435 protein-coding genes, 7 tRNA genes and 2 pseudogenes (2 of these 444 running past the window's edge) are annotated in these 461,373 nt (G+C 46.8%); 268 read left to right on the forward strand and 176 right to left on the reverse strand.

What is annotated here, in order from left to right:
• Positions 1-324 carry the 3' portion of a response regulator gene (locus tag ACKU35_RS10505; RefSeq protein WP_319759175.1) on the forward strand. It extends 72 nt beyond the left edge of the window, so only the last 324 of its 396 coding nucleotides appear in the window; its start codon lies beyond the left edge, outside the window; its stop codon occupies positions 322-324.
• A gap of 57 nt (positions 325-381) precedes the next feature.
• Positions 382-768: a DUF3568 domain-containing protein gene (locus ACKU35_RS10510; RefSeq protein ID WP_319759176.1), complete on the forward strand. Its 387-nt coding sequence runs from the start codon at positions 382-384 to the stop codon at positions 766-768.
• Positions 769-902: 134 nt separating this feature from the next.
• Here ACKU35_RS10510 and ACKU35_RS10515 read toward each other — a convergent pair whose 3' ends face one another.
• Positions 903-1,082 (reverse strand): hypothetical protein, encoded by a 180-nt coding sequence (locus tag ACKU35_RS10515; RefSeq protein WP_319759177.1) that lies wholly within the window; start codon positions 1,080-1,082, stop codon positions 903-905.
• Positions 1,083-1,282: 200 nt separating this feature from the next.
• On the reverse strand, positions 1,283-2,317 hold the full coding sequence (locus tag ACKU35_RS10520) for an esterase-like activity of phytase family protein (RefSeq protein WP_319759178.1): 1,035 nt from the start codon (positions 2,315-2,317) through the stop codon (positions 1,283-1,285).
• A 176-nt stretch (positions 2,318-2,493) separates the two neighbouring features.
• On the opposite strand from ACKU35_RS10520, the gene ACKU35_RS10525 reads away from it, so the two are divergent.
• The 14 genes from ACKU35_RS10525 (at position 2,494) to ACKU35_RS10590 (ending at position 26,817) form a co-directional block, all read left to right on the forward strand.
• Positions 2,494-5,154 (forward strand): ATP-binding protein, encoded by a 2,661-nt coding sequence (locus tag ACKU35_RS10525; protein WP_319759179.1) that lies wholly within the window; start codon positions 2,494-2,496, stop codon positions 5,152-5,154.
• Entirely contained in the window at positions 5,147-6,637 is a 1,491-nt protein-coding gene (locus ACKU35_RS10530; RefSeq protein ID WP_319759180.1) for a sigma-54 dependent transcriptional regulator, read from the forward strand. Before ACKU35_RS10525 ends, ACKU35_RS10530 begins: the two co-directional genes overlap by 8 nt.
• Positions 6,638-7,069: 432 nt before the next feature.
• Positions 7,070-10,594: a pyruvate:ferredoxin (flavodoxin) oxidoreductase gene (gene nifJ, locus ACKU35_RS10535; protein ID WP_319759181.1), complete on the forward strand. Its 3,525-nt coding sequence runs from the start codon at positions 7,070-7,072 to the stop codon at positions 10,592-10,594.
• Between the two features lie 222 nt (positions 10,595-10,816).
• Positions 10,817-12,529: an L-lactate permease gene (locus ACKU35_RS10540; RefSeq protein ID WP_319759182.1), complete on the forward strand. Its 1,713-nt coding sequence runs from the start codon at positions 10,817-10,819 to the stop codon at positions 12,527-12,529.
• 103 nt (positions 12,530-12,632) lie between these two features.
• The gene (locus ACKU35_RS10545; RefSeq protein WP_319759183.1) at positions 12,633-14,018 is read left to right on the forward strand and encodes an FAD-linked oxidase C-terminal domain-containing protein; all 1,386 of its coding nucleotides are present in this window, start codon (positions 12,633-12,635) and stop codon (positions 14,016-14,018) included.
• Between the two features lies 1 nt (position 14,019).
• On the forward strand, positions 14,020-15,315 hold the full coding sequence (locus ACKU35_RS10550; RefSeq protein ID WP_319759184.1) for a (Fe-S)-binding protein: 1,296 nt from the start codon (positions 14,020-14,022) through the stop codon (positions 15,313-15,315).
• 207 nt (positions 15,316-15,522) lie between these two features.
• Complete coding sequence (pta, locus tag ACKU35_RS10555) at positions 15,523-17,640, forward strand: phosphate acetyltransferase (protein WP_319759185.1); 2,118 nt, start codon at positions 15,523-15,525, stop codon at positions 17,638-17,640.
• Positions 17,640-18,830 carry an acetate kinase gene (locus tag ACKU35_RS10560; protein WP_319759186.1) on the forward strand — a complete coding sequence of 397 codons (1,191 nt, stop codon included), beginning with the start codon at positions 17,640-17,642 and terminating at the stop codon, positions 18,828-18,830. The genes pta and ACKU35_RS10560 overlap by 1 nt, the downstream gene beginning before the upstream one ends.
• A gap of 216 nt (positions 18,831-19,046) precedes the next feature.
• Complete coding sequence (locus tag ACKU35_RS10565) at positions 19,047-19,670, forward strand: lactate utilization protein (protein ID WP_319759187.1); 624 nt, start codon at positions 19,047-19,049, stop codon at positions 19,668-19,670.
• Positions 19,671-19,672: 2 nt separating this feature from the next.
• Complete coding sequence (gene ldhH / locus ACKU35_RS10570) at positions 19,673-21,832, forward strand: L-lactate dehydrogenase (quinone) large subunit LdhH (RefSeq protein WP_319759188.1); 2,160 nt, start codon at positions 19,673-19,675, stop codon at positions 21,830-21,832.
• A gap of 313 nt (positions 21,833-22,145) precedes the next feature.
• On the forward strand, positions 22,146-23,951 hold the full coding sequence (locus tag ACKU35_RS10575; protein ID WP_319759189.1) for a methyl-accepting chemotaxis protein: 1,806 nt from the start codon (positions 22,146-22,148) through the stop codon (positions 23,949-23,951).
• A 103-nt stretch (positions 23,952-24,054) separates the two neighbouring features.
• Positions 24,055-24,357: a Dabb family protein gene (locus tag ACKU35_RS10580; protein WP_319759190.1), complete on the forward strand. Its 303-nt coding sequence runs from the start codon at positions 24,055-24,057 to the stop codon at positions 24,355-24,357.
• A 257-nt stretch (positions 24,358-24,614) separates the two neighbouring features.
• Positions 24,615-26,426 (forward strand): methyl-accepting chemotaxis protein, encoded by a 1,812-nt coding sequence (locus tag ACKU35_RS10585; RefSeq protein WP_319759191.1) that lies wholly within the window; start codon positions 24,615-24,617, stop codon positions 26,424-26,426.
• A 55-nt stretch (positions 26,427-26,481) separates the two neighbouring features.
• Positions 26,482-26,817, forward strand: a complete 336-nt coding sequence (locus tag ACKU35_RS10590) for a phosphotransferase (RefSeq protein ID WP_319759192.1) — start codon at positions 26,482-26,484, stop codon at positions 26,815-26,817.
• Between the two features lie 35 nt (positions 26,818-26,852).
• Here the strand turns inward: ACKU35_RS10590 and ACKU35_RS10595 are convergent, their stop codons facing one another.
• The 4 genes from ACKU35_RS10595 to ACKU35_RS10610 all read right to left on the reverse strand — a co-directional run bounded on the left by ACKU35_RS10595 (position 26,853) and on the right by ACKU35_RS10610 (position 30,038).
• Complete coding sequence (locus tag ACKU35_RS10595) at positions 26,853-27,815, reverse strand: alpha/beta fold hydrolase (protein ID WP_319759193.1); 963 nt, start codon at positions 27,813-27,815, stop codon at positions 26,853-26,855.
• A 153-nt stretch (positions 27,816-27,968) separates the two neighbouring features.
• Positions 27,969-28,526: a manganese efflux pump MntP family protein gene (locus ACKU35_RS10600; protein WP_319759194.1), complete on the reverse strand. Its 558-nt coding sequence runs from the start codon at positions 28,524-28,526 to the stop codon at positions 27,969-27,971.
• 90 nt (positions 28,527-28,616) lie between these two features.
• Complete coding sequence (locus ACKU35_RS10605; protein ID WP_319759195.1) at positions 28,617-29,306, reverse strand: VTT domain-containing protein; 690 nt, start codon at positions 29,304-29,306, stop codon at positions 28,617-28,619.
• Positions 29,307-30,038 carry a glycosyltransferase family 2 protein gene (locus ACKU35_RS10610; RefSeq protein ID WP_319759196.1) on the reverse strand — a complete coding sequence of 244 codons (732 nt, stop codon included), beginning with the start codon at positions 30,036-30,038 and terminating at the stop codon, positions 29,307-29,309.
• 88 nt (positions 30,039-30,126) lie between these two features.
• Here ACKU35_RS10610 and ACKU35_RS10615 point away from each other — a divergent pair.
• The 4 genes from ACKU35_RS10615 to ptsP all read left to right on the forward strand — a co-directional run bounded on the left by ACKU35_RS10615 (position 30,127) and on the right by ptsP (position 35,211).
• A tRNA-Met gene (locus ACKU35_RS10615) sits at positions 30,127-30,203 on the forward strand.
• Positions 30,204-30,612: 409 nt separating this feature from the next.
• Complete coding sequence (gene dhaK, locus ACKU35_RS10620; protein ID WP_319759197.1) at positions 30,613-31,671, forward strand: dihydroxyacetone kinase subunit DhaK; 1,059 nt, start codon at positions 30,613-30,615, stop codon at positions 31,669-31,671.
• A 174-nt stretch (positions 31,672-31,845) separates the two neighbouring features.
• On the forward strand, positions 31,846-32,475 hold the full coding sequence (gene dhaL / locus ACKU35_RS10625; protein ID WP_319759198.1) for a dihydroxyacetone kinase subunit DhaL: 630 nt from the start codon (positions 31,846-31,848) through the stop codon (positions 32,473-32,475).
• Between the two features lie 246 nt (positions 32,476-32,721).
• Positions 32,722-35,211, forward strand: coding sequence for a phosphoenolpyruvate--protein phosphotransferase (gene ptsP, locus ACKU35_RS10630; protein WP_319759199.1), 2,490 nt, complete (start codon positions 32,722-32,724; stop codon positions 35,209-35,211).
• A 94-nt stretch (positions 35,212-35,305) separates the two neighbouring features.
• Here the strand turns inward: ptsP and ACKU35_RS10635 are convergent, their stop codons facing one another.
• A complete protein-coding gene (locus tag ACKU35_RS10635) occupies positions 35,306-36,757 on the reverse strand; it encodes an amino acid permease (protein WP_319759200.1) in 1,452 nt (483 codons plus the stop codon).
• Between the two features lie 129 nt (positions 36,758-36,886).
• Complete coding sequence (locus ACKU35_RS10640) at positions 36,887-37,507, reverse strand: LysE/ArgO family amino acid transporter (RefSeq protein ID WP_319759201.1); 621 nt, start codon at positions 37,505-37,507, stop codon at positions 36,887-36,889.
• 98 nt (positions 37,508-37,605) lie between these two features.
• Here ACKU35_RS10640 and ACKU35_RS10645 point away from each other — a divergent pair, with 98 nt between their 5' ends.
• From ACKU35_RS10645 to ACKU35_RS10670, 6 genes are all read left to right on the forward strand, one after another.
• Positions 37,606-38,487, forward strand: a complete 882-nt coding sequence (locus ACKU35_RS10645; protein ID WP_319759202.1) for a LysR family transcriptional regulator ArgP — start codon at positions 37,606-37,608, stop codon at positions 38,485-38,487.
• A gap of 100 nt (positions 38,488-38,587) precedes the next feature.
• Positions 38,588-38,664: transfer RNA gene (locus tag ACKU35_RS10650), tRNA-Met, on the forward strand.
• Between the two features lie 192 nt (positions 38,665-38,856).
• Positions 38,857-38,933: transfer RNA gene (locus ACKU35_RS10655), tRNA-Met, on the forward strand.
• A 459-nt stretch (positions 38,934-39,392) separates the two neighbouring features.
• Entirely contained in the window at positions 39,393-40,928 is a 1,536-nt protein-coding gene (locus tag ACKU35_RS10660; RefSeq protein WP_319759203.1) for a DUF4301 family protein, read from the forward strand.
• Between the two features lie 221 nt (positions 40,929-41,149).
• On the forward strand, positions 41,150-42,310 hold the full coding sequence (ercA, locus tag ACKU35_RS10665) for an alcohol dehydrogenase-like regulatory protein ErcA (protein ID WP_319759204.1): 1,161 nt from the start codon (positions 41,150-41,152) through the stop codon (positions 42,308-42,310).
• Positions 42,294-43,946: a PAS domain S-box protein gene (locus ACKU35_RS10670; RefSeq protein WP_319759205.1), complete on the forward strand. Its 1,653-nt coding sequence runs from the start codon at positions 42,294-42,296 to the stop codon at positions 43,944-43,946. The genes ercA and ACKU35_RS10670 overlap by 17 nt, the downstream gene beginning before the upstream one ends.
• Positions 43,947-43,972: 26 nt before the next feature.
• Here ACKU35_RS10670 and ACKU35_RS10675 read toward each other — a convergent pair whose 3' ends face one another.
• From ACKU35_RS10675 to ACKU35_RS10685, 3 genes are all read right to left on the reverse strand, one after another.
• On the reverse strand, positions 43,973-45,118 hold the full coding sequence (locus ACKU35_RS10675; protein ID WP_319759206.1) for a hypothetical protein: 1,146 nt from the start codon (positions 45,116-45,118) through the stop codon (positions 43,973-43,975).
• A 16-nt stretch (positions 45,119-45,134) separates the two neighbouring features.
• A complete protein-coding gene (locus ACKU35_RS10680; RefSeq protein ID WP_319759207.1) occupies positions 45,135-46,793 on the reverse strand; it encodes a Na/Pi cotransporter family protein in 1,659 nt (552 codons plus the stop codon).
• A 291-nt stretch (positions 46,794-47,084) separates the two neighbouring features.
• A complete protein-coding gene (locus ACKU35_RS10685; RefSeq protein WP_319759208.1) occupies positions 47,085-47,561 on the reverse strand; it encodes an OmpH family outer membrane protein in 477 nt (158 codons plus the stop codon).
• 249 nt (positions 47,562-47,810) lie between these two features.
• Between ACKU35_RS10685 and pyk the strand changes: the two genes are divergently transcribed.
• A complete protein-coding gene (gene pyk / locus ACKU35_RS10690) occupies positions 47,811-49,238 on the forward strand; it encodes a pyruvate kinase (protein WP_319759209.1) in 1,428 nt (475 codons plus the stop codon).
• 57 nt (positions 49,239-49,295) lie between these two features.
• On the opposite strand, the gene ACKU35_RS10695 is transcribed toward pyk, so the two are convergent.
• The 4 genes from ACKU35_RS10695 to ACKU35_RS10710 all read right to left on the reverse strand — a co-directional run bounded on the left by ACKU35_RS10695 (position 49,296) and on the right by ACKU35_RS10710 (position 50,549).
• Positions 49,296-49,775: a cereblon family protein gene (locus ACKU35_RS10695; RefSeq protein ID WP_319759210.1), complete on the reverse strand. Its 480-nt coding sequence runs from the start codon at positions 49,773-49,775 to the stop codon at positions 49,296-49,298.
• 4 nt (positions 49,776-49,779) lie between these two features.
• Positions 49,780-49,855, reverse strand: a tRNA-Asn gene (locus ACKU35_RS10700).
• A gap of 215 nt (positions 49,856-50,070) precedes the next feature.
• Positions 50,071-50,146 (reverse strand) — tRNA-Asn (locus ACKU35_RS10705).
• Positions 50,147-50,473: 327 nt separating this feature from the next.
• Positions 50,474-50,549 (reverse strand) — tRNA-Asn (locus ACKU35_RS10710).
• Positions 50,550-50,828: 279 nt separating this feature from the next.
• Between ACKU35_RS10710 and lysS the strand changes: the two genes are divergently transcribed.
• The 9 genes from lysS (at position 50,829) to ACKU35_RS10755 (ending at position 60,727) form a co-directional block, all read left to right on the forward strand.
• Positions 50,829-52,355 carry a lysine--tRNA ligase gene (gene lysS / locus ACKU35_RS10715; RefSeq protein WP_319765386.1) on the forward strand — a complete coding sequence of 509 codons (1,527 nt, stop codon included), beginning with the start codon at positions 50,829-50,831 and terminating at the stop codon, positions 52,353-52,355.
• Entirely contained in the window at positions 52,352-53,581 is a 1,230-nt protein-coding gene (locus ACKU35_RS10720) for a lipoprotein-releasing ABC transporter permease subunit (RefSeq protein WP_319759211.1), read from the forward strand. The genes lysS and ACKU35_RS10720 overlap by 4 nt, the downstream gene beginning before the upstream one ends.
• Entirely contained in the window at positions 53,574-54,257 is a 684-nt protein-coding gene (locus ACKU35_RS10725) for an ABC transporter ATP-binding protein (RefSeq protein WP_319759212.1), read from the forward strand. The genes ACKU35_RS10720 and ACKU35_RS10725 overlap by 8 nt, the downstream gene beginning before the upstream one ends.
• Positions 54,244-56,958, forward strand: coding sequence for an outer membrane protein assembly factor BamA (gene bamA / locus ACKU35_RS10730; protein ID WP_319759213.1), 2,715 nt, complete (start codon positions 54,244-54,246; stop codon positions 56,956-56,958). Before ACKU35_RS10725 ends, bamA begins: the two co-directional genes overlap by 14 nt.
• 95 nt (positions 56,959-57,053) lie before the next feature.
• Positions 57,054-57,581, forward strand: coding sequence for an OmpH family outer membrane protein (locus ACKU35_RS10735; protein WP_319759214.1), 528 nt, complete (start codon positions 57,054-57,056; stop codon positions 57,579-57,581).
• A 6-nt stretch (positions 57,582-57,587) separates the two neighbouring features.
• Positions 57,588-58,616 (forward strand): UDP-3-O-(3-hydroxymyristoyl)glucosamine N-acyltransferase, encoded by a 1,029-nt coding sequence (lpxD, locus tag ACKU35_RS10740; protein ID WP_319759215.1) that lies wholly within the window; start codon positions 57,588-57,590, stop codon positions 58,614-58,616.
• Between the two features lies 1 nt (position 58,617).
• A complete protein-coding gene (gene fabZ / locus ACKU35_RS10745; protein WP_319759216.1) occupies positions 58,618-59,082 on the forward strand; it encodes a 3-hydroxyacyl-ACP dehydratase FabZ in 465 nt (154 codons plus the stop codon).
• Positions 59,082-59,885: an acyl-ACP--UDP-N-acetylglucosamine O-acyltransferase gene (gene lpxA / locus ACKU35_RS10750; protein WP_319759217.1), complete on the forward strand. Its 804-nt coding sequence runs from the start codon at positions 59,082-59,084 to the stop codon at positions 59,883-59,885. Before fabZ ends, lpxA begins: the two co-directional genes overlap by 1 nt.
• A 2-nt stretch (positions 59,886-59,887) precedes the next feature.
• Positions 59,888-60,727 (forward strand): UDP-2,3-diacylglucosamine diphosphatase LpxI domain-containing protein, encoded by an 840-nt coding sequence (locus ACKU35_RS10755; RefSeq protein ID WP_319759218.1) that lies wholly within the window; start codon positions 59,888-59,890, stop codon positions 60,725-60,727.
• Between the two features lie 82 nt (positions 60,728-60,809).
• Here ACKU35_RS10755 and ACKU35_RS10760 read toward each other — a convergent pair whose 3' ends face one another.
• The 6 genes and pseudogenes from ACKU35_RS10760 to ACKU35_RS10785 form a co-directional block, all read right to left on the reverse strand.
• Positions 60,810-60,938: a hypothetical protein gene (locus tag ACKU35_RS10760; RefSeq protein ID WP_319765440.1), complete on the reverse strand. Its 129-nt coding sequence runs from the start codon at positions 60,936-60,938 to the stop codon at positions 60,810-60,812.
• Positions 60,939-61,055, reverse strand: a pseudogene (locus tag ACKU35_RS10765) (FmdB family zinc ribbon protein); the annotation flags it as partial.
• Between the two features lie 9 nt (positions 61,056-61,064).
• Entirely contained in the window at positions 61,065-61,436 is a 372-nt protein-coding gene (locus tag ACKU35_RS10770; RefSeq protein ID WP_319759219.1) for a CGGC domain-containing protein, read from the reverse strand.
• Between the two features lie 12 nt (positions 61,437-61,448).
• Positions 61,449-62,306 carry an ATP-binding protein gene (locus tag ACKU35_RS10775; protein ID WP_319759220.1) on the reverse strand — a complete coding sequence of 286 codons (858 nt, stop codon included), beginning with the start codon at positions 62,304-62,306 and terminating at the stop codon, positions 61,449-61,451.
• Between the two features lie 4 nt (positions 62,307-62,310).
• A complete protein-coding gene (locus ACKU35_RS10780; protein ID WP_319759221.1) occupies positions 62,311-63,168 on the reverse strand; it encodes an ATP-binding protein in 858 nt (285 codons plus the stop codon).
• A 62-nt stretch (positions 63,169-63,230) separates the two neighbouring features.
• A complete protein-coding gene (locus ACKU35_RS10785; protein ID WP_319759222.1) occupies positions 63,231-63,464 on the reverse strand; it encodes a hypothetical protein in 234 nt (77 codons plus the stop codon).
• A gap of 268 nt (positions 63,465-63,732) precedes the next feature.
• On the opposite strand from ACKU35_RS10785, the gene ACKU35_RS10790 reads away from it, so the two are divergent.
• From ACKU35_RS10790 to ACKU35_RS10800, 3 genes are all read left to right on the forward strand, one after another.
• A complete protein-coding gene (locus ACKU35_RS10790; RefSeq protein WP_319759223.1) occupies positions 63,733-64,581 on the forward strand; it encodes an ARMT1-like domain-containing protein in 849 nt (282 codons plus the stop codon).
• A 112-nt stretch (positions 64,582-64,693) separates the two neighbouring features.
• On the forward strand, positions 64,694-67,912 hold the full coding sequence (locus ACKU35_RS10795) for an AsmA family protein (protein WP_319759224.1): 3,219 nt from the start codon (positions 64,694-64,696) through the stop codon (positions 67,910-67,912).
• A 70-nt stretch (positions 67,913-67,982) separates the two neighbouring features.
• Positions 67,983-69,359 (forward strand): YihY/virulence factor BrkB family protein, encoded by a 1,377-nt coding sequence (locus ACKU35_RS10800; RefSeq protein ID WP_319759225.1) that lies wholly within the window; start codon positions 67,983-67,985, stop codon positions 69,357-69,359.
• Between the two features lie 4 nt (positions 69,360-69,363).
• Here ACKU35_RS10800 and ACKU35_RS10805 read toward each other — a convergent pair whose 3' ends face one another.
• From ACKU35_RS10805 to nth, 3 genes are read right to left on the reverse strand one after another with little or no spacing between them, the layout of a single operon-like run.
• On the reverse strand, positions 69,364-70,008 hold the full coding sequence (locus tag ACKU35_RS10805; RefSeq protein WP_319759226.1) for a YdcF family protein: 645 nt from the start codon (positions 70,006-70,008) through the stop codon (positions 69,364-69,366).
• Positions 70,008-71,144, reverse strand: coding sequence for a tRNA guanosine(34) transglycosylase Tgt (gene tgt / locus ACKU35_RS10810; RefSeq protein ID WP_319759227.1), 1,137 nt, complete (start codon positions 71,142-71,144; stop codon positions 70,008-70,010). The genes ACKU35_RS10805 and tgt overlap by 1 nt, the downstream gene beginning before the upstream one ends.
• Positions 71,144-71,806, reverse strand: a complete 663-nt coding sequence (nth, locus tag ACKU35_RS10815) for an endonuclease III (protein ID WP_319759228.1) — start codon at positions 71,804-71,806, stop codon at positions 71,144-71,146. The genes tgt and nth overlap by 1 nt, the downstream gene beginning before the upstream one ends.
• Before the next feature lie 129 nt (positions 71,807-71,935).
• On the opposite strand from nth, the gene ACKU35_RS10820 reads away from it, so the two are divergent.
• The 7 genes from ACKU35_RS10820 (at position 71,936) to ACKU35_RS10850 (ending at position 77,775) form a co-directional block, all read left to right on the forward strand.
• Entirely contained in the window at positions 71,936-72,223 is a 288-nt protein-coding gene (locus ACKU35_RS10820; RefSeq protein ID WP_319759229.1) for a hypothetical protein, read from the forward strand.
• An 8-nt stretch (positions 72,224-72,231) separates the two neighbouring features.
• A complete protein-coding gene (gene cutA, locus ACKU35_RS10825; protein WP_319759230.1) occupies positions 72,232-72,546 on the forward strand; it encodes a divalent-cation tolerance protein CutA in 315 nt (104 codons plus the stop codon).
• Positions 72,547-72,653: 107 nt separating this feature from the next.
• Positions 72,654-73,586 carry a carbohydrate kinase family protein gene (locus ACKU35_RS10830; RefSeq protein ID WP_319759231.1) on the forward strand — a complete coding sequence of 311 codons (933 nt, stop codon included), beginning with the start codon at positions 72,654-72,656 and terminating at the stop codon, positions 73,584-73,586.
• Between the two features lie 153 nt (positions 73,587-73,739).
• Positions 73,740-74,822, forward strand: a complete 1,083-nt coding sequence (locus ACKU35_RS10835) for a phosphotransferase (protein ID WP_319759232.1) — start codon at positions 73,740-73,742, stop codon at positions 74,820-74,822.
• The gene (locus ACKU35_RS10840; RefSeq protein ID WP_319759233.1) at positions 74,794-75,402 is read left to right on the forward strand and encodes an adenylyl-sulfate kinase; all 609 of its coding nucleotides are present in this window, start codon (positions 74,794-74,796) and stop codon (positions 75,400-75,402) included. The genes ACKU35_RS10835 and ACKU35_RS10840 overlap by 29 nt, the downstream gene beginning before the upstream one ends.
• A 65-nt stretch (positions 75,403-75,467) precedes the next feature.
• Positions 75,468-75,929, forward strand: coding sequence for a nuclear transport factor 2 family protein (locus ACKU35_RS10845; protein ID WP_319759234.1), 462 nt, complete (start codon positions 75,468-75,470; stop codon positions 75,927-75,929).
• The gene (locus ACKU35_RS10850) at positions 75,895-77,775 is read left to right on the forward strand and encodes a KUP/HAK/KT family potassium transporter (protein WP_319759235.1); all 1,881 of its coding nucleotides are present in this window, start codon (positions 75,895-75,897) and stop codon (positions 77,773-77,775) included. Before ACKU35_RS10845 ends, ACKU35_RS10850 begins: the two co-directional genes overlap by 35 nt.
• Positions 77,776-77,866: 91 nt before the next feature.
• Here ACKU35_RS10850 and ACKU35_RS10855 read toward each other — a convergent pair whose 3' ends face one another.
• On the reverse strand, positions 77,867-78,241 hold the full coding sequence (locus ACKU35_RS10855; RefSeq protein ID WP_319759236.1) for an Hpt domain-containing protein: 375 nt from the start codon (positions 78,239-78,241) through the stop codon (positions 77,867-77,869).
• A 106-nt stretch (positions 78,242-78,347) separates the two neighbouring features.
• Between ACKU35_RS10855 and ACKU35_RS10860 the strand changes: the two genes are divergently transcribed.
• Positions 78,348-79,364 (forward strand): glycosyltransferase, encoded by a 1,017-nt coding sequence (locus ACKU35_RS10860; protein ID WP_319759237.1) that lies wholly within the window; start codon positions 78,348-78,350, stop codon positions 79,362-79,364.
• A 91-nt stretch (positions 79,365-79,455) separates the two neighbouring features.
• Here ACKU35_RS10860 and ACKU35_RS10865 read toward each other — a convergent pair whose 3' ends face one another.
• Together ACKU35_RS10865 and ACKU35_RS10870 are read right to left on the reverse strand one after the other, a co-directional pair.
• Positions 79,456-79,887, reverse strand: coding sequence for an ACT domain-containing protein (locus tag ACKU35_RS10865; RefSeq protein ID WP_319759238.1), 432 nt, complete (start codon positions 79,885-79,887; stop codon positions 79,456-79,458).
• A 24-nt stretch (positions 79,888-79,911) separates the two neighbouring features.
• Positions 79,912-81,219 (reverse strand): phenylacetate--CoA ligase, encoded by a 1,308-nt coding sequence (locus tag ACKU35_RS10870; RefSeq protein WP_319759239.1) that lies wholly within the window; start codon positions 81,217-81,219, stop codon positions 79,912-79,914.
• Between the two features lie 555 nt (positions 81,220-81,774).
• Between ACKU35_RS10870 and rsfS the strand changes: the two genes are divergently transcribed.
• From rsfS to pal, 16 genes are all read left to right on the forward strand, one after another.
• Complete coding sequence (gene rsfS / locus ACKU35_RS10875; RefSeq protein WP_319759240.1) at positions 81,775-82,161, forward strand: ribosome silencing factor; 387 nt, start codon at positions 81,775-81,777, stop codon at positions 82,159-82,161.
• A gap of 21 nt (positions 82,162-82,182) precedes the next feature.
• The gene (gene gpmI / locus ACKU35_RS10880; protein ID WP_319759241.1) at positions 82,183-83,715 is read left to right on the forward strand and encodes a 2,3-bisphosphoglycerate-independent phosphoglycerate mutase; all 1,533 of its coding nucleotides are present in this window, start codon (positions 82,183-82,185) and stop codon (positions 83,713-83,715) included.
• A gap of 3 nt (positions 83,716-83,718) precedes the next feature.
• Complete coding sequence (locus tag ACKU35_RS10885; RefSeq protein WP_319759242.1) at positions 83,719-83,961, forward strand: hypothetical protein; 243 nt, start codon at positions 83,719-83,721, stop codon at positions 83,959-83,961.
• A gap of 249 nt (positions 83,962-84,210) precedes the next feature.
• Entirely contained in the window at positions 84,211-84,468 is a 258-nt protein-coding gene (locus ACKU35_RS10890; protein WP_319759243.1) for a hypothetical protein, read from the forward strand.
• A gap of 410 nt (positions 84,469-84,878) precedes the next feature.
• On the forward strand, positions 84,879-85,136 hold the full coding sequence (locus tag ACKU35_RS10895; protein ID WP_319759244.1) for a hypothetical protein: 258 nt from the start codon (positions 84,879-84,881) through the stop codon (positions 85,134-85,136).
• A 55-nt stretch (positions 85,137-85,191) separates the two neighbouring features.
• Positions 85,192-85,875 carry a hypothetical protein gene (locus tag ACKU35_RS10900; protein WP_319759245.1) on the forward strand — a complete coding sequence of 228 codons (684 nt, stop codon included), beginning with the start codon at positions 85,192-85,194 and terminating at the stop codon, positions 85,873-85,875.
• A 303-nt stretch (positions 85,876-86,178) separates the two neighbouring features.
• Positions 86,179-86,667, forward strand: coding sequence for a hypothetical protein (locus ACKU35_RS10905; RefSeq protein ID WP_319759246.1), 489 nt, complete (start codon positions 86,179-86,181; stop codon positions 86,665-86,667).
• A 353-nt stretch (positions 86,668-87,020) separates the two neighbouring features.
• A complete protein-coding gene (gene miaB, locus ACKU35_RS10910) occupies positions 87,021-88,397 on the forward strand; it encodes a tRNA (N6-isopentenyl adenosine(37)-C2)-methylthiotransferase MiaB (RefSeq protein ID WP_319759247.1) in 1,377 nt (458 codons plus the stop codon).
• Positions 88,391-88,870, forward strand: coding sequence for a bifunctional nuclease family protein (locus tag ACKU35_RS10915; RefSeq protein WP_319759248.1), 480 nt, complete (start codon positions 88,391-88,393; stop codon positions 88,868-88,870). The genes miaB and ACKU35_RS10915 overlap by 7 nt, the downstream gene beginning before the upstream one ends.
• Before the next feature lie 9 nt (positions 88,871-88,879).
• Entirely contained in the window at positions 88,880-89,536 is a 657-nt protein-coding gene (locus tag ACKU35_RS10920) for a histidinol phosphate phosphatase domain-containing protein (RefSeq protein WP_319759249.1), read from the forward strand.
• Between the two features lie 10 nt (positions 89,537-89,546).
• Positions 89,547-90,293 (forward strand): NAD-dependent deacylase, encoded by a 747-nt coding sequence (locus ACKU35_RS10925; protein ID WP_319759250.1) that lies wholly within the window; start codon positions 89,547-89,549, stop codon positions 90,291-90,293.
• Positions 90,294-90,355: 62 nt separating this feature from the next.
• Positions 90,356-91,075 (forward strand): MotA/TolQ/ExbB proton channel family protein, encoded by a 720-nt coding sequence (locus ACKU35_RS10930; RefSeq protein ID WP_319759251.1) that lies wholly within the window; start codon positions 90,356-90,358, stop codon positions 91,073-91,075.
• Positions 91,076-91,077: 2 nt separating this feature from the next.
• A complete protein-coding gene (gene tolR, locus ACKU35_RS10935) occupies positions 91,078-91,494 on the forward strand; it encodes a protein TolR (RefSeq protein WP_319759252.1) in 417 nt (138 codons plus the stop codon).
• Between the two features lie 28 nt (positions 91,495-91,522).
• Positions 91,523-92,473: a TonB family protein gene (locus ACKU35_RS10940; RefSeq protein WP_319759253.1), complete on the forward strand. Its 951-nt coding sequence runs from the start codon at positions 91,523-91,525 to the stop codon at positions 92,471-92,473.
• Between the two features lie 15 nt (positions 92,474-92,488).
• On the forward strand, positions 92,489-93,862 hold the full coding sequence (locus tag ACKU35_RS10945) for a protein tolB (protein WP_319759254.1): 1,374 nt from the start codon (positions 92,489-92,491) through the stop codon (positions 93,860-93,862).
• Positions 93,863-94,013: 151 nt separating this feature from the next.
• On the forward strand, positions 94,014-94,604 hold the full coding sequence (gene pal, locus ACKU35_RS10950; RefSeq protein ID WP_319759255.1) for a peptidoglycan-associated lipoprotein Pal: 591 nt from the start codon (positions 94,014-94,016) through the stop codon (positions 94,602-94,604).
• Positions 94,605-94,778: 174 nt separating this feature from the next.
• On the opposite strand, the gene ACKU35_RS10955 is transcribed toward pal, so the two are convergent.
• From ACKU35_RS10955 to ACKU35_RS10965, 3 genes are all read right to left on the reverse strand, one after another.
• Positions 94,779-95,243 (reverse strand): phosphatidylglycerophosphatase A, encoded by a 465-nt coding sequence (locus tag ACKU35_RS10955; protein ID WP_319765388.1) that lies wholly within the window; start codon positions 95,241-95,243, stop codon positions 94,779-94,781.
• Between the two features lie 101 nt (positions 95,244-95,344).
• Positions 95,345-95,593 carry a phage regulatory CII family protein gene (locus tag ACKU35_RS10960; RefSeq protein ID WP_319759256.1) on the reverse strand — a complete coding sequence of 83 codons (249 nt, stop codon included), beginning with the start codon at positions 95,591-95,593 and terminating at the stop codon, positions 95,345-95,347.
• A 229-nt stretch (positions 95,594-95,822) separates the two neighbouring features.
• On the reverse strand, positions 95,823-96,467 hold the full coding sequence (locus tag ACKU35_RS10965; RefSeq protein ID WP_319759257.1) for a cyclase family protein: 645 nt from the start codon (positions 96,465-96,467) through the stop codon (positions 95,823-95,825).
• A gap of 295 nt (positions 96,468-96,762) precedes the next feature.
• Here ACKU35_RS10965 and ACKU35_RS10970 point away from each other — a divergent pair, with 295 nt between their 5' ends.
• From ACKU35_RS10970 to ACKU35_RS10980, 3 genes are all read left to right on the forward strand, one after another.
• Positions 96,763-97,509 carry a transporter substrate-binding domain-containing protein gene (locus ACKU35_RS10970; protein WP_319759258.1) on the forward strand — a complete coding sequence of 249 codons (747 nt, stop codon included), beginning with the start codon at positions 96,763-96,765 and terminating at the stop codon, positions 97,507-97,509.
• A 261-nt stretch (positions 97,510-97,770) separates the two neighbouring features.
• Positions 97,771-98,826 (forward strand): glycosyltransferase, encoded by a 1,056-nt coding sequence (locus ACKU35_RS10975; protein WP_319759259.1) that lies wholly within the window; start codon positions 97,771-97,773, stop codon positions 98,824-98,826.
• A 198-nt stretch (positions 98,827-99,024) separates the two neighbouring features.
• Complete coding sequence (locus ACKU35_RS10980) at positions 99,025-100,149, forward strand: glycosyltransferase (protein ID WP_319759260.1); 1,125 nt, start codon at positions 99,025-99,027, stop codon at positions 100,147-100,149.
• A gap of 175 nt (positions 100,150-100,324) precedes the next feature.
• Here the strand turns inward: ACKU35_RS10980 and ACKU35_RS10985 are convergent, their stop codons facing one another.
• The 4 genes from ACKU35_RS10985 to ACKU35_RS11000 form a co-directional block, all read right to left on the reverse strand.
• Positions 100,325-103,123: an FAD-binding and (Fe-S)-binding domain-containing protein gene (locus ACKU35_RS10985; protein ID WP_319759261.1), complete on the reverse strand. Its 2,799-nt coding sequence runs from the start codon at positions 103,121-103,123 to the stop codon at positions 100,325-100,327.
• Positions 103,107-104,285, reverse strand: coding sequence for a hypothetical protein (locus tag ACKU35_RS10990; protein ID WP_319759262.1), 1,179 nt, complete (start codon positions 104,283-104,285; stop codon positions 103,107-103,109). Before ACKU35_RS10990 ends, ACKU35_RS10985 begins: the two co-directional genes overlap by 17 nt.
• Positions 104,286-104,289: 4 nt before the next feature.
• Entirely contained in the window at positions 104,290-105,456 is a 1,167-nt protein-coding gene (locus tag ACKU35_RS10995) for a hypothetical protein (protein ID WP_319759263.1), read from the reverse strand.
• A 657-nt stretch (positions 105,457-106,113) separates the two neighbouring features.
• Positions 106,114-106,734, reverse strand: a complete 621-nt coding sequence (locus ACKU35_RS11000) for a flavodoxin family protein (protein ID WP_319759264.1) — start codon at positions 106,732-106,734, stop codon at positions 106,114-106,116.
• A gap of 302 nt (positions 106,735-107,036) precedes the next feature.
• Between ACKU35_RS11000 and ACKU35_RS11005 the strand changes: the two genes are divergently transcribed.
• Positions 107,037-108,113 carry a choloylglycine hydrolase family protein gene (locus ACKU35_RS11005; RefSeq protein WP_319759265.1) on the forward strand — a complete coding sequence of 359 codons (1,077 nt, stop codon included), beginning with the start codon at positions 107,037-107,039 and terminating at the stop codon, positions 108,111-108,113.
• 214 nt (positions 108,114-108,327) lie between these two features.
• Here ACKU35_RS11005 and ACKU35_RS11010 read toward each other — a convergent pair whose 3' ends face one another.
• Together ACKU35_RS11010 and ACKU35_RS11015 are read right to left on the reverse strand one after the other, a co-directional pair.
• Positions 108,328-108,768, reverse strand: a complete 441-nt coding sequence (locus ACKU35_RS11010) for an N-acetyltransferase (RefSeq protein WP_319765390.1) — start codon at positions 108,766-108,768, stop codon at positions 108,328-108,330.
• 2 nt (positions 108,769-108,770) lie between these two features.
• The gene (locus ACKU35_RS11015; protein ID WP_319759266.1) at positions 108,771-109,508 is read right to left on the reverse strand and encodes a transporter substrate-binding domain-containing protein; all 738 of its coding nucleotides are present in this window, start codon (positions 109,506-109,508) and stop codon (positions 108,771-108,773) included.
• A gap of 418 nt (positions 109,509-109,926) precedes the next feature.
• On the opposite strand from ACKU35_RS11015, the gene ACKU35_RS11020 reads away from it, so the two are divergent.
• Entirely contained in the window at positions 109,927-110,724 is a 798-nt protein-coding gene (locus ACKU35_RS11020) for a ZIP family metal transporter (RefSeq protein ID WP_407944208.1), read from the forward strand.
• Between the two features lie 9 nt (positions 110,725-110,733).
• Here the strand turns inward: ACKU35_RS11020 and ACKU35_RS11025 are convergent, their stop codons facing one another.
• Both ACKU35_RS11025 and ACKU35_RS11030 read right to left on the reverse strand, forming a co-directional pair.
• Positions 110,734-111,348 (reverse strand): LysE family translocator, encoded by a 615-nt coding sequence (locus ACKU35_RS11025; RefSeq protein WP_319759268.1) that lies wholly within the window; start codon positions 111,346-111,348, stop codon positions 110,734-110,736.
• A gap of 168 nt (positions 111,349-111,516) precedes the next feature.
• Complete coding sequence (locus tag ACKU35_RS11030; RefSeq protein WP_319759269.1) at positions 111,517-111,930, reverse strand: GFA family protein; 414 nt, start codon at positions 111,928-111,930, stop codon at positions 111,517-111,519.
• 329 nt (positions 111,931-112,259) lie between these two features.
• Between ACKU35_RS11030 and ACKU35_RS11035 the strand changes: the two genes are divergently transcribed.
• Both ACKU35_RS11035 and ACKU35_RS11040 read left to right on the forward strand, forming a co-directional pair.
• Positions 112,260-112,856, forward strand: coding sequence for a transglutaminase family protein (locus ACKU35_RS11035; protein WP_319759270.1), 597 nt, complete (start codon positions 112,260-112,262; stop codon positions 112,854-112,856).
• A gap of 232 nt (positions 112,857-113,088) precedes the next feature.
• The gene (locus ACKU35_RS11040; RefSeq protein WP_319759271.1) at positions 113,089-114,303 is read left to right on the forward strand and encodes a glycosyltransferase family 92 protein; all 1,215 of its coding nucleotides are present in this window, start codon (positions 113,089-113,091) and stop codon (positions 114,301-114,303) included.
• A gap of 52 nt (positions 114,304-114,355) precedes the next feature.
• Here ACKU35_RS11040 and ACKU35_RS11045 read toward each other — a convergent pair whose 3' ends face one another.
• The 4 genes from ACKU35_RS11045 to ACKU35_RS11060 all read right to left on the reverse strand — a co-directional run bounded on the left by ACKU35_RS11045 (position 114,356) and on the right by ACKU35_RS11060 (position 117,764).
• On the reverse strand, positions 114,356-114,778 hold the full coding sequence (locus tag ACKU35_RS11045) for a GNAT family N-acetyltransferase (RefSeq protein ID WP_319759272.1): 423 nt from the start codon (positions 114,776-114,778) through the stop codon (positions 114,356-114,358).
• A gap of 458 nt (positions 114,779-115,236) precedes the next feature.
• Positions 115,237-116,340 carry an ACR3 family arsenite efflux transporter gene (gene arsB / locus ACKU35_RS11050; protein WP_319759273.1) on the reverse strand — a complete coding sequence of 368 codons (1,104 nt, stop codon included), beginning with the start codon at positions 116,338-116,340 and terminating at the stop codon, positions 115,237-115,239.
• 15 nt (positions 116,341-116,355) lie between these two features.
• Positions 116,356-116,703 carry a metalloregulator ArsR/SmtB family transcription factor gene (locus ACKU35_RS11055; protein WP_319759274.1) on the reverse strand — a complete coding sequence of 116 codons (348 nt, stop codon included), beginning with the start codon at positions 116,701-116,703 and terminating at the stop codon, positions 116,356-116,358.
• A 185-nt stretch (positions 116,704-116,888) separates the two neighbouring features.
• Positions 116,889-117,764 (reverse strand): LysR substrate-binding domain-containing protein, encoded by an 876-nt coding sequence (locus ACKU35_RS11060; protein ID WP_319759275.1) that lies wholly within the window; start codon positions 117,762-117,764, stop codon positions 116,889-116,891.
• 101 nt (positions 117,765-117,865) lie between these two features.
• Here ACKU35_RS11060 and ACKU35_RS11065 point away from each other — a divergent pair, with 101 nt between their 5' ends.
• Together ACKU35_RS11065 and ACKU35_RS11070 are read left to right on the forward strand one after the other, a co-directional pair.
• Positions 117,866-118,492 (forward strand): LysE family translocator, encoded by a 627-nt coding sequence (locus ACKU35_RS11065; protein WP_319759276.1) that lies wholly within the window; start codon positions 117,866-117,868, stop codon positions 118,490-118,492.
• Between the two features lie 30 nt (positions 118,493-118,522).
• On the forward strand, positions 118,523-118,891 hold the full coding sequence (locus ACKU35_RS11070) for a cupin domain-containing protein (protein ID WP_319759277.1): 369 nt from the start codon (positions 118,523-118,525) through the stop codon (positions 118,889-118,891).
• 340 nt (positions 118,892-119,231) lie between these two features.
• Here the strand turns inward: ACKU35_RS11070 and ACKU35_RS11075 are convergent, their stop codons facing one another.
• From ACKU35_RS11075 to ACKU35_RS11085, 3 genes are all read right to left on the reverse strand, one after another.
• Positions 119,232-119,609, reverse strand: coding sequence for an SgcJ/EcaC family oxidoreductase (locus ACKU35_RS11075; RefSeq protein WP_319759278.1), 378 nt, complete (start codon positions 119,607-119,609; stop codon positions 119,232-119,234).
• A gap of 310 nt (positions 119,610-119,919) precedes the next feature.
• Positions 119,920-120,234, reverse strand: a complete 315-nt coding sequence (locus ACKU35_RS11080) for a type II toxin-antitoxin system RelE/ParE family toxin (RefSeq protein ID WP_319759279.1) — start codon at positions 120,232-120,234, stop codon at positions 119,920-119,922.
• A 14-nt stretch (positions 120,235-120,248) separates the two neighbouring features.
• A complete protein-coding gene (locus tag ACKU35_RS11085; RefSeq protein WP_319759280.1) occupies positions 120,249-120,512 on the reverse strand; it encodes a type II toxin-antitoxin system ParD family antitoxin in 264 nt (87 codons plus the stop codon).
• 396 nt (positions 120,513-120,908) lie between these two features.
• On the opposite strand from ACKU35_RS11085, the gene ACKU35_RS11090 reads away from it, so the two are divergent.
• Positions 120,909-122,141, forward strand: coding sequence for a HEPN domain-containing protein (locus ACKU35_RS11090; protein ID WP_319759281.1), 1,233 nt, complete (start codon positions 120,909-120,911; stop codon positions 122,139-122,141).
• Between the two features lie 73 nt (positions 122,142-122,214).
• Here ACKU35_RS11090 and ACKU35_RS11095 read toward each other — a convergent pair whose 3' ends face one another.
• Positions 122,215-122,817, reverse strand: a complete 603-nt coding sequence (locus ACKU35_RS11095; protein ID WP_319759282.1) for a Maf family protein — start codon at positions 122,815-122,817, stop codon at positions 122,215-122,217.
• Positions 122,818-123,004: 187 nt separating this feature from the next.
• Between ACKU35_RS11095 and ACKU35_RS11100 the strand changes: the two genes are divergently transcribed.
• The 5 genes from ACKU35_RS11100 to ACKU35_RS11120 all read left to right on the forward strand — a co-directional run bounded on the left by ACKU35_RS11100 (position 123,005) and on the right by ACKU35_RS11120 (position 128,418).
• Complete coding sequence (locus tag ACKU35_RS11100) at positions 123,005-123,961, forward strand: MBL fold metallo-hydrolase (RefSeq protein ID WP_319759283.1); 957 nt, start codon at positions 123,005-123,007, stop codon at positions 123,959-123,961.
• A gap of 235 nt (positions 123,962-124,196) precedes the next feature.
• Positions 124,197-124,919 carry an OmpA family protein gene (locus tag ACKU35_RS11105; RefSeq protein WP_319759284.1) on the forward strand — a complete coding sequence of 241 codons (723 nt, stop codon included), beginning with the start codon at positions 124,197-124,199 and terminating at the stop codon, positions 124,917-124,919.
• 11 nt (positions 124,920-124,930) lie between these two features.
• Positions 124,931-125,800: a MotA/TolQ/ExbB proton channel family protein gene (locus ACKU35_RS11110; RefSeq protein WP_319759285.1), complete on the forward strand. Its 870-nt coding sequence runs from the start codon at positions 124,931-124,933 to the stop codon at positions 125,798-125,800.
• 218 nt (positions 125,801-126,018) lie between these two features.
• Entirely contained in the window at positions 126,019-126,975 is a 957-nt protein-coding gene (locus tag ACKU35_RS11115) for a glucokinase (RefSeq protein ID WP_319759286.1), read from the forward strand.
• 9 nt (positions 126,976-126,984) lie between these two features.
• The gene (locus ACKU35_RS11120) at positions 126,985-128,418 is read left to right on the forward strand and encodes an FAD-dependent oxidoreductase (protein ID WP_319759287.1); all 1,434 of its coding nucleotides are present in this window, start codon (positions 126,985-126,987) and stop codon (positions 128,416-128,418) included.
• A gap of 41 nt (positions 128,419-128,459) precedes the next feature.
• Here the strand turns inward: ACKU35_RS11120 and ACKU35_RS11125 are convergent, their stop codons facing one another.
• Complete coding sequence (locus ACKU35_RS11125) at positions 128,460-130,349, reverse strand: BCCT family transporter (RefSeq protein ID WP_319759288.1); 1,890 nt, start codon at positions 130,347-130,349, stop codon at positions 128,460-128,462.
• A gap of 352 nt (positions 130,350-130,701) precedes the next feature.
• Here ACKU35_RS11125 and ACKU35_RS11130 point away from each other — a divergent pair, with 352 nt between their 5' ends.
• Both ACKU35_RS11130 and ACKU35_RS11135 read left to right on the forward strand, forming a co-directional pair.
• A complete protein-coding gene (locus ACKU35_RS11130; RefSeq protein ID WP_319759289.1) occupies positions 130,702-131,445 on the forward strand; it encodes a transporter substrate-binding domain-containing protein in 744 nt (247 codons plus the stop codon).
• Entirely contained in the window at positions 131,432-132,754 is a 1,323-nt protein-coding gene (locus ACKU35_RS11135) for a deoxyguanosinetriphosphate triphosphohydrolase (RefSeq protein WP_319759290.1), read from the forward strand. The genes ACKU35_RS11130 and ACKU35_RS11135 overlap by 14 nt, the downstream gene beginning before the upstream one ends.
• Positions 132,755-132,857: 103 nt before the next feature.
• Here ACKU35_RS11135 and ACKU35_RS11140 read toward each other — a convergent pair whose 3' ends face one another.
• The 3 genes from ACKU35_RS11140 to ACKU35_RS11150 form a co-directional block, all read right to left on the reverse strand.
• Positions 132,858-133,220: a hypothetical protein gene (locus tag ACKU35_RS11140; RefSeq protein ID WP_319759291.1), complete on the reverse strand. Its 363-nt coding sequence runs from the start codon at positions 133,218-133,220 to the stop codon at positions 132,858-132,860.
• A gap of 85 nt (positions 133,221-133,305) precedes the next feature.
• Positions 133,306-135,237: a S9 family peptidase gene (locus ACKU35_RS11145; RefSeq protein WP_319759292.1), complete on the reverse strand. Its 1,932-nt coding sequence runs from the start codon at positions 135,235-135,237 to the stop codon at positions 133,306-133,308.
• A 3-nt stretch (positions 135,238-135,240) separates the two neighbouring features.
• On the reverse strand, positions 135,241-136,323 hold the full coding sequence (locus ACKU35_RS11150) for a GGDEF domain-containing protein (RefSeq protein ID WP_319759293.1): 1,083 nt from the start codon (positions 136,321-136,323) through the stop codon (positions 135,241-135,243).
• A 305-nt stretch (positions 136,324-136,628) separates the two neighbouring features.
• On the opposite strand from ACKU35_RS11150, the gene gpt reads away from it, so the two are divergent.
• The 9 genes from gpt to ACKU35_RS11195 all read left to right on the forward strand — a co-directional run bounded on the left by gpt (position 136,629) and on the right by ACKU35_RS11195 (position 144,581).
• Complete coding sequence (gpt, locus tag ACKU35_RS11155) at positions 136,629-137,126, forward strand: xanthine phosphoribosyltransferase (RefSeq protein WP_319759294.1); 498 nt, start codon at positions 136,629-136,631, stop codon at positions 137,124-137,126.
• Between the two features lie 165 nt (positions 137,127-137,291).
• Positions 137,292-138,368, forward strand: a complete 1,077-nt coding sequence (locus ACKU35_RS11160) for a BMP family ABC transporter substrate-binding protein (protein ID WP_319759295.1) — start codon at positions 137,292-137,294, stop codon at positions 138,366-138,368.
• Between the two features lie 6 nt (positions 138,369-138,374).
• Positions 138,375-139,433: an ABC transporter permease gene (locus ACKU35_RS11165; RefSeq protein ID WP_319759296.1), complete on the forward strand. Its 1,059-nt coding sequence runs from the start codon at positions 138,375-138,377 to the stop codon at positions 139,431-139,433.
• A 63-nt stretch (positions 139,434-139,496) separates the two neighbouring features.
• Positions 139,497-140,417 carry an ABC transporter permease gene (locus ACKU35_RS11170; protein ID WP_319759297.1) on the forward strand — a complete coding sequence of 307 codons (921 nt, stop codon included), beginning with the start codon at positions 139,497-139,499 and terminating at the stop codon, positions 140,415-140,417.
• A gap of 8 nt (positions 140,418-140,425) precedes the next feature.
• Positions 140,426-141,967, forward strand: a complete 1,542-nt coding sequence (locus ACKU35_RS11175) for an ABC transporter ATP-binding protein (RefSeq protein ID WP_319759298.1) — start codon at positions 140,426-140,428, stop codon at positions 141,965-141,967.
• A gap of 504 nt (positions 141,968-142,471) precedes the next feature.
• Complete coding sequence (locus ACKU35_RS11180) at positions 142,472-142,969, forward strand: cytochrome c3 family protein (protein WP_319759299.1); 498 nt, start codon at positions 142,472-142,474, stop codon at positions 142,967-142,969.
• A 156-nt stretch (positions 142,970-143,125) separates the two neighbouring features.
• The gene (locus ACKU35_RS11185; protein ID WP_319759300.1) at positions 143,126-143,695 is read left to right on the forward strand and encodes a TetR/AcrR family transcriptional regulator; all 570 of its coding nucleotides are present in this window, start codon (positions 143,126-143,128) and stop codon (positions 143,693-143,695) included.
• A 14-nt stretch (positions 143,696-143,709) separates the two neighbouring features.
• Positions 143,710-144,081: a pyridoxamine 5'-phosphate oxidase family protein gene (locus ACKU35_RS11190; protein WP_319759301.1), complete on the forward strand. Its 372-nt coding sequence runs from the start codon at positions 143,710-143,712 to the stop codon at positions 144,079-144,081.
• Positions 144,078-144,581, forward strand: a complete 504-nt coding sequence (locus ACKU35_RS11195) for a DUF2867 domain-containing protein (protein WP_319759302.1) — start codon at positions 144,078-144,080, stop codon at positions 144,579-144,581. Before ACKU35_RS11190 ends, ACKU35_RS11195 begins: the two co-directional genes overlap by 4 nt.
• Positions 144,582-144,634: 53 nt before the next feature.
• Here the strand turns inward: ACKU35_RS11195 and ACKU35_RS11200 are convergent, their stop codons facing one another.
• The 5 genes from ACKU35_RS11200 to ACKU35_RS11220 all read right to left on the reverse strand — a co-directional run bounded on the left by ACKU35_RS11200 (position 144,635) and on the right by ACKU35_RS11220 (position 149,709).
• Positions 144,635-145,420, reverse strand: coding sequence for an amidohydrolase family protein (locus ACKU35_RS11200; protein ID WP_319759303.1), 786 nt, complete (start codon positions 145,418-145,420; stop codon positions 144,635-144,637).
• Positions 145,421-145,551: 131 nt separating this feature from the next.
• On the reverse strand, positions 145,552-145,962 hold the full coding sequence (locus ACKU35_RS11205; RefSeq protein ID WP_319759304.1) for a thioesterase family protein: 411 nt from the start codon (positions 145,960-145,962) through the stop codon (positions 145,552-145,554).
• Between the two features lie 5 nt (positions 145,963-145,967).
• On the reverse strand, positions 145,968-147,146 hold the full coding sequence (locus ACKU35_RS11210; RefSeq protein ID WP_319759305.1) for a cofactor-independent phosphoglycerate mutase: 1,179 nt from the start codon (positions 147,144-147,146) through the stop codon (positions 145,968-145,970).
• A 9-nt stretch (positions 147,147-147,155) separates the two neighbouring features.
• On the reverse strand, positions 147,156-148,445 hold the full coding sequence (locus tag ACKU35_RS11215; RefSeq protein ID WP_319759306.1) for a homoserine dehydrogenase: 1,290 nt from the start codon (positions 148,443-148,445) through the stop codon (positions 147,156-147,158).
• A gap of 88 nt (positions 148,446-148,533) precedes the next feature.
• Positions 148,534-149,709, reverse strand: a complete 1,176-nt coding sequence (locus tag ACKU35_RS11220) for an aminotransferase class I/II-fold pyridoxal phosphate-dependent enzyme (RefSeq protein ID WP_319759307.1) — start codon at positions 149,707-149,709, stop codon at positions 148,534-148,536.
• Positions 149,710-150,047: 338 nt separating this feature from the next.
• On the opposite strand from ACKU35_RS11220, the gene ACKU35_RS11225 reads away from it, so the two are divergent.
• The 6 genes from ACKU35_RS11225 (at position 150,048) to ACKU35_RS11250 (ending at position 157,161) form a co-directional block, all read left to right on the forward strand.
• On the forward strand, positions 150,048-150,356 hold the full coding sequence (locus tag ACKU35_RS11225) for an isoamylase early set domain-containing protein (RefSeq protein WP_319759308.1): 309 nt from the start codon (positions 150,048-150,050) through the stop codon (positions 150,354-150,356).
• A 242-nt stretch (positions 150,357-150,598) separates the two neighbouring features.
• Positions 150,599-151,522 (forward strand): branched-chain amino acid transaminase, encoded by a 924-nt coding sequence (locus tag ACKU35_RS11230; protein WP_319759309.1) that lies wholly within the window; start codon positions 150,599-150,601, stop codon positions 151,520-151,522.
• A gap of 161 nt (positions 151,523-151,683) precedes the next feature.
• A complete protein-coding gene (gene dnaX, locus ACKU35_RS11235) occupies positions 151,684-153,627 on the forward strand; it encodes a DNA polymerase III subunit gamma/tau (protein ID WP_319759310.1) in 1,944 nt (647 codons plus the stop codon).
• 68 nt (positions 153,628-153,695) lie between these two features.
• Positions 153,696-154,007: a YbaB/EbfC family nucleoid-associated protein gene (locus tag ACKU35_RS11240; protein WP_319759311.1), complete on the forward strand. Its 312-nt coding sequence runs from the start codon at positions 153,696-153,698 to the stop codon at positions 154,005-154,007.
• Positions 154,008-154,288: 281 nt separating this feature from the next.
• On the forward strand, positions 154,289-154,894 hold the full coding sequence (gene recR, locus ACKU35_RS11245; RefSeq protein ID WP_319759312.1) for a recombination mediator RecR: 606 nt from the start codon (positions 154,289-154,291) through the stop codon (positions 154,892-154,894).
• 74 nt (positions 154,895-154,968) lie between these two features.
• The gene (locus ACKU35_RS11250) at positions 154,969-157,161 is read left to right on the forward strand and encodes an ATP-dependent RecD-like DNA helicase (RefSeq protein ID WP_319759313.1); all 2,193 of its coding nucleotides are present in this window, start codon (positions 154,969-154,971) and stop codon (positions 157,159-157,161) included.
• A gap of 87 nt (positions 157,162-157,248) precedes the next feature.
• Here ACKU35_RS11250 and ACKU35_RS11255 read toward each other — a convergent pair whose 3' ends face one another.
• Positions 157,249-159,519, reverse strand: a complete 2,271-nt coding sequence (locus ACKU35_RS11255; protein WP_319759314.1) for a bifunctional diguanylate cyclase/phosphodiesterase — start codon at positions 159,517-159,519, stop codon at positions 157,249-157,251.
• 203 nt (positions 159,520-159,722) lie between these two features.
• On the opposite strand from ACKU35_RS11255, the gene ACKU35_RS11260 reads away from it, so the two are divergent.
• A complete protein-coding gene (locus tag ACKU35_RS11260; RefSeq protein WP_319759315.1) occupies positions 159,723-159,899 on the forward strand; it encodes a hypothetical protein in 177 nt (58 codons plus the stop codon).
• 103 nt (positions 159,900-160,002) lie between these two features.
• Here the strand turns inward: ACKU35_RS11260 and ACKU35_RS11265 are convergent, their stop codons facing one another.
• The 7 genes from ACKU35_RS11265 to ACKU35_RS11295 form a co-directional block, all read right to left on the reverse strand.
• Positions 160,003-161,040, reverse strand: coding sequence for an ABC transporter ATP-binding protein (locus ACKU35_RS11265; protein WP_319759316.1), 1,038 nt, complete (start codon positions 161,038-161,040; stop codon positions 160,003-160,005).
• Positions 161,037-161,825: an ABC transporter permease gene (locus ACKU35_RS11270; RefSeq protein WP_319759317.1), complete on the reverse strand. Its 789-nt coding sequence runs from the start codon at positions 161,823-161,825 to the stop codon at positions 161,037-161,039. The genes ACKU35_RS11265 and ACKU35_RS11270 overlap by 4 nt, the downstream gene beginning before the upstream one ends.
• 58 nt (positions 161,826-161,883) lie before the next feature.
• A complete protein-coding gene (gene wtpA / locus ACKU35_RS11275; RefSeq protein ID WP_319759318.1) occupies positions 161,884-162,861 on the reverse strand; it encodes a tungstate ABC transporter substrate-binding protein WtpA in 978 nt (325 codons plus the stop codon).
• Positions 162,862-163,185: 324 nt separating this feature from the next.
• Complete coding sequence (locus tag ACKU35_RS11280; protein WP_319759319.1) at positions 163,186-163,407, reverse strand: hypothetical protein; 222 nt, start codon at positions 163,405-163,407, stop codon at positions 163,186-163,188.
• A gap of 481 nt (positions 163,408-163,888) precedes the next feature.
• Positions 163,889-164,899: an alpha-hydroxy-acid oxidizing protein gene (locus tag ACKU35_RS11285; protein ID WP_319759320.1), complete on the reverse strand. Its 1,011-nt coding sequence runs from the start codon at positions 164,897-164,899 to the stop codon at positions 163,889-163,891.
• Positions 164,900-165,019: 120 nt separating this feature from the next.
• Positions 165,020-165,817: a sulfite exporter TauE/SafE family protein gene (locus ACKU35_RS11290; protein ID WP_319759321.1), complete on the reverse strand. Its 798-nt coding sequence runs from the start codon at positions 165,815-165,817 to the stop codon at positions 165,020-165,022.
• Positions 165,818-165,833: 16 nt separating this feature from the next.
• Complete coding sequence (locus tag ACKU35_RS11295) at positions 165,834-166,544, reverse strand: FadR/GntR family transcriptional regulator (protein WP_319759322.1); 711 nt, start codon at positions 166,542-166,544, stop codon at positions 165,834-165,836.
• Between the two features lie 351 nt (positions 166,545-166,895).
• On the opposite strand from ACKU35_RS11295, the gene ACKU35_RS11300 reads away from it, so the two are divergent.
• The 6 genes from ACKU35_RS11300 (at position 166,896) to ACKU35_RS11325 (ending at position 170,129) form a co-directional block, all read left to right on the forward strand.
• Complete coding sequence (locus tag ACKU35_RS11300) at positions 166,896-167,201, forward strand: metalloregulator ArsR/SmtB family transcription factor (RefSeq protein WP_319759323.1); 306 nt, start codon at positions 166,896-166,898, stop codon at positions 167,199-167,201.
• An 82-nt stretch (positions 167,202-167,283) separates the two neighbouring features.
• Entirely contained in the window at positions 167,284-168,339 is a 1,056-nt protein-coding gene (locus ACKU35_RS11305; RefSeq protein ID WP_319759324.1) for a permease, read from the forward strand.
• Between the two features lie 18 nt (positions 168,340-168,357).
• Positions 168,358-168,588, forward strand: coding sequence for a thioredoxin family protein (locus ACKU35_RS11310; RefSeq protein WP_319759325.1), 231 nt, complete (start codon positions 168,358-168,360; stop codon positions 168,586-168,588).
• Between the two features lie 24 nt (positions 168,589-168,612).
• Complete coding sequence (locus ACKU35_RS11315) at positions 168,613-168,987, forward strand: putative zinc-binding protein (RefSeq protein ID WP_319759326.1); 375 nt, start codon at positions 168,613-168,615, stop codon at positions 168,985-168,987.
• A gap of 5 nt (positions 168,988-168,992) precedes the next feature.
• A complete protein-coding gene (locus ACKU35_RS11320; RefSeq protein WP_319759327.1) occupies positions 168,993-169,415 on the forward strand; it encodes a thioredoxin family protein in 423 nt (140 codons plus the stop codon).
• Positions 169,416-169,421: 6 nt separating this feature from the next.
• Positions 169,422-170,129: a cytochrome c biogenesis protein CcdA gene (locus ACKU35_RS11325; RefSeq protein ID WP_319759328.1), complete on the forward strand. Its 708-nt coding sequence runs from the start codon at positions 169,422-169,424 to the stop codon at positions 170,127-170,129.
• Positions 170,130-170,363: 234 nt separating this feature from the next.
• Here ACKU35_RS11325 and ACKU35_RS11330 read toward each other — a convergent pair whose 3' ends face one another.
• Entirely contained in the window at positions 170,364-171,014 is a 651-nt protein-coding gene (locus ACKU35_RS11330; RefSeq protein WP_319759329.1) for a succinate dehydrogenase/fumarate reductase cytochrome b subunit, read from the reverse strand.
• 334 nt (positions 171,015-171,348) lie between these two features.
• Between ACKU35_RS11330 and ACKU35_RS11335 the strand changes: the two genes are divergently transcribed.
• A complete protein-coding gene (locus ACKU35_RS11335; RefSeq protein ID WP_319759330.1) occupies positions 171,349-174,174 on the forward strand; it encodes a pitrilysin family protein in 2,826 nt (941 codons plus the stop codon).
• A gap of 118 nt (positions 174,175-174,292) precedes the next feature.
• Here the strand turns inward: ACKU35_RS11335 and ACKU35_RS11340 are convergent, their stop codons facing one another.
• Complete coding sequence (locus tag ACKU35_RS11340) at positions 174,293-174,922, reverse strand: YigZ family protein (RefSeq protein WP_319759331.1); 630 nt, start codon at positions 174,920-174,922, stop codon at positions 174,293-174,295.
• Positions 174,923-175,101: 179 nt separating this feature from the next.
• On the opposite strand from ACKU35_RS11340, the gene ACKU35_RS11345 reads away from it, so the two are divergent.
• Together ACKU35_RS11345 and ACKU35_RS11350 are read left to right on the forward strand one after the other, a co-directional pair.
• A complete protein-coding gene (locus ACKU35_RS11345; protein ID WP_319759332.1) occupies positions 175,102-175,446 on the forward strand; it encodes a DVU0772 family protein in 345 nt (114 codons plus the stop codon).
• Between the two features lie 261 nt (positions 175,447-175,707).
• A complete protein-coding gene (locus ACKU35_RS11350; RefSeq protein ID WP_319759333.1) occupies positions 175,708-176,892 on the forward strand; it encodes a PLP-dependent aminotransferase family protein in 1,185 nt (394 codons plus the stop codon).
• Between the two features lie 91 nt (positions 176,893-176,983).
• On the opposite strand, the gene ACKU35_RS11355 is transcribed toward ACKU35_RS11350, so the two are convergent.
• The 12 genes from ACKU35_RS11355 to ACKU35_RS11410 all read right to left on the reverse strand — a co-directional run bounded on the left by ACKU35_RS11355 (position 176,984) and on the right by ACKU35_RS11410 (position 190,124).
• Entirely contained in the window at positions 176,984-178,693 is a 1,710-nt protein-coding gene (locus tag ACKU35_RS11355) for a bacteriohemerythrin (RefSeq protein ID WP_319759334.1), read from the reverse strand.
• Positions 178,694-178,957: 264 nt separating this feature from the next.
• The gene (locus tag ACKU35_RS11360; RefSeq protein WP_319759335.1) at positions 178,958-179,716 is read right to left on the reverse strand and encodes a transporter substrate-binding domain-containing protein; all 759 of its coding nucleotides are present in this window, start codon (positions 179,714-179,716) and stop codon (positions 178,958-178,960) included.
• A 31-nt stretch (positions 179,717-179,747) separates the two neighbouring features.
• Positions 179,748-180,659 carry a phosphate acyltransferase gene (locus ACKU35_RS11365; protein WP_319765391.1) on the reverse strand — a complete coding sequence of 304 codons (912 nt, stop codon included), beginning with the start codon at positions 180,657-180,659 and terminating at the stop codon, positions 179,748-179,750.
• A 61-nt stretch (positions 180,660-180,720) separates the two neighbouring features.
• The gene (gene ilvN, locus ACKU35_RS11370) at positions 180,721-181,200 is read right to left on the reverse strand and encodes an acetolactate synthase small subunit (protein WP_319759336.1); all 480 of its coding nucleotides are present in this window, start codon (positions 181,198-181,200) and stop codon (positions 180,721-180,723) included.
• A gap of 95 nt (positions 181,201-181,295) precedes the next feature.
• A complete protein-coding gene (locus ACKU35_RS11375; protein WP_319759337.1) occupies positions 181,296-184,418 on the reverse strand; it encodes an EAL domain-containing protein in 3,123 nt (1,040 codons plus the stop codon).
• Between the two features lie 85 nt (positions 184,419-184,503).
• Entirely contained in the window at positions 184,504-186,708 is a 2,205-nt protein-coding gene (locus ACKU35_RS11380; RefSeq protein ID WP_319759338.1) for a transglutaminase domain-containing protein, read from the reverse strand.
• Between the two features lie 96 nt (positions 186,709-186,804).
• The gene (locus tag ACKU35_RS11385) at positions 186,805-187,116 is read right to left on the reverse strand and encodes an iron-sulfur cluster biosynthesis family protein (protein ID WP_319759339.1); all 312 of its coding nucleotides are present in this window, start codon (positions 187,114-187,116) and stop codon (positions 186,805-186,807) included.
• A 162-nt stretch (positions 187,117-187,278) separates the two neighbouring features.
• Positions 187,279-188,115 carry an AraC family transcriptional regulator gene (locus ACKU35_RS11390; protein ID WP_319759340.1) on the reverse strand — a complete coding sequence of 279 codons (837 nt, stop codon included), beginning with the start codon at positions 188,113-188,115 and terminating at the stop codon, positions 187,279-187,281.
• Positions 188,116-188,125: 10 nt separating this feature from the next.
• Positions 188,126-188,518, reverse strand: coding sequence for a cupin domain-containing protein (locus ACKU35_RS11395; RefSeq protein WP_319759341.1), 393 nt, complete (start codon positions 188,516-188,518; stop codon positions 188,126-188,128).
• Positions 188,519-188,669: 151 nt separating this feature from the next.
• Entirely contained in the window at positions 188,670-189,065 is a 396-nt protein-coding gene (locus ACKU35_RS11400; protein WP_319759342.1) for an OsmC family protein, read from the reverse strand.
• A gap of 147 nt (positions 189,066-189,212) precedes the next feature.
• Positions 189,213-189,668, reverse strand: a complete 456-nt coding sequence (locus ACKU35_RS11405) for a YkgJ family cysteine cluster protein (RefSeq protein ID WP_319759343.1) — start codon at positions 189,666-189,668, stop codon at positions 189,213-189,215.
• Positions 189,669-189,710: 42 nt separating this feature from the next.
• Positions 189,711-190,124 (reverse strand): GtrA family protein, encoded by a 414-nt coding sequence (locus ACKU35_RS11410; RefSeq protein ID WP_319759344.1) that lies wholly within the window; start codon positions 190,122-190,124, stop codon positions 189,711-189,713.
• A gap of 638 nt (positions 190,125-190,762) precedes the next feature.
• On the opposite strand from ACKU35_RS11410, the gene ACKU35_RS11415 reads away from it, so the two are divergent.
• From ACKU35_RS11415 to ACKU35_RS11480, 14 genes are all read left to right on the forward strand, one after another.
• Positions 190,763-192,082, forward strand: coding sequence for a diguanylate cyclase domain-containing protein (locus tag ACKU35_RS11415; protein ID WP_319759345.1), 1,320 nt, complete (start codon positions 190,763-190,765; stop codon positions 192,080-192,082).
• Positions 192,083-192,637: 555 nt separating this feature from the next.
• On the forward strand, positions 192,638-193,015 hold the full coding sequence (locus ACKU35_RS11420) for an NADH-quinone oxidoreductase subunit A (RefSeq protein WP_319759346.1): 378 nt from the start codon (positions 192,638-192,640) through the stop codon (positions 193,013-193,015).
• Positions 193,016-193,029: 14 nt separating this feature from the next.
• On the forward strand, positions 193,030-193,533 hold the full coding sequence (locus ACKU35_RS11425) for an NADH-quinone oxidoreductase subunit NuoB (RefSeq protein WP_319765393.1): 504 nt from the start codon (positions 193,030-193,032) through the stop codon (positions 193,531-193,533).
• Entirely contained in the window at positions 193,530-194,078 is a 549-nt protein-coding gene (locus tag ACKU35_RS11430) for an NADH-quinone oxidoreductase subunit C (RefSeq protein WP_319759347.1), read from the forward strand. Before ACKU35_RS11425 ends, ACKU35_RS11430 begins: the two co-directional genes overlap by 4 nt.
• A complete protein-coding gene (locus ACKU35_RS11435; protein WP_319759348.1) occupies positions 194,075-195,226 on the forward strand; it encodes an NADH-quinone oxidoreductase subunit D in 1,152 nt (383 codons plus the stop codon). Before ACKU35_RS11430 ends, ACKU35_RS11435 begins: the two co-directional genes overlap by 4 nt.
• Before the next feature lie 13 nt (positions 195,227-195,239).
• Complete coding sequence (gene nuoH, locus ACKU35_RS11440) at positions 195,240-196,208, forward strand: NADH-quinone oxidoreductase subunit NuoH (protein WP_319759349.1); 969 nt, start codon at positions 195,240-195,242, stop codon at positions 196,206-196,208.
• Positions 196,209-196,218: 10 nt separating this feature from the next.
• Complete coding sequence (locus tag ACKU35_RS11445) at positions 196,219-196,809, forward strand: 4Fe-4S binding protein (RefSeq protein ID WP_319759350.1); 591 nt, start codon at positions 196,219-196,221, stop codon at positions 196,807-196,809.
• A complete protein-coding gene (locus tag ACKU35_RS11450; RefSeq protein ID WP_319759351.1) occupies positions 196,806-197,321 on the forward strand; it encodes an NADH-quinone oxidoreductase subunit J in 516 nt (171 codons plus the stop codon). Before ACKU35_RS11445 ends, ACKU35_RS11450 begins: the two co-directional genes overlap by 4 nt.
• Positions 197,321-197,629 (forward strand): NADH-quinone oxidoreductase subunit NuoK, encoded by a 309-nt coding sequence (gene nuoK / locus ACKU35_RS11455; protein WP_319759352.1) that lies wholly within the window; start codon positions 197,321-197,323, stop codon positions 197,627-197,629. The genes ACKU35_RS11450 and nuoK overlap by 1 nt, the downstream gene beginning before the upstream one ends.
• A 4-nt stretch (positions 197,630-197,633) precedes the next feature.
• The gene (locus ACKU35_RS11460) at positions 197,634-199,127 is read left to right on the forward strand and encodes a monovalent cation/H+ antiporter subunit D family protein (RefSeq protein WP_319759353.1); all 1,494 of its coding nucleotides are present in this window, start codon (positions 197,634-197,636) and stop codon (positions 199,125-199,127) included.
• Between the two features lie 11 nt (positions 199,128-199,138).
• On the forward strand, positions 199,139-199,399 hold the full coding sequence (locus ACKU35_RS11465) for a hypothetical protein (protein ID WP_319759354.1): 261 nt from the start codon (positions 199,139-199,141) through the stop codon (positions 199,397-199,399).
• Positions 199,389-201,161 carry a Na(+)/H(+) antiporter subunit D gene (locus ACKU35_RS11470; RefSeq protein ID WP_319765395.1) on the forward strand — a complete coding sequence of 591 codons (1,773 nt, stop codon included), beginning with the start codon at positions 199,389-199,391 and terminating at the stop codon, positions 201,159-201,161. Before ACKU35_RS11465 ends, ACKU35_RS11470 begins: the two co-directional genes overlap by 11 nt.
• A 13-nt stretch (positions 201,162-201,174) precedes the next feature.
• Complete coding sequence (locus ACKU35_RS11475; protein WP_319759355.1) at positions 201,175-202,710, forward strand: NADH-quinone oxidoreductase subunit M; 1,536 nt, start codon at positions 201,175-201,177, stop codon at positions 202,708-202,710.
• 18 nt (positions 202,711-202,728) lie between these two features.
• On the forward strand, positions 202,729-204,150 hold the full coding sequence (locus ACKU35_RS11480; RefSeq protein WP_319759356.1) for an NADH-quinone oxidoreductase subunit N: 1,422 nt from the start codon (positions 202,729-202,731) through the stop codon (positions 204,148-204,150).
• 215 nt (positions 204,151-204,365) lie between these two features.
• Here ACKU35_RS11480 and feoB read toward each other — a convergent pair whose 3' ends face one another.
• Both feoB and ACKU35_RS11490 read right to left on the reverse strand, forming a co-directional pair.
• The gene (feoB, locus tag ACKU35_RS11485) at positions 204,366-206,492 is read right to left on the reverse strand and encodes a ferrous iron transport protein B (RefSeq protein WP_319759357.1); all 2,127 of its coding nucleotides are present in this window, start codon (positions 206,490-206,492) and stop codon (positions 204,366-204,368) included.
• Between the two features lie 2 nt (positions 206,493-206,494).
• Positions 206,495-206,731: a FeoA family protein gene (locus ACKU35_RS11490; protein WP_319759358.1), complete on the reverse strand. Its 237-nt coding sequence runs from the start codon at positions 206,729-206,731 to the stop codon at positions 206,495-206,497.
• Positions 206,732-207,095: 364 nt separating this feature from the next.
• Here ACKU35_RS11490 and ACKU35_RS11495 point away from each other — a divergent pair, with 364 nt between their 5' ends.
• Positions 207,096-208,607 carry an MFS transporter gene (locus ACKU35_RS11495; RefSeq protein WP_319759359.1) on the forward strand — a complete coding sequence of 504 codons (1,512 nt, stop codon included), beginning with the start codon at positions 207,096-207,098 and terminating at the stop codon, positions 208,605-208,607.
• Between the two features lie 184 nt (positions 208,608-208,791).
• Positions 208,792-209,355, forward strand: coding sequence for a type I restriction enzyme HsdR N-terminal domain-containing protein (locus ACKU35_RS11500; RefSeq protein ID WP_319759360.1), 564 nt, complete (start codon positions 208,792-208,794; stop codon positions 209,353-209,355).
• 51 nt (positions 209,356-209,406) lie between these two features.
• Here ACKU35_RS11500 and ACKU35_RS11505 read toward each other — a convergent pair whose 3' ends face one another.
• The 3 genes from ACKU35_RS11505 to ACKU35_RS11515 all read right to left on the reverse strand — a co-directional run bounded on the left by ACKU35_RS11505 (position 209,407) and on the right by ACKU35_RS11515 (position 212,101).
• A complete protein-coding gene (locus ACKU35_RS11505) occupies positions 209,407-210,075 on the reverse strand; it encodes an acyltransferase (RefSeq protein ID WP_319759361.1) in 669 nt (222 codons plus the stop codon).
• Between the two features lie 266 nt (positions 210,076-210,341).
• Positions 210,342-211,940 carry a sodium:solute symporter family protein gene (locus ACKU35_RS11510; protein ID WP_319759362.1) on the reverse strand — a complete coding sequence of 533 codons (1,599 nt, stop codon included), beginning with the start codon at positions 211,938-211,940 and terminating at the stop codon, positions 210,342-210,344.
• Positions 211,940-212,101: a symporter small accessory protein gene (locus tag ACKU35_RS11515; protein ID WP_319759363.1), complete on the reverse strand. Its 162-nt coding sequence runs from the start codon at positions 212,099-212,101 to the stop codon at positions 211,940-211,942. Before ACKU35_RS11515 ends, ACKU35_RS11510 begins: the two co-directional genes overlap by 1 nt.
• Before the next feature lie 492 nt (positions 212,102-212,593).
• Here ACKU35_RS11515 and gdhA point away from each other — a divergent pair, with 492 nt between their 5' ends.
• The 4 genes from gdhA (at position 212,594) to ACKU35_RS11535 (ending at position 217,971) form a co-directional block, all read left to right on the forward strand.
• On the forward strand, positions 212,594-213,940 hold the full coding sequence (gdhA, locus tag ACKU35_RS11520; RefSeq protein ID WP_319759364.1) for an NADP-specific glutamate dehydrogenase: 1,347 nt from the start codon (positions 212,594-212,596) through the stop codon (positions 213,938-213,940).
• Between the two features lie 99 nt (positions 213,941-214,039).
• Positions 214,040-217,030, forward strand: a complete 2,991-nt coding sequence (locus ACKU35_RS11525) for a PEP/pyruvate-binding domain-containing protein (protein WP_319759365.1) — start codon at positions 214,040-214,042, stop codon at positions 217,028-217,030.
• Positions 217,031-217,051: 21 nt separating this feature from the next.
• On the forward strand, positions 217,052-217,420 hold the full coding sequence (locus ACKU35_RS11530; protein WP_319759366.1) for an STAS domain-containing protein: 369 nt from the start codon (positions 217,052-217,054) through the stop codon (positions 217,418-217,420).
• Between the two features lie 74 nt (positions 217,421-217,494).
• Entirely contained in the window at positions 217,495-217,971 is a 477-nt protein-coding gene (locus tag ACKU35_RS11535) for an STAS domain-containing protein (protein WP_319759367.1), read from the forward strand.
• A gap of 84 nt (positions 217,972-218,055) precedes the next feature.
• On the opposite strand, the gene ACKU35_RS11540 is transcribed toward ACKU35_RS11535, so the two are convergent.
• The gene (locus ACKU35_RS11540; protein ID WP_319759368.1) at positions 218,056-221,142 is read right to left on the reverse strand and encodes an efflux RND transporter permease subunit; all 3,087 of its coding nucleotides are present in this window, start codon (positions 221,140-221,142) and stop codon (positions 218,056-218,058) included.
• Between the two features lie 2 nt (positions 221,143-221,144).
• Positions 221,145-222,305 carry an efflux RND transporter periplasmic adaptor subunit gene (locus ACKU35_RS11545; protein WP_319759369.1) on the reverse strand — a complete coding sequence of 387 codons (1,161 nt, stop codon included), beginning with the start codon at positions 222,303-222,305 and terminating at the stop codon, positions 221,145-221,147.
• A gap of 232 nt (positions 222,306-222,537) precedes the next feature.
• On the opposite strand from ACKU35_RS11545, the gene ACKU35_RS11550 reads away from it, so the two are divergent.
• From ACKU35_RS11550 to ACKU35_RS11605, 12 genes are all read left to right on the forward strand, one after another.
• On the forward strand, positions 222,538-224,340 hold the full coding sequence (locus tag ACKU35_RS11550; RefSeq protein ID WP_319759370.1) for a DegV family protein: 1,803 nt from the start codon (positions 222,538-222,540) through the stop codon (positions 224,338-224,340).
• A gap of 703 nt (positions 224,341-225,043) precedes the next feature.
• The gene (locus ACKU35_RS11555; protein WP_319759371.1) at positions 225,044-225,772 is read left to right on the forward strand and encodes an amino acid ABC transporter ATP-binding protein; all 729 of its coding nucleotides are present in this window, start codon (positions 225,044-225,046) and stop codon (positions 225,770-225,772) included.
• 58 nt (positions 225,773-225,830) lie between these two features.
• Positions 225,831-226,646, forward strand: coding sequence for an ABC transporter substrate-binding protein (locus ACKU35_RS11560; RefSeq protein WP_319759372.1), 816 nt, complete (start codon positions 225,831-225,833; stop codon positions 226,644-226,646).
• Positions 226,647-226,728: 82 nt separating this feature from the next.
• Positions 226,729-227,430: an amino acid ABC transporter permease gene (locus ACKU35_RS11565; RefSeq protein ID WP_319759373.1), complete on the forward strand. Its 702-nt coding sequence runs from the start codon at positions 226,729-226,731 to the stop codon at positions 227,428-227,430.
• A gap of 12 nt (positions 227,431-227,442) precedes the next feature.
• Positions 227,443-228,138, forward strand: coding sequence for an amino acid ABC transporter permease (locus tag ACKU35_RS11570; RefSeq protein WP_319759374.1), 696 nt, complete (start codon positions 227,443-227,445; stop codon positions 228,136-228,138).
• A 196-nt stretch (positions 228,139-228,334) separates the two neighbouring features.
• On the forward strand, positions 228,335-228,988 hold the full coding sequence (gene deoC, locus ACKU35_RS11575) for a deoxyribose-phosphate aldolase (protein WP_319759375.1): 654 nt from the start codon (positions 228,335-228,337) through the stop codon (positions 228,986-228,988).
• A 3-nt stretch (positions 228,989-228,991) separates the two neighbouring features.
• Positions 228,992-229,666, forward strand: coding sequence for a precorrin-8X methylmutase (locus tag ACKU35_RS11580; RefSeq protein WP_319759376.1), 675 nt, complete (start codon positions 228,992-228,994; stop codon positions 229,664-229,666).
• A 144-nt stretch (positions 229,667-229,810) separates the two neighbouring features.
• A complete protein-coding gene (locus ACKU35_RS11585; RefSeq protein WP_319759377.1) occupies positions 229,811-232,618 on the forward strand; it encodes an EAL domain-containing protein in 2,808 nt (935 codons plus the stop codon).
• 423 nt (positions 232,619-233,041) lie between these two features.
• Positions 233,042-233,371 carry a 4Fe-4S dicluster domain-containing protein gene (locus ACKU35_RS11590; RefSeq protein WP_319759378.1) on the forward strand — a complete coding sequence of 110 codons (330 nt, stop codon included), beginning with the start codon at positions 233,042-233,044 and terminating at the stop codon, positions 233,369-233,371.
• A gap of 11 nt (positions 233,372-233,382) precedes the next feature.
• Complete coding sequence (locus tag ACKU35_RS11595; RefSeq protein ID WP_319759379.1) at positions 233,383-234,534, forward strand: 2-oxoacid:acceptor oxidoreductase subunit alpha; 1,152 nt, start codon at positions 233,383-233,385, stop codon at positions 234,532-234,534.
• Between the two features lie 2 nt (positions 234,535-234,536).
• Entirely contained in the window at positions 234,537-235,373 is an 837-nt protein-coding gene (locus ACKU35_RS11600; RefSeq protein WP_319759380.1) for a 2-oxoacid:ferredoxin oxidoreductase subunit beta, read from the forward strand.
• Positions 235,373-235,993 (forward strand): 2-oxoacid:acceptor oxidoreductase family protein, encoded by a 621-nt coding sequence (locus ACKU35_RS11605; RefSeq protein WP_319759381.1) that lies wholly within the window; start codon positions 235,373-235,375, stop codon positions 235,991-235,993. Before ACKU35_RS11600 ends, ACKU35_RS11605 begins: the two co-directional genes overlap by 1 nt.
• A 52-nt stretch (positions 235,994-236,045) precedes the next feature.
• On the opposite strand, the gene ACKU35_RS11610 is transcribed toward ACKU35_RS11605, so the two are convergent.
• The 5 genes from ACKU35_RS11610 to ACKU35_RS11630 form a co-directional block, all read right to left on the reverse strand.
• Positions 236,046-236,630: a hypothetical protein gene (locus tag ACKU35_RS11610; protein WP_319759382.1), complete on the reverse strand. Its 585-nt coding sequence runs from the start codon at positions 236,628-236,630 to the stop codon at positions 236,046-236,048.
• A gap of 2 nt (positions 236,631-236,632) precedes the next feature.
• Positions 236,633-238,201, reverse strand: coding sequence for a sigma 54-interacting transcriptional regulator (locus tag ACKU35_RS11615; RefSeq protein WP_319759383.1), 1,569 nt, complete (start codon positions 238,199-238,201; stop codon positions 236,633-236,635).
• A 165-nt stretch (positions 238,202-238,366) separates the two neighbouring features.
• Complete coding sequence (locus tag ACKU35_RS11620; protein ID WP_319759384.1) at positions 238,367-238,957, reverse strand: indolepyruvate oxidoreductase subunit beta; 591 nt, start codon at positions 238,955-238,957, stop codon at positions 238,367-238,369.
• Positions 238,957-240,801, reverse strand: a complete 1,845-nt coding sequence (gene iorA, locus ACKU35_RS11625; protein ID WP_319759385.1) for an indolepyruvate ferredoxin oxidoreductase subunit alpha — start codon at positions 240,799-240,801, stop codon at positions 238,957-238,959. The genes ACKU35_RS11620 and iorA overlap by 1 nt, the downstream gene beginning before the upstream one ends.
• Before the next feature lie 151 nt (positions 240,802-240,952).
• On the reverse strand, positions 240,953-241,603 hold the full coding sequence (locus tag ACKU35_RS11630) for a tetratricopeptide repeat protein (protein WP_319759386.1): 651 nt from the start codon (positions 241,601-241,603) through the stop codon (positions 240,953-240,955).
• 305 nt (positions 241,604-241,908) lie between these two features.
• Here ACKU35_RS11630 and ACKU35_RS11635 point away from each other — a divergent pair, with 305 nt between their 5' ends.
• Entirely contained in the window at positions 241,909-243,168 is a 1,260-nt protein-coding gene (locus ACKU35_RS11635; protein WP_319759387.1) for a glutamate-5-semialdehyde dehydrogenase, read from the forward strand.
• A 116-nt stretch (positions 243,169-243,284) separates the two neighbouring features.
• On the forward strand, positions 243,285-243,935 hold the full coding sequence (nadD, locus tag ACKU35_RS11640; RefSeq protein WP_319759388.1) for a nicotinate-nucleotide adenylyltransferase: 651 nt from the start codon (positions 243,285-243,287) through the stop codon (positions 243,933-243,935).
• 35 nt (positions 243,936-243,970) lie between these two features.
• Here the strand turns inward: nadD and ACKU35_RS11645 are convergent, their stop codons facing one another.
• A complete protein-coding gene (locus tag ACKU35_RS11645) occupies positions 243,971-244,933 on the reverse strand; it encodes a glycosyltransferase family 9 protein (protein ID WP_319759389.1) in 963 nt (320 codons plus the stop codon).
• 290 nt (positions 244,934-245,223) lie between these two features.
• On the opposite strand from ACKU35_RS11645, the gene ACKU35_RS11650 reads away from it, so the two are divergent.
• From ACKU35_RS11650 to ACKU35_RS11755, 22 genes are all read left to right on the forward strand, one after another.
• Entirely contained in the window at positions 245,224-246,285 is a 1,062-nt protein-coding gene (locus tag ACKU35_RS11650) for a hemolysin family protein (protein ID WP_319759390.1), read from the forward strand.
• 14 nt (positions 246,286-246,299) lie between these two features.
• Positions 246,300-246,716 (forward strand): cytochrome c maturation protein CcmE, encoded by a 417-nt coding sequence (locus ACKU35_RS11655; RefSeq protein ID WP_319759391.1) that lies wholly within the window; start codon positions 246,300-246,302, stop codon positions 246,714-246,716.
• Positions 246,717-246,802: 86 nt separating this feature from the next.
• A complete protein-coding gene (locus tag ACKU35_RS11660; protein ID WP_319759392.1) occupies positions 246,803-248,680 on the forward strand; it encodes a cytochrome c-type biogenesis CcmF C-terminal domain-containing protein in 1,878 nt (625 codons plus the stop codon).
• Between the two features lie 10 nt (positions 248,681-248,690).
• A complete protein-coding gene (locus ACKU35_RS11665; protein ID WP_319759393.1) occupies positions 248,691-249,371 on the forward strand; it encodes an ABC transporter ATP-binding protein in 681 nt (226 codons plus the stop codon).
• Complete coding sequence (locus tag ACKU35_RS11670) at positions 249,364-250,041, forward strand: heme exporter protein CcmB (RefSeq protein ID WP_319759394.1); 678 nt, start codon at positions 249,364-249,366, stop codon at positions 250,039-250,041. The genes ACKU35_RS11665 and ACKU35_RS11670 overlap by 8 nt, the downstream gene beginning before the upstream one ends.
• 34 nt (positions 250,042-250,075) lie before the next feature.
• Positions 250,076-250,741, forward strand: coding sequence for a cytochrome c biogenesis protein CcsA (gene ccsA, locus ACKU35_RS11675; protein ID WP_319759395.1), 666 nt, complete (start codon positions 250,076-250,078; stop codon positions 250,739-250,741).
• 253 nt (positions 250,742-250,994) lie between these two features.
• A complete protein-coding gene (locus ACKU35_RS11680; RefSeq protein WP_319759396.1) occupies positions 250,995-251,135 on the forward strand; it encodes a CcmD family protein in 141 nt (46 codons plus the stop codon).
• Complete coding sequence (locus tag ACKU35_RS11685) at positions 251,125-251,748, forward strand: tetratricopeptide repeat protein (RefSeq protein WP_319759397.1); 624 nt, start codon at positions 251,125-251,127, stop codon at positions 251,746-251,748. Before ACKU35_RS11680 ends, ACKU35_RS11685 begins: the two co-directional genes overlap by 11 nt.
• Before the next feature lie 451 nt (positions 251,749-252,199).
• Complete coding sequence (locus ACKU35_RS11690; RefSeq protein ID WP_319759398.1) at positions 252,200-253,315, forward strand: branched-chain amino acid ABC transporter substrate-binding protein; 1,116 nt, start codon at positions 252,200-252,202, stop codon at positions 253,313-253,315.
• Positions 253,316-253,391: 76 nt separating this feature from the next.
• Entirely contained in the window at positions 253,392-254,294 is a 903-nt protein-coding gene (locus ACKU35_RS11695; RefSeq protein ID WP_319759399.1) for an ABC transporter permease subunit, read from the forward strand.
• Positions 254,295-254,358: 64 nt separating this feature from the next.
• Complete coding sequence (locus ACKU35_RS11700; protein ID WP_319759400.1) at positions 254,359-255,582, forward strand: ABC transporter permease subunit; 1,224 nt, start codon at positions 254,359-254,361, stop codon at positions 255,580-255,582.
• A complete protein-coding gene (locus tag ACKU35_RS11705) occupies positions 255,575-256,378 on the forward strand; it encodes an ABC transporter ATP-binding protein (RefSeq protein WP_319759401.1) in 804 nt (267 codons plus the stop codon). The genes ACKU35_RS11700 and ACKU35_RS11705 overlap by 8 nt, the downstream gene beginning before the upstream one ends.
• A complete protein-coding gene (locus ACKU35_RS11710; RefSeq protein WP_319759402.1) occupies positions 256,371-257,078 on the forward strand; it encodes an ABC transporter ATP-binding protein in 708 nt (235 codons plus the stop codon). The genes ACKU35_RS11705 and ACKU35_RS11710 overlap by 8 nt, the downstream gene beginning before the upstream one ends.
• A 306-nt stretch (positions 257,079-257,384) precedes the next feature.
• A complete protein-coding gene (guaB, locus tag ACKU35_RS11715; RefSeq protein ID WP_319759403.1) occupies positions 257,385-258,842 on the forward strand; it encodes an IMP dehydrogenase in 1,458 nt (485 codons plus the stop codon).
• Positions 258,843-258,854: 12 nt separating this feature from the next.
• Positions 258,855-260,402 (forward strand): glutamine-hydrolyzing GMP synthase, encoded by a 1,548-nt coding sequence (gene guaA, locus ACKU35_RS11720; RefSeq protein WP_319759404.1) that lies wholly within the window; start codon positions 258,855-258,857, stop codon positions 260,400-260,402.
• 106 nt (positions 260,403-260,508) lie between these two features.
• Positions 260,509-261,743 (forward strand): IS3 family transposase gene (locus ACKU35_RS11725; protein WP_319759405.1). Its coding sequence is split into 2 segments (ribosomal slippage): positions 260,509-260,863 and positions 260,863-261,743, totalling 1,236 coding nucleotides; the frame shifts between segments, so codons are not numbered across the junction.
• Positions 261,744-262,080: 337 nt separating this feature from the next.
• Positions 262,081-262,440: a Sec-independent protein translocase protein TatB gene (tatB, locus tag ACKU35_RS11730; protein ID WP_319759406.1), complete on the forward strand. Its 360-nt coding sequence runs from the start codon at positions 262,081-262,083 to the stop codon at positions 262,438-262,440.
• Entirely contained in the window at positions 262,437-263,600 is a 1,164-nt protein-coding gene (tatC, locus tag ACKU35_RS11735) for a twin-arginine translocase subunit TatC (protein WP_319759407.1), read from the forward strand. The genes tatB and tatC overlap by 4 nt, the downstream gene beginning before the upstream one ends.
• A gap of 38 nt (positions 263,601-263,638) precedes the next feature.
• Entirely contained in the window at positions 263,639-264,226 is a 588-nt protein-coding gene (hisB, locus tag ACKU35_RS11740) for an imidazoleglycerol-phosphate dehydratase HisB (RefSeq protein WP_319759408.1), read from the forward strand.
• Complete coding sequence (locus ACKU35_RS11745) at positions 264,226-264,882, forward strand: hypothetical protein (RefSeq protein ID WP_319759409.1); 657 nt, start codon at positions 264,226-264,228, stop codon at positions 264,880-264,882. Before hisB ends, ACKU35_RS11745 begins: the two co-directional genes overlap by 1 nt.
• Positions 264,879-265,607: a 1-(5-phosphoribosyl)-5-[(5-phosphoribosylamino)methylideneamino]imidazole-4-carboxamide isomerase gene (gene hisA, locus ACKU35_RS11750; protein WP_319759410.1), complete on the forward strand. Its 729-nt coding sequence runs from the start codon at positions 264,879-264,881 to the stop codon at positions 265,605-265,607. Before ACKU35_RS11745 ends, hisA begins: the two co-directional genes overlap by 4 nt.
• Positions 265,608-265,705: 98 nt before the next feature.
• A complete protein-coding gene (locus ACKU35_RS11755) occupies positions 265,706-265,912 on the forward strand; it encodes a heavy metal-associated domain-containing protein (RefSeq protein WP_319759411.1) in 207 nt (68 codons plus the stop codon).
• A gap of 60 nt (positions 265,913-265,972) precedes the next feature.
• Here ACKU35_RS11755 and ACKU35_RS11760 read toward each other — a convergent pair whose 3' ends face one another.
• Both ACKU35_RS11760 and coaE read right to left on the reverse strand, forming a co-directional pair.
• The gene (locus tag ACKU35_RS11760) at positions 265,973-266,704 is read right to left on the reverse strand and encodes a rhomboid family intramembrane serine protease (protein ID WP_319759412.1); all 732 of its coding nucleotides are present in this window, start codon (positions 266,702-266,704) and stop codon (positions 265,973-265,975) included.
• Positions 266,705-267,055: 351 nt separating this feature from the next.
• A complete protein-coding gene (gene coaE / locus ACKU35_RS11765) occupies positions 267,056-268,705 on the reverse strand; it encodes a dephospho-CoA kinase (protein ID WP_319759413.1) in 1,650 nt (549 codons plus the stop codon).
• A 197-nt stretch (positions 268,706-268,902) separates the two neighbouring features.
• Here coaE and upp point away from each other — a divergent pair, with 197 nt between their 5' ends.
• The 11 genes from upp to ACKU35_RS11820 all read left to right on the forward strand — a co-directional run bounded on the left by upp (position 268,903) and on the right by ACKU35_RS11820 (position 280,078).
• A complete protein-coding gene (gene upp, locus ACKU35_RS11770) occupies positions 268,903-269,529 on the forward strand; it encodes a uracil phosphoribosyltransferase (RefSeq protein ID WP_319759414.1) in 627 nt (208 codons plus the stop codon).
• Positions 269,530-269,590: 61 nt separating this feature from the next.
• Positions 269,591-270,844 (forward strand): uracil-xanthine permease family protein, encoded by a 1,254-nt coding sequence (locus tag ACKU35_RS11775; RefSeq protein WP_319759415.1) that lies wholly within the window; start codon positions 269,591-269,593, stop codon positions 270,842-270,844.
• Positions 270,845-271,034: 190 nt separating this feature from the next.
• The gene (mnmA, locus tag ACKU35_RS11780) at positions 271,035-272,117 is read left to right on the forward strand and encodes a tRNA 2-thiouridine(34) synthase MnmA (RefSeq protein WP_319759416.1); all 1,083 of its coding nucleotides are present in this window, start codon (positions 271,035-271,037) and stop codon (positions 272,115-272,117) included.
• A gap of 343 nt (positions 272,118-272,460) precedes the next feature.
• Positions 272,461-273,228, forward strand: coding sequence for a CDP-diacylglycerol--serine O-phosphatidyltransferase (gene pssA, locus ACKU35_RS11785; RefSeq protein WP_319759417.1), 768 nt, complete (start codon positions 272,461-272,463; stop codon positions 273,226-273,228).
• A 170-nt stretch (positions 273,229-273,398) separates the two neighbouring features.
• Positions 273,399-274,946 carry a 2-isopropylmalate synthase gene (locus ACKU35_RS11790; protein WP_319759418.1) on the forward strand — a complete coding sequence of 516 codons (1,548 nt, stop codon included), beginning with the start codon at positions 273,399-273,401 and terminating at the stop codon, positions 274,944-274,946.
• A complete protein-coding gene (gene leuC, locus ACKU35_RS11795) occupies positions 274,939-276,198 on the forward strand; it encodes a 3-isopropylmalate dehydratase large subunit (RefSeq protein ID WP_319759419.1) in 1,260 nt (419 codons plus the stop codon). Before ACKU35_RS11790 ends, leuC begins: the two co-directional genes overlap by 8 nt.
• Before the next feature lie 179 nt (positions 276,199-276,377).
• Positions 276,378-276,872, forward strand: coding sequence for a 3-isopropylmalate dehydratase small subunit (gene leuD, locus ACKU35_RS11800; RefSeq protein WP_319759420.1), 495 nt, complete (start codon positions 276,378-276,380; stop codon positions 276,870-276,872).
• A 180-nt stretch (positions 276,873-277,052) separates the two neighbouring features.
• Positions 277,053-278,120 (forward strand): 3-isopropylmalate dehydrogenase, encoded by a 1,068-nt coding sequence (gene leuB / locus ACKU35_RS11805; protein ID WP_319759421.1) that lies wholly within the window; start codon positions 277,053-277,055, stop codon positions 278,118-278,120.
• A gap of 226 nt (positions 278,121-278,346) precedes the next feature.
• Positions 278,347-278,904 (forward strand): GNAT family N-acetyltransferase, encoded by a 558-nt coding sequence (locus ACKU35_RS11810; protein WP_319759422.1) that lies wholly within the window; start codon positions 278,347-278,349, stop codon positions 278,902-278,904.
• 160 nt (positions 278,905-279,064) lie between these two features.
• Positions 279,065-279,670 carry a NifB/NifX family molybdenum-iron cluster-binding protein gene (locus ACKU35_RS11815; RefSeq protein ID WP_319759423.1) on the forward strand — a complete coding sequence of 202 codons (606 nt, stop codon included), beginning with the start codon at positions 279,065-279,067 and terminating at the stop codon, positions 279,668-279,670.
• Positions 279,671-279,700: 30 nt separating this feature from the next.
• Entirely contained in the window at positions 279,701-280,078 is a 378-nt protein-coding gene (locus ACKU35_RS11820; protein ID WP_319759424.1) for a CGGC domain-containing protein, read from the forward strand.
• A gap of 76 nt (positions 280,079-280,154) precedes the next feature.
• Here ACKU35_RS11820 and dapA read toward each other — a convergent pair whose 3' ends face one another.
• The 17 genes from dapA to ACKU35_RS11905 form a co-directional block, all read right to left on the reverse strand.
• Positions 280,155-281,033: a 4-hydroxy-tetrahydrodipicolinate synthase gene (dapA, locus tag ACKU35_RS11825; RefSeq protein ID WP_319759425.1), complete on the reverse strand. Its 879-nt coding sequence runs from the start codon at positions 281,031-281,033 to the stop codon at positions 280,155-280,157.
• A gap of 22 nt (positions 281,034-281,055) precedes the next feature.
• Entirely contained in the window at positions 281,056-281,703 is a 648-nt protein-coding gene (locus tag ACKU35_RS11830) for a hypothetical protein (RefSeq protein WP_319759426.1), read from the reverse strand.
• Positions 281,704-281,942: 239 nt separating this feature from the next.
• Positions 281,943-282,254 carry an HU family DNA-binding protein gene (locus ACKU35_RS11835; protein WP_319765397.1) on the reverse strand — a complete coding sequence of 104 codons (312 nt, stop codon included), beginning with the start codon at positions 282,252-282,254 and terminating at the stop codon, positions 281,943-281,945.
• Between the two features lie 57 nt (positions 282,255-282,311).
• Positions 282,312-283,136, reverse strand: a complete 825-nt coding sequence (locus tag ACKU35_RS11840) for a MinD/ParA family protein (protein WP_319759427.1) — start codon at positions 283,134-283,136, stop codon at positions 282,312-282,314.
• 15 nt (positions 283,137-283,151) lie between these two features.
• Entirely contained in the window at positions 283,152-284,003 is an 852-nt protein-coding gene (locus ACKU35_RS11845; protein ID WP_319759428.1) for a GGDEF domain-containing protein, read from the reverse strand.
• A protein-coding gene (gene prfB / locus ACKU35_RS11850) for a peptide chain release factor 2 (RefSeq protein WP_319759429.1) occupies positions 283,993-285,112 on the reverse strand; the annotation gives its coding sequence in 2 pieces (ribosomal slippage) (positions 283,993-285,036 and positions 285,038-285,112; 1,119 coding nt in all). The genes ACKU35_RS11845 and prfB overlap by 11 nt, the downstream gene beginning before the upstream one ends.
• Positions 285,090-286,655 (reverse strand): apolipoprotein N-acyltransferase, encoded by a 1,566-nt coding sequence (gene lnt / locus ACKU35_RS11855; protein ID WP_319759430.1) that lies wholly within the window; start codon positions 286,653-286,655, stop codon positions 285,090-285,092. Before lnt ends, prfB begins: the two co-directional genes overlap by 23 nt.
• Before the next feature lies 1 nt (position 286,656).
• Positions 286,657-287,475 carry a hemolysin family protein gene (locus ACKU35_RS11860; protein ID WP_319759431.1) on the reverse strand — a complete coding sequence of 273 codons (819 nt, stop codon included), beginning with the start codon at positions 287,473-287,475 and terminating at the stop codon, positions 286,657-286,659.
• Between the two features lie 120 nt (positions 287,476-287,595).
• On the reverse strand, positions 287,596-288,630 hold the full coding sequence (locus ACKU35_RS11865; protein ID WP_319759432.1) for a hypothetical protein: 1,035 nt from the start codon (positions 288,628-288,630) through the stop codon (positions 287,596-287,598).
• A gap of 96 nt (positions 288,631-288,726) precedes the next feature.
• Complete coding sequence (gene mnmG, locus ACKU35_RS11870) at positions 288,727-290,610, reverse strand: tRNA uridine-5-carboxymethylaminomethyl(34) synthesis enzyme MnmG (RefSeq protein ID WP_319765399.1); 1,884 nt, start codon at positions 290,608-290,610, stop codon at positions 288,727-288,729.
• A 240-nt stretch (positions 290,611-290,850) separates the two neighbouring features.
• On the reverse strand, positions 290,851-292,071 hold the full coding sequence (locus ACKU35_RS11875; RefSeq protein WP_319759433.1) for a M20 family metallo-hydrolase: 1,221 nt from the start codon (positions 292,069-292,071) through the stop codon (positions 290,851-290,853).
• 262 nt (positions 292,072-292,333) lie between these two features.
• Positions 292,334-292,624 carry a PxxKW family cysteine-rich protein gene (locus ACKU35_RS11880; protein ID WP_319759434.1) on the reverse strand — a complete coding sequence of 97 codons (291 nt, stop codon included), beginning with the start codon at positions 292,622-292,624 and terminating at the stop codon, positions 292,334-292,336.
• Positions 292,625-292,771: 147 nt separating this feature from the next.
• Positions 292,772-294,100 carry an amidohydrolase gene (locus ACKU35_RS11885; protein WP_319759435.1) on the reverse strand — a complete coding sequence of 443 codons (1,329 nt, stop codon included), beginning with the start codon at positions 294,098-294,100 and terminating at the stop codon, positions 292,772-292,774.
• A 43-nt stretch (positions 294,101-294,143) separates the two neighbouring features.
• Positions 294,144-294,890 carry an S-methyl-5'-thioadenosine phosphorylase gene (gene mtnP / locus ACKU35_RS11890; protein ID WP_319759436.1) on the reverse strand — a complete coding sequence of 249 codons (747 nt, stop codon included), beginning with the start codon at positions 294,888-294,890 and terminating at the stop codon, positions 294,144-294,146.
• A gap of 82 nt (positions 294,891-294,972) precedes the next feature.
• On the reverse strand, positions 294,973-295,485 hold the full coding sequence (locus ACKU35_RS11895; protein WP_319759437.1) for an adenine phosphoribosyltransferase: 513 nt from the start codon (positions 295,483-295,485) through the stop codon (positions 294,973-294,975).
• A gap of 126 nt (positions 295,486-295,611) precedes the next feature.
• Positions 295,612-296,109: a hypothetical protein gene (locus tag ACKU35_RS11900; RefSeq protein WP_319759438.1), complete on the reverse strand. Its 498-nt coding sequence runs from the start codon at positions 296,107-296,109 to the stop codon at positions 295,612-295,614.
• A gap of 163 nt (positions 296,110-296,272) precedes the next feature.
• Positions 296,273-296,731 (reverse strand): FlxA-like family protein, encoded by a 459-nt coding sequence (locus ACKU35_RS11905; RefSeq protein WP_319759439.1) that lies wholly within the window; start codon positions 296,729-296,731, stop codon positions 296,273-296,275.
• A 235-nt stretch (positions 296,732-296,966) separates the two neighbouring features.
• On the opposite strand from ACKU35_RS11905, the gene rsmA reads away from it, so the two are divergent.
• The 9 genes and pseudogenes from rsmA (at position 296,967) to cbiB (ending at position 306,459) form a co-directional block, all read left to right on the forward strand.
• Positions 296,967-297,755, forward strand: coding sequence for a 16S rRNA (adenine(1518)-N(6)/adenine(1519)-N(6))-dimethyltransferase RsmA (gene rsmA / locus ACKU35_RS11910; RefSeq protein ID WP_319759440.1), 789 nt, complete (start codon positions 296,967-296,969; stop codon positions 297,753-297,755).
• 236 nt (positions 297,756-297,991) lie between these two features.
• Positions 297,992-298,273, forward strand: a pseudogene (locus ACKU35_RS11915) (HU family DNA-binding protein); the annotation flags it as partial.
• Positions 298,274-298,290: 17 nt separating this feature from the next.
• Positions 298,291-298,467 carry a hypothetical protein gene (locus tag ACKU35_RS11920; RefSeq protein WP_319759441.1) on the forward strand — a complete coding sequence of 59 codons (177 nt, stop codon included), beginning with the start codon at positions 298,291-298,293 and terminating at the stop codon, positions 298,465-298,467.
• Between the two features lie 155 nt (positions 298,468-298,622).
• A complete protein-coding gene (rpsU, locus tag ACKU35_RS11925) occupies positions 298,623-298,823 on the forward strand; it encodes a 30S ribosomal protein S21 (RefSeq protein WP_015336888.1) in 201 nt (66 codons plus the stop codon).
• Between the two features lie 3 nt (positions 298,824-298,826).
• The gene (locus ACKU35_RS11930; RefSeq protein WP_319759442.1) at positions 298,827-299,273 is read left to right on the forward strand and encodes a GatB/YqeY domain-containing protein; all 447 of its coding nucleotides are present in this window, start codon (positions 298,827-298,829) and stop codon (positions 299,271-299,273) included.
• A 126-nt stretch (positions 299,274-299,399) separates the two neighbouring features.
• Positions 299,400-301,709 carry an endonuclease MutS2 gene (locus tag ACKU35_RS11935; RefSeq protein ID WP_319759443.1) on the forward strand — a complete coding sequence of 770 codons (2,310 nt, stop codon included), beginning with the start codon at positions 299,400-299,402 and terminating at the stop codon, positions 301,707-301,709.
• Positions 301,710-301,807: 98 nt separating this feature from the next.
• Positions 301,808-303,544 (forward strand): DNA primase, encoded by a 1,737-nt coding sequence (gene dnaG / locus ACKU35_RS11940; protein ID WP_319759444.1) that lies wholly within the window; start codon positions 301,808-301,810, stop codon positions 303,542-303,544.
• Positions 303,531-305,288 (forward strand): RNA polymerase sigma factor RpoD, encoded by a 1,758-nt coding sequence (gene rpoD / locus ACKU35_RS11945; RefSeq protein ID WP_319759445.1) that lies wholly within the window; start codon positions 303,531-303,533, stop codon positions 305,286-305,288. The genes dnaG and rpoD overlap by 14 nt, the downstream gene beginning before the upstream one ends.
• 211 nt (positions 305,289-305,499) lie before the next feature.
• Positions 305,500-306,459, forward strand: a complete 960-nt coding sequence (gene cbiB / locus ACKU35_RS11950) for an adenosylcobinamide-phosphate synthase CbiB (protein WP_319759446.1) — start codon at positions 305,500-305,502, stop codon at positions 306,457-306,459.
• A gap of 219 nt (positions 306,460-306,678) precedes the next feature.
• Here the strand turns inward: cbiB and proC are convergent, their stop codons facing one another.
• From proC to dut, 13 genes are all read right to left on the reverse strand, one after another.
• A complete protein-coding gene (gene proC / locus ACKU35_RS11955; protein ID WP_319759447.1) occupies positions 306,679-307,482 on the reverse strand; it encodes a pyrroline-5-carboxylate reductase in 804 nt (267 codons plus the stop codon).
• Position 307,483: 1 nt separating this feature from the next.
• Positions 307,484-307,903 (reverse strand): nucleoside-diphosphate kinase, encoded by a 420-nt coding sequence (ndk, locus tag ACKU35_RS11960; protein ID WP_319759448.1) that lies wholly within the window; start codon positions 307,901-307,903, stop codon positions 307,484-307,486.
• Between the two features lie 85 nt (positions 307,904-307,988).
• On the reverse strand, positions 307,989-308,783 hold the full coding sequence (locus ACKU35_RS11965) for an ATP-binding cassette domain-containing protein (protein ID WP_319759449.1): 795 nt from the start codon (positions 308,781-308,783) through the stop codon (positions 307,989-307,991).
• Positions 308,783-309,685: an ABC transporter permease subunit gene (locus ACKU35_RS11970; RefSeq protein ID WP_319759450.1), complete on the reverse strand. Its 903-nt coding sequence runs from the start codon at positions 309,683-309,685 to the stop codon at positions 308,783-308,785. The genes ACKU35_RS11965 and ACKU35_RS11970 overlap by 1 nt, the downstream gene beginning before the upstream one ends.
• A gap of 291 nt (positions 309,686-309,976) precedes the next feature.
• Positions 309,977-310,927 (reverse strand): ABC transporter substrate-binding protein, encoded by a 951-nt coding sequence (locus tag ACKU35_RS11975; RefSeq protein WP_319759451.1) that lies wholly within the window; start codon positions 310,925-310,927, stop codon positions 309,977-309,979.
• Between the two features lie 164 nt (positions 310,928-311,091).
• Positions 311,092-312,348 carry a divergent polysaccharide deacetylase family protein gene (locus ACKU35_RS11980; protein WP_319759452.1) on the reverse strand — a complete coding sequence of 419 codons (1,257 nt, stop codon included), beginning with the start codon at positions 312,346-312,348 and terminating at the stop codon, positions 311,092-311,094.
• A gap of 12 nt (positions 312,349-312,360) precedes the next feature.
• A complete protein-coding gene (locus ACKU35_RS11985) occupies positions 312,361-313,638 on the reverse strand; it encodes a S41 family peptidase (protein ID WP_319759453.1) in 1,278 nt (425 codons plus the stop codon).
• 49 nt (positions 313,639-313,687) lie between these two features.
• A complete protein-coding gene (locus tag ACKU35_RS11990) occupies positions 313,688-314,803 on the reverse strand; it encodes a peptidoglycan DD-metalloendopeptidase family protein (protein ID WP_319759454.1) in 1,116 nt (371 codons plus the stop codon).
• A 12-nt stretch (positions 314,804-314,815) separates the two neighbouring features.
• Positions 314,816-315,475, reverse strand: a complete 660-nt coding sequence (locus ACKU35_RS11995) for an endonuclease III domain-containing protein (RefSeq protein ID WP_319759455.1) — start codon at positions 315,473-315,475, stop codon at positions 314,816-314,818.
• Positions 315,476-315,548: 73 nt separating this feature from the next.
• Positions 315,549-316,409: a 50S ribosomal protein L11 methyltransferase gene (locus ACKU35_RS12000; RefSeq protein ID WP_319759456.1), complete on the reverse strand. Its 861-nt coding sequence runs from the start codon at positions 316,407-316,409 to the stop codon at positions 315,549-315,551.
• Positions 316,410-316,540: 131 nt separating this feature from the next.
• Entirely contained in the window at positions 316,541-316,750 is a 210-nt protein-coding gene (locus ACKU35_RS12005; protein WP_319759457.1) for a hypothetical protein, read from the reverse strand.
• A 104-nt stretch (positions 316,751-316,854) separates the two neighbouring features.
• The gene (locus ACKU35_RS12010; protein ID WP_319759458.1) at positions 316,855-318,057 is read right to left on the reverse strand and encodes an aspartate aminotransferase family protein; all 1,203 of its coding nucleotides are present in this window, start codon (positions 318,055-318,057) and stop codon (positions 316,855-316,857) included.
• 24 nt (positions 318,058-318,081) lie between these two features.
• Positions 318,082-318,555, reverse strand: a complete 474-nt coding sequence (dut, locus tag ACKU35_RS12015; RefSeq protein WP_319759459.1) for a dUTP diphosphatase — start codon at positions 318,553-318,555, stop codon at positions 318,082-318,084.
• Between the two features lie 207 nt (positions 318,556-318,762).
• Between dut and glgP the strand changes: the two genes are divergently transcribed.
• From glgP to ACKU35_RS12070, 11 genes are all read left to right on the forward strand, one after another.
• On the forward strand, positions 318,763-321,330 hold the full coding sequence (glgP, locus tag ACKU35_RS12020) for an alpha-glucan family phosphorylase (RefSeq protein WP_319759460.1): 2,568 nt from the start codon (positions 318,763-318,765) through the stop codon (positions 321,328-321,330).
• 103 nt (positions 321,331-321,433) lie between these two features.
• Positions 321,434-322,027: a thermonuclease family protein gene (locus ACKU35_RS12025; RefSeq protein ID WP_319759461.1), complete on the forward strand. Its 594-nt coding sequence runs from the start codon at positions 321,434-321,436 to the stop codon at positions 322,025-322,027.
• 93 nt (positions 322,028-322,120) lie between these two features.
• Positions 322,121-323,647 (forward strand): glutamate synthase-related protein, encoded by a 1,527-nt coding sequence (locus ACKU35_RS12030; protein WP_407944184.1) that lies wholly within the window; start codon positions 322,121-322,123, stop codon positions 323,645-323,647.
• A complete protein-coding gene (locus ACKU35_RS12035) occupies positions 323,647-324,090 on the forward strand; it encodes a 4Fe-4S dicluster domain-containing protein (protein ID WP_319759462.1) in 444 nt (147 codons plus the stop codon). The genes ACKU35_RS12030 and ACKU35_RS12035 overlap by 1 nt, the downstream gene beginning before the upstream one ends.
• A 3-nt stretch (positions 324,091-324,093) precedes the next feature.
• Positions 324,094-325,371: an FAD-dependent oxidoreductase gene (locus tag ACKU35_RS12040; RefSeq protein WP_319759463.1), complete on the forward strand. Its 1,278-nt coding sequence runs from the start codon at positions 324,094-324,096 to the stop codon at positions 325,369-325,371.
• Positions 325,372-325,389: 18 nt separating this feature from the next.
• Positions 325,390-326,502, forward strand: coding sequence for a glutamine amidotransferase family protein (locus ACKU35_RS12045; protein WP_319759464.1), 1,113 nt, complete (start codon positions 325,390-325,392; stop codon positions 326,500-326,502).
• Positions 326,495-327,247: a hypothetical protein gene (locus ACKU35_RS12050; RefSeq protein WP_319759465.1), complete on the forward strand. Its 753-nt coding sequence runs from the start codon at positions 326,495-326,497 to the stop codon at positions 327,245-327,247. Before ACKU35_RS12045 ends, ACKU35_RS12050 begins: the two co-directional genes overlap by 8 nt.
• 45 nt (positions 327,248-327,292) lie before the next feature.
• A complete protein-coding gene (gene yajC / locus ACKU35_RS12055) occupies positions 327,293-327,643 on the forward strand; it encodes a preprotein translocase subunit YajC (protein ID WP_319759466.1) in 351 nt (116 codons plus the stop codon).
• Between the two features lie 116 nt (positions 327,644-327,759).
• Positions 327,760-329,361 carry a protein translocase subunit SecD gene (gene secD, locus ACKU35_RS12060; RefSeq protein WP_319759467.1) on the forward strand — a complete coding sequence of 534 codons (1,602 nt, stop codon included), beginning with the start codon at positions 327,760-327,762 and terminating at the stop codon, positions 329,359-329,361.
• Positions 329,362-329,374: 13 nt separating this feature from the next.
• Positions 329,375-330,448: a protein translocase subunit SecF gene (gene secF, locus ACKU35_RS12065; protein WP_319759468.1), complete on the forward strand. Its 1,074-nt coding sequence runs from the start codon at positions 329,375-329,377 to the stop codon at positions 330,446-330,448.
• A gap of 420 nt (positions 330,449-330,868) precedes the next feature.
• Positions 330,869-332,596, forward strand: a complete 1,728-nt coding sequence (locus ACKU35_RS12070) for an aldehyde ferredoxin oxidoreductase C-terminal domain-containing protein (protein WP_319759469.1) — start codon at positions 330,869-330,871, stop codon at positions 332,594-332,596.
• Positions 332,597-332,805: 209 nt separating this feature from the next.
• On the opposite strand, the gene ACKU35_RS12075 is transcribed toward ACKU35_RS12070, so the two are convergent.
• From ACKU35_RS12075 to ACKU35_RS12120, 10 genes are all read right to left on the reverse strand, one after another.
• A complete protein-coding gene (locus ACKU35_RS12075; RefSeq protein WP_319759470.1) occupies positions 332,806-333,069 on the reverse strand; it encodes an RNA-binding protein in 264 nt (87 codons plus the stop codon).
• Between the two features lie 437 nt (positions 333,070-333,506).
• Positions 333,507-333,719 (reverse strand): hypothetical protein, encoded by a 213-nt coding sequence (locus ACKU35_RS12080; protein WP_319759471.1) that lies wholly within the window; start codon positions 333,717-333,719, stop codon positions 333,507-333,509.
• A gap of 429 nt (positions 333,720-334,148) precedes the next feature.
• Positions 334,149-335,120: a 4Fe-4S binding protein gene (locus ACKU35_RS12085; RefSeq protein WP_319759472.1), complete on the reverse strand. Its 972-nt coding sequence runs from the start codon at positions 335,118-335,120 to the stop codon at positions 334,149-334,151.
• Between the two features lie 19 nt (positions 335,121-335,139).
• Positions 335,140-336,024: a dTDP-4-dehydrorhamnose reductase gene (gene rfbD / locus ACKU35_RS12090; RefSeq protein WP_319759473.1), complete on the reverse strand. Its 885-nt coding sequence runs from the start codon at positions 336,022-336,024 to the stop codon at positions 335,140-335,142.
• On the reverse strand, positions 336,021-337,043 hold the full coding sequence (rfbB, locus tag ACKU35_RS12095) for a dTDP-glucose 4,6-dehydratase (RefSeq protein ID WP_319759474.1): 1,023 nt from the start codon (positions 337,041-337,043) through the stop codon (positions 336,021-336,023). Before rfbB ends, rfbD begins: the two co-directional genes overlap by 4 nt.
• Before the next feature lie 110 nt (positions 337,044-337,153).
• Positions 337,154-337,639, reverse strand: coding sequence for a tRNA (cytidine(34)-2'-O)-methyltransferase (locus tag ACKU35_RS12100; protein ID WP_319759475.1), 486 nt, complete (start codon positions 337,637-337,639; stop codon positions 337,154-337,156).
• Positions 337,640-338,145: 506 nt separating this feature from the next.
• Entirely contained in the window at positions 338,146-338,526 is a 381-nt protein-coding gene (locus ACKU35_RS12105) for a Rid family detoxifying hydrolase (RefSeq protein WP_319759476.1), read from the reverse strand.
• Positions 338,527-338,542: 16 nt separating this feature from the next.
• Positions 338,543-339,526, reverse strand: coding sequence for a hypothetical protein (locus tag ACKU35_RS12110; protein ID WP_319759477.1), 984 nt, complete (start codon positions 339,524-339,526; stop codon positions 338,543-338,545).
• A gap of 79 nt (positions 339,527-339,605) precedes the next feature.
• Entirely contained in the window at positions 339,606-339,959 is a 354-nt protein-coding gene (locus ACKU35_RS12115; RefSeq protein ID WP_319759478.1) for an STAS domain-containing protein, read from the reverse strand.
• 84 nt (positions 339,960-340,043) lie between these two features.
• A complete protein-coding gene (locus ACKU35_RS12120; RefSeq protein ID WP_319759479.1) occupies positions 340,044-341,162 on the reverse strand; it encodes a histidine kinase dimerization/phosphoacceptor domain -containing protein in 1,119 nt (372 codons plus the stop codon).
• Between the two features lie 208 nt (positions 341,163-341,370).
• Between ACKU35_RS12120 and ACKU35_RS12125 the strand changes: the two genes are divergently transcribed.
• Together ACKU35_RS12125 and ACKU35_RS12130 are read left to right on the forward strand one after the other, a co-directional pair.
• Entirely contained in the window at positions 341,371-342,057 is a 687-nt protein-coding gene (locus ACKU35_RS12125) for a PilZ domain-containing protein (RefSeq protein WP_319759480.1), read from the forward strand.
• Between the two features lies 1 nt (position 342,058).
• Positions 342,059-342,262, forward strand: coding sequence for a hypothetical protein (locus ACKU35_RS12130; protein WP_319759481.1), 204 nt, complete (start codon positions 342,059-342,061; stop codon positions 342,260-342,262).
• An 86-nt stretch (positions 342,263-342,348) separates the two neighbouring features.
• Here the strand turns inward: ACKU35_RS12130 and ACKU35_RS12135 are convergent, their stop codons facing one another.
• The 4 genes from ACKU35_RS12135 to ACKU35_RS12150 form a co-directional block, all read right to left on the reverse strand.
• Positions 342,349-343,080, reverse strand: coding sequence for an amino acid ABC transporter ATP-binding protein (locus ACKU35_RS12135; protein ID WP_319759482.1), 732 nt, complete (start codon positions 343,078-343,080; stop codon positions 342,349-342,351).
• Entirely contained in the window at positions 343,080-344,093 is a 1,014-nt protein-coding gene (locus tag ACKU35_RS12140; protein WP_319759483.1) for an amino acid ABC transporter permease, read from the reverse strand. The genes ACKU35_RS12135 and ACKU35_RS12140 overlap by 1 nt, the downstream gene beginning before the upstream one ends.
• A 141-nt stretch (positions 344,094-344,234) precedes the next feature.
• Positions 344,235-345,053: a transporter substrate-binding domain-containing protein gene (locus ACKU35_RS12145; protein ID WP_319759484.1), complete on the reverse strand. Its 819-nt coding sequence runs from the start codon at positions 345,051-345,053 to the stop codon at positions 344,235-344,237.
• 63 nt (positions 345,054-345,116) lie between these two features.
• Positions 345,117-345,284 (reverse strand): hypothetical protein, encoded by a 168-nt coding sequence (locus tag ACKU35_RS12150; RefSeq protein ID WP_319759485.1) that lies wholly within the window; start codon positions 345,282-345,284, stop codon positions 345,117-345,119.
• Between the two features lie 198 nt (positions 345,285-345,482).
• Between ACKU35_RS12150 and ACKU35_RS12155 the strand changes: the two genes are divergently transcribed.
• The 5 genes from ACKU35_RS12155 (at position 345,483) to ACKU35_RS12175 (ending at position 351,160) form a co-directional block, all read left to right on the forward strand.
• Positions 345,483-346,265, forward strand: coding sequence for a basic amino acid ABC transporter substrate-binding protein (locus ACKU35_RS12155; RefSeq protein WP_319759486.1), 783 nt, complete (start codon positions 345,483-345,485; stop codon positions 346,263-346,265).
• A gap of 97 nt (positions 346,266-346,362) precedes the next feature.
• Positions 346,363-347,145: an amino acid ABC transporter permease gene (locus ACKU35_RS12160; protein WP_319759487.1), complete on the forward strand. Its 783-nt coding sequence runs from the start codon at positions 346,363-346,365 to the stop codon at positions 347,143-347,145.
• The gene (locus ACKU35_RS12165) at positions 347,135-347,872 is read left to right on the forward strand and encodes an amino acid ABC transporter ATP-binding protein (protein ID WP_319759488.1); all 738 of its coding nucleotides are present in this window, start codon (positions 347,135-347,137) and stop codon (positions 347,870-347,872) included. Before ACKU35_RS12160 ends, ACKU35_RS12165 begins: the two co-directional genes overlap by 11 nt.
• Before the next feature lie 163 nt (positions 347,873-348,035).
• On the forward strand, positions 348,036-349,988 hold the full coding sequence (locus ACKU35_RS12170) for a response regulator (RefSeq protein ID WP_319759489.1): 1,953 nt from the start codon (positions 348,036-348,038) through the stop codon (positions 349,986-349,988).
• Positions 349,989-350,065: 77 nt separating this feature from the next.
• Positions 350,066-351,160 carry an AI-2E family transporter gene (locus ACKU35_RS12175; protein WP_319759490.1) on the forward strand — a complete coding sequence of 365 codons (1,095 nt, stop codon included), beginning with the start codon at positions 350,066-350,068 and terminating at the stop codon, positions 351,158-351,160.
• Positions 351,161-351,193: 33 nt separating this feature from the next.
• Here ACKU35_RS12175 and ACKU35_RS12180 read toward each other — a convergent pair whose 3' ends face one another.
• Positions 351,194-352,828 (reverse strand): bifunctional UDP-sugar hydrolase/5'-nucleotidase, encoded by a 1,635-nt coding sequence (locus ACKU35_RS12180; RefSeq protein ID WP_319759491.1) that lies wholly within the window; start codon positions 352,826-352,828, stop codon positions 351,194-351,196.
• Between the two features lie 139 nt (positions 352,829-352,967).
• On the opposite strand from ACKU35_RS12180, the gene ACKU35_RS12185 reads away from it, so the two are divergent.
• Positions 352,968-354,224, forward strand: coding sequence for a murein transglycosylase A (locus ACKU35_RS12185; protein ID WP_407944185.1), 1,257 nt, complete (start codon positions 352,968-352,970; stop codon positions 354,222-354,224).
• 4 nt (positions 354,225-354,228) lie between these two features.
• Positions 354,229-354,960: a hypothetical protein gene (locus ACKU35_RS12190; protein ID WP_319759493.1), complete on the forward strand. Its 732-nt coding sequence runs from the start codon at positions 354,229-354,231 to the stop codon at positions 354,958-354,960.
• A gap of 68 nt (positions 354,961-355,028) precedes the next feature.
• Here the strand turns inward: ACKU35_RS12190 and ACKU35_RS12195 are convergent, their stop codons facing one another.
• Positions 355,029-355,235, reverse strand: a complete 207-nt coding sequence (locus ACKU35_RS12195; RefSeq protein WP_319759494.1) for a zinc ribbon domain-containing protein — start codon at positions 355,233-355,235, stop codon at positions 355,029-355,031.
• Positions 355,236-355,332: 97 nt separating this feature from the next.
• Entirely contained in the window at positions 355,333-356,325 is a 993-nt protein-coding gene (locus ACKU35_RS12200; protein WP_319759495.1) for a hypothetical protein, read from the reverse strand.
• A 324-nt stretch (positions 356,326-356,649) separates the two neighbouring features.
• Here ACKU35_RS12200 and ACKU35_RS12205 point away from each other — a divergent pair, with 324 nt between their 5' ends.
• Complete coding sequence (locus tag ACKU35_RS12205) at positions 356,650-357,105, forward strand: hypothetical protein (RefSeq protein ID WP_319759496.1); 456 nt, start codon at positions 356,650-356,652, stop codon at positions 357,103-357,105.
• Between the two features lie 54 nt (positions 357,106-357,159).
• Here the strand turns inward: ACKU35_RS12205 and ACKU35_RS12210 are convergent, their stop codons facing one another.
• The 7 genes from ACKU35_RS12210 to ACKU35_RS12240 are packed head-to-tail and all read right to left on the reverse strand — an operon-like array spanning position 357,160 to position 364,009.
• Positions 357,160-359,268, reverse strand: coding sequence for an RnfABCDGE type electron transport complex subunit B (locus ACKU35_RS12210; RefSeq protein WP_319759497.1), 2,109 nt, complete (start codon positions 359,266-359,268; stop codon positions 357,160-357,162).
• Positions 359,269-359,270: 2 nt separating this feature from the next.
• Entirely contained in the window at positions 359,271-359,846 is a 576-nt protein-coding gene (locus tag ACKU35_RS12215; RefSeq protein ID WP_319759498.1) for an RnfABCDGE type electron transport complex subunit A, read from the reverse strand.
• 11 nt (positions 359,847-359,857) lie between these two features.
• On the reverse strand, positions 359,858-360,523 hold the full coding sequence (locus ACKU35_RS12220) for an electron transport complex subunit E (protein ID WP_319759499.1): 666 nt from the start codon (positions 360,521-360,523) through the stop codon (positions 359,858-359,860).
• 1 nt (position 360,524) lies between these two features.
• Complete coding sequence (rnfG, locus tag ACKU35_RS12225; protein ID WP_319759500.1) at positions 360,525-361,112, reverse strand: RnfABCDGE type electron transport complex subunit G; 588 nt, start codon at positions 361,110-361,112, stop codon at positions 360,525-360,527.
• Positions 361,109-362,089: an RnfABCDGE type electron transport complex subunit D gene (locus ACKU35_RS12230; protein WP_319759501.1), complete on the reverse strand. Its 981-nt coding sequence runs from the start codon at positions 362,087-362,089 to the stop codon at positions 361,109-361,111. Before ACKU35_RS12230 ends, rnfG begins: the two co-directional genes overlap by 4 nt.
• Entirely contained in the window at positions 362,086-363,246 is a 1,161-nt protein-coding gene (locus tag ACKU35_RS12235; protein WP_319759502.1) for a 4Fe-4S dicluster domain-containing protein, read from the reverse strand. The genes ACKU35_RS12230 and ACKU35_RS12235 overlap by 4 nt, the downstream gene beginning before the upstream one ends.
• A gap of 16 nt (positions 363,247-363,262) precedes the next feature.
• Positions 363,263-364,009 carry a cytochrome c3 family protein gene (locus ACKU35_RS12240; RefSeq protein ID WP_319759503.1) on the reverse strand — a complete coding sequence of 249 codons (747 nt, stop codon included), beginning with the start codon at positions 364,007-364,009 and terminating at the stop codon, positions 363,263-363,265.
• 327 nt (positions 364,010-364,336) lie between these two features.
• Here ACKU35_RS12240 and ACKU35_RS12245 point away from each other — a divergent pair, with 327 nt between their 5' ends.
• The 3 genes from ACKU35_RS12245 (at position 364,337) to ACKU35_RS12255 (ending at position 367,844) form a co-directional block, all read left to right on the forward strand.
• A complete protein-coding gene (locus ACKU35_RS12245; RefSeq protein WP_319759504.1) occupies positions 364,337-365,851 on the forward strand; it encodes an alkaline phosphatase in 1,515 nt (504 codons plus the stop codon).
• A 98-nt stretch (positions 365,852-365,949) separates the two neighbouring features.
• A complete protein-coding gene (locus ACKU35_RS12250; RefSeq protein ID WP_319759505.1) occupies positions 365,950-367,077 on the forward strand; it encodes a YibE/F family protein in 1,128 nt (375 codons plus the stop codon).
• 80 nt (positions 367,078-367,157) lie between these two features.
• A complete protein-coding gene (locus tag ACKU35_RS12255) occupies positions 367,158-367,844 on the forward strand; it encodes an HAD family acid phosphatase (protein WP_319759506.1) in 687 nt (228 codons plus the stop codon).
• 66 nt (positions 367,845-367,910) lie between these two features.
• Here the strand turns inward: ACKU35_RS12255 and ACKU35_RS12260 are convergent, their stop codons facing one another.
• The 3 genes from ACKU35_RS12260 to ACKU35_RS12270 all read right to left on the reverse strand — a co-directional run bounded on the left by ACKU35_RS12260 (position 367,911) and on the right by ACKU35_RS12270 (position 370,022).
• Positions 367,911-368,822: an NAD(P)/FAD-dependent oxidoreductase gene (locus ACKU35_RS12260; protein WP_319759507.1), complete on the reverse strand. Its 912-nt coding sequence runs from the start codon at positions 368,820-368,822 to the stop codon at positions 367,911-367,913.
• A gap of 108 nt (positions 368,823-368,930) precedes the next feature.
• The gene (locus ACKU35_RS12265; protein WP_319759508.1) at positions 368,931-369,692 is read right to left on the reverse strand and encodes an HD domain-containing protein; all 762 of its coding nucleotides are present in this window, start codon (positions 369,690-369,692) and stop codon (positions 368,931-368,933) included.
• A gap of 3 nt (positions 369,693-369,695) precedes the next feature.
• Complete coding sequence (locus ACKU35_RS12270; RefSeq protein WP_319759509.1) at positions 369,696-370,022, reverse strand: SHOCT domain-containing protein; 327 nt, start codon at positions 370,020-370,022, stop codon at positions 369,696-369,698.
• A 270-nt stretch (positions 370,023-370,292) separates the two neighbouring features.
• Between ACKU35_RS12270 and ACKU35_RS12275 the strand changes: the two genes are divergently transcribed.
• On the forward strand, positions 370,293-371,231 hold the full coding sequence (locus tag ACKU35_RS12275) for a TIM44-like domain-containing protein (protein ID WP_319759510.1): 939 nt from the start codon (positions 370,293-370,295) through the stop codon (positions 371,229-371,231).
• 141 nt (positions 371,232-371,372) lie between these two features.
• Positions 371,373-371,675, forward strand: coding sequence for an Hpt domain-containing protein (locus ACKU35_RS12280; RefSeq protein WP_319759511.1), 303 nt, complete (start codon positions 371,373-371,375; stop codon positions 371,673-371,675).
• Positions 371,676-371,684: 9 nt separating this feature from the next.
• Here ACKU35_RS12280 and ACKU35_RS12285 read toward each other — a convergent pair whose 3' ends face one another.
• Positions 371,685-372,827, reverse strand: a complete 1,143-nt coding sequence (locus ACKU35_RS12285; RefSeq protein ID WP_319759512.1) for an HD-GYP domain-containing protein — start codon at positions 372,825-372,827, stop codon at positions 371,685-371,687.
• A gap of 414 nt (positions 372,828-373,241) precedes the next feature.
• On the opposite strand from ACKU35_RS12285, the gene ACKU35_RS12290 reads away from it, so the two are divergent.
• Together ACKU35_RS12290 and ACKU35_RS12295 are read left to right on the forward strand one after the other, a co-directional pair.
• Entirely contained in the window at positions 373,242-374,177 is a 936-nt protein-coding gene (locus ACKU35_RS12290) for a MerR family transcriptional regulator (protein ID WP_319759513.1), read from the forward strand.
• Between the two features lie 98 nt (positions 374,178-374,275).
• Positions 374,276-374,704, forward strand: coding sequence for a hypothetical protein (locus ACKU35_RS12295; protein ID WP_319759514.1), 429 nt, complete (start codon positions 374,276-374,278; stop codon positions 374,702-374,704).
• 12 nt (positions 374,705-374,716) lie between these two features.
• On the opposite strand, the gene ACKU35_RS12300 is transcribed toward ACKU35_RS12295, so the two are convergent.
• The 13 genes from ACKU35_RS12300 to ACKU35_RS12360 form a co-directional block, all read right to left on the reverse strand.
• Positions 374,717-375,133 carry a PqqD family protein gene (locus tag ACKU35_RS12300; protein WP_319759515.1) on the reverse strand — a complete coding sequence of 139 codons (417 nt, stop codon included), beginning with the start codon at positions 375,131-375,133 and terminating at the stop codon, positions 374,717-374,719.
• Positions 375,117-376,013 carry a hypothetical protein gene (locus ACKU35_RS12305; RefSeq protein ID WP_319759516.1) on the reverse strand — a complete coding sequence of 299 codons (897 nt, stop codon included), beginning with the start codon at positions 376,011-376,013 and terminating at the stop codon, positions 375,117-375,119. Before ACKU35_RS12305 ends, ACKU35_RS12300 begins: the two co-directional genes overlap by 17 nt.
• A gap of 173 nt (positions 376,014-376,186) precedes the next feature.
• Positions 376,187-378,148 carry a peptide transporter gene (locus ACKU35_RS12310; RefSeq protein WP_319759517.1) on the reverse strand — a complete coding sequence of 654 codons (1,962 nt, stop codon included), beginning with the start codon at positions 378,146-378,148 and terminating at the stop codon, positions 376,187-376,189.
• 34 nt (positions 378,149-378,182) lie between these two features.
• A complete protein-coding gene (locus tag ACKU35_RS12315) occupies positions 378,183-380,156 on the reverse strand; it encodes a DUF6785 family protein (protein WP_319759518.1) in 1,974 nt (657 codons plus the stop codon).
• 17 nt (positions 380,157-380,173) lie between these two features.
• Entirely contained in the window at positions 380,174-385,042 is a 4,869-nt protein-coding gene (locus tag ACKU35_RS12320) for an FtsX-like permease family protein (RefSeq protein WP_319759519.1), read from the reverse strand.
• Positions 385,043-385,060: 18 nt separating this feature from the next.
• Complete coding sequence (locus ACKU35_RS12325; RefSeq protein WP_319759520.1) at positions 385,061-385,795, reverse strand: ABC transporter ATP-binding protein; 735 nt, start codon at positions 385,793-385,795, stop codon at positions 385,061-385,063.
• A 43-nt stretch (positions 385,796-385,838) separates the two neighbouring features.
• Positions 385,839-386,516 carry an FtsX-like permease family protein gene (locus ACKU35_RS12330; RefSeq protein ID WP_319765403.1) on the reverse strand — a complete coding sequence of 226 codons (678 nt, stop codon included), beginning with the start codon at positions 386,514-386,516 and terminating at the stop codon, positions 385,839-385,841.
• A gap of 288 nt (positions 386,517-386,804) precedes the next feature.
• Positions 386,805-387,590: a polysaccharide deacetylase family protein gene (locus ACKU35_RS12335; RefSeq protein WP_319759521.1), complete on the reverse strand. Its 786-nt coding sequence runs from the start codon at positions 387,588-387,590 to the stop codon at positions 386,805-386,807.
• Complete coding sequence (locus ACKU35_RS12340) at positions 387,590-388,747, reverse strand: glycosyltransferase (RefSeq protein ID WP_319759522.1); 1,158 nt, start codon at positions 388,745-388,747, stop codon at positions 387,590-387,592. Before ACKU35_RS12340 ends, ACKU35_RS12335 begins: the two co-directional genes overlap by 1 nt.
• Positions 388,744-389,361, reverse strand: a complete 618-nt coding sequence (locus ACKU35_RS12345) for a histidine phosphatase family protein (RefSeq protein ID WP_319759523.1) — start codon at positions 389,359-389,361, stop codon at positions 388,744-388,746. Before ACKU35_RS12345 ends, ACKU35_RS12340 begins: the two co-directional genes overlap by 4 nt.
• Positions 389,358-390,479, reverse strand: a complete 1,122-nt coding sequence (locus tag ACKU35_RS12350; RefSeq protein WP_319759524.1) for a glycosyltransferase family 4 protein — start codon at positions 390,477-390,479, stop codon at positions 389,358-389,360. The genes ACKU35_RS12345 and ACKU35_RS12350 overlap by 4 nt, the downstream gene beginning before the upstream one ends.
• A gap of 38 nt (positions 390,480-390,517) precedes the next feature.
• Entirely contained in the window at positions 390,518-391,780 is a 1,263-nt protein-coding gene (locus ACKU35_RS12355; RefSeq protein ID WP_319759525.1) for a glycosyltransferase family 4 protein, read from the reverse strand.
• The gene (locus ACKU35_RS12360; protein WP_319759526.1) at positions 391,780-392,946 is read right to left on the reverse strand and encodes a glycosyltransferase; all 1,167 of its coding nucleotides are present in this window, start codon (positions 392,944-392,946) and stop codon (positions 391,780-391,782) included. The genes ACKU35_RS12355 and ACKU35_RS12360 overlap by 1 nt, the downstream gene beginning before the upstream one ends.
• Positions 392,947-393,192: 246 nt before the next feature.
• Between ACKU35_RS12360 and ACKU35_RS12365 the strand changes: the two genes are divergently transcribed.
• The 4 genes from ACKU35_RS12365 (at position 393,193) to ilvN (ACKU35_RS12380) (ending at position 397,312) form a co-directional block, all read left to right on the forward strand.
• On the forward strand, positions 393,193-394,368 hold the full coding sequence (locus ACKU35_RS12365) for a hypothetical protein (protein ID WP_319759527.1): 1,176 nt from the start codon (positions 393,193-393,195) through the stop codon (positions 394,366-394,368).
• Positions 394,349-395,062, forward strand: coding sequence for a class I SAM-dependent methyltransferase (locus ACKU35_RS12370; RefSeq protein ID WP_319759528.1), 714 nt, complete (start codon positions 394,349-394,351; stop codon positions 395,060-395,062). The genes ACKU35_RS12365 and ACKU35_RS12370 overlap by 20 nt, the downstream gene beginning before the upstream one ends.
• A 313-nt stretch (positions 395,063-395,375) precedes the next feature.
• The gene (gene ilvB, locus ACKU35_RS12375) at positions 395,376-397,037 is read left to right on the forward strand and encodes a biosynthetic-type acetolactate synthase large subunit (protein ID WP_319759529.1); all 1,662 of its coding nucleotides are present in this window, start codon (positions 395,376-395,378) and stop codon (positions 397,035-397,037) included.
• Positions 397,038-397,039: 2 nt separating this feature from the next.
• On the forward strand, positions 397,040-397,312 hold the full coding sequence (gene ilvN, locus ACKU35_RS12380; RefSeq protein WP_319759530.1) for an acetolactate synthase small subunit: 273 nt from the start codon (positions 397,040-397,042) through the stop codon (positions 397,310-397,312).
• A 59-nt stretch (positions 397,313-397,371) separates the two neighbouring features.
• Here the strand turns inward: ilvN (ACKU35_RS12380) and ACKU35_RS12385 are convergent, their stop codons facing one another.
• From ACKU35_RS12385 to ACKU35_RS12400, 4 genes are all read right to left on the reverse strand, one after another.
• The gene (locus ACKU35_RS12385) at positions 397,372-397,968 is read right to left on the reverse strand and encodes a hypothetical protein (protein ID WP_319759531.1); all 597 of its coding nucleotides are present in this window, start codon (positions 397,966-397,968) and stop codon (positions 397,372-397,374) included.
• A gap of 4 nt (positions 397,969-397,972) precedes the next feature.
• Complete coding sequence (locus tag ACKU35_RS12390) at positions 397,973-399,415, reverse strand: DNA integrity scanning protein DisA nucleotide-binding domain protein (RefSeq protein ID WP_319759532.1); 1,443 nt, start codon at positions 399,413-399,415, stop codon at positions 397,973-397,975.
• A 70-nt stretch (positions 399,416-399,485) separates the two neighbouring features.
• A complete protein-coding gene (locus ACKU35_RS12395; protein WP_319759533.1) occupies positions 399,486-401,429 on the reverse strand; it encodes a YgiQ family radical SAM protein in 1,944 nt (647 codons plus the stop codon).
• Positions 401,430-401,561: 132 nt separating this feature from the next.
• Positions 401,562-403,322, reverse strand: coding sequence for a PocR ligand-binding domain-containing protein (locus ACKU35_RS12400; protein WP_319759534.1), 1,761 nt, complete (start codon positions 403,320-403,322; stop codon positions 401,562-401,564).
• Positions 403,323-403,513: 191 nt separating this feature from the next.
• Here ACKU35_RS12400 and thiD point away from each other — a divergent pair, with 191 nt between their 5' ends.
• The 17 genes from thiD to ACKU35_RS12485 all read left to right on the forward strand — a co-directional run bounded on the left by thiD (position 403,514) and on the right by ACKU35_RS12485 (position 414,719).
• A complete protein-coding gene (thiD, locus tag ACKU35_RS12405; protein WP_319759535.1) occupies positions 403,514-404,875 on the forward strand; it encodes a bifunctional hydroxymethylpyrimidine kinase/phosphomethylpyrimidine kinase in 1,362 nt (453 codons plus the stop codon).
• 145 nt (positions 404,876-405,020) lie between these two features.
• A tRNA-Leu gene (locus tag ACKU35_RS12410) sits at positions 405,021-405,104 on the forward strand.
• Between the two features lie 106 nt (positions 405,105-405,210).
• A complete protein-coding gene (locus ACKU35_RS12415) occupies positions 405,211-406,557 on the forward strand; it encodes a replicative DNA helicase (RefSeq protein WP_319759536.1) in 1,347 nt (448 codons plus the stop codon).
• Between the two features lie 266 nt (positions 406,558-406,823).
• Positions 406,824-407,048 (forward strand): hypothetical protein, encoded by a 225-nt coding sequence (locus ACKU35_RS12420; protein WP_319759537.1) that lies wholly within the window; start codon positions 406,824-406,826, stop codon positions 407,046-407,048.
• Positions 407,049-407,056: 8 nt separating this feature from the next.
• The gene (locus ACKU35_RS12425; protein ID WP_319759538.1) at positions 407,057-407,611 is read left to right on the forward strand and encodes a hypothetical protein; all 555 of its coding nucleotides are present in this window, start codon (positions 407,057-407,059) and stop codon (positions 407,609-407,611) included.
• Positions 407,611-408,156 carry a hypothetical protein gene (locus ACKU35_RS12430; protein ID WP_319759539.1) on the forward strand — a complete coding sequence of 182 codons (546 nt, stop codon included), beginning with the start codon at positions 407,611-407,613 and terminating at the stop codon, positions 408,154-408,156. Before ACKU35_RS12425 ends, ACKU35_RS12430 begins: the two co-directional genes overlap by 1 nt.
• A gap of 16 nt (positions 408,157-408,172) precedes the next feature.
• A complete protein-coding gene (locus tag ACKU35_RS12435; protein ID WP_319759540.1) occupies positions 408,173-408,487 on the forward strand; it encodes a hypothetical protein in 315 nt (104 codons plus the stop codon).
• Positions 408,488-408,522: 35 nt separating this feature from the next.
• Entirely contained in the window at positions 408,523-408,684 is a 162-nt protein-coding gene (locus ACKU35_RS12440) for a hypothetical protein (protein WP_319759541.1), read from the forward strand.
• Positions 408,684-408,872: a hypothetical protein gene (locus tag ACKU35_RS12445; protein WP_319759542.1), complete on the forward strand. Its 189-nt coding sequence runs from the start codon at positions 408,684-408,686 to the stop codon at positions 408,870-408,872. Before ACKU35_RS12440 ends, ACKU35_RS12445 begins: the two co-directional genes overlap by 1 nt.
• 5 nt (positions 408,873-408,877) lie before the next feature.
• A complete protein-coding gene (locus ACKU35_RS12450) occupies positions 408,878-409,381 on the forward strand; it encodes a hypothetical protein (RefSeq protein WP_319759543.1) in 504 nt (167 codons plus the stop codon).
• Positions 409,378-409,758: a hypothetical protein gene (locus tag ACKU35_RS12455; protein WP_319759544.1), complete on the forward strand. Its 381-nt coding sequence runs from the start codon at positions 409,378-409,380 to the stop codon at positions 409,756-409,758. The genes ACKU35_RS12450 and ACKU35_RS12455 overlap by 4 nt, the downstream gene beginning before the upstream one ends.
• Positions 409,759-409,979: 221 nt before the next feature.
• Positions 409,980-410,909, forward strand: coding sequence for a hypothetical protein (locus ACKU35_RS12460; protein ID WP_319759545.1), 930 nt, complete (start codon positions 409,980-409,982; stop codon positions 410,907-410,909).
• 176 nt (positions 410,910-411,085) lie between these two features.
• Positions 411,086-411,610: a hypothetical protein gene (locus tag ACKU35_RS12465; protein ID WP_319759546.1), complete on the forward strand. Its 525-nt coding sequence runs from the start codon at positions 411,086-411,088 to the stop codon at positions 411,608-411,610.
• Between the two features lie 184 nt (positions 411,611-411,794).
• On the forward strand, positions 411,795-412,388 hold the full coding sequence (locus ACKU35_RS12470; RefSeq protein WP_319759547.1) for a tyrosine-type recombinase/integrase: 594 nt from the start codon (positions 411,795-411,797) through the stop codon (positions 412,386-412,388).
• Positions 412,385-413,857: a phage terminase large subunit gene (gene terL, locus ACKU35_RS12475; protein WP_319759548.1), complete on the forward strand. Its 1,473-nt coding sequence runs from the start codon at positions 412,385-412,387 to the stop codon at positions 413,855-413,857. Before ACKU35_RS12470 ends, terL begins: the two co-directional genes overlap by 4 nt.
• Positions 413,858-413,866: 9 nt before the next feature.
• Positions 413,867-414,520, forward strand: a complete 654-nt coding sequence (locus tag ACKU35_RS12480) for a hypothetical protein (protein ID WP_319759549.1) — start codon at positions 413,867-413,869, stop codon at positions 414,518-414,520.
• Position 414,521: 1 nt separating this feature from the next.
• The gene (locus ACKU35_RS12485) at positions 414,522-414,719 is read left to right on the forward strand and encodes a MerR family transcriptional regulator (RefSeq protein WP_319759550.1); all 198 of its coding nucleotides are present in this window, start codon (positions 414,522-414,524) and stop codon (positions 414,717-414,719) included.
• Here ACKU35_RS12485 and ACKU35_RS12490 read toward each other — a convergent pair.
• The 3 genes from ACKU35_RS12490 to ACKU35_RS12500 all read right to left on the reverse strand — a co-directional run bounded on the left by ACKU35_RS12490 (position 414,716) and on the right by ACKU35_RS12500 (position 418,033).
• Complete coding sequence (locus tag ACKU35_RS12490; protein ID WP_319759551.1) at positions 414,716-415,972, reverse strand: pentapeptide repeat-containing protein; 1,257 nt, start codon at positions 415,970-415,972, stop codon at positions 414,716-414,718. The two genes, ACKU35_RS12485 and ACKU35_RS12490, sit on opposite strands and share 4 nt — an antisense overlap.
• Before the next feature lie 60 nt (positions 415,973-416,032).
• A complete protein-coding gene (locus ACKU35_RS12495; protein ID WP_319759552.1) occupies positions 416,033-416,731 on the reverse strand; it encodes a hypothetical protein in 699 nt (232 codons plus the stop codon).
• A 117-nt stretch (positions 416,732-416,848) separates the two neighbouring features.
• Entirely contained in the window at positions 416,849-418,033 is a 1,185-nt protein-coding gene (locus tag ACKU35_RS12500) for an SEC-C domain-containing protein (RefSeq protein ID WP_319759553.1), read from the reverse strand.
• A gap of 248 nt (positions 418,034-418,281) precedes the next feature.
• Between ACKU35_RS12500 and ACKU35_RS12505 the strand changes: the two genes are divergently transcribed.
• From ACKU35_RS12505 to ACKU35_RS12610, 22 genes are read left to right on the forward strand one after another with little or no spacing between them, the layout of a single operon-like run.
• The gene (locus ACKU35_RS12505; RefSeq protein WP_319759554.1) at positions 418,282-418,620 is read left to right on the forward strand and encodes a hypothetical protein; all 339 of its coding nucleotides are present in this window, start codon (positions 418,282-418,284) and stop codon (positions 418,618-418,620) included.
• Entirely contained in the window at positions 418,620-419,069 is a 450-nt protein-coding gene (locus ACKU35_RS12510; protein ID WP_319759555.1) for a DUF5675 family protein, read from the forward strand. The genes ACKU35_RS12505 and ACKU35_RS12510 overlap by 1 nt, the downstream gene beginning before the upstream one ends.
• Entirely contained in the window at positions 419,062-419,649 is a 588-nt protein-coding gene (locus ACKU35_RS12515; RefSeq protein ID WP_319759556.1) for a hypothetical protein, read from the forward strand. Before ACKU35_RS12510 ends, ACKU35_RS12515 begins: the two co-directional genes overlap by 8 nt.
• Positions 419,646-421,562 carry a hypothetical protein gene (locus tag ACKU35_RS12520; RefSeq protein WP_319759557.1) on the forward strand — a complete coding sequence of 639 codons (1,917 nt, stop codon included), beginning with the start codon at positions 419,646-419,648 and terminating at the stop codon, positions 421,560-421,562. The genes ACKU35_RS12515 and ACKU35_RS12520 overlap by 4 nt, the downstream gene beginning before the upstream one ends.
• Positions 421,537-421,860 (forward strand): capsid staple protein, encoded by a 324-nt coding sequence (gene gp10, locus ACKU35_RS12525; RefSeq protein WP_319759558.1) that lies wholly within the window; start codon positions 421,537-421,539, stop codon positions 421,858-421,860. The genes ACKU35_RS12520 and gp10 overlap by 26 nt, the downstream gene beginning before the upstream one ends.
• Positions 421,850-422,077, forward strand: a complete 228-nt coding sequence (locus tag ACKU35_RS12530; RefSeq protein WP_319759559.1) for a hypothetical protein — start codon at positions 421,850-421,852, stop codon at positions 422,075-422,077. The genes gp10 and ACKU35_RS12530 overlap by 11 nt, the downstream gene beginning before the upstream one ends.
• Before the next feature lie 10 nt (positions 422,078-422,087).
• Positions 422,088-423,047 carry a hypothetical protein gene (locus tag ACKU35_RS12535; RefSeq protein WP_319759560.1) on the forward strand — a complete coding sequence of 320 codons (960 nt, stop codon included), beginning with the start codon at positions 422,088-422,090 and terminating at the stop codon, positions 423,045-423,047.
• Positions 423,048-423,055: 8 nt separating this feature from the next.
• Positions 423,056-424,069, forward strand: a complete 1,014-nt coding sequence (locus ACKU35_RS12540) for a N4-gp56 family major capsid protein (protein ID WP_319759561.1) — start codon at positions 423,056-423,058, stop codon at positions 424,067-424,069.
• 13 nt (positions 424,070-424,082) lie between these two features.
• Positions 424,083-424,601: a hypothetical protein gene (locus ACKU35_RS12545; RefSeq protein WP_319759562.1), complete on the forward strand. Its 519-nt coding sequence runs from the start codon at positions 424,083-424,085 to the stop codon at positions 424,599-424,601.
• Positions 424,601-425,251 carry a DUF6682 family protein gene (locus ACKU35_RS12550; protein WP_319759563.1) on the forward strand — a complete coding sequence of 217 codons (651 nt, stop codon included), beginning with the start codon at positions 424,601-424,603 and terminating at the stop codon, positions 425,249-425,251. The genes ACKU35_RS12545 and ACKU35_RS12550 overlap by 1 nt, the downstream gene beginning before the upstream one ends.
• On the forward strand, positions 425,244-425,873 hold the full coding sequence (locus tag ACKU35_RS12555; protein WP_319759564.1) for a hypothetical protein: 630 nt from the start codon (positions 425,244-425,246) through the stop codon (positions 425,871-425,873). The genes ACKU35_RS12550 and ACKU35_RS12555 overlap by 8 nt, the downstream gene beginning before the upstream one ends.
• An 11-nt stretch (positions 425,874-425,884) precedes the next feature.
• Positions 425,885-426,340, forward strand: coding sequence for a hypothetical protein (locus ACKU35_RS12560; RefSeq protein ID WP_319759565.1), 456 nt, complete (start codon positions 425,885-425,887; stop codon positions 426,338-426,340).
• Complete coding sequence (locus ACKU35_RS12565) at positions 426,341-426,643, forward strand: hypothetical protein (RefSeq protein ID WP_319759566.1); 303 nt, start codon at positions 426,341-426,343, stop codon at positions 426,641-426,643.
• Positions 426,640-428,988 (forward strand): hypothetical protein, encoded by a 2,349-nt coding sequence (locus tag ACKU35_RS12570; RefSeq protein WP_319759567.1) that lies wholly within the window; start codon positions 426,640-426,642, stop codon positions 428,986-428,988. The genes ACKU35_RS12565 and ACKU35_RS12570 overlap by 4 nt, the downstream gene beginning before the upstream one ends.
• The gene (locus ACKU35_RS12575; protein ID WP_319759568.1) at positions 428,989-429,204 is read left to right on the forward strand and encodes a hypothetical protein; all 216 of its coding nucleotides are present in this window, start codon (positions 428,989-428,991) and stop codon (positions 429,202-429,204) included.
• Positions 429,205-429,206: 2 nt separating this feature from the next.
• Positions 429,207-430,931 carry a hypothetical protein gene (locus ACKU35_RS12580; protein WP_319759569.1) on the forward strand — a complete coding sequence of 575 codons (1,725 nt, stop codon included), beginning with the start codon at positions 429,207-429,209 and terminating at the stop codon, positions 430,929-430,931.
• Positions 430,909-431,100: a hypothetical protein gene (locus tag ACKU35_RS12585; RefSeq protein ID WP_319759570.1), complete on the forward strand. Its 192-nt coding sequence runs from the start codon at positions 430,909-430,911 to the stop codon at positions 431,098-431,100. Before ACKU35_RS12580 ends, ACKU35_RS12585 begins: the two co-directional genes overlap by 23 nt.
• Positions 431,097-431,636 carry a hypothetical protein gene (locus ACKU35_RS12590; RefSeq protein WP_319759571.1) on the forward strand — a complete coding sequence of 180 codons (540 nt, stop codon included), beginning with the start codon at positions 431,097-431,099 and terminating at the stop codon, positions 431,634-431,636. Before ACKU35_RS12585 ends, ACKU35_RS12590 begins: the two co-directional genes overlap by 4 nt.
• Positions 431,620-432,261: a hypothetical protein gene (locus ACKU35_RS12595; RefSeq protein WP_319759572.1), complete on the forward strand. Its 642-nt coding sequence runs from the start codon at positions 431,620-431,622 to the stop codon at positions 432,259-432,261. The genes ACKU35_RS12590 and ACKU35_RS12595 overlap by 17 nt, the downstream gene beginning before the upstream one ends.
• A gap of 8 nt (positions 432,262-432,269) precedes the next feature.
• Positions 432,270-432,725, forward strand: coding sequence for a hypothetical protein (locus ACKU35_RS12600; protein WP_319759573.1), 456 nt, complete (start codon positions 432,270-432,272; stop codon positions 432,723-432,725).
• A 9-nt stretch (positions 432,726-432,734) separates the two neighbouring features.
• Positions 432,735-434,270, forward strand: a complete 1,536-nt coding sequence (locus tag ACKU35_RS12605; protein WP_319759574.1) for a hypothetical protein — start codon at positions 432,735-432,737, stop codon at positions 434,268-434,270.
• A gap of 2 nt (positions 434,271-434,272) precedes the next feature.
• Positions 434,273-445,780 (forward strand): LPD38 domain-containing protein, encoded by an 11,508-nt coding sequence (locus ACKU35_RS12610; protein WP_319759575.1) that lies wholly within the window; start codon positions 434,273-434,275, stop codon positions 445,778-445,780.
• A gap of 58 nt (positions 445,781-445,838) precedes the next feature.
• On the opposite strand, the gene ACKU35_RS12615 is transcribed toward ACKU35_RS12610, so the two are convergent.
• Positions 445,839-446,771 (reverse strand): hypothetical protein, encoded by a 933-nt coding sequence (locus ACKU35_RS12615; RefSeq protein WP_319759576.1) that lies wholly within the window; start codon positions 446,769-446,771, stop codon positions 445,839-445,841.
• A 12-nt stretch (positions 446,772-446,783) separates the two neighbouring features.
• Complete coding sequence (locus tag ACKU35_RS12620) at positions 446,784-447,281, reverse strand: thermonuclease family protein (protein ID WP_319759577.1); 498 nt, start codon at positions 447,279-447,281, stop codon at positions 446,784-446,786.
• A gap of 108 nt (positions 447,282-447,389) precedes the next feature.
• Here ACKU35_RS12620 and ACKU35_RS12625 point away from each other — a divergent pair, with 108 nt between their 5' ends.
• Positions 447,390-448,022 carry a GIY-YIG nuclease family protein gene (locus ACKU35_RS12625; protein ID WP_319759578.1) on the forward strand — a complete coding sequence of 211 codons (633 nt, stop codon included), beginning with the start codon at positions 447,390-447,392 and terminating at the stop codon, positions 448,020-448,022.
• On the opposite strand, the gene ACKU35_RS12630 is transcribed toward ACKU35_RS12625, so the two are convergent.
• Positions 448,017-448,979 (reverse strand): hypothetical protein, encoded by a 963-nt coding sequence (locus ACKU35_RS12630; protein ID WP_319759579.1) that lies wholly within the window; start codon positions 448,977-448,979, stop codon positions 448,017-448,019. The two genes, ACKU35_RS12625 and ACKU35_RS12630, sit on opposite strands and share 6 nt — an antisense overlap.
• Before the next feature lie 134 nt (positions 448,980-449,113).
• Complete coding sequence (locus ACKU35_RS12635) at positions 449,114-449,428, reverse strand: hypothetical protein (RefSeq protein WP_319759580.1); 315 nt, start codon at positions 449,426-449,428, stop codon at positions 449,114-449,116.
• Between the two features lie 223 nt (positions 449,429-449,651).
• On the opposite strand from ACKU35_RS12635, the gene ACKU35_RS12640 reads away from it, so the two are divergent.
• From ACKU35_RS12640 to ACKU35_RS12670, 7 genes are all read left to right on the forward strand, one after another.
• A complete protein-coding gene (locus ACKU35_RS12640; protein ID WP_319759581.1) occupies positions 449,652-449,924 on the forward strand; it encodes a helix-turn-helix transcriptional regulator in 273 nt (90 codons plus the stop codon).
• On the forward strand, positions 449,925-450,242 hold the full coding sequence (locus ACKU35_RS12645; RefSeq protein ID WP_319759582.1) for a hypothetical protein: 318 nt from the start codon (positions 449,925-449,927) through the stop codon (positions 450,240-450,242).
• Between the two features lie 142 nt (positions 450,243-450,384).
• A complete protein-coding gene (locus tag ACKU35_RS12650; RefSeq protein WP_407944186.1) occupies positions 450,385-450,852 on the forward strand; it encodes a helix-turn-helix domain-containing protein in 468 nt (155 codons plus the stop codon).
• Complete coding sequence (locus ACKU35_RS12655) at positions 450,845-451,591, forward strand: ParA family protein (protein ID WP_319759583.1); 747 nt, start codon at positions 450,845-450,847, stop codon at positions 451,589-451,591. Before ACKU35_RS12650 ends, ACKU35_RS12655 begins: the two co-directional genes overlap by 8 nt.
• Complete coding sequence (locus ACKU35_RS12660; protein WP_319759584.1) at positions 451,581-451,898, forward strand: hypothetical protein; 318 nt, start codon at positions 451,581-451,583, stop codon at positions 451,896-451,898. Before ACKU35_RS12655 ends, ACKU35_RS12660 begins: the two co-directional genes overlap by 11 nt.
• Complete coding sequence (locus tag ACKU35_RS12665; RefSeq protein ID WP_319759585.1) at positions 451,895-452,425, forward strand: hypothetical protein; 531 nt, start codon at positions 451,895-451,897, stop codon at positions 452,423-452,425. The genes ACKU35_RS12660 and ACKU35_RS12665 overlap by 4 nt, the downstream gene beginning before the upstream one ends.
• Positions 452,425-452,706, forward strand: coding sequence for a helix-turn-helix domain-containing protein (locus ACKU35_RS12670; protein WP_319759586.1), 282 nt, complete (start codon positions 452,425-452,427; stop codon positions 452,704-452,706). The genes ACKU35_RS12665 and ACKU35_RS12670 overlap by 1 nt, the downstream gene beginning before the upstream one ends.
• Here the strand turns inward: ACKU35_RS12670 and ACKU35_RS12675 are convergent.
• On the reverse strand, positions 452,693-453,838 hold the full coding sequence (locus tag ACKU35_RS12675) for a site-specific integrase (protein ID WP_319759587.1): 1,146 nt from the start codon (positions 453,836-453,838) through the stop codon (positions 452,693-452,695). The two genes, ACKU35_RS12670 and ACKU35_RS12675, sit on opposite strands and share 14 nt — an antisense overlap.
• 328 nt (positions 453,839-454,166) lie before the next feature.
• Here ACKU35_RS12675 and ACKU35_RS12680 point away from each other — a divergent pair, with 328 nt between their 5' ends.
• The gene (locus ACKU35_RS12680) at positions 454,167-454,436 is read left to right on the forward strand and encodes a hypothetical protein (RefSeq protein WP_319759588.1); all 270 of its coding nucleotides are present in this window, start codon (positions 454,167-454,169) and stop codon (positions 454,434-454,436) included.
• A 58-nt stretch (positions 454,437-454,494) separates the two neighbouring features.
• Here the strand turns inward: ACKU35_RS12680 and ACKU35_RS12685 are convergent, their stop codons facing one another.
• A complete protein-coding gene (locus tag ACKU35_RS12685) occupies positions 454,495-454,878 on the reverse strand; it encodes a hypothetical protein (RefSeq protein ID WP_319759589.1) in 384 nt (127 codons plus the stop codon).
• A gap of 367 nt (positions 454,879-455,245) precedes the next feature.
• On the opposite strand from ACKU35_RS12685, the gene putP reads away from it, so the two are divergent.
• From putP to ACKU35_RS12720, 7 genes are all read left to right on the forward strand, one after another.
• The gene (gene putP, locus ACKU35_RS12690; RefSeq protein WP_319759590.1) at positions 455,246-456,718 is read left to right on the forward strand and encodes a sodium/proline symporter PutP; all 1,473 of its coding nucleotides are present in this window, start codon (positions 455,246-455,248) and stop codon (positions 456,716-456,718) included.
• A gap of 151 nt (positions 456,719-456,869) precedes the next feature.
• Positions 456,870-458,036, forward strand: a complete 1,167-nt coding sequence (locus ACKU35_RS12695; protein WP_319759591.1) for a THUMP domain-containing protein — start codon at positions 456,870-456,872, stop codon at positions 458,034-458,036.
• A 130-nt stretch (positions 458,037-458,166) separates the two neighbouring features.
• Positions 458,167-458,535, forward strand: a complete 369-nt coding sequence (locus tag ACKU35_RS12700) for a response regulator (protein ID WP_319759592.1) — start codon at positions 458,167-458,169, stop codon at positions 458,533-458,535.
• 77 nt (positions 458,536-458,612) lie between these two features.
• A complete protein-coding gene (locus ACKU35_RS12705) occupies positions 458,613-459,593 on the forward strand; it encodes a PhoH family protein (protein WP_319759593.1) in 981 nt (326 codons plus the stop codon).
• Complete coding sequence (ybeY, locus tag ACKU35_RS12710; protein ID WP_319759594.1) at positions 459,593-460,048, forward strand: rRNA maturation RNase YbeY; 456 nt, start codon at positions 459,593-459,595, stop codon at positions 460,046-460,048. The genes ACKU35_RS12705 and ybeY overlap by 1 nt, the downstream gene beginning before the upstream one ends.
• Before the next feature lie 207 nt (positions 460,049-460,255).
• Positions 460,256-461,233, forward strand: coding sequence for an ornithine carbamoyltransferase (gene argF, locus ACKU35_RS12715; protein ID WP_319759595.1), 978 nt, complete (start codon positions 460,256-460,258; stop codon positions 461,231-461,233).
• Between the two features lie 45 nt (positions 461,234-461,278).
• On the forward strand, positions 461,279-461,373 hold the beginning of the coding sequence (locus tag ACKU35_RS12720) for an argininosuccinate synthase (RefSeq protein ID WP_319759596.1). The gene runs 1,141 nt beyond the window's last position; only the first 95 of its 1,236 coding nucleotides appear in the window; the start codon lies at positions 461,279-461,281; the stop codon falls past the right edge of the window.

Genomic DNA, 461,373 nt, shown 5'->3' on the forward strand with positions numbered 1-461,373 from the left:
CGCTGTGAAGCTGTGTTTAATGGAAGCGATGCCATAAAGTTGTACAAAAAAGCGTATGAGGACAATGACCCATTCGATACGGTTTTTATGGATATCCTTATGCCTGAAATGGACGGACATGAGGTTACTAAAAAGTTGCGCGATCTTGAACACGAGTTGGGGATAGACGGCCCGGATGAGTTCAAGCTGGTCATGATTACTTCTTTGAAGGATACTAAAAATGTGAGTCAGGCCTTTTTTAAGGGCTACGCCAGTTGCTACATTGTAAAGCCTTTTAATAAAGTACAGGTCATAAACGAGTTACGAGAGAACAATATTTTTTAAGTTTAAAATTTTTAGGGCCGGTAATTTAACCGGCTTTTTTTATAAAGGAGATATTGTATGTTTAAGAATAGAATTCTGGCTGTTTTTTTCGCACTTTTATTGTGCGTGTCGGTTTCCGGGTGTGCTGCGGTCGTTCTTGGCGGCGCGGCCGCAGGAGGCACATATGTTTATGTTACCGGTCAGGCCAAGCAGAAATACAATGCTGATCTGAACAGTACTTATCAGGCTGCCCTGAAGGCCTGCCAGAGCCTGAATTTAAAGGTTGAAACTAAAAAGAAGAGATTAAGCGACGCATCTATAAAAGCAGTTGATGTCGATAAGGATGTCTACATCGATCTCAGTTATGTTTCCACAAAGGTGACTGAAGTTACGGTAAGATATGGAATGTTTGGTGATGAAGATGCTTCGTTGAAGATTCTGAACACAATCAACAAAAAATTCTAATTGTTACGGCAATAGTAATTCTTTAAGCATCCTGCTGTATAAGGCAGGGTGCTTTTTTTTATCCCTTCATCCCCCCTTTTCAGGGATTTGATTTCAAAGGGGGGAGCAACTGGGCTGACTGCGCCTGAGATCATTTATTTGCTGTCTCTTGCAGAGTGCATCTGGTGAAAATCAGCATTGATGATGAAGCTGCGGTCATCCTGATTGTACCAGCTGTGGTCAGAAATCATGACCAGATTGTCATTCTCTTTAAGGGTTATGAGGAGACAGGCCTTCACTTTAGGCTTTTTGGGGGTGCGCTTGGTCTTTTTCATGATTTTCTCCGGTATAAGGTTAAATTATTCCTTAGTAGGAGAATAGCCTTTTAAACAGGATATAACAATCTTTGAAATCAAAAAAATGGATATAATCCGGATCTGACCGGATTATAAGAGAATTTTGTGTTTGGTATATAAGTTATCTAAATAACAGTATTTATTGCTGGTAGTCGGACTAAGTGCATGTAATCTAGCGGCTATTTTCCGTTGCGTTTCTCCAGTTTAAAAAGAGAGAGGAGAGTGTGCTGCATGGGTGAAAAATTATCGTCTGAAATTATATAAATCCAGATGTTACCTTCAGAGTCGACGGCAATATCAAGACCTTCGTAATTATCACGCGGGATAGGTGGAAGCAGTTCGCAGAACAGGTCCGGGTTAATTACAGCCCCTTCTTTGATTTTGTCTTGCGGGAAAGTGTTGAAACGTATGCCAAGAGTACCGAGGCCCTTATATCTGCGTTCAAGAATAAGGATCTTTCCGCCTGCGAGGTAAGCTGCGGATGTCGGCCGGTAGCCGGAATTACGCTTGTATTGAAAGTTGATCCATTTTCCGTCTTTCAGTAAAGCGGCTGAAGTGGGCTGGGTGCTGAAATTTTTACCTTCTGTAAGTGCCAGAATACTGTGGTCGGGAAGCAGTGCCATACTTTCTATGCCGCCGTTAACTGGTGCTTTTTTTATCTGCTTAGGCAGTGGCAATGGAGATGGCCTGCCTGATAGGTCTAAACTTTTACCGGAATCATAGCGGTTAATGCGGTGAACCCGCTCAAATGCGACGAGATATCCGGAGCCGGGAGCCCTGCATAATGCCTCAGCATCAGCATCATTCTTGACAGTGAAGGTCTTACCCTGTCCATTGAGAAGCTCCCCCAGTTCAGCCTTACGTTCGACTCCTTTCAGTCGTCCGGAGGGTGTGTATTGTAATTTGCCTTTGAGCCAAAATCCCATGTCTGATACGGCCAGAAATGATTTACGGTTCTCACTGATCAGAAGGTCGGAGAAGCCTCCAAAGGCAGGATGGGGACTGCTTAACAGCAGTGAACCATAATATTTTAATTGCGGGCGGGATAATGTTACAGTTTCATCTGTATGTGGTCCGATCTGTTCGCTTACCAGTGTAATAGCGACCGGATTGAGCAGCGGCTGGTCTGGAGTATTCAGTTTGCTTGAGGCTCCGAAGAGTAAGGAAAGAGGCGTGCAGCACAGAATCAACACAAAAAGTAAAATTTTTTTCATTTTTTCAGAAAACGGATGTTTTAAGTTTAAAATATCTCAATTATGATAATTTAGATGTTAGCGGTACATTTCTTGTATGTCGGTATAAGTGTTCAGAATAGCAGCCCCGGACTTCTCCAGACTGTTTCTGACGTTGAATAAGTGCTTTATTGTACATTAACCGGAGTAAATGAAAAGTGAAACAGTTACTAGCTGTAACTCTTCTTATTTTAAGCATATTATTTTCCACTGTCGCCATGGCGGACAGTGAAAAACGTAATGTTCTTTATTTGAATTCTTACCAGAACGGATACAAGTGGTCTGATGATATTTTGCAAGGACTGCGTGACAGCTTTCTTGAAAGCGGGCAGAACATTGATCTGCACATCGAGTACATGGATACCAAACGGTTCAAGGACCGTGATTTCATGGAAATACTGCACTCATATTATGTGTTCAAATATCAGAAATATAAATTCTCTGCCATTGTAGTTTCAGATAACAATGCGCTCAATTTCATGCTCCGGTATCAGGATTCGTTTTTTCCCGGCGTTCCTGTGATCTTCTGTGGTGTTAATGATTTTCATGAAGGACTCATCAAAGGTTTGGATAATTATTGCGGAGTTCTGGAAAACCCTGACATTAAAGATAATATTGATTTGGCTCTTAAGGTTAATCCGGGTCTGAGAAAGGTGGTCGTGGTCGGTGACCAGTCAGTTACATCTAGAGCCATTAAGGCGCAGATAAAAAAGGCGGAACCGCTGTTCAAGGGGGTTCTGAAGTTTGAATACTGGAACGATATGCCGCTGGTCGATCTGCTGGCCAATTCGCGTAAAATGACTAAAAACGAGATGCTGCTTTTTACGCCTTTTTATAAAGGGGCGCACGGAGAGCTTTTTTCGTCCGAAGAGGTTCTTAATATTATCTATAAGAACTCTCCGGTTATGATTTTCAGTGTGTGGGAGTTTTTGCTTGGGCATGGTATTGTAGGTGGTAAGCTGCTTTCCGGTCATGATCAGGGACGCAAGGCTGCGGAAATGGCGTTGTATGTACTAAAGAACGGAAAAATGCCTGAGCAAAGGGTCATCACTGCTACCAATGAATATTATATGTTCGATTATAATGTTTTGGAGAGATTTAATATTAACAGTGATTTGCTTCCGGGTGACAGCGTAATAATCAACGAGCCGGATTATTTCTATAAGCTGGATAAGCAGGTGTTTTGGACCATTATTGTCTCCATTCTCGGTTTGAGTATGATTCTGGTCATGCTGGTCATTTCGATTCTGCAGCGGCGAAAGGTGGAGAAACGTATAAAGGCCCAGCTCTCTTTTCAGGAAATCCTCATGGATACCATACCCCTGCTGATCTGTTGGAAGGATAAGAAGCAGCGCTACCTCGGGGCCAACCATTCCTTTACTGATTTTTTCGGACTGGGATCTCCGTGGTCGCTTGTGGGGCTTACCGATAGCAATATCGATCTTCATCGAAGATTTGCGGAGCAGGCTGCGGTCTGGGATAAGAAGGTGGTTCAGTCCGGCAAACCACGTATGGGGATCAGCTGGTCTTTGATTCGCGATGGAGAAGATCCTGTTTGGCTGGAGATCAACAAAGTTCCTCTTTACAACGAAAAGGGAGAGGTTGTAGGCACACTGTCTACTGCTGAGGATGTGACCCGTAAGGTCAACCTTGAAAAACAGCTGCTGCAATCACAGAAGATGGAGGCCATCGGGACTCTTGCCGGCGGAATTGCGCATGATTTCAATAATATCCTGACATCCATAATGAACTCTGTTGAATTGGCCTTAAGTGACATTGAAGAAGGAACCATAACCTGGAAAGATCTTGACCGAGCTATCAAGGCCGCACAGCGCGGAAGCCATGTTGTTAAGCAGATCCTGACTTTCAGCCGTCCTTCGCAGGAAGGTTTCAAGGCCACAGACATCGGCGAAGTGGTTAAAGAAACAGTTGATTTTATTAAAGCTTCCTTGCCGCGTAATATTAGGGTCTCTGCCAATGTTCCAGAGGGTGCTCCTCTGGTTATGGCCGATCCGACCCAGATTCATCAGGTTATTATGAACCTCTGTACCAACTCTTTCCAATCACTGAAAGGAAGGGGAGGAAGCATTGACGTTACCCTGACCACTGTGGAAGTAGAAGAGGAACAGGCGCAGTTCATGCGAGTTGCTCCCGGAGTTTATCTCCGGCTGGAAATATCGGATGACGGTCCGGGAATACCCGTTGAAATATTGGATAAAATATTTGACCCGTTTTTTACCACCAAGGGCAAGGCGGAAGGAACCGGACTGGGGCTGGCAGTTGTTCACGGACTGATTAAAGGTCATGGCGGCGGCATTTCGGTCAGCAGTACTCCGGAAGTGAAAACTAGTTTTGAGATATTTCTCCCGGTGCAGGGAAAGCTTCGTGATATTGTGCGTAAAAGTTACGGTGCCTTACCGCTCGGTCAGGAGAGCATTCTTTTTGTTGAGGATGATGAAGATCAGCTGGAAACAACGCCTCGTATTCTGGAAAGTCTCGGGTATGAGGTTACAGCTCTTGCTTCTCCGGAAAGAGCGTTTAACCTGATTGTCGACGAACCGGAACGCTTTGATTTGATGATAACCGATTATGATATGCCGCAGACCAATGGGCTGGAGTTGGCCCGCATGGTTCAGGATGTGGCTCCTGCCTTGCCGATTCTTGTTGTCTCGGGAAGGCGTAATGTGCTCAGTTATGTCGCGGATGTTGAATATGATGTTAAAAGTGTCAGAAAGGTTTTGATGAAGCCGTATAATAAAATTGGTATCGCTGACGCGATTCGAGAAGTTCTTTCCTCTACGGAGAACATAGATGGGTAAAATTCTTATTATTGATGATGATGTGCAGGTTTGCGAAACTATTGAAAGTCTTGTCGCCCGAACCGGACATAACTCGGTCAGTTCGTACAACCTCACCGATGGTCTGGCTAAAGTAAAAAAAGATGATTTCGATCTGGTCTTCCTTGATATTTCGCTCCCGGACGGCAACGGGCTTGATTATCTGCAGCAGGTTAAGGATTCAGCAGGTAATCCTGAAATTATTATCCTGACGGGTAAAGGTGATGCTGACGGAGCTGAGCTGGCCATTCAGGGCGGGGCATGGGATTTTCTGGTAAAGCCGTCTTCTGTGAAGCAGATAACTCTTTCCATGAGCCGTGCCCTTGAGTTTCACAAAGAAAGGCAGAATAAGGCGCAGTGCGTGGCCCTTAATCTCGACAATATTGTTGGTAAAAGTGCCGAGATCAAAAGTTGTTATGATCTAGTGGCCCATGCCTCCGGCTCTGATGCCAACGTGCTGCTGAACGGAGAGACCGGAACCGGTAAAGAACTTTTTGCCCAGACTATTCACGAAAATTCAAAACGTTCAGTTAAAAATTTTGTAGTCGTCGACTGTGCGTCGTTGACCGAAACCCTTGTGGAATCGACGCTTTTCGGGCACAAGCGCGGTTCTTTTACCGGTGCTCAGGCTGATCGCAAGGGGCTGATACCTTTGGCGGATAAAGGAACCCTGTTTCTTGATGAGGTAGGGGAGATGCCGCTCGCAGTGCAGAAATCTTTTCTGCGCGTTTTACAGGAGCGTACTTATCGTCCCGTGGGAGAGAACCGGGAATTTAAATCTGATTTCCGCTTAATTGCCGCTACAAACCGGGATCTTGAGGCCATGGTCAGCCGCGGAGATTTCAGGCAGGATCTGTTATACCGCATCCAGACTATTCATATTCACCTGCCTCCCTTGCGGGACAGGGAAGGGGATATCCGCGAACTCACTTCCTATCACCTTGCGCGTCTCAGCGCTCAATACGGGGTGCCGCCCAAGGTTGCGAATTCCGATTTTTATGAAGTGCTGGAGAATTATGATTGGCCGGGAAATGTCCGTCAACTGTTCAATATCGTTGAGCAGGCCTTTGTAGCTGCGGGAGTGGGCAATACCATTTATGCCATGCATCTTTCCGATAATCTGCGTATTAAGATGGCAAAGTCCAACTTACAGAAAAGTGGAAGTTACAACTTAAAAAATGTTCAGACTGAGCCTCGGTTTGTTTCAAGTCCGGACTCAGAATTAGTGTCTGAAAAAAAAGACTCATCTGGATTGAATAAAAATTCAATATTTGAGGATACGGTATCTGCTGTTCTCACTGAAGAACTGCCTCCTCTAAAAGTTTTTAAAAAGATGGCTGAGAAAAAATATTTGGAAGAGTTACTCTTGAGGCACCAAGGAGATATTGTGTCTATCCTAAAAATTTCAGGACTTTCCCGCTCTCATTTTTATGCTCTTTTGAAGAAATATGAGATCAATGATTAGCGTAAGTGAGCGTTTAGTATAATCTCTTTATCTGAAGATAATCATTGAATAACTGTTCAGTCTGGTTTTTAAGACGAAGCGTTGTCCTTTTTTAAAGACAACGCTTTTTTTGTATGCTCCGGCTTGAACACCTTTGGATGCGGGGTTTTCTCCAAAGGTTTCATTTCAGTTAAGTGATAATGACATTTTTAAGCTTGGAGAGTTGTCTTAAATTTCAGACAAATCAGGACTTGTGATTGCTTAGATAAGGTTGAATGTTTCTTAACTAACTGAATATTCAGCTTTTTATCTCTGTTTATGAGTTTGGCATGCAAATTGTAAAATAAGGGCACATGTGAGTGTTCAACCTTGCGCTTGGGTTCCGATTGTTTCAGCAAGGTTTTTATTACTCGGTGAGGTTACTACATTAAAATCTCTTAAGGAGCTTACTTAATGGCTAAGAACATGAAAACTATGGATGGTAACACAGCTACCGCTCACGTATCCTATGCGATGAGTGATACTGCCGCCATCTATCCCATCACTCCTTCATCCACAATGGGTGAAGTTGCAGAAGAGTGGGCAGCGCAGGGCCGCAAGAATATCTTCGGTCAGGTACTTAACGTAAAACAGCTTCAGTCCGAAGCTGGTGCAGCAGGCGCCGTTCACGGTGCTCTCGCAGCAGGCGCTCTCACTTCCACTTATACTGCTTCGCAGGGCCTCCTGCTCATGATCCCCAACATGTACAAAATCTCCGGTGAACTTCTTCCCGGTGTTTTTCATGTTTCCGCCCGTGCTCTCGCTGCACAGGCCCTTTCTATTTTCGGTGATCATCAGGACGTAATGGCCTGCCGTCAGACCGGTTTTGCAATGCTGGCATCCAGCTCCGTTCAGGAATGCATGGATATCGCACTTATTTCTCACCTCGCATCCATCGAATCCAGCGTGCCTTTCCTGCACATGTTCGACGGCTTCCGTACTTCTCACGAAATTCAGAAGATTGAAGTTATCGATTACGAAGACATGAAGTCTCTCGTAGATTGGGACGCAGTAGCGGCTTTCCGTTCCAGAGGAATGAATCCTGAAAATCCCGCTATCCGCGGCACCGCTCAGAACCCCGATATTTACTATCAGGCTCGTGAAGCTGCTAACGGTTTCTACGATCAGCTCCCCGCTATCGTAACCAGCTGCATGAAGAAAGTCGGCGATCTCACCGGTCGTTACTACAAACCTTTCGACTATGTTGGTCACGCTGAAGCAGAAAGAGTTATCGTAGCCATGGGTTCCGGTTGTGAAGCCATTGAAGAAGTTGTCAACAAACTCGTTGCCGACGGTGAAAAAGTGGGTCTGATCAAAGTACGTCTGTACCGCCCCTTCCTTACCGAATACTTCCTCAATGTTCTGCCCGCCACCTGCACCAACATCACTGTACTGGACCGCACCAAAGAGCCCGGCTCTCTCGGTGATCCCCTGTACCAGGATATCTGCACCGCATTCATGGAAACCGGCATGAACCCCGTGATCACCGCTGGTCGTTACGGTCTCGGTTCCAAAGAATTCCGTCCCAACATGGTTAAAGCCGTGTTCGACAACATGAAGGCAGCAGGTCCCAAAAACCACTTCAACGTGGGTATTGAAGACGACGTTACCAACACTTCCCTGCCTGTTGGTCCTGATATGGACACAACTCCCGCAGGAACTGTTCAGTGTAAGTTCTGGGGTCTTGGTGCTGACGGTACTGTCGGTGCTAACAAACAGGCTATTAAAATTATTGGTGATAAAACCGATATGTACGCACAGGGATACTTTGCTTACGACTCCAAGAAGTCCGGCGGTATCACCATGTCTCACCTGCGTTTCGGTGACAATCCCATCCAGTCCACATATCTGGTAAGCAGCGCAGATTTCATCGCATGCCATAACTCAAGCTACGTACATCAGTATGACCTGCTTGAAGGCATCAAGGACGGCGGAACTTTCCTGATCAACTCCCCTTGGTCCGCAGAGGACATGGAGAAGGAACTTCCTGCTGAACTGCGCCGCACCATCGCTGAAAAGAACCTTAAGTTCTACACCATCGACGCTGTTAAAATCGCAGCTGAAGTTGGTCTCGGCGGTCGTATCAACATGGTAATGCAGACTGCATTCTTCAAGCTTGCTGATGTTATTCCTTTTGAAGACGCTGTTGCGTATCTCAAAGAATCCATCAAAAAAGCTTACGGCAAGAAAGGTGACAAGATCGTCAACATGAACAACGCTGCTGTTGATCAGGCTGTTGCCAACCTTGTTGAAATCAAAGTTCCTGAATCTTGGAAAAACCTCACTGACGACGAGTCTGCCGTCTCTGATGATCCGGACTATATCAAAAATATCGTTCGTCCCATCTTGGCTCAGAAGGGTGACAACCTGCCTGTTTCCTCTTTTGAACCAGACGGACTCGTCCCTCTTTCCACCTCTCAGTACGAAAAACGCGGCGTTGCTATCAACGTTCCCGAATGGCTGCCTGAAAACTGCATTCAGTGTAACCAGTGTGCATTTGTATGTCCTCACGCTGCCATCCGTCCCGTACTCGTATCTGACGAAGAACTGAAAGACGCACCTGACACCTTTGTAACTATTGATGCAAAGGGTAAGGAAGTCAAAGGACTCAAGTACCGCATGCAGGTCTTCAGTCAGGACTGCCTCGGTTGCGGTAACTGCGCAGATATCTGCCCCGCAAAAGAGACCGCTCTTGTTATGAAGCCCATTGCTTCCCAGCTTGACGCTCAGGTTCCCAACCTTGATTTTGCTCTGACCATTCCTGAAAAGGACGGCGTAATGAGCAGAACCACCGTTAAGGGTTCCCAGTTCCAGCGTCCGCTGCTTGAGTTCTCCGGTGCTTGCGCCGGTTGTGGTGAAACTCCTTATGTTAAGGCTCTCACCCAGCTCTTCGGCGAACGTATGATCATCGCCAATGCCACTGGTTGCTCCTCCATCTGGGGTGCATCCGCTCCGACCACTCCCTACTGTACCAACAAAAATGGTCACGGTCCGGCATGGGGCAACTCTCTGTTCGAAGATGCAGCTGAGTTTGGATACGGTATTGAAATGGGTGTTTCCCACCGTCGTGAAAAACTGGCTGACCTCGTCACCGAAGCTGTTGAAGCAGGCGTTCCCGCTGAACTCGAAGCTGACATGAAGGCATGGCTGGAAAACAAAGACAACTCAGCCCTCTCTGAAGAGTACGGCCAGAAAGTTGTTGACGGCATCTACGGTGCTCCCCAGACTGAACTTCTCGCTGAAATCGCAGAAATGGAAGACCTCTTCACCAAAAAATCCCTCTGGGTATTCGGTGGTGACGGCTGGGCATACGACATCGGCTTCGGCGGTGTTGACCATGTTCTCGCTTCCGGTCGCGATATCAACATCCTCGTGATGGATACTGAAGTATACTCCAACACCGGTGGACAGTCTTCCAAGGCTACTCCTCTCGGCTCCATCGCCAAGTTCGCAGCCGGCGGTAAAAACACCGGTAAAAAAGACCTTGGCCGCATGATGATGAGCTACGGTTACGTTTACGTCGCTTCCGTATCTATGGGCGCCAACAAACAGCAGTTCATGAAGGCTATCCAGGAAGCTGAAGCTTACCCCGGTCCTTCTCTCGTTCTCTGTTACGCTCCCTGCATCAACCAGGGTATCAGAAAGGGTATGGGTAAAACCCAGCTCGAAATGAAGCTTGCAGTAGATTCCGGTTACTGGCCGCTCTATCGCTTCAACCCCATGCTTGCTGACGAAGGCAAAAACCCCTTCGTTCTTGAGTCCAAAGCTCCTGACGGCACCATGCAGGAATTCATGTCCGGTGAAAACCGCTACGGCCTGCTGGAACGCATCAACCCTGAAGCATCCAAAGAGTACCGCGCTCAAATCGAAAAAGATTACAATGATCGGTACGAAATTCTGAAATATATGGCTGAAGCTGATTACAGCGGAAGCAAATAGTAACACCCGCGTCTGCAGACGGGCCTACACAGGTGGCCCGTCTGCAGCACCCCCTCTATCTGCGATTAGAAGGTGTATCGCAGCGAGAGGAGGGCAGGGTGAAAGTCTTCTCAACGGACTTTAAAAACGTTGAGCCTACGTCGTCTTTATGTGGTATGATGAAGCGTTTTCATCAGAGGACGACGTGAACATAAGCGATTTGTTTTGCTTTAAGGAGGAAACATGTCTGTAGGAATTTTAGCCCTTGTTGCACTCATTCCGATTGCACTGGCCCTTATCCTGATGGTCGGCCTTCGCTGGCCTGCTACTAAAGCTATGCCCGTTTCATGGCTTTCTGCTGTTGTCGGCGCAATTGCCGTATGGAACCTGCCCGCAGGTTACGTTGCAGCTCTTACTGTCCACGGTTTTATTACCGCTATCGGCGTCCTGATCATTGTATTCGGGGCCATTATCATTCTTTACACACTGCAATATTCCGGCGGTATGGAAACCATCCAGTATGGCTTCCAGAATATCAGCCGTGACCGTCGCGTACAGGTTATGATCATCGGTTTCCTGTTTGCCGCATTTATTGAAGGTGCAGCAGGTTTCGGTACTCCCGCAGCTCTTGCAGCTCCGCTGCTCTTGAGCCTTGGGTTCCCCCCCTTATGCGCAGTCGTAATGTGTCTGGTTTTCAACTCCTTCCCTGTAACCTTCGGTGCTGTTGGTACTCCGGTTATCCTCGGTATGAAATACCTGACAACTTATGTTGATCAGGCTGTTGCTGCAGCTGTACCCGGCCTGAACTTCCACTCCATGGAAGCTTTCAACGCAGTAGTAGGTCAGTGGTCCACCGTAATGCACGTTCCCATGATTTACATCCTGCCCCTTTTCATGCTCGGCTTCATGACCCGTTTCTTCGGTCAGAACAAGAGCTGGTCTGAAGGTCTGGGCGCATGGAAATTCTCTCTTTTCTCTTCTACTGCATTCACCATTCCTTACCTCTTCACAGCATGGTTTGTTGGACCCGAGTTCCCCTCTCTGATCGGTGGTCTCGTTGGTCTCGGAGTGGCTGTACTCGGTGCTAAAAACGGTTTCTGCGTTCCCGAGAAAACTTGGGATTTCGGCGCACCTTCTACTTGGGATGCTGAGTGGACTGGTTCCGTTTCCGCTGAAAACACCGGTGAATTCAAAGCTCACATGAGTCAGCTTAAAGCATGGACTCCTTACATTCTTATCGGTCTCATTCTCGTTGTTACCCGTATTCCTGACCTCGGCCTCAAAGGTATGCTGGCCGGTGTTGCAATTCCTTTCAAGAACATCCTTGGTTATGGAAGCGTAAATAACGCTATCAAAATCCTGTACCTCCCCGGTACCATTCCTTTCGCACTGGTTGCAGTCCTGACCATTTTCATCCACGGAATGCCTGGTGATAAAGCTGCAGCAGCTTGGAAAGAAGCTATTGTTAAAATGAAGAACCCCACAATCGCGCTGTTCTTCTCCGTAGCACTGGTATCCATCTTCCGCGGTTCCGGTATCGCTGACGCTGCTCTTAACCCCAACGGTTACATGTCCATGCCTCTGGCACTGGCTGAAGCTGTTTCCGGTATCGCCGGTCAGACCTGGCCCATGTTCGCATCCTTTGTTGGTGGACTCGGTTCCTTCATCACCGGTTCCAACACTGTTTCCGACCTGCTCTTCGCTGAATTCCAGTGGGGCGTAGCTGCACAGCTCGAACTGCCCCGTCAGATCATCGTATCTGCACAGGCTGTTGGTGGTGCAATGGGTAACATGATTTGTATCCACAACATCGTTGCAGCATGCGCAGTTGTCGGCCTCTCCGGTATGGAAGGTCAGATCCTCAAGCGTACTGTATGGCCTTTCCTCCTTTACGGTGCTGTTGTAGGTGTTATCGCCTGCGTACTTTCCTTTGTAATGTACCCCGGCCTGTTCTAATTAAATACGTCCCCTCAGGGCCGGAGACGTCTCCGGCCCTGAGAGTTTAATTAGTTCGGATTTATATAAATGATTGTTTTTTAGATTCAGGAGCAAAAAAAACATGTCCAACGCTAAATTAGCAAAAGACTTTGAGAAAATTGTAGGTGCTGGAAATGTCATGCACGAAGAAGCTGACCTCCACTCTTACTCTTATGATTCCGCAGTACTCGATCCCCAGGTACCTGCACTCGTAATTAAACCTACCACTACTGAGCAGCTTGGCCCCGTAACTGCTCTCTGTAACGAACATGGCCTGCCTATGACCGTTCGCGGCGCAGGAACCAACCTTTCCGGCGGAACCATTCCCCATCCCGGCGGTGTTGTTGTCCTGACCAACGGCCTTAATAAAATCCTCGAAATCAACGAGCAGGACCTCTATGCAGTTGTTGAACCCGGCGTTGTTACCGCTCAGTTCGCAGCTCAGGTTGCTTCTAAAGGACTTTTCTATCCCCCGGATCCGGGTTCCCAGGCTGTTTCCACAATCGGTGGTAACGTTGCCGAGAACGCTGGCGGACTCCGTGGACTCAAATACGGTGTTACCAAAGATTACGTCATGGGTATGGATTTCTATGATGTAAACGGTGACCTGATTAAATCCGGCTCCCGCACTGTTAAATGTGTAACCGGTTACAACCTTGCCGGTCTTATGGTCGCATCCGAAGGAACTCTGGGAGTATTTTCCAACATCATTCTCAAGCTCGTTCCGCCGCCAAAGGCTTCCAAGGCAATGATGGCTGTGTTCCCCGATGTACATAAAGCATCTGAAACCGTTGCTTCCATCATCGCGAACCACATTGTTCCCTGTACTCTTGAATTTCTCGATAATTCCACCATTCGTTACGTGGAAGATTTCACCAAAGCCGGCCTGCCCACTGATGCCGGTGCTATCCTGCTCATCGAAGTTGACGGCCATCAGGCTGAAGTCATCGAAGATGCTGAAAAAGTTGTTAACATATGCAAAAAATGCGGTGCTAACGAAGTTAAAATGGCGGAAACAGCTGAAGAGCGTGAAGCTCTCTGGACTGCACGTCGTAACGCTCTGCCTGCTCTTGCTCGTGCGAAACCGACTACCGTTCTCGAAGACGCAACTGTTCCGCGTTCCCAGATACCTGCAATGATGGACGGTCTGGAAAGAATCGCTGAGAAATACAAAATCGACATCGGAACCTTCGGTCACGCCGGTGATGGTAACCTTCATCCCACCATCCTCTGCGATAACCGTAACAAGGAAGAGTTCCACCGTGTAGAAGAAGCAGTTAACGAAATCTTCGATGTCGCTCTTTCCCTTAAGGGAACACTTTCCGGTGAACACGGTATAGGCATGGCTAAATCCAAATGGATGGAAAAAGAAACTTCCAGAGCTACCCTTGATTACTCCTTGAAAATGAAAAGAGCTATTGATCCGAAAGGCATCCTGAACCCCACCAAGATAATCGGAGAAGTTTAGGATGGAAGATCTCAAGCAATTAGCTCAAAATCTTATGGAGCTGGACGACCAGATGGTCGCCTGTATGAAGTGCGGTATGTGTCAGGCTGTTTGTCCTGTTTTTGCCGAAACCATGCAGGAAGCTGACGTTACCCGTGGTAAGATTGCTCTTCTGGAGAAGCTTGCCCACGAATTGGTCAAAGATGCTGATCAGGTTAACGAAAAGCTTAACAGGTGTCTGCTTTGCGGTTCCTGTGCTGCCAATTGTCCTTCCGGCGTAAAAATTATGGACATCTTCATGAAGGCTCGTGTGATCGTTACCACTTATAAGGGACTTTCACCTGCTAAGAAGATGATTTTCAAGGGACTGCTCACCCGTCCTAAACTGTTTAACGCTCTCACCGAGATGAGTGCGAAGTTCCAGGGCCCGTTTGCAAAGATCGCCGACCAGGCCTCCGGCGCTGCAAGCTGTGCCATGCTGAACCCGCTGCTCGGAGAACGTCACTTTATGCCTCTGGCTAAAAAGCCTTTCCGCAAGGATTATCCCGAACTGGATACTCCCCGCGGTAAAAGCGGTCTTAAAGTGGCTTTCTACCCCGGCTGCGTTGTGGACAAAATGTTCCCGCATGTCGGTCACGCGGCAATTAAGATTCTCGAACACCACGGAGTGGGAATCTTCCTGCCCAAGGGACAGGCCTGCTGTGGTATCCCGACACTGGCTTCCGGTGATGCAGATACCATGGTTGCTCTCATGAAACAGAACATCAAAGCCTTTGAAGACGGCGATTACGATTATCTGGTGACTCCCTGCGCAACCTGCACAGCCACACTTCATGAAACATGGCCTAAAATGATTGATAATGAAGATCCTATTTTCATTGAAAAAGTTAAGGATCTTGCAGCTAAGACTATGGACATTAACGCATTCCTCGTTGATATCGTGGGCGTTAAGGCTCCTGCGGAACCCAAGAAAGGCGGAAAGGTCGTCACCTACCACGACCCCTGTCACCTCTCTAAGTCTCTTGGTGTTACCGCACAGCCCCGTACCTTGCTGAAAATGAATGAGAATGTTGAATTCAAGGAAATGAATGAAGCTAACCGTTGCTGCGGCTGCGGTGGTTCTTTCAACCTTTATCACTACGACCTCTCTAAGAGCATCGGTGAGCGTAAGGCGGGTAACGTCCGCGACGTCGGTGCCCAGATTGCTGCAACCGGTTGTCCTGCATGTATGATGCAGCTCGGTGACATGCTTTCCCAGTCAGGTGGTGGAGTAGAGGTAAAACATGTCCTTGAAATCTACGCCGAATCCCTGAAGTAGTATACGAAAGTAGTCCAGAATGATTTCATTCTGGACTACTTTACAGAAAAACGTTCAAATAGGGATTGGCTGGAAGCAAATTTCAGGGTTTGTAGGATCGTCTGTAGTCAGATCCGGCCCAAGATTAACTAAATGAAATAGTGTGGACTCTTCAAATGCGGCTCTGAAGGTTCCAGTCGTTCACGCTTTACACAGGAGATAATCCCAGTGTCAAAAAACCTTTACATCACTGCCACTGAAGAGAAGAGCGGTAAATCTGCAATAGCTCTGGGCGTGATGCAACTGTTGCTGAGAGACCTGCAGCATGTCGCCATCTTTCGCCCCATCATCAACGATAACCAGACAGGCTCACGTGATCACGATATCAATCTGATCATGGAATATTTCAATCTGGATATCAATTATGAAGACACCTATGCTTATACTCTGAAGGAAGCAAGGGAACTGATCAACAGCGGCAAACATTCACTGCTGCTTGAGAACATTCTCAATAAGTACAGCTTGCTTGAAGAAAAGTATGATTTCGTGCTTTGCGAAGGAACCGACTTTCAGGGTAAAGATCAGAACTTTGAGTTCGATATCAACGCTGAAATTGCCGCTAACCTCAGCTGTCCCGTTCTTCTTGTTGCCAACGGAAGAGGCAAAACAGCTGACGACATCATTGCATCCACACAGCTGGTAATTGATGCACTCGAAGACAAGGGTGTAGATACCGTTGCCGCGATCATCAACAGACTGACCGCTACTGACGAAGAGAAGAAAGAAATCCTCTCCAGTCTCACCTGCAACACAAGGTGTACCCAGGAACTTCTCGTTTACGGTATCGATGAAAATGAATCTCTGGGCAATCCCAGCATGAACGATGTCCGCAAATGGCTGAACGGTTCTGTCTTATATGGTCATGGAAGACTTGATACCCTCGTTGATGACTATGTCATCGCAGCGATGCGTATCGGCAACTTCCTTGAGTACATTGAAGACGGCAGCCTGATTATTACTCCCGGTGACCGCTCCGATATCATCCTGAGCTCACTTGCATCCCGTCTTTCAAGCTCTTTCCCGGATATTTCCGGTATCCTGCTTACCGGCGGACTTCAGCCCAGCGCAAGCGTACATCGTCTGATCGAAGGTTGGACCGGTGTTCCTACTCCTATTCTTTCCGTCTCCACCAACACTTACCGTACCACCCAGCTGCTGAGCGAACTGTACGGAAGAATTGATCCCGACGATCAGCGCAAGACAGCTTCCGCTCTGGGAACATTTGAAGCAAACGTTAAAGCTGACGAACTCAGACATCGTCTCGTTTCCAGAAAGTCCGACAAAGTTACTCCCAAAATGTTCGAGTACAAACTGGTCCAGAAGGCTAAAGCCAACAAGCAGACTATCGTTCTGCCTGAAGGTACCGGTGAAAGAGTACTGCGCGCAGCAGATATCTTAACTCGTCGCGGCGTTGCAGATATCGTTCTGCTCGGTAAGGCTGACGAAGTGGCTGGTAAGATTTCCCAGCTTGGTCTTGAAATGAGCAATGTGCGAATTCTCGATCCCGAGTCCGCACCTCAGTTCGACGATTATTGCGAAACATATTTCAAGCTTCGTGAGCACAAGGGAATCCGTATGTCAGACGCCCGTGACCGCATGCTTGATCCTACCTACTTCGCATCCATGATGGTCCATAAGGGTGATGCAGACGGAATGGTTTCCGGTTCTGTTACCACTACTGCCCAGACCATCCGTCCCGCTTTCGAGTTTATCAAAACAAAGCCCGACGCTTCCATCGTATCCAGTGTCTTCCTGATGTGTCTCAAAGACAAAGTACTGGTTTTCGGTGACTGCGCAGTTAACCCGAACCCCAATGCAGAACAGCTGGCCGAGATCGCACTGAACTCCGCTCAGACTGCAAAGATCTTCGGTGTTGAACCCCGTGTGGCTCTGATGTCTTACTCCACCGGTCAGTCCGGTAAGGGCGCCGATGTCGAGAAGGTTAAAGAAGCAGTTAAAATAGCCAAGGAACGTAATCCTGAGCTTAAGCTCGAAGGCCCCCTGCAGTACGATGCTGCAATTGATCCTTCTGTAGCAAAAACCAAGCTTCCTGACAGTGAAGTTGCCGGACAGGCTACTGTATTTATTTTCCCCGACCTGAACACAGGTAACAACACCTACAAGGCTGTACAGCGCTCCGCAGAGCAGTCCGTGGCAATCGGCCCCGTTCTTCAGGGTCTGAATAAACCCGTAAACGACCTTTCAAGAGGTTGTACTGTTCCGGATATCGTTAACACTGTTGCAATCACTGCAGTTCAGGCAGCAGCCGAAAAAGGACTTATTTAATGAAAGTATTAGTAATTAACGCTGGTAGCTCCTCTATCAAATACCAGCTTCTGGACATGGCTTCCGGTAACGATCTCGCTTCCGGTATTGTAGAACGTATCGGTGAAGCGATGGGCAGCATCTCTTACAAGACCACTGAGAAATATACCGCAGAACAGCCTTTCCCCACACATCGCGAAGGTATGGTTGAAGTCATCAACCTGCTTACCGATGACGAGAAGGGTGTTGTTAAAGACAAAGCCGAAATCGCAGCTATCGGTCATCGTATCGTTCATGGCGGCGAGCTCTTCTTCAAACCTGTTGAAGTCGATGAAAAAGTTCTGCAGGGCATCAGGGACTGCATCCCTCTCGCACCTCTGCACAACCCCGGTCACGTTATCGGCATTGAAACCGCTATGGAACTGTTCCCCGGCGTAAGACAGGTTGTCGTATTCGACACTTCTTTTCACCAGACCATGGAACCCAAAGCATACATGTACGGTGTTCCTTACGAATATTATGAAAAATGGGGCCTCAGAAGATACGGCGCTCACGGAACTTCTCATAAATACGTTGCCCGTGAAACAGCTAAACTTCTGGGCAAACCTCTTGAAGAGTCCAACATCATCACCGTTCACCTCGGCAATGGAGCTTCCATTTCCGCAGTCAAGAACGGTAAATGTTACGATACTTCCATGGGTTTGACCCCTCTCGGCGGCATCATCATGGGTACCCGTTGCGGTGATATCGACCCCGCTATTGTGGGCTTCATTGCTGAAAGAACCAAGCAGAGTGCAGCTGAAGTTGTAGCGACCCTTACTAACGAAAGCGGTCTGAAAGGTATCTGCGGTTCCAACGACCTGCGTGATATCCACGCCCGTATCGAAGAAGGCGACGAAAAAGCTAAGCTGGCTCTTGATATGGCCTGCCACCGTGTTCGCCAGTTTATAGGTGCTTACGCATTTGAACTGGGCCGGGTAGATGCTATCGTATTTACCGCTGGTATCGGTGAAAATGATGAAGTTTATCGTGCTAACTGCCTCTCCGGCCTCGAAAACTTCGGCATCACCATCAATAAAGAAAAGAACGAAAACTGGGATAGAACTCCCTCTTTCATCAGTGAAGATGACGGCGAAGTTAAAGTTGCCATCATCGCAACAAATGAAGAGCTTGAAATAGCAAATGATACCGTAGCAGTTCTCGGACTGTAAAAAGTATATATAGAAAAACCGGGATGAAGTTTTGGAAGGCTTCATCCCGGTTAAAAATGGACAGGCCTCTTTTAGAAGAATTGCCTGAAGGAAACGGTCCGTAACAGCCTTGAAGGAAGGGCTGGATCGCCAGTCTTGTGGAAGGGATACGGCGACATTACGGAAATATTAACGGAAGATGTAATTATAACATCGTCCATCGTATTTGGGGGAAAAATGACAGCTAAATCTGAAAGTGTAAAGCTTTTTACCGATAAAGCTGAGCTTGCATCCGCTGTAGTTACAGAGATTTCTTCTCTGGATGAAGCTTATAAGTACACAATGGATCTCTGCGGAAAAAAAGAAGCCTGTAAATTGCTCGTATCCGGTTGTGAGCAGAATCTTTCAAACGAAGCTGAAAAGCTTTGTGCAACGAAAACCGGTAAAACTCTTGCAGCTCCCGCGCTTACAAAGAAAGAATTTGCAACGCTGGATAAGCAGTGTGAAGAAAACGGATTTTCTCTGATCAAAGACAGCGTTCGTAATCATCTCGGCGGCATTGATATTGCTTTTTCTTATGCTGACCGCGGCATTGCCGAGACCGGAACTATTGTACTCAACTGTCCCAGTGAAGAATTGAGATTGGCCACCATGGTCAGTGAATTTCATGTGGCTGTTCTGCCCAAGTCCAAGATTGTGGCAAACTCTTATGATCTCGAATCATGGATGGAAGGCAATATGATGAAAGGCAACTACACAGCATTCATCACCGGACCCAGCCGTACAGCTGACATCGAGCGCGTTCTTGCAATCGGTGTACACGGTCCCCTTGAACTTCATATTCTTCTTTTGGAGGACTAATCATGCAGGACGCAAAAAATCTTAAAGAGTACAGAAAAGATATAAGAGAATCTCTCGATAATGATTTTCTGAGAACAGCAATGGACAAATTTGCTGTTGCTTACCGCGGCAGTCGCGCCAATGCTTTCAAAGACATGGACGAAAAAGCTCTGATCCAGGAAATTGCTGATGCCAAAGATGCTTCAGCTGCCAGATTTGACGAACTTTACGCCCAGTTTAAGGAAGAGGCTGAAAAACGTGGTGCTGTTGTTCATCTTGCTAAGGATGCGAAAGAAGCCAATGAAATTATTGGTCGTATCGCTGTAGAAGAGAACTGCAAGACCATCGTAAAATCCAAGTCTATGACCGCTGAAGAAACTCTGCTTAACCATCATCTTGAAGATGATCTGAACCTCAAAGTGGTTGAAACCGACCTCGGTGAGTGGATCATCCAGATGCGCCATGAAGGCCCCAGCCACATGGTTATGCCGGCGATCCATCTTTCCCGCCATCAGGTTAGCGACCTTTTTTCAGAAGTAACAGGCCAGAAACAGGATGATGACATCCAGAAGCTTGTTAAGGTCGCACGGCGTGAACTTCGTCAGCAATTTGTCCAAGCCGATATGGGTATTTCCGGCGGTAACTTTGCTATCGCTGAAACCGGTTCCATCGGTCTTGTTACCAACGAAGGTAACGCCCGACTGGTTACCACACTGCCCAGAGTTCATGTAGCTCTCATGGGTCTTGATAAACTGACCCCCAAACTGCATGACGCTCTGCGCGTTCTGAAAGCACTGCCCCGTAATGCTACCGGGCAGGCAATCACCTCTTATGTTACCTGGGTCACCGGGTCCAACGAGTGTGCTGCGGCTGAGGATGACAGGAAGAAAGTGCACTTCGTGTTTTTGGACAATGGAAGACGCGCTCTCGCTAAGGACCCGGTGTTCTCTCAGGTTCATCGCTGCGTACGTTGCGGTGCCTGTGCTAACGTTTGTCCTGTCTATCGTATGGTCGGCGGCCACAAAATGGGCCATATTTATATCGGGGCTATCGGCCTCATCCTTACCTACTTTTATCACGGTACTGAAAAGGCCAAAAACCTTGTTCAAAACTGCATTAACTGTGGAGCATGTAAGGAAGTTTGCGCAGGTGGAATCGACCTGCCCGGTCTGATTAAAGATATTCAGGCCCGCATTCTGGAGGAAGAAGGACATCCCATGTACTCTTCCTTCCTGGCAAAAATGATGAAGAACAGAAAACTCTTCCACAAGTTCCTGCGCATCGCTAAGACCGCCCAGAAACCTGTGAAGGCCAAAGACGGCTTCATGCGTCATCTGCCCATGATTTTTGTTCCCGATCATGATTTCCGCGCACTGCCTACTGTTGCTGAAGTTCCTTTCCGCGATATGTGGGCCAAGGTTCAGCCTGCTAAGGTTGCTAACCCTAAACACAAAGTTGCTATCTTCTCCGGCTGCGTACAGGATTTTGTTTATCCTGAACAATCCGTTGCCACTGTTGAAAGCATGCGCGGCAAGGATGTTAATCTCGAATTCCCCATGGATCAGTCCTGTTGTGGCCTGCCCCTGCAGATGATGGGTGAAGTCACTGCTGCGAGAGATGTTGCCATCCAGAATATGGAAGCTTTTGAAGGTTCTGATTGTGAATACATCGTGACCATGTGTGCTTCCTGTGCATCTCACCTGAAACATAACTATGTGAAGATGCTTGGCAAAGATCCTCAGTACGCTGTTCGTGTACAGGAATTTGCAGACAAGGTAATCGATTACAGCTCTTTTATGAACGATGTCCTCAAAGTGGAAGAAAGTGATTTTCTTGATTCCAAAGGTGATTCTGTCACCTATCATGCTCCTTGCCACCTCTGCCGTGGACTGGGTGTTAAATCCGCTCCCCGTGAACTGATGGCAAAAGCAGGACTTGATTACAAGGAAAGTGCTGAAGAAGAAGTATGTTGCGGTTTTGGCGGAACTTACTCTGTTAAGTTTCCCAAGATTTCCGAGCAGCTGCTTGAAAAGAAAATTAACAATGCGAAAGAAAGCGGCGCGAATGTACTGCTTACCGACTGCCCCGGATGTGTAATGCAGATTCGTGGTGGTGCCAAGAAGCAGGGTGCTGATCTTGAAGTAAAGCACATTGCTGAATACATGGCAGAACGCAGAAAATAATATAACACACGCTCACTGTCCGTGACTATGTTTGCCGGTCACGGACAGTGGTTTAAGCTGCGGCATGTAATATGCCTCCAAATCCGGAACCTTCACCTCGCAACTGAAAACACCGGTTACAGGCCGCACACTTAAGGCTTTTCCATTCGCTCGCCCGATGGAAAAGCCTTTTTTTTGAGCACGATATATTAACTTTTATTGTTTTATTGCCGATGGGTGTGTATTGTGTCTATGAATAAATTTTGGTTTCTTTTGGCTGCACCTTAGAATTTTAATTGTTTTTTATGTCAGGTTTTAGAATTGGGAGAGTGGTATGTTGAAAAATTTATCTATCGGTGGGCGTTTTGTTCTGCTGCTGGCGTCAATGCTTTTATTCTTGATAATCTGCGGGGGTATGTTTCTGTATGAGATCAGTGCTGTTGTGGATTCGGGTATCAGCGAAGTCGAGACAGGCATGGTTCAGGGGCATAAGGACAAGATTAAGGTCGCAACCCGTGCCGCAGCCGATATGCTGGGTGCACACATCAAAGATCTTGATGATGAAGCGGAAAAGGTAAATTTTGCACGCAAGGTTGTTGATAACTACCGCTTTGAAAAAGATAAATCCGGATACTTTTTTATTTACCGGGGCACCAGGGTTATTACCGTCCCGACAAAGAAGTCTTTGCAGGGTAAGGATTTAAGCGGGGCAAAGGATAAGAACGGTGTTTATTTTGTCAAAGAGCTCTCGAAGGTTGCTCATGATGGCGGCGGTTTCGTAGAGTATGTATTTGATAAGCCCGGTATGGGGCTGCAGCCTAAGCTGGCATACGCAACCATGATTCCGGGTAGTGATATGTGGATCGGAACCGGTGTTTATATTGATAACGTTGAAGCTGAGAAAACCCGCATCAATAAAGAGATGGGCGATGAAGTTAAAGCTGATACGATTAAAATTGTTATGGTTCTGATAGCGTTGCTGCTGTTTATTATTACTCCGTTATGTATTGTTATTGTCCGGTCGATTGTACGACCTGTTCAGGAAGCTACTGCCGCGGCTGCTCGAGTTGCGGAAGGCGATCTGACTATCACTCTTAAGCCCGCCGGCAAAAATGAGATTTCTGTTCTGCAGCGGGCTATTAATACCATGACAAAAACACTTGATGAAAATCTGACGGATATTAAAAGTAAAGAAGCCGAATCCGCGAAACAGGCTCGTGTGGCCGAGAATGCGGCCAAGGAAGCCAATGAAGCTCGTCACGAAGCTGAAGGGGCCAAACGGGAAGGTATGCTGGCAGCTGCCACAAAGCTTGAAAGTGTTCTCAATAACATCGTTAAAATTTCGCGGGAAGTTGAAAGTTCCACTAATGAAATCATGAACGGCAGTGAATTCCAGAAGCAGCGTATAGCCGAAACCGCCACAGCCATGGAAGAAATGAATGCAACTGTTCTGGAAGTCGCACGCAATGCAACAGAAACCAACGAAGACACCGAACTGACCAGAGATAAGGCCAGTGAGGGACAGAGCGTTGTTCAGGGAACCATCGAATCCATGGTCAGTATCCAAAACCAGACCAATGAGCTGGAAAAACTCATGGCTGACCTTAACGCCCAATCCATTGAGATAGGTAACGTAATGAGCGTTATCAATGATATTGCTGACCAGACAAATCTACTGGCTTTGAACGCAGCGATCGAGGCTGCTCGTGCCGGTGAGGCTGGCAGGGGATTCGCCGTCGTTGCAGATGAGGTCCGCAAGCTCGCTGAAAAAACCATCGGCGCTACCGATGAAGTCGATAAAAGCATCTCATCTATTCAGGTTCTGGCTTCAAAGAATATTGAAGGTATGCGTACTGCTGTGGAAGCCATTGGGGGAGCCACTGACCACTCCAGGGCTTCCGGTGATGTCTTAAGCGAGATTGTGTCTCTGGCCTCCAACGCAGCCGGGCAGGTGCAGTCCATTGCCACAGCAGCTGAGGAGCAGTCTGCCACTTCTGATGAAATCAACCGCAGTATCTCTGAAATAGATACCATGACTGAAGATAACGCCCGCAACAGCATGCGTGCGGCCGAGGCTGCATCCGACCTTTCCCGTGAAGTCGATGAGTTGGTGGCATTAGTGGAAGAACTCAGAAGTTAAGTGGATTTTGACTTGTAGAGCATGTAAAAATAGGCTCTAATACAATAACAAGATATTGAATCCATTGTCGTATTTTCATATGCACTTAAGGAACGGAGGGAAAATGATCAAACATATCGTAATCTGGAATTTGAAAGAGGAAGCTGCCGGTGGTACAGCAGCGGAAAACGGAGCTAAAATTAAAGAAATGATTGAAGCTTTGAATGGCAAGATCGCCGAACTTAAGCATGTTGAAGTTAGTGTGGATATCTTTGAAGCCACTCAGGAGTGGGGCGTGGTTCTCTATTCTGAGTTTGACAGCAAGGAAGATCTTCATACTTATGCTGTGCATCCCCTGCATCAGGAGTGCGTCGCTTTTATCAAGGAAGTGGTGACTTCCAGAGATGCGATCGATTATGTGATTTAATATCTTATCTGGATATAATTCTCATTGGGCCGGAAACTTTTGTTTCCGGCCTTTTTTTATACTGGTCCATTTGGGTAATGATGCTTATATTATATTTAAAGACTGTTTGTAATGGGTAAAAGCAATTGTGAGTGTCGGTCAGGTAAATTAATTAACCTGATTTTATCTAAATGTTTTGAGATTTTTAATTTAAAATTGTATAATTTTAGTAAGGCTGAGTTCTGTATCTTAAATCCGATAAATACAGGGGGAGGACTATGTTGAAGAATTTATCGATAGGCGCGAGATTCTTTTTGCTGCTTTCGTTAATGGTGCTTTTCCTGATTGTTACCGGTATTTTTTTCATGGGTGCAATCCGTGAAATTACTGCGCACGGAGTAAGTTCTACCGAAAAGATTATGCTTCAGGATCAGAAGGATAAGATTTTTGTGGCGACCAGAAGCATGGCATTATCACTTGGTAAGGAAATAGCACATATTACCGACCCTGCCGAACGTCTGGAATTTATTCGCGAGGCACTTGATCCGGTGCGGTTCGAAAAGGATAATTCCGGATATTTTTTCGTTTACAAGGGCACAGTGAATATGGTTATGCCGCCCAAGAAGTCCCTACAAGGTAAGGATCTCAGCGGTCTTAAGGATCAGAACGGGCTGCTGGTAATATCTGAGCTAAGTAAGGTTGCCCATTCCGGCGGCGGTTATGTGAAGTATTTTTTTGAAAAGCCCGGTGCCGGAGTGCAGCCTAAGATCAGCTATTCGATGATGATCCCCGGAACTGATATGTGGATCGGTACCGGCGTTTACATCGATAATATTGATAAGGAAGCAGGAATTATGGGTGGCGCAATGCGTGATAACGCAAACGCCTTTACCATGAAGATCGTCATCGGGGCCGGAGTGGTGCTGCTGTTTCTGGTTCTGCCTCTCTCAATTTATCTGATCCGCTCCATTGTACGGCCGCTTGTGGAATCAACCGAAGCCGCTACTGAAGTTGCTCAGGGGAATCTTGATGTTTCCCTGACCCCTGAAGGACGTAATGAAATAGCTACGTTACAGACCGCTTTGAATACCATGGTGGGGACTCTCTCGGCCAACCTTGAAAGTATTAAGGTGAAGGAAGCTGAAGCACAGGAGCAGGCTCGCATAGCTCATGAAGCAGCCTCTGAAGCCCGTGAAGCACAGACGAGGGCGGAAGGAGCAAAGAAGGAAGGTATGCTCACTGCTGCCAACCGCTTGCAAGAAGTCGTCGACCGTGTATCCAGTATAACGAATGAGGTCTCCAGCAACGCTGAGGAAATTCAGCGCGGAAGTGAATTCCAGAAGCAGCGTGTAGCCGAAACAGCTACCGCCATGGAAGAAATGAATGTGACCGTCCTTGAGGTAGCGAAGAATGCTACTGAGACTAACGAAAGTTCTGCCCAGTCTATGGAAAAGGCCAGTGAAGGCGCAAAGGTTGTGCAGGATGTTATTGCTGCTATGGGTAATATTCAGGAACGTACTGCGCAGCTGAAGGAATCCATGCAGCATCTGGATACGCAGGCCGTGGATATAGGTAATGTTCTGGGCGTAATTAACGATATTGCGGACCAGACTAATTTACTGGCCCTGAATGCGGCTATTGAAGCTGCGCGTGCCGGAGATGCCGGGCGCGGTTTTGCCGTCGTCGCTGACGAGGTTCGCAAGCTTGCGGAAAAGACTATCGGAGCCACTGAAGAAGTAGAGCAGAGTATCAGCTCTATCCAGAAGCTGGCCCGTGAAAATGTTAAGGGAATGGATTCCACGGTAGCTGCCGTTGAAAGTGCTACGGAGCTTTCGAGGTCCTCAGGTGAAATGCTGGACGAGATTGTCGAACTGGCCGGAAGTTCTGCCGATCAGGTGCGTTCGATCGCAACCGCAGCGGAAGAGCAGTCCGCCACCTCGGATGAGATTAACCGTAGTGTCGGTGAAATTGATTCCATGACAGAAGAGAATGCCCATAACAGCCAACTGGCTACCGAGGGAACTCGTTCACTTTCAGCTGAAGTTCATGAACTCCTTAACCTGATTGAAGAATTGCGTAGCGAAGAGTAATGTTTAGTGCAGGGTTAGAAGGTGCTGCTCTTGCATATTGTTATATGGAGGCGTCATGGAAACCGAATTAATTGTAACTGTTGAAGAGTTCCTGCGTGATAAAAAAGGTGTCTCCGCTGAGAAAATGAGGGATTCTCTTAAAGAGAGTTCAGCTAATCTTAAGGAGATAATGGATACTCTTGACGAATCAATTGAAGAAGGAGAATTCGAGGAGGTTGTTTCCGGGGCCAATTCGCTTAAGGAAAGTCTCATTAATCTGGGGCTGGAAGAGCTAAGCATGGTTGCCGGCAATATAGAAACAGCTGCATCAAGCACCTCTCCGCTGTACTTGAATTGTTATTACATGCGCCTGCGGCGAGAGTTGCTCCCGTTGCTTAACTACACTGACTAAAAAAAATCCCGGAACTCAGGTTCCGGGATTTTTTATTATGTGTTCAGGAATCTTACTGTTCTGCTTTCAGACCAGAGTTGTTTTTCCATCGGGATATCCGCAAACCCTACATGGCCTCCATGCTTGGGTATTTGCAAGGATAGAACCGGACTATTTTCCGCTTCATGGACCGGGTAGCATTCCGGGGGGAGGAATGGGTCGTCCTGCGCATTTAGGATAAGGGAAGGAATCCTGATATTCTTCAGGAACTGATTGCAGGATGATTTGCGGTAATAGTCGGATGCGTTTTCAAAGCCGTTGACGGGCGCGGTGTATGAATTGTCAAAGTCGATTATATTTTTAATGGCGGGCAGTCTGTCGAGCGGATATAAATCAGGATATTGTTTATTTTTCATTTTTATTTTCTGCTTCAATGATCGCAAAAAATAACGGCTGTAAATAAAGTTTGATTTTTCACACAGTTTTACAGCCGATGATTCAAGGTCGCAGGGGACGGAAATGCCGATGGCTCTTCTTACCTTGCTCGGAACCTTGTCCGGATTTTCTCCAAGATATTTGAGTACATGATTTCCGCCCATGCTGAAACCGATAAGGGCGGCGTTGTCGTAAATTCCATGATCAAGTCCGTATTCGAGAACGGTATGCAGATCCCGGGTATCTCCGCTGTGGTACATACCGGGTGTTTTATTCATGTCGTGGCTGCATCCGCGAAAATTGTAGGTAATGCAATCCCAGCCGGCCAGCACAAGAGCACGGGCCATGCCCAGGATGTAAGGTCTGCGGGAATTGCCTTCCAGACCGTGGGCAATGACTGCAAGGCGTGAACTGCTAGCCAGATGCCAGTCTATATCAAGAAAATCGCCGTCAGGAGTTTCTATTCTTCTTTTTACAACAGGAGGGAGGCTTACTTTCCGGAAAATACGGGGAAAAATAGTCTGAATATGACCTGATTTGAGAGGAAATTTAGGCTTAAAGGGAGGGGGTTGCAATAACGGCATTTGGTAAAAATATCCATCCTTTAGCTTGCTTAATTGAAGCCGGCTTATTGTTATGGTAAAACTGAAATTGGGCTCAGAATATACCGTTGGGGGGCCACTGTCAAAAAGGTTATCACACGAAAAAATAATATTTTTTCACAGATATGCAAGGTGTTAATACAAAAGTATTTTCAGGCCTATTAAAATAAGTACTGTTCCACCAATTTTTTCTGCAATGTGGCTGTAGCGGGAAGCCTTTGCAAAAGATCTTCCCAGCCATAGTCCGAAGGATGTCAGTAGCAGAGCCGTGATTCCTATCATGATGCAGGGAAAAAGAATCTGGAAATCCATTATGGAAAAAGACAGGCCGACCGCCAATGCATCAAGGCTGGTGGCTACAGAAAGGAAAACAAGTGAAAAACCCTTTGTGGGGTCCTTGTATGGGTCGCAGGAATCATCAGTCTCGAATGATTCCTTAATCATTTTGCCACCCACAAATACCAGCAGGATAAACGAAATCCACGGCGCATAGGTTTCGACCATGCTCTTAACGGTTAGTCCTGCCAGCCAGCCTGCGAAGGGCATTAAAGCCTGAAAGAGACCGAAGTGGAAGGATAACCGGAAGTTTTGTCGTTTACTCACTTCCGGCATGCAGAGCCCGCAAGCCACAGCTATGGTAAAGGCGTCCATGGCAAGTGCTACGGAGATGATTAATATTTCATAAAAAGGCATATAATTATCCGTTTTTTATGATTTATGTTCTGGTATTTCTTTGCTCCGCATCTGCCGTCAGCAGGCCGGGACATGAAACTATGATGCGCCTTACTCAACAACAGCTTCAGCCTGATTGCGGTATTTGCGGTAAATTTTGAAACCAAGCAAAGTTGAAATTACGAAAAGAACTACCGCCATAACCATGCGCAGGGAGGAGGATACTTCCACGCCGCTGCCGAACAGGGCGAAGACCATATTCTGGGGCAGGTAGCCGATTGTCGAGCCCATTATAAAGGGAAGAGCCGGAATGCTGGTCACGCCGGCCAGTATGTTTGTTATTACGTTGCTGCCCAGCGGGAAAAAGCGAATGGTCAGAGCCATATTAAAAGGGCTGCGGCTCAGAAAATCATCCACTTTCTGGATACGTGCGCCGAATCTTTTTTTAATGAAAGAGCGGCCCACCAGACGTGAATAAATAAACGCACCGGCGCAGCCAAGTCCAGTTCCGACAGTTCCGAGCAGTGTTCCGAGGCCGAAACCGTAAGCATAGCCGCCCATAAAACATATCACCTGCCGGGGAAATCCCACCGCCGAAAAGAATGCCGAAAGCCCCACATAGGTAAGTACTCCGGCCAGACCGCGAGATCGCACATGTTCATCCATCCAGTGGGTATCAAGCGCATCCGCCAATCCTGCATAGCGGATCAGGTAAACCGAAATTCCCATCACTGCCAGCATGGCCAGCCCTTTGATCAGGGCCTTTGCACTTACTTTTGATTCACTACTGACTGCGCTCATTTATTCGTCGCCGCTACGTTCTTTTATGTTGTATGAAAAGTGTCGTCCTAAAAGCCAGCGAACACCAAGCAGATCGTAGCCACCGGCAATCGCTCTATCGAGAGTTCCGTATTTTGATTCGCCTTCATGACGGGGACGGTGGTTCACTTTCATTTCTGCCACAGTGGCTCCCTGCATTTTCATAAGCGTAGGTAGAAAACGGTGCATTCCGTTAAAGCGGGGGATGGCCCGGACCATTTCAGTATCCATGATTTTCAGGGAACATCCGGTATCGCGCACAGTCTCGCTGGTCATTTTGTTACGAATGGCGTTGGCGATTTTGGATGCAATGCGTTTAATCCAGACGTCTTTGCGTTTCTGACGCCATCCGATGGCCATGGTATGCCCTTCATTATATAAATTGAGCATGGCCGGCAGATCGGCGGGGTCGTTTTGCAGGTCGGCGTCCATTGTGGCGACTCGCGGCGCACGGGCTTCATCAAATCCGGCGCAGAACGCAGCGGACTGTCCCCTGTTCTCCGCAAAGGAAATATACCGGGCTTTAGGGTAAGTTGAGGAAATATCTTTGAGCACGGCAAGGCTGTTGTCTTTGCTGCCGTCATCTACAAATATGATTTCATATGGAATATTGATGGGTTCGAGAGCCGCATCAATCTCCTGCATTAGTTTGTGTAAATTATCCTGTTCGTTGTATACAGGAATTACAAGGGAAAGTTCGTATTGGTTTGTCATATCGAGAAATGAGATAAGAAAATTTAAATAATTTGTAAATAGCTGTTGACACGAAGCGGCACCGTCTGTAGAACCTCTTTCACAGTGACGCGGGGTGGAGCAGTTTGGTAGCTCGTCGGGCTCATAACCCGAAGGTCGTAGGTTCAAATCCTGCCCCCGCAACCATCATGCTTCATATGAAGGCTCAACCTAAAGGTTGGGCCTTTTTTTATTGCCTTTTATCCACTTTTTATGCCTTTTTTGCATGTCTTTTCTCGAAATATCGTTTCATATTTGAAATGAGAGTTTTCCGAGTATGGAAAACTGAATTAATCTTTGTTCAATTCCTGAAAAACTGCAAATTTTTAGTGCATCCTGTCCGCAAAAGAAATGTCTCATAGATAAAAAAGGATCAAAATATATTTCTTACGGGAAATATTGGAGAAAAAGTTTTTTCGCAAATGAAAAAAATTAAGCCTTTATAAAAAAAATTAAATAGAAGTGAAAAAAAAGGCGTTCATTTATCGACAATGTTTATCGATTGATTTAAAGTCGCAGTCACATAAGGAAACCAGAACCAGAGGTGATTATTACTATGAAAAAATTGATTAATGATGTGGAAAACGTGGTTAAGGAACAACTCGAAGGCGTGGCTCTTGCCCACCCCGAGCTTAAAGTTAACTTTGATCCTTTCTATGTAGTGCGTAGCGATGCTCCCGTGAAAGGAAAAGTTGCCATTATTTCCGGTGGCGGTTCCGGTCATGAACCCATGCATGGCGGCTTTGTCGGTAAAGGTATGCTCGACGGAGCCTGCCCCGGTGAAGTCTTTACTTCTCCCACTCCTGACCAGATGTATGAATGCGCCAAGGCCGTAGACAGCGGAGAAGGCGTTCTTTTTATGGTGAAAAACTATACTGGTGACGTAATGAATTTTGAAGCCGCTGCCGAGCTGGTTGCGGGAGAAGGTGTCAAAGTTCAGAATATTTTGATTGATGATGACGTAGCTGTTAAGGACAGTCTTTACACTGCCGGACGCCGCGGAGTTGGAACCACAGTTCTCGCTGAAAAGATTGTCGGCGCTGCTGCCGAAGCCGGTTACGACCTTGAAAAATGCTCCGATCTCTGCCGTAAAGTTAATCAGTATGGCCGTTCTTTCGGTGTTGCTCTGACTTCCTGCACCGTTCCTGCTGCGGGCAAGCCTACTTTTGAGCTTGGTGAAGACGAAGTTGAAATGGGTATCGGTATCCACGGCGAACCCGGTATTGAGCGTATGCCTCTTAAATCTGTTGATGAAATGACCCAGTACGCCGCCGAGCAGATCATTGATGACCCCGCGTACACCCGTACCGTCCGCGAATGGAACGGCTCCGAATGGGAAGATAAAAAACTCACGGACGAGCCTTTTGCCAAAGGTGATAACGTTATCGCGTTTGTTAACAGCATGGGCGGAACCCCGGTCTCCGAGCTTTACGCTGTTTACAAAAAGCTTGATGAAGTCTGCAAAGACAAGGGCATTAAAATTGTCCGTAACCTGATAGGACCCTACATCACCTCTCTGGAAATGCAGGGTTTCTCCATCACCCTGCTTAAGGTTGATGATGAGATGCTTAAGTTCTGGGATGCTCCGGCGCAGACTCCCGGTTTTGTCCGCTAGACTTAACTTCTGTAAAAAATAAGTTTAAAATGCGCAGGCGCGGAAGCTTCCTTTCGCGTCTGCTTTCACTTTTTCTAGCGATAATCATAAGGGCTGGCGCTGTTGTACGTATATGCCCGCTGCAATTTTAAACCTGACCCAGTTTTAGATGGCGTCACCTTTCGGAGAAGAAATATGTCTATGAATAAAGCCCAGCTTATTGCCTGGTTTGGCAGATTGAACGAAGTTTATGCCGATAAGAAAGAATACCTTACTGAACTCGATGCCGCTATCGGCGATGCTGACCACGGAATCAACATGAACCGCGGTTTCGGCAAAGTTATGGAAAAGTTACCCACCGTGGAATCTAAAGACATAGGCACCATCCTCAAAACTGTGGGCATGACCCTCATGTCCAGTGTCGGCGGTGCCAGCGGCCCCCTTTACGGAACTTTCTGGATGAAGGGCGGTATGATTCTGGGCGGCAAGGAAGAATTGAGTTCTGATGATTTTGCGAAACTCATAGAAGCAGGAGTGGAAGGAATTCTTCAGCGTGGCAGGCCGGATCTCGGCGATAAGACCATGTATGATCTCTGGGCACCTGTCCTCGAAGTGGTTAAAGATAAGGCCGCAAGCGGTGATGATGTCCTTGCTATTGTGGAAGCCGCACTCCCCGTTGGTGAAAAAGCCCTTGCCGATACTATCCCCCTGCAGGCCAAGAAAGGCCGCGCCAGCTATCTGGGTGAGCGTTCCATCGGTCATCAGGACCCCGGCGCAACTTCCTCTTTTTACATGCTGGAAACACTGAAAGAAGTTTTATCTTAAAATATGAAGCCTCCGGCGGCTGGGGAGGGGAAACCTTTGCAGAAGTTTTTCCTTCCCCAGACCCCATCTTTTTCAAAACCTTTTATTAGGTTTTCGACGCTGGAGGCAGGAATCTGTGAAGATTTTTTTTACGGGTGATTTTGCGTAATTATGGGCGAAGCCCTCTTAAAAGTTTTTGAAGAGTCCAGAAAAACTTTTTCCAGAAAGTTTCTCTGGCCCTCGGAGAGCCGCCGGAGGCACTTAAATATGGTTGGATTAGTAATTGTTTCGCACAGCCAGACGCTGGCGCAGGGTGTTTTGGAACTGGCTGAGCAGATGACCCGTGGTTCCGTGGTTATGGAAGCGGCCGGCGGAATTGACGATCCCGACAATCCCATCGGTACCGATCCCATGAAAGTCATGATGGCCATTGAGTCCGTTGCAGCGCAGTCCGAAGACGGTGTGCTGATTATCATGGATCTTGGAAGCGCGTTGATGAGCGCTGAAACAGCACTCGACTTCCTGCCCGACGAGGTGAAGGAAAAAGTACTGCTTTGTTCCGCTCCCATAGTGGAAGGGACCATGGCGGCAGCTGTACAGGCTTCTGTGGGGGCTTCTTTGAAAGAGGTGAGTGCCGAGGCCGGCGCTGCTCTTAATGTAAAGATTGAGCAACTGGCACCGATTACCGGGGAGTCTGTTGCACCGGCAGTTGCTGTTGAATTGGAAGAATCTGAAGGCGAAGAAATCAGCGTAGAACTCTTGGTTCTTAACAAAATGGGTCTTCATGCCCGTCCAGCCGCGAACCTTGTTGCCGAGGCCGGTAAATTTCAATCAGCTATACGAATTCATAAAGACGGCAAAAGCGCTTCTGCTAAAAGCATCAACCAGGTGGCTCTTCTGTCAGTTAAGAATGGTGAAACCATCACCGTTATCTCTACCGGTCCTGATTCCTCGCAGGCGATTGAAGCAATTATAGCATTGCATGCTGATAATTTCGGTGAACGTGAAGAAGATGTGGTCGAAGCAATTAAGGTTGTCCCGTCTTGTCAGGTCGGCGGAGAAGGATTTGTCACCGGTGCTCCTGCATCCTCCGGTTACGCGGTCGGCCCGGTTTATGCCCATCTTGCAAGTCTGCCGGAGGTGGAGAAATCCTCGGTCTCTGATATAGAGAACGAAATTAAACGGCTCGATCAGGCAATTGATCGCGCTATTGCGGATCTTCATGATTTGCAGCGTGATACAGAGAAAACCGCGGGCAAAGCAAATGCCGCCATTTTCGAGGTGCACGGACTTATCCTCGCTGATAAGGATATGCGCGACAAAGCTGCATCAATTATTTCTGACGAAAAGGTTAATGCCGATTTTGCATGGTTGCAGGTTATTAATAACATGGCCGAGCAATACCGTGAATTGAGTGACGAGTATATGCAGGCTCGCGCTGCTGATATTATGGATTGCGGTGGGCGAGTGCTGAGAGTTCTGACCGGAGCGGAAGAACAGGGAATCACACTTGAACGTGATTCAATTATCGTAGCTCACGATCTTACTCCTTCCGATGTCGCCGGTATGGACCCGGAAAGGGTTCTCGGTATTGTTACTGAAATAGGCGGGGCTACTTCCCATGCCGCTATTCTCTCCCGCTCCATGGGGATTCCGGCTGTAATCGGCACTGGTGATTGTTTTCAGCAGATCGCTAATGGACAGATTATCGCTTTGGACGGTTTTGCCGGTACGGTCTGGACTGCTCCGGATCGGACAAAGCTGGATGAAATTTCCGTTAAGCGTGATAAATGGGTGACCGAACGCGAACAAGCCAAGGCTAAAGGCGCCGCACCAGCTAAGACCGTAGACGGAACAGAAATAATGGTAATGGGTAATATCGGTACCCCCGCTGATGCCCCCCGTGTACTGGAATACGGTGCTGAAGGAGTGGGGCTGTTCCGGACCGAATTCCTTTTTCAGGATCGTGATCAGGAACCGGATGAACAGGAGCAGTTTAAAGCTTACACTGAAGCTGCCAAGGCCATGAAAGGTAATCCGGTCATCATCCGTACGCTCGATATCGGCGGTGATAAGCCCGTAAAATATCTTGATACTCCGGTCGAGGAAAATCCTTTTCTCGGTGAACGCGGAGTCCGTTTCTGCATGGCCCGGCCGGAACTTTTTCGCACTCAGTTGCGTGCTTTGCTGCGTGCCGCCAGCGAGGAAAATATCTTGATCATGTTCCCAATGATTTCCGGGGTTGAAGAACTTGAAGGTGTGCTGGCGTTTCAGGAAGAGGTCCGCCAAGGGCTTTTATCTGAAGGCGTTAAAGTTGCTGATAAGATTAAGACCGGAATTATGATCGAAGTTCCTTCCGCTGTTGCCGAGGCTGAAAAGCTCGGAAAAATTTGCGATTTCTTCAGCATCGGTACCAACGACCTGACTCAGTATGTAATGGCTGCGGACCGTGGTAATAAATCAGTGGCCAAAATCTGCGACAGCCTTAATCCTGCTGTTTTGCGCATGGTCAAAATGACCTGTGAAGCTGCTGCTGCTAATAAAATCGAAGTCGGCATGTGCGGTGAACTGGCCGGTAATCCAAGTGCCTCCGCGCTGCTGCTGGGTCTCGGACTGGACGAACTTAGCATGAGCGGTCCTTCCATACCCGAGGTAAAGGAGGCCATTCGCGCAGTATCTATGGAAGATTGTCGCGCTTTGGCTGAAAAGGCATTGGCTGTTAAATCCGGAGACGAGGTTCGTGAATTGTTGAAATAGACTTCTTAAATTATAGATAAAAAATACCCCCGGACGATCATTGCGCTATGCAGATTGTCCGGGGGTATTTTATTTTATGTTAATGATGGAGTCTCTATTTATCCTGCTTCCAGTTCGGTTTTTTCATGGAGTTGATTAACAGCGGCAGGCCCACAAAAACCACCATGCCAGCTGCAACAAGGGCAACATACAGGGCCGGGTTGCCTACTTTTAAATTTGTGGGCGGGAAGAATCCGACAACTAAAGCAAAGCTTACGCCAATCAGACCGAGTCCCGCTACTGTGCACAGGCCGACAAGGCCGCCGGGTACTTTGTATGTTCTGGGCAGGTCGGGCCGGGTATAGCGCAGTTTTATGGCCGAAGCGTACATCAATATGTACATGACCAGATAGAGGGTTACGGTCATGGCTGAAATCATGAAGAAAGCCACGCTTACGTTATCCATAATGAAGTAAAGGCCCGCGAGCAGGCTTACAATTACGGCCTGAACCATGAGGATATTTATGGGCATACCGTTCTTGTTGGTTTTAGCAAGAATGGGCGGTAGTTCGCCCTGTGCTGCGGTATGGAGAAGTCCCCGGCTGGGACCACTGATCCATGACATAACTCCGCCGATGGCCCCGAAGGCAACGAGAAGTCCTATCACCGGAGTCATGAAACTGAGGTTGAATTTTGCGAGCAGCATTTCGAAAGCCTGCATTAGCCCTGCGGTCAAACTAATTTCGCTGGCTGGAATTACAGCTGCAACGGAAAGTGAACCAAGAGTGAAGAGCAGGAAAATTATTGCTGCTGCCAGAAACATTGATTCCGGAAATTGTTTACCAGGATCTTCCAGCTCATTTGCATGCACTGCATGGACCTCCACCCCGGCGAAAAGAAGTATGATACCGGCGAGAAAAGCGACACTACCCAGCCCGGTTATGCTGGGGAATAATCTGGCGTGAGGCAGCTCTCCGGCTGCTTTTTCCGCAATCTCGACCGCGGCTGGAACCTGCATGAATTCCAGCGGATTACCCATATTTACCCACAGCAACCCAAGTATGATGACCAGCAGCCCCGGAAGCATTGTTCCCAGCAGGACTCCGTATTTGGTTACCTTGCTGACCATATCTGTCCCGGCGAGGGTGATGAAAGTTGCGCCCCAGTAAGCGATTAGAATAACCGAACCGGTGTATATGCCGCTGTTAGCCAAAGCGGGGTCCATGAAGAGATAGGCCAGAGCCCCGGCCCCGAAGCCCAGCACTGTCGGGTACCAGACAACGTTTTGAATCCACTGTAGCCAGATTGCCGTAAAACCCCATCTGGACCCGAAAGCTGCTTTAACCCACGTGTAAACTCCGCCGGATTCCTTGGAAAAAGCCCCGCCTAGTTCTGCGGCTACCAGTGATGCAGGGATAAGGAAGATCAGAGTGGAAAAGAGGATATAAAAGATCATGGAAAGACCTTCCCGTGCCATCATGGGCAGGCCACGCAAGCTGCATACCGCAGCAACGGTCATCATTGATAGGGTGAAAACCGAAAGCTTTTTTTTCACGGAATTTGACATAGGCTTCTTTCCTTATCCTGTCTTGGTGGGGCAGGCATTATAAAAGTTAATAACACTTTAAAAAAGTAAAGGACCGGTAGGAAAATTTCAACCGAATAGAAGAGTATCCTATGCTAATTCCGTTAATTTTTAAATACTAATTGCTTTTTGGGCCAGATTCCATGCAACCGCCCACATAGTTAGACATACCGCACTGTCCAGTACCCGCCATGTGAAAGGTTTTTTAAATAATGGAGCGAGTGCCCGGCCTCCGAACCCAAGGGTATAAAACCAGACAAAGGATGCGGAGATGGCTCCCAGCCCGAAAACATAGCGTTCCATGCCTTCATACTGTCCGCTCAGCGAACCTAGCATGACAACCGTATCAAGATATACATGAGGATTGAGCAGTGTGATGGTCAGAGTCAGCAGAATAACCGGCTTTAATTCGGTTACGGTAGTTTTTTCTGTTTCAAGTTTTTCACTTTTAAATGCTGACCGGAACGATCCGAATCCATACCATGCAAGAAAAAGAGTTCCGCCCCATGCCGCAGGCTTCAGCAGCATAGGATTGGAGGCTATAAGCTGACCGGTTCCTAAGACGCCTAAGCTGATCAAGAATGCGTCACACAGCGCGCAGACCAGGCAAATACTGAGATGATGATTCTTTTTGATACTTTGTGTTAGCACAAAAGCGTTTTGTGCCCCGATAGCGATAATTAATCCTGCCCCGGTTCCAAATCCCTGAATATATGGAATAATAGATGACATGTTTTCCTCCTTGTTGTTTCTCAGGAACCTAGGGCGTTAGTTAAAATAAGTAAAATTAAATATTTTCATTTGTCATAAGTTTAACTTATACTAAGCTCATGTTCGATAATATCTTTTTGGAAGCATTGGCAGCGGTGGTGGAGGAAGGCAGTTTCGATAAGGCTGCATTAAAACTTAATATTTCACAGTCCGCAGTATCTCAGCGCATACGCAGTTTTGAAGAGCAACTCGGAAGAGTTCTTGTGGTACGCAAAACACCACCAGAACCAACTGAAGACGGACGCAAGTTAATAAAGCATTTGCACACCATAAAATTACTGGAGCATGAGCTTAAGGATTCCATGGGGCTTAATCCGAAGGGAGAATTTGTTACGCTTCCCGTGGGAGTTAATGCGGATAGCCTTGCTTATTGGTTCCTAGATGCACTTGAACCCTTTTTAAAAAAACATAAAGTGCTGCTCGATATTTATGTGGACGATGAAAATCAGACTCATGAAATGCTCCGCCGCGGTGAGGTGGTCGGCTGCATAAGTACCGGATCGAAGCCGGTTAAAGGGTGCCGCTGTGATTATCTGGCCACTTTTGATTATCTGTGCCTGAGTTCGCCGGAATATAATGATAGATGGTTCCGTGATGGTTTTAATGCCGATGCTGTCGCCTTGGCCCCTGCAGCTGTTTTTAACCGCAAAGACGAAACCCAGTCCCGAATGCTGGAGAAAGTTTTTCCCGGAGAGATCGTTAGGCATCCGATTTTTTATGTCCCTTCAACGGAATCTTTTGCAGATGTGCTTTGTCGGGGCTTGGCTTATGGCATGGTTCCAGAATTTCAGGCTCAACCGGAACTTGATTCCGGTCGTTTGATAGAGGTTGTAGAAGAGGGCAGAGTGCCTGTTTCGCTTTATTGGCATTCATGGAATGTCGAAACAAAATTACTCGATTTGATGCGCAGAGAGCTTGTTGATTTTTTTACAAAAAAATAGAAATAGATTTTATCATAGGAAAAAGTGGTCTGTTTTGATTTATTTTATTTTTTAAGTTGACATCCCTTGGGTGTAGCTGTAGTTCTTCTCTTCTCAGTGACGCGGGGTGGAGCAGTTTGGTAGCTCGTCGGGCTCATAACCCGAAGGTCGTAGGTTCAAATCCTGCCCCCGCAACCACCGAATTTTTCGGTCATGGCGGAAATTAAGGTGCGAAAGGCTAAAACTTTTAAGTGTGTGTCTTTTGTCTGAGTGTCGGAAGCTGGTGTTCAAAACCGATTTAACTTCCGATAATATTTGAAATAATTCGCATTAAGTCGTTCTTTTGATTGACAGCGGATACCGGAGCATGTAGACATGCTCTTACATTGACGCGGGGTGGAGCAGTTTGGTAGCTCGTCGGGCTCATAACCCGAAGGTCGTAGGTTCAAATCCTGCCCCCGCAACCATTATGATTCATCAAAAGCCCAACCTTAAAGGTTGGGCTTTTTTTTGTCCTTGTTCCGCCTATCTTATCTGGGTCACGCTGAAAAAGGGGCTCAAGCCCGGATAGACCATATTTCCAGCCGCGTTTTTATTCCTCGTCTACCCACACAAAACAGATTTTGTTACCTTCCCGTTTCCTTATCTCTTCATATTTACCATATTTTTTTCACTATTCAGGTTGCTTATGATATCTGCGTTAAAATTAATGTTAGTAATTCAGTGTGTTAGAGTAAGTTCTTGAGATTTTGGGATAAAACAAAAAAGTTTCAAATTAATTTATTTTGACACTAAACACAGCTGAAAAACTGTGTTAAGGGGTAGGTATCTGTCTATGACAAGTTGAGCACTGTGGTTATGGTGTTTTCAACAGTACGTATTGATTTTATTACTGTTTTTCAATTTGTAATGCGGGAAGGTAAGTTATGGTTACTGAAAGTGAACTTCGCGAAATTGAGAATGGTTTAGCTGATATTATTGATGAGGGAACTTCTGCTTCAGCTTTGGCAAAGCAGGTTGAACGCTTTAAAAACGGTTTTCCTCCCACTCGTCTTGAGCGGGCCTGTACTTTGAATGATGGCATTTACCGGATACAAGCTGATGATAAGGATGAATTGCTGGGTTGTTTTGAAGAGGCCGCTAACGAAGGTCGTTTCAGCCGTTTTGTGCCGGCTTCCGGTGCTGCAACACGAATGTTCAAGCATCTTCTGGCAAAACTGAATGGCGAAGAGCTTGCCGAAAATGAACAGGAGATGGTTCAGACTTTCATGGATTTGCTCCCGGTCTTTCCTTTTTACGAAGACCTGAAAAATGCCATGCAGAAAGGTGGGGCAAATCTGGAAGATGCTTTTGCAAACCAGGATTACAATCTCATTCTGGAATATCTGCTTACTGAAACGGGCCTTAACTACGCTTCGTTGCCTAAGGGGCTAATTCCGTTTCATAATTATGCTGATGGATACCGTACTCCCTTTGCAGAGCATATTGCCGAGTCTGAAGCGCATATCAAAGATCGTCGGGGCATGGTAAAGTTGCATTTTACTGTCTCTCCGGAACATGAACAGAATATTCGAGAACATGTTGAAGAAGTTCTCGCGCAGTTTCCTGACAGCCGTTTTGATATTGAATTTTCTCAGCAGAGCAAAAGTTCCGATACTGTCGCAGTGGATATGAATAACGAGGTCTTTCGTACCGGTTCAGGTAAAATTCTGTTCAGGCCTGCCGGTCACGGTGCTTTGTTGGACAATCTGCACAAGCTGCGCGGTGATCTGGTTTTCGTGAAAAACATTGATAATGTAGTTCCTGACACCGCAAAGGATACTACTCTCGAATACAAAAAACTGCTCGGGGGACTGCTGGTCAAGATTCAAGAGCAGGTCTTTGAATGTCTCAACATGCTCGAAAATCATAATTGCAGTGAGTTTGAAGTAGCCGCAGTCTCTATATTTGCAATCTCCCATTTGTCCATACATTTGCCGGATGATTTCGGACAGATGAGCCTTGAGGAGAAGATCAGCCTGTTGAGGGTCAGGTTATCCAAGCCGATTCGAGTTTGCGGAATGGTAAAGAACGAGGGCGAACCCGGAGGTGGACCTTTCTGGGTTAAAGGTCCGGGCGGTTCTGTTACTCCTCAGATAGTAGAAAAGAGTCAGGTTGATATGAATGACGTCGATCAGGTTGATATTGTGAAGTCAGCCACCCATTTCAACCCTGTCGATCTTGTTTGCGGAATGAGGAACCACCGGGGCGAGTGGTATGCGCTCAAAAATTTTACTGATCCTGATACCGGATTCATTTCCGTAAAATCCCGGAACGGTCGTAAGCTTAAAGCTATGGAGCTCCCGGGCTTGTGGAATGGATCTATGGCCGACTGGATTACTTTTTTTGTGGAAGTACCGCTAAGTACTTTTTCGCCAGTGAAAACAGTAAATGACCTTTTGAAGGAAGAGCATCGTTACTAATAAATAATTATAACTTAATTTTGGAAATAGGTTGTTCACGTCATCGGCATGGACAGCCTTTTTTTTGCTGTAGTCGAAATGTTCAGGTGAAAGCGGTACTATAAAGCCAGTTTTGCTTTTCTTGTGTTGCGGCATTGTAAGTTTTTGTGTTATCGTCTGATATGCTTGATAAAATCATTTAAGTCATAACTTAAAATTCCTTTCTGAGCGGGGATAGGAGAATGAAAGAAATACTGAACATGAGGAAATTTGTCGCACCGGAACTGGTGTTCGGGGTAGGTTCTTCAAAGCTTGCAGGCCAGTATGCAGAGAATTTTGGAGTAAGCAGGGCATTAATCGTTACTGATAAGGGCATAGTTAAGTGCAGCTGGGTTAAATCCGTGCAAAACAGTCTTGAAGATTGCGGCATTGATACTTTTGTATTTAGCGATGTTTCAGAAAATCCTCGGGATGTGGAAGTTATGCGAGGAGCAGAATTTTATCAGGAGAATAAATGTGACTGTATAATCGCGGTTGGCGGAGGTAGTCCCATGGACTGTGCCAAGGGGATTGGCATAGTTATCACCAACAATTCACATATCCTAAATTTCGAAGGTGTGGACATGGTTGGGGTTCCGGGACCTCCTCTTATCTGTGTTCCGTCTACAGCCGGTAGTTCCGCTGATGTTTCCCAGTTCGCAATTATTACTGATACTGATCGTAACGTTAAAATAAGCATAGTCAGCAAAGCCATGGTCCCTGATGCCGCTTTGATCGATCCGGAACTTACCTCCACCATGAGTGCTCAACTATCCGCAGCTACCGGTATGGACGCCCTGACCCATGCCATCGAAGCATATGTTTCAAATGCAAACTCAGCACTTACCGATCTCCTAGCTCTTGACGCTATAGAGCTTGTTTCCGGCAGTCTGGCCGGAGTCATCAAGGACCCCAAAAATATTGAATTGCGTGGACGGGTTATGCTTGGGTCTATGGAAGCCGGTCTTGCTTTTTCCAACGCCATTCTCGGCGCTGTTCATGCTATGGCTCACAGTCTTGGGGGATTCCTTGACCTGCCTCATGGCGAGTGTAATGCTATTCTATTGCCATATGTTATAAAAGCTAATTTTTCTTCCTCAGTTCAAAGGTATTGTAATGTTGCCCAGAAACTGGGAGTTGATATAGCCGGAAAAAGCGACGATCAGATATGTGAAGAACTAGTTGAAGCCGTGATCGCCCTTCGTAAGGCCACTGGTATTACTAAATCACTTGCGGATTTCGGTCTGAACCGTGAAGATATTCCTAAGCTTGCTGAGATGGCTCTGAAAGATGCCTGTATGGTAACCAATCCGGTTGAATTAACACAGGAAGAAATTGAGAAAATTTATGAAGCGGCGCTCTAAGACATCCACCAGCGAAAATGAAAATGTCCGTAATAAGCTTATTGGGCTTGGGGAAACCTCCATGCGCAAAAGCTATTATCCGGAACTCCGTGAAAGGATAAACGAACTGGAGCGCTTTAGGGCACTGGTGGAGAACGCAAACGACGCTCTCTTTGTGCTTGATGTTTATTCATGGAGTTTCGCGGATGTTAACAAGACTGCGCTTAAAAAAACGAATTACACCCGGGAAGGATTATTAGACAGTCCGCCTGAACTGGTTTTTCCTGAAGAGACCTGTTTTTTACTCCATGAAGTGTTGATTGATGATGATGTTTATTCGTCATGGGATAAGGAAGATGTCTCCATGACGGATCTGCTGGGCAAGGAAGGTGTGCGCATCCCTGTGGAGATGACGCTACGCGTGCATTACGTGGGCGGCAGACTCTACATCGTTATGGTCGCTCGTGATGTGCGTCGCAGATTGGCAGATCAGCGGGAACTTCGTCGTACTCGCAATTATTTGGCCAATGTTATTGATTCCATGCATTCCGTGCTGGTGGGAGTAGATGAAAGGGCACACGTTGTTCTCTGGAACGATTACGCACATAAGGAGAGCGGCGTACCGGCAGAAAAGGCCGAAGGATGTTTTGTTTATGATATTATGCCGGAACTGCGGCGGTTTGAGCATCTTATCTCCGCGACGATAAAGGGAGATAAGCCCGGGGGAACAGAAATTTTTCATGTGGACCGGGACGGAGTGACTGTTTTTTTTGAAATTGTTGTTTTTCCGTTCAATGGTGAAGAGGCCGGTGTTGTCATACGCATAGATGATATTACTGCCCGTACTCGTATGGAAGAGGTCATGGTCCAGACCGAAAAGATGATGACTGTTGGCGGACTTGCTGCGGGAATGGCGCACGAAATCAATAATCCTCTCGGCGGTATCCTTCAGGGGGTTCAAAATATTCAGCGCAGGATATCAGGCGATTTACCCAAAAACCATGAAGTCGCGCGCGAGCTGGGAGTTCCTTTCGAGGCAATTCAGGAATACTGTATGAAAAGAGGGGTTCTTCCCAAGCTTGAATCGGTGCGGGAGATGGGTGAAAGATCTGCGCGTATTGTTTCAAACATGCTTCAGTTCAGCCGTCAATCGGGCGGGGAAAGGGTTTGCTCAGACATAAAAGGCATAGTGGAAACCGCCATAGATCTTTCTTTTAGCGGTTATGATTTTTATAGCCAATCCGGAAGCGGCGGGTTTGAAATTGTACGCGAATTTGGGGATGTTACACCCTGCCTGCTATGTTCACCTTCAGAAATTGAACAGGTACTGATTAATCTTCTTAAAAATTCTGTTCAGGCGATTTTAGCCGATCAGAAAATGAACGAAGACCGTGTTGCCCGAATTATTGTCCGGTTACTCTCGGAAGGTGACTTTGTGCGCCTCGAGATTGAAGATAATGGGCCGGGTATGGATGCAAAAACCCGTAAAATGGCTCTGGAGCCTTTTTTCACTACAAAACCTGCCGGAGAGGGAACCGGGCTTGGACTTTTTGTCTCCTATTTCATCATAACTCAGAAACACGGCGGAACTTTTGATATTGAAACAAGTCCCGGCAACGGCATGAAGGTTGTAATCAGGATTCCGGCCAGATGTTGACCCTGATTGGATTGTGATCCAGAGGGCTACATGGATTTTTCAATTGCATCGGCCCTGTTTTCCATTTTTGAGGCTATCTCCTCTAATATTTCGCTTCCTGCTGCGATAGATTTAAGCTTGTTCTGATCATTTACAACCCTGCGGAAAACCCAGCGGGCGATGTAAAAAGAGTCGTCTGGTTCATCGCAATCTCCGGCGCAATATGTCTTAATCTTTTCGGTGATACCAGTTTTAATTTTTTCACGTATGGTAATGGCTTCCTTAAGTAATTTTCCGGAATGAGAGGCCTGTTTGTGTGCTTGTTCTGAATTTGAATTGCGAGATTTATCCAGATCCAGCTGGAATATGCCGTTGGCGGAATCTACCCTTTTTTGTGCTTTTGTGAAGCTGTCAAGCGCCTGAATCAGATCCTGATTATCAGAAATAGCTTTGAGTACTTTAGCTACATGGCGTATAGGCTGTGCGCTTACTCTGAACATTTCCGCTCTCTGGGAACGGGTAAGTTCCCGGACTGAAAAAGTATCGCCTTCCACAAATTTCCGCTCGGCGAGGATTCCCTTTTCCTCGATCAGGTCAAGGATTGGGCCGACTTCGGATTTGGATAATTCCTCAATTTTACCGGGTGCAAGCAGGTAGGACCAGATGGATTTCCGGGCAGCGACAAGAGTCCCGGCTTCCGGCATCAGTCCTCGCAGATTCAGGCCGAAATGCATATTCACGCCTTTGAATGACGCTGAGCTGAATGCCTGCTCTGCTTTATAGGGCAGGGAGTGGGCTGGATGATAGCAGTCGGCTACGTACTGGGCCAGGTTATCGAGAAAAACTTCAGTGATGATGCTTTCTTTTATTTTATCAACAGCCTTTTCCAGCGGAGCCGGAGCTGTCTGGTTCGCTTTTTCTGCCGGAGCTTGTTCCTTTTTATCTTTTATTACGGTTTCTTTTTTATCAGTTCCGTTTGATATCAGGGAAGGAATGGGCTTTAATTCTGATTCTGCAATTTTATCGGAAACAGGTCTTTTGCCGCTTGAGCCGCTTTTATTGACCCATGCCGGGGCTTCAACTTTTACTTCGTTATTATCGCCTAGATCATTTTTTACATAAAAAAACAGAGCGGTTGCTGAGATAACAAATACAGCGGCAAAAATTAGTGCGGGAACTTTAAATTTATTCATGTGTTGCTCCAGTTACTTACCAGTGGCGGTTCCATGCAAATTTTACAGTGTTGGTTGGGCAGCAGATGCCGGAATTAGGTTTCATGGCCACAAAGTAAACCGCACCCTTTGCTGCCTGCCGGGCTATACGCCTGATTTTTGAGAATAATTCAAGTTGCTCTACCATCTCCGGGACGGAGATAGTTCCTATCCCACCGGCTGAGAGCAGCTTTTCTTTCAGGTCGTGATAAGCTGATAACATGTCATGTATCATGTTGTCGATTTGACAGAATTCCTCAGAACATGGATTTTCTGTAACGTTCAGGACGCCAATGCATGAATTCTGAAAGACTGTGACCATATCGGCGTCAGAGCCAAGTTTTTCAAGAGCTGGCTTAATTCTTTTCTTTTCCAGTGATGCACAGAGCGCCCCGGCAGTGCGGAAATACTGCAGTACGCGAAGGGCCGTGGCCACTTGCTGGCCCTGCGATTCTGTAAGCGGGCGAGATTGAAGTTTGGCGCAAAAAGCGCGTGATGCTTCGATGAGATTGTCCTGAGCTTCTTTATCCGTAGGCAGTGCGCCGTAGCTGAAATTTGAATTCAGTCCTTTACGCACAATTCTGCTGGTTAAAGCTCTGATGCGTTCCAGTTCAAGAGTCAGGGCATCAAGTGCCAGAACCGGGGTGCCGACTACGTTGTTGTCCAAATATTTGGGGCGGCCTTTTTCGTCTGCCGAAGAGGCGAATCTTTTTTCAATGAAAGAAACCAGCTTGCCTGTGAACGGCCAGAGTATCAGAACTCCAAGACAGTTGAAAACAGTATGGAACAGGGCAAGGACGATGGCCGGATCATGTCCTAAATTCAGCAGTTCCATGCAGAAAACGATAAATTTAATCAATACCGGGAGTATAATTAGAGCCACTATGGCCGTGATCATATTAAATATGATGTGGCCGGCGGCGACTTTCTTGGCGTTTATAGTTGCCCCGATTACAGAAAGGGCGGCTGTGGAGGTTGTGCCTATGTTGGTTCCTATCACTGCGGCAGCTCCTTGGTTGAGGTCCAGCAGGCCGCTTACTGTGGCAGTCAGGACAAGAGCCATCGCGGCACTGGAGCTTTGCATGAGCAGAGTCAGGGTCAGTCCTATCCCGATGAAAATAGGAATGGAGAATGCGCCCATGGCGGCAAATGATGAGAGATCAATGGAGGATTCTATCCCCTTGAAGGACATTTGCAGGGTGGATATTCCCATAAGGAAAAGTCCGAATCCGGCAAATGCGTCTCCGAAGAATGCACGGCGGTTAGTCGGTCCGCTAAGGCGCATAATAGCACCCAGCGCGATAACAGGCAGTGCAAATGCTTTCAGGTTAACGCTGAATCCTACTGCGGCGACAATCCAGCCGGTAACCGTGGTGCCTATGTTACTCCCGTAAATTACCCCGATGGATTGGGGTAGAGTGATAAGACCGGCATTTACAAACCCGATAACCGCTACAGTTACCGCGCTCGAAGATTGCACCAGCGCGGTGATCAGGAAGCCGGAAAAAAGGCCGCGGCCCGGACTTTTTGTCCATTCTCCAAGAATTCTTTTCAGCGATTTACCGGTAGAGAGCTTCAACCCTGTGGTCATCATACGCATTCCGATCAAAAAAAGACCCAGTCCGCCGAAAAGATTTCCAAATAATGCTAAATTCATATAATATACTTAATTAGATTGTTGAAATTAAGAGAAAAAGTATGATGTGATCTTCTCTTTTGCTTAGGTAAAAATCAAGGTAAAGCTAAGGGGAAATATAATAACTTTTTTTGTGACAAAAAAGCTCGTTATCTTGGATAGTGGGAGATTTTTAGTTTACCGATAAATCAGCGTCCGGTACGCTACTATAAAAAAGACAGAAACTAACGTGGATTATCCACGCTTCGTTCCTGTCTTTATTATTGATCCGTGTTTCCGGTATATTCCCGGCACATTTTTGGGCCTGTGTGATTATTCAGGCTGGATTTTAATATCCATCTTATCCATGGCTTCGATGATTTTGTCGCTGATATCAGCTGATTCATCATAGCTGATGGCTGCTTCGGTGCCGAGGATTACAGAGTAACCGTTGGCTTTGCGGTACTCATCAACGGCTTTGGTGAAGGCGGACTGGAGAGCTTCGACGATGCGGTTCTGTTCAGCACCCATTTTGGTCTGGTATTCGCCGAGGGCTTCCTGAAATTTGCGAGTGTTTGCTTCGGTATTGTTGCCGGCGAGGCTTTTTTGCATTTCGGCAAATTTAGTCTTAAATTCCTCGCTTGATTTTTTGAGGTATTCCATGCCCTTATTTCCGGCTTTGCACTCTTTGAATACTTTATTACTATCAACAAAGCCGACTTTGGAATTAGAATCTGATTGCTGCTGGCATCCTGCAACAAAGGCAACTAGAGCAATGATCACTGCTAATTTAAGCATGTTCTTGAACATTTTAATCTCCATTTAGTTAAAATTATTTTCATTTAGAGTTAATCGGTATAAACTTGGAAGCGCGTCATGTAAAATAAAAAAAAGATTATAGTCAAATTATGCTAGAATGAAATTAAAATTTTGTACATTTGCGAAAATTATGTTAGAAATATTTTCGGAAATGAACATTGGATTGTGGTGGATCCGAACTTTTCCTATCAATTGGGGACAGTAAAAATTTTACCCAAATAAAATATTGAGGACATGATCATGAAAACCAAGGTTGTTGCCACGCTCGGCCCGGGGTCCAGTAATGTTGAGACCATTACTAAAATGGTTCAGAACGGAGTAAGAGTGCTCCGTCTGAATTTTTCACACTCAGATGCGGAAAGCTTTAAGCCCGTCATTGCTATGATTCGTCAGGTTGAGAAGGACCTTGCCATACCTCTTACTGTTATGGGGGACCTGTGCGGCCCGAAAATCAGAGTAGGTGTTATAGCCGGTGCTCCTCATGATATTGAGTCCCGCGCTTATGTATATCTTGGACTTCCTGATGTGGCGGACAAGGCAGAAGATCTTCCTTTTATTCCCCTTGACCAGCCTGAATTGCTGCAGGGACTTGAAGATGGAATGGAAGTTTCGCTCAGTGATGGAATGCTTCAGTTTTTCGTAACCGAAACTATTGAGAAAAATAAACTATATAAACTTCAGGCTCAGAATGCGGGTCTGCTGGCTTCCAAAAAGGGTATCACTTTTCCGGGCAAGCATATCGCGCTGCCGGCTTTTACCGAGAAAGATAAAGTTGATCTGGCCGGATGCATCGAAATCGGTGTTGATGCCATTGCGATGTCATTTGTCCAGACTGCACAGGATGTAGAAGATGTGCTTGCGGCAATGAATAAACACGGTGTCGTGTTGCCCATCATCGCTAAAATTGAACGGCAGAACGCGGTAGATAATATTGAATCCATTCTGGAAGTTGCCAGCGGTATTATGGTTGCCCGCGGCGACCTCGGGCTTGAGTGCAAGCTCTCTACCGTTCCGGTTATCCAGAAAAAACTTATCCGTGCTGCCCGGCATGCTCAGAAGCCGGTAATTGTCGCCACTCAGATGATGCTCTCCATGGTTAAGAACCCTATCCCAACCCGTGCGGAAGCAAATGACGTTGCGAATGCGATCATGGACGGCGCGGACTGCTGTATGCTTTCCGAGGAGACCGCCATCGGTGCCTATCCGGCTGAAGCTGTGGGCTTTATTAAAGAAATTGCGGAAGGAACAGAGCCATATTACATCGCCCGCATCAAAGGTCCCTACAAACCTGCGGATGAGCTTGTTCCGAATCCCGTAAAGTATTTGAGTTACTCCGCATGTCTGCTGGCTAAGAACATTGATAGCCCGGCTATCATCTGTCATTCTTCCAGCGGCTCATCTGCACGCCTTATGTGCAGTCGCAGACCACAGCAGCCTGTTTATTGCCTGACTCCGGATAAGAGCGTTCCCGCGTATCTTAATTTCTTCTGGGGTATTATTCCAATTGCGACGGAATCAAAGCTTACCAATCACAGGGACCGTCTTGTTGAATTCCTTGAAGCTGAAGAAAAGTTTGAAAAAGGTGAGGGTTTCGTTTTGGTTTCCGGTCAGCCCACTCCCGGACAGACTATGCCTAAAACTAATGAAGTTAAGCTGTACTACAAGTAGCCTTAACAATATAAAGAAAATGAAAACTCCCGGTTCCGTATGGTGCCGGGAGTTTTTTTAATCACTGATTTTGTCACGGATAAGTCCGTAAAAAGAAGTGAGTTCAGATTGAAATTTCCAGCCGAGGTGCGTCATGCAGGTGCTGCATCCGGCAATCTGCCATGTGTGCCCAGGGAACCATGTAAACTCGCTGGAGGACCGTCCGCTGCTGATGCAGCCCTGTGCGCTTGAAAAGCATCTTATCTGAAATACATATCCGTGCGGATTAAAAAAAGAATGCTCGTGCTTGTTGTTGATTTTTACCGCAGATGAGCTGTCCGTTATCTCTGCCCCGCAGGATCGGCAGGTTATTTTTTTCTTGAAATCATGAAGTGAATCCTGATCTTTGACCTCGTGATCGTATATCGGATTTGAAGGGGATGATTTTAGGAGTGAGTAGGGCGTAGTGCTGGAGCTTATTTGCATAGCCCAGCATAACTTGCTCTCAAATGGAGTGCAAAGAAAAAGGCTGCTTTCATGTGAAAGCAGCCTTTGCATATTCTGGCTCCCCGGGAGGGACTTGAACCCCCAACCTAGTGATTAACAGTCACCCGCTCTGCCGATTGAGCCACCGAGGAATATTTGAGTGTTGTGCGGTTTCCCGCTGCAACGAAGATTGGTTTACGGATTTGTGTCCAAGTTGTCAAACATTATATGAATTTTAATTAATTTTATTTTTATTTCCGGCAAAAATGGTTTGACCGGATTCTTAGGTAACTGCTTAAGGTAGCTTTAACCGTAAATTTATTAAAGAAAAAGGCTGCTTTCATGTGAAAGCAGCCTTTGCATATTCTGGCTCCCCGGGAGGGACTTGAACCCCCAACCTAGTGATTAACAGTCACCCGCTCTGCCGATTGAGCCACCGAGGAATATTTGGGTGTTGTGCGGTTTCCCGCTGCAACGAAGATGGTTTTTACGAATTTGTTGTCCCTATGTCAAATATTATCTTTAATTTAATTTAAAAATTATTTAGACTTTTTCTTGTTCAAAGAGAGCAGGACGCGGGAATGATGTTTTTGGGACGCTTTTTCGGTCTATTTCGAAAAACTTTTCTGAGCGGTAGCCGTTATTTTTTTCAGGGTATATATATTTAATGTTGTAAAAGAATTATCTTAATAATTTTCATTGCAGGGAATACGGTAGTCATAAGCAAAAGAAAAAGGCTGCCTTCATGTGAAAGCAGCCTTTGCATATTCTGGCTCCCCGGGAGGGACTTGAACCCCCAACCTAGTGATTAACAGTCACCCGCTCTGCCGATTGAGCCACCGAGGAATATTTGGGTGTTGTGCGGTTTCCCGCTGCAACGAAGATGGTTTCTACGGATTTGGAGCGCACTTGTCAAACACTTTTTTTAAAAAAATTTTATGAGCGAAAGTGAACTATTTAAAGATGTACTTTCTTGACGACAAAGGGTAATTAGCTTAGGCAATCAACGGATCTTGTGTTTATCTAGACTTTATTCGGTTACGGAGAATTAATAACTTGAGTGGCAAGAAGAAAAAGCAAATAAAGCTGGCAACCAAATCAGAGCATGTGCAGTCATTTATGCCCATGCTTGAGGCTCTGCAAGCTCAGAACGAACTCAATCAGGTTCTGAAGAATCGTGTGGAAAAAGCCTGCGGCCTTCTCGACGAGGGTGTACCGCTTTACCCTAACGACTTCAGTAAAGATACAGAAGTCTCGGAAATCTGGGACAATTACGACAACCTCGGAGGCGAAGAGCTGGAAGCTCTGGGCAAGAAGTTTAAGCTTGCCGGCAGGGTTATTACCCACAGGTCCTTCGGTAAGGTTGCATTCTTTCATCTTCAGGATCCGACCGGCAGGATTCAGGTGTATGTAGCAAGGGATGACCTTGGCGCAGACCTGTACAAAATTTTCAAGAAATTCGATATCGGCGATATTGTCGGGGTTGAAGGTGAGCTTTTCAGAACTAAAACTGATGAACTGACTCTCAAGGCCGACAAAGTAGACCTGATTACTAAATCCATGCGTCCTCTCCCCGAGAAGTATCATGGACTTAAGGATGTTGAGACCAGATATCGCCAGCGTTACGTTGACCTCATCGTCACACCGCGGGCACGTGAGATATTTCAAAAACGGACCTTGATCGTAAGAGCCCTCCGTAATTATCTGGACTCCAAGGGATTCATGGAAGTGGAAACACCCATGATGCATCCTATCGCAGGCGGCGCCGCGGCTCGTCCTTTCATCACCCACCACAACGCCCTTGATATGCAGCTCTACATGCGCATTGCGCCGGAGCTTTATCTCAAACGTCTGCTGGTCGGCGGTTTCGAGAAAGTTTATGAGATCAACCGCAACTTCCGTAACGAGGGTATTTCGGTCCGGCATAACCCGGAATTCACTATGCTTGAATTCTACTGGGCCTATGCCAATTTTGAAAACCTTATGGACCTGACCGAGGAGATGATTTCTTCCGTCTGTCAGGCTGTTAACGGAAAAACCGTCATTGAGTATCAGGACGAAACAATCGATCTTACACCCGGAGCGTGGCACCGTATGGCTTTCCACGAATCTCTGGAAAAGGTCGGCGGAGTTTCTCCTGAAATATACAATGATTATGATAAATGTAAGGAACTGGTTAAGAAGATCGGTGAAAAGGCTGTCGAGGGTGAAAAACTCGGTAAGCTGCAGGCCAAGCTTTTTGATCATTTGGTTGAACCTAATCTGATCCAGCCTCACTTCATTTATCACTACCCGACTGATATTTCTCCTCTTTCTAGAAGAAATGAAGATAATCCGGATATTACGGACCGCTTTGAGCTGTTTATTTACGGTCGTGAACTGGCAAACGCCTTTTCGGAATTGAATGACCCCGTGGACCAGCGTTGCAGGTTTATGGAGCAGGTCGCTGAAAAGGACGCCGGTGACGACGAGGCCCATAACATGGACGAGGACTATGTCCGCGCCCTTGAATACGGTATGCCTCCGGCAGCAGGTCAGGGGATTGGTATCGACCGGTTGGTTATGCTGTTGACCGACAGTGCCTCCATCCGGGAAGTTATTCTTTTCCCTCTCCTTAGAACCGAAGGCGCTTCCGGCACTGGTGGCTCATGAAGTTTGAACTCTTCGTCGCACTGAGGTATCTGTTTACCCTGAGAAAAAATAATTTTATCTCGGTAATCTCTCTCTTTGCCGTATGTGGAGTAGCTTTAGGCGTTGCAGCCCTGATTGTGGTGATCGGGGTTATGAACGGTTTTTCTACCGATCTTCGTGATAAGATTCTCGGAGTAAACGCCCATATCATAGTGACCGCTTATGACGGCACTCTTGAGAATTATCACCATATGACAGACAAAATTGAACAGATTCCGGGCGTTACAGGTGTAACGCCCTTTATCTATTCCGAGGTAATGCTTTCAAGTGAAGGCGGCGTTAAAGGAGTAGTGCTCAGAGGCGTGGATTCTGATACCGCCAAGGGTGTGCTCAGCTTGCCGGGAGACATGGTTTCCGGAAGTGTGGATAGTCTGTCAGCCAAAGGTAAAATTTCTGAAATCGTAATAGGCAACCAGCTTGCAAAACGTCTGGGACTGGTCATAGGTGATACTGTCAATCTGCTTTCACCTTCAGGAACCCGCACCGCGGCAGGTTTTACGCCGAAAGTTAGGGTCTTTAAGGTCGGTGGAATTTTCCGTACAGGTATGTATGAATATGATTCTTCTTTGGCCTATATAAGCAATACAGCCGCGCAGAGACTGCTCGGGTTTAAGCGGGATTTTGTCTCCGGTCTTGAAATTAGGCTTGCTGACGTATATGCAGTTGATAAGATAGACAAACTGCTGGATAAAGAGCTTGCCGGGTATCCGGTGCAAATCAGGAATTGGCAGGAAATGAATGCCAACCTTTTTGCGGCGCTTAAGCTTGAAAAAACCGCTATGTTTATCATCCTGGCTATGATTGTTATGGTCGGTTCGTTCAGTATTATTACTACATTGGTGATGCTGGTTATGCAAAAAACCAAAGATATCGCGGTGCTGATGTCGATGGGGGCAACGTCAGGTAGTATTAGAAGAATTTTTATGTTGCAGGGCACTTTGATCGGACTTATCGGGACCAGTCTCGGGTATCTGATCGGCGTTCCCGTGGCGTTGTTGCTGAAGAAATATCAGTTTATTAAATTGCCCAGCAACGTCTACCCGGTGGACTATTTGCCCATTCGGATGGATTGGATGGATTTGACAATAATCGGTGTGGCGGCTTTCCTGCTCTGTTTTCTTGCGACTTTGTATCCGGCAAGGCAGGCGGCCGCACTGGAACCGGCACAGGCTTTAAGGTATGAGTAATTTGCTTTACGAACTTAATGATATCGTAAAAGAATACGAAGGACCGACAGAGACTGTGCGGATTCTGGATCACGTCAACCTGAAAGTTGATACAGGAGAGTCCCTTGCCATTCTTGGGGCGTCCGGGTCCGGTAAAACAACATTACTGCATATTCTCGGTACTCTCGATGCCGTTTCAGGCGGAGATATCCGGTTTGCGGGAATGAATATTAATGATATGACACCTGAAAAGCGAGCCGAAGTCAGAAACAGGGAAATCGGTTTTGTTTTTCAGTTTCACCACCTTCTTCCGGAGTTTACTACTCTGGAGAATGTTGCGCTTCCTGCGATGATGGCAGGCAAAAGTCAGGGGAAAGCCTCTGATATGGCCCGTGAAGCCCTTGAGCTGGTTGGGTTGCAGAACAGGATAGATCACAGGGTGACAACCCTGTCCGGCGGAGAAAGGCAGAGGGCCGCTATTGCGCGAGCCATTCTGCTTAAGCCAAAAGTCCTTCTTGCAGACGAGCCTACCGGTAATTTGGATGAGAAGACAGGGAAAATGGTCGGAGAAATGCTGGCTTCCCTTAATGAAGAGCTTGGAATGACGCTCATAGTTGTTACACACAACATGGACCTTGCCGGTGTTATGCGACGCCGACTTGAGTTGCGTTCCGGAGAACTGTATGCCCAGAACTAGAATTCTGCTTTTACTGATTGCGGCAACTCTTGCTGTCCTGATTCATTTCGGAGCAGGCAAGGCACAGGCAGAGGATGCCTCCAGTGTTATTATTGCCGTACTTCCCTTTGAAGTTAATGCTGATGCTGATACCCAATATCTTAAGGACAGTTTACCCACTCTTCTTTCCGACAGATTGCGCGAGGCTGGATTCCGAGTAGTCGATCAGAAAAAAGTTTCACAACTGGTTGATGAGCAGGGATTTGAATACCTGAATATTCAGGCAGCAAAAGATATGGCTCTTCTTGCAGGAGCCGGATATTCCATATACGGAAGTTTCAGCCAGATCGGAGAAGATCTTAGTCTGGATGTTCGTCTTGTGGAAGCGTTCGGCATGAAACCTGCGGTTCCGCTTTTTGTTTCCAAGAAGGGTTTAATCAACCTGTTGCCTGCTGTGGATGAGCTGGTTTCGAAAGTGAAACTTGAGTTGCTCAGTCAGGACAAAATTGCGGAAGTTGAAGTCCGTGGATGCAGGGTGCTTGATAAGGATGTTATCCTTATGCGCACAAATATCAAAACTGGTGATATTTATACTCCCTCCAAAATTAATGCAGATCTGAAAAATATTTACGCTCTCGGTTACTTTGACGATGTAAAAGTTAAGGTTTCCGACATGCCCGGCGGCAAAAAAATTATCTTTGATGTAAAGGAAAGGCCGCGCATTCAGGCTATTTCTATTAAAGGTGAAGATGCCATTGACGCAGATGATATTCTGGCGGCGGTTAATACCAAAAAAGGCGCAGTCCTTAACCCGAAAGTTCTTTCCGACGATTTGAACACCCTGCGCGAAATGTATCGCAAGGAAGGGTATTACAACGCCAAAATTGATTACAATGTAGATGGTGACGGTGCTCAGGCCCGTTTGAATATCAATGTTGATGAAGGCAAGAAACTTTATATTGAAAGCATTAAAATTGAAGGGGCCAAGCAGCTTGATCCTGATGATGTCAAAAGTCAGCTGGCTTTGACGGAACGGGGCTGGCTATCATGGTTTACCAAGACCGGCGTACTCAAGGAAGAGCTGCTTGAACGAGATGCAGCCGCAATTCTTGCTTACTACGGTAACCGCGGCTTTATTGATGCAAAAGTAGGCGAGCCTGAAATTGACATCAAGGAAGACGGCATCTACGTCACTTTCAAGGTCTCTGAGGGTGACCGCTACAAGGTCGGTAAAGTTAGTTTTCAAGGTGATCTGATAGTCAAGAAATCGAGATTGCGTGAACTCATCACTGCCGACGACATGGCTGAGGGAGGCGAGTATCTTGATCGCTCTGTCCTGCGTGAAGACATGAAGGCCATTTCCGATTTTTATTCCAACTACGGCTATGCTTATGCCGAGGCAAACATTAAGTTTGACCAGAATAAGGAAGACAAAACCGTTGATATCACTTTTATTATTTCAAAACGTCAAAAAGTGCATATCCGCCGGGTTATCATAGAAGGTAACTCCAAGACTCGGAATAACGTCATTATGCGTGAAATGCGCCTGACTGACGGTGATCAGTTTAGTGGTTCCAAACTGCAGCGTTCCATTGTCCGCCTGAATAAGCTCGATTTCTTCAGTGAAGTTGATATTGAACCTGTTCCTACCGGCGATCCCGGTGAAATGGACTTGAAGGTTAAGGTTAAAGATAAAAACACCGGTATGGTCAGCGGTGGTATCGGTTACTCCACATCTGACAGTGTTTTTGTCTCAGCCAAGATTACTGAACGCAACCTCTTCGGACGTGGGTGGGAATTCGGTCTTAACGGCGGTTGGAGTTCCAAGACCATCAGTTACGGTCTGGAGTTCTACAATCCCCGTATCAATGACACCCGCTGGGGTGGTGGTTTCAACACCTACTGGCGTACGGACGATTTCACCGATTACGACAAGCAGACAATCGGTGGTGTAGTTTCCGCAGGATATCCGCTTGGCGAGTATACTCACTTCTACACAAACTACCGTCTGGATAACTATTACATATCGGAAGTCTCGGATACTGCCGCTAAATCCATCAAGGATATCAAAGGGTTTAACTGGTCCAGTGTTGTCACTGCCGGTGTGAAGCGTGATACTACCAACAAAGCCTTTAACCCTTCATCCGGTACTGTTAATAACTTTGTAGTGGAAATGGGTGGCGGTATCCTTATGGGTGACGACTCCTATGTAAAATATACTTACGACTCCAACTACTTTACCCCTGTGTTCTGGGATTTGGTTTTCCACTGGAAGGGTAGTGCCGGATTCATTCATGATAACTTCGGAGACGGCGACATGCCTGTCTTTGAAAGATTTTATCTTGGCGGCATCAACAATGTTCGCGGTTATGACAGTCGTGAAATTTCACCCCGCGATCCTGATTCAAATGACAGGATCGGTGGTAACAAGATGCTCTACATGAACTTTGAACTTCTGTTCCCCATCAGCGAAGAGCTTGGCCTTGTGGGTGTTGGGTTCTTTGATATCGGTAATGCTTGGGATGACGGACAGAACTTCTTCTACGACACTAAGCAGGAAGACGGTAAAGAGCTCTTCCTCGGCATGTATAAGAGTATCGGTGCAGGAATTCGCTGGTTCTCACCGATGGGTCCGATCCGGGTAGAATACGGTTACGGTCTTGATAAGCTGGAAGATAGCGCCAGACATAAAATTGAGTTCTCAATGGGACAGTTCTTCTAGCAGAATTTGACATATTAATGTAAATAAGGGCATGCCGAAGTTCGGCATGCCTTTTCGACTGATTATAAGATTGGAATAATAAGGAGTAATTTTAAATGCGTAGAATTCTTTTAGCAGTACTGGTACTTGTTTTTGCTTTTCAGGCTCCCGCTTTTGCCGCCTCTCAGAAAATTGCAGTTGCTTCTATGGGCAAGCTGATTAAGGACTCTGAGGTAGGCCAGGCTGCGCAGAAAGCTATGGAAAAGAAATTTGAAAGTGCCAAGAAAAAACTTGAAAGCAAGCAGAAGGAACTGGAAACACTGAAACAGTCCCTGCAGAAACAGAGCCTTGTGCTTTCCCTTGAAGCAAAACAGGATAAAGAACTCGAGTTCAAGCGCAAAGTCCGTGATTATCAGGATCTTGCTCAGGCCACCCAACGCAAGATGCAGCTTGAAGAGAAAAAAGCAGGAACCCCCGTACTTAAACTTATCCAGAAGGTCGTTGACGAGTATGGTAAGAAAAACGGATACACTGCTATCTATGATAAGAAAACTTCCGGCCTTCTTTATGTCGACGAATCTATCGACGTCACCAACCCGCTGCTGCTTGAAATGAACCGTGCGTACAGAGCCGGCAAGAAGTAGGTTTATATGCTTCTTTCTGAACTAGCAGGTCTTATCGGCCTGAAGATGGCGGGTAATGATAAGGAAATTTCAGGAGTGAACACTCTTGAACTGGCGGGTCCTTCTGAACTTTCCTTTCTCGCTAATGCCAAGTATGAATCAGCACTAAAAGTTACCAAGGCTGCTGCCGTGGTGCTTGAAGAAAAATATGCAGATCAGGTGGAGTCCGCTCTTATCAGTGAGAATCCGTATATGGATCTGGCCAAGGCCATGCATGTCTTTTCTCGTCCTCAAGGATGTCTGGAAGGAATTCACGAGCTGGCGTTCATACATCCTGAAGCGGAAGTTGACGATACTGCCACCGTCTACCCCTTTGTCTTCATTGGCAAGGGCGCCAAGATTGGACCGAACTGTAAAGTCTTTGCCGGATCGTACATCGGTGAAAATGTCGTACTCGGCCCCGGGTGCGTTATTTATCCGAACTGTTCAATTATGGCCGGAACCGTAGTCGGAGCAGGTGTTATTATCCAGCCTGGGGCTGTGATCGGCGCTGACGGGTTCGGTTATGCTCAGGTTTCAGGCAAGCATATGAAGATTCCCCAGATTGGTTCTGTCGAACTTCAGGATCAGGTTGAAATTGGCGCTAACGCCTGTGTTGACCGGGCTGCCCTTGATGTAACCAGAATCGGTTCCGGGTCTAAACTCGACAACCTTGTCCAGATTGCCCATAATGTCACCACCGGGGATGATTGCCTGATAATTTCGCAATCCGGTGTTGCCGGAAGTACCAAACTCGGTAAGGGAGTGGTTCTTGCCGCTCAGGCCGGTTTGGTCGATAATATAAAAGTCGGTGATGGTGCTATTATCGGCGCTCAGGCCGGGGTGACCAATGACGTTGCTGCCGGATTTATCGGGGCAGGTTCCCCTCTTTTGGAAAAGGGTAATTTTTTACGCTCTTCAATATACCATAGAAAGTTGCCGGATATGGCAAAGAAGATGTCTGCGCTTGAAAAGCGGATAAAGGCATTGGAAGCTGAATTAAGCAAGGAAGACTAAAGTGAGTAATTCAACTCCTGATATTATAGATATTAAACAGATTATGGGGATGCTTCCCCATCGTTATCCATTTCTTCTGGTTGACCGGGTTGAAGAAATCAAACCCGGCGAGTCCATTCGTGCATACAAGAATGTGACTATGAACGAGCCTTTTTTTCAGGGTCATTTTCCCGGACTTCCGGTTATGCCCGGAGTTCTCATCGTGGAAGCTCTTGCTCAGGCCGGAGGAATTATTGTCCTCAGCACTGATGAAATTGATACAAGCGATAAGGTTTTCCTTTTCACCGGTATTAATAAAGTCAAATTCCGCAGACCGGTTGTTCCCGGTGATAAACTGGTCCTTGAAATAGGCGAGGTTAAGCGCAAAATGAACATCTGGAAAATGAAATGTGTTGCAACTGTAGATGGTGAAGTCGCCGCACAGGGTGAAGTCTCCGCTGCAATTGTCGACCGGGAGTCTTTGTAATGTCTACCGACATTCATCCATCAGCCATTGTTGATTCCAGCGCACAGCTGGGAGAAAATGTTAAGATCGGACCCTTTAGCATTGTTGAAGCGAACACGATTATCGGTGATAACTGCACTCTTGATGCGCATGTACATATTAAGTCATTCGTCAGCATGGGTAGCGGAAATACCATCAGCAGCGGCGTTATCCTCGGAGATTTACCCCAGCACCTTGGATTCAAGGGTGAGGAAACATGGGTAAAACTGGGAGACAACAATATCCTGCGTGAATATGCGACTATCCACCGTGCTACCGGCGTTGATATCGGTCACGAAAGTACTGTTGTAGGCAGCGATTGCATGCTTATGGCTTATAGTCATGTGGCGCATGACTGCACCCTTGGCGATCACGTTATCATGGCCAGTTCTGCGAATATAGCCGGACATGTAGATGTCGGTAATTATGTTACCATCGGCGGTATGTCTGGTGTTCACCAGTTTGTCAGAATCGGTGATTATGCTTTTATCGGTGCTATGTCCGGTTTCGGGCAGGACGTACCTCCATACATGATTGCAACCGGTGTACGTGGTGCGCTCCAGGGACCAAACTCCATTGGACTGCGCAGGAATGGTTTCAATGCCAAGACCTGTAATTCCATTAAAAAAGCTTACAAGCTTATTTTCCGTTCAGCAGTTCCCCGCAAAGAAGCTTTGGAACAGGCGGAACAGGATTTTGCTGAAATTCCTGAAGTGTTGAATCTCATCGAATTTATCCGTTCCAGCAAACGGGGAGTTACCTCGGCTGGACATGGCTCTAAATAAATATGAAAAATAATTCTGAGACAATAGGTCTTATAGCCGGGGGGGGACAATTTCCCCTCCTGGTTGCAAAAGGAGCCGCAGCACAGGGAAACCGTGTTGTGGCTGTTTTTTTTAAGGGACATTCAAATTTCGAAGTGCAAGACTTCGTTGATTCATCTGTTGAGCTTAAGCTCGGACAGCTCAATAAGCTGATTTCTTTTTTCAAAAAAAACGGGGTCGGCAAAGTTGTAATGGCTGGGACAATCAATAAACCTAAAGCCCTTGATATCCGTCCTGATTTTAGGGCCGCAAAGCTGCTTTTTAAGCTGGCTACCAAGGGTGATGATGTTCTGCTTAGGACCATTGCTGCTGAATTTGAATCTGAGGGTATGCAGGTAGTCGGACCACATGAATATGCGCCTGACCTTCTTACTCCTGCCGGTTTCCTGACCAAACGGAAACCGAACGATACAGAGCGGTCCGATCTTGTTTTCGGTTGGAAGATCGCCCGTGAACTTGGCCGGATGGATATCGGGCAATGCGTTGTTGTTCGCGAAGGAATCGTCGCTGCCGTTGAAGCCATTGAAGGTACGGACGCTGCGGTTAAACGCGGTTGCGAGCTCGGCGGAAAGGGCTGCTGTATCGTCAAGGTTTTTAAGCCCGGTCAGGAAAAACGGGTGGATATGCCTTCGATAGGGCTGAAGACAGTTCAGGGCATGAAGGATCTTGGAGCTTGTTGCCTTGGAGTTGAAGCAGGGAAAAGCCTTTTCTTTGATTTAGATGAATCCGTGAAATTTGCTGAAAAGCACGGCATTACAATCGTCGGGCTGACTCAGGAACTTGTTGAAGAAATGTCCGATTAAAGTCTTTGCTGCAATCTGCTAAGTATCTAATTATGTAATAAAAAGGCACCGTCTTTGTTCTAAAGACGGTGCCTTATTAATTTTAAGCCTTACCGCAGCATGAGCCGGGGACGCATCCTTTAGACGAAGGATTGGCCCCGCAGCAACCGGTCCCGCGGGCATCAGGAATACTGGGAGTATCTTTCCCTGTCAGCGATGAAGTTGATGACATCAGTTTTTCCCCTGCATTTTTTCCGCAATTCGGGCATTTGCTTGTCTCTGCATTCACGCTGCTGATTTCTTCGTATACGTTTCCGCACTCGCGGCATTTAAATTCATATATTGGCATGTTCTGTACTTATTCACCGAAGATGTTTTCCGGGATATAAGGATGGGTACCTTCGATGACTTCGCACCCGGCCTTGGCTTTAACTTTTTTCAGGAGAACGTCCTTGTGTGGACAGTGCATGGTTATGCAAGGAGCAATGTAAACTTTGTTCGGAACTTCGTCCATAGGTCCGTTCCAGAGCTTCATATGGGCCATTCTAGTCACAATACCGCTGCCGGGACATCCACCGCAACCGACTATACCGACCAGTTCTGTATCATCAGCGCAGCTTTTGAATTCTCCGTCACGGCGGTTAAAGCCGACCATACAGCGGGAACACCCGATGCATATGTCGTCCATCGCCATGCTGCAACCGAGAATAACGATTTTTTCCTTGCCCATGATTTTCTCCTTTTAAAAATTAGCTTCCATCTTGTTCCAGATAGCCTCAATCTTTTTACCCATTCCTTCAGGGTCGAATTCAACTACGGATTGCCCAGCGAGTTGAGCCTTTGAGAAAATTGTGTCGTAAGGTAGTTCCCCTGCGAGGAGGATGTCCTTTTCAGCGCAGAAGGAGCGGATTTCGGCTTCCTGTCCGGAGTTGATCCCACATTTGTTTATGATTGCCATGGAGGGAATCTTAAAATGTTCACACAATTTGTGTACCCTTTTCAGGTCGTGCACAGCGGATATGGTCGGTTCCGCCACGAATACCGCAAGGTCTGCGTTGGTCAAAGAGGCGATGACCGGACATCCTACACCTGGTGAGCCATCAACCAGTACCAGCTCAGCGCCCAGTTCTTCTCCAATTTCGGCAGAAGCGTTGCGTACTGTGGTGACCAGTTTTCCAGAGTTTTCTTCGCCGATGCCCAGTTCGGCATGGATCATCTGCCCGAATCGGGTTTCAGACTGGAACCACTGACCGCAGAGTCTAGGGTTTACAGATACAGCTTCGACAGGGCAGACATATGAGCACACGCCGCACCCTTCGCATTTCTCGGGCATTACGTTGAAATCGGTAGAAATAGCGTCAAATTTGCAATGCTCGACGCAAAGGCCGCATTGTGTACAAAGCTCGGGATTAATTTCCGGCCGTTCTCCGCTGTAAAAGTCGTGTTTTTCTTTTATTTCAGGATGCAGGATAAGATGCAGATCTGCTGCATCAACATCGCAGTCCGCCAGAACTTTTTTCGGTCCGACCGAGGCCAGCCCGGCAACTACGCTGGTTTTACCTGTTCCGCCTTTTCCGCTGATTACTACTAACTGTTTCATTCTGTTATGCTCCGCTCACTTGTTCTTGGATAGAGGACCAGATTCTGGCAAATTCGTCCTTGAAGCCGGGAATGCTTTCATAAAGCAGATTCCCTTCGGAATATTGGGCCGCGGCTTCACGGCTGTGCGGGAGCGAGCCAAGTAGTGGAACATTTTTTTCCATAAGATATTTCTCCACCCGGTCATCACCCATGCCGGCGCGATTTATGACCACGCCACATGGTTTTTTCAGGGTCTGCATGAGCTGTACAGCCAGATTAAGATCGTGCAGTCCAAAAGGGGTGGGCTCGGTAACCAGTACAACAAAATCAGTACCGTCAATGGATTCCACCACCGGGCAGGAGGTTCCGGGGGGACAGTCCAGAATATTTACTTCTGCCCGGGGGGAAATTCTTTTTACCGCATTGATCAGCGGCGGGGCCATTGCTTCACCGATACGCATCAGCCCTTTAGAAAAATAAATGTTGCCCGCTTTTCCGGTGGAAGTTGTGCCGATTTCTCTTTTACCTTTACCGATGGCATCTGCCGGACAGGCCAATTCACACAGTCCGCAGCCATGGCAGAGTTCGGAAAAGCAGAGCACTGAATCAACCATCCAGATCAGGGATTTAAAGCGGCAGAGTTCGATGCATTTTTTGCAGGATTCCCCAAGGCATTTGTCTTCGTCAATATCCGGAACTTCAAGGAATTCCTTTTGTTCAGGACCCAAATCAGGATTGAGGAAAAAGTGGGCATTAGGCTCTTCCACATCGCAGTCGGTAAAGCTTACACTTTTGCCCAGAGATTCAAGGTAGGCGGCGAAGTTAACGGCGACAGTGGTTTTCCCGGTTCCGCCTTTGCCGCTGGCAATTGCTATTTTCATATATGTTATTCCTTCAACTTCAAAAAAGGTTCCGATACTAAATACCGGAACCTATCGATTTATTATTTGGCTGTTTCAGCTTTGAGCCTTCTGTTCTCAGCTTCCAGATCTGCGATACGTCTTTCCAGATCATTGCTGTACTCGTCCGTTCCGAAATCCTGCACGCCCATATTGCGACATGAACCGTCCCTGCGCCTAAGACCGAGACCCTGTCCACGGCCCATTCCCTGACTCATTCTCTGACCCATCTCGCGTCCGGCATTTTGTCTGAAACCGGCACCTTTTCCTCTGGCCATTCCGGCTCCGCAAGGACCAAGTCCTCGACCGGCCCTTTGGGAGCTATTGTTATTTCTGTTTGTAAATGTCATTGTTGCTCCTCTGTTTGAGTTATTGTTACCTAAAGATTAGCAACTGTCGTGCCTTGATGGTAACTTGCTGAAAATACATATATTGTTGCTTTAGAGATTTGTTTTTAAATTAGTTTAGGGCTTAAAATTAGCCCTAATTTTATGAGAATAGAATCAAAATTAGCCCCCTTCGTCGCGAACGGGGAAAGGTCTTGCCATGAGAACTCATCTGGATTGTTTACCGTGCTTTTTGAAAATGGCGATTTCAGGAATTAGGGCGGCTTGTCCCGATCAGGAAGAGATACACGAAACGGTAATTAAACATTGGGCTGCCGGTTTTGCAGCTGCTGATTTGAATGAGTCACCTCCATCACTTGCCGGAAGGCTTTTTCGTGAAACAAAGCAGTATGTGGGCGATGTAGATATTTTTAAAACCCAGAAAGAAGAAGCCAACGCTCGGGTTCTGGAATTGCTTACGGAAGTGAAGGCCAAAGTGTTGGGCAGTGATAATCCTTTGCTGGCCGCGATGAGCGTTTCAATTATCGGCAATTATATGGATTGCGCGGTGATGGGGGAATATGACTGGGAAACAGAACTTGAGAATCTGGAACACGGACTTGATATAAAGGTTTTTGAAAAGCTTATGGATAACATACGGTCACATAAATCCCTGTTGATTTTGGGAGATAATGCCGGTGAAATTGGGCTGGATACTATTTTAACCGGATTGTTGCGCGAAGAAGGCGTTAATGTGACTTATGCTGTACGCGGAAAGAATATCCTCAATGATGCCACCATGCTGGATGCTAAAATTGTGGGGATGACCGATCTGTGCGAGGTAATTACATCCGGTGTTGATACTCCGGGAACCGTCCTTGACCGCTGTAATTCAAAGTTTCGTACATTGCTTGATGATTCACCTGTTGTACTCAGCAAGGGACAGGGTAATTTTGAAGCTCTCTGGGGCGTGAGACCTGATGTTTTCTACGCTTTTAAGGTCAAATGTCCGGTTGTGGCAGATGTTACCGGCCATCCTGTCAAAACTTCCCTGTTGTGTCAGGAGTAATAATTCGGTTGTACTGGTGATGGTGTCCGTTTGGCTGAATTACCATTACTTTTTTTGTGTTATGCCGTATTAATCATAGATTGACGGTAAATGATCAACACAGGTGCTCTTAGTGCTTTTGCGGCTAAAAAAAATAATCTGGGTGTTCTTCATCGCTTTCGACTTCTGCGTTCTGGCAGTGGCCGCGGGGGGAGCTTTTTATCTGGAATCGGATGGGCCGCGAGTAGAGCTGGAAAAGATTCTCAGTTCGCAGATGGGCCGGGATGTCCGTTTTCAAGATAATTTCGACCTGAATTTTTATCCCTGGCTGGGCGTTGATACCGGCCCGGTTACTGTTTCTGCTCCTGAAAATTCATCGTATCCACACCAGCTTACAGTTAAGGATATTAATTTAAAGGTCAGACTTCTGCCTTTGCTGAGTGGGGAACTGGAGGTGGATACCATCATCGTCGATTCGCCGTCTTTGCATGTGGACAGGCTGAAGGACGGTTCACTTAATCTCCCTGTTTTTGATTCAAGTGAAACAGAAAGAGAACGCACTTCCGGAGAGCGATATTTTAACCGCATAAGTGTGCGCGGAGCCAGCATTCTGAACGCCACTTGTGCATATAATGATGTTGGTAGCGGTAATTCTTTCAGAGTCTCCGGGATCAATGTTCGTACCGGTCTGCTTCGCAAAGGCACACCGCTGGCCTTTGAAATCAGTGCCATACTCGATGCAGAGCTGTTCAGTCTAAAAGCCAAGGCTAACCTTAAAGGGCTGGTTGATTTTTCCGTGCGCCAAAAACGGGTAGCCCTATCCGACACATCGCTAGCGCTCAAGCTTGAGAGTAAAGAGTTGCTCGGTGCCAAGGAATCAGTGGATGGAATTGCATCTCTTGATTTCGACCTCATAGAGGGCAGGGTCGATGTAACAGGACTGGTTCTTCAGGGCGCCGGAATCCGTTTATCCGGAAGCGCCAACTGTACGGATATTTACCATGCTCCGGATTTCAAGGGGCGGCTGAAATCGACCAGATTCGATCCCAAGAAGGTTTTTTCCAAATTTACTCCTGTCCCTATTCCCTCAGCATATAAAGATATTTTGAATGTAGCTTCTTTTGAGATGAATTTCCATTCCACCCTTGAAAAGACGGAACTTTCCAATATGGTGCTTGCTGTGGATCATACTGTAATCAAAGGTGATTTTTCGCTTAAAGATTACAGCAATCCATGGCTGGAGTTCGACGTGCGAGCAGGTTCCGTGGTTTTTGATCCATATGAGAAACTTTTTGACCTTGAAAAAAAATCAATAGAGAAGGACTCGACTCCTGAGAACGGAGGCGGTCCAGGCATAAAATCCTTTCGCGATATGGTCATTGCCGACATGGTTCGTAAAATTCCCTGTAACGGTAAGCTGGAAGTGGATCACTTCGTATATGACGGGATCAGGTTGAATAATGCTGAACTTTCACTTTCACCGGGACCGGAGGTTGCAAGCCTTAGTATCGGTAAAGGATCTTATCTGGATGGTGATTTCGGATTGTCTGTGGGCCTTAAGTTCAGTGATAAGGAAAAGGGCGTTCTGTATCTGAACGGACAGGGATCGGTTTCGCCTTTCTCACTGTCCCGTCTGTCACAAAAGATTCAGGGTCTTAATTTTCGAGCCGGTAAGGCTTCATTCAAGCTTTCCGGTCTGACTTCGCGGGGGCGCACTCCGGGAGAACTGGTCCGTAATCTCAAGTTTGATTCCAGACTGGAAGGTCTGGGCGTTGTTGCTGATTTAAGCTTCAAGGGCGTGCCTGACGAGATGAAGAAAGTGCATGCTGAAAAAACCGCTGTGTCCTTACATCTTTCTCCGCTAGGTAGTGATATTTCACGAAATATGGTCGGGCGTAAGCTCGCTCTCAAACTTTCCGGGGTAATGCTGGAACCTGCCGGAGTTTTCAATGGATCTTTTCATGGAGGGCTGCTGTGCAGCAGGAACGATCTTTCGGATATCGAGATCAGGGATGGAAAACTGGATTTCAGCATCGGCGGTAAGGGTGTTCCGGTCATTAAGAAAAATGTTTCACTTAGTTTATCCGGTGGGGGTAAAATCAGGTCAGGTAATTTGAAGCTTGATAATTTTGCTTTTAAGAGCGGTAAGATAGACCTGAATGGGAATATCGACGCCCATCGATTAGGCTCAGAGACTGCCTCCGCCGTAGGAGTCATAAAGCTGCCTGAAACAGATTGTTCAGAATTTTTTGATTTATTCGGAATAAACAAACCAGAAACCAACGATCCCAATGCCTTTGATACTGTAGAGCTGGACAGCTCTTTTCAAATGAATGGTGAGAACCTCACTTTTCGGGTGAATAAATGTAGCCTCGATGATGCCGCAGCAAATGGCACCTTTCAGATTTCCGATTTTAAAAATCCATTTCTTCATTTCGTTATTAAAGCCGATAAGGTTGATGTCGATCACTTTTTGCCACCTCAAATGCAGAAACTCAGCAAGGATAGCGTAAATCCGGGAGCTGGAGATATCAGGCAACCGGAATGGCAGTTCCCTGATGAGTTTTTGGGCGCGGTTAATGCCACCGGAAAGGTGGAATGCAACTATTTTAGAATTTTTGATTTCGGAGCTGGAAAAATAAGCGCGGATGTGGATATGCAGAATGCAATCATCGACATTCATAATATGAAAGCTGATTTTCATAAGGGCAGTCTAGCGGGCAGGCTGGAATTGGGGCTTAAAAACGGTACTGTTTCCTTAGGCACTGATGTTGAAGCCCGGGGATTTCAGGCCGGTTTGTTTTTTGTGGATTACGTGGGTCGTGATTATGTGACGGGCAAGACCGATGCCTCTTTGGAAATTAATGGTCGTTCCACTGCAAATATTGATTTTGTTGATACACTTAGCGGTGGTATAGCTTTCAAGATCGTGGACGGTTCCTATCTTTTCGCCGCCCCTCCTAAAAAGAACGAAAAAGAAAAGAAAAAGCCAAGTCCCACCAGCTTTTCGGTGATGAAGGGGGTCATTAACGGTAAGGACGGAAAATTTAAGGTTGGTAATTATCTGCTAAAGACTATTTATCTCACGGCAACAGCCAAGGGTGGATTCAGCTTTCCCGATAATTCTATTAATATGCAGGTTAATGCAGATATAATCAAACTTCCTAATCTTTACCTCAGGCTTGTGAATACTTTTTTAGACGCAATGACTGGAGTTAATGTAGAAATTAGCGGAAAATTGAGTAATCCCAGAGTTGAAGTCAACGGGCTTGAGCGTTGGAGCGATCTTCTGGGGGATGTTCTCGGTATTCCTGAGCGGTCTTTTATGTTTTTCAGGAAGCTTATATTCTGATATGGTTCATTAAATTCGATATTATATAGCTGTTGATACATGTAATTGCCAATAGGTTGCGGAGGGTGCGATGACTGGTGGAAAAGTTGGGCAGCGTATTTCCGATTTTTTTATGAGCGAGATCTGGGATTGGGGTGCTTCCCATGACAAGGGGCCGTTAAAAATACTGCATACGTTAGCCCGGATAGGTTATCTGGTTACCATCGGGTTTCTTAAGGATCAATGCATCATCCGCGCTTCCGCGCTTACCTTTACGACCATGCTTTCGATTGTCCCCTTTATCGCGGTCGCGTTTTCTTTAATGAAGGGGATGGGATTTCAGGATTCCAGCTACATTCATGACATGCTGCTTAAAGTTGCCGCAGGAAGGGAAGAAGTGGTCATGAAAATTCTTGAGTACGTTGATAATACCAATGTACAGACTCTTGGCTGGATCGGGGTGGCAACCCTGCTTTTTACCGTTCTTTCCACTGTCGGGACTGTGGAGAAGGCTTTCAATATAATCTGGAAGGTCAGCAGAGGCCGTACTTTTTGGCGCAAGTTTACGGATTTTTTCTCGGTTATTTTTATATGTCCGGTTGCTCTGATCGTCGCTACAAGCGTAAGTGTCTCAATTAAAAAAGAGCTTCTACTGGGGCAGTTTGGGAATATTTACGGGGTCACGGAGATGGAGGCCTTCCTGATTAATCTGGCTCCGCTGGTGCTGATCTGGATTTCATTTACATTTATCTACTCATTCATGCCTAATACCCGTGTGCGGCTGAGCAGCGCGTTTTCCGGAGCTGTTGTGTCCGGTACAGTCTGGCATCTGGCCCAGTGGGCTTATATCAACTGGCAGATCGGGGTGTCCAAGTATAACGCAATCTATGGCAGCTTCGCGCAATTGCCTCTTTTTCTGGTCTGGCTCTATGCCAGCTGGGTTATAGTCCTGCTCGGTTCGGAAATAAGTTATGCGGTACAGAATGTGATGGTTTACCGACAGCAGCAGTTCATGCCTGATGCCGGAGTGGAGGATATGCAGAAATTCTCCCTGCTGGCCTTAAGTCTGATGGCCCTGCGTTTTGAGCGCTCTGAGGCGCCATACAATCTGGAAGAGTTGGCTGGTGAAATTGGAGTTCCCGTACGTTTTATCTCCCCTTTGCTGGATAAATTTGTTGAAGGAGCAATCTTGATCAAGGGGGCTGATGATGAAAACGAGGTCTATACTTTTGCGGTATCACCGAGGAATCTGACCATGCTGCAAGTCATGGGGATTCTTTCCGGTTCAGGCAAGGGGGCCAGCACTGTGGTGGAAAATGCGGGCATGCTTTTTATCTCTAAAATGATCGATGACATCCGAAAGGTCCTGCGCGAGAGCGGGTGCGATGTCACACTTGCCGATTGTGGTGAGAATATGGACAAGTTCCTGCAAAAACTTCCAGCCAGGCCGGAAGAAAATTCGGCGTAATGTTTTAATTTTTGTCCAGCTCGGAATCCTGCATGGCTCCACCTAGCTCGTAATAAACTGTTTTTGCTATTTCCAGCAGAACAAATGGGGCGGCACGGTAGTTTTTCCACCATTGATCAGGTGTTTTTTCGTAAGGTGTTCCAACCACAATAATTTTTACTGTATTGGGGAGGAGCTCCCTGAAGATGGTTCCCGCGCGTCTGGTATGCATCGGAGATGTCACCAATATAATAGATTTAATTTGCGGGCTGAGTTTTGTCTTTAGTCTTTTGGCTTCATCAAGAGTACTGATGTTTGCTTTTCCGAAGAATTCTATTTTATCCGCCGGAACTCCTTTTTTCAGCAGCACATCCCGGATTACCTCCCACTGGTATGGGTAAGAGATGCCCAGATCCCGTACAGCTTCAATCTCCGGGGTTATTATCGGCTTGCTGGCCAGAATTAGAGGCGCATAGCCCTGATTATAAAGGTCGGCAGCGTAGACAGGCCGGTAAAAATGACCGCCAAGAACAACAATGGCGTCAGCTTTCTGCAGTGGGTCTTCTTTCTGCAGCAGGGTCGGGGCGAAGAAAAAAAGCACTGCCGCCGCCAGCATTCCGGCAACGGTCAGTGCTCCAATAAACGTAAGTACAGGGCGTACTATCTTCATTATCTTACAACCGGTTCATAAACCGCTTCGTATTTTTTTCTGAGATCAGCGAACGTACCATTTTCAATGGCCTCCCGTGCTTCCTCGGTGAGTTTGAGGAAAAAGCGCAGGTTGTGGATTGAATTCAGCTGGTAGGAAAGTAATTCCTTGGCAGCGTAAAGATGGCGCAGGTATGCTTTGCTGAAAGTGCGGCAGGTGTAACAGTCGCAGTTGGGGTCCAGCGGGGAGTCATCTTCCCGGTACTGTGCCCGTTTGATATTGACCTTGCCCTGACTGGTAAAAAGGGTGCCGTTACGGGCGTTTCTTGTGGGCAGCACGCAGTCGAACATATCCACGCCGTTGGCAATGCCTTCGAGAATATCCAGAGGCGTTCCCACGCCCATGAGATAGCGCGGTTTGTTCTCGGGAAGTTTGGGACCTATGTGTTGAAGTATATCATACATGTCCGGGATGGGTTCTCCCACACTCAAGCCGCCGATGGCGTATCCTTCAAAAGGAATCTCACTGAGCTGTTCAAGTGATATTTCACGCAGGTCTTTGTGAAAACCACCCTGTACTATGCCGAACATGAGTTGATCTCCGGAGCCGACCGGATAGGAATCACGGCAGCGTCTGGCCCAGCGGGTGGTCATTTCCAGTGAACGGGCTGTATAGTCACGGTCATGCCCATAACCTACGCATTCATCAAGCACCATCATGATATCGGAGCCGATGTTGTTTTGGATGGAAATTACTTTTTCCGGGGAAAAGAAATGTTTTGATCCGTCAATGTAGGAGCGGAATTCCACTCCCTGTTCTGATATTTTGCGGATGGATTCAAGGCTGAAAACCTGAAATCCGCCACTGTCGGTGAGTATTGGTTTATCCCATGTGGAAAATTTGTGCAGGCCTCCACGGCGGGCAATAAGGTCGTCACCGGGGCGCAGATACAAGTGGTAGGTATTACCTAAGATTATCTGGGAGCCAATTTCACGCAGGTCACGCGGTGATACGGCTTTGACCGCACCTTGCGTTCCCACCGGCATGTAGACTGGAGTCTGGATATCGCCATGGGCGGTAACAAGTGTTCCGCGGCGGGCATTCCCGTCGGTTGCGTGTACTGTAAAGGTTCCTGGTTTTTGTTTTTCTTCGCTCATTATTTTTTCTCAATTCCGTTTTTCGGACAGATATCGTTAAGTTCGCAGATGTCGCATTTCGGGCTTCTGGCGGAACATATGTCCCGGCCAAACAGGACAAGGACGTGGTTGGCATCGCCCCAGTTCTCACGTTTGAAAAGCGGCATCAGGTCTTTTTCTATTACGTTGGGATTAGTGCTTTCGGTTAAGCCCATCCTGAATGAAAGACGTTTTACGTGGGTATCCACGGCAACCCCTTCATGAACACCCATAGCATTTGAAAGGACAATGTTGGCCGTCTTCCGTGCCACCCCGGGAAGTTTGATCATATCTTTCATGGTTTGGGGCATTTCACCGTGAAATTCATCCATGACCACTGCCGCAGCGCCTTTAAGGTTTTTGGCTTTGTTGCGGAAAAGACCGGTGGAGCGGATAACTTCTTCCACTTCCGCCACATCGGCTTTATTCATTTCCGCCGGGCCGGGCCATCTGCGGAAAAGCTCGGGAGTGATTTTATTTACCCTTACATCCGTACACTGGGCAGCCAGAGCCGTGGCAACCATCAGTTCCCACGCATTGTTCCAGTCCAACTCCGGCTGTGGGTTCGGGTACCGCTTGATTAAGCGGTCATATATTTCTGTCGCACGGTGCAGGATTTTAGGGTCGGCTTTTTTTATTTTCATAAGGTTCGGTGTGCTATCATTTCTTTGTATAACTTACAATAATCTCTTATATCGCTTGGATGTTGATAAATCTTGCCGTCCATGTCAATTAATGTATCATAAAAATACAAATCCAAGTGGAGGCTTGAAATGAAAATAGTAACGAGTTTTATGGTTGCGGTTCTTTTAACTGTATTCGGTCTGGGTCTTTCTGTTTCCGGTGCCGAAGATGGCTCCGCTATAGTTTTTGCCAAGTGTACTGGTTGTCACAGCCTGAAACGCGTCTGCCGGGCATTAGGTAAAAAAGATCTGGCCGCATGGGAAAAAACCAATCAGCGTATGGCTGAAATGGGTATGTCCGTCACAGCAGATGATCTTGATGCCATCAGTAATTATCTTGCGAACGCCAAACCCGGTGAAAGTCCTGTTTGCAAATAGGGGGCAGCATGTCCGTAATGCTGGTTTACATCACTACAGGTGATGTTGAAGAGGCGCGTGAAATCGGCGGAGAACTGATCATGCGCCGTTTGGCCGCTTGTGTGAATATCTTTGATAAAATGGAATCCATGTACTGGTGGGAAGGAAAGCTGGAGCATTCCGCTGAGTCGGTGCTGATAGCCAAAACTACATCGGAACTGGTTGAGAATTTGATAGAAACAGTCAAAAGTATCCATAGTTACGAGTGCCCGGCTATTTTGGCCGTTGAAGCCAAGCAGGGTAACGAACAATTTTTTGAATGGGTGAAAGGCTATACCAAGTAGTCTGCAATTGACTTTTTCATAGAAGACAGCATAGTCTCTGTCCGCTAAACTTAGGCGGGCAGAGACTTTTTTTGCCTGATCCAAATTTCATTCAGGAGTATAATTAAATGCAGATATTGGTTTCCGGCTCGTTGGCCTATGATAGAATTATGAGTTTTCCCGGTAGTTTTTCAGATCATATCCTGCCCGATAAGATCCATATGCTCAATGTGTGTTTTCTGGTGGACGGTCTTGATGAACGCTTCGGCGGTACTGCTGGAAACATTGCATACGCACTTTCCATGCTTGATGAAAAACCCGTGATTCTCGGTACTGCGGGAAAGGATTTCGACGGCTACGAAAAATGGCTGGACGATAACAAAATTACCCGTGAAGGTATTAAGCGGGTGGATGATGAATTTACCGCCGGTGCCTATATCACTACTGATAAAGCTGATAACCAGATTACCGGTTTTAATCCCGGTGCGATGAAATACGGTTGCGATTACGATTTCTCCGCTGTGAATCCCGCTGACGCGCTGGCAATCGTCTCCCCCGGTAACCTCGATGATATGCAGAATTTTCCGAAGGTTTACCGTGAAAAGGGACTGCCCTACATTTATGATCCGGGCCAGAATATTCCTGCGTTCAGCGGTGAGCAGCTGCTTGATATGATCGGCGGTTGCAAAATACTCGTCTCGAATGACTACGAACTGGAAATGATCATGAAATCCACCGGCAAAACCAGAGATGAACTGATGGAAATCTGTGATTCCATTATAGTTACTTTGGGCGAGCAGGGCTGTCTCGTTGTTGAAAAAGACGGTGAAACCAAAGTCCCCGCAGCCAAGGCTGAAGTTGTGGAAGACCCCACCGGAGCAGGTGATGCTTTTCGCGCCGGTTTGATAAAAGGGCTGGTCATGGGCAAAAGTCTTGTTGAAGCGGCTCACATCGGTGCGGTCAGCGCTGTCTATTGTGTCGAAAAGCTCGGCACTCAGGAACAGTCTTATACAGAAGAAGAGTTCTGGGCCCGTTACGAGAGCAATTTCGGTAAGCTTTAAGATATAAGGCTTACTAACTACGGTATTCTGCCGGGATCCTGAATTCAGGATTCCGGCATTTTTTTTTGGTAACTTGATTATTTTTTGTAAAAAAGGGGGTGTCCGTATCCATTTTGTTAATGTATCCTCGGTATAAAATCCGGAGGATGTGTCATGATTGAAATTACCGCTTCAATGCTTGAGCAATATTTAAAGGAGGCTTTTGGCTCCGGGGCTTCTCTCGTGGATTACGGAGCCATTGGTACACTGGAAAAGCAGGGAATGAAGAAATTCGGATATGGCAAGCCCTTACTTGTTGTTTTTAAGGTGGACGGCAAGGAGCAGGAGACCGTTATTTCAATCATGAAAGGGGATAATTACGGACATCAGTTCTATTGGGACCGGGCTGCTGTGTTGATGTTTCAGTACGAGACTTCAGCTGCTTTGCCGCGCCATGTAAAACCTATGGGTTTAGGCTATATCAATAGAGACGGTAGGATGTGCCCGCTTGATCGACCTCAGGAATTTTTTATTCTCAATGAAAAGTTGCAGGGGTACGACTATTTTCATGACCTTGACCGTATCCGTAAAGGCGATTTTCAGGAGCAGGATGTACAAAATGCCGCTGAACTTGCCGGGTGGTTGGGCGAGATCCATTCCATAAAAAAGGAAGCCCCGCACCTTTACAAGCGTCGTGTGCGCGATCTTATAGGTTCGAGTGAATGTATTATGGGACTGGTGGATGAGGCTTTTGACCATCCCTGTGATTTTTACGCGCAGGAGCGGTTTGTAAGGATGGAAAAGAAACTCATTGATTGGCGGTGGAAACTTAGTCATTACACCCACCGTCTTTGTGCCGTGCATGGCGATTATCATCCGTGGAATGTGCTTATGGGCGGTCCGGACGGTTTCAGTGTGCTTGATCGCAGCCGTGGCGAATGGGGGGAGCCTGCCGGTGATCTTTGTTGCATGGCGACTAATTATATACTCTTCGGTCTATACGCTGATGGTAGCTTTTCAAGTAAATTCCGAACAATGTATATGACTTATATGGATAAATATCTTGAAGACACCGGGGATGTTGAGATATTGCAGGTCATGGCTCCTTTTTTTGTCTTCCGGGGATTGGTGATAGCTTCTCCGACATGGTATCCGGATCATCCGCAGGAAGTACGTGATTCGCTAATGCGGTTTATAGAAAATGTCCTTGAGGACGAGGTCTTTGATTATGTCCAGTTTGAACGGTATATGCGTTAAGAAGAATTGGGCTGTCTGGATTACAGGTCTGCCCGGATGCGGCAAAAGTTCTGTTGCCGTAAAGCTTCATGAACATCTTAAAAATGAAGGTTTAAAAGTTTTTTTGCTGAGTATGGATGAGCGGCGAAAACTCTACACTCCCAACCCTGAATATACCTGCGATGAACGGCAGCGGGCTTATAGCCTTTTGGTTGAAGATGCTGTTTCCATAATGGAATCCGGGCGTTGTGTGATCATAGACGGAGTGGCCAATGAGAAATGCTGGCGTGATGATGCCCGCGAAAGGATACAGTTTTTTGCTGAAGTTTATCTGCGTTGCCCAGTAGATATGGCGATGAAGCGCGAAGCAGGAAGGCAGCAGGGATTGGTCATGGCCGGGTTGTATGAGAAAGCCCTGGAACGCCAGCGCACCGGTAAACAATTTGAGAATCTAGGTGATGTTGTAGGTGTGGATGTGAAGTTTCAAGAGGATCCAAACGCTGAATGCATTGTGGATACGGATGATAAAAATACCGATGAAGTTTGTGATGCTGTTATTAATTGTCTGCAAAAGTGGCGCAGGATGAATGGCATTTGCTGATTTTTATTTAAAAATGTTTTAAAGAGTACTCAGTTACAATAAATAACAATCAGAAGGTGTTTGCTGTGAGAAAAATTTTGCTCTCGATTTTGATGCTGCTGGTGGTCCTTTCCGCTGCCTTTCCGGCCTTTGCTTCCGGGGAAGAAGAGGTGCGGAGTCAGATTGAGGACGTTTTGTTTAATTACAAGGATGCGTACAATCTCCGTAATTTTGATGCCGTCAGGGCTCTTTATGCAAAGAATGCGGTGATAATGTCTTTTCCCTGTAAATCAGAGGAACAGCATCTGTTTTCGGATTTCAGTGAAAGTCTGCCCCGATGCTCTTCTTACTGGGTGGAAAGCTCCTTTAAGCTCCGTCTGTTTAAAATCACCTCTTTCGATCTTGATGGTGATAAATGCAGCGTACGGCTAAAATGGGATTATCGCAGTAACGACGGGCGTGGTAAATTTAATCCTACTTTTGAGTTCTTGCGTAAAGATGGCAAGTGGCTGATTGAAAAAGAAGACTATGGCCGCAAAGCTGAGTAGTAAAAACAAGCACGCAGCTCTCGCTCTGGGGGCTCTGGGTGTTGTTTTCGGTGATATAGGAACCAGTCCGCTCTATGCGATGAAAGCTTGTTTCAGCGGCCACCATGCCGTAGCGCTTACTCCCGTGAACGTTTTGGGGGTGCTCTCGCTCATAATATGGTCATTGCTGATCGTAATCTGCCTGAAGTACGTTACTTTTGTAATGGCTGCGGATAATGAAGGCGAGGGCGGAATTTTTGCCCTGTACGAACTGGTCAGTGGAGGTGGGCAACGGTCTGCATCGTTTATGCTTTTCGCGGCCATGGTCGGTGGGGCATTACTTTATGGTGACGGGGTAATTACCCCGGCGATATCCGTGCTTTCCGCTATTGAAGGGCTGGATGTTGTTACCACTGCCGCGCACCGGTTCACGCCTCATATCGCCTGCGTAATTCTGTTTTTTTTGTTTGCTTTTCAGAGTAGCGGAACCGAAAAAATAGGCCGGTTGTTCGGACCTGTTATGCTGGTATGGTTCGGCATGATTGGTGCCTTCGGGCTTTTCTCCGCTATGGGTAATCTGGAAGTGCTGCAGGCTTTCAGACCCTATTACGCCATCAGTTTTTTTTCGCATAACGGTTTGGCCGGATGCATGGTTCTTGGTGCGGTTGTCCTCTGTGTTACCGGTGGAGAGGCTCTTTTCGCTGATATGGGGCATTTCGGGCGCAGGCCGATCACCCTTGCATGGTATTGCGTGGCTTTGCCCAGCCTGCTGCTGAATTACCTCGGTCAGGGAGCCATGTTGATCAGGAATCCCCACTCGATCCTGAATCCTTTTTTCAGTCTTTTTCCGAAAATTATGACCATTCCGATGGTTGTATTGGCAACATTTGCGGCGATAATTGCCTCGCAGGCCATCATTTCAGGAGCATTTTCACTTACTGCGCAGGCTGTTCACCTCGGGTTTGTTCCCCGAATCCGCATTTTGCAGACCTCGGAAGATAATCCCGGCCAGGTTTATGTGCGTTCCGTGAACTGGATCATGGCCGCGATGTGCTTTCTGCTGGTGGTCGTATTTAAAGAATCGCAAAACATGGCAGGTGCTTACGGTATAGCGATTACCGGGACTATGGTCATCACTACATACCTGTTCTGGTTCTACCTGCGTAAGGTGCGAAACTGTCCGTGGATACTCGCTGTTGTAGTTACCTTTTTTTTCGCAGTTTTCGATCTTGGTTTTTTTATAGTAAACTTTACCAAGCTGAGCGGTGGCGGATGGTTTCCCCTTTTACTGGCGGGGCTGATTGCTTACGGGATGTTTGTCTGGCTATGGGGAAGGGCTAGGCTTCGCGAACTATTGCAGGTTCGCGGGCTTGAAGTCTCCGATCTGGAATCTGAAATTGAAAAATACATGCTGGCCAAAGTCCCGGGAGAGGCTGTTTTCCTTTCCGCTTCCGAGTTGGTGCCTCACGCTTTTCTGCAGCATTTACGAAACAATCGGGTAGTGCATGAAAAACTTGTCTTTTTGCGGGTGAAGACATCCAGCGAACCTTATCTCGATTCACACAGACGTATTTCCTTGAGAACTATTGATAAAAATATTTATTGGATGACAGTGAACTACGGATTCATGGAGAAGCCAAATCTTTCGCTGACCTTAGTGCAGACTTGGAATCAATTGGGTCTTAGCAGTACAGACAGTTATTTTTATCTTGGGCGAATGCAATTACGGTTCAACAGCGAAAATAGAGTGCATTTGCTTAGGAGAAAGCTTTTCATTCTATTGAGTTCTGTTTCGGAAGATCCTCTTGATTACCTGCGTCTTCCGGCTGATAAGGTTATCAGCATAGGTATAACTGTCACAGTATAAAAGGTTGTATTCAGCGCGGAATTTTGAACTGAATACAACGCCTTTTGCCGGATGACCAGATGTAGATAGTGAAAAACGGACAGCAGTCTTGCTAATGGATAAAATCGCTCATAAAATCGTAAACAAGCTTCATTTCTTCTTCAAGAACAAGCAGGTTCTTCTTCGAAAGTTCTTTGTCTCCGTCACGTGCGCTGTACTCAAGTCTGAGGCAGGCTTCACGAACCCTGTCCGCTCCCATTGTTGCCGCAGCTCCTTTCAGTGAATGGGCTAGATATTTAAGCTCATCCATATGTTCTGCTTCAAAAGCTTCCCTTATTTTGGTAACCCGCGCGGGTTCATCACGAAGAAAAACCCCGAAAAGTTTGGTCAGGAATTCTTTTTTCGTGGAGGCCATGGAAGACAGCCAGTCCTTATTTATTATTTCGATATTTTCCATCAGCACAACATAATCCAAATCTAAATCCATTACCACAATTTTCAGCTGCTGAAAGGACAATGAAATGTAATATTATTTATTGCTCATATATTGTACAATCTTGACTATTATAAAAGAAATTGCATAGAAAATTCTTATGCCAAATTTATCTGTCCTATTACCAGTATATAATGCTCAAAAGACGGTATCAAGGTCTCTGAGGTCTCTGCTGAATCAGAATTATCCTGATTTTGAAATCTGCATAATAGATGATGGTTCAACTGATGGTACCCTTGAAGCTATTTCCCGGTTTTCCGATCCCAGAATAAAAGTTCATACCTTCGATGAAAATAGGGGGCTTGTGAAGGCCTTGAATGCTGGGATAGATATGATTGATGCAAAATATATCATGAGGTTGGATGCTGATGATGTCTGCCACGAAAACAGAGTAGGGAGACAGATTGAGTTCATGGAAATGAATAAAAATATCAGCGTTTCCGGGGCTTGGTGTTATATTATTGACCGTAATCAGCAGAAAAATATTCAAAAATTACCTACGCAGGACGGAGATATAAAAGCACGGATGCTTTTCAATAATCCGCTTGTGCATCCTTCAATGATTTTTAGACGTGATGTTTTTGAAAACCATCGATACAATGATGGATACAGGCATTGCGAGGACTATGGGCTTTGGGTCGATATGTCCATTGACAAAGAAATTTCTTTTGCAAATATCCCGGAACCACTTGTCTACAAATTTGAAAATAAAGGCGATAATATTTCTCATCGCCATTTTAAAGATCAGTTGCGGTCATGCTCAATCCTCAGGCAAAAATTATTGCAGTATATCGGGGTCGATTTTTCTGATGAAGAAATAGTCCTTCACAATGCTATAGCGGGCAATTCTCTTTCCGAGATGGATATGCAGTTGATGCAGTGGAAAGCGGAAGAATGGCTCTTGCGTTTACAGAAGGCCAACCTTTTGCATGGGTATGTCCTGCCTTTCTGTTTTGATTTTGAACTGGCCCAACGCTGGCTTTCAATTTGTGAGCATAGCCTGAGCCAAGGTGTGTTAAGTCCTGAACAGGTTCTATCCTCACCTTTGATAACTAATTTGAATAATGAACAGCATCGTCTAGTCGAGGCCCGAATGGGTTGTTCAATGTCCCGCTGATAATTAATCTGGAAATATAGTAAAAATTAAAAAGGGAGATTTTAACTTATGAAAGTTAAAATCTCCCTTAAACGTTTTTTTGGTTTTAGCCTTACAGCTTACAAAGTTCGTCGCTGGGGATCATTTTAATCTGTTTTTCATTAAGCAGTTCAATAGCCTGATCGGTACGGTCGAAGCGGAAAATGATCACGGCATTTGAGCCGGACTGGTGGACGAAGGCATACATGTATTCCACGTTGATGCCTGAGCCGCGCAGCATTTCCAGCAGGTTGTGCAGTCCACCGGGCTGGTCGTCTACGACAACAGCAACCACAGAGGTTTTGCCTACGGTGAAGCCCGCTTCTTTGAGCACCTTCTGTGCGGTTTCAAAGTCAGATACGATAAGTCTCAGGATGCCGAAATCGGATGTGTCGGCCAGTGAGAGGGCACGGATATTGACTTTGTTTTCGGTAAGTAGACGGGTAACTTCCGCCAGTCTACCGGAACGGTTTTCAAGAAATATAGATAGCTGGTCACATTTCATGGTGTTTCCTCGCTTATGATAGGTTTACTGGTCCTGCTTACGCAGATCGATAATTCTCTGGGCCTTGCCAACGGAACGTTCAATGGATTTGGGCTCCACAAGCTTGACTCGTGCGGTTACGCCAAGGAATTCCTTAATAGTTTTTTGTATCTTTCTTTCGAGACGCTGTAAATTTTTAATTTCATCAGAGAAGGAGGCACCGGAAATTTCCACCTTAACTGTCAGGATGTCGAGGTTTCCGTCGCGCTCAACCACCAGCTGGTAATGGGGCGAGAGACCTTCGGTTTCGATGAGGATGGACTCAATCTGTGATGGGAAAACGTTTACGCCGCGGATGATGAGCATGTCGTCACTGCGTCCGGTTATACGCTGCATACGGGCAAATGTGCGTCCGCAACGGCAGGCGGTGTAATTCAGGCGGGTCAGGTCGCGGGTGCGGTAACGGATGAGCGGGATACCTTCTTTAGTCAGGGTGGTTATCACCAGTTCGCCGATTTCACCGGGAGCAACGTGTTCGCCTGTTTCCGGGTTGATGATTTCAGGCAGGAAGTGATCTTCCATGATGTGCAGGCCGTTCTGCTCTTCGGCGCATTCCATGGCAACGCCGGGACCCATGATTTCGGAAAGTCCGTAGATGTCCAGTGCCTTGATGTGCAGTTTGTTTTCGATATCCCTGCGCATGGATTCGGTCCATGGTTCGGCACCGAAAACACCGATTCTTAAGGGCAGCTTGCTGAAATCGATACCCATTTCCTTACCTGTTTCGTAGAGGAAAAGAGCGTAGGAAGGAGTACAGCAGATTACATCCGCACCGAAATCTTTAAGCAGCATTACCTGGCGTCTGGTGCCGCCGCCGGAAACCGGGATGATTGTTGCTCCCAGAGCTTCCGCGCCGTAATGGGCACCGAGCCCCCCGGTAAAGAGTCCGTATCCGTAAGCATTGTGGATGCTGTCTTCAGAGGTTGCTCCTGCGATTGCGAAAGAGCGGGCCATCATATTTGCCCAATTTTTGATATCTCGTTTGGTGTAGCCTACAACAGTAGCCTTACCGGTAGTGCCGGAGGAGGAATGGATGCGTACTATATTCTCGCGGGAAACAGCAAATAAACCGAAAGGATAGTGATTGCGCAGATCCTGTTTTTCAGTAAACGGCAGCCGGGTGAGATCGGCAAGGGAATTGATGTCTTTCGGCTCAATCCCCAGTTCCTTGAATTTTTTGGTGTAAAAAGGAACATTGGCATAAACGCGTTCACAAAGCTGTTTAAGTCGCCTGAGCTGTAGTTCTTCCAGCTCTTCCCTTGGCATGGTCTCTTTGTCTACGTCGAAGATCATCACTTGCCTCCTGATATGGCTGATCCCGGTATAGGGGTTTTAGTTGCACAAAAAAAAGGCCACGGGATTTCGCCCGTGGCCCGGTAAACTCTCGATCAGTGTGTTTTGCCCATAACCACGGGATGACTATATTTCAGTCCTAAAAAAGGAAAAAAAGAAAAAGGAAAAAAAGACGTGGTTATTCATGGGGCATATAATGCATAAGTACTCCTCGACCGTCAACCCGGATGCTCATAAAAAAATGTTTGTTTCATCAATGTTAGTGTATATTTGTTTGTGTATAGTTTTTAATTTCAGAAATTAGCTGTTCGGAAATGAAAACAATTTTCGAATTTGAATATTAAATAAAACTACGTTACAGTAATGATTGCGTAGCAGGCATAAATTCTCTATATAATCTTATTGTACTATGGACGAAATGTGGAGAACTGTTGTTGGCCGGGAGTATTGGACCTCCGGCACACAGGGGTGTTAAGCCCTTTATTTCCGCTATTTACGATCCTGACTCAAGTGCGTTTCCTCCTAAATGGGGCGCCGGTTATTCAAACCAAAAGAATGAAAACTAAAGAAAAGAAATTTAAACAGATCGATACTAAGGATAAAGTTCAGCTCGTTGCTGAGTGGTTGGACGAAAAACAGGCCAGTGAAGTTTCCGCAGTGGATGTGCAGGGCATTTGCCCCATCGCTGAGGTTGTGATGGTTGCCGGAGCAAAAGGCGTTCGCCATGCACAGGCTTTGGCCGACTTTGTACTGGAAGAGCTTTCCAAGGAAAATATCGAATATCTCGGAATGGAAGGCTATAAAACCGGGGACTGGATTCTTCTCGATCTGAACGACATAATTTTACATATTTTTCAGGAAGATAATCGAGGATTTTATAACGTTGAAGGTCTCTGGTCCGAAGGTAAAAGAATTGACCTAAAACTCAAGCCGCAGGATTAGCCCTGCGCAAGGAAATTTATCATGTCTGAGCAAATCGGTGCTCCTTCCGTCCTGCTGATTCTGGATGGTTGGGGAATTGCCCCTGAAGGTAAAGGCAACGCAGTTAAACTTGCCAACACTCCTGTTCTGGACGGACTTTTGGGAAAATGCCCGCAGGCCCAGCTTAAATGTTCAGGCCGAGCAGTAGGCCTTCCTGATGGATTCATGGGTAACTCCGAAGTTGGTCATACTAACATCGGTGCAGGCCGGGTTGTTTATCAGGACATGACCCGCATTGACATTGCCATTGAAAAACAGGAACTGGCAGCCAATAAAGTTATCAGTTCTCTCATGGATGATGTGAAAGCGGCGGATGGACGTCTGCATTACATGGGGCTTCTTTCCGATGGCGGTGTGCATTCACACATCAACCATCTTTTCTCCTTGATTGAAGTTGCCAAGGATGCCGGGATTAAGGAAATTCTTGTTCATGCCTTCATGGACGGTCGCGATACCTCGCCTACCAGCGGGCAGGTTTACATGCAGAAGCTAGTGGACAAGATGGCGGAAATCGGGGCCGGCAAAGTTGCCACAATTTCCGGTCGTTATTACTCCATGGATCGCGATAAGCATTACGAGCGTAATGAACTTTCCTACAAGGCGCTGGTCCTTGGTGAAGGACAAGCCGCGGCCGATCCGGTTCAGGCTGTCAAAGACGCATATGCCGCGGGTGAAACGGATGAGTTTATCAAGCCCCGCGTTCTTTCGGGTGTGGACGGCACTTTGAAAGACGGTGACGGTGTCTTTTTCTTTAATTTCCGCGCAGACCGGGCCCGTCAGCTTTGCCGGGTGCTCGCGCTGAAGGATTTCAGTGAATTCGCTCGTCCTGCGGTTCCTGAATTCAGCGGGTTTGTAACCATGACTCAGTATGAGTCTGATTTTCCTTTCCCGAATGCATTCCCTCCGCTAAATATCAGCAACCCCATCGGGGAAGTGATTGCGGATAAGGGCCTGAAGCAGTTGCGTATTGCGGAAACTGAAAAGTATGCCCACGTGACATATTTTATGAACGGCGGACGTGAAGAACCTTTTGAAGGTGAAGACCGCATCCTCGTTCCATCTCCGCGTGAAGTCGCTACTTATGATCTCAAGCCTCAGATGAGTGCCGAAGAAGTGACCGAGAAACTGATTGGCGCTTTGCCCGATTATTCTCTTTGTATATGCAACCTTGCCAATCTTGATATGGTCGGTCATTCGGGCATTATCCCGGCAGCTATTAAAGCTTGTGAGGCTGTAGATGCGTGTGTCGGAAGGATTGTTGAAGCGGTTAAAGCGCAGGGCGGTTCTATCTTTCTCACTGCCGACCACGGTAACGCTGAGGAAATGATCGATGCCGATGGCGGTCCGCAGACAGCGCACAGCTTGAACAAAGTTCCATTGGTCTTCATTGGTGACGCATTCAATGGCAAGGAACCTGAGTCAGGAGCACTTTGCGACATAGCACCCACAATTTTGAATCATATGGGCATTTCCGTTCCTGAAGAAATGACCGGAAAAGACCTTTTAAAAGGATAATTAATGTCTGAGAACCGCAAACCGTTATCTCCGGTCAAACCGAATGGGATGGAGATAATTTTTATGTTTCCCTGTCCGTTTTGCGGCCGGGAAGTGCCTTACATAGCACCCACGCAGCCAGCAATGGCTACCTGCGATGCGTGCCGGAAGAATTTTCCAATAGTTCCGGTTGATGAAAAGGTAGTCAGATTTTACAAAACCATGCTTGAAAACGGCAAGGCTGCTGTGGATCCTGATTTTTTCTAAGCTGTAGTAAATATAATTTTGAGAAGAGAGCTTTCTGCGTGTGCAGGAGGCTCTTTTTTTGTTTTTATGTCTATGTGGTTTAGAATATCTGTTTTTATCTTTAACGATAACTTGCTGACATAATTATATGGTTGCTAATGGTGAGGGGAATGAGGTAAAGCGAATTATATGTGATTCGTTTGGAAATAAATTAGTCAATACTCATGCGTGGGTGGATATCCCACTTGGGTTTGGCTGGCGGAGATGTTGATGTTTATGGGGATTTTTGCTGATGACCCGGTTGACGGAGTAGACTGTCACGGGTTGCGTGGCGATTTTGGCGGAGCAAGTCGCAGGGGATCAAATTTCGGTGGAGGGTTCTATGGTGCATCTGTCGGTGCAATTGAAGTAACTGGCTACAAGGCCTTTTCCGATATGCTTGGTATTGATAAAAAGGATTTGGACGATTTATCTGGGATTCTTGGTAGTGCTAAGCCCCACATAAATAATAAGGATTTCAAAAAATGAGATTCGCGATAATTGTCATAATCTTGGCTTTATACACGGCTTTACTAATCAAGATTGTCTTTCGTTCACAAAATGAAATAATTTGTCCAAATTGTGGCCATAAATATATTGTGACTCCTAACAGAATAGTTGGGTATACGAGCCTATTGCTAGCTGCCGGCCTAACTGTAGGTTTTTTTGTTCTAGACCATATTAGTGGGTTTTCATTTTCTATTGTTCTCGCTGTTAGAGGCCTTTACTACATATTAAAAGATGAAGGGTATAGGTGTTACAACTGTAAAACAATAAACCAATTGCCATAAATCAATTTTTAGCCCTCGTACCCACGGTTCGGGGGCTGTTTATCGCTTAGGTGAATCAGTTCCGCTTATGAGCCGGTCATTGATGCAGCCAAACAAGGTTGGCAGAATATGGTGGAGAAAGAGAAACGAAATCAGCAAAGGAAAAACGCTGCTGCAAAAAACCTTAAGCCAAGCAAGGTTACAGATATTTTTAGTAGTAATCATGATGTGAAAAAGAATCGAGCTGATACGATTAAGGCAGGTGTTCAGGATGGATTGAAGGATTACGCAGATGTTCAGCTTTCAACTCCTGACGCTGTTGTAACGCCTATTACAAGTATTTTGTCAGGTTTTGATAAAGTTTTGAAGGGTGATAAGCGAAGATAAAAAAGTTCCTTGTAATATCATTTTATGCTGTTGCAGGGATACTTGTGGTAAAATTATGATTTTAAAACAAATTTTCTACGATATTAAATCAGCAATTGTTAAGGGTTTTCTGTCATTGCTGTTAGTGTACATATATTTTGTGTCTATAATAACATTCAGTTTTTTTAATGGAATTACTGACTATGCGTCTGTTTATACCTCAAGTTTATTTGTTTCGTTTGCTTTAAGTTGTATTGCTTGCAGAGATATGAATCTGAAAATAATAAGATTTGATTTTCAATTTAGAATGACTTTTGTTTATTTGACTTTGTTGCTTATTTGTTGGCTGACTATAATGGTAGCTTCTTTAATAAACATTAATATCATTAATTTTAAAGAATATGTTTCCAGTTTTATTTTAGATATTTATCCTAATATGCAATATGAATTGTCATTTAAAGGGCCAATAGAAGTAGTAATGGAGTCTATGTTCTATGGTCTTTTTTCACCTTTTATATATTTGTTTGCTAGTTTGAGTTTCTCTTTTAAAAAAATTATGCATCTGTCTGTTTTTAATTGGTTTGTAGGCTCTGTATTGCTTACTGTTAATGGTGTTTTTTTTGGTGTGTTAACTTTATTTGTACAGGTCGAATCTGAATTATATTTATATAGTCCTTTTTTTGTACTTAACTATATTATGCTGATTATTTTGTCTTATGCTGCAGGCAAGAATTCATTTGCCGAAGTACCTAATCACTGACTAATAATCTACCACTCAGAACTGAATAAATCGTTGAAGAGTAAGCGAAAATAAAGAATGCCCCTGTAATGGCATCTCTCTGTCCTTACAGGGGTTAAGTCTGGAAATATTATGATTTTAAAACGAATTTTGTACGATATTAAATCGGCAATTATTAAGGGATATCCTTTCTTGATATGTGTTTATGTCTACTATGTGTGTTCTTCGCTATATCTTTTTTTTAATGAAGTTACAGACTATGTTTCTGTCTATACATCAAGTCTATTTGTTTCATTCGCATTGTGTTGTATTGCCTGCAGAGATATGAATTTAAAAATAGTTAGATTTGATTTTCAATTTAGGATGACTTTTGTTTACCTTGTTTTGTTGTTGATTAGCTGGTTTACTATATCAGTTGTGCCACTGCTGGGTGGTTATAATGGGTTTAAAGAAGTCGTGTCCGAATTATTTTATACTCTTTTCCCTAATATGAAATATGAGTTGGTGTTTAAATACTCGCTAGAATTAGTTATTGAATCTTTATTTTATGGTCTTTTGTGTCCGCTAATATATTTATTCGCGAGTCTGAGTTTTAATTTTAAAAAGTTAATGTCATTTTCTTTTTTAAATTGGATGTTAGGTGTCGTGTTAATTACTTTTAATGGTGTTGTGTTCGGTGTTATTGGGTTATTAGTACAGTTAAAAACAAATTTGTATTTATATACGCCTATTTTTTCAGTTGAATGTATTACGCTGATTGTTTTGTCTTATGCTGCAGGTAAGAATTCATTTATCGAAGTACCTAATCACTAACTAATAATCTACCAATCAGAACTGAATATATCACACAAACAATAAATCCTCCGGTCTTCCTGAGTGTCCAGAAAACGATACGATGCTCAAGTACTGCGTGCGACAAGTTCGTGAGATGGAAAAAGCTGCTAAGGAATTGGCTGGTAAGCAGGCTCAATTTAATGCTCAAGAGCAGGCTAGGAAGGATAAAACTGCTCGTGCCGGCTCAGAGCTTCGGGAGCAACAGCGGCGTGCGGCGCAGCAAAGAATAAAGAAGATTTTAGTCTTTGGGATCTTGGTCTTCCCGATTTTCCACTCGTACACCCCACCTCCCCAAGCTTTACCATCATATATATATAGAGTATGAGCCGGGTATGAAATTTACAGTACTAACATTCGGATGTCAGATGAACGTTCACGATTCAGACTGGCTGATCCGGGCCATGGAGAGCCGTGGCTGGACAGCTGTTAAAGAATCTGAAGCAGATATATTTATTATTAACACCTGTTCCGTGCGAGATAAGCCGGAGCAGAAGGTCTATAGCGTGCTGGGGCGTCTAGCTCCTTTATGCAAAAATCCAGGTAGCTTCGTTGCTGTGGGCGGATGTGTGGCCCAGCAGATCGGTGATGGCTTCCTTGAAAAATTTCCGCACGTACGCCTTGTTTTCGGTAGCGACGGTATTGCTCAGGCACCGGACGCACTGGAAGATCTCGCTGCTAATCATGAGAAAAGATTGGTCCTTAATGACTTTCTTAAGGATTATCCCGAACGTGAAGGCGGCGAGATGCAGCCCAATGTCGATCTGATCCCTCCGGGCATCGGCACCATTCCCGGTCAGGCTTTCGTCAACATCATGCAGGGCTGCGACAACTTCTGCGCCTACTGCATCGTGCCGTATACAAGGGGCCGGCAGAAATCACGTTCTTCTGAAGCTGTGATTAAGGAATGCCGCCATCTTGTCGAGTCCGGTATTCGCGAGATATGTCTGCTTGGTCAGAACGTAAACAGTTTCGGTATGGATAAGAAGGGCGATGATATAAGCTTCGCGCAGTTGCTCTATAAAATTTCCGAGATTGAAGGGCTTGAGCGCATCCGTTTTACCACCTCCCATCCCAAAGATATTGCCCCTGAGGTGATCAAGGCTTTCGGCGAGCTTCCGAATCTTTGTCCGAGTCTGCATTTACCTGTGCAGTCCGGTTCAGATAGGATCTTGAAAAAGATGGGCCGCAAGTATGATCGTGAACGTTATCTCGGTATAGTGGAAGGGCTGAAAAAGGCCTGCCCTGATATTTCGCTGACCACGGATTTGATTGTCGGCTTTCCCGGTGAAACGGACGAAGATTTTGAACAGACCATGGATATGCTCGAAAGAGTCCGCTACGAGAGCAGCTTTTCATTTAAATATTCAGACCGTCCGGGAGTCGCGGCAGTTAAAATGAAGCCGAAAGTTCCTGAAGATGTTGCGCAGGCAAGGCTCGCCTGCTTGCAGGAAAGGCAAAATAGTATTACTAGAGAAAGTCTAGAGACTTTGACGGGTCGTGAAACCGTTGTTTTGCTGGAGCGGCCAAGCAAGCGGCAGGAAGCAGGCGGAATGTCATGGCGTGGTAAAGATCCCGGCGGACGGGTGGTCAATGTTCACTTTGAAGGTTATGCTGAAGATCAGAAGCTCGGAGGCAAACTGGTTAAGGTGAAGATCATTGAAGCTAAGAATCATTCCCTTGTAGGCGAGAGAATGGGGGAGCCATGGTAGAAATGCAGGTTTACGGTCTGGCGGTGGAAAGCGATACTGAGACCCCGGTTCTGGTATTGAAAAGTGAAGAACTGGGCATGGTCCTGCCTATATGGATAGGGGCCATGGAGGCCATGGCTATTTCGTTGGTCCTAAATGAGGTCTCCTTTCCCCGGCCGATGACCCATGATCTGCTTTTAAGCACTATCGCAACTTTTGGCGGGGAAGTAGCTTCAGTTGATATAGTTGATATCAATAAAGGAACTTTTTATGCTGAAATAATAGTGCGTAAGGATGGAGAGCTTATAGCGATTGATTCCCGTCCTTCTGATGCCATTGCTCTAGCCGTGCGTGCGGAGTGTCCTGTTCGGGTGGCCCAAAAGGTTATCGATACTGCCGGGACCAAGGATATTGAAGAAAAGGTTGTAAAAAAGTCCGGATGGGATGATGAGCTGGAAGAGCTTTCTCCTGAGGATTTTAAATATAAAATGTAAGGCGATTAGATGATAGATTTTCATACCCATACCGTGTTCAGTGACGGGGAACTTATCCCTGCGGAGCTGGCAAGGCGGGCCAAGGTTGCGGGATACCGCGCAATGGCGATGACCGACCATGCCGATTTAAGCAACATTGATATTATTCTTGAAAATGTTCGCAGATTTGCAAAGAAGCACGGTCATTATTTTGATATAGATGTGTTCGCCGGAGTTGAGTTGACCCATGTCCCTCCGGGATTGATCGGGGAAATGACTGAGTATGCCCGTAAATCCGGAGCTCAGATTGTGGTCTGTCACGGTGAGACCATTGTGGAGCCTGTTGCGGAGGGGACTAACCTTGCGGCGATTGAGGCGAAAGTGGATGTGCTGGCCCATCCCGGCATGATTACCGATGTTGAAGTAAAACTGGCGGCTGAATACGGGGTATGTCTCGAGATTACAACCCGTAAGGGGCATAGCCTGACTAACGGACATGTGGCGGCGCTTGCTCGTAAGCACGGAGCCAAGCTGGTCATCAACAACGATGCCCATGCTCCCGGTGATCTGGTCGGGCTGGAAATGCGGCGCAAGATTGCTCTCGGCGCAGGATTAAGCATTGAGGAATACGCGCAGGCCGAGGAAAATTCCCGTGAACTTGTGCAGAAAATTATGAAACGAGCTTGATTGATAGGTCATGGATAAATTGAAATCCGGCATAGAACAGGCCGTGCAGCTGATCAGCAATTCCAGATGCGCGATAGCCTTGACCGGAGCGGGACTTTCCGTTGCCAGCGGCATACCTGATTTTCGCAGCCCTGGCGGTCTATGGTCCAAGCATGATCCTGAAAAGGTTGCCTCTATCAGAGCCTTAAAAGCCGACCCGGCCACTGTCTGGAATTTTTTGATAGACGCTGCCGCTATGATCCAAAGTGTTGAGCCGAACGCCGGCCATGAGGCATTGGCCCAGCTCGAGAAAAGCGGTGGCATTCATGGTGTGATCACCCAGAATATTGATGGGTTGCATCAGCGTGCCGGATCTATGAATGTTATTGAATTTCATGGCAATTGCAGCAAATTTTATTGCATGGAGTGTTTTTCGCCTTTTCCTGCTCAGAGGATAACTCCACAGGTCGATCTTCCGGTCCGCTGCCCGCAGTGTGACGGAGTTGTCAGGCCCGATCTTGTCTTCTATGGTGAACAGATTCCGCAGGAAGCCTACAAAGCAGCGTTTGAGCTGGCGGATCAATCCGATCTGGTTATTGTGGCCGGAACTTCCGGCGATGTTGTCCCCGCAAGTCTGATCCCTCCGAGGATTCAGGATGCAGGCGGCAAAATTATCGAGATAAACATGGCTCCGTCGGCCTACACCTCACTGAGTGATGTGTGCATCCGGGGCAGGGCGGAAGAGGTTTTGCCTGCCATTGTGCAGAACCTGAGCTGAAATAATTTCATTTAAAATACCGGGCGCTTTTAAGCGACGGTAAAACAAAGGTGCGGTGCAGTATGGATTTCTTACCTCAGGGCGGTATTTTCGCAATGCTCGATCAGGCCACCATTGTGGTCAAAGGTGTGCTCTGCCTGCTGGCAGCCATGTCCCTCTGGAGCTGGACAATCATATTTTGGAAACTTATTTCCTTCGGCAGGGCCCGGAATCTTATTCTCAAGGGCAACAGTATAATGGAGAATGCAGATTCTCTCTCCAGCGGCCTGACTGAAATAAGCAAGACTGAATCATCCCCCTTGAATCGTATAGGAACCGCAGCGGTGAAGGAATATCGCGTGCTGGAAAAATCGGCGGTCAGCTCAAGCCATAAGCGCCGCCTGATCAAAGATACACTGCGCCGGATCCTGCGGCGTAAGGTCAGCTCGGAAATGAAAAAACTGAGCGGGTCACTTTCTTTTCTGGCAACCTGTGCCAACGGTGCTCCGTTTATCGGATTGTTTGGTACTGTCTGGGGAATCATGAACTCCTTTCATTCCATAGGCGCTGCAAAATCCGCGGCTCTTGCGGCTGTTGCTCCGGGTATCTCCGAAGCTTTGATCGCAACTGCCATCGGCCTTGCTGTGGCGATCCCGGCGACCATTTTTTATAACTTTTTTCTGGGTGTGCTGAACGGAATCGAAACAGAACTGGTTAACTTTGCGGGAACTTTTCTCAATCGTGTTGAACGTGAAGTTTCCTGGGTTGAGCCTTCCGGTAAAAATCCTGCCGCAGAGGAGTAGGTATGGGTATTTCCACCAACAATCGGGGTATGCTTGCAGAGATTAACGTAACTCCTTTCGTTGATGTCATGCTGGTGCTGCTGATCATTTTTATGGTCACCGCTCCGCTCATGACGCAAGGAGTCGAGGTAGATCTGCCGCAGACCCGCACCGTACGTTCTTTGCCGCAGGATAATGAGCATCTTGTTCTTTCCATAAGCGATAAGGGCGAAATTTTTCTCGACGAGTATAAGGTCGGATTCGATGAATTGCAGGCCCATCTGGAAAAGTTGGTGAAAAAGCAGAATAAGATGCTTTTTCTGCGCGCTGATAAAAATGTTGCTTATGGTGAAGTTGTAAAAGTCATGGGCGAGATAAAGGCTGCCGGAATTGACAGACTGGGCGTTGTTGCTGAACCTACTGAAAAGAAAAAGAAATAGCTTAGGATTATTACAGGCGAATTTATTGATGAAAATCATCGGCCTCCTCATATCTTTACTGCTTCATGCCGGTCTTATAGTCCTGGCATTGACGTGGTCTGTTTCCCCTCCGGTAAAGATTTCCTTAGATATGCCTGTCTATAATGTTGATCTGGTCAGTCTTGCTCCTCTTCCTGCTGCACCTGCTGTGAAGAAAGCTCCAGCTCCCAAGAATGTATCGAAGCTTTCCAAGCCGGATGCTGTTGCTATCCCTGTGAACAAACCCAAAACTATTCCTCAATCCAAGCCTGAAACTGTAAAAGCCCCTGCTCCGAAACCTGTACCTAAGCCTAAACCTAAGCCTAAACCTAAACCGGAAACCAAGAAAATTTCACCTAAGAAGGTAAAGACTACAACCAAGAAAAAAACGGTGAAGAAACCGGAGGAAAAAGCTGAAAAGCCTGTAGAAAAGAAAACTCCGTCCAAAAAGTCCGAAACCAAGAAAGTGGAAAAGAAAACTCCACCCAAAAAAGTAGTCAAAAAACCTGAAGTTTCAGCGGAGGATGCTCTTGCCGCGGACCTCGCTTCTCTTGCCAAGATTGTGGAGAAGCAGGAAAAAGAAGAGCGACAGGCTGTCGCCAACGACCTTGCCTCGCTTACAAAAGACGCAAAGGCTACAGCCGTAACCGGCTCACCTGAGGGCACAGCAGGTGCTTCAGGGCTGGTTCAGGTTTATGCTTCCATAGTGAAAGAGGCGGTACGAAAAAACTGGAGATATCCTGTCTTCGGGCAAAAACAGAATCTTATGGCCCGGGTACAGATCCAGCTGAAACAAAGTGGTGAAATCAGCGGCATCAAGCTGCTTGATTCATCCGGCAACGTTGATTTTGACGATTCGGTGATAACCGCCCTGCGTGATACCGAAGTTCTTCCCAAGCCACCGGGAACATCCATCAGAACCATCGTTGTAAACTTTAACCTGCAGGATCTTGATCAGTAGGGCAGGTTTATATTTATGAATAAAATTAAGTTTAATATACTCACACCGGTCGCCGGAATGCTGACGGCTGTATTGTTGTTTACCATTGCTGCTGCCAATGTTTTTGCAGCAGATACCTTAACCGTCGATATTTACGGTCCCGGACAGCGGAAGGTTAATATTCTCCTGCTTCCGCCTAAAACCGTGCCCAGCGGTAAGTACGAGAATTCCAAGGAAAAGGATTTGCCGCTTCCTGCCGAGGCCGGAACATTCAGCAAAGATATTGCTGCGGATCTCGCTTTTCTGCCGTTTTTGAATATCGTACCTCTTACGGATATTTTAGGTGGTGATCCTTCTCGTGGTGTGCGGCCTGATGATATTGATATCAAACCGCTCAGGCTTTCCAAGGTTGACCTTGCCTTGACCACAGGATGGGAGATCCGTCCCAACGGAGAAAAAAATCTTTTGATCCGCTGTATAGGCACTTTTAACGGTCGCACCATTCTTGGTAAAAAATATTCCATGGTAACTGAGGACATCTTGCCTAGAATCGCGGATCGCTTTAGTTCTCACCTGATGCGAATCCTTACCGGCCGGGATGGTTTTTTTGAATCCTCCATAGCCTTTGTTCGTAAGCAGGGTAAAAATAAGGAAATTTATACAGTCAGCCCGCAAGGACGCAATCTCAGGCAGATAAGCTCCCTCGGTGGGATTAACCTGAGTCCGAATTGGTCCCCGGATGGCGATAAGCTGGTATTCACCCGGTTGGGCTCACGCCAGCATTTGCTTTGCGTCTGGGACCGGGCAACAGGTAAAATTGATCAGAAGAGTTTTCCGGGAAATACTGTGATCGGTCCTGATTTCTTGCCGGACGGCAATATGGCCGCCACACTGACTATGAACGGAAATTCCGATATCTTCTTGATAAACGGTAATTACAAGCCCAAAAAGGCTCTTGCCAAAAGCTGGGCTATTGAAGTTTCCCCTGACTTTGACCAGACCGGGCAAAAAATGGTGTTTACCTCCGCCCGTTTTGGAAATCCTCATATTTTCCTGCTGGACATGAAGAGCGGTGTTGTAACCCGTGTAACTACTGAAGGTAAATACAACACCAATCCGACCATAAGTCCGGATGGCCGTTATGTGGCTTTTTCCCGTCAGACCCCGTTGGGACATCGCATTTTCGTGCATGACTTGAAAAACGGAAAGGAAAGGCAGCTTACTTTCGGCCCCGGTAATGATGAAGAACCAGCTTTTGGTCCGGATGGGTATTTTATAGCTTTTTCTTCCAGCAGGAGCGGGAAGTATAAAATTTACCTGACAACCCGGCATGGTGCGCCGGCGATGCAGGTACCTACGGGTAATGGTGTTGCCAAGGCCCCGGCATGGGGCAAGGCCCATAATTCGTAAGTTTCAGGAGTGCTTTAACAGTTTTGTTACAAGCTCGACTTGATTTTTTTACAAAACACTTTAGTGTTATTGTATTGGAAGTCTAATTTAATGTGGTATTATGTTAGCGTGGACAACTCCTGTCCTTAAAAGTTCCTTTTCAGGAGGGCAAATGAGAGCTAGAGCGATAATTTTAAGTGTAGTATTCATTTTGGTTGCCGGGCTGGGTACCGGTTGTTCCAAAAAACATGTTGAGTCTTCCCCCGCCAGCCCTGCTGTAGAGGAGAGAATGACTGACCAGCAAAACAAGGAACAGGCAAAAGCTGAAGAACAAGCGCGTCTGGAACGCGAAAAAGCTCTTCAGGAACAAGCCCTTGAAGATGAGCGCAAAGAAGCCGCTGCTAAAAAAGAATTCAAGGAAGCCATTGTAGAGCTTGGTAATATGGTGCATTTTGATTTTGATTCTTTTGAAATCAAGCCCGAATACCGCCCTCTGTTGCAGCAGAAAGCAGAAATATTGAAGAAGCTGGATAATGTTACCATGGTCATTGAAGGGTACTGTGATGAGCGTGGTACTGAAGAATACAACCTGGCACTCGGTGAACGACGTGCCCGCGCAGCTTATGAATTTCTCATCCTTTTAGGTGTATCTCCTGAAAGACTGAGCATTGTAAGCTTTGGCGAAGAAGAACCTCTTGACCCGGGGCATAATGAAACAGCATGGGCCAAGAATAGAAGAGATCAGTTCCGTCTGAGCTACTAAACAGCTGAAAACCAGTCTTCTGCTTACTAAGCTTAGCCTTTTAGCGCATAGCCCTGTAAGTGAAGACCGGAAGTTACTGTGCTTTTTTAGTGATCTGGTAGAATAATTGAGCACGAAAAAACTCCCCGTTTTTATTACAAAAACGGGGAGTTTCTTTTTGGTCGGAATTAATGATTAGGTCAGATAACGGATAAGCCAGAGGAAAAACATAGCGTAAAGACCCGCGAAAGCATCATCAATCATAACGCCTCCACCGTCCTTGAGCCATTTTTCCGATTGTTTGATGGGGAATGGTTTGGTGATATCAAAAATTCTGAAAAGGACAAAACCCAGGAGAAGGTGCCATGTTACGACTGCCGGGAAGGGCAGAAAGACCAGCCACTGGCCCAGCAACTCATCAATAACGACACAGCCGGGATCTTTTTTACCCAGCTGCTTTTCCGCTGCTGTGCTTGCCTTGGCTCCGAAGTAAAAGATCAAGCCCAGAATCAGAATTCTGACCGGGAGGTGAAAAGGAAGAAACAAAAACGGTGCGGTAATTAGAGCAGCGGCGGAACCCCATGTTCCGGGGGCTTTGGGCAGGTGTCCCACTGGTCCCAGAGTCGCCACATGCGTATAGTTAATGTTGAATTTTTTCATGCTCATATTATCGGCTGAAAGAGCTTAAATGTCCAGAAATGACAAAGCTGAACTCGTTATGAATTCAGCTCTGACTTATAAATATGTTGTTTACGTATGACTTAATTCATACGCGGCTTTAGGGTGTAACCGATGCGTTCAGCCATGAATTCCAGCGGGCCGGTCTCTTTAGTTATCTTGAGTATCTCCATCAATGTCGTCGCTCCCAGCTTGGCGTTATTATCAAAGGGATTTATTTCCCTAAGCAGGGTAGAGTATGGCTTTCCTATTGACTGGGCCACTTCTTTAGCTGGCTTATTTCCTTCAAGAACAACATCCTGAATTACTTTGGTGATTGTATTGTAGCTCATCTTCTTCTCCTCCTTGTTGTGCGGGTCTTTTCAGGTAAGAGCCTCACTTCATACAAGTTTATTATGTGACCGGGAGGAGTTTATGTAAACGGGGTAAACTTTGTATATTGAGCTGGTAGGACTGTATATGGGGGTAGGGTTGTTGATGTAAGGGCGGGTTTTTTGGGTCGGGTTTGTTTATAAATTCGGCTTAATTTGGCATAATAAATAGGTAGTTAAGATCTATCTTCTACGTGCAAATGGCAATTGCACGGACAGGAGAACCGTCAGCATTATCAAATTTCAAGGGCAGGCAGGAAAAGAGGAATCCCTCGGTGGGAATCAGGTGGAGGTCGGTAAGATTTTCAATAGCAATGGTCCCCTGTTCGAGCAGTGTCTTGTGAACTTCGTAGCTGCCTGATTCAGCAGAATCTATCGAGATGACATCAACGCCTACTCCTTTGAGTTTGAACTCAACCAGCCATTGTGCGGCTGCTTCCGTTAAAGCCGGGTAGTGGGTAAAGTATTTTTGATTTCCCCAATTCCTGTACCAGCCGGTATTAAGGATGACAAAATCACTCTCACTGAGTTCAGATTCGTAAGGAATCAGGTCATCTATGGTTATATGAGGATCTGTTACATCTTTATGGGTGCAGTCGACGCATATAGCCGGACCGATAAAACTATCGATACTCATGTTGTCGAGGGTTCCGGCTCCTTTTATCATATGTGCAGGGGCATCAATATGGGTGCCGATATGCGAAAAAAGAGTCAGTCTATGTTCCCAGAACCCGTGAGTATCATGGGTAAACACATCTTCAATTTGTGGTGCTTCCGTTCCCGGAAATACAGGCATGCCGTCTTTTATTGTATGCGAGAGATCAATTGTCTTCATCCTGTCAGTCCTTTGAATCCTCGTTATTCAGATCGCTTATAAATATTGCATCATTAGGGCTGTTGCCCTTTTTATGCTTTTCATAGCCCACTTCTATCTGTCCTTGATTGCTAAGCTCAGATGCCTAGGTGAGCAGGGTTTGCAGCATTGGTTTTATCCAAGATGGTAGCAATAAATTTATATGACGTGTTAAGGTAACCCTTATTTTTGATCCAAGTATTGTTTCTTTAATTGATATAAGATATATGTTTGTCTTTAAAGACTGTTCATGGTTTCAAATCTGAGGTATCAAAAAATGAGAATTTCCGCTATTTATTTGAGTATAGCCGTATTTTTTGTTGCAGTTTTATCTATTAGCACTGGGTATGCAGAAAATTTACGCGTAATGCTTCACTGCGGATCATTTCCCCCGTACTACTTTGTAGATGACAAAGTGAACACGGGTATCGTTAAAGATATATTTAATGCTTTTGCAGCAGAAACAGGTGATACCATCGAATTTGTCCGTTGTCCTTTCAATCGCTCCCAATATGAATTCGAGCGTGGCAAAATTGATATCGAACCTATGTCAAACCCAAAATGGAGGCAGTTTTCCAAAGTGCCGGGGGTTTATAGTAAATCGTTTGCGGTTTCCGATTCCATTGTCCTTTTTGCTCGTGATGCCGTTGTTTCCACTGCTTCGCCCGAGAAGTTGCTGGGTAAGGTAATAGGTACAGTGCGTGGCTATTATTATCCGGTGTTCAGTCCCTATTTTGAAGATGGGCGTATGGTTTCACATATGTTGGAAAATGAGAATAAATTGATCGAGCTTTTACTTGCAGGACGCCTTGATCAAGCATTGATGAACAAAGATTTTGCCTTATACCAGATAAAGAATCGCAATCTCGGCGATCGTCTTATTGTAAGTAAGCCCTATGATTCCCTTGATATGATGATCCGTTTTCACCCCAGCAAAAAGGATGCAGTTCCGCGTTTTAACAAGGCTATTGATAAACTGCTTAGCGATGGCACGATCAAGAAAATTTATGACAGTTATCGTTAGAAAAAGTATTTTATTGAAAAATTAGTGCCCATATATTTATTTTTTGTCTTCTTAATCTATTCTCTTGTGCAGTGATCTGTTTATCGGATTATACTTCATTTTATTTTGATTTTTCCAAAATAAGTTCGTTCTGGAATATCTTGCAGCGGACATGGATATTAGTTAGTAATCTCCAGTCTCGTGAGTATAGCGCTGCTGATCAAATCTCTTCCTGTTGCTCATATTATGTTTAAGATTATATTTTCAATCTGGTGAAATGTTATGAATATCGCGTTTGTTAATTCAACCCATAAATGGGGTGGTGTAAAATCATGGGTTATAGGCTTTGCAGAACAGCTTAAGCTTCGTGGGAATAATGTCTATATCTGGGGCAGACAGCCTGCGTTTATAGAGAAAAGCAGAGATAAAGCCGGACATGGTGAGAAGGTCTGGTTCGGCCCGGATTTTAATCCTGTTGCGATTTTGAAGTTCATTTATGAATTTAAAGTCAAGAAAATTGAAGCCGTGATTATCAATGTCGGCAAAGATTTAACCACCGCCGGTATTGCCGCAAAAATTTTAGGTATCCCATTAATCCAAAGAATCGGGTTGCCGGAAGACATTCCTTATACCAAGAAAGTTGACTTTCTGCATAACTGGATCAAGCCGCATTTTTTGTGTCCTTGCGAGTACATTCGTAATGGTTTTGTGGACAGTCTGCCTTATGTAAAAAGAGAAGATACTGAAGTTGTTCTGAACGGCAAAAATTGTACTGAACATAAATTATCCTTGAATCAACCGCTTACATTCATATGCACTTCCCAGTTGAACAAGGGAAAAGGGCATGAGGACGTGCTTAATGCACTTTCTAAGCTCCGTTTTGACTTTAAGTGTATCATTGTCGGTACCGGAAATATTGAGAAGGAACTGCATGAGCAGTGTGAATCGTTAGGTTTGTCTGAAAAGGTAGAGTGGGTTGGTTTTACAAAGGATGTACCTGAATATCTTCGTAAAGCCGATGTATTCGTTCTGCCGTCTTACTTTGAAGGTTTACCGAATACCTTACTGGAAGCCATGTCGGAAGGATTGCTCCCTATTGCAAGAGATGTGGGGGGCATCTGTGAAGTTTGGCCTGAAGACTTTACGGATTTTCTCTTGCCGTTCAAATCCGGTCCTGCTGAGTTTGAAACCGCTTTTGAAAATGTTCTAAATATGTCAGCTGAAGAGATACTTAAAGCCAAAGAAATGTCCCGCCAGAATTGTAAAGAGCAGTTTTTACTTTCCGGCAAAGCCGAGGAGTTGGAAAATTGGCTTTTACGTGATGTGATTCGTAAGTAAGGAGCTCCATCAATTTAAAGGTATTAAGAATTACGTTTTCCTTTTGCGCTGTAACTTATGGGGGACAGTTAATATTGAACTCTGTTTGTTTATTACATACAAGGAAGTCGGCAAAAGCAAAGAATTGTAGTTTGCAGTCTATGTAACGTAATATTATTTGAATTTTATTCTGAAGGCATTTCTCATAGAGAGGTTTTTATGTGTTCCGGTCTAAGTATAATTATTCCTGCTTACAATATGGAAAAATGGTTGCCAGTGGCATTAGAGTCATGTCTGGATCAGAGTGATCCAGATATCGAAGTTATTGTTGTTAACGACGGCTCTCCTGACAGCTGTGGGGAAATAGCTGAATATTACGCTGCACAGGATTCCCGTGTACAGGCCATTCATCAGGAAAATAAAGGAGTTGGGCCTTCGCGTGAGGCAGGGCAGGGACTCGCAACTAAGAAATATATACATTTTCTTGATGCGGATGATCTTCTTACCCGTCACGCAGTGCGTGATATGGTTGGTCTTGCCGAAAAAGATGGAGTAGACCTTGTCTGTGGAAATGCTGTGCTTTTTTCTGATATTAATATGAATACAAGACGTTATTTTCCACATAAGGCTGCGTCGGGGTTGCGGTTTGCGAAGAGTCCCAGCCATTGGAAGAGCAAGGTCGCGTGGCGCTGGGTAATGAATACAGATTTCATCCGTAAGCATGATTTTAAACATCTCCCATACAAAGTAGGGCAGGATGTTTTATTCATGTATCAAGCCCTAACCAAGGTGGATAGGTTTTCACAATGCGGCAGTCAGTTTTATTACTTCAGGCAGGATCATAAGTCTGTAAATATGACTTTGGACACGATGTTTAATCATCAGTTTCCCCACTTCGTAAATGCGAAACAAATTTTGATGGATGCGGCAATGCCCGGTCCGCTAGTCAAATACCTGAATGAGAATTTTTTTCGTGATGTTAAAAATATTATGCCCAGCCTGCACGGGGATAATGCTCATTGGCGTCGTCAACTGATCAAAAGTGGCTTTGAGATTTTTGAAGGGCTTGACCCAGCTTTGTTTAAAGAGAAGATTCCAGAGGGAGCTTTTGTTCAGGAGGCTGCGGAGCCTTTGTTTCTTGCCTTTATTGCAGGGGATGAAGAAAAGGTGAATACCGAGTTGGACCGTTGGGTAGGAGGAAGCGGCAGGAAAAAGAATGTGGAGAAGAATAAAGGCTTACACGCAATCCGACGACGCATTAAATCTGCCTTTAGGCCTACTTCCATAAAAGTTCGCCATCGACTGCGCGAACTTGAGAAGAGAGCTGCGGATAGGCGTGGATAGAGAGCTCGTACATATTGCCGAGCCCTCTATTTCTCCTGTTGCACATCCTCGTGTGCTGATGAGGCCGTGTTTAGTTGTATCAGGTACCAGTTCAGTACTCAGTTCACTTAAAATTAAAATTTAATTTTTGTGATCAAAAAGTCTCTATTTATTTCTTTGGGCAGAGCGGATTCTTCTAGCGGGTGGCTTCCTCTACCAAATAAAGAATGTTCCGGTAATTTTTGCCTCCGTGCAGTGTTAAACCGATCTCGCAGGTGCGGGAAACACTGTAGCCTTCGTCACAGTCAGCAATCTGTCTTTTCAGATCTTCAAGCGCTGATGCATTAAGCTCCGGACGGTGAAATCCTTTGTCGCCGGAAAAACCGCAGCAGCCTATTCCGGTTGGAATAACTACCGATTCCGCACATCTTGACGCAAGTTCACGAAACGAATTTTCCAGTCCCATTGTCCGGGTGGAGCATGTTGGATGCAAAGCAACTTTTTTCGGCAGTTTCTTGAATTCCAGACGATCTACTATATTCTCGTTCGCGAACTCGATCGGGTCCATTAGTTTCAGGCGTTCATCGAGGGTCTTTTTCATTCTGGCAAGACAGGGGCTGGTGTCGCAGAGTACTGTGTATGTTCCATTGTTGCTGGCTTTAAGAAGCGCCTTGCCTAATTCATCGGAAAGGCGGTCAGCCTGCTCCATTAAGCCTTTGGTTTCAAAAGCCTTACCGCAACACAGGCTGTCTATGGAGTCAGGAAAAATGACCTCGAACCCCGCTCTTTTCAACAATTTTACGGTAACGTCCATCAAAGGTTCGGAGTCGTCGCCTTTGCTTGTGCCCATGGTTCTGATTGCGCATGATGGAAAATATACTACTTTGTCAGTCGCGCCAGAGTTTGCGGAATCAACGGGGATGCTGCTTCCTCCCTTGGGCATGGCCGGGGTCCATTGCGGCAGGCGGTTGGCGGATAATGATCTGGCCGCTCCGGCGATACGTCCCATGTTTGCATCACCGATAATACGCTGGGTCAGGGACATGCCATTAAGGGCGAGTGATGCCGTTTTCAGAACGCCGCCCATGTGTCCGCATACGTAATTGGCCAGTTTGAGCGCATTACCGGAGTGATTCCGACCGCGAATGTCTCTAATCATATTAGCGACATCTACGCCCAGAGGGCAGCGGGTCCGGCACAGTCCGTCTGTCGCGCAGAGTTCTTCGCCGTATTTCTGGAAGATTTTTTCCCATTCGTCAGCCGTGTCCTGATCGCCTTCCGCGCGCAGTTTGGTTATTGCTCTTGAAAGACTGATCCGTTGGCGCGGGGTGAGGCCTATATTCCTAGAAGGACAAATCTGCTCACAGAAACCGCATTCTACGCACAAATCGACATCAGGATGCGTTGCAACCGGGCTTTTAAGTCCGTCAATATGTGCTTTTGAGTCTTCGCTTATCAGTACACCGGGGTTGAGTATTTTCAGTGGATCGAAAAGATCTTTGACCCTGCACATAATTTCATAGAGGAAATCACCCCATTCCTTGCGAACGAAAGGCGCCATGGCGCGTCCGGTTCCATGCTCGGCCTTTAAAGAGCCGTCGAATTGCTCAGTAATGAGGTTTACGAGATCAACCATGAAGTTATGCAGTTTTTCAACTTCATCGGGATCGGCAATTTTGACCGGGATGGAAAAATGCAGATTGCCATGGAAGGCATGGCCCATGATTCCGGCCGCGTATCCATAGCGTTCGAAAAGCTCCTGAAAGGCTGCGCAACCCTCGGCTAACCGGTCTACAGGGATGTTGATGTCCTCAGTGAGCACGAATTCATCCGGCTCACGGAAATTAGCTATCGCCGGAAACAGGGCCCTGCGAATGTTCCACAGCTTTTCGCATTCGGATTCATCTGTGGTGAAACTAGGCTCGTTCAGGGCCGGAAAAGCGCTCATAACCTTTAGAATGGCATCAACATTTTCCTGCACACCTGCGGCATCCCACCCTTTGGTTTCAATGAGCATGGCGCATGAGCCTTCCTGCAGATTCTTCATTACATCGGGGATGCCTTTAAGATTCTGCATGGCGGTCAGAGAATTGAAATCCAGCACTTCGGCGGCAGCTATGCTGCAGGTGCTTTTCATGGCGATAACAATGTCTGTGGCAACTTTCAGGGACGGGAAGAACATCAGGCTCACTGCACGCATAGGAGGAGTGAGGATGGTATCCATGAGCACTTCATGGATAAAACCGAGTGTACCTTCCGAGCCGATCATCAGATGCATCAGGATATCGATGGGATCTTCATGATCTACAAAGGAATTTACAGTGTAGCCGATGGTATTTTTTATGGAGTATTTACGCTTGATGCGTTCAACAACACTTTTGTCGGCAATAACCTCGGTTCGCAGCGAGCTCAGTTCTTCAAGAAGCTCGGAGTGAGATTTGCGAAATTCAGCGACGTTTTTTGAATCGGTAGTGTCCAGATAGGTGCCGTCAGCCAGCACAAGGCGCATACCTTTTACGGCATGGTAGCAGTTCTCTTCCACCATGCAGCACATTCCTGCTGAATTGTCGGCTACAATGCCGCCCATTGATGCGGAGGTGATGGAAGCCGGGTCCGCCCCCATCTTACGCTGGTAAGGGGCAAGTGCCATATTGACTTCAATGCCGATTATGCTGCTTCCGGACCAGAACTGCTTCCCTTCATCAAGCACTTCCAGCCGTTTCCAGCCTTGTCCCATCAGGCGTACCAGCACTCCCTCACCGCAGGCTTGACCGCTGACAGCAGTTCCTGAGCCGCGGAAGGTTACGCCCATTTTGTTGTCCGCACATACTTTAAGCACATCCTGTATCTGCTCTATGTTAAACACATCGACCACAAGCTTGGCCTTGGGTTCAAAGTAGCTTGAATCTACAGCGTAGGTCGAAACCAGAGCCGGATGGTCATATATCTGGGCCTCGGGGAGAACTCCCCGCATTTCATTAACTAACTTTATCAACACAAATCTCCTTTCCTTCAGTATCCTCAGGGAAACGCCAAAGGCCCAGGCCGCGCAGGACCGTGGGAACAGTGATCAAAAACAAGGTGACCCAGCCCATTGAACCGTAACCTTTACCTATCAGGGGGATGAGGCCGAATTGCGCTACCATCCAGCAGATGGCAACCAGAACAATGGATGAGCACATGGCGTGGGTGCGTTGTTTGCGGGATTTCTCAACTTCGGTAAGGTTGCGTCCAAGAAAGGTAACCAAACGGTTGGTTGTTCCAAAAACGAGAGCTACGCCGGTAGAAACCGCGCCTACCACAATGCATATTGAAATAAGGGTGGTCATCCATGGTCCGCCTACCCCGTGCATTACTACAAATAAGGCGGGAACGGCTTCCTTGAGGATTCCCTGATCAACAAAGGCCAGTATCCCGAAGTATGCCAGATACATGATCAGGCTGTTAATAAAGATACCGATTCCGATGGCTTTGCGCAGGCATACCTTGTTCGGGCAGACTTGAGCATGCACAATGTAAGCACCGATAGCAGCGCAATGCAGGGTGCCGTATTTTACTCCCCACCAGAGAGCATCCCAGAAAGTATCCGGACCGCTGACCGCAATCTCACCTGTTTTGATAGCGTCCAGATTTTGTAAAATTTTAGGGAAATATTCGATTATATTCGGTAGATAAATAATAAACATGCTGGCGATGAGCATCACTGAAACTACCACGGCCGTTTTGCGCACCAGCTCGGAACCGTAAATAGTGAACACAAAAATTACCGCCGCGATGCAGAAGGTATTAATCATGTATGGAGTCCCGAAAACCTTACTCAGGATAGTTCCACCGGTAGCAAATGCCACAGAAGTAGCAAGTAAGAGAATTGCATTGACCAGAATTTCGTAAACCGGAACAGCGAAAAATCCTATTCCGCCGTACATTTTTTTAGACCAGTTACTGTAATCGTAGGTATTGAACCGGGCTGCGATAACCATTGAGAAATACATGCATCCACCCATTATCAGCATGGAAACTGCGGGCATGAATATGGATGTCCAATGGTGATTGACATAAAATGCTACAATCTGACGGCCGGAAGCAAATCCGCCGCCAAAATGTGAACTGAACCAGACCAGCGCTATGGCCAGATATCCGGGGATAATTTTATTCATATAGTTACTCCGCTGCTGCTTTTGTGGTTACATCATCCGAAAAACGCCAGAGGCCGAATCCCCGCAGCAGGACGGGCAGGGTAAGGATCAACAAAGAAACCCAACCGATATTTCCGTATCCTTTTCCGATGAGCGGTATAAGTCCAAGCTGAGCTACAATCCAGCAAGCTAAAATAAGAAATGCGGAAGCAATAATTGAGTGGATTTTACGTTTATTTTCTTTTTCCTCTGGAGTCATGTTGCGGCCGAAGAAATTAACCAGACGATTGGTGGTGCCATAAACCAGAGCTACGCCGGTGGAGACTGCCCCGATAACGATGCATAACGAAATCAGCAGTGTCATCCATGTGCCGCCTACACCGTGCATGATGACAAACAATGAAGGTACCGCTTCTTTGAGGATGCCTTGATCGACAAAAGCGAGAATACCAAGGTATGTCAGGTACATGATTCCGGTATTGATGAAATATCCTACGATGGTCGCCTTTTTGAGGCTGGCTTTATCCGGGCAGGCCTGAACGTGTACAATGTAGGCGCCGATAGCACAACACTGCAAGGCACCGTATTTAAATGCCCACCATATGGAATCGAGCAGAGTGTTTGGACTTCCTGTAGCAATGTCGCCATTTCTTATGGCGGCGAAGTTCTCAATTATTTTGGGGAAAAATTTAATTATATTAGGGATGTATATAATAAAAATGCAAGCGATGAGAATAATGGATACTACTGTGGCCGATTTACGGACCATATCAGCACCGTAGATGGTCAAGACAAAGATAACCCCGGCAATTACAACTGTATTCAGCATGTAGGAAGAGCCGAACGCTTTTGTGATTGTTGATCCACCAGTGGCAAAGGCTACTGCTGTAACAAGGACTAGTAGTACATTGAAAAGAATTTCGAACAAAGGAGCCATTACAGTGGATGTTGATCCATATAACTTTTTTGACCAGCTGCTGTAGTCGTAAACTTCGTATTTTGCGGCAATAAGCATGGAAAAATAGAGGCTTAAAGCCATGATTAGCATGGAAACAGCCGGCATGAATATAGAGGTCCAGTGGTGGTTGAGGTAGAATGCTACGATTTGGCGTCCGGAAGCGAATCCTCCTCCGAAGTGGGAGCTGAACCAGACGAATGCAATTGCGAGATAGGCGGGGATAAGTTTGTTCATAGTAATGGGGTTGTTATTTGTTTGAAGGGAACAGTCTTTTTTCGGTCAGGAAGGAATGTTGGTGAACGTTTAGCTGCAAAACATTTAGTAATGACAGTCTTTAAAAAATGACCGGCGGTCAGTATTTGTCCACAAAACGGTGTGTCCTTAATTCGATAAAAGGCTGCAAGGCTGGATGGTAAGTGTTGAACTCTCGTCCATTCGTAGCGAAATGGGATCGCTAAGTTGCCTGAAAGGCCGATCTGGATGAATCTATATTCGAAAGCTTTAATGGGAAGCGTATTGCGTAACTTCGTTACGGCGTTATACTCAATAACAGTAAAAAAGATTACTGTACTGGTGTTTGCGTACAACAAAAGTTTTTACTTTAGAAGACTTAGATTTCATTTTATAGTAAATGCCCACTTTGTCGCTGCAGCAGGCATAGTCACGGATTTATCGGTTAAATCTATGAATAAGTATCAAGTGTTACTTGAGCCATGCTTGAATGATAGAAGCTCTGCACGCGGCAGGACTTAACTAATATGCGTTAATTTTGCGGAACGTACAACTACAATACAAGGTGCAGCTAGGGCGATAAAAAACGGCTGCGGCGCCTTAAACATAAAAGAGCGCGCAGCCGGAATTATTGAACAAGGAATGTAAATTGATTATTCGTTAGCGGATAAAGCTCATTTTGATTTTTGCTTCCTGTTCGGGAAAGGGTACTGTTCCTTTTGCTGCATCTATACACTTGAGCAGCCATGCCATATTGCGTCCCAGAACTCGCATAATCTGTAACCCTTCAACATCCTGCTGCGCTTCTTCAGCTTTATTGCCGTGGATTGTATTCCAGTAATTTGAAGAAACTATGGGCATCTGGGCGATAGTAAAGTATTTATTGAGCCGATCAAAAGCAGCGCTGTTACCACATCTGCGGCTACTGCTTATGGCTGCTGCCGGCTTAAAGGCATATGGTCCTGCTTTGTGGAAGAACATCCGGTCGAGAAAGCCGCATACTGATGCATTCGGTCCGGCAAAGTAGACAGGAGTACCTACAATAAATCCGTCAGCATCTTTTAAAAGGTCAATACCTTCATTTACCTTGTCGTCTTTAATGACACAATATCCCGTCTTTGCGCATCCCATACACGCAGTGCATCCTTTAATTCCTTCTTTGCCGATATGCAGCATAGTGCTATCGATTCCCTGTTCTTTCAGTTCATCAGCAATTGCGTCCAGTGCAACTCGGGTACATCCGTTCTCGTGGGGGCTTCCGTTCAATAGTAGAACATTCATTGTATTTCCCTTTAGGTAATAGTTTTTACTACGCATTGTCAGCGCGGTTAATGTTTATAGGAGGGCATATGTTCCCGTCCGAAGAAACATGGCGGTTCATTAATAATATAGAATTGCCTTGAAAGCAGTTTGATTCTCTCAGGAAGAGCTTGATCGTTAAACACGGTGATGGTGGATATTTTTGGCGTTTATGTCAATATGATGAATTTAATGAATATTATCGACATTAAAAGTTACGTGATTTATTTTCGGTTTAGGTTATTTGTGTTTAATTTTATTATAGCCACGTATAAGGAGGCTTCATGTTTCGTATTCTATTTTTACTTGTTCTGATAGCTGTGTTCTTTTCGTCCCCGGCCAGTGCCTGCACTGATTTTATCGTTAAAGCCAAGGACGGTAGTGTGGTAAATGGTCGGTCCATGGATTTTGCAATTATTGATAAGGCTCAAGTAACTGTTTACCCCCGGGGAAAGCAGTGGATTTCCGAAGCACCGAATGACCGCGAAGGGCTTAAATGGAAACAGCGCTATGGTTTTGTTGCTTTTTCTGTGCTTGGACTGGAAAAATCATCAGACGGTATGAATGAAAAAGGTCTTTCAGCAAAATTCCTGTGGCTGCCTTCTGTGGGGTATCAGACTGTCCCCAAAGGCAAAGAGGATATAGCTCTTGATGCGACCCTCGTACCCGATTGGATTTTAGGTAATTTCAGCTCCGTGGCTGAGGTAAAAGAAGCTCTTCCAAAGGTTCTGGTCTGGGGTAATGAACTCGTGGGGCTGGGGTCAGTTCCGGTACTGCACGTCGCCGTTCATGATGCCGCCGGTAACAGCATTGTGGCTGAATGGATCGACGGCAAGTTGAATCTCTACGATAATCCTCTGGGTATCATGACAAATGAACCTCCTTTACCAGAACAGTGGGCGAATCTGCGTAACTATGTCAACCTTTCCCCCATGATGCAAAAACCGCTTAAGCTTGAGGGCATGAGTGTTAACCAAACAGGTAATGGTTCAGGGTTGCTAGGTCTTCCCGGTGATTGCACTCCGCCTTCTCGTTTTGTGCGTACAGCTATTCTCAGGCAGTTTGCTTATAAACCTGAAAACAGTGCGGAGGCCATCATATTTGCCCGCCATCTGCTGGAACAGGTTTATGTCATGAAGGGAATCAGCCGGGATAAAACACCTCAGGGCGAGGCAGCTGATTATACTCAGTGGACGGCCATTGAAGACCTGACTAACCGTGTAATTTATTTTGCTGATTACGATGACCAGACACTTCGTGCTGTTGACCTCAAAAAAATTGATTTCACGCGAGGCGATTATAAGCCGCTCCCTGTTGCTAAGCCTTCCGGCAATGCAATTAAGGATGTGACACCACATTAGCAAGTTTGCAAAGATTCTAATTAATGGCCGGTCCGGCTTTCTTCGGACAGCGATGTCTTATGAAAAGAGGGCAATAACAAGTGCGTATGCCGGGCCTGCCATTTTGCTTCCGCAATGAACGGTGGGAACCACGTTCATGATACCACGATTCTCCCCGGAGTTAATTTTGGGCGCGGATGTGTTGTCGGGTGTGATATAGAAACCCTTCGCAACGCTAGCCGCTAAATTGCATGACAATTTCAGGGTGTCCCGTATGGTCATCAGTCTTTTCTTGTACAATTTCAAATCCGCATTTTTTGTAAAACTCAATGCTGGCCGGATTCTCTTTATAGACAGTAAGAGTTAGATTGTTGTGGAGTTGTTTGGCTTTTGAGATCAACTTTCTGCCAATGCCTTTTCTCTGCATTTCGGGTGAAACAAATATTGCTGCTATGGTATTATTGTATAAAGAAATAAACCCGTGCGGCTTACCTTCTTTTTCAATAACGTACGTGTCGCTTGCAGGTATGTAAGTTTCCCGCATGTCATTGACTTTAGATTTCCAAAATTCGATTGGAATAAAATCATGCGCTTTTATTGATGCTTCCAGCCAGATTGTAATTATCCGGTCCATGTCTTTTTCGTTAAATTTGCGTATCATCGTACTTATTTTCATGTTCACTTAAAGTATTTTTCTATAAGCTGTTCTTTTGCGCCTGAAGCCAATACTTCATCTAATGATTCCTGTATGCTGGATATAATACTGGCTGAAGTGTCTTTGTTTGCAACCATGTAGTAACCACCTTCTTCAGAGACTAAATACGCAGCTTCAAGTTCTGAAAAATCGTGCCCCATATTTTTCAGTTGATAGGCTGTTTCCAACGGATCACCTGGAATAAGGTCGACTCTTTTTTTGAATAACATTTTTAATAAGCTCTCTGAATTGCTTACTAAAGAATAATGGTCTGTATGAATGTTATTTGCGATGAAAAATTGTTCAATTGATCCCCCCAACTGTACTCCAGTACGGTATTTTTTGAGATCTTGCTTATCTTTAATTTGTATATCTGTTCGCTCTTTTAATTTAAAAAGATACACTCTTCTAGCTTGCATAGGACCAATCCACGCATAATGCGCTTTGCGTTGCGGGATAAGCGCTACAGATAAGAGCATGGTGTTTGGATATTTTTGTACAGTTTTCATGGCCCGTTTAAAAGGGTACATTACAAGCTTATATTTAATGTGAGTTCTTTTTAACGCGGCTTCTATCAATTCTGTATTGATCCCAACAATCTCATTATCCTTTTTAAAATTATATGGCGGCCAGTTATCTACTAAAATAGTAATTTTTTGAGCATCAGCGGTTCTTGCCATGCCCAAAAATAGAATGGTTATTAAAAATATGAAATATTTCATAATACATTTGCAGCTCATTCTTTCCCCTTCAATCAAATTGCTTCACGTGCATGTTATAATTGAATAACATTTTTTAATATTATGTATAGATCTGATCAAAATAATTTTGAAGTGTGATTTTGTAGCAGAATAGTGGTGTACGGGTGGTTGAAAAGTATTTTCAACGGTTGTGTTTATATATTAACACGACAATTCTTTTGCATCAATAAACAGAATGAAAATGAAATATTTCAATTGTCGGTCATCAGTCCGTGGAGCTGGTGACGAGATGTCTATGGAAATGCGGCCAAACAGAGTTTAATTGTAACGACATTAAGGTTAAGCAGATTGTGCTTGAAGCGAAATTAAAGCATAGTACTATTAAGCTCGCTAAGCTGTTTATAGTATTCCCTTCAGGAGGTTGAACGTGGATTATTTTATGACCCTTTCGCCAGTTGTACAGGCTCTGATAGCTACCTTATTTACCTGGGGATTAACCGCTCTCGGAGCAGCGGTGGTGTTCATCGGCAAGGATATAAGTAAACGTACGTTGGATATCATGCTCGGTTTTGCCGCAGGGGTGATGATTGCCGCCAGTTACTGGTCTCTGCTTGCTCCGGCTATTGAAATGAGTGAACATCTGGGACCGTTCAAGTTTGTGCCGGCAGCGGTTGGTTTCATTATGGGGGCAGTGTTTTTGCGACTTGTGGATAAATTTTTACCGCACCTGCATATCAATGCTCCGCGTTCGGAGGCGGAAGGGGTTGATACCAACTGGAACAGCTCCATCCTGTTGGTGCTCGCCATCACTTTACATAACATCCCGGAAGGGCTGGCTGTTGGTGTAGCCTTCGGGGCTGTCGGTGCCGGATATGATACAGCATCCATCGGCGGAGCCATAGCACTTGCCATAGGTATAGGAATCCAGAATTTTCCGGAAGGAACTGCGGTTTCTGTCCCCCTGCGCCGGATCGGTTTTTCGCGGACTAAGAGTTTCATATACGGGCAGGCGTCAGGACTTGTGGAGCCAATAGCCGGGGTTATCGGTGCGGCGGCAGTCATTATTGCCAGACCCATTCTGCCTTACGCGCTGGCCTTTGCCGCCGGAGCCATGATTTTTGTTGTGGTGGAGGAGGTTGTGCCGGAATCGCAGGCTTCCGGTTACGGAGACCAGGCGACCATGGGCTGTATCCTCGGGTTTGCTGTGATGATGACCCTTGATGTAGCGCTGGGATAGGCTGTCAGTTTACTGTTCGGTCATCGCAAGCTTGAGCCCAATAGTAGCGAATACAACTGCGAAAGAGCGTTGCAGCCAGCGGATTGTATTAGGAGATCGAGTAACATATTGACGCACGCTGGTTGCAGAAAGTCCATAAAGGACGAACACGATGAGTGTCATCAGCATAAATATCAGGCTCAATATAATCAGGTTTAAAGTTGGGGATACAGCGTTTGCCGGTACAAAGAGTGGTAGAAAAGCAAGAAAGAAAATTGAAAGTTTAGGATTAAGGATATTGATCAGGAATCCGCGCTTGGCAATTTGGAGCAGGTGTTGATCTTTGCCGGACTCATCGAATTTCAGGATACCATTTTCCTTCCAGGTCGCCCATGCCAGATAAAGCAGGTAGGCTGCTCCGGTATACTTAATTAATTGAAAGCCTACTGCGCTTATGTGAAGGAGAAACGACAAGCCTAGAGTGGATGCTACCAAGTGGGGAATTATTCCAGCTGTGCAGCCTATTGCTGCGGACAGACTTGCTTTTTTACCAAGAAAAAGTCCGTTTGAAACGGTGTAAATTACACCGGTCCCCGGTACGAGAACAACAACCAATGCAGTCAAAAGGAATTCAAGGCTTATCAAACGAGTGCTCCTAAATTATATGTTTGAGGTTATTTCAATATAAGCACGTTTTAAATTGAGAAAAGGGGCAATTCCCCGGAACATTAAATTCCACTGAACCGGAGTTTCGATTACCCGTGCAAGGGGCAATTAAAATGTTTGTTGAACAAGAAAAATATTAATGTCTTGTTAATCTATATTTTCTACGGGAAGCCGGTCGAATTTAGGCAAATTCTCCAGTTCAGAGTCCCAATTGGCTTTATTTGCGATAAATATGTGAGCATCCGCTCTGATAGGTATCTCACTGTCGAGGCTGCCCGCAGGAACAACAAGAAGGGTGCCATCCATTTGAATATTAGGAAGAGCCGACCCGCAAGTGCTGCAAAAACTCTTTATATGACCTGTTGAATTGAAGTTGAATGTCTTTATTTCCTCTTCCCCGGCCAGCCATCTCAACTTGGCCGTGGAGGAAAACAAATTCGCGGCATGGGCAGATCCTGTGTCTTTACGGCATCGTTCGCAATGACAAAGGAAAAAATTATCAAAATCTCCTTCCACCTCAAAGGCGACCTTGCCGCACAGGCATGTTCCTGTATGTTTCATTATGCCTCCTGTCAGGGCACGTCTTTTCTCGGGATTGTTTCAGCTATAGATTAATCTCAATATGGACTATACCATTCAGCATATCAAGTGGGATTTTGCTAAGGACCACATCCTGATTTAGTTTTTTAGCCGTATGGCGAATTGTGCGGCGCCGCAAAGGCCTTACTGGTTTTTAAAATTAGGAATTTGGCTAAGAGTTTGGTTGTAAAACGGGCTAATTGAATGCTTTGCTTTTATGTTAATATTTCCTTATAGTTAATAAGATATTTTCTATGGTTATTCTGTGAAATATTTGAGAACCTGAGCTAACTTTTTTAGAGTATATCGATATGGATTACAAAATGATGGTGCAATATTTGGAATGTTCAAAATATATCGATTTTAATGAAAGTGGTGTGCAACGACTTTTAGAATCGCTGGAACTATCAGGTCTGGAAGACGAGCATATAGCAAAAAAATGTTTTGAATGGGTCCGTGATAATGTCAGGCATAGTTCCGATTATGAAATGAACCCGGTAACGTGTAAGGCTTCGGACGTCCTTAGATACAGAACTGGCTATTGCTTTGCCAAGAGTCATCTTCTGGTTGCTCTTCTCAGGGCTTCTAAAATTCCTGCTGGTCTTTGTTATCAGCGCTTGAGCCTAAAAGGTGATGGGGCCCCATTTTGTCTGCATGGTCTCGTTGCAGTATATTTAAAAAAATATGGTTGGTATCGAATAGATCCACGGGGTAATAAAATAGGTATTGACGCACAATTTAATGCTCCGATTGAACAACTCGCCTTTACACTTTCATTAAAAGAAGAAGCTGATTTACCTGAAATCTGGCCTGAGCCTCATCCCTTGGTTGTTCAAGTGCTGGAAACGTATAATACTTATGATGCCGTGTATGATAATTTACCGGATATTGAGCTTATTTCTCTTTGATATGTATTACAATTTCCAACCTCTTTCCCGAAACGAAAATTCTTCAAGACCTCAGTTTTTCTATTACTGTCGCTAGTGGCAGATCTACTACGTTGTTTTTTCAAAACTACGGCAGCATTTATGGTGGTATTATAATTATTGTCATTGTGTCCTATGTTTAGTATGTGATTTGAAAATCATGTAGTAGTTATCAGTGATTAACACTGATTAGTTGAATATGAGGTTGGCAGTGATGAACTATATCGGAGCCTGTGCTATTGCCCGGGATGAAAACTATTTCATAGAGGAATGGATTCAATATCATGCAATGATTGGTGTTGAAAAATTTATTGTTTATGACAATGAGAGCAGGGTTCCCCTACGCGAAACATTGGCTGGATATGTAAAGTGTGGATTGGTTCAACTGTATGAGATAAAAGGTATTTCTCCTCAGCAGCAAGCTTATCAGCATTGTCTTGATAATCATGGAGAGGAATTCAGGTGGCTGGCCTTTATTGATATTGATGAATTTATTGTTTTAAAAAAGAACGAGAATATTCATTCCTTTCTAACTTGCTATGAAGAGTATGCCGCCCTAGTAATGAATTGGGTCATGTTCGGTTCAAACGGATACGTCGATAATCCACCTCTCCCTATTTCTTTACATCTTAAAGAAATAGTGGATTACAAAATGCCTAGTTCAACGATTAAATCAATTGTGCAGCCCCAGTACGTGAAAGTGGCTAACTTGAGCCCTCATTTTTTCACCTACACCAGTGGAAAGTGCGCCGTTAATGAACTCTATATTCCTGTTCACGGAAATAACTCCCCTCCAAGCGTGCAGCGTATTCAACTCAATCATTATATCTTCAGGGGGCAGCGTGAATACCAGAACAAAGTCAATCGGTGGCACTACAATCATACTGAAAGAGCTCATGAAAATCTTTGGGATGATTTTTTCAAGCATGTTTCATGTAAAAGAATAATTGATGATTCCATCTTTCCGGTTTCGATGAAGTTAAACAGGCTTATGAAGCTTGGCAGGCCGGAGTTCTTCGTAGACTTGAATAATCACGGTTTGAAATCAAAGGAATTATTTGCGGTAGTTGATGCTGTTTCCGAAGCCATGAATAGAACTAATTACGACCTTGCCTTAAAACTGATCGTCCTTGCGGAAATGCAAAATTATGAAGACTGTCTTATTTTGACGAAATTAAAGGCCGAAATTATGTTGCTCAAGGGAGAGGTTGAGCGGGCCGTAAATTTAGTCCAGAAGGTTCTGGAAAACGGATTTTGGTGGGAAGGTTACGTTGTTTTATTCTATTGTTATAAGTTTATGGGCAATGAAGTCCTGTGCAACAATATAAAATTGTATCTTAGGGATATGGTCAAAATTGCAGCAGGTCAGTCAGCTGAAGTACCTGAAACTGTAGCCTCTTTATTAGGGACGGCTTCATGTGTTAACTAGATCGTCATAGGTTGGCTTTTATATTTGGGATGTTCACATTAGCGAGAATGACTTATTCAATAAAGCCTTTGTCCTGCATAACCTGCTCACTGATAAATTTTGCCATTCCTGTCTTCATTCGGCTGAATCCTTGTTTCTGATAGAAGCCTTCTTTTCCGGGAGCCGCATAAAGAATGACATTACAGCCTTCAAGGTGTTTCAGAATGTGCTCCATTATCAGGGAGCCAATCTTTTGTCCCTGATATTCAGGAAGAACAGCGCAATCGTATATGGCAGCCTGATATGCTCCATCCGAGAGCGCTCTGCCAAAACCAATCATTTTATCATCATCGAATATAAAAACTTTCGTATGGCTTGCTTGGAAAGCTTTTGCATGAATTTCGGGAGCATGGTGGGCCATCCCAACTTGTTTGAGGATGCTGGCTACGAGATTCCAATCTATTTCATTACAGTCATATTTTATTTCAATAGTCATGCGTCTTAGCTCCTTTTTAGTGGACTTAATTGGGATTTCATAGCCTTTCCGTGAGTCCGCATCAAGTTGGAGATTGGTGGGGAGAGCTAAAAAATATCTCCAGCATCCGTTTTCTACCCATTCCCCGGAACAACACCCCCCACTGAACCAGTTTCTCAATAACCTGTGCTAAAAGCAATCCGATGACGTTGGTGTATGATTCGCAGATTCCTTTATTTAGTGAGCTATATCTTGTTTTAGTGGCCTCCACAAAGGATTAGCCGGTGTTGGGCTGGATTTAAATGTATTCAAAAATGTTATCCCTACAGCGTCTTTGAAAAAAACAAAGTGAACGCTGTAGGGATAATTGTATGGAAATGGTTCTTTTTAGTGGTTTTTGACGCCATGTACGTATTTCGAGAATTTGGCTGATGTTCAATCCTTAGTAGATCAGCCTATTCTTATTCTGCCCTTCAGGATCAGATTGAAGACTCGGATCGTATATGGGTAATCCTTCCCCCGGTCCTTACTTGGTGCGGGAAGAATTTATTTTTGAAGTACAATGCAACATTGACAAGGGCAATGAGCACCGGAACTTCAACAAGAGGACCGATGACGGCGGCAAATGCCTCACCTGAGTTGATTCCGAACACGGCAATGGCAACCGCGATAGCAAGCTCGAAGTTGTTTGAGGCTGCTGTGAAGCTCAAGGTTGTTGCCTGTTCATATGTAGCGTCAGCTTTATATGAGAGGTAAAAGGAAACAAGGAACATGATAAGGAAATAGATTGTCAGTGGGATGGCGATGCGGATAACGTCAAAGGGAAGTTGAATAACCTTTTCTCCTTTGAGGGAGAACATGGTCAGAATTGTGAACAGAAGGAAAACAAGGGTTAAAGGACTGATGCGGGGGATAAATTTATTTTCATACCATTCACGCCCTTTGACTTTGAGTCCGATAATTCTAGTTAGCATGCCGCCGATGAAGGGTATGCCAAGGTAGATGAAGACGCTTTCGGCAATTTGACCGATGGAGATATCAACAACCGCCCCTTTAAGGCCGAACCAGCCAGGAAGTACGGTTATGAAAAGATATGCATACAAAGAGAAAAAAAGTACCTGAAAAATGGAGTTGAACGCAACCAGTCCCGCACAGTATTCAGTATCGCCATTGGCCAGATCATTCCATACGATAACCATAGCTATGCAACGGGCCAAACCAATCAAAATAAGTCCGACCATGTATTCGTGATGCCCGGATAAAAAAGTGATCGCGAGTCCGAACATGAGAATCGGTCCGATTATCCAGTTCTGGACCAGAGAAAGGGTAAGAACTTTGAAATTTCTGAATACCTGTCCCAGTTGTTCATATTTTACCTTGGCAAGAGGGGGGTACATCATCAGGATGAGCCCTATAGCAATGGGAATATTGGTTGTCCCTATTTGGAATGAATTAATTACATTCTTGATTTCAGGATACATATAGCCACTACCGACTCCAATAAACATAGCCATGAAAATCCAGAGGGTAAGGTAGCGATCCAGGAAAGATAATTTTTTTATCAGTGATTCGGGCTCGTTCATTTCTTCCTCCACCATTTAATCACATGGTACATTTTTTTTGGTTTTAAGGTATAGGGTTAGCCTTTTATGGTCCTCTTCACTTTGAGAGCACTCCGGCAGACCCTCGCATAACACAGCTAAAATATTGTCTGCGACCTTTGTTCCCGGTTTGACCAGGCTGTAATAGGTCCATTTCCCGCTGCGCCTTCCTTCCACCCACCCCGCATTTTTCAGCATAGACATATGCCGGGAGATTCTTGATTGCGGCAATGCCAATCCTTCCATCAGGTCGCAAATGCATAACTCGCCATTTGCAAGCAGGCTGATAATCCTAAGTCGTGTGGGGTCGGAAAGTGCTTTGATCCGTTCAGCTAATTGTTTCATTGGAGGATCATATCTGCTTATGCGGATATGTCAATATGTTTTGTTTGGAGGGTAGTACAGGAGTAGGTGTTTTCGCCGTTGATCATTTAGTTTGATCTGTAACTGTTAAGATCACGGGACTTATTGCGGACTCTTCGGTTGACTGAATCTGACGGCGGTAACGTATTTTTGATTTTGCCAACAACCTAACTGTTGGGAAGATTCAATTCATATTTAATCCAATCAATGAAAACCGCCATGTCTTTATTTCTTTCAGGTAACTCAATCGAAAGAATTACATAATCAGCAAGAGTTGTTTTAAATCCATATGGAGCTACGAGCAATCCTTGCTCAATGTCATCTCTGACCATAGGTTCGGGCCCGATTGCCATTCCGAAACCTGTTGTTGCAGCTTGAAGACTGAAATAAAAATGATCGAAATATTTTTCAGAACTAATATCCGGTGAATCAGTAGAAATTTGTTTCCAATCAGACCACGCTTGTGGACGAGTTCGTGTGTGCAGAATGTCTTGTGGTGTATTTTTGTGTTTTGCCCAGTATGCAGGACTGCACACCGGAGCAATCCGTTCTTTCCCTAGAACAGTAGAATGATAATGAGAAGGCCAAGCAAAATCTGACCTCCTTATCGCCAGATGTACCCCTTCCGAGGTGAGGTCAATCGGACCTCCTCCTGTAGATAGATGTATGTCAATTTCGGGGTCAATGGACCTGAATTTATCTAGTTTTGGCATTAGCCAACGCATGGCAAGTGATGGTTCACATGATACTGAAAGTCTGCGCATAGATTCTTTTTGACGAATCGCTTCACTTTTCTTTTCAAGCTGCTGAAAAATATCTTCTACAATCTGAGCTAGGTCCCTTCCTTTTCCAGTAAGGTACAGCCCTCTATTACGTCTTTCAAAAAGATCAAACCCATAATATTCTTCAAGTTGCTTTACAGCCCGACTTACAGCTCCATGGGTCAAGTTCAACTCATGAGCCGCCTTGGTAAAACTGGAATATCTAGCTGCTGAGCGGAAACTGATAAGTGGCTTTAATGGAGGAATATTTTTCATAACCATTTGTGATAAAAACTCACGGATAATATGATTTCTTTTCGATTTTAATCTTAATGTATCTGCTTTATATCAACAGCTAACCAAAGTCTACTGAGGAGGTAGCTGTGAGTATATTTGAATCAAATCTTTTGCTGATTGGAACTATCGCCGTTCTGGCAGTTGTGAGTCCGGGGCCTGACTTTGCCATTATTTTCAGAAATGGTTTGCGGTATGGTCGTAGGGTGGGGCTAGTAACTGCGCTTGGTATAGCATCCGGTGTCGTAGTCCACACAACCTATGCTTTGCTTGGGCTAAGTTATATAGTTGCAGAGTATGTCTGGGTGTTGGAATTCGTGCGGTATGCAGGAGCTGGATATTTGATATGGCTAGGAGTTTCTGCTTTCAAACCACCCAAAAAACAAGAAGGCAATAATGCTGAAGATGGTCCGGTTTTGTTGTCACTTGGAACATCATTCCGCCAAGGTTTTTTTTGTAATGTACTGAACCCAAAAACAATGCTTTTTTTCATAGCTCTGTTTACACAAGTTATAACACCGAGCACCTCACTAGGTTTAAAAATTGGAATAGGAGCTTTTATATCTTTAATTCATCTGATCTGGTTTATGTTCGTTGTATTCGTGGTTACAAATAATAATACCCAAAAATTAGTTAAGAATTGGCGTAATGTACTTGAGAAGGTTGTAGGAGTCTGCTTGCTTGGGCTGGGCGCAAAATTGGCTTTAGATGTCTAATAATTCCTGAATCAGGATAACGGAGAAAATATGACAAAACATGATGCAATTAATTTTGAACAGAAATTTTCAAAATTCAGCGACCATTGGTCCCCTAGAGTTATAGCAAAAATGAACAACTATCAGTTCAAAGTTGCTAAAATAAAAGGGGAATTTGTTTGGCACGACCATAAAGATACGGACGAAGTTTTCATTGTAATTTCAGGTCAGATGGAGATCGAGTTTCGTGATGGTAAGGTAGAAATCAAATCCGGTGAAATGTTTGTGGTCAATAAGGGAGTTGAACATAAACCATTTGCAGAAGAAGAATGTCAGATTCTTATTATCGAACCTAAAGGAGTCATCAATACAGGAGAGGCTGAAAGCAACCTGACCGCTGAGAATGACATATGGATTTAAATTGAAATCCTGAAAGATATCTTCAGCCAAGGATGGCTTTTTAGGAATAATTCAAACTATATCATACAAACAATCGCAACATCACTTACCCACCCCCGTTGGCATTACTTATTGGCAGCACCCAAAAAACCGCAAATAAACGCAGAAAAGGGTTAACTCTGAAAATGAGTTAACCCTTAACCTTATCAATTCAACCAGTGGGAATCCCGTGGGAACCACACCAGTAAGCCAACCCGAATGTACGATTTTTTACCCGTCCCCCGGAACGATAACTCCGTAAGATACTAAGGTTTCTAGCACTTTCGCGAGGAGCAGACCGGCTACGTTGATAATCTTATTTTTATATGATGTCATGCCCATAGGAATTGTCTATGGAGCACAGCCATGTGCCGTCTTGAGTTTTGTTGAAAACGTATACCGCCTTGCGTTCAGTCTCAGGCAAATTAGGAGCAGAAACAATTGTGTTGGCAAGTACCAGAGCCGTATCTCCGGATTCAAGAATATTCATTCCATTCTGCTTAACCTGAAGTCCGTTTGTAAAGTATTTGGCAATTGCTTCAAAAGCTTTGCGGATAGCCTCTCTGCCTTGGACTGTTCTGCCGGGTTCAATCACAAGTACTGCGTTTTCGGTGTAGATATTAACCAAGGTGTCAAAATCTTCTGCAACTATTGCCTTATCAGCTTTTTCTATCTGGATTTCAACTGGATGTTTTTCCAATTTTTTTCTCCTATAGTTATAGTGTATTTTGTTTTAATTGTAGCCAGAAATGGAGTGAGGTTCCCAAACAACAGCAGCTCACTGAACCAGTGTCTCAATCGGCAGCCCGACGATGTTGATCAGCGATTTTTTACCCATCTCCCGGAACGATAACTCCGTAAGATACTAAGTTTTCTAGCACTTTTGCTAGGGGGAGACCAATAACGTTGATCATTGATTTGACCTGTAATTGTTAAGATTATAGGACTTATTCATTTCATGTGGGGAGTTGTGTGGGAGTGTGCGATGCTGGACGGACTATTCAAATTGATCATAGTTGCGCATCATCATTGAGCTTTTCTTCAAAGTTTTGACCGCCATAGTAGATGCTGAGAATGACAACATTTTCGTCCATAATAGCGAACGCAATAATTGTACGTTTTTTGAAATGAGTAATTCTCAGGCCGGGGCGGATGTCTTCACGTAATGTTCCTCGTTGCGGAAAAGATTTTAACTCTTCGCAATGTTTGATAATGGCATCTGTAAATTCTTTTGCAGTTTCGGATGATGCGGCTTTGGCAACATATCGGTATAATCCGACAAGCTGCTCTTCTGCTTCCGGTGAGAAAATTACTGAGTAGGACATCTGAATTTTATGACCTACGCTTCATGTTCTTCAGATAATTTTGCCCGAACCTGATCAAGGCTTCTGCCACGGGATTTATCTTCCTTCATAACGTCGTAAACAGGTGCCACCTGTTGTCTAAGCCACTCCTCAACAGCACGGTCGCGTGCCAGCAAAGCCCTTAGTCCATCGCGAATAACTTCGCTTTCAGATGCATATTCGCCTTTGGCAACTTTTTCTTTTACCAACTGCGCCATTTCATGGGGCAGCGTAATGCTCATCTGTTTTGTTGATCTCATATTGTCCTCCAGTGATGTGTAGGATTTAATCCTACTCATATTTATAAGACCGTGCAACTGTGTTGGCAAGTTGGATTGTGGAGGTCTTGCCTATCAAATCCGGCTTTCTTAGCCTGTTCGGTCACATCAATAAAGTTACCGTCTTTCAGAGCCTGCTTTCTGGTATACGAATAGATCATTTGAAATAGTGGATCGCAATAAATGACCATCATGATTCTCCTTCAAATTTTGGTGGTAAAATTTGGAGGGTATCCTGTGAGGGTGGGGATGGTCACGGGGGAGATTTTAAATCATTTTGCTACTAAACAGCAATTGACATAGTTGGTGCTTTTATATCAGCTATATTGCATAGTTCTTTAAAAAATGTTTTTAAATTAATTTTATTGGGGTGTTGAAATGACAGAGACGGAATCTGAAAAGATTGTGGAATTGAGCCATGAAATTGCGAGTAAGATTAAAAAGGACAAGGTTGATCTTTATAGAGCTAAAGAACATGTCCCAAGTCTTATATCTCTGTATTCTATACCATTGGCAGATTCGTTATCGATGATAGATGGATTTGGGTTAAAGGTGTACAATGGTGCTATTTCTATTAATCATCAGCAAATGGCAGCATGCATCCTTCGTGAAGTACTTTACAGTAGTGGTTTTGATGTAAAGGCATTTGTTGAAGAAGTCTCGGTCCCAAGAAGTGGAGGTGTCACATATCGATTACTTCTAAACTCACTTATTTATTCTGAATTAGATCTAGATGAATCAGTATCAGTAATGCCATTGAAGAAAATGCGTGATGCTGGGGTTGTCAGTGATCACTTTATTGACGAGGTTCGGTCTGAATTACATGGTGTAATGGAAATAATTGATAATTACGCTGTTTTGGAAATTAGGCAGAGTGTTCCCAATTTGGTTGTCCAGACATTAGAGGGAGTGGAGATTGGTGTTGGCAAAACTATAGGACGTGTGATTGAAGATAAGTGTTTGTTTTTCAAGCAGATGTTTTCTTTGACCAATAGTAATGCGATTGTTCCATTAGTCGGTTGGTTTACTTATGATGAAAAACGATTGAATAGTATTTGCCCACATAAACCTAAATTATATCAAGATCAGCAGTCAATGTACCCCGTAGCTGAAAAAGTTGACTGGGAACAGATAGTTAGCCTTTTTCCAAATAAAGAAGCAATCTATCAAATAGATAAGTTGCGAAGCGTGATTGAGAGAATCTATTTGGCTCAAAGTAATGATCGCCTTGAAAGTAAATGGCTTGACCTGTCAATAGTACTTGAGATGCTTTGTGTCGAAGGATCGGGAGACAATACATACAAAGTTTCCAATCATATGGCTTGGTTTTTAGGGAAATCTCCTGAACAAAAAAATGAGATAAGAAAACAGGTAAAGGATTTCTACGGCATTAGAAGTAATATAATTCACACAGGTAGAAAATCAGCTAAGAAAAAAGAAAAGAGTATAGATTATTATAATCAAATATATAATGAAAACTTATCATTAATTCAAAAAGCAATAATACAAATTATTTCTCTTGGAGGGGTCCCAGATTGGACTCTGTTTAGCGATTGTAATTGTTGTTTGGAAGAGTACACCGAGTACAATAGAATAAATAAAAACAATTGATTGTTTCGGTCTGCACATCTTGTGGGAATCCCGTGGGAACCACAGCAGTAAACCACCCCGAATGTACGATTTTTTACCCATCCCCCGGAATGATAACTCCGTAAGATACTAAGGTTTCTATCACTTTCGCCAAGGGCAGACCAACCACGTTGGTGTATGATCCGCAGATACCTTTTACCAGAAAGGCTCCCTGACCCTGAATGGCGTATGCTCCGGCTTTGTCGTCCGGTTCCCCGGTGGCGGCGTAAGCGCGGACTGCCGCTTCGTTGAAATCAATGAATTCTACTTCCGTTGATACCGCGTAACTTGTCTTTTCTCCTTCGGGGGAGATCAGGGCACATCCGCTGATTACTTTGTGGTTTCGACCGCATAGGGATTTTACCATTCGGTATGCATCTTCGCGGTCAACTGGTTTTCCGAGAATATCGTTATCGCGAACAACGATTGTGTCCGAGCCCAGCACATAGTTTCCGGGATTATTGGCAGCGACGTTTTCGGCTTTAAGTTCCGCCATTTTAATTGCGTAGTCCTCGGGGTCCTGTCCGTGAAGGGGGGCGGGTTCGTCGCATGTTGCTGGTTTGATTTCAAATTTAAGTCCGGCGGAATGCAGCAGGTCTTTGCGGCGCGGAGAGCCTGAGCCAAGTATCAGCGGTTTAACGGTTCTGTATATGCTCATTTTATTCCTTGCAGATATTTTTAATTGTGAAGAGATCATCGGCAGGGCCGAATCATCCTTTTGATAGTTTGAAACAGCTCAAATGTGAATGATGATTTGAATTCATATGTTATTTTTTGTACGCTTTGGTTGCCCTTTTCTATTTCTGGATGTAATAATTCATAAAATTTAGAATTAGGAGAAATCAATGAAGGTATGCATCTGGGGCGCACGAGGGTCCCTGTCTGCCACGTTCAATGCTGAAAGGGCAAGAGCTAAAGTCAAAGCCGCGCTTGAGATAGCTGTTGAAAAGGGTATCGATTCAACAACGAATCTTGATGATTTTATTGACAATGAACTTCCTTTTCCTGTCCGAGCTTCCTACGGGACCAACACTCCTTGTATCCAAGTGGAAGGACAGGGGGATGATTACATTATCTGCGACTGTGGAACCGGACTGCGAGATCTCGGCAATAAGATCATGGCCGAAAGGCATGGAGCTCCGGGCGCACATTTTCATATTTTCATGTCTCATCTGCATTGGGACCACATTCAGGGTTTCCCGTTTTTTGTTCCGGCCTATATACCCGGCAACAGAATTTCCTTTTATGGGGGACATCCAAATATAAAAAATGTTCTTGAAACCCAGCAGAGTGAACCATGCTTCCCGGTTCATTTTGAAAATCTATCAGCGGAAATTGATTTCACTCGTTTGAAAAGCGGTCAGAAAATTGAAGTGGCCGGAGTCAGCATCGAAGTCAAGGCGCAGTATCATCCGGGCGGATCATTCGGTTATCGTTTTGAAAAAGACGGCAAGTCCGCTGTCTATTCAACTGATTGCGAGCATAAAAGCGCCACGGCCCTCACAGATAAAGGATTTGTAAAGTTCTTCAATGAGGCTGACCTTTTGATAATGGATGCCCAGTATTCCTTTGCCGAAGCGAATTCCATCAAGGAGGACTGGGGGCATTCCAATAATATTATCGCGGTTGAACTTTCCGGCATGGCCAAGGTTAAAACTCTCTGCCTGTTCCATCAGGAGCCTGTGCTGGATGATTTTCAATTGCAGAAATTTTTGGAAGATACGAACGAATTTTCTCAGCTTGCCGAATTCAGGCCTGAAAATATAATCATGGCGCAGGATGGCTTGTGTATTGATCTTTAATAGGCAGGATCTTAATGTGATTTTAGAACACCTCCCGTAAGCGGGGGGTGTTTTTTTTTGTACTTGGCGTTGCTGTCTTTTTTTTGACTATATTTTTCTTTGTTCTGTACATGGGTCAAATTATGACAGATTAACCCCTGAAATAAGCTCCTTATCGGCGATTGGCATTACCCTTGCTTTAAAGTCAGAGAAGAATCATGGCACAGCCCGAACTACTCTGAATACGGAGCACGGTATGAAATTCGATGATCTGAAAAATGAACTTGACCTGATGGAATTTAATTCAGGGGACGCGGATACTTCCGGCATGAACGGCTGGGCTGTTCCATGGTCCGACCTGATGATGGTTATGTTCGTGCTGTTTGTAGTTCTGTTTATTTACAGCCAGTCCAAAGAAAATATTAAAGTTATTTTCGAGGGTAACGCCCAGTCACAGGTGGCGGTCAACCCTACTGACGAACTTATAGAGATGATATCATTCCACCGTGAGGCCATGTCCAGTTCCGCAAGGGTGATTATGAGTCCTGAAGACGTGCTTTACCGTAGCGATGACGGCGCGGTCAGCATGAGAGAGGAAAACGGTGAGCTTAAAATAGTCATGCGCGGAAGTGCCTTCTTCGCTCCCGGCAGGAGCAGCCTTGAGCCAAAGACCCGTCAATATCTTGCTGAAGTTGCAGATGTTCTTAAAACCAGCAATCACGCCATTCATATAGTCGGTCATACAGATGATTCAGATGCTGCAAGAGCCGGCAAGGATTCCCTTTTTGAACTTTCCGCGACACGGGCAGCACGGGTTGCCGCCTATCTGATAAATCAAAAAGCAATCGATCCGGTCCGCATCATTGTCAGCGGGCGTGGCGGGTCTGCCCCGGAATTACCTGATGATATGGGTAAAGTAGAGGGCAACAACCGCAGGGTCGAAATTGTAGTTATCAATACTGATGTCAAATCCCAGTAAGGAGGTCTCTAATGAATAAGAAAAATTTAATCGGTGTCGTAGTGGCAGCTGCAATTTTCGCAGGCAGCTTTTGGCTCAGCGGAGGCATTGCTCTTTACTGGAATACGGCAGCTCTGGCCATTGTGCTTTCAGGTCTGGCTGTGGCTGTGCTTCTCAGCTATCCTGTTGAGCAGATACGCGAATCTTTCAGGATTGTTCAGGATGCGTATTCAACCCGGCTGGCAACGCACGAGGAAATAGTTGAAACTCTGCTGGATCTGAGTGTGCGGTCTAAAATGGACGGTATGCTTTCCCTTGAAAAAGCCGGGGAAAAAACAACCAGCTCCTTCCTGCGCAACGCGCTTATGCTTTTAGTGGATAATTTTGACGAATCCGAAATCAAGGATTGCCTTAAAACTGAAATGTCATTCTTCAATATGCGCCGCAGTGAATCCGAAAGGGTTTTTCAGTCCATGGCCCGCTTTGCGCCCGCTTTCGGTGTGGCCGGTTCTGTAATCGGACTTATCGGTCTGCTGATGGGCATTGATAATCCGGCGATGATTCTCAAGCACATCCCGGTTGCTTTTATCTCGACTCTATACGGAGTAATATTCAGTAACATGATTTTTGCGCCCATGGCTGAAACCGTTCGTTGCCGGACCCGCAACGAGCTGATCAACCAGAAAATGATCCTCGACGGTGTGATCGCCATCAAAAAGGAACAGAATCCTTATAAGCTGGAAAGAAAGCTTGGAGCTTTCCTTGATGCCGATGATCGTGAGGAAAAGGCTGAAGCCCTTAGAAATATCACCCGTAAGTACATTAAGATGCGCAGGGACGAGAAGCAGTCCAAGGATAAGATCCTGCACGAAGTCCCTTTGGTTAAGGCCAAGGCCTCCTAAACGCGGTGAAATAGATCTCCAAGACATAGCTGAATACCTGACCCGGTACGGCGCCTTTTGTTAGGGCAGTCCGTACCGGGCTTTTTCTTGTCCGTTTTTTGACAGGAATCGGCGCACAAAAGCTGATCATGGTCATTTATTTATTTTTATTAATAGATTAGAATTACGCTTAGTTTGGCGTGGAATAGTTTAAATTTACATAGCAGGGGATAGTTATAATGGGACTTGTTCTTGCCGTGGATATCGGCGGTACAAACAGCAGATTTGCCGCATTTGAATCCGGTCCGGGCCGCAAGCTTATCATGAAGGAAACAGTCTGGCTTTCCAGTGTGGAGGCGCAAAGTTTTGATCACCTGATGGAAATGCTTGCTGAAAGTGATTTTTCGTATGTTCCCGCTGATTTTGAGGTGACGGTTATCGCCGTTGCCGGGCCGGTTGTGGGCGGCGTTTACTGCAATGTCACCAACGTGGATTGGGATGTAGATTTTCGGGACGGTTATAAAAAATATGGTTTTCAGGCAGCAGTGCTGATTAATGATTTTGTTGCTCAGGCCTATGCCTGCCGTACTCCGGCGGTGGAATGCTGCCGGGTAATTCATGAGGCTCAAGTTTCACCTACCGGAACGGTGGGAGTGATCGGGGCCGGAACAGGCTTGGGACATTGCGCGCTGGTTCCGGTGCCGGTATCCGAGCTTGGTTATGTGCCGGTGCCTTCCGAGGCCGGGCATATCTCTTTTCCCTGCCAGACTGCTGATGAGCTTGATTTCTGCAAATTCGTCATGGACAAACGCAAAATAAGTTACTGTTGCGGTGACGAGGTTCTCACCGGGCGCGGACTGAACATCCTTCATCTCTATCTGACCGGAGAAGATCTGGAGCCGCGCATGGTCGCCGAAAAGATGAAGCAGGGCGGTACTACTCTTGATTGGTATGCCCGTTTTATGGCCCGTTGCTGCCGCAACTATGCCATTTCTATCTGTGCTACAGGCGGACTTTATATCGCCGGTGGTATTGTCGCCAAGAATCCTTTCGTGGTTGAACAGCCTGTGTTTTTAGAAGAATTTCTCGATTCCAGCTCTATGGGTGAGTACCTGAAACAAATTCCGGTGTTCCTGAACGACAATCAGGAAAGCGGGCTTTATGGAGCGGCTCTACGGGGAGTTTTGCATATTTAAGGAGGACTCGTGTCCGAATTTGATTATGACCTAGGCATTATAGGCGGAGGAGCGGCAGGGCTGACTATCGCTGCCGGAGCCGCTCAGCTGGGCGTGAAAGTGCTGCTGATTGATAAAGCGGACAAGCTGGGTGGAGATTGCCTGCATTACGGCTGCGTGCCCAGCAAAACCCTGATCCGCAGCGCACGGGTGCGACATTTAATGGGCCGGGCAGGTGATTTCGGGTTGCCGGAAGTTAATCTGCCTCCGGTTGATTATTCCCGTATCACGGAGCGCATAAGCGGGGTCATAGAGGAAATTCAAGTCCATGATTCCGTGGAGCGGTTTAATTCTCTCGGTGTTGAGGTCCGATTCGGGCAGGCCTGTTTTGTTGATCCTCATTGTGTCTCATTGGGCGGGGATAAGCTCTCAGCCCGTTCATGGGTAGTGGCTACCGGTTCTTCTCCTTTTGTCCCGCCGATAAAAGGATTAGCGGAAACTCCTTATTTAACCAATGTGGATGTCTTTTCCCTCACCGAACTCCCGGAGTCGTTGATCGTCCTCGGCGGAGGCCCTATTGCCGTTGAAATGGCCCAGTCGTTTCAGAGGCTGGGGACTGACGTGACTGTTATCCAGCGCAGCAATCAGATTTTGAGCCGGGAAGATGATGATATGGCCGGATACGTCATGCAGGGCATGGTTGATGACGGGGTGCGTTTTATTCTCGGGTCGACAATTGATAAGGTGCAAAAAATCACCGGCGGAATTGAGGTCTGTCTGGAGTCAGGAGGAAGGGATTTAAGCGTTAAAGGTTCGCAGCTTCTGGTCGCCATGGGCCGCAGGTCCAATGTGGCCGGGCTGGGGCTTGAGGATATAGGTGTTGAGTTTGAGCGCGGCTCTGTCGCGGTGGATGCGAGAATGCGCACTTCCGTTCCGAATGTCTTTGCCGCCGGAGATGTGACCGGTAAATATCTTTTTACTCACGCTGCCGGATACGAGGGCGGTATCGTGGTTTCCAATGCTGTTTTCCATCTTCCGCGCAAGGCTGATTACAAATGGTTGCCGTGGTGTACCTACACCGATCCTGAGCTGGCGAGTGTGGGAATTAATGAGAAAGCGGCGCAGCAGGCAGGGCTGGAATACCGGACGGTAATTGAGGATTTCTCTGCCAGTGACCGTGCTCTGGCCGAAGGGGAGGGGCGCGGTCGTATTAAGCTGCTGCTAAGTAAGAGAGGAAAGCCGCTGGGCTGTCAGATTGCGGCGGTTCATGCCGGGGAATTGCTTTCCGAATGGGTGGCCGCTGTAAACGGAAAAGTCGGGCTGGCAACCCTTGCCGGAGCTGTTCATCCTTATCCCACTTTATCGGAAATGAATAAGAAAGTTGCCGGAACATTGCTTGGCGAAAAGCTTTTTTCGGATCGCGTGCGCAAAATTTTAAGGCTGTTATTTTCCTATCGGGGGTAGCTTAAGGCTACCCCCTTTTATACGGAGTTTTGTCTGATATTTTACTGCTCTCTATCACGTATAAGTTGATCGAAAATAATTCTGGCATTCTGAGCTTCTTCAGAGGTTGCTATTTTCTTTTCCCGCGCTTCTGCAGCGGCATCTAAAAGAATCTTTAGTTCATTATTCAGGCTTTCTGTCTTTCTTCGGTCTACCGCAGAACTGTTCATTGATGCGTTCAGCGCCTGATAGCGAATAGCCTTTCTTAGTTTATAGACTTTTTCGTTAGCTTCACGTTCGGCCTCAGCTGCTTCCACTGCAATATCCTTGAGATTCTCGAAACGGGCTAAAGCTATGCCTTCATCTGACCATGGATCAATATCGGGCAAGTCTTCAATGTTAATGACCGGGTCCACGTAGTCCTTTTGATGTGCCAGATCCAATGAGGCTGCTCTGATTGCTGACATCATCAGCAGTATAGTGATTACAAGCAGCGGCAGACCGCCTACGATCGCCGCTGTTTGAAGTGTGGAGAGACCGCCCATGAACATCAGAATGGACGGCATCAGGGAAAGGGCAAAAGCCCAGAATAATCTGTTCCAGCGATATGGCTCCTCCCCCACATCCGATTGTACAACCGAGGCCAGAATGTATGAAATGGAGTCAAACGTCGTGGCAGTGAATATAAGACATAAAATCGTGAATGCGGCAATAACCAGGGAACTAAGTGGTAATTCTTCAAGAATGCTGAAAATCGCCTCATTAGGGCCTTGGGTATTTAATATACCGACTACATCCAGAGTCCCTGAAAGCTGAAGAGAAAGGCCGTAATTACCCAGAACCATGAAGAAGAGAAAGCATCCCATGGACCCGAAGAATATCGAGCCGGCGACCATTTGCTTGATTGTTCTTCCTCTTGAGATTCGGGCAACGAAAAGGCCCATGCTCGGTGCGAAAACAAGCCACCATGCCCAATAAAAGATAGTCCAATGCTGTGGAAAATGGGTATCACTAAAATTGCCCAATCCACCAAAAGGCTCAGTCCAGGTTCCCATAATAAAAAAATTATTTAGCATACGTCCCAAGGAATCCAATCCAGTTTCGAGCATAAAAACTGTCGGTCCGCAGACAAGAATGAAGGCCAATAATCCGAGGGCACCCCAGAAGTTTATATTACTTAGAACCTTAATTCCCTTTTCCATGCCTGAGTATGCCGAGTAAGCGAACAGGGCGGTGCATGCCAGCAGTATGCCCAGTTGGATAGGCATAGTTTTGGGCAGGCCGAATAAGTTGTGCAGTCCTTCTCCTATTAAAGGGGCCGCAAGACCTAGAGTAGTAGCTCCGCCGCCGAGAAGTCCGAAAACGAAAAGTATATCGATGGCCTTGCCTATCCATCCTTTACTTCTGGCTTCCCCTAGTACCGGCATCAATGCGCTGGAAACTTTGAGGGCGGGCTGCTTTCTCACATAGTAAAAGTAGGCGATGGGTATGGCAGGAACAAGATAAATACTCCATGCAATCGGGCCCCAGTGAAATATGCCGTAAGTCGCAGCCCATCTAACGGCCTCAGTACTTCCCGGTTCCAGTTGAAAGGGTGGGTTTTGTATATAATAGGCCCATTCAATAGTTGCCCAGTACAATATACTGGCGCCGATCCCGCCGCAAAACAGCATGGCCGCCCATGACCCTGTCTTAAACTCCGGCTCTTCATCCTGATCCCCCAGCTTGATCTGGCCTATATCGGAAAAGACGATGTAAACCATGAAAAAAAAGGAGGACATGCCTATAGCCAGGTATAGTATGCCGAGCTTGTCAGTCATAAAGCTTTTCGCAATTTCAACCCATTTTGCACCTTCCGCAGGATAAAATAAAAGAGGGAAAACAACACTTAAAAGTAGGGCTAGGGCTCCGAAGAATGTCGGCTTGTCTATGCGTTCAAAAGGCAGTTTCATTACAACTCCTGAAATTTGGATGGGCTTAGGGACTGCTTATTTTAAAAAGATCAAGATTTTAGCAGGATATCAGAAAAAATTAAACCCGTTAAATATGAAAAAAAGCAGGTGAAACAAAAGCGGAATTTTATCCAGCCCGAAAACTTAATAAAATATACCTTTTTGTCTGCGGATATTTTATTCAGTCTAAATGGACTGCGTCTGAGTACATTGCGTGAGGTATTCGTTTGATGTATTGTATAGCTTACCTTTTTAGATTGGAAAAAACTGTAATTTATAATTAAATAAAATTAATATTATTTTGAAATATTTAAGAATAATGGCAATGACAATATTCGTTGCGGGGATGCTGATGTTAGCAGTATCTTCGCGAGCCGGCAGGTATTACCTTGTCTCGCTGAATTACGAACCTTATTCCTATTCCCGGAACGGAACCTACACGGGATATGATGTTGAAATTTTAAAAGAATGCTTCCGGCGCATGGGAGATGATCTGGAAATTGATCTCGTTCCGTGGAAGCGCGCTTTGAGTATGGGAATGACCGGAAATTCCGATGGGGTTTTTGGGATATTTAAGCTTCCTGAGCGAGCTGAAAAAATGTTTTTCAGTGATCCGGTACGGGCTGAAGAAATTTCTTTTTTTGTACGTGATGATTCAACTCTGGTGTTTGACGGAGATTTAAATCAGCTTAAAAATAGTACTTTCGGGACCGTAAGCGGCTACAGCTACGGCGATGAAGTTGATTCTTTTCTTAAGAATGCAATTCCGAAGTCTCATGTGGAGGTGGGTGTTTCCCCGGAAATGAATTTAGTGAAGCTTATTAAGGGCCGATTTGATATTTATATTGGTGACACTCTTTCAACTCTAAGCAGTATTCATAAAATGGGGCTTGAGGGATTAATCCGCAGACTTAAACCTTCGATCAATACCAGTGATGTTCATGTTGCTTTTTCCCGTAAGCTTAAACTGGGACGGGTGCGTGACAGGTTTAATGATGCTCTTGAATCAATGCGTTTGGATGGAACTCTTGAGCGGATTAAGATGAAGTATTTTCATGAACAGTCGAAGGATAAAAAAGTAAATGCAGTGGAATAAATTACTCAGCAAACAGAGAATCGGAAAAGAACAATCCAACTACATAGATAAGGACCGCAGCGAATTTCAGCGCGATTTTGACCGCATTATCTTCTCTTCAGCCTTCCGGAGATTGCAGGATAAAACTCAGGTCTTCCCGCTTTCCCGCAGTGATTATGTACGTACCCGCCTGACTCACAGCCTTGAGACTTCGTCCGTAGGTCGTTCTCTCGGGAATATGGTCGGCAGCAGGCTGGTTGAAAAGTACAGCGATCTTGATTTAATTCCCTCTGAACCGGGAACAGTGGTGGCCACGGCTTGCCTGGCTCACGATATAGGCAATCCACCTTTCGGGCATTCCGGCGAAGATGTAATACGGGACTGGTTCCAGACTTCCGAGACCGGTTCAAAGCTTTGTTCTATGATTGATGAAGGGCAGCGCTCTGATTTTATCTGGTTTGAAGGCAATGCGCAGGGATTGCGTAATATTCTGGCGTTGCAGCGTCCCTACAGCAAAGGCGGTATGCAGCTTACCTGCGCAACTTTGGCCGCTTTTACCAAATATCCATATGTCTCCGGGCACATTAAGGACAAGAAGAAGTTCGGAATTTTTGCCAGTGAGGCTGAAATCTATGCCGAAGTTGCCGGGTATCTGGGGCTGACCGAACTGGAAGATAATAAATGGGCACGGCATCCTTTCGCGTATCTTGTCGAGGCTGCCGACGACATATGTTATCACGTAATTGATATTGAAGACGGTCACCGCCTCGATTTGATTTCTTTTGATGAGCTGCGCACTATCTTTTTGGATATTCTGGAGAATAAACCGGCTATCAAAGACCGTGTGGACCGTATTCCCGGTAAAAAAGAACAGGTGGAATATCTGCGAGCCTGCACCATCAATGGGCTGGTGGAGAGTTGTAGCGAGGTCTTTTTTGCCTACGAGCAGGAAATTCTGGATGGGAAATTCAATTCCAGCCTGACCGAGGAAATATGTAAAGCGGCAGAATTCAGCAAGCTTAAAAAAGTAGCAATCGAAAAAGTATATAACTCTACCGAAGTGATAGAGACCGAAGCCGCCGCGTATGAAGTCCTCTGGAAGATTCTCGATTTTCTGGGGCAGATTGTCATAGAGCTTCACAGTAACGGGATGCTGGGCGCCAAGTGCATGAAGTCCGTAAAACTGTTGCCGGAGCTGTATGCCCCCTCTGCCGAGGCCACCGTGTACGAGAATACGCAGAAGATTGTGGATTATGTCTCAGGTATGACCGATACTTTCGCAGTTCGGACATTCAATAAGATTTCGGGCATCTCGCTTTTGCGGCGCTAGGCTTAATATCGATTTCAATAAATGAAAAACGCCGCAGTCTTATGGATTGCGGCGTTTTTTTGTTAGTGCATGTAACCAGGGACAATTGGTGGTTACTTTAAAATTATTTAGTCCTGATTCTTAAAATTGCTTCTAATGATTTTCGCTCTTCTTCTTTTTTTATATCGTTAATGTATTCATCTGTCTGGTAAGGACTAAAGTTATTTCTATATAAGTAAGAGTCTATTTTCTCAATTTCTGAGGCACACTCTTTTTCTCCGTTCTTAACAATAAGAGTAGGATCAATTATTCCATCATCCAGTTTAAGACTGCTTTTTACTATGCATTTTGCATAATTATGCCGTAATTGGGTAATATGTTGCTCCTCTTGAGAATCTAATGAAGTAATACTTCTATAGGATTTGCCACCACATCCAGTCAGAGAAATAACGATCAGCAACAGCGATAAAAAGGTGAGTTTGCGCATGTAGTCTCCTTGTGATTAAAATTGACTTTGCAAATAATGTTAATTTGGAGGTAAAGTCAAGTTTTATATAGATTTTTCGTAGTATCTACTGCAGCAAGTGCTTATCCAGAAACCGCTCCATGGCTTCATAAAAATCGAAGCGGTTTTCCTGATTCTGGAAACCGTGGCCTTCATTCTTTTTAACCATGTATTCTACAGCGACTCCGCGGTCACGCAGGGCTTTGACTATCTGGTCCGATTCGGCTTTTTTTACTCGCGGATCGTTGGCTCCCTGAGCGACAAAGAGCGGTGATTTTATCTTGTCCGCATGAAATACCGGGGAAACCTTGCGCAGCAGTTTGTAGTCGCGGACCGGATCGCCCACCTTGATGTAGAATTCTTGTTTTTCATTTTCCCAGTACGGAGGGAGGCTTTCCAGCAGGGTAAACAGATTGGACGGGCCGACATAATCGATTCCGCATGCGTATAAATCAGGGGTAAAGGTCAGACCCGCAAGGGTGGCGTATCCTCCGTAGGAAGCACCGTAAATGGCTACACGGTCAGGATCGGCAATTCCCTTTCTAATCAGCCAGTTGACGGCATCGGTAATGTCGTTCTGCATATTCAGACCCCACTGCTTGAAGCCTTTCTCCCAGAATTCGCGCCCGTATCCGGTGGAACCTCTGAAATTCACCTGCATAACCGCAATTCCGCGGTTGGTCAGGAACTGCACTTCGGGGTTAAACCCCCAGTGGTCGCGTGCCCACGGTCCACCGTGAGGGTTGATCAATACCGGCAGGTTCTCCGCTTTCTCACCCTTCGGCAGGCTCAGGTATCCGTGCAGGGTCAGTCCGTCGCGAGAAGTAAAGGATACGGGCTTCATCTCGGCCATCTGTTCCTCATCAAGCCACGGACTTACATCGGCAATCTTTTTCAGTGTCTTGCTTTCCATATCATAAATATATCCGGCCCCGAGGCTGCGGTCCGAGTAGGTTCGGACGATGCCTTTGGTCTCAGCCCGGTTGGTGGAAGTCAGGACTACTTCATATCCGGGCAGCATTTTTTCAAGATCATTTTGAATTTCTTCGCGGTGTTCATCAAAAAAGACATAATGGTGCTTGTCAGTATAGAATCCTGCTCCGGTAATTAATTTGCGCTTTTTGGAATAAAGCAACTGGTCTACGTCTACATCGGGGTGCTCGAATACAAGCTGTTCCAGTTCTTTTGATTTTGGGTTGAAGAGGTATACGGCCATTTTGTCGCGGCCAAGATTGGTGCTGACGTAAAATTTTTCGTTGTCGAAATCAAAGACCAGCGGCTCGAATGAGGTTCTGAAGTCCATGGTCAGTATGGGGCGAAACAGGGCTTGCGAATCCTCCCGGTACAGAATTACGTTCTGCCCGTTGCGGTTGGCGATAGCAACACGCACGGTCCCGTTATGGTCGGTGATCCAGCCGGTTACATCGCCGGGATTACGTGCTTCTAATTTAAGCTCACCGTTTGCGACGTTCAGTTTATAGACATCGAAAACTCTGGGATCGTCCCTGTTCATAGTAATCAGGATGTTGTCTTCATCATCCTCAAGATCATCCAGTAGATTGGTTCGGGTATTTTCAAAGGGAGTTAGGTCTACTTCTCCGCTTCCATCAATGGCGGCAGCGAAGGTGTGGACGTTTTCATCTCCTCCTGAATCCTGACCGAAAACGATTCGTTCATTTCCAATCCATAAATATCCGTAGATATCGCGCTTGGTTGTGCCGGTAACTCTGGTGGTTTTTCCGCTGGCAAGATCTTCGACAAATACATTGAGCCTGTCTTTCCATGGGGCCAGCCATGCTATTTTATTACCGTCCGGTGATATGGTAAATCCAGCGGCTACAGGGTTTTTAAAGAAGTCACGCAGCGGAATCTGGCCCGTTTTGGCGGCCGGTTTCGTTTTTTGGATAACAGGTGCGGGAGCATGAGTAGAGCAGGCCGTCATTCCCAGCAGAACGGTAGTGGAAAATAAGGCAAGAATAAGGATGCGTAGTGTTTTCATTTGTTACTCGGCTTTTTTTGCAGATTCAGGATGAGTGTATATGGTTCCGGGGCCGTATTTTTTGGATTCTTTTAAGGCTAGATCGACTTTTTTGAGCAGTGTCTCGGCTGTTTCATCCACTTCGCACATGGCTATCCCTGTGTTTAACAGCAAGGAGGTGTTTTTCAGACTTTTGCTCAGCGAAATAAGTTTGTTTATTTTTTCGGTAAGACTTTTGGCATTCTTTACCGATGTATGCGGGGCAAGAATTATGAATTTATCCCCGCCGACACGGAAAAAACTGTCCGGACGCCTTAAGTTTTTGCGTACTAAACGGGCGAAACCTGCCAGAATCTTATCCCCGACTTTCTGTCCCAGCTTGCGATTGATGGTTTTGAAGTCGTGAATATCCATTTTTATCAGAGCGAGATCGGAGCCGTACCGTGTGGCGGTGGCAACGGCTTTTTCCGATTCCTCGTAAAATTTCATTCTGCCCGGCAGATTGGTCAAAGTATCACGTTCGGCAAGTTTTTTAATGGTGGATTTGTTTAGCTCTTTTTCTCTGGCGCAGCGGAGCAGTTCGTCTCGCATAGGTGCATCCACAAGAGTGTATTGCAGTACCACCAGGATACAAATCAGGAAGATAATAGCATATTCATATTTAATCAGATTCACGTGCCGGCTATAAAAAATTTTGTTGATGTCAGAGGATACCATCTCTACTGCTGCCGCCAGTCGGCGCATATTTTTATTAATAGCTTCGGGAGATTCTGTTTTCACCGTTTTAAGAAAATCTGAGGCTGTTGAAAATAGTCCTGATTTTTCGGAGTTCAATAGTTTTGAAAAACGGTTGTCAGCAGGATAGCTTTGCAGCTTATTCATAATGTCGTCGAAAACACGTGCGGATGAATCAGTTCCCCTGCCTTTGGGAGCGGTAAGCATTTCCACGGCTGTATTTTGCAGCCCGTTTATAAGCTCCAGTGTATTCGTGCAATTTTTGCGTTCAATGATCAGGGTGTGAAAAATGTAAAGTGATGTCAGGGACAGTATTAAAATAATGGGTAGGCTGATTTTGTATCGCAGCCGGGCGTAATTTTGAAATTTCATAAATTATGGCCTTAATTTTATGGTGTTTAATTTTTACTTCCTAACCAATTCTTTTAACTCCGGCGCAATCTTATGTAAAACCAAAAAATTGAAATTGCGGAAGTTTGGTGCTGGATTTTTATGCTGAAAAAAGGTGTTTGCCGTTTTTGAGTGTTGTATTATGGTAACTGCAACGATGTTTTTCAGGAATAAAGTCAGCCTGAATTTTCATAAATGTGGAAAAGCGTTTATTTTTATGTTGCCCTTGTCCTTTCCTTGGGCTAGGGAAATTCGCGTGCATACATGGAAATTAAGGAGAGGATAAATTGTCCAAGGCAGACAGATATAATAAAATGTATCCCATTTCATGGGAACAATTGCAACGCGATTGCAGAGCCTTGTCATGGCGGCTGCTTGAGAAAGGACCCTTTGAAGGCATTCTGGCCATTACCCGCGGGGGACTGGTGCCCGCCGCGATTCTGGCCCGTGAGCTCGATATAAGACTTATCGACACCGTCTGCATTTCTACATATGATTGGAAAGTTCAGGAAAAGAAAGCTACTGTGCTTAAAGATTTCAAAGGCGACGGCGAAGGCTGGTTGCTGGTGGATGACCTTGTGGACACCGGCGGAACTGCCAGACTGGTTCGGGAGATGGTGCCTAAGGCACATTTTGCCACGATTTACGCCAAGCCTGAAGGTCGACCTTTGGTAGATACTTATATCACGGAAGTCAGTCAGGATACCTGGATTCTCTTTCCGTGGGACAGCGCGACTCAGTTCGCTCAGCCCATTGTGAAGGCTTCTCAGGAAGATAATAGTTAAGACATAGTCTTAATACGGCTTAGTACAGACATTTGCATTGCCAGCTTGCGGACAAAGGGAGTCCGGGGGCTGGTTGTGTATTTGTTTTTTTGTTTGATAAATATGTGAAGCTTCGTTGATACGGAACTTCACCAGGGTTTCTAACTAATTCTCAAGGAGTGGATAATGCGTAAAGTTCTGCTTATGGCCATTGTTGCGGCCATGTCCGTGATGCTGGCTTCTGTAGCGTTTGCCGGTGCCAAGAAGGATAAAGTTAAAGTCGGTTTTGTCTATATTTCCCCCGTTGGCGACGAGGGCTATTCCTACGCTCAGGATCAGGGTCGTAAGGCTATTGATGCTCTGCCGTGGGTTGAAACCTCATTTGTCGAATCCGTTGCAGAAGGCCCGGACTCAGAAAGAGTTATGCTGAACTTTGCACGTAAAGGTTATGACATGGTTATCGGAACCAGCTTCGGTTACATGGATCCCATGGTTAAAGTTTCCAAGAAGTTCCCTAAGACCGCGTTCATGCACTGCTCCGGTTTCAAAAGCACCCCGAACATGAGCAATTACTTTGGCCGCATGTATCAGGCCCGTTATCTGACCGGTATCGTAGCAGGTATGATGACTAAGTCCAATGTGATCGGTTACGTTGCCGCTTTCCCGATTCCCGAAGTTATCCGCGGTATCAACGCTTTCACCCTCGGTGTTCGCTCCGTTAATCCCAAAGCAACTGTTCGTGTTGTCTGGACCAAGACATGGTACGATCCCGCACTGGAAAAAGATGCGGCTATCTCCCTGTTGGATATGAAAGCTGACGTTATCACCCAGCACCAGGATTCCCCCGGCCCGCAGGAAGCTGCTCAGGAACGCGGCAAATACTCCATCGCTTACAACTCCGATATGTCCAATATGGCTCCCAAGTCTCACCTGACCGCTGCTATCTGGAACTGGGCTCCCCTGTTCAAGAATGCTGTTGAGCAGCTGCGTGACGGCGTATGGCAGGGTGACGAGTCTCTCTGGTGGGGCATGGATCAGGGTGTTGTGGATATCGCACCTTTCGGTCCCATGGTTCCCCAGAATGTTAAGGACAAAGTTGCTGCTGTAAAGCAGGATATTATTGACGGCAAAAATGTTATTTTCGCTGGTCCCCTCAAGGATCAGAACGGTAAAGTAATTGTTCCCGCCGGAAAATCCATGACCGATCCTGAAATGCTCGGTATGATGTGGTTTGTTGATGGTGTAATCGGGAATACCAAGTAATAATTTATGTTGGGTTATCGCTTACAAAAGCGTGATGAACCTTGGAGCTGGGGCGCCCCGTTTATCGTCGTGGGCGCTCTGGTTCTATCTTTCGGGATCAGCGCGCTCCTGCTAGAATTGCAGGGAAAATCTGCTGTTCAAGGACTCTTCGTGCTTTGGCAGGGGTCCTTTGGTGCTTCATGGGCTTTGGAAGATGCCCTTTTAAAATCTATTCCCATTTTTCTCTGTGCACTGGGCGTCGCCACGGCCTTCAGGATGCAGGTCTGGAATATCGGGGCTGAAGGGCAGTTTGCGCTCGGAGCTATAGGGGCTACATGGGCCGCGCTCACCTTTCCTGATCTGCCCGGATTCCTGCTCATGCCGTTGATGTTTATCTGTGCGGCTATTTTCGGCGCAGTCTGGGCTTATATCCCTGCTATACTGCGGCTTAAATTGCAGGTGAATGAAATTATTTCCACCCTCATGCTCAATTATATCGCGATACTGCTGCTGCAATATCTCGTATTCGGTGCATGGAAGGACCCGGCCAGTTTCGGCTTTCCCGTTACCCCGGAATTTTCTCCGGCAGCCATTATCGGGCAGATCGGTGATACCCGTCTGCACTGGGGATTCGCGATTTGTGTCGGGGCCGGCGTTGCCATGTGGGCATTCATGCGTTTTACGAGACTCGGTTTTGAGATCAAAGTTGCCGGCGAGGGTGAGCGTATAGCTATGTATTCCCGGTTGCCTTACGGAATGCTGACTATTCTGGTTATGGCTATCTCCGGCGCTCTTGCCGGATGGGCCGGCTGTATTGAAGCTTCCGCCACGATCAACAGGCTTCAGCCGTCCATCATGGTCGGTTACGGATATACCGCTATTGTTGTTGCGTGGCTGGCCAGACTGCACCCCCTCTATATCGGAATCTCCGCATACCTGCTTGCCGCGCTACGTGTGGGAGTGGAGAATATGCAGCTTGAGTTACAGACTCCGGCCTCTTTCGGGTCCATCATGGAAGGATTGATTCTTCTTTCTGTGCTCGCCGGCCAGATGTTTGTTACGTATAAGATAGTTAAGAAGAATTAGGCGCTACGCGCTTTTGATAATTTGATTTCGCCTCCGGTGGCAATAATCACATGGATGGTTCTAATGTTAGAAAGTTTTATTGTCCCTTTGCTGGCTGCCACGGTGCAGTCCGGAACACCGATCCTCTACGCGACCCTTGGTGAGATTCTCACTGAGAAGGGCGGGGTGCTCAACCTCGGTGTCGAGGGTATGATGAGTATGGCGGCTTTTGCGGCTTTTTTCATTACCATGACCACCGGTAATCCGTGGCTCGGCTTCATCGCCGGTGGGCTGGCCGGAACATTTATGGCTGCTCTTCACGGCATTGTCTGCATTACCTGCCTTGGTAATCAGGTCGTTTCCGGCCTTGCTTTGACAATTCTCGGCGTCGGGCTTTGCAATTTCCTCGGCACACCGTACATCGGCACAGCAACAAATGGTTTTGATAAATTCAGCATGCCGCTGCTTTCAGCTATTCCATACCTTGGGAATATTTTTTTCAAACAGGACGCGCTTGTCTACGTTTCTTACCTGATCCCTATTTTATTTATGTTTTTTATTAATCGCACCAGTCTCGGTCTTGCGATTACTGCTGTCGGTGAGAAACCTGCTGCTGCGGCGGCTGTCGGGCTGAAAGCCATCCGACTGCGCTGGATCGCGCTTTTGGGCGGTGGATTCCTGATCGGGCTCGGCGGGTCTTATCTTTCTCTTGCCTACACCCATCTCTGGGCCAACGGCCTTTCAGGCGGGCGGGGCTGGATTGCGGTTGCTCTCGTTATCTTCGCATTCTGGAGACCGGGCAGGGCTGTTTTCGGAGCTTATCTTTTCGGTGGAGTAATGGCTTTTCAGCTACGTTTACAGGCCGTGGGAACTCACATTCCGTCCACTTTGCTGCTTATGCTGCCTTATGCCTTGACCATTTTGGTACTGATTTTTTCAGCAGTTCGTGGCCGTAGCGGTAGTGCTCCTGCTCATCTGGGCATCAACATCGAGCCCGAAGGATAGGTTGTGGTATGAGTGTACATCAGGATTTCACCCGTCCCGAATGTCAGAAGGCTACCGGATTCGAAGGTTGTCCTCCTCTTATTTCGCTTAAAGGCATAACCAAACGGTTCGGCAAGGTTATAGCGAATAATAATATTTCACTGGATCTTTATCCGGGCCGCATTAAAGCTTTGCTCGGAGAGAACGGAGCAGGCAAGAGCACGCTTATGTCCATGCTTGCCGGACGTTTTCGCCCGGACGAAGGTTATATAGAAGTTGATGGGCAGCGTGTTGATTTCTCCAATTCCAAGGATGCCATCAAGGCCGGCGTAGGTATGGTTTACCAGCATTTTATGCTGGTTGATTCCATGACTGTGGCCGAAAATGTGCTTCTCGGGCAGGAGGGCGGCTTTTTCGTCAATCCAAAAGAGATGGAAAAACGCGTCCGCAAGCTTGCTGAAGATTATGAGCTTGAGATTGATCCCTCCGCCATTGTTTCGAGTCTGTCCATGGGCGAGAAGCAGCGAGTTGAAATCCTGAAGCTGCTTTACCGCGAAAGCAAAGTGTTGATCTTTGATGAGCCGACAGCGGTTCTTACTCCCCGCGAAGCTTTCCGCCTGTTTGAAGCCCTCTGGGCCATGACCCGTCAGGGAAAGTCCGTAGTCTTTATCAGTCACAAGCTGGAAGAGGTTATGGCCATCGCCGACGAGGTCGCTATTTTGCGCCGTGGCGTTGTGGACGGCGAAGTCCCGCGTGATAAAATTACTTCCAAGGCTGATCTTGCCTGCCGCATGGTCGGTAAAGAGGTTATCCTCGAAGTAAACAAAGAAGAAGTTGAAGTCGGCGATAAGGTTCTGGATGTTAAGAATATGACCGGAATTGGCCTGCGTGATATCAATCTGAATGTACGCAAGGGCGAGGTCGTAGCCATAGTGGGAGTTGCCGGTAACGGTCAGCAGGAACTAGTTGAAGGCGTGTGCGGGATGCGTAAGCCTCCCAAAGATACAATTTTTATCATGGGCAAGCCGTGGCGTAATTTTTTCGCAGAGATGACCTGGAATAATTCCATGTCTTATATTCCGGAAGATCGTTTGGATCTTGCCACTGCCCGTAATCTGGATCTGGTGGATAATCTGCTTTTGACCACGCGGCAGGGATTTTCTTCAGGTCCCTTGATTCAGCATGATAAGGCCGCCAAAGTGGCTGAAGAACTTGTTGAGGAATATGATGTGCGTCCCGGTCGCATCCGGGCTCTGGCGTGGCAGCTTTCTGGCGGAAACCTACAGAAGATGGTACTCGCTCGTGAACTCTATCGTCAGCCTTACCTGATTGTAGCCGAACAGCCTACTCAGGGTTTGGACATTTCAGCTACCGAGGAAGTCTGGAACAGGTTGCTTATGGCCCGGAAAACAGCCGGAATACTGCTTATAACAGGGGATCTTGGGGAAGCGCTGCAACTAGCCGATCGGGTGGCAGTAATGTACTGCGGCCAGATTATGGACGAATTCTCAGTTACAGATAAAGCAAAAGTGGACAAAATCGGTTTACTCATGGCCGGAGTAAAAGAATAAATATTTAGTTTTATAAACGGACTAAGTAGAGATAGTTAAGCAACCCCGCTTTGTTTTACAGAGCGGGGTTTTTGATTGTTTTGAATATAAGACGAAGTGTAGATTCTCGTATGTGAATGCTTGTTATTCAAGACAGGGTTAGAATTGCGTCATTATAGAAAAAAAAGAAGTTTTTTTAGTTCCTGAAATTAATTTATATGATCTTGAATTGAGGATTTTAACTAATCTGTTAGTGTAAAAAAGTTCAAAACTTGTCATGTTGAATATAACTTTGAAGGGTTGAGCTGTGTAAAATTATGTTGATCTTAAAAGTTGTAGTTGTTTTGTTATTTATGATGACATTTTTATATAAAATAGATTTGTGTGAAATTTTTCTCAATGTTCGTTGTGTAGTCATGAAAACTACTGTTTTCTACCGTTGCATAGTTTGTACATCTACGTATTTTTATTGAAATAATCCTCGAATTTGAGTAGATAAAATCTACTTTCATGAGGAGGATTAGAATGAAGACGAATTTTCTGTATGTTGGGGCGGCAGTGGTCTTTGCCGTTCTCGTAATTATTTACTCAACTGCGACCAGTAATCTCAGTGAGGAGATTGCAAGCATCTCCGCTGACAAAAAGATTGAAATTGTTTCCGAAGATCTGGTTGTAAGATTCCCTGTAAACCTTGAATTTAAACGTCCTGAAGTGCTCAATCAGGTTCGTTTTACCCCGGTTAAGTTCTCTCACTTTGATCATCAGGATGTTAACTGTGGTAAATGCCACCATACTTGGGACGGCAAATCTCAGATCAAAAGCTGTGCTGCCGCCGGCTGTCATGATGAACTGAAACATAAAGGTGAGCCTCATTCTTACTTTAAGGCGTTCCATACTCTTAAGAGTGACAGAAGCTGCCGTGGTTGCCACGTTGAAATGAACAAGGCAGGCGAAACTGATATCGCTACTGCTCCTTGCGCAAACAACGCTTGTCACCCAAAACGCGATAGAGCACACAACTAGAAAGTATTTCATAACTTTTCGAGGTTGTACGCTAGAGCCGTCTGTGGTTGCCCTACAGACGGCTCTTTTTTTATGACTCTTGTATGTTGACTTTGTTTTATGCTTTGTATAATTTTAACATACCATACGGTATGGTATTGAAAGGCAGGAGGTGGAATGACAAAGAATTCGACAGGGAATGAGCTCCGGCATTGTGCTGCAGATTTACTGGATGCAGGCTTAAAGTTGCTCGAAACTGAAAGTATTCAGCAGCTGACAATTGATGCCCTGTGCCGGAAGCTGAAAGTGACGAAGGGGTCTTTTTATCATCACTTCGAGAATCGCGCTGATTTTCTGGAAAGGATGCTTGAGCATTGGCTGGAGGGCTGGACGCTTGCCAGCATCGAAGCTGCCGACGAGGGTGTTGATGCAACTGAGCGATTCAACTTGATTGTCGAGAAAGCACACAAGCTGCCCTCTGGAGCCGAGACCAGTATCAGGGCGTGGGCTTTGCATGATGAGCTGGCACAGAAGTATATCGAGCGTGTCGACAGTATGCGAATCGAGTATTTGCGATTAATTTTTGAAGAGATAAGTGGGGATTCTGAGCGGGCAACCCTGCTTTCCAAAATAAGTTACTCTATGTTTTTAGGTGTTCGGATGATGGGGAAAAACATTTCGGAAAAAGAGCATAGCTGTATTCTGGAAACAATGAAGCAGGAGTTGTACCGGATTCCCGTAAAGTAAAGGGGGTATGTATCATGCAGTCAAATATTTTATGGAATGAGGTTGAAGAACTGTTTGCTAAAGTAGAACATGCGTCTTTGGCTATAGTGCGCGTAAACATCGAATGTGATGCTCGCATGACTCTTATGGCAGCCCAGCCGGGAGCGGGTTTCTGGATTAAATCTTTGTGGCAAGGCCGCTTTCCGTCTCAGCCAGCCCTAAGGCTGTTTTGCCGAACAGGACTAAGGCGAAAAGCGACTCAGGCTGAGATAGATACTTTCCTTGGCAAAGTAAGTCTGTACCGCTTCCTCAAAGGATATGATTTACTTTGGAAGGGTATGAATACAGTTCGCGAGTTTGAGGTGGTACGCATTGAAGGTCTTGAAGCGGGGAGGATGAATCCATGAGCCAATCTGAAGCAATCTTAAATTCAATTCCCCAACTGCAAAAAATTTGCGCTAACGCCGATCATGTCTATAGTGTGAAGTTTAAAAGTCGACGCAATATGGAGGATTTTCTGATCCGTTTGATGTCCTACAAGCCGGGGTGGCTTACTCTCCTGTATAAAGTCAGAGGTGTACTGGCCCGAATAATGGGGTTCAAACATAACGAGTTTATGGATCACGGTCTTAAAGTCTCTGATTACAATTTCAAACGTGGCGGACAGGTTGATTTCTTTAATTCAGTTGGTTTTGAAGCGGATAAATTCTGGCTCGGTGCAGTCGAAGATACGCATCTCACCGGATATATCGGAGTGGTTTTAGAGTCTGCTGAAAATGGCATACATCTTTACCATGTATTTACAATTGTTCACTATACACATTGGACCGGCCCGGTTTACTTTAACCTGATCAAGCCGTTCAGCCATTTAGTGGTCTATTGCATGGCTAATTATGCAGCAAAATAAAAACGCACAAGGCAGACCTTGTGCGTTTTATCTTTCATTATGACGGTTACATTTTATTCAAGCAATTCTTCCACTGCGGACATATGAATTTCAAGTTCGCTGTCTTTCAATTTAAGTACATGCTGTAGCTCTTTCATAGACTCTTGAGGGTCATACAGCGGATAATCGCTGCCGAACAGAATCTTTTCCCGTGGATGTTTGTTGATGATTTCATGAAGTATTTTTCTGTCTACGAACGGCAGGCAACTGGATGTATCGAAATAAACGTCCATGCCCGCCAATTCTTCAGCAACCATTTTCCAGTGATACAGTCCTCCCATGTGCGCGCCGATAGCTTTTAGCTTCGGAAAGTTGAGGAGCAGTTTTTTCAGCTTAAGCGGGCAGGATGGATTTTTCTCAGGCGGTAGCTTATCGCCGATGTGGAACATGCATACAAAACGGCCCTGTATCATTTCCATTATGCGGTAAAATTTAGGATCATCCATGAAGAATCCCTGAAAGTCGGGATGAAATTTCAGGCCCTTGATCCCGTTGCGTTCAAGGCGGTCAAATTCTCTCTCCGGGTCGGCGTAATCCGGGTGCATGGTCCCGAAAGTGATGATCCGTTCATCGGATTTTGCAAGCTCAATGGACCAGTTGTTAGCCGGAATGACCTGATCTTGTGACGTAGCGGCGGTATGGATGATGATTCTGTCCAGTCCTGCCCGTGATGCACGGTTGAGAATGTCTTCAGGATGTCCGTTTCCAACTGCTGTTATGCCGTAGTGATCATGAAGTTGCTTAATAACTTTGTCAGCGATTTTTGGGTGAAATGCGTGTGTATGGACGTCGTAATACATGGTTGTTATCCGTGTTTGAAATTACTGAATCAGGGTGTGAATATAAAAATTCACACCCTGTTTATTTCCTCTCACGGGAATCTGAAGTCAGAAAAAATGACGAGAGTCTCGAGCGGGGATTAAAGGTTTGATTAAAATATTTCTTTAAGCCATTCCGGGACGCGGACAGGGCGTCCATCTTTATTTACACAGGCATGCTCGGTAAATCCGGTTGCGACTAGTGTAGAGCGGTCATCCTTGTAAATGTCGTAGATGAACTTGATGGAAGCTCGTTTCCACTGACTGATGCCGACCTGAATGCTTAATTGGTCATCATAATGCGCAGGGGTGCGGTAGCGGCATGAAGCCTCACGTACCGGCAGATAGATGCCGCGTTCTTCAACTTCGGCATAGCTCATTCCCCGTTCACGAATAAAGAGTGAACGGGAGCGTTCAAAAAAGTGCAGGTATTCTGCGTAATATACAACACCCATGGCATCTGTTTCACCGTATGACACGCTGTGGGACAGCCATGAATGCGGAGTCGGGAATTCGTTGTTCATGATTATTAGATCTTCTTTAATACCCACTGCATGAATTTATGCCCGTCCGGGATAATTATTCCGGCCCGGTCAGCATTCTCTTCGGTAAACGAAGTCTCGCCGGAGGCTATCAAGCGTGGTGAGGTCATAATAAATGGAACCGGTGTTTCATCGTGGGTTCTGGTTTCTATTGGAGTGTAGTGGTCGCAGGTGATCACGTAATTTGCTTTATCCAGAGGATATTTCTCCAGCAACGGAGCCACAATGCGGGAATCAAAACGCTCTATGGATTTGATCTTGTCTTCAACGCTGCCCATGTGCCCGGACTCATCCGGCCCTTCAAGGTGAACGTATACGAAGTCGCCGTGTTCAAGAAATTTGAGAGCTGCCTCAACCTTGCCTTCGTAGTTGGTATCCACCAGTCCGGTGGCTCCTTCTACGTCGATAACTTCCATTTCCGAAGCATTTCCGAGTCCCTTGATCAGGTCCACTGCGGAGATCACCGCGCCCTTCAAGCCGAATTTTTTCTCAAAAGGTGGCAGAATCAGCGGACGGCCCTGCCCCCATGGCCAGATGGAGACAGCCTTGGTTCCGTTTTCGGCAAGAAGTTTGGCCGCGTCACGTACCAGTTTATCCAGTCTAGGACTTTTGGCAAATTCACGGACGTCTTCATCGATGGACTTATCGGTCAGGTCGTGGGGCGGACGTATGTGCAGCTCCGCTTCCATCTGCTTCGCTCCGCCTTTCTGAACCAGCAGATGGCGATACTGAATACCGGGGTAAAAAGTAAATTCATCGTTACCGAGTTCGGCCTGCAGCTTTTCCACCAGCGGTACGGATTTATCAGTTCCGATGTGACCGGAAGAGTAATCGTACATGGTGCCGTTTTCCGTGAGTTCGGAAAGATTGACCAGATTCATGCGCCAGACCAGATCATCAGGGTCAAGTTTTAGACCCTGAGCCGCTGCCTCGATGGGGCCGCGACCGGTGTGGTAAGTGGCGGGATCAAAACCCAGCAGAGACATATTCGCAATATCTGATCCGGGAGCCATTCCTTTAGGCACGGTACGACATGTTCCGATCAACCCTTTTCCGGCCAGCATGTCCATATTCGGAGTATCGGCAGCTGCAAGGGTGGTCTTGTTGCCCAGTTCTTCAATGGGCCAGCCGCCCATTCCGTCGGCGATGAGAAAAATGAGTTTCATATGTAAAAATTATCCTTTTAAAATGCGCATGGACATAGTCGGTCTGGTGATGAAGGGCATTTTGTCGATCTCGGCAATAGCTGCTTTCACGTCCTTGGTGCTGGACTTATAGGTGGTGAAAACAACGGGTATATCCTTATCTTCGGGATGACCTTTCTGCACAGCCTGCGCAATGGAAATATTATGTTCTGCGAGGCACTTGGAAAGTGCCGCCATAACCCCGGCCTTATCCTGTACGGTAAAGCGAAAGTAGTATTCCGAGGTCGCAAGTTCCGGAGCGAGAATATTTGCTTTTTCAATGGGAGCGTTGCAAAAGCCGGTGTTATCCGGTCTATCTGTCTTCGCAAGGGCCATTATGTCGGCCAGAACCGCGCTTCCTGTGGGCAGTGATCCAGCACCCTGACCGTGAAAAAAGGCGGGGCCCACGGCATTACCTTCAACTCTAACGGCGTTGTAGTTTCCGCCTACACGGGCCAGCAGCAGGGTGTATTTTACCAGTGCCGGAAAAACACCGGCCTCAAGTTTTCCGCCTACGTCTTGAACCGCTCCAATGAGCTTGACGCGATAGCCGAATTCACGGGCAAAGCGGATATCCTGCCCTTCAATCTTTGTGATGCCTTCTATAGGCAGCTCAGCCAGCGGGTAGTCTTTGCCGTAGGCGACACGGGTCAGCACGCAGACTTTGTGAGCGGCGTCGATTCCTTCGATGTCGAAGGTCGGATCTGCTTCTGCGTAGCCCAGTTCGGTGGCCTGTTTCAGGGCGGTTTCGAACTCCAGATCATTGGTGGACATTTCTGAAAGAATGTAGTTGGCGGTTCCGTTCAGGATGCCGACAATGGATTTAATACGGTTCCCGGCCAGTGAATCCTTGATGGACTGGATAATGGGAATGCCGCCTGCTACGCTTGATTCGTAGTACAGGCCGACTTTATTTTTTGCCGCTATCTTGAAAAGTTCAATGCCGTGCTCAGCCAGCAGATGTTTATTAGCCGTGACTACGTGCTTGCCTGCTTCAAGGGCTTTGATGACGATTTCCTTGGCCACGGTGGTGCCGCCCATGAGCTCCACGACAATGTCTATATTCGGGCTGGATGTGAATTCGTCGAGATCTGCGGTGAATTTTACTTCAGGTCCGGGCAGAAAATCTCTTTTTTTGTTCACGTCGCGGACAAGAATGGATGCGATTTCAAATTTTTTCCCGCATCGTGCGAGGATCACATCTTCATTTTCTTCCAAAATCCGGGCAAGTCCGGTTCCGACTGTGCCGAATCCGGCGATGGCAAGCTTAACAGTTTGCATTAAAACCTCTTAATTCATTTCACGGAGTTCAAAATAACTAACAGGCCGCGTTATATCGCAGCCTGTTAGAAATTTGAATAGTTATCTTTTAACCTTTTGCGAAAAGGTCTTTCATGCCGCGCACGGCCTGATTGATTCTTTGCCTGTTTTCTACAAGGGCCATGCGGACATGGTCGTCCCCGTAGTGTCCGAAACCAAGTCCGGGTGCAACTGCCACTTTGCATTCACGCAGCAGCATTTTGGAGAATTCCACCGAGCCCATATCCTTGAACTGTTCCGGGATAGGCGCCCAGATGAACTGGGTGGCCTTGGGCGGTGTTACATCCCAGCCGATGCGTTGTAAACCTTCGCAAAGCGCATCGCGACGGTCCTGATAAATATCCATGATTTCACGTACGCATTCCTGCGGACCGGAAAGGGCATGGCAGGCGGCGATCTGGATGGGCTGGAACAGTCCGTAGTCCAGATAACTTTTGATGCGGGTCAGGGCCTGAACCATTTCACGGTTACCGCAGCAGAATCCCACACGCCAGCCGGGCATGGAATAACTTTTGGACAGGGAGAAAAATTCGACCCCCACATCCTTTGCTCCGCGTGCCTGCAGGAAGCTTGGTGCCTCGTAGCCGTCAAAAGTGAAGTCGGCGTATGCAAGGTCGTGAATGACCAGCAGGTCGTTTTCTTTTGCGAAATCTACGATTCTTTCAAAAAAAGGAATTTCGGCAGTAACCCCGGTGGGGTTGTGCGGATAGTTGATGATCAGCAGCTTCGGCTTGGGCCATGTCTGACGCATAGCCAGCTCAAGATCTTCAAAGAAATCCCTGTCAACACCGATGGGAATGCGTCTTACATCCGCCCCGGCGATTATACTTGCGTAAGGGTGGATAGGGTATGACGGGTCCGGTGCGAATACAACGTCACCGGGTGAAAGCATAACCAACGCCAAGTGCGCCAGCCCCTCTTTGGCGCCCATGGTAACGACCACTTCCTGATCATAATCCAGTTCAACGCCATACCTTCTTTTATACCAAAGCGCCATTTCTCTGCGAAGGCCTTTGATTCCCCTGGACGCACTGTAGCGATGGTTGGCAGGCTTGTTCGCCGCTTCAATCAGCTTGTCTACAATGTGTTGCGGGGTGGGTAAATCAGGGTTTCCCATGCCAAGATCGATGATGTCCTCACCTTCGTGGCGCATCTGCATTTTCAGTTCGTTCACCTTGGCAAACACATAGGGGGGCAGCCGGTGAACTCTTGGAAATTTGTCCATGGTCGTTACTCCTAAATAATATATAAACTTGAAGTTTATACTTACCTGTGGCGACTCTTGCTGTCAAAATGATTATTTGTCTGATAGGTCTCTTATTCAGCAGTATTAATTTTGGTTTATTTTTAAATTAAAAGAGATATATTTGCATAGTATTAAATTTTGGTGATTAGATGTCTTAAAAAAATGATTTTTGGTGAATAAGGTTTGTAATTGTCGGAGTGACGGTTATATGTATTTTTTTTTCAAATGTTGACAATGAAAAAAAATAACGATTAATTATTAACAGTAAAAATTTTATAGTTGTTGTTTTGAAATTTAAAAACCATCAGGAGGACCCGGTGGCTCTTTCCAAGAGATTCCTTAAAAGCAAGCCTGTTTGCAAAGTTAAGTTTGAAGTGGAGAAAGATCAGGTTGAAAATGGTGAATCCATCTATCTGGTTGGTGATTTTAACGATTGGGATGAGAATTCTACTCCTATGAAAAAACTTAAAAACGGTAAATATTCCGTTACCGTAGACCTCGAAACAGGCCGAGATTACCAGTTCCGTTATCTGGCCGGAGAAAATATCTGGTTCAATGATACCGCCCCGGACAGCACCGAGACGACTCCTTACGGAGATTGTGAGAATTCGGTGGTCAGCGTTTAAAAGTTTATTATTGAATATTCATATTTAAGATTCATATTATGGACGGGAGCAGTTGATGCTCCCGTCCACATAGTGATCTGCGTCTTTTTTCTCATTTCCCGACCCTGATATCTCCGTTCCTTCTTGACCTTGGACCCTCTTTTTTTTAGCTTCATTCATTCTGTTGTTCAGTGTTGTAATCAAGCGGGCCTGAATGTGGCTTGCGCTTACTATATTTATAGAAGAAAAATTAGGGGGACGTAATGGTTCAAAAAGCAGAAAAAATCTGGTTTGACGGTGAATTTGTCAATTGGGATGACGCACAGGTTCATGTGCTGACTCATACTCTGCATTACGGTGCTGGGGTATTTGAAGGTATTCGTGCATATGCTACAGTTGACGGAAAATCAGCTGTTTTCAGGCTTCGTGAACATGTTGTTCGTCTTTTCGATTCCGCAAAAATTCTTGGTCTGACCATTCCTTTTACCGTGGAAGAAATTCATGACGCAATTTTAGAAACCATGAAAGTGAACGGCCTGAAAGAAGGTTACATCCGTCCGCTGGTTTTTATCGGTGACGGTGCCATGGGTGTTCATCCCGGCGCGAACCCCATCCGTGTTTGTATCGCAACATGGCCCTGGGGAGCTTATCTCGGAGAAGAAGCCCTTGAAAAGGGTATCCGGGTCAAAACCTCTTCTTTCAACCGCCATCATGTGAATGCCATGATGACCAAATCCAAGGCATGCGGTAACTACGTCAACTCCATCCTTGCCAAGGTTGAAGCTGTTAAAGACGGTTACGATGAAGCTCTCATGCTTGATACTTCCGGTTTTGTTTCCGAAGCAACCGGTGAAAATATCTTCATCGTGAAAGATAACCTGATCAAAACTACCCCGCTTACTTCCGTTCTGCCCGGTATTACCCGCGCAAGCCTGATGCAGGTTGCACGTGATCTCGGCTACGAAGTGGTAGAGCAGCTTTTCACCCGTGACGAACTTTACATTGCTGATGAGGCTTTCTTTTGCGGTACCGCCGCGGAAGTTACTCCCATCCGCGAAGTGGATAACCGTGTAATCGGTGAAGGCAAACGCGGCCCCATCGGTACTGTCCTCCAGAAAGAATACTTCAACGCCGTTAAAGGTGGAAATGAGAAGTACAAAGGCTGGCTGGATTACTACGAAGTTTAGTATTTAAATATTGATTGGTGACCGGTGTTGCACTGGTCACCAATCGATTTTTTTACGTTTTATAAATTAATGATGCGTAGCATCATAAAAGTTTTTGGGATTCTTAAACCCTTTCTGCAAAAAGGTTTTAAGGCCCCCGGCAGGGTCGCCGAAGGCATAGAATGAGTACATCGAATCTGACAGCAAAATATCGTCCGCAGACTTTTGGTGAAGTCGCCGGACAGAATGCAGTCAAAACTATCCTTTCCCGTGCTGCGGCTCAGGATAAGGTCGCTCCCGCGTATCTTTTCAGTGGAACACGCGGAGTAGGTAAAACCACCATCGCCAGAATTTTCGCCAAGGCGCTAAACTGTAAAAATGCACCGACTGCCGAACCATGCAATGAGTGCGAAAATTGCCGCCAGATCACAGCCGGGGTCGGTGTGGATGTGGTTGAGATCGACGCTGCTTCTCATGGTAAGGTCGATGACGCACGTCGTCTTAAAGAAGACATCGGCTACGCGCCCATTGAATTCCGTTATAAGGTTTTTATCATCGATGAAGCGCATATGCTCACCGTGCAGGCTTTTAACGCCCTGCTGAAAACTCTGGAAGAGCCACCGCCGCACGCTACATTTATCATGGCGACCACGGAGACTCATAAGTTCCCGGCCACCATCATCAGCCGCTGCCAGCATTATGCATTCAAGATGCTCACTAATGACGAGCTTACATCCCATCTCACCAGTATTCTGGGTATGGAAAAAATTGAATTCGAGCAGGGCGCGGTTGATCTTATCGCAAAACGCGGTGCGGGCAGTGTTCGTGATTCCATGTCCCTGCTGGGGCAGGTGCTGGCTCTCGGAAGTGATAAACTTCTGGAAGAAGATGTCCGTTCCATCCTCGGTCTTGCCGGGAAAGATGTTTTCTTTTCGCTTATGCAGGCTATTCATGAACGTGATCTGGTTTTAGTAGGCGATACCGTGCAGCAAGTGCTCGGACGCGGGCTGGATCTGGGATTTTTCATCCGCGAGCTTGGAAATTGCTGGCGGAATATGTTCCTGCTTAACCAGTCCGGTGAACGGGCAATCCCGCTGCTTGGCCTTTCTTCTGAAGAAGCAGCCGAGTTCATGAAATGGGCACAGACTTTTGACCGTTCGTTTATCCATGCCTGCTGGCAGATGACGGTGGACGGACAGCGAAAGGTTATGACCAGCCTTGAACCTGCAATGGCTCTGGAACTTTTGCTGCTTAATATGGCCAGCCTTTCCGATCTTATTTCCATGGAACGGGCCGGAGCACTCGCTGCATCCGCGCCGCGTTCTCAGTCTGCTCCTACTGCTCCTGTCAATCGGCAAGCCCGGCAGAATGCCGCGCCGAATCAACCTCCGGCTGGTCAGCCATCCGGTGCAAATTCAGGAGTAAGCGGTCAGACACCACCGTGGCAAGGGGGCGGGCAGCAGTCCATGCAGACGCCACCTCCGGTTCAGCAGCAGGTTCCGCCTCAGAATCAGGGCATGGCTCCTCAGGGAGCGGGTGCTAATGGCCGTCCCATGGGCAGAACTGAGTCCGGGGCATCTGCCGGCAGCAGGTCCAAAAGTGATGCCGGGGCTGATGATTCATCCCTCCCTGACCGGGCAGAAACAGAATCCTTTTCCGACCTGAACCCTCCGGTTCCAGAATCTGAAATCAGTGAATCGCAATCAGTGCCGCCGTTGGAGCATGTTCCTGAACCTGCTCCGGTAAAGCCTTCATTTCCGGCTGCTGTAAGTGGGCCTCGCGATTTCGAGGGCTTTCTAAAATATGTTGAGGACAGCGGAAATGCTTCTATTTCAGGTCTGAATAAATGTCAGGGTGAGTTTGTTGATGGAAAAATTATACTGACATGCGCCAATTCTTTCCATAAGGGACAGGTTGCCGGGCGTGAGACCCGTGGTGTTATCGAGCGCCTTGTTTCAGAATATTTCGGTCCGGACGCTGAACTTAAAATTGAAGTCAGTAAGAAGGGCAAACGCAAGAGCAGGCAGGAAATCCGAGATGAGGTGGAAGCCCATCCGGATGTGCAAAGGGTGATGGAATCCTTCGGGGCTAGCATTATTGCCATTGATCCCCGTAAGGATGTGTAAGGATATCGGGTGATTCTCCGAATATTTCGGGCTTCATTAACAAGTCAATTATCTCAAGGAGTAATATAATGAAAGGTATGAACGATCTCGTACGTCAGGCTCAGGTTATGCAGCGCAAAATGACTGCTTTGCAGGAAGAACTCAAAACACGTGAAGTGGAAAGTTCCGCCGGTGGCGGAATGGTTAACGTGAAAGTTAACGGTTCCTCTGAAGTGCTTGAAATCAAGATTGATCCTACTATCGTTGAATCCGGTGACGTGGAAATGATTCAGGACCTCGTTCTCGCCGCTGTTAACGATGCCAACAAAAAAGCCAAAGCCATGATGGAATCAGAAATGTCCGCCATCACCGGTGGTATGAACATCCCCGGCATGTTCTAAATTATTTTGCCTCCGGCGGCAGGGGAAGGGAAACTTTTCGGAAAAGTCTCCCTTCCCCAGACCCCATCCCTTCAAAACTATTTAGTAGGGCTTCGCCGCAGGAGATGTACAGTTGGGGACGATTTACGTGATATTTTTATCCACACAATATTTGTGTGGGTGTGTGAAGCTTAGACGGTACTATTGTTAACCGATGCGAAGCTTATTAAAAGTTTTTGGGATTCTTAAACCCTTTTTACAAAAAGGGTTTAAGCCCGCGGAGAGCCGCCGGAGGCTTATTTATGGAAAATTTACCTGAGCCGCTACGGGTTGTAGCCCAAGAGCTTGCAAAGTTACCGGGGCTTGGCCCCAAATCAGCACTTCGCATTGCGCTGACCATGCTCAAAATGCCTAGAGAGAAGGTTACGGGCATAGGACAGAGCGTGATTGATCTGCGTGAGAAGCTTTGCATCTGTGAACAATGCGCCAGCATTACTGATACCTGCCCGTGTAAAATATGTTCCGATCCCAAGCGCGAGCACGATAAGCTTTGTCTTGTTTCGGAATGGGATTCCCTGCTGGCTATTGAAGAAATGGGGCTTTATCGTGGGTATTATCTGGTGCTCGGCGGACTGCTATCTCCGCTGGACGGAGTGACTCCGCAGCAGCTTGAGTTTCAAAAGCTGGAAGAGCGTCTTGCCACAGGCGAAGTAAAAGAACTCATCCTTGCGCTTGGGGCAACTGTTGACGCCGAAGCGACTGCCTCATTTATTAAGAACATGATTGAAAATAAATTTCCTGAAGTTTCACTTTCCCGCTTGGCTCAGGGCATCCCCATCGGATCGGAAGTAAAGTATACTGACAAAGAAACGCTCCGGCAGTCTTTGGAATACCGCCAGAAGCTGTAGAAAAGTATAAGCCTTAGACTAAAACTATTTCACGCCCCCCGCGAGGCCGCCGGAGGCCTGCACAGGACCAATTGATGTCGGATATTTTAACGGGTGAAGTCCGTACAGTTGTTTATCATAACGAGGAAAACGGTTACATCGTAGCCCGTGTATCATCCAAAGATGAGCCTTCACAGATCACTGTTGTGGGAGTGCTGGGATCACTGACTCCCGGAGAGTCGGTGGAACTGCATGGACGCTGGAAACAGCATCCGAAATTCGGCCGTCAGTTCGAGGCTGATTTTTATGAGCGGGTCCGTCCGGCAACTGAAGCCGGGGTTATCCGGTTTTTGAAATCTTCATCCATCAAAGGTGTGGGGGAGTCCATCGCAACAGACATGGTCAAGGAATTCGGCATAGAAGTGCTGGATATACTTGATGATGAACCGGAAAAGCTGCTTAAAATCAAAGGTATTTCCAAGAAAAAGCTGGAAGATATTAAAGAGTCATGGTCCTCTCAGCGTGAGATTAAGAACCTGATTTTATTTTTGCACACTCACGAAGTTCCTCCTACTTACGCGGCTAAAATATTTAATCTTTACGGCGCGCAGGCTGTCACCAAAATCAGCGAAAATCCGTATGAGCTGGCTTATGAAATACGCGGTATAGGTTTTAAGACCGCGGACAACATGGCTCTTAAGCTGGGCTTTGCGGCCGATTCTCCGCAACGGATTGAGGCGGCCATCGTTTACTCTTTGTTTTCGGTAAGCGAGCGGGGTGGGCATATGTTTTCTCCAAAGGCGAAGCTTGTTGAAGATGTAGCCAAGATGCTCGGCGGCGTTGATCTTGAACTCATTACTGACGGCATCTATTCACTCGAAGAACGCAAACGGGTCCGGGTGGAAAATCTTCCGGAGCAGGATATAGATGAAGCGGTTTTCCTGATGCATTTTTACCGTTTTGAGCGGGAAATATGCAAACGGCTGCATGGACTCGTCAGTCATCCTTCTCCGGTAAGTCAGGAAAAGGTGGAAAAGGCCCTGCCTGAAGTTGAAGCTGAACTCGGATTTGAGCTTTCGGGTGAACAGCGCGAGGCCGTCTTAGAAGCCTGTATTAATAAATTTTTCATTATCACCGGTGGGCCGGGTACAGGTAAAACCACCATCACCCGCGCCGTGGTCATGACCTTGAAAGAGCTGGGGCTTAAGATCAAGCTTGCCGCTCCGACTGGAAGGGCGGCCAAACGCTTATCTGAGGCAACCGGGCGACAGGCTTCCACCATCCATCGCATGTTGCAGTTTACTCCGGACAGCGGCGGTTTTTATTACAATGAAGATCAGAAGCTCAAGGCTGATGTGCTGGTCGTGGACGAGGCTTCCATGCTCGATGCCCAGCTTTGCCTTGCTGTACTGCGCGCAGTCCCTTTGACCTGCCGGGTGATTTTCGTCGGCGATGTAAATCAGCTTCCGTCCGTCGGGCCGGGTAACGTGCTTTCTGATCTTTTGAAGAGCGGAAAGGTTCCAAGTGCCGTATTGAATCATATTTTTCGTCAGGCTCAGGAAAGCTATATCGTAGTCAATGCTCACCGCATTAATGACGGCGAATTCCCGCTCGGACATCCCGAAGAGGCTCCGCAGGCGGACTTTTTCTGGATTCCGCAGGAGTCTCCGCTGAAAGTGCAGGAGATGATCGCCCAGACTGTCTGCGAAAGAATCCCTGAGCGGTACGGCCTTGATCCCATGACTGACGTGCAGGTTCTTACTCCCATGCATAAGGGTGATGTTGGAACTCAGAAATTGAATGCCTTGCTGCAGGAAAGGCTTAATCCCGGTAATGGTAAAGGGCTCAAGCGCGGCTTTGTGGAATATCGTGTCGGGGACCGGGTTTTACAGCTTCGCAACAACTACGACAAAGAAGTCTTTAACGGAGACCTCGGTCGGGTTATGTATATTAATACCGAGGATAATGAGCTTACCGCCGAATTTGACGGCAACATAGTGCATTACGAGCTTTCAGAACTGGATGAGCTGACCCTTGCCTACGCGGTCAGTGTGCATAAGTCTCAGGGCAGCGAATATCCGGCGGTGGTTATGCCGATTGTTTCCCAGCATTACCTGCTATTGCAACGGAATCTGCTTTATACCGGGCTTACAAGGGCCCGTAAGCTGGCAGTTCTCATCGGCAGTAAACGTGCCTTTCACATCGGTTTGAACAACGTAACTGCGGGCAAACGGTTTACCAATCTTCGTCATCGCATCAAGCAGATCTTTGACGAGAATTTATTATAAGTACCTAAATGTTTCGCTTGATGCCGTGGAAGGCGCTCCCTTCGTGTGGACGGGAGTGCGCTCCCATCCGGCCCATTGAAGGCTGAATTACCTTTTGCGTCTTTCCCGGACCCAGCAGTTGCCTTCGATGGATTTTGCCCATTTTTTCAGGGATGCTGCCTGCTCCCCTATTTTCATCAGGTTCTGGTCCGGTTCGCAGTCGAGGATAGCCAGAGAAACGGAAACCAGCGGAAAAGTGGAAATTGATCCGTCCCGTCCTCTGCCTTCCATCCAGCCGTTTGCTGCATCATGTTCATTGTAATTTTTCTTAACAAGCCTTTTGAAAATGCGGGTTATCGACTTGCATATACGCTCTGCTTTGTCAGGATTCGTGACCATTACAAAGTCATCACCGCCGATGTGCCCTACAAAATCATCACAAGCTCCATGTTTTTTGCCGGCCCAGGATATTATATTGCTGATCTGAAGGATAATCTTGTCGCCGTTTTTGAATCCGTAGGTATCGTTGTATACTTTGAAGTTATCCAGATCAGCATATATAATGCTATACATTTTGTTCATTTTCATGCGCCGGTCGATTTCTTTTTCAATATCGAGATTGCCCGGCAGTCCGCTTAGCGGGTTGGTCCCTTTGGCCATTTCCACCTGTACATGGGCAAGCGTGTCCAGTAGCTTCTGTACTGAAACCGTACCCATCAGCTTATCTTTCCAAGTGACTATAACATCATCGTAGGCATTTTTTCTGGGACGGGCCATGGCTTTCTGAGATACTTTTTCCACGGTGGTTTCAAAATCAACTATGAGCGGGGATTCATCCATGACGGATGATATTGGTTTGTTGGAATAAAGAGCCACACCGTATTTGCCGGAGAGGTGCTTGTTAAGATTGTATTCCATGACCAGACCGCAGGGATAATCGTTTTTGACCACTACAACGCTGTTCAGGGCGTGGGTGTCCTTGAATTTTTGCTGCACGATGGGCACCGGGATGTCTGATTCAACGGAATCAACCTTATTGACAAGATTCTTTACTGGGATTCCATAGCTCGCGGTGTTTGAAAAAATATCGGAATTGTGGCGCATGGTCAGTGCTTTTTCCGTTAGTTGCGGCTTTTCCCGTTGCGGTTTTGCGAAGAAATACCCCTGTGCCAGATGCACTCCCATGTCAGTGACTGTGCGTGCCTGCTCCTGAGTCTCTATGCCTTCCACAAGTAATTTAGCGCCTATCTTTTCCGCAAAGTCTGTAAATGTTTCAATCAACGCGCGATTGACATGATTGGTTTCGATGTTGTCCACAAAGGATTTATCCAGCTTTATGTAATCCGGTTTGATCTCAGCGATAGAGGTAAGTCCGGAATACCCAGTACCGGCGTCGTCGATTGCCACCATATATCCCTGGTTACGATAGTGATCCAGCGTTTTGCGGAAGGTCAGGAAATCTTTAACACTGTGTCTTTCAGTGATTTCAAAAACAATATTTCCGGGTTTAAGTCCCCATTTATCGAGTAAAATTCTGGTCTGACCGGGAGTAAAGTTGGGGTCGACTATAGTGCGGGGATGAATGTTCAGGAAGAGCTTATGCTGCGGCGAATGCTCCCCGAAAGCCCTGATTGCTGCTTCGCGGCTGATCTTTTCAAGTTGGAATAGCTTGCCGATCTTCTCCGCCATATCAAAGAGGGTAAGCGGTGAGCGGAAAGGGGAGTTGCGTGGCCCTCTGGCCAGAGCTTCCCAGCCGTGGATGGACTTATCATTTAAATTAACAATTGGTTGGTAATGGCAGCGTACATCGGAACTGGTGATGATGTCGTTGAATTCGTTGCTGAGTTCGAGTTTTGAAATATCCGCGCTTTTTTGAGCCTCAAGGCGTGCTTTACCCATGGCGGAAAGGAATCCGGACCAGAGTTTGTCGTTTGTTTGTTCAGCCTGAAATGATGAGTGTCCGCTGTTTATGGTGATGCTGTTTCCGGTGCGGCTTATCTGGTCGCTTTTCAGCCCGTTTTCAATAGTGACTTTAAATTGGTAGGCAAGCTCCTGCAGGGAAAAATTATTCATGCTGTCCGTGGGGTCCAGAAAGAAGAATTCTCCGGAATTAAATGAAAATATATGGAAATCGTCATGTTGCAGAGTTTTCATCCCTTCTTTTGTAATGGCCTCGCGTAGCTCTGATTCAAGTTGATTCGACCATTCAGGGCCATACATGGCTGATAGAGTCGGGAAATCCTGAACAGCAAAATATAAAATGTTCAGCCGACCGACGTTTTGAATCAGACTCCCGATTCCAGGCCCTTCGATGATTCTCAGTTGTTCTTCATGCGCACCGGAAAAATCTGTTGTCTTTTTTTTCAATAATTGCAGCATTATGTTTATCCCCGACAGATTAATAATTTCTACGTTTAAGCTGTTGTACCACTGTGTTTCAGTATGATTTTCAGAAGTTACTACTAATTTATTGCGGGGTGTTACTGTGTTGTTACAATGAGTTTAAGATTTGTTGCGTTTATTTTTTGCGTAGGGGTATAAGTCGTCGGGGGTACGGCTCGACTATTTTAGCATGTATCCTGATGACTTACTGGCTTAATTTCCGTACATTGCAGAGGGTACTGGTCATACTGATCACGATTCCTACGGTAATCTTTACCAATGCCATGCGTGTTGCCTTTGTCGGTGATCTGGTTCGAGAAAGGGCTGAATCCGGAGAAGCGGATGAAACGACTTTAGTTTTTTTTAGATATAAATAGAGGGTGCAGGATGCAGAATTAGGCATCCTTCATTTTTGGTAGGATCTTTGGCCGGATTAATACTTAAACTTGTGTCAAATAGGGCGTATATTTTTAATCAGAATTAAAATAGGTGCAGACTCTGCTCCGGTATTGCCGTTTTAATTGATACGCCCGGTTCCAGTTCTCCGTTGCTGATCATTTTTCGCGGCACGAGAGCATAGATTTCCATGCCGTCATAATTAAGGGTTACCCTGGCATGAAATCCACCGGCTGTGATACCTTTAATGGTGGCGTAAAAACTATTCTGTTTGTGATTTTCACCGATTTCACTCCCCAGCATAACCTCTTCCGGTCGAAAGGCCAGATACTTTTCTGTCGCGGTTCTCTGGCCTGTATAACTGAGTGTTAACCCACCTAGCTTTACGCTGTCTTTGGTATGACTACAGGGGTGGATGTTCGTCATTCCTACGAATCCGGCTACGAATTTTGAGCCGGGAGAATTGAAAATATCGCGGATTCTGCCTTTGCGAATCAACTGCCCGTTTTTGATTATAGCTCCGTTGGTGGAAAGGTAGAGGGCTTCATCAAAGTCGTGGGTGACCATGACAAACGTAATCCCGGTATCGCGATGAAGATCTTTAAGCAGATCCTGCACTTCCTGCCTGAAAGCCGGGTCCAGTGCGGAAAGCGGTTCATCAAGCAGCAGCACGGAAGGATTGACCAGCAGTGCCCGGGCGATGGCCGCTCTTTGGCGCTCCCCGCCGGAAAGGTGTTGCGGCGTGCGGGAAAGTAGCTGAGAAATGTTGAGTTTTTCCGCCAGTTCAGACGCCTTGCGAGTCGCCTTTTGGGGTTCTATTCCTTTATACCTGGCGCCGAAGATTATGTTTTCCAATACACTTAGGTGCGGGAACAGGGCGTAATCCTGATAGACTATGGACAGCTTTCTTTTTTCAGGGGGCAGGTGGGCAATCTCGGTGCCTGAAATTTTGATGGACCCGGAAGAAATCGGGACCAGTCCGGCGATAGTTTCCAGAAGTACAGATTTACCGGAGCCGGTCGGGCCGAGCAGGGTGAAAAAATCACCCTCTGCAATGTGCAGATCGATGTCTTGCAGACCGAATTTGGGCAGTTCAACATTTAATTTTTCAATTTTAATCATGATTCTCTACTCCCCAGTCCGCGTGAAAGAAGTCGCAGTGCCGCGAAAAGTACTAGTGATAGGAAGATAAGCCAGATTGCCACCGGGCGGGAGTATGCAAGCCCGTAAGCGGTAAAACGCTCATACATGAGGACCGGTGCGATCATGGGGTGGTAGGCCACAATGACCACCGCGCCGAATTCACTTAGCGCACGGGCCATGCACATGATCATTCCGGTCAGCAGCGAGCGCCACGCCAGCGGCAGGGTGACTCTGAAAAAAGTCTGTGATGGGGATGCCCCCAGTGTGCGTGCCGCCTTTTCCAGCCTTTCAGGCACGTTTTCAAAACCATCTCTGGCGGCGTTAAGATAAAAGGGCAGCCCCACGAAGACCAGCACTGCCACAATACCGGTATTGGTTCCCATGATGCGGATGCCGGCATCAATAAGAATCTGGCCGATCCAATGGTTACGGCCCGCGATGGACAGCAGTGCGATACCTATGACCGGGTGCGGAATCATGATCGGAATGTCGATGATGGATTCGATTAATCCTTTGCCCTTGAAATCCTTGCGGGCCAGCAGGAAGGCGAAAGGAGTACCGATAGCAAAGGATATCAGTGCCGCCAGTCCGGCGCAGAGCATGCTGCGTGTAATTGCCGCGCGTACATCCTGATCCATGATTGTCTGGAACAATTCATCATAGCTGGAGCCGAGAATCAGCTGGCTCAGCGGAACCAGAATGAAGCCGAGGACCAGTATGGTCGAGATTATGCCGCTTACCGATGTTTTATGAAATTTTCTCATAGGCTGGGATGAGGAAAGCCGGAATTAAATGTCCGGCTTTCCTGTTTTGGGAGTCAGTTTATTTTTTTTCCTTAACGAGTTTCTGAAGTTCGGCAGGCATCTTTTTGATCATCGCTTCGTCAGGAACGATAGCTGGAACAAAGGGAGGCTGGCCCATTTCTTTCAGGATTTTAAGACCGCCTTCAGGGGAGAGCATGTAGGCCATGAAAGCTGTTGCAGCGGCCTTGTTGGGAGCATCTTTAAGCTCAGTGATACCGTAAGTGATGGATTTACCGGTGCGCTCAATGGTGGTGCCGGGTTTCTTTCCGCTGACGGTAACTTTCGCCTGCTTGTAGAAGTTGTTGTATTTGTAATCGGAAAGATTGATGTGTTTATTAAGGGTTACATACTTCAAGCCGTGCTGAACTGCCACGGAGAGATATTCCCATGCGTAGTCCATATTTCCGGTTTTGAGCAGGGAAATAAGTTCAACTGATTTAGGGCGGACCCATTCTTTTTTACGATGAGAGATCAGCTTATTATACAGACCTTTTTTACCGTAAAATTTTTCAGCAAGCTGCATGACCATAACACTGCGGTATCCGCAAGGGTCGATGTTGGGATCGGAATAGCCCCACACAACGCCGGGCTTGGTGAGGATTTCGTACCAGTTGTCGGCGTTTATTTCCGATGCGAATTTGGATTCGTCTGTGTAGCAGAGCACCAGCTGGTTTGTAGCAAAACGGATGTTGAAGTCCGCGTATTTGGGGATCAGGTTTTTGTCGATAACCACGTAGTCCGCGGACGCCATGATGTCTGCGGGTTTACCTACTTCAGAGATCATGCGGGCCATTTTTGTAGAGCCGCCTGCTTCTCGTTTGATATCAACACCCGGGTGCATGGCTTCAAATTCTTTTTCCATCTTGGCGAGCGGGACAGAAAGGCTGCCGGCATGGAACATAATAACATCGCCGCTGATTTTATCCGCAGCAAAAGACGGAATAGCGAAAACCAGCGAAAGCATAACGACCATCAGTCCTACAAAAATTAAACGCATTCTTCACACTCCAGTTTATTAAATTAAAAGGAAATCTCAATAACCGTATATTTAGTAGGGGAATTATTGTCAAATTCGACATATGTCTTTTAGGGCATAATAAAAGAGAGGCCAATTTAGAGAGTGGTAGGAGTGTTCGGGCAAAAAAAAAGCAGCATTAAAATGCTGCGCGGTACGGACCATTTGTCCGGTGAAGATACACATGGGCGCAAAATTCAGGTTCAAATTTTTGTAGGGTCCCTGAATTTTTGCGCCTTCCCCTGTATATGATACCGCTTTAGTAAGATGTTAAGAAAGAGCCGCGGCAAGCTCGCTTGAATCAGATTACTGAGTGATCTGTTCGGTTTTGAGTTCAGAAGCTGACTCGTTTTCGTTACACAGTTTGACCCTGTTGTAGAACAGATCTTCAGGACCGGCCTTGGTGAAGAGTTCCTGTAGCAGGACATTAAGGAACATGCTCTTACTGATTCCCAGATTTTCACATGCTTCTTCAATCTTATCATTAATTTCGTGGTTCAGGTACACATCTGATAGGCGTGTATGCATAGTTATCTCCTGTATTCTTGTTTGGTTTTTTTTATTTAATTTAAGTTAAGTGTATCATCCAGATACCGCTCTGCCTAATACATAATACGAAAATGTAGTTATGTACAGCTGGATATACTCTTTTAACCTTTCTGTCGTTAATTTGTAATTTACGGGTGCGGGAGAGGCTGAACGGATGTGCAGTATGTGAATTTGTGCATTGCACATATGTGCAAAATAAAGTGCAAAGATATGTGCAGTTAATTTTGATAAAAAATTGATATTTATTTAATGCACTGTAATTAAAGGGAAAAATATTTTGGCACGCTAGATGCTAAGTAGAGATTCAATACGGGCGATGAGATTGTTCCCCTGCTTTCTCTTCAGAATGTTCCCGAATAAATATATAGTCTTCATTCTTCATCATCACTCCTTTAAATATAAAAGGACCGGGATCCTCCAGCCCGGTCCTTTTATATTTTTAAAGTCTTTATCGTTTGTACTAGCGGTACAAGGCTCTTACATCCACAAAGCTTGCTTTTTCGGTTCCGGTAAGAACCATGGCTGCGGTCAGTTCAGCTTTCAGTTGATCTATGTACTTTTCCACTCCTTCCTGCAGTCCGCCAACGGTAGCAATGGAGAAGGGACGTCCGATCATGACGGCGTTTGCGCCGAGAGCCAGCATCTTGAGTACATCGATACCGGTGCGAACACCGCCGTCAACCATTATATCACACTGGCCTGCAACAGCGCGGGAGATTTCAAAGAGCACTTCAGCTGTGCCGGGGCAGGAATCCAGTACACGTCCGCCATGGTTGGAAACAACGATACCTTTGGCTCCGGCATCGATTGCCATACGTGCCTCATCCGGGGTCATGATGCCTTTGAGGATAAAATCGGCATCTACGGATTCAATGATTTCACTCAGCTTACGCATGGATTTGGGTGTTACCGGGCGGCCCATTTTCTTAAGGGTGATCAGACCGGCGGCATCGATGTCCATACCGATAATTTTACAGCCGGTTTCTTCGGCTTTCTGGAGTTTTTCGTTCAGCTCTTTTTCTTCCCACGGTTTGATGAAGGGAATACCGTGTCCGTCGCAGTCCTTGATCGCTGAAAATCCGCTTTCGTGGATGAAGGGCGGCACACCGTCTCCAGTACAGCCGATTATACCTTTCGCTTTGCAGCCTTTGAGCTTGTTTGTGACGTAATCGAGTTCACTGACTTTTCCGCCCATGTTGAATTCCACTCCACCGATAGGAGCGGCGATGACCGGGATATCGAGATCGATACCCATTACATTCACGGAGGTGTCAGGTGAGCTGAATTCATGGATGGTCCGCATGTTCAGCTTTAAATCTTCAAGGGCTTTTACATTGTTCTTGAAGCTTGCGGCAGTACCGAGTCCGCCCATTCCCGGGACTTCGCCCACACAGGCTTTACCATTACAGACAGGGCATACTTTACAATAGCCTTTCATCAATTCTCTTGCATTGTCGCGTACATCTTTCATTTTTTTTCTCCTTTCATTGCGGCGGCCCTGAAGGGAATGAATACATTTTTAAAAAGCATTCATTGCATTTTTAAGAGGTATATACGGGCGTAACCGCTGTTAATTTTGTTTTGCAGATTATTAAAAAATGCTGATCAACATTCTTGTTGCTACGATGATCAGCAGCACTGCGAAAATCTTTTTAAGTTTGTCAACGGGCAGGCTGTGAGCAAGCTTTACTCCGATAGGCGCTGTCAGCATACTGGCGGAAACGATTCCGAGCAATGCCGGCAGGTATACATAACCTATGCAGTATGGCGGCAACCCTTCTACGCCTATTCCGGTCCAGATATATCCGGCAGTACCGGCGATGGCGATGGGGAGTCCTATGGCTGCGGCAGTTCCGATGGCTGTATGGATGACTACATTACACATAGTCAGGAAAGGTACGGAAAGAGTTCCGCCGCCGATCCCTACCAGACTGGAAAATATACCTATAACACTCCCGGCGGTAAGCATTCCTTTGGAGCCGGGAACCTGACGTGATGCCTTGGGCTTAAGACCGAAAAGCATCTGTGAAGCCACGTAGTACAGAAAGATCACGAAGATGGCTTTCAGAAAATTGGTATTCATAAATGAAGTGGACAGGGACCCGAGAAAGGTTCCGATAATTATTCCCGGTGTGATGGTCTTGAAAATATCCCAGCGCACGGCTCCGCGTTTATTGTGGGAACGCATACTGGAGATGGAGGTGAAGATGATGCTCGCAAGGGATGTTCCCAGCGCTATGTGCATCAGGTGCACTTCCGGTATGCCGAGCGGGGGCAGGGTGAAAACGAGGATAGGCACGATTACCAGCCCACCGCCGATGCCGAGCAGTCCGGCGAGAATTCCGGCAAAAATACCAAGTACAACAAAAATCAGTAAGGTTGAGATCATTTGCTCCTCCGTAATTTCAATTTATAGGGGCTGTTGATGGATCACGGCCTGTAGCCGCTATTTCCACTTTTTCAATGTGCTGGCGCATTGTTTTACGGGCCATATCTGTGTCCCGTTTCTCAAATGCTTCAAGAATTTTGAAATGGTCGACTATGGATGCCTGCTGCCTTTCCGGAGGTTGCAGTATATCCGAACGACTCTCTTTCATTATGAGATCAAGTGCCTGCAGCATTTCCGGGAAAATTGAGTTTCCGGTCGCTTTGGCAATTTCAAGATGTAGATTTGCGTCAAGTTCGCTGGTGTTCCTGCCATTGCCTGCTTTCATCTGTTGATCACAGACAATAACCTTCATACGGTTCAGGGTTTCCTCAGTCATGGCTGCTGCGGCCAATGCGGCAATTTCCGGCTCAATTACTTTTCTGAATTGAAAAATGTCACTGATGCGCTTTTTCTGGTCGCTGAAAGCAGTGGCAAACGCGTCGAAAATATCCGCATCCATATCTGTCAGGATGTAAGTTCCATCTCCGCGCCGGCTTTCAACCAGATTTTGCTGTGCAAGCGATTTTATGGCTTCCCGGATTGAGCTTCGTGAGACTTTGAACTGTTCAGCCAAAGTCCTTTCCGCAGGTAGCTTGTCGCCTTTTTTCAGCTCTCCGGATTCAATCAGCTTGGCAATCTGCCGGGCTACAGACTGGTGCACAGTCTTTGCCGTATTTGTTGTCTCCATAATAGGTCCTACCAATTTGTGTTTTTGGGCAATTGGTCTGACCAATACCATTGATTGTACAATCAAGCAAGTTGGAAAAACTAAAAAAGAACCTGTAAATTATGGAGAGGCGGTAGAAGCTTTGGATCTGTTGCGGTAATATTCAGCTACCTTTAAAGCGGAAAAAGCAGATTAAGATTACTGATCCGGTTGGTGTACATTTCAAGACGATAAAGGCTTGAATTGGCGTATTTAATCCCTATTTTAGTGTCTTAGATCAAATCTACGGCTTTTGGAAAAAAATCAAAAAGAGTATTCTGATAGCTTGACTCTCTATTCATTTGGTCGTATTGCCAAATCATGAATACGGAAATGCAATCAGAAATAACAGTTCCCCGGCAGTTTGAAGAACGTGCCAAGGTAATGAAGGCTATGGCTCATGCCTCAAGGCTTATAATGCTGGATGAACTGTCCCGCGGAGAGCGGTGTGTATGCGACCTTCAGGCTCTTGTCGGGCATGATATATCCACGGTCTCCAAGCATCTTTCCGTCTTGAAAAAAGCCGGTCTTGTTGAAGATGAACGTCGTGGAAAGCAGGTGTACTATCGGCTTAAGGTGCCTTGTATATTAAACTTTTTTCATTGCGTTGAATCAGTTATCGCGGCAAATAACCGTTAAAATTTTTTTATAAAACATTTGGCGAAATCGCCAAGTGAGGATCTGTATGAACTTTCCATCCAGTAATAATCAAGGAGGGGCAATGCAAAATGATGCTCAACAAGATAGCAATAAAAACAAAGGAATTCTGACGCAAATTGCGTTTGGACTGATCGCTGTAGGGGCCTGGTATGCCATTTATAGCCAGCTATTGTCTTTCGCCGACTGGTTCGCATATTCACTGCTGAGCCTCTCGCCTGAAAGCCATCTGGGATCAGCAGTACAATTCTTTGTTTACGATACTCCAAAGGTTTTGATGCTTCTCCTTCTGGTCGTCTTTTTTGTCGGCATACTTCGTTCGTTTGTGACCGTTGATTGGACCCGGCATGTTCTGGCCGGGAAAAAAGAATCTGTCGGGAATGTCCTTGCCGCGCTGCTTGGCGTTGTTACCCCGTTCTGCTCGTGTTCTGCGGTCCCGCTGTTTATAGGGTTTATGACTGCCGGTGTTCCGCTTGGCGTTACTTTTTCGTTTCTTATCTCGGCACCGATGGTGAACGAAATAGCACTTGTTTTGCTCTATGGTCTGTTGGGATGGAAAGTCGCCGCCTTATATTTCGTGACGGGTATTTGCATTGCCATTGGTGCCGGATGGGTAATGGGAAGGATGAAGCTCGAGAATCATGTTGAGGATTGGGTCATGTCCATCCGCGCAGGTGAAAGCGGTCTGGAAGATCAAAAAATGACGTGGCAGCAACGTTTTCAGTATGCGCTTGATTCCGTCAAAGACATAGTGGGGCGGGTCTGGAAATTCGTAGTTATCGGTATTGCTGTCGGCGCGGGTATTCACGGCTATGTTCCTGAAGGTTATCTCGCCGGTATCATGGGTGATTCTTCCTGGTGGTCTGTTCCGCTTTCCGTTTTGATAGGTATCCCTATGTATACAAATGCGGCCGGGGTTATTCCCATTGTGGAAGCTTTGCTTGGCAAGGGCGCGGCCCTCGGAACTGTTCTGGCCTTCATGATGAGCGTCATCGCGCTGTCTTTCCCCGAAATGGTTATATTACGTAAGGTACTCAAGCCTCGCTTGATTGCCATATTTATCGGTGTTGTTGGATGCGGTATCCTGTTTGTTGGCTACCTGTTCAACGCAGTCATTTAAATTCAAAGGAGAATAGAAATGAAAATTCAGGTTATGGGACCGGGTTGTCCCAAATGTGCGCAAGCAGCTAAGAATGTTCAGGAAGCGATTGCCGAAGCCGGTATCGACGCAGAAGTTGTTAAGGTTACCGACTTTCAGGAAATTGCTGCCTTAGGAGTTTTTTCGACTCCGGCTGTCGCCATTGACGGTGAAGTAAAAGTTGTAGGCAAGGCACCGAGCAAAAAAGAAATATTAAGCTGGTTGAAGTAAATCTATTTATAAGGAGATCTTTCCATGTCCAAATGCAGTTGTTCCTGTGGTGCCGCTCCAAAGTTTGTTTTTTCATGTTCCGGTTCCGCTGACGTAGGTGAAATGGCAGATCAGGCAGCAAGGGAATTATCACGGCAGGGTAAGGTTAAGATGTTCTGTCTGGCCGGGATCGGTGGCAGGGTATCGGGTATTGTGAAAAGTACAGAGGCTGCGGAGCAGGTTCTCGTCATTGACGGTTGTCCTTTGAACTGTGCCAGCAAGACCTTGGAGGAAGCCGGTTTTTCGGAATTCGAACATATTGAGCTTCAGGCACTGGGGTTGAAAAAAGGTGAATCCCCGGTTTCGCAGGAACTTATCAATGTAGTTGTCACAGAAGCGAATAAACGCATCAAAGGATAAATTACATGGTTAAAAAAATATCTGTATTTGCCTGCTGCCTGTTTTTGGCGAGCCTGTTTTTCACGGTACTTCCAAGTAAAGCACAGGAAGCCGGGACAGTTGTTTCCGCATCGGATTTGATTTCCGGTGTCCCTCACGATCTTCCTATTAAGGGAATGGTCACTATGGTGGATATTGGTGCTCATGCCTGTATCCCCTGCAAGATGATGACACCCATAATTGGAGAATTATCCAAGGAATACGAAGGCCGGGCAGCGATAGCATTTATCGATGTATGGGAGCATCGTGATCAAGCTGCCAAGTATGGTGTCAATACCATTCCTACGCAGATATTCTACGATGCCCAAGGTAAAGAACAGTACCGGCATACGGGCTTTCTGGACAAGAATAAAATTATATCGAAGCTGTCCGAACTAGGCGTTAAGTAATTATATATGGACCAGATATTCATCCTTATAAATCAATGGATGACAGGCGGGGTGCTGTTCGGTGCATTGGGATGCTTCTTGTGGGGCATGGTCAGTGTTCTGTTCAGCCCCTGTCATCTGGCATCCATTCCGCTTATTGTCGGCTATGTTGCGGGACAGGACAAGATCATTGAGGGAAGGCAGGCCGCGATTTATGCCATCTTTTTTACAGCAGGCCTGTTTATTACCATAGCTGTCATCGGCATAATTTGTTCCCTTTTGGGACGCATGCTTGGTGATGTGGGATCTTATTGGACTATCGTTGTCGGGCTGATACTGCTATGGGTCGCCTTTGATATGCTCGGCCTTTCCAAATGCTCCATGTCCGGTGGGTTGATGGCAAGGTTGAAAGTGAAAGGGGTGTACGGTGCCTTTGTTCTTGGACTTGCCTATGGGATTCTTTCGGGTTCTTGTACATTTGGTTTTATTGCTCCTATTCTTGCCATAATCACGGTTCAGCAGAAAATAATAACAGGCGTAATCTTCATCGTACTTTTCGGCATAGGGCACTGTCTCCCTGTCGCCGTGGCGGGGAGTTCAGCTGCAATGGTTAAAACACTGCTTGCCAACTCTGCGTGGCAACGCAGCGGAGTGTTCTTTCGCCGTTTGGCAGGTGGGATGATAGGTTTGCTCGGTCTATATTTTATTGTGCAACCTTTTTTTGCTGCGGTGTAGGAAATTTTATTTCGCGGTAAGAAACTTACTCTTATTCATTTAGGTAAAAATAAAACCGGCCCGGATTTAGTCCGGGCCGGTTTTTTGCGCTGTATTATCAATACAGTTCGGCATGATTTGCACTACAGTTATCAGACGGGAAGCTGTGCTTGGAGTCTTACGGTATCCTGAAGATCCGTATTCGCCGTAGGTGGAATTGAGTATATGAAGTATCTAAAGTGCAATAATATTGATTTACGCGGCTAAAGTCATAAATCTTGCCAGCGTTGCAAGGCCGATGCAAAGGAAGAGTATGGCGAGACCGGTGGCAAATTTATTAAGACGTCCGCGCTGATAATCTTTGATGAATCCCCATTTTACGGCAATTCGGTAGAGACCTGCCACAACGTGCATAATTACAAGCGGTGCCAGCACGAGGTAAAAGAAAATCCACGGTCCGGACTGGATGCGCTCTGCTGAACGGGCGGCGGTGATGGGCAGATCACTAAGTACCGCCCACATGTGAATAGATCCCATAACCAGAATAAGCATGGCGGAAACAACCTGAACAACCCAGAGCCATGTATCGCGATGCTTAAGCATTTTAGCATGTTTCCAGATAGTCTTCTGGCCGTCGAGGCGAAAAGGGATTTTGCGTGCAGCAAGGTAGAAATGAAAAAGGAAAAGCAGGAACAGAATCGGACCGCCTATCTGGGCCATGTAGTTTTCTTCGTATTTGTGAGCAATCGTATCCATAATATCGGGACTGAAGATCACACTGGAAACAAGGCTCATATGCATAAATACAAAAATGATAAGAGCAACCCCTGAAAGCATCTGGAGCCAATCCAGAATAGCATCACTGCGTCCCCGTTTAATGGGAGTGACAGTAGAATTAAAAGACATCTTTACCTCCATATAATAATTGAAATAAAACACCTCGCAACTGGTATTTACTGCGCCGCAGATAATGTCCTCCAGAAGTTGTTTTGTCAATCAACATATACATCTTTTGTTGTATATAACCTACCGTCGTTACAGGCACGATTTGAGATTTTACTTTTTTCGCAATAACCCTCAGCGTTATTCGTTTATAACTAATTTTTTACTTCCTTCCGTTGACCTTGGCGAAAGCTGTGCTTAGATTAATTTCCAGTGTTTATGGGATATTTTCAGTCGCCCTCTATTTTTATGATAATTTGTGCTTTGAACCTGATTGACATACTGGAGTTTAAAAGACATGGTCCCTCAACAAAATGTGAAGGTCCTTGCGGCCGTTAAAGGATTAGAATTTGAAAAATTGTGTATTTTCATATTGCTTTGCGGGGTGCTGCTGATGAGTAGCGGATGCAAAGTTGAAAAAATAGATGCCAGTAAAAAAGTGGAAGTGGCTGCCGGATTGATTGAAAATGAATCCGCTGCCGCTGTTGCTCCTCCTTCTGCTGATTTAGTTGCTCAGAAAGCCGCAACAGCTGAATTGAGCGCTGAAATCAAAAAGGCCCTTGCTTCCGGAGAAGGTCCGCATGTGATCAAACTAAGGAACGGCATGTCTGTGTTGATCAAGGAAGACGATCGTTTTCCGTTGGTTAATGTGCGCCTTTTCGTCCATGCCGGTTCAGCTTATGAAGAACCGGAACAGGCCGGGATCAGCCATCTTCTGGAACATATGGTTTTTAAGGGAACCAAGACCCGAGGTCCCGGTGAAACAGCTCGCGCAATCGAGTCCGTCGGCGGTGATATGAATGCCGCAACCAGCTTTGACTACACTGTTTTTTATGTGGAAGTCCCCGAGAACGAATGGAAGCTGGGAATGGACATCGTCACTGATATGACCTTTAATGCCAAGATTGATCCTGAAGAGCTTAAGTCTGAACGGGAGGTCGTGCTCTCCGAACTTGAGCGCGGCGAAGATAATCCCGGCAGTAGAATTTTTAAGACCTTGCAGTCCATTGTCTGGAAAGATACCAGCTACCAGTGGCCGATTATCGGTTATCGAGATACTGTGAAGGGACTTACTTCCGAAGATATTCACGCTTATATAGACCGCCTTTATCAGCCGCAATCCATGCTGCTCAGCGTCGTCGGAAAGATTGATCCTGAAGCCGTTGCAAGGGAAGCGGAAAAGCTTTGCGGAAGCCGCGATTCAGTAGCTCCGGTGGTGCCTCCGGTTTCCTTTCCCGATACAGCGGTCGGAAAAACGACTGTTAAGGTCATTCCCGGAAAATGGAACAAGGCTTATATCGGCGTCGCATTCCCCATACCCGGTCTGGATTCCGCGAAAATCGCCGGTCTCGAAACCATGTGCGAGCTTCTTGGCGGCGGCGAAACCTCACGTTTATATCGCAAATTTAAGTACGAAAAACGTATGGTGGACAGCATCTCCGTTTCTTCCCTTACTCTGGAACGGGCAGGGATGCTTTATGTCTTTGCCACCCTTGACGCGGATAAAGTCAACGAGTTCTGGAAAGAACTCATGATTGAGCTTTCCTCTGTTGATTTTAAAGATTTCACTGACCGTGAAATGGATCGCGTGCTTATAAATTTAGAGGATTCCTTATTCCTGACCAAGGAAACTCTTTCCGGGCTGGCCTCGAAACTGGGATATTTTCAGTTCTTTGAAGGGGGACAGCAGGCCGAAGGGAATTATCTCTACGATTTGCGCAACATCACCAGGGACCAGTTGCAGCAGCTTTATGATGAATATTTTGATCCGAAAAAGCTGGCAGCCTGCATACTTATGCCCGAAGGCGGTGAGAACGATGCGCAGGTATTTCAAAAATCCGTGGGTGCAAACTGGCCCGTAAAGACCAAATCTGCCGCTAAAGTAGATAATGCCGGTCCGGGTGAATCCGCTACCATCAAACTCGCAAACGGCAGCAAGCTGGTTTTCATTCCCGATGAAACCCTGCCTTATACAGCTTTCTCCATGTACTGGGTGGGCGGTGACGCGGACCTTACTCCCGAAGAGCAGGGCCTTGCCGCTATGGTTTCCCAGAGTTTGACCCGTGGAACCGAGAGCTTGAACGCCACTGAGCTGGAGGACTTTGTTTCCGACCGCGCGACATCGCTTAGCGCAACTGCCGGAAGGGAAGTATTTGCTATCAACGCAAAGTTTCCTTCACGTTTTACTTCGGATATACTTCCGCTGATTGATGAAATTATCACCCGTCCGCGTTTTGCCGCTGAGGAATTGGATCGTGCAAGGCAGGATCAGGTATCCGCTATCAAGCGTAAGGAAGACCGTCCGCTCAGCCTTGCTTTCAGGAATATTTTCCCCTTTCTGTATAAGGATGGCAGTTATTCGTATTTCCACTTGGGAACACCGGAAATTGTGGATAAGTTCTCCCGTGAGGAAATTATTGACTACTGGAAGAAACAATCTTCTCGTCCTTTCGTAATTTCCATCTGCGGTGATTATGACCGTGAAGCCCTTGCCGCTTTCGCTGAAAAGCTGGATGGGGAATTGGTTGTAAAAGACACTGAAGTTTCTATTCCCGCTCCTCATTGGGGCGTTGAAAAAGATTTGACCATGACTCTGCCGGACCGCAATCAGGCCCACCTGATGGTTATTTTCCCGGTACCGGGTATGGAAGATGAAGAGGCTACTGCAGGTCTCTCCCTGCTCCGAGCTTCCCTCGCGGGTCAGAGTGGACTTCTTTTCCGCGATCTGCGTGATAAACAGGGGCTGGGTTACACCGTAACCGCATTCCTCTGGCAGGCACCTAAGACAGGATTCATGGCCTTCTACATCGGAACCAAACCGGAGCAGCTTGATCAGGCTCTGGCAGGATTCGATAAAACTGTAAAAATGCTCAAGGCGAAAGATCTTCCTGAAGAGGAAATCCTGCGCGCCCGCAGCATCCTGCGCGGTGAATATTATCAGGATCACCAGAGTCTGCTTTCCCGCAGTCGTGAAGCGGCAAGTATGATAGTAAAAGGATTTCAGCCTGATCTTGATCAGAAGATAATTGAAAAGGCTTCAAAAATTGATGCCGCTGAGGTCCGTGATTTGATAAACAAATACATAAATTGGGATAAGCGTTATACGCTCACAGTAAAACCGTAAAAAGTGCCTTATACTGAACGGTTAACGGCTTAGATCCGTTTTGCATCGTAAGTTGAGAAAAATAAAAATCGCAATATCTTTCGGGATATTGCGATTTTTTATTGGCAGCGCTGCGCTATCAGCGCCAGATGTCTTTTTCTTCTACCAGCAGCTCCGCAGTTCCATTGGTATCTTCGACAATTCTTTTACAAAATTTATCAATCTGATCCGAAGGCATAATCAGTGTGAACATGAGACCCGTTCCGAAATTCTGCTCTTCTATTTCGGCTCGGTATTCATCAAGCATGCGGCGCAGCATACCTTCCTGAGCGTATGAAATCTCAAGGCTGACTATACGCATAGGGACTTTCATTACCACGTCCAGCTCTTCGAGTCCCTGCTGCACAGCGCCTGAATAAGCTCGCACCAGTCCTCCTGTACCTAGTTTTATCCCCCCGAAGTAGCGTGTGACTACGACGGCGATATCGCCGATGCCGCTTCCCTGTAGAACCTGCAGCATCGGTTTGCCCGCTGTTCCCTGAGGCTCGCCGTCATCACTCATGCCCATATCCCCGGTCTGTGGCGGACCGGCAATAAAAGCGGAGCAGTGATGGCGTGCATCCGGGAATTCGCTTTTAATGGATGCAATAAATTCTTTCGCTTCTTCGCGGGTTGAAACCGGTTTTATGTCACAGATAAAGCGGCTTTTTTTAATTGTTTCTTCGGTGCGATTATTCTTGCTTGGCACAGGGTAGGCTTGATTCTTCATGGCGGTTAATCTTCAATATCATTGAATTTGTTTTCAGGTTGTCTGCTTTTTTATAAGTACAGGATGAAAAATCAAATTTAAAGTTAAATTTTCCTTGACTTAGTAATAGTAATAGTTATTATTAAATCAAGGTTGATGGGAAACTAATAAAGATATTTTTAGACAATAAGGAGATAATTATGGGAAGCCTCAGAGATTACAAGAATTGGGATATCGATTGGGAAATGACTCCTGAAGATGCTGTAACTCTTTACCTTGAGTGGGGTAACCATCCTTGGGATTCAAAGTTTGCTCCGGTAACATCCAAGAATGACTATACAAATTATTTCACAGTTTATCTGTGGGATGAAAAGCCAAGATTGCTTTTCGTACGCAGGAATTCTGAAGAAGCTCGTGAGCTGATGAGCATTGAACTTCCAAAGGACATTGCTGATAGGTTCAGGGAGTCCGTAGGTGGCTTGAAGGGTAATTACCCGATCAACACCGAAGTAAGAGAATGGATTGAAACACAGATGAATAATTAGTTCCCATCTCCTTATCATCTACCGTAGGGGAACAGGCTCGGAGCCTGTTCCCCAAATTTTTTTTCTGTACTGATATAAAAACTACATTCTGCCACTTGTGTTCTAATCGAAAATCAGTATGCTTTAATCCAATACAGCGTTCGCATTTCATTTATTTCATCCCTGACATAAGCAACGAACTGCCGAAAAACTACTGTTCTTCTACAGTAGCGTGATTCTTTATCTCTTATTTCGGTATCACATATTCTCAAGGAGGCTCATATGCCTGTTAAATTTGCTGACCGCATGTCCACTGTGCATAGGTCGTTTATCCGTGAAATTCTGAAAGTTACTGAAGATGAATCCATCATTTCTTTCGCCGGAGGACTACCTAATCCCGAACTTTTTCCGGTGCCTGAATTAGAGAAAGCCGCTGTTAATGTCCTGCGTGAAAGCGGACCGCAATCCATGCAGTATTCCACTACGGAAGGTTTTCTCCCCCTTCGGCAATTCATTGCTGACCGCTACCGTACGAACAAGGGTATTGATGTAGACGCTGATGAAATTTTGATTACGGCCGGTTCACAGCAGTGTCTTGATCTGCTGGGCAAGGTCTTTCTCAATGCCGGTGATAACGTGCTTATCGAGCGTCCCGGATATCTTGGGGCGATCCAGTCTTTTTCTATTTTTCAGGCAAATTTTCTTACTGTAGGTCTTGAATCGGACGGCCCCGACTTATCCGAGCTGGAAAGGGTGCTGGATGAGAATGAAGTAAAAATGTTTTATGCCGTTACTAATTTTCAAAACCCTTCAGGTTTGACCTATGGTGCTGAAAAAAGAGCCGGGGTTGCGAAAATCCTTAAAGACCGTTCAGTTCTTTTTGTTGAAGACGATCCTTACGGTGAGCTTCGTTTTATGGGAGAATTTCAAAAGCCCATCGTACGCGGATATCTTGAAGAAAACGGTATTCTGCTCGGTTCTTTTTCCAAGGTCGCCGCTCCCGGATTCCGTCTTGGCTGGATGGTCTGTCCCGGTGAAATTAGGGATAAGCTGATAATTGCCAAACAGGCTTCGGATCTGCATACAAGCACCTTTGCACAGCGGGTCATGCACCGGTACGTGACCGATAATCCGCTGGATAATCATATCGAGAAAATTCGTGAAAGGTACGGAAACCAGCGTGCGGCCATGGTCCGGGCTATTGATGAGTATTTCCCTGCCGAGGTTGAAGTAACTCGTCCTGAAGGAGGCATGTTCCTCTGGGGCACTCTGCCGGAAGGAATGTCTTCCATGGATCTTTTTGATGAAGCCATTAAAAATAAAGTTGCTTTTGTTCCGGGACGTCCTTTTTATGTGGACGGCAGTGGTGAGAATACCTTCCGTCTTAACTTTTCAAATTCTGATGAAGAACATATTGAAGAGGGCATTAAGCGGCTTGGTGCCGGAATTAAGGATTTTATGAGCTAATCATAAATTTATCCCGTAGCCTGAAGTAAATAAAAAACGGCCCTGATGCATCTGCGTCAGGGCCGTTTTATTTGTCAAAGATAGGTGGTTATTAGTGATATCCGTGCTCGTGCATGAAGTCGGTGTATTTGCTATCGACCACCATGATATGCTTGATGAGCCAGTCTTTGAGGAAGCGGATGATGTCGTTGGAGGCAGTAACTTTGCCGGCATTAACATCGTCCCTGAAGTCCGCAATCTTGTCGATAAAAATTTTATGCAGTTTCTTGTGAGGACCGGCTTCCGGGTAGCCGTGTTTGTCGAATATTTTTTCTTCGTATCCGAAGTGGTAAATAGTGTATTCAAGGAGCCTTTCTGCAACTTCACCGATTACTTCCCCGGCCTTACGTTGACGCATGGCCCCGTAAAGTTCATTGATCAGATCAAGCAGCACCATGTGGTGCTCATCAATGGTGCGGACATGGACCGAGAGATCGTCAGACCATTCGACGATTCTACCGGAACTGGTATCCACAATTCTACCGGATGATATACCTTGTACGATGGAGTCCAGTTCTTCCACTACGCTTGAGATTTCAGTTAATGCCTGAGCGGATGCGGCCATACCATCAGAAGTTTCAGAGGCTACACGGGCCACATCGCTGATGGCCATATTGATTTCTTCGGATGCTGCGGATTGTTCTTCTGATGCGGTAGCGATGGATTCAACCTGTGTGTTGGTCTCGTCCACGATTCCCACGATGGCTTCCATGAGTTCACCTGATTTGGCGGCGGACTCGGTGGAATTAACTATGTCTTCAGCTGCGGAATCTACAGCGGCGATGTTTTCGCGGGCATTATCCTGAATTTTGGAAACCGCTTCACCTACGCCTTTGGTTGCGTCCATGGTTTTTTCCGCAAGCTTGCGTACTTCGTCTGCAACCACTGCGAATCCTCGTCCTGCTTCACCTGCCCGGGCAGCTTCAATTGCCGCGTTAAGGGCCAGCAGGTTGGTCTGGTCGGCGATGTCGGTAATTACGGTCATGATCTGACCGATGCTATCGGCCTGTTCACCGAGTGTTCCCATGGTTCCTTTAAGATTTAAGATAGTGTCTTTGATCTGTTCAAAAGACTGGATTGCGTCCGTTACTCCTTGCGCCCCCTTAACGGCGTTTTCTTTGGACTGAGCGGAGCTGGTGGCTGCAAGGCTTGCATTCTGGGCAACCTCAAGAACCGTGCTATTCATTTCTTCCATAGCGGTAGCTGTTTCAGTCACGCGATCCCTTTGCAGTTCCATACCTGCGTTTACCTGATTGACCTGAGCACTAAGCTCCTCAATCCCGGCAAAAAGTTTACCTGAGATACCGCCCGCGTTGCTGGCTGATTTGGTAATGGCTTCGAGAGTTTCTTTCATCTCGGAGACCTGTTTGTTGATCTTTTCATTTTCTGCTTCAGCGGAATTTGCCTGACTGCGCAGTCTTTTGGATTCTTCTACAGCTTTTTCATGTTTTACAGTAAGTTCATTTACAGCTTTTGCTGATTTCTGGGCCGTGTCCGTGAGTGCGCTATCAAGATTCTCGGGTGTGGATGTTTTGCCCTTTGTCAGTTCTATAAGATAATTGCTCAGGATTTTTGCCTGTCCATAACATCCTGAATTAAGTGAAATAAAGGCTGTCGTTGTTGCTACAATGGCGACGCAAAGGAATATTACCTGTTGAATGGAAAAGCCTGCTTCCGGCGAAAGAGCGGCAGTTGTAACCGAAGCCGCGGTCATCAGAAAAATTATAGTAATTGAAATAACAAGTTTTATCTTAGCCGACATGTTTTCTCCTTTTACGAGAAATTATTTATTTGTTTATTACCTATCATATAGAGTAGAAAGTGCTTACTAGGCAAGTACGTATCCTTAAAATAAATCTATGAAAATAAATCATAATGTAATTTATGAGTATGTATTAAAATTGAGTGTCGATTTGTTAAATATTTTTGCCTGAAGACAATATGTCTGCCTCTTGGATTTGTTTAACTAAGCAAGATAATTTTCTTTTTAAGCAATGTCGTATTCAAAGTGACAAAGCAAAACCGGTTACCGGCAGGGTGAAATTACTTCAGTAGTAGCCCCGAGGCGCTGCATTGTTTCCTTACACTCATCTGAATTTTTAAAAATTTTTAGAATACGGGAAAATTCCTTACAGATAGCTCCGTTTCCAGGGGTTTTTGAAAATCCTACATAGAGGGGGGTTACGTGTATTGTGACGGGACAAACCTCGATCCTATCCTGCAGGTCCAATTTTTTCAGAACATGAAAGCCCACGGTTCGGTATGCTGCCACCAGATCGATTCTTCCAGCCAGCAGTTTCAGGAAATTATGCCTCAGGTTAACAACTTCTTCCTTTAAAAAAATATCGCTTTCATCAAATTCATTTCCGTAGGTATATCCTTTAGTCACACCGACAATCTTTCCTTTTAGTGAAGGAATTCCGGTGTAGTTAAACGGGTCACCTTTGCGCTTGAATATTACGGTGTTGACTTCCATCAGCGGTTCTTCGGGATAGCTTATCCACCGTTCCCTCTCTGCTGTTTTGCGTAGCCCGAAAACACCGTCCACCATTTTTGATTCTGCCATCATTAAAGCTCTTTTCCAGGGAACAAAAACAATTCTGAATCTGGTTTGCATTTTGCCGAAAATTATATTTGCGAGTTCGTATTGCAGTCCTTTAACCATTCCAGCTTCCTGATAATAAAACGGAGGGAACGGGTCAGTGGCAAATATAAGTTCTTTGGTAAAGGCGCAGGTCGGGATGAGTAACATGGTAATTATAAATCCCGCGATTACTTTTTTCATATTTTACGCCTTTCGTTTAAGCATAATAACTTTAGTTTTCAGCAAGGTAGCAGGCCAGTGCGATGGAATGGAATTTTGAGCTGTCAGAGTCGCCTCTTGACGAAACAACAATCGGTACATCGCTGCCAACTACAACGCTGGCCATTGTTTTATTGGCAATGGTAGCCAGAGCCTTGTAAAGAATGTTACCACTTTCGATTTCAGGAGTCAGCAGGATGTCCGCGTTTCCGGCTACAGGATTATCTATGCCCTTGCAGTTTGCGGCAGTCTGCGAGATTGCGAGGTCAAGGGCCAGCGGACCAACTACATCGGCTTCCCCGAAGGCGTCTTCCGCGCCCATTTTGGCCAGGATATCCGCATCGAGAGTGGCCGGCATAGCCGGATAGTTTACCTTTTCCGTTGCCGCGAGTATGGCCGCTTTTGGTCTTTGTATTCCCAGCTTGCGGGCAACGTCGATGGCGTTCCGAAGAATATCCGCCTTGCGTTGCAGGTTGGGTTTTATGTTCACTCCGGCATCGGTAAGAAGGATCAGCCTTTGCCGCGAAGAAGCCTCAAATACTGTGACATGACTGATAATCCCTTTAGGTGGAACTCCTGTCTGCTTATTTAGTATTGCTTTGAGCACTACACTGGTGCTGACCAGTCCCTTCATAATGAGGTCCGTTTTGCCTTCTTTAAACATGGCTACAGCTGTTGCAACGGCTTCAACATCATCATTCTCTTCGTGAAATTCAAAACCGTCTATATTCAAGCCATGTTCTGCGGCGACGGATAGTGATTTTTCCAGATTGCCAATGAAAACGGGGTCGGCGATACCTTCTTTATGCGCGGTGAGGGCAGAGCGGATTACAAATTCTTCAGCGCACGGGGCTATTGCGACTCTGGCTGGGCGCGAATGATTGCGGACTGCGGAAATGATTTCATCAAGTGATGTTATTGTCATGGGCATACCTTTCTCAGATATGGATATTCAGGTTAAATTCGCTTTTGTCTCGTAATGCGTGCTATTCATCTCCGCGTTTGAGCGCGATCATGCCTGTTCGGCACAGGCTTTTGATGCCGAATGGTTTGAGGATTTTAATGAGTCCCTCAACTCGTTCCTGATCTCCGCTCAGTTCCACTGTAATGGTTTTCTGGCCCATCCCGACAACATCTGCACGGAAAACTTCAAAAATCTGCATGATTTGAGACATGGTGTCTTTGTCGACTTCAACTTTGATCAGCACGAGCTCGCGGTCAACAAATTCTTTGCGCGCGAGGTCATCAAGCTGGATAACGAAATCCATGGCTTTGAGCTGTTCGGTTACTTTAGTGATTTCTTCCTTGCTGCCCTCTGCACAGATGACCATGCGTGATACGTCCATATCTTCAGTTTCACCGCATGAAATGGAGGTGATGTTGATTTTATTGTCTTGAAAAGCAGCTGAAGACTCGGCTAGAACTCCGGTCTTGTTTCGGACCAGTGCGGATATTGTGTGTTTCATGTTTACTCCCGAAAAAAATAATCTTTTTTCGAAATATACACGCAAAACAGTTCACTAACAAGTCGGGGGATAGAGAAGAGGAGGGAGGGATGTTGTTATATTGATGTAAGTCCCGGAGGACAAAAGCCTTCTGAACGCATTTTTACCAGATTTTTCGCATCGTCCATGGTTTGGGGTTTGTCAAAGTAGAATCCTTGTACATAATCACAGCCGATTTCTTTGAGCAGGATAAGCTGCTGTCTTGTTTCAACACCCTCGGCGATGACGTCCATACTCAGGCTGTGTCCCAGAGCGTTTACAGCGCGGACAATTTCAAGGGATTCGTGATCGTCGGCCATGTGGCTCACAAATGAACGGTCTATTTTTACGGTGGAGGCCGGGAAACGTTGTAACTGGGCCAGTGACGAATAGCCCGTTCCGAAATCATCAACGGCCAGCCTGATGCCCATTTCTCCTATTTTTTTAAGATTCAGGGAAGAAGATGCGTTGCGTTCCATGATAGCGGATTCAGTGATTTCAAGTTTTAGGCATTCGGGAGGAAAATTTGTCTCATGAATTATTGTCTGAATCGCATCGGCGAGATCGGGTTTGGAAAGCTGGCTGGGTGAGAGATTCACAGCTAAAAACAGATCGTCGGCGTTGGAGAAATTTGTGATCCATGAGGCCATAACCCTGCAGGCTTCATAAAGTATGCTCCGGTCAAGTTCGACAATCAGCCCAGTCTCTTCGGCCACGGGGATGATGTGGGCCGGAGTAAGGAATCCTCGGTCCGGATGGTTCCAGCGAACAAGAGCTTCGAACCCGGCGAGATTGCGGTTCTGTAAGCTGTATACCGGCTGGAAGTAGGGGAAAAATTCCCGTTCCGGTATGCCGTGCCTTATTTCGGTTTCAATGAGCAGGCTTTGCAGTGCCTTCTCGTACATACTCTTATTGAATACCTTGAATTTGTTAACCCCTTGTTCTTTGGCCTTGTACATACTGATGTCGGCATCACGTAAAATATGTTCGGGGTGTTCATAACTGGCGGTTTTGAAAACAATGCCTATGCTGGAGCTGATAACAACTTCCTGAGATGAAATATCGACAGGCTTGCGGATTTCATTACGGATGTTGCGGATTATCTGGATTACCTCTTGCGGAGTGGAAAAATCATCTATCAGGACTGCAAATTCGTCGCCGCCCATTCTGGCGACAGTGTCCACTGGGCGCAGACATTTTTTAAGCCTTTTACCCACTTCAATCAGCAGTTCGTCCCCGGCCTGATGTCCAAGGCTGTCATTGATGCGCTTGAACATGTCGATATCAAGCATAAGGACAGCGAAGCTTCTTTCCGGGATATTGCGCGATATATCCAATGTTGCGTCCAGACGGTCAAGGAAGAATGTGCGGTTGGGAAGTCCGGTCAGGGAATCATGCAGAGACTGGTAGGAAAGTCGGCGTTCGTATTCTTTGCGCTGTGAAATATCGTCGTAAATTATGAAGGTTCCTGAAATTTCATCATTATATATGAAAGGGTAACCGAGAATAGAGACCGGAATCAGCTTACCGTTTTTGTGTCTGCGCAGGTCCTCCGTACGGTAGGTCTCTCCTTTCAGTATTTTTTGCAGGTTGGACTTCAGTCTTTCTCTGCTGTTCGGGGTCAGATTTTTGCAGCAGGGAGCGACTTCGTTGGTGCTGTATCCGAAGAGTTTCGTAAAGGCCCGGTTGGTATCTACCACGTTCCCTTTGGAGTCAGTCAGGGCGATAGCCTGCGGAGAGCTTTCAAAAAGCTGCATGAACCGCGATTTATGCCTGAAAATTTTACGCTCGGCTACGATTTCAAGCGTGGAATCAAAAGCGGTGCCGGTGTAGAGTACGGGTCTGCCGTTTTTATCATAGGATGTGCGGGCGTTGATGGTAACCCATTTTTCTTCACCATATCGGTGATTAACCCTAAGCAGCATTCCGTTTACCGAGCCGTCAATAAGCAGCCTGCTCAGGAATTTCTGCCGTCCTTCCCGGCTGTGAATAAACCTTGAAGCCCGGTCGTTATCGGCCAGCATCTCGTCTACATCATCATAACCCATTATCGCCGCCAGTGCGGGATTGGCGACAGTCAGTCGTCCTGCTGCGGAACTCTGAAAAATGGCAACGGTGGCGTTCTCGAAAATTGAACGGAATTTTTTTTCGCTTTCCAGTAATGCCGTTTCTGCCTGGCGTCTTTGCAATGATGCTGCGACCTGTTCGGAGATGGCAACCATGAGGTCTACGTCTTTTGAAGAGTACACTCCTGCCTGTTTGTAAGACTGGATAGCCATAACTCCGATAATCTTATCGCCAGATTTCAAGGGCACACCAAGCCACGACTTGGCTGGAGAGCCGATGTGGTTGATCTGGTTTGTTCTGCGGTCACTGAAGTCAGTTTCATCAAGTAAAAGAGGATGCCCGGCTTTGATGACTTCAACGCTAAGGCTTTTACCGTTAACAACGGAAATTCTTTCGTTCGGGGATATGAAATCTTTTTCATCCGCGTAATACGGGAAATTCAGATTCATTTCTTCTTCGTCAAAGAGTGCGACAAAGAAATTTTCAGCATCGATAAAAGGCTTGAGATTTTCATGGACCTGCTGGATGAAAACGGGGGTGTCTGCACCTGAATTCAGTGCGGATGAAATTTTGTACAGTATCAGGTTGATGTTTTCAGTCTGCTTTCTTGCCGAAATATCGCGAAGGGATTCAATCGCCCCGATGGTCTTTCCATTTTCGTCTTGTATAGGAGAGGCCTGGAGCCATAGATTGGTGCTTTTGCGGTTTCCCAGATTCTGTATGCATATTTCAGCAGTCAGGGCCCTTCCGTGGCGGCTGATAGCACTGTATTCGATCTCCCCGATTTCATCACAGCCGTTGACAACATCAATCAGACCGGGGGTTCTTTTGCCGTGGATTATTTTGATGTGTTCAAAGTTCGCCTTACCGATTACCATATCCGCGGGGACTCCGGTCAGGGCTTCAACAGCGGGATTCCAAGCAACGACCACTCCGGCTTTGTTGATAATAAAGGCCGGGTCAGGGAGAAATTGTATAATTGATACTGCGGGGGAATGGGGTATAAGAGTAGATGCATCAAGGCCGGAGTATGTTTTTTCAACCAGCTTAATGAACTCAAGCAATTCGACGTCCAGTTCTGCCGACTGGTCTCCAAATGTCTCTTTCAGTTGTTTTTCCAGCAATTCGTGCATCGTAAAAAAGGGATACTTTATTAATCGTTTGCTTGCAAGCAGAGTGTTAAAGCTTTGATGAAAATAACAGATTTCCTTTAACGCACTATTCTTTTTTTATTTTATAGACAGATATCGTAGGCTCATTCTTTTTATTTCTTATTACTTGTATCAAAAAGTAATCACCTTCAGGAATGCTGATTTCCCATTCTTTGGAATGGTTGTCCATTTTGCCTTGAACTGTTTTTTCAACGAGTTGAAATCTGCTTTTATTTATAAGTTTGGAAATTGAAAAATCTTTAAAGTATTGCGGTGTTATATTTTGATTTTTGCCTGCGGTAAATTTAAATTTAAAATTTGTCCAAGAGGAATAAAATGATCTGCTGTCATCTGTCGCATTCAGATTTCCTGTTTGGCTCGGGTTTTGTGGATAGAAAGGCTGCCATTTTTTGCCGTCAAAGAACTCAATCCACTGTTGCTCATCGAGGTACCTTGCTGGAATACCTGCGCTGCGCAATACCGCAGTATTGAAAATACATATTTCTGAAGAAGTGGAAGCCGTGCGGGTGTCCATGACTTCTACCGGGGTTAGTGTATCGCCTAACGGTCCGCGCGGTACTGACGAAATGTCCTTATTTATTTCACTCAGTCTACGCAGTACATTTGTCAGTTTGCCGGTTTGCCCCATTTGGAATTCATCATGTAATTTTTGGCGCCATTTACTTTGTTGTTCATACATTATCCGGGGGCTGAGCACATACTGCTGGAATATGGCATCAGTGTATTTAAGACCGTTTGCCTCTGCCTGTCTTCGAGCCGCATCGGCTATGACGGCGTTCTCTGCAAGTTCTTCAGCTGTGACTGTCAGCAGGTCAGCCGTAGCCATGGTGGATATGGATTTCAGGAGTGAAGGCAGATTTTTTTTCGGACAGGCGGAAACGGCTCTTTGTACCTGCGGTGTATTCAGGCCTGCTTTAACTATGTAAGCGGCATAATCAGGAGAGAATTGTTCGGCTGCTTTTTTCATGGCACTGATATTTTGCAACCGCAGTTCCCTTAAAGAATCAAACTCGGCTTTGCGCGCTCCCTCTGAGTTCTTAGGCGGAGTCGGGAGTTGCTGCTTATCATTATAATTAAAGCGGAAAGATATTGTCCCGCTTGGGGTGTTGTCTGGTTTCAGCTTTAAAATGATGTTGTCGCGTCCGGGCTGTTCTCCGGGAATCCAGATAGAGCCGACAAATGCAGAGTCCTCTCCATCAGCAGCAGAAATAAGCACTGATCCGGGACCGAGTGTAACTTCGGCTTTTCCGTTCTGGTTTGTGGTTTTTACCGCAACAGGCACGAAAGATGCGTAATTGAACACAGATATAAATATTTTTGTATCGGGCAGGGGTGTGCCTTTGGAATCGAGTACCAGGATCTCGGTTTTGTCGGCCGGGGCATAGCGGGAGGTTGTATTGATCAGGGTGCATCCGAAAGGACGCCCCAGTACCGGATAATCCGGTGAAACCGCGTTACCGTATGCGTAGGAAACAACAAGAGGGGCCCTGCGTGCCGATCCGCTGAACCATGCATGGTCCAGACCGTAATCAGGATTTGCGGATTCGATGTAATGCCATTTCCCGTCTACCTGCACTTCCGTCCATGTATGGTTGTCATTGGAATGCTGCCATGCCGGCACCATGGCCTGCCGGGCGGGAATGCCCACACTTCTGAGGGCGCATACTGTCAGAATTACCGCTTCTTCGCATCTTCCCCATCCTCTGTTGATGGTCATTTGCGGGTTCTGATCCCAGCGCTGGGTGGATTTGAATCCTGTTTTGGAAAAACACCAGCGGTTTATCTTCAGGACCGCTTCTTCCATGGATGCGCATTCGGAGACCAGCGGCAGGAGTTCATTGTAAAATTTTTTGCGCCAGCAGGATGTTTTTTCCTGACTGACCCGGTGGGGCAGCACGTAATTTAAAAAATCGTTCCATGAGATGTTTCGCCCCCAACTCGTGGATTCCCGGGTCAGAAAGGCGTAGTCGAGGTTCTCAGCCAGTTCATCGGACGAGAGTCCTGCCCGGTCCGAGGGTGGCAGGTTGGCGACAATAAATTGTGCCGCTTGCTGCTTCTCAGGCATGCCTTCATATTTCTTTAGGAATTTGTTCAGTTCAGCACGGTTGCTGCCCGAAGTTTCGAGTATGGTTTTGATGGAATCGGAATAAGGGGAAAGTCGGTTTTGATAATTGACGGTTGAACATCCGCACAGGCATATGCAGAGCAGAATGGCCGGTAAAGTATTTTTAGTTATATTGATAGGCAGCATCGGTACTGATCTATCATATAGTCTTATTCATGTAAAAAGACCGGAACACGTAGGTCCCGGTCTTTTTTTTCGAATGGTAGGTATCGTAGCGGATGATCAGCCGCAACCGCCGCAGCAGCTGCCGCAGCTTCCCTGGGCTTCTTCCAGTACGAGGGAAGAGGAAATCTCGATTCCCATGGGAGTCAGGTCGATAACCATGGGTTTTGCCTGTTCCAAAAGTTCTTTGTCTACGACAAAGTCATAACCTTCGAGGTTAATTGTTTCGTCACCGTCTTTTGCGGAATCAATTCCGAGCGCCAGGCGGGTTCCGCTGCATGCGGAAGCTAGGTATATGCGAACAGTTTCTTTTTCTTTTCCTTCAAAGTGCTGATCAAGAACTTCTTTTGCTTTTTCTGTGATCTTAAGCATTAATTCTCTCCTTTTGAGGTTGGCTTTCTAAAAGAATAGCTCTCATGGAATGTAAGTCAACAGACTTTGCTGAAAAAACATTCACTATTTATTATGTTTTGAATTAAATTATTTTTGTATAGGTCAGTTCTATTAATCCAGACATCTGTCCGTTGCCGGGTGTTATCCGTTTTCCTGAAAAAATTGGCCGGGTGAAATTCCGATAATTTTTTTGAAGTGTCTTGAGAAGTGACTTTGGTCGGAGAAGCCGGATTTCAGTGCGGCATCAATAATAGTAGTTCTGTTTTCGATAAGTGCGCGTGCTTCCTGCACACGGCGGAAAATGAGGTATTCCTGTGGTGATCTTCCATATTTGCCGACAAACAGCTTTTGCAGATGGAAGGGGCTGAGACAGGCTGTTTCCGCCAGGTCGTGCAGGGTGATTTTCTGCTGAAAATTATGGTCGATGAAATTTTTAACCCTTTGCAGGGCCTCATGCTGAGGGCCTGTCTTTTGCGTGATTATTTCGCCCCGGCTGTGCTCTTCTATAATATGATATAGGAATGAATTAAGCGCGGCCTGTTTTTCCAGTCCTGTTCCCGGGATATTGATCAGGGCAAATAATTCATCAAATGATGCGCGGTCATAATCTTTATAGATAACGGCAGGATTAAAATCAGGCTCGCGGCATGGTCTGTCGCAGATTTCGGCGGTAAGTTTCTGCATGTACCGGGTATTAACGCATATGGCTCTGTATGCATGTTGCAGTGAGTCTTTTTCGCAGGATGATGCACAGCTGTGAGGAATGCCGGGGGGCAGTATGCACAGCTCCCCGGCTTTATAAGTAAGTGCAGTGGAATTGATATTCAGCCTGCGTTCACCCTGATCAACCAGAATGAAAATATAACTGGTGTGGACATGCCGCGGGAAACGGTTGCTGATGCCGTATGCTTCAACCAGTGTGGTGTCCGGCAGTCCTTCCGGTTCATGGAAGATCAGTTTTGCTTTTTTTGTTTTCATGCGTATCCGCTTATATCAAAGCCGGAAAAAACTTGGCAAGCATTATCAATCCGTCATCTCCGGCCTTTACGCTATGCTTCTCACCTTTGGGGATTATGGCCGATTTGCCGGGATGGTAGGGGGTGCTGCTCTCGCTCAATGTGGCATCGCCTGAACCCTCGATAACTTCATGCATTTCCCACTGATTTTCATGAACGTGCGTTTCAAGGGTGCAACCGGGATCAACACGGACAATATGGCAACTGATTTGCCCGTCTGTTTTATCGCCGGTAACAAGGTGTTTCAGGTAGACTCCCTCAAAGGCTGCGTGAGGGTTCCACGCAAGGTCTGCACAATTAATGGTTTCGTTGATGGTTTTAATTGTGCCGTTAGTTGCAAGTGCGGAAAATTCAACAGGTGTCATTTTGTCCTCCATTGGGTCAGAATTGTTTGTCGTTTTCTGACTTATATGCGGGTACGGAGGGAAGGTATTGTACGATCTTGTGAATCTTCGTTTGATATAAAAAAGCGGGCAAGAAGTTTCTTGCCCGCTTTATGCGGAATCTGGATTTCAGCTAAACTATTTCGAGCTGGAAGGAGGGAGGATTCAACAGCAGTTTTTTGATCGGGCAGAGATCAAGCGCGCGGAGCAGGGCGGCTTTGTATTTTTCCGGAAAGTTTTCCGGAATAGTCAATTCGTATGTGAATTTACTGATCTGGGTACCTTCATCATTATATTGATATCTGAGTTTAAGCTCCAATCCTTCCAAAGACAGTGATCTGGTCTCACAGAATTTACGGGTGTAATGCGCAGCGCATGTTCCAAGAGATGCCAGAAAAAGTTGCATTGGGTCAGGAGCTGAACCTTCTCCGCCTTCATTTACCGGCATGTCTGCGTCTATGCGGAAATCATCGTTGACGGCCGAAAGTTTTTTCCCTTCACCAAACTCAATTTTTATTTCATTGATCATTATGACTCCAATCCACCATATATATTGATAAAAAACTTACTGCGTGAGCAGTCATGTCAAGTTAGCGCTTAAGTCCAGAAAAAATCAATGCTTAGGGAGAAGAAAAACGCGAAAATAATGGGAAATTAAGTCCTTGAGAGGTCGTTTTTAGTCCGGTATATGTCCGGCACTGATCTCTTCTTTGTTATCCATAGCTTCTTTTAATACCTGTTCGAAATCAATTTCCGTGGACATGCGGAATCCGCAACCTTTGGGAAGCTCTCCGAACTGCATGAAAATTGATGGAGCCGGAAAGCTGCGGCATAGCTGCGGTCTATTCTCATAATCGCTGCAGGTGCCGTTTTCATTGAGGCTTGTGCATGAAAATTTGAGATAGCCTTCTTCGGTTTTTCCGAAGATCTTAAAGCGTAACAATGATGTGTCTTCAGTCGCGGCCTTTACAAAAGCTCGTTCCCTTTTCAGCCACTTGCCGCCCACCGATATACATATACCCCGGCAGCATTGCCCGCACATTTGGCAAGAGCCGCGGATGACAACTGTCTGCCGTTTCTTTTTTAACTGCCATTTGCGGTATTGCAGGCGTATGTAATCTAAAAAAGACATCCGGGAAAATTAATCCGCAATTCAGAGGAAATCAAGGCCAACCTAAGTGAATGGTTTTCCGGCTACTTTAAAATTTATATGCAGATTAAGCAGGTAGTTCCATACTCCGGTAATCAGAGATACCAGAATTCGCGAAATGAGATACTGCCACCTGAAGCGATCAACCATTAAGTACATTCCCCCGCTCACTATCACCAGTCCTGTTCCGGCTATAATCAGGAAACCTATGTATCCCTGCTTGATTTCGCGCGATGTCCCTTTAAAAACAATCTTGCGGCTGATGAAATAATTTAGCGAAACCGCGATTAAAAAAGCCAGACCGGCTGAAAAAACAGTAGGTAGGTCAAATATTTCTGTGAACAGGCAGAGCATGCTCAGATCCAGAGTAAAAGTACCGCCTCCGACGCAGGTGTAACGCAGGAAGCGAGCGAGTGCCCTGTAGTCAAACGGCATCATTTTTATTTTCCTGAGGGTTCGTTTTTTTGATCAGAGTGAAAATTATTATTAGTGTCTCTGCCGGGAGACCCTGAGGTCGGACCAAATATCCGTTAGTGGCAGAAGGCCCGTTCAAGCATAAAAAGTCAAGCCTGATTGGAAAAGGTGACCCATTTGTAATCTTGCGGCAACAAAAAGAAAGGCCCCGCTATTGAGGGGGTGAAATCCTCGTCAGCGGGGCTTGCGGCGTTCGGGTCAGGTTGCGCCAAACCTCCCTTTTGCCGTCTGGAAGAAAGGGTGTCTGTTCTCTGATGAACAAAAATGAAATTAAAATTTATTTAATAAGGCGGAAAATATATCGGCCTGTATTTTACAAGATCTTAGCGGTAGTGCCTTCACACAGCCACTCTTTGATTCGTTTATATGGAACGGCATTCTATATGTCTAATATATAATTCATGCCTATTTGATATGTTTAACGTCTTGGTCTGGAAAAGAAGAAGGAAGGTTCTGATAAAGTTCTGTGGATAGGCATGTTGCTGAAATAATCTTTGGTTAAACCGCTCTTATGTACGGAAACAAGTTATTTGAGGTTAATTTGTATGATAATTTTTTTTTTATGTTTTATAAAATTTGATTTTGTATTAATGGATTGATTCATGGAAGATGGTCTGAAAATATTGTTGGTAGATGACAATGCCGTTAATCTTACCCTCCTGAAAAAACTGTTGAAAGAGGAAGGAGCAGAACTGTACTCTGCCCTGAATGGGGAAGAGGCGGTAGAGCTTTGTCAGAAAAATGATTTCGCTCTTATCTTGCTTGATGTCCAGATGCCGGGAATGGATGGCTATGAAACTGCCCGCATCATAAAGGGAATAGTCGCATGCCGGCTGACTCCGATTATCTTTTTGACCGCGATCTATAAAGAACCTGCTTATGCCCGCCTGGGATATCAGGCCGGAGCTGTTGATTTTCTGACCCAACCTATTGATCCGTCTACGTTACGGGCTAAGGTTGGGATTTTTTTGGAGTTGAAAAGACAAAAAGACCGGCTGGAAAGGGAGATAGAGCAGCGCATCAAGACCGAGAGGGCTCTGCGTACTGCCGAGGAAAAGTACCGTAATATCTTTGAACGAGCAGTTGAGGGGATATTTCGCTCCACTTTTGATGGCGACTTTGAGGCGGTTAATCCGGCTCTTGCGCGTATCTTGGGATACGATTCTACTGAAGAGGCCGTGGAAAAATTGCACACGAGCACTCTTTATAAGGATCCCGATGAACGGCGGGCTTTCCTTAAAAAACTGATGAAGGAAAAATCCCTCACCGATTATGAATTGCGTTTTAAACGCAAGGACGGTTCAATCATCTGGATTTCGGAAAGCTGTCGTTTGTTTGAAGAGGGTGGTGAATTTTATATTGAGGGCGTGGTAGAGGATATTACCAAGCGCAAGCTATGTGAACTGGAATTGCAGAAAAAGGCCACTCTAGATGCCCTGACCGGAATCCCGAACCGTTATCTTTTCTTTGATCGTCTGGCGAAATCCATTTCCAATGCCGGGCGTTACCGGGAAAAACTCGCGCTTCTTTTTATCGATCTAAATGACTTCAAGCAGGTGAACGATCTGTACGGACATCATATCGGTGATATGCTGCTCGGGAAAGTGGCATCACGGTTTAAATCAAGATTGAGATCGTCAGATACTTTTGCCCGGCTGGGCGGTGATGAATTCTGCGTTCTACTGGAGCGTCCATCGGACAAGGAAAACATTGCCCATGTTGCAGAAGAATTTATCAACTGTCTTGATAAACCTTTCAGGTTTGACGATATCTGCTGTTCTGTAGGGGCGTCCATAGGTATCAGTCTTTACCCCGAAAACGGATGCTGTGCTGAAGAGTTGGTAAAAAAAGCCGACTCGGCAATGTATCTGGTTAAAGAAAAACCTGACAAAAAATATTGTTTTTACTCCGGGGAAGCCTGATTAGGTGAAAAAAAGGCTGTATCTTTTTTGCCCGCATTGAATTCGAGTTGAAGGTGTTTCTACCGCTTTAAGGTAGAAACACCTTTTTTTATCAGCTGATTATAGTTGTATGAATGTTATATGTCAGCATTGTGTCAATTTGATACTACATTAATAAATTATCGGCTTTGTGAAATATATTAATTGATCATATTCCTTGTGTGCTGTGCTTTTAGAGGGCCTGAATCTTTGTGTGTCGTAATAATTTTTATGTGCGCTATTGTGTCTGCTGAAAATTGTGTTATTAGTATGCCGAAAAATAAATTTACTTACCTCAATCGTTTTTAACAGACTGTATTTATAGTTAAACCGATTGTGCAAAATTTAACTAACATGATTTAACAGTTCGGATAACGGCTAAATGTGGCAAGTCTCCTTGACACAGGAATAAGCCGGTGGAATATAATTTAGTCAAATATTTTTAGACTTTCTCTAATTGGGTTTTGCAATTTGATTTAATTTTGTTTAGTGGTTGTTCCGTGTTACTAATTTTCAAAACATAAGAGAGGTGCGAGAATGGTTTTCAGTTGGCTTCAGTTTGCCATCTTTATGTTTTTGATAGGGGGACTTCTCTTTGCGGGAGGGCCTCTTATTTTGTCCGCCCTCGTTGCTCCACGTGCCAAAGGCGGGGATATGGGCATGGCTTTTGAGTGCGGTATGAGGCCCCACGGCAGGGCATGGAATCAGTTCGGCATCAGCTATTATGTTTATGCCTTGTTGTTTCTAGCCTTTGACGTAGACGTCCTCTATCTTTTCCCGGTTTCCGTCTGGTATCCACAAACCGAAGGTATGTTTTACTTTGTTGAGGTTGCCGGATTCCTGTCTGTACTCGCTATCGCAATTATTTATTTCTGGAAAAAAGGAGTTTTCACATGGCCGAGAAAGATCTCCTGACTCCCGGCGGGCATATGGTCGAGGACGGTATCGTCCGTCTCGAACTTGCCGAAGACGCCATGAATATCTGCCGTTCGATGTCGCTCTGGCCCATGACTTTCGGTCTGGCCTGCTGTGCAATTGAGATGATGGCGGTAGGGATGGCTCGATTCGATATGGCTCGTTTTGGGGCGGAGGTTTTCCGTCCCTCGGCACGTCAGGCCGACTTGATGATTGTTGCCGGGACGGTAACCAAGAAAATGGCGCCTGCTGTTGTTCGTCTATACGAGCAGATGCCTGCTCCAAAGTGGGTGCTGGCGCTGGGTAACTGTGCCATCTCCGGCGGTCCTTTCAAGTTCAAGGGACAGTACGGGATTGTAGAGGGTGTAGATAACCTCATTCCTGTTGATGTCTACGTTCCCGGATGCCCGCCCCGTCCCGAAGCCCTGCTCGAAGGTCTTTTCCAGATTCAGGAAAAGGTCACCGGTAAACGTTGGTGGCCCGTGCCCGAAGATTTAGAAAAGGAGCGTGCCAGATGATGGCGAGCAATAAAATGGACGGTCAACTAAGTCTTCCGGTAACCCCGCTTATGGTCTGTAAGGCAAACGCAGAAACTTCCGGGGTAACCATGAACGTCTTCCTCATGTCTGATGACATTATGCAGGCGGCGGAGGCTATGCTCAGTCAGGCTTACCACCTTGAAAGTATCGATGTGCTGGATGTGGCGGAAGGTTTTCTGGTCTCATATCACTATGCCCATTTCACCAAACCTGGTCGCATTGCGCACCGGGTGCTGGTCTGTCGTGATGAGGCTGAGCTGCCGTCTATCGCATCAATATATCAGGGTGCGGACTGGCATGAACGCGAGTGCTTCGACTTTCATGGACTGAAGTTTTCCGGGCATCCCAATCTGCTGCCTTTGCTGCTTGACCCGGAAACTCCGAACGGGGTGCTGCTCAAGGACGAAAAGAGCCGGAAACCCCTGCGGGATATTCTTAATCCCGGTGAGACTCTTTTTAAAGGAGAGGGATTTACCCTCTTTGATGAAGAGCAGCCGGAAGCGGAAGAGGAGGCAGCATCATGAACACATTTCCTGAAGGTGATTTTTACACCAACCATTTTGAGAAGGGTGCGGATGACAACACCATGATTCTGAACATGGGGCCGCAGCATCCTTCCACCCACGGTGTCCTGCGGGTTATCCTTGAGCTTGACGGCGAATACATAGTGCGTGCCGAGCCTGTTCTGGGCTATCTGCACCGTATGCATGAAAAAATGGCCGAGGTAAAAAGCTGGGTCCAATTCATCCCCAATATGGGTCGGGTGGACTATCTGCATCCGCTGGCATGGAACCATGCCTACGTATGCGCGGTGGAGAAACTGGCCGGAATAGAAGTGCCTGAACGTGCGGAGTATATCCGGGTAATTCTTACTGAATTGAACCGTATCTCCTCGCATCTGCTCTGGTGGGGCGCTTATCTGTTGGACCTCGGAGCATTTACTCCTATCATGTACGGTTTTGATGATCGTGAAATCATGATGGACATGATGCAGAAAGCTACCGGGGCAAGGCTGACCTATAGTAACTTCCGTTTTGGCGGAGTTGTTCATGATCTTGATGACAGCTTTGCGGATGACTGCACCGCTTTCATAAAGCGGCTGCGCGATCGGATGCCCATGTATAAAGATCTGGTCACCGACAATATCATTTTGCGTAAACGTATCGAAGAAATAGGTTATATGGATGTGGATATGTGTAACCGCTACGGCGCGACCGGTCCTCTGATCCGTGGCGCGGGCGTTGAACATGATACCCGCAAAGCCGAACCCTATTCCATCTATGATCGTTTTGATTGGAAGGTGCCGGTTTATTATGAAGCTGACGCCATGGCCCGATACATGGTGCGTATGGAAGAGATCGAGCAGAGTCTGAACATTGTGGAACAGGCTCTGGAGCAGATTCCGGAAGGCGAGCACATCATCAAAAAAGCTCCCAAGCCAACATGGAAGGCTCCGGCGGGCGAAGTGTACTTCAGCACTGAAGGCGCTCGCGGCAAGGTAGGAATCCATATAGTCAGTGACGGAAGTAAAACTCCGTACCGTATTAAACTGCGCGCCCCGGGATTTTCCAACCTTTCCCTCTTCGCGGAATGTGCAAAAGGGACAATGCTGGCTGATGCGGTTGCCATTCTCGGCAGTCTGGACATGGTAATCCCGGAAATCGACAGGTAGTCAGGAGCTTTTTATGTCTCAAATTCCTGTAGAACTCGTTAAATTGCTCATCGCTCTGGTGGCAATTGCCGCCTTTGTGGGCTTGAACGGGCTGGTGCTGGTCTATCTTGAACGTAAAGTTGCAGGATTCGTACAGCGCAGACCCGGTCCTTACGAAGTGGGTCCGCAGGGGCTGCTGCAGCCGCTGGCCGACGCCGTTAAATTAATAGGTAAACAGCTTTTCACCCCCAAGGGTGCGGATAAGCTTCTTTTCTGGATGGCTCCGGTGCTTTCTTTCCTGCCGGTGCTTCTGCTTTTTATGCCGATCCCGTTCGGTCCGGTTGCAACCGGTATGGAAATGGATCTCGGTCTGTTGCTGATACTGGCATTCGCGGGCCTGAATGTTCTCGCCCTTTGTCTGGCGGGGTGGGGGTCTAACAACAAATGGGGGATTCTCGGCGCGGCAAGGGCTGTGGCACAGTCTGTTGCATATGAAATCCCGCTGTTGCTCTCGGTGTTGACCATCGCTTTTATGACCGGAACCTTGAACCTTAGCACTATTGTTGAGGGGCAGGGTGGATGGCCGTGGCAATGGAATGCATTTATACAGCCGCTGGCCTTTATCATTTATTTCATAAGTGCTCTGGGTGAGACCAACCGCGCTCCCTTTGACCTTCCTGAAGCGGAAAGTGAATTGACCGCCGGTTTTCATACTGAATATTCAGGTATGGGATTTGGGCTTTTCTTCCTTGCTGAATACGCCAACATGATCGTTGTCTGTTCTGTTGCCGCGGCCCTTTTTCTGGGTGGCTGGCATGGACCTTTTTTTGACGGCGCCTGGTGGTTCCTTGCCAAGGTTTACACCCTGCTGTTGGTTATGATCTGGCTGCGCTGGACTTATCCCCGTGTGCGGTTCGACCAGCTTCTGAATATCAATTGGAAATGGCTCATGCCCTTGGCTCTGATAAATTTATTTATAACCGCTTTTGTGATGAAGATTTAGGGGGCGGAAGATGAGTGCACTAAAAAAAATATGGGATGACTTGTCATCTCTGTGGTCCCTCATTGTGGGGCTTAAGGTCACGGGGAAAAACTTTGTCGATAAAAACGTGACCCTTCATTACCCGCGTGAAACTGTTACTTCCGGGCAGCTTGAAGGGTTCCGGGGACCGCTCGAACTGATCGGTAAACCCAAAGACCCGGCCAAGCCGAAATGTATTTCGTGCATGATGTGTGTCACGGCCTGCCCGAGTAAATGCATTACCGTGGTCAAGTCTAAGGCTCCCAAGCCTACCGAAGCTGAACTGCAGGCTATGAAGGAAGCGGAAGAGCGGGGCGAAAAGGTCAAGAAACCCAAGGCTCCCAAAGAGCCTGCTAAATTTTTGTATGACTTTTCACTTTGTTCGCTGTGCGGATCATGTGTTGAAAACTGTCCTGCAAAATCACTCAGATATTCATCAAATGTGTACCTGACTGTGACTGACCGCAAGGAGCTTAAAATGGATCTGCTGGCCAGACTGGCCGGACAGGCGGAAAAGGCAGCGGAATCCCCGAAGAATGTTGAAGCTGAAAAGGCTGAAAAAGAGGTGAGGACGGAATCATGATGGAAACGCTCGCTAAAATCGCTTTTGCTGTCTACACGCTGCTTATTCTCGGCGGCGGGTGTATTGCCGTGGGAGCGCACAGTCTGGTCCGGGCCATGGTAGGGCTTATTGCCTCGCTGCTCGGGGTTGCCGGGATGTATATGCTCATGGCCGCACCGTTTATGGCCTTTATGCAGATTCTCATCTACGTGGGGGCGGTATGTGTACTTATTTTCTTTGCCATTATGCTTACGCAGGCGGATGCCCACGGTGTGGAATCCGGAAGTCGCAGGCCGGGTAAGTCCGCACTGTCGGCTCTGACTTTTATTGCTCCGGTTTTCGTGATTGGATTCATTCTGGTCAAATTCCAGCCTGCTTCCATTCATCTGCCAGTTGAGGTTCCGCTGGTTCATATCGGTAAGGGGCTCCTGGAAGACTTTCCGGTGGCTTTCGAGTTGATCTCGGTTGTTCTACTGGCAGCCATGGCCGGAGCTGTTCTGCTGGCTTTTGAAAAGAAAGGAGGTAAAGCATAATGAGCCCTCTTTTAATGTATCAAATGGTGGCACTTCTGCTGCTGGCTATCGGCCTATATGGGATTGTCTGGCGTAAATCGCTGGTGGGTATGCTCATATCCGTTGAGCTGATGCTCAATGGTGCGGGGCTGTCCATTGTTGCCGCCTCACAGCTTACCGAAGCTGGAAGCGCTGTGGGACAGATCGCCACACTCTTCGTTATGGGGCTGGCCGCTGCTGAAGCGACCCTTGTGCTGGCAATAATCATTGTGGTGGCAAAACGGTTTAAAACCGTTGAGACCGACGCAATAACAAGGTTGAAAGGGTAACCGTATGACAGTTAGCACTGAACTCATCACCAGCGCGCGAATTCTTGTTCCGCTCGGAATCACTCTTGTTGCTCCGTTCTTGATTTGGTTTTTCCGTGAGAATATCAACCGACGCGAGGCCGTATCGGTCTGGGCCGGAATACTGACCTTTATTTCAGTTGTTTCCATGGTCCCGGATGCTTTGGACGGCAAAATCGTAGAGTATACCCTGTTCACCATCTTACCTGGTGTGAATGTCTCCTTTGCGGCGGACGGGCTGTCCTTCATTTTCGCCCTTATCGCCTCATTGCTCTGGGTGTTCGCAACGAGTTACAATATCGGGTATATGCGTTCTCTGAACGAGCATGCCCAGACCCGGTATTATTTCTGCTTTGCGGTGGCCATTTTCGGAGCCATCGGAGTTGCCTTCTCGGCAAATATATTCACCCTCTATCTTTTCTACGAAGTTATTTCCGTGTTCACGTATCCGCTGGTTGCCCATCATCAGGACGATGAAGGTTTCAAGGGAGCACGTAAATACATGGTTTACCTGATGGGTACATCGAAACTTTTTCTGCTGCCGGCAATGGTTATGACCTATGTGCTCTGCGGAACTCTCGATTTCCATCTCGGCGATGTGGCGCAGGGAATTTTCCCGGCGGACGCCGATCCCACATTGGTAACAGTTACCTACGTGTTATACATCGCCGGTCTGGCCAAGGCCGCGCTGATGCCGTTCCATAACTGGCTTCCTTCCGCCATGGTCGCGCCGACTCCGGTCTCCGCGTTGCTGCATGCTGTGGCGGTTGTTAAGGCCGGGGTCTTTTCCGTATCCCGGGTGATCCTTTCCGGATTCGGTGTTGATCTCATGGATAAACTGGGGCTGGGATTACCTACGGCGTATCTAGCGGCGTTCACCATTGTCACCGCCTCGCTGATTGCCTTAACCAAGGATGATATCAAAGCAAGGCTAGCTTATTCAACGGTCAGTCAGCTTTCCTACATTATTATAGGTGTGGCCATGCTGACCCCGGACGCAGTGCAGGGCGGTCTGATGCACATCGCTCACCACGCTTTTTCAAAAATCACGCTGTTTTTTGGTGCCGGTGCCATTTATGTGGCAACCCACCTTAAAAAGATCAGCCTCATGGATGGTCTGGGCAGGCGAATGCCATGGACTTTCGGGGCCTTCGCCATTGCGACACTCTCCATGATCGGGGTTCCGCCGGCATGTGGATTCGCAACCAAATGGTATCTTGTGAAAGGCGCGGTTGGCATAGGACAGTGGGGACTTCTCATTGCCTTGCTTGCAAGTACTCTGCTCAATGCCGGTTACTTCGCTCCCATCGTCTACCGGGCTTTCTTTAAAGCTCCTGCAGAGGGCGCCAATATTGAACAGTACAATGAAGCACCTCTGTGCATGGTTGTCCCGCTGTTCACCACGGCCCTGATTTCGATTTGGCTGGGGCTTTATCCCCAGACTTTTCTGAACTTCATCAACGTGTTCGGCAAATTCTAAGGAGAGCCGCCATGAAAGAAAAACTTGGAAACTGGTTTGAAACCCAGCGCACGCAGAAAATGAAGTTCTGGAAGGTCCTCTTTGCTGCCTTCCTCGTAGTGCTGGTTGGACTAAATTTTTTCATCCACCCTCATCATGCAGAGTATCATTACGATATCTATCCCGGCTTCTGGGAGCTGTTCGCTCTTGGTGCGTCTGTGGGCATGGTTTTCCTGATGAAGGTACTTCTTCAACCCTTTCTTGTAGGACCGGAGGAAGATGATGACGTTTAACGCTTTTCTCCATCCGGCTTTGGCTTTTATCGCGCTGGCATTGGCTTTGCCCTTTTTTCGGGGCAAACAGTGGAAATGGTTTCTGCTTATCCCGCCGATTATCGCTATCGCGGTTGTTTTCACCGCTACTCTCGGTAATTTCGGAGTTCTGCCTTATCTGGGCAATGTTCTGGTGCTCGGGCGTGTGGATAAGCTTTCGCTGGTCTTTGCCAACGTTTTTGCCATTCAGTCGCTAATCGGTATGATCTATGCCCTGCATGTGGATGACAAAGCGCATCACGCTGCTGCGGCCCTTTATGTTGCCGGGTCATTCGGCTGTGTTTTTGCCGGAGATTATCTGACCCTGTTTATCTTCTGGGAACTCATGTCCGTGGCTTCCACATTCCTTATCTGGCTGCACCGGACTAAAACTTCCTCCGCTGCCGGGTTCCGCTACTTTATGTTTCACACATTGGGCGGACTCTTTCTGCTGGGTGGAATGCTGCTCCGTTATTCGGATATAGGCACTTTCGCTTTTCTGCCTGTGGACCCGCAGGGTATGGAGTATTACGACTGGCTGATCATGATCGGCTTTTGCGTAAACGCCGCTGTTGTTCCGCTGCATGCATGGCTGCCTGACGCTTATCCCGAAGCAACCATTCCCGGCGCGGTCTTCATGTGCGCTTTTACCACCAAGACTGCGGTCTATGTGCTGGCTCGCGGATTCTCCGGTGTCTACGCGCTGGCGGTGGCCGGAACATTCATGGCTGTCTACGGAGTGCTTTATGCGTCGATGGAAAACAATGCCCGCAGGATTCTTTCCTACCACATTGTTTCGCAGGTCGGTTACATGGTCGCGGGTATCGGTATCGGTACAGCCATGTGTCTTAACGGAGCTGTCGCTCATGCCTATGCCCATATCCTTTATAAAGGACTGCTCTTTATGAGTGTGGGTACTGTGCTTTACGCAGTCGGTTCCGCAGATCTTGACCGTCTGGGAGGACTTGTCGGAAAATTGCCGGTGGTCATGCTCCTTTATATGGTCGGGGCGGTTTCCATTTCCGGTATGCCGTTCTTTAACGGATTCATCTCTAAAACCATGACCATTACCGGGGCTGCTGAATCACATCACACCCTGCTGGCAATCGGTCTTGAAATCGCCGCGGTGGGTACTTTCCTCTCGGTAGGTATAAAACTGCCGTATTTCGCCTTCTGGAATAAACCGGCGAAGACGGACATTAAGCTTAAGCCTATTCCTAAAAATATGTATGTGGCCATGGGCATCGCGGCTTTCCTGTGTATCGCGCAGGGTGTGTATCCGCAGATGCTTTATAAGCTGCTGCCTTTCCCTGTTGATTACGAACCTTACACTCCGTGGCACCTGTTGCAGGCTTCCATGCTGCTGGCCTTTACCGGAGCAGGGTTCTGGATCATGCGCAAGGTCATCATCCCGCATCATGGACGAAACCTCGACTTCGACAAGCTTTATCGCTTTATCGGTAACATGGGGCTGCTGCTGGTTTGCCGTCCCATCGCCTGGGCGGATTCCATATGGACCACCGTCTACCGGGTTATCGGCCTGAAATGGTTGATGGATTCTGCTGCCGGGTCGTCATGGTTTGATCGAAAGGGTATTGATACCGTTGTGGACGGCACCGCTTACACGGTTAGAAATATCGGTAAGACAGGAGCCAAGATACAGACCGGACGCTTGCAGGATTATCTCGGGATGGCTGTGTTCATCGCGCTCTGCGTCTACGGCTTAGTCTGGTACTTCGGATAATGGAGAGAATGCAATGCAAGAAATAGCTTATCCTGTTCTGACTGTCCTCGTGTTCTTTCCGCTGCTGGCGGCCTTGGGGCTTTTCTTCCTCCGGGGGGATAATACCATCAGGGTTTACACGCTTATTGTGTCAGTCATTGAACTCGTGCTTTCGTTCCCGCTTTTTGCCGGATTCAAACTTGAATCCGCGGCCTTTCAGTTCGTGGAAAGAATGGATTGGGTAAGGCAGTGGGGCGTAGAATATTACCTCGGCACAGACGGAATCAGTTTCCTGATGGTGATTTTGACCATCGCTGTGCTGCCGCTGTGTGTGCTTTGTTCGTGGACTTATATCAGCACACGGGTCAAGGAATTCCACTTTTGTCTGCTGTTTATGACCTCAGCCTGTGTAGGAGTCTTTACCGCTCTTGATTTAGTCCTCTTTTATGTGTTCTGGGAAGCGATGCTGATACCTATGTATCTGTTAATCGCGGTCTGGGGCGGACCTGAAAAACGTTATGCATCGCTCAAGTTTTTTCTCTATACTCTGGCGGGATCGGCATTATTACTGGTTGCCATCGTCGCTTTCAGGGTTGCGGGAGGAACTTTCGCAATTCCGGAACTCATGGAGCAGAATTTCAGCTTCAGCTTTCAGTTCTGGGCTTTTCTGGCTTTGGCCCTCGCTTTTGCCATCAAAGTCCCCATGTTCCCTTTCCACACATGGCTTCCTGCCGCTCACGTACAAGCTCCGACAGCTGGATCAGTGATTCTTGCTTCGGTGCTTTTGAAGATGGGAACCTACGGCTTCCTGCGCTTCAACCTGCCGCTGACTCCTGCGGCCAGTGAGTATTTTGCCCCGGTCATGATCGCCATATCCATAGCCGGAATTCTTTACGGCGGGATTGTCGCGCTCGGGCAGAACGACATTAAGAAAGTTATCGCCTACTCCTCTGTTGGCCATATGGGTTTTGTAACACTTGGTATTTTCCTCTTTAATCAGCGTGGGCTGGAAGGGGCTTTGTTTCAGATGCTCAACCACGGTATTACCACCGGCGGACTGTTCATGCTGATCGGTACCGTTTACGAACGCAGCCACAGCCGTGAACTGGGAGATAACCTCGGACTCGGAAAATATATGCCCGCATATATGTTCTTCTGGGGCCTGTTTGCACTTTCCTCCTTCGGCTTTCCCGGTACAAACAGTTTTGTGGGCGAGATACTCGTTTTCATAGGCGCGTTTAAGCAGAATCCGTGGATCGGAGCATTTATGGTTCCCGGTGCCATGGTTGCGGCGGCCTACATGTTGCGTGTTTCACTCAAGTTGGCCTGGGGCCGTCCTACTTCATGGAAAGAGTGGCCTGATCTCAATCTGCGAGAGTGGTCTTATCTGGTTGTTCCAGCGGTGTTTGTATTCTATATCGGCCTCGCACCGGGGCTTTGTTTCAAGGTTATGGATGCCTCGCTGATCAAGCTGGAAAAGGATGTGAAGGAAGGGGCCAAGATCGTTTCCATTCAAAAGGAAGATCCTCTGCAAATGGCATTTAATTCCCTCAAGGGAATTGTGAAATAGACAACAGGAGATATTGAAATGAATGTGAATCCATATCTTTTCATGCCGGAACTTTCCATGTTCCTTATCATTACCCTGTTGTTCGTACAGGCCGTGGGTAGTGAGACAATGAGGGACAAGGTCGGGGTCTGGCTGCCTATAGCGTCCCTTCTGCCGGTAGTGGTTTCTTTGCTCTCCGTGGGGCAGGAAGGTTTATCCTTTCACGGTGCTTATCTGGTCGATCCGCTTTCGCAGTTTTTCAAAGTTGCAATCGCCATCGGCTTCTGTGTGACAGTGTTTAACGCCACCCGCCAGCCGACACTGCTGAAGGAAAAAAGATCAGATTATTTTCTGTTCTTCGCTATCAGCGCATGGGGCCTGATGATGCTCGCTTCCTCGGTGGAGCTGGTTACTATGTACCTAGCGCTGGAGCTTTCCTCCTACTCCCTCTATGCAATTATTGCCTTGCGGGCCAAGGACAAAGGGGCGGCGGAAGCGGCTATCAAGTATATCATGTTCGGCGCGGTATCCACGGCACTGGCCTTGTACGGTTTTTCCTACATCCTCGCCGGGATGCATACCACTTACCTCGCGGAACTTGTTCAGAAAACATGGTCTTTTGCAGCAGCTCCCATGGCTGTCACCGGAATGGCTTTGTTTCTGCTGGGCATGTTTTACAAGCTGGCTTTGTTTCCGTTCCATTTCTGGTGCCCGGATGTTTACGAGGGTGCCAGCAACGAAACTGCCGCTTTTGTGGCGACCCTGCCTAAACTGGGTGCGGTGGTTATACTTATCCGCCTTGCCGCCATGTTTAAGCCCGGTTACGATATCACCACGATTATTGCCGTGCTCGGTGCCCTGTCCATGACTTTCGGTAACCTTGCAGCACTGGTGCAAAGGGATGTGAAGCGTATTTTAGGATATTCTTCAGTAGCTCATGCCGGTTACATTATGATCGGACTCATTTCCGGTACGGCGGAAGGTCTGGCTGCGGCTTCCTTCTACGCGCTGGCCTATGTCGCCATGAACCTGACTTGCTTTTGGGTGGTCAGTCGCGTTTCCGTGGACGGACGCAACCTACAGCTTGATGATCTTAACGGATTGCATAAGCGCGCCCCGGCACTTGCCTTCGCCTTGGCTGTCGGAGCATTTGCGCTGGTCGGGCTGCCGCCAATGGCAGGATTTATGGGGAAACTCTTCCTGTTTTCATCCGGTTGGAACCACGGCTATAACTGGCTGATCATAATCGCCGGTATTAACACCGCCATTTCCATCTATTACTATCTTGGAATGGTTCGCCATGCCTACACGCAGGACGCGGCAGCGGATCAACCACTGCCGGATACTTCAGCATTCAGCTTCGCCGGAGCCGCGCTGCTCTCCCTGTTGGTGCTGGGACTGGGTATGATGCCCGCCGGTGTGTTTGATTTCGCTTTGAAGGTTGGAAGTATTGTTCCTTAAGTTGATTGATATTAGAGAGCTATGATACGAATTAAAGCTCCCCTGTCGTGAGGCGGGGGAGCTTTCTTTTAGCAGGTTTCGACAAGGATGAAATAAGCTGGCAAGTAGTTTATTTATTGATATTGCATAAAAAAGCGGAGAACCTAGGGAGGTTCTCCGCTTTTTTATGCAGGGTGCGGAAAATTATGGCTAAATTTTCCGTCATTCTGCGACAGTTACAGATTCAAAGGCCGGAGCTGAGGTTCTTCCTCAACTTCCTTGTTTCCCAGATATTTAAGTGTCGCGTATATCCCACCAAGAATAGCGACGGAGAGTACAAGATAGATGGGGTTTTTACCCTCCGCTATCTGGTAGAACAGAGTTGCGACAGACCAGCCCAAAGCGGTGCAGTACATGGCCATTACTGCGGAATAAAATCCGCCCATTTCCTGTCTGGTGGCGCCGATTACAGCAAGGCAGGGGAAGTACATCAAAACAAAGAGCAGATAAGCGAAGGCGGAGTAGACAGTGAAGTTGGCCGCGAGATGTTTGTATACTGAAACATCAGCCCCGATTTCTTCGGAAACGGCTGCGCTGTCTTCACCGATCAAGCCTATTCCGAGCAGATCCACGGATGTGACTACACCGACCAGACCATCCCACACAGTCCCGAAAGCTTCATTTACTGTTCCACTGATATCGAGTTCACCTTCTTCTTCTACCGCTGCTGCAGGGTCCAGATCGGCAGAAGGAGAGTCCATGGAGGAATAGAGAGAGTTTACAGTACCTACGATTGCTTCTTTAGCGAAAAGACCAGTGAACAGAGCAACGGATGCCGGCCAGTTTTCCTCTTTAATTCCCATCGGTTTAAAAACGGGGGATATCGCTTTACCGGCAATGGAGAGAACAGAGTTCTGCGAATCCTCATTTCCGAAAGTAAACTGACCGTTATCGATACCCACAGAGTTGATCATGGAAAGAATGAAAACTGCGGTGACAACGATAACACCTGCGCGTTTAACAAATCCTCTCATACGTAACCATGCACTTTTGAAAACCGCGCTCACTCTAGGAATGTGGTAGAGGGGCAGGTCCATAACAAAGTGTGAAGGAACTCCCTTGAAGAGGGTCTTTTTGAGCAGAAAACCGGTGAAGATAGCCATGGCCAGACCGGAAAGGTAAATCAGAAATACCGCCAGACCGGAATATGCGCCGAATAGAGCTACGCAAAAGAGAGCGTATACAGGCAGTCGTGCACCGCAGGACATGAACGGAGCCATGAAAATAGTCATGAAACGGTCTCTCTTTGAGGAGAGGGTTCTTGAGGCCATAACAGCGGGGACAGTGCAGCCGAAGCCAACAACCATCGGGATAAACGCGGAACCCGGCAGTCCTATCTTGCGCATGAAACGGTCGGCCACAACCGCAACTCGGGCCATGTATCCGAAATCTTCAAGGATGGCCAAAGCAAGGAACATGAAAAATACAACCGGTATAAAAGTGGCAACAGTCTGGATTCCGGCCCCGATGCCGCCAAGTGTTACGGTGAGCCATTCCGGAGCGCCTATTTTACCCAGCAGATCGGCGGGAATGTCGATAAAAAACAGCCCGGCCATAATATCAAAAAAGTCGATAAAAACAGATCCCAGACCGATTGCGAACCAGAAGGTAAGGAACATGGAAATCAAAAAGACGGGAATCGCCGCGAATTTATTCATGACGATGTTATCCACCTTGTTGGTGAAGTTCTGGCTGCGGTCCTTTTTTTCTTTCAGCACCTTGTTGTATATGGTGTCGATGTGGTTGTATTTCTTGACCGTATCCATCACTTCCTGACGGGTGGGGTGCGAGCTGTGGGCAGGAAGATTCTGGGATTTTTCAGCAAGCTCCTCAACAGCCTTGGCTACTGATTTTTTATCGACCGCAATCACCGGGATAATAGGGAGATCAAGCTCTTTGCTGAGCTTATCAATATCAATATCAAGACCCTCACCTTCCGCTACATCAAGCATGTTGAGTAGAACGACAATCTGATCGGTACGCTCCTTAAGGTCCATAGTCAGAAAGAGGTTGCGGGAAAGGTTTGTAGCATCAACCACGTTTACGATCATGTCGTACTCGCCGCTGCGAATAACTCTTTCGGCTACTTTCTGGTCTTCGGTATCCGGGCTGAGATTGTATGTTCCCGGTAAATCCACGAGTTCTACTTTGGTACCTGAAAGGGAAAATGTACCCTCAATTTTTTCAACTGTAACTCCGGGCCAGTTACCTACCTTCTGGCGGGCTCCTGTCAGCGCGTTGAAAAGTGTGGTTTTACCGCTGTTTGGCACCCCTGCGATGGCTATCCTCTCAATCTTATGCATGATTATATTTCCTCCACCTTGATCTGGTCGGCTTCATTTTTACGCAGGGCAATTCGGCTTCCTCTAATTTCAAAGATCATGGGATCAGAAATCATGATCGGTGCAAGATTTATGCGGGTGCCCTCGATAAAACCCATTTTACGCAGCTTTTGAGCGTAGTCAGAAGTTTCTGTCTCGAAACCTAGGACAGAATAAGAACGATCCTTCAAGATGTTGGAAAGATTTAAGCCTTTAGTCATTTTTTGGTCTCCCTGCAGCCCCTGCTGCATTTTTAAAAACTGTAACTATCGTTTACCGTTCGAAGTCAGCGGACGGTATCGTTTAAAAATTATGAATCTTGTAAAGGTCTTCCAATTCATATTGATATGAAGATTGATAATCAAAATCGATTACTTTCTAGCTGTTGACCTATGAAAGGTCAAGTAGAAAATGAAAATAATTTTCAATTAGATTTGGGTGGTGGGTTTTGTACTACTGAATATCCTAAATATGTATGAATACGGTAGTATTTTGTAACTTTTCCGTCATGAACCGGTATTGCTCATCATGTAGCTCTCAGAATTAAAGACAGGCTAAACATCACTATGTTAATAAGGGGGAGTTATGAATCACTACCGGGGAGATGGCCCTATGGCAGGCGTTGATAAATCCGGCGAAGTCGCAGCTAGATCAGTACAGGAATATATTGATGAAACTCCTTATTGGGCTGACGGGACGATTGCGCCTTCCTCACCCATGACTGTCATGCAGTGGAGAATCTGGCTGCTGGCATCAGCAGGGAAATTCTTTGAAGGTATGGTCGTATTTATGACCGGGGTGGCCCTGCCTCTCATAGTCCGCGAATTCAATCTTGGTGCAATGGAGAAGGGGATGGTCAGCGCGGCAACCCTTTTAGGTATTTTGATAGGAGCAACTGCATTGGGTGGTCTTGCTGATCATTACGGGCGTAAAAAGATGTTTATAGTTGAGATGATTCTTTTTGTCGTTTGTCTAGTCGCCCTTGTATTCAGTTTGGATTTTATCTCACTGATAATTTTTCTTTTGGGAATGGGCTTGGCGCTTGGTTGTGACTATCCCACAGCTCATATGGTCATTTCCGAGTCAATTCCGAGCAATGACCGTGGTCGTTTGGTCCTTAGTGCTTTTGCATTTCAGGCTATCGGCGCCCTTGCCGGAACAGCAATCGGTTACATCGTCCTCTACAAGGCTGCTGACATTTCCGCATGGCGTTATATGTACGCTGCGGCAATTATTCCCGCAATTCTGGTTGTCTTCGGCAGATTTTATATTCCTGACAGTTGTCATTGGCTGGCTTCAAAGGGGCGTATCAAAGAGGCAGAAAAGGCCTTGTGTTCACTGCTTTACCGTGAACCGAATTATCCTACTGTGATTAAGATTTCCCAGCCGGTTGAGAATAATAGTGGTAAGGACGGGGATGATTGTAACGGAAAATATTTAGAACTTTTTAACCGTAAGAATATCCGCGCAACAATACTGGCTTCCGTTCCGTGGTTTTTGCAGGATATTGGTACTTACGGAATCGGTATATTTACCCCGACAATTTTGGGCTCAGTAATCGGGGCAAAGGCAGTCCATGCCCGCAATGTAGCGGATTTGATTCAGAATGACTTGATTGCCGCCAAGGGGGCTGCGTTTATTGATGTGCTTTTACTTGTCGGAATAATCGCTGCTGTTCTCATGGCAGATAAGGTTGGGCGTATTAAACTTCAGGTGGCTGGGTTCATCGGCTGCGCAATAGGACTCTTTCTCGCTTCCATGTCCATGACTGTTGATCCGGATTCGGCAACTGCCATGATTCTTCTTTTCAGCGGATTTATGCTTTTTAGCTTTATGACAAATATGGGCCCTAATGCGATAACATATCTTCTGGCCGGAGAAGTTTTTCCTACCAGAATCAGGGGAAAGGGAGCAGGATTTGCGGCTTCTTTTGCAAAAATAGGAGCGGTAACTACGGCTTTTCTTTTCCCGGTGTTGTTTAAGGACTTCGGTACCGGACCTATTTTGATTTTTCTGGTGAGCTGCTCACTGCTTGGAGCCTTAATTACATGGCTGTTCCGTATTGAAACCCGCGGGGTTAATCTGGAAAGGCTCTGATCGGTTCGGCTGTTTTTTCTTTTAAATTCTGACTGATTAATCCTCATGGTTTTTATCTTTTTCACCTCTTGCACAACAGCCCAGTATGCTTATATAATTCATGTACAGATTAACAAAACCCCGGTTGGTTCCGAGAATGATATGTCTTTGCCGGAATCGACGTTAGGCCCTCTGGAGGCATCATATGCATGAAACAAGTATGGGTGGAACATTGCGTGACTATCTGAGTGGTGAAGAGATTGAAGAAACCACCTATGAGGAATTCCGTCAGGCTCTGGCAAAGCTGCTGGTTGAAGAGCTGGGTTATCCCAAGGATTCTTTGAAAGCTAAAATTGATCTATGTTTTGATATTGATGGTGAAGAGATGTGTCGTACCATCGATCTGGTGATCTATGATAAAGCCGAGCAGCCGATAATGATGGTTATGTTCTGCGCCGGGGATGTGGGCAGCTATGAACGTGAAGCTGTTTGCGCGGGCAAGCTTTTTCAGGGCGGACCGGTGCCATACGTTGTCATTTCCGATTCTATGGATGCGTTTTTACTTGATGCCATCTCCGGTAAGACTCTGGCTCACGGTATGAAATCCGTACCGAACTATGAAGATCTTATTAAAATGACCGCCGACTACAAAAGGGAACCTCTTCCTGCTGAAAAACGTGCGAAAATTGAAAGGATTTTTTATACTTACACCGGATTTTTGCAAGGCACCTGCTGTAGCGAATCGTGTTCGCTTCCACCTAAAAAATAGTTTAATTAACCTAGCCGGAAAGATTAGTCTTTCCGGCTTTTTCCGTCATATTCAGCTTTCTTTTACCAGAGGATTGCTCCCTTTTTCGTAGAACACCTCCGGAGTCCAGGTTACGTTGCTCTTAACCACCTTTGCGGGATTGCCGACAGCAAGGCTCTGCGGCGGGATTTCTTTGCTGAGAACGGTCCGTGCTCCAAGTATTGACCCGTGACCCACCTTTGCTCCCTTTAACAGCACGGATTCATATCCAATCCAGACCTTGTTGGCGATGGTTATATCCTTACCGGGATTGATGCGTTTTCCTGTCGTGGCATCAACAATGGAGTGGGCATCGCCAGTCCAGGCATGTACGCCATAGCTTATGAGACAATCCTCGCCGATAACAAGCTTGGTGCCGACTTCAAATGAAATCAACTCCGCTTCGACTATTACGGTTCTTGCTCCTATCGCTATCAGCCCACCTCCGTGGATAAGGCGTAAAATACCTGCATTAATCTGAGCGTCTCTACCTACAAAAATGCGATGATGATCACCACGCAGAACGATTTTTACTGATCCTAATTGAGCGCTGGGGTGGATTTTAATAGTATTATCATTTCCTATGATGTCTATGCTTGCATCAGATTGATTTGAGCTTTCGAATTCGAGGGAATTTCTATCCCCGCGGATGCTTATATTGTCATTGTTGCTGGTGGACACTTGAACACGACTTTTACTCATTATGAATTTGCCTCTTAGGGTCAGTAAGTATCATATTTATTAATATAAGCGCTATTTTAGCCATTTATAAATATTCTCTATCAACTTTGTTGTTAGCACGTCAATCAGTGTGTAATTGTTTCAGGTTTTGAGAATTGCGGCTTCACAACTTCTGCCGACAGCATGAGTCTCATAGATTTAAAGTTGTCCAATTTATTGTGTTTCAAGTAACAAAAGGGTGTAACCAACGAAGGTTACACCCTTTTGTCTTAGCCGAATCAATAGTTTTATATATTTGCCCAGCAGAGCTTCAGATGTTCCCTGTTCATCTTAGGCGTGATCAGAGCCACACCGACAGCCAGTGCCATGGAGACGGGCAGGGCGACCACGTTGGGGTCTACCCATTGCAGCAACCAGATCCATGAGCCCTTGGCGGCTGATGAGACTAGTGTGTCCTGACCGCAAAGCATTTTGCAGAGGCCGATAGCTTTTGCTTCCTTGGCGTGCACGAAAAGCAGCCAGAACATGGATGCGCTGAATCCGCCGACCATGGAGATTTTAGCAGCTTTCTTGGTCATGCCTTTCCAGTAAAGACCCAGCAGATAGATAGGCAGAAACGATGCGGCGCAAAGACCGAAGAAAAAGGCGGTCGCACGGGCGATGATGGACGGCGGGAGTACCCATGCCCAGAGGATCGCGGCCAGCAGCGTGATCCCTACGCCTATCTTGGTGATCTTTACGGATTTATCGGCGGGCACATTTACAAATCTTTCAAAGAAATCCCGGCCCAGAGCGGTTCCTCCCACATGATATTGGGAAGATAATGTCGACATCCCGGCGGCAAGCATTGCCAGCAGGAATAGAGCGGAGAACCATGAAGGCATCATCTGTTCGATGTACATGGGAATAATTTTGTCCATGTTTCCGCCCGCTACGGCAATGGAAATTTTCCCTACCGCCTTATAGAAAACAGCGTTGGAAAGGGCACCGGTAATGAAGGCTACCCCGGTCATGAGCGGGATGAATATTCCGCCGTAAAGTACTGCGCGATTCAGTTCTCGATCTGAAGGGACAGTCATGAAACGCACGGCAAGCTGCGGCTGAGCCAGCACTCCGATTCCAACGCCGTAAACGATGGTGGTATAGATTACCAGCCAGAGCGGGGTTCCGAATTCTGCTCCTTGTGTCCAGCCTATCATGCCTCCTTTCTGGAGTTTGGCGGGCATCATGCTGACCATATCAGTTAATGCCTGATGAGCTTGTGTCACGCCGCCGAGCATGGAGTAGGTGGAAATAATGAGGATAATCATCATGGCAGCCATGATAAGTCCCTGAAAAGCATCAGTGTACATGACTGCTTTCATCCCGCCGGAAATAACATAGCCGGCAAGAATGAAGCTGATCAGGATCAGGGCGGTGTCGTATGGTATGCCGAATGAAATTTCCATCATACGAGAAATTCCGATCAGCACCGCCGCAGCGTAAACCGGGATGAACAGAAAAATTATTCCGCCTGCGAAACCCTGAATGAATTTTGAATCGTAACGACGGCCTAAAAGTTCCGGGAAGGTATGGCTTTCAAGAGCGAGTCCCATGCGCCGGGTGCGTTTGCCGAAAAATACCATGGCTACGAGTACGCCGATGACGATGGTGGCGAGAGTCAGCCAGAGCAGGGGAAATCCGAAGAGTCCTGCCGCCCCTCCAAAGCCGATGATGGCTGAAGTAGAAACAAATGTAGCACCGTAGGACATGGCCATGATGAACGGATTCATCTGTCTGCCTGCGAGCATATAGTCTGTTGATTTTTTGGTGGATTGCCAGCCCTTGAAGCCAAGATAGAAAATGACCCCGAGGTAGATACAGGTAATGACGATCTTGGTAACCATTACTCGTCCCCTTTTCCTTTCACTTCAACACTTAGTGCTGTGGCATCGGGTTTACCTTTCTTGTTCCAGTTCAGGATTCCGTAAGCCACGCACCCAAGCGATGAGAGCAGGCAGAGCCAGAAGACTGCCGCAATTTCCACACTTCCAAGTCCTAACATCATTTAATGCCTCCAGATGTAGTGAATTGATTAAAATTGTTAAAAAAGCTGTGGTCAGCTGAAATTATGGAATTCTGTGAAGGCGCAGCCTGTGTTCAGGGACCCGGGCAGGAAATAAAAAAGGCCGCGGGCTGTTTGCCTGCGGCCTGGTAGAAAACTCTTTCAACTTTCGTTTAAGCGAGTGAACACCTCCAGACCACAGGGCTGGTAAAGCTAAAAAAATTAAAAAAGAAAAAAAACTCTTTATTGGTGTTCATCAAATGTTTTTAGCGTAAGCAGTCACTTACTGTCAACCCGTTTATGTACTGTTGTGCAAAGGTGTTGATTGATCACTGAATCAAAAAACACAAATTTGGAAATAATTAATTGCAGTTTCTTATGAGATTTTTAAAAAGATGTGTGGACTTAGTCGGTTAGTGATGGAATAAAGGAAGTGAAAAAAATTTGGTATGTTAAATTTATATCAATTGCTTAAGGCCGATCAGGAGGCTGTGCATGGAAATTTTGGAACTGGTCAAAAACAGGGACCCTAATGAGCGAGAATTTCATCAAGCTGTAAGCGAGGTTGTAGAATCGATCAAGCCTGCTCTTGACCGCAATCCCGAGTATCGCAGTGCCGGGATTATGGAGAGAATTGTTGAGCCGGAACGGGTTGTGATGTTTCGCGTGCCTTGGACTGATGATGATGGTGATGTGCACGTCAACCGTGGATTTCGCATAGAAATGAACAGCGCGATAGGACCGTACAAAGGCGGGCTTCGTTTCCACCCCTCAGTTAATCTCGGAATTCTCAAATTTTTGGCTTTTGAACAGGTTTTTAAAAATGCATTAACCTCACTGCCCATGGGCGGTGGCAAGGGCGGGTCCGATTTTGATCCCAAGGGCAAGTCGGATATGGAAGTTATGCGCTTTTGCCAGAGCTTTATGCTGGAGCTTTCCCGGCATATCGGTCCTAATACCGACATCCCTGCCGGGGATATCGGTGTAGGTGCGAGAGAAATAGGTTATCTCTTCGGCATGTATAAGAAAGTCCGTAACGAGTTTACCGGAGTCTTGACAGGTAAAGGCCTGAACTGGGGCGGAAGCCTGATCAGACCCGAAGCCACAGGTTACGGCTCGGTCTATTTCTCCGCTGAGATGCTTAAGGCGCAGGGACAGACACTGGAAGGCAAAACCGCGCTTGTTTCCGGTTCAGGAAATGTTGCCCAGTTCACTATGGAGAAACTGCTTGAGCTGGGTTGTACCCCGGTCACTTTTTCAGATTCATCCGGATATATTTACGATGAAAAAGGTGTTGATCGCGATAAGCTTGATTACATCATGCAACTTAAGAACGTTCGTCGTGGCAGGGTAAAAGAGTACGCGGAAAAGTATTCCGAAGCGGTTTATACCCCGGTCGATCCTGATCTGGATTATAATCCGCTCTGGGATCATAAGGCTGACTGCGCTTTTCCTTCCGCCACCCAGAACGAAATTAACGGTAAGGATGCCTCAAATATTGTTGCCAACGGTGTAAAGGTGGTTTGCGAGGGAGCAAACATGCCGACAACCCCTGACGGTGTTGATATCTTTCTCGATGCAGGTCTGCTTTACGGACCGGGGAAGGCTGCCAATGCCGGGGGTGTTTCCGTGTCCGGACTCGAAATGAGTCAGAACAGTATGCGTATCAACTGGCCTCGTGAGGAAGTGGATGAGCGTTTGCAGCATATTATGCATAATATTCATAAATCATGCATGGTTACTGCGGAGCAACACGGAACCCCGTTCAATTATGTGAACGGTGCCAATATTGCGGGTTTCGTTAAGGTCGCACAGGCTATGCTTGATCAGGGAATTGTTTAGTAAGATGTTCGGTGCCCGTGGATAGGAAAATTCGAAAGAGTTTTCCTTCCATGGGCATTGAATTGCCGATTTATCCAGAGGGGCGCTAAGGGCATTTTTATGGAAGATAAAATGACATTCTTGGGCGGGCAGAGCCGTAAGTTCAGCCTTTACCATGATCTTATGCAGGTCAAAGTCCGGGACATTCTGCTTATATCAAGTCCTTATGATGCCTGGGTAATGGAAGAAGACAGCCGTATTTCTGAACGTATCGTCAGTGAATACCGAGGGTTGAACTTAAGCCGTCCTCCTCGTCTGACATGGGCTTCCACCATCGAAGAAGCCCTCGAGCTGCTGGATGTCCGTTTTTTTGATCTGGTTATTTTGATGCCCCACCTGAGCAATATGGATTGTTGTGACATGGGACGTCGCATCAAGGATAAAATTCCGGGCATCCCTGTGGCTATGATGGCCCACAAACAACTGGCAGTCCCGGATGATATTCTTTGTGAAGGTACGGACCGCCAGTTCGTCTGGTCCGGCGATGCCGAACTGCTGGTGGCTATGGTTAAGAATCTGGAGGATCTGCTCAATGTGGAGCACGATACTTCAGAGGTCGGCATCAGGGTTATAATTGTAGTCGAGGATTCTCCCCGCTATCTGGCTTCGTTTTTGCCTATTCTCTACAAGGAACTGGTCCGTCAGACTCAGGCTGTGCTTGAGGAGGGGCTTAATTCCGAACACCGTCTGCTGACCATGAGGGCGCGGCCGAAAATTTTGAATGCCCGTACTTATGAAGAGGCCATGGTTCTTTTTGAGAAATATGAGCCGTATATTCTGGGAGTTATCTCCGATGTACGCTTTCCTCGCATGGGGATTCTGGATGGTAATTCCGGTGTAGAACTGCTTAAGAGTATTAAGGGACGCAGGGATGATATCCCTCTGCTTCTGACCAGCAATGAACCTGAAAACGAAGAACGTGCCGCTGCTATTCCCGCCTGTTTTGTCGATAAAAATTCTCCGGAACTGATGTCGGAGATCCGTAAGTTCGTGATGGAACATCTGGGCTTCGGAGATTTTATTTTCCGCGATATGCATGGAAAGGAAGTCGCGCGCGCTTCGAGCCTTTATTCACTGGAAAAGTGTCTCAGTAATATTCCGCAAGATATTTTGATGAAGCACTGCAAGCTGAATGATTTTTCCCGCTGGTTCTATGCCCGTACCGAGATTGCCCTTGCCAATAGCATTCGGCCTCTTCGTGAATTTGATTTCCCCGATGTGGAAACTCATCGCAAGCAGTTATTATCCCTTATCCGGGAAAGGCGCACGCAGCGTCAACAGGGAGTCATCGTATCATTTAATCCGAAAGATTTTGATCCGGATACTAATTTCCTTAAAATCGGTTCCGGTTCGCTGGGTGGAAAGGCGCGCGGCATGGCATTCATCTGCTCCATGCTGGCTCGTAATCCGTGGCTGCACGATAAATATCAGGATATGATAATTACCGCCCCGCGAACTCTTACAATCGGAACATCCGGGTTCGATGATTTTATGGAGATGAATGACCTCCACCATCTGGCAACTGCCGATCTCGATGATGATAAGGTTGCTGAAATTTTCAGGGACGCTTTCTTTCCCGGCTGGATCGAAGCACAATTATGGGCTTACCTGCAGGAAGTTGAGTATCCGTTATCCATCAGGTCTTCCAGCCTGCTTGAAGATGCGCAGTATCAGGCCTATGCCGGTCTGTATCAGACGTACATGATCCCAAATGACCATTCTGATATTGAGCAGCGGCTGAAACAGCTGGTGGATGGAGTAAAGCTGGTTTGGGCATCCACATATTACAAGGCTCCGAAATCATTTTCCCAGCGGGTCAACCAGCGCACTGATGAAGAAAAAATGGCGGTAATTATTCAGGAAGTAGCCGGACAGCAGTACGGTGACTATTATTTCCCGGCCATATCCGGGGTAGGACAGTCCTACAACTACTATCCATTTGGAAAGATGAAGCCGGAGCAGGGTGTGGCGACAATCGCGCTGGGCATCGGAAAATCTGTGGTGGACGGAGAACAGTGCATACGTTTTTCTCCAAAATATCCCAAGATCTTACCGCAGTGTCCAACCGTGCAGGATTCGCTTAAGAACGCTCAGACTTCCTTTTACGGATTGCGCATGGGCAACGGTGAAATCTATGACATCCATGGTGATGCGAATCTTGAAAAACTGGATATCGCCGACTTTGAGGAATCACTGCCGGTGCGCAGTCTGGCTTCAACTTATATCGCTGAAGAAGGCAGGATAAGGGATACCGCGGCGGTACCGGGTCCTAAGGTCGTGCTTTTTGCCCCGGTTCTCAAACACAAGCTTATCCCTTTACCGGCAGTGCTGAGCGATGTGCTTAGGCTGGCGGAAAAAGGCATGGGCGGACCTGTTGAAATGGAATTCTGCATCAATCTGTTTGAGGATGGCCGCAAGCCGGAATTCAACCTGCTGCAATTGCGGCCGATGAGTGCTCGGGCTGATTTGAATCGTATCGAGATTTCAGATCAGGAACTTAAGGAAGCCGTCTGTTCTTCCAGCCATGCACTCGGCAATGCGGAGAAAGAGGATATAGTTGATATCCTTATCGTTCGTCCCGATTGTTTTGATGTGGCCAAAACCCGTCAAATCGCTACGGAAATTTCGCGTATTAACGGACAGCTGGTCAAACAGAAACGTAAGTACCTGCTGGCCGGTCCCGGACGCTGGGGATCTGCTGACCCATGGCTGGGAATCCCGGTAGAATGGCCCGATATTTCAAATGTTTCCGCGATTATAGAGACCTCCACTGAATCACTTAAGGTGGAGCCTTCGCAGGGGTCGCATTTTTTTCATAATATTACCACACTGGGCATTAACTATTTTATGGTCCTCGATAAACCCGGCAACCGAATGAATTGGGAATGGTTTACAAACCAGCATATTATTGAGAAAGGTGAGTACGTCAGTCATTTACGATTGCCTGCACCGGTGATCTTAAAGGTTGATGGACGAAGTTCTCAAGGGGTAATACTTCCTTCCAGAGGGAGTGAGGATTATTGTTTGTTGCGCGAATGTGTAGCGGGATAAGTTTTTTGTTTGGAGTTTTTTATGAGTAGTTCCACGCAGAATGGAGATGGTTTTGATTTTATTGAAGAAGAACGCGATGAATGCTTGCTCCTGCGTCCTAAAGGTCGTTTTAATCATTCCACGGTGCCTTTAATCCGAGAGCGTCTCTATAGTTACTGTTGTGAGTACGGTTGCAGGATAGTGATGTGCATGGAAGATGTGGACTTTATCGATAGCTCCGGGTTAGGCGTGATGGTTCATGCTCATAAATGCTGCGAAAAATATTGTGGAATAATTGTGTATAGTGACTTCAGCGAAATGATTTCCAAAAATATGAAGATGCTGCACATGGATAAATATCTTAATTTCTGCCCGACTTTGGAATCTGCTTTGGAAGAAGTCAGCTTTTAGCCTTTTCAAGTCTTACCTCCTAGTCTAGCTAATGATGTTTTGAATGGTGGCATTGATAATGCAAGTACCTACTCATGACTAACATAAATGAAAGCATAGACAGGTTTGGTCTTGAGGGTAATGCCTTGAGATTGAAGGAAGCGGCTGGGGAACAAAATTCTGACAGCAGCCTGAATCTTGACTCTGTTGTTAATCAGATTTTTGACATGAAGTTTGACTTTTTGGAGCGGCAGAAAGGTGAATTTACAATTTTTGCTCCTAAAGGACGGGTCAGCAGTTCTACAGCAAAACTTTTCAAAGATAAGATTTATAGCGCTGTTTCAAAGCAGGGCTGTAAGGTAATTATCAATCTTAGGTATGTGAGTCTGATAGATAGTGTCGGGCTTGGGATTCTTATCAACGCTCACAAAACAGCGGATAAGAATGGTGGAATGATAGTTCTGACCGATGTTCCGGAAAGAATTATGGTGAATCTGGCGATGTTGTACATGGATCGCTATCTTCATTTTGCATCTGATATGAAACAGGCCACCAGTATGATGGCTTGGTAGAAAGCACTTCCTGCTACGAGTTTGCCCCGGTTCTGAAAAAACAGAGCCGGGGCTTTTTCTTTGGGTTTAATAGCGTGTCGTACCTCATTTCTCGTTCTTATGGGGGATGCCGAGCAGTTCGCGTTTGGCCCGGCCTCGTTCATAAGTCCATTTCTGGTACGCATCCATGTAGGTATAGAATACCGGAGTCAGATAAAGGGTCACCACCTGCGAGAGGATCAATCCGCCTACAATTGCGAGGCCCATAGGCTGTCTGGCCTGTGCTCCTGCGCCGAGACCAAGTGCGATGGGCATGGCACCGGCTATGGCCGCGATTGTGGTCATCATGATGGGCCGGAATCTTTCCAGCGATCCTTTCATTGCCGCTTCAGCCGGAGACAGGTTGTCTTTTTCTTCGGCTTCAAGGGCGAAGTCGACCACCATGATGGCGTTTTTCTTGACGATACCGATCAGCATAATAACTCCGACAATGCCGAACAGGTCGAGGTCCTTACCAAACAGGGTAAGGGTGATCAGTCCGCCGATTGCTGCGGAAGGCAGGCCGGAGATAATGGTTATGGGATGGATATAACTTTCGTAAAGAATGCCCAGAATCATGAAAATGATGAAAATAGCGATGGCCAGTAGAAAATAGACACTGGACATGGACTTCTGAAATTCGTCCGCTGTTCCCTCAAAGTTCGAGACAACCGTATCCGGCAGATTGTTGAGGGCCAGTTCATTAATGGCTGCTGTTGCGTCGCTTAGCGAATGACCGGGAGCGATGTTGAAGGAGTAGGTCACCGAGGGTAGCATTCCGGTATGATTGACCTGCATGGGACCGGGTTTTTCTTCAAAGCTGGCAATGTTATCAAGCCTTACAAGCTTTCCGTCCTTGTTTGCAACGTATAGTTTCATCAAATCGCGCGGGTCCCGCTGATTGTAGGGCAGTACTTGCAGAATAACCCAGTACTGGTCGGTGTCGCCGTAAATGGTTGAGACTTTCCGCTCTGAATATGCGGAGTTGAGGGTGTTCTCGATGTCGTGGGCAGTTACTCCGTAATATGAGGCTTTGTCGCGGTCAATCTTTACCCAGAGTTCCGGGTTCTGGTTTAGCAGGTCGGAAGTAAGTCCGGTCAGGAACGGGATTTTACGCATCTGCATTTCAAATTCAGGAGCGATTGCGAAAAGTTCCTGCTGATCAGGGGCCTGCACAGTGTACTGGTAAAGGTTTTTAGTTGATTTAGCAGAGAGCCTGATCATGGGCGGGTTCTGAATCCAGACCATTATTCCCGGTTCGTTATTCAGTCTGTACATAAGCTGCAGGGCGACTTCGTCGGCGGTCATATCACGGTCTCCCGGGGGGACCAGCATGGGGAAAATATAACCCTGATTCTGGATCGGAGCGCCAGCTACGGTTATCACACTGCGTATATTCGGGTCGGACATCAGCAGCGGTTCAAGCTTTTTTATATGCTCTTTCATGTCATCATAGGCGATTCCCTGCTTACCCTGTGCGAACCCCTGACAATAACTCATATCATCAGTGGGCAGGAACCCTTTGGGTATGATCATAAAAAAGTGAATGGTCGCCAGCAGTATTAATCCCGCTGCAACCATAGTCCATGCCCGGTGGCGCATTACAAAATGCAGGGAACGGTCATACATGCGCAGCAGAAAATCGAAAAAAGGGTCGGATTCGGACAGCTTGCTGCCCGGCTTGAGTATGCGGCTGGCCAGCATGGGCGTCATGGTCAGTGAAACCACACCCGAAGCAAGGATTGCCACAGTAATAGTCATGGCGAATTCGTGCAGGATTCGTCCTATGATTCCGGACATGTACATCAGCGGAATGAAAACAACGGCCAGGGAAAGAGTCATGGAAATGATGGTGAATGTGATCTGTTTTGCCCCGTCCAATGCTGCCTGATAAGGCTTCTTGCCCATTTCCAGATGGCGGACGATGTTTTCAATCATGACCACCGCATCATCCACGACAAATCCCACGGACAGCGTCAGGGCCAGCAGGGAAAGAGTATCCAGTGAGTATCCCAGAATATACATGATCGCAAAGGTGAATATGATCGAAACCGGGATCGCGATGGAAGCAATAATTGTCGCGGAAAAGTTTTTCAGGAAAAAGAAAATTACGCAGATAACAAAAAATATCGCCAGCAGCAGGGTGTCCTGCACATCGTTTACCGCATCTTCAATGGGGACAGAGCGGTCGTAAAGGACTTTCATCTGGATTCCGGCAGGAATCTGGTCCCGTATGGTCGGCAGCATTTCCTGAATGGTCTTGCAGACTTCTATGGTATTTGATCCCGGTTGTTTCTGGATAGCGATGACCATCCCGCGTTTGCCGTCAATCCATGAACCGGATTTATCCGACTGCACGGAGTTGATGACTTCACCGACATCGGAAAGACGTACCGTCCTGCCGTCTTTGGATTCAAATATCATGGGCATGAAGTCTTCCGCAGTTTCCAACTGTCCGGTTGATTCTACGGTGACGGCCATTTTTTTATTGTTCAGTGTTCCTACCGGCTCTTTGACGTTCTGGGTGCTGATGGATTCGCGGATGTTATCAATGTTCATGCCGCGGGCAGCAAGCTTTTCCGGATTCACCCGTACTCTTACAGCGAGTTTTGATTCACCGTAGACCTGAACCTTTGAAACTCCGTTGATCATGGAGATGGAGTCGGTCAGAAAGGTGGTTGTGTATTCGTTGACTTTATAAAGGGGCATGGTCTCAGACCAGATAGCCATGTAAAGCACCGGGTCGTCAGCGGGGTTTACTTTTTCATAGTATGGTTGCTGCGGCAGGTCGGTGGGCAGATCCCCGCTTGCCCGTGAGATGGCGGCCTGCGTGTCCGAGGCCGCGCCGTCAATATCACGGTCAAGGTCGAATTGCAGGGTGATCTGGGTCTGGCCCTGTGAGTTTACTGAACTCATGGAACGCAGCCCCGGTGTGGAAGTGAATTCTTTTTCCAGCGGAGTGGCAACTGATGAAGCCATGGTTGATGGGCTGGCTCCAGGCAGGCTCGCGGTTACCTGCAAAGTAGGAAATTCCACTGCCGGCAGATAACTTACCGGGAGTCGCAGGTATCCCACAATTCCGAAAAAAACCATGCCGATTACCACCAGCGAGGTCATAACCGGGCGTTTGATGAATAGTTCTGTGATGTTCATGACTACTCACCGGTTCCGGTTTTGGAAGAAGTTCCGTTGGCGGCATTTTTTACGACTATTGCAGCGCCGGGATAAAGCCGAAGCTGGCCGTCGGTAACTATGGTTTCCTGATCCTTCAGCCCCTTACTTATCAAATCAAGTTTTGAGGATCTGCGTTCAACTGTTACAGGGCGCATTTGCACGGTGTTATTGCTGTGGGCGATCCATACAAATTTCCCTTTCGGCCCGGTGCATGTGGCCTGCATGGGGATGCGGATAATCTTCTCGTCATAAAGTTTCAGCCTTATTTCTACGTAATTTCCGGGCCAGAGTACCTTATGACTGTTGTCAAAGCGTCCCTGCATCCAGACTGTACCGGTTGATGTATCCACGTTGTTGTCGATGAAAGTCAGCCTGCCGATTTCAGGTTCACTGCGTCCTTCGGTGATGGCCAGGACCTCAAGGGTCTTGTTGGCTGAATATTTTTGCACTTCGGGCAGATATTTTTGCGGAAGATAGAAATCAACCGCAATGGGGGAAATTTTATTGATGACCACAAGCTCGTCTTTATTTTCTTCGATGAGATTTCCTTCGGTGGGATGAACATATCCGGCGAGCCCGTCGATTGGGGTGCGTATGAAACAGTATTTCAAATCGTTTCTGGCATCATGGAGCTTGGCCTGAGTAACCGCGATTGAATCACTGGCGGTTTTCATATCAAGCCGTTTCTCTTCATAGTTTTCTTCACTTACGACTTTACGGCGAACGAGATCCCGGTAACGGTTGTAATCTTTTTTTGCCTGATCATATTTGGTAATGTCCGAAGCCAGCTCTGCCTTGAGCTGACGGATGGATGCTTCGTAAGGGGAAGGGTCCATGGTGAAGAGCTGCTGACCGGCGGTGACATATTCTCCATCTTTAATGAATACCTTACTGAGATAGCCGGTAACTCTTGAACGGACGGTTATTGTATCAATGGCTTTTACCGTGCCGATGGCCGTGAGGTAGTAGGGGGTGTCTTTAAGCTCAGCTTTTGCGGTTGTCACCGGGGCAGGTGGGCGTCCTTTAGCTGCCTGCTTTTTATGATCGCAGGCGGAGATTGTGAACAATGTGCAAATGACAATTACTATAGATGATATACGGACTGTAAAATTATGTAGGGCGAAGCTGTAATTGCGGGACATTGGTAAAATCTCCTTATTGCTGAAAATATAAACCTAACCTATCTTAATTTGTTCTTGATTTGAAGCAGATGAAGGTTAAATATTCGCTGTTATAAAAAGACATGAGTGAATTTATTTGTATAATCACTTGATCTTTAGGCGTTTCACATGCAAGAAGAAACAGATTTTGTGACTGAAGTTACAATGTTTAATACGACACTAAGAAAAAAATATTTAGCTCTTTTTTATATATATGACTACAGCAAATACTGTAAAAATTGACTATGTCGACGGTGTTCGTTTCAGAAGGGGAGTTGTGGCGGCGGCCAGCAGGTTGATCGCTAATTCTCCGCATCTTGATGCGATCAATGTTTTTCCGGTTCCTGATGGGGATACCGGAGCCAATATGGCCGGAACCATGCGCAGCATTGTGAGCTCCACCGGTAAATCCGTGGAACGCTCCATTGAAAAGATGACCGCACTCATCGCGGAATCAGCTCTTGACGGTGCCAAAGGTAACTCCGGGGCTATTCTGGCCCAGTTTCTCTGCGGTTTCGCGGAAGGGGTGAAGGATATGCCCAAGCTCAGTCCTTCAGATTTTGCGAAAGCCGCATCAATGGCCGCTAAGCGGTCCTGCGAGGCTATTTCTGAGCCGAAAGACGGTACTATTCTCAGCGTTATTCGTGACTGGGCTGCTCATCTGCACGCTAACGGCGACAGTTACCGGGACTTTCATCATTTGCTTTCCGACTCTCTCGAGTATGCGCGAAATTCTGCCAAATGTACTACAGAGAAACTGGCTGAACTTAGGGCTGCCGGAGTTGTGGATGCAGGAGCGCAAGGGTTTGTTTATCTTTTGGAAGGTATTGTTGACCTTTTGGAAAATGGGAAAATTGAGAAATCTTTTCTCCCTGATTCCCGTAACTCAAAATCCTTTATCAACGTACAGGATAAGGTCGCAGTCGAATCCCTCGATTTTCGCTTTTGCACTGAATTTCTTCTCAAAGGTGAAAATATTGACCGCGAAGCCATACGCGAAGCTATTTGTGAAATGGGGGACAGCTTGATCGTGGCCGGAACTCTCGGTTCGGTTAAGATCCACATTCATACGAATGAGCCGGATGCCGTTGAAAATATTGTTAGCGGTTATGGCGAAGTAGTTAAGCGTAAGGTGGACGATATGCTGATCCAGCATAAGCGTCTCCTTGCCGATGACCGTACGGTCGGTATACTAACTGACAGTACCTGCGATCTGCCTGATGAAATGCTGGCAGAATATGATATCCGCGTAGTTCCCATGCGGCTTACCATCGATGAACATGAGTACATTGACCGGGTAACTCTCAGCTCCAGTGAATTTTATAAGATTCTTCCCGAAGCCGAGCGGGCTCTTTCTTCCCAGCCGTCTCCCGGTGATATGAAACGGGCTTATGCCAAGGTTTCATCTGATTATGAAGATGTTGTTTCATTGCATATCGCCAAAGTGCTCAGCGGTACTTTTCAAAATGCTCTGACCGTGAGCAATCCTTTCAATAATGTTTCACCTATCGACAGTAAAATGCTTTCAGGCGGTCTCGGGCTGTCTGTTCTTGAAGCCGCCCGTGCGGCAAAGAACGGTGCAACTGTCGCAGAAGTGCGCAGGATTGCTGATCGTGCCGTGGGGAACGTCAAGATTTTCGTAACTATTGACTGCCTTGATTATGCCGTCCGGGGCGGGCGTTTGAGTAAGGGGCAGGGTATTATCGCCAAGGCCCTGAATATCAAACCTATCCTGCAGTTTGCCGGAGAGGGACAGCCCAAGGTTGTAGCCAAGTCTTTCGGCGTAAAACGGCAGGAAAATGCTCTCATCAGACTAGTTAAGGATAATGCTTACGGGCGTGGCAACTTCAGGTATGCCATTACTCATGCCGATGCACCTGAGACAGCAGAAAAAATCAGAAAAATCCTAAAAGCTGAATTCGGTGCTGATCCGGAGTTTGTTGTTGAAGCCTCACCTGTATTGGGAATTCACAGCGGCCCCGGAGCATGTGCGGTCGCGTTTATCACAGACGAATAAGTTGCTTTAAAGATATATCGACTCTCCAAAGGGAGCAGGCTTTTCGCCTGCTCCCTTTTTTTGCACGATCTCAAAGTTAACATATGTGCTATTTTATTTGTAGATTGCTCAATCAATCAGAATTTAACAACAATGATAAAAAATAATAATTGGGGTGCTATTCAGCCGTTAGATAGATACTTTAAGCTGGATTTTTTGAAGGACCTTTCGTTTGGTCAAATTATAGAATCAAGCTAACCGGCGCTCTTTGGAGCCATTTTACGCCATTACTTAAGAATCTTTGCGCGAAATAAATATTTTAAAAAACAAAAATATTTTTAAACGTAAATTTTTCCGAAAATTATTTTTCTTTTTTGTATATTTATTTCACACTCGTCGTCAGAAATGATATGTTCATTAATGAACGTTTAATGCCCGTATTTCGGGCAAAAGACTAAATCTGCAGTTTTGGTCCGGTGCTGACTCAAACGGGTATTTTTGCATAGTCGGTAATTCAATTGGTTAATTGTACATAAATGGAAAAACGCTGTTAATTTCTTGACTTTTCTTCATTCTAAGCTATAAAAGTCACTCAATCCTGAATTCCGAGCGATTTTAAAACAAGCTTGAAGAATGGCAGTCGCAATCACGAGTTTGCACGTTTTTTTATTGATGCGGCCGCTTCTGAACTTATAAACGGTACGGGTGTTTGGAGTTAAGAATTATGGCGATGATTGAAATTAAGAATCTCCACAAGTGGTACGGGGATTTCCATGTTTTAAAAGGAATCAATGATCATGTGGACAAAGGGGAAGTGCTTGTTATCTGCGGGCCTAGCGGTTCCGGTAAAAGTACTTTTATCCGTTGTATCAACAGACTCGAAGATTACCAGAAAGGTACAATCACTTTTGATGATAAAGACATTCTTGACAAGAGTGTAAATATTAATGACCTGCGGGCGGAAATCGGAATTGTTTTCCAGCAGTTCAACCTCTATCCCCATCTGACCGTTCTGGAGAATGTAACCCTCGCCCCGCTGAAAGTGCGCAATGTTCCTAAGGCGGAAGCCGAGGAAACAGCTCTTTATCTTCTTGAAAGGGTAGGGATTCATGATCAGGCTCATAAGTACCCCGCAGAACTTTCCGGCGGACAGCAGCAGCGTGTAGCCATCGCAAGGGCTCTGGCTATGAAGCCCAAAGCGATGCTTTTTGATGAACCCACTTCCGCGCTGGACCCGGAAATGATCAACGAAGTTCTTAACGTAATGAAAGACCTTGCCCATGAAGGCATGACTATGCTGTGCGTGACCCACGAAATGGGCTTTGCTCGTGAAGTGGCCGACCGCGTTATTTTTATGGATGGCGGTGAAGTTATTGAACAGGCTCCTCCTGAGGAGTTTTTCAGTAACCCCAAACATGAAAGAGCTAAAATGTTTTTGAAGGAGATTTTGTAGCTGCCGGTAATATTGGCGGTATTGGTAGGTAACCTTAAAATTTCTCAGGAGGACCCTGATGAGAAGACTCTCAATTATTGTTGCTATGGTTTTGGCTATGGCTCTTTGCGCATCTGTTGCAATGGCTGACAGACTGCAGGAAGTTAAAGCCCGCGGTGTTCTGGTTTGCGGTGTTAAAGACGCTGTTGTTCCTTTCGGTTACATTGACGAAGATAGCAAAAAGCTTGTCGGACTTGATATCGACATCTGCAAATACATCGCTCAGGAAATGGGCGTAAAGGCAGAATTCAAGCCTGTTACTTCCGCTACCCGTATCCCCATGGTTGTTCAGGGTTCCATCGACCTCGCTGCGGCTACTATGACTCACAAAATTGCCCGTGACGATACCATTGACTTTTCCATCACTTACTTCATGGACGGTCAGAAACTGCTCGTTAAAAAAGGTTCCGGCATCAAATCCGCCGCTGACCTGAAAGGCAAAAAAGTGGGTACTGCAAAAGGTTCTACTTCCGAGCAGAACATTCTGGCTGTACAGCCTGATTGTAAAGTCCTTTCCTTCGAAGGTTACCCTCAGGCAATGCTTGCTCTGAAACAGGGTAAGGTTAAAGCCGTTACTACCGACTCCACCATCCTTCTCGGTCTGAAAAACTCCGACCCCAATCCTGATAAATGGGAAATCGTTGGTGGGTTCATCTCCCCCGAGCCTTACGGTATCGGTCTGCCTGAGAATGAGTCCAACTTCCGCGATGCAGTTAACAATGCTTTGATCAAAATGTGGAAGAGCGGCGCTTACAAAAAAGCGTATAATAAATGGTTCGGTCCTGATACCAAGTACTACCTGCCTTTGACCTGGGACATGGAAGTGTGGCCGTAAGCCGACTGTCTGAGGTTTAGCTTTGTAAGATAACGGAAAGGCCGTGCATGCGCGGCCTTTCCGAAAACAACGGATAGAAGTTTTGAATTATCAGTTTGATTGGAATCTGGTTCTCAGCGGACAATACGGTCAGTGGATTATTGACGGGGTTAAAGTTACCCTGCAGCTTTCTGCCATCTCCATCGTATTTACCCTGCTTCTAGGAACGATTATCGCTGTCATGCGTATGTCAAAGTTCAAACCATTTGAATGGTTCAGCTTTGCATTTGTGGAGTTTTTTCGTAACACTCCTTTGTTGATTCAGATATTTTTTTGGTATTTCGGTTCGTATTCCATCCTGCCTGACGGAGTTAATGAATGGCTTTACGACCATGATTTTGAATTTGCGGCCGGGGTAATTTCCCTGACTGTTTATACCGCCGCATTTGTGGCAGAAGAAATCAGGGCCGGGATCAATTCTATCCCCAAGAACCAGTTGGAAGCATCCCGCGCGACCGGGCTTTCCTTTCTGCAGGCCTATCGCTTTGTTATTCTCCCGCAGGCTTTCAGAATCATTATACCGCCACTTATTTCACAGTCGCTGAACCTTATTAAAAACTCGTCGCTGGTCATGACTATCGGTGTTATGGATCTCACCTACATGGCCCGCCAGATCGAATCCTATACGTTTCACGGATTCGAGGCTTTTACCGTGGCGACCGTAATCTATCTGTGTATTTCGCTGATCGTGTCACTCATGATCAATATGTATAATAAGCATTTCCTGCTGCAAATTAAATACTAGGAGTGGCGTCTCGTGCAATGGGATGTAGTTTGGAACAACTTTGATTATTTTCTTTGGGGCGCCTTTCCTGATGGACCCATCGGCGGTCTTGCGGCCAGTATTATTCTGGCTTTGCTTGGTATCTTCGGTGCTTTTTGGATTGGCCTTGCTGCCGGATTGATGCGTCTTTCCCGCAACATGTTTGTCAAGTCTGTGTCCGTTGTCTATATTGAAGTAATACGCGGTGTACCACTGCTTATGCTTATTTTCTGGTTCTACTTTCTGGCCCCTGTTGTGCTTGGTGAACCCCTGCCGGAATTTCACTGTGCTTTGATTGCTTTTATCGTTTTTACCGGTGCTTATATCGGAGAAATCGTTAAAGCCGGGGTTATCGCCCTGCCCAGAGGGCAGATGGAAGCAGCCAGAGGAACCGGACTTTCTCATGTTCAGGCCATGCGCTATGTCATTTTGCCGCAGGCTTTGCGTAACATGATTCCGTCCTTTGTTAACCAGTTCGTATCCCTTACCAAGGATACCTCGCTGGCTTATATTATCGGAGTGAATGAGCTCACCCGTACGGCCACACAGGTTAATAACAGAACCCTTTCCGCACCTACGGAAATTTTTATCACCATCGCGCTCCTTTATTTCGTCGTTTGCTATGTTCTGACATGGACAAGTCGCCGTATGGAAGCGCACATGGCAAAATATCAGGCCAGAGACCGCTAAATATATTAATTTTATTTGTGTTTTTAACCCCTGCTTTTCGGAGTAGGGGTTTTTCTTTTTAAAGTTACTGAACTTTATTTTGACCCAACTTTTATAATCGCTTACTATCATTCTAGTGGAGAGTGTGCTCTTGTGTCGGAACGGTAAATTATCGTATCTGACGTACGATCATTTATAATTTATCCGGGAGGCGGACATGGACAAAATAGACAAAATTGCTTCTTATATTGACCACACTTTATTAAGTGTATCAGCAGTTCCTGCGGATATCGAGAAACTGTGCCGGGAGGCGGTTGAGAACGATTTTGCTTCTGTTTGCGTTCATCCTTCGCATATTGCCCGTGCAGTGACTCTGCTCGCGGATGAAAAGCCCATTGTCTGTTCAGTGATAGGTTTTCCTTCAGGGTCCACTCTTTCAGAAGTAAAGATGATTGAAGCTATGCGTGCCGTTGAAAAAGGAGCTCAAGAGCTGGATATGGTGGTCAATATCGGTGCCTTAAAAGCAGGTGACCGTAATAAGTTCCTTCATGATATTTTTATGACAGTTGAAGGAGCCGGAGGTGTTCCGGTCAAAGCGATAATCGAAACCGGCTTGTTGAATGATGATCAAAAAAAGCTGGCTTGCGACCTGGCGGTGACAGCAGGTGCATCATTTGTTAAAACCTGCACCGGATTTGCTCCGGGATGTGCTTGCGTTGATGACATAAAACTCATGCGTTCAGTTGTGGGGGATGACATCGGTGTCAAGGCCAGCGGAGGCATCAAGACCTACAGTCATGCTCAGGAGCTTATACAGGCTGGTGCCAGCAGGCTTGGCACTTCGTCTTCTCTTACCGTTATAAGGAGATAGTTTTTGTCCGGGAAAGTTAAACTCATAGCCGTGGATAAGCCCGGCGATATTGAAAGAAAGTCGTTTGAAATTATTGATTCAGAAGTCCCGGAACCCCGCAGGTTTGACGGTATTGAATGGCAGATAGTAAGACGCATGGTTCATACCACTGCTGATTTTCAACTTATAGATCTGGTGCGTTTCCATCCGGATGCAGTTGCTTCCGGGATTGATGCGCTGCGATCCGGCTGTACCATTGCTACAGATACGGAAATGGCTCGCTGTGGAATTCCTTTACGCAGAATGACTCCACTAAAGTGCAGTGTGAGTTGCCTGATGAATGATCATAGTGTCATTCTTTCGGCAAAGAAGAACTCTACAACAAGGGCTCATGCAGCTATGGAACTTGCTGCCGATAGCTTGCATCCTGAAATTCATGTAATTGGTAACGCTCCTACAGCTTTGATACGTCTGGTGAATATGGTGCAAGAGGGCAGGATGGCACCTCCTGCGCTTGTTGTTGGGATGCCTGTAGGGTTCGTGAATGCTGCTGAATCTAAATCCATGCTGATGGATAGCGGTAAGATTCCTTATATAGCAATTGAAGGACGTAAAGGCGGATCTGCACTAGCTGCATGTGTGATAAACGCATTGGCTGAGGTTGTTCTTGCCGAACGGGATCTTTCCGGGGACATCTGACATTTATAATTCTGTTTGTCGTATGCGCTTTTCGTTGCGTAAAATATTATTAATAATAGACTTTAATTGATAATTATGGGAACACAATTGCAAATTAGAATGTTTGTTTTTAAATTAAGAATGCTAGTCTCGGTACTGTAGAGTATGTCTGAAAACAAGGTCGCTTCAAAAAAATTTTTCTTAATATTTAAAAAGGGTGAAAGATCTATTTCCCGTGATCTTTCAGCCTGCCTTGTTTTCGCCCTTGCTATAATAATAGGGATGGTTACCGCGTATGAGTACTTTGGCCGTTCTAAAATGTTACGGCAGGAGTTTGAAGATAAAGCGGATAGCTATATTGATCAGTTAGCCAAGTCTGTTACTTTTCCTATCTGGAACTTTGATATGGGTTCGCTGAAGCATGTTTGTAGCGCTTATACCCAGAATGAACAGTTTTCCAAGCTAAAAATTGTAGATATGAACGGCGAAGTTCTGTTCAATTTTGTGCGTGCCGGAGATGCGGATGATCACCCGATTACCCGTGAGCGCGATCTATACATTTCCAAGGAGAAAATCGGTAACGTCAGTATGGAACTGACCAGCCGTTTTTACCGGCGTAATCTGGATTGGATTCTATTTGTTTCCAGTCTGACCTTCCTTACTTCGGTAGCTGTAATTTATATTATTACCGGTTTTTTGATTGATTATTTTATACGTAATCCCATCGCTCGTTTACGTAAGGGGATGGATAAAGTCGCCATGGGTGATTTTTCCTACCGATTTGATGAATTTCAATACATAGAATTGCTGGAAATCGGTTCCCGATTCAATCGTATGACTGAAGAAATCGCCAGTCGTGAAAGTCGACTGGAAGAAGTCAATAATGCGCTGCAGGGCGAAATTCACATGCGTGAAAAGGCAGCCCAGTCATTAATCAAAAGTGAAAAACGTTACCGGGCACTGGTAGAGACCACGGCTGAAGGCTTTTTCATGATTGATGATTCTATGATTCTGCTGGACGTGAATCCGGCTTTTTGTACCATGATCGGACTTAACCGTGCGGATATGCTAGGGATCGATCTGGAGAAGGTGCTTGGTAAAGTCGCGGCCGAGAGATTTCGGAATGATGACAGCAGCGGGCATAGATTTGAGCTCAGCTTTACAAACAGTAACGACCGTGAAGTAGATATTTTCATCAACGCAACCAATCTTTTTGAAAGTGAGCATGTAAAACTCACTTTCGCTTTTGTTACCGATATTTCCGGTTACAAGATGATGGAAAAGGCCCTGAGAGCATCCGAAGAGGAATATCGTACAATCGCTGAGTATACCTTTGACTGGGAAATGTGGATAGGTCCGACTGGAGCAATTAAATATGTCAGCCCTTCATGTGAACGTATTTCCGGTTATCCAAAGGCTTATTTTATGGAAGGGCCGGCCCGGGTGGAGCATATTCTGCATAAAAACGACAGGGATTTCTGGCAGCAGGCCCTGCATGGAAATTTTCCTTCCCTTGATGGGACGGATATGCGTCTCTTCCGCCGTGATGGATTATTGCGGTGGGTATCACTCACGGGGCATCAAGTCTTTGCCGATGACGGAACCTCACTTGGATTGAGGATTTCTCTGCGCGATATTACCAAACGTAAATTTATGGAAAAGCAACTGCAGTATGAAGCATTGCACGATCCATTGACCGGACTTGCCAACAGAACTCTTTGCTGTGACCGAATCCTGCAGGCGGTGGAACGTTCACGCCGCCGCGAGAACTACTTTTTCGCGGTGATCTTCATGGATCTGGACCGGTTTAAAATTATCAACGACAGTCTCGGTCATAATATAGGTGACAAGCTGTTGGTGGAAGTTTCTAAACGTCTTCTCAAGACGATCCGCGAGCTTGACACTGTTTCCCGTTTCGGGGGCGATGAATTCATCGTTGTGCTCGAAGAATTGGATTCCCCGCGCGAAGGAATCCGCATCATCCGCAGGATTAGGGATTCTTTGAATCATCCTGCTGTGATTAATGGTCATAAGATCAATATAGCTGCCAGCTATGGTGTCCTGCTTAGTCCCACCGATTATGACAAGCCTGAAGAGATTATCCAGAATGCCAATGTTGCGATGCATCAGGCCAAGGAATCGGGTCGGGATAAGATTAAGGTCTTCAATAAACGGATGCTGGAGGAAGCTGTTCAGGCTATGCAGCTTGAGAGTGACCTTCGTGCAGCAATGCTTTCCGGTGAAGAGTTGTATTTGGATTATCAGCCCATTTATTCTTTGAAGAATCAGAGTGTTGTGGGATTTGAGGCTTTAATTCGCTGGAATCATCCAAAACGCGGTCTGGTTATGCCGGGTGAGTTTATTCCCATGGCCGAAGAATCAGGCCTTATTTTTGAGCTGGGCAGCTGGGTCATTACCGAAGCCTGCCGCCAGATGAAAAGCTGGCTTTCTTCATACAAAAATGCAGCCGGTATGCTGATGTCCATCAATATTTCACCGCGTCAATTTTCGCAGCCGTCATTGGTTGATAATATTCTTTCCAATCTGAGTGAATTCGACCTGCCTGCCCATAATCTTAAGGTCGAAATTACCGAGACAGCGATCATGGAACGAGCCAAACAATCCGTAGAGATGCTTAACCGTCTTAAATCTGCGGGTGTGCTGGTTTCTATTGATGATTTCGGCACCGGTTATTCTTCCATGAGCAATCTTCAGGAATTTCCGCTGGATCAACTTAAAATTGATCTCAGTTTTGTAAGAAAGATGAATAACTCTCAGGAAAATCTTGAAATTGTCCGGGCTATTATCAATCTTGCGCATAACCTTGGACTGAACGTTGTGGCGGAAGGCGTGGAAGAGGTTGAACAGCAGCAAACATTATTAGAGCTTGGTTGTGAGTTCGGTCAGGGGTACCTGTTTTCAAAACCGATCAGTCGCATTAAGGCGGAGTCGTTTTTAAATGATAGCAGGTAGCATGATTAATCGTTTGTGATGTTGAGTTCTGGGAATGTTGCTGAATACGCTTATTTCGTTTCAACATAGTCGTAATCCAGACGCAGTATATTTTTTGAATTAAATTTCTCAGGAGTCGGTGTTTTGCCGGCTCCTTTTTTTTATTTGTAGTTAATGATTGTGTAATCAACCAAACATTGTTGCTGAAAAATATTTCTGCATAGCCAAAAAAATGAATAAAGGATATACATGTCCATTAAGTAGTAGTTATCTCATAATATTGTCATAAAAGTTCGGATTCCTGTTGCATGTACGGTATTACCGTGCTAGGGCCGAATTTAGGTCTTGTAAAATATTAATTTACAGTGGCTGTCGTAGAGGTTCACCCGTGTTAAGGGAATTTTAGTAGCGGGTTTTAGAGTCACCCTCAACCTGGATCAGGTTATGAGTGTCAAACGCAAGGGAAATAGTACGGTTACGATTTTTCCGGACTGGTGTAAGGGGTGCGGTATATGCGCGGCCTTCTGTCCGGCAAAGGTCATGGAATTAAACGAGCAGGGCAAGGCGGTTGTTGTCCGGGAAAAAGAATGTATTAATTGCGGGTTCTGTGAATTACACTGTCCTGATTTCGCAATTATGGTTCGTCCCAAGGTAGATGAGGAAATTCCTGCGGTATGCAGGGCTGTTCTTGAAAAAGCCGCCCAGAAAACTGCGAATGCTGAGGCTGCCGGCGGTACTGAGAAAAAGTCCGAATCCGGTAAAAATAAGGGGTAAGGTGAATTTCCATGGCCAGACCTAGAAAAAAAAGAAATAAAGAGATTTTCGCTCTTGGCAATGAGGCTGTCGTCGAAGGTGCGCTTCTGGCGGGCTGTACTTTTTACGGTGGTTATCCGATTACTCCTTCTTCAGAAATTATGGAGATAATGGCTCAGAAGTTACCGATGATTCCCAACGGCGCTTTCATTCAGATGGAAGATGAAATCGGCGGACTCGGTTCGGTAATAGGTGCGTCATTGGCCGGCAGAAAAGCAATGACTGCCACCTCCGGTCCCGGTTTTTCACTCATGCAGGAGCATCTGGGGTACGGGTGCATCACAGAGACTCCGCTTGTTATAGTCAATGTTATGCGTGGTGGTCCCAGTACCGGGTTGCCTACTTCCCCCGCTCAGGGTGATGTGCAGCAGGCACGGTGGGGAACCCACGGCGATCATTCCATCATTGTTCTTTCAGCTTCAAATGTTCAGGAATGCCTTGATAATACCATTGAGGCTTTTAACCTAGCGGAAAAATATCGTACTCCGGTAATTCTTCTTATAGATGAAATTACCGCCCACACACGGGAGAAAATCATCATCCCCAATGAGGATGAATATGATGTCTTCAACCGTATTGTCCCGACCATGCCTCCAGAATGGTACAAGCCTTATGAAGAGACTGTGCGCGGGGTTCCGCCAATGCCTTCAATCGGCTCCGGATATCGTTTTCATGTGACAGGACTGACCCATGATACTAACGGTTTCCCCACTTCGCGACCGGATGAGGTCCGTGAGCTTAATGAACGTCTTTTCCGCAAGATTGATCAGTTCCTGCACGATGTGCAACTGGTTGACGAAGTGGAAACAGCAGATGCTGATGTGGCGGTTATAGCTTATGGAACAGTGGCCCGTTCTGCTGAACTGGCAGTTAAGCAGGCGCGTGAATTGGGTGTAAAGGCTGGGCTGCTCAAGCTTTCAACCCTGTTCCCATATCCGAGGAAAGCTACTGAAAAACTCATGGCCAAGGCCCATACGATCATAGTTCCGGAAATGAATATGGGACAGATCTCAAGGGAAGTGAAAAGGGTCAATAATGGTCAGGTCAGAGTACGGACCATCAATAAGGTGGATGGGCAGATAATTACCCCCGCCGAAATCCTCAAAGTCTTAACACGGGTGTAGTCATGGACGATATGAAAGGTACACAGCTCATTCATGAGTACTTAAGGCATAATAAAAAATTCCCACATGTATTCTGTGCCGGTTGCGGACATGGAATAGTGCTCGGCTCACTTATCCGGGCGATTCACGGTCTCGGACTTTCCAAGGATGAAGTATGTGTGGTTGCCGGTATTGGTTGTTCCGGAAGGCTGGCGGCATATGTTGATTTTAACACCGTGCATACCACGCATGGTCGTGCACTTACTTTTGCCACCGGAATCAAGATGGCCAAGCCGAACATGCACGTGATCGTGGTCATGGGTGATGGCGATTCCATGGCAATCGGCGGTAACCATCTTATACATGCAGCACGCAGAAATATCGGTGTTACCGCGTTGATCCTGAACAATAACATTTATGGTATGACCGGCGGACAGTGTTCACCGACTACTCCGGCAGGTTCTTTTTCCATGACCACTCCGGCCGGGCAGATGGAACAGAGTTTTGATTGTGTGGAGCTCTGCACCGCAGCCAAGGCAAATTACGTGGCCCGTGGAACTGTCTTCCATGTGAAGAAGCTGGATCAGATGATCATGGACGGAATCAGCACGCCTGGATTCGGGGTAGTGGAGATTCTTACTCCCTGCCATACGCAGTATGGACGTAAAAACAAGTACAGAACCCCTGTTGATATGTACAAAATGCTCAAGAAGGACGTTATTGATCGTGATCGCTACGATAAGCTCAGCGATGCGGAAAAAGCTACTAAGGTTCCTTCTGGTGTTTTTGTGCGTAAAGATGAACCCGGCCTTGAAGAAAAATTTTATGAGATGGCCGCAAATTGTCAGGGAGGTCTCTAATGAAAAATCAACCTCTGGACAGATTTGAAATTCGTCTTTCCGGTCTTGGTGGACAGGGAATTCTGACACTGGGCAAGGTTATGGGGTCCGGCCTTGCGCTTGGACATGGGTATTCCGTTACGCAGACACAAAGTTACGGCCCGGAAGCACGAGGCGGGGCCAGTCGTTCCGATCTCGTTATCAGCTCGGGTAAGATCAGTTATCCTAAAGCAGAATCTTTGGACCTGCTGATCGCTTTGAGTCAGGAAGCATGCAACATGTATTACCGGAATCTGAAACCCGGCGGCCTGCTCATGATTGAGACCGATCTGGTTAAGCAGCCTCCGGTGAATCAGTTTATCGGCTTGCCTTTTACCAAGCTTGCAAAAGATAAACTGGGGCTGGTCCAGGCGATGAATACCATCGTTCTAGGTGCCGCAACTTATCTGCTGCCTTTTGCGCAGCAACGGACTATGCGTAAAAACCTTGAGGAGATACTTCCCGAAAAAATCAGGCCGATTAATGTGAAAGCATTCAATATGGGATTTCGTGAGGCCAAGAAAAATTTCGGGGATCCGGAAGAACTCTGGCGGTCCAACTCAGTTGTCGTTTCAGATGAGGAAGATTACGATTCCATATAGACTTTGATAAGATGGTAAAATAAAAAAACTCCGGCTCTGGTCGGAGTTTTTTTTATTTATAAATAAATAAAGAGTCAGAGGTCCGGTTGAAGGTCTCTATTTCTTCCTGCTGTTCGGGACTTAGATTCTCGGCATCCCATCTTTTACAGATTTCCTGCGGCTCACGTGCTCTGTTGCGGACTCTGATGACTGCGAGGCTGCGTTTTCCTGTAGGAATGAATGTGGTGCGTACAAGATGGCAGTCAATGTGTGCTGTATAGCAATTGATATTTGGTTCATCACTTAAGCAGGAGCCGACGGAGACTGTTGACCAGTCACCGATATCAGGCATATCCACCGAGGCGCTGCGGTTAAGGATCAGCCGGACAGTGGCGGTGCAGTTTTTATTGTCAAAGTAGAAGTCCTGATTGGTGATGGACCGGAAATAGCGTTCGTCACTTCCGTCGGGGCTGAGTTTTGATGAAACCATGAGCGCTTTTGGTGTGGTGATGTAATGGGAATTAAATGGAATAGGAAAGGGTTGTCCCGGTATTTGATTAGAACCGGAACAACCCATTGTAAGTAATGCCAGCATACTTAAAGCCGTGCAGAGGAGAGGCTTGATAGCGCCTTTTCCAATGTGCTTAAGTTCCTGCATATCTATTTTTTCTTTTTTGAACCTGCGTACTTTTTGACGTCAATATTGTATTTTTTAACTTTATAGTTGACGATACGATAACTGACTCGCAGATCACGCGCAGCCTGCAGCATGTTGCCGCGCGCTTTTTTCAGTGAGTCTACCAGAAGTTCCTGCTCGAATTTGGCTACAGCCTCACCAAATGAAAGGGAGGTGTCAGTCGCAGTGGATTCGGCTGTCTGCAGAGTCGGGGGCAGGTGGTAGGTCCTTATTACCTCTTCCTCACAGATCAGAACAGCACGCTCGATGCAGTTTTTAAGCTCACGAACGTTTCCAGGCCAATGGTACTGGGTGAAAAGGTCAATTGCCGGGCTGGATATGCGTTTAATTTCTTTACCGTACTCTTCGGAGAACATAGCCAGAAATTTTTCAGCCAGCGGCAGAATATCTTCACGGCGTTCACGCAGGTGCGGAATGAAAATAGGAAAGACATTGATGCGGTAGAAAAGGTCTTCCCTGAATTTACCTTCACTTAGCAGAGCCTCAAGAGGCTGGTGCGTCGCGCAGATAAGGCGTACGTCAACTGCGATTGGCTGCTCGGAACCTACGCGCTGAATTTCCTTTTCCTGAATGGCACGCAGAACCTTGGCCTGTGCGTCAAGGGAAAGTTCGCCAATTTCATCAAGGAACAGGGTTCCGTTATTGGCTATTTCAAAAAGACCCCGTTTATTTTGGTAAGCACCGGTGAAAGCACCTTTCTGGTGCCCGAAGAGCTCACTTTCAACGAGTTCGGCAGGCAGGGCCGCGCAATTCAATTTAACCAGCGGTTTGTCCCGTCTGGGGCTGCAGGCGTGAATTGCTTCGGCGAGAAGTTCCTTACCTGTTCCAGATTCACCTCGCAGCAGTGCTGTAGCGCGGCTGGGGCCTACCTGACGGGCCTGCCGGAGTACCTGCTTCATGCTTTTCGAGGTCGCCACGAAATCTGCCGGCGGCGGCACATCAACTGATCCGGGCATCATGCCCTGAGACAGCATCTGGGCCTGAAGTGTCATTTCTTCCTGCAGGCGCGAGACCTGATTGGAGATAAGTGCAGCAACTACTTCGAGAAACTGCTTGTGTTCCATCAGATCACTTATGGGCAGGATGGGGGAGTCAACACTAAGCGCGCCGAGGACTTCCTGATTGCCGTCGGAATCAGTACTCTTGATAGGTACGCAAATGAAAGACAGTTTTTTCTGTTCTTCCTCGGATCTGTTGAACGCTTTATTCAGCAGTTCGTCGTCTTCCGACATTCTGGGAATGATTACTGACTCACCTGTTTCGTAAACCCTGCCCACAATACCTTTGCCTGGTGCGTATGTAGCGGTATAGTCTTTTGCCGGGCTGTGGGTGATGGAAAGTTTCAGCTTTTCAGATTCCGTGTCCATAATGGCCAGGAATGCGCGCGGGAAGTGGAGATCTTTGGACAGAACTTCAAGAATAGCATTGAGGCTGGGTTCCAAATCGTGATGGGGAGCTACAGAATCAAGAATCTCGTTCAAAGTTGAAAGATAGATATTGTCCACTCGTTCCGTCAGTCCGTTTCTAGTCATTTTTTTACTCATGCCGTCCAGGCTGTTTTAGATTTCAGCTTTCTCGGAGCGGCTGTGCTCCGTGGTTCCGGCCTAAAATTTAATTGGCGCTCCGGGAGTTTCCTCCCGAAATGATATATTGTGTCAATTCGGCAGCCGCATGATGAGCACGCGGCTGCCGTTATTTTATTCAGCTACAGCATTAACCCCGAGCTCTAGTGCCTTCAGGTTGATATCCGCTATTTTCGGCTTCATGGCTGATTTTATTGTTTCAGCCAACTGTTCCGGCTTAAGGGGGATACATCCAGTGGCACAGAGTGCACCGAGTAGAGCGATGTTTCCGCTCTGCACCGCTCCGGCTTTAATGCCTAAGCTCTGGCAGGGCAGATAATATGCCTTACCGGCACAGGCATTAACTTTCTCCTTGATTACTTCAAGGGGGGTGTTTTCTGCTTTTCCGGTGCATACGGATAAGGGCAGGACATATTCAGTGCTGGAAAGCACTGTCCCGCCGGGTTTGAGATAGGGAAGGGCGCGCAAAGTTTCCAGCGGTTCAAAACCGAGGATTACGTCAGCTTCGCCATGTCCTATTTTAGGAGAGGCCAAACCGATAAGCAGTGCGGATTCGACAACTCCTCCGCGCTGGGCCATTCCGTGAATTTCGCCGGCAGTGACATCAATACCGCAGTCAAGAACTGCCTGAGCGAGAAGATTGGTGGCTGTCAGGGTGCCCTGTCCGCCGACCCCGGTCATGAATATACGCAACCTGTTTGTCATTAGCTGCTCCTTTTCCGGGCTTTAATATCTTTGGTCAGTTGCAGGCAGAGCATGCAGCCGGAGCAAAGTATTTCGTTGATTTCTACGCCATCAGCATTTTTTTCAAATGCGGGACAGGCCAGCTCTTCCATCACTTTAATGACTTCATCGCTTTGGTTTGCCACATAAGCGGTACGGCCGGGCCCTTTCTTCAGGGTCTTGCGGGCAAAAAGCGGGCAGGGATCTTTAGCAATGAGGACTCTAACGCCGCTCATAGCTTTAAGTTCCTCAAGATCTTTAGTGATGGCTTTCTGGTTCAGCGGGCTCACTGTACGGACTTCGTTAACTCCGCAGCCTTTAACGATAGCTTCCATATCAATCTGAGCGGGGTTGGACCCGATTGCGGTCATTTCAACGCCGGGGTTGGGCTGGTGCCCGGTCATGGCTGTCGTGGAGTTATCAAGTATTACCAGCAGTATGTTGTGCTGGTTGAAGACTGCGTTAACCAGACCGGTTATTCCGGAATGGAAGAAAGTGGAGTCTCCGATGAAACCAACGACGGTCTGCCCGGCCGCCATTGCTGCACCTGAACCAGCCGAGACGGAGGAACCCATACAGAGCAGGAAGTCGGCGGCATTAAGCGGCGGCAGGATGCCGAGGGTGTAACATCCGATATCGGAAGAACATATGGCCTCGGGACCGAAAACTTTTTTTACGGCATAATAGGCTGCGCGATGAGTACATCCTGCGCAGAGGTTCGGGGGACGGGTCGGAAGTCCTTCTTCAGCTTCACAGCTTTTAGGCTTCTCGGCTTCCATTCCCAGAACTTCGCGGATAACCGCTGTGATATTCAGGGTGGAGTATTCATCGTTAAGCGGCAGCAGCGCGTTATCCTTTCCGATAATCTGCACTGTGCTGGAGTTTTTTTGAGCCAGAATTCGCAGTTCATTTTCAAGGAAAGGCTCAAGTTCTTCCAGAACAACGACTTTTTCCACAGAGGAGATGAAGTCGCCGAGCATTTTGGAAGGCAGCGGATAAGTGAAGCCCAGCTCAAGAATTTTGAATTTGTCGGCAAGGCCGGTATCAGCCAGAGCGTCTGCCAGATAAGCGCGACAGATGCCGGAAGCAACGATACCGATTTTTCCGGAACCGGAAATTTTGTTGTACTTTGAGGTCTCGGCCATTTCACGCAGCTTTTCAAGCTTTTCAAGGAGCTTGACGTGCATTGTGCGGGCAAAAGCCGGGATCGGGACAAACTGCGCGGGATTTTTTTTGAATCCTTCAGCCGGAGCGAGTTTTGCTACTTCACCATATTCAACAGGGCCGCGAAGATGGTTGACACGGGTGGTGGTGCGCAGCAGAACCGGGGCGGACATTTCGCGGGACATATTAAGCGCGTCGCGAGTCATGTCTTTGGCTTCCTGAGCGGTGGCCGGTTCAAAGCAGGGCATCCCGGCAAGACGTGCGTAGTAGCGGTTGTCCTGTTCATTCTGGCTGGAGTGGCAGCCGGGATCGTCCGCTGAAAGCAGTACCATGCCGCCGGGGGTGCCGGTGTAAGCAAGAGTCATGAGCGGATCGGCAGCGACATTAACGCCGACATGCTTCATAGTAGTCAGTGTCATTGCCCCTGCGAGAGTGGCACCGCCGCCTACTTCCAGAGCAACTTTTTCGTTGACTGAATATTCAAAAGCGTAGTCCCCTTCGGGGGAGAGACGGAAAAAAGTATCCGGAACTTCCGAGGAGGGAGTGCCGGGGTAGCAGGTAACAACCTGAATACCGGCTTCAATCGCTCCTCTGACGATGGCTTCATTGCCGAGCAGAAGTTTTTTCATGCCCGGACTATCCTTTAGAAGTGGGTGAGCCATGAATATGCTCCTTAAGTCGTGTTTTAAACAGAACATTCATAAAAGTATGACTGTTAAGTCTCAGCGGGAATCCAGCTCCAATGGCTAATACCGAAGCCCCGTTCTGCGACTTTCAACTCAGTTTTACTTTTGCGGTCTGTCTGTACTTGGTTTAGAGTTTTGCCTTAAGTTCTTTAATTTTGAACTCAAAAAATGAGGCTTCCTGAGGTGCGCTGGTAAGCAGAGCCTGATAAGCCGTTATCGCGACTTGCAGGTTGCCGTCCTGTTCAGCAGCTTCGGCTATGAGTCTGTTAATGGACGGGGTATATGGTGCGCTGGCGCTGTTAACGAGAGCCTGCAGGAGTGTGACCGCTTCACCCGGCTTGTTTTCAAGCATAAGGCATTTTGCTTCACCCAGTCCGGCAATTGGTGCCATCTCAGGTGTGGTTTTGCCCACGACGGCCCATGCGCTTTTCGCATTGGCATAATTACCGGCATCCATCCATGCTTTGGCGATAGCCAACTGGACAGCCGGTTTCATGACTTCGGGAGCTTCTTTCGCAAAAGCAACCAGTTCTGTGGCTTCTTTTTCGCCACTGTACTTGATCTGGATAACTCCCATTTCACTTTGGGCTTTTATCATTTTTTGCTGGTTCATATATTTGTAACCGGAAATTCCGCCAGCAATAAGGATAATAGCCGCTACTCCGGCTGCAATGATCTTTCCATTTTTAATGATGTAGTCGAGCAGAGGATGCAGGGTATCCGGTGTAGATTCGTGAACCTGATTCAAAATGTCTTGTGTGGTGTTGTTTTCTTCCATTTTAAAGGAAAGCCTCCATGAAAATTTATACAAAGTTGAAGAAGGCTTTATAAAGCAGTCTGACAAAAAGGTCAAAAATGTAATTTTTAAGTAAGATACTGTAAATACTTATTAAAGATTAAAAGGGTTGAAAAAGATAACAAAAAAAGAAAAAATAATTTAACATATTTTTCACTAAAACCCACAAAGCACAGCTCATGCGGGTAAATGGTAGTTGACTTTTTTGCAATATCCTTAGTAGCCAAACAGAATAAGTCGTTGGAAAATAATTTTTCATTCAATATAAATGTCTTCGAGGTGGATTAATGAGTTATTTAGAAGCAATGAAAGCTGTGGCTGCAAAAGCCAAGGAAGCTTCACGGAAAGTCTCCTGTGCAGAAGGCACAGTACGGAACGCGGCCATAATCGAACTGGCTGCTTTGCTTGAAAAAGAAAAGGAATTTATTTTCGCAGAGAATAAAAAAGATCTCGATGCTGCCAAGGAGCGCGGTCTTGATTCGGCCCGTTTGCAGCGTCTGGAAATAACTCCGGAAGTCCTGAATTATATGATTCAAGGCTGTAATGAAGTTGCCGGTCAGGCAGATCCTGTAGGGGAAATCGAAAAAATGAGCCGCCGTCCCAACGGCATGATGGTCGGTAAAATGCGCATCCCTCTGGGTGTGATCATGATGATTTTTGAATCCCGGCCCAATGTTACCGTTGACGCAGCCGTGCTTTGCTTAAAAGCCGGTAACGCGGTCATCCTGCGTGGCGGTTCGGAAGCCATTCACTCCAATCTTGCACTTGCTTCTCTGTTGCAGAAGGCTCTCGATAGATCCGGGCTGCCCGGCGAAGCTGTTCAGGTTGTGGACGTCACTGACCGCGAAGCCGTAAGCGAGCTGCTTAAGATGGACGAATATATTGATGTTGTAATTCCCCGCGGCGGTGAAGGTTTGATCCGCGCTGTAGTTGCGCAGGCAACCATGCCCGTGCTCAAGCATTACAAGGGCGTCTGTCATATTTATGTTGATCAGGATTGCGAAATTCCTGAAGCCATGGACATCATCAGAAATTCCAAGGTTCAGAAGCCTGCGGCCTGCAATTCCGTTGAGTGTGTGCTTGTTCATGAGGACATCGCTCAGGAAATTCTCCCTTCTCTCGGTACACTGCTGAGCGCCAGCGGCGTAACCTTGAAAGGGTGCCCGCGCGCTGTGCCTCTTTTGGGTGCAAAGGCTGTTGCCGCTGATTTCAATGATTGGGGAATGGAATATCTCGATCTTATCCTTTGCGTTAAGGTGGTAAGCAATCAGGATGAAGCGCAGGATCATATCGCTCGTTACGGTTCCAATCACAGCGAGGTGATTCTTACCAGAGATCATGCCCGGGCCATGCGGTTTCTCCGCGAAGTTGACGCTTCCATGGTCGCTGTAAACGCTTCCACACGCTTTAACGACGGTGGACAGCTCGGACTTGGCGCTGAGATTGGAATATCCACCTCCAAGCTGCATTCGTACGGTCCCATGGGAGCAACCGAACTGACCTCAACGAAGTTCATACTTATGGGTAACTGGGACGTTCGTAACTAACCTGATGTTTCCGATGTCCGGTGAAGGTCTTTTCTGCGGAAGCTACCTTTTCCGGACATCGCATTTTTTTTACCGTTCAATATGGCTAAACCACGTATCCCGGAAAGAATATTTTTATGAAAATCGGCTTGTTCGGCGGTAGCTTTAATCCTGTCCATTCCACGCATATTGATGTCGCTGCAGGAGTACGTCGACGTCTTGGTCTTGATATGATTCTGCTGATTCCGGCAGGTAATCCATATCACAAAGGCCAAAGGGAGATGCTCCCTGCCGTATTGCGTTATGAACTGGTTGAAAAAGCGGTGCGGGGCTGTGAAGGTTTTGAAGTCAGTGATATCGATATTTCCGCAGACGGGCCGACATACACCGTCGATACATTGCGTGAAGCTGAGCACCGTTACCCAGACGCAGAATTTTACTTCATAATGGGACAGGATTCTCTGGAAGCTTTGACCACATGGAAGGACTGGCAGCAGATTCCCCGGCTGGCTAATATCGTTGCCGTAAGCAGGGAAGTTGTCGATCATGGAGGCATGGCGGAGAAGCTTAAATGTATCTTTTCGGATTTAGAATATACCGGGCATAATGTATGGACTGTTCCGGGCGGGAAGTCGATTTACATAATCGGTGATTTTGATTTTGTAATCAGCTCCACCCTTGTGCGTGAAGAATGGAAAAGTGGGCGGGACATCTCCGCTTTAGTTCCTGAAAAAGTAGCTGAATGTATGAAACAACACGCCGCCGAGCTTGCCGATTTCTGGTATTAAATACGTATCCGGATTCTTCCGGGATTAAATCTTATTCAGGAATCAGTATTCCCGACCTTTTCTAATATCTTTTCAAAGACTTTTTCCGCACTTATTTTCCTTAAACATTCCCGGTTCTTGTCGCAGTTGCTTTTCCCGTGCAGTGAACAGGGACGGCAGTCCAGATCTGATTCCAGAATCGAATCACGCGGTCCGGCTGGGTAGAATCCCCATGCCTTAGAAGTGGGGCCGAATATGGCGATTACAGGCGTGCCGACCGATGCGGAAAGGTGCATGGGGCCGGAATCACCGGTGATGAGCAGGCCGGCTCTTTCAAGAAGGGCGCATGTCTCGCGCAGCTGCAGCTTGTTAGTGAAGTTGCTCCCGTCTTCTTGAGGTTCAAAAATATTGTCATCGCGCCCTATGATTGCCCATTTTATACCGGAAGCTTCAAGCATGCTGATCAGTGCTTTCCAGCTTTCCAGCGGCCATGCTTTATCCGGATGGGTGGCATAAGGGTGCAAGGCAACGAAGCCATTGCCCAGTTCATTCTCTTCGGCCAGCCTTAGGGCGAGTTTTTTTTCGCTGTCGGTAAGGTAGATGCGGGGCAGGAGTTCGGATGCAGCGGGGATGACCTTTTCGGTAGCCGAAACATAACGCTGGGTAACCCGCATCTCAGAAAGTCTGTCGTTCAGCCGTGCCGAACGGGTAAGTCTGAACAGGCGGCGTTCTATGGAAAATTTGTTATAGCGGGAAACTTTTCCCTGCCAGCGGGCTGCAAGGATTCGTGAGCGCAGGGTGGAGTGCAGATCGATGAGTTCGCAGCCTTTATATTCCGCTGCGATCTCTCCTGCTTTTTTAATCCATGCCAGATCACCGAGGTCTTTTTTATCAAGGCTGATGACATTTTTTATATGAGGATTATTTTCTAATACAGGGCTGCTTGATTTTTTGGTAATAACCGTGAAGGTGCAGTGGTGCTTCTCAGCCCAGAACTCTATTGCTCCGGTCGTTAGCACTACGTCCCCCAGGGCACTTAGTCTGAAGACCACTTTGTGATTGCTGTGTGAATTTGTCATCGCGCGCATATTTTAGTTGTGAAGCGCAAAAGGTCAATGTCTTTTTTATATGCTCTAACTGTTTGAACTCTTGCTAATTTTACTTTAAGATTTTATTTTGTATTAAAAACGTAGGGAATAGGGGCTTGAGGGCCTCTATTTCTATTGCGCCACTATCTGCCTTCTGATACTGATGCCAGTATCCAAAAGATGCCAAGTGGCGTCCTTCATCAACTTTAACTCAAAATTTAATGCTGGAATTAATACTTTCCGTCAGTGTCGCTACACTTATTTCCGCTTACTGCTCTGTCAGTGAAGCCGTATTTTATTCCTTCCCGTGGAGCAGGATTGAAACCCTGCGCAAGGAAGGCCGCAAATCCGGGGCGATCTTACATAAGCTGCGTTCAAATGTGGATCGACCTATCACCGCCATTCTGACTTTAAACACCGTTGCCCACACTGCCGGAGCCGCTTTTGCAGGTGCTGCGTGGGCTTCTGTTTACGGCGCAGAAACTTTGCCCTGGTTTACACTCGGGTTCACCATCATCATTCTCGTTCTTTCTGAAATTCTGCCCAAAACCATAGGCATTGTTTATTGCGAACCGCTGGGGAAAGTTCTTGCTCGCCCCATGGAAATTTTAATCTGGATTTTTCTTCCGGTAATCTGGATCTGCGGTATCTTCTCCCGCCTTGTAAGCAGGAAAAAAGATGGTCCGCAGGCTACGGAAGACGATATAAGAGCTATGGTCAGTCTGACCAGGAGATCCGGGGCGATCAAACCGTATGAAGCCCTCTCAATTGCTAACATCCTGTCGTTGGACGACAAGATTGTCGAGCAGATTATGACCCCCCGGACTGTTGTGTTCTCTCTTCCTGCAGATATGACCGTGGCGGAGGCCCATGAAAAGTATTGTACTTGGCCTCACAGCCGTATTCCTGTTTATGAAGGAGATGACCCTGAAGATATTGTCGGGGTTATTTACAGGCGCTCTGTTTTTGAAGCGCTTGCGGATGATCAGGATGATGTGAAGCTTTCGGAGCTGATGAAACCGGTCCGTTTCGCGCTGGAAAATATCACTCTTGATAAGCTTCTTGTTAAGTTCCTTGAAAGCCGTATGCACCTTTTTGTTGTGCTTGATGAATACGGCGGTATGTCAGGGGTTGTAACCCTTGAAGATGTTATGGAAGAAATCCTCGGCAGCGAGATTGTGGACGAGACCGATCAGGTCGTGGACATGCGCGAGCTTGCCCGTAGGAGAAGAAAAGAACTGCTCGTCAGTAAGGAACAGGCTTCCGCTGACGTTTCGAAATAGAACGGAGAACAAGTATGGCCAAGAAAGGTGGAAAAGGCGTCTATATTGCCGCTTTGATCCTTTTTCTCGGTGGATTGGGATATTTGATTTATTCAGGTATTTCACAGGATAGTGTATACTTCCTTAACGTTTCAGAAGCGCTTGCCATGGATGAGTCCGAGCTGGGACAGGCAAGGCTTTTCGGAAAGGTCGCTCCTCAGAATATCGAGTCAAAGACCGGTGGACTGGGTGTTGCTTTTGATCTTACCGACCAGAAGGAAAAAACACAGACCATCCGCGTAGATTACAGCGGCGCCGTTCCTGATACTTTCAAGGAAGGGGTCGAGGTTATTGTGGAAGGTAATTTTGTCAATGGACACAAGATGTTCAAGGCAACTTCACTTATTACTAAATGTCCGTCCAAATATAAAAAGGAAAACCGTGAAGGCTAAGCTTTCCCGGTTTTGCTCCGGCGTGCTTTAAGCATCGGAGTTTTTTATTTATATAAAGATTTTATCCGTATTGGAGTAAATATATTATGCAGCTTTTTGCCAACCTTCTGCTCCTGATTGCGTTGCTTGCGGCGCTGGGGGCGGGTGCTTATGCATGCCTTGCCCTGTTGACGGGCAAGAAAAGCGTGCTGACATTGATTGACAAAGCCAATATGTCAATTGCCGGTCTGGTTATCGGTGCCAGCGTTATTCTTACCATCGGGCTTATTACACGGGATTACTCATTTAAATACATTTATGAGTACGTAGATAATACACTTCCCATCTTTTATACAATTACAGCATTCTGGGCAGGAGCTGACGGCTCCCTCCTTTTCTGGGTGCTTTCCATCGCGGTTATGGGAGTCATCTTTTCCAAGTTGGCTCTTTTTGAAGAATTTACAGAAAAAACCAGACTTTATTACTGGCTCTTTTTCATGGTTCTTCAGGCTTTTTTCCTGCTCCTTTTAACCTGCTGGTCCAATCCTTTTATGGAACTGGTTCCCACACCTGCGGACGGGCATGGACTTAATCCCCTGCTGCGAAATCCGGGCATGATTTTTCATCCGCCTCTTCTGTTCCTCGGCTATGCCGGCTTCACAAGCCCTGCGGCTTTGGCCCTTGCTGCTTACATTTCCGGTGAGCTTAAATCATGGGTTTCTTTCTGCCGTAACTGGAATATTCTGGCATGGATTTTCCTGACCGCCGGGATTATTCTCGGTTGCTGGTGGTCCTACATGGAACTCGGCTGGGGCGGTTACTGGGCATGGGACCCTGTGGAGAATGCTTCTCTCATCCCGTGGCTCAGCGCTTCCGCTTTTATGCATACAGCCATCATCCAGATCAAGCGTAAAGCCCTGCAGCGGACCAACGTCTTTCTTATGAGCTTAACCCTGCTGCTGTGTGTGTTCGCCACTTATCTGGTTCGCTCCGGTGTTGTGCAGTCTCTGCATGCCTACGGTGAGAACGGAGTAGGGCTGCCGTTGCTGATTTTTCTGCTTGGCAATCTCGCTGTTATCGCCGTTGTACTTCTCGCCGGTCCCCGTCCGGAATCCAGAACTCTTTCCGGCCTGAACAGCAGGCAGGGAATGCTGGTTGTCGCCGCATGGGCTTTTCTAGGTCTCGGCCTTGTTGTCGGTCTGGGTACTATGTGGCCCGTAATCAGTAAGATGTGGAGCGCTAATCCGGTAGGACTTGATGCGCGTTTTTATAACAGGGTCTGTCTGCCTCTGTTCAGCTTGATCATCCTTATCTTTACCGTATGTCCTTGGTTCAACTGGAAAGAGGGCATCTTTGATAAGCGCGGTCTGTTTCTGGTCGGAGGTGCTTTTATCGGTGGCGGTGCCATCAGCTATGCCTGCGGCATGCATAATCCCCTCGGCCTTATCACCAGTGCCGCTGCAATTGCTTCGCTGGTCGGAATTATAGGTGTTTTCGCCTTTATTCCGCAGCTGCGCAGAGTCCGTTCCATGATCGGTGTCTACGGTCTGCACTTCGGTGTGGCACTCGTATTCCTCGGTGTTGCATGGTCAGGACCGAATAAGATTGAGCATCAGTATGTTGTCCAGCAGGGTGAAACCGTCCAGCTCGGCACTTACGCAGTGACATTTAAAAAAATAACTGAAGGGCAGACTCCAGAAATGGCGAAAATTACCGCTCTTCTGGAAGTTACCCAAAATGGAAAGCCTGTCGGCTTACTCGCTCCCGAACGCCGTTTGTACCGTAATTTCGAGCAGCCTTTTGCCGAGGTAGCGGTCATCCCCAGTCTTGGAAGCGAAATATATGCGACTTTGCTGAGTGTTGATAATGAGGGCAAAGCCACCTTTAAGATGAGCCTCAACCCTCTCATTAACTGGTTATGGATAGGCGGCACCCTGATGTGCCTGTTCGGATTCATGGCTTTCAGAAAACCGAAATTGTCCTAGGCGGGTCGCAGTGGCTGAGAATGGTAGTATAGCTCTCAAGGTACGCAAGGCAGCCAAGTTCTTCGGAACCCGGTTGATTTTTAAGGATGTCAGTTGCGATGTTCTGCGCGGGGAAATTCTCCTCGTTGTAGGTCGTAACGGTGCGGGAAAAACAACTCTGCTCAAGATAATGTCCGGACTCTCAAGGCCGTCGGCCGGAGCTGCGGAAATATTAACTGAGCCGGAAAAAACCGCATATCTGGGGCATTCCACCTTTATTTATCCGCGTTTAAGCGGTCTGGCGAATCTTTCGTTCTGGGCCTCAATGTACGGCCTTTCACCTTCCCGCGAAGAGCTGATGGTTCTTTTGAAGCGGGTGGGTCTGGAACGGGCAGCTGAAGAGTTGGCCGGAGCATACTCAAGAGGAATGGCCCAGCGTTTGAATCTGGCCCGTGTGTTTCTCGTAAATCCGGATCTGCTTTTTCTGGATGAGCCGGGAACAGGGCTTGACCAAGCCTCTCTTAACCTCCTCCGGGAGGAAGTGGTGGCTATGCGCGATAAAGGAACAGCCATTGTCTGGATCAGTCATGATGTGAATCACGATTGCTCCCTCGCCGACCGGGTCTTAGGACTTGCCGGACGCAAAATGGCTTACCTCGGTCCTGCTTCTGAATTCGTCCCCGAAACTGTATTGGGAGGCGAGAATGCTTAAGCGCGGCCTGACTATCGCAGCCAAGGATCTGCGTCTTTCCATAGGCGGAGGGCAGGGCCTTACTCAGGCTGTACTGCTGGGATTGCTGTTGATTTTTGTATTCAGCCTCTCCCGTCCGGCAGGACAGCTTGTGGAACCGCAAGCGGCTTCGGCCATTTTTTGGCTGGCGTCTTCTTTCGGACTTGTTTTGGTTTTCAACACCTTGTTTTCAATGGAAGAATCAAACGAAGCGCGCTTGGGACTGCTGTCATCTCCTGTTCCGCTGCACGCCGTCTGGTTCGGAAAAGGCCTTGCCGGGTTCGGGCTGCTGCTTTGTTCACAGCTCGTATTTCTCCCGGCGACAATTGTTTTCCTCGGTCAGGATATGAAAGGGTCGATGGCAGTATTCGCCGTAACCCTGCTGGCTGCGGATTGGGGGCTGGTCGCTCTCGGGGCATTGCTAGGCGCAATTTCTCAGGGGCAGGCTGCGAGGGAATCGCTGCTCTCAGTGATCCTTTTTCCCCTGCTATTGCCCATTCTACTTGGAGCAATACAATTGATGACCTCGGTATTCTCCGGGGTTACCCTTATGGACGAGAGTTCGTGGATGGGCATTATTGTTGCCGCCTCGGCCTTGTTCAGTGGTGCAGGTCTGATCCTTTTTCCTTTTGTATACAGCGGCGAGCAATAGATCCGCCGAATAATATCGTTTACGGAGTTTATAAATGAACCTTGCAATCGCAGCACTGCTGGCAGGCGTGGCTATATGTGCCGGGCAGTATCTTATCTGGATGTACGCCCCCATTGAAATGACTATGGGATTGGTTCAGAAGATCTTTTATGTCCATATGCCATTGGCAGCTTGGGCCATGATCAGTTTTTTAGTGGTTTTTATTGCCAGTGCGGCGTATTTGCTGAAACGTGATATCAAGTTTGATTATATTGCCGGGGCCGCTGCTGAGATCGGTGTGGTCTTCAGTGGACTGGCTCTTGTTACCGGTTCCATCTGGGGCCGGGCGGCTTGGAATGTATGGTGGACATGGGACCCGAGGCTGACCACTACTTTAATTATGTGGTTTGTGTACGCTGCGTATCTTGTGCTGCGAACTTCGCCCATGTCGGCGGAAAGGCGTTCCCTTGTCTGTGCAGTTCTCGGAGTTGTGGCTTTTGTTGATGTCCCTCTCGTTTTTTATTCAGCGCGACTCTGGAGAAGTGTCCACCCGAACGTGATCGGAGCCAAGGGAGGCGGAATGGAGCCTGAGATGTTGACTACTTTGCTGGTCAATATAGCGGCGATCGGCCTGTTCTGGCTGGTTTTATTGCTCGTGCGTTACCGTCAGGTCAGGCTTTCCGGTCAGCTGGATGCCAAAATGGTTTGGGATCAGGATTAACTTCCGGCTGATTTTTTGAAAACCTGCGCTGCTCTCTATACCCGGAAGACTTGAGCAAAAAGCTTTTGTCCAACGTTTATAGGTGAGATAATTTAAATATGCTTCGCTGGTTATAGCGAATAAAGAAATATAAATAGTAATACGAAACAGCCTTACAAAGCGGCGGTTCCTAATTAAACGCTTAGGGATTCATAAACCCTTTTTGAAAGAGGGTAATCCCTGGAAGGTTCGCCTAAGGCAAGGAGTATATATAATGAATAGTGAAACTTATCTCTTAATTGCAAATATATCTGTTTGGGCTGTACTTGCCGGATATCTGGCATTCATCGCCGCCAAGGGTGCATCCATGGACCGTCGCATCAGGCAGATGGAGATGCTCGATAATGACAAATAAATCTATCAAGGATTTTACCTTAAGCGGCGGACAGAAGTCTGTGGTCTGGATGTTGGGAGCTACTCTTGTCGTTTTGTTTGTAGCCTCACTTACTTACCGGATGAGCCATCCCGGCAATAAGGTTGAATTCCAGCAGCAGAGCAAGAGCGGCGGAATGCCCGGCGGAATGAGCGGTGGCATGAATCAGGATGCTATGAAGCAGGTGCGGGAACTCATGGATCGCATGGGTAAAGAGCCAGATAACATGGAAATTCAGCTCGAGCTTGCTAATTCTTTTATGATGATTCGCGCATATGGCCGCGCCCAGACCTTCTTTGAAAAAGTGGTCAGCGTCGAACCTGAAAATGTACAGGCTCTGATGGGCCTGGGTATGTGTTTTTATCAGGCGGAGCAGTTTGAGAAAGCAGTTGACGCTTTTGATAAAATCGTAGCGCTTACTCCCGATGACTCCATGGCATTATTCAATGCGGCAATAGTTAAAAAATATTACCTGCATAAACACGACGAGGCCGCCGCACAGCTGAAGTTGATCATCAGCAATCCTAAATCCTCACCAGAAATGAAAAAACGTGCAGAAGAAGAGCTGAAACGCGATGCCGATGCACAGCAATAGCTTTAATTAAATTAATAAGTGAAAAGGGGAACCCGTAAAAACGGGTTCCCCTTTTTTTTACATAAAAAGCAGATGTGAGTTATTTAATTTTAATTATTGGTTTTCTATAAGTGTTATATCGGGTTTGGCAGACATATTTTTTACGAGCTGGTTAATTTAGCATACTTTATTCGTAATTTGTAGCCAAACATTGACAAGTTTGCTCAATCCCGGCTAGTTAATAGCCAAGGGTAATTGCTTTTCTCGTAATTTTAAGTGTCCGTCTTGCCGGATCTGGACATCAGCTACGGAAAATCAACAAATTGCCAAAGTCTGTTGTTTTCAACAGAAGTAATAACATGATAGGGTTATTCACGTTTCTTCTTGTGGCAGAAAGACACGAGTTGTTACGCAGGTGAATACGGTAACAGGGCTCGAACGGCCCAAATTAACGCAGTCAAGGAGTGTTATAATGAAACGTTCATTGCTGGTATTGCTGGTCGCAGCTATGATGACCATCGGTAGTCTCGGTTCTGCATCTGCAGCTAAAATTGTTCTCGGTGTACCTGGCGCCCAAAGTGGTGACCTTGCTTCCTACGGTCTTCCTACAGTTGAAGCTGCAAAGCTTGTAGTAAAGTCTATTAACGATGCCGGTGGAGTTAACGGCGAGCAGGTTGTCCTTTCCGCTCAGGATGATCAGTGCAAACCTGAGTTCGCTACTAACGCAGCTATGAAGCTGCTTTCGGACGGTGTTACTGTTGTACTTGGACATATCTGCTCCGGTGCAACCAAGGCCGCATTGCCTATCTATAAAGATTCCAATCTGGTCTGCATGTCTCCTTCCGCAACCAACCCCGCTCTGACTCTGAGCGGTGATTATCCCAACTTTTTCAGAACTATCGCTTCCGATGACGCTCAGGGCGCATTGGCTTGCAAGTTCGCCACAGAAAAGCTCGGACTGAAGAATATCGCAGTTATCCACGATAAAGGCGACTACGGTAAAGGCTTTGCAGAATGGACCAAGAAGTACATCGAAGAGAGCGGAGTGAAAGTTGTCCTTTTTGAGGGTGTAACTCCCGGTGCTGTTGACTACTCCGCAGTTGTGCAGAAGATTAAGGCTTCCGGCGCTGACGGTGTTATCTTCGGTGGTTACCATCCTGAAGCTTCCAAGATTGTTACCCAGATGCGTAAAAAGAAAATGACCATTCCTTTCCTTTCTGATGATGGTGTTAAGGCTCAGACCTTTATCGACATCACCGGCGATGCCGCAGAAGGCGTTTACGCTACCGGTCCTCAGGATATTACCGGTAATCCCATGTATAAAGTAGCTCTCGATCAGTACAAAGATTCCCACTACGGTGCTGAACCCGGTACTTTTTACTATGAAGCATACTCCGCAGCTCTGGCTCTGCTCAAGGCTATTGATTATGCCAAATCTACTGATTACGACAAAATCGTCGAAGCTCTGCGTACCCACGAAGTTGAAACCCCTGTCGGCAAGATTAAATTCGATGCCAAGGGCGATGCTATCGGCGTAGGCTTTTCAGTATATCAGGTGAAAAATGGCGAGTTTGTGGAAGTTAAATAAACTTCTTTTTTAGCAATTCCGGCTCAGGGGACAGGCGCGACGTCTGTCCCCTGACTATCGATTCAGCAGGGTTCAAATGGAATATTTTCTGGAATTATTTTTCAGTGGTCTGACCAGGGGGAGCATTTACGCGCTTATCGCCCTCGGTTACACCATGGTTTATGGTATTATCGAACTGATCAACTTTGCTCATGGTGAAATTTACATGATCGGGGCTTTTGTGGGGCTTATTGCAGCGGGAATCATGACCAGTTTAGGGTTTCCGTCAGCTTCCATATTAGTCATGGCGTCCATCGCGGCTGTTGTCTACGCCGCGGCTTATGGCTACACAATTGAGAAGATTGCTTACCGCCCGTTACGCAGTGCGCCAAGGCTTTCTCCTCTTATTTCCGCCATTGGAATGTCTATTTTCCTCCAGAACTATGTAATGCTTTCTCAGACTTCCGAATTTCTGTCTTTTCCCAGCCTTATTCCCGAGTTCCATTTTCTCGGTAAATATGAATCCATGGTAGGCTCATCCGACTTTGTTATTATTGTCGTTGCGGCTGTGGTCATGGTTGCCCTGAATTTGTTTATCAAATTTACCCGAATGGGGAAGGCCATGCGTGCTACGGCTCAGAACCGTAAAATGGCCATGCTCGTGGGCATTAATGTTGATCAGGTTATTTCCGCCACCTTTATTATCGGTTCCGCCCTTGCGGCCGTAGGTGGCGTTCTTATTGCCTCACATATTGGTCAGATAAATTTTTATATTGGGTTTATCGCCGGTATTAAAGCTTTCACAGCCGCTGTCCTCGGCGGAATCGGTTCTGTTCCCGGCGCTATGCTGGGCGGTCTTATTCTCGGCTGGACCGAAAGTTTCTGCACCGGATATGTTTCCAGTGACTACGAAGACGTTTTCGCCTTTGCACTGCTGGTACTTATCCTCATCTTCAGACCCTCCGGACTGCTTGGAAAAGCTCCGACCCAGAAGGTGTAACAGCCCGGCTGATGTGACGGGGAAACTCGTTGAACGAAAATGCTAAAAATGGATATTTTTTAATATGGAAGGCTTTAAAAAATCTATACTGGCTTCACTATGGTTCATGTTTTTGACCCTGCCTATTATGGGGGTCTTTGTGAACACCATTGATAAGTCTGTTACCTGGCATCTGGACCGGGTTTTATATGTTGGTGTTGCCGCTTTTTTCCTTTCCTATCTCTGGCGCTTTATGATGGAGCGCAAAGAAAGAGGTAGAAAAGAAGAAGAGCAGGCAAGTGTAGAAAAGGTCACGCTATTCGCAAAGCTGATGGGCAATCCCAAGGTGTTCTGGCCTACACTCATTGCTGTAGTTGCTTTTGCCGTAGCATTCCCCAAATTATTTTCAATGTATCAGGTCAATGTTATGACCTCTGCGCTCATTTATGTTGTGCTGGGGCTCGGCTTGAACATTGTTGTTGGTCTGGCCGGTTTGCTGGACCTTGGTTTTGTGGCATTTTATGCGGTTGGCGCTTATTCCTATGCGCTTATGAACATGTACTGGGGAATAAGTTTCTGGCTGGCTCTGCCACTTGGTGCTTTGCTTGGGGCCTTTTGCGGTATCCTGCTCGGTTTTCCGGTATTGCGACTGCGTGGTGATTATCTTGCTATTGTAACACTCGGTTTCGGTGAGATTATCCGTCTCGTTCTGGAAAACTGGGGTGAGTTTACTCACGGTCCATCAGGTATTTCCAATATCGCCCGTCCTGAATTCTTCGGACTTGCCAAAGGTTTCCTGGCCCAGGTCAATTTCATGTATTATCTGATGCTGGTGTTGGTTGTTTTTACGATCTTCGTAGTCAATAGGCTCAAAAATTCCCGTATCGGACGCGCATGGCAGGCCTTGCGTGAAGATGAGATAGCTTGTCAGGCTATGGGAATCGACAAGATGAAGACCAAGCTGATGGCCTTTTCCCTCGGTGCCACTTGGGCAGGCATGGTTGGTGTTGTTTTTGCGGCCAAGACCACTTTTATCAACCCGGCGTCTTTCACTTTTCTGGAATCTGCAATTATTCTTTCAATTGTTGTTCTAGGCGGCATGGGCTCCATTCTCGGGGTTATCCTTGGTGCTTTGGTGCTTATTCTTTTGCCGGAATATATGAGAGATTTTTCCCAGTACCGGATGCTGATTTTCGGTGCGACTATGGTTCTGGTTATGGTTTTCAGACCGCAGGGATTGATTCGGGATGTACGTAAGAAAATTGATATCAGCGCAGTGCGAAAAGCTTTAGGTGGCGCCAATGAGTAATGAAAAAAAAGCAGTTCTTCAGGTTAAGGGCGTCAGCAAGGATTTCGGCGGACTGCGCGCTCTTGATGATATTGATCTTGAGGTGCGCGAGGGAGAAATTGTAGCTCTCATCGGTCCTAACGGGGCAGGTAAGACAACCTTTTTCAACTGCATTACCGGAATATACACCCCAACTGAGGGCGATGTTAATATCGATCCCAAGGGTAAAGGGGTTAAGCGTATAAACGGCATGAAGCCCAATAAAGTTACCGAACTTGGCATGGCCCGCACTTTTCAGAATATCAGGCTTTTTCCGTCCATGTCGGTAATAGAAAACGTTATGATCGGTTGCCATTGCCGCACTAAGGCTACTTTCATCGGTGCGGTCTTTCGTGATCCGCGTACGCGCAGGGAAGAGCAGGAAACCATCATGAAAAGCTATAAGCTTCTTCAGGAGCTGGGGCTCGATCAGTTCGCAGATGAGCTGGCCTGTAACCTTCCTTACGGCGCTCAGCGCAGACTTGAAATTGCCCGCGCGCTTGCCACCGATCCTTTTCTCCTGTTGTTGGACGAACCTGCTGCCGGTATGAACCCGCAGGAAACTGCGGAACTGGAAGAGCTTATAGTTTCCATCAAGGAAAAGCATAATATCTCGGTTCTGCTCATTGAGCACGATATGAAGATGGTTATGTCTCTGTCCGACCGTTTATACGTGCTGGAGTACGGACGCGAAATTGCCCACGGCACGCCACAGGAAGTCAGCGAGAACCCCGCTGTAATCAAGGCTTATCTCGGGGAGGAACTCGTCGATGCTTAAACTTAAAAATGTAAATACTTTTTACGGTAACATTCAGGCTCTGCGTAATATTAATATTGAAGTGAAGCAGGGCGAGATAATTACCCTTATCGGGGCTAACGGTGCGGGAAAAACCACAACGCTGATGACCATCAGCGGGGTTGTTCCGCCAAGAACCGGTGAAGTTCTTTATAACGGTGAGCCGATTCATAAATCCAAGCCGGATAAGATCGTTAAAATGGGAATCTCCCAAGTTCCCGAAGGCCGGTTGATTTTCCCGGATCTCACCATCACAGAAAACCTTGATATGGGGGCTTTTCTGCGTGATGATAAGGACGGTATTAAGGACGATATGGACCATGTCTTCGATTTGTTTCCCATTCTCTGGGAACGTCGCAGGCAGCTCGGTGGAAATCTTTCCGGCGGTGAACAGCAGATGCTGGCTATTTCCAGAGCTTTGATGGCCCGGCCAAAGCTTCTGCTGCTTGATGAACCTTCACTTGGTCTCGCTCCATTGATTATTCGCCAGATTTTTGAGATAGTAAAAAAGATCAACGAGGAAAGCGGTACTACTGTTTTTCTGGTTGAGCAGAATGCAAACCTTGCCCTCAAAACAGCACATCGAGGATACGTAATGGAAAACGGTGAGATAACCCTTTCTGATACAAGCGATAAACTTCTCGCAAACGATGATATTAAAAAGGCTTATCTCGGACTTTAAGGTTTCCGGCAATGTTGTTGAGAGCAAATAACAGTTGACAAAAATCGGCCCCGCACATATGCGGGGCCGAACACTTTTAATAACTTTTTATTTACGGCCTTGAGTCCGTTTAAAAAAAGTATATAATCAGTTTATCAAAGATTGAAAATCCCGGCAGGGAAGAACCTGCCAAAACCCCTGTAAAACTGATGGTGCCGGCCCCGGTGGACCGCCAGAAAGACCGGACCGGACCCAATGAGAGGAATCATGATGTAATGATTTCTCTTTTCTTTTAGCTAATATTTCAAAGCATTTTGCGAGGGCAATATGGAAAAGATAGTAGGTCAGGCGCTGACTTTTGACGATGTTCTGCTTTTGCCCGCCTATTCGGAAGTTCTTCCCGATAGCGTGGACGTATCCGCTAAACTCACCGAAGAGATTACTCTTGGAATTCCACTGGTCAGTGCCGCTATGGATACTGTCACCGAATCCAAGATGGCTATCCAGATGGCCCGTCACGGCGGTGTCGGCGTTGTTCATAAAAATATGAGCGTACGCGATCAGGTTCGTGAAGTTCAAAGGGTTAAAAAATCTGAATCCGGAATGGTTACCGACCCTATCGTTGTTCATCCTGATGATACCGTCGGCAAGGCTCTCGACCTTATGGCCGAATTCAAAATTTCCGGTTTTCCCGTGGTTAAAGGTGAGCATCTTGTAGGTATCATCACCAACCGCGATGTGCGTTTTATCACTGATCGTAACGTGGCTATCTCTGAAGTGATGACCAGCCGCAACCTCATCACCGTGCAGAGCGGAATTTCTTCTGATGAAGCAAAACGCCATCTGCACACCAACCGCATTGAGAAACTGCTGGTTGTTGACGAGGAAAACAAACTTACCGGTCTGATCACCATCAAAGACATTGATAAAGTCAAGAAATATCCTAACGCCGCCAAGGATTCTGCCGGACGTCTTCGTGTCGGTGCCGCTGTCGGTGTCGGTCGTGACCTTATGGAGCGCAGTTCCGCTCTTATCACCGCAGGGGTCGACTTCCTGACTCTTGATTCCGCTCACGGTCATTCCAAAGGTATTCTGGATGCAATCAAGGAACTCCGTTCCTGCTACCCCGATACTCAGATTATCGGCGGTAATATTGCTACCTACGATGGTGCCATGGCTCTTATCGATGCCGGTGTTAATGCTGTAAAAATCGGGATCGGTCCCGGTTCCATCTGCACAACACGCGTTGTCGCCGGTGTAGGTGTGCCGCAGATTACCGCCATTATGGAAGCAACCCGCGCCTGTCAGGAACGTGGTGTTTGCGCTATTGCTGACGGCGGAATCAAATTTTCAGGTGATGTGGTCAAGGCTCTCGTCGCCGGTGCCAATACCGTAATGATGGGTTCCATGTTCGCAGGAACCGATGAAAGCCCCGGTGAAAAAGTTCTTTATCAGGGTCGTTCTTACAAACTCTATCGCGGTATGGGGTCCATCGACGCAATGAAGAAAGGCAGCTCCGACCGTTATTTCCAGAACGATACCAATAAACTTGTTCCCGAAGGAATTGTCGGCCGTGTACCTTACAAAGGCCCCGTTTCCGACAGCATTTATCAGATGATCGGCGGACTCCGGTCCGGTATGGGTTACGTAGGTTGTGCCAATATCGCTGAAATGGGCGAAAAAGCACAATTTGTCCGTATGTCCGCTGCCGGTTTCAAGGAAAGTCACGTTCATGATGTTATCATCACCAAGGAAGCACCCAACTACCGGGTTGATTCTTACTAATCAGGAGTCCTAATGCAGCACGATAATAAAGTAATTATTCTGGATTTCGGGTCTCAGTTCACTCAGCTGATTGCCCGTAGAATCCGTGAAGCGGGTGTCTATTCCGAAATTCACCCCTGTAATGTTGATCCGCAGAAGATCAAGGATCTCAGACCCGGTGCGTTGATTCTCTCCGGCGGTCCTTCTTCTGTTCTGGGAGAAGATTCTCCGCAGCTCGATAATTCCCTGCTTGAGCTTGGAGTTCCCGTGCTCGGAATCTGCTACGGCATGCAGCTCATGACCAATGATCTCGGCGGTCGCGTTGTTTCTTCCGAAAATCGTGAATATGGCCGTGCGGAATTCAAAGGTTCTGCCGACTGCGTTCTCTTTGACGGAATTGAAGACGTGGAAAAACTCACCGTATGGATGAGCCACGGCGACCGTGTGGAGGCCATTCCCGAAGGATTCAGGGTCTGCGGTACTACTGAGACCATTCCCTACGCAGCGATGGCTAACGATGATAAGAAAATGTACGCTCTTCAGTTTCACCCCGAAGTGGCCCATACTGAGAGCGGAACTACCATTATTAACAACTTTGTTTTCAAAGTGGCAGGCCTTAAGGCCGATTGGACCATGTCCTCCTTTGTAGACAATTGCATTAAAGAAATGCGGGAAAAAATCGGAGACAACAAGGTTGTTCTCGGTCTTTCCGGCGGTATTGATTCCACTGTAGTTGCTGTTCTGCTGCACAAGGCCATCGGCAAAAATCTGCACTGCATTTTTGTTGATAACGGCTTGCTGCGCATGCACGAGCGTGAAGAAGTTATCGGCTTTCTTGAAGAGCATTTCGAGCTTAACGTTAAATGCGTCGACTCCTCGAAGCTCTTCCTCGATAAGCTTAAAGGCGTTGAAGATCCTGAGAAGAAGCGTAAGCTCATCGGCTACACCTTCATCGATGTTTTTAACGAAGAAGCAACAGCACTCAAGGATGTAAAATTCCTTGCTCAGGGAACCCTGTATCCCGATGTAATCGAGTCCGAATCTTTTAAAGGCCCCTCCGCGGTAATCAAGTCCCACCACAATGTTGGCGGACTGCCTGAAGATATGGATCTCGATCTGGTCGAACCTCTGCGTGAACTTTTCAAAGATGAAGTCCGCAAGGTTGCCTATGAATTGGGTCTGCCTGAATTCATCATCTGGCGTCAGCCTTTTCCCGGTCCGGGTCTTGCGATTCGTGTTCTGGGTGATATTACCGAAGAGCGTCTTGAAATCCTGCGTCAGGCTGACAAGATCGTACAGAACGAAATGCATGCATCCGGCTGGTACCGTAAGGTCTGGCAGGGATTTGCCGTTCTGCTGCCGCTCAAGACTGTCGGCGTTATGGGGGATGACCGCACTTACGAACATGTCATCGCATTGCGCATCGTAGACAGCATTGATGCTATGACCGCTGACTGGTCCCGCCTCCCCAACGATATCCTTGCCCGTATGTCCAATCGGATCATTAACGAGGTTAAGGGGGTTAACCGTGTAGTTCTGGATATCTCTTCCAAGCCGCCGGCAACCATCGAATGGGAATAGTTTTTCCCATTAATAAATAAAATTAAAGCCTCCGATTTTATGTCGGAGGCTTTTTTTATGAAATTGTCCCGTCCTGAAATAGGTTTACACCCAAAGGACCTATTTTATGAAAAAGGAAGAAAGTCAAAGAGTAAGGCGAAGTCAGCGCGATTACACAATGGGCTTTAAATTAGCGGTTGTTGCGATGGTAGAAGAAGGCGAAATGACCTACAAGCAAGCCCAAAAGACATACGGGATTCAAGGCCGCAGCACTGTTTTAGTCTGGCTGAGAAAGCACGGAACCCTTGACTGGAGCAAACCTATGGTACATCTGAAAAGAATGCCAAAATCTAAAGAGACTCCAGCACAAAAGATCAAGCGTCTTGAAAAAGAGCTTCAGGAAGAGAAGATCAAAACTATGCTTCTCAACGAAATGATTGATATTTCTGACAGAGAACTGGGTACTTCCATAAGAAAAAAACTTACCCCCGAGCTGCACGAGGTCTTCAGGAAACAAAGCAAATAAGTTTATCTGCTTGCTGTAGACAGCTCGGGGTGAGTCGGCAATCGATATATCAGGCTGAAAAACGCCATAAGGTACGGGAAAAACAGTTCCAAGAAGTAAAGAAACTTGTTTTGAGTCTGCGGGCCAGAATGCCTCGGCTGGGAACGCGTAAGCTTTATTTTTTATTGCGTGAGAAATTTGTAGCTCGTGGAATCAAGCTTGGACGGGATGCCTTTTTCGCATTATTGCGCAGAGAGCATTTACTGATAAAAACAAGAAAAAATTACACAAAAACTACAAATTCAAAGCATTGGCTCAAAAAACATCCTAATTTATTGAAGGAGTTTAAGCCTCAGTATTCAGAAGAAGTCTTTGTTAGTGATATAACTTACGTAAAAACGTTAAATAAAACATACTATCTATCACTAATTACAGACTCTTTTAGCAGAAAAATTGTAGGTCACAATTTGAGTTCTGATCTTAGTGCCGAAGGGACCGCTAAAGCTTTAGATATGGCTATCAAAAACCGAAAAACGCGAAACAAAACAATCCACCATTCAGATCGTGGATTGCAGTACGCATCGTCCATTTATCAAAACAAGCTCAAGAAAGCCGAAATGGTCCCATCTATGACAGATGGGTATGATTGTTACCAAAATGCGTTAGCTGAACGTATAAATGGAATTTTAAAACAAGAATTTTTGGTGTTTAAATGCACTAGTTTTGATGAGTTAAATTCACTCGTAAAAGAGTCTATTGAAATATATAATTCTGAACGTCCTCATCTTAGTTTGAAAATGAAAACACCGAACCAAATACATAAACAGGGCTGTGGGGGTACCCCCACAGCCCTGTAGTAAACCAATTAACCGTCAATCTATTTTAGGACGGCTCAAATTAAGCCACTGAAGCTAAAAATACCGGCGCGGTTCGATGCAAAATATAAATTAAGAAAGAATTTATGTTATTTCTCTGCTTTTGAGTTGTATGAATTTTTCGGCATTAATTAGTAAATAGTTGAAAGAGTGCCTGTTCTGCCGAATTTCTGTGCCGATAAGACGTAGATAAAGTTTTAGAAATCGGTTACAAGACGTCAGCAATTTTTGAAAAACTGCTGTGTATTCCATGCTGGAACCGGATTTCGGTTCAGTCTAATTGGTGTGTTTATTTTGTCGCAATAAAGAAGGAATTAATATGTTCGGTATCGGTTCTACAGAACTTATCGTAATTTTGGTTGTAGCTTTGATCCTCATTGGACCCCAGAAGCTCCCGGAACTTATCAAAAATCTTGGTAAAGGTCTTTCTGAAGTAAAGAAAATGTCCAATGATGTGAAGTCCACTCTTGACGCTGAGATTTCCGCTGCTGACGAAGAACGCAAGCAGAAGGAAGATCTTGCACGCGAAGCTGCACGCAAAAAGGCTGAAGAAGAAGCCATGGAAAAAGCACGGCAGGCTGAAGCTGAAAAGCAGCAGGACGTAGAGGAAAAACAGCCGACAGCGGATGAAACCGAAGAAGTTGCTGAAGCACCTAAGACCGAGAGCGAGAAAGCATGAGTTCAGCGAAGAAAGATTCGCGTGAAGTAGGGCAGGACAACTCTGAAGAAAAGAAAGCTGAAGAGTCTGTTTCAGAATCCCTGAATCCTGAACAGGAAACAGGCGAAGATTCTGAGTCCGAAGCCGCATTACCAGTTGAAAAGAGTGCAGGCGGTGTTGACCTGCATGAAGAAGCGGCTGATGCGGAAGGTGAAGACGAAGAGGAGCTTGATGAAGAAGAAGCTCCTATGACTTTTCTTGAGCATCTGGAGGAGCTGCGCCGCCGTTTTGTCAGGATCATGATCGCTTGCGGTATAGGCTTCTTGGCTTGCTATTCTTTTGCCAAGCCGCTTTTCTCTTTGCTTATGGCTCCGCTTGTTGCGGTTTTGCCTCCCGATTCTACTTTGATCTTTACCTCCCTGCCGGAAGGTTTTGTTACTTATCTGAAAGTAGCTGGTGTAGCCGGTGTTTTTGCTGTCTCTCCGTATATATTTACTCAGATCTGGGGCTTTATCGCTCCCGGACTTTATGAGCATGAGCGCAAGTGGATGATTCCCTTGGCATTTTTGTCCGCATTTTTCTTTGTGGGCGGTGCCTTGTTCGGGTATTATGTGGTATTCCCTTTCGGGTGTGAATTTTTCATGGGCTTTGCCGATGAATTCATCAAACCGATGCCTACTTTGCGTGAATATTTAGGATTTTCGCTTAAATTGCTTTTTGCTTTTGGGCTTATATTTGAGCTGCCCCTGTTTATTTTCTTTCTTGCCAGATTGGGAGTGGTCACAGCCGAGGGGCTGCGCAGCAAACGGAAATACGCCATTCTGGTTTGTTTTATCTGCTCCGCAATTTTGACCCCGCCGGATGTCATGACTCAGACTTTGATGGCCGGTCCGTTGATTTTATTGTATGAAATAGGTATCTGGGTCTCTTACTTTTTCGGTAAGCGCGGTGGCATAAATTTGAAAAAAGCTGAATCTGAAAATGGTGGACCCGATGATTCCGGTCCTGATGGTTCCGGTCCCGGCGGTGGTTCTTCTGATGAACCTGCTGCTGAGGAGCAGCCGGAAGCAGAACAGTCCGAGTCAGAAAAAGACGGCGCTGACAACAAAAAGAATTCTAAGACTGAAAAAAAGTCCAAGCCTGAGGACTCCGGCTACGACGAAGATTTGATTGAAATGTAATGGCCGAAAATACGGCTGATTTATAAGAGAGGTTGGTTTTGTCTCAGAGATCCGCATCAATTACCCGTAGCACCAAGGAAACTGATATCGCCTTGAAACTGGATATCGATGGTGAGGGCCTTACCTCTATCGATACCGGAGTAGGGTTTGCCGATCACATGCTTACCCTGATGAGTTTCTGGGCCGGCTTTGATCTGGACCTTAAATGCAAAGGCGACCTTGAAATTGATTCGCACCATACGCTTGAAGATATCGCTCTCGTGCTAGGACAGGCCCTGTCCGAAAGCATGGGGGATAAAAAAGGTATAAACCGTATCGGCTTTGCTAAAGTGCCGATGGATGAAGCTCTGGTGGAGGTTGTAATTGACCTTTCAGGGCGGGCCTATCTTGTGTATGATGATGACATCCTGCCCCCGATTATTGCCGGGGATGAACGGGATGTCTGGCGTGAATTTTTCAAGTCACTGGCTTTCAAGGCCGGTATGAACCTGCACATCAAGTTTGAATACGGACGTAACGGACACCACCTTCTCGAAGGGGCGTTCAAAGCTCTTGGCCTTGCCTTCCGCAATGCTCTTTCCGTTGAACGACAGGGTGTTTCCAGTACTAAAGGGAGTCTCGACTGATGAAACGGCTTTTCCCTCTCCTAATTCTTTGTGTTTTTGCCCTTACCACCTTTAGCGGGTGCGTAAGTAAGAGCGAGATTATTAAACTGCCGCGTCCTTCCGGTAAGATCGCCGTCGCAGGATTCACCAACCCGGTCTTTAACTGGGAGTTACTTGCAGGATATCTGCCGCAGGAAGGAAGACCTATCAAGAAGGATATCCTCCAGAAACTGGACGATAAAATGGTTCAGGTGCTTAGCAAGCACGGCGTTACCGCTTTTGCGCGTCCCGCGATTACCCGTCAGTGTCAGGAAATTGAAGTTTTTGAAAATCTCGGAGGTCGTCGCGAGGCCGCTTTTGCTTATTGGGTTAAGGTCGGCAAGTGTATGAGTGCCGATTATATTTTGGTTCCGCAGATTCTTTTCTGGCAGGACCTTCGCGGCATGCAGAAGGCTGATTTCAATATCCAGCCCGCATCTGTAATTATTGATCTGTATCTTATTGATGTTAACAACAGGCGTATTGTTAGAAGATTCCATTTTGATGAAACTCAGCAGACTCTTATGGAGAACGTGCTGGAAGCCGATACCTTCTTTAAACGTGGCGGCAAATGGGTTACCGCAATGGATCTTTCTGACGAGGCCCTTGAGACCGGACTTATGGAGCTTGGTTTATGATAGTTTTTCCCGCCGTGGACATTAAAGATGGCGTTTGTGTGCGTCTTTCTCAGGGACAGGCAGATGCCGTCACCGTATTTTCCAGTGATCCTGTTGCTCAGGCAAAGTACTGGGAAAATCAGGGCGCAAGGTATTTACACGTAGTTGACCTTGACGGTGCTTTTAGCGGAATGCCTACAAATTTTAATCTCATTAAGGATATTTGTAGTCAGCTCAGCATTCCGGTGCAGCTTGGCGGTGGAATCCGCGATATTGAAACAGCGATCAAATATTTTGAAGCGGGAGTACGACGTCTCATCATCGGCACTATGGCCCTTGAAGATGAGGAAACTTTTGCTAAGCTCTGTGCGCAGTTTCCCGGACAGGTAGGTGTTTCACTTGATGCGGTTAACGGTCAATTGAAGTCCCGCGGATGGGTGGAGGATGCAGGAATCTCTGTGTTCGATATCTTGCCGCGAGTAGAAGCTGCCGGTGCCGCCTTCATCATCTATACCGACATCAGCCGCGACGGAATGCAGACCGGTGTAAACGTAATGGCCCTTTCTGAGCTCTGCTCAAAGACCAAGCTTCCTGTTATCGCAGCAGGCGGAGTAGCGACTCTTGAGGATGTAATTAATCTTCATCCTTTGGTCTCTAAAGGTCTTGAGGGCGCTGTTTCTGGTCAGGCTATCTACACCGGAACGCTCAATTTTGCAGAAGCCATTGAATGGATTGAAAATAATTAATTGATGGGCTTTGTGTTTTTGCTTGAACTATTTTAACTCCGGCGGGTGGAAGATTTTCAGCTTCCCTGTCAGAGACACTAATCATAGGAGACAGTTCAATGAAAAAAGTAGAAGTTAAAGGTATGAGCTGCATGCACTGCGTAAATTCCGTTGAGAAGGCTCTGAGCTCTGTTGAAGGCGTTACTGATGTCAAGGTCAGCCTTGACGATGCATGCGCTACCTATGAAGAAACTACCCCGGTTGATGATGCCAAGATTAAGGAAATCATAACCAAAATTGGTTTTGAGGCCGGCGAAGTTAAGTAATTATTAGTTGTAATAGAATTATGCAGAAAGCCCCGTACTTTTAAGTGCGGGGCTTTTTTCTTAAAAGTCATCTGGCAATTCATAATCTTTTTTCTCCGGTACATAACAATAAACACAGCGATTTTTCTGAACAAAAAGGCGGGCCAGGATCATTCCGGCCACAAAACCGCCGACATGAGCGGCCCATGCTACCTTTTGCGTTCCTGCACCAAAATGGTCTGCTACACCTGTAAAAATCTGGAGAATGAACCAGAGTCCTAAAAAAAGTGAGGCTGGAATCTTAAAGAAAAAGGGGATGATGATAACCGGGAAGAGTGTCAGCACCTGACCGTGCGGATAAAGAAGCATATATGCTCCCATAATTCCGGCTACAGCTCCGGAGGCGCCTATTACAGGAGCACTGGCTGACGGATTGATAGCCATCTGTATACCTATCGCGATGAGGCCGCAGACCAGATAGAACACGATAAATCTTCCGTGCCCCATGGCATCCTCGATATTATCCGCGAAAATCCAGAGCATCCACATATTTAAGATAATATGCAGCCAGCCGCTGTGCAGAAACATGTAGGAGAAAAACGGCAGGATCAGAGCGTCTGGGTAGCCTGAAGCCACTGCCCATTCCGGATGGAAAAATCTGGCCGGGACTACTCCAAGCAAATGAAAAAGCGCAAGCCGTCCCTGGGGAGTAAGTAGTTGCTCGAAGATGAAAACCGCGATGTTTAAAATTATTATCCCTCGCAAAACATAGGGTGTTGTCAAGCAGGGAACATTATCACGGATGGGGATCATGGCGCGGCCTCTGTTTCTGTAGGTGGAAGATATTCAGGTATATAATTAATACTAGCAGAAAATGCGGGGGATCTCCATGGCGGCTGCTCCGAAAAAAACGACCCCCGCTGCAAGAGCAACGGGGGCGTGACGAGATTGAGTTGGTAGGTAAACTTAGGAAACTCACTCCCAAAACCTAATGCCGAAAGCGGGGATGGACCTTTCGTAGAATTCTCTTATGTAAAATGGATTTGCATCCTAACATTTAATATGTGTTCATTCTTCCGACTACGGTCCTGACCACTCGCTTCAGGTCTCACTTATAAAATAACACCTGGGGCGGGTAAGTCAATACTTACTTACTATAAAAACCTAGTTTTCATCGCGGGTGAATTGTTTCTGAAGGTAGTCCTCGAATGCATTTTCCCTGCTCTTGCGCAATGTAGCCAGAACATCGAGAACACGTACTGTTTCTGATTCAAGCTTAGACATATCTCCGTCATTTTCAATAACGGCTGTGCAGCAGTCCAGCTTGGATTTCTCGTCCCATTGCCACGAATCAAAGACAGCCAGAATCTCGGGGCTGATTCCGCGTTTTTCACGTAATTGACCGGTTCTCTTCTCTTCAGGACAACGCACTCCAATTACAGCATCTACCTGTTTTTGAGTGTGCCATCCGGCTTCAAGCAGTAGAGGGACTTCCGCTATGGCCAGAGGCTCGTCGCAATGTAGTTTGAAGAATTCCTGTACATCATGCTGCACTATGGGATGAATGATGTTCATGACTTCGCGCCGCAGGTCTTGGTTTTCACGCATGGCGGTAAAAAGAGATTTTTTATCGATGTCTCCTGTTTCAGGATCTATAAATTTGTTGCCGAATCTCTGACGGATCATTTCCCATCCTGTGCCTTCTTTTTCATACGAGCGGGCTACGGATATATCAGCGCTGAAGGTGGGAATCCCCATTTTTGCCATGATTTTGAGTACCGCAGATTTTCCGCCGCAGGGCATGCCTATCAGTCCGACCCTTTGTACAGACTTATTAAGCTCCTTGAGCATGGAAATAAAATCTGCCGGCGGGGTTTGGGAGAAGCTGAGTTCTTCACCTGATTTGGGATGCGTGAAGGCTAATGAGTAAGCGTGCAGCATTTGTCGCTTTGCCAGCTTTGCGAGTCTGGGCTGCTCCTGTTCCCAGACGGCGTGCTGCTGGGAACCGTAAACCTGATCGCCTACAAGAGGGTGTCCGATGTGAGCCATATGGACTCTTATCTGATGGGTGCGTCCGGTAAAAATCTTTACTTTGACGAGGCTTGCACGCTTTGAAGGATCGCTCCAGAGAGTTTCATAAGCAGAGCGTGCGTGGCGTCCTCCCTTGAGAACGACGGCCATCTTGGTCTTATGCACCGGATGTCTTCCCATGGGTACATCAATTTCACCGAAACCGCGTTCCGGAACGCCGTGCACAATTGCCAGATATTCTTTGTTCACCTCGCGGTCTGCAAATGCCGCGGACATCGTCAGACGATTATGCTCATTAAGTGCTACCGCAATGAGGCCGGAGGTGTATTTATCCAGCCTGTGTACAATTCCCGGTCGCCATTCATCCATGTTGCGAATTTCCGGAAAGTGATGGATGAGGCGGTGAACCAGTGTGCCGGTAAGGCAGCTCGGGGCAGGATGGGTGGTCAGTCCGTCCGGTTTATTGACAATTGCGATCTCTCCATCATTAAATATGATTTCCAGCGGCAGGGCTTCGGGAAGCAGAGAAGTTAATTCAGCTTCCCCTTTGAGAGTAAGCTCTTCATTCCCCATGAGTTTGCGGTTCGGTTTTTTGCACACTTCACCGTTGATTTCCGCAAAACCAGCCTTGATCCAATCCTTAATCTTACCGCGAGAAATACCTTCCTCTTCCAGCAAGGCGCCCCAGAATTTGTCCAAGCGGTTGTTGCGATCTGAAAATCCAGCTGATTTTGTCCAAAAAAGCTGGTTCTCATTTTCTTGAAAATCTTCGTTATTAGACATGTAATTTATTCCGTATTGAGTTATATTTGGTTTCAGTCATTGGAGCAGCTTTTTAATTTCCAGTAATATCTAACGGATATGTTTTAACTGGTAAATAATTGTTTTTTTGTCTTGACTGTCAAAGCTGTGTCTTATAGAAACACGAAGTTTTGACTTTTCTGGTTTTATAACAAATAACATGGGATCAAGGAGGCACCGTGGCGGTACATGTGGTAGACCATCCTTTGGTAAGACACAAGCTCGGCATTCTCCGTGAAAACGGCATCAGCACCAGTCGTTTTCGCGCTCTGGCTCAGGAAATTTCCAGGCTGCTCACTTATGAAGCAACCAAAGACCTCGCAACCGAACCTAAAACCATTGAAGGTTGGGCCGGTGCTGTTGAGGTTGAGGAAATCAAGGGTAAAAAAATAACCGTAGTTCCTATTCTCAGGGCCGGCCTCGGTATGATGGACGGTGTTCTGGACATGGTTCCGGGAGCCCGGGTCAGCGTTGTCGGCTTTTACCGTAACGAAGAAACTTTGCAGCCTGTCGAGTATTACGTCAAGCTTGCAAGTAATATTGATGAACGCATTGCGTTGATTCTTGACCCCATGCTCGCTACCGGCGGAACCCTTTTGGCTACTATCGAACTTCTCAAGAAGGCCGGTTGTACTAATATTAAAGGTTTGTTCCTCGTTGCAGCCCCTGAAGGGATTGAGAAAATCGTCAATGAACACCCTGATGTGGACATCTACACAGCGGCTATCGACGAAAAACTTAATGATGTTGGATATATTCTTCCCGGTCTCGGAGACGCGGGCGATAAAATATTCGGCACCAAGTAAATGTTTTTAAAGGCACCAGAAACGGTGCCTTTTTTTTGGAAAAATTTTACGGAGATTTTTAATGAGCATATCCAGTACTGACTACAACTTCAGGGCAAAAGATTTTATCCTCGGAGCCCAGATGCTTTTCGTCGCATTTGGCGCACTTGTTCTTGTCCCACTTCTTACCGGTCTTGATCCTAACGTGGCTCTTTTCACCGCCGGTGCCGGTACACTCTTATTCCAGGTTATTACCAAGGGTAAAATTCCTGTATTCTTAGCGTCTTCTTTCGCATTCATTGCCCCCATTATCTACGGAGTGCAGACCTGGGGCATCCCGTCTACACTTTGCGGGCTTGCGGCGGCAGGTCTTTTTTATGTTTTCCTGAGTTTTCTTATCCGCTGGCGCGGCAGTGATGTTCTGAGAAAGGTTCTGCCCCCGGTTGTAACCGGTCCGGTTATCATGGTTATCGGTCTCATTCTTGCCCCGGTAGCGGTGTTCATGGCTGTGGGTAAAACCGGTGACGGTTCTGCTGTTTTGGTACCCGAGAAAACCGCGCTGATTATTTCCATGGTCTCTCTTGCGGTAACTGTGGCGGTTTCGCTGCTTGGTAAGGGCTGGCTCAAGCTTATTCCCATTATCTGTGGTATTGCTGCCGGTTACACCGTTTCCCTGTTTCTCGGACTGGTTCATTTTGAAGCAGTTGCGGCCGCACCGTGGATTTCGGTACCTAATTTCACTTTTCCCGAATGGAATCTTGAAGCGATTATGTTCATTGTCCCGGTAGCCATCGCTCCGGCAATTGAACATTTCGGCGACGTTCTTGCTATCAGCTCCGTTGCGAATAAGGATTACGTAAAGGATCCCGGTATTCAGAATACCATGCTTGGTGACGGTCTGGCCACTTCGCTTGCTGCTTTTCTCGGTGGACCTCCGAATACCACTTACTCTGAAGTTACCGGCGCAGTTGCTCTGATCAAGGTTTTCAACCCGGCCATTATGACTTGGGCTGCGATTGTTGCCATGGCTCTTGCTTTCTGCGGTAAAGTAGGAGCATTTCTTGCCACAATCCCGGTCCCGGTAATGGGCGGCATCATGGTTCTGCTTTTCGGTGCCATTATGGTAGTGGGTATGAATACCCTCGTTCGTGCAGGTGAAGATCTTATGGAAGCACGTAACCTCGCTATCGTAGCTCTGATTGTAATTTTCGGTGTCGGCGGTATGTCGCTGCCCACTCCGTTCGGTGATGAGTTCAGGCTTGGCGGAATCGGCCTTGCCGGTGTACTTGGTGTCTTTCTGAACCTTGTGCTGCCTCAGCCGAAAAAAGAAGAATAGCAATAAACCGGAACTTTCCGGTATTGTATATGTAGACTTGTGAGAGACTTGTCCGGAGGCCCGTCGGGGGTGTCCGGGCATTTCTCTTTTTTTACTTGCTGGGCCAAGGTCTGCTCTGTAGTTTGTATGGGTGACGTAGTTTCATAGTTGCTATACTATGGCAGTTAAAAAAATATTTGCGGAGAATGGAATGGACGCGGGACTTAAATTTCCTGAACTGAATGTTCAGACGGCAGGGCGTAAAGTTGCCGTAGCGGTCAGCGGCGGGGCGGATAGTCTGCTATCGCTTGTGCTGCTAAAAGAAAGCGGGGCGGATATCGCGGCGGTCCACGGTTGTTTTCTTGGAATGGAAAAAGCCGAAGCAGCTGTCGCCGGACTGGAAAAAAGATGCTCTGAGCTTAATGTTCCGCTGCATGTTTTTGACCTTACTGCTGAGTTCGATCGCTTGGTGGTGGAGCCATTTGTACAGGAATATCTTAAGGGCAACACCCCAAATCCCTGCGCTCTCTGCAATCCTGAAATCAAGTTCGGTGTGCTTTACAGCGCCATGCGCGAACTGGGATCGGAATTACTCGGAACCGGCCATTACGTGCGCATTGCCGAAGACTCGCGGTATGGAAAGGTTCTGGCCAGAGGCGCCGATCAAGGTAAAGATCAAAGCTATTTTCTTTCTCTCGTTCCCCGTGAATCCTTATTGAACGCAGTTTTTCCCCTTGGTGGCCACAGCAAGGATCAGACCTATGCCGAGCTGGAAAAAAGGGGCGTGGAAATTCCTTTACCTTCGGAAAGTCAGGAGATTTGTTTTGTTCCTGATGATGATTACCGCCAGTTTCTGGTTGACCGTAATGTTAAGCTGCCTGGTCCCGGTGAGGCTGTGCTGACAAATGGGAGTAAGGTCGGTCTTCACAAGGGCCTGTGGCGTTATACCCAGGGACAGCGGCGCGGGCTCGGTATTGCGTGGAAGGCCCCGTTGTATGTTTTAGATAAGGATATGAAAGGCAATCGGCTTATCGTCGGTCCTCGCGAGGAGCTTGAGTCCGAGGGTTGCGTTGCCGACAGTTTTAATTTTCTCGTCGATTTCGGGGACTGGCCGGAAACGGTTTTTATCCAGACCCGCTATCGGCAGCGGTCAAAGCCGGCTAAGGCCGTTCTGGACGGCAGCCGAATGAAATTTGATTTTATCGAGACGCATTCTCGGCCCACCCCGGGGCAAATTGTGGCTGTATACACAGAAGAGGGAGCCGTGCTAGGCGGTGGGATTATCCGGGAGTAATCACGTAAATTGTGAATTTTGTATTCACTTATGAAATAAAAGTTTAATAACGAACTTATTGCTCGGTTTCGGTTTTAGCTAAAGGCTGGGTGAGTGTTCAGTATATTTTCAAGTGATTTCAGACCGGTTGAGACCATGATTTTCATAAAGTTTGATACCAATATATAAAAAAAAGTAATTCACGGGTTGACCTTTGCAAAACAGGGGAGTATTTCTCTTTTTCAGAAAGCGGCTGTATCTGTGTTCGCTTTTGAATATTAAAATCCGAATGGATTTAGTTTAACCCAAAAAAATAATACGATTCTACTGGAAATTTCTTCAGAATCAGTTTAAGAAGTTTTTCATGGCAAAGGAAAAGAAATTACCGAAGCACAAGGGCGTATACATTCTGCCCAACCTTCTCACCGTGTCGAGTCTGTTTTGCGGATTCCTCGCGATGAATTGGGTTGTGGAAGGTGCATACGAGATGAGTGCTATAGCCATTCTGGTGAGCTGTCTTTTTGACGGGCTCGACGGAAAAGTGGCTCGGTTGACCGGAACCAGCAGTGAATTCGGCGTTCAGCTCGATTCCTTGGCTGATATGGTCGCCTTCGGTGTTACTCCTGCGTTCATGATTTATCACTGGCAACTGCACCAGTTTGGAAGATTGGGCATGCTGGCGGCTTTTCTGTTAATGGCCTGCGGCTCGCTCAGGCTTGCCCGTTTCAATGTGCAGGCAGGAACCACCTCTAAAGCTCATTTCATCGGTCTGCCCATCCCTGCGGCAGGTTGTACTCTTTCCAGCTTGATCCTGTTTGCCCCTTACCTCCCTGAAAGTATTGCACATAGTGTACTCCCCGTGTTCACTCTGGTGCTTGTATATTGCCTCGCATTTCTGATGGTGAGTACTGTTCGTTACAATTCTTTTAAAGAAATGGGAATGTTCAAAGCTCATCCTTTCAGTTCCATGGTTACTGTTATTGCGCTTTTTACCATGGTTGCCTCTCAGCCCAAATTTTTGGGTTTCGTGATTTTTGCCGGATACATTATTTCCGGTCCTATTTATACCATTTTCATTCTATCCCGCAGAAGCAATAAGCTACTAGGAAAGTCCTCCAAAGAATTGTCTTAAGCTTTTTCAGGTAGTTACTTAACTACATCACGAATAGGCTTATAAGGTACCACAATTTTTTAGGGGACGGTAAATTCTACGCTAGCTTGAACTGTTTCACTGTTGTATTCCCCAAAATTGTTATAAACTGCAAACGTTTGGTCTTGCAGCTTTATTTAGGAGATAGAAAAATGTCTGATAAAGTTTATATTTTCGATACTACTTTGCGTGATGGCGAACAGTCACCCGGTGCAACCATGAACATGGGTGAAAAAATCACCATGGCAAGACAGTTGGATAAACTCGGCGTTGACATCATCGAAGCCGGATTTCCCGCTGCAAGTCAGGGTGACTTTGAAGCTGTGACTGAGATCGCTAAATCTGTGGGTGACATTCAGGTTGCAGGACTTTGCCGGGCCTTGATACCGGATATCGATCGTGCCTTTGAAGCAGTCAAACATGCCAAGAATCCACGTATCCATACCTTTGTAGCTACTTCCGATATCCATATGAAACACAAGTTCAATAAGGAACCGGAAGAGATTATTGAAATGGCCCGCAAGGCTGTGCGCCACGCTGTCTCGTTAACTCCTAATGTCGAATTTTCCGCTGAAGACGCATCCCGGTCCCGCTGGGATTTTCTCGCACAGGTTGTCGAAGTAGCTATCGCTGAAGGGGCGACCACCATCAACATTCCCGATACAGTCGGATACGCTCAGCCGGAAGAATTCGGTAACTTGATCAAATACTTGATTAAAGAAGTCCCCAATAGTGATAAAGCAATTTTCAGCGTACATTGCCATAATGACCTCGGACTGGCTTGCGCCAACACTCTGGCTGCCATTAAAGCCGGTGCGCGTCAGGCTGAAGTAACACTTTCCGGTATTGGAGAGCGTGCCGGTAACGCCGCCCTGGAAGAAGTGATCATGGCCCTGCATACTCGCAAGGATTATTATGATGTTGAAACTTCCGTCATAACTGAAGAGTTGTTTCCTTCATGTCGCCGTCTGGCAAACACCATCGGGCAGCCTATTTCGCCATACAAGGCAATCGTAGGGGCCAACGCATTTGCCCATGAGTCCGGCATCCATCAGGACGGCATGCTCAAGAACCGCCAGACTTACGAGATTATGACTCCGGAATCTATCGGCAAGAAAGGAACCTCTATTGTTATCGGTAAACATTCCGGCCGTAACGCACTGGGCTCAAAGCTCAGCGAAATGGGATATGAGTTGGATGAAGAGCAGATTGCACGGGTTTTTGCCGCTATAAAAACTCTGGCTGATAAAAAAGAAGAAATTTTTGATGAGGACGTTGAAGCTCTGGTTCTTGAAGAGGCTTACCGTATTCATGACTTGTTCCGGGTAAAAGAACTTTCCGTTTTTTCCGGGACAGCCGGTGTTTCCCCGCATGCAGCTATCGTACTGGAAGATTTCAGTAAGGATAGCGAGAATCCAATAAGAATGCAGGAAGTGGGTTTCGGCGATGGTCCTATCAACGCGGTCTTTTCAACCATTAATAAAATGGTCGGCAGAGAACCTAAATTGGAACTTTATTCCGTAAACGCAGTTACCGGCGGTACTGACGCGCAGGGTGCGGTTACGGTTCATATTACCGATAACGGTGTAAAATCAATTGGGCGCGGTTCTGACGAAGACATTATCGTCGCCAGTGCCAAAGCCTATGTTAACGCTATTAACAGGGTTGAACGCATGAAACAGGAGAAAAATAATGCCTAAAACTTTAGCTGAGAAAATTTTACAGGCTCATACCGAAGAAACTGTGAAAGAGCCGGGCCAGATTGTCCGCTGCAATGTTTCAATGGTACTGGCCAACGACATTACCGCCCCTCTCGCCATTAAATCTTTTAAGGCAATGGGCGCGGATCAGGTTTTTGATAAGGATAAAGTAGCCCTTGTCTGTGACCATTTTACCCCCAACAAGGACATTGATTCCGCTGAGCAGGTCAAGGTTGTACGTGATTTCGCTCATGAAAAAAATATCACCCACTATTATGAAGGTGGCGAAGTAGGCGTAGAGCACGCTCTTCTGCCGGAGCTTGGTTTGGTCGGTCCTTCCGATATCGTTATCGGAGCTGATTCGCATACCTGTACTTATGGCGGTCTTGGAGCATTCGCAACCGGAATGGGGTCCACAGATATCGCAGGCGGTATGGCACTGGGCGAAACATGGTTTAAAGTTCCTCCGACCATCAAAGTTGAAATCGACGGTACCCCCGGTAAATTTATCGGTGCTAAAGATTACATCCTTAATCTTATCGGCACCATCGGCGTTTCCGGAGCACTTTATAAGGCTCTCGAATTCAGTGGTTCCGTTGTAGATGATCTTTCTATTGAAGGCCGCATGACTATTGCCAATATGGCTATCGAAGCTGGCGGTAAAGTCGGTCTGTTCCCTGTCGATGCCAAGACCCTCGAATACTGCAAGGCCGCTGGACGTACCGGTGATGTAGAATTACGTGCCGATGAAGGCGCTAATTACGAGCGTGTAGTCAAGATTGATGTGACCGGCATGAAACCGCAGATTGCCTGCCCGCACCTCCCTGACAATGTTAAGCCTGTTGATGAAGTGAAAGATATGAAGATTCATCAGGCGGTCATCGGTTCCTGTACCAATGGACGTATAGAAGATCTGCGTATTGCAGCTTCCGTTCTCAAAGGCCATAAGGCTGATAAGAATGTGCGTCTCATCGTTCTGCCTGCCACCCCGAGTATCTGGAAACAGGCTCTGCGTGAAGGACTTATCGAAATTTTTATGGAATCCGGAGCCATCGTCGGTCCCGCAACCTGCGGTCCCTGTCTCGGCGGTCACATGGGAATCCTCGCCGGCGGTGAAAGAGCTATCGCCACCACTAACCGCAACTTCAAGGGACGTATGGGCAGCCTCCAAAGTGAGGTCTTCCTCTCCAGCCCCGCAGTTGCAGCAGCTTCCGCTATTACCGGTATTATTACTGATCCCGAAGCTCTTTAATTTTATGCGCTTACGCGCTTTTAATGAAAGATTTAGCCTTCGGCGGCTTAAGCCCTTTGAAAGGGGTTAGGAATCCCAAACTTATTTTGTAGGGTTTCGCCGACAGGTTCAAGAAGTTGTACGGAATTTATAATTTGAGTTTCTAGTGGGAAGCAATTCTTTCCAAGGAGAATTAACATATGTCTATTAAAGGTACTGCACACAGAGTCGGGGCGCATATTGATACTGACGCGATCATCCCGGCACGTTTTCTGGTAACTACCGATCCTGATGAGCTTGGCGCCAATTGCATGGAAGGTCTCGAAGCCGGTTGGATCAAGCGCGTTAAGAAAAATGATATCATGGTTGCGGATGTGAACTTCGGTTGCGGCTCTTCCCGTGAACACGCGCCTATTTCCATTCTTGGTGCCGGAATTCCTGTTGTTGTCGCGAAAAGTTTTGCCCGTATTTTCTATCGCAACGGTTTCAACATGGGCCTCATTCTTCTTGAAGTGGGCGATGATTTTGAGAAACTGGGCGATGGCGATCAGCTTGAAGTTGATGCTGAAAAGGGTGAAATCAAGAATCTCACCACCGGCGAAACCATTACCTGCGCTCCGGTTCCCCCGTTTATGAAGGGAATTCTCGACTGCGGCGGACTGGTTGAATACGTGAAAGCCCGTCTTTCCAAATAGTAAATATATTTATGTTTGTTAGGTCGTGCCTAGCACGGCCTAATCGTTCAAGCTGTCGAAGCCATATTAAATTGTTTGGAATTCTTAGACCTTTTCCAAAGGGTTTAAGGGTCCCGGCAGGGTCGCAAGGCATCTTAATTATAAGGCGCAATAGCGCGGTAAATGAATAGGAATTTTAAAATGAAAATATGCGTAATGCCCGGTGATGGTATCGGGCCTGAAATCATGGAACAAGGCATCAAGGTCTTGAATGTTATCGGCGAAAAATTCGGTCACAAATTCGAAATCACCGAAGCTTTGATCGGTGGTGCTGCCATCGATGCGACCGGTGTTCCGCTTCCTGATGAAACCGTTAAGGCATGTAAAGAGTCCGACGCAGTTCTGCTTGGTGCTGTAGGTGGACCCAAATGGGATACCATTGACCCTGCCATACGTCCTGAAAAGGGTCTGCTTGGTATTCGTAAAGAGCTTTCCCTTTTTGCCAACCTACGTCCTGCTGCATTATTTCCTCAGCTTAAGGATGCAAGTATCCTGCGTCCTGATATTGTTGCAAAGGGCATCGATATCATGGTCGTGCGTGAGTTGACCGGTGGTATTTACTTTGGTGAACCTCGCGGTACCAAGGAAGAAAACGGCGAGCGCATGGGTTACAACACCATGGTTTACTATGAGCATGAAGTAAAACGCATCGCCAAAGTGGCTTTTGAAGCAGCACAGAAGCGCAATAAAAAACTTTGTTCTGTTGATAAAGCTAACGTTTTGGACGTTTCCCGCGTTTGGCGTGAAATTGTGATCGAAGTATCCAAGGATTATCCTGATGTGGAACTCAGCCACATGTACGTCGATAACGCCGCTATGCAGCTTGTGCGTGATCCTTCCCAGTTCGATGTAATTGTGACCGGCAACCTTTTCGGCGACATCCTTTCCGATGAAGCTTCTGTTATCACCGGTTCTATCGGTATGCTTCCTTCCGCATCTCTGGGCGCATCCAATCCCGGTTTGTACGAGCCTATCCATGGTTCCGCTCCGGACATTGCTGGAGAAAACAAGGCCAACCCGCTGGCCACGATTCTTTCCATCGCTATGATGCTGCGCTATTCATTCAATATGACTGAAGAAGCAGATTGCATTGAAGCAGCTGTTGAAAAGCCTCTGTCCGATGGTCTGCGGACAGGCGATATCATGGATGAAGGTGGTAAACTGGTAAGCTGCACCGAAATGGGTGAAGCTGTACTTAAGAATTTGTAAAATGTTTCGGCGTGTAGGGAAGGGTGAATTCTTGTAAGAGTTTTCCCTTCCCTACACGCTATCTCCTTCAGAACATTTTAATTTGTTTAGTACATAGTTATTTAGGCTGTCTTCGATTCATAGACAGTTATATTTTTGAGCAGCTGACCTCTTGAGGTCGGGCTGCTTTATTATTTGGTTGCAGCTAAATATACAGATGACCAACTTTTATTGTATTCTTTTTACTATGATTAAATTTAAAACTAAACGGCTTGTTTTACGTGGCTGGCAACCAAGTGATTACGCTCCTTTTGCCCGTATTAATGCAGATCAAGAAGTGATGAAATACTTTCCAACACCGCTTTCTGAAGTAGAAAGTAATGCCAATGCTGAAATAATAAGTAGTTTGATTGATAAGCGAGGTTGGGGATTCTGGGCTGTCGAAATACCGGCTATTTCTTCGTTCATCGGTTTTGTAGGCTTGCATATTCCAGCTGTAAAACTGCCATTTTCGCCGTGTGTTGAGATTGGCTGGCGACTTGATAAAGAGTTTTGGGGACATGGTTATGCCACTGAGGCAGCTAATTTTGCCTTGGAATACGGATTCACTGAGCTTGACCTGAATGAGATTGTTTCCTTTACTGCCACGCAAAATAAAGCGTCACAAGCAGTAATGGAAAGAATCGGTATGAGTCGTGATAGTGAAACCTTTGAGCATCCGTCGATCCCTGTGGGTAATCCTTTACGCGAGCATTTTCTTTATCGATTAGAGAAGGCCGCATGGATCAAAATGCAGAGCTCATAATTATCCCAAAATATGTATTTAGGCTCGTTTTGCGCCAAGTGACTTTGGTTATATTTATTAATAAAATGATAATTAGCTGTATTTATTGTACTGATTTTTTTGGCCTCCTTTGTGCAATATTCAATGAAAAGAATAATTAATTTCAAATAAGGAGGCGATTATGCTTATCGCAGTAAGTGCTAATAATTCAAATGCAGATAGTCAGCTCGACCCTCGTTTCGGCAGGGCCGCCGGGTTTATGATTTTTAACTCTGAAACTAATGATTTTCATTACATTGATAACAACGGGAACAGCCAGTTGGCTCAGGGGGCCGGTATACAGACGGCTCAGTTGCTCGCGGAGATGGGTGTAGGCGCGGTTATTTCCGGTACTTTCGGACCTAAGGCAGAAGCTGCTTTGCAAAAGGGTGGAATTCAGATGATAACATCTTCAGGTACTGTGCGAGCGGCTGTAGAGGCATTTCTAGGTAAAGACTCTACCGCTACTGTCGATCCCGCAGCAGACACCCAGCAGTCTCAAATGGGAGAAGGACCTGGTACGAGTGGTGGGTGCCGACGTGCTGGCGGAGCCGGTCGTGGAATGGGCGGTGGCGGTCGCGGAATGGGCGGCGGCGGTCGCGGAACTGGCGGTGGCGGTCGTGGAATGGGCGGCGGTGGTCGCGGAACTGGCGGCGGCGGTCATGGAACGGGCGGCGGTGGTCGCGGAATGGGCGGCGGCGGTCGTGGAACGGGCGGCGGAGGTCGCGGAATGGGCGGCAATTCTTGAGCATTAATTAAGTGCAGCGAGAAATAGATAATGACTAAAATCGGCATGATTCGGTGTGAAAAGAATGAAAGCAAATGTCCTTTGACCAATTGCATCAAGTCTCTTGATCAGACCATACAGGGTTTTAACACATATGATGAATGCACGCTGACCGGTATATTCACTTGTCGTTGTCCCGGTGATAATTTCACGGATCTTGTTAAGATTTTAAAATCCAAGGGCGCTGAAACTGTACATGTTGTTACTTGTTCTTTTTCTAAAAAAGAAAAAGACGGGTGGATATTCGGTAATGGGTTTTGCGAAAAGATTGATGATTTGGCAGAGAAAGCAGCATCGGAAGCAGGCATACCGGTGACTAAAGGAACTGCCCATTTGCCTAAGGGGTACGTCCCGGACGTATTTAAGTAGTTTCGTACCCAGTAAACAGAAAATCCCCGTACGGTAGTAACCGCACGGGGATTTTAAATTGTATAGCTGAAGCGGTTTAAATAAGACCGCTTTTTTTGAGCTGAGCTTCCAGCTTTGCCTTGTTGTCATCCATGAGCGGGACAAGTGGCAGCCTGAAGGATGTCTCGAATTTACCCATCATGCCCATTGCTGTTTTTACCGGGATGGGGTTGGTCTCAAGAAACATAGCTCTGTTCAGAGGTTGCATTTTAAAATGCAGTTCCTGAGCTTTTTTCATGTCGCCGGCCTTGAAAGCCGCGCACAGATCAGCCATCATGGCTGGTACAATATTGGACACAACGGAAATAACTCCATGTCCGCCCAGAGAGAGCAGGGGGAGTACTGTGAAGTCGTCACCGGAAAGTACGGTAAATCCTTCAGGGCACTGCTCAATCAAATCAGAAACCTGACCGAGATTTGCCGTGGCTTCTTTGACTCCGATTACATCAGGTACTTCATTGGCAATCATGGCAATGGTTTCAGGCAGGGCGTTGAGACCTGTTCTGCCTGGTACATTGTAGAGGATGTACGGCATTGAAGCATCTTCGGAAAGGGCTTTAAAGTGCGCCAGCAAGCCTGCCGGAGTGGGTTTATTGTAGTAAGGTGTGATTTGGAGTGTGGCGTCCGCACCTGCCTGTTTAGCAAGCTTTGTCAGGTTTACGGCTTCTTTAGTGTTGTTTGAACCCGCACCGGCAATGACAGGGACACGTCCCTTGGCTTGCTCGACACAGATTCTAATAACCTTCCCTTGTTCTTCATGGGTCATTGTTGCCGCTTCGCCGGTTGTTCCGCAGGGGACAAGTCCGTCGATTCCTTCTTCAATCTGCCACTCGATCAGTTCGCGGTAAGCATCCTGATCAATCTCTCCGTCTTTGAACGGAGTGACCAGAGCAGTGAATGCTCCTTGAAAAATCATCGTTTAAGCCTCCAAATTTAATTTACTTATGGTCCGAAATGCCATCAAGCAGCTTCACGGTGTCAGGGTCCTCGTGGAGTTTTTCCGTCAAGGTCTGCAGGAACCATTTTACGTTTTGACCGGATGACCATTTAAAATTATCTGATCGCACGGGCCATTCGTAAATGTCTATCCTGTTAACCGCTTTTCCTGTCGGGTAGCTGCGTACCCACAAAGTCTTATCCTTAAAGTTAAGACTTCCGGACATTCCCGGTCCGTCACCGCTCCCGAGAAGAATATCCGGGGGAGCCTCGCCAATGACCGGGTTGGCGAGAAATTTTTTCTCCCTGAAGTAGCCCCATGAACTCATGGCGATAACGAGATCTGCCTTTTCTCTTTGTTCATTGATCAGTTTGGCGCATTTATCAATGAGGTCCGGAGAAAGTTCGTAGGAACCTTTTTCAAGGAAAGGAAGAACAATTATCGCCACCTTCTTGCCATTGCTAAGAGGCTTGGTAATAACCTGTGCTTCCGAGTTGCTGATCCAGTTTTTCGGAATCCCAGTGGGGGTATTTTGTAGAAAACTGAATTCAGCAGGGCTAAGAATTCCTAAATCATAATTGTCGATTTGGAAAGCTTGTGCCAGCGCATTTCGTTTTTTATTGGAAACTTTATCGCCTGAAGTCGGCAAAAATTCATAAGCACCGCCGATAATCAGGACGTCGTGTTTCTGTGCTGTCCTTAAATCCTGAAAATAACCGGCCCGCCGGGCCAGTCCGCCAATGGTCTTGTGTCCTCAGGTAGGGCAGGGGTTAACAGTCCCGAAGGTGTTGGCTGTATTTGCAATAGACAACAGTACATCCTTGCCAGCATAGGCCATGGAGGTTCCCATGCTGGCAAGGAAAATTAATGCAAAAATAAGAAATCGCATTAAGCGTTCAAATATTCTTTAAGCTCTTTACCTGGACGGAAAAAGGGCAGTTTTTTAGGGGTCACGTCTACTACGTCCCCTGTTTTAGGATTACGTCCGGTATACCCTTTGTATCCTTTCATCTTGAAACTACCGAATCCTCGAATTTCAACTCTGTCGCCGCGAACAAGCGCTTCTTTAATTGAATCGACAAATGCGTCAACAATTTCAGCAGATTCATCCACATGGAGACCTTTCTCTTCCGCAAGACTCTTAATCAGTTCGCTTTTGTTCATGTCCTCTCCCAAATCGTGTTGAGTGTGACAAGGCAGTGTTTAGCCATTACTAGTTCAAGCATGCCGAAAAGTTACCCTTTTCGTCAAGCATAATCAGTCCGCCAATGTCGGAAATTTTTTTATGACAGGTTTTTCACTCAGTTTGCCCATATTTTCCATTCTGATTTTTTGAATTTTAACCGCAATATTTAGAATATCACGGCTGGCTTCGGATTTAGGTGCAAACTTAATAAAAGGAATCTGTCGCCTTACAGCTTCTGTTACTGTCGGATCATAGCGTACATAGCCCATATTTTTCAACTTAATATTAAGAAATTTTTCGCAGGCCATATTCAGGCGATCAAAAGTTGAACGAGCCTCTTTTTCGTTTGAAGCCTGGTTTACTATTACGTTGAAATCACTAACATTATGCTGAGAGTGCAAAACTTTAATCAGAGCGTAGCTATCCGTTAGCGAGGTCGGTTCCGGGGTAATGACTACAATTCTCATCTGGGTCATTGACGCAAAAGACATCACCGTTCCGTTTATTCCGGCACCGAGATCAAGTACCAGATACTGATAACCGCCAACCAGTTTGGTTATTTTGCTGAAGAGTAATTCCTGCATATCGTCGTCCATTTCCACCAGCTCTGGTACGCCGGAGGCTGCGGGCAGTATATCGAATTTTTTGCCCTTTTCGATTGGAATTACAATGTCAGACGGCTTTGCTCCGCTGGTAAGAAGATCCTGCATATTCGTTTCCGGGGAAATACCGAGCAGAACGTCGAGGTTTGCCAGCCCGAGGTCGCAGTCCATAAGCAGCAGGCTGTTTCCGCCTGCGTTCAGGGCGTAGGAAAGATTAAGGGAAAGGTTGGTTTTTCCCACTCCGCCCTTACCGCTCATGATAGCAAGGCTTAGTGTTTTATTGGCATTGATCATGTTTTATCCTTTCCTTTAGTTTCCCGTGAATAAGAACTTTTTTTCATCGGCGTGAACAAGTGTTTCCTTGGTCACTGATTCAAAATCAATAATATCAGCTGTTTTGACTTGATCTTTGCCGGATTCTTTTGCTTCATAAAGAGCTTTGTCCGCTTTGTCGATCAATTGGTGCATTTCGATATCCACCATGCCTTTAAAGCAGGACACTCCGGCGGAGCATGTTACTGAAAATTTATCTTTGGAGCCTGGTACCTTAAAGTTCAGGTCACGAACTTTTCCGAGCAGCCTTTCCAGCAGTTGCTGGGATTTTACCAGTCCTACTCCTGCAAAAATGATGGCAAATTCTTCCCCGCCTATGCGGGCCACAAGATCATAACGGCGTGAGTTCCGGGCCAGTAGATCCGCAAAGTCGATCAGTACTTCGTCGCCTTTGAGATGCCCCCATTTATCATTGATCTGTTTGAAATTATCCAGATCCAGTATGGCAAGGCTGACCGGGGTTTTATTCCGTCGGGTTCGTTCGATCTCCTGATCAAGTGTTCGCTCGAAGACCCTGCGGTTTGACAGACCGGTCAGTGGATCGTGGTCGGTCTTGTAGGAAAGTTCCTGCAGCACAGTTTGGACATGAAAGAGGTGTGGCGTTGTGTTACTATCTAAAGGTATAGTCAGCCAATCATTCAAGCCGTGTTGTTTCGCAAGTATTTCCCACGCCTCCAGAGTCATGCCCGGGCAAAGACGCATTACGGCCAGCCCGTCCTGAGACTCCTCTGGGTGGCATACGTTATTCGTTGTGCAGAATTTGTCCCGCACTGAAATAAGTTCTTCCAGAAGGCTGGATTCATTTTCAGCGATGTACTCAGCGTTCATTTTCTCCGCCGTATGCATTAAGCATGTATTTTCTGATCAGACCGTCGAGCTCACCGTCAAGAACCGCTTCAACGTTGCCATCTTCGGCTCCGCAGCGATGGTCTTTAACCAGTCGGTAGGGTTGCAGAGTATATGTTCTGATCTGACTGCCGAATCCAATGGAATCTTTGGTGGCGTAATCAGCTCTTTTGCTTTCTTCCTGACGCTTAAGTTCCTGCTCGTAAAGGCGTGACTTAAGAACCTTCATGGCGGTTTCTTTGTTCTTCAGCTGAGATTTTTCATTCTGGCACTGAACAACGATATTTGTGGGCAGGTGGGTTATGCGCACCGCGGAGTTGGTCTTGTTGACATGCTGTCCACCGGGACCGCTGGCCCGGAAGACATCGATCCGCAAGTCTTCGTCTTTAACCTCAATTTCAATGTCTTGAGAAATTTCAGGATATACATCCACAGAGGCAAATGAAGTATGTCTTCTGCCGGAAGCATCAAAAGGGGATATCCTTATCAGGCGGTGAATACCTGCTTCGCCCTTCAGAAATCCGTATGCGTAAAGCCCTTCAATGCGCAGAGTTACGCTTTTGATACCTGCTTCGTCATCTGGCTGGTAGTCGAGGTAGCTGGCTTTCCAGCCTCGTTTGTCTGTCCAGCGCAGATACATTCTCAGCAGCATTTCCGCCCAGTCCTGCGACTCGATTCCGCCTGCTCCGGGATGGATTTCCAGAATGGCAGTGCTTTTATCTTCAGGATTGGCAAGCAGAGCTGCCAGTTCGGTCTGTTCTACAAGGGCTGCGAGCTTTTCAATATTTTCGGAGAGGGCCTCAAGGATTTCCTGATCCTGCTCTTCCGAAGCCATCATCAGCCATTCTTCTACATCATTTTTACTGGATGAAAGGGCCGTGTACGATGACACTTTCTCTTCGAGCATTGATTTCTCACGCAGGACCGGGGTAAGTGCATCCGGCTTATCCCATGCTCCTGGTTTGCTCAGATCATGTTCTATTTCTTCAAGTCTTTCTTTGCTTTGTTCGTGGTCAAAGACGCCCCCAAAGGGATTCATATTTTCCGATACAGTCCAGTGCCTTGGATCTAAGGTCTGAGAGTTGAAGCATGTTCTGTAATTATTCCTTTATATTTATTACCGCCGGAATTTATGCGGCGGTTTATTATTATCCATACTGTGAAAAGCAGGGTCAAAATCAGCGGAGTGCGGGTTACTGTTTTGTAGTTCGCATGATAGAAGGTTTCTCCGCTAAGAAGTGCAGCCTTAGCTACAACTGCCGCGTCAACGAACAATCCCGTTGTTTTGGTGACCCGTCCCAGCGGGTCGATGCATGCGGAGATTCCAGTATTGGTTCCCCTGATCATATATCGCCCTTGTTCTACAGTCCTCATGGTCACAAGGTTGAGATGTTGTAGGGGAGCGGAAGTTTTTCCGTACCATGCGTCATTACTGATGTTTATCAGTATGTTGGCTCCCTTCTCAACTCTTTCCTGCGCCAGTTCCGGGAAAATACCTTCATAACAAATGAGCATACCCATAGCAAGGTCACCGCTTTGCAGCGGTGCTGCGTCTGTTCCGGGTAAAAAATCCCCTGCGCCCTGCACAAGTTTACCCAGCGGGAGGATGCTTTTAAACGGGATATATTCTCCAAAAGGGACCAGATGCGATTTATCGTACCAGTCCATGTATTTTTTATCCGGTGAGATGAGGTAAGCGCGGTTGTATAGTGAGAAATCCCCTTTACTGTGCAGAACGTAGCCGGGGGCTCCGGTCAGGATAGGAGTTTTGGTTTCAGTGGCGAAGTTAATCAGCTCTGTACGCATTATACCGTGGTCTTGCAGGTAGAACGGCATAGCGGTTTCCGGCCAGACGACAATATCAGACTGATCTGTAATCTGTCTGCTGAGATCGAGATATTTTTTAAAGGTTGTATTTTTGTATTCGTCATTCCATTTTTGAGCCTGATTAATGTTGCCCTGAACAAATCCGATGGAAGCTTCGCCGGTCTTTTTGATATTTGTAAACTGTTGTGGGCTGGTACGTACTCCGCCGAGAATTATGATGAATGCTACTACGGCTATCGCCCATATTTTGACGAGATGTGATTTTCTGCAGACCAGAATGGCAGCGGTCACGGATACCAGTAAACCGGAAAGTCCGTAAGCCCCGATGAAAGCGGCGCTCTGTATCCATTCAGGCCTGAAAGCCAGTGCAGATGAAAGAGTCATCCACGGGAAGCCCGTAAACATGGCTCCCTGCGCTGTTTCCATGCTGGTCCATAGTAGTCCGCTGAACAGGCATAGCGCAAAAGGGGACAGAACCCGTACCGCATGACTGAGCATATAGGTATAGAATGCGTAGTATGCGCCGACAAACATACCGATTAAGACAGGGCATGGAATCGCCAGTGCCCACGATAGTCCCCCGTAAACACCTACAGGATATGCAATCCAGTACATGCTGGTAATGGCGGCTAGTGATCCTGCTATCCATCCAGTTTTCATGGCCTTGCGCGGGGACGGTGACGAAAAAGCGATAAGTCCCAGTGCCAGGGGGAATCCGAGAATGGCTGTGGGCAGGTGGAGCAGGGGATTGGCATAACCGATCCCCGCAGAAAGCATAGCAATAATAATGGCGACAGCTGGGTGCATTTTAGTTTCCGGTGGGTGGGTCTATAAGGATGGAGATGATCTGTTTGGCATCTCCTTCGTGTACGGTGAATTTGTAGCCGGAAATATTGATGAACTCTCCTACATGGGGAATTCGTCCGGTTAGTTCGGATATGTATCCGCCGATGGATTCAACATGTTCTGAATCAAGAGTAAGATTAAGTTTTTCAGATACATCCGTAAGGGGAACCCTGCCGGAGATCAGGTATTTTCCGCTATCAAGTCGTTCAAAGTCAGAAGGTCGGTCGGCATCGTGCTCATCGGAAATGTCACCTACAATTTCTTCGAGTACATCTTCCATGGTGAGCAGTCCGGAAGTCCCGCCGTATTCATCCTGCAGGATTGCCATGTGAACACGTCCGGCCTGAAACTCCTTGAGCAGAGCTCTTACCTTGATGTTTTCAGATACAAAGAACGCCTTACGCATGATTTTATCAAGCGGCATATCGGTGTTGCCCCTCAGCAGGGGAGCAATGATGTCTTTGGCGTGAACAATTCCTATGATTTTGTCTTTCGTTTCCTGATAAACAGGAATTCGTGAATGTCCGTGTTCAATAATCTGTTCGGCAACTTCAGCAAGTCCGCTGTCAATTTCAACGCCGACCATATCAGTGCGGGGAATCATTATTTCACTGGCTTCAGTGTCTCTCATTTCAAGGACGTTAAGCAGCATGGAAACCATTTCTTCCTTGATTTCGCCGTCTTCACTTGCTTCGAGGATGTGCTCTTCAAGAGGGGGATCTGATTTTTTAAAGATATTGACCATTTTGGCCCACAATCGGCCTTCAGAACCGTCGTCCAATTCAATTCTCCTTTTTGGGGTTATTCCATATATTTCGAAAAATAAAACTCAGATTTATTTGTATATCTACTTAGTATGTACTGTCGGTGTCAACTGTCTGTCGATTTTGCAGATATCTGGTTATTCGTTTCCTTCTCTATAAAGCTCCAGATAGAGATTGTAGGTCCAATCATCCATTGCAGGACAGCCGTTCTGGCTTACCATTTCCCATTTGGGCTTCTTGGTCTCCTCGTCAAAGCCCATGAACTGGAATTCAAACGAAAGCCCAAGCTGCGCGTGACTTTGTGCGGGGTCGATAAACAGCCGTCTTATCTTGGCTATGAAGAGATGCCGAACAATACCCTTGTTGCCGAAATCCACAAGACTCAACATTACAAGAAAATTCTGTCCTTTATTCAGCTTGAAACGTGCGGCCCGTTTTGAGTTCATATGGGTCAGTTCAAGGGAGAGTCCTCCGCCGGAAATATCGGCTAGGATTACGTTTGAATCTTTGCCGCCCATGTAACCGGGAGTATATTCACCGTTTGTGGAGATGAACTTAAGGCCGGCGGCCATGCCCTGTTTAGTATCAGGGATTATGTTTACATAGTCATAATGGCGGGTAGGCGGTGAGACTCTCAGAAATTCCCGTTTCTGAGTTTGTTCAATGTGATCGGGAAAGTCCAAGGTCAGATTGTAATACTGTGATCCTTTGGCTTTAACTTCGGTTATGACTGAGTTGAAGTTATAAAAAATGACCATACCCGCCTGCTTGGACGGAATATGAAAAAAACCGTTTACTTCGCGGCCGAGCCAGGACTTTCCGATACTGCCGTTGGAGGGGATCTCCAGTTTAAGATGCCCGTCGATATCTTCAATGGAGCAGGCTATGGTGCGTCTTTTTTCTGATTTTGCATAAAAGCTTAGATCAATCTTTGAACGGTAGACCAGAGCTGTTTCAAATATTTTTTCGAGTTGTTTTTTACCGGTAATCCAGCTTGTTGGAGTCGCGTTAAGTCTCTTTTTCAATTCCCGGTTATTGTACCAGAGAACAGCAGCTGCGATGGCGACAATACCGAAGCCTACAATAATAAGCATGGTAACAGTCTGCTGGGGGAGGCCCGTGTCGCCGAATCCGCGGAGGGTTTTATATAAAAATTCCTGATCTACTGCCATTTGCTTCAGCCTTGTTCAAAATTAAAGCTTTTTTATATTTATACTTTTTTTTTATTAATTTGAAAAGCAAATGCTTTAATATGCAGGCTTAATATTTTAAATCGCTCCGATTTTTTTGAGATGAATTTCAATTGATGAGACTGCTGCCGGGGTAATTCCGGATATTCTGCTGGCCTGTCCCAGAGTTAAAGGGTGGACTTCCGTGAGTTTTTCAACTGCTTCCCGGGTAAGTCCAGAGACTTCTGAGTAATCGATTTCATCTGGAATGCTTACGGATTCCATTCTGCGGAATTTTTCTACCAGCTCCTGCTGACGGACGAGGTAACCTGCGTATTTGATCTGGGTTTCAGCCTCAGCGAGGATATCCTCGGCGAAGTTCTCAATTTCAGGCTTGAAATGGACCATATCCGCAATGGAAAGTTCCGGCTGACGCAGCAGGGCAGCAAGGGTAATACCTTTATTCGGTACTGTTCCGCCGATGCCGGTAATTTTTTCGCGTGTTGGTTTGTCCGGCTTTATCTGTGTGTTGTTAATCAGCTCCAGAGCTTCATCCAGCCCTTTTTTCTTGGCTGAAAACAGCGTCCAGTGATCGTCTTTGACCAGACCCAGCTCACGTCCTATGGCGGTAAGGCGCAGGTCGGCATTGCCTTCGCGCAGCAGCAGGCGGTATTCAGCGCGCGAAGTGAACATACGGTATGGTTCCTGAGTTCCTTTCGTTACAAGATCATCCACCAGCACGGCAATGTAGGCCTGATCACGGGAAAGAAGGAAAGGATCGCGTCCTGTCAGTTTGCAAAAAGCGTTGCAGGCAGCCCAAAGCCCTTGTGCAGCCGCTTCTTCGTAGCCTGACGTTCCATTAATCTGCCCGGCAAGAAACAGTCCCGGAAGCACTTTGGTCTCAAGGGTCGGCAGAAGCTGCGTGGGCGGGACGAAATCATATTCTATTGCGTAGCCCGGACGGACGATCTGGGCCTGTTCGAGACCTTCAATGGAATGAATCATGCGTTTTTGCACGTCCAAAGGAAGGCTGGTGGGGATGCCGCTGGGGTAAACTTCAGGGCTGTCGTAACCTTCAGGCTCAAGGAAAATCTGATGACGGTCTTTTTCTGGGAACCGCGCGACTTTATCTTCAATGGAAGGGCAGTAGCGCGCTCCGGTTCCTTTGATCACACCGGTGAACATGGGCGAGCGTTCAAAGCCGCTGCGGATAGCTTCGTGGGCCTTCTCATTTGTATAAGTTATGTGGCAGCTTACCTGCGGCAGTTTGATTTCTGTAGTACGGAAACTGAATGGCTGAGGAGGATTGTCCCCGAGCTGTTCTTCCAGCCGGTCATAATCAATTGAGTCTTTGAGCAGACGCGGGGTTGTACCGGTTTTCAGCCGTCCCAGTGTCAGTCCTGCTTTTTCCAGACTTTTGGACATGCCTACGGAGGCCGGATCGCCCATGCGTCCGCCGCTGAAATTTTCCAGCCCGATGTGCATCAGTCCCTGCAGGAACGTTCCGGTGGTCAGCATCACCGAGCGGGAATAAAATTTTTCACCGATTTTGGTTACAACTCCGGCTGCCTCACCGTTCTCGATTATCAGGGATTCGGCTATATCCTGCCGGACCCAGAGGTTTTCCTGCGCGAAAATATCTTTTTGGACTACACGCATGTATTCATTGCGGTCCATCTGGGCTCTGCTGGCTCTAACAGCCGGACCTTTACGTGTATTCAGTATGCGGAATTGGATTCCGGCTTTGTCAGCCCAGATTCCCATGTGGCCGCCCAGCGCATCAATCTCTTTGACCATATGGCCCTTGGCAAGCCCTCCAATGGCGGGGTTGCAGGATAAATGTCCGATGCGGTCGACATTTATGGTTAAAAGCAGGGTCTTAAGGCCGAGGTTTGCGGCAGCCATTGCTGCTTCGCAGCCGGCATGACCTGCACCTGCAACGATGAGATCGAATTTACTTGGGGGCGGTTCTTTTCTGATCATGGTTTGCTGTGCCTCGAGCGCCTGAGCATGGAGAAAGACTCGTAAAGTTACCATGCAGGAGTCCGTTCTAAATTGTAACGGGCTAAGCCGTGAGGACTTATTAGATAAAGTTTTTTTGAGAATAAATCTGGGAGATTGAAATTAATAAAATCACAAAATATTGTATGCTTATAAGTTTTTATAAAAATCTAAAAGGCAATCAAGCCCCCGAAGGGGCTTTTATTGGATCACCTAAAATATTTAGAACGGTAGAAGTGCCATTACTTTAGCGTCATTCAGTGTGTTGTTGATAGACCCTTTTTCATTGGGCTGATGAGCCTGATGCAGCAGGGTGGACCAGACAACGGTATGATAGCCGCGTTCGCGCAGATGCTTGGCAACTGTTCCGCCGCCGATTCCGCCCGGTTTTGCTTCTACACCGTAAACTTCGTTTACAGCGAAAATCACTTTTTTCACGATTTCGGAATCAGCAGGAGTAGGCGGTGCTGCCTGACTCTTGTTTTCAACTTCTACAGAAATTTTCACACCGTATTCTTCGGCAACGTAAAGTCCCATGCCTTTGATCTGATCAACAACGTCATCCGGATCGTAGCTGGGCAGAATCCGGCAGTCGATATAGAAAACATCTTTGCCCGGAATGGTGTTGACGTTTTCAACATTGGCTTCCTTCTTGGTCGGCTCAAAGGTGGAGTAAGGCGGAGAGAAGAGTTCGTCTTCTTCGTCATAATGGTATTTGAGCTCGGGAACTTCCATGATCATAGCAGCGGCGGCCACAAGGGAGTTCACACCTTCGTCAGGTGTGGATGCGTGGCACTGTTTGCCTTCTACTGTGACCTTGATCCAGAGAGACGATTTTTCAGCGACTTCAACCAGCTCGGAATTAGGCTCACCGGAATCAGGCACGAGGAACAGGTCGCCTTTTTTGAACAGGTCTTCATGTTCGCGCATTATGTATTCAAGGCCGTAGTGGGAGCCTGTTTCTTCATCGGCTACAAAGATAAGGCCGAGGTTGATGCCCGGGGTCATGTTGGATTCCATGAGAGCTTTGGCTGCTAAAACAGAGCTGACCAATCCCTGATGGTTGTCCTCTACTCCTCGGCCGTAAAGATTATCGCCGTCCTGAACCATTTTGAAAGGATCTGTATTCCAGAGGCTTAAATCGCCGACGGGAACAACATCCATATGGGAGATAATCCATAATGTTCTGGAGCTGTCCTGTCCGGGGATGACGGTAACCAGATTGGGTCTGTATCCACACTCAACACGATCATCCGGGGCATTGTATGATTTTACTTCTCCGAAACCGTTTTCCTTGAGGTATTCGGTGAGGAAGTCAGCTTTTGCCTTTTCGCCTGTTCCGTTGTTGGTGGGACCTATGGCGGGAATGGCAACCAGCTTGGCGTGGAGTTCGAGAGCTGCGTCTTTCATGTCGTCAATTTTTGAAAGAAGCTGAGTGGGCATGTGTGTTTCTCCGGTTATGCTTCATATACAGGTTTGTGAGAAAATATTCGTGATCCAACGTTCCAAAGAGAAGAGCCGGAACAAGTCCGGCTCCCATGATACACGAAATGAATCGGTTGAAAAACATTCGTGAAGAATATTTTTCCGGTAATATGCAGTTAACGACTTGCCTGAAAAGACAGTGTTCGCTTGAAGACAGCATGTAGTCACAAAATGAAAAATCTTGTGAATGGAATTAATGAATAATTCGTTTAATGCCGTACTAGCGACCGCGGGCAGCACGCTTGGATGCTTTAAGCGGGTTAACTTTAACTTTACCTTCTTTGTCAACACCGGCACGCACGTGGGTGGCGAAGTTGCATACGCTGTGAGACCACTTTTTAGCGGGCTGAGCGTAGCTGGGACAATATGTGGAACCTTCAAATTCAACTGCGCGTTCACAACCGTCACATTTATCAATAACGGTTTCCATGATTACGCCTTTGTAAGAAAGACCTTCAGCAGTCATTTCTGCACCTTCGAGTGCGTGTACTCTTGCATTCTTTTTAGCCATGTAGCGCCTCCTGTTTGGCAAGTCGCTTGCGAACAAGCGTTGTTTTATCTTTTAAATATATTTGCGTGGAAAAGCACAAATCCATATGCAGTCTTACCCTATGTTGTCAAGGAAAAAACTGTTTTTGGATTCCAAAAAAAGTGTTTTTTAGCGCTTCTCAAGTCGCCGCAAGGCCCATTCTACGGCCTTTTCAGCTTCCCGGGAAATAGTTTCTACATCCAGAGTAGAAAATTTTCCGTTTTGGTATAGCACCTTCCCGTCACAGACCGTCAGGCAGACATCCTGCCCACCAGCGGAGTAAATTGCATGTGAGAGGGGGTTGTATACAGGCTTAAGGTGCATCTTGTCCATATTTATAACGATGATGTCCGCTTTCATGCCTGTATTAAGTGCTCCGGTGTCCTCAAAACCTAGAAAACGCGCCCCGTTAACGGTCGCCATGTCCAGCACCGTCTGCGCTGGCATGGCTTCCGGATTCTGCAGAAAACCTTTTTGGAGCATGGCTGCCGTGCGCATTTCGTCAAACATATCGAGATTGTTGTTGCTGGCGGCTCCGTCCGTACCTAGACCGCAGTGGATTCCAGCTTCAAGGAGTTTCGTCAGCGGGCAGATACCGGACCCCAACTTGAGGTTGGATTGCGGGTTATGGGCGACCATGGCCCCTGATTCCATTATCCAGCCGATTTCTTCATCCGTTACATCTACGCAGTGATGCAGGCGGGTACGCTCGCGCAGTAGACCGTACTCTTTAAGAATCTCAACCGGCCTTTTTCCGAAAGTGTTCAAAGTAAGTTCTGTCTCAGGTACGGATTCAGCAGCGTGAATCTGCCAGAGCAGGTCCATACGTTCGGCTATTTCCATACTTTCGGCCAATTGGTCCGGGTCGGTAGTGAAAACAGCGTGCGGCGTTATTGCCGTTTTGATTCGAGCATTTTCAGAAAATTGTGCATTCAGATTTTCAATCTCGTCCCATGCATCCTGTGCGGTTTTGAAAAACGGTGAAGGGAATTTGAAGAATCCTTCTCCCAGCACGGCCTTCATTCCTGCCTCATCAACAGCTTTGCCGACCATATCTTCATACATATAGCCGTCAATAAAGGCAGTCGTTCCGCCCGCGATCATTTCGGCGCAACCTATCCTTGCCCCCAGTTCCACCAGATCCTTTGTCAGTCCTGATTCAATGGGAAACATGTAGTTATGCAGCCAGTCAAGCAAGGGTAGATCGTCCGCAACTCCGCGCATGAGGGTCATAGGCACGTGAGTATGCGAATTAATTAATCCAGGCATGATAACGGACTTGCCACAGTCAACAACTTCATCCGCAATCCATCCGGATTCAATCTCGGTCGAGATTCCCACAGCGGAAATATCAGAACCGCTGATGGCAACAGCTCCGCCTTTAATCAGCTTACGATCTTCATCCTGAGTGAGAATGTACGATCCTTTAATGATCAGGTCACATTTGGTCGGTTGCATTTAATTTTTCCGCATGGCGTTTTTTAGACAAATGCGATGTTGTTTAAATCTGTTCGATAGTTTTAATCAACATGGAGGTTACGTTCTCGGCATTGGCTTTGAAAATGGCAAGAATGTCATCCCATGTGACGGGAGCTTCATCAGTTTTCCAGCAGTCATAGTCGGTAGACATGGCAACTGCGGCGTAAGGTATACCGGCCTCGTTGGCGAGAATAGCTTCAGGGGCGGTGGACATGTTGATTATGTCGGCTCCCCATGCACGGAACATATGTGATTCTGCACGGGTTGAAAATCGTGGCCCTTCAATTGTTACCACTGTTCCCTTGTCATGTGCAGTTATCCCGAGTTCGTTGCAGGCGGCGGTCATTTTTGCGCGCAGATCAGCATCAAAGGGTTCAGCCATAGGGGTATGAACCGGGGCGTGCGGAGCAAAAGTCTGGTGAAAAGTAAGCTCGCGTTTGCGGGTGAAGTCGATGAACTGATCGATAATTACCAGATGTCCGCGATCTATTTCCTCACGCAGGGAACCGACGGCGGTAGTGGCTAGAATGCAGTCGCAGCCAAGATCTTTAAGTGCCTGAATGTTGGCCCGGTTGTTCACATAAGTGGGGGGGATGGTGTGCTCGCGCCCGTGCCGTCCTATTATATGTACTTCTTTTCCGGAAATTTTACCGGATTTGATGGGAGAGCTGGGGGCGCCCCATATATTTTTGACTTCGGAATCTTTTGCGTCTTTAAGAATGTCGGGGTTATCAAGTCCGCTGCCGCCGATTATGCCGATTACTGCCATGTCTGTTTCCTTATCTACAGAGGTGAAAAAGAAAAACTCCTGCCGTAATCAATGATCGGGCAGGAGTTTTGATTTGTCTTTTTTAAAGCTGGATCAGGCTGCTGATATCAACGCCGCTTAGCTTGTTTTTCCCGTCGAGGAAGCTGAGCTCGGCAATGAAACCCATAGCTGAGACATTGCCGCCGGCTTTTTCAATCAGTTTTACCATTCCTTCAGCTGTGCCGCCGGTTGCAAGAACATCGTCGATAAGCAGGATGTTTTCGTCCTTTTCGACTGCGTCGATGTGCATGCTCAGGTTATCGGTTCCGTACTCAAGGTCATAGCTAACGGAGATGGTTTCGTAGGGTAGTTTGCCCGGTTTACGAATAGGAACAAAGCCGATACCCAATTTGCTGGCCAGCGGAGCACCGAAAATAAAGCCGCGTGCCTCGGCAGCTGCAATTTTATCTATTTTGTAATCAGCAAATCGTTCCGCTAATTGATCAATGGTATATTGAAAAGCTTTAGGCTCAGCCAGAAGCGGGGTAATGTCAAAGTAAACGATCCCTTCCTTGGGGAAGTCGGGTACATCGCGGATATAGTCCCTCAGGTTCATGAAATTCCTCCATCGGATTTATTTATATAAATTTCAAGTAAGTACTTTTGTGTGCTTTGTCAAAGGTGGAGAACCTGATTATTTATCCGCATCCGTTCATGCTGAGCGATTTCTATCCTGCGTAAATTAAAAGCGAATTTCGCAGAGCATTCCTTTTGGTGTTTCAGTTAGTGAACTGTCGACCGTCTGCGCGGGGGTACCGCCTCCGGCACCTCCACTGCCGCCGCCTCCGGCACCTTTTTTCTCATTTAAAATTTGCATCAGCATTCCTTGATATTGTTCAAGTTCCTGCTCTTTCATTTTTATCGCTTTTTCGTTCTGCTCAGGGTTTTTCCGCAGTTCTTTGAGCTCTTTTTCCACCTTTTTAATTTTTTCCTTAATCATTTCTTCTACTTGATAGTCTTCAGATGCCTCCTGTGCGACTTCTTTTGATGATTTTCCTGCTGCCTCATTTGATTTTTGCAGTCCTTCGGCAGAGATAGTCACATTGTCCTTATCTTTAAATTCTATATTTTTTTCATCTGAGTTTTCATTCTCAACTTCTTTTTTTATTGTGTTCATTTTAAAGGTTGAGTTGGCAATTGACTCTGCTTCCACTGCGCCTATTTTAAGGTCGAATCCCATATTCACCTCTTTGGTTAACGTGTGTGTGGGTTAGTTGTTATATCGACCATAAGCACGATATCTTTATGCTCTATTATAATTTTTATACTTATTCGGATGTAAAAAAAATCCCCCGCTTAGATACTCCTAAGGGGGGATTTAAAGTCATTCTTTTTTGAATTTTCTAAGTAAGCGAGTTGCTCATGCCCTGAGCGCGGGTTCCGCCTTTACTGCTGGTTCCAGATGCTTCAGCCTGTTGTCCCTGTAATTCCATCAACTGTCCCTGCAATTGCATCAATTCATTCTGCTTTGCGGAAATCATTTCTTTGTTGCCCTCGGGATCCTGCTTCAGTTGTTCGAGCTCTTTCTTGATCTTCTCTATCTGTTCCTGAATGCGTTTGATCTGTTCTTCAACACTATTGCTTGATTCAGATCCGCCTCCAGCAGATTCGGCAGCAACGCCTCCCTGCATGGCCGCAAGTTTGTCCTGTCCAGCCTGAGAGATGGAAACTGTGTCTCCGTCATTTTTGCCCATGGTCAGTCTGGTTGATTTTTCCTCAATTTCTTCCACTGGAGCACTCTTAGCAGTTGAAGCTGCATATGATTGCGGTGTTCCGGCATCAATACGAAAATCAAAACTCATATAGCTATCCTCTTTTTAGAGTTATTTGCGAAATTATGCCCTTTGTATCGACGTACGTAATGAGAACTTTAGGGGGAGTGAATACTTTTTTTTATTGTCCCAAAAAAAGTTCACGTGTATTTCGTCGAGAAAATAGGCGGGGCAGAATGCAAATTCGTACAACCAAGTGCTTGCACAACATGCCCTGCGAAAGATAAGGACTTGTTTTCAGCAAATAATATTAAGCGGAGTTTTTGTGCAGAATAAACACAGAGCCAAGAAAAGCCTCGGGCAGAATTTTCTGCAGGATGCCAATATTGCGCGTAAGATAGTAGATAGTCTTAAAATCAATGAGAGCGATTCCGTGATCGAAATCGGTCCGGGTCAAGGTGCTTTGACCAAGTTTATCCTCGAGGCCGGGCCGGAAAGTCTGACCCTGGTGGAAAAGGACCGTGACCTTGCCCCTGCGTTGGCAGCAAAATATCCCGAAGCAGACGTCAAACTTGAGGATGCCCTTAAATTTGACTGGGCAGGGCTTGATAAAGATAAACAATGGAAAATAGTCGGGAATCTGCCATACAACGTCGCTTCCAAAATTATGTGGGACATTGCGGCCCGCAGTAACGCCACCTGCGTGTTTATGGTTCAGCATGAAGTCGGCATGAGAATTACTTCCGGGCCCGGCTCTAAAAAATACGGAGCCATAAGTGTCTGGGTTCAGAGTTTTTGTAAAACGGACTACCTTTTCCAGGTTCCTCCCACTGTTTTTAAGCCAAAACCCAAAGTTGACTCCGCGGTGATAAAATTTTTTCCATTACCGGAAGAAGAAAAACCCAGTGATATTGAGGGGCTTGCCAAGCTGGTTAAATACTGTTTTCAGTACAGGCGCAAGCAACTTGGTAAGATATTGAAATCATTCATTTCTGATGCTGTGCTGGAATGGGCTGAACAGGAGGGTGTTTCGCTTAAAGATCGGCCTGAAGCCTTGTCCCCATTGCAATTTCAGAGTCTCTATAAATGTGTTAAAAACGATTTTCCCTCTTGACTTGTTGGCTAAAATTTTGTTTTAGATTTTCTTCAAGGTCGTTTGAACTGGCGGTTTCACTTAATTGCTAAAAAAAGTGATGCAGGGGGCTTGTTCTAAACGAGCCTGAATGTTAGCACGGTTGACTGCTGATCAGGAGTGTCCGTCAGCATTTTATGAACCCAACTCTCGCTTATGGCGAGGTTAATGGCAGGTACGATAACGTGCCAAAATAATCATTTTCCCGTTTCAAGGAGGAAGGACTGATGACTAAAGCAGAACTCGTTGTTAAGATTGCTGAAAAAGCAGGAATGACCAAAGCTGATGCAGAACGTTGCTTGAACTATTTTCTGGATACAGTAGAGGAAACCCTCGTAAATGAAGGTAAACTGACCCTTACAGGCTTCGGTACATTTCAGGTTGACGAACGTAAAGAGCGCGTTGGCCGCAATCCCCGCACTGGTGATGAAATCAAGATCCCCGCTTGCAAAGTTGTGAAGTTCCGCCCCGGTAAGCTTCTGAAAGACGCTGTAAAGTAGTTAAGGAGATTTAAATTATGTTGCATGGTGAAACTGTTCAAAGTCCTCTCCCGATGGATCTTCCCTGGTGGCAGCCTGATCATTTTATTTTCTTCGGTGTCCTGTACGTTGTTATCGGTATTCTCGGTGCCGGTATGGCTTACTGTGCTGTAAAGGCATGGATGGATTCCAAAAAAGACACCGCCGTCCACTAGATCTGGTTTTTACGTAAAATTTCGTTCAGCATCCGCAAGAGCGGGTGCTGAACTTTTTTATGTGTATATCTCTTGACTCTATGAGTATTTTAGGGTTAAAGAATATCTCTTCCGCACAATTCTTTGTGCGAGATTAATTCAGGGGGGTGATTTGATTGCCCGGTGTATATCTCGAAGATTCTGATAACTTTGAAATAGCTCTTCGCCGCTTTAAGAAGCAGGTTGAAAAAGCTGGAGTTCTTTCCGAACTCAAAAAGCGTCAGCACTATGAAAAGCCCAGCGTACAGCGTAAAAAGAAAAAAGCTGCTGCCCGCAAAAGGCTCATCAAAAAAATGCGTAAAATGTCAATGGGTTAATATATGAGTCTCATTGAGCAGATTGATAAAGACTACATTGCGGCCTACAAGGCCAAAGATGATGTTAAGAAGACAGTCTTGAGGCACCTTAAGACTGCCATCAAAAATCGTATTGTTGATGTGAAAGGGGATACCCTTTCCGATGACGACGTACTTGATCTCGTAGCAAAGCAGATCAAGCAGCGTAAGGATTCCATTGAGCAGTATACTACTGCAGGACGTCCTGAGCTGGCCGAGATTGAAGCTGTTGAAATCGAGGCCCTGTCCGGCTACATGCCGGAGCAGCTTTCCGAAGAGGAAGTTGCCGCCGCTGTCGATAAAGCAATTGCCGATCTCGGTGCATCATCAATGCAGGATATGGGCAAGGTGATGAAATCCATCACTGAAGTCTATAAAGGGCAGGTTGACGGAAAGGTTGTAAGCAGCCTTGTTCGTGACCGTCTCTCCTGATATCAGCTTAAGCTGGATTTTAACGGCAGGCCCCGGATTCTTTCCGGGGCTGTTTGCCGTTTTTTGCGTATTAGTATCCCCGGTTAATCGGGATGCGTGATCTAACACTTTTCTATATGGAATCCCATGGAGCCAAGATCTCTCCAGCTACTTGAATTTCCGAAAGTGCTTAAAGCCCTTTCAGGCCATTGTGTTTCCTCGTCCGGCGCGGAGTCTTGCCTAGCGCTGTCTCCTATGGACGATGCCGAATCCATCAACTCCACAGCCCGTTTTTTTCGTCAGGGTCAGAATTTCGTAAGAGAAACCGGTTTCCGGCTCGGCACTTTTCCGCCGCTGGAAGGTCTCTTTCATTATCTGATCAAGCCTGACAATGTCCTTGACGCGGATGCCCTGTATGCATTGGTCCAGACACTTGGACAGGCCCGTACGCTTAAGGAAGCTCTTGAAATCGCGGAAAAACGTGAATGGGACACAATCGTTGAATTTCTGGAGTCCGTAAGCTGGCCGGAAAAGACCTTCTCCGGGCTCAAACGCTGTCTTGATCAGGATGGCAATATCAAAGATGAAAGTTCCCCTGAACTCTATGATATTCGTCAGTCCATCCGCTCTCTGCATCAGCGTTGTTCTAAAAAAGTGCGTGATTTTGTTCACGGCGAAGATATTTCCCGTTTTCTGCAGGATGACTTCATGACAATCACCAATGATCGTTATGTTCTACCGTTGAAAACAAACTTTAAGGGCCGTTTGCAGGGTATTGTTCACGACTATTCAAATACCGGGGAAACCTGTTATTTTGAACCCATGTTTCTTGTTGATCTGAATAACTCCATGCAGGAGTTGAAACAGCAGGAAAGAGCGGAAGAACTCAAAATACTGACCTACCTGACCGGACTGGTGCGCGCTGAATATGATCAGTGCCGTGCTGCTTACGGTTTTCTGGTTGATTATGATGTCCTGCAGGCCAAGATAAATTTTGCAGAGGCCGTTAAGGCTGTTGCTGTTGATGTGCAGTCAGGTGCCGGTTTTGATCTTCGCGGCGCCCGCCATCCTCTGCTTGCTACGGCGGAAGATGGGGTTCACCCCCTTGATATCACACTGCCCACTGAGCAGAAAGTGCTGATTGTCAGCGGCGGAAACGCGGGTGGTAAGACGGTCTGCCTGAAAACTGTCGGCCTGCTGTCCGCAATGGCTTTCAGCGGTATTCCCGTACCGGTTGAAAAAGGTTCCGTTCTGCCGTTGTTCAAGGAAATTTTCGTTATCATGGGTGATGAACAGTCACTTGAGGAAAATGTAAGTACCTTTTCGGCTCAGATTAAGTCAATCAGCCGTATCTGGGAGGCCATGGACTCCTCAACGCTTTTCATTCTTGATGAATTCGGTTCCGGTACTGATCCGGCACAGGGCGCGGCTCTTGCGCAGGCTGTTGTCGATGGGCTGTTGGAAAACGGAGTGACCTGCTTTGCGGCTACCCATTTTCCGGCACTGAAAACATATGCGTTGGTAACTGAAGGGGTACGGGCGGCAAGTGTGCTTTTCGATCCATCTACCAAGAAACCTCTTTTTTCTATCGCTTATGACCAGGTCGGAGCTTCCATCGCTCTTGATGTTGCCCGTGAACATGGCCTTCCTGCTTCTTTACTTGAGAAAGCCGAGCAGTATCTGCTCATGGAAGGCTCTGATTCCGGTTCGGTCATGAACAGGCTCAATGAACTTGCGGTCAACCGTGAGAAAGAGCTTGAAGAAATGGAACGAATTAAGACCAAGCTGGAATCCAAACGGGCCAAGTTGGAAGAAAAGTTTGAGCGTGAGCGTCTTTCCGTGCTTGCCGATGTGAAAAAGCAGGCTCAGAATGTGCTGAAAGAATGGCAGGACGGGAAGATTGGCCGTAAACAGGCATTAAAAAAATTGTCCGAAGTTCGAAGCGTAATCGGCGGGGATGAAAAACCTAAAGCCGAAGTTAAGCCATTTTCCTTCGAGGATATCAAAGTAGGCAAGCCCATTCTCAATATCAGCTGGAACCGCAAAGGTGTAGTCATTGAAAAAGATGAACGCAAAAAGCGCGTAAAAGTTGATATGGATGGCGTAGCTATGTGGATTCCTGCCGATCAGCTTGGTCCTGTCGGTAAAAAAGCCGTACAGCAGAAGGTTAAGCAGATTACTGATGATGCCGCGAAAAAAGATGCCAAGGGTGAAATGACCCTAAAAATTGATTTGCGTGGAAAGCGGGCCGATATTGCTATCAGTGAACTGGGACGTTTTTTTGATCAGGCGCTACTGCGCGGTGCGACTGAACTTGAAATTGTGCATGGCCGCGGAACAGGGGCTTTGCGTCGTGAGGTGCATATTTTTCTTGATGATAATCCTGCTGTAGCCGGATACAGTCTTGCTCCGGAAGACCGTGGCGGCGACGGGATGACCGAGGTTGAATTAGCCTAGTGCAAATTTTTGCATGCTGTGTTATTGAATTTCAATCCGGTTGTATCTTACATTGTTTCAATGTTTAGTGATGTTTAGACGGTGTTACGGAGGAACTTTTGGATAGAGCTGCCATAGAAGCTATCAAAGACCGTCTTGACATTGTCGATATCGTACGCAGGTATGTGGAACTGAAACCTGTGTCCGGACGCTGGATGGGACTTTGTCCTTTTCATAATGAAAAAAGTGCTTCTTTCAGCGTAAACAGCGAAGAAGGTTTTTTTTATTGTTTTGGTTGTCAGGCTTCCGGGGATATTTTTGATTTTTATTCCCACATCAACGGGGTGGAATTCAAGGATGCTTTGGAACAGCTCGCAGCTGAAGCCGGGGTGGAGCTTACCCCGGGCAAAGTTGATCCTCAGGCGGCTAAAAGAAGTTCTGAACGTAAAGTTTTTATGGATATGCATGAGCATGCGGCAAAATATTTCAGCCGAATGCTTAAGCTTCCGGAAGGGCGTGAAGCCCGAAAATATATCGAAGGCAGGGGGATGGATCCCTCTGTTGTCGAATCTTTCGGTCTCGGGTGTAGTACCGATGATTGGCAGGGATTGGAAAAGTTTTTAATTTCCAAAGGTTATTCAGCAGAGCAGGGTGTTAAATCCGGGCTGCTTTCCCAGAACGCCAAGGGACGAACCTATGACCGTTTTCGTGCAAGACTGATCTTTCCCATAACAAATTTATCGGGCAGGGTTATTGCTTTTGGCGGAAGAATAATTACAGATGGAGAACCAAAGTATTTAAACAGCAGTGATACCCCTATCTACAAAAAGGGGGAGCACCTGTATGGTCTTTCCACTGCACGCAACTCTATTGCCCGGACTAAGCGGGCCCTGCTGACCGAAGGGTACATGGATGTTCTTTCCCTGCACCAGTTCGGATATACAAATTCATGCGGGGTGCTGGGGACGGCATTGACTCCGGATCAGGTCAAACGACTTTCCGGTTTTTGTTCGAGAATTGATCTTGTTTTTGATGGTGATGCTGCCGGACTTAAAGCAGCCCTGCGTAGTGCTGAAATGATTCTTACGCAGGGAGTTTCCTGCGGTGTCGTTCTCCTTCCCGACGGCGAGGATGTGGACAGCATTCTACAGGACCGCGGGGCTGAAGGATTTCAGGTATTTCTGGATCAGGCCCGTGACGGTCTGGCTTTTAGTTTGGAAACATTGCAGGCGGGATATTCCCCGCGTGAAGTTATGGAATGGGCACAGGGATTTTTGAAAAGGATGACCAGTGCTTCGTTACGTGCGTTTTATCTGCCCAAGGTCGCGACCGGCCTGGGTGTGGCTGAAGCTGAATTAAGGTCGGTTTTTTCCGGTGCCCTGAATGCACCGGTCCAGCAGCAGAGTAATGTTCGTGCAGAACAGCCTCGCACTGCGGACCCGGTCGGGGGACAGGTTAAAGATGATAAATATTTCTTGAGGTATGCGGTAAAGCATCCTGAATATGTTGTCGAATTATCGGAAAGGGGAGTAGCTCAGGTCCTGACCTCGCACTGGGGCAAAACACTGTGGTCTAAAATAGCGGCTCACAGCGGGCAGGACATTATCCCGTTACTCGATGATTCTGAAAAACGATTCTATGCCGGTTGTCGGATGGAGAAGGCTCTGTCCGGTGAGGAACTGGAAGATGAATGGCGACATGTTTGTAAGGTTATTGCCCGGCGGCGGTACGATATGGGCCGAAAAAAGCTCACCGATGCCTTGCGCCGTGCTCAGGCTCAAGGCGATACCGAACGCGTAAACGCGTACCTCAAAGTCCTGAACGACTCTGTATGGAGGGATGATGAGCAACATTAAGGATATTCAGGCGATTAAAACTCTGATTTCCGAGGGTAAGAAACAAGGTTTTCTGACCTTTGAACAGTTGGGCAAGGCTCTGCCTGCCGAGTTTAACAAGGCTGATCAGCTTGATGATGTAATCAAGATTTTCGACCAGTTGAACATTGCGATCGTCAATACACCTGAAGACGGCAAAAAAATTATGGATGCCGGGGTGGATAGCGATGAAGGAATCAACCTTACAGAAAGTGAAGAGGAAAGCGTAGATTACGTTTCCCGTTCTACCGATCCGGTGCGCATGTATCTGCGTGAAATGGGCGCGGTAGGTCTTCTGGACCGTGAGGGCGAGGTTGTCATTGCCAAGAAGATTGAAAACGGGGAAATGGAAGTTCTTTACGCGCTGGTTGAGATTCCGGTTGCAATTGAAGAACTGATCGGTGTTGGTGAAGATCTTGACGAATCCCGCATCAAGTTGAAGGACGTTGTTAAAACCATCGAGGAAGACGATCCCAGCGAAGACGAGATGAATCAGCGTCAACGCGTTATCTTCCTGCTTGATGAAGTCAAAAAGCTCTACGAGAAAAAGAAGAGCCTTTACAGCAAGCTTGATGATTGTGCCCGTCTTGATAAGAAAGTGGCAAAACAGCAGAAAGAGATTATTGATTACAAGCAGGATATCGTTGAGCGACTGCGCGACATCAAGATCGAAAAAACCCTGATTGACCAGATCATCGAAACCGTGGGCGATTACGTTCGGCAGATGCATAACTGCCAGCGCGACCTTTCCGCCTACATTCTCTCCACCGGGAAAACCCAGCAGGAGATTAAAGATCTTTTCAAACAGATTGATGATCGAGAAATCAACCCTGTTGCCGCTTCTGATGAACTGGGCATGACCGTAGACGAACTTTTTTCCTTTAAGGAAATGATTTCCGGTAAAATGGAAATTCTTGTTCGCCTGCAGGATAAATGCTGTCACAATGTGTACGACCTTGAAGAAGTTCTTTGGCGCATCAAGCATGGTAACCGCAGCGCAATGCGGGCCAAGCAGGAACTTATTCGCGCCAACCTGCGTCTGGTTGTTTCCATTGCCAAAAAATACACCAACCGCGGATTGCAGTTTCTCGATTTGATTCAGGAAGGTAACATCGGCCTGATGAAAGCGGTTGATAAGTTCGAATACCAGCGTGGTTATAAGTTCTCAACATATGCGACATGGTGGATCAGGCAGGCTATCACCCGCGCTATCGCGGATCAGGCACGTACCATCCGTATTCCAGTTCATATGATTGAAACAATCAACAAGCTGATCCGTACTTCCCGCTACCTTGTGCAGGAGCTGGGACGCGATCCTTCCCCGGAAGAAATTGCTGAACGTATGGATTATCCGCTGGAAAAAGTTAAAAAAGTTCTCAAAATTGCCAAAGAACCCATTTCCCTTGAAACACCTATCGGTGATGAAGAGGATTCGAGTTTAGGCGATTTTATTGAAGATAAAAAGGCTACAGCGCCTGCCGAAGAGGTGGTCAGCACCAAGCTCGGTGAGCAGATTGCGACTGTCCTTTCCGATCTTACTCCCCGCGAAGAGCAGGTTCTGCGCAAGCGGTTCGGTATCGGTGAGAAATCAGACCATACCCTTGAGGAAGTAGGTAAGCTGTTTAACGTTACTCGTGAGCGTATCAGACAGATCGAAGCCAAGGCTCTGAGAAAGCTGAGGCATCCTGTGCGTAGCGCACTCTTACGTTCCTATTACGAAAATTAGTTATGAAAGCGGTACGGATTGTTGTCCGTGCCGCTTTTTTATATGATGGAAAGCGCAGCAAGTGCCCGGTTCTGTGGGAAGGATCGGACGCGGGGTCTTTATTGCCCTTGTGACGAGGGTGGAGTAGTGAGGTTTCGTCCCCCGGCTGTCCCTGTGTGCCGGATTTAATATCTCCGGCCGAAACGCTTTAAGATTTGAGGATGAATATCTAATGGATAATTCTACTGTTTTGTTTCTCGTTCCTATTATCGCACTTGTCCTTGATCTCGCTTTGGGAGATCCCAAGTGGTTTCCCCATCCCGTTCGTTGCATCGGAATGGCTTTGGACAAGTATAAAAACTGGGTTTATTCCACCGGCATGTCCCGTAAAATTATGGGCGGCGTAGGTGTATTGGGCTTCGCGATAGTTGTTTGGAGTGTGCTTAAGATTTTTCTGGCAATTCCCTTTCTCGGTGTGCTGATAGCTTTGTACCTTGCTTATGCAGGTCTTGCTCTCGGTTCTCTGCTTGCTGAGCACAAGAATGCAGCTTCCCTGCTTGATAGCGGAAGAATCGAAGATGCACGCAGCGCAATTGCCGAATTGGTTAGTCGTGATGTTTCCGAGCTGGATGAAAACGGCCTGCGCAAGGCACTTGCTGAATCCACAAGCGAAAACATTAACGACGGTTTTGTTGCTCCTTTCTTTTATCTTGTTGTTACCGGACCTGCCGGTATGTGGGTTTACAAGACTATCTCCACCATGGATTCCATGTGGGGTTACAAGAACGAAGAATATAAAGATTTTGGCTGTTATGCAGCAAAAGCTGATGATATTCTTGCTTTTATTCCCGCACGAATCACCGGATTCATGATGCTTCTCGCCGGTCGTATGCTCAAGTATGATTGGAGATCCGCTTATGATAATCTCCTCAACGATGCCAACAAGACTGAAAGCCCCAACGCTGGCTGGGCCATGGCTCCCGCAGCATGGCTGCTTGGTGCTCCTATGGGCGGTAAGGCCGTTTATTTTGGAGAAGAGAAGGAAAAGCCTGTTCTTGGCCCCGAGTCAGGTGAATGGACTTCCCTTAAGCTGAAAAGACTCGGCACACTTGTATTAAGCACTGCCATTTTTTCCGCAGTACTTCTTGATATCTATTTTGTACTGGTCTGGGCTGCCGGAGCAGTTCACTAGAAATTCAATCAGCCATCAAGCTGAATATGATCCGGAATTCCGCTGTGGCGGGATTCCGGTTTTTTGTTCGCCATATAAAAAAGGGAGACTTGAGTTGATCAAGTCTCCCTTTTTATTCTTTAATATGTATGCCTTACCAAATCAGCTCAGCCCAAATCTTTACACGTCTAATGGATAAAGACAGTCGGACAACCATGTAGGGGCTGCCGGTAGGCATTTCTATTTTTTCCCGAGTTCTATGCTGCGTTCATAGCTTTTGCGAACCGCGTCAATTATGTTGGCACGGGTGGCAGTGCGGTCCAGATGCACCAGAGCTTCAACAGTAGTACCTGCTGGAGATGTGACCATCTCGCGCAGCTGGCTGACATGGAATTTGCTTTCCTGTGCCAGCTTGGTGGAGCCTTCAAAAAGCTTCTGAACCATTGCGGTGGCCGGTTCTCTGGGCAATCCCAACTCAACCGCGGATTCGATCATGGCTTCAATGAAGTAGAAGACATAAGCGGGGCCGGAACCTATTACGCCGGTGAAGGTGTCGAACTGGCTTTCGGCTAGCACGTACACATCTCCGAGCGGAGTAAAAATCTCACGGGTAAAGTTTGCCTGTGCATCGGTCAAATGATTGTCGTCGAGGCAAACCGCGAATACACCGGCATTAACCAGTGCAGGAGTGTTGGGCATAACCCGGACAACAGGGCAGCGGTTTTCGCAGGAATCTTTCAGCTTTTGCACTGTCAATCCGGCAGCGATGGAAATGATGCATTTGGATTCGTTCAATTCCGGTGCAATCTCTTCCAGAACAGCGGGAGCGTGCTGAGGTTTTACCGCCAGCACAATGAAGTCGGATTCCTTGGCAAGATCGCGGGCAGTCTCACATTGAATTAGCCCGGTCTCTTCAGCAAGGGCGTTCAGCGCCGTTTTATTAAGGTCGGAACCAAGAAGGGTTATGCTGTCGTCGCCAGCCATTCCTTTAATTATGGCGGCGCCCATATTGCCTGTGCCGATAAATCCAACTTTTTTTGTCATGTTAGTTTACCATTTCGAGGTTGCTGAAGAAGTAGGGTACTTCGATAGCTGCAGTTTCGGGAGCATCGGAACCGTGACAAGCGTTTGCTTCGATTCCTGCGCCGAAAGCCTTGCGGATGGTACCTTCTGCTGCTTCATTGGGGTTAGTGGCTCCCATGAGGTCGCGGTAACGTTTGATGGCGTCTTCGCCTTCAAGTACGGAAACAACACAGGGACCGGAAATCATGAACTCAACCAGTTCGCCGAAGAAGGGACGTTCTTTATGAACAGCGTAAAAACCTTCAGCCTGTGTCTGAGTCATATGGATCATCTTGGTTGCCTTGATCTTCAGACCTGCGTCAGAGATCATTTTCATGATATCGCCGATTTTACCGGCTTTAACTGCATCGGGCTTGATGATGGAAAAAGTAAGTTCGCTCATTGTTTAAGTCCTCCAAGTGTATTCTTTTTTGCGGATTTTCGCATTTTTCAGGTTTCACCCTGAACGGGAAGTTTATGCTGCCTGGTCAGGAAAAAAGCATCCTGTCCGTGGCTACATCCTCGCCGCGAAGGGAGTAGAATCGATCCAGCAGATCTTCCACTTTCAGCCCCTTCTTTTCCTTCCCGGAAATATCCAGAATTATCATGCCCTGATGGAACATGATTAATCGATCACCCATATTAATGGCTTGATTCATGTTGTGGGTAACCATAAGCGTAGTCAGCTTATCGCGGCGCACAACGGCGTCGGTTATATCAAGAATTTTGCGTCCTGTCTTGGGGTCAAGTGCGGCTGTATGCTCGTCCAGTAATAAAATGTCCGGCCTTGTCATTGTTGCCATGAGCATAGTTAAAGCCTGTCTTTGACCACCGGACAGTAATCCAACTTTATCTGCCAGCCTTTTTTCAAGCCCCAGACCGAGGGTAGCGAGTTGTTCTTGAAACAGTTGCCGATCGCGTTTTTTTACGCCCAGCCCAAGCCCTCTGCGTTTGCCTCGTTTGAGCGCCAGTGCCATGTTCTGTTCAATGGAAAGTGATCCGCAGGTACCGAGCAGGGGGTCCTGAAATACGCGCCCCAGATTAGCGGCCCGTTTATGTTCCGGCCATCTGGTGACATCTTTATCCGCAATGGTTATTTTTCCGCTGCTGAGCAGGAAAGTACCGGCTATTGAGTTGAGAAATGTGGATTTCCCGGCACCGTTGGAGCCGATAACGGTTACGAATTCACCGGCATTAACATTGATATCCACGCCGTTTAGAGCCTGTACTTCGTTTACACTGTCCGGATTAAAGGTCTTGGCTGCTTTTTCAACTTTCAGCATTATGCAACCCTCCTCTTGAGCAGTCCGGATTTAATTTGCGGAGAAACCAGCGCAATTACAACCAGCGCGGCTGTTACCAAGTTCAGATCGCTCGGGGTGAATGCAAAATCACCGAGGCGTACTCCCAGTGCCAGCGCGATGGCGATGCGGTAGACCACGGACCCGAGCACTGCGGACAGCATCGCCCGGGTGACATTCGGTTTGCCGAAAAGTGTTTCACCGATAATAACCGATGCCAGCCCGGCAATAATGGTGCCGATGCCCATATTCACATCTGCGGCCCCCTGATTCTGGGCCACCAGAGCTCCTGAGAGGGCCACCATACCGTTTGAAAGTCCTACTCCGAAGATAATCATCAGATCCCGGTTAACCCCAAGGCTGGTGATCATTTTGGGGTTATCACCTGTGGCAAGCATCGCCAGTCCGAAAGATGTTTTTAAAAACCAGATCAGAACCAGCAGGGTAAGCGCTGAAATGATGGCGAAAAGTATGGGAGTGGAAAATTGCGGCGCGAGTCCGCTCAGGTCAATGAATTGGTCGATGAGGGTGTCTTGACCGAGCAGGGTTATGTTCGGCCTGCCCATGATACGGATATTGATGGAATATAGTGAGATCATTGTCAGGATGGAGGCCAGCAGATGCAGAATCTTAAACTTTGTATTTAATATTCCGGTTACTGCTCCAGCGAGGAATCCGGCCCCTACAGCCATGGCCATGCCCACCAGCGGATGATACCCGTTACTGATGGCTACCGCTGATACTGCTGCGCCAAGCGGCAGACTGCCGTCCACCGTAAGGTCTGGAAAATCCAGCACCCGAAAGGTCAGGTAGACACCTAAAACCATAAGTCCGAAGGCTGTGCCCTGTTCAATGGCTCCCATAAAAGCGTATAAACTAATCATAATTCTTGAATAGCCTTTGGCAGCGGCGCAGGAAAGGCCGAACAATACTTATTCGGGGTAATTTTCCATGGCCTTAATTTATAATTATTGAGTAAAAAAGGGCGAACGAGGTGGTAAAACTTTATATTCCAGTGTGTTGTATACAAAACACCACAAGCAGGACGCCGAAGCATTATGTAAATCAAAACATAGCGGTTTTACAAGGGCAAATAGGCTTATTTTCACAAACTGATGGCATAAAAAAGGCGCGGAATATTCCGCGCCTTTTAAGTTTTGGTCTCGTTTAAAGAACTATTTAATGATCTTATCAGCCCGTTCCAGAACCTCTCTGGGGATTTTAATATCCATCTGGGCGGCAGCCTTTTCATTTACGAATAGGCGCAGGTTCTGGAGTGTTTCAACAGGCATATCAGCAGGGTTGGCCTTGCCGCCGATAATGCGGGCAGCCATGTCTGCGGTCTGCTGGCCCATACGGTAGTAATCCACCGCCAGAGCGGCCACTGTTCCGCGCTGAACCGAGTCGGTATCTGCTGAAAAGAGGGGGATTTTGTTCTGTCGGCATACTTTGATTACAGCCTCAAGGCCGGAAACAACAGTGTTATCGAGCGGGATGTATATGGCGTCACATTTTCCCACAAGGCTCTTTGCTGCCTGATAAACACCGCTTGAATTGGCGATGGAGGCTTCCTCAACCTTAATCCCGAAATCTTTGCAGATTTCTTTGAGCAGGGTAGTAAGTACTATGGAGTTGGCTTCCCCTGCATTGTAAATGGTGCCGATGCTTTTTACTTCAGGCATGAATTCCTTAATCAGTTCCACCTGTCGCAGAACCGGGCTCATGTCTGTCATACCGGTTATGTTTTTACCGGGCAGCATGAGGCTTTTTACCAGCCCAGCAGCCACGGGGTCGGTTACGCCGGTGAAAAGGATAGGGATATCTTTAATTTTTTGAGCCACTGCCTGTGAAGAGGGAGTGGTGATGGCCAGCACCAGATCAGGATTTTCGCCCTTTATCTGGTTGGCAATCTGAATGTTGGTGGCCTGATTACCTTGAGCGATATGTTCATTGAAAATTATATCAAAGCCGGCCTCTTTCAGGCGATCTTTGAAGCCTTCCCTCATGGCATCAAGGGACGGATGTTCAACAATCTGGGAAATAGAGACAGTATGAGTCTGGGCGGAGTGGATTACAGGAACTGTAACCATGAACAGCAACACGAGAAATAGGAGGATTTTTTTCATCCCGATACTACCCTTTATTGAAAATTATTTAAGTAAAGTAAACTTGCCTTTAATTTGACTAGTAAGTCAAGAAAGGATCAAAATTATTTTATATCCATTGTCATAGCCGAAGTCTGTTGTTTCGGCCTTTCAAAAAAACAGCGGCCTAAAGCATGTAGCAAGGCTCAGATTTTGGGCCGTAAAGAACTTACGGGAACAACTCTGATCTTGCCCCTGTTTTCAGCTACCCATTGGCGGATAGCTTTGAGTGTCTCATGATTAGGGTGGCCGATAGCAATGGCCTGCCCTCTTTTACGAGCTATTTTAGCGGTTTTGGAAAGTTGGTATTTGATTGCTCCCACGTCCTTTACATTATCAAGGAAAATGTTTCGTTCGTAGAAGGTTACCCCTGCCTTGGCGGCAGCCTTGCGACCGGCACTTTTCGGGGTGGTCCGGCTGTCCAGAAAGAAAAGATGTCTCTTGTTCAACTGGTTCATGACCACCTTCATTCCGGTGTAAAATTCAGTAAAACGGGAACCCATGTGATTGTTCAGCCCTGTGGCTCCGGGTACTTTCGCGATCGCGACAAGGGTCTTTTCCCTTATAGATTCGGCGTCCATGTTTATCAGGAGCGCATCTTTACCGGGATTTATTTTTGGGTATCCCTTGGGTTCCATAGGCAGGTGGATCATGATTTCATTACCGCTGTTGCGGGCAATGGCGATGGTCTTTTTCGCATGGGAACTGTTAGGCCAGATCGAAAAAGTAATTTTCGCATCCAATGCTGCCAAACCTTTGGCAAGCCGCAGGTCTTCGCCCATATCGTCAATTATGATCGCTATCTTCGGTGCGTTGGGATCAAGCTTTACCGGGGCTGGCTTCTGCGCTTTTACCTTCGGTGTCAAGATTGAAAATTTATGGGTCGGTACACCGTTTATACTTATGATCCAGCTGTCGGCCGCGACTTCATGCATACTGGCATTAAGAGCGGTTGATTCCAGAGCCTTCTGCACATTAGCTATAAACTTTTTCTTATCACCGCTGACGGGAAAACTGAGCTGCTGGAAGTGGTAGTCGTGCCCCTGATGTTTTTTAAGGGATACATCCTCCAGACGCAGATCGCTCATGGAAATTTTAGCGGCTTTAAGGGTGTTGATCAGGCTAAGATCGATTAATTTAACCTTATCGTCGATATCGTCTTCCATCGGTTCTTCGTAAAGGGGAGCGGGGGAGGCTGCTACCGCTTCAGTTTCGGCAACCTGCAAAGATGCGTTCTTGTCCGGAGAATCCGAAACCATCAGTGCGATGATAAGACATATGCTTGCAGCCAGAGCAACTGTAAGGGCTGCAATGGCAACAGGTTTTGAAAGGTAAGCCCGAAATCCCGGAGTCTTTTCCGGGATTTCGGGCAGTTCATTCTGTTCTGGATTGTTCTGATCCACTTCGCTAGACCTTTACTTGATTTCCTTCAGGCGGGGAAGCTGCTTTACCATCTGCAGGCCCAGTCTGAGCTGGTTGTCTCTTTCAAGCATTTTTTTGGCTTTATTATCTTGTTCTTTAGCGTTTTTCTTGTCTTTACCATTGTTCTCCAGGTGACGGCTGAGGTCTTTTTCGCGCAGGATGAAACGATCATCCTGATCTTTGTCTACAACCGGGGGAACAAAGGGGTAAATGATGTCCGGATCGATTCCTTCGGCCTGAATGGAGCGTCCGCTCGGTGTGTAGTAAAGGGCGGTGGTCAGCTTGATGCCGGAACCGTCAGCCATGGGGATGATGGTCTGCACTGAGCCTTTACCGAAAGTGCGTTCGCCGAGCAGAAGCGCGCGGTTATGGTCCTTAAGCGCACCTGCAACAATTTCTGATGCCGATGCGGAACCTGCGTTGATCAGGGTTACTACCGGGACCTTTACATCTGTTGCATCTGCTGTGGCCATGAAGTCCTTGCGGCTGGCTTTGCTGCGCCCTTCAATATAAACGATCAATCCGTCGTCAAGGAAGGTGTCGGCAACTGAAACGGCCTGTGTGAGCAATCCGCCGGGGTTGTTGCGCAGGTCAAGTACCACACCTTTGAGTGTGTGATTTTTTCTGTATTCGCGTAACGCCTTGTGCATTTCACGGGTAGTGTTCTCGTTGAATCTGGTAAGGCGCAGATAGAGAATTCCGTCTTCAAGTTCCTGACTCTTGGCACTGATGATGGGAATTGTGTCGCGGGTTATGGTAATTTTTTCGGGTTTGGTGGCATCCTTGTGCAGGATGGTCAGAATCACGTCTGTTCCGCGTTTACCCCGGATCTTGCTTACAGATTCCATCAGGGAAATAGACTGGGTGGATTCACCGTTAATTTCGAGGATCAGGTCTCCGGCTTTGAGGCCCGCTTTATAAGCAGGGGTATCCTCGATGGGGGAGATAACGGTCAAGCGTCCTTTTTCCATGCTGATTTCAATACCGATGCCGCTGAATTCACCGCTTGTGGATTCCTGCATTTCTTTGAAATCGTCAGTGGAAAGAAAAGTTGAATGCGGATCGAGCTGTTCCAGCATACCCTTTACCGCATCATCTACAAGTTCTTTGCGGGAAATGGGGTTTACGTAATTGTGCTCCACCAGATCCAGAACCTGTGAAAATCTGCGTAAGGGTTCAAAACGGTCCGTATCTACTGCTTGTGTTGGTTCCGGTGCTACGGAGATTACAAAAAGGGATATAATTGCAATCATCCACAATGTTTTTCTCATGTGTTCCTCCAGCGTGGTGGGTGCTGTATCTTGCTTAAGTTATTATACATTAATCTCGTGCAAGCCATTTTTGCGGATTAACGGGTTTCTGATGAAAACGCAATTCAAAATAGAGGCCCGTATCTTTCAGTTTAGGGTAATACCCTGTTTTACCGATAATTTCATCCTTTTCGACTTCCTGACCTGTTTTTACGAAACTTTCGGCCAGATAGGCATAAAGGGAGTAATAGTTGTAACCGTGATATATAATCACAACACGTCCGAATCCCCTGAGGGTATCGTTATGTACAACCTTACCCCAGAAAATTGATTTTACATCAACGTTTCCGTTCGTTTTAATTCCAATTCCGCGCACAGGCGGTTTGGCGGAGGGGTTGAACCGAATTTTGATGTCCCCCGCACACGGACGAGGTAAGGACCTTTTAAAATTAGCAATTTTTTTGCTGGTCAGGATCTTGAGTTTGTAATTCAGTTTGTTGATTGTTTCAAGCAGACCTTTCAGTTCCTGCTCTCTGCTGATCTTAAGAGCACGGATACTTTTAATACCGGAAAGTAGACTGAGTTTGTCTTTGAGCAGACTGTCTTTGGTCCCGTTGATTTCAGCCAGTTTAGCCTCAACCTTCAAACGTAAATCTTTCTGAACTTCAAGATTGGCATTGATTTCGTCAGCCTTTTTCTCTGCTTTGTCCAGCTCTGTTTTGGTATCTTTATAAAGAGATGCCAGCCATACAAAATTCCGGTCAGCCTGTTTCCAGTTATCAAGGGAGCCGAATCTATTTTCCAGCTTGCGGGAGTGGACCGGCCATATTCTGGCCAGCATCAACTTCAGTCTGGTGACAATTTCATCCAGCTCGTCTTCAAGAACCCGTTGATCCGTTTTTGCGGCCTTTTCATCTTCCATAATTCCCGCAAGATCGTCTTCCTGCTGGAAAAGATCTTTTTCTACGTCGCTAATGCGGTCTTCAATGGCGGCGAGTTCACCGAACATGCTGCGTTCTTCACGGGTGAGCTTTAGCAGTTCCTTTTTCTGATGTTTAACAGTCTGTCGCGTGTCCTGAATTTCATTTTTCAGTGTATCCACTTTAGATTCAGCAGAAGCACAGACCGCTCCGCACAGCATCAGCAGTGCTAAAATGACGGTTAGCAGGTGGGTTTTTGTGACCATTCGGTGCATAAGCTAAAGTCTGTTTTCCAGAAATTTACCCAGAGGACAGTTTTCGCAGTCCGGGTTGTTTTTTTTACACCATTCTTTGGCTGTTCTTACAATCAGGGCATGAAATTCATTGTACAGCTCTACATCAGGATCAAGCACATCCATGAAATACTCCTGTAATTCATGATAGTCTATATCCTCATGGACCAGCATGTGACGATTGAAAATCCTGCGGGTATAGGCGTCGACCACAAATACGGCTTTGTTCAAAGCGTAGAGTAAAATTGAATCAGCTGTTTCCGGGCCGATTCCGTTGACTGCCAACAGTTTCTCGCGCAGTTCGTAGGTGTCTGTTTCCTGCAGGTCCGTGATACACTCTGCCGAGTTAGCGTCTAAGAAATCGAGAAAATTTGCAATCCTCATCGCCTTCATGCGGAAAAAACCGGAAGGCCGGATCATCTCCTGCAATTCCTGCATGGAAAATTGACGCAAACCATGCGGAGTCAGCCCGTCGTTTTTTCTGAGATTATCAATGGCTTTTTCCACGTTTGCCCAGTTGGTATTCTGAACCAGAATAGCTCCCAGGGCGATCTCGAACGGGCTTTCACCCGGCCACCAGTGGCACGGCCCCAATCTTTCCGAAAGGGCTTTGTAGTATTTGTATAATGTTTGCTCTCTATTCATTAAAAAGACTGTTTAAATCCGCTGCATGCGAAGTCCGTTAAAAAGTTTTCCCATCTGTTTATCGGAGAGATTTTTAATCAACGCTTATATCACGCCAGAGGAGTCCTGCCCATTCACCCATGGTGAAGATTTCCGGTGCGGGCAGTCCCGCTTCAATGTATGTGTCAGCGACTTTTTCAGCCTGTTCCACGAGAATTCCGGAAAGGATGAGGATGGAATTATCCTTTAGTCGGGCGGTAACATCAGGGCAGAGCTCAATGAGCGGTCCGGAGAGAATGTTTGCTACAACCAGTTCATATTTGAGGGTCGGATCGATGCTGTCGGCACTGCCTACGGAAAGCAGGATGCCGTCCACGCTGTTGTTATCAATGTTTTCCTGAGCGCAGACAATGGACTGCGGGTCGATGTCCACTCCTACTCCTTTGAGTCCCAGCTTTGCGAGCGCAATGGCGAGGATTGCTGACCCGGTGCCGAGATCGAAAAATTCCATATCGGCATTGATTCTGCCTTCATCCGCAAGCTTGCTGATCAGGTCCAGACAGAGGGCGGTAGTCGGGTGGCTGCCGGTGCCGAAGGCCATTTTCGGTTCGATTATGATATGCTCTTTACCAGCAGTTTTCTGTTCCAGTAACCACGGAGGCAGTATCTCGAATTGTCCGCAGGTTATGGGCTCGAAATAATCTTTCCACGCAAGTCCCCAGTTCTCGTCTTTGATGTCTTCACCGACACATCCTGCATGCGGCCAGCGGGATTTTATCTCATCTACTATCTCCATGCCCAGCGGATGATCTTCCAGATGGATGGTGTAGAATATGGAATCGTCGTCAAGAGGCTTTTCTTCCCAGCCGTGGGGAACACGTGCTCCGAGATAAACCTGACATTCGTCGCTTTCCTGTTCGGAAAGGGTGAATTGAATTCTGAGCAGTTCTGGCATTATTTATTCCTTATATTAAATCTGGTTCTAACGTTTGATAGCGTTTATTGTTTTCGGAATATCAGTACATGAAAAAGCCCAAGTACTAAAGCTAGTATTTGGGCTTTTGGAGTTTATTTATCTAATATTCGTTAAATAATGCGGTCTATGAGGTTTCCTTTTCCGGTCAGGCTGTGGATGGCGTTGTCTGTGATTCTCTGCTGCTCCGCATCATGCTGGTGCAGGGTAGGCACATCAATTCCATCCGGCGCGGCATCGGGCCTTTCTGTGGGCAGCCAAGTCTCAATACCGGTATCCTGAACGCCGCCTTCAACAGGCGTGGCAAGTGAGATGTTATCCATAGATAAATCCTCGTAGACTTAAATCCGTACAGCTTGTTTAAGCTTCTCCGAAACTTTCACGTTTACTCTATCTGAAGATAAGTCCGCATTGCCTTGCGGTCAAGCTAAGCCTGTTTCGCCAGTAGTTCCTCAAAGGCTTTCAGGAAAGCCACAAGGTCTTCCCTGTCTATTGTCAGGGCAGGAAGCAGCCTGAGGATTGTTCCTTTGGTCAGGTTCAGAATGAAACCTTTATTACGCAGTTCAGTAAAAATTTCAGTTCCGTCAAAGTTTAATTCAATGCCGAGCATCAGACCGAGTCCGCGCACGGATTTGATTTTATCGGGGAATTTTCCCTGAATCTTGCCGGCTTCGGCTTTAAAAAATTCACCAAGCTCGGCGGCACGCAGGTCAAGTTTTTCATCATTCATGATGTCAATGACCTTGGATGCGACTTTTGAGACCAGTGCTCCTCCTCCGAATGTTGTGGCATGGCTGCCGGGAGTGAATCCTTTAGCCACTTCTTTGGTTGCCAGCATCGCTCCCATGGGCAGGCCGTTGGCAAGCGCTTTGGCGGAAGTGAAAATGTGCGGGGTTACACCGTAATGCTGGTGAGCCCACCATTTGCCGGTCCTGCACAGGCCGGACTGCACTTCATCAACAATAAGAAGGATGTCCTTTTCTTTGACAAGCTCGGTTACAGCTTTAACGTATTCTTCCGGCAGAGGTTTAATGCCGCCTTCACCCTGAACCATCTCGATCATAACCGCTGCAGTCTTGTCACTGATGGTTGCTCTGAGAGCTTCCACATCACCTGCTGGGACATATTTAAATCCTTCAGGCAGGGGAGCGAATCCGTCTTTGATCGGTCCGGATTGTCCGGTCGCGGTCAGGGTGGCTAGGGTCCGGCCATGGAAAGAACCTTCAAGGGTTATGATTTCATACGCATCTCTTTCTTTTACTGTGCGCATATATCTTCTGGCCAGTTTAATGGCGGCCTCATTGGCTTCTGCACCGGAGTTGGCGAAAAAGACTTTATCAGCTTTGCAGGTAGCAGTGAGTTTTTCAGCCAGTTCCACCTGTTCTTCCTGATAGAAGAGGTTGCTGACCTGTACCAGCTTGCGGGCCTGTTTGGCCATAACGTCCGCGAGATCCTCACGGCAGTGGCCGATGTTGGCTACGGAAATGCCCGAAAGCAGGTCGATATATTCGTTGCCGTCAAGATCCCACAGTCTGGAACCTTTGGCTTTGCATACGTTTACGGGGTATCTGCCATATGTATTGCAGATGGATTTTTGTTCAGCTGATACTAATGTTTCGTGTTTGCTCATGATGAATATTTTATCAGTGTGGAATTAATTTTTACCGGTATGCCCGAATCCCCCGGCACCTCTGGTTGTGTCGGAAAGTTCTTCGCTGGGAGTCAGCCGGGCATGGCAGTATGGCATGAAAACAAGTTGTGCTATGCGCTGTCCGCGCTCAATTCGTCGGTTTTCATCCGATGTATTGAGCAGGGAAACTTTGATTTCACCACGGTAATCAGGGTCGATAACACCGACTCCCTGACTTACGGTCAGTCCGTCCTTTGTTCCAAGTCCGCTGCGGGAGTAGACAAACCCTGCAATGCCCGGTGAGGTGATTTCAATGGCTATCCCGGCGGGAAATGCGTATCTGCCGCCCGGTTCAATTTCTACGAAATCATCATTAATACAGGCTCGCAGATCCACTCCGGCAGAGTTCGGTGTAGCATAGTCCAGACCGCCTTCGCGGGCAGTTTCGCTGAGGAATTTAATTTTTACTTCAACTGGATTGGATTGGGTGGAATTCATTTCTTTATCCTTGCACAAATGATATTTTGAATGGGCAGAATGCTCCCGTAAGTCAAATGTGTCAACTTTCTATCTAGATAATTGCCAAACCGTCTTGAAATGTTAACCCGATTAAGGCAAAGAATAAAAAGATGTGTGAAAGGTTCCATGTTTCTGATACATTCGGGTAATCATTCCGCGTTGAATTAATATTTTAAGGAGATAAGTATGCAGCCGCTTCGCGTTTATAGCGTCGTTCCCCGTCTACCCAGCCAGTTGAAAGAGCTTTGGGACTTGGCGTATAACTTTCTTTTTGTTTGGAATAGTGACATTGCCAGCATTTTTTCCTCTATCGATCATGTGCTCTGGCGCGAATGCCAGCAGAATCCGGTTAAATTCCTGAACAGTTTGCCCCAGCAGCAATTAGAGGAACTTGCCAGCGATGATTTTTTTGTCCAGCGTCTCAAGGAGGCCGTTAAAGTTCAGAAAAATTATCTTTCCCGCGAAAGCTGCTCTTACAAATTTGAAGGAGCACCTAAAGGTGAACCTGTAGTTGCCTACTTCAGTTTGGAATATGGAATCGGCCTCAGCCTGCCTATATATTCCGGAGGTCTTGGTATTCTGGCCGGGGACCATCTAAAGTCAGCCAGTGATTTGAATATTCCGCTGGTCGGAATAGGACTGTGCTATCAGCATGGCTATTTTCGCCAGTATATGACTCAGGACGGATGGCAGCAGGAGCTCTATCCGAGTCATGACTTTGAAGAGATGTCCATAAAGCCCGCTAAAGATAAAGATGATAAGGACGTTAAATTCTCTCTTGATATCAAGGGTGAAGCGCTTCATGTAAAGGTTTGGCGCGTCGAGGTGGGCCGGGTGACGCTTTACCTGCTTGATACCAATATTTCCGAAAACCCGTCTTACTTCCGTAATATTACCGCACGACTTTATGGCGGTGATCTTGAAATGCGGCTCTGGCAGGAAATCCTGCTCGGAATAGGAGGAGTCAAGGCTCTTGATGAACTCGGTCTTGAGCCCAGTGTTATTCATATGAATGAAGGGCATTCCGCTTTTGCCGGATTGGAACGCATCCGGGTCTTCATGACTGATCACGGGCTTTCATTTGAAGCAGCTATGGAAATGGTGGCCTCTTCCAGTATTTTTACCACTCATACTCCGGTACCTGCCGGTAATGACCGTTTCCCTGCGGAACTTATGCGGCCGTATTTTGAGCCTTATGCTCAAACTATGGGACTTGCTTATAAGGTATTTCTCTCTCTGGGCCGGGAAGATCCGCGTGATGATGCGGAACAGTTCTGCATGACAGTGCTGGCATTGAAACTTTCCCGTTTCAATAATGGTGTGTCCAAGCTGCACGGACATGTTTCAAGGAACATGTGGCAGAAAGTGTGGCCGCAATATCCGGTGGAGGATGTTCCTATCGGGGCCATCACCAATGGTGTGCATATGCCCACATGGGTTGCCACTGATTTTTCTTTGCTTTTTGACCGCTATCTAGGTCCTAACTGGCGGGAAGATCCGGATTGTTCCAGAGTCTGGAAGCAGACTGATAATATTCCTGATGCAGAGCTCTGGCGGACCCACGAACGGCTTCGTGAGCGTCTGGTGGATTTTGTACGTAAGCGTCTGCGTAAACAGATGATGAATGTCGGAGCGCGTCGTAAGGAAATTGAGCTTGCGGATGAAGTGCTTGATCCTCGCGCTTTGACTATAGGTTTTGCGCGTAGGTTCGCGACCTACAAACGCGCAGGGCTGCTTTTTAAGGATAAAGAGCGTCTGCTCAAAATTATTTCTGATTCAAGGCACCCGGTGCAGTTTATTTTTGCCGGTAAGGCCCATCCTCAGGACAATGAGGGCAAGAAGCTCATTCAGGATCTTATACAGTTCTGCCGCCGTGAAGAATGCCGTATGAGTCTTGTGTTCCTTGAAGATTACGATATGAAGATTGCCAACTATATGGTTCAGGGTTGTGATGTCTGGTTGAATACTCCCCGGCGTCCCCTTGAAGCCTGCGGAACAAGCGGCATGAAAGCTATGGCCAACGGAGTCCTCCAGTTCAGTACACCCGACGGCTGGTGGGATGAAGCCTATCTGACGGATAACAGTCTCGGCTGGGCTATCGGACGCAGGGAAGAATACTCAGATCATGAATATCAGGATTTCGTGGAGAGTCAGACTCTTTACAAGGTGCTTGAAAATGACATAATCCCCGAATTCTATGACCGGGGTCATGGCAGCCTTCCCCGCAACTGGATTACCAAGGTGAAAAAGGCATTGGGAACTCTGGGGCCGGAATTCAATGCCAATCGAATGGTTGAAGATTACACTGAAAAGGCTTATCAGCCTGCGTTCAATAATTATAAGACCATGCATAAAAATGACTTTCAGGGGGCCAAGGATCTGGCCGCGTGGAGAATGGAACTTATGACCAAGTGGTCAAGCCTGAAGGTCCGCAACATAACTTCGGAAGTACATACTGATGTTTTTGTTGAGGAACCTATCATTATCAGCGCGGAAGTTTTTCTCAACGGTTTGGAACCTGAAAATGTGCAGGTCGAGATTTATGCCGGACCTGTCGGACAGGATGGTAAATTCATCCGCCGCAAAACTGTGATTATGTCTCAGGAAGAAGATATGGGAGCAGGCTGGCATGTTTATCAGGGTGAAGTTATGCCCGTGGAAGCCGGAAGATTCGGTTATACCGTGCGCATACTGCCTAGACATAAGCTCCTGCTCGATCCGCATTCATTAGGATTGATTCATTGGGCACAATAGAAGGAACTGTATGCCGACAGGAAAGGTTAATATAATTAAATCAAAACGCGGGGCCCTTACGGGCTCCGTTTTCTTTTTTTTGTTTTGCTGCCTGTTTTTTTGCGTGGCAACAGCTTCGGCGTTTGAGGCTGAAGTTCGTTATGTGATAGACGGCGATACCTTTATCCTTGCAAATGACAAGCATGTGCGCATTGCCGGGATAGATACCCCGGAGATAGGACGCAAGGGTAAGCCTGATCAGTATTATGCCCGTAATGCCAAAAGTATGCTGAATAAATTGATTCTCGGTAAACAGGTGCGTATTGAGTATGCCGGAAAAGGTGTGGATCGCTACAAGCGGATAGTCGGCTGGGTTTATCTGGATGATCTTTTTGTGAATGAATACATGGTTCGTAAGGGTGCCGCTTTTTGTTATTATCATAAGGGAAATGACCAAGGCATACAGAAACAGCTTCTCCGTGCTCAGAGAAATGCATATAATGAAAAAAGAGGGTTCTGGCCTAAGATCATTAACACCGAAAATTTTCATAAACCGTGGATGGGCAATAGAAACAGCCATCGCTGTTTTTTGCCCGGTGATAGATACGCAAAAAAGATCAGTTGGAGAAACAGGGTACAATTCTCCACTCTGGGCGATGCGTTTTACGCCGGCTATTCACCCGCAAGACATTTTAATTTCTGGCTTGTTGTAAAATAGGCGGTTTTTGTTTTTGGATATTAATTTTTCGATTTCGTCAGTCTGTTGGCTGTAAGGTCTGCAAGAGATTTGCCAGAAGAAGGGAGACTGAAAGTGCTATTTAGAAAATTTGCCGGCACATTCCATGAGTTTAGCATAATGCGTGATCCGGCCCTGTGTATCGATTGTAAAGTCTGTATACGGCAGTGTTCATACGAAGCTCATTTTTGGGATAAGGCGCGAGAAAAAGTTGCCCACGATAACCGTAAATGCGTGGGCTGTCATCGTTGCGCGGCCATGTGTCCGACCGCGGCTCTTACCATCCGACTAAATGAAGCGGACTTCAGGCCCAATTCAACGTGGCGTCCCGGATTTATACGCAATATCTATAATCAGGCGGAAAGCGGCGGAGTACTGCTGGGCGGCATGGGAAGTCCAGTGGATATACCTGTTTACTGGGATAGGTTGCTTCTGGACGCAAGTCAGGTGACCAATCCGTCCATTGATCCTTTGCGGGAACCGATGGAGTTGAAGACCTTTCTCGGCGCAAAGCAGGACCGGGTGGAAGTAAGCTTTGACGGGAACGGCACTCCGTCTCTTGAAACAGAACAGACTCCTCAGATAGAGCTCGACACTCCGATTACATTTGCGGGGATGTCCTTCGGGGCGATTAATTATAATCTGCACGCGGCTATGGCCATGGCGGCCAAAGAATTGAATACAGTCTACAATACCGGAGAAGGGGGACTGCACAAATCCCTCTATGAATATGGGCCGTGGACCATCGTGCAGGTGGCTTCCGGTCGTTTCGGAGTGCATAGCGATTACCTGAACGCCGGAGTCGGTATTGAAATTAAAGTGGGTCAGGGCGCTAAGCCCGGTATCGGCGGGCATCTGCCTGGTGAAAAAATCGACGTTAAAATTTCCGAAACCCGCATGATTCCTCCGGGGTCTGATGCTATTTCCCCTGCTCCTCATCATGATATTTATTCAATTGAAGATCTCCTGCAGTTGATTTTTGCGCTTAAGGAGGCCACCGAATACCGGGTTCCTGTAGCTGTTAAAATCGCGGCGGTTCACAATGTGGCGGCCATTGCCTCCGGCGTGGTTCGGGCCGGGGCGGACATCCTGACTCTTGACGGAATGAAAGGCGGAACCGGAGCGGCTCCGGTTATGACCCGGGATAACGTGGGGATTCCCATTGAATTGGCCCTTGCCGGAGTTGATCAGAGATTGCGTGATGAAGGCATCCGGTCCAAGGCATCCATCATCGCCGGGGGTGGATTCAGATGCAGCTCCGATGTTATCAAGGCTATTGCCCTTGGCGCGGATGCTGTTAACATCGGAACCGCCGCTTTGATCGCTGTCGGCTGTACTATGTGCGGACGCTGCTATACCGGAAAATGTCCGTGGGGCATCGCTACCAACGATAAGAAACTTGCTAAACGCCAGAATCCGGAAGTCGCGGCGGAACGTCTGGTTAATCTTGTTCGCGGCTGGTCTCACGAGATAGAAGAAATGCTTGGCGGTATGGGGCTGAATTCAATCGAAAGCCTGCGCGGCAACAGGGACAAGCTGAGAGCCGTAGGATTGACTGAGACTGAAATGCATATTCTAGGCGTTAAACATGCGGGAAGATAATGAAACGTATTTATCCTGATAAAGATTTTTGCATGGGGTGTAAGCTCTGTGAACTGGCCTGCCTCACGGCTCATTCCACAGATAAGGATCTGGTCCTTGCCTATAAGAAGGAACGGGCCGAAGGGCTTATTTCACGTAAACGGGTTATTGAAAACAGTGATGTCTGTGTGGCGGTCAGTTGCAGGCATTGCGGGGAACCGGAATGTGTTGCGGTCTGTATCTCAGGAGCGTTGATTAAAGATGATGAAACCGGACTAACTATTTATGAAGCTGATAAATGTGTGGGCTGTTGGTCCTGTATAATGGCATGTCCTTACGGGGCCATCCAGCTGGATAAATATAACAGCAAAATAATCAAGTGCGACCTTTGTGCAGGCAGAGAGAACGGACCGGCCTGTGTGGAAGCTTGCCCCAACCGCGCTCTTAAGTTCGAGGAGAGGTGAGTTATGGCATACGTCATTATAGGTAACGGCATCGCCTCACTTGGAGCTATCGACGGTATTAGAAAATATGACCGAGCGACACCTATCATTGTTATCGGCGCCGAGAATACCGCTGCCTATGGCAAACCGCTAACCTCATATCTGCTGGCCGGGCGGATCAATCCTGAACGTTTGTCCATGCGTGCGGATGATTATTACAAGGGCAAGAATGTTACGCTTAGACTGGCAACCTGTGTTGAAAAAATTGATATTGCTGAGCGGGAATTACTAACCTCTGAAGGTGAAAAAATTCCGTATCATAAGCTTCTTCTGGCAACCGGCGGTAAACCGTATGTACCGAAGGTTGAAGGGATTGAAGGGGATGATGTTTACAATTTTACCGCTGCTAAGGATGCTTTCCGGCTGATTGAATCGGTCAATAAAGTAAAACGGGCGGTGGTTCTCGGCGGCGGCTTGATCGGGCTTAAGGCTGCTGAATCGCTTTATAACCGTGGTGTTGATGTGGCCGTAGTCGAGAAGGAAGAGCGTATTTTGCCTCTTGCTTACGACACTGACGCCGCCGGATTGATTTCTCGCCGGGTGGAAGATGCCGGGATGCTGGTCCGCTGCAAGGTAGGCGGCAAAAAGGTTGTGCGCGATAACGAGGGCAGGCTGCGTGGGATATTATTGGACGATAATAGTTTTCTCGAGGCGGACGCCATCGTAATCGCAATCGGGGTGATTTCGAGGACAAGGCTTGCCGAACAGGCGGAAATCGCGGTGGATAAGGGTATTCTTGTCGACGACAATATGTTTACCGGCAAAGATGGAATTTACGCCGCCGGGGATGTCGCACAGGCACGGGATGTTGTTTTTGATAAGGATAAGGTCGTACCGGTCTGGTCTAATGCCTATACACAGGGATATTACGCAGGGCGTAACATGGCCGGAAATAAATCAAGATATCCCGGAACAATGTCCATGAGTTCAATCAGTTTTTTTGGGCTGCCGACAATCTCTGTGGGTGAGGTCAATCCTGATCCCGCCAATTCCGAGTATGAAATCTATACTTTTTACGATGAGCGTAAGCAAAGCTACCGCAAGCTTGTTTTTAAAAAAGATAAGTTGGTAGGCTATGTGCTTGTAGGGGATATCGATTTTGCCGGAATGTATACTTCTTTTATCAAATTTAAATTCAAAGTGGACGAGTATACCCGCAAAAGACTCAGTGAAGGTGAACCGGATGTTCTCATGTGGCCGGATGATTTTTTTAATGAAGCATGGAATCCGGGCAGTGAGTAGATCTAAGGAGACATCATTATGAAAGCTCCCGAAAAATATTATGATTTTGAGAAAGATATATCCGGTTGCGGAGTGTTCGGTGTAATCAGTAAAAGGCGTGAATGCATTCCCGGAGATGTTCCCATCAGGGCTATGGCCTGCATGCATGACCGGGGTAACGGCCTCGGCGGAGGTTTCGCAGCCTATGGAATATATCCGGAACTGGCGGATAAGTACTGCTTTCAATTATTATGCGACGATCATCATGCGTTGGATAAAGCGGAAGAGATCATCAAAATTTTCTTTGATATAAATGAATCCGAACCGATCAGAACCCGTAAAGTGCTCAGTATACCGGACCCGCCTCTAATTTGGCGTTTTTTTGTCTACCCCAAGGAACTGCGGCCAAATTCACGCTTCAGCGGCGGTAGTGAAGAGGACTACATAGTCGGTGTAGTCATGAAAATAAATAAGGAAGTGCCGGGGGCTTTTGTGCTTTCCAGCGGTAAGAATATGGGCGCATTCAAGGGCGTGGGCTACCCGGAAGATATTGCGGAATTTTATCGATTGGATGAATACTCCGCATACTTGTGGACGGGACATAACAGGTTCCCGACAAACACCCCAGGCTGGTGGGGCGGAGCGCATCCGTTTACCATTCTGGATTGGTCCATCGTGCATAACGGTGAAATCTCGTCCTACGGGATAAATCGCCGATACCTTTGTACCCATGGCTATGAATGTACTATGGATACGGATACGGAAGTTGTTGCTTATTTGATTGATTTACTGGTACGTAAGCACGGTTTGAGCCGTGAACTGGCTTCGTCTGTTTTCGCGCCCCCATTTTGGGACGATATAGAAAAAATGGATGTAAAACAGAAAAAGCTTTACAGGGCACTTAGAACCACATACGCAAGTGCCATGCTGAACGGTCCGTTCGCTATACTGGTGGCCGATGCGGACAGTTTGTGGGGTCTGAATGACCGCATAAAGCTGCGCCCGCTTGTTGTTGCCAGAAAGGATGACCGGGTTTATATGTCCAGTGAGGAAAGCGCTATCCGGCTTGTCTGCCGTGATCTGGACGAAGTCTGGATGCCCAAGGCCGGAGAGCCGGTCATAATTCAGGCGGACGGGTGCAGCAATGGCTGAAATCGTTAAAATCGATGCTGCTGAAATGGGGTACCGCCGGCTCAATGAGCTGGTGCGTGATAATGTCCGTAGCGGAGTATGTGAATTCGTTCTCGACAATGTTGTCGGACAAAGGTACATAGCAACAGCTCTTAAAGGTGATTTGACCTTTACAGTCAACGGTACTCCGGGTCAGGATATGGCCGCCTTCATGAAGGGGCCGAAAATAGTCGTGAACGGCAATGTGCAGGATGGTACCGGAAATACCATGGATGACGGCCTTGTTGTCATCAACGGAATTGCCGGTGATGTCCTGGGTTACGCGATGCGTGGCGGGGCTATTTACGTTCAGGGCGATGTCGGGTATCGGGTAGGTATCCATATGAAGTCATATATGGATCAGCAGCCTGTGATAGTCATCGGCGGTAAAGCCGGTGATTTTCTTGGCGAATATATGGCCGGAGGAGTGATTTTACTTCTTGGCATGTTTTCTGGTAAACCAGATGCTCCCGTGGCGGGAATGTCCTTGGGAACCGGGATGCACGGTGGAGTAATCTACGTGCGTGGCGAGCTTCCCGAGGGACTGGTCGGCCATGATATAATGGTTGAACCCGCGGATAAGGGCGATCTTGAGGCTATAGCCGGGATTGTCCGGGATTACTCAGAGGAAATCGGTGTGGATGCGGCTGAAATAATGGCTTCTGATTTTGTGAAGCTTCTGCCCCGGTCCCACCGTCCGTACGGGGATATGTATGTTCCCGTGTAATAGGCGGATTGTTTTATTCGTACACAGTCTTTTCAGGAGGACGTAATGTTTTTTGCAGATATCGCACACGCGATGGGTGCTGCCGGACAACAGGCCCAGGGCGGACCTATGGGCGCACTCGGTTCTTTTCTCCCTCTCATCCTCATGTTCGCAATTTTCTATTTTTTGCTCATCAGACCGCAGCAGAAAAAAGCCAAAGAGCACAAAGCCATGCTGGATGCAATCCAGAGGGGGGACCGTGTTCTTACCGCAGGTGGTATTTATGGTCGTGTTACCGCTGTTGACGGCGATGAACTGACCGTTGAGCTTGCTGAGGGTTTACAGGTTAAGGTTGAAAGATCTTTTGTCTCCAACCTCGCAAATCCTGTTAAAAAAGAAGAAAAGAAAGGCAAATAAGCCTTTTGGTGTAGTGAAGCCTATCAAGGCAAGTCGCTTGTCGGGTTGGCCCGTAAGTGCTTGCCTTTTTAGTGTTTTTGTAACCTATCCTAGTTGAATTTATAAAGGGAGAGGAGATGAACGGGAGTCTTCGTTGGAAAATAGTCCTGACCCTGCTTGTTGTTGTGCTTGGAGTTGCTTACCTCCTTCCTTCACTGCCTGCGGTTCAGAATTCGGGAATGGCTCGCTTCCTGCCTGATGACAAAATCAGTTTGGGACTTGACCTCAAGGGCGGAATCCACCTCACACTCGGTGTGGATATGGATAAAGCCATGGATAACAACCTTGCCCGTATGGGAGATGACCTTAAGGCCGTTGCCCGCGAGAAAGGTATAATTGTTTTGAAGCCTACTGTGCTTAATGGCAAAAGAATCGAAGCGGTTCTTCTCAAGCAGGACCAGAAGGAAAAACTGGAAAAGCTTGTTAAAGATACCTTCGGCAACCTGACCATTCTCAGCACTGCAGTGAAACCTGACGGTAAAGTCACTTACGTTTTTGCTCCCACTCCGGAATACAAAAAGTACCTGACCAAACTGACCATGGATCAGGCAATCAAAACTATCCGTAACCGTATTGACCAGTTCGGTGTTGCTGAACCGGATATCCGCAAACAGCAGGGTAACCGCATTCAGGTACAGCTGCCCGGTATGCAGGATCCTGAAAGAGCGATCAAAATTATCGGTAAAACAGCTCATCTTGAGTTTAAACTGGTGGATTCCGGAGCGGATTTGCAAAAAGCTCAGAAAGGCATTCTCGCCCCCGGACGCGAACTTACTGTCATCAGACATAGGCTCGCCGACGGTAGTTATGTTGAGAAGCCCATCGTTCTGAAAAAAGACGCCATGCTTACCGGTGAATACATCACTGACGCGCAGACACGCTTTGACCAGTTCAACCAGCCTTATGTTACCTTGAACTTCAATAGCAGGGGCGCAAGAATTTTTGAACGGGTTACCGGTGAAAATATCAAGAAGCAAATGGCCATCGTGCTGGACGGAAAAGTATACTCCGCACCGACCATTCAGGATAAGATTGCCGGTGGACGTGCTTCCATCACTGGTAGTTATACTACTGAAGAAGCGCATGACCTCGCCATTGTTCTGCGTGCCGGTTCTTTGCCTGCTCCGGTTAAAATCCTTGAGCAGAGAACAGTCGGTCCCTCTCTTGGACAGGAGTCCATTGATAAGGGCGTAACCGCTGCGATAGTAGGTAGTGCTCTGGTACTGGTGTTCATGTTCGCATATTACGGCTTTGCCGGTTTTGTTGCTGACGTAGTGCTGGTGCTTAACGTGATACTTATTCTTGCCGGTCTGGCTGTTTTCGGTGCAACCCTGACCCTACCCGGTATCGCAGGTATTATCCTGACGATCGGTATGGCGGTTGATGCAAACGTCATTATCTTTGAGCGTATACGTGAAGAATTACGAAGGGGACTAACTGCTAAGGCCGCTATTGTAGAAGGCTACAGCAGAGCGACCCTGACCATTCTGGATGCAAACATCACCACTGTGATCGCAGCGGTAATTCTTTACCAGTTCGGTACCGGGCCTGTGCGCGGTTTCGCGGTAACTCTTACTCTGGGTATCATTACCTCTATGTTCACCGCTATCTTTGTGACCCGCATCTTGTTTGATCTGTACACCTCCAAGCGCGCTGCCGATGCGCCGTTGAACATTTAAGGAGAGTGAATAAATGGGATTGCAGATAATTAAACCCGATACCAAAATCGATTTTATCGGATTCAAGACCAAAGCGTTCATTATCTCAGCATTGCTGATTCTTCTCGGAATCGGCTCGCTGATCGTGAACGGCGGTCCTAAATACGGCATCGACTTTGCCGGCGGTATTGTGGTTCAGGTTAAGTTTGATAAGAGTGTAGATGTCAAGGTTGTTAAAAATGCTCTCAAAGATGCCAAGCTTCCCGGCCTGGTTGTGCAGAGCTTCGGCCATGCTGATGATAATGAAATCCTGCTGAGAACATCTTCTGCCAAGATCAGTTCTTCTGAAGTTCGGGCGAATATCAACTCCGGTCTGAAAGCCGGGCTTGATGGAACCGGATTTGAGATTCAGCGTCTGGAAATGGTAGGACCCAAAGTCGGTTCCGACCTTCGTACGAAAGCTGTCGAGGCTCTTTACTTTGCGGTGCTGCTGATTGCTATCTACATCTCCGGACGTTTTGAGCAGCGCTGGTTTGCTGCGGCAATCATGGCTGGTGGACTTTTCGCCGGTATCAGTGCTCTGCAGTTGCTGGGAATGTCCACTTCTGTGCTCATTTTTGGCGCGTTGTTCATCACTTTGGGGCTTTGTTGGTATCTAAAGCTGAACTATGCGTTGGGTGCCATTGTCGCACTTATACACGACGTCATGATTACTGTTGGTATCTTCTCCCTGCTCGGCAAGGAGTTCGACCTGACTATCATCGCAGCTTTGCTGACTATCATCGGTTACTCTCTGAACGATACGATCATCGTTTTCGACCGTATCCGTGAAAACCTGATCGGCAAGATCAGTGATTCACTTGCGGAAACCATTAATATCAGTATCAACCAGACACTGAGCAGAACCATCCTCACTTCCGGCACAACTCTGCTGGTTGTTGCGGCTCTGTTTGCATTCGGCGGTGGTGTAATCCACGATTTCGCTCTTGCTCTGCTTATTGGTGTAGGTGTTGGTACCTATTCCTCAATCTTCGTTGCCAGCCCCATCCTGCTCGGATTCGGCCCCGGTTCAATCAAAGAAGATGCGGAGGAAGCTGAAGCCGCATAGCTTTAAGTTTCTTTTTACGCTTATTCAAGCGGGAACGGTTCAGGCCGTTCCCGCTTTTTTTGTGCCGTGAAATTTAAAAATCAATAAATAATGATTTTTAAGAAAATAAATTAAATGTATTGTGTTAAATAGTTATGATTCAGTGATGTATTTTTATTGTTATGATAATCTTTAACTGTAGTAGGCTTAATTTTTAATTGTATTGTTTTTTCTTTTTAGTGTTGATTAAATTATTTTGCAGTTGTTTTATTTAATATGTCAAAAAAGATATAATAAAAAGTTATGTGCTTACGTGGATATAATTTAAAATCTTTGACAATACTTACTGTGGGTATATAATTAAACCACTTATTAACGGAAACGATTTTTTTAGAACGAAGGTTGGTTTTACTAATTTCTCAAAATTTATAGGTGGTTATTATGCCCAGAATTCTCAGGATCAATACCCGCACTAAAGAGTTCAAGTTTGAAGAACTTGGTGAATACGCAGGTCTCGGTGGACGCGCCTTGACTTCCAGAGTCGTAAACACCGAAGTTCCCGGTGATTGTCATCCTCTTTCAGCTGACAATAAGCTCGTTTTTGCTGCCGGTATTCTTGCCGGTTCCGGCGCTGCCAACTCAGGCAGGCTTTCATGCGGTGCCAAGTCTCCCCTTACCGGAGGCATTAAGGAAAGCAACTCTGGCGGACAGTTTGCGCAGGTTCTTCCCCGCCTCGACATTCAGGCGATTATTTTTGAAGACAAACCTGAAATGGACGCTCCATTTTCTATTCTTGAAATTTATGCAGACCGCGTGGAATTTAAAGATGCTGCTCCTATTGTAGGCATGGATAACTACCCTGCACACGAAGAGCTAAAAAAAGTGTACGGTGAAAAGGCTGTTACCGCTCTGGCAGGACCTGCTGGCGAAAAGTGTCTTGCCGCCTCTACTATTCAATTTTCCGATCCTCACCTGAATCCTGCCCGTTCTGCCGGACGTGGCGGTATGGGCGCTGTAATGGGTTCTAAAAAAATCAAGGCAGTAGTTCTTGATTCTGAAGCAAAGCTCCGTATCAAGCCCGTGAATGAAGATGCTTTCAAGGTAGCACGTAAACGTTGGCTTGAAATTCTTATGGGTCATCCTGTAACAAGTGAAGGGCTGCCCGCATTCGGTACCGCTATCCTTGTTAATATTATTAACGAAGCAGGCGCATTGCCCACCAAGAACTTCCGCTACGGTCGCTTTGACGATGTTGCTGATATCTCCGGTGAAAAGATTGCCGAAGTTATCGAATCCCGCGGTGGTAAGACCAAGGAAGGCTGTCACACAGGTTGTGTTATTCAGTGTTCCCAGCGCTACAATGACAAAGACGGTAATTACCTGACCTCCGGTTTTGAGTACGAAACTGTTTGGGGGTTCGGTGCAAACTGTTTGATTAACGACATTGATGATATCGCTACCATGGACCGTATCTGTGACGAAAAGGGTATAGATACCATCGAAATGGGCTGTACCATGGCTGTCGCTATGGATGGCGGTATACTGAACTGGGGCGATAGCAAAGCCGGTATTGAACTGCTTAAAAAAGTAGGCTCTGCTGATGCCATGGGCCGTATTATAGGTAACGGTGCTGACTTCGCAGGTCAGGCTTTCGGCGTTGACCGTATCCCCACAGTAAAGGGCCAGGGCCTGCCCGCTTATGACCCCCGCTCTGTAAAGGGTGTTGGTGTTACCTATGCAACCACTCCCATGGGCGGTGACCATACTGCCGGTTACGCAGTTGCTACCAATATTCTTAAGGTCGGTGGTGACGTTGATCCTCTTTCCAAGGAAGGACAGATCGAACTTTCCAAGAACCTCCAGATTGCTACCGCAACCATCGACGGTCTCGGCTTGTGCCTGTTCGTAGCATTTGCTGTTCTGGACACCGAAGATGCAGTTCAGTGCATTTGCGACCTTGTTGCCGCAACACACGGTATTGAATTCACTGCTGAGGACTTCATTGCACTCGGTGTGAACACCCTTAAGGATGAACTCGAATTCAACCGCAAGGCAGGCTTCACCAAGAGTGATGACCAGTTACCCCGTTTCTTCAGCGAAGAGAAACTTGAGCCCCATGACACAGTCTGGGAATACACAGTAGAAGAACTTCAGGCTGCTAAAGTCTAAAGCCGCCTAAAATAAAATTAGTTAAGCCCGGTTGAGAAATTCTCGGCCGGGCTTAATCTTTTTTGCGTTCTTGATTGCAAGGTCGGTAACACTTCCGAGCTGGGTACGAGCTAAGAGATTTTATTCAACTTACAATCTACAACAAAAAACGCCCGATTCTCATGAGAGAACCGGGCGCACAAAAGTCTATTAAGACTTATAGAAACAGACTACCAGCGGGGGCGTTCTGCTCTAGGTTTGGCTTCGTTAACCTTGAGGTTACGGCCACCGAAATCTTTACCGTCAAGAGCTTCGATTGCATCGAGAGCGCCATTGTCGTCCATTTCTACGAAACCGAAACCACGGGGGCGACCGGTTTCACGATCTTCGATGAGTTTAACTGAAACAACTTCACCGTAAGCTTCAAAGGATGAGCGGATTTCTTCTTCAGTAGCAGACCAAGGCAGATTACCAACATAGATATTCTTAGACATTCAAAATTCTCCAAAAAAAGTAAAAAGTATATTAGTGCCCGTGCACCAAAAAAAAGGGCCGCGTACAAGATGCGTACTCGGCTCCTCAATAGACATGTTAAATTTAAACCAGCGCTAGTCACAGTCTGACCGTGCCTTCACGGGTACGGCTGGTGTGTGTTGAAGAGAGTAATCCACCATTCTGCAGCTTATGTCAATCAATATCGGATAAAAAAGTATATTAAATATCATAATATTCGATGTTTTTCGTGTAAGGAGCTGAAAAGTAAGCTTAAATAATTTATATAAATAATAAGGTGTTTGAGCTTTAAAGTTTAGAAAACCTCAAATAATCAAAAAATGGCCGACTCAATATATCTGAAATTTATAAAATGAAACTGAATGCTGACCGGGAGGTTCTTTCATTTAATTTTGAGAGAAAATGAGTCATTACGAACTCAGGACATATCCATCTTCTTTAAATGAGGAGGTTGGTTTTTCTTGGGAGAGTATTTGCCGCACCAATCATTTTTTTTTACTCTTGGCCAGACTCCCATGGCATTATCTAGCGTTGGTGAAACTGTTGGAGGCGAGAATCTGCATATCCCGTCTTCCTTGTAATCTATTTGTCCTGGGAGGTAGTAAAGACAATTTTCACATGCTTTATCCATTGAATGATCTCCTTAAAAGTATCGCGTCGGTAAAGTTGTGCTCTTTTTGTGATTATGCTTTTAATCTTACGAGGTCTGTAATCTTAGGTCAACCGGGATGTAGAAAAGAATGCTTCGGTATGATTCATAAATCAGCCAATCATAGTGAGTCTTTAGAAAGGTCAGCGACTTGAAATAAATCAATAAATTTCTCAAGTAATGTAATGTGTTAGGTGGGTTGGTGTTGTCTTTATATAGTAATACGGTCGAGAGGGGGGTGAGCGCAAATATCTGTCGTGAGGGTAAGGACTACTGGCATCATAGTTGATGCGATGAGTTTTGAGAGTCTTTTGAGGACGTACCAATATATGTTTTGTCTGCAAAATAATAGGGCCGTGAAGTAATACTTATTTCACGGCCCTATTTCTATGCTTGGTAGTAAAGCTGCTCTTACATCATCATATAATATTTACGCAGCATTTCTATCGGGTAGGGCGAATCCCAGTGATTGGTGAATTTGGCAACCGCGTAGTAAACCAGCAGAATAAGAACAGCTCCTGCGGCAATTACATACCACGGGAGTTTAACCCGGCTTAAACGGTCAGTAACATTCAGGCATCCGTCTACCGGACATGCGTTTATGCATTGGACGCAGCCCACGCATTCCGCGGAGTTGACGGTTTGTTTATGTTCCACATCAATCCCACCGGGACAGGATTTATTACATTTTCCGCAGCTAATGCATTTTTCCTCGTCACGCTTGATCGCCACAGGGGATGCTTTCGCAATGATGCCCAGCAGTGCTCCGTATGGGCAAAGGAAACGGCACCAGAAGTAAGGTATGAATATACCGAGCACCAATATGGATCCGATAATTACGGCGGACGTGATGCTAATATCGCTGAAGAAATGCATCATCCGTGCTTCTGCCGTGAAATTGTACGGGGAACGGATGAATGCTTCCAGTTCCTGGCTTCCCATTTTGAAAATGGCGATCAGGAAAAAGGCCAGGGCGATATATTTGGGAATGAGCATCCCGAATTCAATTTTGCCTTTGACGGTGACTGTTTTACCAAGTTTACGGCCGATTTTATTAAGCAGATTGTGCAGGAATCCAACCGGGCATAGGTAGCCGCAGAATCCCTTGCGTACAATCAGGCTCATTATTATGACCGCGATAAAGATGGTCAGGCCCGCAGGGTGAATCTCATCAAAGATTCCTTTGGTGACAAGCTGTTTCAGTGAGAGAAGGGCGCTGATGGGCAGAAAGCCTTCTACCGCACCGGGTTTGCTTACGGCAATATCGGAATTGCCAATCATCCATTGGTAAAAAAGATAAAAACGGTACCCAATCCAGATGCAGAAAAGTGTCATTGCAAACTGGATAGAATCCCGCACGAGTTTGGGGGATAATTTTTTCATTTTTCCTTTTTCGGGAAGATTAATCTTCCTGATGGTCTTTCAGGTCTTTGTATACGTAGTCCCTGAGAGCCTGCACCCACGGGCGCGGAGTTATACCTGTCAGTTCGCTGAACTTGGAGGTATCGAGGACAGAATAGGAAGGTCTCTTGGCCTTGGTGGGATAGGCAGATGTCGGAACAGGGGCTACCCGGCAGTTGATAGCGCAGCTGTCGATGGCTTCGGTAGCAAGTTCGCACCAACTTGCCTTGCCGGAGTTAACTACATTGAAAATTCCTTGAGCTTCATTTTTAAGTAAAGCGATGGTGTACTCGGATAAATCTGGTGTGTAGGTAGGAGAACCGGTCTGGTCATGTACGACTGTAAGATCGTCGCGGCTTTTAGCGAGGTCGAGTATCTTCTGAACAAAATTGCCCTTGTGCGGTCCAAACAGCCATGCGGTGCGTATTATCAGTATATCATCGTAGTTAAGTTCGGTAAGACGTTCTTCCCCGGCCAGTTTGGTTTCACCATAAACCGATTTGGGATTCGTCTGGTCTTCTTCCGTGTAGGGAGAGTCTTTTTTGCCGTCAAATACAAAATCAGTACTGTAGTGAATTAGCTTGGTCTCATATTGTTTGCAGAGCCTGCCCAGCGTGGCGGGGAGAGTGGTGTTTAGCAGGTGGGCTTTGTTTTCTTCGTCTTCGGCCAGATCGACCATGGTATAGGCCACGGTGTTGAATATGAAATCCGGTTTTTCCCTTTCCAGAATGGCGGTCAGGGATTCTTCATTCAAAGGGTCGAAGTCGGAACGTGACAGGGGAATTGTGACAATCTGCTGATTGTTCAGCGCTTCAGTAAGGGCCTGCCCGAGAAGGCCTGTCCGTCCGCCGAGAATAATTGCTTTTTTACCTGCTAAGTCGATCATTTTCGTTCTCCGTACCATTGGTCCATGAATTCACGGTAAGCACCGCTGCGAACTTCTTCAAGCCAGTCGCCATTGCTCTGGTACCATTCTATGGTTTTGCGGATTCCTTCATCAAAAGTTACGGTCGGAGCGAAGCCCAGTTCCTTTTCAGCCAGCGAGTAATCCATTGCATAGCGCTTATCGTGGCCGGGCCTGTCTTTGACGTAAGTTATGAGTGATTCCTCCTTTCCGAGAATTTCCAAAATTTGTTTAACCATTTCAAGATTGGTTTTTTCCGCAGCGCCGCCAAAGTTGTATGCTTTACCGGGTTGTCCCTTTAGAAGGGTCAGCTCTACACCGGTGCAATGGTCGTCAACATAGATCCAGTCACGTATATTGGAACCGTCGCCATAGATGGGCAGGCTTTCATCCGCACTCGCTTTTATGAACATGAGCGGGATGAGCTTTTCTGGGAACTGGTAGGGGCCGTAGTTATTGGAACAACGGGTGATGGATACGGGAAATTTGTATGTCTCGAAGTAGGCCCGTGCCATGAGATCCGCACCGGCTTTGGAAGCGGAGTAGGGGCTGTTTGGTTCAATGGGATTTATTTCACTGAAGGCCGGATCGTTCGGGCCGAGGGTTCCGTATACTTCATCGGTTGAAACGTGCACGAATTTTTCAATTCCGGCAGTGCGGGAGCACTCCATCATATTCTGGGCACCGAGGGTGTTGGTAGTCAGGAAGGGGGCGGGGTCATTTATGGACCGGTCCACATGTGATTCTGCGGCAAAGTTAACCACGGCATCTATATTGTAATCGTGCAGTACGGCGGTAACGAATTCTTTATCGCAGATGTCACCGTGCAGGAAAGTGTAGCCGGAGTTTTCGTCCTGTTCCAGCTTAAACAGGTTTTTGCGGTTGCCGGCATAAGTCAGCTTATCAAGATTAAATATCTTCCAATCCGGATGCCGTTCTTTCATGAGATAAATAAAATTTGTACCGATAAACCCGCATCCGCCGGTGATGAGAAGTCGCATATAGTCTCCGCTAAATATTATTTATAAGGGGGAACATACCCGTTGATGTTTTGTTATGCAAGAAAGTGCAGGTGCAAAATGATGTGCAGAAAGAGAACAGATGCACTTCATTATTTGAATACAACCTTTGTATCAAGGCAGGATAATGCCTGATAGAGTATTATTCCAGCTGAAGTGGAAAGGTTCAAGCTGCGCACATTATCCGTGGTGGGGATATTTACCGCATGTTCAAAATTAGCGAACATCCATTCGGGTAGACCGCGTGTCTCCGGTCCGAGTACGATATGGTCGCCGGGCATGAATTTGAAGTCAAAAAGATGGCTGCCCCGCTTGGCGCTGGTTGTGACCAGTCTGCGGGGTTTAGCGTTCTCTTTATACTCCTGCCAGTTCTTCCATACAGAGAGTTTCACTTTGGGCCAGTAATCAAGACCTGCCCGTTTGAGATGCTTGTCTGAAATGGAAAAACCCAGCGGCTCAATTAAGTGAAGATGGGTATCGGTGCCGGCGCAAAGGCGGGCTATATTCCCGGTATTCGGTGGAATTTCGGGCTCAAATAGAACTATGCTGAACGGATTCGTGAAGATTTCCTGTGTCATGGATGAAATCGATAACAGGAGACGGAAGTAAGAGCAATACAATAAATTTGCTGAAACTCGGGCATAAAAAAATGTCCGGATCAATCGCGGGAGGGAGGCAGAAGCGCTTTTGTGAAAATATAATTCTAAGCTGTTCGTTTCTACCGTTTCCTGCACTCGCCTATCAGTCCAGAACACTTTTTTAAAGATGGATGAAGAACGACTCTTATTTTTAATGGCTTTCGCCTATATTTTTATTGTGTTTAGTCTGTTCTGTTGTCCGTCTTAAATTTATATAAGCATCTTGCATGCCAAAATTTTTTTAGTATGACTAACTGACAAGTATCACTATTTAATTTATCTGAGGAGTTACGAAATCAAGAAGAGAAAAGTTATGGGTGTCAGAATGTAGACGTAATTCAGGTAGAAAATTTAGCAAAAATGAAAAGTGTAAAGTACAAAAATGTAGCATTTAAAAAGGGGCCGTGAAGCCCCCATATAAGTATCGATAAAATCAAGCAAGGCCGCTAAATGGCAGCGATGCATTTGATTTCAACAAGGCCGCCTTTAGGTAACGCACTTACTTCCACTGCGGCCCGAGCCGGTTTATGGCTTGAAAAGAATTCTGAGTATACATTGTTTACCTTGGCGAAATCATTCATATCTGTGAGAAAAACATCAACACTTATGACTTTATTAAGTGAGCTTCCGCAGGCATCGAGGATGGCTTTGAGGTTTTCAAGGGCCTGACGGGCCTGATCTTCTACTTTATCGGAGGCAAAGTCGCCTGAGGCCGGGATAAGTCCGAGCTGTCCGCTGACAAATGCCTGTGAATTGTAGATGGTGGCCTGTGAATAGGGACCTATTGCGGCAGGTGCGTTCTCGGTATTAACGGTAGTAACGATCATAGTCACTCCTTGTGTGTTAAGATTTTTTGGGGAGTCCCCATAAATATTTATCTGAAAAAATTTCAGGGATAAATTTTGTTATCTGGACCAGCGCGGCGACTATCAGGCAGGACATTATAAGCCGGCCCCAGAACAGGCCCGATACGTGTCCACCGATCATCATCAGCAGCAGGGTGTCTTCAATGAGGCTGTGGCAAAGACTCATCAGGGTCAGGGAATAGAATACATCTTTTTTGTTGATACGGCCGGATTTAGTTTCATGAATAATCATGCCTCCACCGTATGATAATCCCATGGTGAGGCCTACAACTGTCAATGCCGAAGCCTTGGATCCTATACCCATCATGGTCAGGAAAGGACGCAGTATAAAATCCATGGCTGCGATGACTTTGATTTTAGTCAGGATTCGCATGACTGCCAGCAGGCAGAAAATTATGCCGAATATGGAAATAAGGTTTCGGAGTTCGCCGATTGCCCATTGAAGCAGTGTCTTATCAATGACGGAGTTGTCCGGGGTCAGCAGAACATTTGCCGGTCCCTGAAGCAGGTCAAAGTTCTGATAAATCAGGTTCAGCACAAGGCCCATAACGAAGGCCGCGAGCATGCGGATGATCAACTGGAAGCCGAGCTTGGGGCCGGAGCTTTGCACAACCCGCAATTCTACCGGCATGGCGTGGGCAACAAGAACCATGGTGCCGAGTACTGTAGCCTGTGCAGCGGTCAAAGGGATATCCTGAGCGAGGCTGAGGAAAACAATCAATCCGCTGTAAATATTGTTGACCAGAGCTGTTGCCCAGACCAGTCCCATTTCACCGGGCAGGCCCACCAGCTTCATTATGGGAGCCAAAGGGGCGGCCAGATAACCTATCAGGTTGAGTTCTTGCAGGATTTTAACTGCAATGACGACAGGAACCATGATTTTGAAAAGATCAAGGCTGATGCGGGTAGCGTCTTTGAAAGTCGTAAGGGTAGCAGTGCTCAGCTGTTTGAGGAAATTCATAATAGGGCCGGTGTTATGTGGTGGGAAAAATAAAGCCGGGCAGACTTGATCGTCTGCCCGGCTGGAAAGTCGGCTCGGTTTAGGCCAGCATTTTTTCTTTCAGACCATTAACCGCTTCTTCTTCTGTTCCGTAAAGATCAAAAATCTTGTGCAGCGCGGCGATATCGATAATTTTTTTGACGCGATCGCTGATATTAAACATGGCGACAGTGCCTTTTTCTTTCATCAGCTTGTTTCTCAGGGTGATCAGGGTTCCTATACCCATGCTGTCCATAAAGTCGACCTTTGTCATATCGAGTGCTACGTTGAAGTGTTTTTCTTCAAAGATGGGATTGATCTGACGTTGAAAGTCGTGGCTTACAACGTGATTCAATTCCGTAGAGTCAATTTTAACAACAGTGATTTCATCTATCTGTTTAAAGCTGATTTCCATTCTTTCTTCCTTAATTCTTTGGTTTTTAACCTATGATCTTGCAGCGTAGGCTACACCGCCTTTCAAATTCTATCAAGTATGAGTTTAGCTTGGGAAGCTGATTTGAAATATCGCCCCGTTGTCGTTATAAAAATGAACATTCCCCCTTAGTTGCTGGGCAAGTGTTTCCACAAGAGTCATGCCCAGGGTTCTTGATTCATTTATATTGAAGTCTTCAGGCAATCCGCGCCCGTTATCGGATACAATGAGTTTGATGAAGCCGTTTTCCATAAACATGGATATCTTGAGCTCGCCGTCTTCATCCTGATCGAAAGCGTGGGTCAGTGCGTTTGAAACAAGTTCGTTAATTATCAGACCGCAGGGGATGGCGGAATCTATTCCCATATGGATATCTTTAATGTCGTATGTCGGCCTGATTTTAGAATCCACAGAATAGGAACGAAGCAGGAATTTAATCAATGTTACCGCGTACTCACTCATATCGATGCGCGAGAGATCCTCGGACCGGTATAGCTTTTCATGCAGCATGGACATGGAGCGCACTCTGTGCTGACATTCCCTGAGCAGGTTTGCGGCTTCTTCGTCTTCGGTGTAGCCGCTTTGCAGACTGAGCAGGCTTGAAATCACCTGTAAATTGTTTTTCACCCGATGGTGAATTTCTTTAAGCATGACCTCTTTTTCTGTTAAAGACGCGCGGACTATAGCTTCTGATTTCTTGCGTGCTGAAATTTCTTCGGAAAGGATTTTATTCATTAATTGCAGTTCTTCGGTCCTTTCACGTATTTTGTTTTCCAGTTCTTCCTTGTATCTTTCATTTTCAACCATCAGCCGGGCTCTGGCGCGGGTTCGGTTGATGGCGTCTTCCAGATCATTAAGGTTGGTGATGGGTTTAGGGATGTAATCCCATGATCCCAAGCGCACAGTGGCTATCACATCTTCAAATGATCCTGTCCCGGAGACAACCACAACAGGGGTCTGAGGCGATTCCTGTCCTAATTGTTTAAGAACGGAGAGGCCGTCCATCTCCGGCATGCGCAGGTCGAGCAGAATTACATCAGGCTTTTGTTCTCTGAATATTTTTAGACCTTCATAACCGTTTCCGGCTTGAAGTACTTCGTAGCCGCTGTCTTCAAGGTAGTGGGCAATGGAAAGTCTGACACTTTCATCATCATCAATGGTCAGAATTTTTGGAATTTCATCCATAGGTAGTGTCCGATGGTTTTACATTTGTATATTTCTATTTTTAGTTCTGTTCTTAGTGGAACTTATCCATTTCGGTTGTTTGAATTGCCTGCTTGAGTTATATTAAGGGTTGAAAACCTTTATAACTCTTTAATTTTTGATTTTGTGAGTATATATTGATAGTCGGCATTAGCCAAGTGGATATTTTGTTTTCGGAGGATGATTAGGAGTGGAAAAAATACGGATATTACTGGTTGCCGCTCCCGGTGAGAACAGGGGAGCCTACCTTAGGGCATTGCGAGATTTTAAAATCGATTGTGATGTTGCCGAATCGCTCCACGATGTGGTTGTTAATCATAACAAGATTAAATACAGCGGATTTCTTATTGATATTCCAACTCTTTTGAGGTCGTCAGCGGCGGATAAGGCTGAAGCCGCTCTTTTGAGTGATAATTTCCCGGTTATGCGTATAAGCAATAATTCAAATGAAGGAATCCGTTGCATTCCCACCGGTAAGTTTTCCGGTCATGGAAGCACCTTGAAAGATTTTTTTCAAGAAAGCTGCTTGAACTTTACAGCAAGGTCTTTACGTGGCACCAAAAGGGCGAACAAGGTGTTGAACGTTTTGCTGAACCGGGATATTTCAGCCAGGAACAGCTATATGGAAAAAAGCGTGGCTTTGAATTTTTCCGCAGAAGGAAGCTTTTTGTTTTCTGTTTCCAAATGGAGAAAAGGGGATACCCTCTGGATTGCCATTATGGAGCTGGATGACAAAGCACCGGTTAAAGCTGAAGTTCAATGGGTAGTACCCTGGGGATTGAAGTCACAGATGCCTGGCATCGGGGTTCAGTTTTTAACCTTGTCTGAAGGACAGGCGGATCAGATTGAAGCGTTAATTCATGATAAGAGGGTGTAGTGTGGGCGAATTAAAGGAAGATAAAAATTTTGAGCGGATGCTTGAGTCTGTTGCCCGTGGAATTCTGGTAGGCGGATCCATAGGTGCAATCGCCGGATGGTTTTTTATGGATCTTCAGCGGGCTTTGCTGCTTGGCATGCTGGTCGGCTGTGTTGCCGGACTGACTATGAAGAGAGTCCGCGATAAACGAGATGTTGAAGATTAACTAAGCAGATATTTCAATAAATCAAAGGCCGTCCCGCAGCAGCAGGACGGCCTTTGATTTTAGATGTCTTATTTTTTAAATCGTAATTATAGAATCTGGCTCAGGAACGCTTTCGTTCTATCGGATTCCGGATTCTTAAAGAAGTGTTCAGGATCGCCTTTTTCAATAAGCATGCCCTGATCCATAAATATGACTTCGTCTGCCACTTCACGGGCAAAACCCATTTCATGGGTGACGACGACCATGGTCATACCTTCCTTGGCAACTGTCTTCATTACATCCAGAACTTCGCCGACCATCTCAGGGTCAAGGGCGGAAGTCGGCTCGTCGAAGAGCAGCACCTTGGGGCCCATGGCCAGAGAACGGGCAATGGCTACACGTTGCTGCTGTCCACCTGAAAGCTGGGTGGGGTATACCCCTGCTTTGTCATGAATACCTACTTTCTTAAGCAGCTCCATGGCAACTTCCCCGGCCTCTTTTTTGGATCTTTTGCGTACTACTGTCTGGGCAATGGTCAGGTTTTCCAGCACTGTTTTATGCGGGAAAAGGTTGAAGGACTGGAAGACCATGCCTACTTCTTCACGGATTTTGTTGATGTTCGTCTTCGGTGAAAGAATATCTACCCCGTCGATGAAAATGTGTCCTGAATCAGCATATTCAAGCCTGTTCAGACAACGCAGGAAAGTAGATTTACCGGAACCGGACGGGCCGATGACAACAACAACCTGTCCTTTATCCACCGTGTGTGAAACATTGGAAAGGGCCTGAACTTCGTGGGGGACATAGAAAGTTTTATATATATTTTGTACTTCAATCATTATCTCTGCACCATTTTCTTTTCAAGGTACTGGACAAACATGGAGAAGGCAAAGGTCAGCAGCAGGTAGAGCAGGGCGCATAAAAACCACAGCTCAAATGGCTGCAGACTTGTTGAAACAGCTTCCCTTGTGCCTTTGGTCAGTTCTCGTATGGCGATTACGCCGAGCAGTGATGAGTCTTTAATCATACTGATGAACTGTCCTGCCAGCGGGGGAAGGATTCTTCTGAAAGCCTGCGGAAGTATGATGTGCTTCATGGCATAGTATTTTGACATACCAAGTGAGCGGGCTGCTTCCATCTGGCCGCGGTGTACTGATTGAATGCCCGCACGGACAATTTCCGCAACGTAAGCACCTGCGAAAATAGCCAGGGAGGCGATGCCGAACCAGAGTGGTGGAATCTGCGAAATATCGTATCTCGCAAGCATATTATTGACCAATGTCCCCAGTACAAAGTACCAGATGAATATCTGTACCAGTAGCGGCGTACCCCTGATCAATTCGATATATGTTATGGCGGAAAGCCGCAGAGCCGGGTTTTGTGATATTCGGGCCAGTCCGGTGAAAAGTCCGAACATGATGCCGAAGACGATGGCGATGGCGCTGACTTTAAGGGTTACAAGCAGGCCTTCGAGAATAACCCCCAGCTTCCATTCTTTTTCAGTTCCTATGGTATCACCGGCGAAAACAGTGTCGTCTTCATAGACGTTCAGACTGTCAGCCGGGACTTCAAAACGTTCTGATTCGTTATTTTCGCCTCTAACTACGACAATTGCATTGTCACCCTGTTGTTTGATGGAAGTAACATTTCCTTCAATATTGGATGTTATATCTATTTCATCCTGATAGTAGAAGTAGTTAGGAATCCGCTCCCAACGCCAGACATAGTCGACCTGCTGTGTTGCCCAATAGAGACCGAATATGGCGGTGAACAGACCGATATAAAATACTGTCTTCCAGAAAATTTCGTAGTTCCGGCCTTTGCCGGGAGCTCTCATTGATGTTCCACTCATAATATAAGCCGATTCTTAAAAATTTGGTCTAAAAATTAAAAAATCAGATTGCACGACAGGGACGCTGGTATGGCGCTATCAGCCCTTTGTCAACAATCTGAGAAAGGGGCGGATAACCCGCCCCTCGATGAATTTTTCTTGCTACTGAATTTTTTTACGCCAAGCGGTGCTTTCAAACCACTTGTGGTAAAGCTTGTCGTAACGTCCGTCGTTCTTGATCTGGGTCAGGAAGTTGTTCAGGAAGTTCAGGAAGTCTGGATCACCCTTGCGGAGACCCCAGCCCAGAGGCTCGTAGGTGAAGGGCTTGTCGAGGAAAATAAGTCTATCCTTACCCTGGTCAGCCATGAAGATAGCATTGAAGGGCAGGTCGTAAATCATAGCTGCTGCCTTTCCGTTGAGAACTTCAAGGGCGGCGTCGGTTTCAAGGTCAAAGGATTTATACTTGGCCTTGGGAAGAAAGCGTTTAGCAGCCTGTTCACCGGTGGTTCCGAGCTTGGAAACAATGGTGTACTGGGGGTCGTTCAGGTCTTTGTAAGACTTGACTTTGCCTGCGAGATTTTTATTAAGCAGAACGGTCTGTCCCACAACCATGAAAGGATTGGCGAAGTTGATCTGAAGGTTGCGCTCCTGATTGACGGTCATACCGGCAGTGATAACGTCAATTTTGTTGGTGAGAAGCGCAGGGATGATGCCGTCGAATTCCATATTAACGGGCACGAACTTTACACCCATGGCTTTAGCCATTTCGCGTGCGAGGTCGATTTCAAAGCCGACGATACGACCTTTTTTGTCAGTCATCTGGAAAGGAATATATCCGGAAGCGATACCGCAACGCAGTTCACCGCTTTTCAAGATGGAGTTGAGGGTGGATTTCCGGGCCAGTTCAATGTCGGATGCATTGGCGGTGGCTGCAAAGCTTAGCGCCAGCACCATGATCAGCATCATGCAAATTCTTTTCATAGTTTTCTCCTTTAAAATCCTAGTCTGTAATTCAAGCCAAAAGAAACTGTGGACTTAGGCCGATCAACCGTATTTGCCTTCCGTCAGAACTTCCTTAACAATCATTTCGATCTTGCAGACCGGGCAGGTCGGCATTGATTCTCTGGGGAAGTATACAATACGGGTTTCACGGCATTTGGGGCAGATAACTTCTACAGCTTCCTGCCGATCTTGTTTGACTTTATTTTTCATTACTTATGCCCCTTTAAAAAATAGTCAGAAAAACTACCTTTTTTTTGAATAAAGTTCAAGAAAACATTTTTTTTAAGCCTTTATAGTTCAAAGAAAACAATATTGTCTATGGAAACCTTTGTTGACATGGGTACCTTTTTGTATAATTTTCATCTTTGTTATTTAAAGGGTATATTAACTTAATCTGGAGGAATATCTATGTTGAAAAAACTTCTCGTATTTTTGATGCTTGCCATGCTTGTTGCCTGTTCTTCTGAAGACGGAACCAAGAAGGCGGATGCCCCGAAGGAAGCTGCTGCTAAAAAAGTAATTTCTGTTGCTTCAGACTGCACATGGCCTCCCATGGAATTTGTTAACAAAGACAAACAGATTGTCGGTTTTTCCGTTGACCTCATGCGTGCTGCTGCTGACGCAGGCGGTTACGAAGTAGACATCAAGAACGTAGCCTGGGACGGCATTTTCGCAGGTCTCGCAGCCGGTAAATATGACTGCATCTGCTCTTCTGTTACAATTAATGAAAAACGCAAGAAGAGCATGGATTTTTCAACTCCATATTTTGAAGTTAAGCAGGCCGTTGTTACCAACAAAGATTCCGATGCAAAATCTCTTGCTGATTTCAAAGGCAAGCCTGTGGGCGCTCAGATCGGTACTACCGGTTACTTTGCAATCAAAGGTATCGATGGAGCTCTTGCCAAGTCTTATGATGAAATCGGTCTCGCTATGGAAGATCTTTACAATGGCCGTATCGTTGCTGTTGTTTGTGATGATCCCATCGCAGCCGACTTTGCCCTGCAGCAGGAAGAATACTCCAAAAAGCTCAAAATTGCTTTTACTGTAAAGAGCGACAAACCTGAATACCTCGGCGTTGCTGTTAACAAGAATAATAAAGAAGTTCTTGACCTCATCAACAAAGGTCTGGCCGCAGTTAAGAAAGACGGCACTTACGATAAAATCAAGGCTAAATGGTTTGGTAGCAATTAATTGTTTGAACTAGCAGGCTTGAATTGCAAATAAATGGCCGGGACCGGAAGTAAATTAACCGGTCCCGGCGTTTTCATGCAGACCGGGTATATATATTATGAAAGAAAAAAAAATTAAGATTGAGGTTACGGATGGGGCCAGCATTCCCGACAGTAGTGATAAGAGTCTGCTGAGTGCTTGGTGGGTTTCCTTTATTGGTGCGGTCGGGATCATCGCCTATCTGATTATTGCAAAACCTGATCCTTATAAAGATATTCTGCTTTTCATTCCCGACGGTATTCTGGTTACTTTCGAGGTAACCATCTGTTCCATTTTCGGGGCATTGGTCCTTGGGCTTTTTACCGGGCTGGGCAGAATCTCCAGCAATAAGATTTTGAACCTTATCGCTTCCACATATGTTGAAGTGGTCAGGGGGATTCCTCTGCTGGTACAGCTTTTTTACATTTATTACGCTATGGGCCGGGTGCTGCAAGTCCCGGACATGCTGTCTGCAATTATCGCCATGAGTGTTTGCTACGGCGCTTATATGGGCGAAGTTTTCCGCGCCGGAATTGAATCTATTGATGAAGGGCAGACCGAGGCTGCAAGATCGCTCGGTTTTAATAAACGGGAGACCATGTTTCTGGTTATCCTTCCGCAGGCATGGCGGACCATCCTGCCTCCGGTCGGTAACGAATTTATCGCTCTGCTAAAGGACTCTTCACTTGTTTCCATTCTGGCAGTATCCGATATCCTCAGGCGTGGCCGTGAATTTGCTGCGCAGAGTTTTCAGTATTTTGAAACATATACAATGATCGCGCTTGTTTATCTGGTGATTACTTTGATCCTTTCAAGAGCGGTTAGCCGGATGGAAGAGAGGTTGAATCATTATGACCGCTAATCCCATTATCGAAATTAATAGTGTTTACAAGTTTTTCGGCGATCTTGCCGCGCTTAGTAACGTTTCCCTTGATATTAAGCAGGGTGAAAAGGTCGTTATTATCGGTCCTTCCGGATCAGGTAAGAGTACCCTGTTGCGCTCTATCAACCGTCTTGAGGAAATCAACAGAGGTTCCATCCTTGTTGATGGGTTGGATGTTCATGATAAGGATAACGATATTAATGTTATTCGTCAGGAACTGGGAATGGTTTTCCAGTCCTTCAACCTTTTTCCGCATAAGACCGTTTTGGAAAATCTGACCATGGCTCCGGTTCGCCTGAAAGGAATGGACAAGGAAGAAGCAAGGGCTGTGGCTGTTGATCTTCTTAGAAAGGTCGGTATTCGCGAGAAAGCGGATGTCTATCCTTCCAAGCTTTCCGGGGGACAGCAGCAGAGGGTTGCTATCGCACGAGCGCTGGCTATGAATCCAAAAATTATGCTTTTTGATGAGCCTACATCCGCTCTTGACCCGGAAATGATCGGCGAGGTTCTGGATGTAATGAAAAAGTTGGCTGTTGAAGGCATGACCATGGTCGTGGTGACTCACGAAATGGGTTTTGCCCGCGAAGTTGCGGACAGGATTGTTTTCATGGAAGATGGACAGATAATAGCCTGTGCACCGCCGAAAGAATTCTTCAACAACGCCGAGCATCCTCGCTTAAAACAATTTCTGGATCAGATTTTGTAAGCTCAGTTTCATATATTGTTATCTTAACCGGCCCTGAATGGTTCAGGGCCGGTTTTTTTGTGTACCTAAAAAATAATTACCTAAAAATGTTTTCAATTTTTGTATTTATCTACTATATGAGGTAGCTAGTAAGTCTTTAAATAAATGTGACGGGGTATAGTTGATGTCAGGGAAGCGGATTCTCGTTGTTGATGATGAAAAGATTGTGAATCTCGATATTCAGGCTGTTTTACGGCGCTTGGGCTATGAAGTTGCCGGTGGGGCAGTTACTGGCTCTGAGGCTATTGATAAAGCTATCACCAGTCGGCCTGATTTGGTCCTTATGGACATTAAGCTGCAAGGAGAAATGGACGGCATTGAAGCAGCCAATACCATCATCAAAGTTTATGATAGCCCTGTCGTTTTTCTAACCGCCTTTTCGGATGAAAAAACCCTGACCAGGGCAAAGCTTTCCGGACCGTTCGGTTATCTGCTGAAACCTTTCGAGGAACGTGAACTGCGTTCCTCCATTGAAATAGCTCTCTATAAGCATGGGATGGAGCAGGAATGCCGCCGGGCTGTGGCTGATGCTGAAGCTGCCAACGAGGCCAAAAGTTCCTTTCTTGCGACTATCAGTCATGAGCTTCGTACACCGATGAACGGTATTCTGGGACTTAGTGAAATACTTCTTGGAAGTGGACTGGCCGCTGAGCAGAAGGAATATGTGGAACTGATTAAGGGGTCAGCCACGTCTTTGCTGCGGGTTTTAAATGATATGCTTGATTATTCAAAGATCGAGCAACGGATTCTGGATCTTAAGGAAGGAGTCTTTGATGTCCGTAAGACTCTCGCTCTGGTAATGGATTCCCACCAGCCCAATGCCGGAAGTAAAGGCATTCACATGGAATGTTTTGTCCATCCCGATGTATCCGAAGAATTGCAGGGAGATTCCGGAAGACTAACTCAAATTTTGAATAACCTTGTCAGTAATGCCATCAAATATACAGAGAAGGGTGGCGTTGCCATCGATGTTATGCCCGACGATTATGATTCCGAACCTTATCCTGCCGGCTGTTTAAGACTGCTTTTCAGTGTATCTGATACCGGTGTCGGAATTTCGCCAAAGAAGGCGGATACCATTTTTGAAAGTTTTACCCAGCTGGAAGATTACATGACCCGCAAGCAAGGCGGGATCGGGCTGGGTCTGACTATTACCCGTAATCTAGTCAATATGCTGCATGGTGCTATCTGGCTCGATACCGAGCCGGATCAGGGCAGCAGCTTTTATTTTACGGCAGTGTTCAAGCTTGTAGACAAATGCGTTGAGGAAAGGCAGCAAAGTAACTGCGAAATTTTAGATTTTCCCCAGTTTAAAAGGGTGATGCTTGCTGATGATAATATAATTACCCGCAGAGTAGTTTCAGCCTTTTTGGAGAACACTAATTGTGAATTGAAACTAGTTGAGAACGGGCGGGAAGCAGTGGGGCTCTTGACTCAGAACTCCTTTGATCTTGTCATTATGGATATTCAGATGCCGATTATGGACGGACTGGAGGCAACCCGGCTTATCCGCTCCGGATATATCGAAAATGTCGACCCGCAGATTCCAATCCTCGCGCTGACCGCACACGCCATGAAGGGGGACCGTGAACGTTGCCTTGAAGTGGGAATGAATGGCTATCTATCCAAGCCTTTCAATTCCACAGGATTGATAGAAGCGATGCTTTCCGTCCTTAAAGGAGAAGACGGGGTAGCGGGGATAGACTCAGAATTTAAGGGTAAGCCCGAAGGACATACCTGTCTGGATTTTAAGGGTACAATTGCGCGTCTTGACGGTAATGATGAGCTTGTTCGCGAAATTTATAATCATTTCCAGGAGTTGGCTCCTTTGCATCTAGACATGATTACTGAGGCTGCCGGTAAAAATGATATACAAAAATTGAGGGAAGAGATCGGTCTGTTACATGGATTGGCCCTTGATGTCGGGGCGTATAAACTTTCATCGCTGACTCATGACATTGATGAATTCTTGCAGGATAAAGGTCTGGTCGGAATTGAAAAAATGATATCTGGTATAAAGACTGAAGCTGAGGACATTTATTCAGTGATGTCCGATTATCTTAGCAAAACCTCCTGATTTTAATTGTGCTTGTTTTTTTTATCTGAAAGGATGGGCTATTCTCAGCGCATCAATCATAATTTAAGGATTCGAGCATGACCCCGCCAGAAGAAAAAATAATAAAATCACCTGCTATCTATACATTTTTCCTTATTCTCCTGCTTATTTCGGCTATAGCATTAGGTTATTCCGTTATTCAGCCGTTCATAAATACAATTATCATTTCAGTTGTTTTAAGTGGTATCTTTTATCCCCTGAATAAGAAGATATGCAGGCGTCTAGGCGGCAGGCCAAAAATAAGTGCTTTTCTGACCGTTCTTATAATTATTTTTGCTATAATAATTCCGGCGTTGATCTTTTTTCTGGGGCTGATCGGACAGGGCGTGAATTCCGTCTCTGCTATTAACGAATGGTTGCGTACAACTGATTTTTCGACTTTTTTTAATTCGGAACAATACAACACGTATCTTCACTGGCTGGAGCATAAATTTCCGTTTATTGAGATCAGTTCCAGCGATATCCAATCCAGAATACTCGAAATCTCACGAGGGTTCGGACAGGCTCTGCTTACTTCCGGTACATGGTTGGCCGCAAATATGGCAAGCCTTGTCGCTCAGTTTCTGATTATGCTTTTTCTCGTATTCTCTTTCCTCAAGGATGGAGACAGCTTTATCAAACGGCTGCGGTATCTGTCGCCTTTACGTTCGGAGCAGGAAGATTTTATCATCGAAAGTCTCAGAAAGGTGTCGAAATCAGTGCTTTTCGGCAGTCTTTTTATCGCGGTACTACAGGGAATTGTTGGGGGGATAGGATTGGCTATTGCTGGAATTCCGGCTCTTTTCTGGGGGACAATGATGAGTTTTACCTCCCTTATCCCGGTTCTTGGAACCGGCTTGATCTGGATTCCTGCTACAATTTATCTGGTCATTATCGGCAAATTTAAGGTCGCGGTCTTTTTGTTGCTCTGGTGTGGCGTGCTGGTTACAGGGATCGATACCGTTATCCGGCCGATTCTTGTGCGTGAAGCATCACGTGTCTCTACTATTTATGTATTTCTTGCAATCCTTGGCGGTATTAATGCTTTCGGTCCGCTGGGTATCCTATACGGACCGCTGATCCTCTCATTTCTGATGGTGATGCTCCACATTTACGGTGTGGAATTCCAGGATGTGCTCAACCAAAAAAAATAGTCATAATAGCAATTTGTTGAATCCGTTGTGAATCTATTGAATTTTACGGGGAGTATTTTCCTGTGTGAAAATGACTGGATAAAATTTGGAGTCCAGCCTTTTGAGCTGGAGCATTCCAGATTTGATCATATCCCTGACTTTGACGAATGTTTCAACCTTTCCCGGTATATTTTTAAGCATTATGTAGCCGTCTCCTCCTCCTGCAAGATATGAGTTGGTTGCCAGCGAATATTTATGCTTGGGATATACTTTTATGTATCTGCCCGATTTATCTAATATTTGAATGTTTGATACACGCGTCCCTGCAGTACTTATCTTTACGGGGTTACCCTTGCTGTCCAGTTTTAGTTTTTGCGCTGTGCCCTTGATATTCAGTGTGAATTTAAGTCCGGAGATCTGGAGAAAAGCACCGGAAGGTTCAGGAAGATTATGAACTGAGCGTTCAAGAATCTGCTTCAGGGTATGCCCGGTAACTTTCATGATGGTCACGTTGTTTCCGAAAGGAAACATGGTGTTGATGTCTTTATCCGTTACCGGACCCGCTGGTATTATTTTATCGCCCCTGATGCCGCCCCCGTTCTGAAAGGCGATATCAGTCTTGAACTTGTCGCGCATTATGGAGCTGACTATGTTTCCGGCGAGATTGTTTGCGGTTCTAATGGAAGAGGCACGTGTATCAAGTGCGGCGGGACTGATGGCCAGCGGAATAGATTCGGAGTTCATATCTTTGATCGATAATGAAAGATAGCGCTTTATGTCGGCATCTTCTTTAGTACTGTCGGTGACAGGAATTATGGTCCATTCATGTTTGCGGATAGACTCATTTTCCATACTTATTTTCAGTACACCAACGTAGCGCCCCTGACTTCCGCATTGGACCATAAGGCCCGGAAGAGATCCGTCTCTGGCAATAATTTCCTGACCGGGTAATATGTCTTTGTAGCTCTGGCCTCCGCAGATAACGTCTATCTCGGGAACCTTCTGTAAAATTTCTTTCTGATCATGCAAAGTCAGGTGGCTCAGAAGTACAATCAGATCGACTTTCTCTTCTGATTTCAGTTTAAGGGCAGTCTGACGGGCTGATTTAATTATATCCGCCGGTACGGATATCCCCGATCCCGGATTAGAGATAAGTTTGATCTCCGGCATAATCATGCCCATAAAACCAACACGTATAAAATTTTTTTCGATAACATCCGTTTTACGGATATATTTTTTTAGCGGATTCCCGGAGGATATTTTCAGGTTGCTGACTACCGTGGGGAAATTCTTTGTTTTTAGACAGTTGACCAGAAGTTTAGAGCCTCGGTTGAATTCGTGATTACCAAGAGTTGAAATATCGAACCCCATCTTATTCATTGCGGTAAAAACGGTTTGTCCTTTTTGATTTGTCAGGGATTCTCCCATAAGGTCATCACCGGTAGCGATTGTTATCGTTGAGTTTGGATACTTGCTTCTATATGATTCAAATATTGACTGAATTCTTGCAAATCCTCCGAAAGTACGTACCATACCGGCATTGTTTTGATTATCTTTTTCTGCTGCGGGCAGCAGTTGTCCGTTCAGTCCGGATGTGGTCAGCAATACAATATCCCAGCGGGTTGCATATCCGGGTGAAGCCGTCATAAGAATGGCAATAACAGACGTTATGATAGTGAATAAACGCATTGCAAATCCGTAGTGTTTGTTTAAAGAAGATTCAGCATATAAATTATAACATATATATCTTTCAGGCGTAACGTAATTCAGTTTCTTTTTTTTATCTAGTGTCATCATATTTAATATATCAGCAGTAAGGCAGGTTGCAGTGCTTTTATTGAGTTTACGTAAATTTGTTTTTTATCTTTTTCTTGTGGCTTCAGCGTCTTCTTTTTTAAGTGCTTGCTCCTTGTATACCGGCACGCCCGATGTTCCGGTAAAGAGCCATGTAACTCCTACAAAGGGGTATTACAAAATTGACTCTGAGCAGGTTGAAGCCCTTATCAACCGGCTGCAGAATAGTGCCGGTGATGATCTTTCATGGCGCGATTTGGAGAAAGGGATTAAACGCAACCTCAGATATGTTTCCAGTAAACCGGCGAATAAAGTAGCCGCAAGATACGGCCGTCTGGCGATAACGTGGGGGATGCTCAAGCGTACAAATGAAGAAATGCTTGAACTCCTGCCTCAGCTCCAATATGCGCCAGAGCTGCTGAACGAGAAATTTGTCTGGTATTCCATGGTCCCGCGTACTCTTTTAACCGGGTATTACGAACCGTATCTTGAAGCCTCACTCACTCCCGACCCGGAATATCCTTATCCTCTTTACAGCATTCCTGCCGACTTGAAGGTTCTTGATCTCGGTAAATTCCATCATCGCTGGAAAGGGCAGCATCTGATTTATCGTCAGGAATCAGGAGAAGCGGTCCCCTATCATGACCGTGAAGAGATTGATTTTAAAGGAGCGTTGAAGGGTAAAGGCTTGGAGATAGCATGGGTTAAAGATCTGGTGGATGTTTTTATTCTACAGATTCAGGGCTCCGGAAGACTCGTCTTGCCAGATGGCAGCGTGAAACATGTCCTTTATGCCGGTAAAAACGGTTTGAAGTATGTTTCCCTCGGCAAGGTGCTCATCCAGCGTGGCTTATTGCCCAAAGAAGGAATGAGCATGCAGAGAATCAAAGCCTTTTTGGATGATAATCCGCAACTTATGGAAGAATTGCTGACTACCAATCCCAGTTACGTTTTTTTCCGTCTTGCTGATGAGGGACCGTTCGGTTCCATGGGGGCGGCATTGACTCCCATGACCAGCGTTGCCGTTGATAGCAAGGTTCTGCCGTTGGGCTCTCTGGCTTTGCTTACAACCGGTCTTCCGCAACAGGATGAAAATCAGAAGTCGCCTTTTGTCCGTATGGTCATGGCGCAGGACCGAGGCGGAGCGATTAAGGGAACAAGGGTTGATCTGTTTTGCGGTTCCGGTCCTGAGGCGGAATATCTGGCCGGTCATCTTACTTCATGGTCGCACATTTACCTGCCGGTAAGTCGCGCTGTAGTTGATGAAATGAAAGATAAGAAAATTCGCTAGCACTATGCAGGTTCGATTAGTTCATATCTTTCATAATTGTTTTGTGCTTGAAGTCGGTGAAATAAGTTATGTCTTTGATATCCCGGCAGATCGGTTCAGAAGTAAAAAAGTCCTTACCGCTTTACAACGGAGTCTTTGCGGACGTGATGTTGTCGTTTTTTTTTCGCACAGCCATCAGGATCATTTCGCACCTGATTACAGGGAAGTCTGTCTGGGAGCGAAATCACTGCAAGCGGTGATTTCGGATGATATTGAGGAAATGTACCCGGATCTTGATTTCAGCGACGCCTTAATCGTGGAACCGGATGAAGATTATGAATTTAACGGCTTGGCAATCCGAACATTTATGTCCAATGATCTTGGAGTGGCTTTCTTTTTTCGCACAGCTGAAGGGGTGAAAGTCTATAACGGCGGAGATCTTGCCTGCTGGGATTGGGAAAATGCTTCGCCAAACGAATTGGTCTTTACCCGTTCTTTTTTTAGTTCCGTAGTGGAAAAAATGACTGAATACAGTCCACATATAGTTTTCTCAAATGTGGATAGAAGGCTTGAAAGCCTTGCCGGAGGGCCGCAGCTGGTTAAGGAGGTTAAACCGCAGGTTTTCGTTCCGACCCATGCTTTGGGGCGTACTCAGTGGCTGCAGGGAATTCATGAACGTCTGGGAATTGATGAGTCTGATTGTTTTACCTATCGCCGGACAGGTGACACGCAATTTTTTGATCTGGATGTACGCTAAAGAAATCCCCGGGTACATCCGTATCCGGGGATTTTAAAATTCTAATTCATGAAAAAAATCGGCTTTTGCTATTTTTCATTCATTTTACAGGGCGGAACTCTATATCCTCCATTTCCATGGGGGATGCCGTTGGGCCGCACGTTGCCGATGGAGAGCAGCTTTTCACATTCTTTTTGACCGCATTCAGGACAATCTGCCTTAGTATCCTTACCGGGCATAACCAGTTCGTCAAATTCCTTACCACACTTAGGGCATTTAAATTCATAAATGGGCATTTGCTGACTCCTTTTATATGTGAGGGGAGCGAGGCTCCGTTGTTTGTAACTACAGGAATCAGGGGTAAGAGAAAATTGCGCGCTTTTCAAGAGAAAATTAAATAGTTGTGGAAAGCAGCGTGCCACCGCCCATCATACCCAACTGTGAGAAAAAACCGTTGAGCTGTCCATGAACCTGACTGGCCTGCTGGTCCTGCTGCTCTTGAATCCTTGCTGCTTTTTCGAGCAACATATTGATGTTTTTCGTTATCTTAGCCAGCTCATTCTGCTCCTCGTCTGTCAGGGGAGTTTCCTTTGACTTATCTTTCAGAGCATCGGCTTTTTCATCCAGATTGTAATACAGGTTTTTTTCGGCATTGCTTAAACCGTGAGTTACCAGTTTACCGACGATCTGTTCCATCTCGCTGATAATGCTGTCGGCTCGTTTGGTTTCTTCTTCCGTGAGCTCTTTTTTGGCTGTACCGCAGATTTCATCAATCTGCCGATTCAGATCATCTGCTTTGACCTGTTCCTCTTCTGTTAACGTCTTGGGGCCGGTTATGCCGAAAAGTTCTTTCAGTTCACCCTGGATGGATGCTTCCTTTTTCTTTTCAGCGGCAGTCAGTATTTTCCCTTCAGGATAATACATTTTCTTTAGTTCCCATTTCAGGCTTTCGGCCCTTTGGCGATCAGGTCCCTGCGGATCTTTAGTGGGAACTATCTCATATAGCTCATCTAACTGAGTCTGAAGGTCATCCACCTTCTTCTGTTCTTCGGCGGTCAGTTTTTTGGGGTCTCCATCAAGGCCGTAAAGTTTGTCCAATTCTTTCTTCAGTTCTTCAAAACGTTTTTCTTGATCTTCACGGACCGACGAATCATTGACACCGTATATATTATTCAACTGAGAGTAATATCCATTTACCTGCTGCTGTTCATCAGAAGAAAGTCCGAAGCTCATGGAAGCGAATTGCATCTGCAATTGTCTGCGAATTTGAGTTGGGCTTAAGCCTTTTGAAATATTTGGTTTTTGTGCGCTCTGAGTGTTGTTGGCTATGTTGGAAAAATAGCTTCCGGCTGTGCTTGAACCGCTTAAAATTGAGCTGGTGAACATTTCAGGCTCCTGAGAAATAAAAATAGTTGGGAAATCCTTTCCGTAAAAATTGTTTTCTTAAAAAGTAAGCAAGTATCATGCCTAGTTATGATTTTACGTCTCAGAGAGAAAAACACATACGGAAAAAACTTTTTATACGGTGCTAAATATATTTTTTAGTTATTGATGCACCGTAGTTGCGCAAGGCGGATATTTGTGAGAGTCACGAAGAGTTTGTCGGGAGGTAGGATCAAGAATTTTTAAAAATGTTTAAATTCTTGATTTGGGATCGTCCTTGAAGTATAGTCCTTTCCGTTATAAACACGATCATTTAGGAGGAAAAAAATGAGCGCAGCAACTGAAAAAGTACATCAGATGGAAGATTATCAGCAGAATGAGAATGTTCTTGCTGAAGACGTCGCAGCCGGCGTCAGCGAAACTGCTCAGAAGGATATGGGAAAGGTCGCAATGATCATTTCCTTTATGGCAGTAGTTCTTCTCGTAGTATTTTTCTACGGCCTGAATCAGAACCTGACCAGCCTTACTTCTGAAGTTAAAGATTTACAGAGCGTACGTGGTGAAGTGGCAGATCTCAATTCCCAGATGGCTGTTGTAGACGGCAGACTGGTTGAACTTGAAAAACTCCCCACTAAAACCAGACATATTATTATGGACGGCATTATTGAAGAAATGAACCAGAAAGCTTCTTACGTTGGCGCACAGCTCGGCGAAGAAGATCAGGCAAAACTTGCCAAGGTTCAGGAGCTCCTCAAGGACGTTCAGTCCGGCCTCCAGAAATAATAGCTTTGAGAAATCAAAGTTTGGGCGCATCGGGAATTCCCGGTGCGCTTTTTTTTATTCCACTTTTTCCCCGACTCGGGAGGTAAAGACGTTTTCCAGCGGGACATCCCGGTCATAACAGGTCAGGCCGCAACGCAGGCAGCGTGAGGTTTCGTAGCGCAGCTCTTCTTCGTTTAGGCAGCCTTCGACTTCTTTGAAAGTGGCAGTGCGGTCTTCCCCGGTGCAGTTGTGTGGTATTTCGGTCCGATTTTTGTTTTTGCAGCCGTCTACATCTTTAAAAAGTGTGTATGGAATAGGATCCTGCAGCAGATTCTCCGCCAGCGGAATTTCGCCTGTGGTCAGCAGATAATGTATCGAACGTGCGGCGCGTCTTCCGGCTCCGACAGCAGAAATTACAAGGTCCGGGCCGGAAACATTATCACCCCCGGCAAAGACTTTGGGTATGGAAGTCTGCAGGGTTTCCGGGTCGGCCGCAATTGTTCTCCAGCGGGTGAAATTAATACTGCATTGTTCTTCGCCATCGGTATAGAAACAGGATAACTGTGGCTTCTGCCCGATGGCAGAAATGACTGTATCAACGGGATAACGGGTTTCAGAACCTTCCACAGGTAAAGGGCGCCTGCGGCCGGAAGCATCCGCCTCGCCCAGCTCCATTTTTACACATTCCAGATGGGTGGCCCTGCCTTTATCGTCCATTATGATTTTGGTGGGAGCGCTCAGAAAGATATATCTGATACCTTCATCTGCCGCGGCTTCAATTTCCTCAGTGTTGGCAGGCATTTCATTACGGGTGCGTCTGTATAGCAGAGTCACGTCACAGCCGAGACGAACGCTTGTGCGTGCGGCATCTATGGCTGTATTTCCCCCGCCGACAACGATGACTTTCGGGCCTATATCAGGAGTCTGTCCTAATCCGACGGCGGTGAGAAATTCTGTGCCGGAGAGCACTCCTTTAGCGTCTTCGCCTTCAATGCGCAGGGTCCCGCTGGCCCACGCGCCAATTCCCATGAAAAAAGCTTCAAATCCTTCTTCTTCGAGGTCGTTGATAAGAAAATCCGTCCCCAGTTTCAGTCCGGTACGGACATTTATACCCAGGTCGATTATGCCTTGAATCTCCCATGCCAGATCTTTTTTCGGTAGCCTGTATTCAGGAATTCCGTACCGCAACTGACCGCCCAGTTCGGGCAGGGCTTCTATGATGGTCGGGCTGTGACCCAGCCGACGCAGAAAATTGGCGCACGATAGACCGGCCGGACCGCCGCCGATTATTGCTACCTTATGGCCTGTTTCCTTGGCGCAGGGGATGGGCAGGCGAAGGTCGTTTTTCATTTCCCAATCCGCCACAAAACGCTTGATCATGTTGATGCCGACCGGTTCATCTACATGCGTGCGGCGGCAGACCTTTTCGCACGGACGCGGGCAGACCCGGCCGCATACCAGCAGCAGGGGATTGCGTTCGCGGATGATGTTGACCGCTCCGGCATAGTCGCCATTGTTCGCTGCTTCGATATAACGGGGAATGTTGATGTTTGCCGGGCATCTTTGCTGACAGGGGGCGAGACAATCATTCACCTCTTCCATATGCAGCAGCTTGGCGCTCATGGAAACTATCGAGAGAACTCCGCGGGGGCATGCTTCCACGCATTTGCGGCAGGCCCGGCAGGCCAGCGGATCTACTACAGGCAGATTTTCCGGTCCCATATGAATAGCATCAAAAGGGCAGACCGCAACGCATGTTCCAAGCTCGAGACATCCTTCGGGGCAGGTTTTGGAGCCTTCATAAAGCAGGGCCTGTGCACGGCAGTTATTAGCACCTTCGTAGTTGTAAAGTTCTTCTGCCCGCTCGCCTCCGGTACAATCACGGAAGGCCAGTTCCTGTTCCATATCCAGCACTTCAAGTCCCATTACGGCACCAACAGCTTTAGCGGTCTCGATTCCGCCGATGACGCATACATTTGCGCCGGATTTACCCTTCACCACCGCATTGGCCGCGCCTGAGCATCCGGCGTAACCGCAGCCTCCGCAGTTTACGCCGGGCAGCACATCTTCGACCTGTGCAATCCGGGGATCTTCTTTTACGTGTAGGATTCTGGAAGCCACAGCAAGTATGGTGGCGGCAGTAAAACCCAGTCCCATCAGTACTAGAAGTGATGAAATAATCATATTTATATCATCCCTTTAAAGGCGAAAAAAGCTAGGGACATCAAACCGGCCATTACCAGCGCGACGGGGGTACCGCTCATGGATCTCGGAGTCCGGGAAACCTCGATGCGTTCCCTTATGGCGGAGAGTACAATCAAAGCCAGCATGAATCCCAAACCGGAAGCAAAGGAGAAAGCCACGGTCTTGATGAAAGTAAATTCTTCCCGCTGGCAGATGATGGCAATACCCATGACCGCGCAGTTGGTAGTGATGAGCGGCAGAAATATGCCTAGTGATTTATATAGCGGAGGTATTGTCTTTTTGAGGAACATCTCCACAAATTGTACCAGTGAAGCGATGACGAGGATGAATGTCAGGGTTTGAAGGTATTCCAGTCCCAGCGGGTCCAGCAGGTATTCCTGCACCGCCCATGTTATTGATGCGGACATAGTGGCAACGAAGACTACTGCGCTGCCCATGCCCATAGCCACGGAAATCTTCTTGGAAGTGCCTATGAACGGACAGTTGCCCAGATACTGAGCCAGCACAATGTTATTTACGAATATGGCTGATATGAATAGCAGAAAATATTCTTTCATTGCGTTCTCCGTTAGCGGCTACAGATACCGCAGCTTCTGCATTCGTGACTGGGATTGTCCAGAACGGCCTGTCCTTTTCTTCTGGCCTGCCAACTGGTGAAGAAGTTCATGGCGCAAAGCATGAGCCCTAAGCAGACAAAAGCACCGGGCGCTTCGATCATGAAGGTGAAAGGTTTGTATCCGGTTGGCATTATCTGGTTACCGAAAACGGTTCCGTACCCTAGAAGTTCACGCAGGCTACCGAGCATGGTCAGGGAAATGGTAAAGCCCATACCCATGCCCAGCCCGTCCGCAGCGGCGTAGAGTACGGGATTCTTAGATGCGAATGCTTCAGCCCTGCCGAGGATGATGCAGTTGACCACGATAAGCGGCACAAATATTCCGAGCTGCTGGTAGAGAGGGTAGGCAAAAGCCTGCATAAGCAGCTCCACCGCCACCACCAATGATGCCGCAATGACAATGAAACAGGCAATGCGGACTTTGGGCGGGATGATTTTGCGAAAGATGGATACGAGAATATTGGACATGGTCAGTACGAAGATAACCGCAAGACCCATGCCCAGCCCGTTGTCAGCTGTTTTGGTAACCGCTAGAACGGGACAGAGTCCGAGCACAACTTTGAAGGGCGGAAGATCTTTCCAGAGTCCTTTTGAAAATTCATCCCATAATCTGCTCATCCTACAACCCCTTGGCCCATACTTTTACAATTTGCGGCCTTAGTGTTTTGAAAATTGAAACAGCTTTTTTTACCGCTTCAACAGATGCTGTGGAAGAAATAGTTGCCCCGGTGACTCCATCAATGTTTCCTCCTTTGGAGGAAAGTTCCAAGGTGGTGGAGTGTTTTTTGAACTGGCTGGTAAAACCGTGACCGGCTACTTTTGATCCAACACCGGGAGTTTCTTTCATTGTGGTGATACCTATGCCGGAGAGGCTGTCTTCATTTATATTGAATCCGACCATAACGCCCACTTCGCCGCCGAATCCTTTGGCGAAAGTTTCGAGGGCCACCCCTGAAATCTTACCATTTTTTATGGCAGGAAAAACCGTAACCTTTTTTCCCGTGCCGGGCACAGTAAATTTTTTGCGGTCCTTGACCGGTGAATTATCATATTCATTGAGGACTCTATTGATGGCTGGGCCCTGAACATAGGTCAGAACCTGTTCTTCTATACGGGATTGTGTGGCCTGTTTCAGACTGGCAAGGGTTATGCTGAACATTCCGCAGATAAGGGTCAGCACTAAGATCATTTTTAGTGATTCTTTCATGACCGTCTCCACAGGTGAATATTGGTTATGCCGCCGAACGGAGCAGGCCGGATTTTATCGATCAGCGGAGTCATGAGATTCGCGAGCAGGATGGCGAAAGGGACGCCATCCGGGTATATTCCGTAGACCCGGATTATGATGAGCAGCGCTCCTGCGATGAATCCGTAAATCAGCATTGGAATATGACCAGATGGTGAAGACGGTCCGTCCGTAGCCAGGAAAAATGCTCCGAATAAAGTGGAGCCGCAGAGCAGGTGGTATTGCGGCGCTGCGTATTCCAGAGGGTCTATGAAATAGAAAGCCGTGGCTGTTACCGCCACTCCGGCAATGAAAGACAGCGGGATATCCGGCCTTACGATCCTGCGGGCCAGCATATACACGCCGCCCAGTAAAACAGCTCCGGTCTGTGCCGCACCGGTTCCGCCCAGTTGAAAGCCGAGCAGCAGCGATTTTATGGGATATTCAGTCAATGTTTCAGGACCGAAGTTCTTCAGCTGGCTTAAAGGATATGTAAGCTCGGAAGCGAGCATTGATATGTCGAAATTCATGAGTTCCGGCCAGGAAACAGTAAGAATGGCCCAGCCTACGAGCGGCACACAAAGCGGATTTGCACCAAGCCCTCCGAAAATCATCCGCCCTATGAAAATGGAAATCGCGCTTCCTGTCGCCACCATCCACCACGGGGACGCGGGAGGAATCAGGAAGCCGAAGAGCAGTCCGTAAAGCAGGGCTGTATAGTTATCCGCTTCAATTTCCCTTTTCATCACATACAGGCATACGGTTTCGGTAATTACCGCGCTGAAAGAGGATAGTGCCAGTACCCGGACCGCAAGCATATGGTAATGGTAAACGGCAAAGAATACAGCGGGAAGCAGGGCGATAATGGTCTCGAGCGCGTCACTCTTGAATGTTCGTCCGCAATGGGCATGAGGGGGAATGGAAACGGTTAATACCGGCAGCCCGTTTAATGGTTTCATCTCTGCTCCCGGAGGTCTTCAATTATCGGTTTGGCGGCCAGTTCCTTTTTCGCCAGCCGGATGTATTGCAGAAGGGGTCTTTGAGCTTTGCACCAATAACCGCAAAGTCCGCATTCAAAGCATGAAGCGATATTGTACGCCTGTGTGTTTTCATACAGCCCGAATTCCGCATGCCGGGAAATCATATTCGGCATCAGCCGCGCCGGGCAGTGGATGACACATTCTCCACATCCCACACAAGGGTTGTCTTTAATTGTAGGTTCTTTATCCGGTCTGAGTATAGTGATAGCCTGCGTGTCGGCGCAAACCCCGTGTTTGAGGCTGTAAACGGTTTTCCCGGTCAAAGGACCGCCTAGAATTATGCGGTCGTGCTCAGCCGGTCTGAATCCCGCCGCTTTAAGCAGAACTCCCACCGGGGTGCCGACCGGAGTGAGGTAAGGGGTGCTGCCTATCTTTACGATTACAAGGGTAACCGGCTGTTTCCCGTGTACCGTCCTGCCTATACGGTAAAGTTCGGTAACATTCATAACGCATACATCCGGCGGCATTTCATTGCTTGTGACAGCCTTGGTTACCAGTTCAGGCAGACTGTTTGGGTAAACCGGGGGTATCTCATGTCCTGTACAGCCGGGTATGGTCCAGTTCATTCCTTTGGGTAAGGCTAAGGCACATGCCTTGGGAGAAAGAGCTTTTTTAAGATAATTCAGCCCTGTAGTCAGTATCTCTGTAAATTCTTCTATCAGGAACCGGTGTCCGTCCATGCCGGCTTCATGCGGTACGGAATTTATAATCAGGGTACATTCTTTTTTTAAGTTGCGGATGTCCACGCCGTTTTTGCGTAATGCCTCCAGCATGGCGGCAGGCTCTGTTGCGGAAAAATCAGCAGGCAGCGCCACCCGTGTCCCTTCTTCCCGGATGGTGATGAAATCTTTTTTTATATCAATAACCCTGCCGGAGACGGAGCTGTGCAGATCAGCTTTTCTCCCGGCCGGATCGGAAGCCACGGCCTGCGCTTTGGAAACCTGTTCGTTTATCTGAACAAGAGGGGACAGGCCGCTTATCTCTATGCTGATTTCAAGCGGACCTCCGAGATCCTGTTCCCACAGGTTGACAATAGGGCCGCGCTCAGAAGGAATGAGTGAAAAAAGAGGGTTCATAATCTGGTATCCCCTTTTATTTTAAATGACATCTGCTGCATTCGTTTTCCTTGTACGGACCCCGTTTCAGTTGTTTATGGCAGTCCATGCACTGGTCATGAAAAGCGTTATTCCTATTCAGAACAAGATCCTTTTTATTCTTCCTGTGGCATTGGCTGCAGGCCGTGAAGTCCCCTGAGTATTCCTCCATATTTCGCATTTTATGGCAGGGGGTACAGCCTTTGAGCCCTTCCTCAAACATATCATCATGACATGTAATACAGCGGTCATGGGCTGCATCACGCACACTGGGCCTGTCAGCTGAGCCGGTGTTGGTGTGGCAGTTTCCGCATTTCTGAGGCTCTTTTTCAATGTCGGTATCATGGTGGCAGGTCTGGCAGTCATCCTCCGCATATTCTTCATGGGCGGCATGGTCGAAATTGAGCTTACCAAGTTCGGCGTGATGGCATTTTACACAATAGCTGGTGTCCGGGAAGGATCTGATATGCTCACGCACATAGTCTTTATCGAATGATTCAGGATGGCAGGAACCGCAGGGAAGCGGCTCATGGTCATCTGTTTTTCTTTCATGGTGGCATTTGCCGCAGGGGATTTCATAATCACGGTGATGGCGGATGTGGGTGAAGATAACTTTTCCGCCGCTGTTTTTTAATAAAATGCGGACTGGTATTTCTTCTTTTTTTTCTGGAGAAAGGTATCCTGTAACAGCCAGTCCGAAGAGAACGGCAATTACTAATGAGATGGGAAAGAATTTTTTACGCACCGAGTAAGTCCTTGCTTTATAACAAACTATTAACTGTTTATTTTATACTCAAGGAGAAGGTTTTTGTCCAGTCTAAAAAAGACGTAGTAAAAGCAGTTTTGTATCGTTCTTTTCCTGTTTGGCAGACTAATTTTTGGAAAATACGTTTCTGTTGAATAATTATATCAAAAAAAACAAGACAAGTAGAATCTATAAATCATGATACTTTCTGTAGAGGTTTCATAAAATTCTTTCTCCTGTGACATCCTGGACACACAGGACTGCTAAGTATTCCCATTGAAGCGGGGCAGGGCCCCGAATTGGAGTAAAAAAAATCAGGAGAAAGTGATGAAATTTTCTAACAGACTCAGTGTATTAATGTTTCTTGCGGTTTGCGCTATGATTATGGCCTCCGCACCTGCTTATGCGAAAGTGAAAAAGGTCCGCGTATACAAAGGCAATCCTGCCAAGTACGTATTTCTGTTTATCGGTGACGGTATGGGGCTGCCTCAGAAAGGGGCTGCCGAAGCATTCACCGGGGAACAGCTTCTTATGAACAGCTTCCCGGCTCAGGGAATGACCACCACTTATGCCGCGGACAGATTTATCACCGGTTCTGCCGCTTCCGCAACCGCTCTTGCCAGTGGACAGAAAACTAATATCGGCATGCTCGGCATGGCGCCCAATCAGATGAAGGTCAAATCCATCGCTGAAATGGCAAAATCAGAAGGTAAGAAGGTCGGGATTGTTTCAAGTGTATCAATCGACCACGCAACCCCCGCAGCTTTTTATGCTCACGTTCCCACTCGTGGTCAGTATTACGACATCGATGTAGCCCTTTCCGAAAGTAATTTTGATTTCTTTGGCGGCGGCGGTTTGAAAGATGTTAACAACAAGAAGAAAAATTCCACAAACTTTAAAGGTAATGCTCTCGATCTTATCAAAAAGGCCGGCTATAAAGTTGTAACCGATAAAGATGAGTTCATGGCCCTTAAGCCTGCTGACGGTAAAGTTATTTCATGGAACGCATGGCTTCAGGATTCCAAAGCCTTACCTTATGTCATGGATATGCGTCCGCAGGATATTACTCTGCCTGAATTTACTTCCAAGGCCATCGAAATGCTCGACAATCCGGAAGGTTTTTTTCTGATGGTTGAGGGTGGAAAAATTGACTGGGCCTGTCATGCAAATGATGCAACCGCATTTATCAAGAACACCATCGCTTTTGATAATTCCATCAAACAAGCGGTAGATTTTGCCAAAAAGCATCCTAAAGAAACCCTTATAGTTGTAACCGGCGACCATGAGTGTGGCGGTCTTACCCTCGGTTTCGCAGGTACAAAGTACAGCTCTCATTACGATGCCCTTAAGCCTCAGTCCATCTCCTTTCAGCAGTTTTCCGATGAAGTGGTTAAGCTATGGAAGAAAGAGCATAAAGGAAACGCAAGCTTTGAGGATTTCGAGCCCACCATCACACATTTCTTCGGTCTCGAGTTTGAAGGTGATGCCAAGACGAATCCGCTTGTAGTAAAAGACTACCAGCTGACCATGCTTAAAGATGCTTACGAGCGCACCATGAAGGGGGAAAAGGAGTTCAAGAATCCCGAACTTTATAACCTCTACGGCGGTTATGATCCTCTGACTGTAACCATCACCCACGTGCTTAATAACAATGCCGGTCTGGGCTGGACTTCATACAAGCACACCGGTGTACCCGTAGCCACTTCCGCGATGGGTGTCGGCTCCACTTCCTTTAACGGATACTATGACAATATCGATATCGCCTACAAAATCATGGCCATCATGGGCATGACTCCTAAAATTCACGCAGGTATCGACAACGCTGAATTCGCAGCCAAATAGCAGCTCGTTTATACTTTAACTGTTAGGGCGGGGCATCACCTGATGTCCCGCTTTTACCTTTAAGCTTTCAGCGATAAAACATCTAAACACCTGAGATTATGCCTGGATTATTTAAAAATAGAGAATTTATTCTTGTTACCGTCTTTGCTGTGCTTACCTCCATTCTGTATTTTATCCCGACTGATTTCGATCAGCGTGTTGCCGATAATGCCGAACGCTGCCGGGCAGAGATTCTTTCGGTGGATAATTCGGATATTGACCAGTTCGGTATAGTAAAAACCGGACCGCAGGCTGTGACCATGAAGATCCTTGATGGTAGATTCAAAGGTAAAGTGCTTAAGGGTACCAATGAACTTCTCGGTCAGATGGATAAGGATAAATTATTTGCAAAGGGTGATGAAGCTCTGGCTGTAATCACTTATGACGCACAGGGCAATCCCATGTATGCCGTGCCGCAGGATCATTATCGCATTGATCTTGAACTGACCATGCTGTTGCTATTTTCATTTTTGTTACTCGTTTTCGGCGGCTGGACCGGAGCCAAGGCTCTTTTTTCTTTTATGTTTACTGCGCTGGTGCTTTGGAAGCTGCTTGTGCCTGCACTTCTTGACGGGGTTGACCCGGTATGGATTACCCTAGGGGTGGTAGCGGGCCTTTGTGCGGTGATCATTTTCATGGTTGCGGGCTTAAACCGCAAAGGCGTAGTCGCATTTCTGGGATCATTTCTCGGAGTTCTAACCAGCTGCCTGCTGGCTATTTATTTTACCGGGAAATTACATCTGCAGGGCGCGGTGATGCCTTTTGCCGAAACGTTGCTTTATTCTGGATTCGGTCATCTTGATCTGACCCGTATTTATATTGCCGCCGTATTTCTGGCCTGCTCCGGTGCGGTGATGGATCTGGCAATGGATGTTGCCGCCAGCATGGATGAAGTGGTGCGCATTAATCCTGATATCGGACACATGCAGGCTTTAGCTTCAGGTATCCGGGTCGGCAGGGCAGTTGTCGGGACAATGACCACAACCCTCCTGCTGGCTTATTCCGGCGGATTCATCACTCTGCTGATGGCCTTTATGGCACAGGGCGTGCCGCTGATGAATACTTATAATTTTGTTTATGTTTCCGCTGAAATCTTGAAAACTCTGGTGGGCAGTTTCGGGTTGGTCACTGTAGCGCCTTTTACCGCTTTGGCCGGGGCATTTATTTTTGTCAGGAAAAATAGATAGTTTGATCAGATGAGCTTGTCGTACATGGTTTCGTTGTGCTAATTTAACTCTATCCTTGTATTAAGGCGGAGGTAAATTCTTTGAAGCTACGTTTGATTTGTGTTTGTCTTATCCTTTTCTGCTGCGGAGGCTGTGTTGCCTCCAAAGTCGGTAAAACCGGTAAAGCCGGTGTTTCCGAAAGCTTCTTCTCTCTACCGGAAGTCCGGGAGCGCATAATCGCGTATCATGAAAGAGGGCAGTATGATAAAGACGTGGAACGGCAGGCGAAATCAGTTGCCGAAGCCGTGGACAAGTCGATTAAGGAGCGGGTTGAGTTTCCCGCAGTAGTGATGATGGTGGAAGATGTTCTGCTTTCAACCTATGAAGCACGCAAGGAGCAGAGCTTTGCGGAAAACCAGGCAGCGCTTACCGCTTTGGAATCCCATGTAATCCTGAGTTCGCTTCCTGCGGTTGCCCCATCACTCGATCTGTTTAACTTCCTGTTGCAGCGTAATATCCCTGTTTTTCTGGTTTCATACCGGCCGGAAAGTTTTCGTGTTCCGGTTATGGATAATTTATCCAAGGCCGGTTTTTCCGGATGGAAGAAAATTTTTATGAGACCGACCAACTATCTTGCAAGATCAAATTTCAGCGAGGAAGTTCGCAAGGGCTTGCAACGGACAGGGTTTAATGTAGTCGCAACTATCGGGGCTGTGCCGGAAGATATATCCGGCGAGTTTGCCGGCAAGGCTGTTCTTTATCCCAATCATATTTATTCCCGGCGCTAAAAAGAAAACGGGCCCATCATCTGTGGGCCCGTTTTATAAAACAGCGATTATTTATGGCGCAGCAGATCAGGTCTTGCGTACGTATTTGGCTGCGCTTAAGCCCGCTACACACCCTTCGCCCACGGCTTTAGCCATCTGAAGCGGAGGGCCGCAAATATCTCCGGCTGCGAAAATACCGGGGACGTTGGTACGCTGCTGCTTATCTGTTTTAATGAATTTCATGGAGTCGTCCAGTTCTATTCCCAGTTCAGCGGCAAGGGACATGACTCCTTTTGCGCCCAGTTCGATGAAAACTCCGGTAACATCAAGCTTGGTGCCGTCCTTGAATACAAGGCCGTCAACCCCGCTATCTCCGGTTATTTTCTCAATTTCGGCGCCTTCATGTATTATGATGCTTTCAGCTTTGAGTTTTTCCATAAGCTCAGGGGCAAAGTTAAATTCTTTGGCCACAAGATGAACTTTGGATGCGAGATGTGATAAATGGAGCGCTCCGCCTGCTGCGGCGCTTTCTCCGCCCACGATGGCAATTTCTTCACCGCGGAAAAAGTTGCCGTCGCACTCAACGCAATAGCTTACGCCTTTGCCGAACAGATCTTTTTCACCTGGAACCCCCAGCTTGTTGCGGGTTGTTCCTGTGCAGATTACGATTGCTTTGGTCTTGAATTCCTTGGTTTCGGAGGTGATTGTAAAGCCTCCTGCGCCGAGGTCCATAAGGTCGGGAGTTTTAATTTTAAGAACATCTTCATTAAAGAAAACAGCCCCGAAACTTTCTGCCTGCTGCTGGCCTGTTTTCAGGATTTGTTCACCTGAAATTTCCAGCGTACAGCAGAAGTTCTCTATGTGAGCCCACCAGAGACTGCTTTTGTCATTTTTGCCCAGAATTAATACTTTGAGTCCTTTTCGTGCTGAATGGATAGCGGCCTGCAAACCTGCAGGGCCGGCCCCCAGAATGATGATATCGTAGTTGGTTTCAGTCATTGACAGCTGTCCGTTGTGAATAGTTATTTTTAAAAGGTCTACAATTATAGGTAATCTTTATTTAACAAATGACAAGAAAGTGTTCTCTGTATTATTCCACAAAAACGGTTAAGAGTTAAGCTGTTCCATCACTGGTTTATACAGATCGTGTATCTGCTTTGTAGCCGGTAGCTGCTCCATAATTTGTTCAACATATTCGCGTCTTAGCATTTCTTTTCGTGACCATTCAAAATTGAGGTCAAAAGCCCAGCTTAAAAGCAATAGTCGAAAATCGTTCAGGCAGCTCATTTCATTATACGCGCCCTGTTTTCCCTGCTTGAGTGCTTTCACTATGGATTCTGTGACTACATCCGGTTTTTCCGTAAGCCCCATAAGCGGGGCTTCGTTTCCGGTTCCTACATGTTGCAGGTGCGGAATCAGTACTTTGATGATGTCTATTTTGTCGGAGTCCCGGACAATCTCAGTGCAAATCCTGAGTTCTTTGGAAATGAAGTCCGGCAGCTTGTTTCGGTTATGCATGGCAATGGCGCCAAGAACCGTATTGCGCTGCCTGCGCGGTAGACCGTCAAGCAGTTTGTTTTTTAATACTGTTCTGGCTCCGAGTTTTCCGTGATTGCAGGAGTCGGCATCCCTGAATGTTTTATATTTCAGGTATTGGGGAAATCTTCCGGTATCGTGGAATAAGGCCGCAATACGTGATGTCTCGTCAAGTTCAGAGGGCAGGGATAATGAATCACAGATATTGCAGCTGTTATCGAAGACATCAAAAGAGTGATCGAATTTCAGCTGAATATCGGCCTTATCCTCTTCAGTCGCATTTCGCAGGTAGGGAGTTGCAAAATCGATGAATGTCTCTTTGAATTTTTTCATTGTTCAGGACAGGATTCTTTTTTTCTTAAACTTGTAATCGACTTCAGAAATTTTTCCTGATTTGAGATCTTCTTCAAGCTTAGCAAGTTCTTTTTCTCGCATTTCTTCTGCTTCGCGGTCCAGTTCGTGATCACGGAATTTGCCGTTTGGACCAAACAGTAGGCGTAAGAAAAGCATAATAACGCCGAGGATTGCGGCAACAAAAAGCATTTTTGCCGCTGAGGCCCAGAAGTCACCGTATCCGGGACCGAAAGGCCAGTGGTCCCAATGAGGATCGCTTTCATATTTGCCGGATATAAATGAAAATACGGATAAAATTGTCTGTATCATAAGTTCTTCCTGTTTTGTTTTCGTGAATAATTAACTCTCATTTTAACTCTCCGCAAGATAAACCGGAAATCGTGTTTTTTTAAGGCATCTTTTTACTAACCATCTATAATAATTAGAATGATAAGGGTTTCACGGAGAGTGTGCGGCGAGAGAGTTTCAGAAAAAAATTTTAAACTGTCCGATATCACTGGACAGGGAGCATTAGCGTAATTAACTAAAGAACTGCGGCTTCGGTCGCATTTTTTATAACCTAAGGAAATGAGGTATTAGATGAAACTACTCGGGTATTTGGTTCTTCCCCTGACAATTGTCTGCCTGCTGGCCCTTTCGGTCGGTGACGCGGATGCGAGAAGATTGGGCGGTGGGAGATCCTTCGGCAGCAAGCCATCTTTTTCTAAAACGTACAGAAAACCGACATCAACAACCACAACCAGTAGTCAGGCAAGTGGCGTCAACAAACAGCAGGGCGGTATTTCCCGTCCCGGAATGGGCCTTTTCGGAGGGCTGCTGGCCGGAACTTTTCTCGGTTCCATGTTAGGCGGTTTCGGCGGCATGGGCGGCGGCGGATTATTTAATATTCTGATCATCGGCGTGCTTGTTTATTTCGGATTCAAGTTTTTTAAATCACGCAGCCGCGGGGCTGACGATATGTACCGGCAGGGTAATTACCAGCGCGGTCCGGATCAGTCCCAGACCCAGAGTAATATGAATAATGATCCTTATGCCCGCAGGGAGCATAATGCTCAGAATGCGTGGGAGCATCTTTCTTCCAAGCCTTCTTCTCAGCCCGGTGCAGGTTCTTCCGCATCGCATGGTGGACCGCAGATTAATACTCCCGCAGGGTTTGATGAAGAAGAGTTCCTCGAGGGAGCCAAGGCTGTTTATACCCGGCTGCAGAAATCATGGGACAACCGTGATATGGCTGATATTGAACAGTTTGCAACCTCTGAAGTTGTGAATGAAATCAAACAGCAGGCCAAGGAAGACCCCGGTCCTTCGCAGACTGACGTAATGATGGTGAACGCCAGACTCCTGGAAGTGAAAGAAGAAGGCGGCATGACCAATGCTACCGTTTATTACGATGTCCTTTTGCGTGAGGACCCATCTCAATCGCAGCCTTCACAGGTGCGAGAGGTCTGGCATTTCGTTAAGCCCGTCGGCTCTGATGGAATGTGGAAGCTGGACGGTATTCAGCAGCTTGAAGAATAGCTTTTAGCCGCGGTCGTAAATTTTGCAAATCTCTTTGCGTATGACCGTATAAATAGATAATATAGAGGTACCGCTTAAAAGGCGGTACCTTTTTTTGTATTTAGATTCGGGCGCTGAAGGTTTTGGAATCTGGAGGACTTGATGGAGGTAAAAATAATTGAAAAGATTGATGCGGATCTTAAAGGGCTGATTCCCGGTTTTATGGCGATAACCCATAGGGAAGTAAAGGAAATTGGGGCTGCCATCAAGTCTGAAGATTTGGCTACCGTCACTCGGCTCGGTCATAATCTCAAAGGCTCTGCCTTGAATTATGGCTTTTTAGAGCTGGGGAAAATCGGTCGTAGAATCGAAGCAGGTGCTGCCGGCAATGATTTAAATAAGGTCCTTGTGGAATTTGCCGCGCTCAAGGATTATGTTGAGCGGGTTGAAGTGCAATTCGTTTAAGCCCTTGTGTTACCAGAGAAATCGGTCCAGTTCCAGTTTGAATGTTTTGGGATGGATGCATTCTACAATTTCCAGATTATTCCCCTGTTTTGTCTCTGAATCCTTGGAAAGATCTATAAATTCAGGATGAATAGCTCTGAAACGGCTGTTGAATACAATTTTTACCCGCGGCAGTAGCGGAGCTTTGGGGGTGTTTGAAATCACTACCCCGTAGCGGCCGTCGGATAACTTTACAAAGCAACCAACCGGATAAATCCCCACACATTTGATGAAGCTTTCCAGATATCTGGGATGAAATGCGGAATTAGCCATAGTGTAGAGGTGTTTTATCGCCGAATGCGGGGTAAGCGCTTCTCTATATGGCCTTTCTATCGTCATGGCATCATATGCGTCACATATGGAAATTATGCGTGAAATCTGAGGTATATCATTCCCGGAAAGCCCTTGAGGGTATCCTGTTCCGTCGTAATTTTCATGATGTGAGTATACTGATTCGATAATGGTTTCAGGTGTAGCCTGTTCTTTAAGGTACTGGCAGCCTTTAAGGGGATGATTTTTAATCAGCTCAAATTCATCATGGGAAAGTTTTCCCTTTTTCTGCATGACCTTCGGAGATATCCACAATTGGCCGAGATTCATGAGCATGGCTGTGATAGATATGTCCTCCATAGTCTTTCTGGAAAGTCCCATATACCGCCCAAGCATAGAACTCAGTATGGCTGTGTTTAGGCTATGGGTATATAGGTATCTGTCTGCACGGGCCAGCACGGTAATGCTAGCGGCCGCACTGCTGTTTCTATCTATGGAATCCAGAAGGGGGGTAATATCCTTTTTGTATTCGGAAATATTGAGCTGACCCTTATCCTCAACAGTCTGATATATCCTCTGCACACAGTGAAGGGCATTGTTGTAAGCTTCGCGTGCGAAGAGAATTTCTTCGGAGTAAGTAGTCTGCGGAAAATTGTTTTGTGGTGAGCTTTGCTCCGAGTCGATCAGAACTTCGCTAATATTAAGTTTAAGTATAGCGGCGATGTCCGCTTTGGAAGAGATCATTTTGTTTGAAAGTTCCGGCGGTATGGAGGCCATTCCGCTTGCTGAGCAAATAACAAACATTCCTTCCTGAAGATTCGTGGTCTTTATCTTTTCTAACATATTGGTCGCTTTTAAATTATCTGAATCATGATAGGTCTCATGGTACCAAATAAGATTTACATTCAGGTAGTACAGAGGGCAAGTGAAAAGTGCGTATTCCGCGCTACGCGGATGTGGGATGTTACTCCGTCACTTTACGCACTCAATCTTTTTTAGCAGGGCGACTCAATTCGCATATTTTATAAGGCTTTGATTCTATTTTCACATACCCTCCGTTGAATTTATCTTCCCTTATTTACAATAGTAATTACGATTTTTGATTTGTCTATACGGTTTTCGCCGAAAAGGTGTAGTTTTGTAGTTTTACCGTGTTGTTCAACTGAACAAAATATTGTTCAATTGGGGGTTGACTGTTCTTTTATCTTAATTTATATGTAGTTCATAATGAAAATAAACAACAAATGAGCAGCGGTTATGTCTAGTCAGTATCTTAGTTTGAGGGAAGTGGGTCGAAGGTTGGGTATACCTCCTTCTACTGTTGTCTATTATAAAGATAAATATTCTAAATTCTTGCCTTCTTCAGGGAAGTCAGGGCGGCGGCAGAGGTATTCTGTAGAAGCTTTGGAAATTTTTCGGAGGATACGTGAAATGTATGGATTGAATTGGTCAACTGAACAGATTGAAAATGAATTAAGCTTAAAATTCGGAGCATTAGTAGATAAGATTAATAATGATCAACAAATGATCAATGAAGCAGGTCTGGAGTCAAGCTCGGATATGCAGACTGTAATTAAAGGCTTATCTTCTGTTCTGGGTAAGGTTTCGGATCTTTTGTCTAATCAGGCGTTATTTCAGACAGAATTGCGTGACCTGAGAGAAGAGGTCTCGAACCTACGCAGTGAGAAGCGGAAACTTTCTGCCGAGACTAATGAGCGCATTCTGGACATGTCCATGGAGATCGGCCGCTTGAAGCGTGACCGTGTGGAGTTGTTCAGACTTTTACGTTCCGGCGGGAATGGTCCCGATGTCTCTTCATTTCCTTCTTCCGGCTATTTGGAGCGTCCGCTGGTGATACGCAATTCAGAAGGTGATTATCTTGGTGTTGCCGGAAAAGGGCGCAAGCATTTTTCATTGGAAGATTTTGTTAAACTTCTTGAAAATAGTGTGAACTCGCACAGAAGTGTTGATCTTGAATGGAAAGAAAGTAACGGGCAGTGGGTGTTGGTTATAGATGCCAGTGAAAGCGGTCCGGGTTCACAGAAGGAGATTGTTCTGGTTACGGAAGAAAATGTCACTCCCAATAACAATACTGTTGTCCGCATCGATAGTATGGAAATTAATGGTAAAGAAGTTCCAGGAGCTCTTTTGTTTAGTCTTTTCAAACAGATACGTGAGAGTTTTGACCGCTAGTTTCTTTTCTTGCTTTTCTAGAAAAAGTCTTGATACTTTATGAAAATATGGTTAGTAAAATATAGATATTAGTAGAGGAGTAGCCTTAGGAGGAAGTTATGCCGCAGGTTGCAGCCAGAATTACGAATGATCAGGAACAGTGGCTCAAAAATTATTTTAAAACCAAAAGCGCAGGTGCAGAGTTTATTCTGCCTTGGGCTGTGGACATGTTTTTTAAATCCATGCGTTCTGTTGCGCAGGAATTAAACGTAGCTGAATTAAAGACTGTGCTGGAAGCATATCAGGGCGTTAAGATCCTTCCGAATCAGTGCAAAGGAGCTTATCTTTTTCTCCAGATTGAAGAAGCTTGTGAGAATGATAAAGTTCACAATAATCACGGAGTCAGTTGGCCGAATCTTGAAGCAAAATTGAAACGTCTTTCTGACGTTCAGTCCTCTTCGCTTATGATCTGGGCCTCTGCGTACTGGGTAAGTAAGGTTTGGAACGGAGTAAGTTTTGAAGAATACATCAAGCTGACTTGCAGTTGATGCGTTCTGGTTTTAAAATTGTTTAGGACCGTGCTGTTCTGAACTGAAAGCGATTAAACCCCTTTTCCCGAGATCTCTTAGAAATGAAGCCGTAGCGACTTCTGCTTCGCGCGGTAGTACTTTATATTTTTCAGTAAATGCAGCCGCAATTTTGCGAACACTGTTTTTCCCGTCAATCATATTCCAGACCAGCGTTCCCATTTCATCGAGTTCCAGCCTTTTTATAGGTGGGGAGCCGTCTTTCCACATGCCAAATTTTTTAGCAATATCAGCGAATAGCGGTTTGAGTCGCAGAGGATAAGAAAGTATTATCAGCCCATTCTCCGTGCGTGTCTCATTTACGCCGTTATTTTTGATCGGTTTGCAGGACAGCGCCTCACCCCGAGTCATTTCCGGGATAATTTTCTTTTTTTTACTGAATAATGTCATATTGCTTAAATATGTTCTGTGCGCGGTCTTCAGGTATCTGCTGGCGCGATTTTACCAGTACGGCTAGAATGCGGTTGCTTTCCTGAGTGTAGCGTATTTCTATCTGGCCGTAAGGGCGACGTTTGGGACTTAATTTAGCTAAAGCCAGATTTGCAGTTGATGGACTTTTTTTCTGTCCGAACATGCAGGTTGCGCCTTTGTCGTATTCCAGCTCGGCTCTGGAAAGATTCATGTTTTTTATTTCTTCACTGAATAATTCTTTAGAAAATTCTCCCAAAGAACGTTGCTTGAGGATGATATCAGCCGGGCTGAACCTGTAAAGTGTAACGGTTTCAATCTGATCGGCCAGAGTTATGCTGAAGCGTCCCGGTTTGAATTCAAATGATTCAAGTTTCAGCTTGCCGGGCAGCGTGGCTTTGATGTCATAGATGCGCCAGCAATGGTCTTCGGCTGGATTACTGAATCGCAGACTATTGAAGATCATAACCGCAGCATCATCGATCTGCTCATCGTTTTTGCCGATGAATTGAACAAGCATGACCTTGGCGGCTTTCTTACAGTAAAACATAACTCCGCGTCCGGTGGAAAGGTCCGATTGCCAGTAGAATGCTGTGGTATCAAATTTCTGGAGCGGTTTTTTCCATGAAGCGGGCAGTACTGAAGATTCTATTTTAAGGCCGGAAGCTGATTCAACTTTTTTTGCAAGCTGCCTGAAGTAGTTCTTTTCTTTATATGTTTTACCTGCGTCGTACCAGCGCAGTTCAATGCAGGGCTGTTCACCGTTATCTAGCTGCAGGAATTTTTTATCTATCCCGCTGACTTCAAATTCTGGCGGTACATCAAAATTGAGTCCGTCCCATGAAATATTCTTGCGATCCATTCTTTATCCTTCATGAAAGCCGTATGCCCGAATTCGGGAAAACGGCAGATAATCATATTTTCGTAAAACTAAATGGAGATTTACCCCGGAGCAAAGTTACTAAAACATTTTTAATTCATCCGCAAAGTATTAATTGTTATTCTGACTTAGTTTCATAATACCGGTGGGATAGGTTAGTAAGCCATTTTGCCCAAAGATTTTAGAATAAGCGTGCAGCCCATGGCGAACATACCGGTCAAACCCATGCCGCAGGAGAAACCGGCTAATAGGACTGGAGCATACTGGCGCCACATGGTTCCGTATTTCTTTTGAAAGAAATAACGTCCGATCAGGGCTCCAGCAACCTCAAGGATGAAACCGTGGGGTGTACTCTGCCCGATTCCCCTGACTACCCCGTAAACAAGAAGCACGGGTAATCCAAGCGTATTCAGGATGGCGTAGATAATAAGCCCAAGACTGATACCGCTCATTACCACCGGGCCGCTTAGTGCCTGAAAGAAGAGTGAGTTGCCTTCAAGTGTGGAAGTCTGCATGAGCAGGGTGTTCAGAGCCTGTAAATGCCAAAGTTCTTGAGCGTAAGGGTAGTTCGATGACGGAATGGGTGCCAGTTGCCAGATAAATTGTGAGAACAACAGGCTGGCAATCATGACTACGGGAAAAACCACCAGCTCCGCTTTGATGATACCGCGGATGGAAGTTCCGGTAAGTTCGATTTCACGGAAATGTACCGTGGCTTCACCGTAGTTGTGAATAGGAATAGGAGCATACCAGATTTCAATACCTTGATAGCCGAAAAATTTAGCCCCTGCTATGAAGCTCGCTTCACGCACCAGCGGCAGGCTGACGAACTGACCGGCTATACCCTCCATTCGCGCAGTAATGTAGGAGATTACCGGCGTATAAATAAATCCGTATAGCAGAAAGAATATCCACGGAAAATTGGGCACCAGCAGTAGACTCATTCCTACGTAAGCCAGTGTTGAAAATACATAAATAGCAATGGAAACCCAAAAGTTAATGTCTCCGCGTCCTTCCGGCGGCTCGAAGAGTTTGCTCCAGGATTCACGGGTCTTAGCGTGTTCACCCCTAAAAGATTTAACAACGTAATAGATACCGATGATACCTATACCAAGTCCCAAGCCTATGGAAAAACTCATATAAAAATCAAAATTATTGGCAAATACCGTCTCAACGGTTTCCATGCCCGGATGCCAGCGATGCAGTATGCCGTGCTCATAAAGAACCGGGTTTGCGACAAAAGTTATGATAATACCGATTAAACCACCTATAACAGCCCAGAACGGCAGGACCATGCCGATGAAGAACAGGCCCAGATCAAACTGGATACCGGTCGCAACCGCCGGGAGAATTTTTTCCGTATAGGGTGTTAATTCCACCCATGGTATGGGAATCAGCCGGATTGGTTCGGTAAAAATCAGTCCCGAAACCGCCGGGAGCAGTACATAGACGGCCCCGAAAGCCAGACCGATTACCCCTCCTATCGAGAATACCCGCCATTTCCAGCTGGCCTTTTTTTCTTCTGTGGATTCAGCGAGGGCCATTGTTCCCAGAGCCCCGACAGGAGCCATTGGAAAGGGCAGTTTTTCCACATCGGAGGTGATGCGATACAGGGCATAGCCCAGCCCGAAATGGTCGATGCGTTGGATAATCTGGGCACCCACCAGCAATAGAATAGGTATGAGCCAGTCGCGGTGGAAGAACGTGCGTTCAAGCAGAGAATCCGAACCCGGCTGCGGAGCTACCCATGCGGGTATAAATTCCGTTAGCCCCAGCATTCGCGCGGCATCTGATTGAACTAGATACTGCTGCCATAGTAACCCCGAAAATGGCGAAGCAAGCGCCGCTCCGGCCATATAATAGAGCAGAAAAATTTCCTGTTGTTTCAGCTCAGTGTACGACCTTTTGGCTATTTCAGCAAAGAGGATGATCGTAACCCAGCGCGCAGCCGGACCGATTCCCTGACCGATTACCAGTTGCAGGTACATGCTGCCCGGCATCATCAGGAAGCCGATGAAGATAGCGCCGACTACGGTTTTCCAGTCGAAGCCTTCTTCAAATTTGGTCGGTGTCTTCAGTAAGTCCCGATATTCTTGTAACTCTTTATCGTCGTACATGTGTATATCTCAGTAGTTTGTTAACTGAACTTATTTAGCCCGGCAGCACCTGGTAACTTTGTCCGGCGTAGAGACCGTAAAGGGCCCATATTCCGCCCATTAGAAAATCGCCCATAATCAGGCCGAAAAACAGGTAACGCACCCGCTTGAATAATCCGACCCCTCCGTAACGCAGGGTAAGCTGGTTGCACATCCAGCCCAGAAAGAAGCTGAACCAGAGAATTTTCATGGCAGAGCTGTATGCGGTAAGGTATCCGATGGGATGCAGCGGCCACCATGGCAGCCTGTTGTAGGCCAGTATCAGCGCGAACATGATAACAGCGCCAACGGTGGCAAAAGTGGTAACCCAGTGCGAAGTGACGGCCGGTTCCTGAATGATTCGTACGACATTATCGTAGACGTTCATTGAGGTGCGTGTGGCCCAGTCCAGCTGTAATTCACGGATACCGTATTTATAGCAGACCATGAGCATCGCCCCGAAGGAGACTATAACGCCCAGCAGCAGGATTACGGTAATTCCGAGCAGAAACAGCCGTTTATTTTTCAGCCATTCATTGACCTTGGAGCCATGTACCAGCGAGGGCATCAGCGATTCACGAAGGTCGACAAAAAGTATTTTCTGGCAGACGGCGGTAATGGCGATACCTACCGATCCGAAAAACTTGGAACCGAAAATAGCGGTCACGCTGTCGATGGGCGCTGCTGTCAGTGTAAAGTAGGCGATACCGCCCTGACATATAGCCTTTGATGCCACGAGCGTGAAGACGAAAAAGGACAATAAAACAATTATCGCAACCAGCAGAGGCATACCGAAGTATACGCACCAAGCGGTCAAGAGCAGGCCGGATACCGCCAGTCCCCAGAAAGAAAAACGAAGGGACATCCATTCGGCTTCACCCCGTGTGGATTCTGCGCCGAAGGCTTCTTTTATGACCTGTTTCAGGTGTTGGCGGGCCAGCCAGACTATGAATACAAAAAAGACCAGATAAGCCCCGATCATCTGGGTTTCTTCAGGACGGGTCAGGGTCGGGCCGAAGGTGACACCGAGGGCGGAAGCAGGAATATTCAGCCCTGCGACGCCTAAAATTCCGTAGAACAATCCTCCGAGTATAAAGAAAACCCAGAAGCTGAATGAAATCTGACGTGATGCCAGAAAGGCAAAGCCGACAAATGCGGGATAAAAATATATTTTAAGCTTATAAAAACCGGAAAAAAGTCCGGTCTTAGCAAAGTATTTACCTGCCAGAATCAAGGTAGGTATTTCCGGCACTGAAGGGATGTAAAAATGAAGCCCGTTGATCAAATGCAGGCAGACGCAGAAGATCAGGCCGATGAGGAAAAACTTGTTGCCGAGAAATGATCCGTACAAGCCCTGATCCATTGCTTCTTCCATAAAGCGAGGCAACTGCAGCAGTGGAAAGTTAATGCGTTCGTTTTCAACCCACTGCCTGCTGAAAATATTGGTCAGGCAGAGCATCATGAAGTAGCAGAGTAGAATAAAAAGACCCCACCACATAAGCGGAGTCACCCATGATGCCCACGGGATGGACCGGAAAACTTCCAGATTGTCCATGAAAGGACCGCCCTTGATACCGTTGTACAATTGTTCCACTGCCTTAGGGTCGGTCGGATGAAGTGCTTCGGGGAGCAGCGGCTGAAGCACTTCCTGCCATTTATTGCCGATGGTGGCAAAGTGGAAAGGTGCTGTCAGGTTGATGAAAAATGTTCGGGCCAGCCCTGTATAGGAAATCCCGGATACGATGACCATCAGAATCCACATGCACATCAGGTCCAGGCCGGTCAGCAGTGGACGCGAACGCAGAATTTTATGATGCAGAGCGCAGATCGCGGTCAGCCACGCAAGGATGAAGAACGGGGCCAGCGGGAAATGTCCTCCGGCCAGCGGTGTCGCATTCAGGTAGGCGTTATTGAAAGGGGTGAAGGCGCAGATGAGCAGCCCGAAAAGGGTGCCCAGCAGAATCGCTCTTTTCCTTATTTTACCATGCATCTGTGAAATCCTTATATTTAAAGGTCAGCAAGTTTGTTGCTTGTATTCAGTCCGGTAAAGCCGAAGGCCATCATTTCAGGAATCTTTTCGCGGAAGTTTTTCTGTTTTTCTGGATCAAGTGAACGCCAGATAAGGAACTGTTTCCTGATGGCATTGATAAAGTCTTTATTCAGCCTTTTCCATGCTCCTATTTCACCAGATTCGCGGGTAATGAACAGGACGGCTTCAAGAAATTGCGGGTGGGCTTCTGAAGGCCTGAAACGCAGCTCCACCATTTGTTTGACTCCGAAGTCGAACGGAGCCAGCCAGACCCGCACATTGAAGCGGAAACAGGTTATGTGGTCCGGGCAGCCTTCAAGCAGATCACAGACTGATTCCGGCAGGGGCTCCCGACTGAAGTTCACTTCGATTTCAGAGGTGGAAAATAATCCGTGAGATACCTCAGTGTGCGATTCCAGATATTCCAGCAGGAAACCGCCCGCGTCCTGTTGTTCTTTATGTTTGAGCAGGAACGGGAGGGTTGCTTCTATGGTGTTGGTATCGGTGTCGGGCATTTTCCATGAGCGGTTGACGTCCGGGATGGCAATATTTGCCGCAACCTTGGATGGGTAGATGACTGAGATCAGGGTTACCGCAATGACCAGAATCATAGCCGCAACACCGGCCATGGAAGAGTAGTTCGCGGTCATACCCGCCCAGAGCGGAGTTCCGGCCAAAAGCCCGGATGCGGTCTGGGCTATCAGGTAACCGACTACAACACTGATTACTGCGAAGGCGATGGCCTCGGCTATAAACAGGAATGAAACGTGTGTCGGAGCCATGCCGATGGAAGTATAAACTGCTATTTCCTTTTTTCGCTCATAAACACTGGTAATCATTGTGTTAAGAACGATTAATGCGGAAATGATCAGCGGGATGATGATGTTCGGCACACCGGAGTAGTTCATACTGTCCGATGCCTGACACAAATATGTTCCCTCGGCATCGCAGTTGAATATGGGTAGACCGTAGCGGTCAATCAGTCCGTTAACGGTTTCTTTGGAAAATTCCCCTGAAACGGGCGCGATAGCTATCGCTTTCAGATGTCCTCCCATGGCCATCAGGGTTTTGTAAGGTATGATCGCGGTCACTTCACCTGGAATGTGAGTGTAGCGCCCCTGAAATGTGTCGATATCCTCACCGGATTCAATGGCTTCGGCCTCAACTTCACTCAGTTCCTGCGCTGCGGCGGAAGGGAAGATCACCGGGGTCATCGGTTCGCCGTCAAGATCAGTGTGTTCGCTGAACTTTTTGCCGTCAAAGATTCCCGAGAGCAGGAATTTATTCCCCCAGACATTCACAGTGTCACCGGCGCTAGCACCGAGCCGGTCAGCCATTTCCTGCGAAAGCAGAATCTGTCTGGTTGTACCGGGGACCAGCCAAGTTCCATCGACAATAATTTTGGTAATTCCGCTGACTTTGGGTTCGACGGCGCTGAGTCCCACTAGCCCTTTAACCTCTTCATGTCTGCCATTAAAGCTGACCGGGGTGATTGCGGAGGTCGTCTTTTCTTTCAGCTCCATCCAGCCGCGCGGAGCAACTATTCCGTTTTCATCAAAGTCGTTGCTGACTATGCCAAATGTCTCACGGGGCAGATCGTGCCAGCCTAGATTTTTCATGAACAGGCCGGAGTAGGGAGTAGCATCATTGAATTTAACGTAAGTATGCTGGCGCAGGGATTTCACTGCGGTGAAGCTCATAATCGTGAAGGTCAGGATGGTCAGGGTCAGACAGGTCAGGAAGGTCCTGAGCTTTCTGCGGCGCAGGTTGCTGACCCCTATGACAAAGGCGGAGGTGAACGCTTTCCATTTACTGATTTCGGAAGTCTGGGTTTTGTGTGCCCGCTGCTGGAGCAGGATCATTTCTTTTTCAAAACGGAAGAAGATAATCAGCGAGACCATCACTGAAAGTCCTAGAATGAAAAAGGCCAGAATTACAACCATAGGGCTGTAGGTCAGCTCAAAAGCGGGGTGCACGGAATAGATAACCGCGATAACCGCTGAAAGAATGGCCAGAAATCCTATTATTCTTTTGTGAATATCGGCAAATGAGAAGAGAAGCCGTTCCATGCAGTATGCAAACGGTATAAACAGCGCGATGTAAAAGAGTACTCCGACCAGTACATCTTTTTGAGTTTGATCTACATCGAGATAAACTTTGGAGGCCAGAGCCCAGGATTTACGGGCATTGGTCATGAAATCGTCATAGCGGCGTTCTTTCCATGCCGTTGCAGCATCAGCGAGGGCCTTCCCTCCCATTTGTTCCAGATTTCTGATCTGCTGATTTACAATGCCGTGCGATTCAAGATTCTCAATGCGGGGGGTGAGTAAAGTCCACATATCCTGCGCCGCACGGTAATTCGTAGCCGGAATAATGGGCCATTTTTTCAGGTTGTACCCAGTGCCCGCCGGATTGCTCTTTTTCGATTTAATCAGGATCATCTTACGATTCAGCACAGTATCCGAGAGCGTCATCTTCAAGGGAACATCCGGCTCAAGGAAGACACTTGCGATGGTTGAAGAGCGGGTATCGATACGGCTGAACCAGTAATGCATGGGCGTTGCGTCACGCGATCCGTCCAGCACTTCTACCTTGGTCATGTAGCGGAAAGTGCGCGGGGTGAGCAGATCGAAAAGAGTTGTCTGCCGGCATCCGAACATGATCATTTTGGTTTCCATGTCCAGGCGGCGCATTTTCAGCCTGTAAGCACTTTTACCGGTCTGCTGCTTATCAATGGCCCAGATTATCCTGCCGTCTTTGTTGTATTTATATCCTTCAATGATCAGCTTGGACTGGACCAGTTTTTTGGAGGCCACCCCTTTGTACTTGAAGTCTCCTTCTGAATCAGACAGGGCGTAGAATCTAGTCTTTCCCTGAAAGGCCATGAAGATGGCTCCGGGAGCGGCCTGATCAGCGAAGAGTTCACCCTGCCGGATGAAGCGGGCCTTGCCGTTGACCATGGCAAAACCTTTACGGGGTAATTTCGTGGTCAGCGGTCCGTCACTGTCGGAAATTTTTCTGATCAGCCCCTCGGTGAATTCAGCCTGTTTGCCGATTTTATTCCAATTGATATTTTCCACGGTATCAAATGGAGTTCCCCAGTACTGGCGATCATCATTCACGGTGGCAAAAGTAAAGCAGAGCTTCCCGGCCATGATTCCGATTTCGCTGCTGAATTGCGGTTTATCAAGCAGCCATGTCTGCCACGGACGGGTACGGTCGGGACGGAGTGTATCCTTGTACATGCCTTCGGTACCGGTCGTTTTTTCAACTTCCGGGGCAGCGTTTTCAAGAATATCGTTGATGCGGGAGAAGGTGCGCGAGAGATTAACCCGCGGCCTTAAATTATAAAACCAGCCTTCGCCGAAAGCGCCGACTCCTTCTCCATGACTTGAAAGATGCAGGGATATTCCGCAGACCATTTCTTTGGTGCGGACAACCCTGCGCAATTCGCGAGCGCTTTTGATAGCGGAGAGTTGCTGCTTGATATCCTTTTTAATACTTTGGACTTTTTTTCTTACATGGGGAAAAAGTTCTTTTACCGCCGCCATCTCTTCGGGCGGCAGGTTGGAATAGTCTCCTTTCCATGAAATACGGCGGAGCAACTTACGTTTGCTATCCAGTGCGGTTATCTCATCCTGATCAGCATCTTTACGCAGTCTCAGCTGCATGAGTTCTTTGCTGATTATATCCACTTCATCCTTGATCTGGTTTTTCAAGGTTTCGTAGAGCAGTGAAAAAAGTTTCGGATTTTCCACGGCAAGTTCTGTCGCCAGAGGATTGTCCAGCTCAAGTCCTCCGAGGATTTTGGCTGCGTCATTTTTTTTGTTGCGCAGTTCCACCTTAATCTTTTTGAGGGTTTTGCTTTTTCCGGCAACAGCTGTGGTGTATTCACGCATGCCGCGCAGTGATTGTCCGTGTCCTGTGGTTGCGAGCAGGAGCACCGAACGCTTGGGGGGATTGGCAGCCATTTTTTTGCCAATCTCAAGCAGGGAGGCAATGGAAAGAGCCTCATCCGCGCCCGGTGATTGTCCCATTACATACATAGAGCTGTCGTAAAAAGCTTCAATCACAACCAGCTCTTCGGCCATTTCCGGATCGCTGCCTTCAATTAAGCAATAAACGTTTTCTGCTTCGGTCCGTTCCCATTTACTGTGGGATTCAATGTGGCCTGTTTCGGAAACAAGTTTACTGCCCGCCCCGGCATCAAGGCTTAGATTTTTGCGCGCATCTTCGGCGCTCATGTAGTAGCGGGGAAAATCTAGCGGGGATAGCTCCAGTTTTTCCTCGAAAAAACCCTTAAGCGTTGGTCCCTTATCAATATAAATTAATGCAGATGCCCCAAGGCTGGCCGCGTTGAGCCAGTTTTTACCGGAGTCCATATCCATGAGTACAATGGCGTCTTTGACCTGAAGCCCGTTGAAATCGTCAAGTTCGCCTTTCCCGACATAGATAACCGGTCCGTTCAAACCATTCTCCGGGGTGGCAGGCGGAGAAATAGCGTTTAACTTTGCCGGTTTGATGCTGATCTTTTTGCCGTTTTGGATGGTGAAGACAGTCTTTGAAACGGTCATTACCGGGGCGAGGAAAAGCTGTTTTCCCGTTTTGAAATCACCAAGCTCCGCAAATTTCATTTCAATATAATCAGCAGCCCGTTTCGCTCCTTTCGAGCCGAAGGAACGATCCCCGAAGGAGGAAAGCTCGGAAATGGTCTGCTTGATGGAGTCGGCGGAACTGAAAGCTTTACCGGGAATTCCGGCGCTAAGCAGCAATAGCGTTGCGAGCAGGAATACGGTTATCCTGCCGCGACGGTAAAAAAAATTGTTGTCTGATTCTGATATGAACATTTAAAGGGCCTCCGGTGATCAGGCCATGCGAATACAGCCCACATCGATATTGAGCTGGTCGCGGTGTTCGATTTTCTTGATCAGTCCGTCTTCGATCCAGACAACCCGGTCGGAGGCGTTAAGCATTTTGTAATCATGGGTGGCGGTGATAATCGTTACGCCGCGTTCCTTGCTCAGATCGTTCATGAGTTTGATGATTTCTTCACCGGTGGAGAGGTCCAGGTTCCCGGTCGGTTCATCGGCCAGAATAATTGCCGGATCATTGGCCAGCGATCTTGCGATGGCTACGCGCTGTTGCTGGCCTCCTGAAAGTTCCTGCGGCTTGTGATTGTAGCGTTTGTGCAGTCCGACCAGATCCAGCAACTCAATTCCCTTGGCCACGGCGGCGTCGTTATGTACTCCTGCGAAGATCATGGGCAGGGTAATGTTTTCAAGGGCGGTCATAACCTGAATCAGGTTGAAGGTCTGAAAGATGTATCCGATTTTACGGTTACGCAGCCACGCAAGTTCAAAGGCGTCCAACTGGGCGATATCCACCTCGTCAATGTAGACCTTCCCTTCGGAAGGCTTATCCAGTCCGCCGATCATATTGAAGAGTGTGGATTTACCGGAACCGGAAGGGCCCATGATGGAGAGATATTCCCCGGCATAGATTTCAAGGTCCACTCCTTTCAAAGCCTGAACGTCAGTGTTGCCGAGTTTGAAATTACGTTTAACTCCGGTAACCCGTACTATGGTGTGCTGATCGGCCATATTTTTCGCCTTATAGCTTTTAGTTGTTATTCAGATTAGAAATTTATTCTTCTACGCGCATGGCCTCGATGGGGCGCATCCGGGCCGCGATGAATGCCGGATAAAGAACTCCCAGCAGACTCAGCCCGAACCCTACTCCGATTGAATAGAGCAGGGAAAGTCCTACCGCATCCAGCGGTAACATGGTCAGGGCCGCAAATCCGAATCGGAGCATGCCGATAAGAATAGCTATGATCGCCCCGAAGATTGAGCCTAGTAGCGCTCCAGCCGTACCCTGCATGGACGCTTCGAGCAGGAAAAGCCGCAAAACAAAGCTGTCCAGCGCGCCGAGGCATTTCATGGTACCGATTTCGCGGAAGCGTTCTGTTACGGCCATTAGCTGGGCATTGACAATTCCCACGGTGCAGACCAGCAGTGAAAGAATCACAATCCAGCGTTCTTTAGCGCTGCCGCCCGGTTCATAACCTGTTTTATCCAGTGCTTTGATCAGATCAGGGTTACCCGAATGGTAGAGTCCGTTTGAAATATCCGCTCCCACCAGTACATAGGCCAGAAAGGAAACCGCAAGAATAAGGCTGGTGACCGTGACCATATTGCGCAGGAAACGTGATTTAAGGCTTTTAATGCTGATTTCAAAAGACTTATTAAAGGGCAGGACCACTTGCGCCGCAACATCGGCCTGTGTTTCCTGATCATGAAACGGAATTTTCTTTTTCGGCATTTTGGGCTCGGTGTATGTACAGGGGGCCGGGACCGTAATTGTCGCCGGGTAAATGAAAAAATCAATGGCAAAAAAAGTGTGCCTGCCAGTATGTACAACCATGGTTCTCCCCTATGACCCATGGTTGATTTAATTCTGACTATTGCTTTATTAAATAACTGAAATGGCCTGAAATGCAAAGGGAAAATGCAAACTTTGCGCTGCTTGCCAAATAGTATGGCTAATGGTGATATACTGACTATGCCCGGTTTATGCATTACAGACTTGTAAAATTAATCGCAGCAATAATTAAAGCATGTCGCGGATGTCTTTTACGCGCAGGGTGTGGGTATTTTTTATTTTATCCAGCAGGTAATGAAGAAAGATTTGTGCGGTCTTATTCATTCTCTGGTGATGAAGCATGAATCCTGCCTGACCTGATTCAACCGCTCCGATCAATAATTCCTGCAGTTTTTCAGTTCCTTTTTCCGGGGAGATTTCTTTTATTGTATGAAGGTCGATGTTGACCGGAATATCCGGCAGATTTCGCGGAGGCTCAGGGGAAACATTTGTACTGCGCGAGATCGCCGTGAAGTTAAGCTCAACAAGACTTTTCATTGTATTGGCTGAACAACGGTTCCACGGTGGAGTGAATAGCGGGCTGAATTGATTACCAAGCAGTTTTTCCAGTTTGTTTCTGCCGCGGCTCAGTTCTCCTGATACCGTTGCCGCATCGCGCGAAGGTCCGAACTCGAATTTTTTACCCTGCTGTTCGTGATTCATGTGCCTGTAACCGTGCTGATGCATGCACCAGAGATTCAGGTCCGGTCCCAGCTCTGTCAGCAGGGAGTTTTTGCGATCCTCGTTGAACCATGCGGGAACTACGGCAAGGGCCAGCGGGGTTTGGTGCTCTTTAAAAGCTTCGATCATGGCGGAAAACTGTCTACCGGGGTAGCCGATGTCGTCAGCGCGGAAAAAGATATCGCACCCGTCCTGCGGAATATGCTTTTTGAAGTCATCCCACCAGAGGTCGAAAGATTCTGTCAGGATGGATATTTTGTTTTTCCATATTGCTGAGACTGGTCTTGCGGGCATTAAACTTTCCTTAATTTTCTGATCGATTCAGATGAGTTATACGCGCCTTCGAGGTTGATGCCATGGTCGGTTGTTATGCGCTTTTGATCAAGTAGATTTTTTATTGCCGTTGCCATTAAAGATTGATCAGCGGAATCAAGTATTATCAGCGGGATGTATTTGGCTAGCTTTTGCGCCCGCATACGTTGCTCATGGTTTTGTGCAAAGGGCAGAACCGCTGCCGGAATGCGCGAGGTCAGAATATCCATGCATGTATTATATCCTGCCATTGAAACCATCGCATCAGCTGCGGTGAGCAGATCAGTGAAATCAGCTGCGAAACGTTTGATGCTAATATTTTCGTGACCTTTGGCCTTGGTGCATAAGGCGTCGAATTTATCATTTTCCAGAAATGGGCCGGTCAGCATCAGCAGTTTGCAGTCCACCGTTTTTAGCTCGATAAACGACTCAAGCACGGATTCCATCAGTGTTCCACCAACCTTACCGCCGCCGGCACTGGCTATGAGCAGTTTCTCATTATTTTTTATACCCAATTCCGCACGGATTTTATCACGTACATTTTCAGCAGGTTTGCGGGCTGCGAAACCGGTATATTCACAGGGTATTCTGATCTGATCAAGGGCCTGAAAAGTTTCCTCCAGAGCCGCAAGTTTTGGGTCGGAGTGGATCAGCAACAGGTCGAAATATTTGTTGAGATATTTTACGCAGCGCGCTTCATGTTTACCGCCGTCGTCACGTTCAACAAGAATGTCGCGTAATGAGCAGGCTACTTTTACATCTCCGAATTGTCCGTCTTTGATTGCATCGAGCACGGGCAGCAATTCAAAGCGGAAGGCTTTGCGCCCGAATGGAAACAGCTCGATGAGAAATACATCCGGTTTTTCGTCTTGAAATATCTTGAGCAGGGTTGCGGTTCGTTCTTCCTTGATCTCTTCAAGTTCACGGGTTTCATCCGTTGGCATCAACCCGCCGAAATTCTCATTCATACACAGCCCGGGGAGCTGGTGGTATTCCACGTTGGGCGGCAGCTGCTGTTCGGGACGTTCTCCGCCTGCAACGAATATGACTTGTTCCCTGTCCAATCCTCTGGCAATTTCTAAACTGCGGAAAAAGTGCCCCATGCCTAGTATATGCTGACAATAATAGATTATTTTCATAATTTTATGTTCAGGCTTTCAATCGACAGTTTTCCATTCCAGTTCAGCCAGTGCAGCCTGCGTGTTTTCATCACTTTTTCTTTACCGGGCATGAAGTCGTGATCAAGAAGTTTGTAGATAACAGCTTTCATTGTTCCTTCGTGGGCCACGGCAAGAATCTTAATTTCTTCTTTATCCACCGTTTGTATAATTTGGCCGATTCCTTCTTCGAGTGCCCGAATACCACGCTGTGCGCACTGGATGCGGTTTTCTCCGGAATTGGGGGTAAATTCCCAGCCCTTAGCGACTTCCGCATCAAGTTTACCGGGAAATTTTTCATTCAATTCGTCCGTTGTCAGGCCGGACCATTCGCCCCAGTCCTGCTCCCGTAATCCGGGCAGATGCAGCTTCGGAACTTCAAAACCTTCGGTAATGATATCTGCCGTTTCGATAGCCCTGCCCAGATCGCTTGTGAGTACCGCATCGATGGTTTCAGGTTCAATGGTTTCTTTCCATCTGGCCGCCAGTTCCTTGCCATATTCCGTCAGCGGGGAATCAAAGTGGCCTTGAATACGGCCCGCTTCATTCCATTCGGTAACTGAGTGGCGGATAAATGCGATTTTTACGGATTTCATCTATCTCTCCGGCTAATTATTTCTTCCAGTTTTATATTTACACATCGAAGGTTGTCGTTAAGATCAAAATTCTTTTTTATACGTTGGGGTGCAGCTTTACTCATTCTTTCGCGCAAGTCTTTATCTTTAAGCAGTTTAAGCATATTTCGGGATAATCCAGCGATATCTCCCTGTGGTGAGAGGAGCCCTGTTTCTCCGTGCGCCACCGCTTCCTGCGGACCGCGTGTTGAATAGGCCAGTACCGGCAGTCCGCAGCACTGTGCCTCGAGGTAAACCATACCGAATGCTTCATTAATGCCCGGATAGGCGAAAAAGTCGGCCGAGCTGTAATATTTATACATTTCCTGTCGCTCAATCCGGCCGAGAAAAATTATTTTGTCTCCGACTTTATAGGAAGCTGATTTCTGCAGGCGTGAACGTGCTTCACCGTCGCCGGCAATGATTAGTCTTGCTTCAGGAATTTCTTCAACTACCGGCTTAAAAGCATCGATTAGATCGCTTATGCTTTCCGCTTTTACATCTTCACGAAGCATGGCTGCGCTTAAGATCACTTTTTTATCATGTAGATTATATTTATCGCGTATGCGGTCTGCGCTTTGCCGGCAGTAGCTGAATATGGAAGTATCTATGCCCGGGCTGGTGTGGGATAGTTTTTCAGGGAGTATGATCCGTGAAAGGTTTTGGAAATCTACGGCCTTGTTTGCAAAAACGTGATCCGCATTAAGAAGGGCGTTTTTGTTAATCATATATCCGGGCCACGTTTTAAATTTGCGACGGTACTTGGTGGCGAAAACTCCCTGATAGATAACGTAAGGAATGCCGAGCGTTGCGGAGATATAAGGACCAAAGAGATCCGGTGATTTGTAATAGCTGTGGTAGGTCAGCCATAGATCGGGATTGAATTTCTTTACCCGGTTTAAGGCGCGACGAAATTCAAGATATAGGGCAGGCCATTTGAGCGGCTTGCCTGTGATATGGCGCAACCTGAAACGGCTGGCTATCATCATTTTATGATCTTGGGCCTTTAGGAAATCATGCAGAGTGCGGCCTATGATCAAATCCCCGGAGGGGAGCGGGTGATCAATAGGTTTGTGGGGTGCGAAAAAAGCGATCCGCATCTGCATTACTCCCGCGGTGTTATCTGAATAAAGTTATACTACGCTTTGATGCCGTACTGCTCGTATACGTCAGCCAGTTTATTAATCCAGTAACGGTTGTCAAAAATTTCATGGACCCTTTCTTTTGCTGCCGGGATCAGGCTTTTACGCAGTTCCTGATCGGTGAGCATGCGTTCCATTGCATCGGCCATGGAGTCCGCGTCGCCCGGTTCGACCAGTAATCCGGTCCTGCCGTTTTCGATGAGTTCCGGGATGCCGGATACGGTGGTGGTAACAACAGGCACGGACATGGCCATGCTTTCCGCCAGCACGTTAGGGATGCCGTCCCGGTCACCGTTGGGTGCAATTTCACACCCGAGGGCGAAGAGATCTGCTTTGCGGTAATGTTCCAGAACTTCTTCGTGGGGCTTGGTGCCCAGCCATTTGCATCTGTCGTTCAGTTCCAGTTCGTCCAGCAGTTTGAGCGTCTCTTCACGCTCATCGCCATCGCCGACAATGCTGTAATTAAAGTCCACTCCCTTTTCTTTAAGCTTTTTCAAAGCCCTGAAGACAGTGGGAAGACCTTTTTTGGTGGTGAAGCGCGCAACTGTGAAAATTTCGTAAGGGCCTGAGCAGGTGAATTCCTTATCAGAGCTGAACAGCTTCAGGTCGATACCGTGATAGACCTTGTGCACAGGTTTATCTGCCGGCGCAATGGATTGCAGGTAATCGCAGTTATATCCGGTACAGGTAACCGCGAACTTGGCTTCGGATATCTTGGCGGTTATTTTTTCCGGTTTCTGGGTGTAAATGTCTTTTGCGTGCGCGGTAAAGCTGAAAGGCAGACCGGAAAGACGGCTGGCGTTTCTGGCTACGGAGCAGGGGGAGTGCGCGAAATGGGCATGGAAGTGAAAAATATCCGATCCGGGCAGGATTTTTTCCACTATGTATTCACCCTGCAACATGTGCTTAAATGACGCTTCACTTCCGGTTTCGCGGTAAACATTCCAGATTTTGTCGATACGCTGCGTAAATTCCTTATCCTTTCCGTACCGCTCATCTTTCAGCCCTGCATCCATATCCGTTGAACCGAAAAGTTCTTCAAGGCATCCTTCTACAGTGGAAGGCAGGTATGAAACTTCGGCCTTGATTTCAGCAATTGATTTATGGGTGAAGTTTTCACGCGGTTTACGCATGGAAATGATATGAATCTTAACTCCTCGTTGTTCAAGGAGTCTGATCTCATTGGAAATAAATGTCTCTGAAATGCGTGGGTAGCCCTTGAGAATCATCGCAAGGACGGGCTTTTTTGTGTCAGTCATTAGCAGTTATCTTTAAAGTAGCCGACACGGTCATGCATGACTTCCAGGCCGGTGAAGTTGAAGTTATTTACGGCTTCCCGAATTGTGTTGGAGTTGCTCAGCAGGTGTTCAACCTTTTCCATAATGGCGTCAGGCCCGAGCAGGTGCCAGGGTAGAAAGTCAGCCAGATTCTGTTCTTTCATTACATTGGCGCGGATAGTCTGTTCCAGACGCGGAGTTTCGCGGGGGATGATCAGCCCGACCTGCTTGTGGGAAAGAATTTCGCAGATGGTGTTGTAGCCGCCCATGCTGACTACCAGATCGGCATTGCTGAACAGTTTCTCCATTCTTCTGTAAAAATGATAGAAAGTTACCGAAAGTTTTTTGGCCCGGTTGGAAAGGTCAAGTCGCTGTTCCTTGGACATGAACGGTCCGGTAACCATTACAGTCCTGAAATGCTGTGGATTATATTTTTCCAGGGCTTTCAGGTAGGCATCCATCATGGGATAGCCGTCACCTCCGCCTCCGGCAGTAATTACAACCAGCTTTTTGCCGTTTTTTCTTTTTTCCGGGCAGGTGCGGCTGTGAGTCTGGCGCGGGATGTAGCCTGTGAATACCATTTTTTTGCTGATGGATTCGGAAATGGCGTATTCCTTGATAGGATCGTAATATTCCTGATGTCCGTAGACCCAGATTTCGGAATAGAGGTTTTCAAGCACATCGTAGATGCCCTTTTCGCTCCAGTCCTTAATTGTACTTTCCGAATCATCCATGATGTCACGCAGGCCGAGAATAGTCCTTGTCTGACCGATCTGTTTCATCCACTCAAGGGTCGGCATTATTTCATGCTTCATCCCCTTGGGCGCCTTATCCACGATAAAAAGATCCGGACGGAAGCTTTTAGCCGTGGCATCGATGATGGATTGCCGGATAGACATGGCATGCACAGGTTCTATTTTGATAGAGTGGGGAACATAAAGATCGTTCGACCGTTTAATCATGCCGGGAACACGCACAAAATCAATCTGTTCCGGGAACTCAAATCGGCCCACAATGGGAGAACCGGTAAGGATGAGAATGTTTACCCCTTTACATTTCAGCTGCGATGCTATCGCCATTGTACGACGGATATGCCCAAGACCGTATGTGTCGTGGGAGTACATTAAGATATTGTAAGTCTTGTCCATTTATCGTACCGAGTTTCAGGGGTTAAAGCATTTCCATTACTTACCGAATCTTGTTGCAACGTCGTGACCGTTGGCATATCTAGCGGAAAGGATACTTTATGTAAATCCTTATTCTTGACGAATGCATGCGTACTGATTTCTATTATTTTTTTTAATCAGAAGCAATCCCTTTTCTTTTTTTTTGATGATCTGGTAAATAAATTATATTTATTTGAAATTATTTATTTAAATTTATAAGGCTGTTTAATGGATTCCAGTTTAGATGTTCTGATTTACGCTCACGACGGCAGGGGTCTGGGGCATGTGAGCCGCAGTGTGGGAATCGGTCTTGCGCTGCGCCGGTTATTTCCCCGATTGTCTGTGCTTCTGGTTACAGGATGCGCAACCACTGCTGAACTCATAGGCAACGGCTGTTTGGATTGGATCAAACTGCCGTCATATAAAACCAATGTCACGGACGGCAAATCTTCAGGCTTAAGAGGTGATAGCAATATTGATGATAAACTGCTCGGAGAGCTCCGGGCACGCAACATCCGCGATATTGTCGATGCTTACAAGCCGAAAGTTTTTCTGGCTGATCACACTCCGCAGGGCAAGCACAAGGAGCTGATTCCTTCGCATTCGGTTTCAGCGCAGACCGTGCGCGTCCTGGGCGTTCGAGCAGTTGTGGGTGAAGTGGGCAAGGTCTGGTCTGAATTTTCCGCTGATGTATTTTCCGGCACTTACAGAGAAATCCTCTGGTATGGAGATTCCACCGTTGCCGGGAAAGCCGAAATTGAACGTCTGGCTTCTCATTACAGCGTAACTCCCAGGGAAGTCGGTTATGTTTCCCGTCTGTCCGAATTCCAGTTTCTTGGAAGTGAAAAAGCGGTGGACAAAAAACTGGGCGGTGTGGTCTCGATTCCGTGGTCCGGCGAGGGGACATCTGTTCTGCTGGATAAACTTTCGCGGGTATTTTCCGGCATAGATGAATCATACGGTAAGTGGAAAATTTACATGAATCTGCGTGAGCCTGAAGCGGGAAGGGCAGGTAAAATTTTCAAAGACCTGCCTAATGTGCTTCTGGAGCAGGTGGGACCGCAGTTCCTGCAGGATTTATCTGCTTCCCGCAGCGCGATTATTTACGGTGGCTACAACAGTCTTAGTGATGTGATGACCTGCGGGGTACCCAGCATTGTGCTTTTGCGCGGTATGAAGGATGGCGAGCAGGAAGAACATGCCTCTTTACTGGCCGACAGATCTTCTCTTATACAAGGTGTTTTTGCTGATCAGGAGCTAAGTGCTGAAGAGCTGCGGGACAATCTTTTAAAGTCTCTGGAAACAGAAATCCATGATTGCAGTATAAACTTAAACGGCGCTGAAAATGCGGCCCGTTATCTGGCCTCATTAGCAGGAGAGTGTGATGTTGACCGCCGGTCCTGAGTTAAGAAATAAATTGCGTGGGATTACTAAACATTTCTCACGTCATGAAATGGGGCAGTGGGAAAAAATTCTGGCGCCTGTAGCCCGTAGTTCCAGGGTGCTTGAAGTGGGATGCGGACGCGGCACAAAGACTGATTTTCTTCTGGCGCAGGGCTTCAGCGATATCCTTGGGGTTGAGAAAAATGAATTTCAGGTCCGTGAATGCCGCAAGCGGGGGCTGAACGTTGTAACCCTTGATGAATTTGCTGAGAAGTTCAGTGATGATAAATTCGATTTTATCGTGCTCTCCCACATAATCGAGCATTTCAGTTTTGACGGACTGGTGGAGTTCATCGATGGATATCTTGAGCATCTTAAGCCGGGCGGTCTGCTGCTTATTGCCACACCCATGCTGCATCCTCATTTCTGGCTGGATCTGGATCATCAGAAACCGTATTATCCTCAGGGCATAAAAAATTTTTACAGCGGTGCGAATGAACAGGTCGGTTTCAGTTCCAAGTACAGGTTGAAACTTCGAGACATCCGCTTCCGCAGAAGTCCATTCCGGGTCAAGAATGATCGTTCCCTTCTATTAAAGAAGAACGATCTGCCGATGCTTTCCATTAATATGCTAAGTGCAGTACTGTTTAAGATTAGTTTTTATCTGTTTGGTTACAAAAGCGGATGGGTTGGACTTTACAAATTGAAGTTCTGATGGTTGTTTTTTTAAAAAAAGTACTTGCGCATTAATTTCAGTTAGATTATTTGTTTTTTAACGTTTTTAAATTTTAAGGAAATTTTAGGGAAAAATTAGATGCTACTATCTACCTTCGATCACATGAATGCCGTTAGCGCAACCGTCACCAATGTCGTGATGGTCGTGGTTTCCATCGTGGTCGTGAGAGGCTTAATTGAGCCGGAGGGTAGGTTGTAGACACTAGTTTACATTCACAAGAGTAGTTGTAACCCCCGCCGGCTAAGCCGACGGGGGTTTTTTATTATCATCAGGAAATTGTGAGGGTGTGAAAATGGAGATATGTGGTGCTGAATTGGTTATTAAGCTTTTGGAACAACAGGGGATTAAAATTATATGCGGTATCCCCGGAGGTTCCAATCTTCCCATTTACGATGCCTTACGGGACAGCTCGATAAGGCATATACTTGCCCGTCATGAGCAGGGTGCGGGATTTATGGCTCAGGGCATGGCTCGTACAACAGGAAAAGCAGCCGTCTGTATGGGCACATCCGGTCCGGGTGTAACCAATCTGCTGACCGCCATTGCCGATGCGCGGCTTGACTCAATTCCGGTTGTAGCCATTACCGGGCAGGTTACAAGTTCCCTTATCGGCACCGATGCCTTTCAGGAGGTTGATACTTACGGATTGACCATTCCCATTACCAAACACAATTTTCTGGTTCAGTCCGCCGCTGATCTGCTGGAAATTATTCCCGAGGCGTTTCGTCTTGCGGAATCCGGCCGTCCCGGTCCGGTTGTTGTGGATATTCCCAAAGATGTTCAGAAAGAGATAATTGAAATTTCCGGTCTTCCGAAACCGGCAGGGGAAATCCAACCCGCAAAATGTGATCAGGGGCAGATTCAGCAGGCTATATCCATGATCAACAATGCCCGTAGGCCGGTTATCTATGCGGGTGGCGGCGTAGTTGCCGCGAATGCTTCCGCTGATCTGGTAAAGTTCGCGCGTAAGAATTCCATTCCCGTAGTTACAACGCTCATGGGGCTTGGGGCGTTCCCGCATGATGATCCCAATTATCTGGGAATGCTTGGTATGCACGGTTCACGTTCTACAAATATGATTATGGAAGAGGCTGACCTGATCATTGCGCTTGGAGTACGTTTTGACGACCGTGCTGTCGGCAAGGCTTGCGAATTCTGCAAGCATGCTGATATCCTGCATATTGATATAGACAGGTCCGAGATCGGGAAGATCAAATCTTCCAACCTTTCCATTGTAGGCGATGTGGGCCACGTCCTGTGCGAGCTGATTGAGAATGTTGACTCGTCCATCAGGATAGGATGGAGCGCCCGTCTGGCATCGCTGCGTATGATGCATCCTGATGTTCGGCCGGACGAAGATGACACCTTCCATCCTCTTAATATCATCCGGGTAATGGGTGAAACCCTGCCTGCTGATGCGATTATCACTACAGATGTAGGCCAGCATCAGATGTGGGTCGCGCAGGGTTATCCTTTCCGCGAACCGCGTACCCTGCTTACTTCAGGCGGTTTGGGAACCATGGGTTTCGGTCTGCCTAATGCCATTGGAGCAGCACTGGCAAAGCCTGATAAAAAGGTTGTCTGCGTAAGTGGTGATGGTTCATTTTTGATGAATATTCAGGAACTTGCAACTTTAGCAGAGCAACATCTTAACGTTAAGGTGTTAATAATGAACAACAATCGTCTGGGACTGGTTCGCCAGCAGCAGGAATTGTTTTTTGAAGAGCGGTATTTTGCATCGAGCTTTGAAAGCAATCCGGATTTCGCGTCGATTGCCAAAGGATTCGGGATAGCTGCTTTCGACCTTGGTGAACAGGAAAATCCGAAATTGTTTCTGCGTAAAATTCTGGGTCAGGATGGGCCGTGTGTAATCAACATCCCCATCGGTTTTGAAAACAAGGTTTTTCCGATGGTTCCGCCGGAGTGCGCCAACCGGGAAATGATAGGGGGTTAGTCATGTGTAAGCATAATTATGTAATTGATCTGTTGGTACGTAACCATGCCGGGGTAATGAGCCAGATTACGGGACTTTTCTCCCGGCGCAATTTCAATCTGGAGGGAATCGTCTGCGGCCCTGTCGGTGAGGGCAGGGAAAGCCGCATGATTTTGACTGTCGCAGACGACAGCAAGCTTGAACAGATAGTGTTGCAGCTTGAAAAATTATATGACGTACTGGAAGTAAATCAGGTTCAAAATCATCCGCTGACGGAAGTCTTTCACCAGCTTTAATAAGAAAAGGGACGGAGTAACTTTCCGTCCCTTTTCTTTGTTTGTAACAGTTTTCGATTTTATTTAGAAATATCCGCCGGGCTAATCTGTACATTGTCCAGCGCCCATAATTCGGTTTTTCGGCCGGTGAGGAATCCCTTGAATTTAATCTTAAGGGAACCGTTTGTTACTTCTGAGGCAGGGATCTTCACGGTTAGGGGTTCTATCCAGTATGCGCGCTTCTTGGGACCCACCCGGACCAGACCTTCATTGCCAACGGGCCGGGAGTCGTCATTATCTATAAGAGTGCATGGGAAATGAGTCATGTTCAATAGATCCGGCCCGTCGACGATTGATACGATAAACTTATCCGCCAGCTTTCCCTCGTTGTCCCATGATCCTACAAAGATCATATCGAATTTGAGTTCAAGATCGGTTCCTGCCGGGAGTCCATTCAAAGTAAGTACTGCCTGGGAAGGAAAACGTTTGTTGCGGTTGTTGAAAAGGCCGAGTCTGCGTTTTTCTCCTACCGTAAATGTTTTACGGGGAGACCAGTCTTTGGAAACGTTGTTTTTACTGAAAGAGTACGTCTTGATTGGCTGAGAATCTGCGGAAGCCGGACCAACGGACAGAAAGACACACGAGCAGAATAAAGCAAAAAATATTAATTTTTTCATTTAATTAATCCTTTAAATATTCCTCAATCCATTTATCAAAAGTCGGTGGAGTGCTCACGCATGAAAAGAGCTGTTTCCATTCACATATGGCTGTCAGTTCCACCCCGCGCTGGATGATTGATACGGGTTTATCTGCGGAAACCACTATTACGATAAGGTTGTCGTGCTTGGCTGTGAAGCGCAGGGCGGAATTGAACCTTGCTCCTCTGGCCCTATTTTCACCGGATACAGCTTTGCCGTCCAGCAGGCAGGCGAAGCCATGCAGTTTAAGATCCTTGCAGATATGAACCGCGCCATCAAGCTTGGTAAGGGAACGGGCCAGTCCGCGTATTTCCGGTTCGTGAAGGTCGAGCGGTTCTTCAAGTTTCTGCCCGGCTATCCTGACCGGTTCGTCATTAAAGTCCAGTACCAGCGTGCAGCCGTGGCTGCGGTGGTTCGCGGTGGAAATCATCTGGGTGACCAACTGGAAAAGGTGATGCCGGATGTCGGGATCAAGGTCCTGTTCAAGGAGGTATTCTTCCAGATGAACGAGATTCGGTTTATAGTTGGTTGACGAAAATTTAGCATCCGCAAAACTGCATACTGGCTCACCGCCCAGATATACGAGTCCCCAATCCCCTTTGAACTGTGCGGAGATGGAGTTGTTGGTCGGTGGAACGGCCGCGATTCCTACTACACACCTGCCGTCTGAGACCAGCTTGCGGCTTGATCTTTCCACGGACTGGAGCAGCTTGCGCACGTGTTTGTGGTTTTTCAGGGCAGGGCGTTCTTTTTCCGGGAATTTTGCCATGTACGTGATTGAATCAAGTTCAGAAGATTCAATAAAAATAAGTTCGCCTCGTGCCCATGCGCCTTCTTCGCGGGTTTTGGAAATACCCATTACCGCGTCCAGAATGGGGTAAACCCTCAACTGTGTATCCCAGCCCATGATTCTGTTACGTTGATCGACTATGTAATCGCGAACGGCATGAGTCGAATATTCCCGCAACAGGTGTCCTGAACTGTCGATGCGCAGTATATTCTGAGTAGCAAAATCCTGCGAAAGCAGCAGGGCCGCGTATTCCATCCAGCTTTCAGTGGGGCCGATGGAGCACATGTCCGGGTGCTGTTCGGTAAACCAGCATTGATAGAAAATGCTGCTGGAGCGCGCACTGCAGGCTATAAGACCTGCAAGGGCAAGATCTTTCGAGCGGATAACTTCAATGAGTCTGGTATTGTCATCATGATTGCTTCCTTTGCGCCATTCCTGTGAATCAAGAAAATATTCCTTGAGTTTGGGCTGATGGTCACGCAGCAGATCCTGTGGATCATAAATGCGCAACGGATCGTCAGGAGTCACCGCGTATATCAGGGCGGTCCGGCTATTTGACGAAAAGTGCGAAAGTCCGTCGCGCAGGCCGTCCATAATGTGAAAAATACACAGGTTGGCAAAGGATTCTGAACTCATAGAATAATCCGCTGTTGAAGTTCTGTATTGGAAGTATATTATCTTAATTATCTACTGTTTCCAACAGGAATTATTTTGTTTTTTTCCTTTTCGGGAAATTTTTACCCTTGTTTTTACGGTTAAAATTTTTGCTGCTGCCGGAGCGTTTGTTTTCATCTTCGCGTTCAGGCTTCTGCCGTTTTTTGCCGCCTTTTTTCATTTTTGTTTCTGAATTTTTTCCGGCTTCGACGGGCGGTCTTTTACCACTAGCTCCTTTCTTCCTGCCTTGATTTCCTGCTCTGGGGTCGCGGCCGGGATCAGGAATAAGGATACGGTGCTGTTTCAGACGCTGGGCATCGCTTTTGGCGACATAAATCTTATTGCCCGAAGGATCTGTCTCGCAATAAAACATAGCAGTGGCGACAGTTCCCGGTGTGGGGATGAAACATTGTACCTGTCGCGGTTTCCATCCTCTTGCCGTAAGCCATGAGCTGAGATGGCGCATGTCATCGTCCGTGCATCCGGGAAAGGCGCTCATCAGGTAAGGGATGACGTATTGTTCTTTGCCTGCTTTTTTGGATTCCGCAGCGAACATTTCAAGGAAGCTCTCGAATATGGGGAGGTCCGGCTTGCGCATGTGTTTAAGCACTGATGGGGCGATATGCTCGGGGGCTACTTTCAGCTGTCCTCCGACGAATTCTTTGAAAATATCTTTCAGGCTTGCCTTGTTTTGCTGACCGAGGTCGAAACGTACACCGCTGGCTACCCGTACATGCTTGATGCCTTCCATCTTTTGCGCATCACGGTAAAGCTTCAGGTTCGCCTGCTGGTCGTATTTGAAATTAGGGCAGACCTTGGGCACCAGACAGCTTTTGCGTTTGCACTTGCCGCGTTCAAGTGAACAGCGGGCGTTCCACATGTTGGCGCTGGGACCGCCGATATCCGAGACAGAACCACGGAAATCGGGATGCTCCTGCATACGTTTCAGCTCGCTCATGATTGATTTTCTGCTTCTGGAGCGAATATGCCGGCCCTGATGCATGGCGATGGAACAGAAAGAGCAACCTCCGCCGCAACCACGGTGGGAGGTTATGCTGAATTCGATCATGTCTGCGGCAGGGATTCTACCTTTGTTTTTGTAGATAGGGTGGGGTAGCCGGGCATAGGGCAGGCTGTACAGCCAGTCCAGTTCATCGCTGGAAAGATATGGTGAAGGAGGCGTAATGATAACATGACGTTTATCCACCTGCTGCGTAGCCCACGAGTCGCCGAAATGAACTTGTTCTTCAAGGGCGAGGGTGGCTTTCATTAATTGCTGCGGATCATCCATTATGTCCTGATGCGCGGGAAGTGTGATTCTTTCTTCCTGCTCAGGAATATCTTCCGGAGAGCCCATAAAGGCTGTGCCGGGAATGCCTTTCAAGGCGTCTGTTGAATCGGTTTCAGCTTTGGAAAGGCGGAAGGCTGCATCAAGCATGGCACGTTCGCCCATGCCGTAGATAAGCAGATCGGCCTTGCTATCCATGAGAATTGGCTTGCGGACTTTATCGGTCCAGAAATCGTAGTGGGAAATACGGCGCAGGGAAGCTTCGATACCGCCGAGGATCACCGGAAGACCCTTGAATGCTTTTTTTATCAGGTTGGTGTAGATGATACAGGCCCTGTTGGGACGGGCTCCGGCTCTGCCGCCGGGAGTGTAGGCGTCATCGCTTCTTTTTTTGCGGAAAGATGTATAGTGGGCGACCATGGAATCCAGAGCTCCGGCAGAGACTCCGGCATAAAGGCGCGGACGGCCCAGTTCCTCCAGAGCTTTCGGATTATTCCAGTCAGGCTGGCAGATTAGTGCCACCTTGAATCCGTGTGCGGAAAGAACCCGGCCGAGCAGGGGGATGCCGAAACTGGGATGGTCAATGTAGCTGTCCCCGGAGACAAGGATGATGTCCGGCCTGTCCCAGCCCAGCTTGTCCATTTCTTTTTTGGTCATGGGCAGGAACTTCGGCTGAGCTTGTTTCTTGGCGATAATGCTTTTTGTCATGTGGCATTCATATAGCCGAACTTCTTGGCTGGCAAGGTCAGACTGCTGATAAAAAATACGTTAGCTATGTTGTTGCATAAGTGAGATTTGTTGTAATTCGTGTCTCCTGCTTTGAGTATGGCGTTAAAAGCGTTACTTATAAGGTAGTTTAATGATAAATTTTGTCCATTTTCCGGGTACCGACTGTACATCCATGATTCCATCATGCTGATCATGAATAATGAAATATGAAACGGAGAGTCCTAATCCGGTTCCTTTACCTACCTCTTTAGTGGTGAAAAAAGGCTCGAAAATTCTTTTGCGGACTTGTTCCGGGATGCCGAGGCCGTTATCTTTTATTTCCACCACCGCTTTGTTTTTTTCTTCGTAAACTTTGCAAGTGAAGCGCGATTCCCTTTGGGTAGCCGCCATCGCTTCAGCTCCATTCTTCAGGATATTTAAAAAAACCTGCTGAATTTCGCTGCCTTCACAGAGTACCGGGGGCATTTTTTTGCTATAATCCTTAATAATTTTAATTTGCTTGAAATCGTATTCTCTTTCCAGATTGTAATCGTTGGCAGCAATATTTATTGTGGTGTCCAGCAGTTCCGCTAAATTTTGCAGGGTAAAATTACGTTCACTTTTACGGCTGAAAGCGAGCATGTTGCGGACTATGGTGGCTGCTCGTTTGCTGGCATTGTTGATTCCGTTCAGCATACGTGGGATTTCTCTTTTATCCAGGTAGTTGCGTATGTCTTCAAGAGAAACTCCACAATCTTCTGCTACGGAAATGTTTTTGCTTAGGTCAGAATAAATACGCTTTTTTATATTGCTGGCGTGCCCCATGATGCCGGAAAGAGGGTTGTTTATTTCGTGAGCCATGCCCGCGGCCAGTCCGCCAACAGACATCATTTTTTCAGACTGAAGCATCATGCGCTCGAGATTGACTCGTTCAGTCACATCATCAATACGGATTACCGCACCATTTACTCCATTTGCAACAAGAGGGTAAATGGTAATGTCTTCGCAAGTCGTTTTGTTGTCTTTTGGGCCGGGTCTGTTTGTGTATGCCTGTTTGCGTCTGGTCTTTATGGCTTCCCGTATGCGGTCCATTTCTGAAGCAAGAGTCGGCATAGCCTCTTCAATTCTGGAACCGATTGCCTTATTTTGCGATATGCCCGATATGGATTCCGCTTCTTTGTTCCATTGGGTTATCTGCCCTTCCGGGTCGACTCCTATAAGAATGGAAGGCATGGAGTCGATGATATTTGCAAGATAGTTACGTAAGTTTTTTATTTCCTCCTCAGCCTTTTTACGTTGTTCTATCTCAATGAAATTGTGCATGCTCTTTGAAGCTGAGTCAGAGAGGAAGGCAGCAAGAGCTATATTATATTTTAGTATCTGGTCTACGCGTTCTTTTTCAAAACGGGGTATTTCATCAAGGGAGGCCAAATAATCATCTAGATCAAAATCGTATTTTTGGGCCTGATTGATGAAAAAATTGCGGTCTGGTTCTTCATCTTTATAGAAAAATTGGCCAAGGAATAAAGTTGCGACGTGTTTATCCATGCACATGATAGGTACACCAACGTCCCAGAGGCCGTTTGAACATTTATATCCATAGTGCTTGCCTTTCTGAATCTTATTTCTGATGGCGGTGTCGCTGGCAATGCACTTGGCACATGTTTCAGGATGTACGCGATGAAAATCAACGCATATTCTCTGCCATCCTGCCGCTGCGTATACTTCTCCTGTGTAGGCATCAATTATGCCGGAGGGCATTCCTGTTGCTGTATAACTCACATCAAGCATGTTCTGCAGTTCATCGAGCTCCACGAGCTCTTTTAACAAAAGCTCGCGGGGTATATGATTTTTAATATTAGAAGAATCTTTCGTTATTGTCGGAATACCCATAATTGGCCTTGCGGTAATTTGTGAAGTTTAATTCTATGTTGCCTTCGGCAAGTATAATAAACCATATAGGGATGTTTCTGTCCAGATTTCAATGCTGATTCAGTTTGCTCAATCGCACGTGTTGACCCCGGACAAGCCGATGAGTAAACTTAGCCAGTTGATGATTAAATGTAATTGCCTAAGGAGGCATAATGAAACCGCTTCCATGCGTTTTGACCATAGCAGGTTCCGATTCCGGCGGAGGAGCCGGTATTCAGGCCGATTTGAAAGCCATTTCTATGGCAGGGTGTTACGGAGCTAGTGCTATCACCGCTCTAACCGCTCAGAATACAACCGGTGTTGCCGGGATTGAGGCGGTTTCTCCCGAGTTCGTTTCTCTACAGATTGAAACTGTTTGCAAGGATATTAAGGTTAGTGCCGCCAAGACCGGGATGCTTTTTTCCGCACCTATCATCCGTAAGGTTGGAGAATCGTTGAAAGATAAGGATTTCCCGTTGGTGATTGATCCGGTGTGCGTGGCCACAAGCGGGGCTAAGCTGCTTAAGGATGACGCAGTGGAAGCCATGAAGGATATCTTTCCGCTGGCTGAACTGCTTACGCCCAACGTGCCGGAAGCAGAACTTTTTACCGGCATGGAAATCAAGAGCCGCGAAGACATTTTTGAAGCCATTAATTTATTACTGGAAATGGGGCCCAAAGCTGTTCTGGTAAAAGGCGGACATTTTGATTCGGTCGCCGCTACGGACTGGCTGGGAATAAAGGGTCAGCCGCCCATTCCGTTAATGCAGCAACGGGTAAAGACCAAGAACAGCCACGGAACCGGATGCACTCTTTCCGCTACCATCGCTTCCGGTCTGGCTAAAGGATATGATATGGTTGCTGCCGTGCGTAAGGCACAGGAATACCTTAATTTAGCCCTGCGTGCCGGGTTTGATTTAGGTGAAGGCAGCGGACCTCCCAACCATCTTGCCCCAATGCTTATTGAGAAAGTGAAACAGGAGCGGCTTGCTGAGCTTCATGAATTCGGGTTGCGCCTTAAATGTATGAAGGGGCTGCATGAATTGATACCTGAAACGCGCATGAATGTTGCCGTTGCCCTGCCTTTTGCCAGAAATATCAATGACGTGGCTGCCTTTAGCGGCAGGGTCTCATGTTCCCGCAAGGGAGAAGTCATGGTTTGCGGGCATCCTGAATTCGGTGGTTCTGTTTATATTGCCAAGGTGTTGCTATGTGCTCGTAAATCAAATACTGAAATAGGATGCGCTGCGGGGCTGCGGCTTAATGAACGGATTATGGCCGCTGTTGCTGACTGTGGATATGTAGAAGCATGGTTTGACCGTGCCGATGAGCCGGGTGAAATTCTCGGAACTGAGGAGAATACCCTGGAGTGGGGGACCTGCAAGGCTATGTCTGAACATCCTGAACCGGAAATGGTCGACGTTGTTTGCGATTCAGGAGCTAAGGGCGTCGAGCCTTGTCTACGCTTGCTGGCAAACGATTTTGACGATCTTGAAAGAAAGCTTAAGGATCTGCTGGCAGCTTTATCCGTTTGATATGTAGGATTGTTTATAAAGAATAATTAACATTTTTAGTTGACAAGCCTCAGCACTGCTTATATTAACGCAACGGCTGCACGGGATGCCGCTTTTTTGTTTTTTAAAAGGCAGTGTCCAATAAATTAGCCTATAGAATTTGGTTGCGAGAGTGGCGGAATTGGTAGACGCACTGGATTTAGGATCCAGCGGTTAATCCGTGAGAGTTCGAGTCTCTCCTTTCGCACCAACGTCAATATAAACACCCCTTTACAACAACATCCGCATAGTTGTTTTAAAGGGGTGTTTTTTTGTTTTTGGCCCCTATTTGCCCCCGCTCGTCGTGGGAGGTGGTCATGAGTAACGCCGCACCTCCCAATAATATGGAGCTCGAAAGGGCTGTCCTTAGTGCTGTGATCCGGGACAACGGTCGCAACATTGACGAGCTGTTTCCTATCCTTAAGACTCCAGATCATTTTTACAGTCCTGTTCACCAGGCAATCTGGCAAACGATGCTGGCATTGCATCGGGAGCAGACTCCTATCGATATTGTTTCCCTCAATGACCGGCTTATGAAGAATGGCCGTTCTGAAGCTTGCGGCGGTGCTGTCTTCCTTGCTGAGCTGGCTAATGAGGTTCAGCCGATCCGTCACGCCAAGAGCTGGGCCATGGAACTGCAGGGGTATGCTCGGCGTAGATCCATGGCTCAAATGGGCCAGCAGCTTATTGAACATGCTTTTACTACTGAAGCCGATCCTTCCGAATTCGCAGGTGCTGCACAAAAAATTGTTGATGCGGTTCTTGAGGACCGGGTTGATGTCTTAATGCAGAAACCCTCTGAAATTATGCAGGGGTATGTGCAATATCTGGAGGACCTGGAAAGAAGAGGTGGAGATGGTGTTAAAACTCATCTTTACAAGCTCAACAGTATCATAGGCGGCTTTGTCCCTGGAGATGTCGCTATTCTTGCCGGTCGTCCTTCCAATGGTAAGACCGCTCTTGCCCTTAATTTTGTTCTCTATTCCATCGCTAAACATATTCCTGTCGGAGTCTTTTCTCTTGAAATGATGAGTTATTTGCTGGTGAACCGCTTTCTTGCGTCCACCCACGGAATTAACGGTATGCGTTTTCGTGATGGAAAATTTACTCCTGAAGACTGGGAGAAAATTTACGACTTTGCTCAATATTTCCAAGGTACAGATCCGTGGTTGCGGATTTGGGACAGGCCTTCGCTTTCTGTTTCAGAGCTCCGCGCACAGTGCCGGCGCTGGAAAAGAGAGTTTGGTTTGAGATGGGCTGTTGTTGATTACATTCAGCTTGTGCGTCCTGACTCAAAAGGTGGATCTCGTGAGCGCGAGGTTGCCGAAATTTCGCGCGTTCTGAAAGAGACTGCAATGGAGCTGGAAATGTCGTTGCTTGTTCTGGCGCAGCTTAACCGTGACGTTGAGAGTCGTAAAAGCGGAGTCCCGCTTCTTTCGGATCTGCGAGAGTCCGGAGCGATTGAGCAGGATGCTGACACGGTAATTTTCATTCGTCCTTGGAATCCAAGGACAGACAGTGAAATTGTGCCAGTTACCTTGGATGTGGCCAAGAGCCGCAACTCAGGAGCTGGAAGTCTTGAGGTTATGTATAGGCGTAGGAGATTGCAATTTCTCAACGAGAAAGAAGAAGACTGGAGCTGGCTGGATTTTCTGCCGGCATAAAGGAGGTGTGTGGTGAGTCAACGCTATCATATAGCAGTGTTGAGATTTCGGCATCGTGGTGAGTTTGTGGCTGATGTTGATCTGGTGACGGATCCTTGTCCTGAAGTTTGTCAGGAGGAAGCAACTATCAGGGCGATTGAAAAAGCCTCAGCTCTTCATTGTGATTTCGTGTCAGATGGTGAGCTGCTGGTTGTCCTGGACAAAGATCTTGTCTGGTCCAGTCGTGGGGTTTTGGGGAGTCCTAGTTCTGCAGTGGAGGTGAGATCATGAATATGGGTGCGAAGCCTTTCTTGCGGCATTCCACTAACGAGCAGTCCAGTCTTTCACCCTGGCGCTTTAAGGTGGAGAACGTGAAGAAGTGCCCTTGTCTGGGGCAGCTTGTTCGGGTTCGACAGATCGGTGATCGAGTGCGTTGTCCTCAGTGTGATCATCTTTGTGCATGTCCCAAGGATGTGGAGCATGATCAGGAAATCAGGATTGATCGGGTGTGAGGTTGAATATGTTCCGAAATATTTTTTTAGATCGTCTGCGGATGAAGGCGGAAGAGTTCGAGCCGGAATTTATTAGATTGCTGGAAGTTCGCAATAGTTGGCAAAGCGAGAATCCGGCTGAGACTGGTTTCTACTACGTGCGCCAAGTGGCGAGTCCTGAAGTCGTTTCTCTGCGCTACTACTATATAAATGAAGGTTACCCGTATGAGCGGAACACGGTGATGAATCGGATTGTTCCGCCCGGCGAGCTGGAGTTTTTGGGACCGTTCGGGGTGGAGGTTTTCGTTTCTCTCATGGCGGTGGAGGATCTGAATAATATTAGAGGGAGCTATTCGTATCCTACTTGCAATAGTTGCGGATTGCCTCCTGGGGTGTGCAACTGCTGGCCTCCAGATAGATTTGTTGAGCCTCGTGAGACTGTCTGGGATCCGGAGGATGCCGTTAAAGAAGTTGAAGCGATTCGTTGCAAGGTTTGTGATGTTCTCATTTATCCCGATGAGTTGTGTTGCACGGATGGAAAAGCATACTGGCACCGGGATTGTGATGGTGAGGGGGGGGAGTGATGTCTAGCTTCCCCATTCTTTCCGTCCAACAGCCATGGGCCGGGCTGATCGTTCTGGACTTCAAGGATATTGAGAATCGTACTTGGAAGGCCGGTGCTAAATATCATGGTAAGGAAATTTTGATTCATGCCGGCAAGCGGGTGGATCGCAGTGAGGTCGGCAAGGGGTGCAGTGTGATTGCCAATGCGCTGCGGCTGGTCATGCAGGTGTTTGGCCATTCCGTTCATCCGCTCTGGGGACAAACTCCGCAGGAAGAATTCTTTCGCCGTGTGCAGGGTAATGAGCATGTTTTTGAATGCGGTGGAGTTCTTGGGTCTGCTGTACTTGGTGGCTGTACTTTTGCTCATCCTTCAGGGTGGGCTGTTCAGCATCCGAAGATGGTTCACTGGGAATTCAAGCAGGCAAAGGTTTTACCTTTCCAAGCAATGCCTGGCCGGCTTGGAATTTTTCAAGGGGAATATCCGATCGATGTTCCGGATGTGAGTTTGAGTCCTACAGGGGAAACTGCTGTCCAGTGTTCTTTAGATAAATTTATGTCTGTGTAGATAGATGGAGATCAGTATGTCTGGAAATTGTGAATATGTTCAAAAAAATTATGGTGTGCCGGCTTGTATTGGGCGTCGGGTAACTGTTGGCGGCAAGCCGGGGGTAATCGCGGAAGATCGTGGCCACTACATCGGAGTCAATTTCGATGAAGACAAGCCTGGAGTTGTTCATAATGCCCACCCTACATGGGAAGTTGAGTATTTGGGTATGGGGAAGATTCGTCAAATGACCAGGGCGCAGAAAAGATATGCGGAATATCTTGAATTTTCCGATTGTTATGAGAGCTTTGCTGATTTTCTTGGGATTAAATCTAAGACAGCCAGTTATTAAGGATTCCTCAATAACTGAACTCGTAGGGAGTAGCCATGGGTAAGAATAAATATATTTTCAAAGCTCCGGATGAAGAGATCAGCATCAGTGCTGACACTCTTGTTCAGGCATTGGGTGTCCTTGAGTTGCAGGCTCCGGGTCATCCATGGACTGAGGTAACGAAGAATGGTCCCGCTATTTTGTGGAGGAGGAAGTAGTGGCTTCAATCACAATTCATATGAAGGACGGTACTAAGCGTGAATATCCTCATAAGGGAAGGCTTGGCGGTAGTTATACTAAGACAATCCGTTATGAAGGTGCTTTTGCCATAGTTGTTGATGAGTGGGACAACGAAACAGCAATCCCTGCTGCAGATATTCAAGAAGTAAAAGTTTGGCGAGGGTGATCGCTATGATTAAATCTGATCAGGATCGTAAGTGGGAAATTACAGCAGCAATTTCCGAGATAACAAGGTTTTTCTATGTGCGTAATAACCCTGATTCCTTTAAAGACCCGGCTGTGCTCGTTTGTGGTGAGGTGACGGGTAGCTGGGAGCTGGTGGAAATGGATTCCTTACGGGCAAGGCGTAGCGGTACTGCTGTCGGTCCTCATGTTGTTAGGGTGGACCGGGCAAAGTTAAAAGTTACTTCCGGCGGGATTAATGAATTGCTGGATATGGCTGAACTTGAGCGTGAGCTAAGGATGCAGGGGAAGGTTGTCGAAGGGGTTCGTCGGCGTCATGGTCTTTCTGAAGGTATGTGCATGGTTGAATGTGAGGAGAATATGTGGATTGGTGAGGCGTGCCGGCTACGCGCTAGACCTGGGCATCTGACCTGCGCATTGCATGCTGATTATGAAGAGGTTGCGCAGGCCTTACTGTTGGCTTCAATGAAACCGCCGAGGGTGAAGGCATGACCTACTTCATTCCAAACATGGCCAACTCAATCATTTTGCGAGCGTTCCGGCCGGAGAGATTGCCTTTAAGTTGGGAGGAACGTCCTTCTCATTTGGAAGGGGCTGCTTTCTTTGTTCGTGACAATTTGACGAGCCTGGCTGTTTTTGCATCCGTTGACATGATGTTCGATAACGCCGGGAAGTCTTGCGAATGGATTCATTTGTCAGTTAGCAGGCAAGCTAAGCTGCCGTCATGGGATGATCTGAAGGACGTCAAGGGTACTTTTCTTGGGGATCACAGGGAGGCTGTGCAGGTGCTCCCTAAGGCGGAGGATTATATCAATCTGCATCCCTTTTGCCTGCATTTGTGGGCTCCTGTGGTGGATATAAAAACGTAATATTAACCTTATGCACTAGCATTGCCCAAGCATAGCTAGTGCATAAATTGGGCAGGGCCGGAATTTTAATGAATTCCGGGGCGCCGCCGAAAAAATTTCAGGGTACGCCCTGTTTTTTTGAGCCTTTACAACGTGTTATGAATGAAAGTTTGCTTGAGTAATGCTTGAGCATTGCCCATGCAATGAATCCGCAAAGCTGAAAAATTTTTAAGGAGTGCGGTGTGGCTGGTCGAATTAAAAATGTGACTGACATCCGGCTTGATGTTGAGTTTGCAGAGGATTTCCGGACTCAGAAAATCATGAGGAAGTTCGGAGCCGAGGGAGCATTAGGTTTGATTTTTCTGATGTGCTATTGCGCCAAGCATTACCCCAGTGATTCCGGCTATTTTCCTGTGAACTTTGATGAGGAAGATCTGTTGTTTGCCTGTAAGGTTCAACTGGACCGTACCGACTATGTTCAGATGCTTTTAGATCTTGAAATTATAGGAAAAGATAAGGATCGTTTCTACATTTGCGAGTGGGATGAAATGCAGCCCTGGGCCGCCGAAGCACGGGCGCGATCCGAGAAGGCCAAAAAAGCCGCCGCTGCGCGCTGGAAAAAAGAAGGAAAACAGAAGGATACGAAGAAAAAGAAGTCTTCTGAACAACCTGAAAGTAAGCCTGATGCTCAAGCAATGCCTGAGCATGAATCTGGCAGTACTCAAAATATGCCCGAAGCCGATTCGAGCAATGCCCCTTCTCCTACTCCTACTCTCTACGTAAATACCCCCTATAGTCCCCCAGAGGGGGAAGAGGTGGTGGAGGCCTTTTGCGAAATTTTGCCCGACTTGCCGAAGCCGGAAGTCCTGACTGATCCGCTGAGGAGGAAGATCCGGAAATGTAAATGCGAAGGTGGTCCTCCGGAGAAAGGGATTGAGTGGTGGCGTTGGTATTTTTCCCTGGTGAAAGAATATCCCCGTTTGCTGGGTGAAGGTGAGTCTGGTTGGAAAGCCAGTATCCCGTGGTTGGTTGAACCGGGGAACATGGCCAAAGTTTTGGGTGGTGGATTCCAGAGCAGAGAGCAGATGGAAGTGAATGAGTTAACTTCCAGTTCCGGACAGGGAATGAGTGAAGAGGAGTATCGAAGACTTATCGCCGTTGGGGATGGTTAAGCAGAGGTTAATTTTAACCGCACAAAAGTAAAGTTGTGAAGTTATAAAGTTAATGCAGTGTGAAAATATAACAGTGTGAGTTGAGTTCAATGCTTGAAAAATTAAAGCTACATCCGTCATACAAGAGTGGTAAGGTTGACCATGATGTGTTAATTAAACTGTTAGTTGAGTGCGGAATGAAGCAAGTTGCATGTGCCGATTTCTTTGATGTGTCTCAAGCTGCTGTTTCAAAGGCAAAAAAGCGCATTGACCTTGCTGTTTCCAAGGATATTGCATTGTTCTCGGCTCCAAAGATGATTGACGCAAAGATTTCTCTCGCGGATCAGCTTGAAGCTTTGGGGAAACAATGCCGTGAGCTCCTTGAAATGGTCCACGTTGTCCTTCATGGCGATCAGAACTCGCAGGAGTATCGCAATTGCCAATCAAAATTGCGGCGGCTGGCCGGCTCGAATCGAGATCTCGGCGGTTTTCTGATCAAGTTGCAGGCTGAGCTCCGCAAGCAGCTTGAGTTCGTTTTCAAGATACAAAGCGAAATTTACTCGCTGAAGAAGGTTGAGGAGTTTCAGTCCATCGTCTTGGAAGAAATTCAACGCGCTGCTCCAGAAGTTCAGCAGCAGATTGTTGGTCGATTGACAGAAATCAATGCAGCTCGCTCGGCTCTCGACTTCGGAATCGGCGGCGGCGACAAGTCTAACTTTTAATTTTTTGTGAACTCAAAAAGTCTAACTTTAGTATTAATGTTAGACTGATTAAAATGCAGTTTAGCTCTTTTAAATCAATGACTTATATTGATTTTGATGAATTTAAGTTAGAAAAGACTCTTGTAAAAGTGTTAGTTTTATGAAAATATGATTAAAACTTAGACTTTAAGCAAAGAGGCCGAAAATGGAAAAGAAAAATCCGAATCATCCCGAAAAGGGCAGTCAGATCAAAGTTGATCCGATCACTTCGCTGAAGGATATTGCGAACCTGAAAAAGCTCCTCGAGGACAATCCTCGGGATCTGGCTTTGTTCGTTCTGGGGATCAACACCAATCTACGGGCCATTGATCTGGTCCAGATTGAGGCTGAGCAGTTTATTCACGCCAAAGTCGGTGATGAGCTGGTGCTGAAAGAACAGAAGACTTCCAAGGGACGCAGAATCTCGTTGAATGGAAATGTGCTTAAAGCGGTGCGTCCATGGGCGATTCGCTGTCAGGATCTGGAGCAGCGGTACCTTTTCACGGATCGTAACGGCAATCACATGAAGGCAAACTACGTGAATAAGCTGGTCAAGAAGTGGTGCGCTAAGCTCAACCTGAAGGGTAATTACGGATCCCATACCTTGCGCAAAACATTTGGTTATCACCAGCGGGTGACTTTTCATGAGGACATTCCGACTTTGATGGAAATTTTTAATCACTCCAACCAACGGCAGACCCTTGAGTATCTTTGCATTCAGCCTGAGGAAATCAGGGACGTCTACATGAACGAGCTATGAGTAAATCGTTGAAAGCAAATGGACTGATGGGGAGCCTGCTCATGAATTTGAAAGAGCAGGTTCCTCAGGCAGAATCCCAGTACATCGGTACCGGGAAGCCTGATATGCCGCTGAAAGAGTTTATCCGTAATGTCTGGCACGTTATCGAGCCGGGCAGGACCTTTGTGGATGGCTGGCATATCGGAGCCATTGTGGAGCATCTGGAGGCGGTTAGTACCGGGCAGATCCAGCGGCTGCTGATCAACATGCCGCCTCGTCACATGAAGTCGCTGTCTGTGTCAGTCTGCTGGCCGGCATGGGAGTGGACCTTCAATCCGTGGATTCAATTTTTCTTCAGCTCCTATTCAGCCATGCTTTCAACGCGAGACAATATGAAGACTCGTGAGATTGTGACTTCTCCCTGGTACCGGGAAGCATGGCCTCATGTGCAGCTCAAGCGCGACCAGAACGCTAAGGACAAGTTTGAGAACATGGCTGGCGGCTTTCGGTTTTCATCCTCAGTAGGCGGTAGGGCAACCGGTGAAGGTGGTGACCGCATTGTGGCTGATGACCCGCACAACATGTCCGAGGTCAATTCTGATGCCAAGCGTAAAGAAGTGCTGGATTGGTGGGATAACACCATGCAAACCCGTCTTAATGATCCCAAGACCGGGGCTTTCGTGGTTGTCATGCAGCGGGGCCACCAGCAGGATCTCAGCGGTCACATTCTGGAGAAGGGCGGGTATACCCATCTCTGCCTCCCTGCCAGATATGAGGGCAACAAATTTCACACTGTCCTTGGTTTCGAGGATCCGCGTGAGGATGAGGGGCAGTTGCTCTGGCCTGAACGGTTTGATGAGGAAACCTTGACTCATATTGAGGAATCCTTCTCCTCTCCCACTGAGGCCGCAGGGCAGCTCCAGCAGCGTCCGGCTCCGGCAGGTGGTGCAATTTTTAAGATCGACTGGTTTAAACGATATACCAAGCTTCCCAAGTTTAACCGTATTCTCGAGCACTGGGATACGGCCCAGAAGACGAAGCTGACCAGCGCGTACTCCTGTGCCCAGATTTGGGGCGAGGCCTACAACGGCTATTACCTGTTGGATGTGTACCGTAAAAAGCTGGAATACCCGGGCCTCAAGAAGGCAATCAAGGATCGCTATGTGGTGCATCGTCCGGATGCAATTGTCATCGAGGACAAGTCCAGCGGGATCAGCGTTATTCAGGATTTACAGGATTCAAGTAAGCTTCCGGTGGTGCCGTGGGCGGTAACCGGCGGGGATAAGGAAAACAGGGCCAAGGCGGTGGCGGATACTATCGAGGGCGGCAATGTCTGGTTGCCGGAATCGGCTCCGTGGCTGGATGATTTTCTGGATGAGGTGGAGCATTTTCCCGGTTCCAAGTTCAAAGACCAGGTGGATGTGATGACGCAGGCCTTGGAATACTTCCTCAGAAGGGGCGGACTCACTGAAGGTCGCGATATGTCTTAGGGGTGGATTATGAGACTGATTGAAAAATTAAAAGCTGTTACTTCGCCCATGACCGGGCGGCGCAGCCTGAAAGACCCGGTGACCGGCATTGCGTACCGTAGGGTTTCAGGTGGTGTGGCATGGCCTTATGATGTCAGGCCGGGGGCGGTTACTGTGTTGGCTGAACATAGGGAGCCTGTTCACGGGACGGATCAGCATCGGGTGGATGTGGTAGTGGAATTTCTTGATGAGGATACCGAAACCCTATGCCGAGAAATGGCGGCTCTGCAGGATGCGCTAAAGGTTGAAATCTGGCGCACTCCGCTCACCCATGCCGGGACACGGCTGGTGCATATGTACAACGAGAGGCGGCACAGGCTGCGCGTCCCTCCGCTTGATCTTGCTTCACCGCCGACCATGAACGGCAGTCGCACCTTTCGTGATTATGACCGTCTGGTGGATAGGCGGACCCGGAATATCAAGACCTTATATTTCGGTGAATCGCAGGCGGTGCTGGAATACAATATCCTCGGTCGTGATGATCTGGGGCGCAAGCTGGAGGAGTTTCCGGTAGTGGCCTCTATGCTCTACGCGCTGGCCGGGCTGGATCTGGAATGTGTCGGGCAGCATCCGGTGAATGACGTCCGTCAGTCCGGAATGACTCATTCAGCAGGGGGGTACTGATATGGTGGTACGGCCGTTGGAGATTGTTACCGGGTTAGAGAGTATCGGGAAGATTTTCGGAGTAGGGCGCAATACCGTCCGCGCATGGGCACAGCAGGAAGGTTGCCCTATCCGCCGCGTGGAGGGGAAGTACACGGCGGAGAAGGCTGAACTTTGGGAGTGGATTAAGGAGCATGCTGGTGGGGAGGTTGGGTGTTAGTTCTTTGGCTCATGATACCATATAGGTTTTTCGAATAGGTGGGGGTAAGCTTTTCGGAGTTCTTTTTTGATTTTTTTTGGAAGTTTTGCTTTGTAAAGGGTGTTAACAGTATAGAGTTGTTTAGCTGTTAATCTTTTTGAAGATGCAAGGTTAGTGCATACTAGATAGGAGTCATGAAAGCATGTTCCAAGTAAGTCTGTGTTTGTAAAGTCTGAATTTTCTAAGTTAGCACCTGAAAAATTGGCATAGGTCAGTGTTGCGTTTGTAAAGTTTGTTTGAACCAGATTTGCCTTGTTAAAGTTAGCTCCATCAAGTGTTGCATTTGTTAAACAGGCTTTTTTTAGGCGTGATTGTTTAAATTGTGTTTCTATAGCAAGTACTTGTCGAAGGTTTGATTTATAAAAAGATGAAGCGGTCATATTTGCCATGGAAATGTTGGCATGACTTAGGTCAGAGTTATCAAAGTTTGAAAAGTTGAAATTTGATCCAAGTAGATCTGATTGCTGTAGGTTTGCATATTCTAGGGTTGTTTTAGTGGCATTTGTATGTCTGATGTAAGCTCGTTTTAAATTGGCTTTAATGAGGTTTGATCCTGATAGCTCAGAATCAGTTATTGTTACATTGAATAGGTTTGCACTGCATAATATTGAATCTTTGAAATTACTGTTTTCTAAATTTGTATTACTAAAGTCAGCTCCAACCAAATTAGCATTTGAAAAGTTAGATTTATGAAGATTTAGACGTGCTAAATTTGAATTTTTTAAAACAGCGTTGCGAAGGCTTTGTCTATAAGCACAAATAGTGTTTCGGATAAGGTCTTTTCCTTCAATGTGTATCTCATTTGTAAAAAAAGAAGCTAAAGTAGTCCAAGGTTTTGTAATATTGGGTTTTAGTGGGGTTTTGCTGCTTTGAAGATTTTTGACGTTTGCACATGCTTCACCTCTATATTCAGTTGCCATTTGCGCCTGCCAAGCAGTAATCTGCATCTCATAAGAATTCACAGCCCTATCATACCGTGCAGAAGCAATACTAAACAGTGCCACATAAATACTCACCGCCCATAGCATAAACGTACTAGGCCTGCGGTAATCGTCTTTTGCTCCTTCAATTGGCGGGTGAATTTTTTCAACAATAGCCCGTACTCCAGAGTAATTATATAAAAAGTAAAAAACTTCATAATTGTACGAATAGAGAAAAACAAGAATGAGCGGAGCAAATGACAGGCTCAGTAATATCCAATCTTTGGTTTCCATGGCGGTTTCCTTAGGGTGAATTCGTCAAGTTATGTATGTCTTAATGGGGGATTTACTTGTTTATTGGGTTGATGACTTTTTGTTTATAATGATCTTATTATATTTCCCATTTGGTATTATTTCCATTTGTCCTGACTTGTTGACGACTACGATTTCGGTTTCTGTTTTTACTACGGGAATATATTTAGTCATATTTCCGTTTTCATTTACCGATATATATTTCTGGTTGCCTAATGTTTGAGTCTTCTCTGTTGAGTCTGGGCTTAGTGTTATGTGTAATGTTATTATAAATATTGAAGATATTATGCATGAGACAAATCCTAAATATTTGTTTTTGATCAGGGATGTAAGTATGGATGCTAGATATATCAATATGACTGCTATAGTCATGTATTCGTTGTTGTTATTGTATATTCCTGCTGTGATAAGTAGTCCTGAAAAAGTAAATGCAAAAATTTTGAATGTTTTGTGAGTGATAAAAATTTCAATTAAATGATTTAGTGTGAAGAAAGTAAAGGCTAGAGAAAAGGCTACGTAAAAGAGTATGCTTTTTACTAACTCGTAATTTCCCCATATTATGGCGTTAGAATCTATTAATGAAGCTGCCGCTGGATAGTCTTGGGTTATAGACATGACTATTGAGAGATTTAGGATGTAGGTTGTTAACTTGTATGCTGCCGTGAGGATAACAAGACAAGCTGCAATTTGCTCAAAATTGATCTGATCTTTGTTGTCGATAGTTTCTGATTTACATATCATATTTATTCTTGATCTTTTAAATTTAATTCTAACAGCAAAAGCGAATAATGCTGACTGAATAGTTATGACCTTTTGAAAAATTTGAGAAAGCTCCCGCATGGATGTCGAGCGCTTTCTTTAGTTATTTGTTTCAATTGCGTCAGAATAAAAAGCAATGGGTTCCCAGTCATCAAAAATAGGTTTATTTTCACTTAACAAGTCAGTGATACTGAACGGTGTGTTTTCTGAATTTACTGTGGGCTGAGCTAGACTATTTAATTTGTCTTGTTTGTCTACAGATAGTGTTTCCCACCAATCTGGAGACAAAACTACATTTTCACAATGGACTAATGCAGTATATATAAGTGCATCTGTGATTTGATTTTTGGGTATTTTATAAAGAGATTCCATGATGGGATTAAAAGTTGGGGAGTCTTTTTTAGGCCAACAAAATACTGAATAATGTCTATCCTGGCTTGAAAGATACATTGCTGCTGTCATTGGTATTCTTGGACCTGATTTAATTGCTTTTAGTTTTTCTTGAGCAATATCTTTTACCATAACAGGGGCAGATGTTTTATGTATTTTTTTGCCATTGAAATCAGTTCCAATGGTAAAATATCCAGTGACCATGAGTTTGGGAGCTTGTTTGAATTCGATACAAAAATAGGAAAAATCATCGGTTTTTTGGGACGTGATTGCAGAGTGAAAAAGAGTCTTGTCTTCTTGTAGTTGGTCAACGTCTTGCTGAGCTGCAATTTTATGAGCCTGAATTATTTCTTGCATGGCAAGTTGTTCTCTTTTTGTTCTTCCCCTGTCTAATTCAAGTTCATCGAACAGATTGACTGTATTCTCTTTTCCATAAAGCTGGATACAAAAGGCTCTAAATCCTGCAATGATTGCATGTTCAATTATGGGTTGAAACTGCTGGTTTTCAATTGGCGAAAATAATTCTTTGTCATGCGTGCTACAAAAACCAAAAAATACACTTGCCTGACTGGTCCCAACCAGCGTGGGTTTTATAATTCCCTTGTTTTTCTCCATCTCAAATATATTGGTTCGGTTGTAAAAATAAATTTTACCATTTCGAGATATAGTTGAAAGGTGACATTTAGAAATAGTGTGTGAGTTGATTATTTTTTTTGAACACCCTTTGGGGGCATCTGGATGCATACATATTTTTCTGTTAAATTTATTCATGAAATTTTTGTTTGCATCATGAGGTTTTATTTTTTCACGTTTGTCTCGATCAAGATGGCATTTTTTGTATTTTTTCCCTGATCCACACCAGCAAGGTTCATTTCTGCCTATTTTCTTTGCCATTATAAAAATCCTATTAATTTTATTGGGGTTAGTAGTGTTTTGATTTAATATCAAAGACTACTTCTAAGCACCCCTGTCAACCCCCTCCCCACTGATCTCTGCTGATCTGGGACGATCTCTCACGTCCTCACTCCAAAACCCCGTGTTACAGATTCCCGTAAGTATGGAGGCTTTGTTTTCGCCTTTATAACCTCGTTGGCTGCCCGTGCTTGTCGGCTAGGCACGGGCAGCCCCTCTGGGAGTTTGCTGTGGGTTCATCTGTTCTTGATCCGGAACTTCGGAAAGAAATTACTGCTGCTGTTGCTGAAGGCATAGCTATTGGCTTGCAGAATACCGGCAATGGTGCCTGCAAGCTGGAGCCGGAAGCAGCAAAGTCAGTCGGTCATTTTATGGGCATGGTCCGTGATCTCGGTGATGGCGAACACTCCAAGGGTATCGAGAAGATGCGGGACCACCACAAGGCTGTAGGCGTGATGCTTGAAGGTCGCCGGGCTTTCTGGTGCATGGTTTTCAAGATGCTGGCTACGGGCGGGATCGGTTTTATAGGTGTCGCCATCTGGGAACATTTCAACAAGGTGGTCAAGTGATGCGTAAACTTCCTCCACTTGATGCAACCCTTTTGCGCCGTCCCTTTACTGATCAGGGCACTCTCGGTGTGCTGTCTATTCCTGAGGTAGATTTCCAATGTTTCACTATTGAGCTGCCTTGGCGTGACAATCATACCTCTGTCTCATGTATTCCTATCGGTACTTATTCTCTTTTTCGCCGTTGGTCCGGTCATTGGCACGGATTTGTTTATCAATTCCGTGGCGTACCGAATCGTATTGCAATCCAATCCCATACCGGAAATGTGGCCGGCGATAAATCCCTTGGCTACAAATCTCATTCCCTCGGTTGTGTGCTGCTTGGTTCTGTCGTTTGCCAGATCTGGGGGCAGATGGCTGTGGGGAATTCCAGAAACACTTTTCGCAGGTTCCTTAATGCCACTCTTGGCCGGGATCTGCTGCTCGAAATCAGGGAGGCGCATCATGGCTGATGCTGGTTTATTTGAACTTGTCGGCTCTTCGCTGCTCGGTATCGGTACCGGGGGCGTGGCTACGATTTTTCAGAATATCTTTGGCGGGATCTCCACCTGGATTGGTGAATGGCAGAAGCGCAAGACGCTTGAGCTGCAGCACCAGCAGGAAATGGAGATGACCGACAAGGAGATTGAACGGCTCCGTGCTGAAGGTGATGTGAAAGTCCAGCAGGCTCGTGAAGACCGGGCCATGACCGAAACCATTATTGACGGGCAGAACTATCAGGCTTCGCTCATGCATGACGCTGCTACCTACTCGCGGGGTAAAGATAAGAGCTGGGCTGATTTCCTGCTGGTTGTGGCCGACTTTGTGCGCGGCATTACCCGTCCGACCATGACTGTTTTCCTGTGCTGGATCACATGGTCCACTTATCAGCATTTCACCGGGTATCTTTCCACTAATAATGTGCTGGTCAGTCCTGATACCGCTAATGAAATGGTCCGCTATATCGTGACCAATACTGTCTTTATGTCCAGTTCTGCTGTGGGCTGGTGGTTCTCTTCCAGACCGACCAATAAGGCTAAGGCGGCCGCATGAGTCAGGATCTCGGCATATTCATAAAGACGCTTTTCAGTGAAGCGGAGTCAGCCCGTGCTTCCAAGGAAGAAGTATGGATGAAGGACTATTTGCAGACGAAAAGCGAATATGAACCAGACGAGCTGAAGAAGATCAAGCGTTCCAAGATGTACGTGCCGGCTACACGGGTGAAGCTGAACACCGTGCTTACGCAGGTCATGGATTTTCTGTTTCCTGCATCTGAAGAGCACAATTGGGATCTGAAACCTTCCCCCAGACCGGAGTTACATCCTTCGGTTATCGCTCATTACCAGCAGCAGGCCGCAGCGCAGGGAGAGCAACTTTCACCGGAAGCTCTTGAAAAGCTGGTGGATAAAAAGGCCAAAGCTTCCTGCGAGGCCATGTGCGAGGAAATCGCCGATCAACTGGTGGGCGGTGCCGGTCGCAAGTCTTATCGTTCGGTTTGTAAGTCCGTGGCAGAGCAGAAGCTCAAGTACGGAACCGGAATCCTGAAAGGGCCTTTAGTGCGTGAGGAATTCCGCGAAGGATACGCCATTGCCGAGGACGGAAGCTGGCAGTTGCAGAAGTCACAGGTCACGGAGCTGCGGCCGTATTATGAAGATGTCTCTGTCTGGAATGCGTACCCGGATGCCAATGCCACTCGGCTTGAGGATTGTGAACATATCTTTCAGGACCATATCTACAATCGCAGGCAGGTTCTGGATCTGCTTACTTATCCCGGTTTCAACAAACAGATTATCCATGATTACCTCCGCGATAACAAAGACGGGGACCTTGACTCCTATAAGGCTCTGAAGCTGCAGCAGAAGATCGGCAGCGGTGAAACCCGCAAGATGGATAAGCGATACCGTGTTTATGAGTTCTGGGGAACTCTTACCGGGGATCAGCTTGCTTCCGTGGATATCGAGATCCCGGAAGAGGATCTTGCTGAGATCTTCCCCGCCAACGTTTGGATGCTAGGCGATAAGGTTATCAAGGCGGTCATCAATCCGCTCGAGGGCGCAACCATTCCTTACCAGTTTGATTACTTCGTGGAAGATGAAGACTCAATCTGGGGAGACGGTCTGCCCACACTGCTGCGTCATCCTCAGAAAGCTCTGAATTCAGCCATGCGCATGTTGCTGGATAATGCCGCAGTTTCCTGTGGTCCGCAGGTTGCCGCCAATATGAGCGCCTTCACTCAGGATGAGGATCCGCGCGATATCTACGCATTCAAGTTCTGGCCTTTCAGATCTGTGGAGGACATGAACAAGGCCCTCAAATTTTTTTCTGTCCCTTCCTACACCAACGAGCTCATGGCTCTGGTTCGCGTCTTCAACGATATGGTGGACGATATGTCCGTGCCGCGCTTTATGGGTGGTGACGGTTCCCAGATGCGCGGAGCCGGCAAGACTGCCCGAGGCCTGTCCATGCTCATCGGGGCAGCGCACCAGATTCTGAAAGATCTGGTCAAGTCCCATGATGAAAACATTACCCGTCCGTTTTTTAAGAAAATGTACTTCTGGAACATGCAGTTCAATCCCCGCAAGGACATCAAGGGTGATTTTGAAATTATCGCCACCGGGACTTCCGTTCTCATGGCCAAAGAGGTGCAGCTCGAACGCATGCAGACCGTTCTGGCCATCACCGACAATCCCCGTTTTGAGGGCTGGGTGGATGATGAAAAGCTTCTTAAGGAAATCAGCAAGAACCTTGAATTGCCGGAAGGCGTTTTGCGTTCAGCCAAGGAAAAGGAAGGCTGGGAACGTGAAAGGCTTTTGGAATCAGCAAGGGCGAATGTTCAAGCACTGGTTGAAGAATTGGAGAGCAAAGGTGTGGATGTGCAGCAGGGGCTGCTTTCCATGCTGCAACAGCAGACCGGTGCGTTGATGCCGGAAGGAGGTCAGCATGAAGCTGGTGGATTTGCGGCTTAAGCAGGAGAAGAAAAAAAAGTCTTCCAAGGTTGAAGTTGTCGCGGAGCATGAAGAGTTTCCGTGGGGTTTGCGACTCCATTTGGACGACAAGATTATTTCTAAGCTGGGTTTGAAGCCCAAAGATATGAAGGTCGGTTCCACCGTGAAGCTGGAAGCAAGAGCTTCTGTCTGCGGTGCCAGGGCGCAACCGGGCGGCAAGGACAAAAATATTGAGCTGCAGCTGGTGGCACTGGGGATCGATTCCGCCGGAAGTTTTGAAGATGGATTTAACGCCGGAGTTGATGAAGATGATGACTAGCCAGATGAAAATAAAAGAACTCCTTGAATGCGGCGGATCAACCGTAAACAAGGTGCGTGAATTTCTAAAGTTGCGGATTCAGGAAGAAACAGAAAATCTGGTCAATGCCCATGTTGAAGCTGTTCCCCAGTTGCAGGGCAGGATCAAGGCTTATCGGGATTTTCTGCAGGATCTGACTCCGCTCAAGGAAACTAAAGAAAGCAAGAATCCTTACTAAGGAGGAAATGATGGCTGAAGAAACACTCCATACTGATGAAAAGACGCAGGAACAGGAAGATTTTGAAAGTGCTTTTGATGCAGCTGAATCAGGTGATGAGCTTGCTGATGAATCCTTGAATGAGGATCCGCAGGAAGCGTCTGATGATTCAGAGCTGGAAGCCGAAGACGGGGGTGAGGGTGACCCCCTGTCCGAAGATGATGACCCTGAGGCTGATGCCGGGTCCGCTTCAGACCAGATTTTACCTGAAGAGGAGGAATCCGGGGAAGAGCCGGATTCATCGGACACAGAAGACATGGATTCACTGGCTGAAGGCCGGAAGATTCTGGATCAGTACTTCGGCAAACAGGAACAGCCTGACCAGTCCGAAGTGGATTCTCCCGCCTTGGTAGATGCTTCCGAAGACATCAAGGCTGAGGCAGATGCAATACTGAGTCTCAATCCGCAGTATAAAAGTATCCTGCTGGAGGACTCCGAGCAGGGCCGGCGTTACCGAGCCAATCTGGTGGAATACGGTCCTGAAGCCGTTATGGGCATGCTGGAATCAGCATATCAGTTACGTCAGGTGAATCCCCGTGTGGATGCAGTAATCAGCAGGCATGAGCAGGAAGCGCGTAGAGCTCATTTTGATGAAATAGGTAAGGCCCATCCTGAATATGCTCAGCTTGTCGGGGACCCTGAAAAACTTGGTCAGTTTAATGCCGGTTTTAACAGTTGGGTTGAAGGATTGCCTTACAAAGAAGCTGTTGAAGCCAAGCAGATTCAGGCTTCCGGTAGTGCTGCACAAGTGTCCGATTTGTTGACCAGATACAAGGAAGTAACCTCCGGAGCCGGAAAGGATAAGGTCGATAAGAAAGCGGCTAGAGATGTCCTTGCGGTGCCCGGTAAACGCAAGGCTGTGAGCGGCAGGCGCGGACCCGATCAGGATGATTTTGACGGCGGGTTCGATGCCGCAGCGGCTGACGATTAGGAGTTGAAATGGCAACTACCATGTATGGAGATATCAGTCCTAGAACAGCCGGCTATTCTGTACCCGGTTTTCTAAAGAGGGCGGATAACTATAATATCTTCGGTAAATTCGGGCAGTCCCTCAAGATGCCCAAGAATAAAGGGCAGTTTGTTAAATGGCGTAGATACAATGCCCTTGAACCGGCAACCACACCAATTGTTGAGGGCGTAACTCCTGCCGGTAAAAAGCTTACCAAGACAGACGTTACCGCTACTTTGAAGCAGTACGGTGACTACATTGAACTTACCGATGTGATTCAGGATACCCACGAGGATCCTGTGCTTCAGGAATCCATGGACATTCTGGGTGAACAGGCCGGGCAGACCCTCGATATGGTTCTGGAAGGCATCGTCCGTGCCGGTACCAATGTTATCTATTCCGGAGGAACATCCCGGGGAACAGTTACCAAGCCCATCACCAAGAGCTCGCAGCGTCTGGCCACCCGTGCCCTTAAGCGGCAGAAAGCCCGTAAGGTTACCAAGGTTATGTCTTCCAGCGTGAAGTACGGAACCAAGGCCGTTGCAGCTTCTTTCATCGGTATCACTCATTCCGATTGCGAATCTGATATCCGTGAAATGCCCGGTTTTGTTCCGGTGGAAGAATACGGCCAGCTAACTCCTCACGAGAATGAAATCGGTAAGGTTGAAGATGTCCGCTACGTGGTTTCCACTTCTATTGAACCCATTGTCGATGCCGGGGGAGCAAAAGCCGCTTCCGGAACGGAAATGCTTTCCGAATCCGGCACCAATGCTGATGTCTATCCTATCTACATTATCGGGGCTGATGCTTACGGGGATGTAGCTCTTAAAGGCAAAGAAGCTGTTGTTCCAAAGGTCGTAAATCCCGATACCCCAAGTAAGAGCGATAAGCTCGGACAGCGAGGCAGTGTCGGTTGGATCACATACTACACCGGCGCTATTCTGAATGATGCCTGGATGGTCCGCCTTGAAGTGGCTGTAACTGAAATTCCTCCGGAAGCATAAGGGGTGATTTGAAATGAGTAAGGAAGACAAGAAACCGCAGGATTCCTCCGGTAGTAAGGATCAGGCTAAGGTAGAAGCCTTGACCCCTGAAGAAGTGGCTGAACTTCGCCAGCAGCTTGCTGAGAAAGAAGAAGCTCTTCAACAGTCCGAAGGCGCAAGAGCTATGCTCTCTACTGAGTTAGAGCTTGAAAAATCTGCCCGTGAAAAGCTTGAGGCTGAAAACCGCAAACTTGATAAGCATGCCGCACAGGTTGAAAAGTCTGAACTTAAGCGGCTGCAGAATGAAAAAAAGGTCACCATCCACATTGCCGAAGGCGAAGGGGCTGACGGCAAGGATGATGTCTTTGCCTCCGTGAATGCGGTCCCTTATCAGATCAAGCGCGGTGTTGATGTGCAGGTCCCTAAGTCTATTTATAAGGTTCTCAGGGATGCTGAATACACCTCGCGTGAAGTCTATGACGAAGGTGATGGAAACGGCGTTACCTATCGTGAACGTCAGGTCCCTCGTTACAATATCAGGGTCGTTGACTGATGAAAGCTTCGGAACACATCACCGGTTTGCGCAAGGTCCTGCATGACCCTGATGGTGTGCGCTGGAGTGATGAGGATCTTCTTGATCTCCTCACTAAGGCGCAGCGTCATTTGGTAATGCTCCGGCCGGACGCCAGCTCCGTGGTGGAGCGGGTAGAGCTTGCACCGGGTTCCACTCGGCAGGATGTTCCTGATCAAGGCCGTTTTATCGGTCTGGTCAGGAACGTCAAAGCTGATGGTACTCCCGGCTTGGCCATTACGCCGGTTGACCGGGAATCTCTTGATGAGTCCAACCTTGCATGGCACGGGGAACCTCCCTCTTCAGTGGTGGATAATTACGCCTTTGAGGAAGAGGTTCCGACCGTGTTTTGGGTTTCTCCTGCTCCGGCTGCAGGTGTGCGTGTTGAACTGGAATATTCGCGCAGGCCTCCGAAGCTTGAGTCGATTGAACAGAAACTGATTGTGCCGGACATCTTTTCCGATCCTCTGGAAGATTACGTACTTTATCGTTGCTGGGCGCGAAATAATTCTTCTCCCAACAGCTGGCGGAAAGGCATGGATTGTCTACGTCAGATGTATGTTTCTATCGGCGAAGAAGCCAAGGCACGGCTGTTGATCAGCCCTAACAGCGGGAAGGTAAATAATGGCTAATCTTCTTATGGTCGGTTGGCGCGATTTTCTGCCCTTGCTGCAATCCTCTCTCCCACGTTGTCCGGTTCCGCAGATCATTTCAGAACTGCGCAGTGCCGCAATTCGTTTTTGTAAAGAAACTCGTGTCTGGCGGCATCGTTCCGACCTTATGGATGTTTACAAGGATGAGTGCCGTTATGTTTTCGAGCCTCCGCCTGATGCTACTGTGGTCAGTACTCGTGAGGCTTCCTTTCGAGGTGAGATCCTGATTCCTCTTGATGACCGTGTTGTGCGTGATGAACCGGGCATTCCTAATTCTTTTCAGGTTGAAGAGCCTGGTGTTGTGCGCCTTATTCCCTGTCCTCGTGAGGATGAAGAAGCGGCATTGCAGACCGTTAATGTTCTGGCCCCGTATGTGACAGCTGGCGTCTGTCCCAAGTTTTTGCTGGATTTCCACGGTGAGATCATAGCTTCGGGAGCTAAAGCTATGCTTATGCTGGTCCCGGATAAGCCTTGGTCGGATCCTGCCCGGGTACAGGTTGAGCAGAAAAAGTTTGATAACGGTCTGGCTGAGATCCGGATCCGGGAAATGCGTGGCGGAACCGACTGCAAACAGGAAATCAACAGCCCTGCATTCTTTTAAGGAGTAATTTTATGGATACCTGCAAATCTCAATATCTCAAAAATAAAGTGGCTTCCCACGTACTTAAAAATGTTTCCTACCAGCCGCCTGAAAAGGTTTGGCTGGCACTGTTTCGTGCCGGGATCATTGAAACAGATTCAGTTGAGCTTCGGGCCCAGAAGAACGGTGCTGTAATGGCTGCATTACGTATCGGGGATCTGGCAAATGAGCTCCCTGCGGATTCCAACTATCTGCGTCAGCAGGCCAACTTTGGAGCGGAACCGGTGAACGGGCGTGTGCTGAACACTGATGAAATACGTTTTCCTCAGTTCACTTCCGATGTCGGACTTGTCACTCATTGGGCGGTTATGGACGCACAGACTGCCGGTAATGTTCTTTATTTTGGACCTCTTGAGCTGGCCCGGATGGTTTACATGGGGGATACCTTCCATGTCCGTCTTGAAACTCTGGCAATTGAGGACGGTTAGGTGATCCGGTCCGCATGCATCGGTCGCTGTTCAGTTGCCGAATTTTCTTTAGGCAGCGGGTACTGCCATTTTGAGGCTGAAGCAGAAGCTGAGGCTAAAAGTTGTTCGGATGCAGAGCTTAGCGGAAATCTTGATCTTCAGGATTATGGAGAATGTGAAAGCTGTTCATCCGTATCGATTCAGACCGTTCACACTTTGATCAAAGTAGGAAATGTGGCTTCCACGAGCAGTATGTCTTGTTCCGCGCTGATTAAGCGGCAGGGAATAGGCCCGGTCATCACTTTCAAGGGAGAGAATTCATGATTGTTCTTAAGAATCTGGCGGAAAGCTTTATCACTTCCGCAATTGACGCTTCCGCTACCCGGATTGTCATTCCGGCGGATCATGCCGAGAAGTTTCCTAATCTGCTGGCTGGGGATAATTTTCGTTGTGCGTTGGTTAATCCGGCAACTGAAGCGGTGGAATTTATTAACGTCACCGCCCGTGAAAACAATGTACTGACCGTTTCCCGTGGTGAAGAGGGTACAGCGCCATTGGCTTTTCCGGTGGAAAGCCGCATTCATATACGCATGACAGCCAAAACATGGGAAGAAATGGCCGCTGAATGCTGGATACGTCCTAAGAATGTAGCCGGTGATTTAATACTGCCGCAATATGAAAGTGCTGACAGTTTCAGTATTACCGGGGACTTCTCCTCATTCTTCACAGAGAACAGGGCGGTTAAGACCTATCCCAATAAATCAGTCGGCTTTGTTGAGTCTGCTGTATTTGCGGACGGAGTTACCACTGTCAAAGTCGTTGAAATGACTGTTCCCGCAGACCTCACTCATGTAGAGGCCGGGCTGGATCCAGACGCACTTGCTAAGCGAAGCCTCTCCAATGAGGAGTTGCTTGGGTACATGACCCCGATTCCCATTCTGGAAATGGAAGCCCTTGAGGTTGATGGGGGCACGCTGGTTTCCGGGACCATCAAGCATCCTGAAGCCGGCAAAACTTATCCGGACTCGACTGAGTTCAATTTCAATCTACCTGACGGGATTACAGATTTTTCCCTTTCCGGGCAGACCTTCCAGATGCGTATGCCGGTGATTACGGAGTTTGAATCTCCGAAAACTATCGGGCCCGTCACCTGTCGTGCAGCTCAGCTCTCTCTGCTTCTTTCTGATCCGTCTAATGCCATTAATCTCGCTGTACGTTACGTGGCTATCAAGGCCGGGGTAACGCTTTCTTTTGCTGATACCGAAGCCGGCTATCCCGGTGCGGATGTAAATGCAGATGGTGCGCAACTGCCTGCAACGACTGCCGGGCTGGATAATCCTACGGGTAAAGCTATTACTGGCGGTACTGCTGAGTTTGAGATTACTGGAGGAGAGTTACCTTTATCTACCGATACAACTGAGGCGGTGGTTCGGTCCACGAGAGAAATGAAAGTAGGTGATGCTATTGTCGCTGATACTGGCACAACTACTGTTGCATCTGTGACGACTGAACTGCTGGATTCAACAACGATTTATATTGCAACGTTGTCCAGTGCGCTTTCGGAGGTACCGTCTATTGCTGTTTTGCGTAATGATGCCACAGCAGAAATAGGCGCAGGCGCCGCAGGGGAATATCTGGGGGCGCGGAAGGTTTTGGCCATCGCAGGAACCCCCGGAACCGCCTCTTTTGATATAGAAGGCGCGCACTCCTATGAAATTTGTATTGAAGGCGGGTTGCACAACAACCTCACTATCAATGGGCAGGACGAAATTATTAGTTCCGCAACAGAGTCTACTGCCGAGGGTGATACCTCAGGCATGGCGCAACCTTTTGGTGACGAGTCTTGCGTTGCCACCTACACTTTCGATAACACGCTCAAGTCAATTGACGAGTTATCGCCAGAAATTCCAGCAGACAATACCACCTATGACAGCGGCAAGTTTGGTAACGGAGCGATTGTTAAACGCGATTCTGATAATAGGATGGATGGACCTGTCATTGATTTTGACACAGGGGGGTGTCTATCTGCGTGGTATGATGGATCGAGAAGTGCTGCAATGAAACAACACACATATTTTGAAAGACTCTCTGACGAGGCAATCGTTGGCGTAGGCGTTCAAGGATACACAACCACTCCCGGTGGTTGGGTGCAAACATGGAATGGACAGACTGAAGGACAGGAATGGCTTTGGGCGTTACAGGATGGACAACTTCACCACCTCGTTTATAATGTAGAGGAGAATGACGTTGTTGTTTATGCTGATAAAGTTGAAGTTTTCAGACAAGCCAGACCCACAGGTACACATAAATTAGTTAGAGTTGGCACGTACAACAACATAGGTTATTATTTTGACCAATTTCGTTTATTTAATCGTACTCTTACGATGGATGAAATAAACGTACTATACGATGAAATTGGTGATATAACCACAACCACTGTAACGCCAGAAACAGAGCTTGCTTCCATCCCTACATCTGCATCAATCCCAAACCGTTGTACAGCACCACTAACCATAGATTCCTGCGTTCTTTCAGGCAATGCCCTGAAATATACCTGTGCCAAGGTTCCCTTTACCGATCCTAATATTAAACGTCTTTCCCTGAGTTTTTCAGGTGATTCATCCCTGCGCGTAAAAGCAGCCAAAATATACACCGAGGAGGGTGCTTAAATGAAGAAACGCAAAGTTGATGATCAACCCGGCGGAGCTGCTATTTGGGAAGAAGTCGTTGTTCGTCCACCTGAGGAGTTTGAGCTCAATAAGATCAGCGATGAATCCATGGCTGCATTACGTGGCGCTGCCACTGTTGATGAATTCAAGCGGGCCTATTTGACAGTGCAGTGGGGCCGTGAAGCCGCTGAATATATCCTTGGGCCTGCTGAATAGTCATGTTTGAGGTTAATGTCTTTTCCGGAATGAAGCCGGCTTTGGCTGCGCACCTACTGGAGGTCGGGCAGGCTGTTTCTGCTGTAAATTGCCTGCTTGATTCCGGTGAGCTGCGTCCTTTGGGTGGTCTGCTTAAGGTGGCTGCTGTTCAGGGCCGGACCGGAACCATTTATCGTTACCGGAATCAATGGTTGTCATGGGAAAAGCGCGTTACGCTGCGCACCGGGCCCATAGCCGGCGATCATAAAGAGCGTGTTTATGGAACTAACGACAAAGGAGCGTTCACTTTTTGTTCTGCTGATGGGGTGGACAGGAACCGCCTTGAAAATCGTTATGCTTTGGGCATACCTGCGCCTCTTGCAGCTCCGCAAGTAGTTGTATCCGGAACAGGTGACGAAGACAGTGATGTTGTTTCAAGGGTGTATGTTTACACTCTTGTTTCAGATCTGGGTGAAGAGGGGCCTCCTTCACCTGCTTCTGAGGTAATTGATGTGCAGGCGGGACAGTCCGTTGAGGTTTCGTCTCTAAATGTTGAATCAGAAGGCTTCCGGCCTGTAAAGTTGATCAGGATCTACCGCACGGTTGCAGGAACAGAGTCCGCAGAATTCCAATTCGTAGCAGAGCTTGAAGCTTCCGAAAATACTTTTACTGACACGGTCGATGATTCTGATACTGGAGAGATTTTGCCCTCCCGGTATTGGGTGCCGGCGCCTGAAGGTCTTTCCGGTCTGACCGCGCTGCCGGGGAATATGTTTGCCGGATTTAAGGGTAATGAAATCTATGTTTCTGAACCGGGATTCCCTCATGCCTGGCCGGACGATTATTCCATGTCTGTTCCCCATAAGATTATGGCTATGGAGTCGACCGGGAACACTTTGGTCGTTCTGACCGGGGCTAATGTTCACACAATTACTGTTGATGACCCCTCTATTGCTGTCCCGTCCAGATTGGACGGTTATCTTCCCTGTGCTTCTGCTTCAGGTGTTGTAGCCTCGCCTCTGGGTGTGATTTTCCCCAGTCTGGATGGGCTGTATCTGGTGTCACCCGGATCAGCGCCTTTGAATATTACCGCCGGTATTTTCACAGAAAAGGACTGGCGTGATCTGCGTCCCGAATCATTCAATGCTGTCTGGCATGCCGGGCAATACATTTGTTTTCATGAGCCGGGAGCAGGGTTTGTTTTTGATCCGTCTTCAAAGGTTCTTTCTCGACTCGGTTTTCATTGCACTGCTTTGGCCGTGGAACCTGAGGGACGAGTTCTGCATGCGGCTTATCCGTTTGGAAATGAATCTGTAATCTGCCGCTGGGATGCTTCGGATTTTACTCTCAGGAGTGAGTGGATGTCCGGTGAAATGCGAACCAAGGAGCCTTTGAATATGGAGGCTGCCATGGTTGTAGCTGATTACGATCAAGCTCCTGACGATTCAATTCTTAAAGTGGAACGTGAACTTTTTTGCATGGGAGCGGACATGCCTGGAGCGGTTTGTCTGGGCGGCGATAACCGGAGTTTCTATCAGGTGCAGCGTAAGGGCGAAGTACATTTTCAACTCAGGGCAAACGGAAAGGAGTTCTACAGCTGCCGTGTTCGTTCCTCGGAACCGTTCATACTTCCTGATGGCGATTTGGCCACCCGTTTTCAAATCGGGGTTGTCTCGGACATTCCTGTTTCAAAGCTGGCTCTGGCTCCGGCTATGGGGGATCTTTATGAAGATGCCAATGCTTCCTGAGGTGCGTGAAGGCAATGTGCTTCATTTTTTGCGCCAGTTGCGCACGGTTCTTAAGAGCAGGTTGTATGGCCTGCCGAATCCCATGCACAAGTGTCCTACATTCAAAGATCTGGTTGAACTTGGTCTTGTCTCTGAAGAGAAGGCCAGAAAGCAGGCGGATAAACGATGAGTTTTGAAATGATTCCCTACGTAGAGCGAAACGGAGTTCGGACTTTTTCTGATAATTACATGAAGGATCTTTATGAGCGGTGTGTCGATGAAGGTCATGCGGAAACTGTTTTTTATGAAGGAACGGTAAGAACTGCCGATGATTTTGTCACTGCGCTTAAGAAATCGATCTGCTGGGTTGTGGCTAAAGATGACGTAGCTCTTGCTGTAGTCTGGCTGACCAGGCACGAAGGACGTTTTGCCCGTTTTCATTTTATTATTTTTGAGGACTGCCTGCGTAAGGAAATCCGTAAGCTGGGAAGATTTGCGCTTAATTCAATTCTGCACATGACCACCCGGTCCGGTGAGTTCTGCTATGATCTTTTGTTGGGCTATATCCCGGTCAGAAACAAGGGGGCGATTAATTATGTCCTTAAATCAGGAGCGCACTTTGTGGGTGAAATTCCGAATGGTGCATGGATCGCCCGTGAGGGAACGAGCGAACCTGTCATGGTTGTCAGTGTAACCAGGGAGAGTCTGTATGAAAATTTACACTAAAGTTGTGCTCGACTTTGCGACCGGTAATGTCGAGCAGGAAGAATACTTTGAATATCGTGGGCCTGTTGCCGAGTGTAAAGGTGGCGGTGGCGGCGGGGGGGATAATGTTGACGAAGAATACAACGCTCGGATGGCCACAATTTACGAAGCTCAGCAGGACATGGCTGACGAATATTTTGACTTTTGGAAGTCGGACTATCAACCCATGGAACGGGAGCAGATTGCGGCCAATCGTGAATTGATACCGGACCAGACTGCCCTTGCAAAAGAGCAGATAGCCTCCAACCGCGAGCTGCTTCCTCTTCAGACTGAGACCAGCAAAAAACAGTTGGGAGTTCGTCAGGAATTAATGGATCAGGCCAGTAAAGGAATAGATGTTGATAGCCGCGTTTCGCAGGCTGAAGCAGATGTGAGGCATGGTTATGGAATGGCTGCGACAAAGGCGCAGCGTAATTTTTCCCGTTCAGGATTGAATCAGAACTCAGGAAGATTTGCTGCCATGCAAAAAGATTTGGCTCTTTCTGAAGCGCAAAGTGTAGCCGGCGCCAGAACTAAGGCCAGACGTAATGCTGATGATGAAAACTTCAAGCGCCTTAAGAGTGCCGCTTCGTTCGGTATGGGCTAGGAGGAAATATGGGTTTTGGAATGTTTCAGGTTGATAATCCCGGTGATCGAGCAATGGCAGGAATGCAGGGAGCTTCTAATACCGCGGCTATGATGAGCAGGAAAACTCCCGGTCAGCCGAAACCGGAGAAGACGGCAGGGGGCGCGGTTATGTCCGGCTTTTCCGGTGGAATGATGGGAATGGGGGCAGTGGATGCCATGACTGAAGCCGGAATAATCGGCACAGCCGCAACTGAAGGTGTTGCCGGTGCTACTGCTGGCGCGACTACCGGTGCAGCAGCTGGATCAGCAACGGCAGGGATAACGACTGGAGCAGCAGAAGCTGCTCTTACCGGAACCATGGCCGAAGCCGGATCCGCCGGAGCTGGAATGGTCGGAGCTGAGGCTGCAGCCGGATCAATGGCCGGTCCTATCGGTTTGGGAGTCGGAGCTGCCGTAGGCCTTGCTTCATATTTGTTCGGTTAGGAGGGTATTATGTTTGGAGATAGGTACGCATCAGATCTTGTTGGGACAATGAATTCTTTTACCGGAATGCTTAACGATTACACCGATAAGCGGGAGACAGATCGTGCTTACAAAAGCATCGCGGCCGGTAAAGGGATGCCCAAGGGGATCAGCTCTCGAAATCAGCATAAAGCGTATTCAATGGTCAGAAACCGCGCTGATGCAGATCAGTACCAGTTTGATAGAGCTGTACGGCAGGAAACCGAAAGGTTGCTGGGAGATCTTCAGAAAAACAATTGGGATTTTGATGCTGTTAAGGTGCCTTCCACTTTAGCCGGCGTAAAAGCTTTTGGTCATGCAGCGGAATTGGCCACCAAATTTGAAGCCGGTAAAGAAGCTCTGAAACAACGCCGGATGTATAAAATAGATCAGGATTATAAGAATTTTCGCAAGGTCGGAGGAAGTGCCTTGAATGAGATGGCTCAAGGTAATTTTGACGCCGCCGTTATTGATATGAAGCGGGCCTCTGAGCTGGCCCCTATGCCGTACCGTCTTACAGATTTTGATCCCCGTTCAAAAACTTATGGAATCGAGTTCCGGTCAGACAAAGAAGGAGATTGGACTCCTACCGGGCGCAGGCTGACTATTGAGCAGACCGGTAATGTCATCAAGCAGTTTCTGGCTGGCGAAAAGACCATACAGGGCGGCAAAACCTACAATCCTGTCTTTGCCGGAGCTGCTGACCGTTACATGGAAGCTACCCGCCGGGGTAACGCTGAAAAGTTGAAGGATCCTTCCAAGTGGATCTCCCTAGTTAATAAGGATGGACACATGATTCAGGCCGTTCCACAGAACAGCTTAGACTATTCACAGGGAACCCATTTCATGGTGCTGGATGAAGATAACGGGCGGACAATGATGGTTGATTCTTTGGAGCGTCTTCCCGGTTACGTGCGTACCAGCATGGATCTGCGTGAGAAAAAGCAGGGACTTGCAAAGGGCAAGGCAGATATCGCTCATACTAAGGCACAGACCGGAAAGGTTTATGCGGATACTGACAAGACTCGTGCTTCCACTATTAAAACTCAGGCTGAGACAGATCAGATTCAAGCTGAAACAGCAGGACTTCCGGATAAGCAGGCTGCTGAAAAGCTGGCTCAGATGCGTAAGTCCCTTGGTGATGCGCTGAAGCCGTTCCACCAGAAAGGTAAAACATTATTGGATCCTGACACTTATGAGCTCACCAATGAAGGGAATAATGCTTTCAATGATGCTGCGAATCTAGTTCAGAGTTTTCGTTCCGGCCAATGGAAGCCTGAGAATGAGGCGGATAAGACTAGGTTGCAGGCCGCAGGGCAGGCAGTCGGTATTTATCAGCAGATCCTGCAGAGAGGTTCAGCTCATATCCCTGGTGAAGATCCAGAACAACGCAAACAAGTAGATGAGATTAAAACTCTCATTAAGCAGTATGGCCCTGATGGAGCCAAGCGGATTTTGAATAAACGAAATGATATCCGGACAGCGCCGACCAGACCCGGAGTAAACGAAAGCGGGTATGGGGGGTAATTATGGATATGAATGCCTTGTTTGATCAGGCCGTCAGGGAACTGGACTATGAACAGAATACACAGAATGCACCGGGTTCTCCTGATCAGGGGAGCCCGGTTTTTTCGTCTGTAGGACAAACACAGACTGACACAGCTGTGCCGGTGCAGCAGGGCTTCGGTATGCCTCTGGTTGATTCTGCTATTGATTCCGCAGAAGGTATGTATCACGGCCTTGCTGCCGGATCCGCCGGACTTGGTGAGTCGTTCGGTGCCGGGATGCAGTGGCTGGGTAATCGGTTGGATAGTGATTCCGTGGCCGTTGCAGGGGAAGCTATTGCGGATTACTACAAGCCGTTGCGGGAATCCCATGCTCCAGCCAAGGAATTGCAGGGTAGCGTTATGGACAACCCTGAATTGCTGACTCGCGGTGATTGGTGGACCTATCAGGTCGGCAACATGGCTCCTTCTCTTGGAGCGGCTATACTTCCCGGTGCAGCTGTAGGCAAGTTTGTACAGGTAGGCGGTAAAGCTTTGCAGCTTACTCCCAAGGTCCTTGAACGCGCAGCGCGTATCGGGCAGGCACTTGGCGCTGGTTTGGGGGGAGGTGCGCTGGAAGGTTCCAGCACATACCGGGAAGTCCTTGATGCTGGTGGTACTGAAACGGAAGCGGCTCGTGCCGGGGAGTTTATGGCTCTGGCCAGCTCCGGATTGAATGCGATTTCTTTTGGTAAGATGTTTTCTAAAGCCGGGCAGGGGATTGCATCTAAAACGGCTAAACATCTTGGTTCGGGCCTTGTAGAAGGCCTCAGTGAATGGGCTGAAGAACCTGCTGAATCTATATCTAAGGATCTGGCTCATTACATTGAAACGGGTGAAATGAAGCCCGGTGTCTGGAAGCGAGCCAAGCAGGCAGCAAGAGAAGGTGTAAATGTAATTGGTCCAGCAGCCCTCACGGGGGTAGGTGGTTCGGTTATGTCCGGTCCTGCAGGGTTGTCCGGAGAGAAGGATACATCCAATCAAAATTTTATCGAGCAGATTGAGCAGATCAAAGCCGGCGCAACCGTGGATCTGCTGGAAGGTGACGCCGAGGCGTCAGAGCGTCAAGACAGCATGACGTCAAACCGTCAGGATACAGGAGAACGGACTACACCTGATACAAGGTCACCCTTGCAGCGGATGAGCGAGTTTTACTCTCAGCAGGAAAAAGATTTTGGCCCTGAACCGACTGGTTTCGGGATGCAACAGGTTATTGATTCACAATTTGAATCGCCGTCAGGAATGTCTGACCTGAAAGCTGATATTCAGGAACGCTACCACTACAAGCCTGAACCTGAACTGGAAGAGAGGATCAATCGCGAAATGGCTATGCGCGAGGGTTGGAGGCCTGCTGAGTTTGATGGTGCAGAGTCGTTGTCCATTTCTCCAGAACCTCAAGTTCCGGCTTCTTTTGAACCAGTAGATATTCTGCTGCAGGAAAAACCGCAGATCGTTTCTGGACAGCAGGATGTGTCTGCCGAGAATAGTGCGCAGTACCGGGAAGGTAAGTTTCGCGAGGCCTCTGGTCTGTTCGGTATAGCTACACCGGAAGTTGTTGCGCATCCTGATTATGATCAGACTGCCGCTGAAGCTGGGCGTTTTAATAGAGAGTGGGAACAGAATCTCGAACAAGCCTGGTTGAAAGCTGTTGGGGAATTGGAAAGTGAAGGCAAAGGGAGTGATCCGCTCATACGTGTGCCGGAGGTTGAGCCGTCTAAGCAGCCTGTGATTGAATTCCCTTCATATGGAATCGCGGGCGGACTGGAAAGCGTAAACACTAATCTTCTTCAGGATAGTGCAGTTGAACCGTCACAGCACCATGGCGTCATGACGTCAAGCCGTCAGAATGAGCCGCAAGAAGATTTATTTGATGTGGCTATTCGTGAGCTTGGGCATGAGAAGGCATTTAACCGTGACCCTGAAGGGGCTTTATTTAATTTACCTGATGAGCAGCTTAAAGAAGTCGGCAAAGTTCTTGGTGTGCGTCAGGGCAAGAAAAGTAAGATTGGATTTATTGAATCTTTGCCCGGTGGAATCAGTGAGAAGCGCGAGGCGTATCTTTCTGTTGTTGGCGGTAAAGTCTTGGTTTCTGGTTCTGAAACGTCAAAGAATCAAAATGCTATGCCGTCAAGCCGTCAAGATGGAGAGAACTACGAAGAATGGCATAGCCGTGTGTTGAATAAGGTCAATCAAATTCAGGATGTAGCCACAAGGGATTCTTATACCAGAAAAGTATCTCCTGATTTTAATCCACGCATGACTGCGGACAAAAAGAAGTGGCAAAAGCTTGAAGGTTGGATTGATGACATTTTGCAAAAGCAGAATGAAAGAGATTCTCAGTCAGAATTAGAACTTATAAAAAATGCGATAGTTGATTCAGTTGTAAGTGAACTATCTACTGGCCGGAAGTTTAAATCTATTACTGAGGCCCGTAAATTTGTTGAGCAGGATTTGGAGAAAAATGATGTAGACCATACAATTACTCCGGGGTCTGAATCTGCAAAAGAGTTTGACGAAATGTTTGAGGTTGCGACTGTTCTTGCTGCCAAGAAGCTCGTTCTGGAAATGCGTAAGCAGGGGCATTCGAGTCTATATATTTTTAAGAAACTGGTGGACCTTTATGAGCGGCAGCCGGTTCTGGGTGTGCGTTCCAGTGCGTCTATTGAAACTAATGCATACAGTACTCCTGCTCCAATTGCTTATCTGGCTTCTGAACTTGCAGAGATTAGCGAGAGTCGCTCGGTCTATGAGCCGACTGCCGGGAACGGGATGCTTCTCCTCGGTGCTGATGAAAGCAACGTTGTCGTAAACGAGCTCACGGAAAGTAGGGTTGAAAACCTTAGAAAGTTCCACCGTTTTGAAAGTGTTCACAGTGAGGATGCTTCGATTTTCTTGCCAGAAGGTAAGTTTGATGCGGTTGTAATGAATCCTCCTTTCGGTAGGCTGCGTGAGAATGGCAAACCGAAGATCTGGAAGATAAATAATCAATACCGAACTAAAGAATTGGATCATGCTATTGCGTTGAACGCGTTGCAGGCTATGAAAGATGATGGAAAGGCTGTTTTGATCATCGGTGGCAAAAAGGGCAATGCTGAAACCAGACAGAAAAAATATCGTGCTCAAATGCAACGGGCTTTTTACGCCACACTGTTCAATGAATATAATGTCGTTGACCATTTTACCCTTGATGGTAAAATGTACAGCAGACAAGGGGCCGCATATCCGATAGATCTTATCGTGATTGATGGTCGTGGAAAATCCTCCCGTCCGCAACCGGCATCTGAATTGCCCCACGTTTATGAATCTTTTGAGGAGTTGGAGACTAAGTTTGATGAACTCACAGACCAATCCGTACATACCGAAAATAGGGAAGTTCTACGCCGTTCCCAAGGACCTGAAGGACAATCCGGCAGCGCAGATGATAACACGGGTTTGGATTCCGGAAGGAAAGACGGAAGTGGACGAGAAGGATTATTATTGGACTCTTCTGTCTCTGAGGGTTCAGTTGATGCTGGAGCGCGAAGAGAATCCGGTGGAGACAGCACAGGAAGTGGAAAGAATTCTACTCGAAAGGTTCGGGGATACGGTGTCCGAGCTGAGCGAGAAGAATCGGAACATTCTGGGCTTAATACTGGTAGAACGGAACGAAACCCTGAAGTTACAGATGGAAGAGAATTTCGCTCTGATTCCAAGTCAGGACGAGTTTCCGTTGAAGGGAGTGCGGAGAGCTCAAGACGATCCGGATCCACGCGAGGCAGATCTAAGCGCGGAGGAGTGGGCCAGGACCGTAGCAGGATACGGAGTGGAGCGGTAGAGACTGATTTTCAGGTCGGGTATAGCCCTTCTTCCACAGGGACTTCTATGGAGGTCCTCACTCCTCGTAATATGGCGCATGCAACCGAAAATGCGCTATCCATTCTTGATTCAAAATATGGCAATGTAGATGGCTTCGTGGCTGCTGAGTTGGGCTACAGTGTTCAGGAACTGGGCAAAGTCTTGGCTGCTGAACAGGTTGATGCTGTCGGGCTTGCCATTTCCAATCTGAAAGAACGTAAAGGTTTCATCATAGGCGACCAGACTGGTATCGGTAAAGGGCGCGTCAATGCTGCTATTATCCGTTACGCAAGACGTAAAGGAGCTATTCCTGTCTTTCTTACCGAAAAGCCAAACCTTTATGGGGATATGATCCGCGATATGGATGATATTGGCGAATCTCAAGAAGGTATTTTCATTACCAACACAGAGAAGAAGGACAGTGTATTTAAAAAAGGTGACGGAGGCTTAACCGAGAAGCATTCTCCAGCTAAAAAACAAAAAATGATGCTGGATATTGCCGCTGAACGTACTGACAAATATGATGTTGTTTTTACTACTTATAATCAGCTTCAGTCTTTAGGTAAAAAGAAAAATCATCGTCAGCAATTTCTCCGGGACATAGCCCCTCGTGCTATGTTTATTCTGGATGAAAGCCATAATGCTGGCGGCAGTTCTGCGGCTGCTGCAAAGGGCAAGGTGCCTCGTTCCAAGTTTATCCGGGAAATTCTTCAAGACAGCCCTTACGGTGCCTTCTATTCCAGCGCGACTTTTGCCAAGCGTCCGGACGTAATGGATCTGTATTTTAAGACGGACATGGTCAAGGCCGTTGATGATGTTTCCCAGCTTGGCGAAGCTATTTCTGGTGGCGGTGTGCCTATGCAGCAGGTTGTGGCCACTATGTTGACAGAATCCGGTCAGTATGTGCGCCGGGAGCGTTCATTTGAAGGTGTTGCGTTTGATACTAAAACGGTTCCCGCTTCAAAAGAACTAGCCGATGCTGTCGGCAGGGTTATGCAGGACATTATTGTTTTTGATGAACTTAAGGCCGAAGCTCTTACTGCGATTGATAAGGAACTTAGTTCTGCCGGCGAAAATATCCTTCCTGATGGTTCTGTTGGCGAAGCCGGTGCGGGTAGTACTAACTTCACTAGTTTGATGCATAACGTGATTGACCAGATGTTGTTGTGTCTCAAAGTGGATTCTACCGTGGAATTGGCTAAAAAGCATCTTGAACGTGGTGAGAAACCGGTTATTGCTTTAGCAAACACTATGGGCTCTATGGTTGAGAGCTACACTAAAGATCATGACATTGCTCCTGGTCAAATTATCGATATTCATTTTGGTGATTTATTGGAGCGGTATTTGGAAAGGTCACGAGAGATTGTGATTGGCGATCCTTTTGGAAAGAAGCAAAAGCATAGGCTTAGTGACTCCGAGCTGGGGTCTATTGCAGTCCGTCATTTTAATTCCATTAAGAAAAATATTCGTAAGATAGATTTGTCCGGCCTTCCCATGAGTCCGATTGATTATATTCGGCAGGAATTAGTGAATGCAGGCTATGTCGTTGATGAGATCACAGGCCGGGAGCATTCCATTGACTATAGCGATAAAAATGCTCCTACTTATTATAAAAGGAAAAAGCCGGCTCCACGCACAGTTATCGATGGTTTTAACGGTGGGTCCATTGATGCCGTAATAATTAATTGCGCGGGTTCTACCGGGCTTTCTTTGCATGCAAGTGAGAAGTTCCAGGATCAGCGCCCGCGCCGGATGTTGATTGCTCAGGCTGAGAAAAATATCGATACCTTCATGCAGACCCTTGGGCGTATTCATAGAACCGGGCAGGTTGAGCTGCCGGGATTCACTCTGCTGAATGCAGATATTCCTGCGGAAAAACGTCCAGCCGCAGTCCTCCAAAAGAAAATGGCGTCTCTTAATGCCAGCACAACTGCTGATAGTGATTCTGCTGTTTCTTCCAATGAAACCTTGGATTTTATGAATGAACATGGAGATAAAATTGTCGCAGAGTTGCTTTCTGAAAATCTTGAGCTTCACCGTAAGCTGGGTGAGCCCTTAAAGAGTTTTGGGATTAAAGACATAATTGGTGGTGCTAGGAAAGTTACAGGCCGTATTCCTGCGCTGCCAGTGAAGGAGCAGGAAGAGTTCTACCGCGTATTTGAATCTGAATATATTGAGTATATGGAAAATCTTGAGCGTAGTGGCGTGTCAAGCATGAAAGCGTCTCATCTTGATCTGGATGCTGTTGAGATTAATAGCAAAGAACTGACGCCTGGCAGGCCCGGCGCTTCCCCATTTGAGGGTGAGTCCAAGCTTGTTTATATGGATGTGAAGAAGTTAGGCAAGCCCTATTCAAGTGATGAAGTAAAAGAGCAGATAGCCTCTGCCGCAGGCTTAGAGATAGATCCTGATGTTTCTGTTCTTGTTAGAAAAGTTCAAAAAAATTTCATGGAACAATTGAATCTTTTGAAGGACGAGTATGATGCTTATATCCGTCAGACCGAAGAGAAAATTAAAAATGAAGATATTCTTGAAAGGGCTCTGGATCGCGCTCAATCCAGCTACAATAAGCTGATCTCTATGTTAGTTTCCTTCAAGCCGGGTACAATTGTTGCGTTAAATGGTCAGGATAGTTCTCACACCGGAGTTGTTCTTTCTGTTGAGCGTAAGGGTAAGTCCGATAACCCGGCGGCACTTAGCCGGTGGAAGATCCGGGTCGCTTTGACCGATGCTTCAAGGCTTTATTCCGGATCTCTTTCCAGGCTGGCCACAGGGTCGCATGAGACGGCAACAGACAAAATGAGAATGTCGTTGCTGGATTTCCCTTTGAAATCATTTCTTACTAATTTTGATAAGGGGCAGAGTGATACAAGAGAAAAACGGCATATTGCTGTTGGGAATATTCTCGGTGCTTACGCTGCCCTCAATAACAAGGGCAAGATCATAACTTTTACTGACCGGGACGGGCGTAATCAGCCAGGCATACTTTTGCCGGATGATTTTAAAGTTGAAGAGTTTGATAGAAACAAGCCTGTTTCTTTGGGAAGTTCAAAAAGTATTCTCGCTTACCTTGATGAAGTTGGCAGTAAAGGGATTGTCCGTAGTTTTGACAGTACGTTGCAGATTAAAAAGTCTGGTACTAATTACGAGTTGTTCACTCCTAAAGCAAGAGGAGTAGGGGGTAGATACTATCTTAACAAAGGTTTGCTGAAAGCTCTTGAAGCTGAGTTTTATTCCATCGGAAACCGCATGAGAGCAATTGTTGATTCGGAAAAGTTGAGTAAGGGAATCGACTCTCTTATTGCTGAAGGTGTGGGGTTTAAGGTTGATTCCCATAAGGAAGAGGCAAAGCGTATTGCCGAACAACTGGATAGACTTCCGGCCTCGCTTGGTGGTACAAATATCGAACCAGTTGATCGGAGTACTTATGAAAAACCACGAAGAACAGAAAGAGCCGACCTTCTCCAGAAAGGACTTGAAATCCAGCTCAGAAAAAACTTCCCGGAAGGAAGTATCTATGAAGTCGACCCAATCGTTGATTCCGCCGGGCGCGAAGGTGTGTCTGGGGCCGGATTGGAAGCCAGGGGATCGACCAATGATAGTGCATCTGGGTTGGGAGGAAGAAGAGCGAGCGAGAGAGGACAAGGCCGCAATGGAGAGAAAGCAAGTGGTCAAAGCCTGTCTCGTGAAGCAGAAGAAATTCAATCCGGAAGTGCTGATAGGCAAAGAGCAGGGGCAAAGGCTTCAAAAAGAATTCCTGCAGGCCTACCCGAACAGCTCTCAAGAATAGTCGCTGTTTTTGGTAAAGATATTACCTACGTTGCGTCTGATGAAAAAATTCTACACGGGGATGGTTATGCCCCCCGGTGGAGCGATACGATTTTCTTCAGGCCTGATGCAAACACTCCCCACCTTCTTATTCTCGGACACGAGATCCTTCATAATTTAAGGCAAGACGCTTCTCCTTTATATCGCAAGTTTTTTCTTGCTGCGCAGCTTCAGCGCAAAGGCAACTCATGGGCTGAGTATCATGAAGATATAGATGCCCGTGTCAAAGCTGCCGGCGAGAAGGGAATGAGGCCGGATCAGTCCTATGAAGAATTGCTTGCAGATTTTTCTGGTGAGCAATTCATGGACCCTGAGTTCTGGAGAGCTCTTGCAAAGGAAGAGCCTACGCTTTTTCAGCGCGTATCTGAGAAAATCAAAAACATTCTTGATCGGGTTCTTGGGGTCTTTAAAAAGGGTGAGGCTGAAAGCCCTTATTTTCGTGATGTGAAAAAGGTTCGTGAAGCACTTGTTGAGGCGTTATCCAAGTACGCCAGACAGCAAAACGCTGAACCGTCAAGCCGTCATGACGTCAAAACGTCAAAGCGTGATGACGGTATTCATTTCTCCAAAACATCCAATCCTCGTAACCATACTTCTACACGGAGTGTGCGCGGTGCTGTGCAGGGCTTACAGGCCAAGGCAGAGAACGCGCTGCCGCTGGAAGTCGTTTCCGTGTTCGAGGATCTTCCGGAACATATACGTAAGGCTTTCAAGGCACAGGGCGGCGGTTATTGTGAGGCCTGCAATGATCCCAAGACTGGAAAGGTCTGGATGGTTGCCGAGAATATTGCTTCGCGCAGGCGTGCTGTGGAACTTTGGATGCATGAGCAGGGAGCGCACCACGGCCTGCGCGGTTTGATGGGTGACAAAGATTATGTTGCTTTGCTGGGTAAGGTCCATCGTGCTGCTAAACGTGAAGCCGACTACAAGGAAGTGGTTGAGGATTATGGTCTGGATCTTTCCGACCAGGCAGACCGGAACACCGCTGCCCACGAATATCTTGCCAAGCTTGCTGAGAAGGTTCGGCTTGATGAGGTCCTGAGCTCGAAGGAAAAAACTATCTGGCGCAAGGTTGTTGATGCCTTCCTGAACTGGTTGACCCGGATCCGCGTCAAGCTGCCCGGTTCGCTTACCCGGGCGGAAATCAGCCGGCTTGTTTCCGATGCTGTATTCTGGACCGTTCAGGGCGAGAGCGCAGCGGCTCCTCGAGCAGGTGAAGCAGCTCCTTCCTATTCCATATCCAATCCGGATCTGAAGTCGGCGAAATCCAAGATCGGTCCCAAGGGTGAAATAAAAACTCCGATCGCTGAAAGGATCAGCAAAATACGGGAGTTCATGCGTACTGAATTGAATCAGGGTATGTTCGACCGTTTTGCTTCCCTGAAGCGGCTGGATAAGGATGCCGGCATTGAAGATTTTCAGGAGTCCGCATATGTGGCCGCCAGAATGTCCACCTCTCATGCAGATCAGATTGCGGCCGTCATTGAGCATGGCCATCCTGTTTGGCGTGAGGGTGCAATGGATGTTGAAGGGGAAGGCCTTGCCAAGGTTTTTGAACCGGTTGCTCATGAGCTGGACCGCTTTACCGGCTGGTTGGTCGGCCTGCGTGCCCGTAAACTCATGGAAGAAGGGCGCGAGAATCTTTTTACCAAGGAAGAGATTGACGAGCTCTGCAAGCTGAATCAGGGGCGTGAAACCAAATATGAGGACGTGCGCCAGAACTACATCCAGTTCAAGACCAAGGTGCTGGACTTTGCTGAGGCTGCCGGGGTTGTGTCCGGATCCGGTCGGTTGGTCTGGGAACATGATGAATACATTCCTTTCTACCGCATTAATGACGAAACAGCAGATGTGAAGGCTCCTAAGGGTAAGAAAGCGATTGCCAGCCAGTATTCCGGAATTAAGCGGCTGCAGGGTGGTACTGCCAATCTGGGGGATCCTTTTGAGAACATCATCCGTAACTTCTCGCATCTCATTGATGCCAGCGTAAAGAATAATGCCATGGAGCAGGCCATGACCAATGCCGAGAAAATCGGTGTGGCTGTTCCTGCCGATTTTAAGTGGCAGGGTGTTAAGCTGAAGGGCGGAAGTCTGCGTAGCGCTCTGACGAAAGTGTTGGGTAAAGATGGTGTTGCTCCGCTATCGGCCGCGCAGCGCGATTCGCTTCAGACTGTTTTTCAGATGGTTAAGCCGGACGCTAAGGATGTGGTTCATGTTCTGCGGGACGGCAAGTCGGTCTATTATCATGTAGATGATCCGCTCCTTCTGCGATCGCTGACCGCGGTGAATCTCCAGAGCTGGAACAACATGGGCATGAAGGCCGCGCGTTTCTTCAAGCGCTTGCTGACTACGGGCGTTACTTCCACACCTGACTTCATGCTCCGGAACCTCGTGCGCGATACCGTGCATGCGTGGGGTGTGGACCGCACCGGTCACTTCGTGCCGGTTGTCGGATCATTCAAGGGCGCAATCAAGACTCTACGTAAGGATAAAGATACCGTTAAAATGATGGCTGCAGGAGCGGCTTTCCATGGCGGCTATTCTTATGGCCATGATCCGGGAGCCGGTAAGCTGGTGGTGGAGAAGCTGGTCAAGAAGCACGGCATCGATGAGGATTCGATTCTCGATACTCCCAAGAAGATGGCCAAGTTCATGAAATATGGTTGGGACCGCTGGCAGGATCTGGGCAGCTCATTTGAGAACGCTACCCGGGCGCGGCTGTATGAAGGCGTAAAGGAAAAGGGCGGTACTCACCTTGAGGCTGCATACGAGGCCAAGGACATCATGGATTATTCTATGGGCGGTGATTGGCCGGTTGTCCGTGCTTTGTGCGAGACGGTGCCGTTCTTTGGTGCGCGTATGGTCGGTCTGCACCGTCTTGGCCGGGGTGCTTATGAGAATCCGCAGGCCTTCCTTGCCAAGGGCGCAATTGTCGCTCTGGCCTCGGTGCTGCTCTACATGAACAACCGAGATCGTGAAGAGTTCAAAGAACTCGAGCAATGGGATCGGGACAACTACTACCATTTCTTTATTAATGATAAGCATTTCAGGATGCCCAAGCCCTTTGAAATCGGGGCTATATTCGGGACTCTGCCGGAACGTCTGACCGAATACGCAGTGGATGGCCAGGACGGGGATCTGCTTGCCAACCGTCTCCAGTTCATGCTGACTCAGACCTTTAATGTAGGTACTCCGCAGATCATAACTCCGGTCCTCGAACAGTGGGCGGACAAGTCATTCTTCACCGGGCGTTCCATCGTACCCATGAGATTGAAGAGGCTCCGGCCGGAAGCGCAGCGCGATCACCGCACCAGCGAAACAGCCGCGCTGCTGGGCGAAAAGACCGGAACCAGCCCCCAGCGTATCGAGCATCTGGTTAATGGATACTTCGGTACGCTGGGAGTTTACGTACTTTCCATGTCGGATATCATCACCCGCAGAATGGTGGATGCACCGGAAATGCCGTCAAGACGTCTTGACGACATGCCGCTAATTAAGAGCTTCTACCGCGATAAACCGGCACGTCACAGCCGTTACCTTACCGAGCTGTATGAAATGGTCCATGAAGCGGATGAATTGTATTCCACAGTAAAGGCCTATGCCCAGTCCGGATACAAGGACAAGGCAAAAGTTCTGCTGCAGGATCAGGAGAACCGCAAGCTGCTTGGAAAGCGTCAAGGCCTCAACCAGCTCCGCCGTGCGATCGGGCAGATTGAGACGGGGATTCGTCAAATCCATTTATCTAGGACGCTTACCCCGGATCAGAAGCGGGAGCGGATTGACGGGTTGCTGGAGAAGCGGAATGCGGTTGTGCGGAAGGTGATGGGGTAATCCTCCCATTCTTAGGAGGTCTGAACTGCTCGGAGCGGTTCCGGCTTTTTTGGGATAACTATTTCATTATATCATCAATGACGAGGTGTTTATTGATGTAGCGAAGTATTTGAGCTGAGAGTTCATCTAAATCATTTCTGCTTGAATTATATATAGAAGTAATCCACAGGTCGTCAAATTGGTTGACTTTTTCAATTGTTGGGTAATTTTTAGGCATTTTTTTTGCCGCCTGAGTAATTGTAGATCCTATACAAGTAAGATTTTCGTCCATTTGTTCAAGGAAGTCATAAATTAATCCTCTTAGTTCTTTTGGCAGAAAAGGGGTTGCTGCTAGTTTGGCAAGTCTTTCATAGGATTTTTTGTAAGCTTTTGTATATTCAATGCGGGAGTGTTCGTAATCATCCCAGCCCGTAAACTGTGAATTTGTTTTCATTTGTATGCTAAAATTTCCTTCAAGTTGACAGATCTGCTTAAGTAAATCTGGATTACTGCATATTTGGTCGTCATATTCTAGTCGTGCAAAGCCATTTTTGGATTCTATGACTGTTGCTGGTAGCATAATTGACGTGGTTTTTCTGTTCTTTTTCGAGGTAAGTTTGTCTTCTTCTCCCGGTGATGGCTGTAGTAAAGTGTTTTGAGCTGTTTCTTCTTTTACCAGCATTCCAACTATGTTTGCTCTTAAATTTTGAGCTTTTTGTGTGCTGGAAATTGATGCTTTTGGAAATTTGTTTTTCACGTAGTCATAGTGCATGCGATGAGCGTTGATTTTTAAAATGTTTGCCATGTCGAAATGTTCTTCTATTTCATGACTACCTCGAACATTAAAAAAAGATGCAATTTCCTCGTAATATTTTATTTGTTTTTTTAAAATTTCAGCTTTGTATGGTAGGAATATTGTTTTCTTGGCTTGACGGAATGTAGCAATTGCTACACAGCTGGTAGATGCGTAGAAAAAAATTTCGCTTATAATTTTTATAGTCTTTAGTTCCATAGCACTCTGTCCCTATTTATTCCTATTTCTTCTTTTCTTCTGTCTAAACGTAGACGGTGACATTCTTAATCCACCGTTCTCCCAAATTCCCAGCTTCTCTTTCTTAGCCAGTTGCTCCGCTGCACGGATCTCTTTGAAATGTTTTTGTGTTCTTGTGTAGAGTACGGCAACGCAGTACCCGCGCCGGGCCAATTCTAAATTGAGCATTTCGCCCTTACGCCATACATAACCCAGCACTCGACCGTACCGGTCCTGGGTGCGATTGTCATATTCTATTTCGGCGGGACCCTGCCGTAACCACCTGTCAGTGAACGCTCTCGCGTCCTGTCCGTATTCCTGATCATATTCAGGGCAATCAACACTGATTAATCTGAGATCTATTTCAAGGCCTCTGAGCCGCACAGTGAAAGAATCGCCGTCTTTGGGGCGTATGTATTCGAATTGTTCTGCGTAGGCAGAGCTTGCGAGTATGGAGAGCAGGATTGTGAATATGACTATGATTTTGTTCATGAGGTCTGTTTAATATAAAAAAGACCTCACGACAACAGTAGGTGTTTATTTGTATTTGTTGGTCTGTTAAGGATAGGGGGTGAGTAGTTTTGAAATAAGAAGGTCATCATGTTGCGTTATTTGTGCAGATTAGCTTTTGCTTGGATCTTTGGAGTTGTTGGCTTTGCAGCATCAATTTGCCTTGGGGGATGGTGTGGAGCAGCTCTTGCTAAAATATTTAAATCAGCCGTTGGGGGCCAAACTTTCGGGATGATTCTTGGGGCTGTCTTTGGCGGGTTTATCCATATTCGTATTTTTAACAAGCTTGAAAGTCAGTTTTTCCCACCAGCTAAGATAGTACATGCAGAAGAATGTTTAGATTCGAGAGTCATTCATGGGGAGGTTTCTCAAGAACAAGTTCAAGTTGAATATGATGGTTGTGTATATTGCCTTTCAAATCCAGCTATGCCGGGATTGTATAAAATTGGATATACAAAACGTTGTCCCCATCAACGAGCATTTGATTTATATAAGGGCCGAAATGGAACCGGGACAGGGGTTCCGATGCCGTTTAAGGTTGAATTTTATTTCAAGTGTATGGAAGCCTACAAAACAGAGCAACTCCTTCACAAAAAATTAGCTCCCTACAGGCTGAATACCCATAGGGAGTTTTTTGAGATTGATTTGCAAGAGTTGGAGAGGGTCTTTTCAGATAATATTCCTGAGCCTTGTGAGTGTGTGGGAATTGCCCCTCATTTATAGTTCGCCAATAATTTTTAATTTTTTTCTGTTACTTAAGAATTCATAGAGCAACATGAAGATTAGTATTAGTGGTAATAAATTTTGTATTGCTAGTAGGATGATGAAATAGTTTTTTTTAGATTTTGAGTTTTCATTTAGCGTTGGTGTCCCTGTTTGATTCTCTAGGAACGTTGTGAATTCTACTTCTTTTTCAAAGTCGCTTTGAATGGACGTTATCTTAATCATACTTCCGGTTGGCTTTGTTGTTATAAAAACATCTTCTGTGGAGTTATTAGTTTGATATGGGTAGTAAATAGTTTGTGGTAGTCCTTGGTATAAAGATATACCTGTTGTTACCCATGTCATTAAAAGTAATGATCCAATTAATACGCACCTTCTTTTCATCATTTTGGTGTGTGCGTCTTTGTTTTTTATTGTGTCCGTTTTGATTTTGTGAGTGTTTGATATTCTATGGTTAAATTTTAAAGCTGATTTAAGTCTTGAAGATAATGTTTTTGAGCTATTGTCGGAAGGAACTTGAACTAGTGCGTTGAATCTTACGCATTCTCCTTTTCTAAATAACCCTGTATTTATTTTAATTTTATCATCTTTTATGGATATATTTGCTTCAATCTTGTTTTTTATTATTTTTGCTGTTAGCCATTTATAGTCATTAGGTAAAGAGATCTCTATTGGAGATTCAATCATGTCTTTGGTAATGTCTTTTTTTCCGGAGTTGAGAAATGCTCCGGTTAATAATACTAAGTTTTGATCTATATTGTTTTCTTTGTAATTAACCTCAAGTCCATCTAAAGTATTTCCCACAGCATCAAAAAGTTCTATTATCTGTGCTGTCATATACGTGATACGGCACGGATACCAATTTTTTATAACTATGTAGATGCTTAGAAAACCAAAAATTAGTGTACTGAGAAGTCCTATCGGGCCCCACCATGCTGAATGTATAAATGCGTCCATAATTATTTCTTCTGTTTTGGATTTATTCTAGGGTGTAGTTAGTATTACAATCCACCTTTCGATAATATTCAATCAAAAAATAATCCCGTCCGGTCCGTATAAACCACGGAACCAGACGGGAAATTCTTTTTCGGTCAGCTCGCTCTCTTCTGGGTCCGGTGAGCCTCTCGCTTTCCCTCACCCATTTCATCGTCAGTGCTTGGTGCACCTGCAGTAATATTCAGGATGGCTTTCTGTATAGTTTCAGAGTCCGCTCCTAATTCTTCAAGGACCTTTCTTATCTCATGCACGCGCCTGATAATTGGATCATCCTCTTGGGCTTTGATCTGCGAGTAAAACATTTCACCCCGACCGAGCAGGAGCCAATCTAAACTTATATCAGCAAAGACTCCCCAGTTCGCAAGAGTCGTAGCCTTAGGAAAAGCTGTCCCTGCAAAGTATGTAGACATACTTTTTCCTGTAATATGGCCTATTTTGGCTAATTCAGTTTTATTCCATTTGCCCAAATCAATGATTTGTTGAAGGCGCTCGGAGAAGCCATCTCCTAAAAAGTGTGACATTGATCTAGTTTTCTTCTTGTTTTTAGTAGTAAGTTAGAATAAAACGAACTTAATAGTTAAGTACGTAGGAACTTAATAAGACTTAAACCAAGTGTGAAAATGGAGGTCTAAGTTGTCAATAACATTTACTATTGATTCCCCGCAAAGTAAACGGTTTGCCCTTGATTACTGGTTTCGGTCCAAAGGGATTAAGAAAAAAGACTTTGCCAAAAAGATGAATGTCTCTACTCAGCGGTTCTCGCAAATATTAAATGGAGACTACGTGAGTGGTGCTGTTTTCGATCAGCTCCAAGAAATTGAGATTGATGGTCACAGAATCCCCCGTGATCTAATACCTGTCCCTTCCAGCCCCAAGAAATTGGGTCGTAAGATCAAGGAGTCATAGATGTACAACAATCATCTATTCTTCTTAGCTGGCCTAATAATAGGTGCATGCTTTTCTCGGTGGATGTATTGCCTCGCGTTTCGCAGATACAAAAAACAAACTGAAACAGTTCTTGAAACAGTATCTTTCTCGCGCCGGCGCAAAAAACGCGCACCATTTGAGGAAGCCATTTCTGTGGCCATGTCTACCGATCTTAAAGATGAGCTGGTACGCGCCTCCGGAAACCAACAGTCGAAGTACGTCCGTGCTTCGCTGCGTCTCTCCCTCCCTACGCTTAAATCTCGCCCTATCTTAGTAGATATTTTGGATGAGGAATAAACGCAATGCTTATTTATGTAGTCATAAGTTCATCATTACAATGGGTTGGAGTGTTCGATTTAATTAGTTTTGTTTCTGGCGTGAAGGCGGACTCCGGTCTGCTCTCAGGCGAGGAATAAAGCAAAACTGTAAGGAGGTTTCCATGCTTATGAAGGGAGATGCGGAATTTAATGGAATTTTAGCGCGATTGGCTGAAGCGTTTTGTATTGACGGGAACATTACCCAGGTCAAGCTGGCCGAAGCTTTGGATATTCGCCAGTCATCAATTTCCGATGCCAAGCGCAGGAAGTCGATCCCTGCAGAATGGCTGCTTAAAGCTCTCGAAATTTCAGGGGTTGATCCTAATTGGATTCGTACAGGGGAGGGACCGAAATACAGAGTGCTTTCTGATGATCCAACAGGAGCTCTCACCGTTACTGAACTTACTAAAAGGATTGTGGAGGAATACAGGCGGCCGCTGTGTTTTGAGGAACTTCTTGAGATTTTGAATGATCGTTTGCCGGATGGGGCATGTCTGAAGATTGAATACCTTAAAACCAAAAGTTTTACGGAACGATACCTTGGAGCACATGAAGCAGTAACCGAACAGCAGGAGAGTCACGATGCGTAAAATCGGAATCACCATTTCTAAAGGTGGTACTGCCAAGACTACCACCGGAGCAAATGTTTCACACGGCTTGGCCATGCGTGGCCACAAGGTTGCTTTGATAGATCTGGATACCCAGGGGCAGGTGCAGCGGTTCTTTGGTGTGGACCAGATGAATACCCTTACTGACCTGATCCGTGGTGTGCCGCTTAAGGAATGTCTTGTAGAGGTTCGTGACAACCTTCATCTCATTGCCGGAGGTCCTGAGCTGGCCGGGCTGAAGGAGTGGATTTCTAGCCGGACCATGAAAAGGGAAATGGTTATTTCGGAATTGTTGAAGCCGCTTGAAGGCATGGGCTTCGATTTTGTAATCATCGATACCTCGCCTGGCTGGGATGCGCTGAACATTAATGTTCTCTTTTACGTGGACGAGCTCCTTTGTCCGGTGCGTCTCGAAGCCATGTCCATGGATGGGCTGAAGGAATTTATTGGTAATCTTGATGAAGTGCAGGAGTACCGGAATGATTTACAGATTGATTATGTGGTTCCAACCTTTCTGGATCGCCGGGAAAAGCAGTGCGATGAAGTTCATGCCATGCTGCAGAATCATTTTAAGTCCAAAGTCACCATGCCGATTCCGAAAAATGTCCGGTTGTCCGAGTCTTTTGCTCATGGGCAGACCATTTATGAATACGCTCCTGATTGTCCTGGTGCTTATGCCTATCATGAACTGACTGATCTGGTGGAAAGCTATGTCCGGTAGAAAGCCAACTCCGGATGCCTTGGGAGACATTCTTAAGAAGTCAGGGCGTTCCCGGCGCAAGAATGACGGTGAAGCGGTAAAACGTCATGACGTCATAACGCCAGAAATAAACGAGAAGCCATTTAAGCTTACATCATATATACAGTCGGATTTGAATGATGAAGCGGACATGGCCGTGGTCAAGTTGAAGAAGATTGTCGGTAAGGTGAGTAAGTCCATGTTGGTGGAAGAGTCCTTGCGGATCTGCCTTGCTGATCCGGAAGGAAGCGGACTTGCTGCAGCGTTAAGGGAGCGGAACAGAAAATGACAAAGAACATTAATTCCCGCCGGAAACGGCTGGCAATTGAGAATCGTCAGTTGCATGTGGTGTTGTCCATGATTGACTCCGGAATTGATCTGCTTACGAGCAATCCGGTCACAAGTGATAAGCGGGTAGATTCCGCGCTGGAAACAATTGCTCGCTGGCGTAAGGCTGCTTTTGGAAAACTGGAACCTTTGGGGAATAGGGCGGTTAAGTCAAAGGATCATACGTTTAATGAAATTCGTCGGATTATTCTGGAGACGTTTCCGGAGAATGATTTCGGAACCGAGGAATGGATGCATTACTGGCTGGCGGTAAACATGCAGCTGGATACAGCACTCAATCTGGAAAAGATTCCACGCGGCAGCCGAGCTCCATGGCGGTACATGGATCAGTCTTCAATGAAGTTGATCAGGGCCTTGGCCGGTCCCATGGAACATGAACTGTATGAAGTCGGGAGTGTAGAGGATACGGATCCACTGCTGGGTACGGCAGTGGGTGAAGCCTTAACTGATATTATTTGGAGTGAGTGATGGGAACTTTATTTACCGATGAAGATGCTCGTAAAGAATTTCGTGCTGCTGTTCGTGAGGCTATGGCTCCAGTGGCAAAGCTGGCTTTGTTGAACCAGCGTTTATCTGTGGATGAAACTGAGGCTGCCCAGCTCCTCGGTGTTTCTCCCAATACTCTACGTAACTGGAGGGTCCAAAAGCGAGGGCCGGGATATTCAAAGGTCGGGGCCAAGGTAGTTTATGAAGTCTCCAAGATACGGAAATGGTTGGAAGCAAATGGTAAGAAAACTATTGGCTGTTAAAATAATTTTCAAAGGTCGCGGTGGCCTGCTTATATACATCTGGGCAGAGGTGGGCGTAGCGTTTGACCATTTCGAGGCTGGAGTGTCCAAGCATGTCGGCTATGCCGTAAAGCGAAACTCCCTCAATGGCCATCCAACTGGCAAAGGTATGGCGCAGGGAATGGAAAACAATTTTATCCCGGTCGTCAGTAATGGATTCGTTGAGCTTCAGTCTGTTGACCGCATTCTTGAAACCGTTACTGATGCGCGTCATGGTTTTACCGTTACGCCCAGGGAAAACCAGTTCCCCGGCTTTAAGAGGCAGGGAGGAAAGCATTTCACCCACCTGACTGGTGAGATATATAGTCCGTCCTTTGTAATTTTTGCTCTCAACGATGCGCAAGGTCTTATTTTTAAGATTGATATGCTCACCCCTAAGACTGGCAATTTCCTTGAAGCGCATTCCTGTGTGCAGGGCCAGCAGGGTCATATTATATGTTGTGGCACTCCCCTTATGTCCATTATTGGTTTTAGCCGGGCGCAATTCTTTCAGCAGATCTTTAGCTTCTTCAACGGTCAGGTAGCGATAGCGACCGTTGTCGGATTTGGGTATCTTGATTTCTGCGGTGGGCGGTGTTCCGGTCCAGAGTTTCCATTCTATGTGTTTTGTATATGTCCTGCGGATAAGTCCAATGATGTGGCTGGTAGATTGAGGGGCGTATTTTTGCAGAAGATCGGATTTAAATTCTTCCAAATCAAATGGAGTTATTCTGGAGAGCTGCATATGTCCGAACCTTGGTTGAATATGTTTATGATAGCGTTGATCCTCAATCGATACAGTCTCTGTGTTTTTGCTGAGTACGAGATGAGTGTCCCGGAATCTTTCCCAGGCTTCATCAAGAGTGATATCTTTCCCCTGCAGGGCGGTAGGCAAAGTCTGGTTACGGAGCTGGCGCAAACGCTCCGCGCGGACCTGAGATGCAAATGCGGCAGTGAATCCTTCAGAGAGCAAGCCGACCTTTTCTTTTTTTCGTTTGCCGCTTATCTTATAAGAAATGTAGAAAGTACGGTCCGGTTTGCCCCGGAACCTTTTGGTTGCATGTTCATAATAGAATACTCCAGTCATGTTTTTTACCTTTATGAGGTCGGCCATTTTTTTTGTCCCTTATTTGCCCCTTACGGCGTAATTTGCCCCCTATTTGTCTCTATAGGAGTTCCTTCTGAGTGTAAGCAGGTATCGCGTATCTCTTCTAATAGCAGGGATAATTGCAGTCAAGTATCTATAGGTATCTTGCTGTGTGTTGTTCTTTCTGGATTTAGGATCCAGCGGTTAATCCGTGAGAGTTCGAGTCTCTCCTTTCGCACCAACGTCAATATAAACACCCCTTTACAACAACATCCGCATAGTTGTTTTAAAGGGGTGTTTTTTTGTGGTCAGTCTCTTTATAATCCCATCCACGCGGCAGCAGGGTCTATCGACCTTGAATTTCACATCATCTTATGTATTCATAGCGTATATGAACAACTTAAGAAGATATGCCGATCAGGTTAAATATATTTCAGATGCAATGAAGGCCGGGCAGTTGACCCCGAGTCAAGGAGCTGTTCAGTTGCAGTGTGTGGCAACACTCGCGGAGCAGGACGCCGCTGTAGCAGAGGACAAAGATTACGGAGCAAGGCTGCGTAAGTTTGCAGGCATGATTCATGACGTGATCGAAAATATGAAGTCCGGGCGGGGTGTTATTCAATAAGTTTTTTACGGCCTACCTTAGCTATCTATGCTTTTAAAGCTCTCAGGAGCGGGTTTTCCTACTCCTGAGTCTGATTGGATTGTATAATCGCTGTGTTATTCGTGATAGTCCCGTTTTCAGAGGGAGGCATCACTTTTCCCATATGTAATGAAATTGAAATACCCAAAATGATCAGTCCCGGCAGAATGTAAAAAAATCTCTTCGCGCCCTTCGCTTGGGCTATGATTACGCCAAGGGCAGTAAAAAGAACCCCTATCTGTCCGAGAATATCCACCAGCATGAACGGTTTGCCTTCCGGTAAAGACACCACATAAACGCCAATTGAAACAATGCAGTAGAGCAGGAAGAAAACTCCAAGGCCGCTCTGCCCTTTCTTTTTTGCGTAAAGTGAAAGCCCGATTATAGTCAGCAGGGCGATGCCCGCGATGATGAGTGTTAGCATGTGCAATCCTCGCAGTTTAAAATTAATTGAAATAGCCGAGAACTATTACAATTGTCTCAGACCTGCCTGTCAAGATGATTTGAATGTTCTTATTCTATACTGTCTTTCTGCGATAAATATAATTGCAATTGGCAGGAGTTAATTTCATCAAATGTGATTTTTGATTTTTGCTCACAATATGATGAAATGAAAAAAATAAACTTTTTGAACTTAAAACTGAATTATTTAACCTGCCAGGTCTAAAAGTCCGCACAATCAACGCTGAAAAAAAATAACTTGTACACAATGTTCATGATGGTTAAATAGTAGCCCCTTTTTAAGTTGTAGGTAGTTTTCGGTTTTAATAATTGTTCAAAAAGGATTTATTGTGATTCAAACAGAGACGTTGCTTACTTTTGGTGTTTATCTGGTTTTCCTGCTTGCGGTGGGGTGGTATTTTTATAAACGCACTTCAGATATTGAAGGTTACATCCTTGGCGGACGAGGACTTGGCGGATGGGTTACAGCACTCTCCGCTCAGGCAAGCGATATGTCCGGCTGGCTGCTGATGGGATTGCCCGGTGCGGTATACCTTGGCGGGATGACCGAGGCGTGGATCGCAATCGGTCTTTTGGTGGGTACTGCGCTGAACTGGATTTTTGTATCCACCCGTTTGCGTGTTTACACAGAGATGACCGACACCCTGACCATTTCGTCTTTCTTTGAAAAGCGTTTTAATGATCCTACAAGCCTGCTGCGGGTCGGTTCTGCTGTAATTATCCTGATCTTTTTCACTATTTATTCTTCTTCCGGTCTGGTTGCGGCAGGTAAGCTTTTCGAGTCTATGTTCAATATCGACTATTCTGTTGCCGTTATTACCGGTGCAGTTGTCATTGTTTCCTATACTTTTCTGGGCGGATTCATGGCTGTATGCTGGACTGATTTCTTTCAGGGCGGGCTAATGTTTTTCGCAATTGTTCTTGTCCCGATTCTCGGCACTATCGATAATGGTGGTATCCCTGCCATTGAAGCTGAAATGATGGCCAGACATATCTCCACAAGCTTGTTCCACAACGGAGCCGGAGTGCCGATTTCCATCGTGGCCATTATTTCAACCATGGCCTGGGGGCTTGGATACTTTGGTCAACCGCATATCCTGACCCGTTTCATGGGTATCAGTTCTATTAAAGAGCTTCCCAAGGCTACTGCTGTCGCCCTTGTCTGGGTTGTTATCTCTCTTGCCGGAGCCGTTGTCGTTGGTATGGTTGCCATTCCCATGTTTGACGGGCTTCATGGCGGGGAGCAGGAAAAAGTATTTATTTACATGATCGCCAAGCTTTTTAATCCGTGGGTCGGCGGTGTGCTGCTTGCGGCTATCCTTTCAGCGATTATGTCTACAATTGATTCACAGCTTTTGGTTTCCTCTTCAGCGCTGACTGAAGACTTTTATAAGAAAATTCTGCGTCGTAATGCATCGGATAAAGAACTTATGCTTGTCGGCCGCCTTTGCGTTCTGGTCATTTCAATTATCGCCATGAGTATGGCACTTACGCCCGGTAATACTGTGCTTGGTCTGGTTTCCTACGCATGGGGCGGATTTGGAGCCGCATTCGGACCTGTTGTGCTTTTTGCTTTGTACAGTAGGAAAACTTCATGGATATCAGCTCTTTCCGGTATGATTGTAGGAACACTTGTTCTGGTTTTCTGGAAAGATGCCGGCTTGGGTGCTACTATGTATGAAATCGTTCCCGGCTTTGTGGCAAACTTGCTGACCATCATGATTGTAAATCTGATCGTTCCTCAAAAAGACGAGCAGATTCTGGCCTGTTTTGATGAAATGAAAACGGCTCTTCACAAATAAAAGCTTGTTGTTTGGCCTTGTTATGTTTATAAGGCTCTGCCCGTGATGTGGCAGGGCCTTTTTTTTAGGATACAAAAGATGTATGCAGTTGAATAACTGTGTTCCATATTAAAAAATATTTCAGGGCAGGCGGATGCCCGATGAGGTCGATATGCTGGATTTTGAACGTAAAAGTATTGTGCTGGTTACCTGCCCCAAAAATTTCAGTCCCTATCTTGCGGAAGAGGTCGGGCGTCTGGGTTTTAAAATCCGTGCGGAACTTCCCGCCGGAGTTGAAACCAAGGCATCCCTCAACGACTGCATGCGCCTTAATCTCTGGGTGCGCTGCGGTCATCGCGTTTTGTATCAGCTCAAGCGGTTCAAAGCCGACACTCCGGATCAGATGTACAATCAGGTCAAAGATATGGTCTGGGAGAGTATTCTCGGACCTGATGATTATCTGACCGTTACATCCTCCGTTCGCACTGAAACCGTCAATGATTCCCGCTTCGCCAATGTTAAGGTTAAAGATGCCATTGTTGACCGCATCCGTGAGAAAAGCGGCAGACGTCCCTCGTCCGGACCGGATATGACCGGCATTGTAGTCTTTTTATATTGGAAGGATGACGAATGCACAGTCTATCTGGATACTTCCGGTGTACCTCTTTCCAGACGCGGGTATCGTAAATTCCCTCATAAAGCCCCTTTGCAGGAAACTCTTGCCGCAACTTTAATCCGGGCCGCAAAATGGTACGGGCGGGGTAACTTTGTTTCTCCCATGTGCGGTAGCGGCACTCTCGCTATCGAGGCTGCGCTTGTTGCTCTGAATGGAGCTCCGGGCCTGATGCGTGATTACTACTCTTTTATGAAATTGCCCGGTTACAATCCTGAATACTGGGATAATCTGTGCATTGATGCCGAGGACCGGGAGCATGATTCCATCAATGGGAAGATCATCGCCACCGACCTTGATCCTGAAGCGGTAGAAGCTGCTAAAAAGAATGCCCGTGCTGCCGGTGTGGAACACCACATTCAGTTTGAAGTATGTGATTTCCGTGATACTTATATTCCCGATGGGGGCGGCGTGATCATGATGAATCCGGAATACGGTGAACGTCTGGGCAACAGAACCAAGCTGGAAAAAATTTACTCCGCTATCGGAGATTTCTTTAAGGATAAATGTCAGGGCTACAGGGGACTTATTTTTACCGGTAATCTTGAACTTGCAAAATTTATCGGCCTGAAATCATCGAAAAGGCTTATTTTTTACAATGCCAAAATCGAATGCAGATTGCTTGAATATGAGATTTTTAAAGGCAGCCGCAAGTCACGCTTCTAAGTTTATTCTTTAATGTCTTGAAAATATTTTTTTTAAAAGTTACTCCCTAGCCTGAAAGTTGCGCGGAAATATTCCGGCAACATCCATTTTTAGTCTGATTAATTACTTTGGGAAGTTAAGGAGAGTTTATATGCCCCGGATTCTCGTCGTTGATGATGATCCGATTTCGCGTCAGGTCCTTAAAGCTATGCTGGAGAAAGAAGGGCACCTTGTTACTGAAGCTGAAGACGGAGTCAAAGCAGTACAGGGATATGACAGAAGTCAGATAGATCTTGTTATTACAGATATTTTCATGCCGGAAAAGGAAGGCGTGCAGACTGTACGGGAACTGATGAATGTAAACCCGGATGTTAAAATTATCGCCGTTTCCGGTGGCAGCTCTTCAGCCAATTACGATTCACTTGATTGGATCAAAATGTTCGGCGTGAAGTATACATTCACCAAACCTTTTAACGCAAAAGCCATTCTGGACGCAGTGGATGATCTGCTTGGTTTATAACCTGCATTTCATTTTAATTGGTTGCATATTATCCCGTCCTGCCGTATCCATGCTCCAAAATTAACAGGAAATTATTGATGGCAGATAAAGATAAATTTCGGGTTAAGCTTGAATTTGATGACGGGGCCCTGGCCAGCATATTATTTGGTGCACAGAATTCCAATCTCGATCTCATTTCACGCCAATCAGGGGTAAGAATTGAAAGCAGAGGCAACTCTCTGCAATTAATCTCTGATAATGAAGGGCTCATCGATCCGGTCGCAAAGTCCTTTACCCAGCTCTACAAACTATTGAAATCCGGCAAAGAGGTCTTTCCGCAGGATGTGGAGGCCGCCTACCGTATTCTCTGTCGCGATCCGCGTGCAGATCTGATTAAAATTTTTCGCGATGAACTTTTCGCGGTTTCCCCTAAAAAGACTTTGACCCCGCGGACTCTGACCCAGCGGGCCTATTTTTCCGCTATCCGTGAAAATGATATGGTCTTTTCGGTCGGTCCTGCCGGTACAGGTAAAACCTATCTTGCGGTGGCTATGGCTGTTTATGCTCTGCAACGCAAAGAAGTTAACAGGATTATCTTGACCCGTCCTGCTGTTGAAGCGGGGGAAAAACTCGGTTTCCTGCCGGGTGATCTCGTGGATAAGGTCAATCCTTACATGCGTCCTCTTTACGATGCCCTTTATGATATGCTTGATATGGGTAAAGTGCAGGATATGATTGAGGAAAATATCATCGAGATAGCACCTCTGGCTTTTATGCGCGGGCGTACGCTGTCCAACGCCTTTGTGATTCTTGATGAAGCGCAGAATACCACCCCGGAACAGATGAAGATGTTTATCACCCGGCTAGGTTTCGGCTCCAAGGCCGTAGTTACCGGGGATATTACCCAGATTGACCTCCCTAACCGCGATCCTTCGGGTTTGGTGGAAGCCATCAATATCTTGCGCGATGTTCGTGGAATCAGTTTTATAAAATTTGAAGACGCTGACGTCATACGCCATCCGCTTGTTGCCAGGATCGTCAAAGCATACGACCATTACGAATGCAAGGGTGGCAAGTGATGGGAGTTAATCTGAGCATAGAATGCACGCCGGATGCTAATTTCCCGCTTGCGAAGAGGGAACTGCTCCGCATGGCGGATATGCTGCTCGATGCTTTGGGGGTTGAGGGTTTTGACTTCGATCTCAAAATAGTAAATGATGCGGCAATTGCCGTAGTTAATGAAGAATTTCTTGGGTGCGTTGGACCGACCAACGTGCTTAGTTTTCCCTTTTCCGAGAGTCCTGATCTGGAAAAGAACAGTTTTTTAGGAGAGATAGTTTTGTCTGTGGATACCCTTGTCCGTGAAACCCGGCTCTATGGTCAGTTGCCTGAAGAGCATACCGTAAGGTTGCTTGCGCATGCGCTGCTGCATCTTGCCGGATACGATCACGGTCCCGAAATGTATTCACTTACAGACAACGCTGTTGAATCTGTTGCTCCCGTGTTCCGCCAGCGAACATCGGGTTGGCAATAACATAAAAGCCAACCCGTATCCTTGCGGTGTGGTCCTGACCGGGACCGTCCTGACGCCGCTAATGAGTACACCCCGTTTTTTTGCCCTTTTTTGGTGAAATAGGTAAATTTTTTTAGTTTACAATGGCGGGTCTTATAGGCAATAATTCCCGATTGCTATTTTTCATTGTCAGTTAAGGCTCACCCTAAATATATTTGGAGTTTTACGATGATTAGACATCTCCTTAAAATTAATGATGTTCCCCGCTCAGAACTCGGACAGCTTCTGCTGCGTGCAAAAGAGCTCAAAGATAATGACATCAGGAACGACGCCCTTAAAGGGAAGACCGTTATTCTTGTTTTTGAAAAAGCTTCCACCCGTACCCGTGTTTCTTTTGATGTTGCTATCGAACATCTCGGCGGGCATTCCATTTTCATGACCCCGGCAGAATCACAGCTCGGCAGGAGCGAACCTCTGGAAGATACCGCGCAGGTTCTTTCCCGGTTTGCGGATGCCATGGTTGTACGTACTTTTGGACAGCAGAAAGTGCGCACCCTTGCGGAGCACGGCTCCATTCCGGTCATTAACGCCCTGACCGACAGGTATCATCCCTGTCAGGTTCTGAGCGATATGCTGACAATTTACGAAAGAACTCCTGATCTGGCGAATGTACATGTCGCATGGGTCGGCGATGGAAACAACATGGCCCATTCATGGATTAACGCCGCCATCTACTTTCCGTTCTACCTGACTCTCGCTTTTCCGAAAGGATATGAACCGGACCATGATGTTCTTTCCCGCGCATTGTCCATGGGTGCTAAAATCAACCTCAGCTATGATCCTGTTGAGGCTGTCAAAGGCGCCCATTACGTTAATACCGATGTCTTCGCATCAATGGGACAGGAAGAAGAGCAGAAAAAACGTGAGCTGGCTTTTGCCGCTTATCAGGTAAATGATAAACTTCTCGAGCATGCTGATCCTGATTGCAAGGTAATGCACTGCCTGCCCGCACACCGTGGTGAGGAAGTTACCGCAGAAGTGCTGGATGGTCCCAGATCTATCATTTTTGATCAGGCTGAAAACAGACTGCACATGCAGAAAGCCATCCTTGAATGGGCGGTGAACGGCATTGAAGTGGATTACGATGCAGTTGAAGAGCTGCTCGGACCCGTGCAGGCTGTTCCGCATATGCACACTGTAGAGTAATTTAAGATTAGATATATTTTAGGCATATTTTGAAGGATTTATAAAATGAGTAAAATTGAAAAAGTAGTATTGGCATATTCCGGCGGTCTGGATACCTCCATTATTCTTAAATGGATCAAGAAGGAGTATGACTGCGAAGT

Origin of the sequence: Maridesulfovibrio sp. (assembly GCF_963676065.1) — a bacterium.
Lineage (GTDB): Bacteria > Desulfobacterota > Desulfovibrionia > Desulfovibrionales > Desulfovibrionaceae > Maridesulfovibrio.

Bases quoted from the DNA above. Each gene is read 5' to 3' on its own strand.
- ACKU35_RS10510 (WP_319759176.1), top strand. From the start codon at position 382: ATGTTTAAGAATAGAATTCTGGCTGTTTTTTTCGCACTTTTATTGTGC.
- ACKU35_RS10515 (WP_319759177.1), bottom strand. From the start codon at position 1,082: ATGAAAAAGACCAAGCGCACCCCCAAAAAGCCTAAAGTGAAGGCCTGT.
- ACKU35_RS10520 (WP_319759178.1), bottom strand. From the start codon at position 2,317: ATGAAAAAAATTTTACTTTTTGTGTTGATTCTGTGCTGCACGCCTCTT.
- ACKU35_RS10530 (WP_319759180.1), top strand. From the start codon at position 5,147: ATGGGTAAAATTCTTATTATTGATGATGATGTGCAGGTTTGCGAAACT.
- nifJ (WP_319759181.1), top strand. From the start codon at position 7,070: ATGGCTAAGAACATGAAAACTATGGATGGTAACACAGCTACCGCTCAC.
- ACKU35_RS10540 (WP_319759182.1), top strand. From the start codon at position 10,817: ATGTCTGTAGGAATTTTAGCCCTTGTTGCACTCATTCCGATTGCACTG.
- ACKU35_RS10545 (WP_319759183.1), top strand. From the start codon at position 12,633: ATGTCCAACGCTAAATTAGCAAAAGACTTTGAGAAAATTGTAGGTGCT.
- ACKU35_RS10550 (WP_319759184.1), top strand. From the start codon at position 14,020: ATGGAAGATCTCAAGCAATTAGCTCAAAATCTTATGGAGCTGGACGAC.
- ACKU35_RS10560 (WP_319759186.1), top strand. From the start codon at position 17,640: ATGAAAGTATTAGTAATTAACGCTGGTAGCTCCTCTATCAAATACCAG.
- ACKU35_RS10565 (WP_319759187.1), top strand. From the start codon at position 19,047: ATGACAGCTAAATCTGAAAGTGTAAAGCTTTTTACCGATAAAGCTGAG.
- ldhH (WP_319759188.1), top strand. From the start codon at position 19,673: ATGCAGGACGCAAAAAATCTTAAAGAGTACAGAAAAGATATAAGAGAA.
- ACKU35_RS10575 (WP_319759189.1), top strand. From the start codon at position 22,146: ATGTTGAAAAATTTATCTATCGGTGGGCGTTTTGTTCTGCTGCTGGCG.
- ACKU35_RS10580 (WP_319759190.1), top strand. From the start codon at position 24,055: ATGATCAAACATATCGTAATCTGGAATTTGAAAGAGGAAGCTGCCGGT.
- ACKU35_RS10585 (WP_319759191.1), top strand. From the start codon at position 24,615: ATGTTGAAGAATTTATCGATAGGCGCGAGATTCTTTTTGCTGCTTTCG.
- ACKU35_RS10590 (WP_319759192.1), top strand. From the start codon at position 26,482: ATGGAAACCGAATTAATTGTAACTGTTGAAGAGTTCCTGCGTGATAAA.
- ACKU35_RS10595 (WP_319759193.1), bottom strand. From the start codon at position 27,815: ATGCCGTTATTGCAACCCCCTCCCTTTAAGCCTAAATTTCCTCTCAAA.
- ACKU35_RS10600 (WP_319759194.1), bottom strand. From the start codon at position 28,526: ATGCCTTTTTATGAAATATTAATCATCTCCGTAGCACTTGCCATGGAC.
- ACKU35_RS10605 (WP_319759195.1), bottom strand. From the start codon at position 29,306: ATGAGCGCAGTCAGTAGTGAATCAAAAGTAAGTGCAAAGGCCCTGATC.
- ACKU35_RS10610 (WP_319759196.1), bottom strand. From the start codon at position 30,038: ATGACAAACCAATACGAACTTTCCCTTGTAATTCCTGTATACAACGAA.
- dhaK (WP_319759197.1), top strand. From the start codon at position 30,613: ATGAAAAAATTGATTAATGATGTGGAAAACGTGGTTAAGGAACAACTC.
- dhaL (WP_319759198.1), top strand. From the start codon at position 31,846: ATGTCTATGAATAAAGCCCAGCTTATTGCCTGGTTTGGCAGATTGAAC.
- ptsP (WP_319759199.1), top strand. From the start codon at position 32,722: ATGGTTGGATTAGTAATTGTTTCGCACAGCCAGACGCTGGCGCAGGGT.
- ACKU35_RS10635 (WP_319759200.1), bottom strand. From the start codon at position 36,757: ATGTCAAATTCCGTGAAAAAAAAGCTTTCGGTTTTCACCCTATCAATG.
- ACKU35_RS10640 (WP_319759201.1), bottom strand. From the start codon at position 37,507: ATGTCATCTATTATTCCATATATTCAGGGATTTGGAACCGGGGCAGGA.
- ACKU35_RS10645 (WP_319759202.1), top strand. From the start codon at position 37,606: ATGTTCGATAATATCTTTTTGGAAGCATTGGCAGCGGTGGTGGAGGAA.
- ACKU35_RS10660 (WP_319759203.1), top strand. From the start codon at position 39,393: ATGGTTACTGAAAGTGAACTTCGCGAAATTGAGAATGGTTTAGCTGAT.
- ercA (WP_319759204.1), top strand. From the start codon at position 41,150: ATGAAAGAAATACTGAACATGAGGAAATTTGTCGCACCGGAACTGGTG.
- ACKU35_RS10670 (WP_319759205.1), top strand. From the start codon at position 42,294: ATGAAGCGGCGCTCTAAGACATCCACCAGCGAAAATGAAAATGTCCGT.
- ACKU35_RS10675 (WP_319759206.1), bottom strand. From the start codon at position 45,118: ATGAATAAATTTAAAGTTCCCGCACTAATTTTTGCCGCTGTATTTGTT.
- ACKU35_RS10680 (WP_319759207.1), bottom strand. From the start codon at position 46,793: ATGAATTTAGCATTATTTGGAAATCTTTTCGGCGGACTGGGTCTTTTT.
- ACKU35_RS10685 (WP_319759208.1), bottom strand. From the start codon at position 47,561: ATGTTCAAGAACATGCTTAAATTAGCAGTGATCATTGCTCTAGTTGCC.
- pyk (WP_319759209.1), top strand. From the start codon at position 47,811: ATGAAAACCAAGGTTGTTGCCACGCTCGGCCCGGGGTCCAGTAATGTT.
- ACKU35_RS10695 (WP_319759210.1), bottom strand. From the start codon at position 49,775: ATGCAAAGGCTGCTTTCACATGAAAGCAGCCTTTTTCTTTGCACTCCA.
- lysS (WP_319765386.1), top strand. From the start codon at position 50,829: ATGCTTGAGGCTCTGCAAGCTCAGAACGAACTCAATCAGGTTCTGAAG.
- ACKU35_RS10720 (WP_319759211.1), top strand. From the start codon at position 52,352: ATGAAGTTTGAACTCTTCGTCGCACTGAGGTATCTGTTTACCCTGAGA.
- ACKU35_RS10725 (WP_319759212.1), top strand. From the start codon at position 53,574: ATGAGTAATTTGCTTTACGAACTTAATGATATCGTAAAAGAATACGAA.
- bamA (WP_319759213.1), top strand. From the start codon at position 54,244: ATGCCCAGAACTAGAATTCTGCTTTTACTGATTGCGGCAACTCTTGCT.
- ACKU35_RS10735 (WP_319759214.1), top strand. From the start codon at position 57,054: ATGCGTAGAATTCTTTTAGCAGTACTGGTACTTGTTTTTGCTTTTCAG.
- lpxD (WP_319759215.1), top strand. From the start codon at position 57,588: ATGCTTCTTTCTGAACTAGCAGGTCTTATCGGCCTGAAGATGGCGGGT.
- lpxA (WP_319759217.1), top strand. From the start codon at position 59,082: ATGTCTACCGACATTCATCCATCAGCCATTGTTGATTCCAGCGCACAG.
- ACKU35_RS10755 (WP_319759218.1), top strand. From the start codon at position 59,888: ATGAAAAATAATTCTGAGACAATAGGTCTTATAGCCGGGGGGGGACAA.
- ACKU35_RS10760 (WP_319765440.1), bottom strand. From the start codon at position 60,938: ATGTCATCAACTTCATCGCTGACAGGGAAAGATACTCCCAGTATTCCT.
- ACKU35_RS10770 (WP_319759219.1), bottom strand. From the start codon at position 61,436: ATGGGCAAGGAAAAAATCGTTATTCTCGGTTGCAGCATGGCGATGGAC.
- ACKU35_RS10775 (WP_319759220.1), bottom strand. From the start codon at position 62,306: ATGAAACAGTTAGTAGTAATCAGCGGAAAAGGCGGAACAGGTAAAACC.
- ACKU35_RS10780 (WP_319759221.1), bottom strand. From the start codon at position 63,168: ATGAAAATAGCAATTGCCAGCGGCAAAGGCGGAACCGGGAAAACCACT.
- ACKU35_RS10785 (WP_319759222.1), bottom strand. From the start codon at position 63,464: ATGGCCAGAGGAAAAGGTGCCGGTTTCAGACAAAATGCCGGACGCGAG.
- ACKU35_RS10790 (WP_319759223.1), top strand. From the start codon at position 63,733: ATGAGAACTCATCTGGATTGTTTACCGTGCTTTTTGAAAATGGCGATT.
- ACKU35_RS10800 (WP_319759225.1), top strand. From the start codon at position 67,983: ATGACTGGTGGAAAAGTTGGGCAGCGTATTTCCGATTTTTTTATGAGC.
- ACKU35_RS10805 (WP_319759226.1), bottom strand. From the start codon at position 70,008: ATGAAGATAGTACGCCCTGTACTTACGTTTATTGGAGCACTGACCGTT.
- tgt (WP_319759227.1), bottom strand. From the start codon at position 71,144: ATGAGCGAAGAAAAACAAAAACCAGGAACCTTTACAGTACACGCAACC.
- nth (WP_319759228.1), bottom strand. From the start codon at position 71,806: ATGAAAATAAAAAAAGCCGACCCTAAAATCCTGCACCGTGCGACAGAA.
- ACKU35_RS10820 (WP_319759229.1), top strand. From the start codon at position 71,936: ATGAAAATAGTAACGAGTTTTATGGTTGCGGTTCTTTTAACTGTATTC.
- cutA (WP_319759230.1), top strand. From the start codon at position 72,232: ATGTCCGTAATGCTGGTTTACATCACTACAGGTGATGTTGAAGAGGCG.
- ACKU35_RS10830 (WP_319759231.1), top strand. From the start codon at position 72,654: ATGCAGATATTGGTTTCCGGCTCGTTGGCCTATGATAGAATTATGAGT.
- ACKU35_RS10835 (WP_319759232.1), top strand. From the start codon at position 73,740: ATGATTGAAATTACCGCTTCAATGCTTGAGCAATATTTAAAGGAGGCT.
- ACKU35_RS10840 (WP_319759233.1), top strand. From the start codon at position 74,794: ATGTCCAGTTTGAACGGTATATGCGTTAAGAAGAATTGGGCTGTCTGG.
- ACKU35_RS10855 (WP_319759236.1), bottom strand. From the start codon at position 78,241: ATGGATTTAGATTTGGATTATGTTGTGCTGATGGAAAATATCGAAATA.
- ACKU35_RS10860 (WP_319759237.1), top strand. From the start codon at position 78,348: ATGCCAAATTTATCTGTCCTATTACCAGTATATAATGCTCAAAAGACG.
- ACKU35_RS10865 (WP_319759238.1), bottom strand. From the start codon at position 79,887: ATGAAATGTGACCAGCTATCTATATTTCTTGAAAACCGTTCCGGTAGA.
- ACKU35_RS10870 (WP_319759239.1), bottom strand. From the start codon at position 81,219: ATGATCTTCGACGTAGACAAAGAGACCATGCCAAGGGAAGAGCTGGAA.
- rsfS (WP_319759240.1), top strand. From the start codon at position 81,775: ATGAAAACTAAAGAAAAGAAATTTAAACAGATCGATACTAAGGATAAA.
- gpmI (WP_319759241.1), top strand. From the start codon at position 82,183: ATGTCTGAGCAAATCGGTGCTCCTTCCGTCCTGCTGATTCTGGATGGT.
- ACKU35_RS10885 (WP_319759242.1), top strand. From the start codon at position 83,719: ATGTCTGAGAACCGCAAACCGTTATCTCCGGTCAAACCGAATGGGATG.
- ACKU35_RS10890 (WP_319759243.1), top strand. From the start codon at position 84,211: ATGTTTATGGGGATTTTTGCTGATGACCCGGTTGACGGAGTAGACTGT.
- ACKU35_RS10895 (WP_319759244.1), top strand. From the start codon at position 84,879: ATGGTGGAGAAAGAGAAACGAAATCAGCAAAGGAAAAACGCTGCTGCA.
- ACKU35_RS10900 (WP_319759245.1), top strand. From the start codon at position 85,192: ATGATTTTAAAACAAATTTTCTACGATATTAAATCAGCAATTGTTAAG.
- ACKU35_RS10905 (WP_319759246.1), top strand. From the start codon at position 86,179: ATGAATTTAAAAATAGTTAGATTTGATTTTCAATTTAGGATGACTTTT.
- miaB (WP_319759247.1), top strand. From the start codon at position 87,021: ATGAAATTTACAGTACTAACATTCGGATGTCAGATGAACGTTCACGAT.
- ACKU35_RS10915 (WP_319759248.1), top strand. From the start codon at position 88,391: ATGGTAGAAATGCAGGTTTACGGTCTGGCGGTGGAAAGCGATACTGAG.
- ACKU35_RS10920 (WP_319759249.1), top strand. From the start codon at position 88,880: ATGATAGATTTTCATACCCATACCGTGTTCAGTGACGGGGAACTTATC.
- ACKU35_RS10925 (WP_319759250.1), top strand. From the start codon at position 89,547: ATGGATAAATTGAAATCCGGCATAGAACAGGCCGTGCAGCTGATCAGC.
- ACKU35_RS10930 (WP_319759251.1), top strand. From the start codon at position 90,356: ATGGATTTCTTACCTCAGGGCGGTATTTTCGCAATGCTCGATCAGGCC.
- tolR (WP_319759252.1), top strand. From the start codon at position 91,078: ATGGGTATTTCCACCAACAATCGGGGTATGCTTGCAGAGATTAACGTA.
- ACKU35_RS10940 (WP_319759253.1), top strand. From the start codon at position 91,523: ATGAAAATCATCGGCCTCCTCATATCTTTACTGCTTCATGCCGGTCTT.
- ACKU35_RS10945 (WP_319759254.1), top strand. From the start codon at position 92,489: ATGAATAAAATTAAGTTTAATATACTCACACCGGTCGCCGGAATGCTG.
- pal (WP_319759255.1), top strand. From the start codon at position 94,014: ATGAGAGCTAGAGCGATAATTTTAAGTGTAGTATTCATTTTGGTTGCC.
- ACKU35_RS10955 (WP_319765388.1), bottom strand. From the start codon at position 95,243: ATGAAAAAATTCAACATTAACTATACGCATGTGGCGACTCTGGGACCA.
- ACKU35_RS10960 (WP_319759256.1), bottom strand. From the start codon at position 95,593: ATGAGCTACAATACAATCACCAAAGTAATTCAGGATGTTGTTCTTGAA.
- ACKU35_RS10965 (WP_319759257.1), bottom strand. From the start codon at position 96,467: ATGAAGACAATTGATCTCTCGCATACAATAAAAGACGGCATGCCTGTA.
- ACKU35_RS10970 (WP_319759258.1), top strand. From the start codon at position 96,763: ATGAGAATTTCCGCTATTTATTTGAGTATAGCCGTATTTTTTGTTGCA.
- ACKU35_RS10975 (WP_319759259.1), top strand. From the start codon at position 97,771: ATGAATATCGCGTTTGTTAATTCAACCCATAAATGGGGTGGTGTAAAA.
- ACKU35_RS10980 (WP_319759260.1), top strand. From the start codon at position 99,025: ATGTGTTCCGGTCTAAGTATAATTATTCCTGCTTACAATATGGAAAAA.
- ACKU35_RS10990 (WP_319759262.1), bottom strand. From the start codon at position 104,285: ATGAATAAAATTATCCCCGGATATCTGGCCATAGCGCTGGTCTGGTTC.
- ACKU35_RS10995 (WP_319759263.1), bottom strand. From the start codon at position 105,456: ATGAACAAACTTATCCCCGCCTATCTCGCAATTGCATTCGTCTGGTTC.
- ACKU35_RS11000 (WP_319759264.1), bottom strand. From the start codon at position 106,734: ATGAATGTTCTACTATTGAACGGAAGCCCCCACGAGAACGGATGTACC.
- ACKU35_RS11005 (WP_319759265.1), top strand. From the start codon at position 107,037: ATGTTTCGTATTCTATTTTTACTTGTTCTGATAGCTGTGTTCTTTTCG.
- ACKU35_RS11010 (WP_319765390.1), bottom strand. From the start codon at position 108,768: ATGAAAATAAGTACGATGATACGCAAATTTAACGAAAAAGACATGGAC.
- ACKU35_RS11015 (WP_319759266.1), bottom strand. From the start codon at position 109,508: ATGAAATATTTCATATTTTTAATAACCATTCTATTTTTGGGCATGGCA.
- ACKU35_RS11020 (WP_407944208.1), top strand. From the start codon at position 109,927: ATGACCCTTTCGCCAGTTGTACAGGCTCTGATAGCTACCTTATTTACC.
- ACKU35_RS11030 (WP_319759269.1), bottom strand. From the start codon at position 111,930: ATGAAACATACAGGAACATGCCTGTGCGGCAAGGTCGCCTTTGAGGTG.
- ACKU35_RS11035 (WP_319759270.1), top strand. From the start codon at position 112,260: ATGGATTACAAAATGATGGTGCAATATTTGGAATGTTCAAAATATATC.
- ACKU35_RS11040 (WP_319759271.1), top strand. From the start codon at position 113,089: ATGAACTATATCGGAGCCTGTGCTATTGCCCGGGATGAAAACTATTTC.
- ACKU35_RS11045 (WP_319759272.1), bottom strand. From the start codon at position 114,778: ATGACTATTGAAATAAAATATGACTGTAATGAAATAGATTGGAATCTC.
- arsB (WP_319759273.1), bottom strand. From the start codon at position 116,340: ATGAACGAGCCCGAATCACTGATAAAAAAATTATCTTTCCTGGATCGC.
- ACKU35_RS11055 (WP_319759274.1), bottom strand. From the start codon at position 116,703: ATGAAACAATTAGCTGAACGGATCAAAGCACTTTCCGACCCCACACGA.
- ACKU35_RS11060 (WP_319759275.1), bottom strand. From the start codon at position 117,764: ATGGTTATGAAAAATATTCCTCCATTAAAGCCACTTATCAGTTTCCGC.
- ACKU35_RS11070 (WP_319759277.1), top strand. From the start codon at position 118,523: ATGACAAAACATGATGCAATTAATTTTGAACAGAAATTTTCAAAATTC.
- ACKU35_RS11080 (WP_319759279.1), bottom strand. From the start codon at position 120,234: ATGTCCTACTCAGTAATTTTCTCACCGGAAGCAGAAGAGCAGCTTGTC.
- ACKU35_RS11085 (WP_319759280.1), bottom strand. From the start codon at position 120,512: ATGAGATCAACAAAACAGATGAGCATTACGCTGCCCCATGAAATGGCG.
- ACKU35_RS11090 (WP_319759281.1), top strand. From the start codon at position 120,909: ATGACAGAGACGGAATCTGAAAAGATTGTGGAATTGAGCCATGAAATT.
- ACKU35_RS11095 (WP_319759282.1), bottom strand. From the start codon at position 122,817: ATGAGCATATACAGAACCGTTAAACCGCTGATACTTGGCTCAGGCTCT.
- ACKU35_RS11100 (WP_319759283.1), top strand. From the start codon at position 123,005: ATGAAGGTATGCATCTGGGGCGCACGAGGGTCCCTGTCTGCCACGTTC.
- ACKU35_RS11105 (WP_319759284.1), top strand. From the start codon at position 124,197: ATGAAATTCGATGATCTGAAAAATGAACTTGACCTGATGGAATTTAAT.
- ACKU35_RS11110 (WP_319759285.1), top strand. From the start codon at position 124,931: ATGAATAAGAAAAATTTAATCGGTGTCGTAGTGGCAGCTGCAATTTTC.
- ACKU35_RS11115 (WP_319759286.1), top strand. From the start codon at position 126,019: ATGGGACTTGTTCTTGCCGTGGATATCGGCGGTACAAACAGCAGATTT.
- ACKU35_RS11125 (WP_319759288.1), bottom strand. From the start codon at position 130,349: ATGAAACTGCCTTTTGAACGCATAGACAAGCCGACATTCTTCGGAGCC.
- ACKU35_RS11130 (WP_319759289.1), top strand. From the start codon at position 130,702: ATGTTAGCAGTATCTTCGCGAGCCGGCAGGTATTACCTTGTCTCGCTG.
- ACKU35_RS11135 (WP_319759290.1), top strand. From the start codon at position 131,432: ATGCAGTGGAATAAATTACTCAGCAAACAGAGAATCGGAAAAGAACAA.
- ACKU35_RS11140 (WP_319759291.1), bottom strand. From the start codon at position 133,220: ATGCGCAAACTCACCTTTTTATCGCTGTTGCTGATCGTTATTTCTCTG.
- ACKU35_RS11145 (WP_319759292.1), bottom strand. From the start codon at position 135,237: ATGAAAACACTACGCATCCTTATTCTTGCCTTATTTTCCACTACCGTT.
- ACKU35_RS11150 (WP_319759293.1), bottom strand. From the start codon at position 136,323: ATGAAATTTCAAAATTACGCCCGGCTGCGATACAAAATCAGCCTACCC.
- ACKU35_RS11160 (WP_319759295.1), top strand. From the start codon at position 137,292: ATGCGTAAAGTTCTGCTTATGGCCATTGTTGCGGCCATGTCCGTGATG.
- ACKU35_RS11165 (WP_319759296.1), top strand. From the start codon at position 138,375: ATGTTGGGTTATCGCTTACAAAAGCGTGATGAACCTTGGAGCTGGGGC.
- ACKU35_RS11170 (WP_319759297.1), top strand. From the start codon at position 139,497: ATGTTAGAAAGTTTTATTGTCCCTTTGCTGGCTGCCACGGTGCAGTCC.
- ACKU35_RS11175 (WP_319759298.1), top strand. From the start codon at position 140,426: ATGAGTGTACATCAGGATTTCACCCGTCCCGAATGTCAGAAGGCTACC.
- ACKU35_RS11180 (WP_319759299.1), top strand. From the start codon at position 142,472: ATGAAGACGAATTTTCTGTATGTTGGGGCGGCAGTGGTCTTTGCCGTT.
- ACKU35_RS11185 (WP_319759300.1), top strand. From the start codon at position 143,126: ATGACAAAGAATTCGACAGGGAATGAGCTCCGGCATTGTGCTGCAGAT.
- ACKU35_RS11190 (WP_319759301.1), top strand. From the start codon at position 143,710: ATGCAGTCAAATATTTTATGGAATGAGGTTGAAGAACTGTTTGCTAAA.
- ACKU35_RS11195 (WP_319759302.1), top strand. From the start codon at position 144,078: ATGAGCCAATCTGAAGCAATCTTAAATTCAATTCCCCAACTGCAAAAA.
- ACKU35_RS11200 (WP_319759303.1), bottom strand. From the start codon at position 145,420: ATGTATTACGACGTCCATACACACGCATTTCACCCAAAAATCGCTGAC.
- ACKU35_RS11205 (WP_319759304.1), bottom strand. From the start codon at position 145,962: ATGAACAACGAATTCCCGACTCCGCATTCATGGCTGTCCCACAGCGTG.
- ACKU35_RS11210 (WP_319759305.1), bottom strand. From the start codon at position 147,146: ATGAAACTCATTTTTCTCATCGCCGACGGAATGGGCGGCTGGCCCATT.
- ACKU35_RS11215 (WP_319759306.1), bottom strand. From the start codon at position 148,445: ATGCAAACTGTTAAGCTTGCCATCGCCGGATTCGGCACAGTCGGAACC.
- ACKU35_RS11220 (WP_319759307.1), bottom strand. From the start codon at position 149,709: ATGGACAAATTTCCAAGAGTTCACCGGCTGCCCCCCTATGTGTTTGCC.
- ACKU35_RS11230 (WP_319759309.1), top strand. From the start codon at position 150,599: ATGGTTCAAAAAGCAGAAAAAATCTGGTTTGACGGTGAATTTGTCAAT.
- dnaX (WP_319759310.1), top strand. From the start codon at position 151,684: ATGAGTACATCGAATCTGACAGCAAAATATCGTCCGCAGACTTTTGGT.
- ACKU35_RS11240 (WP_319759311.1), top strand. From the start codon at position 153,696: ATGAAAGGTATGAACGATCTCGTACGTCAGGCTCAGGTTATGCAGCGC.
- recR (WP_319759312.1), top strand. From the start codon at position 154,289: ATGGAAAATTTACCTGAGCCGCTACGGGTTGTAGCCCAAGAGCTTGCA.
- ACKU35_RS11250 (WP_319759313.1), top strand. From the start codon at position 154,969: ATGTCGGATATTTTAACGGGTGAAGTCCGTACAGTTGTTTATCATAAC.
- ACKU35_RS11255 (WP_319759314.1), bottom strand. From the start codon at position 159,519: ATGCTGCAATTATTGAAAAAAAAGACAACAGATTTTTCCGGTGCGCAT.
- ACKU35_RS11260 (WP_319759315.1), top strand. From the start codon at position 159,723: ATGACTTACTGGCTTAATTTCCGTACATTGCAGAGGGTACTGGTCATA.
- ACKU35_RS11265 (WP_319759316.1), bottom strand. From the start codon at position 161,040: ATGATTAAAATTGAAAAATTAAATGTTGAACTGCCCAAATTCGGTCTG.
- ACKU35_RS11270 (WP_319759317.1), bottom strand. From the start codon at position 161,825: ATGAGAAAATTTCATAAAACATCGGTAAGCGGCATAATCTCGACCATA.
- wtpA (WP_319759318.1), bottom strand. From the start codon at position 162,861: ATGCGTTTAATTTTTGTAGGACTGATGGTCGTTATGCTTTCGCTGGTT.
- ACKU35_RS11280 (WP_319759319.1), bottom strand. From the start codon at position 163,407: ATGCATACACGCCTATCAGATGTGTACCTGAACCACGAAATTAATGAT.
- ACKU35_RS11285 (WP_319759320.1), bottom strand. From the start codon at position 164,899: ATGAAAGATGTACGCGACAATGCAAGAGAATTGATGAAAGGCTATTGT.
- ACKU35_RS11290 (WP_319759321.1), bottom strand. From the start codon at position 165,817: ATGATCTCAACCTTACTGATTTTTGTTGTACTTGGTATTTTTGCCGGA.
- ACKU35_RS11295 (WP_319759322.1), bottom strand. From the start codon at position 166,544: ATGGAGACAACAAATACGGCAAAGACTGTGCACCAGTCTGTAGCCCGG.
- ACKU35_RS11300 (WP_319759323.1), top strand. From the start codon at position 166,896: ATGCAATCAGAAATAACAGTTCCCCGGCAGTTTGAAGAACGTGCCAAG.
- ACKU35_RS11305 (WP_319759324.1), top strand. From the start codon at position 167,284: ATGCAAAATGATGCTCAACAAGATAGCAATAAAAACAAAGGAATTCTG.
- ACKU35_RS11310 (WP_319759325.1), top strand. From the start codon at position 168,358: ATGAAAATTCAGGTTATGGGACCGGGTTGTCCCAAATGTGCGCAAGCA.
- ACKU35_RS11315 (WP_319759326.1), top strand. From the start codon at position 168,613: ATGTCCAAATGCAGTTGTTCCTGTGGTGCCGCTCCAAAGTTTGTTTTT.
- ACKU35_RS11320 (WP_319759327.1), top strand. From the start codon at position 168,993: ATGGTTAAAAAAATATCTGTATTTGCCTGCTGCCTGTTTTTGGCGAGC.
- ACKU35_RS11325 (WP_319759328.1), top strand. From the start codon at position 169,422: ATGGACCAGATATTCATCCTTATAAATCAATGGATGACAGGCGGGGTG.
- ACKU35_RS11330 (WP_319759329.1), bottom strand. From the start codon at position 171,014: ATGTCTTTTAATTCTACTGTCACTCCCATTAAACGGGGACGCAGTGAT.
- ACKU35_RS11335 (WP_319759330.1), top strand. From the start codon at position 171,349: ATGGTCCCTCAACAAAATGTGAAGGTCCTTGCGGCCGTTAAAGGATTA.
- ACKU35_RS11340 (WP_319759331.1), bottom strand. From the start codon at position 174,922: ATGAAGAATCAAGCCTACCCTGTGCCAAGCAAGAATAATCGCACCGAA.
- ACKU35_RS11345 (WP_319759332.1), top strand. From the start codon at position 175,102: ATGGGAAGCCTCAGAGATTACAAGAATTGGGATATCGATTGGGAAATG.
- ACKU35_RS11350 (WP_319759333.1), top strand. From the start codon at position 175,708: ATGCCTGTTAAATTTGCTGACCGCATGTCCACTGTGCATAGGTCGTTT.
- ACKU35_RS11355 (WP_319759334.1), bottom strand. From the start codon at position 178,693: ATGTCGGCTAAGATAAAACTTGTTATTTCAATTACTATAATTTTTCTG.
- ACKU35_RS11360 (WP_319759335.1), bottom strand. From the start codon at position 179,716: ATGAAAAAAGTAATCGCGGGATTTATAATTACCATGTTACTCATCCCG.
- ACKU35_RS11365 (WP_319765391.1), bottom strand. From the start codon at position 180,659: ATGACAATAACATCACTTGATGAAATCATTTCCGCAGTCCGCAATCAT.
- ilvN (WP_319759336.1), bottom strand. From the start codon at position 181,200: ATGAAACACACAATATCCGCACTGGTCCGAAACAAGACCGGAGTTCTA.
- ACKU35_RS11375 (WP_319759337.1), bottom strand. From the start codon at position 184,418: ATGCACGAATTGCTGGAAAAACAACTGAAAGAGACATTTGGAGACCAG.
- ACKU35_RS11380 (WP_319759338.1), bottom strand. From the start codon at position 186,708: ATGCTGCCTATCAATATAACTAAAAATACTTTACCGGCCATTCTGCTC.
- ACKU35_RS11385 (WP_319759339.1), bottom strand. From the start codon at position 187,116: ATGCTTAAGATCACAGAAAAAGCAAAAGAAGTTCTTGATCAGCACTTT.
- ACKU35_RS11390 (WP_319759340.1), bottom strand. From the start codon at position 188,115: ATGAAAACAAAAAAAGCAAAACTGATCTTCCATGAACCGGAAGGACTG.
- ACKU35_RS11395 (WP_319759341.1), bottom strand. From the start codon at position 188,518: ATGACACCTGTTGAATTTTCCGCACTTGCAACTAACGGCACAATTAAA.
- ACKU35_RS11400 (WP_319759342.1), bottom strand. From the start codon at position 189,065: ATGATCAATGAAATAAAAATTGAGTTTGGTGAAGGGAAAAAACTTTCG.
- ACKU35_RS11405 (WP_319759343.1), bottom strand. From the start codon at position 189,668: ATGTCTTTTTTAGATTACATACGCCTGCAATACCGCAAATGGCAGTTA.
- ACKU35_RS11410 (WP_319759344.1), bottom strand. From the start codon at position 190,124: ATGATGCCGTTTGACTACAGGGCACTCGCTCGCTTCCTGCGTTACACC.
- ACKU35_RS11415 (WP_319759345.1), top strand. From the start codon at position 190,763: ATGGAAGATGGTCTGAAAATATTGTTGGTAGATGACAATGCCGTTAAT.
- ACKU35_RS11420 (WP_319759346.1), top strand. From the start codon at position 192,638: ATGGTTTTCAGTTGGCTTCAGTTTGCCATCTTTATGTTTTTGATAGGG.
- ACKU35_RS11425 (WP_319765393.1), top strand. From the start codon at position 193,030: ATGGTCGAGGACGGTATCGTCCGTCTCGAACTTGCCGAAGACGCCATG.
- ACKU35_RS11430 (WP_319759347.1), top strand. From the start codon at position 193,530: ATGATGGCGAGCAATAAAATGGACGGTCAACTAAGTCTTCCGGTAACC.
- ACKU35_RS11435 (WP_319759348.1), top strand. From the start codon at position 194,075: ATGAACACATTTCCTGAAGGTGATTTTTACACCAACCATTTTGAGAAG.
- nuoH (WP_319759349.1), top strand. From the start codon at position 195,240: ATGTCTCAAATTCCTGTAGAACTCGTTAAATTGCTCATCGCTCTGGTG.
- ACKU35_RS11445 (WP_319759350.1), top strand. From the start codon at position 196,219: ATGAGTGCACTAAAAAAAATATGGGATGACTTGTCATCTCTGTGGTCC.
- ACKU35_RS11450 (WP_319759351.1), top strand. From the start codon at position 196,806: ATGATGGAAACGCTCGCTAAAATCGCTTTTGCTGTCTACACGCTGCTT.
- nuoK (WP_319759352.1), top strand. From the start codon at position 197,321: ATGAGCCCTCTTTTAATGTATCAAATGGTGGCACTTCTGCTGCTGGCT.
- ACKU35_RS11460 (WP_319759353.1), top strand. From the start codon at position 197,634: ATGACAGTTAGCACTGAACTCATCACCAGCGCGCGAATTCTTGTTCCG.
- ACKU35_RS11465 (WP_319759354.1), top strand. From the start codon at position 199,139: ATGAAAGAAAAACTTGGAAACTGGTTTGAAACCCAGCGCACGCAGAAA.
- ACKU35_RS11470 (WP_319765395.1), top strand. From the start codon at position 199,389: ATGACGTTTAACGCTTTTCTCCATCCGGCTTTGGCTTTTATCGCGCTG.
- ACKU35_RS11475 (WP_319759355.1), top strand. From the start codon at position 201,175: ATGCAAGAAATAGCTTATCCTGTTCTGACTGTCCTCGTGTTCTTTCCG.
- ACKU35_RS11480 (WP_319759356.1), top strand. From the start codon at position 202,729: ATGAATGTGAATCCATATCTTTTCATGCCGGAACTTTCCATGTTCCTT.
- feoB (WP_319759357.1), bottom strand. From the start codon at position 206,492: ATGCATAAGATTGAGAGGATAGCCATCGCAGGGGTGCCAAACAGCGGT.
- ACKU35_RS11490 (WP_319759358.1), bottom strand. From the start codon at position 206,731: ATGACTAAAGGCTTAAATCTTTCCAACATCTTGAAGGATCGTTCTTAT.
- ACKU35_RS11495 (WP_319759359.1), top strand. From the start codon at position 207,096: ATGAATCACTACCGGGGAGATGGCCCTATGGCAGGCGTTGATAAATCC.
- ACKU35_RS11500 (WP_319759360.1), top strand. From the start codon at position 208,792: ATGCATGAAACAAGTATGGGTGGAACATTGCGTGACTATCTGAGTGGT.
- ACKU35_RS11505 (WP_319759361.1), bottom strand. From the start codon at position 210,075: ATGAGTAAAAGTCGTGTTCAAGTGTCCACCAGCAACAATGACAATATA.
- ACKU35_RS11510 (WP_319759362.1), bottom strand. From the start codon at position 211,940: ATGGTTACCAAGATCGTCATTACCTGTATCTACCTCGGGGTCATTTTC.
- ACKU35_RS11515 (WP_319759363.1), bottom strand. From the start codon at position 212,101: ATGATGTTAGGACTTGGAAGTGTGGAAATTGCGGCAGTCTTCTGGCTC.
- gdhA (WP_319759364.1), top strand. From the start codon at position 212,594: ATGGAAATTTTGGAACTGGTCAAAAACAGGGACCCTAATGAGCGAGAA.
- ACKU35_RS11525 (WP_319759365.1), top strand. From the start codon at position 214,040: ATGGAAGATAAAATGACATTCTTGGGCGGGCAGAGCCGTAAGTTCAGC.
- ACKU35_RS11530 (WP_319759366.1), top strand. From the start codon at position 217,052: ATGAGTAGTTCCACGCAGAATGGAGATGGTTTTGATTTTATTGAAGAA.
- ACKU35_RS11535 (WP_319759367.1), top strand. From the start codon at position 217,495: ATGACTAACATAAATGAAAGCATAGACAGGTTTGGTCTTGAGGGTAAT.
- ACKU35_RS11540 (WP_319759368.1), bottom strand. From the start codon at position 221,142: ATGAACATCACAGAACTATTCATCAAACGCCCGGTTATGACCTCGCTG.
- ACKU35_RS11545 (WP_319759369.1), bottom strand. From the start codon at position 222,305: ATGTCCCGCAATTACAGCTTCGCCCTACATAATTTTACAGTCCGTATA.
- ACKU35_RS11550 (WP_319759370.1), top strand. From the start codon at position 222,538: ATGACTACAGCAAATACTGTAAAAATTGACTATGTCGACGGTGTTCGT.
- ACKU35_RS11555 (WP_319759371.1), top strand. From the start codon at position 225,044: ATGGCGATGATTGAAATTAAGAATCTCCACAAGTGGTACGGGGATTTC.
- ACKU35_RS11560 (WP_319759372.1), top strand. From the start codon at position 225,831: ATGAGAAGACTCTCAATTATTGTTGCTATGGTTTTGGCTATGGCTCTT.
- deoC (WP_319759375.1), top strand. From the start codon at position 228,335: ATGGACAAAATAGACAAAATTGCTTCTTATATTGACCACACTTTATTA.
- ACKU35_RS11585 (WP_319759377.1), top strand. From the start codon at position 229,811: ATGTCTGAAAACAAGGTCGCTTCAAAAAAATTTTTCTTAATATTTAAA.
- ACKU35_RS11590 (WP_319759378.1), top strand. From the start codon at position 233,042: ATGAGTGTCAAACGCAAGGGAAATAGTACGGTTACGATTTTTCCGGAC.
- ACKU35_RS11595 (WP_319759379.1), top strand. From the start codon at position 233,383: ATGGCCAGACCTAGAAAAAAAAGAAATAAAGAGATTTTCGCTCTTGGC.
- ACKU35_RS11600 (WP_319759380.1), top strand. From the start codon at position 234,537: ATGGACGATATGAAAGGTACACAGCTCATTCATGAGTACTTAAGGCAT.
- ACKU35_RS11605 (WP_319759381.1), top strand. From the start codon at position 235,373: ATGAAAAATCAACCTCTGGACAGATTTGAAATTCGTCTTTCCGGTCTT.
- ACKU35_RS11610 (WP_319759382.1), bottom strand. From the start codon at position 236,630: ATGCAGGAACTTAAGCACATTGGAAAAGGCGCTATCAAGCCTCTCCTC.
- ACKU35_RS11615 (WP_319759383.1), bottom strand. From the start codon at position 238,201: ATGACTAGAAACGGACTGACGGAACGAGTGGACAATATCTATCTTTCA.
- ACKU35_RS11620 (WP_319759384.1), bottom strand. From the start codon at position 238,957: ATGACAAACAGGTTGCGTATATTCATGACCGGGGTCGGCGGACAGGGC.
- iorA (WP_319759385.1), bottom strand. From the start codon at position 240,801: ATGGCTCACCCACTTCTAAAGGATAGTCCGGGCATGAAAAAACTTCTG.
- ACKU35_RS11630 (WP_319759386.1), bottom strand. From the start codon at position 241,603: ATGGAAGAAAACAACACCACACAAGACATTTTGAATCAGGTTCACGAA.
- ACKU35_RS11635 (WP_319759387.1), top strand. From the start codon at position 241,909: ATGAGTTATTTAGAAGCAATGAAAGCTGTGGCTGCAAAAGCCAAGGAA.
- nadD (WP_319759388.1), top strand. From the start codon at position 243,285: ATGAAAATCGGCTTGTTCGGCGGTAGCTTTAATCCTGTCCATTCCACG.
- ACKU35_RS11650 (WP_319759390.1), top strand. From the start codon at position 245,224: ATGCTGGAATTAATACTTTCCGTCAGTGTCGCTACACTTATTTCCGCT.
- ACKU35_RS11655 (WP_319759391.1), top strand. From the start codon at position 246,300: ATGGCCAAGAAAGGTGGAAAAGGCGTCTATATTGCCGCTTTGATCCTT.
- ACKU35_RS11660 (WP_319759392.1), top strand. From the start codon at position 246,803: ATGCAGCTTTTTGCCAACCTTCTGCTCCTGATTGCGTTGCTTGCGGCG.
- ACKU35_RS11670 (WP_319759394.1), top strand. From the start codon at position 249,364: ATGCTTAAGCGCGGCCTGACTATCGCAGCCAAGGATCTGCGTCTTTCC.
- ccsA (WP_319759395.1), top strand. From the start codon at position 250,076: ATGAACCTTGCAATCGCAGCACTGCTGGCAGGCGTGGCTATATGTGCC.
- ACKU35_RS11680 (WP_319759396.1), top strand. From the start codon at position 250,995: ATGAATAGTGAAACTTATCTCTTAATTGCAAATATATCTGTTTGGGCT.
- ACKU35_RS11685 (WP_319759397.1), top strand. From the start codon at position 251,125: ATGACAAATAAATCTATCAAGGATTTTACCTTAAGCGGCGGACAGAAG.
- ACKU35_RS11690 (WP_319759398.1), top strand. From the start codon at position 252,200: ATGAAACGTTCATTGCTGGTATTGCTGGTCGCAGCTATGATGACCATC.
- ACKU35_RS11695 (WP_319759399.1), top strand. From the start codon at position 253,392: ATGGAATATTTTCTGGAATTATTTTTCAGTGGTCTGACCAGGGGGAGC.
- ACKU35_RS11700 (WP_319759400.1), top strand. From the start codon at position 254,359: ATGGAAGGCTTTAAAAAATCTATACTGGCTTCACTATGGTTCATGTTT.
- ACKU35_RS11705 (WP_319759401.1), top strand. From the start codon at position 255,575: ATGAGTAATGAAAAAAAAGCAGTTCTTCAGGTTAAGGGCGTCAGCAAG.
- ACKU35_RS11710 (WP_319759402.1), top strand. From the start codon at position 256,371: ATGCTTAAACTTAAAAATGTAAATACTTTTTACGGTAACATTCAGGCT.
- guaB (WP_319759403.1), top strand. From the start codon at position 257,385: ATGGAAAAGATAGTAGGTCAGGCGCTGACTTTTGACGATGTTCTGCTT.
- guaA (WP_319759404.1), top strand. From the start codon at position 258,855: ATGCAGCACGATAATAAAGTAATTATTCTGGATTTCGGGTCTCAGTTC.
- tatB (WP_319759406.1), top strand. From the start codon at position 262,081: ATGTTCGGTATCGGTTCTACAGAACTTATCGTAATTTTGGTTGTAGCT.
- tatC (WP_319759407.1), top strand. From the start codon at position 262,437: ATGAGTTCAGCGAAGAAAGATTCGCGTGAAGTAGGGCAGGACAACTCT.
- ACKU35_RS11745 (WP_319759409.1), top strand. From the start codon at position 264,226: ATGAAACGGCTTTTCCCTCTCCTAATTCTTTGTGTTTTTGCCCTTACC.
- hisA (WP_319759410.1), top strand. From the start codon at position 264,879: ATGATAGTTTTTCCCGCCGTGGACATTAAAGATGGCGTTTGTGTGCGT.
- ACKU35_RS11755 (WP_319759411.1), top strand. From the start codon at position 265,706: ATGAAAAAAGTAGAAGTTAAAGGTATGAGCTGCATGCACTGCGTAAAT.
- ACKU35_RS11760 (WP_319759412.1), bottom strand. From the start codon at position 266,704: ATGATCCCCATCCGTGATAATGTTCCCTGCTTGACAACACCCTATGTT.
- coaE (WP_319759413.1), bottom strand. From the start codon at position 268,705: ATGTCTAATAACGAAGATTTTCAAGAAAATGAGAACCAGCTTTTTTGG.
- ACKU35_RS11775 (WP_319759415.1), top strand. From the start codon at position 269,591: ATGAGCATATCCAGTACTGACTACAACTTCAGGGCAAAAGATTTTATC.
- mnmA (WP_319759416.1), top strand. From the start codon at position 271,035: ATGGACGCGGGACTTAAATTTCCTGAACTGAATGTTCAGACGGCAGGG.
- pssA (WP_319759417.1), top strand. From the start codon at position 272,461: ATGGCAAAGGAAAAGAAATTACCGAAGCACAAGGGCGTATACATTCTG.
- ACKU35_RS11790 (WP_319759418.1), top strand. From the start codon at position 273,399: ATGTCTGATAAAGTTTATATTTTCGATACTACTTTGCGTGATGGCGAA.
- leuC (WP_319759419.1), top strand. From the start codon at position 274,939: ATGCCTAAAACTTTAGCTGAGAAAATTTTACAGGCTCATACCGAAGAA.
- leuD (WP_319759420.1), top strand. From the start codon at position 276,378: ATGTCTATTAAAGGTACTGCACACAGAGTCGGGGCGCATATTGATACT.
- leuB (WP_319759421.1), top strand. From the start codon at position 277,053: ATGAAAATATGCGTAATGCCCGGTGATGGTATCGGGCCTGAAATCATG.
- ACKU35_RS11810 (WP_319759422.1), top strand. From the start codon at position 278,347: ATGATTAAATTTAAAACTAAACGGCTTGTTTTACGTGGCTGGCAACCA.
- ACKU35_RS11815 (WP_319759423.1), top strand. From the start codon at position 279,065: ATGCTTATCGCAGTAAGTGCTAATAATTCAAATGCAGATAGTCAGCTC.
- ACKU35_RS11820 (WP_319759424.1), top strand. From the start codon at position 279,701: ATGACTAAAATCGGCATGATTCGGTGTGAAAAGAATGAAAGCAAATGT.
- dapA (WP_319759425.1), bottom strand. From the start codon at position 281,033: ATGATTTTTCAAGGAGCATTCACTGCTCTGGTCACTCCGTTCAAAGAC.
- ACKU35_RS11840 (WP_319759427.1), bottom strand. From the start codon at position 283,136: ATGATCAATGCCAATAAAACACTAAGCCTTGCTATCATGAGCGGTAAG.
- ACKU35_RS11845 (WP_319759428.1), bottom strand. From the start codon at position 284,003: ATGAACGCTGAGTACATCGCTGAAAATGAATCCAGCCTTCTGGAAGAA.
- lnt (WP_319759430.1), bottom strand. From the start codon at position 286,655: ATGCACCCAGCTGTCGCCATTATTATTGCTATGCTTTCTGCGGGGATC.
- ACKU35_RS11865 (WP_319759432.1), bottom strand. From the start codon at position 288,630: ATGGCAGTAGATCAGGAATTTTTATATAAAACCCTCCGCGGATTCGGC.
- mnmG (WP_319765399.1), bottom strand. From the start codon at position 290,610: ATGATCAGAAAAGAACCGCCCCCAAGTAAATTCGATCTCATCGTTGCA.
- ACKU35_RS11875 (WP_319759433.1), bottom strand. From the start codon at position 292,071: ATGCCCACTCAGCTTCTTTCAAAAATTGACGACATGAAAGACGCAGCT.
- ACKU35_RS11880 (WP_319759434.1), bottom strand. From the start codon at position 292,624: ATGGCTAAAAAGAATGCAAGAGTACACGCACTCGAAGGTGCAGAAATG.
- ACKU35_RS11885 (WP_319759435.1), bottom strand. From the start codon at position 294,100: ATGCAACCGACCAAATGTGACCTGATCATTAAAGGATCGTACATTCTC.
- mtnP (WP_319759436.1), bottom strand. From the start codon at position 294,890: ATGGCAGTAATCGGCATAATCGGCGGCAGCGGACTTGATAACCCCGAC.
- ACKU35_RS11895 (WP_319759437.1), bottom strand. From the start codon at position 295,485: ATGAACCTGAGGGACTATATCCGCGATGTACCCGACTTCCCCAAGGAA.
- ACKU35_RS11900 (WP_319759438.1), bottom strand. From the start codon at position 296,109: ATGGGATTCGACCTTAAAATAGGCGCAGTGGAAGCAGAGTCAATTGCC.
- ACKU35_RS11905 (WP_319759439.1), bottom strand. From the start codon at position 296,731: ATGAGTTTTGATTTTCGTATTGATGCCGGAACACCGCAATCATATGCA.
- ACKU35_RS11920 (WP_319759441.1), top strand. From the start codon at position 298,291: ATGTTGCATGGTGAAACTGTTCAAAGTCCTCTCCCGATGGATCTTCCC.
- ACKU35_RS11930 (WP_319759442.1), top strand. From the start codon at position 298,827: ATGAGTCTCATTGAGCAGATTGATAAAGACTACATTGCGGCCTACAAG.
- ACKU35_RS11935 (WP_319759443.1), top strand. From the start codon at position 299,400: ATGGAGCCAAGATCTCTCCAGCTACTTGAATTTCCGAAAGTGCTTAAA.
- rpoD (WP_319759445.1), top strand. From the start codon at position 303,531: ATGAGCAACATTAAGGATATTCAGGCGATTAAAACTCTGATTTCCGAG.
- cbiB (WP_319759446.1), top strand. From the start codon at position 305,500: ATGGATAATTCTACTGTTTTGTTTCTCGTTCCTATTATCGCACTTGTC.
- proC (WP_319759447.1), bottom strand. From the start codon at position 307,482: ATGACAAAAAAAGTTGGATTTATCGGCACAGGCAATATGGGCGCCGCC.
- ndk (WP_319759448.1), bottom strand. From the start codon at position 307,903: ATGAGCGAACTTACTTTTTCCATCATCAAGCCCGATGCAGTTAAAGCC.
- ACKU35_RS11965 (WP_319759449.1), bottom strand. From the start codon at position 308,783: ATGCTGAAAGTTGAAAAAGCAGCCAAGACCTTTAATCCGGACAGTGTA.
- ACKU35_RS11970 (WP_319759450.1), bottom strand. From the start codon at position 309,685: ATGATTAGTTTATACGCTTTTATGGGAGCCATTGAACAGGGCACAGCC.
- ACKU35_RS11975 (WP_319759451.1), bottom strand. From the start codon at position 310,927: ATGAAAAAAATCCTCCTATTTCTCGTGTTGCTGTTCATGGTTACAGTT.
- ACKU35_RS11985 (WP_319759453.1), bottom strand. From the start codon at position 313,638: ATGAGAAAAACATTGTGGATGATTGCAATTATATCCCTTTTTGTAATC.
- ACKU35_RS11990 (WP_319759454.1), bottom strand. From the start codon at position 314,803: ATGGTCACAAAAACCCACCTGCTAACCGTCATTTTAGCACTGCTGATG.
- ACKU35_RS11995 (WP_319759455.1), bottom strand. From the start codon at position 315,475: ATGAATAGAGAGCAAACATTATACAAATACTACAAAGCCCTTTCGGAA.
- ACKU35_RS12000 (WP_319759456.1), bottom strand. From the start codon at position 316,409: ATGCCAGAACTGCTCAGAATTCAATTCACCCTTTCCGAACAGGAAAGC.
- ACKU35_RS12005 (WP_319759457.1), bottom strand. From the start codon at position 316,750: ATGGATAACATCTCACTTGCCACGCCTGTTGAAGGCGGCGTTCAGGAT.
- ACKU35_RS12010 (WP_319759458.1), bottom strand. From the start codon at position 318,057: ATGAGCAAACACGAAACATTAGTATCAGCTGAACAAAAATCCATCTGC.
- dut (WP_319759459.1), bottom strand. From the start codon at position 318,555: ATGAATTCCACCCAATCCAATCCAGTTGAAGTAAAAATTAAATTCCTC.
- glgP (WP_319759460.1), top strand. From the start codon at position 318,763: ATGCAGCCGCTTCGCGTTTATAGCGTCGTTCCCCGTCTACCCAGCCAG.
- ACKU35_RS12035 (WP_319759462.1), top strand. From the start codon at position 323,647: ATGAAACGTATTTATCCTGATAAAGATTTTTGCATGGGGTGTAAGCTC.
- ACKU35_RS12040 (WP_319759463.1), top strand. From the start codon at position 324,094: ATGGCATACGTCATTATAGGTAACGGCATCGCCTCACTTGGAGCTATC.
- ACKU35_RS12045 (WP_319759464.1), top strand. From the start codon at position 325,390: ATGAAAGCTCCCGAAAAATATTATGATTTTGAGAAAGATATATCCGGT.
- ACKU35_RS12050 (WP_319759465.1), top strand. From the start codon at position 326,495: ATGGCTGAAATCGTTAAAATCGATGCTGCTGAAATGGGGTACCGCCGG.
- yajC (WP_319759466.1), top strand. From the start codon at position 327,293: ATGTTTTTTGCAGATATCGCACACGCGATGGGTGCTGCCGGACAACAG.
- secD (WP_319759467.1), top strand. From the start codon at position 327,760: ATGAACGGGAGTCTTCGTTGGAAAATAGTCCTGACCCTGCTTGTTGTT.
- secF (WP_319759468.1), top strand. From the start codon at position 329,375: ATGGGATTGCAGATAATTAAACCCGATACCAAAATCGATTTTATCGGA.
- ACKU35_RS12070 (WP_319759469.1), top strand. From the start codon at position 330,869: ATGCCCAGAATTCTCAGGATCAATACCCGCACTAAAGAGTTCAAGTTT.
- ACKU35_RS12075 (WP_319759470.1), bottom strand. From the start codon at position 333,069: ATGTCTAAGAATATCTATGTTGGTAATCTGCCTTGGTCTGCTACTGAA.
- ACKU35_RS12080 (WP_319759471.1), bottom strand. From the start codon at position 333,719: ATGGATAAAGCATGTGAAAATTGTCTTTACTACCTCCCAGGACAAATA.
- ACKU35_RS12085 (WP_319759472.1), bottom strand. From the start codon at position 335,120: ATGAAAAAATTATCCCCCAAACTCGTGCGGGATTCTATCCAGTTTGCA.
- rfbD (WP_319759473.1), bottom strand. From the start codon at position 336,024: ATGATCGACTTAGCAGGTAAAAAAGCAATTATTCTCGGCGGACGGACA.
- rfbB (WP_319759474.1), bottom strand. From the start codon at position 337,043: ATGCGACTTCTCATCACCGGCGGATGCGGGTTTATCGGTACAAATTTT.
- ACKU35_RS12100 (WP_319759475.1), bottom strand. From the start codon at position 337,639: ATGACACAGGAAATCTTCACGAATCCGTTCAGCATAGTTCTATTTGAG.
- ACKU35_RS12105 (WP_319759476.1), bottom strand. From the start codon at position 338,526: ATGATCGTTACTACCGTTAATACCGAGAACGCACCTGCCGCAATAGGT.
- ACKU35_RS12110 (WP_319759477.1), bottom strand. From the start codon at position 339,526: ATGAATTTCCTCAAACAGCTGAGCACTGCTACCCTTACGACTTTCAAA.
- ACKU35_RS12115 (WP_319759478.1), bottom strand. From the start codon at position 339,959: ATGGAAATCAGCTTTAAACAGATAGATGAAATCACTGTTGTTAAAATT.
- ACKU35_RS12120 (WP_319759479.1), bottom strand. From the start codon at position 341,162: ATGGATGAAATTCCAAAAATTCTGACCATTGATGATGATGAAAGTGTC.
- ACKU35_RS12135 (WP_319759482.1), bottom strand. From the start codon at position 343,080: ATGATTGAAGTACAAAATATATATAAAACTTTCTATGTCCCCCACGAA.
- ACKU35_RS12140 (WP_319759483.1), bottom strand. From the start codon at position 344,093: ATGAGTGGAACATCAATGAGAGCTCCCGGCAAAGGCCGGAACTACGAA.
- ACKU35_RS12145 (WP_319759484.1), bottom strand. From the start codon at position 345,053: ATGAAAAGAATTTGCATGATGCTGATCATGGTGCTGGCGCTAAGCTTT.
- ACKU35_RS12150 (WP_319759485.1), bottom strand. From the start codon at position 345,284: ATGAAAAATAAAGTCAAACAAGATCGGCAGGAAGCTGTAGAAGTTATC.
- ACKU35_RS12155 (WP_319759486.1), top strand. From the start codon at position 345,483: ATGTTGAAAAAACTTCTCGTATTTTTGATGCTTGCCATGCTTGTTGCC.
- ACKU35_RS12160 (WP_319759487.1), top strand. From the start codon at position 346,363: ATGAAAGAAAAAAAAATTAAGATTGAGGTTACGGATGGGGCCAGCATT.
- ACKU35_RS12165 (WP_319759488.1), top strand. From the start codon at position 347,135: ATGACCGCTAATCCCATTATCGAAATTAATAGTGTTTACAAGTTTTTC.
- ACKU35_RS12170 (WP_319759489.1), top strand. From the start codon at position 348,036: ATGTCAGGGAAGCGGATTCTCGTTGTTGATGATGAAAAGATTGTGAAT.
- ACKU35_RS12175 (WP_319759490.1), top strand. From the start codon at position 350,066: ATGACCCCGCCAGAAGAAAAAATAATAAAATCACCTGCTATCTATACA.
- ACKU35_RS12180 (WP_319759491.1), bottom strand. From the start codon at position 352,828: ATGCGTTTATTCACTATCATAACGTCTGTTATTGCCATTCTTATGACG.
- ACKU35_RS12190 (WP_319759493.1), top strand. From the start codon at position 354,229: ATGCAGGTTCGATTAGTTCATATCTTTCATAATTGTTTTGTGCTTGAA.
- ACKU35_RS12195 (WP_319759494.1), bottom strand. From the start codon at position 355,235: ATGCCCATTTATGAATTTAAATGCCCTAAGTGTGGTAAGGAATTTGAC.
- ACKU35_RS12200 (WP_319759495.1), bottom strand. From the start codon at position 356,325: ATGTTCACCAGCTCAATTTTAAGCGGTTCAAGCACAGCCGGAAGCTAT.
- ACKU35_RS12205 (WP_319759496.1), top strand. From the start codon at position 356,650: ATGAGCGCAGCAACTGAAAAAGTACATCAGATGGAAGATTATCAGCAG.
- ACKU35_RS12210 (WP_319759497.1), bottom strand. From the start codon at position 359,268: ATGATTATTTCATCACTTCTAGTACTGATGGGACTGGGTTTTACTGCC.
- ACKU35_RS12215 (WP_319759498.1), bottom strand. From the start codon at position 359,846: ATGAAAGAATATTTTCTGCTATTCATATCAGCCATATTCGTAAATAAC.
- ACKU35_RS12220 (WP_319759499.1), bottom strand. From the start codon at position 360,523: ATGAGCAGATTATGGGATGAATTTTCAAAAGGACTCTGGAAAGATCTT.
- rnfG (WP_319759500.1), bottom strand. From the start codon at position 361,112: ATGAAAGAATCACTAAAAATGATCTTAGTGCTGACCCTTATCTGCGGA.
- ACKU35_RS12230 (WP_319759501.1), bottom strand. From the start codon at position 362,089: ATGAAACCATTAAACGGGCTGCCGGTATTAACCGTTTCCATTCCCCCT.
- ACKU35_RS12235 (WP_319759502.1), bottom strand. From the start codon at position 363,246: ATGAACCCTCTTTTTTCACTCATTCCTTCTGAGCGCGGCCCTATTGTC.
- ACKU35_RS12245 (WP_319759504.1), top strand. From the start codon at position 364,337: ATGAAATTTTCTAACAGACTCAGTGTATTAATGTTTCTTGCGGTTTGC.
- ACKU35_RS12250 (WP_319759505.1), top strand. From the start codon at position 365,950: ATGCCTGGATTATTTAAAAATAGAGAATTTATTCTTGTTACCGTCTTT.
- ACKU35_RS12260 (WP_319759507.1), bottom strand. From the start codon at position 368,822: ATGACTGAAACCAACTACGATATCATCATTCTGGGGGCCGGCCCTGCA.
- ACKU35_RS12265 (WP_319759508.1), bottom strand. From the start codon at position 369,692: ATGAAAAAATTCAAAGAGACATTCATCGATTTTGCAACTCCCTACCTG.
- ACKU35_RS12270 (WP_319759509.1), bottom strand. From the start codon at position 370,022: ATGATACAGACAATTTTATCCGTATTTTCATTTATATCCGGCAAATAT.
- ACKU35_RS12275 (WP_319759510.1), top strand. From the start codon at position 370,293: ATGAAACTACTCGGGTATTTGGTTCTTCCCCTGACAATTGTCTGCCTG.
- ACKU35_RS12280 (WP_319759511.1), top strand. From the start codon at position 371,373: ATGGAGGTAAAAATAATTGAAAAGATTGATGCGGATCTTAAAGGGCTG.
- ACKU35_RS12285 (WP_319759512.1), bottom strand. From the start codon at position 372,827: ATGTTAGAAAAGATAAAGACCACGAATCTTCAGGAAGGAATGTTTGTT.
- ACKU35_RS12290 (WP_319759513.1), top strand. From the start codon at position 373,242: ATGTCTAGTCAGTATCTTAGTTTGAGGGAAGTGGGTCGAAGGTTGGGT.
- ACKU35_RS12295 (WP_319759514.1), top strand. From the start codon at position 374,276: ATGCCGCAGGTTGCAGCCAGAATTACGAATGATCAGGAACAGTGGCTC.
- ACKU35_RS12300 (WP_319759515.1), bottom strand. From the start codon at position 375,133: ATGACATTATTCAGTAAAAAAAAGAAAATTATCCCGGAAATGACTCGG.
- ACKU35_RS12305 (WP_319759516.1), bottom strand. From the start codon at position 376,013: ATGGATCGCAAGAATATTTCATGGGACGGACTCAATTTTGATGTACCG.
- ACKU35_RS12310 (WP_319759517.1), bottom strand. From the start codon at position 378,148: ATGTACGACGATAAAGAGTTACAAGAATATCGGGACTTACTGAAGACA.
- ACKU35_RS12315 (WP_319759518.1), bottom strand. From the start codon at position 380,156: ATGCATGGTAAAATAAGGAAAAGAGCGATTCTGCTGGGCACCCTTTTC.
- ACKU35_RS12320 (WP_319759519.1), bottom strand. From the start codon at position 385,042: ATGTTCATATCAGAATCAGACAACAATTTTTTTTACCGTCGCGGCAGG.
- ACKU35_RS12325 (WP_319759520.1), bottom strand. From the start codon at position 385,795: ATGGCCGATCAGCACACCATAGTACGGGTTACCGGAGTTAAACGTAAT.
- ACKU35_RS12330 (WP_319765403.1), bottom strand. From the start codon at position 386,516: ATGCCGAAAAAGAAAATTCCGTTTCATGATCAGGAAACACAGGCCGAT.
- ACKU35_RS12335 (WP_319759521.1), bottom strand. From the start codon at position 387,590: ATGCCCGCAAGACCAGTCTCAGCAATATGGAAAAACAAAATATCCATC.
- ACKU35_RS12340 (WP_319759522.1), bottom strand. From the start codon at position 388,747: ATGAAAATAATCTATTATTGTCAGCATATACTAGGCATGGGGCACTTT.
- ACKU35_RS12345 (WP_319759523.1), bottom strand. From the start codon at position 389,361: ATGAAATCCGTAAAAATCGCATTTATCCGCCACTCAGTTACCGAATGG.
- ACKU35_RS12350 (WP_319759524.1), bottom strand. From the start codon at position 390,479: ATGCGGATCGCTTTTTTCGCACCCCACAAACCTATTGATCACCCGCTC.
- ACKU35_RS12355 (WP_319759525.1), bottom strand. From the start codon at position 391,780: ATGACTGACACAAAAAAGCCCGTCCTTGCGATGATTCTCAAGGGCTAC.
- ACKU35_RS12360 (WP_319759526.1), bottom strand. From the start codon at position 392,946: ATGGACAAGACTTACAATATCTTAATGTACTCCCACGACACATACGGT.
- ACKU35_RS12365 (WP_319759527.1), top strand. From the start codon at position 393,193: ATGGATTCCAGTTTAGATGTTCTGATTTACGCTCACGACGGCAGGGGT.
- ACKU35_RS12370 (WP_319759528.1), top strand. From the start codon at position 394,349: ATGTTGACCGCCGGTCCTGAGTTAAGAAATAAATTGCGTGGGATTACT.
- ilvB (WP_319759529.1), top strand. From the start codon at position 395,376: ATGGAGATATGTGGTGCTGAATTGGTTATTAAGCTTTTGGAACAACAG.
- ilvN (WP_319759530.1), top strand. From the start codon at position 397,040: ATGTGTAAGCATAATTATGTAATTGATCTGTTGGTACGTAACCATGCC.
- ACKU35_RS12385 (WP_319759531.1), bottom strand. From the start codon at position 397,968: ATGAAAAAATTAATATTTTTTGCTTTATTCTGCTCGTGTGTCTTTCTG.
- ACKU35_RS12390 (WP_319759532.1), bottom strand. From the start codon at position 399,415: ATGAGTTCAGAATCCTTTGCCAACCTGTGTATTTTTCACATTATGGAC.
- ACKU35_RS12395 (WP_319759533.1), bottom strand. From the start codon at position 401,429: ATGACAAAAAGCATTATCGCCAAGAAACAAGCTCAGCCGAAGTTCCTG.
- ACKU35_RS12400 (WP_319759534.1), bottom strand. From the start codon at position 403,322: ATGGGTATTCCGACAATAACGAAAGATTCTTCTAATATTAAAAATCAT.
- thiD (WP_319759535.1), top strand. From the start codon at position 403,514: ATGAAACCGCTTCCATGCGTTTTGACCATAGCAGGTTCCGATTCCGGC.
- ACKU35_RS12415 (WP_319759536.1), top strand. From the start codon at position 405,211: ATGAGTAACGCCGCACCTCCCAATAATATGGAGCTCGAAAGGGCTGTC.
- ACKU35_RS12420 (WP_319759537.1), top strand. From the start codon at position 406,824: ATGAATATGGGTGCGAAGCCTTTCTTGCGGCATTCCACTAACGAGCAG.
- ACKU35_RS12425 (WP_319759538.1), top strand. From the start codon at position 407,057: ATGTTCCGAAATATTTTTTTAGATCGTCTGCGGATGAAGGCGGAAGAG.
- ACKU35_RS12430 (WP_319759539.1), top strand. From the start codon at position 407,611: ATGTCTAGCTTCCCCATTCTTTCCGTCCAACAGCCATGGGCCGGGCTG.
- ACKU35_RS12435 (WP_319759540.1), top strand. From the start codon at position 408,173: ATGTCTGGAAATTGTGAATATGTTCAAAAAAATTATGGTGTGCCGGCT.
- ACKU35_RS12440 (WP_319759541.1), top strand. From the start codon at position 408,523: ATGGGTAAGAATAAATATATTTTCAAAGCTCCGGATGAAGAGATCAGC.
- ACKU35_RS12450 (WP_319759543.1), top strand. From the start codon at position 408,878: ATGATTAAATCTGATCAGGATCGTAAGTGGGAAATTACAGCAGCAATT.
- ACKU35_RS12455 (WP_319759544.1), top strand. From the start codon at position 409,378: ATGACCTACTTCATTCCAAACATGGCCAACTCAATCATTTTGCGAGCG.
- ACKU35_RS12465 (WP_319759546.1), top strand. From the start codon at position 411,086: ATGAAGCAAGTTGCATGTGCCGATTTCTTTGATGTGTCTCAAGCTGCT.
- ACKU35_RS12470 (WP_319759547.1), top strand. From the start codon at position 411,795: ATGGAAAAGAAAAATCCGAATCATCCCGAAAAGGGCAGTCAGATCAAA.
- terL (WP_319759548.1), top strand. From the start codon at position 412,385: ATGAGTAAATCGTTGAAAGCAAATGGACTGATGGGGAGCCTGCTCATG.
- ACKU35_RS12480 (WP_319759549.1), top strand. From the start codon at position 413,867: ATGAGACTGATTGAAAAATTAAAAGCTGTTACTTCGCCCATGACCGGG.
- ACKU35_RS12485 (WP_319759550.1), top strand. From the start codon at position 414,522: ATGGTGGTACGGCCGTTGGAGATTGTTACCGGGTTAGAGAGTATCGGG.
- ACKU35_RS12490 (WP_319759551.1), bottom strand. From the start codon at position 415,972: ATGGAAACCAAAGATTGGATATTACTGAGCCTGTCATTTGCTCCGCTC.
- ACKU35_RS12495 (WP_319759552.1), bottom strand. From the start codon at position 416,731: ATGATATGTAAATCAGAAACTATCGACAACAAAGATCAGATCAATTTT.
- ACKU35_RS12500 (WP_319759553.1), bottom strand. From the start codon at position 418,033: ATGGCAAAGAAAATAGGCAGAAATGAACCTTGCTGGTGTGGATCAGGG.
- ACKU35_RS12510 (WP_319759555.1), top strand. From the start codon at position 418,620: ATGCGTAAACTTCCTCCACTTGATGCAACCCTTTTGCGCCGTCCCTTT.
- ACKU35_RS12515 (WP_319759556.1), top strand. From the start codon at position 419,062: ATGGCTGATGCTGGTTTATTTGAACTTGTCGGCTCTTCGCTGCTCGGT.
- ACKU35_RS12520 (WP_319759557.1), top strand. From the start codon at position 419,646: ATGAGTCAGGATCTCGGCATATTCATAAAGACGCTTTTCAGTGAAGCG.
- gp10 (WP_319759558.1), top strand. From the start codon at position 421,537: ATGAAGCTGGTGGATTTGCGGCTTAAGCAGGAGAAGAAAAAAAAGTCT.
- ACKU35_RS12530 (WP_319759559.1), top strand. From the start codon at position 421,850: ATGATGACTAGCCAGATGAAAATAAAAGAACTCCTTGAATGCGGCGGA.
- ACKU35_RS12535 (WP_319759560.1), top strand. From the start codon at position 422,088: ATGGCTGAAGAAACACTCCATACTGATGAAAAGACGCAGGAACAGGAA.
- ACKU35_RS12540 (WP_319759561.1), top strand. From the start codon at position 423,056: ATGGCAACTACCATGTATGGAGATATCAGTCCTAGAACAGCCGGCTAT.
- ACKU35_RS12545 (WP_319759562.1), top strand. From the start codon at position 424,083: ATGAGTAAGGAAGACAAGAAACCGCAGGATTCCTCCGGTAGTAAGGAT.
- ACKU35_RS12550 (WP_319759563.1), top strand. From the start codon at position 424,601: ATGAAAGCTTCGGAACACATCACCGGTTTGCGCAAGGTCCTGCATGAC.
- ACKU35_RS12555 (WP_319759564.1), top strand. From the start codon at position 425,244: ATGGCTAATCTTCTTATGGTCGGTTGGCGCGATTTTCTGCCCTTGCTG.
- ACKU35_RS12560 (WP_319759565.1), top strand. From the start codon at position 425,885: ATGGATACCTGCAAATCTCAATATCTCAAAAATAAAGTGGCTTCCCAC.
- ACKU35_RS12570 (WP_319759567.1), top strand. From the start codon at position 426,640: ATGATTGTTCTTAAGAATCTGGCGGAAAGCTTTATCACTTCCGCAATT.
- ACKU35_RS12575 (WP_319759568.1), top strand. From the start codon at position 428,989: ATGAAGAAACGCAAAGTTGATGATCAACCCGGCGGAGCTGCTATTTGG.
- ACKU35_RS12580 (WP_319759569.1), top strand. From the start codon at position 429,207: ATGTTTGAGGTTAATGTCTTTTCCGGAATGAAGCCGGCTTTGGCTGCG.
- ACKU35_RS12585 (WP_319759570.1), top strand. From the start codon at position 430,909: ATGAAGATGCCAATGCTTCCTGAGGTGCGTGAAGGCAATGTGCTTCAT.
- ACKU35_RS12590 (WP_319759571.1), top strand. From the start codon at position 431,097: ATGAGTTTTGAAATGATTCCCTACGTAGAGCGAAACGGAGTTCGGACT.
- ACKU35_RS12595 (WP_319759572.1), top strand. From the start codon at position 431,620: ATGAAAATTTACACTAAAGTTGTGCTCGACTTTGCGACCGGTAATGTC.
- ACKU35_RS12600 (WP_319759573.1), top strand. From the start codon at position 432,270: ATGGGTTTTGGAATGTTTCAGGTTGATAATCCCGGTGATCGAGCAATG.
- ACKU35_RS12605 (WP_319759574.1), top strand. From the start codon at position 432,735: ATGTTTGGAGATAGGTACGCATCAGATCTTGTTGGGACAATGAATTCT.
- ACKU35_RS12610 (WP_319759575.1), top strand. From the start codon at position 434,273: ATGGATATGAATGCCTTGTTTGATCAGGCCGTCAGGGAACTGGACTAT.
- ACKU35_RS12615 (WP_319759576.1), bottom strand. From the start codon at position 446,771: ATGGAACTAAAGACTATAAAAATTATAAGCGAAATTTTTTTCTACGCA.
- ACKU35_RS12620 (WP_319759577.1), bottom strand. From the start codon at position 447,281: ATGAACAAAATCATAGTCATATTCACAATCCTGCTCTCCATACTCGCA.
- ACKU35_RS12625 (WP_319759578.1), top strand. From the start codon at position 447,390: ATGTTGCGTTATTTGTGCAGATTAGCTTTTGCTTGGATCTTTGGAGTT.
- ACKU35_RS12630 (WP_319759579.1), bottom strand. From the start codon at position 448,979: ATGGACGCATTTATACATTCAGCATGGTGGGGCCCGATAGGACTTCTC.
- ACKU35_RS12635 (WP_319759580.1), bottom strand. From the start codon at position 449,428: ATGTCTACATACTTTGCAGGGACAGCTTTTCCTAAGGCTACGACTCTT.
- ACKU35_RS12645 (WP_319759582.1), top strand. From the start codon at position 449,925: ATGTACAACAATCATCTATTCTTCTTAGCTGGCCTAATAATAGGTGCA.
- ACKU35_RS12650 (WP_407944186.1), top strand. From the start codon at position 450,385: ATGCTTATGAAGGGAGATGCGGAATTTAATGGAATTTTAGCGCGATTG.
- ACKU35_RS12655 (WP_319759583.1), top strand. From the start codon at position 450,845: ATGCGTAAAATCGGAATCACCATTTCTAAAGGTGGTACTGCCAAGACT.
- ACKU35_RS12660 (WP_319759584.1), top strand. From the start codon at position 451,581: ATGTCCGGTAGAAAGCCAACTCCGGATGCCTTGGGAGACATTCTTAAG.
- ACKU35_RS12665 (WP_319759585.1), top strand. From the start codon at position 451,895: ATGACAAAGAACATTAATTCCCGCCGGAAACGGCTGGCAATTGAGAAT.
- ACKU35_RS12670 (WP_319759586.1), top strand. From the start codon at position 452,425: ATGGGAACTTTATTTACCGATGAAGATGCTCGTAAAGAATTTCGTGCT.
- ACKU35_RS12675 (WP_319759587.1), bottom strand. From the start codon at position 453,838: ATGGCCGACCTCATAAAGGTAAAAAACATGACTGGAGTATTCTATTAT.
- ACKU35_RS12685 (WP_319759589.1), bottom strand. From the start codon at position 454,878: ATGCTAACACTCATCATCGCGGGCATCGCCCTGCTGACTATAATCGGG.
- ACKU35_RS12695 (WP_319759591.1), top strand. From the start codon at position 456,870: ATGCTGGATTTTGAACGTAAAAGTATTGTGCTGGTTACCTGCCCCAAA.
- ACKU35_RS12700 (WP_319759592.1), top strand. From the start codon at position 458,167: ATGCCCCGGATTCTCGTCGTTGATGATGATCCGATTTCGCGTCAGGTC.
- ACKU35_RS12705 (WP_319759593.1), top strand. From the start codon at position 458,613: ATGGCAGATAAAGATAAATTTCGGGTTAAGCTTGAATTTGATGACGGG.
- ybeY (WP_319759594.1), top strand. From the start codon at position 459,593: ATGGGAGTTAATCTGAGCATAGAATGCACGCCGGATGCTAATTTCCCG.
- argF (WP_319759595.1), top strand. From the start codon at position 460,256: ATGATTAGACATCTCCTTAAAATTAATGATGTTCCCCGCTCAGAACTC.